Source organism: Sphingomonas kyeonggiensis (genome assembly GCF_014196745.1).
GTDB lineage: Bacteria > Pseudomonadota > Alphaproteobacteria > Sphingomonadales > Sphingomonadaceae > Sphingomonas > Sphingomonas kyeonggiensis.
On sequence record NZ_JACIEH010000002.1, the window covers coordinates 124383 to 577619 of the forward strand.

The 453237-nt window shown below is 67.7% G+C and carries 420 protein-coding genes, 2 tRNA genes, 2 pseudogenes and 3 riboswitches (1 of these 427 cut by a window edge); of the genes and pseudogenes, 207 read left to right on the forward strand and 217 right to left on the reverse strand.

The genetic code is table 11. The features are described 5' to 3' along the window. Positions 1-260, reverse strand: a pseudogene (locus tag GGR46_RS25175) (hypothetical protein); the annotation flags it as partial. A gap of 351 nt (positions 261-611) precedes the next feature. After that, a complete protein-coding gene (locus GGR46_RS09620; RefSeq protein ID WP_183997129.1) occupies positions 612-1073 on the reverse strand; it encodes a vgr related protein in 462 nt (153 codons plus the stop codon). A 69-nt stretch (positions 1074-1142) separates the two neighbouring features. On the opposite strand from GGR46_RS09620, the gene GGR46_RS09625 reads away from it, so the two are divergent. From GGR46_RS09625 to GGR46_RS09635, 3 genes are all read left to right on the forward strand, one after another. Further along, the gene (locus GGR46_RS09625; RefSeq protein ID WP_183997131.1) at positions 1143-1457 is read left to right on the forward strand and encodes a hypothetical protein; all 315 of its coding nucleotides are present in this window, start codon (positions 1143-1145) and stop codon (positions 1455-1457) included. A 123-nt stretch (positions 1458-1580) separates the two neighbouring features. Beyond that, positions 1581-3155 carry an ABC-F family ATP-binding cassette domain-containing protein gene (locus GGR46_RS09630; RefSeq protein ID WP_183997133.1) on the forward strand — a complete coding sequence of 525 codons (1575 nt, stop codon included), beginning with the start codon at positions 1581-1583 and terminating at the stop codon, positions 3153-3155. Positions 3156-3243: 88 nt separating this feature from the next. Beyond that, on the forward strand, positions 3244-3921 hold the full coding sequence (locus GGR46_RS09635; RefSeq protein WP_221262693.1) for a CDP-alcohol phosphatidyltransferase family protein: 678 nt from the start codon (positions 3244-3246) through the stop codon (positions 3919-3921). Positions 3922-4096: 175 nt separating this feature from the next. Here the strand turns inward: GGR46_RS09635 and GGR46_RS09640 are convergent, their stop codons facing one another. The 5 genes from GGR46_RS09640 to GGR46_RS09660 form a co-directional block, all read right to left on the reverse strand. Next, complete coding sequence (locus GGR46_RS09640; RefSeq protein WP_183997135.1) at positions 4097-4633, reverse strand: PH domain-containing protein; 537 nt, start codon at positions 4631-4633, stop codon at positions 4097-4099. Positions 4634-4691: 58 nt separating this feature from the next. Next, entirely contained in the window at positions 4692-5408 is a 717-nt protein-coding gene (locus tag GGR46_RS09645; RefSeq protein WP_183997137.1) for a TadE/TadG family type IV pilus assembly protein, read from the reverse strand. Beyond that, complete coding sequence (locus GGR46_RS09650; protein ID WP_246426027.1) at positions 5405-6001, reverse strand: TadE/TadG family type IV pilus assembly protein; 597 nt, start codon at positions 5999-6001, stop codon at positions 5405-5407. Before GGR46_RS09650 ends, GGR46_RS09645 begins: the two co-directional genes overlap by 4 nt. Further along, the gene (locus tag GGR46_RS09655; RefSeq protein ID WP_183997141.1) at positions 6001-7734 is read right to left on the reverse strand and encodes a TadE/TadG family type IV pilus assembly protein; all 1734 of its coding nucleotides are present in this window, start codon (positions 7732-7734) and stop codon (positions 6001-6003) included. The genes GGR46_RS09650 and GGR46_RS09655 overlap by 1 nt, the downstream gene beginning before the upstream one ends. Positions 7735-7918: 184 nt before the next feature. After that, positions 7919-8359 carry a copper chaperone PCu(A)C gene (locus GGR46_RS09660; protein ID WP_183997143.1) on the reverse strand — a complete coding sequence of 147 codons (441 nt, stop codon included), beginning with the start codon at positions 8357-8359 and terminating at the stop codon, positions 7919-7921. A gap of 161 nt (positions 8360-8520) precedes the next feature. On the opposite strand from GGR46_RS09660, the gene dnaK reads away from it, so the two are divergent. The 3 genes from dnaK to GGR46_RS09675 all read left to right on the forward strand — a co-directional run bounded on the left by dnaK (position 8521) and on the right by GGR46_RS09675 (position 12197). Further along, positions 8521-10431, forward strand: coding sequence for a molecular chaperone DnaK (gene dnaK, locus GGR46_RS09665; RefSeq protein WP_183997145.1), 1911 nt, complete (start codon positions 8521-8523; stop codon positions 10429-10431). Positions 10432-10503: 72 nt separating this feature from the next. Continuing rightward, positions 10504-11628: a molecular chaperone DnaJ gene (dnaJ, locus tag GGR46_RS09670; RefSeq protein WP_183997147.1), complete on the forward strand. Its 1125-nt coding sequence runs from the start codon at positions 10504-10506 to the stop codon at positions 11626-11628. Positions 11629-11810: 182 nt separating this feature from the next. Continuing rightward, complete coding sequence (locus GGR46_RS09675; protein WP_183997149.1) at positions 11811-12197, forward strand: glycine zipper 2TM domain-containing protein; 387 nt, start codon at positions 11811-11813, stop codon at positions 12195-12197. Between the two features lie 59 nt (positions 12198-12256). Here the strand turns inward: GGR46_RS09675 and GGR46_RS09680 are convergent, their stop codons facing one another. Beyond that, positions 12257-12646: a hypothetical protein gene (locus tag GGR46_RS09680; RefSeq protein ID WP_183997151.1), complete on the reverse strand. Its 390-nt coding sequence runs from the start codon at positions 12644-12646 to the stop codon at positions 12257-12259. A 124-nt stretch (positions 12647-12770) separates the two neighbouring features. Between GGR46_RS09680 and GGR46_RS09685 the strand changes: the two genes are divergently transcribed. Continuing rightward, positions 12771-13553, forward strand: coding sequence for a helix-turn-helix domain-containing protein (locus GGR46_RS09685; RefSeq protein WP_343058101.1), 783 nt, complete (start codon positions 12771-12773; stop codon positions 13551-13553). Between the two features lie 19 nt (positions 13554-13572). Here GGR46_RS09685 and GGR46_RS09690 read toward each other — a convergent pair whose 3' ends face one another. Continuing rightward, the gene (locus tag GGR46_RS09690) at positions 13573-14148 is read right to left on the reverse strand and encodes an NADPH-dependent FMN reductase (protein ID WP_221262694.1); all 576 of its coding nucleotides are present in this window, start codon (positions 14146-14148) and stop codon (positions 13573-13575) included. A 128-nt stretch (positions 14149-14276) separates the two neighbouring features. On the opposite strand from GGR46_RS09690, the gene GGR46_RS09695 reads away from it, so the two are divergent. Continuing rightward, the gene (locus tag GGR46_RS09695) at positions 14277-14603 is read left to right on the forward strand and encodes a winged helix-turn-helix transcriptional regulator (protein WP_183997155.1); all 327 of its coding nucleotides are present in this window, start codon (positions 14277-14279) and stop codon (positions 14601-14603) included. A gap of 149 nt (positions 14604-14752) precedes the next feature. On the opposite strand, the gene GGR46_RS09700 is transcribed toward GGR46_RS09695, so the two are convergent. The 4 genes from GGR46_RS09700 to purB form a co-directional block, all read right to left on the reverse strand. Further along, a complete protein-coding gene (locus GGR46_RS09700) occupies positions 14753-15559 on the reverse strand; it encodes a hypothetical protein (protein ID WP_183997157.1) in 807 nt (268 codons plus the stop codon). Between the two features lie 174 nt (positions 15560-15733). After that, a complete protein-coding gene (locus GGR46_RS09705) occupies positions 15734-18286 on the reverse strand; it encodes an HWE histidine kinase domain-containing protein (RefSeq protein WP_183997159.1) in 2553 nt (850 codons plus the stop codon). Beyond that, positions 18270-18914 (reverse strand): biliverdin-producing heme oxygenase, encoded by a 645-nt coding sequence (locus tag GGR46_RS09710; protein ID WP_183997161.1) that lies wholly within the window; start codon positions 18912-18914, stop codon positions 18270-18272. Before GGR46_RS09710 ends, GGR46_RS09705 begins: the two co-directional genes overlap by 17 nt. Further along, on the reverse strand, positions 18911-20221 hold the full coding sequence (gene purB, locus GGR46_RS09715; protein WP_183997163.1) for an adenylosuccinate lyase: 1311 nt from the start codon (positions 20219-20221) through the stop codon (positions 18911-18913). Before purB ends, GGR46_RS09710 begins: the two co-directional genes overlap by 4 nt. Before the next feature lie 287 nt (positions 20222-20508). On the opposite strand from purB, the gene GGR46_RS09720 reads away from it, so the two are divergent. Then, positions 20509-21069: an EF-hand domain-containing protein gene (locus GGR46_RS09720; protein WP_183997165.1), complete on the forward strand. Its 561-nt coding sequence runs from the start codon at positions 20509-20511 to the stop codon at positions 21067-21069. Between the two features lie 81 nt (positions 21070-21150). On the opposite strand, the gene GGR46_RS09725 is transcribed toward GGR46_RS09720, so the two are convergent. Together GGR46_RS09725 and radC are read right to left on the reverse strand one after the other, a co-directional pair. Continuing rightward, positions 21151-22002 (reverse strand): retropepsin-like aspartic protease, encoded by an 852-nt coding sequence (locus tag GGR46_RS09725; protein WP_183997167.1) that lies wholly within the window; start codon positions 22000-22002, stop codon positions 21151-21153. Between the two features lie 60 nt (positions 22003-22062). Beyond that, the gene (radC, locus tag GGR46_RS09730; protein ID WP_183997169.1) at positions 22063-22743 is read right to left on the reverse strand and encodes a RadC family protein; all 681 of its coding nucleotides are present in this window, start codon (positions 22741-22743) and stop codon (positions 22063-22065) included. Between the two features lie 194 nt (positions 22744-22937). Here radC and GGR46_RS09735 point away from each other — a divergent pair, with 194 nt between their 5' ends. From GGR46_RS09735 to GGR46_RS09755, 5 genes are all read left to right on the forward strand, one after another. Then, positions 22938-23231, forward strand: a complete 294-nt coding sequence (locus GGR46_RS09735) for an AtpZ/AtpI family protein (protein WP_183997171.1) — start codon at positions 22938-22940, stop codon at positions 23229-23231. Next, the gene (locus GGR46_RS09740) at positions 23228-24004 is read left to right on the forward strand and encodes a F0F1 ATP synthase subunit A (RefSeq protein WP_183997173.1); all 777 of its coding nucleotides are present in this window, start codon (positions 23228-23230) and stop codon (positions 24002-24004) included. Before GGR46_RS09735 ends, GGR46_RS09740 begins: the two co-directional genes overlap by 4 nt. A gap of 64 nt (positions 24005-24068) precedes the next feature. After that, the gene (locus GGR46_RS09745; RefSeq protein ID WP_086130767.1) at positions 24069-24284 is read left to right on the forward strand and encodes a F0F1 ATP synthase subunit C; all 216 of its coding nucleotides are present in this window, start codon (positions 24069-24071) and stop codon (positions 24282-24284) included. Between the two features lie 18 nt (positions 24285-24302). Continuing rightward, positions 24303-24797: a F0F1 ATP synthase subunit B family protein gene (locus GGR46_RS09750; RefSeq protein ID WP_183997175.1), complete on the forward strand. Its 495-nt coding sequence runs from the start codon at positions 24303-24305 to the stop codon at positions 24795-24797. Further along, entirely contained in the window at positions 24790-25341 is a 552-nt protein-coding gene (locus tag GGR46_RS09755) for a F0F1 ATP synthase subunit B family protein (RefSeq protein WP_183997177.1), read from the forward strand. The genes GGR46_RS09750 and GGR46_RS09755 overlap by 8 nt, the downstream gene beginning before the upstream one ends. A gap of 97 nt (positions 25342-25438) precedes the next feature. Here GGR46_RS09755 and GGR46_RS09760 read toward each other — a convergent pair whose 3' ends face one another. Next, a complete protein-coding gene (locus tag GGR46_RS09760; protein WP_183997179.1) occupies positions 25439-25879 on the reverse strand; it encodes a surface-adhesin E family protein in 441 nt (146 codons plus the stop codon). 100 nt (positions 25880-25979) lie between these two features. On the opposite strand from GGR46_RS09760, the gene GGR46_RS09765 reads away from it, so the two are divergent. Further along, entirely contained in the window at positions 25980-26171 is a 192-nt protein-coding gene (locus GGR46_RS09765) for a hypothetical protein (RefSeq protein ID WP_183997181.1), read from the forward strand. 152 nt (positions 26172-26323) lie between these two features. Here the strand turns inward: GGR46_RS09765 and GGR46_RS09770 are convergent, their stop codons facing one another. Next, a complete protein-coding gene (locus GGR46_RS09770) occupies positions 26324-27073 on the reverse strand; it encodes a class I SAM-dependent methyltransferase (protein WP_183997183.1) in 750 nt (249 codons plus the stop codon). A gap of 97 nt (positions 27074-27170) precedes the next feature. Here GGR46_RS09770 and uvrC point away from each other — a divergent pair, with 97 nt between their 5' ends. The 7 genes from uvrC (at position 27171) to GGR46_RS09805 (ending at position 37033) form a co-directional block, all read left to right on the forward strand. Beyond that, entirely contained in the window at positions 27171-29093 is a 1923-nt protein-coding gene (gene uvrC, locus GGR46_RS09775; RefSeq protein WP_183997185.1) for an excinuclease ABC subunit UvrC, read from the forward strand. Positions 29094-29181: 88 nt separating this feature from the next. Beyond that, a complete protein-coding gene (locus GGR46_RS09780) occupies positions 29182-31980 on the forward strand; it encodes a DUF3857 domain-containing protein (protein ID WP_183997187.1) in 2799 nt (932 codons plus the stop codon). Positions 31981-32030: 50 nt separating this feature from the next. After that, positions 32031-32987 (forward strand): polysaccharide deacetylase family protein, encoded by a 957-nt coding sequence (locus GGR46_RS09785; RefSeq protein ID WP_183997189.1) that lies wholly within the window; start codon positions 32031-32033, stop codon positions 32985-32987. Between the two features lie 5 nt (positions 32988-32992). Next, entirely contained in the window at positions 32993-33937 is a 945-nt protein-coding gene (locus GGR46_RS09790) for a GNAT family N-acetyltransferase (protein ID WP_183998761.1), read from the forward strand. Positions 33938-34100: 163 nt separating this feature from the next. Then, entirely contained in the window at positions 34101-34832 is a 732-nt protein-coding gene (gene recO, locus GGR46_RS09795) for a DNA repair protein RecO (protein WP_183997191.1), read from the forward strand. A 48-nt stretch (positions 34833-34880) separates the two neighbouring features. Continuing rightward, positions 34881-35933: a 3-isopropylmalate dehydrogenase gene (leuB, locus tag GGR46_RS09800; protein ID WP_183997193.1), complete on the forward strand. Its 1053-nt coding sequence runs from the start codon at positions 34881-34883 to the stop codon at positions 35931-35933. Then, a complete protein-coding gene (locus GGR46_RS09805; protein WP_425506546.1) occupies positions 35930-37033 on the forward strand; it encodes a glycosyltransferase family 2 protein in 1104 nt (367 codons plus the stop codon). The genes leuB and GGR46_RS09805 overlap by 4 nt, the downstream gene beginning before the upstream one ends. Positions 37034-37136: 103 nt before the next feature. Here GGR46_RS09805 and GGR46_RS09810 read toward each other — a convergent pair whose 3' ends face one another. Then, positions 37137-38438 (reverse strand): glycosyltransferase family 39 protein, encoded by a 1302-nt coding sequence (locus tag GGR46_RS09810; RefSeq protein ID WP_183997195.1) that lies wholly within the window; start codon positions 38436-38438, stop codon positions 37137-37139. A gap of 132 nt (positions 38439-38570) precedes the next feature. Here GGR46_RS09810 and GGR46_RS09815 point away from each other — a divergent pair, with 132 nt between their 5' ends. The 4 genes from GGR46_RS09815 to GGR46_RS09830 are packed head-to-tail and all read left to right on the forward strand — an operon-like array spanning position 38571 to position 41545. Beyond that, a complete protein-coding gene (locus tag GGR46_RS09815; protein WP_183997198.1) occupies positions 38571-39779 on the forward strand; it encodes a trans-sulfuration enzyme family protein in 1209 nt (402 codons plus the stop codon). Further along, positions 39779-40177, forward strand: a complete 399-nt coding sequence (gene apaG / locus GGR46_RS09820; protein WP_183997200.1) for a Co2+/Mg2+ efflux protein ApaG — start codon at positions 39779-39781, stop codon at positions 40175-40177. Before GGR46_RS09815 ends, apaG begins: the two co-directional genes overlap by 1 nt. Further along, positions 40174-40965 carry a LysR family transcriptional regulator gene (locus GGR46_RS09825; protein ID WP_183997202.1) on the forward strand — a complete coding sequence of 264 codons (792 nt, stop codon included), beginning with the start codon at positions 40174-40176 and terminating at the stop codon, positions 40963-40965. Before apaG ends, GGR46_RS09825 begins: the two co-directional genes overlap by 4 nt. Continuing rightward, positions 40949-41545 carry a GNAT family N-acetyltransferase gene (locus GGR46_RS09830; RefSeq protein WP_183997204.1) on the forward strand — a complete coding sequence of 199 codons (597 nt, stop codon included), beginning with the start codon at positions 40949-40951 and terminating at the stop codon, positions 41543-41545. The genes GGR46_RS09825 and GGR46_RS09830 overlap by 17 nt, the downstream gene beginning before the upstream one ends. On the opposite strand, the gene GGR46_RS09835 is transcribed toward GGR46_RS09830, so the two are convergent. Then, positions 41511-42680: a hypothetical protein gene (locus GGR46_RS09835; RefSeq protein ID WP_183997206.1), complete on the reverse strand. Its 1170-nt coding sequence runs from the start codon at positions 42678-42680 to the stop codon at positions 41511-41513. The two genes, GGR46_RS09830 and GGR46_RS09835, sit on opposite strands and share 35 nt — an antisense overlap. A gap of 124 nt (positions 42681-42804) precedes the next feature. On the opposite strand from GGR46_RS09835, the gene GGR46_RS09840 reads away from it, so the two are divergent. Beyond that, complete coding sequence (locus tag GGR46_RS09840; RefSeq protein ID WP_183997208.1) at positions 42805-43638, forward strand: TIGR00266 family protein; 834 nt, start codon at positions 42805-42807, stop codon at positions 43636-43638. Continuing rightward, entirely contained in the window at positions 43635-43898 is a 264-nt protein-coding gene (locus GGR46_RS09845) for a hypothetical protein (RefSeq protein ID WP_183997210.1), read from the forward strand. Before GGR46_RS09840 ends, GGR46_RS09845 begins: the two co-directional genes overlap by 4 nt. Here GGR46_RS09845 and GGR46_RS09850 read toward each other — a convergent pair. The 4 genes from GGR46_RS09850 to GGR46_RS09865 all read right to left on the reverse strand — a co-directional run bounded on the left by GGR46_RS09850 (position 43895) and on the right by GGR46_RS09865 (position 49264). Beyond that, a complete protein-coding gene (locus tag GGR46_RS09850; protein ID WP_183997212.1) occupies positions 43895-45208 on the reverse strand; it encodes a serine hydrolase in 1314 nt (437 codons plus the stop codon). The two genes, GGR46_RS09845 and GGR46_RS09850, sit on opposite strands and share 4 nt — an antisense overlap. Positions 45209-45386: 178 nt before the next feature. Then, entirely contained in the window at positions 45387-47369 is a 1983-nt protein-coding gene (parE, locus tag GGR46_RS09855) for a DNA topoisomerase IV subunit B (RefSeq protein WP_183997214.1), read from the reverse strand. Between the two features lie 93 nt (positions 47370-47462). After that, the gene (locus GGR46_RS09860; RefSeq protein ID WP_183997216.1) at positions 47463-48989 is read right to left on the reverse strand and encodes a methyl-accepting chemotaxis protein; all 1527 of its coding nucleotides are present in this window, start codon (positions 48987-48989) and stop codon (positions 47463-47465) included. Beyond that, positions 48986-49264 carry a hypothetical protein gene (locus tag GGR46_RS09865; protein WP_183997218.1) on the reverse strand — a complete coding sequence of 93 codons (279 nt, stop codon included), beginning with the start codon at positions 49262-49264 and terminating at the stop codon, positions 48986-48988. Before GGR46_RS09865 ends, GGR46_RS09860 begins: the two co-directional genes overlap by 4 nt. 315 nt (positions 49265-49579) lie before the next feature. On the opposite strand from GGR46_RS09865, the gene GGR46_RS09870 reads away from it, so the two are divergent. After that, positions 49580-50905 (forward strand): calcium-binding protein, encoded by a 1326-nt coding sequence (locus GGR46_RS09870; protein WP_183997220.1) that lies wholly within the window; start codon positions 49580-49582, stop codon positions 50903-50905. A 69-nt stretch (positions 50906-50974) separates the two neighbouring features. On the opposite strand, the gene GGR46_RS09875 is transcribed toward GGR46_RS09870, so the two are convergent. Further along, entirely contained in the window at positions 50975-51658 is a 684-nt protein-coding gene (locus GGR46_RS09875; protein ID WP_183997223.1) for a GcrA family cell cycle regulator, read from the reverse strand. A gap of 55 nt (positions 51659-51713) precedes the next feature. Here GGR46_RS09875 and GGR46_RS09880 point away from each other — a divergent pair, with 55 nt between their 5' ends. The 8 genes from GGR46_RS09880 (at position 51714) to queE (ending at position 58467) form a co-directional block, all read left to right on the forward strand. Beyond that, a complete protein-coding gene (locus tag GGR46_RS09880) occupies positions 51714-52553 on the forward strand; it encodes an ABC transporter permease (protein ID WP_183997225.1) in 840 nt (279 codons plus the stop codon). Between the two features lie 206 nt (positions 52554-52759). Next, complete coding sequence (locus GGR46_RS09885; RefSeq protein ID WP_183997227.1) at positions 52760-53956, forward strand: aspartate aminotransferase family protein; 1197 nt, start codon at positions 52760-52762, stop codon at positions 53954-53956. 177 nt (positions 53957-54133) lie between these two features. After that, a complete protein-coding gene (argF, locus tag GGR46_RS09890; protein ID WP_183997229.1) occupies positions 54134-55051 on the forward strand; it encodes an ornithine carbamoyltransferase in 918 nt (305 codons plus the stop codon). An 11-nt stretch (positions 55052-55062) separates the two neighbouring features. Further along, a complete protein-coding gene (locus GGR46_RS09895) occupies positions 55063-55473 on the forward strand; it encodes a hypothetical protein (protein WP_183997231.1) in 411 nt (136 codons plus the stop codon). A gap of 98 nt (positions 55474-55571) precedes the next feature. Then, the gene (locus tag GGR46_RS09900) at positions 55572-56498 is read left to right on the forward strand and encodes an Hsp33 family molecular chaperone HslO (RefSeq protein ID WP_343058102.1); all 927 of its coding nucleotides are present in this window, start codon (positions 55572-55574) and stop codon (positions 56496-56498) included. A 70-nt stretch (positions 56499-56568) separates the two neighbouring features. Then, the gene (locus tag GGR46_RS09905) at positions 56569-56976 is read left to right on the forward strand and encodes a hypothetical protein (protein WP_183997235.1); all 408 of its coding nucleotides are present in this window, start codon (positions 56569-56571) and stop codon (positions 56974-56976) included. A 164-nt stretch (positions 56977-57140) separates the two neighbouring features. Further along, entirely contained in the window at positions 57141-57824 is a 684-nt protein-coding gene (gene queC, locus GGR46_RS09910; protein WP_183997237.1) for a 7-cyano-7-deazaguanine synthase QueC, read from the forward strand. 10 nt (positions 57825-57834) lie between these two features. Next, complete coding sequence (gene queE / locus GGR46_RS09915; protein ID WP_183997239.1) at positions 57835-58467, forward strand: 7-carboxy-7-deazaguanine synthase; 633 nt, start codon at positions 57835-57837, stop codon at positions 58465-58467. Positions 58468-58579: 112 nt separating this feature from the next. Here the strand turns inward: queE and GGR46_RS09920 are convergent, their stop codons facing one another. The 3 genes from GGR46_RS09920 to lipB all read right to left on the reverse strand — a co-directional run bounded on the left by GGR46_RS09920 (position 58580) and on the right by lipB (position 60443). Beyond that, positions 58580-59260 (reverse strand): hypothetical protein, encoded by a 681-nt coding sequence (locus GGR46_RS09920; protein WP_183997241.1) that lies wholly within the window; start codon positions 59258-59260, stop codon positions 58580-58582. A 181-nt stretch (positions 59261-59441) separates the two neighbouring features. Continuing rightward, positions 59442-59684: a hypothetical protein gene (locus tag GGR46_RS09925; RefSeq protein ID WP_183997243.1), complete on the reverse strand. Its 243-nt coding sequence runs from the start codon at positions 59682-59684 to the stop codon at positions 59442-59444. Positions 59685-59798: 114 nt separating this feature from the next. Further along, positions 59799-60443: a lipoyl(octanoyl) transferase LipB gene (lipB, locus tag GGR46_RS09930; protein WP_246426028.1), complete on the reverse strand. Its 645-nt coding sequence runs from the start codon at positions 60441-60443 to the stop codon at positions 59799-59801. A 94-nt stretch (positions 60444-60537) separates the two neighbouring features. On the opposite strand from lipB, the gene GGR46_RS09935 reads away from it, so the two are divergent. Both GGR46_RS09935 and GGR46_RS09940 read left to right on the forward strand, forming a co-directional pair. After that, on the forward strand, positions 60538-61371 hold the full coding sequence (locus tag GGR46_RS09935) for a DUF7847 domain-containing protein (RefSeq protein ID WP_183997247.1): 834 nt from the start codon (positions 60538-60540) through the stop codon (positions 61369-61371). Next, positions 61368-62108, forward strand: a complete 741-nt coding sequence (locus GGR46_RS09940; RefSeq protein WP_183997249.1) for a hypothetical protein — start codon at positions 61368-61370, stop codon at positions 62106-62108. Before GGR46_RS09935 ends, GGR46_RS09940 begins: the two co-directional genes overlap by 4 nt. Here GGR46_RS09940 and GGR46_RS09945 read toward each other — a convergent pair. The 3 genes from GGR46_RS09945 to GGR46_RS09955 are packed head-to-tail and all read right to left on the reverse strand — an operon-like array spanning position 62072 to position 63964. Then, positions 62072-62671, reverse strand: a complete 600-nt coding sequence (locus tag GGR46_RS09945) for a GNAT family N-acetyltransferase (protein WP_183997251.1) — start codon at positions 62669-62671, stop codon at positions 62072-62074. The genes GGR46_RS09940 and GGR46_RS09945 overlap by 37 nt on opposite strands. Before the next feature lies 1 nt (position 62672). Next, complete coding sequence (hemF, locus tag GGR46_RS09950) at positions 62673-63515, reverse strand: oxygen-dependent coproporphyrinogen oxidase (protein WP_183997253.1); 843 nt, start codon at positions 63513-63515, stop codon at positions 62673-62675. After that, complete coding sequence (locus GGR46_RS09955) at positions 63512-63964, reverse strand: tRNA (cytidine(34)-2'-O)-methyltransferase (protein ID WP_183997255.1); 453 nt, start codon at positions 63962-63964, stop codon at positions 63512-63514. Before GGR46_RS09955 ends, hemF begins: the two co-directional genes overlap by 4 nt. A gap of 201 nt (positions 63965-64165) precedes the next feature. Here GGR46_RS09955 and petA point away from each other — a divergent pair, with 201 nt between their 5' ends. From petA to GGR46_RS09980, 5 genes are all read left to right on the forward strand, one after another. Then, entirely contained in the window at positions 64166-64717 is a 552-nt protein-coding gene (gene petA / locus GGR46_RS09960) for a ubiquinol-cytochrome c reductase iron-sulfur subunit (protein WP_183997257.1), read from the forward strand. 12 nt (positions 64718-64729) lie between these two features. After that, positions 64730-65989 carry a cytochrome b gene (locus GGR46_RS09965; RefSeq protein WP_183997259.1) on the forward strand — a complete coding sequence of 420 codons (1260 nt, stop codon included), beginning with the start codon at positions 64730-64732 and terminating at the stop codon, positions 65987-65989. A gap of 15 nt (positions 65990-66004) precedes the next feature. After that, complete coding sequence (locus GGR46_RS09970) at positions 66005-66841, forward strand: cytochrome c1 (protein WP_183997261.1); 837 nt, start codon at positions 66005-66007, stop codon at positions 66839-66841. An 89-nt stretch (positions 66842-66930) separates the two neighbouring features. Continuing rightward, a complete protein-coding gene (locus GGR46_RS09975; RefSeq protein ID WP_183997263.1) occupies positions 66931-67461 on the forward strand; it encodes an adenine phosphoribosyltransferase in 531 nt (176 codons plus the stop codon). 99 nt (positions 67462-67560) lie between these two features. Then, complete coding sequence (locus tag GGR46_RS09980) at positions 67561-67884, forward strand: hypothetical protein (RefSeq protein ID WP_183997265.1); 324 nt, start codon at positions 67561-67563, stop codon at positions 67882-67884. A 3-nt stretch (positions 67885-67887) separates the two neighbouring features. On the opposite strand, the gene GGR46_RS09985 is transcribed toward GGR46_RS09980, so the two are convergent. The 3 genes from GGR46_RS09985 to GGR46_RS09995 all read right to left on the reverse strand — a co-directional run bounded on the left by GGR46_RS09985 (position 67888) and on the right by GGR46_RS09995 (position 70759). Further along, positions 67888-68340, reverse strand: coding sequence for a MaoC family dehydratase (locus GGR46_RS09985; RefSeq protein ID WP_183997267.1), 453 nt, complete (start codon positions 68338-68340; stop codon positions 67888-67890). A gap of 163 nt (positions 68341-68503) precedes the next feature. Next, positions 68504-69784, reverse strand: coding sequence for an alkaline phosphatase family protein (locus GGR46_RS09990; RefSeq protein ID WP_183997269.1), 1281 nt, complete (start codon positions 69782-69784; stop codon positions 68504-68506). A gap of 216 nt (positions 69785-70000) precedes the next feature. After that, complete coding sequence (locus tag GGR46_RS09995) at positions 70001-70759, reverse strand: MauE/DoxX family redox-associated membrane protein (RefSeq protein ID WP_183997271.1); 759 nt, start codon at positions 70757-70759, stop codon at positions 70001-70003. A gap of 41 nt (positions 70760-70800) precedes the next feature. Between GGR46_RS09995 and GGR46_RS10000 the strand changes: the two genes are divergently transcribed. Both GGR46_RS10000 and GGR46_RS10005 read left to right on the forward strand, forming a co-directional pair. Next, the gene (locus tag GGR46_RS10000; RefSeq protein ID WP_183997273.1) at positions 70801-71190 is read left to right on the forward strand and encodes a MerR family transcriptional regulator; all 390 of its coding nucleotides are present in this window, start codon (positions 70801-70803) and stop codon (positions 71188-71190) included. A 52-nt stretch (positions 71191-71242) separates the two neighbouring features. Continuing rightward, positions 71243-72685, forward strand: coding sequence for an alpha/beta hydrolase (locus GGR46_RS10005; protein ID WP_183997275.1), 1443 nt, complete (start codon positions 71243-71245; stop codon positions 72683-72685). On the opposite strand, the gene GGR46_RS10010 is transcribed toward GGR46_RS10005, so the two are convergent. Next, positions 72654-73274, reverse strand: coding sequence for a hypothetical protein (locus GGR46_RS10010; protein ID WP_183997277.1), 621 nt, complete (start codon positions 73272-73274; stop codon positions 72654-72656). The two genes, GGR46_RS10005 and GGR46_RS10010, sit on opposite strands and share 32 nt — an antisense overlap. Before the next feature lie 125 nt (positions 73275-73399). Here GGR46_RS10010 and GGR46_RS10015 point away from each other — a divergent pair, with 125 nt between their 5' ends. Then, positions 73400-74719: an acetamidase/formamidase family protein gene (locus GGR46_RS10015; RefSeq protein ID WP_183997279.1), complete on the forward strand. Its 1320-nt coding sequence runs from the start codon at positions 73400-73402 to the stop codon at positions 74717-74719. Positions 74720-74760: 41 nt separating this feature from the next. On the opposite strand, the gene ychF is transcribed toward GGR46_RS10015, so the two are convergent. After that, positions 74761-75858 (reverse strand): redox-regulated ATPase YchF, encoded by a 1098-nt coding sequence (gene ychF, locus GGR46_RS10020; RefSeq protein ID WP_183997281.1) that lies wholly within the window; start codon positions 75856-75858, stop codon positions 74761-74763. 124 nt (positions 75859-75982) lie between these two features. On the opposite strand from ychF, the gene GGR46_RS10025 reads away from it, so the two are divergent. Together GGR46_RS10025 and GGR46_RS10030 are read left to right on the forward strand one after the other, a co-directional pair. Then, on the forward strand, positions 75983-76558 hold the full coding sequence (locus GGR46_RS10025; protein WP_183997283.1) for a hypothetical protein: 576 nt from the start codon (positions 75983-75985) through the stop codon (positions 76556-76558). 217 nt (positions 76559-76775) lie between these two features. Then, a complete protein-coding gene (locus GGR46_RS10030) occupies positions 76776-77786 on the forward strand; it encodes a HupA family protein (RefSeq protein WP_183997285.1) in 1011 nt (336 codons plus the stop codon). A gap of 88 nt (positions 77787-77874) precedes the next feature. Here the strand turns inward: GGR46_RS10030 and GGR46_RS10035 are convergent, their stop codons facing one another. Together GGR46_RS10035 and GGR46_RS10040 are read right to left on the reverse strand one after the other, a co-directional pair. Further along, positions 77875-79566: a M20/M25/M40 family metallo-hydrolase gene (locus tag GGR46_RS10035; RefSeq protein ID WP_183997287.1), complete on the reverse strand. Its 1692-nt coding sequence runs from the start codon at positions 79564-79566 to the stop codon at positions 77875-77877. Positions 79567-79645: 79 nt separating this feature from the next. Then, positions 79646-80047, reverse strand: coding sequence for an endonuclease domain-containing protein (locus GGR46_RS10040; RefSeq protein ID WP_183997289.1), 402 nt, complete (start codon positions 80045-80047; stop codon positions 79646-79648). Between the two features lie 209 nt (positions 80048-80256). Between GGR46_RS10040 and GGR46_RS10045 the strand changes: the two genes are divergently transcribed. After that, positions 80257-80616, forward strand: a complete 360-nt coding sequence (locus tag GGR46_RS10045; protein WP_183997291.1) for a hypothetical protein — start codon at positions 80257-80259, stop codon at positions 80614-80616. Here the strand turns inward: GGR46_RS10045 and pth are convergent. The 5 genes from pth to GGR46_RS10070 form a co-directional block, all read right to left on the reverse strand. After that, complete coding sequence (gene pth, locus GGR46_RS10050; protein ID WP_183997293.1) at positions 80613-81182, reverse strand: aminoacyl-tRNA hydrolase; 570 nt, start codon at positions 81180-81182, stop codon at positions 80613-80615. The two genes, GGR46_RS10045 and pth, sit on opposite strands and share 4 nt — an antisense overlap. A gap of 82 nt (positions 81183-81264) precedes the next feature. Beyond that, entirely contained in the window at positions 81265-81879 is a 615-nt protein-coding gene (locus GGR46_RS10055; RefSeq protein WP_183997295.1) for a 50S ribosomal protein L25/general stress protein Ctc, read from the reverse strand. Positions 81880-82154: 275 nt separating this feature from the next. Continuing rightward, on the reverse strand, positions 82155-82637 hold the full coding sequence (locus GGR46_RS10060) for an SRPBCC family protein (RefSeq protein WP_183997297.1): 483 nt from the start codon (positions 82635-82637) through the stop codon (positions 82155-82157). Continuing rightward, entirely contained in the window at positions 82634-82966 is a 333-nt protein-coding gene (locus tag GGR46_RS10065) for an ArsR/SmtB family transcription factor (RefSeq protein ID WP_183997299.1), read from the reverse strand. The genes GGR46_RS10060 and GGR46_RS10065 overlap by 4 nt, the downstream gene beginning before the upstream one ends. Positions 82967-83169: 203 nt before the next feature. Then, complete coding sequence (locus tag GGR46_RS10070; RefSeq protein WP_183997301.1) at positions 83170-84054, reverse strand: TraB/GumN family protein; 885 nt, start codon at positions 84052-84054, stop codon at positions 83170-83172. Positions 84055-84188: 134 nt separating this feature from the next. On the opposite strand from GGR46_RS10070, the gene GGR46_RS10075 reads away from it, so the two are divergent. The 4 genes from GGR46_RS10075 (at position 84189) to GGR46_RS10090 (ending at position 90557) form a co-directional block, all read left to right on the forward strand. Beyond that, complete coding sequence (locus GGR46_RS10075) at positions 84189-85055, forward strand: glycine--tRNA ligase subunit alpha (RefSeq protein WP_246426107.1); 867 nt, start codon at positions 84189-84191, stop codon at positions 85053-85055. Continuing rightward, positions 85052-87085, forward strand: coding sequence for a glycine--tRNA ligase subunit beta (glyS, locus tag GGR46_RS10080; protein WP_221262696.1), 2034 nt, complete (start codon positions 85052-85054; stop codon positions 87083-87085). Before GGR46_RS10075 ends, glyS begins: the two co-directional genes overlap by 4 nt. 290 nt (positions 87086-87375) lie before the next feature. Beyond that, positions 87376-90039 (forward strand): pyruvate, phosphate dikinase, encoded by a 2664-nt coding sequence (gene ppdK / locus GGR46_RS10085; protein ID WP_183997305.1) that lies wholly within the window; start codon positions 87376-87378, stop codon positions 90037-90039. Continuing rightward, a complete protein-coding gene (locus GGR46_RS10090) occupies positions 90036-90557 on the forward strand; it encodes a hypothetical protein (protein WP_343058103.1) in 522 nt (173 codons plus the stop codon). The genes ppdK and GGR46_RS10090 overlap by 4 nt, the downstream gene beginning before the upstream one ends. A 115-nt stretch (positions 90558-90672) precedes the next feature. Here the strand turns inward: GGR46_RS10090 and GGR46_RS10095 are convergent, their stop codons facing one another. From GGR46_RS10095 to GGR46_RS10135, 9 genes are all read right to left on the reverse strand, one after another. Next, on the reverse strand, positions 90673-91191 hold the full coding sequence (locus GGR46_RS10095) for a hypothetical protein (protein ID WP_183997307.1): 519 nt from the start codon (positions 91189-91191) through the stop codon (positions 90673-90675). A 12-nt stretch (positions 91192-91203) separates the two neighbouring features. Then, a complete protein-coding gene (locus tag GGR46_RS10100; RefSeq protein ID WP_183997309.1) occupies positions 91204-91800 on the reverse strand; it encodes a hypothetical protein in 597 nt (198 codons plus the stop codon). 76 nt (positions 91801-91876) lie between these two features. Further along, a complete protein-coding gene (locus GGR46_RS10105) occupies positions 91877-92878 on the reverse strand; it encodes a type II secretion system F family protein (protein WP_183997311.1) in 1002 nt (333 codons plus the stop codon). A gap of 4 nt (positions 92879-92882) precedes the next feature. Then, the gene (locus tag GGR46_RS10110) at positions 92883-93863 is read right to left on the reverse strand and encodes a type II secretion system F family protein (protein WP_183997313.1); all 981 of its coding nucleotides are present in this window, start codon (positions 93861-93863) and stop codon (positions 92883-92885) included. A 51-nt stretch (positions 93864-93914) separates the two neighbouring features. Then, positions 93915-95207, reverse strand: a complete 1293-nt coding sequence (locus GGR46_RS10115; protein WP_183997315.1) for a pilus assembly protein CpaE — start codon at positions 95205-95207, stop codon at positions 93915-93917. Continuing rightward, positions 95204-95830 (reverse strand): CpaD family pilus assembly lipoprotein, encoded by a 627-nt coding sequence (locus tag GGR46_RS10120; RefSeq protein WP_183997317.1) that lies wholly within the window; start codon positions 95828-95830, stop codon positions 95204-95206. The genes GGR46_RS10115 and GGR46_RS10120 overlap by 4 nt, the downstream gene beginning before the upstream one ends. Positions 95831-95853: 23 nt before the next feature. Continuing rightward, entirely contained in the window at positions 95854-97575 is a 1722-nt protein-coding gene (locus GGR46_RS10125; protein ID WP_183997319.1) for a type II and III secretion system protein family protein, read from the reverse strand. Position 97576: 1 nt separating this feature from the next. Next, the gene (gene cpaB / locus GGR46_RS10130; protein ID WP_183997321.1) at positions 97577-98611 is read right to left on the reverse strand and encodes a Flp pilus assembly protein CpaB; all 1035 of its coding nucleotides are present in this window, start codon (positions 98609-98611) and stop codon (positions 97577-97579) included. A gap of 61 nt (positions 98612-98672) precedes the next feature. After that, complete coding sequence (locus GGR46_RS10135; RefSeq protein ID WP_183997323.1) at positions 98673-99146, reverse strand: A24 family peptidase; 474 nt, start codon at positions 99144-99146, stop codon at positions 98673-98675. Between the two features lie 49 nt (positions 99147-99195). Between GGR46_RS10135 and GGR46_RS10140 the strand changes: the two genes are divergently transcribed. The 3 genes from GGR46_RS10140 to GGR46_RS10150 are packed head-to-tail and all read left to right on the forward strand — an operon-like array spanning position 99196 to position 101427. Continuing rightward, entirely contained in the window at positions 99196-100140 is a 945-nt protein-coding gene (locus tag GGR46_RS10140; protein WP_183997325.1) for an alpha/beta fold hydrolase, read from the forward strand. Next, positions 100140-101219 (forward strand): NAD(P)/FAD-dependent oxidoreductase, encoded by a 1080-nt coding sequence (locus tag GGR46_RS10145; RefSeq protein ID WP_183997327.1) that lies wholly within the window; start codon positions 100140-100142, stop codon positions 101217-101219. Before GGR46_RS10140 ends, GGR46_RS10145 begins: the two co-directional genes overlap by 1 nt. A gap of 34 nt (positions 101220-101253) precedes the next feature. Beyond that, complete coding sequence (locus GGR46_RS10150; protein ID WP_183997329.1) at positions 101254-101427, forward strand: YegP family protein; 174 nt, start codon at positions 101254-101256, stop codon at positions 101425-101427. A gap of 220 nt (positions 101428-101647) precedes the next feature. Here GGR46_RS10150 and manD read toward each other — a convergent pair whose 3' ends face one another. After that, complete coding sequence (manD, locus tag GGR46_RS10155) at positions 101648-102859, reverse strand: D-mannonate dehydratase ManD (RefSeq protein ID WP_183997330.1); 1212 nt, start codon at positions 102857-102859, stop codon at positions 101648-101650. Between the two features lie 87 nt (positions 102860-102946). On the opposite strand from manD, the gene GGR46_RS10160 reads away from it, so the two are divergent. Together GGR46_RS10160 and GGR46_RS10165 are read left to right on the forward strand one after the other, a co-directional pair. Next, a complete protein-coding gene (locus GGR46_RS10160) occupies positions 102947-103717 on the forward strand; it encodes a FadR/GntR family transcriptional regulator (protein WP_183997331.1) in 771 nt (256 codons plus the stop codon). A gap of 131 nt (positions 103718-103848) precedes the next feature. Beyond that, positions 103849-105123: an alginate lyase family protein gene (locus tag GGR46_RS10165; RefSeq protein WP_183997332.1), complete on the forward strand. Its 1275-nt coding sequence runs from the start codon at positions 103849-103851 to the stop codon at positions 105121-105123. A 154-nt stretch (positions 105124-105277) separates the two neighbouring features. Here GGR46_RS10165 and GGR46_RS10170 read toward each other — a convergent pair whose 3' ends face one another. Both GGR46_RS10170 and GGR46_RS10175 read right to left on the reverse strand, forming a co-directional pair. Further along, positions 105278-106219 (reverse strand): DUF4861 family protein, encoded by a 942-nt coding sequence (locus GGR46_RS10170; RefSeq protein WP_183997333.1) that lies wholly within the window; start codon positions 106217-106219, stop codon positions 105278-105280. Between the two features lie 9 nt (positions 106220-106228). Then, positions 106229-107398 carry a glycoside hydrolase family 88/105 protein gene (locus tag GGR46_RS10175; protein WP_183997334.1) on the reverse strand — a complete coding sequence of 390 codons (1170 nt, stop codon included), beginning with the start codon at positions 107396-107398 and terminating at the stop codon, positions 106229-106231. 202 nt (positions 107399-107600) lie between these two features. On the opposite strand from GGR46_RS10175, the gene GGR46_RS10180 reads away from it, so the two are divergent. The 3 genes from GGR46_RS10180 (at position 107601) to GGR46_RS10190 (ending at position 109239) form a co-directional block, all read left to right on the forward strand. Continuing rightward, positions 107601-108011 (forward strand): acyl-CoA thioesterase, encoded by a 411-nt coding sequence (locus GGR46_RS10180; RefSeq protein ID WP_246426029.1) that lies wholly within the window; start codon positions 107601-107603, stop codon positions 108009-108011. 41 nt (positions 108012-108052) lie between these two features. After that, positions 108053-108412, forward strand: coding sequence for an STAS/SEC14 domain-containing protein (locus tag GGR46_RS10185; RefSeq protein WP_183997335.1), 360 nt, complete (start codon positions 108053-108055; stop codon positions 108410-108412). Between the two features lie 101 nt (positions 108413-108513). Then, on the forward strand, positions 108514-109239 hold the full coding sequence (locus GGR46_RS10190; protein WP_183997336.1) for a DUF6683 family protein: 726 nt from the start codon (positions 108514-108516) through the stop codon (positions 109237-109239). Between the two features lie 13 nt (positions 109240-109252). Here the strand turns inward: GGR46_RS10190 and GGR46_RS10195 are convergent, their stop codons facing one another. The 4 genes from GGR46_RS10195 to ispH all read right to left on the reverse strand — a co-directional run bounded on the left by GGR46_RS10195 (position 109253) and on the right by ispH (position 113121). Next, positions 109253-110614, reverse strand: coding sequence for a class I SAM-dependent methyltransferase (locus tag GGR46_RS10195; protein ID WP_343058104.1), 1362 nt, complete (start codon positions 110612-110614; stop codon positions 109253-109255). A gap of 64 nt (positions 110615-110678) precedes the next feature. Further along, complete coding sequence (gene rnhA / locus GGR46_RS10200) at positions 110679-111119, reverse strand: ribonuclease HI (protein ID WP_183997337.1); 441 nt, start codon at positions 111117-111119, stop codon at positions 110679-110681. Next, on the reverse strand, positions 111116-112084 hold the full coding sequence (thrB, locus tag GGR46_RS10205; RefSeq protein WP_183997338.1) for a homoserine kinase: 969 nt from the start codon (positions 112082-112084) through the stop codon (positions 111116-111118). Before thrB ends, rnhA begins: the two co-directional genes overlap by 4 nt. Before the next feature lie 83 nt (positions 112085-112167). After that, complete coding sequence (ispH, locus tag GGR46_RS10210) at positions 112168-113121, reverse strand: 4-hydroxy-3-methylbut-2-enyl diphosphate reductase (RefSeq protein WP_183997340.1); 954 nt, start codon at positions 113119-113121, stop codon at positions 112168-112170. A 107-nt stretch (positions 113122-113228) separates the two neighbouring features. Between ispH and GGR46_RS10215 the strand changes: the two genes are divergently transcribed. The 6 genes from GGR46_RS10215 (at position 113229) to gcvPB (ending at position 119145) form a co-directional block, all read left to right on the forward strand. Next, entirely contained in the window at positions 113229-113876 is a 648-nt protein-coding gene (locus GGR46_RS10215) for a hypothetical protein (RefSeq protein WP_183997342.1), read from the forward strand. Between the two features lie 57 nt (positions 113877-113933). Beyond that, positions 113934-114022: riboswitch (glycine riboswitch) on the forward strand. 1 nt (position 114023) lies between these two features. Continuing rightward, positions 114024-114113: riboswitch (glycine riboswitch) on the forward strand. Between the two features lie 68 nt (positions 114114-114181). Then, positions 114182-115345, forward strand: a complete 1164-nt coding sequence (gene gcvT, locus GGR46_RS10220) for a glycine cleavage system aminomethyltransferase GcvT (protein ID WP_183997344.1) — start codon at positions 114182-114184, stop codon at positions 115343-115345. Beyond that, a complete protein-coding gene (gene gcvH / locus GGR46_RS10225) occupies positions 115345-115716 on the forward strand; it encodes a glycine cleavage system protein GcvH (protein ID WP_183997346.1) in 372 nt (123 codons plus the stop codon). The genes gcvT and gcvH overlap by 1 nt, the downstream gene beginning before the upstream one ends. 14 nt (positions 115717-115730) lie before the next feature. After that, entirely contained in the window at positions 115731-116213 is a 483-nt protein-coding gene (locus GGR46_RS10230; protein ID WP_183997348.1) for a hypothetical protein, read from the forward strand. Positions 116214-116215: 2 nt separating this feature from the next. Continuing rightward, positions 116216-117574 carry an aminomethyl-transferring glycine dehydrogenase subunit GcvPA gene (gene gcvPA, locus GGR46_RS10235; protein WP_183997350.1) on the forward strand — a complete coding sequence of 453 codons (1359 nt, stop codon included), beginning with the start codon at positions 116216-116218 and terminating at the stop codon, positions 117572-117574. Further along, positions 117571-119145 (forward strand): aminomethyl-transferring glycine dehydrogenase subunit GcvPB, encoded by a 1575-nt coding sequence (gene gcvPB / locus GGR46_RS10240; protein ID WP_183997351.1) that lies wholly within the window; start codon positions 117571-117573, stop codon positions 119143-119145. The genes gcvPA and gcvPB overlap by 4 nt, the downstream gene beginning before the upstream one ends. A gap of 1078 nt (positions 119146-120223) precedes the next feature. Here gcvPB and GGR46_RS10250 read toward each other — a convergent pair. Further along, positions 120224-121141 (reverse strand): oxygenase MpaB family protein, encoded by a 918-nt coding sequence (locus tag GGR46_RS10250; RefSeq protein WP_221262698.1) that lies wholly within the window; start codon positions 121139-121141, stop codon positions 120224-120226. A 99-nt stretch (positions 121142-121240) separates the two neighbouring features. On the opposite strand from GGR46_RS10250, the gene GGR46_RS10255 reads away from it, so the two are divergent. Then, a complete protein-coding gene (locus GGR46_RS10255; RefSeq protein ID WP_183997354.1) occupies positions 121241-121567 on the forward strand; it encodes a phage tail protein in 327 nt (108 codons plus the stop codon). A 45-nt stretch (positions 121568-121612) separates the two neighbouring features. On the opposite strand, the gene GGR46_RS10260 is transcribed toward GGR46_RS10255, so the two are convergent. After that, positions 121613-122086, reverse strand: a complete 474-nt coding sequence (locus GGR46_RS10260) for a methyltransferase family protein (protein ID WP_183997355.1) — start codon at positions 122084-122086, stop codon at positions 121613-121615. A gap of 129 nt (positions 122087-122215) precedes the next feature. Here GGR46_RS10260 and GGR46_RS10265 point away from each other — a divergent pair, with 129 nt between their 5' ends. Together GGR46_RS10265 and GGR46_RS10270 are read left to right on the forward strand one after the other, a co-directional pair. Next, positions 122216-122734: a CcdC protein domain-containing protein gene (locus GGR46_RS10265; RefSeq protein ID WP_183997357.1), complete on the forward strand. Its 519-nt coding sequence runs from the start codon at positions 122216-122218 to the stop codon at positions 122732-122734. Continuing rightward, positions 122731-123312: a DUF938 domain-containing protein gene (locus GGR46_RS10270; RefSeq protein ID WP_183997359.1), complete on the forward strand. Its 582-nt coding sequence runs from the start codon at positions 122731-122733 to the stop codon at positions 123310-123312. Before GGR46_RS10265 ends, GGR46_RS10270 begins: the two co-directional genes overlap by 4 nt. A gap of 119 nt (positions 123313-123431) precedes the next feature. On the opposite strand, the gene GGR46_RS10275 is transcribed toward GGR46_RS10270, so the two are convergent. Together GGR46_RS10275 and GGR46_RS10280 are read right to left on the reverse strand one after the other, a co-directional pair. Further along, entirely contained in the window at positions 123432-124337 is a 906-nt protein-coding gene (locus GGR46_RS10275) for an EamA family transporter (RefSeq protein ID WP_183997361.1), read from the reverse strand. Between the two features lie 47 nt (positions 124338-124384). Next, positions 124385-125182 carry a flagellar basal body-associated FliL family protein gene (locus tag GGR46_RS10280; protein WP_183997363.1) on the reverse strand — a complete coding sequence of 266 codons (798 nt, stop codon included), beginning with the start codon at positions 125180-125182 and terminating at the stop codon, positions 124385-124387. A 227-nt stretch (positions 125183-125409) separates the two neighbouring features. Between GGR46_RS10280 and GGR46_RS10285 the strand changes: the two genes are divergently transcribed. The 3 genes from GGR46_RS10285 to GGR46_RS10295 are packed head-to-tail and all read left to right on the forward strand — an operon-like array spanning position 125410 to position 128542. Then, on the forward strand, positions 125410-126942 hold the full coding sequence (locus GGR46_RS10285) for an aminoacyl--tRNA ligase-related protein (RefSeq protein ID WP_183997365.1): 1533 nt from the start codon (positions 125410-125412) through the stop codon (positions 126940-126942). Beyond that, positions 126942-127544, forward strand: a complete 603-nt coding sequence (locus GGR46_RS10290) for a TIGR02466 family protein (RefSeq protein ID WP_183997367.1) — start codon at positions 126942-126944, stop codon at positions 127542-127544. Before GGR46_RS10285 ends, GGR46_RS10290 begins: the two co-directional genes overlap by 1 nt. Continuing rightward, the gene (locus GGR46_RS10295) at positions 127541-128542 is read left to right on the forward strand and encodes a pectinesterase family protein (RefSeq protein WP_183997369.1); all 1002 of its coding nucleotides are present in this window, start codon (positions 127541-127543) and stop codon (positions 128540-128542) included. Before GGR46_RS10290 ends, GGR46_RS10295 begins: the two co-directional genes overlap by 4 nt. A 256-nt stretch (positions 128543-128798) precedes the next feature. On the opposite strand, the gene GGR46_RS10300 is transcribed toward GGR46_RS10295, so the two are convergent. Then, the gene (locus tag GGR46_RS10300) at positions 128799-129131 is read right to left on the reverse strand and encodes a PilZ domain-containing protein (protein ID WP_183997371.1); all 333 of its coding nucleotides are present in this window, start codon (positions 129129-129131) and stop codon (positions 128799-128801) included. A gap of 49 nt (positions 129132-129180) precedes the next feature. Further along, entirely contained in the window at positions 129181-130629 is a 1449-nt protein-coding gene (gene glpD / locus GGR46_RS10305) for a glycerol-3-phosphate dehydrogenase (protein ID WP_183997373.1), read from the reverse strand. A 54-nt stretch (positions 130630-130683) separates the two neighbouring features. On the opposite strand from glpD, the gene rnr reads away from it, so the two are divergent. From rnr to GGR46_RS10320, 3 genes are all read left to right on the forward strand, one after another. Beyond that, positions 130684-132924 (forward strand): ribonuclease R, encoded by a 2241-nt coding sequence (rnr, locus tag GGR46_RS10310; RefSeq protein ID WP_183997375.1) that lies wholly within the window; start codon positions 130684-130686, stop codon positions 132922-132924. Positions 132925-132994: 70 nt separating this feature from the next. Continuing rightward, positions 132995-133402: a hypothetical protein gene (locus GGR46_RS10315; protein WP_183997377.1), complete on the forward strand. Its 408-nt coding sequence runs from the start codon at positions 132995-132997 to the stop codon at positions 133400-133402. Beyond that, positions 133399-133713 (forward strand): hypothetical protein, encoded by a 315-nt coding sequence (locus GGR46_RS10320; protein ID WP_183997380.1) that lies wholly within the window; start codon positions 133399-133401, stop codon positions 133711-133713. Before GGR46_RS10315 ends, GGR46_RS10320 begins: the two co-directional genes overlap by 4 nt. Here GGR46_RS10320 and GGR46_RS10325 read toward each other — a convergent pair. Continuing rightward, the gene (locus GGR46_RS10325) at positions 133702-134871 is read right to left on the reverse strand and encodes a saccharopine dehydrogenase family protein (protein WP_183997382.1); all 1170 of its coding nucleotides are present in this window, start codon (positions 134869-134871) and stop codon (positions 133702-133704) included. The two genes, GGR46_RS10320 and GGR46_RS10325, sit on opposite strands and share 12 nt — an antisense overlap. A 340-nt stretch (positions 134872-135211) precedes the next feature. Beyond that, complete coding sequence (locus tag GGR46_RS10330; protein ID WP_183997384.1) at positions 135212-135649, reverse strand: MarR family winged helix-turn-helix transcriptional regulator; 438 nt, start codon at positions 135647-135649, stop codon at positions 135212-135214. A gap of 135 nt (positions 135650-135784) precedes the next feature. On the opposite strand from GGR46_RS10330, the gene GGR46_RS10335 reads away from it, so the two are divergent. Continuing rightward, entirely contained in the window at positions 135785-136210 is a 426-nt protein-coding gene (locus GGR46_RS10335; protein ID WP_183997386.1) for an organic hydroperoxide resistance protein, read from the forward strand. 172 nt (positions 136211-136382) lie between these two features. Beyond that, complete coding sequence (locus GGR46_RS10340) at positions 136383-138323, forward strand: sensor histidine kinase (protein WP_183997388.1); 1941 nt, start codon at positions 136383-136385, stop codon at positions 138321-138323. A 39-nt stretch (positions 138324-138362) separates the two neighbouring features. Here GGR46_RS10340 and GGR46_RS10345 read toward each other — a convergent pair whose 3' ends face one another. Further along, positions 138363-140141: an ABC transporter transmembrane domain-containing protein gene (locus GGR46_RS10345; RefSeq protein ID WP_183997390.1), complete on the reverse strand. Its 1779-nt coding sequence runs from the start codon at positions 140139-140141 to the stop codon at positions 138363-138365. Between the two features lie 273 nt (positions 140142-140414). Here GGR46_RS10345 and GGR46_RS10350 point away from each other — a divergent pair, with 273 nt between their 5' ends. After that, positions 140415-141647, forward strand: a complete 1233-nt coding sequence (locus GGR46_RS10350; RefSeq protein WP_183997392.1) for a polyhydroxyalkanoate depolymerase — start codon at positions 140415-140417, stop codon at positions 141645-141647. 78 nt (positions 141648-141725) lie between these two features. On the opposite strand, the gene GGR46_RS10355 is transcribed toward GGR46_RS10350, so the two are convergent. The 9 genes from GGR46_RS10355 to GGR46_RS10395 all read right to left on the reverse strand — a co-directional run bounded on the left by GGR46_RS10355 (position 141726) and on the right by GGR46_RS10395 (position 148949). Further along, complete coding sequence (locus GGR46_RS10355) at positions 141726-141878, reverse strand: hypothetical protein (RefSeq protein ID WP_183997394.1); 153 nt, start codon at positions 141876-141878, stop codon at positions 141726-141728. A gap of 14 nt (positions 141879-141892) precedes the next feature. Further along, entirely contained in the window at positions 141893-142267 is a 375-nt protein-coding gene (locus GGR46_RS10360) for a YkvA family protein (protein ID WP_183997396.1), read from the reverse strand. 182 nt (positions 142268-142449) lie between these two features. After that, complete coding sequence (locus tag GGR46_RS10365; protein ID WP_183997398.1) at positions 142450-142929, reverse strand: pyridoxamine 5'-phosphate oxidase family protein; 480 nt, start codon at positions 142927-142929, stop codon at positions 142450-142452. A gap of 43 nt (positions 142930-142972) precedes the next feature. Then, complete coding sequence (locus tag GGR46_RS10370; protein ID WP_183997400.1) at positions 142973-143923, reverse strand: glucokinase; 951 nt, start codon at positions 143921-143923, stop codon at positions 142973-142975. A 537-nt stretch (positions 143924-144460) separates the two neighbouring features. Further along, the gene (locus GGR46_RS10375) at positions 144461-145639 is read right to left on the reverse strand and encodes an acetyl-CoA C-acyltransferase (RefSeq protein WP_183997402.1); all 1179 of its coding nucleotides are present in this window, start codon (positions 145637-145639) and stop codon (positions 144461-144463) included. Between the two features lie 22 nt (positions 145640-145661). Further along, positions 145662-146117 (reverse strand): MaoC family dehydratase, encoded by a 456-nt coding sequence (locus GGR46_RS10380; protein ID WP_425506547.1) that lies wholly within the window; start codon positions 146115-146117, stop codon positions 145662-145664. 194 nt (positions 146118-146311) lie between these two features. After that, on the reverse strand, positions 146312-146686 hold the full coding sequence (locus GGR46_RS10385) for a VOC family protein (RefSeq protein WP_183997404.1): 375 nt from the start codon (positions 146684-146686) through the stop codon (positions 146312-146314). A 95-nt stretch (positions 146687-146781) separates the two neighbouring features. Beyond that, the gene (locus GGR46_RS10390; RefSeq protein ID WP_183997406.1) at positions 146782-147936 is read right to left on the reverse strand and encodes a mechanosensitive ion channel family protein; all 1155 of its coding nucleotides are present in this window, start codon (positions 147934-147936) and stop codon (positions 146782-146784) included. Beyond that, entirely contained in the window at positions 147933-148949 is a 1017-nt protein-coding gene (locus GGR46_RS10395) for a DNA topoisomerase IB (protein WP_183997408.1), read from the reverse strand. Before GGR46_RS10395 ends, GGR46_RS10390 begins: the two co-directional genes overlap by 4 nt. 101 nt (positions 148950-149050) lie before the next feature. Here GGR46_RS10395 and GGR46_RS10400 point away from each other — a divergent pair, with 101 nt between their 5' ends. Continuing rightward, the gene (locus GGR46_RS10400) at positions 149051-149602 is read left to right on the forward strand and encodes a type 1 glutamine amidotransferase domain-containing protein (RefSeq protein ID WP_183997410.1); all 552 of its coding nucleotides are present in this window, start codon (positions 149051-149053) and stop codon (positions 149600-149602) included. On the opposite strand, the gene GGR46_RS10405 is transcribed toward GGR46_RS10400, so the two are convergent. From GGR46_RS10405 to GGR46_RS10415, 3 genes are read right to left on the reverse strand one after another with little or no spacing between them, the layout of a single operon-like run. Beyond that, positions 149553-150638 carry an acyltransferase family protein gene (locus GGR46_RS10405; protein ID WP_343058105.1) on the reverse strand — a complete coding sequence of 362 codons (1086 nt, stop codon included), beginning with the start codon at positions 150636-150638 and terminating at the stop codon, positions 149553-149555. The two genes, GGR46_RS10400 and GGR46_RS10405, sit on opposite strands and share 50 nt — an antisense overlap. After that, complete coding sequence (locus GGR46_RS10410; RefSeq protein WP_183997412.1) at positions 150635-151987, reverse strand: putative O-glycosylation ligase, exosortase A system-associated; 1353 nt, start codon at positions 151985-151987, stop codon at positions 150635-150637. The genes GGR46_RS10405 and GGR46_RS10410 overlap by 4 nt, the downstream gene beginning before the upstream one ends. After that, complete coding sequence (locus tag GGR46_RS10415) at positions 151980-152132, reverse strand: hypothetical protein (RefSeq protein WP_183997414.1); 153 nt, start codon at positions 152130-152132, stop codon at positions 151980-151982. Before GGR46_RS10415 ends, GGR46_RS10410 begins: the two co-directional genes overlap by 8 nt. Before the next feature lie 87 nt (positions 152133-152219). Here GGR46_RS10415 and GGR46_RS10420 point away from each other — a divergent pair, with 87 nt between their 5' ends. Next, positions 152220-153464, forward strand: coding sequence for a TIGR04063 family PEP-CTERM/XrtA system glycosyltransferase (locus GGR46_RS10420; RefSeq protein WP_183997416.1), 1245 nt, complete (start codon positions 152220-152222; stop codon positions 153462-153464). Further along, a complete protein-coding gene (locus GGR46_RS10425; RefSeq protein ID WP_183997418.1) occupies positions 153461-154558 on the forward strand; it encodes a hypothetical protein in 1098 nt (365 codons plus the stop codon). Before GGR46_RS10420 ends, GGR46_RS10425 begins: the two co-directional genes overlap by 4 nt. Positions 154559-154714: 156 nt before the next feature. Here GGR46_RS10425 and GGR46_RS10430 read toward each other — a convergent pair whose 3' ends face one another. Further along, entirely contained in the window at positions 154715-155032 is a 318-nt protein-coding gene (locus GGR46_RS10430) for a hypothetical protein (RefSeq protein ID WP_183997420.1), read from the reverse strand. Beyond that, complete coding sequence (locus GGR46_RS10435; protein ID WP_183997422.1) at positions 155029-155241, reverse strand: hypothetical protein; 213 nt, start codon at positions 155239-155241, stop codon at positions 155029-155031. Before GGR46_RS10435 ends, GGR46_RS10430 begins: the two co-directional genes overlap by 4 nt. Before the next feature lie 94 nt (positions 155242-155335). Here GGR46_RS10435 and GGR46_RS10440 point away from each other — a divergent pair, with 94 nt between their 5' ends. Then, the gene (locus tag GGR46_RS10440) at positions 155336-155959 is read left to right on the forward strand and encodes a S24 family peptidase (protein ID WP_183997424.1); all 624 of its coding nucleotides are present in this window, start codon (positions 155336-155338) and stop codon (positions 155957-155959) included. 40 nt (positions 155960-155999) lie between these two features. On the opposite strand, the gene GGR46_RS10445 is transcribed toward GGR46_RS10440, so the two are convergent. Continuing rightward, on the reverse strand, positions 156000-156185 hold the full coding sequence (locus GGR46_RS10445; protein WP_183997426.1) for a hypothetical protein: 186 nt from the start codon (positions 156183-156185) through the stop codon (positions 156000-156002). Positions 156186-156343: 158 nt separating this feature from the next. Between GGR46_RS10445 and GGR46_RS10450 the strand changes: the two genes are divergently transcribed. The 3 genes from GGR46_RS10450 to GGR46_RS10460 all read left to right on the forward strand — a co-directional run bounded on the left by GGR46_RS10450 (position 156344) and on the right by GGR46_RS10460 (position 159509). Continuing rightward, on the forward strand, positions 156344-156556 hold the full coding sequence (locus GGR46_RS10450; protein WP_183997428.1) for a hypothetical protein: 213 nt from the start codon (positions 156344-156346) through the stop codon (positions 156554-156556). A 196-nt stretch (positions 156557-156752) separates the two neighbouring features. Further along, positions 156753-158522 carry an SLC13 family permease gene (locus tag GGR46_RS10455; RefSeq protein ID WP_183998769.1) on the forward strand — a complete coding sequence of 590 codons (1770 nt, stop codon included), beginning with the start codon at positions 156753-156755 and terminating at the stop codon, positions 158520-158522. A gap of 12 nt (positions 158523-158534) precedes the next feature. Continuing rightward, the gene (locus GGR46_RS10460; protein WP_183997430.1) at positions 158535-159509 is read left to right on the forward strand and encodes a quinone oxidoreductase family protein; all 975 of its coding nucleotides are present in this window, start codon (positions 158535-158537) and stop codon (positions 159507-159509) included. A 63-nt stretch (positions 159510-159572) separates the two neighbouring features. Here GGR46_RS10460 and GGR46_RS10465 read toward each other — a convergent pair whose 3' ends face one another. The 3 genes from GGR46_RS10465 to GGR46_RS10475 form a co-directional block, all read right to left on the reverse strand. Then, on the reverse strand, positions 159573-160010 hold the full coding sequence (locus tag GGR46_RS10465; protein ID WP_183997432.1) for a hemerythrin domain-containing protein: 438 nt from the start codon (positions 160008-160010) through the stop codon (positions 159573-159575). Positions 160011-160085: 75 nt separating this feature from the next. After that, positions 160086-161510, reverse strand: a complete 1425-nt coding sequence (locus GGR46_RS10470; RefSeq protein ID WP_183997434.1) for an aldehyde dehydrogenase family protein — start codon at positions 161508-161510, stop codon at positions 160086-160088. Between the two features lie 76 nt (positions 161511-161586). Further along, positions 161587-163083, reverse strand: a complete 1497-nt coding sequence (locus GGR46_RS10475; protein ID WP_183997436.1) for a PQQ-dependent sugar dehydrogenase — start codon at positions 163081-163083, stop codon at positions 161587-161589. Between the two features lie 182 nt (positions 163084-163265). On the opposite strand from GGR46_RS10475, the gene GGR46_RS10480 reads away from it, so the two are divergent. Further along, positions 163266-165911, forward strand: a complete 2646-nt coding sequence (locus tag GGR46_RS10480) for a TonB-dependent receptor (protein ID WP_183997438.1) — start codon at positions 163266-163268, stop codon at positions 165909-165911. A gap of 47 nt (positions 165912-165958) precedes the next feature. On the opposite strand, the gene GGR46_RS10485 is transcribed toward GGR46_RS10480, so the two are convergent. From GGR46_RS10485 to GGR46_RS10535, 11 genes are all read right to left on the reverse strand, one after another. Continuing rightward, positions 165959-166171: a hypothetical protein gene (locus GGR46_RS10485; protein WP_183997440.1), complete on the reverse strand. Its 213-nt coding sequence runs from the start codon at positions 166169-166171 to the stop codon at positions 165959-165961. A 27-nt stretch (positions 166172-166198) separates the two neighbouring features. Further along, positions 166199-167221, reverse strand: coding sequence for a hypothetical protein (locus tag GGR46_RS10490; protein ID WP_183997442.1), 1023 nt, complete (start codon positions 167219-167221; stop codon positions 166199-166201). Between the two features lie 12 nt (positions 167222-167233). Next, positions 167234-167602, reverse strand: a complete 369-nt coding sequence (locus GGR46_RS10495) for a hypothetical protein (RefSeq protein WP_183997444.1) — start codon at positions 167600-167602, stop codon at positions 167234-167236. 3 nt (positions 167603-167605) lie between these two features. Continuing rightward, positions 167606-167902 (reverse strand): RebB family R body protein, encoded by a 297-nt coding sequence (locus tag GGR46_RS10500; RefSeq protein ID WP_183997446.1) that lies wholly within the window; start codon positions 167900-167902, stop codon positions 167606-167608. A gap of 28 nt (positions 167903-167930) precedes the next feature. Continuing rightward, positions 167931-168200, reverse strand: coding sequence for a RebB family R body protein (locus GGR46_RS10505; RefSeq protein ID WP_183997449.1), 270 nt, complete (start codon positions 168198-168200; stop codon positions 167931-167933). Between the two features lie 20 nt (positions 168201-168220). Continuing rightward, a complete protein-coding gene (locus GGR46_RS10510; RefSeq protein WP_183997450.1) occupies positions 168221-168499 on the reverse strand; it encodes a RebB family R body protein in 279 nt (92 codons plus the stop codon). A 443-nt stretch (positions 168500-168942) separates the two neighbouring features. Continuing rightward, the gene (locus tag GGR46_RS10515; RefSeq protein ID WP_183997452.1) at positions 168943-170967 is read right to left on the reverse strand and encodes a M13 family metallopeptidase; all 2025 of its coding nucleotides are present in this window, start codon (positions 170965-170967) and stop codon (positions 168943-168945) included. Positions 170968-171030: 63 nt separating this feature from the next. After that, positions 171031-171735 (reverse strand): acyl-CoA thioesterase, encoded by a 705-nt coding sequence (locus GGR46_RS10520; protein ID WP_246426030.1) that lies wholly within the window; start codon positions 171733-171735, stop codon positions 171031-171033. Further along, the gene (gene metE / locus GGR46_RS10525) at positions 171735-174035 is read right to left on the reverse strand and encodes a 5-methyltetrahydropteroyltriglutamate--homocysteine S-methyltransferase (protein WP_183997454.1); all 2301 of its coding nucleotides are present in this window, start codon (positions 174033-174035) and stop codon (positions 171735-171737) included. The genes GGR46_RS10520 and metE overlap by 1 nt, the downstream gene beginning before the upstream one ends. Before the next feature lie 108 nt (positions 174036-174143). Then, positions 174144-174360, reverse strand: a riboswitch (cobalamin riboswitch). A gap of 135 nt (positions 174361-174495) precedes the next feature. Further along, on the reverse strand, positions 174496-175908 hold the full coding sequence (gene glnA, locus GGR46_RS10530) for a type I glutamate--ammonia ligase (protein ID WP_183997457.1): 1413 nt from the start codon (positions 175906-175908) through the stop codon (positions 174496-174498). 92 nt (positions 175909-176000) lie between these two features. Then, a complete protein-coding gene (locus GGR46_RS10535) occupies positions 176001-176339 on the reverse strand; it encodes a P-II family nitrogen regulator (protein WP_086131131.1) in 339 nt (112 codons plus the stop codon). Between the two features lie 279 nt (positions 176340-176618). Here GGR46_RS10535 and GGR46_RS10540 point away from each other — a divergent pair, with 279 nt between their 5' ends. Continuing rightward, positions 176619-176831: a hypothetical protein gene (locus GGR46_RS10540; RefSeq protein ID WP_183997459.1), complete on the forward strand. Its 213-nt coding sequence runs from the start codon at positions 176619-176621 to the stop codon at positions 176829-176831. A 16-nt stretch (positions 176832-176847) separates the two neighbouring features. On the opposite strand, the gene map is transcribed toward GGR46_RS10540, so the two are convergent. After that, a complete protein-coding gene (map, locus tag GGR46_RS10545; protein WP_183997461.1) occupies positions 176848-177672 on the reverse strand; it encodes a type I methionyl aminopeptidase in 825 nt (274 codons plus the stop codon). Positions 177673-177755: 83 nt separating this feature from the next. On the opposite strand from map, the gene GGR46_RS10550 reads away from it, so the two are divergent. Together GGR46_RS10550 and GGR46_RS10555 are read left to right on the forward strand one after the other, a co-directional pair. After that, positions 177756-178511 (forward strand): competence/damage-inducible protein A, encoded by a 756-nt coding sequence (locus tag GGR46_RS10550; RefSeq protein WP_183997463.1) that lies wholly within the window; start codon positions 177756-177758, stop codon positions 178509-178511. A gap of 111 nt (positions 178512-178622) precedes the next feature. Then, the gene (locus GGR46_RS10555) at positions 178623-179573 is read left to right on the forward strand and encodes a bifunctional helix-turn-helix transcriptional regulator/GNAT family N-acetyltransferase (protein WP_183997465.1); all 951 of its coding nucleotides are present in this window, start codon (positions 178623-178625) and stop codon (positions 179571-179573) included. Here GGR46_RS10555 and GGR46_RS10560 read toward each other — a convergent pair. Together GGR46_RS10560 and GGR46_RS10565 are read right to left on the reverse strand one after the other, a co-directional pair. After that, positions 179570-180415: an ABC transporter permease gene (locus tag GGR46_RS10560; protein ID WP_183997467.1), complete on the reverse strand. Its 846-nt coding sequence runs from the start codon at positions 180413-180415 to the stop codon at positions 179570-179572. The genes GGR46_RS10555 and GGR46_RS10560 overlap by 4 nt on opposite strands. Beyond that, positions 180408-181331 (reverse strand): ATP-binding cassette domain-containing protein, encoded by a 924-nt coding sequence (locus GGR46_RS10565; RefSeq protein WP_221262700.1) that lies wholly within the window; start codon positions 181329-181331, stop codon positions 180408-180410. The genes GGR46_RS10560 and GGR46_RS10565 overlap by 8 nt, the downstream gene beginning before the upstream one ends. Positions 181332-181505: 174 nt before the next feature. Here GGR46_RS10565 and GGR46_RS10570 point away from each other — a divergent pair, with 174 nt between their 5' ends. Then, positions 181506-181904: a hypothetical protein gene (locus tag GGR46_RS10570; protein ID WP_183997469.1), complete on the forward strand. Its 399-nt coding sequence runs from the start codon at positions 181506-181508 to the stop codon at positions 181902-181904. Here GGR46_RS10570 and GGR46_RS10575 read toward each other — a convergent pair. Together GGR46_RS10575 and GGR46_RS10580 are read right to left on the reverse strand one after the other, a co-directional pair. Next, a complete protein-coding gene (locus GGR46_RS10575) occupies positions 181864-182310 on the reverse strand; it encodes a c-type cytochrome (RefSeq protein ID WP_183997471.1) in 447 nt (148 codons plus the stop codon). The genes GGR46_RS10570 and GGR46_RS10575 overlap by 41 nt on opposite strands. A 124-nt stretch (positions 182311-182434) precedes the next feature. After that, on the reverse strand, positions 182435-183820 hold the full coding sequence (locus GGR46_RS10580; RefSeq protein WP_343058106.1) for a M20/M25/M40 family metallo-hydrolase: 1386 nt from the start codon (positions 183818-183820) through the stop codon (positions 182435-182437). A 331-nt stretch (positions 183821-184151) separates the two neighbouring features. Here GGR46_RS10580 and GGR46_RS10585 point away from each other — a divergent pair, with 331 nt between their 5' ends. After that, complete coding sequence (locus tag GGR46_RS10585; RefSeq protein WP_183997475.1) at positions 184152-186104, forward strand: AAA family ATPase; 1953 nt, start codon at positions 184152-184154, stop codon at positions 186102-186104. A 143-nt stretch (positions 186105-186247) separates the two neighbouring features. Here GGR46_RS10585 and pncB read toward each other — a convergent pair whose 3' ends face one another. Next, positions 186248-187552, reverse strand: coding sequence for a nicotinate phosphoribosyltransferase (gene pncB, locus GGR46_RS10590; protein WP_183997477.1), 1305 nt, complete (start codon positions 187550-187552; stop codon positions 186248-186250). A 46-nt stretch (positions 187553-187598) separates the two neighbouring features. Then, complete coding sequence (locus GGR46_RS10595) at positions 187599-188312, reverse strand: NUDIX hydrolase (protein ID WP_183997479.1); 714 nt, start codon at positions 188310-188312, stop codon at positions 187599-187601. An 81-nt stretch (positions 188313-188393) separates the two neighbouring features. Between GGR46_RS10595 and GGR46_RS10600 the strand changes: the two genes are divergently transcribed. Both GGR46_RS10600 and GGR46_RS10605 read left to right on the forward strand, forming a co-directional pair. After that, complete coding sequence (locus GGR46_RS10600) at positions 188394-188987, forward strand: cysteine hydrolase family protein (protein ID WP_183997481.1); 594 nt, start codon at positions 188394-188396, stop codon at positions 188985-188987. A 123-nt stretch (positions 188988-189110) separates the two neighbouring features. Then, positions 189111-189184 (forward strand) — tRNA-Gly (locus GGR46_RS10605). A gap of 11 nt (positions 189185-189195) precedes the next feature. Here GGR46_RS10605 and GGR46_RS10610 read toward each other — a convergent pair. Next, positions 189196-189513: a hypothetical protein gene (locus GGR46_RS10610; RefSeq protein WP_246426031.1), complete on the reverse strand. Its 318-nt coding sequence runs from the start codon at positions 189511-189513 to the stop codon at positions 189196-189198. A gap of 99 nt (positions 189514-189612) precedes the next feature. Between GGR46_RS10610 and GGR46_RS10615 the strand changes: the two genes are divergently transcribed. The 5 genes from GGR46_RS10615 (at position 189613) to GGR46_RS10635 (ending at position 193763) form a co-directional block, all read left to right on the forward strand. After that, positions 189613-191064 (forward strand): DUF5597 domain-containing protein, encoded by a 1452-nt coding sequence (locus GGR46_RS10615; protein ID WP_183997483.1) that lies wholly within the window; start codon positions 189613-189615, stop codon positions 191062-191064. Positions 191065-191095: 31 nt separating this feature from the next. Beyond that, on the forward strand, positions 191096-191932 hold the full coding sequence (locus GGR46_RS10620) for a diacylglycerol/lipid kinase family protein (RefSeq protein ID WP_183997485.1): 837 nt from the start codon (positions 191096-191098) through the stop codon (positions 191930-191932). Then, the gene (locus GGR46_RS10625; protein WP_183997487.1) at positions 191929-192675 is read left to right on the forward strand and encodes a metallophosphoesterase family protein; all 747 of its coding nucleotides are present in this window, start codon (positions 191929-191931) and stop codon (positions 192673-192675) included. The genes GGR46_RS10620 and GGR46_RS10625 overlap by 4 nt, the downstream gene beginning before the upstream one ends. A 138-nt stretch (positions 192676-192813) precedes the next feature. Beyond that, positions 192814-193053: a hypothetical protein gene (locus tag GGR46_RS10630; protein WP_183997489.1), complete on the forward strand. Its 240-nt coding sequence runs from the start codon at positions 192814-192816 to the stop codon at positions 193051-193053. Then, positions 193050-193763, forward strand: a complete 714-nt coding sequence (locus tag GGR46_RS10635; protein ID WP_183997491.1) for a hypothetical protein — start codon at positions 193050-193052, stop codon at positions 193761-193763. Before GGR46_RS10630 ends, GGR46_RS10635 begins: the two co-directional genes overlap by 4 nt. On the opposite strand, the gene GGR46_RS10640 is transcribed toward GGR46_RS10635, so the two are convergent. From GGR46_RS10640 to GGR46_RS10650, 3 genes are all read right to left on the reverse strand, one after another. After that, the gene (locus tag GGR46_RS10640; RefSeq protein WP_183997493.1) at positions 193764-194144 is read right to left on the reverse strand and encodes a bleomycin resistance protein; all 381 of its coding nucleotides are present in this window, start codon (positions 194142-194144) and stop codon (positions 193764-193766) included. Positions 194145-194224: 80 nt separating this feature from the next. After that, on the reverse strand, positions 194225-195604 hold the full coding sequence (locus GGR46_RS10645) for a DUF1501 domain-containing protein (RefSeq protein ID WP_183997495.1): 1380 nt from the start codon (positions 195602-195604) through the stop codon (positions 194225-194227). A 12-nt stretch (positions 195605-195616) separates the two neighbouring features. After that, a complete protein-coding gene (locus tag GGR46_RS10650; RefSeq protein WP_183997497.1) occupies positions 195617-197311 on the reverse strand; it encodes a DUF1800 family protein in 1695 nt (564 codons plus the stop codon). A 246-nt stretch (positions 197312-197557) separates the two neighbouring features. Between GGR46_RS10650 and GGR46_RS10655 the strand changes: the two genes are divergently transcribed. The 6 genes from GGR46_RS10655 to GGR46_RS10680 are packed head-to-tail and all read left to right on the forward strand — an operon-like array spanning position 197558 to position 201641. Next, positions 197558-198115 (forward strand): GbsR/MarR family transcriptional regulator, encoded by a 558-nt coding sequence (locus GGR46_RS10655; RefSeq protein ID WP_183997499.1) that lies wholly within the window; start codon positions 197558-197560, stop codon positions 198113-198115. A gap of 20 nt (positions 198116-198135) precedes the next feature. Further along, entirely contained in the window at positions 198136-198822 is a 687-nt protein-coding gene (locus GGR46_RS10660) for a DUF4166 domain-containing protein (RefSeq protein WP_183997500.1), read from the forward strand. Beyond that, positions 198819-199220 (forward strand): hypothetical protein, encoded by a 402-nt coding sequence (locus GGR46_RS10665; protein WP_183997502.1) that lies wholly within the window; start codon positions 198819-198821, stop codon positions 199218-199220. Before GGR46_RS10660 ends, GGR46_RS10665 begins: the two co-directional genes overlap by 4 nt. After that, positions 199217-199627, forward strand: a complete 411-nt coding sequence (locus GGR46_RS10670) for a hypothetical protein (RefSeq protein WP_183997504.1) — start codon at positions 199217-199219, stop codon at positions 199625-199627. Before GGR46_RS10665 ends, GGR46_RS10670 begins: the two co-directional genes overlap by 4 nt. Then, positions 199624-201228 (forward strand): DUF4166 domain-containing protein, encoded by a 1605-nt coding sequence (locus tag GGR46_RS10675; protein ID WP_183997506.1) that lies wholly within the window; start codon positions 199624-199626, stop codon positions 201226-201228. Before GGR46_RS10670 ends, GGR46_RS10675 begins: the two co-directional genes overlap by 4 nt. Next, positions 201225-201641 (forward strand): hypothetical protein, encoded by a 417-nt coding sequence (locus GGR46_RS10680; protein WP_183997508.1) that lies wholly within the window; start codon positions 201225-201227, stop codon positions 201639-201641. The genes GGR46_RS10675 and GGR46_RS10680 overlap by 4 nt, the downstream gene beginning before the upstream one ends. On the opposite strand, the gene GGR46_RS10685 is transcribed toward GGR46_RS10680, so the two are convergent. From GGR46_RS10685 to GGR46_RS10715, 7 genes are all read right to left on the reverse strand, one after another. Then, the gene (locus tag GGR46_RS10685; protein WP_183997510.1) at positions 201638-202123 is read right to left on the reverse strand and encodes a hypothetical protein; all 486 of its coding nucleotides are present in this window, start codon (positions 202121-202123) and stop codon (positions 201638-201640) included. The two genes, GGR46_RS10680 and GGR46_RS10685, sit on opposite strands and share 4 nt — an antisense overlap. Before the next feature lie 86 nt (positions 202124-202209). Continuing rightward, positions 202210-202767, reverse strand: a complete 558-nt coding sequence (rpsI, locus tag GGR46_RS10690; protein ID WP_183997512.1) for a 30S ribosomal protein S9 — start codon at positions 202765-202767, stop codon at positions 202210-202212. Next, complete coding sequence (rplM, locus tag GGR46_RS10695; RefSeq protein ID WP_183997514.1) at positions 202767-203246, reverse strand: 50S ribosomal protein L13; 480 nt, start codon at positions 203244-203246, stop codon at positions 202767-202769. The genes rpsI and rplM overlap by 1 nt, the downstream gene beginning before the upstream one ends. A 145-nt stretch (positions 203247-203391) precedes the next feature. Then, positions 203392-204342, reverse strand: a complete 951-nt coding sequence (locus GGR46_RS10700) for a hypothetical protein (protein ID WP_183997516.1) — start codon at positions 204340-204342, stop codon at positions 203392-203394. Between the two features lie 44 nt (positions 204343-204386). Then, on the reverse strand, positions 204387-205151 hold the full coding sequence (locus tag GGR46_RS10705) for a hypothetical protein (protein ID WP_183997518.1): 765 nt from the start codon (positions 205149-205151) through the stop codon (positions 204387-204389). Further along, positions 205151-205465, reverse strand: a complete 315-nt coding sequence (gene cutA / locus GGR46_RS10710; protein ID WP_183997520.1) for a divalent-cation tolerance protein CutA — start codon at positions 205463-205465, stop codon at positions 205151-205153. The genes GGR46_RS10705 and cutA overlap by 1 nt, the downstream gene beginning before the upstream one ends. Then, positions 205462-206490 carry a COX15/CtaA family protein gene (locus GGR46_RS10715; RefSeq protein WP_183998773.1) on the reverse strand — a complete coding sequence of 343 codons (1029 nt, stop codon included), beginning with the start codon at positions 206488-206490 and terminating at the stop codon, positions 205462-205464. Before GGR46_RS10715 ends, cutA begins: the two co-directional genes overlap by 4 nt. A gap of 195 nt (positions 206491-206685) precedes the next feature. On the opposite strand from GGR46_RS10715, the gene GGR46_RS10720 reads away from it, so the two are divergent. Further along, the gene (locus tag GGR46_RS10720; RefSeq protein WP_183997522.1) at positions 206686-208239 is read left to right on the forward strand and encodes an N-acyl-D-amino-acid deacylase family protein; all 1554 of its coding nucleotides are present in this window, start codon (positions 206686-206688) and stop codon (positions 208237-208239) included. Positions 208240-208374: 135 nt separating this feature from the next. Here the strand turns inward: GGR46_RS10720 and GGR46_RS10725 are convergent, their stop codons facing one another. The 9 genes from GGR46_RS10725 to GGR46_RS10765 form a co-directional block, all read right to left on the reverse strand. Beyond that, on the reverse strand, positions 208375-209571 hold the full coding sequence (locus tag GGR46_RS10725; RefSeq protein WP_183997524.1) for a serine hydrolase domain-containing protein: 1197 nt from the start codon (positions 209569-209571) through the stop codon (positions 208375-208377). Beyond that, complete coding sequence (locus GGR46_RS10730) at positions 209568-211925, reverse strand: penicillin acylase family protein (protein ID WP_183997526.1); 2358 nt, start codon at positions 211923-211925, stop codon at positions 209568-209570. Before GGR46_RS10730 ends, GGR46_RS10725 begins: the two co-directional genes overlap by 4 nt. A 125-nt stretch (positions 211926-212050) precedes the next feature. Beyond that, positions 212051-212437, reverse strand: coding sequence for a hypothetical protein (locus GGR46_RS10735; protein WP_183997528.1), 387 nt, complete (start codon positions 212435-212437; stop codon positions 212051-212053). A gap of 25 nt (positions 212438-212462) precedes the next feature. Next, positions 212463-214388 carry a 1-deoxy-D-xylulose-5-phosphate synthase gene (dxs, locus tag GGR46_RS10740; RefSeq protein WP_183997530.1) on the reverse strand — a complete coding sequence of 642 codons (1926 nt, stop codon included), beginning with the start codon at positions 214386-214388 and terminating at the stop codon, positions 212463-212465. Positions 214389-214472: 84 nt separating this feature from the next. Further along, complete coding sequence (locus tag GGR46_RS10745; protein WP_183997532.1) at positions 214473-214931, reverse strand: Fur family transcriptional regulator; 459 nt, start codon at positions 214929-214931, stop codon at positions 214473-214475. A gap of 37 nt (positions 214932-214968) precedes the next feature. Beyond that, positions 214969-215355, reverse strand: a complete 387-nt coding sequence (locus GGR46_RS10750) for a MerC domain-containing protein (RefSeq protein WP_183997534.1) — start codon at positions 215353-215355, stop codon at positions 214969-214971. Positions 215356-215501: 146 nt separating this feature from the next. Continuing rightward, positions 215502-216479 (reverse strand): alpha/beta hydrolase, encoded by a 978-nt coding sequence (locus tag GGR46_RS10755; RefSeq protein WP_183997536.1) that lies wholly within the window; start codon positions 216477-216479, stop codon positions 215502-215504. A gap of 160 nt (positions 216480-216639) precedes the next feature. Next, positions 216640-217317: an RBBP9/YdeN family alpha/beta hydrolase gene (locus GGR46_RS10760; RefSeq protein ID WP_183998774.1), complete on the reverse strand. Its 678-nt coding sequence runs from the start codon at positions 217315-217317 to the stop codon at positions 216640-216642. Positions 217318-217425: 108 nt separating this feature from the next. Continuing rightward, a complete protein-coding gene (locus GGR46_RS10765) occupies positions 217426-217893 on the reverse strand; it encodes a lysozyme (RefSeq protein WP_183997538.1) in 468 nt (155 codons plus the stop codon). Positions 217894-218002: 109 nt separating this feature from the next. Here GGR46_RS10765 and GGR46_RS10770 point away from each other — a divergent pair, with 109 nt between their 5' ends. From GGR46_RS10770 to GGR46_RS10800, 7 genes are all read left to right on the forward strand, one after another. Continuing rightward, positions 218003-218740: a TlyA family RNA methyltransferase gene (locus tag GGR46_RS10770; RefSeq protein ID WP_183997540.1), complete on the forward strand. Its 738-nt coding sequence runs from the start codon at positions 218003-218005 to the stop codon at positions 218738-218740. A 69-nt stretch (positions 218741-218809) separates the two neighbouring features. Beyond that, the gene (locus GGR46_RS10775) at positions 218810-219367 is read left to right on the forward strand and encodes a TspO/MBR family protein (RefSeq protein WP_183997542.1); all 558 of its coding nucleotides are present in this window, start codon (positions 218810-218812) and stop codon (positions 219365-219367) included. Between the two features lie 19 nt (positions 219368-219386). After that, a complete protein-coding gene (locus tag GGR46_RS10780) occupies positions 219387-219698 on the forward strand; it encodes an accessory factor UbiK family protein (protein ID WP_183997544.1) in 312 nt (103 codons plus the stop codon). 103 nt (positions 219699-219801) lie between these two features. Beyond that, positions 219802-220305 (forward strand): type III secretion system chaperone family protein, encoded by a 504-nt coding sequence (locus GGR46_RS10785; RefSeq protein WP_425506565.1) that lies wholly within the window; start codon positions 219802-219804, stop codon positions 220303-220305. A gap of 44 nt (positions 220306-220349) precedes the next feature. Continuing rightward, positions 220350-221096 (forward strand): pyrroline-5-carboxylate reductase family protein, encoded by a 747-nt coding sequence (locus tag GGR46_RS10790; protein ID WP_183998775.1) that lies wholly within the window; start codon positions 220350-220352, stop codon positions 221094-221096. 59 nt (positions 221097-221155) lie between these two features. Continuing rightward, a complete protein-coding gene (locus GGR46_RS10795) occupies positions 221156-221764 on the forward strand; it encodes a hemerythrin domain-containing protein (RefSeq protein WP_183997548.1) in 609 nt (202 codons plus the stop codon). 84 nt (positions 221765-221848) lie between these two features. Beyond that, on the forward strand, positions 221849-223090 hold the full coding sequence (locus GGR46_RS10800; protein ID WP_183997550.1) for a dienelactone hydrolase family protein: 1242 nt from the start codon (positions 221849-221851) through the stop codon (positions 223088-223090). A gap of 56 nt (positions 223091-223146) precedes the next feature. On the opposite strand, the gene GGR46_RS10805 is transcribed toward GGR46_RS10800, so the two are convergent. Both GGR46_RS10805 and GGR46_RS10810 read right to left on the reverse strand, forming a co-directional pair. Beyond that, complete coding sequence (locus GGR46_RS10805; protein ID WP_183997552.1) at positions 223147-223605, reverse strand: hypothetical protein; 459 nt, start codon at positions 223603-223605, stop codon at positions 223147-223149. Beyond that, a complete protein-coding gene (locus GGR46_RS10810; RefSeq protein WP_183997554.1) occupies positions 223605-224324 on the reverse strand; it encodes a hypothetical protein in 720 nt (239 codons plus the stop codon). Before GGR46_RS10810 ends, GGR46_RS10805 begins: the two co-directional genes overlap by 1 nt. A gap of 543 nt (positions 224325-224867) precedes the next feature. On the opposite strand from GGR46_RS10810, the gene GGR46_RS10815 reads away from it, so the two are divergent. Next, entirely contained in the window at positions 224868-226790 is a 1923-nt protein-coding gene (locus GGR46_RS10815; protein ID WP_221262701.1) for an Svx/AvrXca family virulence/avirulence protein, read from the forward strand. 134 nt (positions 226791-226924) lie between these two features. Here the strand turns inward: GGR46_RS10815 and GGR46_RS10820 are convergent, their stop codons facing one another. Continuing rightward, positions 226925-227440 carry a hypothetical protein gene (locus GGR46_RS10820; RefSeq protein ID WP_183997556.1) on the reverse strand — a complete coding sequence of 172 codons (516 nt, stop codon included), beginning with the start codon at positions 227438-227440 and terminating at the stop codon, positions 226925-226927. Positions 227441-227596: 156 nt separating this feature from the next. Then, a complete protein-coding gene (locus tag GGR46_RS10825; protein ID WP_183997558.1) occupies positions 227597-228259 on the reverse strand; it encodes a TetR/AcrR family transcriptional regulator in 663 nt (220 codons plus the stop codon). A gap of 97 nt (positions 228260-228356) precedes the next feature. On the opposite strand from GGR46_RS10825, the gene GGR46_RS10830 reads away from it, so the two are divergent. Further along, a complete protein-coding gene (locus GGR46_RS10830; protein WP_183997560.1) occupies positions 228357-229022 on the forward strand; it encodes an O-methyltransferase in 666 nt (221 codons plus the stop codon). Positions 229023-229191: 169 nt separating this feature from the next. Here GGR46_RS10830 and GGR46_RS10835 read toward each other — a convergent pair whose 3' ends face one another. After that, the gene (locus GGR46_RS10835; protein ID WP_183997563.1) at positions 229192-229677 is read right to left on the reverse strand and encodes a MarR family winged helix-turn-helix transcriptional regulator; all 486 of its coding nucleotides are present in this window, start codon (positions 229675-229677) and stop codon (positions 229192-229194) included. 67 nt (positions 229678-229744) lie between these two features. Between GGR46_RS10835 and GGR46_RS10840 the strand changes: the two genes are divergently transcribed. Then, a complete protein-coding gene (locus GGR46_RS10840; RefSeq protein WP_183997565.1) occupies positions 229745-230842 on the forward strand; it encodes a branched-chain amino acid aminotransferase in 1098 nt (365 codons plus the stop codon). Between the two features lie 23 nt (positions 230843-230865). After that, positions 230866-230940, forward strand: a tRNA-Gln gene (locus tag GGR46_RS10845). Between the two features lie 121 nt (positions 230941-231061). Here GGR46_RS10845 and GGR46_RS10850 read toward each other — a convergent pair. Next, positions 231062-231691, reverse strand: coding sequence for a helix-turn-helix domain-containing protein (locus GGR46_RS10850; RefSeq protein ID WP_183997567.1), 630 nt, complete (start codon positions 231689-231691; stop codon positions 231062-231064). Positions 231692-231840: 149 nt separating this feature from the next. On the opposite strand from GGR46_RS10850, the gene GGR46_RS10855 reads away from it, so the two are divergent. From GGR46_RS10855 to GGR46_RS10885, 7 genes are all read left to right on the forward strand, one after another. Then, a complete protein-coding gene (locus GGR46_RS10855; protein WP_183997569.1) occupies positions 231841-233814 on the forward strand; it encodes a serine hydrolase domain-containing protein in 1974 nt (657 codons plus the stop codon). Positions 233815-233824: 10 nt separating this feature from the next. After that, the gene (locus tag GGR46_RS10860) at positions 233825-234841 is read left to right on the forward strand and encodes a dipeptide epimerase (RefSeq protein WP_183997571.1); all 1017 of its coding nucleotides are present in this window, start codon (positions 233825-233827) and stop codon (positions 234839-234841) included. Between the two features lie 147 nt (positions 234842-234988). Beyond that, on the forward strand, positions 234989-237181 hold the full coding sequence (locus GGR46_RS10865; RefSeq protein ID WP_183997573.1) for a TonB-dependent receptor: 2193 nt from the start codon (positions 234989-234991) through the stop codon (positions 237179-237181). A gap of 11 nt (positions 237182-237192) precedes the next feature. Continuing rightward, positions 237193-238230 (forward strand): N-acetyltransferase DgcN family protein, encoded by a 1038-nt coding sequence (locus tag GGR46_RS10870; protein WP_183997575.1) that lies wholly within the window; start codon positions 237193-237195, stop codon positions 238228-238230. Further along, positions 238227-239354: a YkvI family membrane protein gene (locus tag GGR46_RS10875; RefSeq protein ID WP_183997578.1), complete on the forward strand. Its 1128-nt coding sequence runs from the start codon at positions 238227-238229 to the stop codon at positions 239352-239354. Before GGR46_RS10870 ends, GGR46_RS10875 begins: the two co-directional genes overlap by 4 nt. Next, the gene (locus GGR46_RS10880) at positions 239351-240925 is read left to right on the forward strand and encodes a serine hydrolase (RefSeq protein WP_183997580.1); all 1575 of its coding nucleotides are present in this window, start codon (positions 239351-239353) and stop codon (positions 240923-240925) included. Before GGR46_RS10875 ends, GGR46_RS10880 begins: the two co-directional genes overlap by 4 nt. Then, positions 240922-242109: a dipeptidase gene (locus GGR46_RS10885; RefSeq protein ID WP_183997582.1), complete on the forward strand. Its 1188-nt coding sequence runs from the start codon at positions 240922-240924 to the stop codon at positions 242107-242109. Before GGR46_RS10880 ends, GGR46_RS10885 begins: the two co-directional genes overlap by 4 nt. Here GGR46_RS10885 and GGR46_RS10890 read toward each other — a convergent pair. Then, positions 242106-243623 carry an MFS transporter gene (locus GGR46_RS10890; protein ID WP_183997584.1) on the reverse strand — a complete coding sequence of 506 codons (1518 nt, stop codon included), beginning with the start codon at positions 243621-243623 and terminating at the stop codon, positions 242106-242108. The two genes, GGR46_RS10885 and GGR46_RS10890, sit on opposite strands and share 4 nt — an antisense overlap. Before the next feature lie 129 nt (positions 243624-243752). Between GGR46_RS10890 and GGR46_RS10895 the strand changes: the two genes are divergently transcribed. After that, entirely contained in the window at positions 243753-244610 is an 858-nt protein-coding gene (locus tag GGR46_RS10895) for a LysR family transcriptional regulator (protein ID WP_183997586.1), read from the forward strand. A 34-nt stretch (positions 244611-244644) separates the two neighbouring features. Here the strand turns inward: GGR46_RS10895 and GGR46_RS10900 are convergent, their stop codons facing one another. From GGR46_RS10900 to GGR46_RS10920, 5 genes are all read right to left on the reverse strand, one after another. Next, a complete protein-coding gene (locus GGR46_RS10900) occupies positions 244645-246213 on the reverse strand; it encodes a DUF4139 domain-containing protein (protein WP_183997588.1) in 1569 nt (522 codons plus the stop codon). Continuing rightward, a complete protein-coding gene (locus GGR46_RS10905) occupies positions 246210-247715 on the reverse strand; it encodes a DUF4139 domain-containing protein (protein ID WP_246426032.1) in 1506 nt (501 codons plus the stop codon). The genes GGR46_RS10900 and GGR46_RS10905 overlap by 4 nt, the downstream gene beginning before the upstream one ends. A gap of 91 nt (positions 247716-247806) precedes the next feature. Then, the gene (locus GGR46_RS10910) at positions 247807-248784 is read right to left on the reverse strand and encodes a DUF4424 family protein (protein WP_183997590.1); all 978 of its coding nucleotides are present in this window, start codon (positions 248782-248784) and stop codon (positions 247807-247809) included. Between the two features lie 55 nt (positions 248785-248839). Beyond that, the gene (locus tag GGR46_RS10915) at positions 248840-249952 is read right to left on the reverse strand and encodes an AI-2E family transporter (RefSeq protein WP_183997592.1); all 1113 of its coding nucleotides are present in this window, start codon (positions 249950-249952) and stop codon (positions 248840-248842) included. Positions 249953-250105: 153 nt separating this feature from the next. Then, on the reverse strand, positions 250106-250906 hold the full coding sequence (locus GGR46_RS10920) for an SDR family NAD(P)-dependent oxidoreductase (protein WP_183997595.1): 801 nt from the start codon (positions 250904-250906) through the stop codon (positions 250106-250108). 81 nt (positions 250907-250987) lie between these two features. Here GGR46_RS10920 and GGR46_RS25405 point away from each other — a divergent pair, with 81 nt between their 5' ends. Continuing rightward, positions 250988-251983 (forward strand): LysR family transcriptional regulator, encoded by a 996-nt coding sequence (locus GGR46_RS25405; RefSeq protein WP_246426033.1) that lies wholly within the window; start codon positions 250988-250990, stop codon positions 251981-251983. A 69-nt stretch (positions 251984-252052) separates the two neighbouring features. Here the strand turns inward: GGR46_RS25405 and GGR46_RS10925 are convergent. From GGR46_RS10925 to GGR46_RS10935, 3 genes and pseudogenes are all read right to left on the reverse strand, one after another. Then, positions 252053-253009: pseudogene (locus GGR46_RS10925) on the reverse strand (FAD-dependent monooxygenase); the annotation flags it as partial. 94 nt (positions 253010-253103) lie between these two features. Then, positions 253104-253892 (reverse strand): SDR family NAD(P)-dependent oxidoreductase, encoded by a 789-nt coding sequence (locus GGR46_RS10930; RefSeq protein WP_183997599.1) that lies wholly within the window; start codon positions 253890-253892, stop codon positions 253104-253106. Positions 253893-253978: 86 nt separating this feature from the next. Next, the gene (locus GGR46_RS10935; protein WP_246426034.1) at positions 253979-254890 is read right to left on the reverse strand and encodes an alpha/beta fold hydrolase; all 912 of its coding nucleotides are present in this window, start codon (positions 254888-254890) and stop codon (positions 253979-253981) included. A gap of 254 nt (positions 254891-255144) precedes the next feature. Between GGR46_RS10935 and GGR46_RS10940 the strand changes: the two genes are divergently transcribed. Next, a complete protein-coding gene (locus GGR46_RS10940) occupies positions 255145-255849 on the forward strand; it encodes a hypothetical protein (RefSeq protein WP_183997601.1) in 705 nt (234 codons plus the stop codon). A gap of 93 nt (positions 255850-255942) precedes the next feature. Here the strand turns inward: GGR46_RS10940 and GGR46_RS10945 are convergent, their stop codons facing one another. Then, positions 255943-258039, reverse strand: a complete 2097-nt coding sequence (locus GGR46_RS10945; RefSeq protein WP_183997603.1) for a phosphocholine-specific phospholipase C — start codon at positions 258037-258039, stop codon at positions 255943-255945. A 297-nt stretch (positions 258040-258336) separates the two neighbouring features. Here GGR46_RS10945 and GGR46_RS10950 point away from each other — a divergent pair, with 297 nt between their 5' ends. The 5 genes from GGR46_RS10950 (at position 258337) to GGR46_RS10970 (ending at position 265309) form a co-directional block, all read left to right on the forward strand. Then, positions 258337-261135 carry a TonB-dependent receptor gene (locus GGR46_RS10950; protein WP_183997605.1) on the forward strand — a complete coding sequence of 933 codons (2799 nt, stop codon included), beginning with the start codon at positions 258337-258339 and terminating at the stop codon, positions 261133-261135. Positions 261136-261207: 72 nt separating this feature from the next. After that, on the forward strand, positions 261208-261846 hold the full coding sequence (locus GGR46_RS10955) for a sulfotransferase family 2 domain-containing protein (RefSeq protein WP_183997607.1): 639 nt from the start codon (positions 261208-261210) through the stop codon (positions 261844-261846). Beyond that, complete coding sequence (locus GGR46_RS10960) at positions 261843-262460, forward strand: aspartyl/asparaginyl beta-hydroxylase domain-containing protein (protein ID WP_183997609.1); 618 nt, start codon at positions 261843-261845, stop codon at positions 262458-262460. Before GGR46_RS10955 ends, GGR46_RS10960 begins: the two co-directional genes overlap by 4 nt. Beyond that, the gene (locus GGR46_RS10965; RefSeq protein WP_183997611.1) at positions 262457-264361 is read left to right on the forward strand and encodes a tetratricopeptide repeat-containing sulfotransferase family protein; all 1905 of its coding nucleotides are present in this window, start codon (positions 262457-262459) and stop codon (positions 264359-264361) included. The genes GGR46_RS10960 and GGR46_RS10965 overlap by 4 nt, the downstream gene beginning before the upstream one ends. A gap of 3 nt (positions 264362-264364) precedes the next feature. Further along, positions 264365-265309, forward strand: coding sequence for an aspartyl/asparaginyl beta-hydroxylase domain-containing protein (locus GGR46_RS10970; RefSeq protein WP_183997613.1), 945 nt, complete (start codon positions 264365-264367; stop codon positions 265307-265309). Here GGR46_RS10970 and phnX read toward each other — a convergent pair. From phnX to GGR46_RS10995, 5 genes are read right to left on the reverse strand one after another with little or no spacing between them, the layout of a single operon-like run. Then, on the reverse strand, positions 265306-266091 hold the full coding sequence (gene phnX / locus GGR46_RS10975; RefSeq protein WP_183997615.1) for a phosphonoacetaldehyde hydrolase: 786 nt from the start codon (positions 266089-266091) through the stop codon (positions 265306-265308). The genes GGR46_RS10970 and phnX overlap by 4 nt on opposite strands. After that, entirely contained in the window at positions 266091-267203 is a 1113-nt protein-coding gene (locus GGR46_RS10980; RefSeq protein WP_183997617.1) for a TIGR03364 family FAD-dependent oxidoreductase, read from the reverse strand. Before GGR46_RS10980 ends, phnX begins: the two co-directional genes overlap by 1 nt. Then, positions 267190-268497: a DUF5690 family protein gene (locus GGR46_RS10985; protein WP_221262702.1), complete on the reverse strand. Its 1308-nt coding sequence runs from the start codon at positions 268495-268497 to the stop codon at positions 267190-267192. The genes GGR46_RS10980 and GGR46_RS10985 overlap by 14 nt, the downstream gene beginning before the upstream one ends. A 42-nt stretch (positions 268498-268539) precedes the next feature. Beyond that, a complete protein-coding gene (locus GGR46_RS10990; protein WP_183997619.1) occupies positions 268540-269307 on the reverse strand; it encodes an acid phosphatase in 768 nt (255 codons plus the stop codon). Then, on the reverse strand, positions 269304-271445 hold the full coding sequence (locus GGR46_RS10995) for a phosphocholine-specific phospholipase C (protein WP_183997621.1): 2142 nt from the start codon (positions 271443-271445) through the stop codon (positions 269304-269306). The genes GGR46_RS10990 and GGR46_RS10995 overlap by 4 nt, the downstream gene beginning before the upstream one ends. 155 nt (positions 271446-271600) lie before the next feature. Here GGR46_RS10995 and GGR46_RS11000 point away from each other — a divergent pair, with 155 nt between their 5' ends. The 3 genes from GGR46_RS11000 to GGR46_RS11010 all read left to right on the forward strand — a co-directional run bounded on the left by GGR46_RS11000 (position 271601) and on the right by GGR46_RS11010 (position 274032). Beyond that, on the forward strand, positions 271601-272164 hold the full coding sequence (locus GGR46_RS11000; RefSeq protein WP_183997623.1) for a phosphonate degradation HD-domain oxygenase: 564 nt from the start codon (positions 271601-271603) through the stop codon (positions 272162-272164). A gap of 73 nt (positions 272165-272237) precedes the next feature. Next, positions 272238-272996, forward strand: coding sequence for a UTRA domain-containing protein (locus GGR46_RS11005; RefSeq protein WP_183997625.1), 759 nt, complete (start codon positions 272238-272240; stop codon positions 272994-272996). 286 nt (positions 272997-273282) lie between these two features. Continuing rightward, positions 273283-274032, forward strand: coding sequence for an SDR family NAD(P)-dependent oxidoreductase (locus tag GGR46_RS11010; RefSeq protein WP_183997627.1), 750 nt, complete (start codon positions 273283-273285; stop codon positions 274030-274032). Here GGR46_RS11010 and GGR46_RS11015 read toward each other — a convergent pair. Then, positions 274029-274667, reverse strand: a complete 639-nt coding sequence (locus tag GGR46_RS11015; protein WP_183998780.1) for a response regulator transcription factor — start codon at positions 274665-274667, stop codon at positions 274029-274031. The genes GGR46_RS11010 and GGR46_RS11015 overlap by 4 nt on opposite strands. Further along, positions 274657-277758 (reverse strand): sensor histidine kinase, encoded by a 3102-nt coding sequence (locus GGR46_RS11020; RefSeq protein WP_183997629.1) that lies wholly within the window; start codon positions 277756-277758, stop codon positions 274657-274659. Before GGR46_RS11020 ends, GGR46_RS11015 begins: the two co-directional genes overlap by 11 nt. 158 nt (positions 277759-277916) lie before the next feature. Here GGR46_RS11020 and GGR46_RS11025 point away from each other — a divergent pair, with 158 nt between their 5' ends. The 4 genes from GGR46_RS11025 to GGR46_RS11040 all read left to right on the forward strand — a co-directional run bounded on the left by GGR46_RS11025 (position 277917) and on the right by GGR46_RS11040 (position 281208). Then, positions 277917-278312 (forward strand): hypothetical protein, encoded by a 396-nt coding sequence (locus tag GGR46_RS11025; RefSeq protein WP_183997631.1) that lies wholly within the window; start codon positions 277917-277919, stop codon positions 278310-278312. Positions 278313-278389: 77 nt separating this feature from the next. Further along, on the forward strand, positions 278390-279052 hold the full coding sequence (locus GGR46_RS11030) for a response regulator transcription factor (protein WP_246426037.1): 663 nt from the start codon (positions 278390-278392) through the stop codon (positions 279050-279052). A gap of 79 nt (positions 279053-279131) precedes the next feature. Then, positions 279132-279509 carry a response regulator transcription factor gene (locus tag GGR46_RS11035; protein WP_221262703.1) on the forward strand — a complete coding sequence of 126 codons (378 nt, stop codon included), beginning with the start codon at positions 279132-279134 and terminating at the stop codon, positions 279507-279509. Position 279510: 1 nt separating this feature from the next. Then, positions 279511-281208, forward strand: a complete 1698-nt coding sequence (locus tag GGR46_RS11040; RefSeq protein WP_221262704.1) for a sensor histidine kinase — start codon at positions 279511-279513, stop codon at positions 281206-281208. Positions 281209-281247: 39 nt separating this feature from the next. Here GGR46_RS11040 and GGR46_RS11045 read toward each other — a convergent pair whose 3' ends face one another. Next, complete coding sequence (locus GGR46_RS11045; protein ID WP_183997633.1) at positions 281248-282069, reverse strand: alpha/beta fold hydrolase; 822 nt, start codon at positions 282067-282069, stop codon at positions 281248-281250. A 341-nt stretch (positions 282070-282410) separates the two neighbouring features. Here GGR46_RS11045 and GGR46_RS11050 point away from each other — a divergent pair, with 341 nt between their 5' ends. The 8 genes from GGR46_RS11050 to GGR46_RS11085 all read left to right on the forward strand — a co-directional run bounded on the left by GGR46_RS11050 (position 282411) and on the right by GGR46_RS11085 (position 287854). Continuing rightward, on the forward strand, positions 282411-283163 hold the full coding sequence (locus GGR46_RS11050; protein ID WP_183997635.1) for an SDR family oxidoreductase: 753 nt from the start codon (positions 282411-282413) through the stop codon (positions 283161-283163). Positions 283164-283188: 25 nt separating this feature from the next. Then, a complete protein-coding gene (locus GGR46_RS11055) occupies positions 283189-283950 on the forward strand; it encodes an SDR family oxidoreductase (RefSeq protein WP_183997637.1) in 762 nt (253 codons plus the stop codon). Next, entirely contained in the window at positions 283947-284393 is a 447-nt protein-coding gene (locus tag GGR46_RS11060) for a hypothetical protein (protein ID WP_221262705.1), read from the forward strand. Before GGR46_RS11055 ends, GGR46_RS11060 begins: the two co-directional genes overlap by 4 nt. Positions 284394-284418: 25 nt before the next feature. Next, the gene (locus tag GGR46_RS11065; protein WP_183997639.1) at positions 284419-284874 is read left to right on the forward strand and encodes a carboxymuconolactone decarboxylase family protein; all 456 of its coding nucleotides are present in this window, start codon (positions 284419-284421) and stop codon (positions 284872-284874) included. A 70-nt stretch (positions 284875-284944) separates the two neighbouring features. Next, positions 284945-285676 carry a sensor histidine kinase gene (locus GGR46_RS11070; RefSeq protein ID WP_183997641.1) on the forward strand — a complete coding sequence of 244 codons (732 nt, stop codon included), beginning with the start codon at positions 284945-284947 and terminating at the stop codon, positions 285674-285676. After that, the gene (locus GGR46_RS11075) at positions 285673-286302 is read left to right on the forward strand and encodes a glutathione binding-like protein (RefSeq protein ID WP_183997643.1); all 630 of its coding nucleotides are present in this window, start codon (positions 285673-285675) and stop codon (positions 286300-286302) included. The genes GGR46_RS11070 and GGR46_RS11075 overlap by 4 nt, the downstream gene beginning before the upstream one ends. After that, entirely contained in the window at positions 286299-287069 is a 771-nt protein-coding gene (locus GGR46_RS11080; RefSeq protein ID WP_183997644.1) for an SDR family oxidoreductase, read from the forward strand. Before GGR46_RS11075 ends, GGR46_RS11080 begins: the two co-directional genes overlap by 4 nt. A gap of 11 nt (positions 287070-287080) precedes the next feature. Next, a complete protein-coding gene (locus tag GGR46_RS11085) occupies positions 287081-287854 on the forward strand; it encodes an alpha/beta fold hydrolase (RefSeq protein ID WP_183997647.1) in 774 nt (257 codons plus the stop codon). Positions 287855-287957: 103 nt separating this feature from the next. Here GGR46_RS11085 and GGR46_RS11090 read toward each other — a convergent pair whose 3' ends face one another. After that, positions 287958-291083, reverse strand: a complete 3126-nt coding sequence (locus tag GGR46_RS11090) for a TonB-dependent receptor (RefSeq protein WP_183997649.1) — start codon at positions 291081-291083, stop codon at positions 287958-287960. Between the two features lie 331 nt (positions 291084-291414). Here GGR46_RS11090 and GGR46_RS11095 point away from each other — a divergent pair, with 331 nt between their 5' ends. Both GGR46_RS11095 and GGR46_RS11100 read left to right on the forward strand, forming a co-directional pair. Then, the gene (locus GGR46_RS11095; protein WP_183997651.1) at positions 291415-293844 is read left to right on the forward strand and encodes a glucose/quinate/shikimate family membrane-bound PQQ-dependent dehydrogenase; all 2430 of its coding nucleotides are present in this window, start codon (positions 291415-291417) and stop codon (positions 293842-293844) included. A gap of 92 nt (positions 293845-293936) precedes the next feature. Continuing rightward, positions 293937-295235, forward strand: a complete 1299-nt coding sequence (locus GGR46_RS11100) for a carbohydrate porin (protein ID WP_183997653.1) — start codon at positions 293937-293939, stop codon at positions 295233-295235. 8 nt (positions 295236-295243) lie between these two features. Here the strand turns inward: GGR46_RS11100 and GGR46_RS11105 are convergent, their stop codons facing one another. Further along, complete coding sequence (locus GGR46_RS11105; protein ID WP_183997655.1) at positions 295244-295864, reverse strand: TetR family transcriptional regulator; 621 nt, start codon at positions 295862-295864, stop codon at positions 295244-295246. A gap of 83 nt (positions 295865-295947) precedes the next feature. Here GGR46_RS11105 and GGR46_RS11110 point away from each other — a divergent pair, with 83 nt between their 5' ends. Further along, positions 295948-297267, forward strand: a complete 1320-nt coding sequence (locus GGR46_RS11110; protein ID WP_183997657.1) for an NAD(P)/FAD-dependent oxidoreductase — start codon at positions 295948-295950, stop codon at positions 297265-297267. Between the two features lie 15 nt (positions 297268-297282). Here GGR46_RS11110 and GGR46_RS11115 read toward each other — a convergent pair whose 3' ends face one another. Then, the gene (locus tag GGR46_RS11115; RefSeq protein WP_183998785.1) at positions 297283-298188 is read right to left on the reverse strand and encodes a formylglycine-generating enzyme family protein; all 906 of its coding nucleotides are present in this window, start codon (positions 298186-298188) and stop codon (positions 297283-297285) included. Positions 298189-298338: 150 nt separating this feature from the next. On the opposite strand from GGR46_RS11115, the gene GGR46_RS11120 reads away from it, so the two are divergent. Next, positions 298339-298782: an RrF2 family transcriptional regulator gene (locus GGR46_RS11120; RefSeq protein WP_183997659.1), complete on the forward strand. Its 444-nt coding sequence runs from the start codon at positions 298339-298341 to the stop codon at positions 298780-298782. Between the two features lie 69 nt (positions 298783-298851). Continuing rightward, a complete protein-coding gene (gene ssuD, locus GGR46_RS11125) occupies positions 298852-300060 on the forward strand; it encodes an FMNH2-dependent alkanesulfonate monooxygenase (protein ID WP_183997661.1) in 1209 nt (402 codons plus the stop codon). 233 nt (positions 300061-300293) lie between these two features. On the opposite strand, the gene GGR46_RS11130 is transcribed toward ssuD, so the two are convergent. Genes GGR46_RS11130 through GGR46_RS11155 form a run of 6 tightly spaced genes read right to left on the reverse strand, consistent with a single transcriptional unit; the run spans position 300294 to position 307471 of the window. Next, on the reverse strand, positions 300294-301049 hold the full coding sequence (locus tag GGR46_RS11130) for an ABC transporter ATP-binding protein (RefSeq protein WP_183997663.1): 756 nt from the start codon (positions 301047-301049) through the stop codon (positions 300294-300296). A 3-nt stretch (positions 301050-301052) separates the two neighbouring features. Next, positions 301053-301832 carry an ABC transporter permease subunit gene (locus GGR46_RS11135; RefSeq protein ID WP_183997665.1) on the reverse strand — a complete coding sequence of 260 codons (780 nt, stop codon included), beginning with the start codon at positions 301830-301832 and terminating at the stop codon, positions 301053-301055. Further along, positions 301829-302803 carry an aliphatic sulfonate ABC transporter substrate-binding protein gene (locus GGR46_RS11140; protein ID WP_183997667.1) on the reverse strand — a complete coding sequence of 325 codons (975 nt, stop codon included), beginning with the start codon at positions 302801-302803 and terminating at the stop codon, positions 301829-301831. The genes GGR46_RS11135 and GGR46_RS11140 overlap by 4 nt, the downstream gene beginning before the upstream one ends. Continuing rightward, positions 302800-303738, reverse strand: coding sequence for a TauD/TfdA dioxygenase family protein (locus GGR46_RS11145; protein WP_183997669.1), 939 nt, complete (start codon positions 303736-303738; stop codon positions 302800-302802). The genes GGR46_RS11140 and GGR46_RS11145 overlap by 4 nt, the downstream gene beginning before the upstream one ends. A gap of 22 nt (positions 303739-303760) precedes the next feature. After that, positions 303761-305098 carry an LLM class flavin-dependent oxidoreductase gene (locus GGR46_RS11150; RefSeq protein WP_343058109.1) on the reverse strand — a complete coding sequence of 446 codons (1338 nt, stop codon included), beginning with the start codon at positions 305096-305098 and terminating at the stop codon, positions 303761-303763. 6 nt (positions 305099-305104) lie between these two features. Next, the gene (locus GGR46_RS11155) at positions 305105-307471 is read right to left on the reverse strand and encodes a TonB-dependent receptor (protein WP_183997671.1); all 2367 of its coding nucleotides are present in this window, start codon (positions 307469-307471) and stop codon (positions 305105-305107) included. A gap of 169 nt (positions 307472-307640) precedes the next feature. On the opposite strand from GGR46_RS11155, the gene cysK reads away from it, so the two are divergent. The 3 genes from cysK to GGR46_RS11170 all read left to right on the forward strand — a co-directional run bounded on the left by cysK (position 307641) and on the right by GGR46_RS11170 (position 311787). Then, positions 307641-308597, forward strand: coding sequence for a cysteine synthase A (gene cysK / locus GGR46_RS11160; RefSeq protein WP_183997673.1), 957 nt, complete (start codon positions 307641-307643; stop codon positions 308595-308597). Positions 308598-308649: 52 nt separating this feature from the next. Then, the gene (locus GGR46_RS11165; protein ID WP_343058110.1) at positions 308650-309330 is read left to right on the forward strand and encodes a DOPA 4,5-dioxygenase family protein; all 681 of its coding nucleotides are present in this window, start codon (positions 308650-308652) and stop codon (positions 309328-309330) included. 96 nt (positions 309331-309426) lie between these two features. After that, on the forward strand, positions 309427-311787 hold the full coding sequence (locus GGR46_RS11170; RefSeq protein WP_183997675.1) for an arylsulfatase: 2361 nt from the start codon (positions 309427-309429) through the stop codon (positions 311785-311787). A 28-nt stretch (positions 311788-311815) separates the two neighbouring features. Here GGR46_RS11170 and GGR46_RS11175 read toward each other — a convergent pair whose 3' ends face one another. Continuing rightward, positions 311816-312283: an Lrp/AsnC family transcriptional regulator gene (locus GGR46_RS11175; RefSeq protein WP_183997677.1), complete on the reverse strand. Its 468-nt coding sequence runs from the start codon at positions 312281-312283 to the stop codon at positions 311816-311818. Positions 312284-312410: 127 nt separating this feature from the next. Between GGR46_RS11175 and GGR46_RS11180 the strand changes: the two genes are divergently transcribed. The 6 genes from GGR46_RS11180 (at position 312411) to GGR46_RS11205 (ending at position 317917) form a co-directional block, all read left to right on the forward strand. After that, positions 312411-313484: a Glu/Leu/Phe/Val family dehydrogenase gene (locus tag GGR46_RS11180; protein ID WP_183997679.1), complete on the forward strand. Its 1074-nt coding sequence runs from the start codon at positions 312411-312413 to the stop codon at positions 313482-313484. 8 nt (positions 313485-313492) lie between these two features. Beyond that, entirely contained in the window at positions 313493-313726 is a 234-nt protein-coding gene (locus GGR46_RS11185) for a hypothetical protein (RefSeq protein WP_183997681.1), read from the forward strand. 414 nt (positions 313727-314140) lie between these two features. Continuing rightward, positions 314141-314557, forward strand: coding sequence for a response regulator (locus tag GGR46_RS11190; protein ID WP_183997683.1), 417 nt, complete (start codon positions 314141-314143; stop codon positions 314555-314557). 161 nt (positions 314558-314718) lie between these two features. After that, entirely contained in the window at positions 314719-316593 is a 1875-nt protein-coding gene (locus GGR46_RS11195) for a PAS domain-containing sensor histidine kinase (protein WP_343058111.1), read from the forward strand. After that, positions 316590-317237, forward strand: a complete 648-nt coding sequence (locus GGR46_RS11200; protein ID WP_183997685.1) for a response regulator transcription factor — start codon at positions 316590-316592, stop codon at positions 317235-317237. Before GGR46_RS11195 ends, GGR46_RS11200 begins: the two co-directional genes overlap by 4 nt. A gap of 236 nt (positions 317238-317473) precedes the next feature. Then, a complete protein-coding gene (locus tag GGR46_RS11205; protein ID WP_183997687.1) occupies positions 317474-317917 on the forward strand; it encodes a hypothetical protein in 444 nt (147 codons plus the stop codon). Positions 317918-317947: 30 nt separating this feature from the next. Here GGR46_RS11205 and GGR46_RS11210 read toward each other — a convergent pair whose 3' ends face one another. From GGR46_RS11210 to GGR46_RS11260, 11 genes are all read right to left on the reverse strand, one after another. Next, a complete protein-coding gene (locus tag GGR46_RS11210; protein ID WP_183997689.1) occupies positions 317948-318949 on the reverse strand; it encodes a hypothetical protein in 1002 nt (333 codons plus the stop codon). After that, a complete protein-coding gene (locus tag GGR46_RS11215) occupies positions 318946-321504 on the reverse strand; it encodes a fimbrial biogenesis outer membrane usher protein (protein ID WP_183997691.1) in 2559 nt (852 codons plus the stop codon). Before GGR46_RS11215 ends, GGR46_RS11210 begins: the two co-directional genes overlap by 4 nt. Next, complete coding sequence (locus GGR46_RS11220; protein ID WP_183997693.1) at positions 321479-322237, reverse strand: fimbrial biogenesis chaperone; 759 nt, start codon at positions 322235-322237, stop codon at positions 321479-321481. The genes GGR46_RS11215 and GGR46_RS11220 overlap by 26 nt, the downstream gene beginning before the upstream one ends. A gap of 31 nt (positions 322238-322268) precedes the next feature. After that, positions 322269-322835, reverse strand: coding sequence for a hypothetical protein (locus GGR46_RS11225; RefSeq protein ID WP_183997695.1), 567 nt, complete (start codon positions 322833-322835; stop codon positions 322269-322271). Further along, positions 322832-323416 (reverse strand): hypothetical protein, encoded by a 585-nt coding sequence (locus GGR46_RS11230; RefSeq protein ID WP_183997697.1) that lies wholly within the window; start codon positions 323414-323416, stop codon positions 322832-322834. Before GGR46_RS11230 ends, GGR46_RS11225 begins: the two co-directional genes overlap by 4 nt. Positions 323417-323429: 13 nt before the next feature. Beyond that, a complete protein-coding gene (locus GGR46_RS11235) occupies positions 323430-323993 on the reverse strand; it encodes a hypothetical protein (RefSeq protein WP_183997699.1) in 564 nt (187 codons plus the stop codon). Positions 323994-324032: 39 nt separating this feature from the next. Next, the gene (locus GGR46_RS11240) at positions 324033-324584 is read right to left on the reverse strand and encodes a hypothetical protein (protein ID WP_183997701.1); all 552 of its coding nucleotides are present in this window, start codon (positions 324582-324584) and stop codon (positions 324033-324035) included. Positions 324585-324652: 68 nt separating this feature from the next. Continuing rightward, positions 324653-325213 carry a hypothetical protein gene (locus GGR46_RS11245; protein ID WP_183997703.1) on the reverse strand — a complete coding sequence of 187 codons (561 nt, stop codon included), beginning with the start codon at positions 325211-325213 and terminating at the stop codon, positions 324653-324655. Between the two features lie 118 nt (positions 325214-325331). After that, positions 325332-325931: a hypothetical protein gene (locus tag GGR46_RS11250; protein WP_183997705.1), complete on the reverse strand. Its 600-nt coding sequence runs from the start codon at positions 325929-325931 to the stop codon at positions 325332-325334. Between the two features lie 406 nt (positions 325932-326337). Continuing rightward, complete coding sequence (locus GGR46_RS11255) at positions 326338-328134, reverse strand: IlvD/Edd family dehydratase (RefSeq protein WP_183997707.1); 1797 nt, start codon at positions 328132-328134, stop codon at positions 326338-326340. Between the two features lie 10 nt (positions 328135-328144). Beyond that, positions 328145-329290, reverse strand: a complete 1146-nt coding sequence (locus GGR46_RS11260) for an aldose epimerase family protein (RefSeq protein ID WP_183997709.1) — start codon at positions 329288-329290, stop codon at positions 328145-328147. 144 nt (positions 329291-329434) lie between these two features. Between GGR46_RS11260 and GGR46_RS11265 the strand changes: the two genes are divergently transcribed. Beyond that, positions 329435-330742, forward strand: coding sequence for a sugar MFS transporter (locus tag GGR46_RS11265; RefSeq protein WP_183997711.1), 1308 nt, complete (start codon positions 329435-329437; stop codon positions 330740-330742). 55 nt (positions 330743-330797) lie between these two features. Here the strand turns inward: GGR46_RS11265 and GGR46_RS11270 are convergent, their stop codons facing one another. Further along, positions 330798-331535, reverse strand: a complete 738-nt coding sequence (locus GGR46_RS11270; protein ID WP_183997713.1) for a FadR/GntR family transcriptional regulator — start codon at positions 331533-331535, stop codon at positions 330798-330800. A gap of 162 nt (positions 331536-331697) precedes the next feature. On the opposite strand from GGR46_RS11270, the gene araD1 reads away from it, so the two are divergent. Beyond that, positions 331698-332690, forward strand: a complete 993-nt coding sequence (gene araD1, locus GGR46_RS11275; protein WP_183997715.1) for an AraD1 family protein — start codon at positions 331698-331700, stop codon at positions 332688-332690. Continuing rightward, on the forward strand, positions 332690-333619 hold the full coding sequence (locus GGR46_RS11280) for a Gfo/Idh/MocA family protein (protein ID WP_183997717.1): 930 nt from the start codon (positions 332690-332692) through the stop codon (positions 333617-333619). The genes araD1 and GGR46_RS11280 overlap by 1 nt, the downstream gene beginning before the upstream one ends. A gap of 47 nt (positions 333620-333666) precedes the next feature. On the opposite strand, the gene GGR46_RS11285 is transcribed toward GGR46_RS11280, so the two are convergent. The 9 genes from GGR46_RS11285 to GGR46_RS11325 all read right to left on the reverse strand — a co-directional run bounded on the left by GGR46_RS11285 (position 333667) and on the right by GGR46_RS11325 (position 353657). Continuing rightward, on the reverse strand, positions 333667-334464 hold the full coding sequence (locus tag GGR46_RS11285) for a MetQ/NlpA family ABC transporter substrate-binding protein (protein ID WP_183997719.1): 798 nt from the start codon (positions 334462-334464) through the stop codon (positions 333667-333669). 8 nt (positions 334465-334472) lie between these two features. Then, complete coding sequence (locus GGR46_RS11290) at positions 334473-335138, reverse strand: methionine ABC transporter permease (RefSeq protein WP_183997721.1); 666 nt, start codon at positions 335136-335138, stop codon at positions 334473-334475. Beyond that, positions 335135-336103, reverse strand: coding sequence for a methionine ABC transporter ATP-binding protein (locus GGR46_RS11295; protein ID WP_183997723.1), 969 nt, complete (start codon positions 336101-336103; stop codon positions 335135-335137). The genes GGR46_RS11290 and GGR46_RS11295 overlap by 4 nt, the downstream gene beginning before the upstream one ends. A 347-nt stretch (positions 336104-336450) precedes the next feature. After that, positions 336451-339168 carry a M16 family metallopeptidase gene (locus GGR46_RS11300; protein WP_183997725.1) on the reverse strand — a complete coding sequence of 906 codons (2718 nt, stop codon included), beginning with the start codon at positions 339166-339168 and terminating at the stop codon, positions 336451-336453. Positions 339169-339236: 68 nt separating this feature from the next. After that, positions 339237-342644, reverse strand: coding sequence for a TonB-dependent receptor (locus tag GGR46_RS11305; RefSeq protein ID WP_183997727.1), 3408 nt, complete (start codon positions 342642-342644; stop codon positions 339237-339239). 110 nt (positions 342645-342754) lie between these two features. Further along, on the reverse strand, positions 342755-343711 hold the full coding sequence (locus tag GGR46_RS11310) for a FecR domain-containing protein (RefSeq protein ID WP_183997729.1): 957 nt from the start codon (positions 343709-343711) through the stop codon (positions 342755-342757). Further along, positions 343708-344166 (reverse strand): RNA polymerase sigma factor, encoded by a 459-nt coding sequence (locus GGR46_RS11315; protein ID WP_183997731.1) that lies wholly within the window; start codon positions 344164-344166, stop codon positions 343708-343710. The genes GGR46_RS11310 and GGR46_RS11315 overlap by 4 nt, the downstream gene beginning before the upstream one ends. A gap of 185 nt (positions 344167-344351) precedes the next feature. Beyond that, a complete protein-coding gene (locus GGR46_RS11320; RefSeq protein ID WP_183997733.1) occupies positions 344352-353069 on the reverse strand; it encodes an autotransporter outer membrane beta-barrel domain-containing protein in 8718 nt (2905 codons plus the stop codon). A 342-nt stretch (positions 353070-353411) separates the two neighbouring features. Then, the gene (locus tag GGR46_RS11325; protein ID WP_183997734.1) at positions 353412-353657 is read right to left on the reverse strand and encodes a hypothetical protein; all 246 of its coding nucleotides are present in this window, start codon (positions 353655-353657) and stop codon (positions 353412-353414) included. A 188-nt stretch (positions 353658-353845) separates the two neighbouring features. On the opposite strand from GGR46_RS11325, the gene GGR46_RS11330 reads away from it, so the two are divergent. The 7 genes from GGR46_RS11330 (at position 353846) to GGR46_RS11360 (ending at position 361637) form a co-directional block, all read left to right on the forward strand. Next, positions 353846-354556, forward strand: coding sequence for a response regulator transcription factor (locus tag GGR46_RS11330; protein WP_183997735.1), 711 nt, complete (start codon positions 353846-353848; stop codon positions 354554-354556). Between the two features lie 20 nt (positions 354557-354576). Next, the gene (locus GGR46_RS11335) at positions 354577-355869 is read left to right on the forward strand and encodes an ATP-binding protein (protein ID WP_246426119.1); all 1293 of its coding nucleotides are present in this window, start codon (positions 354577-354579) and stop codon (positions 355867-355869) included. An 83-nt stretch (positions 355870-355952) separates the two neighbouring features. Beyond that, positions 355953-356648 (forward strand): carbonic anhydrase, encoded by a 696-nt coding sequence (locus GGR46_RS11340; RefSeq protein ID WP_183997736.1) that lies wholly within the window; start codon positions 355953-355955, stop codon positions 356646-356648. Further along, a complete protein-coding gene (locus GGR46_RS11345; RefSeq protein ID WP_183997737.1) occupies positions 356645-358156 on the forward strand; it encodes a SulP family inorganic anion transporter in 1512 nt (503 codons plus the stop codon). The genes GGR46_RS11340 and GGR46_RS11345 overlap by 4 nt, the downstream gene beginning before the upstream one ends. Positions 358157-358479: 323 nt before the next feature. Next, the gene (locus GGR46_RS11350; RefSeq protein WP_183997739.1) at positions 358480-359295 is read left to right on the forward strand and encodes a TorF family putative porin; all 816 of its coding nucleotides are present in this window, start codon (positions 358480-358482) and stop codon (positions 359293-359295) included. A gap of 138 nt (positions 359296-359433) precedes the next feature. Further along, positions 359434-360972, forward strand: a complete 1539-nt coding sequence (locus tag GGR46_RS11355) for a tryptophan halogenase family protein (protein WP_183997741.1) — start codon at positions 359434-359436, stop codon at positions 360970-360972. Then, entirely contained in the window at positions 360969-361637 is a 669-nt protein-coding gene (locus tag GGR46_RS11360) for a DUF6445 family protein (RefSeq protein ID WP_183997743.1), read from the forward strand. Before GGR46_RS11355 ends, GGR46_RS11360 begins: the two co-directional genes overlap by 4 nt. Positions 361638-361821: 184 nt before the next feature. Here GGR46_RS11360 and GGR46_RS11365 read toward each other — a convergent pair whose 3' ends face one another. Together GGR46_RS11365 and GGR46_RS11370 are read right to left on the reverse strand one after the other, a co-directional pair. Next, entirely contained in the window at positions 361822-363894 is a 2073-nt protein-coding gene (locus GGR46_RS11365; protein ID WP_183997745.1) for a hypothetical protein, read from the reverse strand. An 88-nt stretch (positions 363895-363982) separates the two neighbouring features. Next, complete coding sequence (locus tag GGR46_RS11370; protein ID WP_183997747.1) at positions 363983-366511, reverse strand: TonB-dependent siderophore receptor; 2529 nt, start codon at positions 366509-366511, stop codon at positions 363983-363985. Between the two features lie 234 nt (positions 366512-366745). Here GGR46_RS11370 and GGR46_RS11375 point away from each other — a divergent pair, with 234 nt between their 5' ends. Continuing rightward, positions 366746-368989: a glycoside hydrolase family 3 N-terminal domain-containing protein gene (locus GGR46_RS11375; protein WP_183997749.1), complete on the forward strand. Its 2244-nt coding sequence runs from the start codon at positions 366746-366748 to the stop codon at positions 368987-368989. 66 nt (positions 368990-369055) lie between these two features. Then, positions 369056-370276, forward strand: coding sequence for an MFS transporter (locus tag GGR46_RS11380; RefSeq protein ID WP_183997751.1), 1221 nt, complete (start codon positions 369056-369058; stop codon positions 370274-370276). A 304-nt stretch (positions 370277-370580) separates the two neighbouring features. Here the strand turns inward: GGR46_RS11380 and pgmB are convergent, their stop codons facing one another. The 4 genes from pgmB to GGR46_RS11400 all read right to left on the reverse strand — a co-directional run bounded on the left by pgmB (position 370581) and on the right by GGR46_RS11400 (position 375727). Continuing rightward, entirely contained in the window at positions 370581-371219 is a 639-nt protein-coding gene (gene pgmB / locus GGR46_RS11385; protein WP_183997752.1) for a beta-phosphoglucomutase, read from the reverse strand. Beyond that, complete coding sequence (locus GGR46_RS11390) at positions 371213-373435, reverse strand: glycoside hydrolase family 65 protein (protein WP_183997754.1); 2223 nt, start codon at positions 373433-373435, stop codon at positions 371213-371215. Before GGR46_RS11390 ends, pgmB begins: the two co-directional genes overlap by 7 nt. Before the next feature lie 193 nt (positions 373436-373628). Next, positions 373629-374663: a LacI family DNA-binding transcriptional regulator gene (locus tag GGR46_RS11395; protein WP_183997757.1), complete on the reverse strand. Its 1035-nt coding sequence runs from the start codon at positions 374661-374663 to the stop codon at positions 373629-373631. A 41-nt stretch (positions 374664-374704) separates the two neighbouring features. Continuing rightward, positions 374705-375727 carry a LacI family DNA-binding transcriptional regulator gene (locus GGR46_RS11400; protein ID WP_183997759.1) on the reverse strand — a complete coding sequence of 341 codons (1023 nt, stop codon included), beginning with the start codon at positions 375725-375727 and terminating at the stop codon, positions 374705-374707. Positions 375728-375958: 231 nt separating this feature from the next. On the opposite strand from GGR46_RS11400, the gene GGR46_RS11405 reads away from it, so the two are divergent. From GGR46_RS11405 to GGR46_RS11430, 6 genes are all read left to right on the forward strand, one after another. Continuing rightward, positions 375959-378751, forward strand: coding sequence for a TonB-dependent receptor (locus tag GGR46_RS11405; protein ID WP_183997762.1), 2793 nt, complete (start codon positions 375959-375961; stop codon positions 378749-378751). 62 nt (positions 378752-378813) lie between these two features. Next, positions 378814-380316: a tryptophan 7-halogenase gene (locus GGR46_RS11410; protein ID WP_183997764.1), complete on the forward strand. Its 1503-nt coding sequence runs from the start codon at positions 378814-378816 to the stop codon at positions 380314-380316. After that, entirely contained in the window at positions 380313-382094 is a 1782-nt protein-coding gene (locus GGR46_RS11415; protein WP_343058113.1) for an alpha-amylase family glycosyl hydrolase, read from the forward strand. Before GGR46_RS11410 ends, GGR46_RS11415 begins: the two co-directional genes overlap by 4 nt. After that, on the forward strand, positions 382091-383710 hold the full coding sequence (locus GGR46_RS11420; RefSeq protein ID WP_183997768.1) for an alpha-amylase family glycosyl hydrolase: 1620 nt from the start codon (positions 382091-382093) through the stop codon (positions 383708-383710). The genes GGR46_RS11415 and GGR46_RS11420 overlap by 4 nt, the downstream gene beginning before the upstream one ends. A 9-nt stretch (positions 383711-383719) precedes the next feature. Then, positions 383720-385804, forward strand: a complete 2085-nt coding sequence (locus GGR46_RS11425; RefSeq protein ID WP_183997770.1) for a glycoside hydrolase family 97 protein — start codon at positions 383720-383722, stop codon at positions 385802-385804. Beyond that, positions 385801-387267 carry an MFS transporter gene (locus GGR46_RS11430; protein WP_183997772.1) on the forward strand — a complete coding sequence of 489 codons (1467 nt, stop codon included), beginning with the start codon at positions 385801-385803 and terminating at the stop codon, positions 387265-387267. The genes GGR46_RS11425 and GGR46_RS11430 overlap by 4 nt, the downstream gene beginning before the upstream one ends. Positions 387268-387321: 54 nt before the next feature. Here the strand turns inward: GGR46_RS11430 and GGR46_RS11435 are convergent, their stop codons facing one another. Then, positions 387322-388509, reverse strand: coding sequence for an MFS transporter (locus GGR46_RS11435; RefSeq protein ID WP_183997774.1), 1188 nt, complete (start codon positions 388507-388509; stop codon positions 387322-387324). Between the two features lie 13 nt (positions 388510-388522). Continuing rightward, positions 388523-388804, reverse strand: a complete 282-nt coding sequence (locus GGR46_RS11440) for a UBP-type zinc finger domain-containing protein (RefSeq protein ID WP_246426039.1) — start codon at positions 388802-388804, stop codon at positions 388523-388525. 208 nt (positions 388805-389012) lie between these two features. On the opposite strand from GGR46_RS11440, the gene GGR46_RS11445 reads away from it, so the two are divergent. Then, positions 389013-389528 (forward strand): Dps family protein, encoded by a 516-nt coding sequence (locus GGR46_RS11445; protein ID WP_183997778.1) that lies wholly within the window; start codon positions 389013-389015, stop codon positions 389526-389528. 94 nt (positions 389529-389622) lie between these two features. Here the strand turns inward: GGR46_RS11445 and GGR46_RS11450 are convergent, their stop codons facing one another. The 5 genes from GGR46_RS11450 to GGR46_RS11470 all read right to left on the reverse strand — a co-directional run bounded on the left by GGR46_RS11450 (position 389623) and on the right by GGR46_RS11470 (position 392513). Then, entirely contained in the window at positions 389623-389907 is a 285-nt protein-coding gene (locus tag GGR46_RS11450; protein WP_183997780.1) for a hypothetical protein, read from the reverse strand. Between the two features lie 178 nt (positions 389908-390085). Beyond that, entirely contained in the window at positions 390086-390922 is an 837-nt protein-coding gene (locus GGR46_RS11455) for an alpha/beta fold hydrolase (RefSeq protein WP_183997782.1), read from the reverse strand. 190 nt (positions 390923-391112) lie between these two features. Further along, positions 391113-391427: a hypothetical protein gene (locus GGR46_RS11460; RefSeq protein ID WP_183997784.1), complete on the reverse strand. Its 315-nt coding sequence runs from the start codon at positions 391425-391427 to the stop codon at positions 391113-391115. 49 nt (positions 391428-391476) lie between these two features. Continuing rightward, entirely contained in the window at positions 391477-392064 is a 588-nt protein-coding gene (locus tag GGR46_RS11465; RefSeq protein ID WP_183997786.1) for an outer membrane protein, read from the reverse strand. 92 nt (positions 392065-392156) lie between these two features. Beyond that, positions 392157-392513, reverse strand: a complete 357-nt coding sequence (locus GGR46_RS11470; RefSeq protein ID WP_183997788.1) for a hypothetical protein — start codon at positions 392511-392513, stop codon at positions 392157-392159. Between the two features lie 169 nt (positions 392514-392682). Between GGR46_RS11470 and GGR46_RS11475 the strand changes: the two genes are divergently transcribed. Then, positions 392683-393726 carry a cupin domain-containing protein gene (locus GGR46_RS11475; RefSeq protein ID WP_183997790.1) on the forward strand — a complete coding sequence of 348 codons (1044 nt, stop codon included), beginning with the start codon at positions 392683-392685 and terminating at the stop codon, positions 393724-393726. 170 nt (positions 393727-393896) lie between these two features. On the opposite strand, the gene GGR46_RS11480 is transcribed toward GGR46_RS11475, so the two are convergent. The 6 genes from GGR46_RS11480 to GGR46_RS11505 form a co-directional block, all read right to left on the reverse strand. After that, the gene (locus tag GGR46_RS11480; protein WP_183997792.1) at positions 393897-394265 is read right to left on the reverse strand and encodes a response regulator; all 369 of its coding nucleotides are present in this window, start codon (positions 394263-394265) and stop codon (positions 393897-393899) included. Positions 394266-394330: 65 nt separating this feature from the next. Continuing rightward, the gene (locus tag GGR46_RS11485; protein ID WP_183997795.1) at positions 394331-394987 is read right to left on the reverse strand and encodes a response regulator transcription factor; all 657 of its coding nucleotides are present in this window, start codon (positions 394985-394987) and stop codon (positions 394331-394333) included. Beyond that, the gene (locus tag GGR46_RS11490) at positions 394984-396501 is read right to left on the reverse strand and encodes a sensor histidine kinase (RefSeq protein ID WP_183997796.1); all 1518 of its coding nucleotides are present in this window, start codon (positions 396499-396501) and stop codon (positions 394984-394986) included. The genes GGR46_RS11485 and GGR46_RS11490 overlap by 4 nt, the downstream gene beginning before the upstream one ends. 80 nt (positions 396502-396581) lie before the next feature. Then, positions 396582-397235: a sensor histidine kinase gene (locus GGR46_RS11495; protein WP_183997798.1), complete on the reverse strand. Its 654-nt coding sequence runs from the start codon at positions 397233-397235 to the stop codon at positions 396582-396584. 124 nt (positions 397236-397359) lie between these two features. After that, positions 397360-399078: a pectinesterase gene (locus GGR46_RS11500; protein ID WP_221262707.1), complete on the reverse strand. Its 1719-nt coding sequence runs from the start codon at positions 399076-399078 to the stop codon at positions 397360-397362. Positions 399079-399302: 224 nt separating this feature from the next. Beyond that, positions 399303-399944, reverse strand: coding sequence for a hypothetical protein (locus GGR46_RS11505; RefSeq protein WP_183997800.1), 642 nt, complete (start codon positions 399942-399944; stop codon positions 399303-399305). Between the two features lie 246 nt (positions 399945-400190). Between GGR46_RS11505 and GGR46_RS11510 the strand changes: the two genes are divergently transcribed. Continuing rightward, positions 400191-401045: a DMT family transporter gene (locus GGR46_RS11510; protein WP_183997802.1), complete on the forward strand. Its 855-nt coding sequence runs from the start codon at positions 400191-400193 to the stop codon at positions 401043-401045. A gap of 75 nt (positions 401046-401120) precedes the next feature. Here the strand turns inward: GGR46_RS11510 and GGR46_RS11515 are convergent, their stop codons facing one another. The 4 genes from GGR46_RS11515 to GGR46_RS11530 form a co-directional block, all read right to left on the reverse strand. Further along, entirely contained in the window at positions 401121-402113 is a 993-nt protein-coding gene (locus tag GGR46_RS11515) for an alpha/beta hydrolase (RefSeq protein ID WP_183997804.1), read from the reverse strand. A 135-nt stretch (positions 402114-402248) separates the two neighbouring features. After that, positions 402249-402812: a hypothetical protein gene (locus GGR46_RS11520; RefSeq protein WP_246426040.1), complete on the reverse strand. Its 564-nt coding sequence runs from the start codon at positions 402810-402812 to the stop codon at positions 402249-402251. A gap of 67 nt (positions 402813-402879) precedes the next feature. Further along, positions 402880-403773 carry an SDR family NAD(P)-dependent oxidoreductase gene (locus tag GGR46_RS11525; protein WP_183997806.1) on the reverse strand — a complete coding sequence of 298 codons (894 nt, stop codon included), beginning with the start codon at positions 403771-403773 and terminating at the stop codon, positions 402880-402882. Positions 403774-403851: 78 nt separating this feature from the next. After that, complete coding sequence (locus GGR46_RS11530; RefSeq protein WP_343058115.1) at positions 403852-404532, reverse strand: TetR/AcrR family transcriptional regulator; 681 nt, start codon at positions 404530-404532, stop codon at positions 403852-403854. 140 nt (positions 404533-404672) lie between these two features. Between GGR46_RS11530 and GGR46_RS11535 the strand changes: the two genes are divergently transcribed. Both GGR46_RS11535 and GGR46_RS11540 read left to right on the forward strand, forming a co-directional pair. Then, positions 404673-405953 carry a spinster family MFS transporter gene (locus GGR46_RS11535; RefSeq protein WP_343058116.1) on the forward strand — a complete coding sequence of 427 codons (1281 nt, stop codon included), beginning with the start codon at positions 404673-404675 and terminating at the stop codon, positions 405951-405953. Next, positions 405950-407566, forward strand: coding sequence for a carboxylesterase/lipase family protein (locus tag GGR46_RS11540; RefSeq protein ID WP_183997808.1), 1617 nt, complete (start codon positions 405950-405952; stop codon positions 407564-407566). Before GGR46_RS11535 ends, GGR46_RS11540 begins: the two co-directional genes overlap by 4 nt. A 158-nt stretch (positions 407567-407724) precedes the next feature. Here GGR46_RS11540 and GGR46_RS11545 read toward each other — a convergent pair whose 3' ends face one another. Together GGR46_RS11545 and GGR46_RS11550 are read right to left on the reverse strand one after the other, a co-directional pair. Continuing rightward, positions 407725-409323, reverse strand: a complete 1599-nt coding sequence (locus GGR46_RS11545; protein WP_183997810.1) for an AMP-binding protein — start codon at positions 409321-409323, stop codon at positions 407725-407727. Positions 409324-409391: 68 nt separating this feature from the next. After that, complete coding sequence (locus GGR46_RS11550) at positions 409392-411632, reverse strand: TonB-dependent receptor (protein WP_183997812.1); 2241 nt, start codon at positions 411630-411632, stop codon at positions 409392-409394. 270 nt (positions 411633-411902) lie between these two features. Here GGR46_RS11550 and GGR46_RS11555 point away from each other — a divergent pair, with 270 nt between their 5' ends. Continuing rightward, positions 411903-412247: a hypothetical protein gene (locus GGR46_RS11555; protein ID WP_183997814.1), complete on the forward strand. Its 345-nt coding sequence runs from the start codon at positions 411903-411905 to the stop codon at positions 412245-412247. 101 nt (positions 412248-412348) lie between these two features. Here the strand turns inward: GGR46_RS11555 and GGR46_RS11560 are convergent, their stop codons facing one another. Further along, on the reverse strand, positions 412349-413677 hold the full coding sequence (locus GGR46_RS11560; RefSeq protein WP_183997816.1) for an MFS transporter: 1329 nt from the start codon (positions 413675-413677) through the stop codon (positions 412349-412351). Between the two features lie 162 nt (positions 413678-413839). Between GGR46_RS11560 and cyoA the strand changes: the two genes are divergently transcribed. From cyoA to GGR46_RS11635, 15 genes are all read left to right on the forward strand, one after another. After that, positions 413840-415024 carry a ubiquinol oxidase subunit II gene (cyoA, locus tag GGR46_RS11565; RefSeq protein ID WP_183997818.1) on the forward strand — a complete coding sequence of 395 codons (1185 nt, stop codon included), beginning with the start codon at positions 413840-413842 and terminating at the stop codon, positions 415022-415024. Between the two features lie 13 nt (positions 415025-415037). Beyond that, the gene (gene cyoB, locus GGR46_RS11570; RefSeq protein ID WP_183997820.1) at positions 415038-417038 is read left to right on the forward strand and encodes a cytochrome o ubiquinol oxidase subunit I; all 2001 of its coding nucleotides are present in this window, start codon (positions 415038-415040) and stop codon (positions 417036-417038) included. A 3-nt stretch (positions 417039-417041) separates the two neighbouring features. Next, the gene (gene cyoC / locus GGR46_RS11575) at positions 417042-417671 is read left to right on the forward strand and encodes a cytochrome o ubiquinol oxidase subunit III (protein ID WP_183997822.1); all 630 of its coding nucleotides are present in this window, start codon (positions 417042-417044) and stop codon (positions 417669-417671) included. Next, on the forward strand, positions 417668-418054 hold the full coding sequence (gene cyoD, locus GGR46_RS11580) for a cytochrome o ubiquinol oxidase subunit IV (RefSeq protein WP_183997824.1): 387 nt from the start codon (positions 417668-417670) through the stop codon (positions 418052-418054). Before cyoC ends, cyoD begins: the two co-directional genes overlap by 4 nt. Positions 418055-418098: 44 nt before the next feature. Beyond that, positions 418099-418761, forward strand: a complete 663-nt coding sequence (locus tag GGR46_RS11585) for an SURF1 family protein (RefSeq protein WP_183998794.1) — start codon at positions 418099-418101, stop codon at positions 418759-418761. After that, entirely contained in the window at positions 418758-420050 is a 1293-nt protein-coding gene (locus GGR46_RS11590; RefSeq protein ID WP_183997825.1) for an ATP-binding protein, read from the forward strand. Before GGR46_RS11585 ends, GGR46_RS11590 begins: the two co-directional genes overlap by 4 nt. After that, positions 420047-420580 (forward strand): response regulator transcription factor, encoded by a 534-nt coding sequence (locus GGR46_RS11595; protein WP_183997827.1) that lies wholly within the window; start codon positions 420047-420049, stop codon positions 420578-420580. Before GGR46_RS11590 ends, GGR46_RS11595 begins: the two co-directional genes overlap by 4 nt. Positions 420581-420758: 178 nt before the next feature. Beyond that, a complete protein-coding gene (locus GGR46_RS11600; protein WP_246426041.1) occupies positions 420759-422363 on the forward strand; it encodes a SulP family inorganic anion transporter in 1605 nt (534 codons plus the stop codon). Continuing rightward, complete coding sequence (locus GGR46_RS11605; protein ID WP_183997829.1) at positions 422356-422970, forward strand: ParB-like protein; 615 nt, start codon at positions 422356-422358, stop codon at positions 422968-422970. Before GGR46_RS11600 ends, GGR46_RS11605 begins: the two co-directional genes overlap by 8 nt. 101 nt (positions 422971-423071) lie before the next feature. Then, the gene (locus GGR46_RS11610) at positions 423072-423476 is read left to right on the forward strand and encodes a hypothetical protein (RefSeq protein WP_183997831.1); all 405 of its coding nucleotides are present in this window, start codon (positions 423072-423074) and stop codon (positions 423474-423476) included. Between the two features lie 167 nt (positions 423477-423643). Then, positions 423644-425236, forward strand: a complete 1593-nt coding sequence (locus GGR46_RS11615) for a glycosyltransferase family 39 protein (RefSeq protein ID WP_183997833.1) — start codon at positions 423644-423646, stop codon at positions 425234-425236. Positions 425237-425315: 79 nt separating this feature from the next. Further along, complete coding sequence (locus GGR46_RS11620; protein ID WP_183997835.1) at positions 425316-425828, forward strand: RNA polymerase sigma factor; 513 nt, start codon at positions 425316-425318, stop codon at positions 425826-425828. Positions 425829-425861: 33 nt separating this feature from the next. Continuing rightward, positions 425862-426812: a FecR family protein gene (locus GGR46_RS11625; RefSeq protein ID WP_183997837.1), complete on the forward strand. Its 951-nt coding sequence runs from the start codon at positions 425862-425864 to the stop codon at positions 426810-426812. Then, positions 426799-429180, forward strand: a complete 2382-nt coding sequence (locus GGR46_RS11630) for a TonB-dependent receptor domain-containing protein (protein ID WP_183997839.1) — start codon at positions 426799-426801, stop codon at positions 429178-429180. The genes GGR46_RS11625 and GGR46_RS11630 overlap by 14 nt, the downstream gene beginning before the upstream one ends. Positions 429181-429379: 199 nt before the next feature. Next, a complete protein-coding gene (locus tag GGR46_RS11635) occupies positions 429380-430528 on the forward strand; it encodes a glycosyltransferase family 2 protein (RefSeq protein WP_183997840.1) in 1149 nt (382 codons plus the stop codon). Here GGR46_RS11635 and mprF read toward each other — a convergent pair. The 3 genes from mprF to GGR46_RS11650 all read right to left on the reverse strand — a co-directional run bounded on the left by mprF (position 430525) and on the right by GGR46_RS11650 (position 434333). Further along, positions 430525-433098 (reverse strand): bifunctional lysylphosphatidylglycerol flippase/synthetase MprF, encoded by a 2574-nt coding sequence (mprF, locus tag GGR46_RS11640; RefSeq protein ID WP_343058118.1) that lies wholly within the window; start codon positions 433096-433098, stop codon positions 430525-430527. The genes GGR46_RS11635 and mprF overlap by 4 nt on opposite strands. Before the next feature lie 5 nt (positions 433099-433103). Beyond that, complete coding sequence (locus GGR46_RS11645) at positions 433104-433526, reverse strand: DUF2147 domain-containing protein (protein WP_183997842.1); 423 nt, start codon at positions 433524-433526, stop codon at positions 433104-433106. A gap of 75 nt (positions 433527-433601) precedes the next feature. Then, positions 433602-434333 (reverse strand): AcvB/VirJ family lysyl-phosphatidylglycerol hydrolase, encoded by a 732-nt coding sequence (locus tag GGR46_RS11650; protein WP_183997844.1) that lies wholly within the window; start codon positions 434331-434333, stop codon positions 433602-433604. A 118-nt stretch (positions 434334-434451) separates the two neighbouring features. On the opposite strand from GGR46_RS11650, the gene GGR46_RS11655 reads away from it, so the two are divergent. From GGR46_RS11655 to GGR46_RS11665, 3 genes are read left to right on the forward strand one after another with little or no spacing between them, the layout of a single operon-like run. Next, positions 434452-434919: a PDZ domain-containing protein gene (locus GGR46_RS11655; protein WP_183997846.1), complete on the forward strand. Its 468-nt coding sequence runs from the start codon at positions 434452-434454 to the stop codon at positions 434917-434919. Beyond that, entirely contained in the window at positions 434888-435571 is a 684-nt protein-coding gene (locus tag GGR46_RS11660) for a winged helix-turn-helix domain-containing protein (RefSeq protein ID WP_183997848.1), read from the forward strand. Before GGR46_RS11655 ends, GGR46_RS11660 begins: the two co-directional genes overlap by 32 nt. Before the next feature lie 13 nt (positions 435572-435584). Beyond that, complete coding sequence (locus GGR46_RS11665) at positions 435585-436934, forward strand: sensor histidine kinase (protein WP_246426042.1); 1350 nt, start codon at positions 435585-435587, stop codon at positions 436932-436934. Between the two features lie 19 nt (positions 436935-436953). Here GGR46_RS11665 and GGR46_RS11670 read toward each other — a convergent pair whose 3' ends face one another. From GGR46_RS11670 to GGR46_RS11690, 6 genes are all read right to left on the reverse strand, one after another. Then, positions 436954-437298, reverse strand: coding sequence for a hypothetical protein (locus tag GGR46_RS11670; RefSeq protein ID WP_183997851.1), 345 nt, complete (start codon positions 437296-437298; stop codon positions 436954-436956). Then, the gene (locus GGR46_RS11675) at positions 437295-440660 is read right to left on the reverse strand and encodes a glycosyltransferase (protein ID WP_183997853.1); all 3366 of its coding nucleotides are present in this window, start codon (positions 440658-440660) and stop codon (positions 437295-437297) included. The genes GGR46_RS11670 and GGR46_RS11675 overlap by 4 nt, the downstream gene beginning before the upstream one ends. A 314-nt stretch (positions 440661-440974) precedes the next feature. Continuing rightward, complete coding sequence (locus GGR46_RS25720; protein ID WP_281396591.1) at positions 440975-441100, reverse strand: hypothetical protein; 126 nt, start codon at positions 441098-441100, stop codon at positions 440975-440977. An 86-nt stretch (positions 441101-441186) separates the two neighbouring features. Continuing rightward, positions 441187-442569 carry a PepSY-associated TM helix domain-containing protein gene (locus tag GGR46_RS11680; RefSeq protein ID WP_343058119.1) on the reverse strand — a complete coding sequence of 461 codons (1383 nt, stop codon included), beginning with the start codon at positions 442567-442569 and terminating at the stop codon, positions 441187-441189. Beyond that, complete coding sequence (locus tag GGR46_RS11685) at positions 442566-444851, reverse strand: TonB-dependent receptor (protein WP_183997855.1); 2286 nt, start codon at positions 444849-444851, stop codon at positions 442566-442568. Before GGR46_RS11685 ends, GGR46_RS11680 begins: the two co-directional genes overlap by 4 nt. A 31-nt stretch (positions 444852-444882) precedes the next feature. Next, complete coding sequence (locus tag GGR46_RS11690) at positions 444883-445281, reverse strand: DUF2946 family protein (protein ID WP_183997857.1); 399 nt, start codon at positions 445279-445281, stop codon at positions 444883-444885. Positions 445282-445400: 119 nt separating this feature from the next. Here GGR46_RS11690 and GGR46_RS11695 point away from each other — a divergent pair, with 119 nt between their 5' ends. Beyond that, complete coding sequence (locus GGR46_RS11695) at positions 445401-445892, forward strand: asparaginase domain-containing protein (RefSeq protein WP_183997859.1); 492 nt, start codon at positions 445401-445403, stop codon at positions 445890-445892. Between the two features lie 108 nt (positions 445893-446000). Here the strand turns inward: GGR46_RS11695 and hutU are convergent, their stop codons facing one another. From hutU to hutI, 4 genes are read right to left on the reverse strand one after another with little or no spacing between them, the layout of a single operon-like run. Next, positions 446001-447656 carry a urocanate hydratase gene (gene hutU, locus GGR46_RS11700; protein ID WP_183997861.1) on the reverse strand — a complete coding sequence of 552 codons (1656 nt, stop codon included), beginning with the start codon at positions 447654-447656 and terminating at the stop codon, positions 446001-446003. Then, complete coding sequence (gene hutG, locus GGR46_RS11705; protein WP_183997863.1) at positions 447653-448465, reverse strand: N-formylglutamate deformylase; 813 nt, start codon at positions 448463-448465, stop codon at positions 447653-447655. The genes hutU and hutG overlap by 4 nt, the downstream gene beginning before the upstream one ends. Next, complete coding sequence (gene hutH, locus GGR46_RS11710; protein ID WP_183997865.1) at positions 448462-449991, reverse strand: histidine ammonia-lyase; 1530 nt, start codon at positions 449989-449991, stop codon at positions 448462-448464. The genes hutG and hutH overlap by 4 nt, the downstream gene beginning before the upstream one ends. After that, positions 449988-451181 (reverse strand): imidazolonepropionase, encoded by a 1194-nt coding sequence (gene hutI / locus GGR46_RS11715; protein WP_183997867.1) that lies wholly within the window; start codon positions 451179-451181, stop codon positions 449988-449990. The genes hutH and hutI overlap by 4 nt, the downstream gene beginning before the upstream one ends. 186 nt (positions 451182-451367) lie before the next feature. Between hutI and GGR46_RS11720 the strand changes: the two genes are divergently transcribed. Beyond that, positions 451368-452708, forward strand: coding sequence for a formimidoylglutamate deiminase (locus GGR46_RS11720; protein WP_183997869.1), 1341 nt, complete (start codon positions 451368-451370; stop codon positions 452706-452708). Then, a protein-coding gene (locus GGR46_RS11725) for a histidine utilization transcriptional repressor HutC (protein ID WP_183997871.1) crosses the window boundary here: on the forward strand, positions 452705-453237 show its 5' portion. 160 nt of this gene lie beyond the right edge of the window; 533 of the gene's 693 nt are visible here — the first part of the coding sequence; its start codon is at positions 452705-452707; its stop codon lies beyond the right edge, outside the window. The genes GGR46_RS11720 and GGR46_RS11725 overlap by 4 nt, the downstream gene beginning before the upstream one ends.

The window sequence follows — 453237 nt, forward strand, 5'->3', positions numbered from 1 at the left end:
GCCACGGCCCGTGCGGCCGGAAGGCGGCTGGAGCCGGCCGGGCTCGCCGGGTTCGGGCGATGCGTCCGCGCCGCCACGGCCCGTGCGGCCGGAAGGCGGCTGGAGCCGGCCGGGCTCGCCGGGTTCGGGCGATGCGTCCGCGCCGCCACGGCCCGTGCGGCCGGAAGGTGGCTGGAATCGTCCGAGCGCGCCGGATTCGGGCGCGGCTCCGGCGCCGCGGCCGGTGCGCCCCGAAGGCGGCTGGCAGCGGCCTTCGCCACCGGCGGGTGGTGCGGCGCCCGCACCGTCACGGCCTTCGCGTCCCGAAGGCGGATGGAGCCGGCCCAACCCGCCTGCCGCCAGCCCCGCGCCGTCGCGGCCGAACTACAGCCCGCCGCCGCAGCGCCCGAGCCCGCCGCCCCGGCCCAGCTACACGCCGCCCGCCGCCCCCAAGTCCAGAGTCTCGGCCGACACACCGGAGTAGGAGGGCGTGCGGCGCTCCCGGTTCCCCGGCGAAGGCCGGGGCCCGGGCGCGACGCGGTATCGACGGCGCTGGAGACTATCGGCCGGCATTGCAGCTGGGCCCCGGCCTTCGCCGGGGAGCAGTTAGGTCAACCGGCCCATCCTGATTGTCAGGCGGAGCGGAAGGGCAGCAGCGCCTCATAGGTGGCGAGCGGGGCGGCGCCGGGCAGCTCTGCCCCGCTTCGCAGCAGGAAGGCGTGGCGGACGATCTCGGCCTGCTGCTCGATCCCGTAGCGCGCGAACGGCCGATCGGGCTCGAGCGCATAGCCATAGCGGCAGAAGGGGTGGCGCTGGAGCGGCAGGAAGATGCCCGACTGATGCTGCCAGACATGGACCAGCTCGTGCACGAACAGCCCCTGCAGCGCGAGCGGGGCGGTGGCGAAATCGTCGCGGTACAGGCCCGAGGCCGGGTTGAAGTGGATCGTGCCGAGCGGGGCCATGGTGGTGTTCTTCGGCTGGAAGAACGCCCATTTGCGATTGGCGACCGCGGCGCGGGCGGGATCCAGCGCATCGCCGAACACCGTGCGGGCGAGCTCGGCTTCGCCTTGGGTGAGGGGGCGGGAGGCGGTCATGCGAGAGAAATGGCCATCGCGGCGGCATTTGTCACTGGCGAGTCGCGAGTCCCCGGATAGACTTGGAGCATGCGCTGGCTTCTTCCGATCGCCCTGCTCGCCGCTCCCGCCGCGAGCGTTGCCGCCGTTCCGCATCGCTATGCGGTGATCCTGGCAGTGACGGTGGATGCCGAGGGCAGGCTGGTCGAGGTCAAGCTCTCCAAGGTGATCGATGCGGAGAGCGGGAGCACCGATGCGGTGGACGTGCCGGTGCCGCCGCAATGGATGGACGCGGCGCGTGCCTGGCTCGCCAAGCGCGACCAGCCGCACGAGGCCAAGACCTATTTCACCTATGCCTTTTACGATCCCGCCCGCCCGAGCGAGGTGCTGACCGGCAAGCAGTGACGCTTGCCATTCCTGCCCCGCGCCGTCAGATAGCGGGTTCCAGCATTCCCAGGGAGTTAGCCGTCATGCGCCAGGAAAAGACCGTCGTTCGCCCGATCGTCTCGTTCTGCCCGCAGGTGCCTCATGTCCTTCGTAACCCTGGATTCGCTTTCCGCCGCCACGCCTGAGGGCCGGCCGCTTTTTCATGATCTGACGCTGGCACTGGGGCGGGAACGCACCGGGCTGGTCGGGCGCAACGGCTCGGGCAAGTCGACCCTGTTGCGGATCGTCGCGGGCGAAGTGCCGCCGGCGGGCGGGAGCCTTGCGCGCTCCGGCTCGGTCGGCGTGCTGCGCCAGGCATGGCCGGGCGCGTGGCGGGTCGACGAAGTGCTCGGCGTGCGCGCAGGCCTCGAGCGGCTGGCGCGGGTGCTGGCGGGCGAGGGCGACGCGGAGGACCTGGCCGAGGCCGACTGGACGCTGGAGGAGCGGGTGGTCGCGGCGCTGGCCGAGGCCGGGCTGGCGGGCATGGCGCTCGACCGGCTGGTGGCGACCTTGTCGGGCGGCGAGCGGACGCGGGTGGGGATCGCCCGGCTGCGGATCGATGCGCCCGACCTGCTGCTGCTCGACGAGCCGACCAACAATCTCGATGCCGAGGGCCGCACCGCGGTGATGGCGCTGATCGACGGATGGCGCGGCGGGGTGCTGGTCGCGAGCCATGACCGGGCGCTGCTCGAGCATATGGACCGGATCGTCGAGCTGACCCCGCTGGGCGCGCGGGCGTTCGGCGGCGGCTGGTCGGGCTTTGCGGAAGCGCGCGAGGCCGAGCGGGGGCGGGCGACGGCCGAGGTCGAGCGGGCGGGCGATGCGCTGCGCGGCGCCGAGGCGGGGGCGCAGCGGGCGCAGGAGCGCCAGGCCCGGCGCGACCGGGCGGGGCGCGCCTATGCGGCGAGCGGATCGGCGCCGAAGATCCTGCTCGGGCGACAGAAGGAGCGGGCGGAGAATTCCGCCGGGCGCGGGGCGGGCGTGGGCGAGCGGCTGGTTGGCGATGCCGAGGCGCGGTTGGCGGCGGCGCGCGAGGCGGTGGAGGTGATCACGCCGCTCACCATCGCGCTGCCGCCGACCGGGCTGCCCGCCAATCGCCGGCTGCTCGCGTTCGAGGATGCGGCGCTGGTGCGCGGGGATCGTGTGTTCGGGCCGTGGCGGTTCGAGATCGTCGGGCCCGAACGGGTGGCGGTGACCGGACCCAATGGCGCGGGCAAGACCAGCCTGTTGCGGCTGGCGGCGGGCGAACTGGTTCCGACAAGCGGCGCGGTGCGGCGGGTCGAGGGGCGGGTGGCGATGCTCGACCAGCATGTCGGGCTGCTCGATGCGGACGCGACGGTGCTGGACAATTTCCGGCGGCTGCACGCCGGCGCCACCGAGCGCGAGGCCCATGCCGCCTGCGCGCGCTTCGCCTTCCGCAACCGGGATGCGCTGAAGCGCGTCGCGGATCTCAGCGGCGGGGAGCGGCTGCGCGCGGGGCTGGCCTGTGTGCTGGGCGGCGAGGACGTGCCGCAATTGCTGCTGCTCGACGAGCCGACCAACCATCTCGACATGGAGTCGATCGAAGTGCTGGAGGCGGCGCTGGTCGGCTATGACGGGGCGCTGCTGGTGGTGAGCCACGATCGGGCGTTCCTGGAGGCGATCGGGGTGGTGCGGGAGGTGGCTGTGGGGCGCTAGGCAACGGCCTGTCCCGCATTCGAGGCGTGTGACGATTCTGTTACGACTATTCGATTGCCGGGGCACCCGACATGCCCCATAGCGCCCCATGACGACTCCCCCCGGCGATGCCGCCGCCCTCACGCGGATTCAGGCAAACTGGCTGGCGCGGCACGAACGCCGCCTGCTGATCTGGCTCTGCTCGAAAATGCCTGCCTCGGTGACGCCCGACCGGCTCACCGCGCTCGGGATGGTCGGTGCCTTTCTGGTCTTTGTCGGCTATGTCGCGAGCAACCTCTCCTCCTTCTGGCTGCTGCTGACCCTGGCCGGCTATGCGGTGCAGTGGTTCGGGGATTCGATGGACGGCAGCTTGGCGCGGTTCCGCAAGATCGAGCGGCCTTCCTATGGCTATTTCATCGACCATAGCTGCGACGGGCTGGCGAACCTGATGATCGTCGCCGGGATCGGCCTGTCGCCCTTCGTGACGATGGACGTCGCGATGGTCGCGCTGGCGGGCTATCTGCTGATGTCGGTGCACGCCTTCCTCTCGGCGCGCGTCACCGGCGAGCTGCGGCTTTCCTATGTCGCCGCCGGGCCGACCGAGCTGCGCCTGATGCTGATCGGGATGACGGTGGCGATGCTGATCGTAGGCCCCGGGCGCGACCATATCGGCCCGGTACCGGCGTTCGACACCTTTGTGGGCGCGATCGCGGCGATCCTGATCACGCTGTTCGTGGTGCAGACCGCGATCATCGGACGACGGCTGGCGGTGCTGGAGAAGCGGTGAGGGGTATCCCTCTCCCGCAAGCGGGAGAGGGAGGGAGCCGCGAAGCGGCGGAAGGGTGAGGGCGTGTGCGTGCCGCGAGTGGTGCGTTCGCCTCTCTCACTGACCCTCACCCTGGCTCGCGTTGCGAGCCGTCCCTCTCCCGCAAGCGGTAGAGGGATCAGGGCGGGAGAGGGGATTAGGCCAGCGGCGGCTCGCCGAGATCCTCGTGGACCATGTCGATCTCGCGGACACCGCGATTGCGCCGTGCGGTGTTGACCAGCTCGCGCAGCTTCTCGCGGCGGACACGGGCCTGGGCGACGTCGCGGATCACCAGCGGCGCCTCGCGCGTCGTCTCGTCCGACGAGGCGATGCTGATCGTGCCGATATCGGCCAGCTGGTTGACGATCGAGAAGTCGATGCGGACGTCCTTGACCCGGTAGAGCTCGATCTCGTCGATCGACTTCTGGAGGATGCCCTTGTGCAGGATCAGCCGGTCTTCGGTGACCTCGTACGCGATGCCGAGATTCTCGAACCATTTGAGGATCAGCACCACGATCGCGACGGCGAGCAGCAGCGGCGCCACCCAGGCGGCGCCGACCAGCGTGCCCTGCGCCAGAAAGTAGAAGGTGCCGGCCAGCCCGAGCAGGAACAGGAAGCAGGTGCCCCAGCCGGCGAGCGTGCCGATCAGCCAGCCGAGCGTGGAGGAACGGAAACGGTCCAGGACTTGCGGCATTCGGGCACTCCCCACGGCAATGTCGGGAGAGGATAGCGCGGATCGCCGCTGCGGCAACTCACGTCGTATATTTGTCGCAGGTCGAGCGGGTCGCGGCGGGGGACGGGTTGTAGAGCTGGGCGAAGTCGCGCCGGTCGCGGACGATGAACGAGGCGACATAGTGGAGCCGGCTCGGGCTCATGAAGGTGGAGCCGAACAGCGGCTGATAGCTGTAGTTCACTTCGACGAAGATCAGCGCCGAGCCGCTGGGCGCAGTGACGACCGCACCGGGATCGCCCATGCCCGCGACGGTGGTGCCGGCATTGGCCTTGGTCGCGTCCGTCCCGGCCGAGACGCCGGTGGTGCCGTAGCTCGAATCATAGCCGGTGCCGCTCTGCATCCCGAAGCAGCGCTGCCAGTGGATCCGCATCACCGGGGCGGTGTCATAGCTCTGCTGGACATATTCCAGGCTGGACAGGATCACCCGGCCATTGGTGCCGATGTTGATCGCGCTGCCTTGCAGGCGGGTGGCCTGGAGCGCGTTGTTGATGTCGATCTCGCGCAGCTGGACGACCGAGCTGGAGCTGCTCATCAGGCCGAGGCGCGAGCCGTTGTCGGCCAGGTTCGAGGCGAGCTGGCTGACGCGCAGATTGGCGATGGCGAGGTTCGCGGTCTCGACGCCGTAGCAGCCGAGCACGAGCACGACCGGCAGCGCGAGCGCGAATTCGAGCATCGCGACGCCCGAAGTGGCGGGGGCGAGGCGGCGGAGCAGCGCGGGGACGGGCAGGCGGATCATGTGCAGATCGTCTTGGGCGAAGGGATGTTCTGGGTGGCGTAGGGCTGGTTCATCAGCGTGGTGGTGGAACTGAGCGTCGCAGTGCCCGACCAGCCGAGCAGCTTCACCACCGGGAACAGCCGGCCATAGGTGATCGAGGCGGTGTAGACGGTGACGTCGTTGGCGCCGCCCTGGCCGGAGCGGCCGGAATCGGCATCCCATTGCTTGTTGTCGTTGACGTCGGTGTAGCATTCGCCGGCGTCGCGCTTGCCGTTGCCGTTCGTATCGACGAACGGCTCGGGGGCGATCGCGCTGAACGTCGTGTAGCTCTTCCGGGTCGGATAACCGTCGGCGAAGACCGCGCTGGGGGCCGCCGACTGGATCTGCGAGAGCACGCGCGCGTCGATCGTGGCGGGCGTGGCGCCCTGGATGCCACTGTCGCGCCCCGCCTTCTGCACCGCGCCGGTGACCACCGACTGGACATAGGCCTGGTAGCCGAGCTCGCACATGCCCATCAGCAGCACGAGCATCACCGGCGTCACCAGCGCGAACTCGACGGCCGTGGCGCCGCGACCATCGCGGGCGAGGCGCCGAAGCAAGGCGCGTGCGCGCATCATTTCGACACGCGCAGCATCGCCACCTGCTTGGCGATCGAGGCGAAGGCGGTGGACAGGCCGGTGCCCGAGGTGGTGGCGAGCGCCTGGCTGGGGGTGGTGGCGCAGGCCTTCATCTCGTCCGTCGCCGAACTGTCGATCGCGACGGTCCACACCTGGATGTTGCGGGCCTTGGCGGCCGCGCACGCGGCGAGGAAGCGGGCGTTGTGATAGGCCTTCAGATTGCTGGTGTCGCCGCCGCTGACCAGGCGATCATAATATTCATTGGCGTACATGCCGTAGACGTTGAGGCTCGGCGACATGTCGCCATCGGTGAGGAACACGATCACGCGGTTCGGCTCCGGGCGGTTCGGCCAGGCCTTGGTATCGTTCTTGAACAGGCCCGACGGCGAGAGCAGGCGGGTGCCCCAGATCATGCCGGTATCGTGATAGGTGCCGCCGAGCGGGCGGAAATCGGTGGCGTTGACGTAGTTCGAAACCTGCGTCTTGGTCATTTCGGCGAGGCGCGACACCGGCTTGCCGCACGAGACATAGCCCAGCTGCATGTAGGAGGCGCTGCCGATATTGGGGTGGCTCGACGTGTCGCCGGTCGCGGTCACGGTGTTGCGGCTGCCATAGTTCCAGCGGGCGTAGAAGACCTCCGGCCACATCGGCCGCCACTGGGTGTCGATGTTCGAACTGGGCACCAGATCGGGATCGAGATCGGCCGGCAGCGCCGCCTGGTTGAAGTTCATTGTGCCGGCGGTGGTGGTCCGCTCCTCGATGCAGCCGGCCCAGCGATTGACCGTGCCGTCGACCTTGCTGGGGTCGGTTACCGAATTGCCGGCGACATAGTTGCGGACGTCGAGGTTGCGGGTGGAATAGTAGAAGTTGGGCTTGCCGTTGCTGTAGGTGCCCGTCGCCTCGCGCGATTCATAGTTCCACTGGGTGTTCGCGCTGCCCGAGCCGCCGACGATATAGGCGGGCGACAGGTCCATGATCGCCTTCCCGGCATTCACCGTCGACGTGTAGGTGACGAAGCCATAGCGGATATGGGTGGTCGGGTCCGCCGACGAAGCCATCGTGTCGTAGAAGCTGAGCACCGCCGTGCGCAGCGCCGCGATACGCGAGCCGCCGCTGTTCTCCGGCACGTAATAGGCCGTGCTGCCGGGATAGCCGGCGACGCTGAGATTGCCGCTGGCGGTGCCGTCGGCCGGGCGGGAATAGGATTTGGCGGTGTTCGCGCCGACATAGCTGTTGCAGGTGGAGTCGCTGTCCTGCGGCAGGCAGGCCATCGAGCCGGTGGTGTCGAGCACGAACATCACATCGGTGTCGGCGACGTCGAACCGGGCTTCGCAGGTGACGGTGATCGTCTGGCTGGGCATGCCGAACATCGCCATGATCGTCATCGGCACGACCGACTGGGCGGTGCCGGCGACCTGGGCGTCCACGGTCTTGGTCGCGGTGAAGGTGGCGCTGGCGGTCCTGAACCAGCCGGTGTTGAAGTTGTTCTTGAAGAATTCCTGGGCGCGAGTCGAGGCGGTCGAATCGAGCGTGGTGTTGCTGGTCGAGGTGTCGGTCATGAACTTGCGGCCGGCGAGCACGCCCGCGTCGCACGCCTGCTGGAGCCGGGTCTTCACGACATAGAGGCGGGCGGTATCGATCGCGACGCCGCAAAAGCCCGCGAGCGGAATCAGCATCGCCGCCATGATCGCCAGGGTGTTGCCCCGACGGTCCCGCGCGAGGCGGGTCATGAACCGCGATGTTTCCTGATACTGTTTCACGCGCGACCACTCCGGACCCGCAACCCGACGCGGGTTACCCAGTCTTCCGGGCTTCGCACCATATTGGGGAAGAAATGGTTGCCAGAGAGTTACGGCGAACTACGCATCCGTGTAACTACAGATGCTTACCTGTCCTGCCGTTCATAATCCGGGCTCAGTTGCCGGGTGCCGGATCGCCTGCTCCGACCACCTTCGCTTCCACCTGCAGCGTCTTGCCGCTGGCGAAGGAAAGGGTGAGCGGGACCTTCTGGCCGGGCTTCACCGCCGGGCCGATCGAGTGCAGCATCACATGGCGGCCGCCAGGGGCGAACTCGAGCTTGCCGCCGGCGGGGACGGCGACGTCCTTCAGCGGCGCCATCGCCATCATGCCGTGATCGCCCTTCATGCTCTCGTGCAGCTCGGCCTTCAAAGCGGCGCGCGAGGAGACGGCGAGCAGCGTGTCGGCGGTCGCGCCGCCCTGCACGGTGAAATAGGCGGCACCCGGCTGGCCGGCGACGGCGGGCAGGCGGACCCAGGCATTGCTCGCGGAAAGCTCACCCTTGGGCGCACAGGCGGAAAGTGCCGCCATCGTAACGATCGCTGAAAACCGCCGCATTCGCCATACTCCCATTTCGGGAATGCCCGTAGAAGGCCCTGCTTCTTGCGGCAAGCGCCAGCGCACCTATATCCGGCGGCGTGATCGGTTCTCCGCGCTGCCTCCTAGCAGGGGCGTTGGGGGCCAAGTGTTTGAATTTTACTGGGGGCCAACGAGGGACCATGGCTAAAGTTATCGGTATCGACCTGGGGACGACCAACAGCTGCGTTGCAGTGATGGAGGGCGGCAAGCCCAAGGTCATCGAGAATGTGGAAGGTGCGCGTACCACGCCTTCGATCGTCGCCTTCGCCAAGGACGGCGAGCGCCTGATCGGCCAGCCGGCGAAGCGCCAGGCGGTGACCAATCCGGACAACACGGTTTTCGCGGTGAAGCGCCTGATCGGCCGCCGCTTCGACGACCCCGTCACCAAGAAGGACACCGAGCTGGTGCCCTACACCATCGTGCGCGGCTCCAATGGAGACGCCTGGGTGCAGGCGGGTGGCGAGGATTACTCGCCGTCGCAGATCTCGGCCTTCATCCTGCAGAAGATGAAGGAAACCGCCGAGGCCTATCTCGGCGAGAACGTCTCGCAGGCGGTCATCACGGTTCCGGCCTACTTCAACGACGCGCAGCGCCAGGCGACCAAGGACGCCGGCAAGATCGCGGGTCTCGAAGTGCTGCGCATCATCAACGAGCCGACGGCAGCTGCGCTCGCCTATGGTCTCGAGAAGAACGACGGCAAGACGATCGCGGTCTATGACCTTGGCGGCGGCACGTTCGACATCTCGGTGCTCGAGATCGGCGACGGCGTGTTCGAAGTGAAGGCGACGAACGGCGACACCTTCCTGGGCGGCGAGGACTTCGACGCCAAGCTGGTGCAGTTCCTGGCCGACGACTTCAAGAAGGCCGAGGGCATCGACCTGACCAAGGACAAGCTGGCGCTCCAGCGTCTGAAGGAAGCGGCCGAGAAGGCGAAGATCGAGCTTTCGAGCGCGCAGACCACCGAAGTGAACCTGCCCTTCATCACTGCCGACGCCAATGGGCCGAAGCACCTGGTGAAGACGATCAACCGCGCCGAGCTGGAGCGCCTCGTCGAGGACCTGATCCAGCGCACGCTCGAGCCGTGCCGCAAGGCGCTGGCCGACGCCGGCGTCAAGGGCTCGGCGATCGACGAAGTGGTGCTGGTCGGCGGCATGACCCGCATGCCGAAGGTCCGCCAGATCGTGAAGGAGTTCTTCGGCAAGGAGCCGCACACCGGCGTGAACCCGGACGAAGTCGTCGCCATCGGTGCGGCGATCCAGGCCGGCGTGCTGCAGGGCGACGTCAAGGACGTGCTGCTGCTCGACGTGACGCCGCTGTCGCTGGGCATCGAGACGCTGGGTGGCGTGTTCACCCGCATGATCGACCGCAACACCACGATCCCGACCAAGAAGAGCCAGGTCTATTCGACTGCCGATGACAATCAGCAGGCGGTGACGATCCGCGTCTTCCAGGGCGAGCGCGAAATGGCGGCGGACAACAAGATGCTCGGCCAGTTCGACCTGGTCGGTATCCCGCCGGCGCCGCGCGGCGTGCCGCAGATCGAAGTGACCTTCGACATCGACGCCAACGGCTTGGTCAACGTGTCGGCCAAGGACAAGGGCACCGGCAAGGAGCAGCAGATCCGCATCCAGGCCTCGGGCGGTCTTTCGGACAGCGACATCGAGCAGATGGTCCGCGACGCCGAGAGCTTCGCCGAAGAGGACAAGAAGCGCCGTGCCGCGGCCGAGGCGAAGAACAACGCCGAGAGCCTGGTCCACACGACCGAGCGCCAGCTCCAGGAGAATGGTGACAAGGTCGACGCTTCGCTGAAGGCGGAGATCGAGGCCGCGGTCGCCGAGACCAAGACTGCGATCGACGGCGGCGACGCCGACGACATGCAGGCCAAGAGCCAGAACCTCGCCCAGGTGGCGATGAAGCTCGGCCAGGCGATCTACGAGAAGCAGCAGGCGTCCGAGGCTTCGCCTCAGGCCGGTGCCGCTGCCGGGAACGAGGCGGGCGGCGAGGAAGTCGTCGATGCCGAGTTCTCCGAGGTGGACGACAACAAGGCGTAACTACATGTCTTTCCCCGGCATTCCTGACAGCGTGTTTGGAATGCCGGGTGAAGGCGGGGGCCAGTGCTTTAAATGACCACCGAAGTCGATTTCTACGAGCTGCTCGAAGTCGAGCGCACCGCGGACGAGGCCACCCTCAAGTCCGCCTATCGCAAGCTCGCGATCAAATATCACCCCGACAAGAATGCCGGGTGCAAGGACCATGAGGCCAAGTTCAAGGCGATCAACGAAGCCTATGACTGCCTGAAGGATCCCCAGAAGCGCGCGGCCTATGATCGCTTCGGCCATGCCGCCTTCAAGAACGGCATGGGCGGCGGTGGCGGCCACGGCGCGCAGCCCGATTTCGGCGCGTTCAGCGACATCTTCGAAAGCGTGTTCGGCGAGTTCATGGGCGGTGGACGTGGCGGCCAGCGTCAGCAGCGCCGCGGCGCCGACTTGCGCTACGACATGGAGATCACGCTCGAGGACGCGTTCGACGGCACCACGACCGAGATCACCGTCGACGTCTCCGGCCACTGCGACAGCTGCGAGGGCACCGGCGCCAAGCCGGGCACCAAGGTGAGCCAGTGCAAATATTGCGGCGGGCACGGCAAGGTGCGTGCACAGCAGGGCTTCTTCGTGGTCGAGCGGGCCTGCCAGCATTGCAACGGCGCCGGCGAGACGATCGACGAGCCGTGCCGCGACTGCCGTGGCGAGGGCCGGACCGACAAGACCAAGACGCTCAAGATCAACGTGCCGCCCGGCGTGGACGAAGGCACGCGGATCCGCCTGCAGGGCGAGGGCGAGGCGGGTGCGCGCGGCGCGCCGGCGGGCGACCTCTACATCTTCCTGCACGTCAAGAAGCACGCGATCTTCGAGCGCGAGGGGACGAACCTGTTCGCCCATGCGCCGATCAGCTTCACCACCGCGGCACTGGGCGGCGAGATCGTCCTGCCCGGCCTCGACGGCGAGAAGCACGTCGTGAAGATCGCCGCCGGCACGCAGAGCGGCCGCGAGGTGCGCCAGCGCGGCGCCGGCATGCCGGTGCTGCAGGGCCGCGGGCGTGGCGACCTGGTCGTCGAGCTGGTCGTCGAGATGCCGACCAAGCTCACCGCGAAGCAGCGCGAGCTGCTCGAGGAATTCCGTTCGACCGAGACGGGCGACGAATGCCCCCAGGCGACCGGCTTTTTCGCCAAGCTCAAGGCGGCGCTGGGCTGAGGCCCGGGCCAGCCGTTGAAGGATGGAGCGCCCTCCTCGCCACGTGCGGGGAGGGCGTTTCTCGTTCACCCTCGTTACGTGAACGTCAGCTGCAAACCCAGTTCAGCATCGCCTCAGTGCGACTCGCATAGAAAAGCCTCATCCCCGGTGCCGAGGCACCGGCCAGAAGAGGAGTTGAGAACATGAAGAAGATGCTTCTGGGCCTTGCGGCCATGGCCGTTGCCCTTCCCGCCCTGCCTTCGACTGCGAGCGCGCAGGATTATTATGGCGGATATCGCGATCATGGCCGCTATGCCCGCGACTATCGCGACCGCGGCTACGACCGGGGCTATGAGGATCGCGGCTATTACAACGGCCCGAGCTGGCGTGGGCGCGACGGCCGCAACTATTGCCGCCGTTCGGACGGTACGACCGGGCTGCTGATCGGCGGCGTCGCCGGTGCCCTGGTGGGTCGCAGCATCGACCGTTACGGCGATCGCACCCCGGGCACGCTGCTCGGTGCCCTGGGCGGCGCGCTGCTCGGCCAGGCGATCGACAAGGACAATAGCGGCGGCCGTCGCTGCCGCTAAACCCTCGATATGAGGAGGCAAGGGGCCCGGTGGAAACGCCGGGCCCCTTTCTTTTGCGCTCAGGCGAAGGCGCGGCGGAACAGCGACAGGCCGTGGAATTCCAGCGCGGCGAGTCCCGCCACCGCCAGCGCCTGGACGACGATGAAGGCGGTGCCGAGCAGACCCGGCATGAGCAGCGCGATCACCGCGAAGCTCGCCGCGGTCCAGCCCAGGTTGAGCCAGGCAACGGCGCGCACCGGCCATTCGAGCCGATCGGTGTGGCGTGCGGCCCAGAGCATGAACCCGGCCGAGGGGAAGAGCAGCAGCCCGGCCTCGAACAGCAAGGCCGCCGGCAGGTCGAGCAGGCCGGCGAGCGGGCCGGCGGCAGCGACGAGCAGCGCGCCCATCGCCAGGCAGGTGACCGCATCCACGGTCAGCACGGTGCGGAGGAACTGGATCGGGTTGGTCATGATGCGTCTCCCTTGCTGGTTGATGCCCCAAGGCTGACGCGATCGGCGCGCCGGGTCGATTACGCGGGAGGTAATGGAAACCGGCGGGCGATCCGGGCAGGGTCGGGGCGAAGGAGATGTGCCCGTGCAGCCAGCCGTCCGCCCCTTGGGCGACCAGATCAGGGAATGGCGCCGGCGGCGTCGGCTGAGCCAGATGGACCTGGCGCTCGATGCCGAGATCTCGACCCGGCACCTGAGCTTCATCGAGACCGGGCGGACCCGGCCGAGCCGCGAGATGGTGCTGCGGCTGGCCGACCAGCTCGAGCTGCCGCTTCGGGAGCGCAACGCACTGCTGCTCGCGGCGGGGTTCGCGCCGCTCTATGCCGAGCGGGCGCTCGACGATCCGGCGCTGGCGGCGGCGCGGCGGGCGATCGACCTGGTGCTGAAGGGGCACGAGCCCTGGCCGGCGCTGGCGATCGACCGGCACTGGCATCTCGTCGCGGCCAATGCGGCGGTGGCGCCCCTGCTCGCGGGCTGTGCGGCGCATCTGCTCGAGGGGCCGGTCAACGTGCTGCGGCTGAGCCTGCATCCCGACGGGCTGGCGCCGCGGATCCGCAACCTGGCCGAGTGGCGGGCGCATCTGCTCGACCGGCTGCGGCGCCAGGCGATGACGACGGGTGACGAGACGCTGGACGCGCTGGTCGCCGAGCTGGCGGCCTATCCCTTTCCCGACGGCGCCGGGCATGCCGAGGATTTCGGCGGCGTGGCGATCCCGCTCCGGCTGGCGACGCCGCTTGGCGAGCTCAGCTTCATCAGCACCACCACCGTGTTCGGCACCCCGCTCGACGTGACGCTCGACGAGCTGGCGATCGAGGCCTTCTATCCGGCCGACGCGATCACCGCCGAGCGGCTGCGGGCGCTGGGCTAGCGCCCGCAGCGACTTGGGTTCAGGCGGTACGGGCAGCCTTGAGCGCGTTGCCCCACCAGGCGATCTCGTCGAACAGGGTGGTGCGCGACGCGGCGAGATAGGGATAGTCGTCGAGCGTCTTGCCCTGCTGGAGGATGCCGAGGAACGGCTCCATCCCGATGTTCACCTCGGCCTTGATCGGCGCCATGTGCAGCTCGACCGCGACGCCGCGCAGCTGCTCGATCGCGCGGGCGCCGCCGACACCGCCATAGCCGATAAACGCCACCGGCTTGCGGCGCCATTCGAACGTGGCCGAATCGAGGGCGTTCTTCAGCACCGCGGTGGGGCCGTGATTGTACTCGGCGGCGGTGATGATGAAGCCGTCATACTTGCCGATCTTCTGGCGCCATTCCTCGGCGAGCGGATTGGAATAGACGCCCTGGGTCCAGGCCGGGGCGACCGGTTCCTCGAACAGGGGCAGGTTCTGGTCGCGCAGGTCGAGGATATCGAGCGCGAAGTCGGTGCGCTCGGCGGCGCCGGCGGCGATCCACTGGGCGGGGACGTCCGCGAAACGCTGCGGGCGCGTGCTGCCGATGATGAGTGCGAGGTTGAGCATGGAAATTTCGACCCTTTCCGGTTACGAATCGTAACAGGGGATCAAATGATGCGGTGGCCGCATCCTCACAAGGAGGCACATTTCTGGAACCCAGGCACACGCATGATAGCTGCATCCCGGTCCGCGCCATGCTCGCCAAGATCGGCGACAAGTGGAGCATCCTGACGATCATGATGCTGAGCGACGGGACCAAGCGGTTCAGCGAGCTGCAGCGCGGGATCGAGGGCATCTCGCAGCGGATGCTGACCCTCACCCTGCGCGGGCTGGAGCGCGACGGGCTGGTGACGCGCGAGGTGTTCCCGACGATCCCGCCGCGCGTGGAATACACACTGACGCCGCTGGGCGAATCGCTGCGCACGCCGGTGATGGCGCTCGGCCAATGGGTGACGGCGAACCTGCCCCAGCTGGAGGCGGCGCGGCGTCGGTTCGATGCGGCTGGGGAGGGGGAAGCATAAATCCTCCCCCCGCTTGCTGGGGAGGGGGGGCGCCGCCGAAGGCGGTGGTGGAGGGGCCGGCGCAACGCGCCGGTACCCGGCGCGCCCCTCCACCGTTCGCTGTGCGAATGGTCACCCGCCCCGAGACAAGCTCGGGGAGGAATTGAGTGTCACCGCCCGTCGTCACTCCAGTGGGGCGGGTCGCTGAGCAGCTTGATCAGCCCGTAGCTTGCGCCGAGCTTGTGGAGATCGGTGTTGGTCTCGCCCGAACGGGGCGCGCCGATCTCTCGGGCCTTGCCCTGCTTGTCCCTGAGCTTGAGCGTGCCCGACCAGCCGATCGTCATGTCGATCGCGCGGCCCTCGATATGGCGCGAGGTGAGCGAGGGCTCGTAGGCGATCTGGAACAGGTTCACCATCTGCTGGGCCGCTGCCTTCGACTTCGCCAGGTCGCCATGATCCCATTGGATCGCCAGCCCCGGCAGGGCGGGGACCTTGTTCGGGGCGACTGCGCCGTTCGCGACGCGCCAGCTGTAATGCATCAGGTGCGCGCGGGTGGCGTTGCGGCGGGTGGAGGAGATGGTGACGCTGGCGCCGGCATCCTTGAGCGCCTTGAGGAAGGCGGCGACATTGTCGCGGAACGGCTGGACCAGGTCGACGACCGCGGCGCTGTTGGGGTATTTCGCCTGATTCGCATTCCACCAGTCCGCGCCCGAAAGGGGCGGGCGGGCGCCCTGGCCGGCGGCGAGCGCGGTCCAGGTCCTGCCGCCGGGCGAGATCAGCCCGTCGGGACTGCCGGCACCGAGCACCTTCGCCTGATAGCCGGAGATCGCGGCGATGGTCAGCGTGCCGCATTCGCCGGTGGTGGGAAGCAATTTCTGGCCGGTATAGCCGAGCCAGTCGTTGAGCAGGTGCTGGACGACCAGCACGTCCGCCAGGTCGTTGACGCCGTTCTTCCCTACCGATGCGCCGATGGGCATGCGTAATTCTCCCTCACTTGATCCTCCCCCGGAGGGGGAGGGGGCCAGCGAAGCTGGTGGAGGGGTATTCTCCGCGAGCGATGAAGCCTGTGGCGCTACCCCTCCACCACCGCTCCGCGGCGGTCCCCCTCCCCCTCCGGGGGAGGATTTGAGCGAGTCGTATCCGGCGAAATCCTACTTTGCCAGCAGGTCCGCGACGGCGCGGGAGATGCTGGCGAGGGTATAGGGCTTCTGGGTGACCATCGCACTGGCATGCTCGGGCGGCAGCTTCAGCTGCTCGCCATAGCCGGTGGCGAAGAGGAAGGGCACGCCGGCGGCGGCAAGGGCGTCGGCGAGCGGCAGGCTGGTCTCGGCGCCGAGATTGACGTCGAGCACCGCGGCCTCGAACGCCTCGCGGCCGATCTCGTCGCGCGCCTGGGCGAGGCTGCCGGCGGTCACCACGCGGCGGGCGCCGAGCCGGGTGAGGATGTCCTCCGCGTCCATCGCGATGATCAGGCTGTCCTCGACCAGCAGCACCACGCCGGAGAGCAGCTTGGCCTCGACCGCGCCGGCTTCGGGCTCGGAAGGCGGGGCGGGGCGAGGCGCGCGGCTGGGATCGATTTCGATATGGCGGGCGGGTACGCAGAAATCGGCTTCGAGCCCGGTGAGCGGATAGCGGACCTCGGCAAGGCCGCCGAGATCATAGGGGATCGAGCGGGTGATGATCGTGGTGCCGAAGCCCTGTCGCTTCGGCGGCTGGACGGCGGGGCCGCCCTGCTCGCGCCATTCGATCTGGAGATCGCCTTCGCGATCGAGCGCCCAGCCGACCTGCACCGCGCCATTGTCGGAGAGCGCGCCGTATTTGGCGGAGTTGGTCATCAGCTCGTGCAGCACCAGCGCGAGCGTGGAGAAGGCCTGGGGATGGAGCAGCACTGGCGGCCCGTCGATCGCCACGCGATCGGCCTTGCCGCCGAGATAGGCCGCGGCCTCGGTCTCGATCAGGCGCGCGAGCGGGGCCGCCGACCAATTGTCCTGGGTGATCTGGTCGTGCGCGCGGGCGAGGCTCTCGATCCGGCCTTCGAGCAGGTGGATGGTCTCGCGCGCATCCGCTTCGGGATCGAGCGACTGGCGGACCAGCCCTCGGATGAGGCTGAGGATGTTGCGGACGCGGTGGTTGAGCTCGGCGATCAGCAGCTCCTGCCGCTCGGAGAAGCGGCGGCGCTCCTCCTGGGCATCGTCGCTGAGGCGGAGCACGACTTCGATCAGCGAGGCGCGCAGCATCTCGGCGACGCGCAGCTCGACATTCGAAAACAGCTCGGAGCGGCCACGGACTTCCTGGGACCAGAGCTCGAAGCTCTTCCGCGGGGTGAGGCGCGGGCCATTGGGGCCGAGCTGGGCGGGCTTGTGCGGATCGCCGGCCCATTTGACCGTGCGAATCTTTTCCTGGCGGAAGAGCAGGACGTAGTCGCGCGGGCGGCGCGAGATGGGGATCGCCAGCAGCCCCGCGGCGATGTCGTCATAGTCGGCGGCGGCGGGGAGGGTGTCGGCCAGGCGATCGGTCGCGAAGATCTTGCCGGCGGCCATGGCGTTTAGGCGGCGGGTGATCGTCGATATCGCGTCGGGCGGCGGCGTCATGCCCGAATAGCCGACCTTGCCGTCGATCCAGATCGCGATGCCGTCGCACGGCACGGTCTCGCGCAGCATCGTGCCGAGCCATTCGGGATTGTCGAGCAGGGTGGCGTCGCCGGCGACGGCGGCGAGAAGGCGGTCGCTCGAGAAGCGCGCGGCCATCTCGTACGCGGCCAGTTCCTTGCGCTCGCGGCTCTCCAGCTTGAGCGCGAACATCTGGCCGAACAGCTCGGCGATCGAACGGCGCTCGAAGCTGGGGCAGCGGGCGGAATAGTGGTGGCAGGCGAACAGGCCCCAGAGCTGGCCCTCGACGATGATCGAGATCGACAGCGAGGCGCCGACGCCCATGTTCTTCAGATATTCGATGTGAATCGGCGAGACCGAGCGCAGCACCGAGAGCGACAGGTCGATGGGCGCGCCGTTCTCGTCGAGCCGGGGGAGGACGGGCACCGGCTGGGCGTTGACGTCGGCGATGACGCGGAACGGCGTGCGGACATAGAGCTTGCGCGCCTGTTGCGGGATGTCGCTGGCGGGGTAGCGCAGGTCGAGGAAGCTGCCGATCCCGGCGCGGGCGGCCTCGGCCACGACCACGCCCGATCCGTCGCGATCGAAGCGATAGACCATGACGCGGTCGAAGCCGGTGAGCGCGCGGACCTGGCGCGCGCCCTCGCGGTAGAAGCTGGGCGCGTCGCTGGTCTCGTCGAGCCGGGCCATCATCGCGCGGATCGCCGAGCCGATGTCGGTCGAGGCCTCGTCGCGGCATTCCTCGCCTTCCAGAACGATCGTGTCGCCGATCATGTGGAGCGCGAAGTCGAAGCAGCGGCCGCTGGCGATCTTCAGCCCGAAGACGCGTTCGACCGCGTCATTACCGCGCAGCATTGCCAGGCGGTTGCGCAGCGTGTGGACGGCATGGTCGCCGAGCAGCGCCACCGCGGACGTGCCGAGCAGGTCGTCCGCGGACCTGTCGAGGAATTTCTCGGCATTGGCCGAGACGCGGCGGATCAGCCAGTCGACCGAGAGGGCGAGCAGGAAGCCGAAGGGCTGGACGGCGCCCAGCTCGTGAATCGGCTCGCGATCGCAATTGGTGAGATCGACCTCGAATTCAGTGTCCGTCGCCAATCCCGACCTTTCGCCAATTGTCCGCCGAACGCTCGAAAGCCGCGAAAGTGGCAAGCGCCGCGGCAAGGGCTTTGTCCAGCGCGATGGGGTCGCGCAGGAGCCTGTCGATAACCATCAGTAGTTGCTGCCACTTTTCGGCGCGCTGATCTGTATCAAGATAGGCGCGGGGAAATCCGGCGGGGAGACGACGCGAAAGGAATTTGCCGCCGAGGCGAGAGCCTTCGAGGACGTAGAGAGTGCCGGCGATCCGGGCTTCGCTCCAGGCGTCCCCCATTTCGTCATCCCGGCGAAAGCCGGGATCTCGTGCGGCTCCTTCCTCGCTCCCTTGCCTGAGATCCCGACTTTCGTCGGGATGACGGTTTGGGGCGGGGTAACGGTTTTGCGTGGTGTCGCGCAGGAAGGCCAGGTCTTCCCTCAGGAGCGCGCCGCGCTTGCGGCTCTCCCAATCCTCCACCACCCGTTCGCCCGGAAGCGCCGCTTCCAGCGGCCACACCACATCGGCATGGGCGGCGAGGAAGCGGGCATAGCTGTCCCGGTCGGTCAGGTCGAAATCGGCGAAGGCCGCGTCCACCCGGTCATGCGCCTCGGCCGTGCCGTCGCGCAGCGCCTGGTGGACGGGGTTCCTCAAGCGAAGACGCGCTCGAAGATCGTGTCGACCTGCTTGAAGTGATAGCCGAGGTCGAACTTGTCCTCGATCTCCTGCACGGAGAGCGCGGCGGTCACCTCGGGATCGGCCTTGAGCAGCTCGAGCAGCGACAGCTCGCCGTCCGATTCCCACACCTTCATGGCGTTGCGCTGGACCAGCCGGTAGCTGTCCTCGCGGCTGACGCCGGCCTGGGTGAGGGCAAGAAGCACGCGCTGGGAATGCACGAGACCGCCCATCCGATCCAAATTCTTCTGCATGCGCACGGGGTAGACGAGCAGCTTGTCCATCACGCCGGTGAGGCGGGCGAGGGCGAAGTCGAGCGTGATCGTCGCATCGGGGCCGATATAGCGCTCGACCGAGGAGTGCGAGATGTCGCGCTCGTGCCACAGCGCGACATTCTCCATCGCCGGGATGGTCGCGCTGCGGACCATGCGGGCGAGGCCGGTGAGGTTCTCGGTGAGCACCGGGTTGCGCTTGTGCGGCATTGCCGACGAGCCCTTCTGGCCCGGCGAGAAATATTCCTCGGCTTCCAGAACTTCGGTGCGCTGGAGGTGGCGGACCTCGACGGCGAGGCGCTCGATCGACGAGGCGATCACGCCGAGCGTGGCGAAGAACATCGCATGGCGGTCGCGCGGGATGACCTGGGTCGAGACCGGCTCGACCGAAAGGCCGAGCTTGGCGGCAACATGCGCTTCGACGCGCGGATCGATATTGGCGAAGGTGCCGACCGCGCCCGAGATCGCGCAGGTGGCGATGTCCGCACGCGCGGCGAGCAGGCGCTCCTTGTTGCGCTTGAACTCGGCATAGGCCTCGGCGAGCTTGAGGCCGAAAGTGACCGGCTCGGCGTGGATGCCGTGGCTGCGGCCGATCGTCGGGGTGAGCTTGTGCTCATAGGCGCGGCGCTTGAGCACTTCGAGCAGCTGGTCGAGATCGGCGAGCAGGATGTCCGACGCGCGGGCGAGCTGGACCGCGAGGCAGGTGTCGAGCACGTCCGAGCTGGTCATGCCCTGGTGCATGAAGCGGGCCTCGTCGCCGACCTGCTCGGCCACCCAGGTGAGGAAGGCGATGACGTCATGCTTGGTGACGGCCTCGATCGCGTCGATCGCGGCGACGTCGATCGCCGGGTTGGTCGCCCACCAGTCCCACAGCGCCTTGGCGGCGCTCTTCGGCACCACGCCGAGCTCGGCCAGCGCCTCGGTGGCGTGCGCCTCGATCTCGAAGCAGATGCGGAAGCGCGCTTCGGGCGACCAGAGGGCGGTCATCTCGGGGCGCGAATAACGGGGGACCATTGCAAGCCTTTCGCCGGGGGAGTCGGCGTGCCCCTAGCAAGCGGGGGGTGGGGGGGCAACCAAGGGGCGGCCGTTGCTGCCGGGCCACAGGGCAAATGGAATGCGATGAGACGGCACGGATCGGGGATGGGTTGAGGCTTGTTCCGGAAAACCGTGGAACATCAATGCACGATCATCGGTTGGTTGCCTGAATGTATTTGAAGATAATAACTCGGGCCTCAAGAAATAAGGTCTGAAGTACAACAAGGAGATTGCTGATGTTGAAGCCCATGCTTCTTGCCACTTCTATGATGTTCGCCATCCCGGCCTTTGCGCAGGAAGCGCCGAAGCCGGACAATAGCCAGCCTGCCCAGGCCGCGCCGGCACAGGATCAGGCCGCTACGCCGGCGACCGACGACAAGGCGCCGGGCGTGCAGGAAGAGCCGCAGGGTGCGGCGACGACTGCCCAGGCAACTCCGCAGCCGACTCAGCCGGCGACGCCGGCCGAGGCTTCGCCCGCTGCCACGGCTTCGGCGGCGCCGACTGAGCAGCCTGGTGCGCAGCCTGCGGCCGAGACCGCCAGCGCCGCGCCGGCCGCTGCGCCCGCGACTTCGCAGGAGCAGGTCGCCCAGGCGGTGGGCCGTGACTTTAGCGGCTATGACAAGGATGCCGACGGCAAGCTGAGCAAGACCGAGTTCGCCGACTGGATGGGCTCGCTGCGCAAGGCCGCCGAGCCGGGCTTCCAGCCGGGTTCGGCCGAGGCCACGACCTGGGCCAGCCAGGCCTTCACCAATGCCGATACCGACAAGAATGCGGCGGTGAACAAGCAGGAGCTGACGGTGTTCCTGACGCCGAAGCAGCCAGGCTAAAATAGAGTTTCGTCGCGCCGGATACGCATGGCGCTACTCCCGAACGGTCGCCGGACTTGCCTCCGGCGGCCGTTTGGTTTGTCAGGGCTGGGGTGGCAGCGAGAGCAGCGCGTCCTTGCCCGGGCGGATCAGGAGCACCGCATGCGATAGCAGGTCGAAGCCGAGCAGCGCCTCGCGGCCCGCGCCCGTACGGCGGGCGCTCTGCACGCGCAGCCCTTTGCCGCTCATCGTCAGGGCCAGGGGGCCGACCAGCTCGGCGCTGTCCGCAATTCCCGCGACACCGCCATGCGCTTCCTGGCCGATGACCGGCGCGTCGGGGGCGAACCCGGCGGGTACGCTCGTCCGCCAGGCGCCGCTGTCGAGGAGGAAATCGGCCTGGGTGCCGTCGGGGGCGGAAATCCGTGCATGGGGACGATGGCCGGCGCCCATCGGGGCCGCGATGCCGTCGAGCGTGCAGGCAGGATCGGCCGGCGGAGCCAGGGTTGCGACGCCCTTCCCGAAATCGATCCGCAGGCAATCGGGATCGGCGAAGGATTGCGGGCTGATGATCCCGTCGATGCCCAGCGCATCGAGCATGCCGATTTGCATCACCAGCAGTCGCTCGAACCGGCGCCGTACGGTGCCGATCGTGACATCGGCCTGCTCGAGCGTGCGGCCGGCGACTGCCTTGCCTGCGCTGTCGCGTCCGGTGACCGCGGCGCCCCGGGCAAGGCCCACCGCGTCGGCGAAGCGGGGCGCTAGTACCGTGAGCCCGGCGCCGGTATCGAACAGGAAGGTGCCCGGACGGCCGGCGACGGTGGCGTGGACGATCGGCAGTTGCCCGCCGACCGGGCGGCCGCCGAGCGTCGCGGGGCGCTCGATCGTGAACCGGGGGAGTTCGGCGGCTGGCGCGGCGCCGAGCAGGAAGGCGAGGGCGGGGAGCAGGCGGATCATCGGCCGAAGCTATAATGCCAGGTGTTGCACTGCAATGACACACTTGCCGCCGCCGGGCTTCTAGATCAGCCCCTGTCCCCGCAGCGAGGCGTGTCCTTCGCGGCCCATGATGATGTGGTCGTGCACCGCGATTCCCATGCCCTTGCCCGCCGCGATGATCTGGCGGGTGATCTCGATGTCGGCGCGGCTGGGGGAAGGGTCTCCGGAGGGGTGGTTGTGCACCAGGATCAGCGCCGCCGAGCCGAGGTCGATCGCCCGGCGGATCACTTCGCGAACATAGACCGCGGCCTCGTCGATCGTGCCTTCGCCCATCAGCTCGTCGCGGATCAACATGTTCTTCGAATTGAGGTGGAGCACGCGGAAGCGCTCGATCGCGTGATGGGCCATGTCGGCGCGCAGATAGTCGAGCAGCGCCTGCCAGTTGGCGAGCACCGGGCGCTCGGCGACTTCGGCCCGCAGCAGGCGGAGTGCGGCGGCATGACTGGCCTTCAAGGCCGCGACGCTAGTCTCGCCCATGCCCTTCACCCGGGCGAGCGCTTCAGCATCCGCGGTCAGAACGCCGGCGATGCCGCCGAATTCGTGGAGCAACGCCCTGGCCAGGGGCTTGGTGTCCTGACGGGGAATCGCCAGTGCGAGGAGGTATTCGATCAGTTCGTGATCGAGCAGCGCATCGGGCCCGCCCTCGAACAGGCGGCGGCGCAGGCGCGCGCGGTGGCCGCTATTGTCGGAGGGCTCTGGCATCGCCGCGTTGTTCCTGCAAACCCGGAGTTATTCAAGGCGAGGACTTCTCCGAAACGGGTTGGAAATGTGTTAGAGTTGACTCGCCCGGCAGTGCTTCCTAAAGCGCCCGAGCAACGCAGCCGTACAGCTGGCGATGCTCAAATGTCGCCGGCACGTTCGGCGGCTTTTTTCATATCTGGATCGCCTTGACCGCCTTGACCCAAGACCGTGCTCCCAGCGACCTTGACCGCCGCATCGCCGATGCGAAGGCGGCCGAGGCTGCGCGCACCGGGCAGGTCATCAAGGCGCCGGCCGACGCCAAGGGCTACAAGCAGGGCTCGCGCGTGCTGATGGATCTCATCGGCATGCCGCTGGGCGGCGGCGTTCTCGGTTTCGCACTGGATCGCTGGATGGGCACCACGCCGTGGTTCCTGCTCGGCTTCGTCCTGCTGTCGTTCGTGGCGGCCTTCCGCAGCATCTACAAGATTTCGAAGGAGCGGGCAGAGTGAGCGCCGGCGCAGCAATCAATCCGATGGAGCAGTTCGAGGTCGGCAAGCTGATCAAGTTCGATCTGCTTGGCTACGATCTCTCGTTCACCAACTCGGCCCTGTTCATGTTCGTCGTGGCGGCGCTGCTGTTCGTGTTCATGCTGGGTGGCATGAAGCGTGCGCTGGTGCCGGGCAAGTGGCAGCTGATGGCCGAAGGCGCGGTGGGCTTCATCGATTCGATGGTGAGCACAAGCATTGGCAAGGGCGGCAAGAAGTTCGCCCCGTACATCTTCTCGCTGTTCTTCTTCATCCTGTTCGCCAACCTGGTCGGCATCCTGCCGCTGGCGGTGGTGCCGGGGCTGCACACCTTCGCGGTGACCAGCCACATCACCGTGACCGCGGTGCTGGCGTTCTTCTCCTTCGGCATCGTGCTTGCCGTCGGCCTGTGGAAGCACGGCTTCAAGTTCTTCGGCCTGTTCGTGCCGCACGGCGCGCCGCTGTGGCTGATGCCGGTCATCATCCCGGTCGAGTTCATCTCGTTCATGGTGCGTCCGTTCTCGCTGGGCCTGCGACTGTTCGTCGCGATGACCGCAGGGCACATCCTGCTCGAAGTGTTCGGCAGCTTCGCCGTGCAGGGCCTCAACGCGGGCGGCATCGGCTATGGCGTGTGGTTCGCCTCGATGCTGATGATCATCGGCGTGAGCGCGCTCGAACTGCTGGTCTGCGCGATCCAGGCGTACGTCTTCGCGCTGCTGACCTCGCTGTATCTCCACGACGCGGTGCACCTGCACTAAGTCGCGCTGTTTCGTTTGATTTGTTGGATTACGTAGGGAGCTAGAAATGACTGACGTTGGTGCAATGTACATCGGTGCCGGCCTTGCTGCGATCGGTATCGGCCTGGCCGCGCTCGGCGTGGGCAACGTGTTCGGTTCGTTCCTCGAGGGCGCGCTGCGCAACCCGGGTGCCGCTGACGGCCAGCAGGGCCGCCTGTTCATCGGCTTCGCCGGTGCCGAGCTTCTGGGTCTTATCGCGTTCGTCGTCGCGATCCTGATCCTGTTCGTCGTCAAGGGCTAAGGTTCAAGGACAGCCAAGATGCCGCAGCTATCCCAAATCCCTGAGATCTACGCGTCGCAGCTCTTCTGGCTCGCGATCGTGTTTGCGCTCATCTATTTCGGGATCGGCAAGGCGATGGTCCCGAAGATCGAGCGTACGGTCGAAGACCGCAACGCACGCATCGCCGGCGATCTCGCCGCGGCTGAGGCTGCCCGAGATGCGGCCGCGGCGTCCGACGCCGCCTATGAGTCCGGGCTGGAAGCAGCCCGGGCCACGGCGCTCGGCACGCTGAGCAAGGCCAAGGACAAGGCGACCGCCAAGTCCGAAGCCGAAGTGAAGAAGGGCGACGCGGCGTCCGAGGCGAAGATCGCCGAGGCTACCGTGCGCATCGAAGCGACCAAGACCCAGGCGCTGGGCGAGATCGAGGCCGAGACGGTGGATGCCGTCCAGGACATCGTCGCCAAGCTCTCGGGCGTGAAGGCCGACCGTGCCTCGGTCGCCCAGCAAGTGAAGGCGGCGCTGGCCAATGGCTGAACAACCCCATGGCATGAAGGCGGAGACCGGTACCGTGGAACTGCATCACGAGCCGGCAGCGTTCGGCATCACCGCACCGGGCTTCGTCGCCATCGCGATGCTCATCGTGCTCGGCATCATCCTGTACAAGCGCGTGCCGGCGATGATCGGCAAGATGCTCGATGCCAAGATCGAATCCATCCGCCAGCAGCTCGACCAGGCAACCGCGCTGCGGGTCGAGGCGGAGGCCGAGCTGGCCGCGGCCAAGGCGCGCAACGCCTCGAGCGCGGCGGATGCCGCCGCGATCGTCGAGCATGCCGAGGCGGAAGCCAAGGCGCTGCTCAAGAAGGCCGAGGCGGACGCCAAGGAACTGACCCAGCGCCGCGCCAAGATGGCCGAGGACAAGATTTCGGCTGCGGAGCGCACCGCGATCGCCGAGGTCCGTGCCAGGGCCGCCGATGCGGCCACCGCCGCTGCAGCCGCGATCATCGCGGAGAAGCACGGTGCCGAGGCCGACAAGGCGCTCGTCGACACGACGATCGCGGGTCTGGGCCGGCTGAACTGATCTTCCGCTCCGGCGGATCGTCGAAAGAAAAAGGGCGCGCCTCCCCCGGGAAGCGCGCCCTTTTCGTGTCCGGAGCCGATGTGTCGCGCTTCGGATTTCAGCCGGCGGTCTGGAACTGGCCGGGCGCGTCGGTGATCGGATTGGCCACCGCGGTGCCGCCCTTGCGCAGGCAGGCGAAGTCCATGATCGCTTCGTTGATGCTGTCCGGCTTGGGCCGCTTGACCTGGTTGAGCGTCTCTGACGGCTCGGTGCGCAGGAGCTTCCCGCCGGCAGTGTAGAAGCTGTATTCGAGCGTGCGGAAGCTCTTGTCCACGCAGTTGAACTCGGTGCGGATCTTCGCCGCGACGATGCCTTCGTCGAGCGGCCGGACATAGACGCTCTCGACATCGCCGATGATCTTGTCGCCCAGCGGGCGCAGGCTGTCGAGGTCGACATAGCTCATCGTGTTGTCGTTGCCCCCGACGCGGTACCATTGCTGGGCGGCGGCGGGCGTGGCGGCTAAGGGCAGCAGGATTGCGACGGCTAGCAGGATGCGCATGATCAGTTCCCCAGGATATGCGGCGCCATGCTGCCATGACTCCATTTCGGTGGGAAGCGTCGTGCTGGCCGGGGCGGGCCGGCGGGGCTAGGGTGGCGGCATGACCACCCAACGCTGGCTCCAGCTCGCCACTGCGCTCACCGCCCTGCTGCTCGTCTTCATGATCGGGGTGGCGTGGCACAGCGCCGTGGAGGAGCACCGCCGGGCAAACGACATCGGTACGCGCACGCAGGAGACGATCGAGCGGATCGAGGCCCGGGCGAACGCGCTGGAGAATGCGGCGGGGCGGTAGTTTTCCAATTCCTCCCCGAGCTTGTCTCGGGGAGGGGGGGGCATCGCGCAGCGATGGTGGAGGGGCCGGCGCAACGCGCCGGTGCCCGGCGCGCCCCTCCACCACCGGCTTCGCCGGCGGTCCCCCTCTCCCAGCAAGCTGGAGGAGGAATTTCAGGCCTTCGGCTTGCGGAACCGGTAGATGAACTGGTCGGTCTTGCCGCGCAGTTCCGGGGTGAAGACGTTCGCCGTGTGCGGGTCCGCCGCGTTGCGCAGCAGGGGCAGTTCACCGTCGAACTTGAAGCCGACGGATTCGATCTCGGCTCGGGCGGCGGCGGGATCGATGCGGTGGAGCGTCTGTGGCAGCGCGAAATCGGGATCGGCATTGGCGACATGGTCGATCACCAGCAGCACGCCGCCCGGCTTGAGCGAATCATAGAGCTTCTTCGCGATCGCCTTGGCCGAACCCGCGGGCCATGCCTTGAGGTGCAGGTCGTGCCAGTTCTGCACCGTCACGATCGTGTCGAGCGGCTCGGGAAAGGCGACGCTCAGCAGGCTGTCGCTCGACGGCACGACATTGGCGCGGCCCTCGACCGCGGCCTTCTGCTCATCGGCATAGGCGGCCCGGAACTTGATGAACTCGGCGGGCTGATAGGCATAGACCTTGCCCTTGGGGCCGACGACGCCGGCGAGGATGCGCGTCCAATAGCCGCCGCCCATGATGAAGTCGGCGACCTTCTCGCCCGGCGCGACCTCGGCGAAGGCGAGGATCTCGCCCGGATGGCGCGCAGCGTCGCGGTCCTTGTCGGCGGCGGGGCGGCCGGCATCGCCCAGCGCGGTGGCGATCGGGGCAGGGACGGTCTGGGCGTGGGCGGCGAGCGGTGCGGCCAGCGCGAGGAGCGTGGCGGACAGGACGAGCTTCATGGGGACGACTCTCCTAAGTGTGTGGGTGGAGCATGACACATTGATGTGACCGATCAAGTTGCCCGCGACGAAAGCGGACCCTAAATCCCGTCCGACGATGTCCGATCCCAATTCACCCAACCGCTTCAACGAGGAAACCGCCACCTTCGCCGTGCGCGGTGCCGAGACGCCCGATCTCGATGCGGGCGTGGCGGCGATCCGCAACGTGCTGAAGACCCTGCCGGCGCGCCCGGGCGTCTACCGGATGCAGGATGCGCGCGGCGACGTCCTCTATGTCGGCAAGGCGCGGGCGCTGAAGAACCGGGTGACCAACTATACCCAGGTGATGCGCCTGTCGAAGCGGCTGCAGCGGATGGTGGCGCAGACCCGGTCGATGACGATCGTCACCACCAACAACGAGGCCGAGGCGCTGCTGCTCGAGGCGCAGCTGATCAAGCGCTTCCGCCCGCCCTACAACGTGCTGCTGCGCGACGACAAAAGCTTCCCGTTCATCCTGCTGCGTCGCGACCACGAATTCGCGCGCATCCAGCTCCACCGCGGCGCGCGCAAGGCGAAGGGCGATTATTTCGGCCCGTTCGCCGGCGCAGGCCAGGTGCGCAAGACGCTCAACGCGCTGCAGAAGCTGTTCCTGCTCAGGAGCTGCACCGACAGCTTCTTCAATACCCGCGACCGGCCGTGCCTGCTCTACCAGATCCGCCGCTGCTCGGCGCCGTGCGTCGACCGGATCGCGCCCGAGGCCTATGGGGAGCTGGTCGACGACGCGCGCGACTTCCTGATGGGCAAGTCGACCAAGGTGCAGGCCAAGCTCGGCGTGCAGATGCAGGACGCCGCGGAGAATCTCGATTTCGAGCTGGCTGCGATCCTGCGCGACCGGCTGAAGGCGCTGACCTTCATCCAGGGCAGCCAGGCGATCAATGCCGAGGGCGTGGGCGATGCCGACATCTTCGCGCTCGCCAACAAGAGCGGCGTGATGGGCATCCAGGCCTTCTTCATCCGCGGCGGGCAGAATTGGGGGCATCGCAGCTTCTTCCCGGCGCACACCAACGACGTGTCCGAGGACGAGGTGCTCGCAGCCTTCCTGATGCAGTTCTACGAGGAAGTGCCGCCGCCCCGGACGATCTTCGTCGACCGCAACCTGGAGGAAGCGGCCCTGCTCGCGGAAGCCCTTCGGGAACGCGCCGGGCACAAGGTGGCGCTGGGGGTGCCGCAGCGCGGGCCGCGCCGGCGGCTGCTCGACCAGGCCAAGCGTAACGCGGTCGAGGCGCTCGATCGGCGGCTGGCCGAGGGTACGACCCAGGCCAAGCTGCTCGCCGAAGTCGCCGATCTGTTCGAGCTGCCCGAGCCGCCCGAGCGGATCGAGGTGTACGACAATTCGCACATCCAGGGCACCAATGCGCTGGGTGCGATGGTCGTGGCGGGCCCCGAGGGCTTCCAGAAGAACCAGTATCGCAAGTTCAACATCAAGCGCGCCGAGACCAAGCCGGGCGACGATTATGCGATGATGCGCGAAGTGCTCACCCGCCGCTTCGCCCGCGCGGTCGAGGAGGATCCGGATCGCCAGGGCGGCACCTGGCCCGACCTGGTGCTGCTCGACGGCGGACGCGGGCAGCTCAATGCGGCCAAGGCGGTGCTCGAGGAGCTGGGCATCGAGGATGTCTGCATGGTCGGCGTCGCCAAGGGGCCGCATCACGGGCGCGAGGGCCGCGAGGTGTTCCACCTGATGGACGGACGCGAGCTGATGCTGCCGGTCAACTCGCCCTTGCTCTTCTACCTGCAGCGGCTGCGCGACGAGGTGCACCGCTTCGCGATCGGCGCGCACCGCGAGAAGCGCGCCAAGGCGATCGGCGCGAGCCCGCTCGACGAGGTCCCCGGCATCGGCCCGGCACGCAAGAAGGCGCTGCTGATGCATTTCGGCACGGCGCGGGCGGTGCGCTCGGCGAGCCTGGAGGATCTGCAAAAGGCGCCAGGCGTCAGCGCCGGCGTCGCGCAGCAGGTCTATGATTATTTCCACGCTCGATAAGCCACCAAAACTGCATAGATAATCCATGCGCCCGGCTTGCCGCCGCGCCGGTGCGCGTTAGATTCGTCCTCGAAACGAGGGGGAACAAATGGTGCGCAAGGGGCTGGTGTCGTTCGTGTTGCTGGGTGCGGCAGGGACCGCGCATGCGGGTGACAAGCCACTCTACCAGCCGGCACCGGCGTGGATCGCGGCCGCCCCGTTGCCCGATGCCGCCAAGCTCACCGATGCCGATCCCGCGCTGGTGCTGAACGATGTGCAGCAGCGCGTGAATGCCGGCCAGGTCTGGGCCTATGCCGACCAGGCCACGCGGATCGTCTCGCCGCAGATGCTGACGCAGCTCGGCACGGTACAGCTGCCCTGGCAGCCCGACGAAGGCGACTTGATCGTCCACAAGGCCGAGATCATCCGGGGTAGCGAGCATATCGACCTGCTCGTCGGCGGGCAGGGTTTCGAGGTGCTGCGCCGAGAGGAGCAGCTCGAGCAGCTCCAGATCAACGGCACGCTCACCGCGACCATGACCGTGCGCGGGCTGCGCGTCGGCGATGTGCTGCGGCTGAGCTATTCGGTGACGAGCAAGGACAAGGTGCTGGGCGGCAATGCGCAGACCTTCGTGCCCCTGATCGCCGCGCCGGCGCGCGTGGGCTTTGCCCGGGTGCGGCTCTCCTGGCCCTCTGCCGCGCCGCTGCGGTGGCGCAGCTATGCCGACGGCGCCACGCCCAAGGTGAGCAAGCGCAACGGCTTTGACGAGCTCGAAGTGACCCTGCCGCTGCCCAAGCCGGCGGAACTCCCCACCGATGCGCCGGTGCGGTTCCAGAAGCTGCAGATCCTGGAAGCGACCAGCTTTGCCGACTGGCAATCGGTCTCCGCCGCGCTGGGGCCGCTCTACGCCACCGACGGGACGATTGCGCCGGGCAGTCCGCTGGCCGGGGAGGTCGACAAGATCAAGGCGGTGTCGAGCGATCCGCGCACCCGCGCCGCGCTGGCGCTGCGGCTGGTCCAGGACGAGATCCGCTATCTGTTCGAAGGGATGAACGGCGGCAACTACACCCCGCAGGCGGCGGCCGATACCTGGACGCGCCGCTATGGCGACTGCAAGGCCAAGACCTTGTTGCTGCTCGCGCTGCTCCATGCGCTGGGGGTCGAAGCCGAGCCGGTGGCTGCCAACACCGGCATGGGCGACCTGGTCGCCCAGCGCCTGCCCAGCGCCGGCGCGTTCGATCATGTGCTGGTGCGCGCCACGATCGGCGGCCAGTCGCTCTGGCTCGACGGGACCGGATCGGGCACGCGACTCGCCGATCTCGACGACACGCCGCCGTTCCGCACCGTGCTGCCGCTGCGTGCGGGCGGCGCCGGGCTGATGCCCTTGCCGATGCACGCGCCGGCGCGCCCGATGATGGAGACCACCATCGATTTCGACCAGCGTGCCGGGCTGAGCCTGCCGACGCCCGTCACCGTCACCGTGATCATGCGTGGGCAGATGGCCGAAACCATACGGGCGATGTCGAGCCAGGCGAACAAGGAACAGCTCGACGAGATGGGGCAGGGCATGGTTTCCGGCCTGCTCGGCGATGCGCTCGTCGTCGATCGCAAGCTTTCCTATGATGCCGAGACCGCGACGGCGACGGCCGTGGCGAGCGGCATCATCAGCTCGCCCTGGAAGCTGGAGGAGCGCCGCTACCGCATCCCGCTCGATCGAATCGTTTCCAGCGGCCAGTTCGAAGTCGATCGGGCCCGGCCCGCCTGGAAGGATATCCCGGTGACGACGGCCCCGGCACCCTTCGCCGCCGTGATGCGGACGCGCGTGCGCCTGCCCGGCCAGGGTGTCGGCTTCACGCTGGAAGGCGACCAGACGCTGCCTGCGCGGCTGGCCGGCGTGCCGATGACGCGCAAGGTGACCTTCGCCGGGGGAGAAGTGCTGGTCGAGGATCGCATGTCCGGCGACGCCGCCGAGGTCGCCCCGGCCGATGTGCCCGCGGCGCGCGCGCAGATGGCGCTCGCCAAGACCCGGCTGCTCGAGATGCTGGCGCCCGCAGACTATCCGCCGCGCTGGAAGATCGCCGCCGCTGCCGGCAAGAATGGCTTCGCGCCGATCCTGGCCGTGTATGGCAAGCAGATCGCCGACGAGCCCGAGGAGACGTTGGGCTATGTCAATCGTGCCTCGTTCCTGGGCGGAATCTGGGATTGGAAGGGCGCCGAGGCAGATCTCGGCAAGGCGATCGCCATCGAGCCGACTGCGGCGCTCTATCTCAGCCGCGCCCGGATGCGTACCGCGCAGGGCAACGACAAGGGAGCGCTCGCCGATGCCCAGGCGGCGCTGGCGCTCGATCCGGGTTCGACGGCAGCGACCAACCTGATCGCCTCGCTTCGCTTCCGTGCGGGCGAGCAGGCGGCGGCACTGGCGCTGATCGACGAGCGGATCGCGGCGGGCGGCAAGGCCAAGCAGGGCTTCGTCATGGAGAAGGCCGAGCTGCTTGGCGAGGCCGGGCGCGTCGATGAAGGCATCAGGCTGATGGACGAGGAGATTCGGGTGACGCCCGGCAACGAGGCGCTGCTCAATTCGCGTTGCTGGCTGAAGGGCACCAGGAATGTCGCGCTGGACACCGCGCTGAAGGACTGCACGCGCGCGATCGAGATCGCCGAGAACCCGTCCAACATCTACGACAGCCGGGCCATGGTCTATTTCCGCATGGGCCGGATGGAGGAGGCGCTGGCCGATCTCGATGCCGCGCTCGAAGTCTCCCCGATGCAGGGCAGCAGCCTGTTCCTGCGTGGTGTGGTGCGCCGGCGGACGGGGGATACCAAGGGCGCCGAGGCCGATCTGGCCGCGGCCCGGCTGATGTGGCCGCGGGTGGATGAGGATTATGCCAGGTACGGGATCAAGCCCTAATCCCCGTGCGCGTTGGCTAAATCTTCACGCCCCGGTGTTACAGCGGCCGAATGGCTACCCGGGTCTTCATCACGATCGACACCGAGATCATGTGGCGGCACCATGTCGCCGGTCTCGATGTCGAGACGATCGTCCAGCGTTCGCTGGAGCCCGCCAATGTGGGCGTCGCCTGGCAGCTCGAGCAGCTGGCCAGGCACGGGCTCAAGGCCTGTTTCTTCGTCGATCCGATGCCGGCGCTGGTCTATGGCCTCGATCCGATCAAGCGCGTGGTCGGCGCGATCCTCGAGGCGGGGCAGGAGGTGCAGCTGCACCTGCACCCGAACTGGACCGGCGCCCATGCCGGCGACAAGGGCGCGACCTATGGCGCGTTCGAGCTGATCGACTACAGCTTCGACGAGCAGGTCGAGTTGCTTTCCGGTGCTTCCGACATGCTCGTCGCCTGCGGCGCGGCCGAGCCGATCGCCTTTCGCTCGGGCTCCTATTCGGCGAGCGACGACACGCTGGGCGCGCTGGCGCAGCTCGGCTTCGAATATGATTCCAGCCACAACGGCTCCGAGCATCCCTGGCCGAGCGCGATCGACCTGGGTGCGCGCCAGATCGCGCCGATCGCGCATCGCGGGCTGATCGAGGTGCCGGTGACGCTGATCGAGGATCGTGCCGGGCATCTGCGCCATTTCCAGATCTGCGCGCTCTCGGCCGGGGAGATGCGCGCGGCGCTCGATCACGCGGTGGTGCGCAGCCATTCCGCAGTCACGATCGTCAGCCACGGCTTCGAGCTTGCAAATCGCGCCGGGACGCGGCCTAACGCCGTGCACGTACGGCGCTTCCACGCGCTGTGCCGCATGTTGGCCAGCCGCCGGGGGGTGTTGGTGACCGAACATTTCGCAGACCGGCCGCGGATGGCGCTGGGCCAGGACGATGCGCCGCTCGGGCCGAGCCTGCTCCGCACGCGCTGGCGCCAGGCCGAGCAGCTCTGGTCGAACCTGGTCGAGGAGCGCGCCGCGTGAACGCGATGAGCGACGTCACCGCCGAGGCGCCGGCCGCCAAGGCGACCAGCCTGAAGTTCGAGATCGGGGCGCGGACGTTGATGGCGGTCCAGCGCTTCCTGGTGCGTGTGCCGCTGACGCTGGACGAAGCGCGGGCGGACCGGTTGCCGGTGCTGGCGCCGCTGCCGCGCGAGGCGCATGGCTATGTCGTCACCTCGCTGCCCGAGCATCTGGTGCCGGGGCTGGTCAAGGCCTCGGGCGACATGCTGCCCTTCATCCGCCAGCGCTACACCCGCTATTTCACCGATTTCGGTATGGGGTTCGATGGCTGGTGGAACGGGCTGTCGTCCAATGCCCGCCAGGGGATCAAGCGCAAGGCGAAGAAGATCGCGACCGAGAGCGGCGGCGAGCTCGACGTGCGGGCGTTCCGCGGGCCACAGGCGCTGGAGGATTTCCACGACGTCGCCAGGCGGATCTCGCTCAGGACGTACCAGGAGCGGCTGCTGGGCTCGGGTTTGCCCGACAGCCCCGAGTTCATCGCGACGATGCTCGCGCAGGGCGCTGCCGACCAGGTGCGTGCCTGGCTGCTCTACATCGCGGGCGAGCCGGCGGCCTATCTCTATTGCCCGGTGATCGAGGGCGGCGTGGTGATCTACGCCTATGTCGGTCACGACCCGGCGTTCAACGATCTCTCGCCCGGCGCGGTGCTCCAGCTCGAGGCGATGCGCGACCTGTTCGAGGAGGGGAAATTCTCCCGCTTCGACTTCACGGAAGGTGAAGGCCAGCACAAGCGCCAGTTCGCCACCGGCGGGGTGGCGTGCGTCGACCTGTTCCTGCTGCGGCCCTCGCTGGCCAATCGCGTGACGATGGCGGCGCTGGGCGGGTTCAACCGCGGCGTCGCGGGGGTGAAGGCGCTGGTGCAGCGCGTTGGCGCGGAGAAATTGGCGAAGAAGGTCCGGCGGGGCGGCTGACCAATTCCTCCCCCAGCTTGTCTGGGGGAGGGGGACCGCGACGCGAAGCGGCGGGGTGGAGGGGCCGGCGCAACGCGCCGGTGCCCGGCGCGCCCCTCCACCATTGCTTCGCAATGGTCCCCCTCCCCGAGACAAGCTCGGGGAGGAATTATATAGACCCTCCATGCACCTGCGCGCCGAAGCCATCATCCTCTCCGTTCGCGCGCATGGCGAGCACGGGGCGATCGTGCGGGCGTTCACCGAGGAGGATGGCGTGCAGCCCGGCTATGTCCGTGGCGGGCACGGCCGGACGCTGCGGCCGGTGCTCCAGCCAGCGAACCTGGTGCAGGGCGAATGGCGCTCGCGGACCGAGGATGCGCTGGCCGGGCTCACGGTGGAGCTGCTCCACAGCCGCGCGGCGATGTTCTCCGAGGCCCTGCCCGCCGCCGCCTTCCAATGGGCGACTGCGCTCACCGCCTTCTCCCTGCCCGAGGGGCTGCCCTATCCGCGGCTCTACATCGCGCTCGACGGCGTGCTCGCCGCGATCGAGGCGGCGCCGGCGGCGCGGGGCTGGGCGGTGGCGATGGTGCGGTACGAGCTGCTGCTGCTCGCCGAGCTCGGGTTCGGGCTCGATCTCGAACATTGCGCGGCGACCGGCCGCAACGACGACCTTGCCTATGTCAGCCCCAAGAGCGGCATCGCGGTGAGCCGGCTGGGCGCCGAGGGCTATGAGAACCGGCTGCTCCGCCTGCCGCGCTTTCTGGTCGAGGGCGGGGAGGCGGGATGGGAGGATATCCTCGACGGCCTGAAGCTCACCGGCCACTTCCTCGAACGCGATCTGCTGATCGGAAAGGGCGCCGAGCTGCTCGCGGCGCGCGCGCGGCTGGTCGATCGGTTGAAGCGCGCTGTTGCGTGACGGCCACAAGGGCGGCAAAGCAGGCGGCGAATACGTGGGGAGCATGAATTGCCACTGATTGCTGTTCTGCCCGGTGACGGGATCGGTCCGGAGGTTACGCGCGAGGCGCGCCGGGTTCTGGAAGCGCTGGCCTTGGGCCTGGACTTCGAGGAGGCGCCCGTCGGCGGCGCCGCCTATCTGCTGACCGGGCGGCCGCTGCCCGAAGAGACGCTCGCGCTCGCCAAGAAGGCCGACGCCGTGCTGTTCGGCGCGATCGGCGATCCGCGCTTCGAGGCGCTGGAGCGCCGGCTGCGCCCCGAGGCTGCGCTGCTCGGCATCCGCCGCGAGCTCGGCCTGTTCGCCAATCTCCGCCCGGCGACGCTGTTCCCGGCTCTTGCGGATGCTTCCCCGCTCAAGCCCGAAGTGGTGGCGGGGCTCGACCTGGTCATCGTCCGCGAGCTGGTCGGCGACGTCTATTTCGGCGAGAAGGGCCGCCGCCATGATGCCGAGGGGCTGCGTCAGGGATTCGATATCATGAGCTACAACGAGGCCGAAGTGGAGCGTATCGCTCGCGTCGGCTTCGAGATGGCCAAGCGCCGCAAGAAGAAGCTCTGCTCGGTCGACAAGGCGAACGTGCTCGAGACCTCGCAGCTCTGGCGCGACGTGGTCAACGAGATGGCGACCGAATATCCCGACGTGCATCTCACCCACATGTACGTCGACAATGCCGCCATGCAGCTGGTGCGCGCGCCCGCGGCGTTCGACGTGATCGTCACCGGCAATCTGTTCGGCGACATCCTTTCCGACCAGGCGAGCATGTGCGCCGGCTCGATCGGCATGCTGCCCTCGGCCTCGCTGTGCGCATGGAGCGGGGACAATGGCATGTACGAGCCGATCCACGGTTCGGCGCCCGACATCGCCGGACAGGGCAAGGCCAATCCGTGCGGCGCGATCCTCTCGGCGGCGATGCTGCTGCGCCATTCGCTCGGCAACGAGGAAGCGGCGCTCAAGGTCGAGCGCGCGGTCGGCGAGGCGCTCGCCAAGGGTGCGCGCACGGCCGATCTGGGTGGCTCGATGTCGACCGCCGAGATGGGCGACGCGGTGCTCAAGGAGCTCGTGTGATCCCTGACCAGCTCGAGCTCGCGGTCGTCATCCCGACCTTCAACGAGCGGGCGAACGTGCCGCTGCTGATCGAGAAGCTCGATGCGGCGCTGGCGGGGCGGAACTGGGAAGCGATCTTCGTCGACGACAACAGCCCGGACGGGACGGCGGATGCCGCCCGCGAGCTGGGCCGGCGCGACAGCCGGGTGCGGGTGATCCAGCGGATCGGCCGGCGCGGGCTGTCGAGCGCGTGCATCGAAGGCATGTGCGCCACCGCCGCGCCCTTCGTGGCGGTGATCGACGGCGACCTGCAGCATGACGAGACGCTGCTGCCCGGGATGCTCGACGCGCTCGAAGGCGATTCGACGCTCGACGTGGTGATCGGCTCGCGCTTCGTCGATGGCGGCGGCACGGGCGAATGGGACGAGGAGCGCGTGGCGAAGTCGGCGCTGGCGACCCGGTTGTCGCGCCGGGTGCTCAAGGCGGACCTGTCCGATCCGATGAGCGGCTTCTTCACGATGCGCACCCAGATCGTGCGCGACCTGGTGCCGACGCTGTCGGCGATCGGCTTCAAGATCCTGCTCGACATCATGACGGCCTCGCCCAAGCCGCTGAAGTTCCTCGAGCTGCCCTATGTGTTCCGCACCCGGGCGCTGGGCGAGTCCAAGCTCGATTACGTCGTGGCGATGGAATATCTGATTGCGCTGTACGACCGGATGTTCGGCCGCGTGGTGCCGGTGCGCTTCGTGATGTTCTCCGGCATCGGCGCGCTCGGTGCGGGCGTGCACTTCCTGATCCTCGCGCTGTTCTTCCGGGGACTGAACTGGCCGTTCGTCGGCGCGACGATCCTCGCCACCGCGGCGGCGATGACCTTCAACTTCTTCCTCAACAACGCGCTGACCTATCGCGAGCAGCGGCTGAAGGGGGCGAAGTCGCTGCTCGGCGGCTGGGTGTCGTTCTGCCTGGTGTGCAGCGTCGGTGCGGCCGCGAATGTCGGCGTCGCGGCGTTCCTCCACAATGTCCAGCATGGCGACTGGCGCTTCGCGGCATTGGCGGGAATCGCGGTGGCGGCGGTGTGGAACTTCGCGCTGTCGTCGCGCTTCGTCTGGGGGCGGTACTGACAAATAGCCGTCATCCCGGCGAAAGCCGGGATCTCGTGCAGCTCTTTCTCTGCGCCTTCGCCTGAGATCCCGGCTTTCGCCGGGATGACGGTTTGGAGCAGTTCTACCGCCAGCTGCCGATCCACATCCAGTGGACGAAGCCCTGGCTGTTGGCGAGCGCCGCGCCCGAGAGGATCGGGTAGAAATAGCCGAACATCAGCAGCGAGAGCGCGACGAACCACTCCTCCCAGCCGCGATTCTTGCCCTTGTCGAAGTGCAGGAAGGCGAGCGGCAGCGCCATGCACAGGAAGATGCTGCTCGGGTGGTAGTAATAATAGAAGCCGATCGACTTGGGGATCACGACATAGATCGCCAGCGACGCGGTCCATAGCAGGGCGATCGCCAGCGGCTTGATCGCCTTGTCCTTGAACCAGGCCCAGTAGCAGGCCAGCACCGCGACCAGCCCGCCCCACATGATCAGCGGGTTGCCGATCAGCAGCACGCCGCGCTGGGCGCCGCGGTCCCATTCATAGAAATACCAGATCGGCCGCAGCATCAGCGGCCAGCTCCACCAGCTCGACTGATAGGTGTGGTGCGGCAGGATCTGGGTCTGCATCTGCCACATGTGGATCTGCTGGGCGAACAGGCCGGACAGCGAGGTCAGCGGATCGGTGGTGTAGAAGAAGGCGGGCAGGAAGGTGAGGAAATAGGTGACCACGCTCACCCCGCCCATCGCCAGCAGCGCCGGGATGGCGGGCAGGCCGGGCCAGTGCGGCTGGTCCTTGCCGGAAAGCGCGGAGAGGACCGGCTTCCTGGCCCGGCGCGCGTCGCGGATGCGGATGACGAGGAAGGCGAGCCCGGCCAGCACGATATAAGGCACGCCCGCCCATTTGACCGCGGTGGTCATCCCGAGCAGCACGCCCATGGCCAGCCAGCGCCACCAGACGCGCTTGCCGCTGCCCTTCATCGACCACAGGCCCATCACCAGCGCCCATACCAGGAAGCAGCCGAGGAACACGTCCAGCATGCCGGTGCGCGCCTGGACATAGACGGTCTGGTTGAGCAGCGTCAGCAGCCCGCCGACCAGCGAGGCGCGCATGCTGCCGGTGAGCAGCCAGAGAAAGGCGAAGACGCCGAGCACCGTCGCGGTGCCCGCGATGGTCGAGGCGATGCGCCAGCCGAACGGATTGTCACCGAGCAGCGCCATGCCCGCCGCGATCAGCTCCTTGCCGAGCATCGGATGCTCGACATTGCGCGGGCCCGACAGGTCGAGCAGCGCCTGGGCGGCGGGGAGATAGTGGATCTCGTCGAACATGATCACGCTGGGCTGATCGAGATGGATCAGGAACAGCGCCTCGGCGATGACGGCGAGAAGCAGGGCGACGGTCCAGGGACGGTCGCGCAGGGCCTTGAGGCGATCGAGCATGGCGGGTGGGATAGCCGACCGTTTCGTGGCCGTCATGCCCCCAAATCCTCCCTCGCGAAGCAGGGCTTGGGGGCGCCCAAGTGACGACCGGTGTTGACGCCTCGGCCCCCCAGCCGCAAAGCATCCCGCACTATGAAGCGTCGTACAGGCCAAGACCGCAGCGTCACCCGCAACTGGAAACCCGCCACCCAGGCCGTGCGCGGAGGCACCGCGCGTTCCGAATGGGGCGAGACGAGCGAAGCGATCTTCATGACCTCGGGCTATGCCTATGACTGTGCCGGCGACGCCGCCGCGCGGTTCGCCGGCGAGCAGGAGGGCATGACCTATTCGCGCCTGCAGAACCCGACGGTGCAGATGCTCGAGGAGCGGATCGCGCTGCTCGAAGGCGCCGAGGCCTGCCGCACCATGGCCACCGGCATGGCGGCGATGACCGCGGCGATCCTCTGCCAGGTGAGCGCCGGCGACCATATCGTCCAGGGCCGCGCCGCCTTCGGCTCGTGCCGCTGGCTGACCGACAGCCTGTTGCCCCGCTTCGGCGTCGAGACCACGGTGATCGACGCGCGCGACCCGCAGCAGTTCCAGGACGCGATCCGCCCGAACACCAAGATCTTCTTCTTCGAGACCCCGGCCAATCCGACGATGGACGTGGTCGACCTGGAAGCGGTGTGCGCGATCGCCCGGAAGCACGGCATCACCACCGTGGTCGACAATGCCTTCGCCACGCCGGCGCTGCAGCGCCCGATGGAGTTCGGCGCGGACGTGGTGGCCTATTCGGCGACCAAGATGATGGACGGGCAGGGCCGCGTGCTCGCCGGCGCGGTCGCCGGTTCGTCGCAGTTCATCAACGAGGTGCTGCTGCCCTTCACCCGCAACACCGGCCCGAACCTGTCGCCGTTCAACGCCTGGGTGGTGCTGAAGGGGCTGGAGACGCTCGACCTGCGCATCCGCCGCCAGAGCGAGAATGCGCTCAAGGTCGGCAGCTTCCTCGAGAAGCGCGTGCCCAAGGTGAACTTCCCGGCGCTGCCCAGCCACCCGCAGCACAATCTCTTCTCGCGCCAGATGGAAGCGGCCGGCCCGATCTTCTCGTTCGAGGTCGATGGCGGGCGCAAGCAGGCGCATGCCCTGCTCGACGCGCTGCAGCTCGTCGACATCTCGAACAATATCGGCGATTCGCGCTCGCTGATGACGCATCCCAGCTCGACTACCCATTATGGCGTCAGCGAGGAGAAGCGCTTGGAGATGGGCGTGACCGAGGGCATGCTGCGGCTCAATGTTGGGCTGGAGGATCCCGAGGACGTGATCGCCGATCTCGACCAGGCATTGAGGGCCACCGGATTGTGATGGACGCATTGTTCACCGATGCGGAGGAAACGCGCGGGATCACCGTGCGCGTATCGGTGAGCTATCTGCCCGAGCAGAGCGAGCCCGATCGCGGCCGCTGGTTCTGGGCCTATCACATCCGTATCGAGAATAGCGGGCCGATGACGGTGCAGCTGCTCACCCGCCACTGGATCATCACCGACGGGCGCGGCGCGCGCCACACGGTGGAGGGCGAGGGCGTGGTCGGCGAGCAGCCGATGATCGCGCCGGGGGCGAGCTTCGACTATGTGTCGGGCTGCCCGCTGAGCACGCCGACGGGGAATATGCAGGGCAGTTATCACATGATCGGTGAGGATGGTTCGGCGTTCGACGTCGCCATCCCGAAGTTCGCGCTCACGGCGCCGGCGGTGGCGGAATGAAGCGGACGCATCTCCCCCTCAACGGCCTGCGCGTGCTCGATGCCGCGGCGCGCCATCTGAGCTTCACCCGCGCGGCGGACGAGCTGGCGGTGACGCCGGCCGCGGTGGGCCAGCAGATCCGCGCGCTGGAGGACACGCTGGGCGTCGTCCTGTTCCGCCGCACCACCAAGGGGCTGGAGCTGACTCCCGAGGCCGAGGCCGGCCTGTCGGCGCTGCGCGCTGGCTTCCTCCAGTTCGAGGAGAGCGTGCGGGCGATGCAGGCGGGGCAGTCGTCCAAGTCGCTGACCATCGCCGCGCCGCGCGACCTGACCGCGAAGTGGCTGATGCCGCGCCTGGCCGAGATCGCCCGGGTCGACCGCGACCTGCGCTTCGTGCTGGTGCCCGCCGACGACGCGCTCGACTTCACCGAGGCCAATCTCGATCTCGCGATCCGCTGGGGCGAAGGCCCGGGCGAGCACGAGGGCGAGGCGCTGGAGAGCGACGGGATGGTCACCGTCGAGCGGCCGGCCGGCAGCATCGACGTGCGCATCTCCTGGCCGGGCTGCATGGCCGAGGATGCCGGATCGCTGGTTCGCGTCGCCGATGCGGGCCTGGCGCTCGATGCCGCGGCCGAGGGGCTGGGCCGGGCGACCGTGCCCGAGCTGCTGGCGCGCACCGACATCGCCTCGGGGCGGGTGGTCGTGGTCGGCGAGCCGAAAAGCTCGAAGCTCGGCTATTGGCTGGTCGCGCCGCTGCCGCAGTGGCGGCAGAAGAAGGTCAAGACGCTGGTCGATGCGCTGGCTTCGTAGCCGACGGTCCGGCCAGTCCGGCCGGCCGATTCCCGTCCTCACCACCGAGCGGCTGCGCCTGCGGTCGGGGGCGTTCGAGGATGCGGAATCGCTGCACCGCGCCTTTTCCGATCCGCCTTCGATGCAATGGTGGACCGAGGCACCCTATACCAGCCTCGAGCAGACCCGGGCGCATCTGGCCCGGCCCGGCATGGGCTGGCGGCGCTGGGTGATCACCGCGCACGGATCGAACCTGGCGCTCGGCTTCGTCGTGGCGGGCGAGAAGCGGCAGGGCAATGTCAGCGAGGTCGGCTATATGCTCGTGCCCGACGCGCGCGGCCACGGCTATGCGCGCGAGGCGCTCGGCGGGGTGCTCGACCAGCTCTTCCGGGCCGAGGGCCAGCGCAAGGCGGTGGCGGACACCGATCCCGAGAACCTCGCCTCGCGCCGCCTGCTCGAGCAGATGGGCTTCGGGCTCGAGGGCATGCTGCGCGCCGAATGGGAAACGCATATCGGCGTGCGCGATACCGCGCTCTATGGCCTGCTGGCCGCCGACTGGACGGGGATCAGCCGCCCTTCGACGGCACCGGATCGGGTGTGAGGTCGAGCGAGACCAGCCGGCCCTTGGTCGAGCGGGTCTGCATGTTGGAGCCGGTATTGCTCTGTGCGTCGAAGACCAGCGTGAAGCGCTCGACCCGGACCATGCCGTCCGATCCAGCCGGCAGCTTGAGTGGCACGTAACGCCGCTTGGGCAGCGTGCGGAAGATGTATTTGGGCCAGTCGTTCGAGATCTGCGGCGACCGTCGCAGCTCGTCGACATCGTGCACCCGGCCGCTCGCGTCGATCTTGAAGCGCAGGTCGATCCATTCGGGGTTGGTGTCGAGGCCACGGGCGGCGACGCCGGTGAAGGGGCCGTTGCGGAAGGAGGGTTCCTCATAGACCAGCACGGGATAGGTGAAGCCTTCCCCGGCGAGCTTCTGCAGCGTCTTCTCCAGGTCGTCGTCGTCGCCGGTGGTGGCGGCAAGGCGTGCGCGCAGCAGCTGGGCCGCGACGCGGAACGCGGCCAGTTCGGGTTCGGTCGTGCGCTCCAGCCGGGAGATCGCGGCGCGGGCGGGCGTGCGATAGCCGGAGTCGATCGCGGATAGTGCGGTGAAGAGCGTGGCGGGGCGGAGCATGGCGTTCGCCATCACCCGCAGATGTCCTGCCTCGCGCGCCTGCTTCTCGACCTTGCGATAGACATCGGTCGCCGCCGTGATCCTGCCGGTGTGGATGAACTCGTCGCCGGTCATCAGGCGCTGGTCCAGGATGCGGGCGTCTCCGGCTTCGAAGCCGCCCTTCAGGGTATCGAGCGCGCCGATCTGGAGGATGCGGCCGTCGTCGGGGCGGCCGTTCATGTTGGTGAGCCGGCCATAGGCGCGGTCGAGATCGGAAACTTCGATCGGATATTGCTTCGCATATTGCGCGTTGCGGCCGTGCGAGGCGGCCAGCGTGGCGCGGGCGTTGCGGTAATCGCCCTCGAGGAACTGGTTCTCGGCATGCGCCAGGCTCGCGTCGATATCCTCGTTGGGCGGGCAATGGCGCTCGAGACAGGCCCTGAGCCGCTTCGCCGTCTCGGACAGCGGATTGCCGGTGACGATGATCGTCGTATTGCCGTCCTGGGTGCTGTTCTCCTGCGCCCATGCCGGTGCCGAGGCGATGAGCGCCATTCCAGCCGTCGCCCAGATACAGGTCCGCATATCCGTGATCTCCCTGTCGCAAATTGCGGGATCGCGGAATATTTTGCCAGCCCATATTGGACCAGCTTGGCGGGTGCGCGCGCCGGCGGCTAAGGATGCGCGCATCGCAGGACGGAGACACCACATGCCGCAAAGCCCCTGGAGCCACAGCCGCAACGCCGGCATCGCCGACGACATCGATTTCGAGATCAAGGGGCAGGAGCTCCAGTTCGTCGAGATCGAGCTCGATCCGGGCGAGAGCGCGGTGGCCGAGGCCGGCGCGCTGGTCTGGAAGGACGCGGCGGTGGGGATGACCACCGTGTTCGGCGATGGCAGCGGCCAGCAGGGCGGCGGCTTCATGGGCGCGCTGCTCGGCGCCGGCAAAAGGCTGGTCACCGGCGAGAGCCTGTTCACCACCGTCTTCACGCACAATGGTACGGGCAAGGCCCGCGTCGCCTTTGCCGCACCCGTGCCGGGGGCGATCGTGCCCCTGAAGCTCGACAGCCTCGGCGGCACGCTGATCTGCCAGAAGGACGCGTTCCTCTGCGCCGCCAAGGGCGTGTCGATGGGCATCGCCTTCCAGCGCCGGATCATGACCGGCCTGTTCGGTGGCGAAGGCTTCATCATGCAGAAGCTCGATGGCGATGGCTGGGTGTTCGTCCAGTTCGGCGGCATGGTCGTCGAGCGCGAGCTCGCGCCGGGCGAGGAGCTGCACGTCGACACTGGCTGTGTCGCCGCCTTCACGCCTTCGGTGGAGTTCGACCTGGTGAGCGCCGGTGGCGTGCGCAGCATGATCTTCGGCGGCGAGGGGCTGTTCTTCGCGCGCCTGCGCGGTCCCGGCAAGGTGTGGATCCAGTCGCTGCCCTTCTCCCGCCTGGCCGGCCGGATGATGGCGGCGGCCTCGTCCTATGGCGGGCAGAATCGCGGCGAGGGGTCGGTGCTCGGCGGGTTGGGCGACCTGATCGGCGGCAATCGTTGAGCCGTCCGATCCCCGATTTGCGCGATCCCGCGCAGCGCAGCGCCTATCGCCGGGAGCTGATGCAGGTCGCCAAGGGCTTTCGCCGCACCGGCGTGGCGCTGGCGGTGCTCGGATCGGCGCTGATCCTGGTCAATGCCTATTGGACGCCGATCCCCAACATCGTCACGCTGGCGGCGATCGTCACCGGCTTCGCGCTGATGCTGTTCGGCATCGGCGCACGCACCAAATACCACAAGCGCCGGATGCGCGGGGAGATCTAGGGGGCGCTGAGTTCCGCCGCCTTGCCGATCAGCGAGGCGAAGCGGCCCTCGTCCACGGCCTTCTGCAGGTCGTTCCAGCTGCCGGTGACGACATACCAGTCGCCATTCCGCGCCTGGAGCAGCAGGGTCATGTTCATCACGCCCGGCTCCGATCCGCCCTTGTAGCCGATCCATTGCCACTTGCCCCGCACATCGGGGCTGACGCCGGGATTGACCGACAGCACCTTGCGCGCCTCGATTCCCGCCATCCCCTCGGTGTTGCGGCGCAGCCAGTCCATCACCCGGACCAGATCGTTCGGGCTCTCGAACCATTCGAGCGTGTCGATTCGGTTGGGGATCTTCTGGGTGAAGCTGGTCGCGTTGATCAGGATCGGCGGGATGCCCGCCACCTCACCATCGAGCAGCTTGCGGCGGCCGGCTTCGTCGAGCGGCAGATACCGCTCCGCCAGCCCCGCCACGCCCTTGAGCTTGAACAGCTCCATCGTCCCGAGAAAGGGGCGGTTGCGGGCCGGATCGGCGATGCCGAGCACCGGCATCATCGCCTCGACCTTCGCGCGGCCCAGCGCGTGGAGCAGGATGTCGGTCGCGCTGTTGTCGCTGATCGAGATCATCTGGGTGGCGAGCTCGCGCAGGGGCACCCGGGTGCCCCTGGGCTTCCGGGCGTAGACGCCGCCGGGCAGCGTGCCGCCATCGAGCGTGACGAGATCGTCCCATGTCCGCTCGCCCGCATTGGTGGCGCGGACCAACTCGGCGAGGATCACCAGCTTGAAGGCCGAGCCGATCGCATAGGGCTTGTCGGCATTGCGCCCCTTCAGCAGCTGCGGCGCACCGCTGCCCAGCCTGGCGATCGCATAGCCGACATCGCCGGGCAGCGCCGCAAAGGCGCTCTCGACCGCAGGCAGTGTCTTCTCCGCGCTCTCGAAGCCACGGACGAGCAGCCCGCCGACCCGGTGCGGCGCCGCCGGATCGGCGACGAGCAGGACATTGGCCACGGCTTTCTCGTACTGGACGCGCACCGTCGCGCGCCAGGGCGTCTCCTGCGACACGCTCAGGATCTGCATCGGCTTGCCGTTGCCGGCGATCAGCTGGGCGGTGACTGCCTGGAGCGTCGCCTGGGGCACCTGGGCCTGGAAGGCGGGGGTGAAATAGCCGGCATAGTCGCCGCCGCCGCTCAGGATCGGAATCAACGCGTCGAGCCGGGCCTGGAAGGCGGGATCGGGCTGTACGGGCTGGGCTGCGGCCGGAGCCGCGGTCTGTGCCGTGGCGGGGGCGGCGATCAGGAACGCGGCGAGAAGCGGGAGCAGGCGCATCGGTGCCTCATCGGCTGTGGATGCGCTGCTTCTACCGGGAATAAATTATGATATCAACATTTATTGACCAAGCCGTCATCCCGACGAAAGTCGGGATCTCAGGCGATGGCGGGAAAGGAGCCGCACGAGATCCCGGCTTTCGCCGGGATGACGATATTGGAGATGCCGGCTCGTCCGCTCACGCGTCGATCACTTCCTCGTCGAGCCGCGCCGCATTCTCCTGGATGAAGGCGAATCTATGGGCAGGATTGTTGCCCATCAGCCGGTCGACCAGGTCCTTCACGCCGGCGCGTTCCTCATATTCCTGGGGCAAAGTGATGCGCAGCAGGCCCCGGCTCTTCGGGTCCATCGTAGTTTCCTTGAGCTGGTTCGGGTTCATCTCGCCGAGACCCTTGAACCGGCTGACCTCGACCTTCTTGCCCTTGAACACGCTGTTCTCGATCTCGAGCCGGTGCGCATCGTCGCGCGCGTAGAGCGACTTCGAGCCCACGGTCAGGCGGTAGAGCGGCGGCTGGGCGAGATAGAGATGCCCCTGGCGGACCAGATCGGGCATTTCCTGGAAGAAGAAGGTCATCAGCAGCGTGGCGATGTGCGCGCCGTCCACGTCTGCGTCGGTCATGATGATGATCCGCTCGTAGCGCAGGTTGCTCGGATCGCAGTCCTTGCGGGTGCCGCAGCCCATGGCGAGGATCAGGTCGGCGATTTCCTGGTTGGCCAGGATCTTCGCGGACGTGGCCGAGGCGACGTTGAGGATCTTGCCGCGGATCGGCAGGATCGCCTGGGTCTTGCGGTCGCGCGCCTGCTTGGCGCTGCCGCCTGCCGAATCGCCCTCGACGATGAACAGCTCGGTGCCCGCCGGATCGTCCGCCGAGCAATCGGTGAGCTTGCCGGGCAGGCGGAGCTTGCGCGCGCTGGTCGCGGTCTTGCGCTTGACCTCGCGCTCCTGCTTGCGGCGCAGGCGGTCGTCCATCCGCTCGAGCACATAGCCGAGCAGCGCCTTGCCGCGGTCCATATTGTCGGTGAGGAAATGGTCGAAATGGTCGCGCACGGCCTTTTCGACCAGCGCGGTCGCCTCGGGCGAGGTCAGCCGGTCCTTGGTCTGCGACTGGAATTGCGGTTCGCGGATGAACACGCTCAGCATCAGTTCGCTGCCGGTCATCACGTCGTCCGCGGTGATGTCCTTGGCCTTTTTCTGGCCGACCAGCTCGGCAAAGGCGCGGATCGAGCGGGTCAGCGCCTGGCGCAGGCCCTGTTCGTGCGTGCCGCCATCGGGTGTCGGGATGGTGTTGCAATACCAGCTGTACGAACCGTCGCTCCACAGCGGCCAGGCGACTGCCCATTCGACCCGGCCGTTATTCTCGCCCGGGAAATCCTGATTGCCCGAGAAGAAGTCGGCGGTGGCGCATTCGCGGGTGCCGATCTGCTCCTTGAGGTGATCGGCAAGGCCGCCGGGGAACTGGAACACGGCCTCCGGGGGCGTGTCGTCGCTGATCAGCTCGGCATCGCACTTCCAGCGAATCTCGACGCCGGCGAAGAGATACGCCTTGGAGCGGACCAGCTTGTAGAGCCGGGCCGGCTTGAACAGCATCTCGCCGAAGATCTCGGTATCGGGGATGAAGCTTACCGAAGTACCGCGCCGGTTGGGCGTGCCGCCGACATGCTCCAGGGGGCCGAGCGTCTTTCCCTGGCTGAAGCGCTGGCGATAAAGCTGCTTGTCGCGCGCGACCTCCACCGTGGTGTCGATCGACAGCGCGTTGACCACCGAGATGCCCACGCCGTGCAGGCCGCCCGACGTGGCATAGGCCTTGCCCGAGAACTTGCCGCCCGAGTGGAGCATCGAGAGGATCACTTCGAGCGCCGACTTGTCGGGGAATTTGGGGTGCGGATCGATCGGCATGCCGCGGCCATTGTCGGTGATCGTGATGCGGTTGCCCGCCTCGAGTTGCACCTCGATGCGGTTGGCATGCCCGGCCACCGCTTCGTCCATCGCATTGTCGAGGATCTCGGCGGCGAGGTGATGCAGCGCGCGCTCGTCGGTGCCGCCGATGTACATGCCCGGGCGGCGCCGTACCGGCTCCAGCCCTTCGAGGACTTCGATCGAGGAAGCGTCATAGGTGCCGGAGGGCACGCCCGGCGCGGCAAACAAGTCTTCAGCAGCCATGGAGAACGTATAGGGGGTGCGGGGCGCGAGGTGCAAGGGATGCGGGGGCATCCAATTCCTCCCCGAGACAAGCTCGGGGAGGATTTGATTTGGTTACGCCGCCTTCAGCTGGGCGATGAACCGGTCGGTCGCCACTTCGAGCGCGAGCGCGGCTTCGGAAAGCCCGGTCGCGGCGCTGGAGACGCTGTCCGACAGCGCCTCGGTATCACTCGCCACGGTGGCGACGGCGCCGATCCGCTCGGCCATGCGCGTAGCACCAGCGGCCGTGTCGAGCGCGGTGGCCTCGATCATGCCGGCGGCATAGCGCTGGCCGTCGACTTCGTTGCGAATCGCCTCGGCCGCGGCGGCGACCTCGGCGACGGTGCTGGCGATCTCGCCCAGCGCGTCATGCGCCTGCTCCGCGCCGCCATGGACGGTGCCGGCGAGCGTGCGGATCTCCTCGGTGGCGTGGCCGGTCTGGTTCGCGAGCGCCTTCACTTCGTGCGCGACCACCGCGAAGCCGCGGCCGACATCGCCGGCGCGCGCCGCCTCGATCGTCGCGTTGAGCGCGAGCAGGTTGGTGCGCGCCGCGATGTCCTGGATCGATTCGGCGAAGCCGCTGATCGTGCTCGCCCGCTCGGCCAGCGCGCGCACCGCATCCTCGCCCGAGCGCGAGACGCCGCGCGCCGCGCCGCTCAGCGTCGCCTGCTGGTCGACGCTGGAGGCGATCGCCATGATCGAGGCGGTGAGCTGCTGCACGCCGTTGGCGAGCCCGCCCGCGGTCTGCGAAGCCTCGGTGGCGATGCGCGCGGTGGCGGCGAGTTCGCCGCTGGCGCGGTGCGCGAGCGTGTTGAGCGAATGGGCGGAGCGATCGAGGTCGCTCGCCGCGCGGGTGACGTCGCGCACCGTCTCGGCGACCGATTCCTGGAAGGCAGTCGCGAGGGCCAGCATCTCGCGGCGGCGCTCGGCGGCGGCACCGCGCTCGCTCGTCTCGCGGCGCTCGCGCTCGGCACGTTCCCGCGATTCGGCCGCGCGCACCGCAGTCAGCGCGGCCTCGGCATCGTCGCGGCGCGCGGTCGCGTCCTCGGCGAAGCGTTCGCTCTGGGCACGGGCGTCGGCCTGCGCCTCGATCAGCCGGACGAGCTGGGTGGTGAGATAGGCGAGCACCGCGAATTCGAGCAGCACCGCCACGGCGTGGAACACCACCCGGCCGAAATCGCCGCCGCCCTCGAACACCCAGGCCGGCAAGGCGAGCTGGAAGACGATGTGGTGGGCCGCAATCAGGCCACAGGCGAGCGCGATCGGCCGCCAGTCGTAGAGCAGGGTCAGCCCGGACAGCGCGACGAAGAAATACATGTGCGTGTCCATCTGCCAGGGATGGCCGGACAGCGCATAGATGGCGAGCGCGGGCTGGATCGCGGCGAGCGTGCCGACGATCAGGCGGGCGGACACGTCATAGCGGCGGCGCAGCGCGACGATCGTCGGCGCGATGTTGGCGGCCGCGCCGAGCAGCAGGGTGATCCACTCGCGCTGGCTGCCGCGCAGCGTCAGGCCGAGCAGGAAGACCACCAGCACGGTGGCCCAGCTGGCGATCACCAGCGTCTCGATACCGCGACGGCGCAGGCGGTCGATCTCGGTCATGCCGCGGGCCCTCCGCACAGCGCCGGGGGCGCGGCGAGGATAAGGATGGCCTTGCCACCCAGTGCCGCGGTGACGGCGAGGTGGTTGCCGGTGATCACGAAGCTGCCCGGGATCGGCCCGCTGCCGAGCAGCTGCGCACCGCCTTCGACCGCGCCGGCGAGCATGTGTTGCGCCGCACCGGGAAGCACAGGTACGAGAAGCATCCGCCCTTCGGCAGGTGGCCAGAAGGCGGCACAGACCAATGCCACGGCCACGAGCGCCAGCTGAGCGCTCAAGGCATGGCGGCCAAGCAATACTCCAAAACGGTCCATTCCTCGCGGCTAGCGCGAGTCCGGTTAGCAACGCGTAAACCAGAGCATGTAATTTGCGTAATATCGCATGTACGAGGCAGCCGGCCGAGCCGGACGACTGCGACGCGCAGGCCCCGCACAAGGGCGGTTTGCTCCGTCTCGAACCGATTGGGCGGTGGTCGCGTCCGGTCCGGATCAGCATGGAATTGAGCCGGCACCACTGCGCGGCGAGCCTGCCGGTGCCGATGCGCCTCCGGTTTTCGCGGGCGCGCTGGCGATCTCACCCAAAGGGAGATTGCGATGTCGAATTACACTTTCGGGAGCCTCAAGTCCGCTGGTGGGCTCGGCGATTCGGGCGCGAGCTCGATGCGGCTCACCATCAACACCCTGCCGTCGCTCGACGTGGTCAAGGTCACCGTCGCGGTAACTTCACTTTCCGGGGCGGTGACGATCTACAACCTGACCTCGGCCGGCACCACGGTCTATTCGAATGCGCGCGCCGTCGATGTGCGGGTCGAACCGCTCTACAATGACGGCTATTCGGCCAACAGCATCACCGGATCGGTCCAGTCGCTCAATTCAGGCGGCTCGGTGCTCGGCACCGCCTCGATCTCGGACGCGATCAACGTCCTGCAGAACGTCAATTTCGTGAAGGATGATGTCGGCTCCGATTTTGGCGACTCGCTGGTTGGCGATGCCAATGCCAACGATCTGATCGGGCGCGGCGGCGACGATGTCCTCGCCGGTTCGCTGGGCAACGACAGGATGGATGGCGGCGCGGGCAATGATTCGGTCGACTACAGGCTCTCCAACGCCGCCGTGACGGTGACGCTCGGCGGTAGCGTCAGCGGCGGGCATGCGCAGGGCGATACGCTGCTGAGCATCGAGAATGTCTGGGGCTCGGCCTATGCCGACACCCTGACCGGGGACGCGGGCGGCAACCGGCTCGAGGGCAATGCCGGCAACGACACGCTGAACGGCGCGGGCGGTGCGGATATCCTGGTCGGGGGCGACGGAAATGACGTGCTCAACGGCGGTACCGGCGCGGACGAAATGGTCGGCAATGCCGGGGACGACCTGTTCCTCGTCGACAATGCCGGTGACATCATCTTCGAGGATAGCGGGGGCGGGGCCGACACGGTGCAGACGGCGCTTGCCAGCTACACGCTGGCGAACGAGGTCGAGACGCTGCAATTCACCGGCAGCGGCGCCTTCTCCGGTACGGGCAATGCGCTGGCCAATATGATCACCGGAGGCGCGGGGAACGACACGCTCAACGGGCTCGGCGGATCGGATGTGCTGACCGGGGGCGGTGGGAGCGATCATTTCGTCTTCTCCACTGCGCCAGGCGCAGGGAATATCGACAGCATCACCGATTTCGTGGTGGGCACCGACCGGATCGACCTGGATGATGCGATCTTCACCGCGCTGACGGCCGGCGGCCTGCCGGCCGGTGCCTTCGCGACGGGCAATGTCGCGGCCGACGCGGACGACCATATCCTCTACGATCCGGTGACCGGCGCGCTCTACTATGATGTCGACGGGGGAGGGGGCGCGGGCGCGGTGCAGTTTGCCACGCTGTCGGCCGGTCTGACTCTTTCGGCGACCGATTTCGGCGTGATCTGATCCGACGAAGAAAACCCGGCGCCCGCGAAGGCGCCGGGTTTTCCGATCGTCCCGGAAATGCTGTCGGGCTTAGCGGACGCGCGGGCCGCCAAAGGGCAGCGGCGGCGGCGGACGACGGTCGCGGCGGGGCAGCTGTGCCTGATAGGCGTGGCCGCAATGCGCGACGCAGTACGGGAAGCCCGGGTTCACCTTGTCGCCGCAGAAGTGGAAGTCCGGCTCGCCCGGATGGCCGAGCGGCCATTTGCAGATCTTGTCGTTCAGATCGAGCAGGCTGGTCTTGCCGGCGATCGCGTCGCTCGGCTTGGCGGGGACGAGTCGGCGCGGCGGGGCCGGCGCGATCGGCGGGGTCTGCTCGCCGGGATTCTGCCGGACGAAGCCGCCGGGGCCGACCGAGCGCAGCACCGGGCCTTCGCGCTTGGGCGCGGGGGCGGGTGCGTCCCCATCGTCATCGTCATCGGCCGATTCGGGAGCAGGCGCGGGCGCGCGCGGCGCCGCGGCAACCGGTGCCGGCGACGCGGATGGTGCCGGCGTCGGGCGCGGCGCGGGCGCCGGCTTGGGCTCGGCGGGAGCCGCCGCGACCTTGGGCTCGTTGGGCTTCACCGGCGAGGGGCGCGAGGGCAGGCCCAGGCGATGCGCCTTGCCGATCACGGCATTGCGACTCACTCCGCCAAGCTCTTCGGCGATCTGGGTTGCGGTCAGCCCGCTGTCCCACATCTTCTTCAGCGTATCGATCCGCTCGTCGGTCCAGCTCAAAACTTCTCTTCCTTCACCTTGCAGGCGGCCCGTGCAGCGGTTACGCGAACGCGCGATGAGCAGCCAGCCTGAATTCGGTCCACAGCTCCCCGAGCCCGGCGTTCCGGTTATCCGCAACGTCAACTGGGGAGGTTTGCGCACCCTCTATATCAAGGAGGTGCGCCGTTTCTTCAAGGTGCAGCTCCAGACGATATGGGCACCGGCCATTTCGCAGCTCCTGCTGATGGTGGTGTTCACCACCGCTCTGGGCGCGCGCGGGGCGGTGCATCTGGGGGGGACGGAGGTTCCGTTCGCCGCCTTCATCGCCCCGGGCCTGGTCGTGATGGGCATGCTCAACAATGCCTTCGCCAATTCGAGCTTCTCGCTGCTCGTCGGCAAGATCCAGGGCACGATCGTCGACTATCTGATGCCGCCGCTCTCCACCGCCGAGCTGCTCGCGGCGATGGTCGGCGGAGCGGTGACGCGCGCCTTCATGGTCGGCGGCACGGTCTGGCTGGCGATGCTGCTCTATCTGGGTGCGGAGGCGATACCGGTGCAGCCCTGGGCGGTGCTGTGGTTCGGGCTGCTCGGCTCGGTGCTGCTCTCGTTCCTCGGCGTGCTCACCTCGATCTGGGCGGAGAAGTTCGATCACAGCGCCGCGGTGACCAATTTCGTCGTCGCCCCGCTCGCACTGCTCTCGGGCACCTTCTATTCGGTCGAGCGCCTCGCCCCGGCCTTCCAGGTCGTCAGCCACGCCAACCCGTTCTTCTACATCATCTCGGGCTTCCGCTACGGTTTCCTCGGAGTCGCCGATTCGCCGATCCTGGTCGGGAGCCTGGTGATCCTGGCGCTCGACGTGGTGCTGGGCTTCCTCTGCTACGCGCTGCTGCGCCGCGGCTGGAAGATCAAGAACTGACGGCGGGCCGTTCGCGCGCCGCCCGAGACCGCCGCTTTCGCCGGGATGGCGGCCTTGCGATAACGCCCGCGCATGCCCCTCGCCGAAACGATTATTGACCTCTCCGGGCCACCCCTCGTAAACACCCGCCTCGGGCGGTCCCGAAAGACCGCCCTTTGTCGTTTCTGGAGTCTCGTTTCGAGCTTTTTCCTGAGGAGTATGTTCCCATGACTATCACCCCGCTCATGCCCGTCTACCCGCGGTGCGCTGTGCGGCCGGTGCGAGGCGAGGGCGTGTACCTCTATGGGGAACGCGGCGAGCAGTATCTGGACTTCGCCGCGGGCATCGCGGTCAACGCGCTCGGCCATGGCCATCCGCACTTGACCAAGGTGCTGCAGGACCAGGTCGCCACGCTGATGCACGTGTCGAACCTCTATGGCAGCCCCCAGGGCGAAGCGCTGGCCCAGCGGATCATCGACGTCAGCTTCGCCGACACGGTGTTCTTCACCAATTCGGGCGTCGAGGCGATCGAGTGCGCGATCAAGACCGCGCGCCGCTATCATTACGTCAACGGCAACCCGCAGCGCCACAAGCTGATCACCTTCAAGAACGCCTTCCATGGCCGTTCGATCGGTGCGATCTCGGCGACCGACCAGCCGAAGATGCGCGACGGCTTCGAGCCGCTGCTGCCGGGCTTCGACTATGTGAAGTTCAACGACCTGGAAGGTGCGCTCGCCAAGATCGACGGCGAGACCGCCGGCTTCCTGGTCGAGACGGTGCAGGGCGAGGGCGGCATGACCGCCGGCACCCAGGAGTTCATCCAGGGCCTGCGCAAGGCGTGCGACGAGCATGGCCTGCTGCTCATCCTCGACGAGATCCAGTGCGGCTATGGCCGCACCGGCAAGATGTGGGCCTATGAGCATTACGGCATCACCCCGGACATCATGACCGTGGCCAAGGGCATCGGCGGCGGCTTCCCGCTCGGCGCCTGCCTCGCGACCGAGGAAGCGGCCAAGGGCATGGTGATCGGCACGCACGGCTCCACCTATGGCGGCAACCCGCTCGCCATGGCGGCCGGCCAGGCGGTGCTCGACGTGATGCTCGAGCCCGATTTCCTGCCGCATGTCGAGAAGATGGGCGATCGCCTGCGCCAGGCGTTCGAGCAGATGATTCCGAACCATGATCACCTGTTCGAGGAGATTCGCGGCAAGGGGCTGATGCTCGGCATCAAGATGAAGGACACGGTGGTCAGCCGCGACTTCGTCGCGCATCTGCGCGACAATCACGGGCTGCTGACGGTCGCCGCCGGCGAGAACGTGTTCCGCGTGCTGCCGCCGCTGGTGATCAACGAGGATCACATCGCCGAGTGCATCGAGCGCCTGAGCGAAGGCGCGCGCAGTTTCGGGGCACCGGGTGCGGCCTGATGAACAATTCCTCCCCGAGCTTGTCTCGGGGAGGGGGACCATGCGCAGCATGGTGGAGGGGCGCCGCGTAGCGGCGTGGATGCGGAGCGGCCTTCCGCGCCTTCGGCGCAGCCCCTCCACCCCCGGCCTTCGGCCGGCGGTCCCCCTCCCCCAGGCGAGCTGGGGGAGGATTTGAATATGACCCGCCACTTCCTTGATCTGTCCGACGCCGGCACCGCCGGTATCCAGGCGATGCTCGACGATGCCATTGCCCGCAAGCAGGCCCGCGCCGGTTGGCCCAAGGGCAAGGTCGACGCCGACGCCCCGCTCGCCGGCCATGTCCTCGCGATGGTGTTCGAGAAGAACTCGACCCGAACCAGGGTCTCGTTCGACATGGCGATCCGCCAGCTCGGCGGCACCTCGATCGTGATGGACGCGGGCTCGATGCAGCTCGGCCGCGGCGAGACGATCGCCGACACCGCGCGTATCCTCTCGGGCTATTGCGACGCGATCATGATCCGCACCGACGATCACCAGAAGGTGGTCGACATGGCGAAATATGCCAGCGTGCCGGTGATCAACGGCCTTACCGACGCCTCGCACCCCTGCCAGATCATGGCGGACATGGAGACGATCCTCGAGGCCGGCTTCGCGCTGCCGGGCCTCAAGGTCGCGTGGCTGGGCGACGGCAACAATGTCCTCGCCTCGATCATGGAGGCCGGCGGGCTGATGGGCTTCGACGTCGTTGCGGCCTGCCCCCAGGGCTATCAGCCGACCGAGGCCGACCTTGCCCGCGGGCTCGGCCGGGCCAAGGTGGTCGGCGATCCGCGCGAGGCGGTGGAAGGTGCCGACATCATCGTCACCGATACCTGGATTTCGATGGGCCAGGCCCATGCCGAGACCAAGCTCGCCGCGATGATGCCTTTCCAGGTGACCGAGGCGCTGATGGCCGCAGCCAAGCCGAACGCGAAGTTCCTCCACTGCCTGCCCGCGCACCGCGGCGAGGAAGTGGTCGACGCGGTGATCGACGGACCCCAGTCGCTGATCTGGCAGGAGGCGGAAAACCGTCTTCACGCGCAGAAGGCGGTGCTAAGGTGGTGCTTCGGGCAGATCTGAGGGGAAGTGCCATGCCGCCGGTCCGTATCGCAGCCTTGGTTGCCTTGGGTCTGGCGGTGTTTCTGGCCCTGCTCTGGTTCGTGCCCCGTGATGCCGGCTATGCCGATCAGATATGTTTGGCCGCGCTGCTCGTTGCCGCCGCGAACGCGGCAATGGTTGCGCGTCTCGGACGGAGTCCCCGCACAGGGCTGCAGGGTTCTGCGCTCTGGCTTGTCATGGTCGGGGTGGGCGCCGCCATCGCGTTCGGGAGTTTTGCAGACTGGGTCGGTCTCGTAGTTCCGGATGATGGCAGTCTCATGGGCTTCGTGGCGGTAGCCGGATCGATCGCCACGGTGCTCTTCTGGACGGGGCCGTCCGCGCTGGCCGCGGGATGGCTGCTCTGGTTCGCGTCGCGGCGGGTGAAGCGCGTTCGGCTGGCCTGAGTTGTCTTGGGCCGGCAAGGCCCTACATAGCGGGCAACTTCAGACAAATTGTGCCACAAACGGCATCCCGGCTTCGGCCGGGCAGCGAGGATTTCGACGTGACCAATACCGCCCCCACCACCGACTTCGATCGCGCGGTCGGCTTCACCATTCCGGCCCGCCACACCCGTGGCCGCGTCACGCGGCTGGGGCCGGCGCTTGACGAGATTCTCGCGGCGCACGCCTATCCTCCGGTGATCGAGCGGCTGCTGGCCGAAGCGCTGACGCTTGCCGCGCTGCTCGGCTCGACGCTCAAGGATGCGCAGGGCCAGCTGACCCTCCAGGCGCAGACCCAGGGCGGCATCGTCAACCTGCTGGTGTGCGACTACAAGAATGGCGACCTGCGCGGCTATGTGCAGTTCGACGCGCTGCGCCTGTCGCAGCTCGGCAAGAACCCGTCGCTGTTCGCGTTGTTCAACAAGGGCCATCTCGCGGTGACCTTCGACCAGCCGGCGACCAATGAGCGCTATCAGGGCATCGTGCCGCTCGACACCGCATCGCTGGCAGAGGCGGCACAGAGCTATTTCCTCCAGTCCGAGCAGATCCCCACCGTGGTGCGGCTCGGCGCCCAGCGCGACAAGGAAAGCGGCAAGTGGATCGCCGGCGGCCTGTTCCTCCAGCACCTGCCGGAGGGAGAGGCCGGGCGCGAGCGGCTGCACGCGCGCATGGATCACCCCGAGTGGGAGCATGTCGAGGCATTGGGATCGACGATGGGCGTCGACGAGCTCGCCGATCCCTCGATCCCGCTCGAGACGCTGGTCTGGCGGCTGTTCAACGAGGAGGAGGAAGTGCGCATCCTTGCCGCCTCGCCGCTCGCCAATAACTGCCGCTGCGACGGGGACTATATCACCCAGGTGCTCTCCAAGTTCCCCGAGGAGGAGCGCGCGGAAATGGCCGACGAGAACGGCGTGATCACCGTCGATTGCGCGTTCTGCTCCAGCAAGTTCTCGATTCACCTCAGCGATTTCGTTCCGCCAGCGTTGTAATTTGGCATAATAAAGCCATATCGGCGTGAAGGGGCGCGGGCCCTTGGGCCCGTGACGGGAGGACTTTGTGATGTTGCTCAGGCGTATGATGGGCTTGGCACTTGCCGGCGCATCGCTGTTGATGGTCGGGGACGGCTCGGCGGTGGCGCATCGCGCCGCGACGCAGTCCGCCCTGTCGCAGATCGAGCGTGGCCAGTGGCTGCTCAAGGAGCGGCTGGGCACCGAGCGCAAGGTCTGCTTCGCCAATCCGAACAGCTTCATCCAGATCGCCCATGGCCCGGCGCCCTGCGAGCAGTTCGTCGTCAGCCAGGATTCCCGCCAGTCGACGGTGGTCTATACCTGCAACGGCCATGGCAAGGGCCGCACGACGGTGACGGTGGAGACGCCGCGGCTGGTCCGTATCGAGACCCAGGGCGTGCTGGACGGCGCGCCCTTCGAGCAGGAATATGAGGCGCGCAAGGTCGGGGCCTGCAGCTGAACGGGGCTTAACCCTTATTTCACGGCTGCCGGGCTATCGTGTTCCTGCTCCTAGTGAGCTCTTTCCTCTCTGACATGGGTTTTCCCAACAAACTGGGCCGCTCTCGGGTGGCTCATTTTGCGTGCTATTTTGCCTTGCAGCATGAATCGGGCTAGAGGCCTGCGATGACTGACAGCGTTGCAATTGTACTGGTTTCGGGCGGCCTCGATTCGATGATCTCGGCTGCGCTGGCGCGGGAGGCGGGGCACCGCCTGTTCGCGCTCTCCTTCGACTATAACCAGCGCCACCAGGTCGAGCTGGCCGCCGCCCGCCGGGTCACCGCCGCGCTGGGCGCCGAGCGCCACATCGTGATGCCGATGGACCTGCGCGCCTTTGGCGGCTCCGCGCTCACCGCCGATATCGACGTGCCCAAGGACGGGGTGGGGGACGACATCCCGGTCACCTATGTGCCGGCGCGCAACACCATCTTCCTCAGCCTGGCACTCGGCTGGGCCGAGGCCTCGGGCGCCCGCGACATCTATATCGGCGTCAACGCGCTCGATTATTCGGGCTATCCCGATTGCCGGCCGGAGTTCATCGAAGGGTTCGAGCGGCTCGCCGAGCTGGCCACCAAGGCCGGGGTGGAGGGCGAGCCCTTCCATATCCGCGCGCCGCTCCAGAACATGACCAAGGCCGATATCGTGCGCGAGGGCACAAGGCTCGGGCTCGACCTGGGGCTCAGCTGGTCCTGCTACGATCCGGCGCCGGGCAGCCTGCACTGCGGCCTGTGCGACAGCTGCCGCCTGCGCGCCAAGGGCTTCGAGGAGGCCGGCGTGCCCGATCCGACGCAGTACGCCGTCAAGCCGTAGGAACCGGGCGATGACCTACAGCGTCAAGGAGATGTTCCTCACCCTCCAGGGCGAGGGCGTGAATGCCGGTGCGCGCGCGGTGTTCGTGCGCTTCGCCGGCTGCAATCTGTGGACGGGGCGCGAGCAGGACCGGGCCAGCGCGATCTGCCAGTTCTGCGACACCGAGTTCGTTGGCACCGACGGGTTGGGCGGCGGCAAGTTCGCCACGGCTAACGCGCTCGCCGATGCGGTACTCGGCTTCTGGGGCGAGGGTGCGGAGAAGCGCTTCGTCGTCCTCACCGGCGGCGAGCCGATGCTGCAGGTCGACGACGCGCTGGTCGAGGCGCTGCATGCCCGCGGTTTCCGCATCGCGATCGAGAGCAACGGCACGATTGCCGCGCATCCCGGCATCGACTGGGTGTGCATCAGCCCCAAGGCGGGCAGCGAGGTCGTCCAGCGCGCGGGTGACGAGTTGAAGCTGGTCTGGCCGCAGCCGGGCACCGATGTCGAAGCGATCGAGGGCTGGGACTTCGCCAACTTCCTGATCCAGCCGATGGACAGCGTGGCGGCGCAGGAGAATATCGAGGCGGCGATCGCCTTCGCGATGGCGCGGCCGAAATGGCGGCTGACGCTGCAGACGCACAAGATGCTGGGGCTGCGGTAAACTTAAACCGTCATCCCGGCGAAAGCCGGGATCTCAGGCGATGGCGCGGACGGCAGGACAAGAGCCGCACGAGATCCCGGCTTTCGCCGGGATGACGGATGTGGGGGTCAGCTCAATCGAGCAGCAGCGGTCCGCACTTCTTGACCTGGTACATGCCCTTCTTCCAGCACTTGTCGTTGCCGAAGGGCGGCATCTTCACGCCGTACATGCCGGTGACGACATAGCCCTGCGGACGATATTGCTCGCCCCACGGACCCAGGCTGGCGCGGAGTTCCTTGATGCGGTCCTGTGCCAGCTCGCTGAACTTGCCGGCCTTAACGAACACGGCATCATGGCCGATTGAGGCGGCAGTCTGGCAGAAAGAGAGCTGCCCCTGAACAGTCGAGAAGCCCGAGTAGATACGGGTGCCGTACTTGTCGAGCTCTAGCTGGCCCTGCTTCTTGTTCTTGTACGTTCTTGCAAAATATTTCTCGAGCGTAGCGTATGAGTCCCGCAGCTCGATCGCGTGATCCTTGATCAGCGAGTTGTAATTGTCGACCGACAACAGGGTCGGCTCGAACTGGCACTGGAGCGCGGCGACGTTCAGTGCGGCGCGCAGGTTCCAGGCGAGCGCGGCGCGCAGCTCGTCGGCGGTGGCGCCGGGCAGTGCCGGGCCGGTCATGCCCGGTTCCGAACCGGTCACGCGGCCGCTCTCGAGATTGGCCGGCTTGAGGAAGAACTGCGCCGAAGCCGGTGCAGAGACGAACAGGCCGAGCCCCCCGGCCAACCCTAGTGCGATACGCGATGCGAGCATGTTGCCCTCGAAAACTACCAATTGACCCCGTGCGGACGGGGTTACGGGTTTACGAGTCCGCGTTGAAGCCTTTTTTTACCATGGGGCCGTGCCATACCGACATTTCATCGCAAAACGGGAAACGAAAAAGGCCGCCCGGTCGCCCGGACGGCCCTTTCGCAACACCCTTACGGGCGCGCTATCAGTGCGCGGCGTTGGTGGTGTTGGTCTCGACGGTGGTGGTGTTCTCGACCACGGCGCCGTTCTCGGTGGCGGCGGCGTCAATGTTGGTCACCATGGTGTCGGTGGTGGTGACGTTCTCGGTCGGAACGACTTCGGTGGTGTTGGTCACGTTGGTCGACTCGTTGCTGGTGCACGCCGAGGCCAGGAGGGCCGCGCCGGCGATCATCGAACCTGCAACGATCTTCGAAATGACTGCACGCATGTAGAAAGCTCCCTAGATAATGGATCTGGATTACGGATGGCCGTTTAATACCCAAACCGGAGTGGACATTAGACGGTTCGGGCAAACCCCTCAAGACTCGAAATTTGACCTCGCCTAGGTGAGAGCCTCCAAAAACGGCGAAAATGTGGCGCGAAGCGCCGAATCGAATTGCGCAGGCGTCACCGGCTTGCCCAGTGCCTCGGTGCTGGTGACCGGGAATTCGGCGATGCCGCAGGGGACGATACCGTTGAAATCATTGAGGTTTGGCGACAGGTTCACGGCGAAGCCATGCATCGTCACCCATTGCCGGATGCGTACGCCGATCGCGCCGATCTTGGCTTCCTGGCCTGCCTGGTCGAGCGTCCAGATGCCGATCCGCCCCTCCGCCCGGAACGCCTCGATGCCGAGTTCGCCCAGCGCCGCGATCACCCAGCCTTCCACCGCATGGACATAGCCGCGCACGTCGCGCTTCCGCTCGCGCAGGTCCAGCATCAGGTATCCGATGCGCTGGCCCGGGCCGTGATAGGTGTAGCGTCCGCCGCGCCCGGTGCGGAACACCGGGAAGCGCGCCGCGTCGACCAGTTCGCTGGCGTCGGTGGCGCTGGTGCCGGCGGTGTAGACGGGCGGGTGCTCGAGCAGCCAGATGCGCTCGGGCGCGGTGCCGGCGGTGAGCGCGGCGACATGCGCCTCCATCTCGGCGAGCGCGGCGCCGTACTCGATCGGCTCCGGCGCGACCCGCCATTCGATATCCTTGGTCATGCGTGCGAATTGCGCATCCGCACGCGATTTCGCAAGCATTGGCAACAAACTGTCCGCCCGCTAACACCGCTCCGATAAGGGAGGCATGGGTCGCATGGCGAAAATGGGCACCGTCTGGGATCGGACGGCGGAGTTTCTGAGCGACAATCTGGGCGCGGTCCTGCCCGTGGCGCTGCTGGCCTTCTTCGTGCCGGCCTCGATCGAGGGCAGCTTCCAGGCGGCCAAGGCGGGGGCGGGGACGGCGCTGGCCCTGTCGCTCTACCTGGTGCAGATCGCCTTCGGCATCCTCTCGATCTGGGGCTCGCTCACCATTTCGGCGATGGCGCTCGACATGGCCGATGTCCGCGGGGCGGGGCGGATCGGGCGCAACCGGCTGTTGCCGGCGCTCGCCGTCTCGGTGCTGATCTTCGCGGCGATGTTCGTGCTGGCGCTGCCGGTGCCGCTGGCGCTGCAGCTGGGCGGCTATGACCTGATGGAGATCGCCCGGGGCACCAATGTCTCGCTCAGCCCGCAGATCGCCGGGGGCATCGCGCTCTACATGCTGGTCGCGCTCTGCCTGATCCTGTGGATCGGCGCGCGGCTGTTCGTCACCAATCCGGTGATCGTGCGCGAGAAGCGGATGTTCTCGGCGCTGCGCCAGTCGTGGAAGCTCACCCGCGGCATGACCTGGCGGATCATCGGCGTGATCCTGCTCTTCGCCCTGGTTTCCTGGGTGTCGATACTCGCCGCCAACATGGTGTTCGGCAGCATCTTCACCCTGGTGGCCGGCGGTCCCGCGGACGGCATCTCGCTCGCAGGCGTGCTGACCTCGGTCGTCGTCGCCGCGGTGCAGACCGGCTTCACCGTGCTGGTCCCCGCCTTCACCGCCAAGCTCTATCTCGCCCTCACCGCCGAGGCAGGGCTGCGCGACGGCGTGCTGCGCGCATGAGCCTCACCAGCCGCGGCATCTTCCTCGACGCCGCCTCCCTCTGGCGCGCCGAGCGCCACCTGCTCGTGCCGGTCGCCGGCCTGTTCTTCGTCGTGCCGATGCTCGGCGCCGCGCTGCTCCTTTCCACGCTCGACCTGCCGGCGACCGAGGATCCGCAGAAGCTGCGCGAAGCGTTCATGGCCTTCTACACCGCCAATCTGCTGCCGGTGCTGGCGATCAACCTGGTCATCGACTTCGGCTGCTTCGCGGTCTTCAACCTCTATCTCCAGGGTGGCGGGCGCACGCTGGGCGAAGTGCTGCTGCTCACGCTCAAGCGCTTCGCGCCCTTCTTCGTGCTCAACCTGATCGCCGGGCTGCTCTTCTCGTTCGGCCTGTCGCTGTTCGTCATCCCCGGCCTGTTCATCCTGGCGCGGACCTGGCTGGCCGGGCCGGCGCTCGCCGCGGATCCGCGCATCGGCGTGCTCGGCGCGTTCCGCGAGGGCTGGCGGCGCAGCGGCGGCGTGACCGGCTTCGCGCTGATCGGGCTCGCCTCGATGGTGTTCTTCCTGGCCTTCGGCCTGGTGATCCTCACCGGCGGCATATTGGGCACGATCGCGGGGCTGGCCGGCGGCGTCCAGGTGGTTGCGATCGTCTCCTATCTCGCCACCGCGCTGTTCGGTGGCGCGGCCTGGGCGGCGCTCGCGCTGATCCGGATCGCCGCCTATCGGCTGGGCGGCGTACCCAAACAGGGGATCTGAGGCGCGGCATCCGCCGCCAGCACGCCGGCGAGCCGCGGATCGGCAAAGGTCTCCACCGTGCGCTTGTAGGGCACGAAGCCGTGCTTGCGGTAGAAGCCGAGCGCCCCCGGCGAATCGAGCGTGCAGGTGTGCACCCAGACGCGGCTGACCCCCGGCCGCCACGCCAGCATCAGCGCATGCGCCATCAGCCAGCCGCCATGGCCCTTGCCGGCCAGCTCGGGCACCAGCCCGACGAACCCCAGCTCGCAGGTTCCTTCGATGCGGAAGTCGAGCTCGAGCATGCCGACCTCGATACCGTTGCGGTCGACTACCGCATGTATCCAGACCTCGGGATCGTGGAGGATCGCGGTCAGCCGCGCCTCGTCCATCACCAGCCGCGAGAACCACAGCCAGGGCTCACCGACCCGGCGGAACAGCGTGCGGTACTTGGCCGGATCGGGCGCGTTCCAGCGCACCAGCCGCAGCGGCGAATCGGGCAGGGGCCGGGGGCGGGGGCGCTCCAGCATCTCCAGCGCGGTGACGACGGTGGCGATCTGGTCGTTCGCGACCGGGATCAGGCCCATCTCAAGACCACGCTGCCATCGGCGGCAGGCTCATCAGGATCGCGTCGATATTGCCGCCGGTCTTCAGGCCGAACAACGTCCCCCGGTCGTAGATCAGGTTGAACTCGGCATAGCGGCCGCGCCATTCGAGCTGGCGCTGCTTGTCCTCCGCGGTGAAGTCCATGCCCATCCGTTTGCGGACCAGGCGCGGGAACACCTCGAGGAACGCCCTGCCGACATCCTGGGTGAAGGCGAAATCCGCCTCCCAGTCGCTCTCCAGATGGTCGTAGAAGATCCCGCCCACGCCGCGATGCGTCTTGCGGTGGGGGATGTAGAAATATTCGTCCGCCCATTGCTTGAAGCGCGGATAATGCTCCGGGTCGTGGGCATCGCACGCGGACTGCAGCGCGGCATGGAAGTCCGCGGTGTCCTCGTCATAGGGCATCGGCGGGTTGAGGTCCGCCCCGCCGCCGAACCAGCGCTTGGTGGTGGTCAGGAAGCGCGTGTTCATGTGCACCGCCGGCGCGTGCGGGTTCGCCATGTGCGCCACCAGGCTGACCCCGGTGGCGAAGAATTGCGGGTCCTCGCCCGCGCCGTGGATCGACTTGGCGAAATCGCCCTCCAGGCTGCCGCCGACGGTGGAGACGTTGACGCCCACCTTCTCGAACACCTTGCCCTTCATCACCCCGCGCACGCCGCCACCGCCCGGCTCGCCGCTGGGATCGGTCCGGTCCCAGGCGATGTACTCGAACCGCGCGTCCGATCCCGCCTCGGCCTCGATCGCCTCGAATTCGGTGCAGATCGCGGTGCGCAGGCTTTCGAACCACGCCCGGGCGCGCTGCTGCTGGTCGTCGAGCTCGATCATTGCGGGGGGAATCCATTGGTCTGGCGCAGTGCCTCGGCGAGCGAGATGCCCGCGGACACGGCAAGGTTGAGCGAGCGCAGGCCCGCGCGGATCGGGATGCGAACGGCTAGGTCGGCGCGTTCGTGCACGTAATCGGGGGCGCCGCGGCTCTCCGATCCGAACAGCAGGGTGTCGCCCGGCTGGAACACCGTCTCGGTCAGCGGGATCGATCCGCGCGTGGTGAACAGGATCACCCGGCCGGGCAGCTTCCCGGCAAATTCGTGGAAATCGGCATGGCGCACCACATCGGCCGCGCCGCCATAGTCCATCGCGGCCCGGCGAAACGCCGCGTCGTTCCAGCCGAATCCCATCGGCTCGATCAGATCGACCGGCGTATCGAAACAGGCGCCCAGGCGCAGCACGGCGCCTACATTGCCGGCAATATCGGGCTCGAACAGGGCTAGTCGCATGGCTTTGCTCCTAGCGTTCTATTCCCTTGCGTAACAAGCCGCTGAAAAAGCCTGTTGCGGAAGCGCAGGGGCGCCGTCTATCACCTCCCCCGGCCTATTCGGGGGACATCGAAGGGCAACGAGGGGGCCCTTAGCGCCCGTGTGAGCTTTACGTTCTGTCCGCGCGTTCGACGCGGCAAGTCCGAAGTGCAAGGGGTAAACATGGCAATTGAAGCCGATCTGGCCGGTCCCGAGAATCCCCGTCGTCGCGATTATCTCCAATTTGCCGCCGTCTCCGTGGCGGCGGTGGGCGCGGGCGTCGCGGTGCTCCCGCTGGTCAATTCGATGAACCCGTCGGCCGATGTGCTCGCACAGTCCACCACCGAGGTGGACGTGTCGAAGATCGAGCCGGGCCAGGCGATCAAGACCAGCTTCCGCAAGCAGCCTTTGTTCGTGCGCAACCTGACGCCGAAGGAAATCGCCGAGGCGGATGCGGTGCCGGTCTCCAGCCTGCGCGACCCGCAGACGCTCGAGCAGCGCACGGCCAAGGGCCACACCAACTGGCTGATCACGCTGGGCGTCTGCACCCATCTCGGCTGCGTGCCGCTGGGCGCGGGCGAGGGCGAGAATCGCGGGCCGTTCGGCGGCTATTTCTGCCCGTGCCATGGCTCGGCCTATGACACTGCCGGCCGTATCCGCCAGGGTCCGGCTCCGAAGAACCTCGAGGTTCCAAAATATAATTTCACGTCCGACTCTGTCGTCGTGGTTGGGTGAGGATAGGGCGCGATGAGCTTTCCCTGGGCCAAGCATTATGAGCCGAAGAACCCGGTGATGCAGTGGGTGGATTCCCGTCTGCCCCTGCCGCGCTTCGTCTACAACGCCGTCGGTGCCGGTTATCCGGTGCCGCGCAACCTCAATTACTGGTGGAATTTCGGCGTGCTCGCCGGGGTGGCGCTGGTCTGCCAGCTGATCACCGGCATCGTGCTGGCGATGCACTTCCACTCGTCGGCCGCGAGCGCCTTCGATTCGGTCAATGTCGGCATCATGCGCGACGTGAACGCGGGCTGGTTCCTGCGCTTCGCCCACGCCAACGGCGCCTCGATGTTCTTCGTGGTGATCTACATCCACATGTTCCGCGGCCTCTATTACGGGTCGTACAAGGCGCCGCGCGAGATGGTGTGGCTGCTCGGCGTGGTGATCTTCCTGCTGCTGATGGCCACCGCCTTCATGGGCTATGTGCTCCCCTGGGGGCAGATGAGCTTCTGGGGCGCCCAGGTGATCACCGGCTTCTTCTCGGCGATCCCGGTGGTCGGCGACTGGATCCGCATCTGGCTGCTCGGCGGCTATGCGCCGGACGATGCCGCGCTCAACCGCTTCTTCTCGCTCCACTATCTCCTGCCCTTCGTGATCGCGGGCGCCGTGATCCTGCACATCTGGGCACTCCACATCCCGGGCTCGTCGAACCCGACCGGCGTGGAAGTGAAGGGCGAGCAGGATACCGTGCCGTTCCACCCGTACTACACGGCGAAGGACGGCCTGGGCGTGGTGGTGTTCCTGATCCTGTTCTCGGTGCTGATCTTCTTCGCGCCGGACTATCTGGGCCATCCGGACAACTACATTCCGGCCAACCCGCTCTCCACCCCGGCGCACATCGTCCCCGAATGGTATTTCTGGCCGTTCTACGCGATCCTGCGTGCCTTCACCGCGGACTTCATCCTGCCGGCGAAGCTGTGGGGCGTGCTGGCGATGTTCGGCTCGATCCTGCTCCTGTTCTTCCTGCCCTGGCTCGACAAGTCGCCGGTGCGTTCGGGCTCCTACCGCCCGATGTACAAGGTCGCCTTCTGGGTGCTCGTGGCGGACGTGCTGGTGCTTGGCTATTGCGGCGGCTCTCCGGCCGAACCGCTCTACGTGATCCTCAGCCAGATCGCGGCAGCCTATTACTTCGCGCACTTCCTGATCATCGTGCCGATCATCTCGCACCTCGAGACGCCGAAGCCGCTGCCGGGCTCGATCACCGAGGCCGTGCTGGCCAAGACCGGCGCGTAAGGGGGACTGGGAACAATGACTTCACTGTTCATCAAATCGATCAAGTTCCTGGTCGGCGGTGGCTTTATCCTCGTGCTGCTGATCGCGCTGTGGGGCTCGATCTGGGGCGTGATCAACGAGCCGCCCGCCGAAACCGCCGAGCATGCGATGCACAAGCATCCCAAGGAGCTGAAGCTCGCCTCGGACGGTCCACTCGGCAAGTTCGACGAGCGCCAGCTGCAGCGCGGCTTCCTCGTCTACAAGGAGGTCTGCGCGACCTGCCACTCGCTGAGCCTGGTCTCGTTCCGCAATCTGAAGGACCTCGGCTATACCGATGCCGAGGTGAAGAAGATCGCCAAGGACTGGGGCACCAAGCAGCCGGTGTTCGACGAGAAGGGCGGCACCTGGGGCGAGCGGGACAACCTGCCCTCGGATCGCTTCCCCAAGGTCTATTATCCGGGCACCGGCACGCCGCCGGACCTCAGCCTGATCACCAAGGCGCGGCATGACGGCGCGGCCTATGTCCACTCGCTGCTGACCGGCTATAACGAGAAGCCTTCGGCCGAGGCGCTGAAGCACTTCCCGGAATTCGCCAAGACGCCGGACGGGATGCACTTCAACCCGTATTTCGCGAACCTCAACATCGCGATGCCGCCGCCCCTGACGCAGGACGGCCAGGTCCAGTATTCGGACGGCACCCGCGCGACGGTGGACCAGATGTCGACCGACGTGGCCGCCTTCCTGGTGTGGACCGCGGAGCCGACCCTCCAGACCCGCCGCATGGCCGGCTGGGCGGTGCTCGGCTTCCTGATCGTGCTGGGCTTCCTGACCTATGGCGCCTATCGCTCGGTGTGGGCCGGCGTTAAGCACTGATACCGCTTCGGCGGCCAGAACCAGTCAATCGGATCCCGCCCCGGCAACCGCCAGGGCGGGATTCCTGTGTTTAGCAAGGGTCAGCTTCAATGAATGACGACATCCGGCAGCGCATCCGGACGATTCCCGATTTCCCCAAGCCGGGCATCATGTTCCGCGACATCACCACGCTGCTGCTCGATGCCGAGGGGCTGAAGCTGACGATCGACCGTATGGCCGAGGCGGTGGACGGCCCGGTCGACCTGGTCGCCGGGATCGAGGCGCGCGGCTTCCTGTTCGGCGCGGCGCTGGCGGTGAAGCTCGGCGCGGGCATGCTGCTGGTCCGCAAGGACGGCAAGCTGCCCGGCGCGACGATCGCCGAGGATTATGCGCTGGAATACGGCACCGACCGGATTGCCATCCATGCCGACGCACTGGCGCCGGGCGCCCGCGTGCTGTTGGTCGACGATCTGATCGCCACCGGCGGTACCGCCCGCGCCGCGGTGCGCCTGCTGCGCAAGGCGGGGGCCGAGGTCACCCAGGCGAGCTTCGTGGTCGACCTGCCCGAACTCGGCGGCGCCGAGGCGCTGCGCGGCGACGGGATCCACGTTCATTCGCTGGTGGCGTTCGACGGGCATTGAGCCCCGGGAACCGGCTGCGGTTCCAGGCATTTGATCAGCACGGGGGCGCGGACACGCGAACCTCGCCTCCGTGCCGCGTCTCCGTCAAGGAGACCGGACATGCGCTTCCCCCTCAAATCCACGATCCTCGCTGCCGGCATTGCCGGAGCCGCGCTGCTCGGCGGCTGTGTCGATGACGGCTATGGCTATGGCGGGGGCCGCGTCGCGGTCGGCTACAATGCCGGCTGGGGCGACCCCTATTGGGGCTGGTACGGCGACTATTACTACCCGGGCACGGGCTATTATGTGTACGATCGGTACCGCGCGCGTCACCGCTGGAACGACGTCCAGCGCGGCTATTGGGAGGGGCGGCGCGGCACTTGGCGCGGCGATCAGCGCTGGCGGAGCAATTGGCGCGATTTCGGGCCGCGGCGCCGGCGCTAGGGCTCAGCCCTCCGCCGGCTTACGCCGCATCAGCGCCAGCGCGATGAACCGCAGCACCGGCTCGTCATGCTGGTTGTAGGTGGTGGTCTGGGTCCGCATGCTGCCCATCTCGGGCCGGCTGCGCGAGGGCTTCACTTCCAGGATCTCGCTCTCGCAGCGCAGCACGTCGCCGGGATAGACCGGCTTGAGCCAGCGCAGCTCGTCCACGCCGGCCGCGCCCAGGCTGGCCTGGGGGTTCACCCCCATCTCGGCGACGAACATCGACATGGTCATCGCGCAGGTGTGCCATCCGCTCGCCGCGAGCCTGCCGAAATGGGTGCTCGCCGCGCCCTCGTCGGAAAGATGGAAGGGCTGGGGGTCGTACTTCCGCGCGAAGTCGAGCACTTCCTCGCGCGTGACCTCGTATCGCCCGAAGCTCCGCTTCGTGCCGACTTGCATATCGTCCAGATAGAGCATGGGATCAGTTTCGGATGAAAACCGATCCTTGGCAAGTCCTACTACGCGTCATCCCCGCGAAAGCGGGGACCCATCTCGTGAAGAAGCCCAGCCACCTCGCGTTTGCGTGTGCGGAAAGTCAGGGAGATGGGCCCCCGCTTTCGCGGGGGTGACGGCTTGGGCTTTATCTGGCCAGCACGTCCCGGAACGGCGCGTCGGTGCCGTCCACGCCCGGCTTGGCCGGCAGGCCGATCAGGTCGCGCAGCAGCGGGTAGACGTCGACATTGGTGAAGGCGGGCAGCACCGCCTGCTTGAACGCCGGGCCATAGGCGATGAACAGGGCGGTCATCTCGGGCGACAGGTTGTCGAAGCCGTGATTGCCGCCGCTCTCGCCCGCCTTGCCCGGCTTGTCGCCGACCGACCAGCCGGTCTCGGCCAGGCAGAGGATCGCCGGAATCCGCGCATTGGTGCCGTAATGGAAGCGCGCCGGGATCTCGCTCTTGCGCCAGCATTCATAATGGTCGTGCTTGCCGAGCAGCACCTTCTCGACCCTGGCTTCCTTGCCCGGCGCCGGGGTCAGGCTGAGATAGGGGCCGGCCTCGACCAGGTGATAGTCCTCGGGCGCCAGGCCGGTGGTGGCGACCACGGTCCGCTCGCCGCTGGTCGCGGCCATGCCGTGATCGGCGACGATGACGAGGTTGGCCGGCTGGCCCAGCCCGGCGAGCCCGTCGACCAGCTGGCCGACCAGCTTGTCGACATCCGCAGCGGCATCCGTCGTGCGCCGGTCGTCCGGGCCGTACATGTGGCCGGCGCTATCGACCGTGTCGAAATAGAGGGTCAGGAATTTCGGCCGGGTCGCGGCGGGGCGGCGCAGCCAGTCGATCAGCGCGTTGACCCGCTGCTCGCCGGTGATCACCTGGTTGAACTGCGCCCAGTCGCTCGGTCGCGTGCCGCCGGCGATCTCATACGGCCATTTGTCCGCCTTCCTGCCGCCGATCGCGACGTTCGATCCCGGCCAGAATTCGGTGCCGGTGCGGATGCCGGCCTTCTCGGCGTCCACCCAGATCGGGTCGGCCTCGTTCCACCAGAACGGGTCGTCGCTCTGCATGGTGAAGACTTCCTTGGGCCGCGCCGCATCCTCCATCTTGTTGGCGGTGATGCCGTGATGGTCCGGATACATGCCGGTCACCAGCGTCCAGTGATTGGGGAAGGTCTTGGACGGGAAGCTAGGATGCATCGGCGCGGTGACGCCGCTCGCGGCCAGGCGCGAGAGGTTGGGCGTCACACCGCGCTGCAGATAGTCGCTGCGGAAGCCGTCGATCGAGACGAGGATCGTCACCGGCGCCCGCTGCTCAGCGACCGGGGCGGGGGCCGCCGCGGGCGGCGGCGCGGCCACCGGCGCGGTCGCACAGGCCTGGAGGACAGCGGCAAGCGCCGCGGCGGCGATCTTCGAATACCAGCGCATGGGCGGCCCCCTGACAGCAGAATGTTGCCGGGGTAAGTCGTTACATCCCCAGGCCCAGCCGGGCAAACGGCGTGTAGCTGGGCGGCATGGTCGGGGAACAGCTCGTCATGGGTTGCCCTGCTCCTCCATCTCCTCCTGCATGCCCGCCACCGCATGGCCGGCATGGTCCTGGGCGAAGGCGGGGAGGGGCAGCAGCGCGGCGGTGGTTGGGAGCAGCTACATTCCCATCGCGGCGGGCCCGGCGAGCATCCACAGCGCCATGCCGATCATGAACAAATTTTCGGTCAGCGAGACGAAGCCCAGCGGCACGTTGCTGCTGCCGCCGACACAGGCGCATTTCAGCGTGCGTCGGTCGACATAGACGGCCTTGAACACCGAGACCGCGCCGATCGTACCGATCGTCAGCCCCAGCGGCGCCGCGAACCAGGGAAGCGCGCCCGCGGCCATCAGCACGCCGGCCAGCCCCTCGAGGAACGGATAGGCATAGGCATAGGGCACCCAGCGCCGGGCGAGCAGGTCGTAGCCCAGGAACATCGACGAGAATTTCTCGACGTCCTGCAGCTTGAGCATCGCCAGCACGCACATGCTGAAACTGACGAACCACTCCGCCGCGCGCACCGTGAAGGGGGAGCCGCTCACCGCGAAGCTCGCCGCCATCGCCAGCGCGGCGGTCATTCCGAACAGCGCGATCACCGGCCGGTAGCTGGTCGCCCCCGGCTCGGCCACCTTGCCGCCGAAGAAGCGGGTCAGGTCGTCATTCCCGCCGATCCGCCTGCCGTCGATAAAGGTCTGGGGCGTGGTCTTCACATTGTGCTCGGCCTTGAACGCGTCGGTCTCCGCCCGCGTCGTCAGCCAGCGGTCGTCCACCGTGTAGCCATGCCGTTCCAGCTGCCATTTGGACTTCAGTCCATAGGGGCAGACATGATCGGGCATCACCATCCGATAGAGCGTCGCGTGCTTTGCATTCCCTGTCATGAGCGCCCATATAGGGTCCGTACCATGGTACGGAGTCAAGCATGTCCCTGACGATCGGCAAATTGGCGGAAGCGGGCGGCGTCGGCGTCGAGACGGTCCGCTATTATCAGCGGCGCGGTATGCTGGCCGAGCCCGAGCGCGGCTATCATGGCGGGGTGCGCCGCTATGACGAAGCCGATGTACGCCGCCTGCGCTTCATCCGCTCCGCCCAGGCCGCAGGCTTCACGCTGGAGCAGATCAGCGAATTGCTGGAGCTCGACGCGCGCGACGATCGCCCGCGCGCCCGCGCGCTGGCTCGCGAGCAGATCGAAATGCTCGACCGCAAGATCGCCGAACTCACCGCCGCCCGCGATGCGCTGGGCAAGCTCGCGCATGAATGCGGCAAGGGCGGCAAGGGGCCGTGCCCGATCCTGGCGGCGTTCGAGGCATAAACCTGCCGTTCATTTCGCCCTCGCCACGATACCGCGAAAGAGGGAGGGGTGCATGCGGGTGCTGCTCGGATTGGTGCTGCTGCTGACGACGCCGGCGATGGCGCAGGACAGACTTTCTCTAACCCCCGGCACCGAGACCGCCTCGGACGGTAGCACCGTCCGCTACGAGGCCGGCGCGATCGAAGTGCCCGAGAATCGCGCCAGGCCCGACAGCCGCAGGATCAAGGTCGGCGTGCTGCGGATCAAGGCGACGAAGGATATCGGCCAGCCGCCGATCTTCCTGCTCGTCGGCGGACCCGGCGTCACCCTGCTCGACACGCTGGGCGATCCCAGCCCCCTGGCGAAGCGCCGGCTGCGCATGTGGCTCGATCATGCCGAGACCAACGACCTGGTGATCGTCGAGCAGCGCGGATACACGCTGCGCGGCGACATGCTCGAGCTGCACTATCCCGCGGCACCGCTCGACCAGCCGACGCGGATCGAGGACGATATCGCGGTCACCCGCAAGCTGGCCGAAGGCGCGGCGGCGGCCAATCCGGGGCATGATCTGACCGGCTACACCATCGCCGAATGTGCCGACGATGTGGATTCGGTGCGCCGCGCCTTCGGCTATCAGCGCATCAGCCTCACCGCCGCGAGCTTCGGCTCGCAATGGGCCTTTGCCGTACTGAAGCGCCATCCCGGCACGGTGGCGCGCGGGCTGATCTCCCTGGTCGAGCCGCTCGCCAATGGGTACGACATGCCCGGCCCTGTCTTCGCGGTGATGCAGCGCGTCGCCTTCGAGGCGGAGCAGGATCCCGCGCTCAAGCCCTTTATCCCGCAGGGCGGGCTGATCGCCGCGGCGCGCACCGTGCGCGATCGCTTCGCCAGGGCGCCGGTGGGCGTCGAGGTGCCGGGCGCCGGCAAGGTCGTGCTCGGGCTCGGCGATTTCCAGCGTGCCCTGTTCAGCCACGTCACCAATGCGAGTCGCTGGCCGGCCTTTGTGATCGACGCCTATAATGGCCGCTACCAGGCATGGGCCGCCGAGGAAGCAGAGAGTCGCAAGGCGAGCACCGCCTCGCTGATCGGCCCGCTGATCGACACTGCCACCGGCGTCACCGCCGCGCGCTGGGCGCAGATCCAGAGCGATCCCGCGCTCGACATGCTCGGCCCGTGGAACTTCGGTGCCTATGCCGCCACCGCCGATATCTGGCCCACCGCCGATCTGGGCGACGCGTTCCGTCTGCCGGTGCGCGACGAGACGCCGATCCTGTTCGTCCAGGGCGATTGGGATGCCAATACGCCGGTCGAGAACCTCGTCGATGTGCTGCCCTGGTTCCCCAATGCCCACGCGCTGATCGTCCATCGCGGCCAGCACAATGGCCGGCTGCTGCGCGAGCATCCCGATCTCGACGCGGCGACGATGCGCTTCCTGCGCGAGGGGACGATGCCGAGCCTGCCGGGCAGGGTCGATGCCGCGCCGGTCAGCTTCGTGCTGCCGGGCTCCACCGACTGAACCAGCGCCCGATCAGCAGGGCGGCGAGCGGGAAGAGGATCGCATAGCCGATCACCCCGATCATCCGCAGCCCCATCACGCCGGTGAGCGGCCCCAGCCAGCCGAGCAGCGCGAGCAGGCCGCTGGCGATCAGCAGCCGCCGGATCGTCCGTGCCTCTCCGTCGCCGCGGAACACCGGCGCCATCAGCAGCACCGCGACCGCGAAGAATCCGTCCCAGGCGAGTATGTCGAGCGCATAGGGCAAGGAGGGCCAGGCGAAGGCGTTCTGCACGCCGAAAGCCAGGATCGACAGGTGCACCACGCTGGTCAGCGCCAGCGCGGCGGCCATGCAGGGTAGTGCGAGCCGCGTGAGGCGCGGTCCCAGCCTGGTGCCGCGCACCGCCGCGGCCAGGCCGAGCAGGAACGGGACGAGCAGCAGGATCAGCACTTCCATCGCGCGGAACCAGGGCTGGCCGATCGGTGCGCCCGACACGGGCAGGGCGATCAGCCCGATCGCCATGACCAGCGCATAGAGCAGGCCCAGCCCGGCGACGCTGTAGCCGGAGATCATGCCCATCAGGCGGAGGAGTCGCGCGGGGGATCGCTGCATGGCGCCATCTCACCCGCGCACCACCGCAAGTGCAAGCCGAACCGTCGCGCAAGGCCATCCGGGTTCATTCGAAGTTCAGCCTTCAAACCATTGCTCTGTCGAAACGAAGTCGCAGGGAGGGCGATATGCGGGGTGGTTTCTGGAGTGCGGCGGCGCTGGCGTGCGCGATGCCGATGGCAGCTCAGGCACAGGCGCAGGTCGCGGGGCGCTGGATCGTCACCGTCGATTATTTCGGCACGCCGACCTACTGGACGCTCGATCTCAAGCAGGACGGGGCGCAGATCAGCGGCGACCTGACCGGCGACGTGCTGACCGGCACGGTGAAGGGCAGTGAGGTCCGCTTCCTGGCGAAGGACAAGACCGGCGGCTCGGAGGATGTCACCGCCCGGCTGGTCAAGGGCCGGATCACCGGCGAGATGCTGCTGGTGGACGGCAGCGCGCCGGCGGGCGGGCCGCACCGCCTGGCCTTCACCGCCGAGCGTCCGCCCCAGCCGAGCGGTGCCGCGCCCCGGCGGCACGAATTCGCGCCGACACGCTATTACCGCCAATTCTCGCCGTTCAATCCTCCGGCGCTGCACGTGAACCCCGGCGACACGATCCATACGACGACGATCGATGCGGCGGGGATCGACTGGCAGGGCGTCCGCCGCGCCGCCCCCGGCAACCCGCAGACCGGGCCTTTCTACATCGACGGGGCGATGCCCGGCGACACGCTCGTTGTCCGCATCCGCAAGCTGTCGCTCAACCGGGACACCGCGATCAGCTCCAGCGGCATGACCGAGCGCGGCCAGGACGCGCGCACCGCGGTGCGCATGGCCGGGGCGGGCAAGCCGGTCACCTGGCGGCTCGATCGCGAGAAGGGCATCGCCACGCCCGACGCGCCGGGCGATGCGCTCAAGGGCTATCAGGTGCCGGTGAAGCCGATGCTCGGCGGGATCGGTGTGGCGGTGAACCCGCGCGGCGCTGCGCCCGGATCGGGCGATGTCGGCAGCTTTGGTGGCAACATGGACTTCAACGAGATGGGCGAGGGGACGACCGTCTACTTCCCCGTCTCGGTGCCGGGCGCCCTGCTCTATTTCGGCGATGCGCATGCGCTGCAGGGGGATGGCGAGACCACCGGCGATGCGCTGGAGACCTCGATGGACGTCGAGGTCGAAGTGGACCTGATCCGCGGCAAGAGCGCCGGCCAGGTCCGCATCGAGACGCCGACGCATCTCGTCGCGATCGGCATGGACGGCTCGCTCGACGCTTCGTTCCGCACCGCCAGCTCGAGCATGTTCGCCTGGCTGGCGGCGGACTATGGCCTGGCCCCGGCCGACATCGCCCAGATCTACGGCACCGTCGCCGAATATCGGGTGAGCGCGGTGCCGGGCCGCGCCGCGGGCATGGTCCTCAAGATCCCCAAGGCCCGCCTCGCGACCCTGCCGGGGGCGAAGAAGCCGTAGCTCCCTTCTTGCGCCCCTCCCTTCCAGGGAGGGGAACGGGATCAGCTGTGCAGGAAGTGCATCACATCGCCATCCTTGACGATGTATGCCTTGCCTTCCGCGCGCAGCTTGCCGGCCTCGCGGGCCTTGGCCTCGCCGCCCAGCGCGACGAAATCGTCGTACGCGATCGTCTCGGCGCGGATGAAGCCCTTCTCGAAGTCGCTGTGGATCACGCCCGCGGCATTCGGCGCGGTGGCGCCTTCGTCGACGGTCCAGGCGCGCGCTTCCTTGGGACCGACGGTGAAGAAGGTCAGCAGGTGGAGCAGCTTGTAGCCGGCGCGGATCACGCGGGCGAGGCCGGTCTCCTCCAGGCCCAGCTCGCCGAGGAACTCGGCGCGGTCCTCCACCGGCATCGTCGCGATGTCGGCCTCGATCGCCGCGGAGACGACCACCGCCTCGGCGCCCTCCGCCTTGGCCTTGGCGAATACCTTGGCCGACAGGTCGTTGCCGTTGGCCGCGTCCTCCTCGTTGACGTTGCACACGTACAGCACCGGCTTGCCGGTGAGCAGCTGCGCCTGCGCGAAGACGCGCTTCTCGTCCTCGTCCTTCGGCTCGGTCAGCCGGGCGGGCTTGCCGTCGCGCAGCAGGTCGAGCGCCTGGCCGAGCACGCTGGCCGCCACCTTGGATTCCTTGTCGCCCTGCGCCGCCTTCTTCTGCAGGCTGGGCACGCGCTTCTCGAGGCTCTCCAGGTCGGCGAGCATCAGCTCGGTCTCGACCGTCTCGGCATCGGCGATCGGATCGACCTTGTTGTCGACGTGCTGGATGTCGTCATTCTCGAAGCAGCGCAGCACATGGACGATCGCGTCCACTTCGCGGATGTTGCCGAGGAACTGGTTGCCCAGGCCTTCGCCCTTGCTCGCGCCGCGCACCAGGCCGGCGATGTCGACGAAGCCGAGTTGCGTCTCGATGATCTTCTGCGATCCGGCGATCTCGGCCAGCTTGGTCAGGCGCGCGTCCGGCACCGCGACGTTGCCGACGTTCGGCTCGATCGTGCAGAACGGATAGTTCGCCGCCTGCGCCGCCGCCGTCTCGGTCAGTGCGTTGAAGAGCGTGGACTTGCCGACGTTCGGAAGCCCGACGATGCCGCAGCGGAAACCCATGTGAAGCCTGTTCCAATGTTCTGGGGAAAGGCGCCCCGATAGAGCCAAAGCGCCGCTTTTGCCAGCGCGTTGACTTGAGGAGGGTCCGTGGCATGCTTCCCCGATAAAAGAGGGGATGAACCATATGATCCGTTTCGGTTATTTCGCCGCGGCCGGCACTGCGCTCGCGCTCGGCCTGTCGGGGTGCGACAACAGCGCGGCCAACCAGAAGGCGAACGAGGAAGCCGCCGCCCGCGCCGCCGATGCCGAAAAGGCCCAGAAGCTCAAGGAAGGCGTCGCGCACAACTTCGACTGTCTCTCGGCGCTGCGCTGGCAGAAGGCCGGGCTCGCCGCGGCGGGCGCGGGCGACATCAAGACCTACGAGGATTTCTACCGCGAGAAGCTCGAGGCCGCGCTCGGCGACCAGACCCTGCCCGCCGGCGGGGACGGCGGCCCCGCGCTGTCCAGGGCGACGATCCAGGACTATGCCGACTGGACCTATCCGAAGACGGTCGAGGCAAAGTTCCGCGCCGGCAAGGACGCCAATGGCGACGGCACGCTCTCGCCGGTCGAGCGCAGCGGCCGCGGGTTCAACACCGTGGCAGGGTGCGTCCAGTTCGTCGCCGAGATGGGCAAGGGCCCGCTGGCCGGCAAGGACAAGGTCGGCCGCGCCCTCAAGATCGAGACGCTGCGCAAGTCGCTGAAGGACAAGGACGCCTGACCGGAAAATGCCGGGCGGCTTGCGGGTCGGCGTCATCGGCTCCGTCCCCGCAGGGAAGAAGGCGGAAGTTGCGACACGCGCTTTCGCCTTCTAAGGCCCTCAAAGCGCCGTATTGCGACGGGATTAGCTCGTCGCGCGCGGCTTGACTGAGGGCCGTTCATCTGGGGTACAGGGGCGGCAGGCCCTTTCGGTGCCCGCGTGTTTTGAGGAGCAGGGAATGATTCGCCGTCACATGTTCATGAGCGCGCTTGCCGCGACGGTTGCACTGTCGGGCTGCGGTGGCGGCGACAAGTCCACCGCGACGCCGACTCCGACCGCGACGCCTACCCCGACGCCGACCGCGTCGCCGACCTACACCGCCTTCCCGCTCGCCGCGGCGGCCGAGTTCAACACCTATAGCGCCGCGATCAGCTACACCGGCGATCCCGCCACCAGCGCAGTCACCCTCGGCGCCGCCAGCACCGAGACGCTGTCGACCCGCGTGCGCCTCGCCACCGACACCGCGGTCGCCACCGGCACCTATGTGATGCGCGAGAACACCGAGGAATCGCGCTTCTGCGTACCGACCGGCCAGACCTGCACCTCGACGCTGGTCACGCCGTCGGCCGTGGGCAACCCCGAGTTCGTCTTCCGCACCAACGATGCCACCACCGCGGGCAAGTTCAGCCAGGTTGAGTATCTGAACAACGTGGTGAAGGACACGTCTAGCAACGTTCCGGCGCTGGTGCTGAACCGCGTCAGCTACGCCAGCTGGTGGCGCGGCGATTCGACCGCGGGCCAGAAGCGCCTCGCCTACACCGCCTGGGGCTATTCGACGGTCTATACCGACATGCCGGCCACCGGCACGGTCAACTACAGCACGCTCACCGTCACCGGCCGTCTGGTGAGCACCGTCGGCACCACCACCGCGATCAACAAGGTCACCGGCACCGTGACCATGGCGACCAACTTCGCCACCGGCGTGGTCGACATGACGCTGACCCTGTCGACCATCCCGACCGGCGGTGGCGCCCCGGTCGCCTATGGCACCTTCACCGCCCAGGGCGCGATCCCGGTCGGCCAGAACCAGTGGACCGGCAGCTTCGTCACCGGCAGCCCGCTCTCGGGCACGCTGGCCGGCGGCTTCTTCGGCTCGCAGGCAGAGCAGGTCGGCACGGTCTTCTCGGCCACCGGCACCTTCGGCGGCGCCCAGCAGCGCCTGATCGGCGTGGTCGTCGGCAAGAAGTAAGCCGCGCCACCCAACGCAAAGGAAAAGGGGCTCCGGTTCGCCGGGGCCCCTTTTCTTTGTCGGTGGTTCGGGGTCGACAGGCTGAGGCTCAGCGCACCCCCTGGCTCGCCACGAAGCGCGGCGGCGTGGCCGTCTCGCCGAAGCGCCAGGCGCTCAGATAGGCGAGCTTCAGGATCTTCTCCATCTTGGCGAAGTTGATCTTGTCCACCGTATCGGTGGTGTGGTGATAGTCCGGGTGGAAGCCGGTGAACCACCAGAAGGCCGGCACGTCCTTCAGCACGAACGGGAACTGGTCCGAGCGGAAGAACACGTTGAGCGCGCTCTCGTGATCGAAGCGGTCGTCGAGCACCAGGCCGACCGAGGCGTTGGCCGCCTTCACCGTCGCCGCATAGTCCGGCGAATAGAGCCCGCCGATCAGGTTGAGGCGGTTGCTCGTGTCCGCCGGGATCTCGATCAACCCGTCGGTCTGCGGGCTGGCTTCCTCGTTGCGGCCGATCATGTCGAAATTGATCATCGCGCGGGTGGTCGCCAGCGGGCGCAGCGGATGCGCCGCCAGGTAATAGGCGCCGAGCAGGCCGCGCTCCTCGCCGGTGAACACCACGAACAGGATCGACCGCTTCGGCCGCACCGGATTGGCGGCGAAGGCACGGGCCAGCGCGACCACGCCGACCGTGCCCGATCCATTGTCGTCTGCGCCGCGCCAGATGCGCGGGCAGGGCACCGGGTCGGCCGGAATCGTCACCGGCGGGTTGGCGGGATCGGCGCAGGCCTCCATCCCGTCATGATCGTGGTGCGCGCTGATCAGGATCGTCTCGGCCTTCAGCTTCGGATCCGATCCTTCGATCAACCCGACGACATTGTTCGACACGCCCGTGCGCCGTGTCGCGTTGCGCAGCCGCACGGTCAGCGACGCGCCTGCCAGCACCCGCGATTGCGGCACTGCCCTGGCGTCGATCGCATCCTGCGTTTCCCCCGGCGCCGCGCCCGAACCGGCCATCAGCGCGGTGACCACTTCGTCGCGGACGTTGAGCAGCGGGATCGCCACTTCGTCCTGCGCGATCGCCTGGGTCGCCAGCGGGATTCGCGGCGTGACGCCCCTGGTGATGTTCGCCGATCGCTCGGCATTGGTCAGGTGCTTGCGGTGCGGCTCGGGGGCGAGCAGCACGGCGACCGCGCCGTGGCGCTGGGCGTTGAGCAGCTTCACTCGCGCGGTGGCATAGCGGGTCAGCCCGGTGCCGTTGAAGCGCGAGGCGGGATCGGTCTCCTGCGGCTCGTGATCGAAGATCAGCACGATCTTGCCGCGCACGTCGACGCCGGCATAGTCGTCATAGCCGAGCTCCGGGGCGGTAATGCCATAGCCGGCAAAGACCACCGGCGCGGTCAGGTCGACCTGGTCGCGATAGGCGCCGCCGAACGCCGGCGCCCGCCACGCCACGGTCGCGCCGCCGCGCGTCAGCGTCAGGCTCGATTGCGCCGGATCGCCGCGATATTCGACCAGCGGCACCGGCTGGAAATAGCTTGGCTTCCCGTCGGCTCCCCTGGCGGCCGGCTTGAGCCCGGCCTTGCGGAACTGCTCGGCGACCCAGGCCGCGGCATCGTCGTCGCCCTTCTGCAGGGTCAGCCGGCCTTCCAGCGCGTCCGATGCGATATAGGTCAGGTCCCGCTTCAACTGCTCGGCCCGGATCGTCGCGAGTCCGGCGGCTTCCCGCTTCGGCGCCGCCTCCTGCGCGATCGCGCCGCTGCACGACAGGGCCAGCACCACGCCAATGCCGATGCGCATCATATCCATTCCCCTGTCACGCCTGAACCGGGGATCATGGATGTCGGCGGGGTTGGCAAAGGTCAAGCTGGCCGGCCCTTCAATCCTCCCCCGGAGGGGGAGGAGGACCGCCGAAGGCGGTGGAGGGGTAGTCTCCACGAGCGATGTAGATGATGTGTCGAACCACCGCTTCCAGATCGGCGAACACCTCCGCCGCGGGCACGCGGACAATTCGAACACCCTGCCTACTTAACCATTCATCCCGAGCTACATCCCGCAGCGGTTGCTCTCCACGCGCGTGAACCTCGCCGTCCACTTCGATCGCCAGGCGATGTAGCGGACAATAGAAATCGAGGACGTAGCCTCCCGCCGGGTGCTGTCGCCGGAACCGCAGGCCAGCGGGGCGCCCGCGCAACTCGCGCCACAGGAGCACTTCGGGCAAGCTCATGGACTTGCGGAGCTTGGCTGCGCGCTTCTGTGTTTTCTTCGGGCCATGCAGCATGCGGCGCGCTACCCCTCCACCAGCCTGCGGCTGGTCCCCCTCCCCCTTCGGGGGAGGATTTGAGATTAGCGGATGCTGGGCGGGGGTGGCAAAGGTCAAGCTGGCCGCGCCCCGCCGCACAGGCGCCGATCCGACGGTGCGCATGTGCCGCGGCGCTTGTCCGGCGGTGCGCGGTCGAGCACAAGGGCCTGGATCAAAGGAGGATAATGGTGATCGTTTCGAGCTTGGTGGGGGTAGGGCCGCTCTTGATCCTGGTCTGGATGATCGGCTTTTCCGGCGACCGCCTCGGGCTCCGGACGGGCGGCTTCATCGTCCTCGCGATCAAGTGGCTGTTGCCGGTCCTCATCTATGGCCTTGCTGCCGGTGGCACCGCCTCGGCGCTGCGCGGCTATGCGAGCAACGCGCTGCTCGGCGCCGTGCTGCTCGGCGGCTACATGATCTTCTGGGCGATCCGCTCGCGTGCAAGGATCGTTGCCCGGCTGGCATTGGCCGCAGGCGGACTGGTCGCGCTCGGTCCTCTGCTGATGATCCTCGCCGCGACTCTCCTGACCTACCGGTCCAGCGTCTAGTCCTGCAGCCGCATCGCCACGTCGTTCATGAACCGCACATCGTCGCCCGCCGCCAGCCATGGCGCCTCGGCGGCGATCGCGCCGAGCATGTCGGCCAGCGGGTCCAGCTCGTTCTTGGCGTAGTTGCCCAGCACATAGCCGTGCACCCGGTCCTTGTGCCCGGGATGGCCGATGCCGATCCGCACCCGGCGGAAGTCCGGCCCCAGATGCTTGTCGGTCGAGCGCAGGCCATTGTGCCCGGCGGTGCCGCCGCCACGCTTCACCTTCACCTTCATCGGCACCAGGTCGAGTTCGTCGTGGAACAGCGTCACGTCCTCGGGGGCGAGCTTGTAGAAGTCCATCGCCGCACGCACCGATCGGCCGCTTTCGTTCATGAAGGTGCCGGGCTTGAGCAGGATCACCTTCTCGCTCCCGATCCGCCCTTCGCGGGTCCAGCCCTGGAACTGCTTCTTCTCGGGCGTGAAGCCGTGCGTCTCCGCGATGGCGTCCACCGCCATGAAGCCCACATTGTGCCGGTGCATCGCATATTGCGGGCCCGGATTGCCCAGACCGACCCAGAGCTGCATCTCAATTCCTGCTCAAACGAAAATCGCCTCCGCACCTAGGGCGCGGAGGCGATTTTTTGAACCGTGAAGTTCGAAGGGGCGATTACTCGCCGGCTTCGCCCTCGGCTTCGGTCTGGGTCGTGTCGCCTTCGCTCGACTTGAGCGCCGACGGAGCAACCACGGTCGCGATGGTGAAGTCGCGGTCGGTGATCGCCGAGGTCGCGCCCTTCGGCAGGGTCACTGCCGAGATGTGCAGCGAATCGCCGACTTCGAGGCCCTTGAGCGAAATCGTGACTTCGCTGGGGATCTCGGCGGCGTCAACGACCAGGTCGAGCTCGTGACGGACGACGTTCAGGACGCCGCCGCGCTTCAGGCCGGGAGCGAGCTCTTCGTCAGCGAAGACGATCGGCACGTTCACGTGCACGGTCGCGTGCTCGCTGATGCGCAGGAAGTCGGCGTGCACCGGACGATCGGTGACGGGGTCGAAAGCCACGTCCTTGGGCAGGGTGCGCTCGCCATCGATCATGACGACCGAATTGAAGAAGTGCCCGGTCATCAGCAGGCGATAGAGCTCGCGCTCCTCGACGTGGATGCTCTTCGGGTCCTGCTTGTTGCCGTAGATTACGGCGGGGACGCGGCCATTACGACGAAGCTCGCGGGAGGCTCCCTTGCCAACCTGCTCGCGCGTCTCGGCCGACAGCGTAAGCGTATCGCTCATGTGTCGTTCCAATCAGCTAAAGTTAGTTCAATCCGGCCAGGCCTCCAGGGATGACCCTGGCACGGAAGGCGCGCGCATAGCGGAGGGGAGGGGGGAAAGCAAGGATAACCCAATTCCTCCCCCAGCTCGCCTGGGGGAGGGGGACCGCGCCCGCAGGGTGTGGTGGAGGGGCGCGGCGGTCACGCCGCTCCCGCGATGGCCCCTCCACCCCCGCCTTCGGCGGCGGTCCCCCTCCCCGAGGCAAGCTCGGGGAGGAATGGTTCGGTCCCGAAAGTTCACACCAGCTCGGGCAGCACCGCTTCCAGCTTCTCGAAGCTCTGGCTCCAGCCTTCGCGCATCCCTGCCAGTGCCGGCAGCAGGTCGTCGCTGGCCTGCAGCACCACCGTGGTCATGTGCATGTGCGTGCCACCCTCGGGGGCGTCGGTGAATTCCATCGTGGTGCGGTGCTCGATCCCCCAGCTGCCATCCGGTGCCCCGAAGGCGCGCAGCACCATGACCAGCCGGTCCGGACGCTCGACCACTTCATATTCGCCGTGGACTTCGTTGATCCCATAGGGTTCGGGCCCGCGCATATCGAGGCGGATCTTGCCGCCCGGCCGCGCCTCGCTCTCGGCGAAAGGCACGTCGAAATGATGCGGCCCCCACCAGCGGGCGAGGTGCTCGGCCTTGGTCATGCAGTCGAACACCAGCGTGCGCGGCGCGGCAAAGGTGCGGTCGATCGTGACTTCATAGCCGACACCGAGTTCCGTAGTGGTCATTTGTCCTCTCCATTCTTCTGCAGGTCGTTGAGATAGGCGTCCAGGTCGTCGAACTTCGCGTCCCAGAAGCGGCGATATTCGGCGATCCAGTCGCTCGCCGCCTTGAGCGCTTCGGGCTCCAGCTTGGCCGGCCGCTGCTGCGCGATCCGGCTGCGCGAGATCAGTCCGGCATGCTCGAGCACCTTGAGGTGCTTGGTCACCGCCGGCCCGCTCATCGCGAAGGGCTGGGAAAGCTCGCCGACGCTCGCCTCGCCCAGCGCCAGCCGCGCCAGGATCGCGCGGCGGGTGGGGTCGGCCAGGGCGGCGAAGGTGTTGCTGAGCGCGTCCATTTATCTAACTCATAGGTTATTTAACCGATGAGTTATATTGAGTCGTGGGCGATGTCAATCCGGCGCTACCTTGGCAACGTTGAGCGTCCGCTATGTCCGGTACTCGCCGTCATCCCTGCGAAAGCCGGGATCTCGTGCGGCTCTTGTCCCGCGCCTTCGCCTGAGATCCCGACTTTCGCCGGGATGACGGCTGTGGGTTGGCTTCAGTACGCGACCCGCTCGACCTTCAGCCCGCGCCGGGCCAACTCGGCCTGCAGGCTCTCGCTCCCTGCCAGATGCCCGGCGCCCACCGCTACGAACACCGTGCCAGGCTGTTGCATTCGCCTGGAAATCCAGCCGGCCCAGTTGCGGTTCCGGTTGACCAGCAGCGCCTGGCTCACCTCGGGGGCGGAGGCCATGTCGGCATTGACCAGCCTGGCCAGCCCATCGGCATCGCCCTTGCGCCAGGCGGTGACGGCCTGGTCGATCTTGCTCCCCGCCTGGGGCAGGTCGTCGATCGTCTCGACCAGCAGCTTGCGCTGGGCGGGCAGGGGCAGGGCGTCGAAATAGCCGAGCTGCTGCCGGGCGGTCTCCAGCCCCTCGATCTTCTTGCCCGAGGCCTTGGCGGCTTCGGTCAGGGTCAGCTCGGCGCCCTGTTTGTCGTCATATCCCAGCTGCTTGAGCGGCAGTACCGACAGGAGCGTCGCGGCCAGCCAGGGCTCGGCCCGGTCGAGCGAATCGGGCGCCATGCCGAACCTGGGCAGGGCGGCCCGCATCTTCTCGGCCTCGGCGGGCGGCAGCTGCTCGGTCAGCGGCGGGCCTCCGGCGGCGGTGCCCAGCTCGGCGACGATCGCCTGCATCTCGGCATCGGGCGGCATCACCAGCTCGAGCACCAGCGTATCGGCCTTGTCGAATGCCTGTTTCAGCCCGCCCTGGAACCAGTTGATCCCCGGCTTGAGCACATGGACGGTGCCGAACAGATAGATGGTGGTGTCGTGATCCTTGACCACCCACAAGGCCGGATCGGCCTTCTCGGCCGGCGCAGGGGCCTTCTGCCCGCAGCCCCAGAGGGTTAGCGCCAGCAACGCGGGGACTAGGCGGCGGATCATCGGACTTGCGATCATCCCCGACCGGTAGCCCCGAACCGCACATCGATCCAGAGTCGCGGCGTGCGCCATTGACCGGTAGGAGAGGAGACGCCAAAGCGCGGGGCACTATGGCAGAGCCCCTCAGCTTCCAGCGCATGATCCTCACGCTCCATGACTATTGGGCGGACAAGGGCTGCGTGATCCTCCAGCCCTATGACATGCGCATGGGTGCGGGCACCTTCCACCCGGCGACGACGCTGCGCGCCCTCGGCCCCGAGCCGTGGAACGCCGCCTTCGTCCAGCCCTGCCGCCGCCCGACCGACGGCCGCTATGGCGAGAACCCGAACCGGCTCCAGCATTATTACCAGTATCAGGTGATCCTGAAGCCGAGCCCGCCCGACCTGCAGAACCTCTATCTGGGCTCGCTCGCGGCGATCGGCATCGACTTCACGAAGCACGATATCCGCTTCGTCGAGGACGATTGGGAGTCGCCGACGCTCGGCGCCTGGGGCCTGGGCTGGGAAGTCTGGTGCGACGGCATGGAAGTCACCCAGTTCACCTATTTCCAGCAGATGGGCGGCTTCGACTGCAAGCCCGTCGCCGGCGAGCTCACCTACGGGCTCGAGCGCCTGGCGATGTACATCCAGAACAAGGACAGCGTGTACGACCTCGCCTTCAACGACCAGGGCGTGACGTACGGCGACGTGTTTCTCGAGAACGAGAAGCAGATGTCGAAGTACAATTTCGAAGTCGCCGACACCGACACCCTGTTCGATGGCTTCCGCAAGGCCGTGGCCGAATGCGAGAACTGCCTGGCGAACAACGTGCCCATCGCCGCCTATGAGCAGGCGATCGAGGCCAGCCATCTGTTCAACCTGCTCCAGGCCCGCGGCGTGATCTCCGTCGCCGAGCGCCAGGCCTATATCGGCCGCGTGCGCGACCTGGCCAAGGGCAGCTGCGAAGCGTGGATCGCGCACATGACGCCCAGCTGGCAGGCCAAGTATCCGGAGTGGACGGTATGAGCGTGCAAGACTTCCTGCTCGAACTCCGCTCGGAGGAAATCCCTGCGCGCATGCAGGAAAAGGCGCGCGCCGATCTGGCCGCGCTGTTCGAGGCGCGCCTGCAGGCGCTCAACCTGCCGTTCGAAAGCATCGAGAGCTATGCCACCCCGCGCCGCCTCGCGCTGATCGTCCGCGGCGTCGCCGAGATGACGGCGGCGGCGAGCGAGGAGCGCAAGGGCCCGCGCGCCGACGCCCCGGCCCAGGCGATCGAGGGCTTCCTGCGCTCGACCGGCCTCAGCCGCGAGCAGCTCGTCGAGCGTGACGACGGCAAGGGCAACAAGGTGCTGTTCGCGGTGATCGACCGCCCCGGCATCGTTGCCGGCTCGGTGCTCGCCAGCGCGATCACCGGCGCGATCACCGCTTTCCCCTGGCCCAAGTCGATGCGCTGGGGCGCCGCCTCCTCCTCGACCGAAAGCCAGCGCTGGGTGCGCCCGCTCCAGGGAATCATCGCGCTGCTCGGCGACAAGCTGGTGCCGGTCGAGATCGCCGGCGTGAAGAGCGCGTCGGTAACCGTCGGCCACCGTTTCCATCATCCGGGCGGGATCACGATCGGCTCGGCCAACGACTATATCGAGAAGCTGCGCGCCTGCCATGTGATCGTCGACGGTGCCGAGCGCCGCAACATCATCGCGCTGGGCGCCAAGATGGCCGCGCAGAAGGCCGGCCTGACGCTGATCGAGGATGACGGGCTGCTCTACGAGAATGCCGGCCTCACCGAATGGCCGATGCCTTTGCTCGGTCGCTTCGACGAAGCGTTCCTCGACGTGCCGCCCGAAGTGATCCAGCTCACCGCGCGCGTGAACCAGAAGTATTTCGTCTGCCGTGACTCGGCGGGCAAGCTCGCCAACGCCTTTGTCTGCGTAGCGAACATCGACGCGGCGGACGGTGGCGAGAAGATCGTCGAGGGCAACCAGAAGGTCCTCGCGGCCCGCCTCTCCGACGCGCGCTTCTTCTACGAGACCGATCTCAAGACCCGGCTCGAGGACCTGACCCCCAAGCTCGAGAAGATCGTCTTCCACGAGAAGCTGGGCACGGTCGCCGACAAGGTCGATCGCGTCGCGAAGCTGGCGCGGTGGCTGGCAGAAGAAGGCATCGTCAAGGCCGACCCCGACCAGGCAGAGCGCGCCGCGCGCCTCGCCAAGGCCGATCTCGTCACCGGCATGGTCGGCGAGTTCCCCGAGCTTCAGGGCCTGATGGGCGGCTATTACGCCGCCGCCCAGGGCGAGCCCGCCGCCGTCGCCGAAGCGATCCGCGATCACTACAAGCCGGTCGGGCAGGGTGACGATGTCCCCACCGCGCCGGTTACTGTGGCGGTGGCGCTGGCGGACAAGCTGGACAGCATCACGTCTTTCTTCGGCGTCGACCTGAAGCCCAGCGGCTCCAAGGACCCGTTCGCGCTGCGCCGCTCGGCGCTCGGCGTAATCGCGCTTATCCTCGACAATGGCCTGCGCTTCCCGCTCACCAAGTCGGCCAGCAAGGACGTACTCGACTTCTTCGCCGACCGCCTCAAGGTCCAGCAGAAGGAGGCCGGCGTCCGTCACGATCTGATCGATGCGGTGTTCGCGCTCGGCGGCGAGGACGATCTCGTCCGGCTGCTCGCCCGGGTGAAGGCGCTGCAGTCCTTCGTCACCTCGGAGGACGGCAGGAACCTGCTCGCCGGCTACAAGCGCGCCGCCAACATCCTCAAGAAGGAGACCTGGGCGCCGGGCGAAGTCGCGGACAACGAGATCTACGAGGCCGAGCCTGCCGAAGCCGCGCTGCGCGAGGCGCTCGATGTCGCCGAGCCCAAGGCCGAGGCCGCGGTCGAGGCCGAGGATTACGAGGCGGCGATGGCCGCGCTCGCCTCGCTCCGCGCGCCGATCGACAAGTTCTTCGACGACGTCACCGTGGTCGATCCCGACGCGTTCAAGCGCGAGATGCGCCTGGGCCTGCTCGCCCGCATTCGCGATGCGGTGAACAACGTCGCCGACTTCTCGAAGATCGAGGGCTGACCCGAAGCTCTTGCGCGCGCTTTACCCCGGCGAAGGCCGGGGCCCAGTCCTTGAAAGTCACGCGCCCTGGCGCGTCTGCGACACGCACGCTGAGTCTGGACCCCGGCTTTTGCCGGGGTAAAGTCGAGAATTACCTTGTTTGCCTGCAATGATTTATCTTACGTAACCGGTGTCTCGCCGTGATTTGATCACGGCCAAGCAAATCTTGCCTTCTGACAACGTAGTCAGCGGGTTTCCCCCTGTTCGCACCTGCGGTAGGCGCCTGCCCAAGCCTTTATGAAGGGACGGGAATGACGCAATACGTGTACCGCTTCGGCGGGAATGTGTCGGACGGGGGCAAGGGGGACAAGAACCTGCTCGGCGGCAAGGGCGCCAACCTCGATGGCATGGCCTCGATCGGCCTGCCGGTACCTCCCGGTTTCACGATCAGCACGCCGATGTGCGCAGTCTATTACGAGCAGGGCGGCGTCTTCCCGGAGAGCGTGAAGGCAGAAGTCGCCAACGGCATCGCCCATATCGAGGGCATCACCGGCAAGAAATTCGGCGACGCCAGCGATCCGCTGCTCGTCTCGGTTCGCTCCGGCGCCCGCGCCTCGATGCCGGGCATGATGGACACGGTGCTCAACCTCGGCCTCAACGACACCACCGTCGTCGGCCTCGCCACGATCAGCGGCGACGAGCGTTTCGCGTGGGACAGCTATCGCCGCTTCATCCAGATGTATTCCGACGTGGTGCTCGAACTCGATCACGGCCGCTTCGAGGAAGCGCTGGAGATCGCCAAGGAGGACCGCGGCTACAATCTCGACACCGAGCTTTCCGCCAAGGACTGGCAGGCGCTGGTCGCCGAGTACAAGTCGATCGTCGAGGAGCTGTGGGGCAAGCCGTTCCCGCAGGACGTGCACGACCAGCTCTGGGGCGCGATCGGCGCGGTGTTCGGCTCGTGGCAGTCCGAGCGCGCCAAGGTCTATCGCCGCCTCAACGACATCCCCGGCGACTGGGGCACCGCGGTCAACGTCCAGGCGATGGTGTTCGGCAACATGGGCGACACCTCGGCGACGGGCGTGGCCTTCACCCGCGATCCGTCGACGGGCGAGAACGCGTACTATGGCGAGTTCCTGATCAACGCCCAGGGCGAGGACGTCGTCGCCGGCATCCGTACCCCGCAATACCTGACCAAGGCCGCCCGCGAGAAGGCGGGCGCCAAGCCCGCCTCGATGGAAGAGGCGATGCCCGAAGTGTACGGGCAGCTCGCGGCGGTCTTCGAGACGCTCGAGAAGCACTATCGCGACATGCAGGACATCGAGTTCACCGTCGAACGCGGCAAGCTCTGGATGCTGCAGACCCGCTCGGGCAAGCGCACCGCCAAGGCCGCGCTCAAGATCGCGGTCGACATGGCGAGCGAAGGCCTGATCACCGAGGAGGAGGCGATCCTCCGCGTCGATCCGCAGGCGCTCGATCAGCTGCTCCACCCGACGCTCGATCCCAATGCGAAGCGCGACGTGCTGACCAAGGGCCTGCCCGCCAGCCCGGGTGCCGCCTCGGGCATCGCGGTGTTCGACAGCGACACGGCCGAGAAGCGCGCTTCGGCGGGCGAGGCGGTGATCCTGATCCGCGTCGAGACCAGCCCCGAGGACATCCACGGCATGCATGCGGCGAAGGGCATCCTGACCGCGCGCGGCGGCATGACCAGCCACGCCGCGGTGGTCGCGCGCGGCATGGGCCGTCCCTGCGTCTCGGGCGCCGGCACGCTGGCGATCAACGCCCGTGAGAAGCTGTTCCGCGTCGGCACGCGCGAAGTGCGCGAGGGCGATCTGGTGACGATCGACGGCGCGACCGGCGAAGTGATGCTCGGCGCCGTGCCGACGGTGCAGCCCGAGCTGGCCGGCGATTTCGGCACGCTGATGGTTTGGGCCGATGCCAAGCGCCGGCTCAAGGTGCGCACCAATGCCGAGACCCCCCTCGATTGCCGCACCGCGCGCGATTTCGGCGCCGAGGGCATCGGCCTCTGCCGCACCGAGCACATGTTCTTCGAGCCGTCGCGGGTCACTGCGGTGCGCGAGATGATCCTCGCCGCCGACGAGAAGGGCCGCCGTGCCGCGCTGGAGAAGCTGCTCCCCGAGCAGCGCAGCGACTTCGTCGAGATCTTCGAGGTGATGGCCGGGCTGCCCTGCACGATCCGCCTGCTCGATCCGCCGCTGCACGAGTTCCTGCCGCATGAGGAAAGCGAGTTCGCCGAAGTCGCGGCCGCGGCCGGCCTCGACGTCGAGACGCTCAAGCGCCGCGCCGCCGAGTTGCACGAGTTCAACCCGATGCTCGGGCACCGTGGATGTCGCCTGGGTGTGACCTATCCCGAGATCTACGAGATGCAGGCGCGCGCGATCTTCGAGGCGGCGTGCATCGTCGCGGAGAATAGCGGCGAGGCGCCGATCCCCGAGGTGATGATCCCGCTGGTCGCGACGAAGCGCGAGCTGGAGCTGATGAAGGCCGTCGTCGACCGTGCCGCACGCGACGTGTTCGACGAGCAGGACCGCACGATCGAGTATCTGGTCGGCACGATGATCGAGCTGCCCCGCGCCGCGCTGCGTGCGGGCGAGATCGCCGAGGTCGGCGCCTTCTTCTCCTTCGGCACCAACGACCTCACCCAGACCACGCTGGGCGTGTCGCGCGACGATGCGGCGAAGTTTCTCACCACCTATGTGGAGAAGGGCATCTACGCCAAGGATCCGTTCGTCAGCCTCGATGTCGAGGGCGTGGGCGAGCTGATCGCGATCGCCGCCGAGCGTGGCCGGGCGACGCGTCCCGACATCAAGCTCGGCATCTGCGGCGAGCATGGCGGCGATCCGGCCTCGATCGCGTTCTGCGAGGATACCCGGCTCGATTACGTCTCGGCCTCGCCCTATCGCGTGCCGATCGCGCGGCTGGCGGCGGCACAGGCGGCGCTGCGCAAGGCGTGATCCTCGCGCTCGCGCTGCTCCAGGCCCAGGCGCTGCAGGCTCCGGACCCGGCGGACGCGCTCCGCCGGGAGCTGGTGTCGGCCCGCAGCGCCACCGCGGTACTGCAGCGCCGTTGCACCACGCCGATCCGCGCGGAGGTGAACCGCGCGCAGAAGTCGGCCACGCCCGAGCAGCGCGCGCATCTCGCGGTCGGTCCTGCCGAGCCGGTGGTCTATCGCAGCGTGGTGCTGAAATGCGGGCCGGTGTCGCTGTCGGTCGCAGAGAACTGGTACGTCCCGGCGCGTCTCACGCCCGAGATGAACGCGGCGCTGGCCGGCGATACCCCTTTCGGCGCCGCGATCCGCCCGCTCGCCCCCAGCCGCCGCACCCTCGGCATCGCCACGCAGCGCGAGGATGCCGGTGTCGCCCCCTATGTCGTGCGCCAGCGCGCCGTGGTGCTCGACGGGCAGGGCCGGCCGCTCTCCGAAGTGGTCGAGAACTACACGCCCGTGATGCTCTGCCTGCCGGTGCAGCCCTGAGCAGCCCCACTCGTCATCCCGGCGAAAGCCGGGATCTCGTGCGGCTATTTCCCCGCGCCATCGCCTGAGATCCCGACTTTCGTCGGGATGACGGCTTGAGGCCGCCTTCGGCCCGTCAGCCCTGCCCGAACTTCGCCGCGTGTTCGGTCTCGTTGCCGGCGGCGAGCAGGGCGGCCTGTTCGCGCCAGCCCTGTTCGGCGATCGTGCCCGCGGGCAGCTCGAGCCGTTGCTCCAGCGCCGTCTCGTCGGCCGGGGCCATCTTCTCGATCTCGCGATAGGTCTTGATGCCCAGCTCGTTGAGCCGCCGGGCGCGCGCCTCGTCGATGCCCTTGATCCGCACCAGATTGTCGCGCCCCCAGCCGAACCAGCCCCGCCAGGCCGCACCCGGCTTGTCGTCGGCCACGGGAGCAGCGCTGGCCGGCACCTGGCTGCGCAGCGTCTTCACCTCGGCCTGGAGCGTGCGGATGCGCTCCTCGGCCTCGTCGCGCGTGCGGGCGTGCGCCAGCTCCTCGTCCTGATAGCGCTCGCGCCACTTCGCCCCGCCCGAGCGGCTGGCCAGCCCCAGGAACCAGCCGGCGACGAGAGTCAGCCCCAGTGCCGCGAACTGCGTCGCGGTTTCGAACGGAAGCGCCATGCTATTCGAATCCTAGTGGGCGTGCTCAGGGTGTGACGGTTCCGCCTGGATCTGCGCATCGGCAGGCACAGGCTCCGCGGCGATCGTCTCGACAGGAACGGATTCGGCGTGCACCGGTTCCGGCTGCGGCTCGGCCTGCGTCACCGGCTCGGCCTGCACCGCCGGCTCGGCCTGTGCGGGCGCAGGCTCCGCAGCCGGAGCGGGCTCAGGCTCTGCCGCGACCGGCTCGGCATGGGCTTCCACCGCATGGGTGACGGCGGCACCGGCAACCACGCCGGCGACGGCAGCGGCCGCCACCGTGGCGGTCGAATGGCCTTCCGGCTCGGGCGCAGGTGCAGCAACGGGCGCCACAGCAACGGGGGCAGGGGCCTCGGCCACGGCCTTCAGCTTCGTGTTCTCGGCTTCGAGGTCACGGATGCGGCGGGCGGAGTCGCGCAGGTCACTCTCGGCACGGTCACGATAGCCGGCATGATCGACTTCCGCTTCCTCGAGCCGTTCGCGCCACTTGCGGCCGCCGCCATGGCTGGCGAGCCCCAGGAACCAGCCGGCGATCAGCGTCAGGCCCAAAGCGGCGAACTGCGTGATCGTCTGGAACGGCAAATCATGCATCGAGTCGACCTCCCCTTAGTCTGGCGGGGAAACTATCCCGCCCGAAAGGGTCGCGCCACCGGAAATGGTTAAGGCGTTACTTGGCGATCAGCGCGTCGTTGATCGAGCAGGCCGCCGGGCCGAGAATGACGATGAACAGCACCGGCAGGATGAACAGGATCAGCGGCACCGTCATGATCGCCGGCAGGCGCGCTGCCTTCTCCTCGGCGCGCATCATGCGCTCGTTGCGGAATTCTGCCGAGAGCACGCGCAGCGCCGAGGCGAGCGGGGTGCCGTATTTCTCGGTCTGGATCATCGTGGTGACCACGCCGCGGATCGAATCGAGGTCGATGCGCTCGGCGAGATTCTCGAAGGCCTGGCGACGATCGGTCAGGAAGCCCAGCTCGATTGCGGTCAGCTGGAATTCCTCGCCCAGCTCGGGATAGGCCTTGCCCAGTTCCTTCGAGACGCGGTGGAAGGCGGCATCGACGGTGAGTCCCGCTTCGGCACAGATCACCAGCAGGTCGAGCGCGTCGGGCAGGCCCTTGCGGATCGCCGCACTGCGCTTCTGGATCTTGTTCTTCAGGTACAGGTCCGGGAACTTGTAGGCGAGGATGAAGGTGCCGGCGACCAGGCCGTACGCCTTCATCGGGCTCCACTCCGCGAACATCTCGGTGCCGTAGACGAAATAGAGCATCGGCCCGCCGAACGCGATCGGCAGAACGAGGCGGCCGAAGATCACCGCGACCGCGAATTCCTTGCGGCGGATGCCGGCCTGGAGCAGCTTGGTCTGCGCCTGCTTGACCTGGCTGTCCTGCAGCACCTTCATCGACGAGAGCAGCGAGCGGATCCGGTCGGTGGTCTCGCTCTTCTGGACCAGCTTGGCGCGGCGCTTCGACGTGGAGGCGGTGATGCCCGCCTTCAGCTGCTCGCGGCGCTCGTTGAGCGACTTGACTCGCTTGGCCATCGGATCGCGCACCGTGGTGGCGGCGTAGATCGCCAGCAGCACCGCGAAGGCGGCGACTGCGGAGAGGATCGTCGCCACCCAGATGACGTCGACGCCCATGATGGTGGGACCGGAGGGAGGTGCGCCGTTCATCGCATCAGATCTCGAAATTGACCATCTTGGCCATGATGAAGGCGCCCATGGCCATCCAGATCAGGCCGCCGCCGCCGATCATCATCAGCCGCTCGTCCTGGAAGAAATTGGCCATGTAGTTGTTGTTGATGAACCACACGAGCGTGAACACGATGAAGGGCAGCGAGCCGACGATCAGCGCCGATGCCTTGGATTCCGAAGACATCGCCTTGATCTTCAGCTTCATCTGCGCGCGCTTGCGCAGCACGTCCGCCAGATTGGCCAGCGTCTCGGCCAGGTTGCCGCCGGTTTCGCGCTGGATCTGGATGGTGATGGTGAAGAACTGGAATTCGGGCGTGCCGAGCCGGTCCGCGGTTTCCTGCAGCGCGGTGTCGAGCGACTTGCCGATCTTCATCTTGTCGCTGACTGCGCGGAATTCCTCGCCCACCGGGCCGTCGACTTCCTGGCCGACCACGCCCATCGTCTCGGTGATCGGCAGGCCCGAGCGCAGGCCGCGCACGAGCAGCTCGATCGCGTCGGGGAACTTGGACGTGAACTTGGCGACTCGGCGCTTGATGAAGAAGCCGACGACGAAGTGCGGCAGGCCGACGCCCAGGAACAGGCCGACGCCCAGCGCCAGCAGCGGCGGCAGGCCCTGCAGCAGGATCAGTAGGGCGGGAACCAGGGTGAGGCCGGCGCTGACCATCATGTACTGGCCGAGCGTCCAGGGCTTGCCGGTCATGTTCAGGCGCTTCTGGAGCAGTGCCGGATTGGGCAGGAACCGTGCGGCGGTGACGTCCATCTTGGTCGCGCGTGCCGTCGAGATGCGGCGCATCTGCGCTTCCATCGCATTGGCTCCCGCGGCACTCACGACGTGGCGCTCGCGCATTTCCTTCACGCGGCGCGCGCCCGCGCGCTCCGCCGATGGGCCCGAAAAGGCGAACACCATCAGCGCGAGCACCAGGAAGGTGCCTCCAGCGAGCATCAATACCGGCAGCATGTCCACGCCGCACCGTCTCCGATTAGCTGACCACCGCGCAGCCTAGCCGCGCAATGGTTACTTCTTTGCCTTTGCAGGCATCTTCACCTTGAACTTGTCGAGCAGCGAGCCGCCGCCCTTGGGCTTGTCGCCCTTGGCCTTGGCCTTGCCCGAGCCGCTGTCGTCGCCGCTCGTATCGGCAATGCCGGCGATCCGCTGGGCCAGGTCGGCCAGCGGCGAGATCGCCTTGTTGCCCTTGCCCACTTCGGCGATCGGCTTGCCCAGCTTGGCCGATTGCGAGGCCAGCTTGGCGTCGAAGCCGAGCAGGAAGTCGATCTTGCGCTCGATCGAGCCCTCGAAGTCCTTGCGGCTGATCTCGAGCACCGCCGCCTGCTGGATCTTGTTGGCGACGACGATCACCTGGGTCTGCGGCGCGTTCGACTTGAACCAGCTCAGGATGCGGATCGCGTCGCGCGCGGCGGCCAGGGTCAGCTCGGTCACCAGTACGGCGACCTGCACGTCGGTGATCAGGTGCGGATGGTTGACCAGCATCGATCGCGGCAGGTCGACCACGGTGCACTCGAAGGCGGTGCGGATCTCTTCCTGCAGCTGATAGAAGGCCGCGCCGTCCGTCATGATCGGCGAGTTGATCGGCGCCTCGGCGCTGAGCACGGCGAGGCGGTCCGAGGCGCGCACCATCGCGCGCTCGATGAACAGCCCGTCGATGCGGCTCGGATTCTCGATCGCGTCGGTCAGGCCGCGGCCGGGCTCGAGGTCGAGCGCGAGCGCGCCGGTGCCGAAATGCACGTCCAGGTCGAGCAGGGCGGTGGTCCGTCCCTGGCGCTCGCCGAGCAGCCAGGCGAGCGAGGTCGCCACGGTCGAGGCGCCCGATCCGCCGCGCGTGCCGATGACGGCTATGGCGCAGTGTGGACGGTCGGCCGATGCCTCGGCCAGCTTGGGTGCGTTGAGCGCCGTCTGGGCCTGGGCGAAGGCGTCACGCAGCGCATCCGGATTGAGCGGCTTGAGCAGATAGTCGTGGATGCCGCTGGCGACGAGGTCGCGGTACAGGCGCACGTCGTTGACCTGGCCCGATGCGATCACGATCGTGCCCGGCTCGCAGACTTCGGCGAGCGCGTTGATGTCGTTGAGCGGATCGCCGCTCTCGGACAGGTCGACGAACAGGATGTTCGGGCTCGCCGAGACCGACAGGGTCTGGACCGCGTTGCGCAGTCCGCCCTTGTTGACCTTTTCCGGCGACCAGCCGAGTTCGACGGCGATCGGGCGCAGGATCTCCGCCGTCGTCTCGTCGCAGACGAAGGCAACGAACGGATCGCGATGCCCGGTGCGGGCGGGATTGAAGGGGGCGTTCACTTCGGCGACCCTCCACCCGCGTTCAACGTGGCGCCGCCGGCGCCCGAGGGCGGCGCCGCGCGGAAGGCGCTGACCGCCTTGGCGCTCGTCGCCGGGTCGGCGGTGGGCGAACCGGGCGCGCCGCGGACCAGATCGGCCGGATCGGCGATCATCGCGGCCAGGTTGGCGTTGGTAGCGCAGCCATAGTTGGAGCTGGTGCTCGCCTCGAACGTGTATTCGGCGGCGCGCGAATTGTCGGGGCAGCCCGGCACGCTGGCGGTCATCCGGGTGATGACGACGCGGACGGTGCCCGGCGCGATCTGGCCGGTGGTCACGGGCGCGCGATCCGCGAGGATCAGGCCGTAGCGGCCCGCCTCGGCGGCGACTTCCTCACGGCCGGTGGCGCCATTGGCACCGTCGTCGATCGCGACGCGGTCGCCGTAGCGCAGGCTCATCGCCGACATCCAGCCGGCCAGGCGCTGGCTCTCGCCCGCGGCCAGGCCATAGCCGGTGGTCTGCAGGTCGAGCACATAGTCGTTGCGCTGGACGATCGGCTGGTGGGCCGATTCGACGCCGCCATTATAGGTGCCGCAGCCGGCGAGCAGCAGCGCCGGGACGAGCAGGGGAGTGAAGCGCGAGAACACGGGCGATCTCCTCGTCGATCGGGTCAGAAGCCGAAGCCGGGGGCGGCGGAGCCGCCCTTCTTCTGCTTGCGGTTGGGTTGCGGGGGCGGAGCCATCTGGACGGGTGCCGCCGGCTGGCTGGTCGGGGCGGGCGAGAAGGCGCCCACCGAAGGCTGGCCGTCCGCCGGCGCCATGCTCGGCTTCGGGCGGTCGCCGCTCTTGTCGCTGCCCTGGAGCGCGCCCATGAAGACGCGGTCGAAGTCGTTCGGCGCCTTGTAGCCGTCGGTCGGCAGGACGATCTGGTTCGCGTTGACCGGCTTCACCAGATACGGGGTGATGACGATCATCAGCTCGGTTTCGTTGCGCTGGAAGCCGTTCGAGCGGAACAGCGCGCCCAGGATCGGCACGTCGCCCAGGCCCGGGGTCTTCGAGATCGAGTTGTTGTGGCTGTTCTGGAGCAGCCCGCCGATCACCATGCTCTCGCCCGAACCGAGCTCGACCGTGGTCTCGCTGCGGCGCGTGCTGAGCGCGGGGATGGTGACGCCGTTGAGCTGCACCGCGCCGGCCGAGGTCAGCTGCGACACTTCGGGACGCACGCGCAGAGAGATGCGGCCGTCGCTCAGCACCGTCGGCGTGAACGCCAGGCTGATGCCGTACTGTTTGTACTCCACCGTGGTGGTGCCCAGGCCCTGCGCGACCGGGATCGGGATCTCGCCGCCGGCCAGGAAGTTGGCGGTCTCGCCCGAACGCGCGGTCAGGTTCGGGTTGGCGAGGGTGGTCACCTGGCCGATGGTCTCGCCGATGTCGATCGCCGAGAGCACGTCGAGCCCGAACAGCTTGGTGGCCAGGCCGGCCGTCGCATTGTCCGAGCCGCGGGTGATGTCGGCCAGGCCGCTGGCGCGCGGATTGACGAACTTGCCGGTCGACGGATCATAGGGGCCGTCGATATAGCCCCCGCCGTTCGGCATGTAGACGCGCGCGGTCGGATAGGTGGCGAGGTTGGTCGCGGTGTAGGAGCCCGGCGCGCGGCCCTGGGCCAGGCCGAACTGGAAGCCGCCCGTCGTATCCTTGGTCGCGAAGTTCACGCCGACATTCTTGACGAAGCTGCGGCTGACTTCGGCGAACTTCACCTGGAGCTGCACCTGCAGCGGCGTCGCCATCTTCAGGCGGTTGATCACGGCGATCTTCACCTGCGCGGCGGGATCGTTGACGTTCACGCCCGGGTTGAGCAGCCCGGTGACCAGGCGCTGGGCCTGCTCGCTGTCCTGCGGCGACTTCACCGTGCCGTTGAGCACCGCGATCTGCCCGACCGTGGTAACCTGCACGTCGGCATCGGGCATCGCGACCCGGATCATCCGGTCGATCGAGGTGAGGTTCTGCGCCACGCGGACGGTGGTCGAGAACACCACCGCGCCCGAAGCGCTGGTGGCGAACACCGTGGCCTCGCCGAAATCCTTGCCGAACAGGTGGATCTGGCGCGGATTGTTGACATAGACGTCGGCCACGCCGGGGTTCGACGTCCAGACGTTCGCCACGTTCGCCGGCAGCGTGATCAGCTGGCCCTCGCCGGTCGACAGCAGGATCTCGCCGCTCGGGCGCTGGGTGCCGGCGGGCAGGTTGGCGATGCCGGCATTGGCGCGCGCCTGGCTCGGATGGCTTTGGCGCTTGGCCTTGGCGGTCTGGGCGAAGCCGGTCGCCGGCGCGGCGACCAGGGCGGTCGACACGATCGCGGCGAGCGAGCGCTTCAGAAGCAGCTTGCCAGTCATCTTAGTTCTTGCCCCCCAGAGCAACGGCGGTCTCGGCATTGCCGCGGACGATGGTCACGACCGGGCCGCGCGGAGTCGCGGCACCGGGATAGCTTTGCCCGGGCACCGGAGCGCCGGGAACGGCGGCCGGGCCCATGTCGCGCGGCTTGGCCGGCACGGTGCTGCGCTGGAAGCGCGACACGTCGGCGCCCGTGGCGAAGGTGGTCGCGCCCTCCTGGGGACGCGCCGCAACCTTGGCGATCATTGCCTTTTCCTTCTTCGGGTCGCCATCGGTCGGCACGTTGACTTCGCCCGAGGCGATCGCGTCCTCGAGCTCGCCCTGGTTGTCGGCGATCGAGCGCAGCGACAGCGAGAGCGTGCCGATGGTCTGCGCGACCGCGATCTTCTCGGCGATCTTGGGCGTCGCCTCGACCGTGACGGTCGAGAAGGTGTTGACGATGGTGTTGCCCTTGTCGTCGGTCTGCTTGTCGGTCTTCTGGTCGGTGGCGAGCACGCGCAGGTTGCGCAGCACCGTCTCCGAGGCCTTGAGCGCGGGGCCGTCGCCGCCGCCGCTCACCGACTGGGTGAGGATCAGGTCGATGCGGTCGCCCGGGAAGACGAAGCCCGCGACGGCGCTCTGGGCCGAGACGGGCACGGTCACCGCGCGCATGCCGGCGCCGAGCGCGGCGGCGAGGAAGCCGCGGTCGCCGGGCTTCACCAGCGCGCCCTGGGTCACCGGCTGGCCGGCGGGGATCGGGAAGCGGACCACGGTGCCGACCAGCTTGGCCGGATCCGATTCGGTCTTCACATAATAGGCGCCCTCGACCAGCTCCTTGGGCCAGGGGCGGAATTCGAGCGACTGGGCGTCGAGAATGGTGCCCACGGGCAACTCGCGCTTGGCGACGAGCACCTCGGTGGTGTTCTGGGGCTGGACGGCCGCCGGGATGGCACCGGCCTGGGGCGCTGGCGCGCCGGTCATCAGGCTCCGCGCCATGAACGCGGTGATTGCCGCCACGACGAGCGCACCGACGAGCAGGATCAGCTTGCGTGCATCCATTTCGCTATTCCCAAGCCTTCTCAAAAACGCAGGCGTTTGTGGTTGCGCCAGCGTTAATTATTCACCCGAACTGGTTAAAAATCGGTTCGCGAAGAACGAGAAGCGCGGCGATTGCGATCGCCACCCCATAAGGGATTTCCACTGGTCCCCCCGTTTTCGCCCGCCATTTCGACTCGATCACCATGATGAGCGTGAGCGCGCCGCCGATCAGCGACATGAGCACGAGCATCCAGACCAGCGGCTGCACCGGCAGCCAAAGGGCGAGCGCGCCGATCATCTTCACGTCGCCGCCGCCCATCTGCCCCAGCGCGAAGGCGCCGACGAAGAAGGCGAAGACGAGCGCGGCCACGCCGACCTGCACCGTCACGTCCGGCCACAGGGCCAGCCCGTGCGCCCACCACCAGAGCGGCGCCATCAAGGCGATGGCGGCGTTCTTCCAGTTGGCGATCTCACGGGTACGCGCGTCCTGGATGCCCGCCGAGACGAGCAGCAGCGCGAGCGCAACGAGCAGCAAAGTGATGAACAGCTCCCCCATGGAGCCAAAGTCCTAGACGGGACGGCTTATCAAAACGTAACCAAGGGACATGCGTGAAAACCCGGATATCCGCCGTTCCATCCCCGCCGGCGCCAAGGTCCAGTATTGGGGAACCCCGGACGGCTGGCATTTGCGCGCCTTCGCCTGGCCCGCCGAGACCGCGACTCCGCGCGGCTCGATCCTCTTCCAGGGCGGGCGCGGCGACATCTTCGAGAAGTATCTCGAGACGTTCCACCACTGGCACGCGCAGGGCTGGACGATCACGTCGTTCGACTGGCGCGGCCAGGGCGGATCGGGGCGGCTGACCTCGCGCGCCAATTGCGGCGATATCGAGAGCTTCGATACCTTCATCGCCGATCTCCAGGCCTTCTACGCCGAATGGGAAGCCGCGACTCCGGGGCCGCACGTGGTGATGGGCCATTCGATGGGCGGCCACCTGATCCTGCGCGGGCTGGTCGAAGGCGCGATCCGCCCCGATGCCGCGGTGATCGTCGCGCCGATGCTCGGCGTGAAGAGCGCACTCGGCCCCTTTGCCGAGCGGGCCGCGCGTATCCTGGGCGGGGTGGGGGACAGCACCCGTCCGGCCTGGAAGAGCAACGAGAAGCCCTACACCACCGAGACCCGCGCCAACCTGCTCACCCATGATCGCGACCGGTATTCGGACGAGATCTGGTGGCAGCAGCACGATCCCGCGATAGTCACCGGCCCGCCGAGCTGGCGCTGGCTGATCCAGGCGTTCAAGTCGATGCGCGAGCTGGCCGGCAACCCGAAGCTCAGGAAGATGCCGGTGCCCGTCCTCGCCCTGGTCGCGAAAGCAGATGGTCTGGTCGATGCCAAGGCCGCGCTCAGGATCGTCCCCAGGCTCCCCGACGCCCGCATCGTCAGCTTCGGCAAGGAAAGCGCGCACGAGATCCTGCGCGAGGGCGACAAGGTCCGCAATCGCGCGATCGGCGAGATCGACCTGTTCCTCGCCGCGCGCGCCCAGCGCCGCTGATGCGCTACGACGTCGCGATCATCGGTGCCGGCATCGCCGGCGCCAGCCTCGCGGCCGAGATCGCGCCGCACGCCCGTGTGCTGCTGCTCGAGGCGGAGGATCGGCCCGGCTATCACGCCACGGGGCGCTCGGCCGCCTTCTGGTCCGAAAGCTATGGCGGCCCGGCGATCCAGCCACTCACCACTGCCTCGGGGCCGATGCTGCGCGCCTATTTGGAGCCGATGGGCTCGGTGCATATCGGGCGTGCTGACGAAGCGGGTGCGATCGACGCGTTCCTCGCCGAGTTCGAAGGGACGGGCGTCGAGCTGCGCCCGGTCGATCCCCAGGCGATGATTCCCGGCCTGCGTCCCGAATGGACGCTCGGCGTGCTCGAGCCGAGCTGCGAATATATCGATGTCGGCGGCCTGCACGGCGACCAGCTCGCAGTGGCGAAGCGGTCCGGCACGGAGCTGGTCACCAGCGCCGCCTTGCTGTCCGCGCGTCGTGAAGGAGGCGTCTGGAAGATCGAGACCCGGGCCGGCCGCTTCGAGGCCGAGCTGCTGGTCAACGCCGCCGGCGCCTGGGCCGATCCGGTGGCGGAGATGGCGGGTGTGAATCCGCTCGGCATCCAGCCCTATCGCCGCACGATCATGCAGTTGAAGACCGATCCCGCGCCCGCGCCGGGCAGCCCGATGGTCGCGCATATCGGCGGCAGCTTCTACTGGAAGCCCGAGGCGGGTGGCCGGGTCTGGCTCTCGCCGCACGACGAGATCGAGACGCCGCCCTGCGACGCCCAGCCCGAGGACATCGATATCGCCACCGCGATCGACCGGTTCGAGCATGTCGTCGACTGGCGCGTCGAGAAGCTCGAGCACAAATGGGCGGGCCTGCGGACCTTCGCCCCCGATCGCCTGCCGGTCTATGGCTTCGACACGGCTGCGCCCGGCTTCTTCTGGTGTGCGGGTCAGGGCGGCTTCGGCATCCAGACCGCGCCGGCAGCGGCAAAGCTCGCCGCGGCGCTGCTGCTGGGCAGGGCGCCGGATGCGGCGGTCGCGGCTATTGACCCCGGCACCTATTCGCCTGCACGTTTCGGAGGCTAACCCAGGTTAGCGGTTCGAGTCCGGGAGAAAGCGAATGGCACACAAGTTCGTGATCGAGCAGAACAAGGCCGGCGAGTATGTCGCCAAGTTCAAGTACAACAGCGAAGTGATCTTCTGGACCGAAGGGTACACCAGCAAGGCCAGCGCGAAGAACGCGATCGAATCGATCCTGAAGAACGGCCCGGGCGCTCCTGTCGAAGAGGGCTGAGACCTGGCTTTCCCTCTCCCGCTTGCGGGAGAGGGATTTAGGTCTTCCAAAATAGGATTTCGCCTGCTTGGCTGCCCGGATGCGGCAGTTGCGCGCCTTCTTCCATGCCCCGGTCAGCCCTGGGCGCCATCATGGGAGGGCGAAACCGGGGCCCCGTGCCATCAACTTCGTAAACTTCCGCGCCACGACTCGGCCCCGCCGAGCGCGGCGGCACGGCAGCTCACCAGTTGAACATCGTCCCGTCCTCGAGCCGGTTCACCGGCAGATAGGCGCGCTTGTACTCGTACTTGGCCGCCAGCACCTCGTCGATGTCGACGCCCAGGCCCGGCTTGTCGCCCGGGTGCATCAGCCCCTGGTTGAGGCTGTAGGCGTGCGGGAACACCGCGTCGGTCTCCTCGGAATGGCGCATATATTCCTGGATGCCGAAATTCGGGACCGACAGGCCGAAGTGCAGCGCCGCCGCCATGCACACCGGCGACAGGTCGGTCGCGCCGTGGCAGCCGGTGCGCACCTGGTAGAGATCGGCCAGCGCCGCAACCCGGCGCAGATGGGTGATGCCGCCGGCATGCACCACGGTCGCGCGGATATAGTCGATCAGCTGTTCCTCGATCAGCTGCTTGGCGTCCCAGATCGAATTGAAGATCTCGCCCACCGCCAGCGGGGTGGTGGTGTGCTGGCGGATCAAGCGGAACGCGGCCTGGTTCTCCGCCGGGGTCGTGTCCTCGAGCCAGAACAGGCGGTACGGCTCCAGGTCCTTGCCCAGCCGCCCGGCCTCGATCGGGGTCAGCCGGTGGTGGACGTCGTGGAGCAGGTGGATGTCCCAGCCCAGCGCGTCGCGCGCCTTGTCGAACAGCTCGGGCACGAAGCGCATGTACTTGGACGTGCTCCACTGCGATTCCTCGGGCAGCGATCCCTTGGCCGGCTCATAGTAGAAGCGCTCGCCCGACACGCCGTAGGTCGTTTCCATGCCCGGCACGCCCGATTGCAGGCGCACCGCCTTGTAGCCCTGCTCGAGATATTCGTGCGCGCGCTCGATCGTCTCGCTGATGTCAGAACCATTGGCATGGCCATAGACCATGCAGCCCTCGCGCGCCGCGCCGCCCAGCAGCTGGTAGACGGGCATGTTCGCCAGCTTGCCCTTGATGTCCCACAGCGCCATGTCGACCGCGGCGATCGCCGTCATCGTCACCGGCCCGCGGCGCCAGTAGGCGCCCTTGTAGAGATACTGCCAGATGTCCTCGATGCTGTGCGCGTCACGCCCGATAAGGCACGGAATCACGTGGTCCGTGAGGTAGCTCGCCACCGCCAGCTCGCGCCCGTTGAGCGTCGCGTCGCCAAGGCCGTAAACACCCTCGTCGGTCTCGATCTTCAGCGTTACGAAATTGCGGCCGGGGCGGGTCACGATGACGCGGGCGGACGTGATACGTGGCAAAAGGAATTCCCTGAAAGTGGTCAGGCCAATATCCACTTGTATGACCTATCGTGTCAACCTACGAGACTGTGTAAGGATGAGGACGGCATGAAGATTACCGGCAACAAGCTTTACCAGCGCGTGGCTGCCTCGATCACCGAGGCGATCGAGGCCGGGCGCTGGTCGCCCGGTTCGCGCCTTCCCGGCGAGCGCGACCTGGCCGAGGAGTACAAGGTCAGTCGTCCGACCATCCGCGAGGCGATGATCGCGCTTGAGATGAAGGGCTGGATCGAGGCGCGGCACGGCTCGGGCCTCTACGTCACCAAGCGCGAGCATGGCGGCGGCGAGCGCGCCGATTCGCTCAATTTCGACGTCGGCGCCTTCGACCTGACCGAGGCGCGCATCCTGTTCGAGGGTGAGGCCGTCGCCCTGGCCGCTGTCTCGATCACCGACGAGCAGATCGCCGAGCTGGAGGAGCTGATCGCCGAGATGGCCGCCGACGACTCGAACGAGCCGTCGGTGATGGACGCCGACCACCGCTTCCACCTGGCCATCGCCAATGCCACCGGCAATGCCGCGATCCGCAGCGTGGTCGAATATCTCTGGGAGCTGCGGGTCAATTCGCCGCTCGCCGCCAACATGTTCGCCCGAGCCAAGCGCGGCGGCATCACCCCGCGGGTGGAGGAGCACCGCCCGATCCTCGACGCGTTGAAGGCGCACGACCCGCACGCCGCGCGCAACGCGATGCGCCGGCACCTGCGCGGCGTGGTCGACGATCTGCTCGAGGCGACCGAGCTCGAGGCGATGGAGCGTGCGCGCAGCGAGATCGAGACTCGCCGGGACAGCGTCGCGCGGCGCCTCAAGATCGGATCGGCCTGACCGGGCACACGGGTGGCTTGACACCGGTTGACAGAATGTCGAGATTGGCCTGACCAAAAAGGGGAGGGTCAATTGCCACATCCGAATCCCGAGAGCCCGGCCCGCCGCGTCTCGGCGCGCGGAGGGCATTGATGCGCCCCGGTCTCCAGTTCCTCGTCCTGGCTGCGGCGCTCGTGCCGCAGGCTGCCTCCCATGCCGGGATTGCCTCCCCTGGCCAGAACACGCAGCAGCCGGTCTGCAACGGTGCGGAAGGATATTCCGCGGCCTTTGGCGGACGCAGGACCTTTTTCTTGGCGCCGGACGCGATGATCCGGCTGAAGGCGGCGATCGCGACCGATCCGGCGACGAAGGCGGCCCATGCCGCGCTGCTTGCCCGCGCCGAAAAGGCGATGGCGCGGCCGCTCTACACGGTGGTCGACAAGCGCACGGTCCCGCCCTCGGGCGATCGCCACGACTATCTCAGCATCGGCCCCTATTGGTGGCCGGACCCGAGCAAGCCGGACGGCCTGCCCTACATACGCCGCGACGGCGAGATCAATCCGGACCGTGACACCGACAAGTATGACGTGACCGACCTGGAGGGGATGAGCGCCGATTTCGAGACGCTGAGCTTGGCCTATTATTTCTCCGGCGACGCCCGTTATGCCGATCACGCTGCGCGCCTGGTCCGTACCTGGTTCCTCGATCCGAAGACGCGGATGAACCCGAACATGAACCATGCCCAGGCCGTGCCGGGGCGCGAGGAGGGGCGCGCCGAAGGCGTGCTCGACACGTCGCGGCTCGAGCGGGTGGTCGACGGCATCGGGCTGATCGGTCCCTCCGGCAAGCTGACCGACGCGGAGCGCAAGGGCCTGGAGAAATGGTTCTCCGACTATCTCGACTGGATGCAGGCGAGCCGCAATGGCAGGGCGGAGAATGCGGCGAAGAACAACCACGGCATGTGGTTCGACGCCCAGACCGCGCAATTCGCCTTGTTCGCCAGACGCCCGGAGATGACCAGGACTGTGGCCGAGGCGTTCGCCAGCAAGCGCATGGCGCCGCAGATCACCGCCGAGGGCAAGATGCCGCTCGAACTCGCCCGCACCCGCAGCCTCCATTATTCGATCTACGCGCTGCTCGCCGCCTATGACGTGGCCGATATGGGCAAGTGCGTCGGCGTCGACCTGTGGAACCGGCAGGAGGACGGCAAGAGCCTCAGGCTCGCGACCGACTATCTGGCGCCCTATTACCGCAAGGTCGCGACCTGGCCGATGCCGGAGCTGCGCCCCGACGCCGGCGAACTCGACGAACTGCTCCGCCGCGCGCGCGGGGCGTGGGGCACGGGCTATCCGCTCGCGAAGGAAACGGAGCTGAAGCGCTATTTCGGTGCCGCCCCGCCGGTGGGCGAAGGGAAGCGGGGCAACTAAGTTCCTCCCCCAGCTCGCTGGGGGTGGGGGACCGCGCCCGAAGGGCGTGGTGGAGGGGCGCGGCGCTTGCCGCCGCTCCGCCGCTGGCCCCTCCACCATTCGCCGCGCGAATGGCCCCCTCCCCGAGACGAGCTCGGGGAGGAATTTCAGAACCTCACTTCACCGCGCACGTCTTCTGCGCCGCGCCCACCACATAGGGCTGCTTGGCCAGGTCCGCGGCCGTGTCGTCCAGCCACTTGCGGAACTCGCGCTCGGTCTTCGGCGCATCCGGCTCCTGCACCCAGGCCGCGCCGAAGGCGTAACGGAGGTTCCGCGGGTCGCAGAACTGGACATAGAGCGACTTGCCGTCGGTCCCCGTCGCCGCAGCCTCGTCGGCCGGGTAGAACAGGGCGATGCCGAGGTCGTCCTTGGCCAGGCTCTGCTGGCCCCAGGTGGCGAAATAGCGCCACTTGCCGCGCTTCGGGCTCTCGATCCTGGTCACCCCGTCGTGCAGCGTCAGCCCGGCGATCATCGCCGGCACCTTGCCGCTCACCCGCGCCTCGACATGGGTCAGCCGCGAGCCGGCGAAGATCCGGTAGGTGGTCGAAAGGTCGGCGCCGCCGCCCTCGCCGGGGAAGCCGGTGTTGGTCACCAGCACCGTCGCCGCGCGATCGGTGTTGAATACGCGGGCACTGATCTTCGCCTTGCCGAGCTGGGTCGCCACCCCGCCGCGCAGCACGCCGATCCCGCCCATGCCGAGCGACTGGTCGACCTGGAAGATGTCCTGCCCCCAGGGCGCCATCGAATGATAGTCGTCCTTGCCCATGCCGATCGTCGGCAGCACGTTGCCGGGCAGCTTCTTGCCATAGATGTCGGGCACGTTGCGCTCGTCGAGGTACAGGCGATAGGCGACCTTGTCGCTCTCCCAGCCCGGGCCCTCCATCGCGATCAGCCCGTCATGGATGGTGTGGCTGGCGGGCACGTCGAGCCGGTCGACCAGCTTGTAGCTGCCATCGGCCTGGCGGACGTTGAGCGTCGCCAGCGGGGCGGGCGGGGCGCTGTCCTGCCCGGCCGCGATCAGCAGGGGAGCGGCGAGGAGCCAGAGGGCGTGCTTCATGTGTCTTCCTTACCTCGTCAGATCATAGACCGCGGCGCCGGCGAGCAGATACGCGCCCGTGCCGTAGAATTGCGCGTCCTCGGCCTTCACCACATCGGGCCTGTCGCTCACCTGCTGTACCCAGCCGAGCATGCCATTGGGCTGAACGGCTCTTTCGAGTGCCGCCCAACCCTTTGTAACCGCGGGAAGATAGGTCTTGCGATCGAGAAGACCAGCCTTGATCCCCCAGGCCATGCCATGGACGTAGAAGCCGGTGCCGCTCGATTCGTCCTGCGAGCGCTCGGGATCGGCGAGCAGCGAGGGTGGCCAATAGCCATTGCCGCGCTGGAGCCTGACCAGCTTCGCCGCCATCTCCTTGAACAGCTTCACATAGTAAGGCCGGCGCGGATCCTTGGCCGGGATCTCGGGGATTATCCGGGCGAGGCCGGAGAACACCCAGCCATTGCCGCGGCTCCAGAACAGCTTTTCATTGTGTGCGCCGCGCTGGTCGAAGAAGCGGCTGTCGCGGAAGTACAGGTCCTCCGACTTGTCGAACAGATAGTCGGTGGTCGCGCGATATTCCCGGTCCGCGAACGCGGCGTAGCGTTTGTCCTTCGTGTCCTTGCTCAGCGCCCAGAGCGTCGGCGGCGCCATGAACAGCGCATCGCACCAGCACCAGCGGGTGGTGCATTCCGGATCGCCGCCGGTCGGCGCGACGAACTTCAGGTCGTTGGTCTTGGGTGTGGCGAGGATGCGGTCGAAGCTCGCGCGCATCGGGGCGAGCGCCTGCGCGCCGGCGCCGTGGCGTGCCGCCCAGATCCAGGCGGCGCCGATGACATGGTCGTCGGCATGATAGGGCCGGTCGCCCAGCCGCCAGCCTTCCTCGCGGCCCTTGGAGAGGATCGCGTCCTTGTAGCGCACGCTGCTCGAACGCTCGGCAAGGTGGGTCAGCGCCACCCAGAAGGTCGCCTGCTGCCAGTCGCGCGCACGCTTGGTGCTCGGCCGGGCGGCGGGCATGTAGCTGAGGTCGTCGAGATGGGTGAGCTGCCAGTCGGCGACGCGCTCCAGCGACGCCATCACCTGTACGCGGCTGGGCAGGGCGGGCGCGGTCGTCGCGGCCGGTGCCACGGGGCGGGCGATGCCGCTCGTGCTCGTGGCGAGTGCGACGCCGGCCAATGCGGCGGCGAGCTTCAGTGTCATCCGATATCCCCATCTTGCTACCGCTGTCATCGCGATATGCCCGAACGATGTTGGTCCGACGAGTTCGAGTCAAGTGGTAAGGCCAATTTCCCGGGGCCACACCGCCGCGGATGACGTTACGGCATCCGCGGATTCCGCGAAACGCATGGTTTTCCGGGGATTTTAGTCGCTTCGAAGTGGCGTTTGCACTATGATGCAAATCATGTCCGGTACCGCGCTTCCTTATGAATTTCCGATCGACGTCGCACAGGACGATATCGACTTCATGGGGCATGTGAACAACGCCTCCTACCTGAAATGGGTACAGGAAGCGGTGATCGCCCATTGGCAGGCGCTGGCGCCGGTCGAGGCGGTGGCCGAGCATCTCTGGGTCGCGCTCAAGCACGAGATCACCTATCGCAAGCCGGCGTTCCTCGAGGACGACGTGGTCGCGACCGTCCTGCTCGAGAAGGTCCAGGGCGCCCGCGCCTTCTACGAGACGGTGATCCGCCGCGGCGGCGAGGTGCTGGCCGAGGTCAAGTCGAGCTGGTGCTGCCTGGACGCCGAAACCCTGCGCCCGGCACGGCTGGCGCGCGACGTGATCGACAGGTTCTTCGTCAAATCTGACGACTGACGGTCCAGAATCTCTTAACCTTTCAAGGTGATAGCGGCGCCATGTACCGCGTTGCGTTCCGTAAAGAGCTGAATCTGCTCGATATCGAGTGGCTCGCCATGTTCGAGCCCGATGCCGTCGGCGACTATGCCCGCAAGCTTCGCGACCAGTTCGATGCCGAGGGTTTCGCGCCGGGCTATCTCCTGCGCATGGACATGCGGCGCAGCGGCGTGCAGGCGCAGGATGCGGTGGCCGCCTTCCGCCGCCACTTTGCCGGCTTCCCGGTGGCCAGCCGCATCGCCATCGTCACCGAAAGCGCGATCGCGCGGATGCAGATCCGCCGCGAGATGACCCAGCCCTATCTGCGTATCTTCGGTCGCGCCGAAAGCGCGCTCACCTGGCTGCTCCGCCGACCCGGCTGAGGCGCACGGTGAACGGGCGCGCCGCTGCGACGGGTTGCGATCGTTCCGCCGTGTGACCGACTTCCCGTCCGGCTATGCTCGCGCGAGCAGGAGGGAACGCCATGGTTCGATCGGTAAAGGCCATCCTTGTCGGCGCGGCGCTGCTCGCGGGCATGCCCGCCCGGGCGCAGGACATGGTCAACGTCTATCTGATGGACGGCGGCGCCTTCAACAACGCGCTGAACGCCAGCACCATCGTCTCACGGACCAAGGCGCTGCTCGGCAACAAGGCCGAGCCCGCGCCCAGGCAACCGACCAGGCCCGCGCCCCGCACCGCGCCGGCACCCACCAGGGCACTGCAATTCACCTCGACGCCTGGGGCAACCGCGATCCCGGCGATGGTCGCCGCATATCCGGCCGGCAAGCGCAGCGAAGTCGCCGCCGTCTTCCGCCAGCTGCTCGGCAGGTTCGGCGGGATCGAACAGATGTTCGGCCAGCCGCACAACGATCTGCCGACCGCGCTCGCGCTCTATGTGGCGACCAGCTACGAGGCGGTCACCGGCGTGGAAGTGAAGCCGGACCAGGCCCGTCCGCTCATCGCGCAGATGCGCAGCCTGCTGCAGGACGGAACCGGCATCGCCGGCGCCTCGGATGCCGAGAAGCAGAAGCTCTACGAGATTTTCGCGATCACCGGCATGTTCACCGCGACCGCGGGGCTCGAACTCAGGCAGAAGCCCGATCCCGTCGCCAGCGCTCGGCTCAAGGCGTCGGGCCGCGCCAACCTCGCACGGCTCGGGCTGGATCCCGATCGCATGCGCTTCGGCGCGGAGGGCCTGTTGAGCCGCTGATCCGCGGCGGCGGCTATTCGGCGAGCGGCAGCAGGATAAGCGTGATCCGGTCGTGGCCGACCGCGATGTCGAGCGTCTGTCCCGCCGCCACGTCGATCGGCTCGGGAAAGCTGTGCAGCACCTGGAGCCAGCCGCCATCGGTGTAGCGATCCGGATGATTGTCGAACGTCACGCCTTCCCACAGATCGATGTGCATCCACTGGACGATGCCGATGGCGCGCCCGCTCGCGGTGACCGGGATCGACAGCCGCGCGAGCGTGGCGTCGTGTTTCTTCTGCGTTAGGTCGAGCCGTACCAGTTCCAGATCGTCCGACAGCCGCTCCCATCCGGTCATCGTGCCGTGGATCGGCAGGCGCTGCGGGGCGAAGGCCGTGAAGGCGGAAAGATCGAACCCGGAGACCGCGCCGACAAAGGCATAGTCGGCCAGGTTCTCGCTCGCCACCAGGCACCCCATCGCGCTCGCCGCACGCGGGATTACGATCGCTTCGGGCGCGAGGAGGCGGCGATGGGCGTCCTCGAACGTGTCGAGCACTTTCTCGGTCAGCAGGTCGCTCGAGAGGATTTCGGAGACCAGGATATCGGCTGGCGCGTCGAGTTCCGCGCCCACGGCGAGCTCGGTCGAAGGCTTGGCATGGACGGTGACGCGATCGGCATAGCCGTTCTGCGCGACGATGTGCTGCGCCATCTCGGCGATCATTGGCTCCATCTCGCACGCCACCACCTTTTGCGCCCCGGCTCGCGCGGCCATCAGCGACAGCAGGCCGCTGCCTGCGCCGATGTCGAGCACGCGTGCATCGGGGCCTGCGACGGCGATCGCCGCCTTGATGGCGTCCTCGAACGCATCGTTGCGCGGCGCGTCGTTCATCATCGGGATGTGCCAGAAGGGCACCGATCCCGAGCCGAGTCGGCGGACCTGATGGCGCAGGTGCAGATTGTCCGGCTGCAGCGCGAGCGCGCGGCGGAAATGCTGGAGCGCCTCGAGGTTGCGGCCGGCATCGGCCAGCACCACGGCCAGATTGCCGATCGCGATCGGATTGTCCGGATCGACGGCGCAGGTGCGCTCCAGCGTCGCGATCGCCTCGGCGGTGCGGCCGAGCCAGTGCAGCGTCAGCCCCTTCTCGTGCAGCGCCACCGCATGATCGGGCTCGATCGCGAGAAGCTGGTCCCAGGCGGCAAGGGCGTCTTCGGGGCGCGTCAGGCGCCCGAGCAGGCCGGCGAGCAACGGCAGCACGTCCGCCGGGCGATAGCCCTGGGCCAGCGCCGCGCGATAGCCGGCTTCGGCGCCTTCGAGCTTCCCCTGCTCGTGCAGGGCCATCGCTTCGGCGAGCGCGGCGCGTGCCTCGGTCAGGGGATCAGTGGAAACCGGATCGGTCACGTCGTTCTTCCTGGAATATCAGTATCGAGGCGTGGCCGTTCGATAGGCCAATCGCCGCTGCCGGTCACATGCCGATCGCGGCGTCGCTGGCCAGCTTGTCGGCGCGCTCATTGTCCGGGTGGCCGGCATGGCCCTTCACCCACACCCATTTCACCTGGTGCGGCTTGGCGGCGGCGAGCAGTTCCTGCCAGAGGTCGGCATTCTTGACCGGCTTCTTGTCCGCGGTCCTCCAGCCGTTCTTCATCCAGCCATGGATCCACTTGGTCAGCCCGTCCATCACGTAGCGGCTGTCGGTGGAGAGGGTGACGCGGCAGGGGCGCGTGAGCGCCTTCAGGCCCTGGATCGCGGCCATCATCTCCATGCGGTTGTTGGTCGTGTGCGCCTCGCCGCCGGAGAGTTCCTTTTCGGTGCTCCCCATCCGTAGCACCACGCCCCAGCCGCCTTTTCCGGGATTGCCCTTGCACGCGCCATCGGTGGCGATTTCGACATGTTGCAGTTCGCTCATGCGAGCGTCTTTAGGCGGCTCCCGAGGTCGTTGTCATAGATTTTCACACGCCGCCAGAAAGCGAGCGGATCCTTGCGCGTGACCAGCGCGTCCGCCGGCGTGTTGAGCCAGTCCCAGGCGCGCGAGAGCGTGAAGCGGATGCAGGCGCCGGTCGCGAGCGTGCCGAATTCGGCACGGTCGAGGTCGCTGAGCGGGAAGCTCTGCGAATAGCCTTCGATCAGTGCGTCGCCGAGCGCAGCGTCATAGGTGCGGCCGCTCGCATCGAACGCCCAGGCGGCATGGGTGATGGCGAGGTCGTAGATCCGGATGTCGGTGCAGGCGAAATAGAAGTCGATCAGCCCGGTCACGCGGTTGCCGAGCATCAGGACATTGTCCGGAAACAGGTCCGCATGGATCGCGCAGCGGTCCATGTGATCCCCCGGCCATGCCGAGCGGACGCCGTCGAGCGCGAAGCCGATATCGTCGTACAGCCCGGGGGCAATCTCGTTCAGGCTGTGGCCGCAGCGCTCGAACAGCGGCTGCCAGGTATCGAAGCCCATCGAATTGGGCCGGTCGAGCGTGAAATCCCCGGCCGCCTTGTGCAGCTTGCCCAGCGCTTCGCCGGCCGCCCGCGCCTGCGCGGCGGTGGGATGCGAGACGGACACGCCCGACAGGAACTGGATCAGGCAGGCCGGCCGACCCTCAAGCTGGTGGATCAGCGTGCCATCGCGGTCCGGCACCGCCGGCGGCACCGGCAGGCCCTTGTCGGCCAGATGCTCGAGCAGCGCCATGAAATAGGGCAGGTCCCCTTCGGCCACGCGCTTCTCGTACAGCGTCAGGATGAAGCGGCTCTTCGTGGTGTCGACCAGGTAGTTGGAATTCTCCACGCCCTCGGCGATGCCCTTGGCCGAGGCCAGCTCGCCGACATCGAACTTCCCCAGAAAGTCCGACAGCGCTTCCGCCGATACCTGTGTGTAGACCGCCACGCTGCCCCCTTATCCCTTCGAACGGGGCGACCCTTCGTCCGGATGCGTCTCGCGCACAACCGCAGTTGTGCTTGGGACGGGCATCAAGCCGCTTCCAGCCCCTTCGGCAGCTTGAAGACGACGTTCTCGGGCACCGTCTCGACTTCGCGCTCGCTCACCTCGAAGCGCTCGGAAAGCTTGTCGACCAGCTCGCGGACCAGCAGCTCGGGGGCCGAGGCACCGGCGCTCACCCCGACGGTGCCGACGCCTTCGAACCACGCCCAGTCGATATCCTCGGCGCGCGGGATCAGATAGGCGGTGGTGCCCTGCCGCTCGGCGACTTCGACCAAGCGAAGCGAGTTGGACGAGTTCTTGCCGCCGATCACCAGCATCAGGTCGACCGAGGAAGCGATCGCCTTCACCGCGCCCTGGCGGTTGGTGGTGGCATAGCAGATGTCGTTCGGCCCGGGCGCCAGGATCGCCGGAAAGCGCCGCTTGAGCACTTCCAGCGTCGCCGCGGTGTCGTCCACCGAAAGCGTGGTCTGGGTCAGGAAGGCGAGGTTGCCGGGATCGGAGACCTGCACCGCCTCGGCATCGGCCGGCGTCTCGACCAGGGTCATCGCGCCTTCGGGCACCTGGCCGAAGGTGCCGATCACCTCCGGATGGCCGGCATGGCCGATGAACAGGATGTGCCGCCCGCCGCTCACCAGCCGCTCCGCCTGGCGGTGCACCTTGGAGACGAGCGGGCAAGTGGCGTCGAGATAGTCGAGGCCGCGCTCCTCCGCCTTGGCCGGCACCGCCTTGGGTACGCCGTGGGCGGAGAACACCACCGGCACGCCGTCGGGCACCTGGTCGAGGTCCTCGACGAAGATCGCGCCCTGCGCCTTCAGGCTGTCGACGACATATTTGTTGTGGACGATCTCGTGCCGCACATAGACGGGGGCGCCGTACTTCTCGATCGCCAGCTCGACGATCCGGATTGCGCGGTCCACGCCTGCGCAGAAGCCACGGGGCGCCGCGATCAGCAGCTCGAGAAAGGGTTTTGCGGTGTCGGCCATAGTTCTGCCGCGGCTCTACGCGATTGCTTGCGCGGGCTCAACGCGGTTCCTATGGTGCGCGCCGCTTTGGACCCCTCTGGTCCCGTGTGTTTGAAAGGGTTTCCGTCTTGGTCCGCAAGCTCGCCGTTGTCGCTCTGATCCCGCTTGCGCTCGGCGCCTGTGCAAAAACCGGCGAGATCGATGCCTCTGGCGGTGGCGCCGGCGTCACTGCCGTCCGCTCGGCCTGCCCGCACGTCGCGATTCCCGCCGGCACCGGCGACATGACGATCTTCAACCCGGCGAACAGCCGCGAGGCGAGCGCGATCGACGTCAACGCGGTGATGACCAACGTCACCTCGACCTGCGACGATGCCGGTCCCCAGGTCGTCACCACGGTCAAGTTCGACGTGCTGGCCCGCCGCCAGAGCGCCGATGGCGCGCGCGACGTCAGCTTCCCCTATTTCATCACCGTCGTCCGCGGCGGCAGCTCGGTGGTCGCCAAGCGGATCAACCGCGTCACCGTGCATTTCGAGCCGGGCCAGCTGCGCGCGCAGACCAGCGGCACCGCCACCACCTATGTCGATCGCAGCGCCGCGACGCTGCCGGAAGACGTCCGCAAGCGGCTCACCGAGAAGCGCAAGGCCGGCGATCAGGCGGCGGCGATGGACCCGCTCGCCGATCCCTCGATCCGCGGCGCGGTGCTCTCGGCGACCTTCGAGGCGCTGATCGGCTTCCAGCTGACCGAGGACCAGCTGAAGTACAACGTCACGCGCTGATTGCGCGCTAGGCAATTGACTCGAAGCGGGGGCGCGGCCAAGGCTGCGCTCCGTCGACAGGCACGCGCGGGAGAGTGTGGGGCAACCCACCGCCGAAGGAGCAACCGCCCCGGAATCTCTCAGGCACAAGGGACCGCGCGTACACGACACTCTGGAAAGCGGACGCGGCCCGGCCACGTCCCACCGAAGGGGTAAGCCAGCATGCTGGCGAAAGCTCTCAGGTTCCGTGACAGAGGGGGCGATGGAATGGCGCGCGAGGATTCCGTGCCGCTCCGTCGAATCCCCTTCGAATCCGGAGTGCCCCGATGAGCCAGCAAATCCAGGACCAGCCCCTCAGCGGCGATCCCGAAGGCGGAGAGGGCGAGATCGAGCTGCACAAGCTCCCGCTCGACCAGTGGCACCGCAACAAGGGCGGCCGCATGGTCCCCTTCGCCGGCTATGAGATGCCGGTCCAGTATGAAGGCATCATGGCCGAGCATGTCTGGGTGCGCGAGCATGCCGGCCTGTTCGATGTCAGCCACATGGGCCAGCTGACCTTCACCGGCGAAGGCGTCGAGGCCGCGCTCGAGGCGCTGATGCCCGCCGACATCCAGGCGGCGAAGTTCTCCCACCCGGTCTATTCGCTGTTGATGGCCGAGAATGGCGGCATCCTCGACGACCTGATGCTGACCCGCCTCAAGGAAGGCGAAGTCTACATGGTCGTCAACGGCGCCTGCAAATGGGACGACATCGCCCATTTCCGCGAGTTCCTGGCCGACGAGATCGGCCTCAACCATATGGAAGACCACGCCCTGCTCGCGCTGCAGGGTCCCGAGGCCGCCGCGGCGCTGGAGCGGGTGATCCCCGGCGTCTCCGCCCTCGTCTTCATGCAGGGTGCCGCTTTCCAGTGGCAGGGTCACGACCTGTGGATCAGCCGCTCGGGCTATACCGGCGAGGACGGATTCGAGATCTCGGTGCCGGTCGAAGGCGCCGAGGCGCTTGCGGACGCGATCACCGCCCAGCCCGAAGTGAAGCCGATCGGCCTCGGCGCCCGCGATTCGCTGCGGCTCGAGGCGGACCTGCCGCTCTACGGCCATGATCTCGATACCGAGACCACGCCGGTTGCAGCTGCCCTGGGCTTCGCGCTCAAGAAGCGCCGCCGCGAGGAAGGCGGCTTCCCCGGCCATGCGCGCATCATGCTCGAGCGCGAGAACGGCCCGATCCTCAAGCGCGTCGGCCTGGTCGTCGAAGGCCGCCAGCCGGTCCGGGAGGGCGGGCTGGTCGTCGACGCCGACGGCAATGAAGTCGGCAAGGTCACCAGCGGCGGCTTCGCGCCGACGCTGCAGAAGCCGATCGCCATGGCCTATGTCCCCGCCGCGCAGGCGGAGCCCGGCACCAAGATCACCCTTGCCCAGCGTGGCAAGATCCATTCGGCGGAGGTCGTGAAGATGCCCTTCGTCGCCCACAAGTACGTCAGAAAGGGAGCCTGATGAGCCGCTATTTCACCGAAGATCATGAGTGGATCGACGTCGACGGCGACACCGCGACGGTCGGTATCACCGAATACGCCCAGAGCCAGCTCGGCGACATCGTGTTCGTCGAAGTGCCCGATGAGGGCAAGGTCGTGAGCAAGGGCGACGACGCCGCCGTGGTCGAGTCGGTCAAGGCCGCGTCCGACGTGTATGCTCCCGTCTCGGGCACCGTCATCGAGGGCAACGAAGCGCTCGCCGACAACCCCGCTCTGGTCAACGAAGACCCCGAAGGCGAAGGCTGGTTCTTCAGGCTGACGCTCGCCGACACCAGCGAGCTCGACAGCCTGATGAACGACAGCGCCTATCAGGACTACGTCTCGAAGCTGTGAGGCACGCTGCGGCCTTGATCCTGCTCCTGGCAACAGGGTGCGGCGCCACCGCGCCGCAGGTCAAGGTCGCGGATATTCTCGCCCAGTGCGACGCCTACAAAGGCAAGCCTGTTCAGGCGATGGGGTATCTCGGCCAGTGCACGGTCATCGAAGGTTGTTCTCTCGCCGCCCACAAAGCGGGGTGGATAGCCTTCGGGCGTGCATGGACGACCTATCAGGAACTAAGCCAGCGACCCGAACTCCATGACACCGCGAAGGCGAGCGAGCGTGTCATGAAATTCATGCCGCTTGGGTTCAAACCGCAAGATGAGGCGGGATACGCATTCGTCCACAAGGCCGAATCGCTGCAAAACAGCTATGTCGTGATGACCGGCACCATCTCCAAGGATGGCTGCACCGGCGTCGCCGACGCCGAGCACAGCTACGGTATCCAGCCCACCGATATCCGCGCCTGGACCGAGTCCGAAGGCGCGCCTGCCACTTCATCGAGAAGGTAAAAATGCGCTACCTGCCCCTTACCCAGCCCGATCGCGAGGCGATGCTCGGCGTCATCGGCGCCAAGTCGATCGACGATCTCTTCGTCGATGTGCCTGCCAGCGCCGTGCTCGACGGTCCGATCCCCGGCCTGCCGATGCATGCCAGCGAGCTCGCCGTCGAACGCCATATGACGAAGCTCGCCGCGAAGAACCTGGCGGCGGGGGCAGCGCCCTTCTTCCTCGGTGCCGGTGCCTATCGCCACCATGTGCCGGCCAGCGTCGATCACATCATCCAGCGCGGCGAGTTCCTCACCGCCTACACGCCCTACCAGCCGGAAATCGCGCAGGGCACGCTGCAGATGATGTTCGAGTTCCAGTCGCAGATCGCGCGGCTGCTCGGCTGCGACGTGGCGAACGCCTCGATGTACGACGGCTCGACCGCGTGCTGGGAAGCCATCACCATGGCCCGCCGCGTCACCAAGCGCGGCAAGGCGATCCTTTCGGGCGGCCTGCACCCGCACTATGTCTCGGTCGCCAACACCATGGCGAAGTTCACCGGCGATCAGCTCGTCACGTCGCTGCCGACGCTGAGCCTGACTCCGGACACCGATGACCTGATCGCCCAGATCGACGACGACACCTCGTGCGTCGTGGTCCAGTATCCCGACATTCTCGGCCGCATCGCCGACCTGTCCAAGCTTGCCGAAGCCGCGCATGCGAAGAAGGCGCTGCTCGTCGCCGTCGTCACCGAGCCGGTGGCGCTGGGCGCGATCAAGGCGCCGGGCGAGATGGGCGCGGACATCGTGGTCGGCGAAGGCCAGTCGCTCGGCGTCGGCCTGCAGTTCGGTGGCCCCTATGTCGGCCTGTTCGCCTGCTCGGAGAAGCTCGTGCGCCAGATGCCGGGCCGGCTCTGTGGCGAGACCGTCGATGCCGAGGGCAAGCGCGGCTATGTGCTGACGCTCAGCACCCGCGAGCAGCATATCCGCCGCGAGAAGGCGACGTCGAACATCTGCACCAGCTCGGTGCTGTGCGCGCTCGCCATGTCGGTGCACATGACGCTGCTCGGCGAGAAGGGCCTGCGCCAGCTCGCCGCGATCAACCACGCCACGGCCTCGGCCGCCGCTGACCGCCTGGCTTCGGTGCCGGGCGTCGAGCTGGTCACCCCGACCTTCTTCAACGAGTTCACGCTCAAGCTGTCGAAGGAAGCGCGCCCGGTCGTGCGCCAGCTTGCCGATCAGGGCATCCTGGCCGGCGTATCGCTCGGCCGCCTCTATCCGGGCGCCGACGCTCTCGCCAACGGCCTGATCGTCGCGGTCACCGAAACCACTACGCAGGAGGACGTCGAGACGCTTGCCTCCGCGCTCCAGGAGGTGCTGGCATGAGCACGATCAACCAGTCCGGCTGGCGCCCCACCACCCCCGAAGCGGGTGAGGCGGGCGACCTCTCGACCTTCACCGGCAACCGCGCGCTGATGCTCGACGAGGCGCTGATCTTCGAGATCGGCTCGTCCGAGACCACCGGCGTCGATTTCGGCGAAGTTCCTGCGGCGCCTTCGCGCCTCGGCGGCCTCGAGCGTAGCGCCGAAATCGGCCTGCCCGGCCTGTCCGAGCCCGAGACGGTGCGCCACTATACCCGCCTGAGCCGCCAGAACTACGCGATCGACCTGGGCCTGTTCCCGCTCGGCTCGTGCACGATGAAGCACAATCCGCGCCTCAACGAGCGCATGGCGCGCCTGCCGGGCTTCGCGGACATCCACCCGCTCGCGCCCGTAGACACGGTGCAGGGCGCGCTGGAGGTCATTGACCAGCTCGCCCACTGGCTGATCACGCTCACCGGCATGCAGGCGGTGGCGATGAGCCCCAAGGCCGGCGCGCATGGCGAGCTCTGCGGCATCCTCGCGATCCGCTCGGCGCTCGACGCGCAGGGCCAGCAGCACCGCAAGATCCTGCTCGTGCCGACCAGCGCACACGGCACCAACCCGGCAACCGCGGCGTTCGCCGGCTTCTCGGTCGAGGACATTCCCGCCACCGAGGACGGCCGCGTCGACCTCGAAGCGCTCAAGGCGCGGCTGGGGCCGGACATCGCCGGCGTGATGATCACCAACCCCAATACCTGCGGCCTGTTCGAGCGCGACATGAAGGCGATCTCGGACGCGGTGCATGCGGCGGGCGGCTATGTCTATTGCGACGGCGCCAACTTCAACGCGATCGTCGGCCGGGTCCGCCCGGGCGATCTCGGCGTCGACGCGATGCACATCAACCTGCACAAGACCTTCTCGACCCCGCATGGCGGCGGCGGCCCGGGCTCGGGCCCGGTCGTGCTGTCGGCGGCGCTGGCGCCCTATGCGCCGCTGCCGTTCGTCGAGAAGCAGGGCGACAAGTTCCACCTCGTCGAGGAGGAAACCGCAGGCGAGCATCATGCCGGCACCTTCGGCCGCATGACCGCGTTCAACGGCCAGATGGGCATGTTCACCCGTGCGCTGACCTATATCCTCAGCCACGGCGCGGACGGCCTGCGCCAGGTCGCCGAGGATTCGGTGCTCAACGCCAACTATATCCTGCGCTCGATGACCGACGTGCTGGAGGCGCCGTTCGCCAAGTACGGCCCGTGCATGCACGAGGCGATCTTCAGCGATAAGGGCCTGCCCGAGGGCCTGTCGACCATCGACATCGCCAAGGGGCTGATCGACGAGGGCTATCACCCGATGACGGTGTATTTCCCGCTCGTCGTCCACGGTGCGATGCTGGTGGAGCCGACCGAGACCGAGTCCAAGGCGGCGCTCGACCAGTTCATCGGCGCGTTCCGCAGCGTGGCTGCCCGCGCCAAGAATGGCGACCCGACGATCAAGACCGCCCCGCACTTCGCCCCGCGCCGCCGCCTCGACGAGACGCTCGCCGCGCGCAAGCCGGTGCTGGCGTGGAAGGGGGCGGTGACGGCGGAAGCTGCGGAGTAACTTGCTCTAGCCCCTCCCCTTTAGGGGAGGGGCGGATCCAAGAGGGGGCTAAACCACAGGCCAAACAGCGGCGATCATTGCGCAAGCAGCCTCAATGTTTGCAATGCGGCGTGCCGAGTTGACTGGTCCGCGAACTACGGCGCGACGAGGAACATCGATTACCATTGAGGTCGGAGCGTGTGGGGTTCCCAAATACGCTAGATACTGGGCGGTATGTAGATGGGCTATCGTAGCAAGGTGGCCATTGGCCTCTGCCCTTCGGTTTTCCGCAGCATCGCCTGGTGTGCCGATGGTGCAACGAATGAATGCCTGTCCCACACGATCATCGGTGCGCCCCCGTGAAAGCGCCACAACGTCAGGAGACACCGAGATTTCTACGCCTGCAATATTCAGTGTCGGTGATGGCAATTGGGGTTCACGGTACTCGGTTCCCCAGAGGTCCAGTTCGTTTGTTGCCCGCTGAAACGCTTCGATGACGTCGATACATCGTTGGGCGTCGTCACGCACCAATGGTCCATGATTGGCATTATCGCGTCGGTCTTCCAGATCCACAATGGATCGAGCGGAGATACGATTTAGGTTGCTGCGATCCCTTAAGCATTCTGCAATTGTGCGACGCGCATGCTGATATTGGATTATAAGTGGCCGATTTGGACCAGGATTTTTCGCTTGTCGTAGAATCCCCATCTGGCCTACGGGCGTCGCGGCGACCAGATAGTCGGCGAGTTGTGACGCTGAAAGGCGTGGTAGAGCGCGAGGGGCGGGAGCACGAGCCATGGATGAGTTCCTAATTGTCGGGACAACGCCAACAGGCACGCAAGTTTATCTATCCGAATTGTCGGGGCGTACTCTAGCCGACAACGGAATTAGCGAAGATCGTAGCGGTCTATATCTATATGAAGCAAGCGACGAGGTAACTGGCTCTGGGATACGAGTGCTTGCATCTCTGCCTTGTTTTGATTCCGCGCTCCGCATGATCGAAGTGCTTGGGCTTCGTCCCGCCGCGGCGTAAGGGAACGGTTAGAGTAGATTATTCTTGGGCTTGAGTAACTCTCCGGTGGCCGTTCGGTGATGGAGGTTAAATCTGTGACCCCCGCCACAACCAATCCCCCGGCAATCCCAGCCGCTCGCTCGCCTTGGCCGGCGGCGCATCCAGCAGCGGCACCCGGTTCGCCACCCGCGCCACCGCGCGCACCAGCTGCCGTTCGAACCGGCGCAGCCGCCATGCCTCCAGCCCTAGCCGGTCGATCAGCGCATCGGGCAGCAGCGACACCGATGCGCGCAGCAGCATCCGCTGGAACGGCCGGGCCACCCGCGGCAGGGCGGGCACCGCGCGCATGATCGCCAGGAACTCGTGGATGATGGGCGAGGGCACCAGCCGCGCGTCCATCTTCGCGAACAGCGCCGCCATCTTCGCCTCGCTCGCCGGCGCACCTGTCGCGCCATAGAGCCGCGCCACCACCGCGCCTTCGGCCAGCGCGCTGTCGCGCTCGCGGTAGCTGAGCGGCTGGGCATAGGCGTGATAGGCGCGGATGAAGCCAAAGGAGGCGGTCGCCTGCACCCAGTCGAGCAGCACCGAATCGTTCGCGCGGTAGGGCGCGCCCTCGCTGGTGACGCCGGTCACCCGCTCGTGCGCCCGTACCACCCCGGCGATCATCGCCTCGGCGCGGCTCCGGGGGCCATAGACGCTCATCATCGCCGCGAGCCCGGTCCGCCGCAACCGGGTCAGCGCATCGGTGCGGAAGCTCGAATGCTGCCACACCCCGTCGCGCACGCCCGGCTCGGCCAACTCGAGGATCACCGCCGCCACGCCGCCGATGAACAGGGTGACGGGATTCTTGAACACCCGCCACGATACTGAGTCCGCCGGCACCAGCGCCGGCTCGCCCCGCGGCACCGCAAAGTCGAAGTCCATGCCGGGTGCCGAGCCCATCATCTCGCCCGCCGCCGCGCCGATCCGGCGGAGCATGGGTCTGGGAAGCGAGAGCGCGGTCATGCCGGGTCAACGCCGATACCCCCGGAACCGTTCAAATGCCGATTGTCCGCGGGCTCGGGACAGCGCAGCCTGCGCGCCAAATCCATTGGGGGATCCGACATGAAGATCATGTTCTTCGCGGCCGCACTCGCCGCCGCTGCCGTCTCGCTGCCCGCGCATGCCCAGGAGGGCGTCACCGTCGGCGAGGTCCGGCTCTTCGCCTTCAACTTCTGCCCGGAGGGCTGGGTGGAGGCCAATGGCCAGCTGATGCCGATCCGCAGCCAGCCGGCGCTCTATGCGCTGTTCGGCAACAGCTATGGCGGCGACGGCGCCAGCAGCTTCGCGGTGCCCGATCTGCGCAAGGTGATTCCGCAGCCGGCGGTCGATAGGGAAAAGCGCCTGCGCTACTGCGTCGCGGTCCGGGGCGACTTTCCCCGGCGCCCCTGAGCGCCGGGCCGGGGTCTCAGATCCAGCCCCCTGAGCGCGTCGCGCTTAAATCCAACGGCGCACGGCTGACTTGTAGCTGAGATAGCGCTCGCCGAACTTCGCGGCGAGATAGGCTTCCTCGCGCTCGATCACTTCGCGCTGGATCACCAGGATCAGCGGGATCAGCAGCAGCAACGTCACCAGGCTGTCCATCCAGATCGTCACGCCGGCATAGGCCAGCGCCATCCCGAAATACATCGGGTTGCGCGACCAGCGATAGACGCCGTCGGTCACCAGCGCGGTCGTGCGCTTCCACGGCTTGGGGTCGGTCCCGGCGGCGCGGAACAGCCCGACGGCGGACAGCATGATCCCCACGCCGAGCAGGGTCGCCAGCGATCCCAGCCCGCGCTCGCTCGCATGGTTGAGCGGCAGGTCGGGGCTGCCCAGCAATTTGCCGAGCGCCAGCCCCACCACCAATGTCCCGATGAAAGCAGCGGCCGGCGCGAATTTCACGCCTGCGCTATCCTGTTCGACGTCCATGAACCCTCCGGGCGTCCTGATGGACCGGCGTGAACGCATGCGCAATCCTCTTGCCTTTGCCACGCAACTCGGCTGGCATATGAAGTGTATTACTTATATAGATCACATGCAAGTTTCCGGGGGAATCCAATGCACGGCCAGCCATTCCATCCAAATCCGCTCTACCAGCTCATCCCGGTCGCGATCATCCTGGTGGTCCTCGCGCTGCGCTTCCGCCGCCTGTCGCGCGAGCGGCCGCTGAAGATCGAGCGGCTGTGGATCGTGCCCGCGCTCTATGTGCTGATCGCCGGTTTCACCTTCTGGCGCATCCCGCCCGCGCCGATGACCTGGGCGATCGCCGCCGCCGCGCTGCTCGCCGGCGCCGCGCTCGGCTGGCAGCGCGGCCGGATGATGCGCATCACGGTCAATCCGGAGACGCACGAGATCTCGCAAAAGGGCTCGCTCGCCGCGATGGCCTTCATCCTCGTGCTCGTCCTGGTCCGCTCGCTCGCCCGCAATGCCGAGACGCTGGGCATCCCCGGCATGCATTTCGACGTGATGGCGATGACCGACGTGCTGATCGCCTTCGCGCTCGGCATGCTGACGATGCAGCGGGTCGAGATGTTCCTGCGCGCCCGCCGGCTGCTCGGGGAGGCGCGGGCGGCATGAAGCGCCACGCCCCTGCCACCGAGCGCAACCGCGATCCGATCGCCGCGGTGCTGGCCGAGGAGCTGCCTGCGCAGGGCACGGTGCTCGAGATCGCCAGCGGCACCGGCGAGCATGTCGCCTTCTTCGCCGGGCGCTTCCCCGCGCTGACCTGGCAGCCGAGCGATCCCGATGGGGATGCGCTCGCCTCGATCGCGGCGTGGAGCGAAGGGCGCGCGAACATCCTGCCGCCGCTGGAGATCGATGCGAGCGCAGGCGATTTTCCGGCGGCGGATGCGATCCTCTGCGTCAACATGGTCCATATCAGCCCCTGGGAAGCGACGCTCGGGCTGCTCGCCGGGGCAGGGGAGGCGCTCGCCCCCGGTGCCCCGCTGATCCTCTACGGCCCCTATCGCCGCGAGGGCGTGGAGACCGCGCCGTCGAACGAGCAGTTCGAGCTGTGGCTCAAGGAAAGGGACCCGCGCTTCGGGCTGCGCTTCGTGGAAGCGGTGACCGAAGCCGCGGCGGCGCAGGGGCTGTCGCTGGAAAGGCTGGTCGAGATGCCGGCGAACAATTTGATGCTGGTGTATCGGCGCCAATAGCCGTCATCCGGACCCGCAACCGTCATCCCGACGAAAGTCGGGATCTCGTGCGGCTCCTTTCCCGCCATCGCCTGAGATTCCGACTTTCGTCGGGATGACGGGAGACGGGGAAGGGGGATTTAAACCGGCTCCATCTCCGCGCTCGTCACTGCCGGCCCCACGCCGCGCTTGCGCTCGCGCCACACGATGTACAGCCCGCTCGCGATGATCACCGGGGCGCCCAGCCAGGTCCAGCCGCTCGGCCACATGCCGAAGATCGCCCAGCCATAGAGCGTGCCCCAGATCAGGCTCGAATAGTCCATCGGCACCACTGCGCTGACGGGCGCGTGGCGCACCGATCCGGTCAGCGCCAGCTGGCCCACCCCGCCGATCAGCCCGATCCCCACCAGGATGCCCCAGGTTGCCGGATCATGCGCCTTGAACTGGAAGGCATAGGGGATCGCCAGCACCGGCACCGAGAGGACCGAGAACCAGAACACCGTCGTGCCCGTGGCCTCGGTCTTGCCGATCTGGCGCAGCAGGATCGCGACGATCGCCACGAACAATGCCGCGAGCAGGCCGACCATCGCGCCGAACAGCGGGATGTGCGCGCTCCACGGCTGGGTGACGATCAGCACGCCGAGGAAACCGACCACCACCGCGCCCCAGCGATGCCAGCCGGTCGGCTCCTTGAGCAGCAGCGCGCCCAGGATCGTCGCGAAGATCGGCACGGTGAACTGGAAGGTCACCGCCTCGGCCAGCGGCAGCAGCAGCACCGCGCCGAAGGTGAAGATCATGCCGGTGAGTCCCACCGCCGTGCGCGAGACGTGTGCGCCGAAGCGCTTGGTGCGGATCGATCCCAGCCCCGGCCCGGCCGCCACCCAGGCGGTTACCAGCGGCACCGCCCAGAGCTGGCGGTGGAACATCGTCTCGACCAGCCCGGCACCGCGCATCTCGGCCAGCTTGATCAGCGCCGACATGGTCGCGAGGCAGGCGACCGCGAACAGCCGCAGCGTTATGCCCTTCAATATCTGATCGTCGCCCACGGATGCGCGTTAGGAGCCATGCCCGGCGCTGGCAATGCGTGGGGTGCTCAGCGCGACTTTTGCGAGACCAGCCAGCCGGTCACCCGGTCGCTGCGTTCGTGCGGCAGTTCGACGATGCCGTTCAGCAGATGCAGGCCGATCGCGCATTGCTGTTCCGGCCGTGCCCGTGCGAGCCTTGCCGGATCGGTCCAGACGTCGAGATCGGCCTGGCTGGCGCCGACACGCCGCATCTCCGTGACCAGCGCGACGGCGTCGGCCTCCGAGACCTCGCCTTTGGGAATCTTGCGGTTGGCGGGATGGTCGCGCCCGCCCGCCGAGGCGGTGATCCATGCCGCCGCCGTCTCGATCAGCCGCTCGGCCGTCCTGGGCGGATAATGGGTGCCGGGCTTCAGCGTGCCCATCACATATTGGCCGCACAGCCGGACATCCTCCTGCTGCATCGTCTCGACCAGCTGGATCTCCATCTGGCGATAGAGGTTCAGGTCGCCATGCGGGGCCTGCACGAACTCGCCCAGGTGGCGATCGGTGACCGCGCCCATCCAGGTGAGGCTCTCGCCGCGGATCTGCTCGCGGGTCGCCCCTTCGCGCACCCGTTTCGAGAGCAGCGCCGTGTAATCGGCGAACTCCCTGGGGTAATTGTCGCGCAGCGCCTCGAAGAAGGGCGCCGCCTTGCGGTCGCGCAGGATCGATTCGGCGATGCCCTCGGGCGATCGCTCCTGCTGCTGCAGCCTGGTGACGAACCACCAGGCGCCGCCAATGCCCAGGGCGGCGAGCAGCAGCACGGCGATCCCGATCGCCAGTCCCGAGCGCGAGACCTCGCGCGGCGCCACATCCCGTTGTTGCATGCCCTGATCCCCCCTTCGGGCAGTAGAGCGGGCCCGTCCCTTCGAATCAAGTCGCCCCCCGGATCGGGCTGGCAATGTAGGATTTGATTTGTCACGACGAAGCTGGGCCGGTCGGGGCTTCGCGCACGCATGGGTGATTCAAGAGATTCAATGAATCGCACAACCAACTGGTTGAACATCGGTGCGCTCGCTTGCGGCGGGCCCGCCACGACTTTAGAGGCACGGCCATGATCAAGCATGCGCTCAACGTCACCCGCGAAGGCGACTTCGCCCAATGGTATCAGACCGTCATCACCGAAGCCGACATGGCCGAGGAGAGCGGCGTGCGCGGCTGCATGGTCATCCGGCCGTGGGGCTATGGCATCTGGGAGCGGATCCAGCGCCTGCTCGACGATCGCATCAAGGCGACCGGCCACGAGAATTGCTATTTCCCGCTGTTCATCCCGCTCTCCTATTTCGAGAAGGAGGCAGAGCATGTCGACGGCTTCGCCAAGGAGATGGCGGTCGTCACCCATCACCGGCTGATCCACAAGGACGGGAAGATGATTCCCGATCCCGAGGCGAAGCTGGAGGAGCCGCTCGTCGTGCGTCCCACCTCGGAGACGGTGATCGGCGCCGCGTTCAGCCGCTGGGTCCAGTCGTGGCGCGACCTGCCGGTGCTGATCAACCAGTGGGCGAACGTCGTCCGCTGGGAGATGCGCACCCGCATGTTCCTGCGCACCGCCGAGTTCCTCTGGCAGGAAGGGCACACTGCCCATGCCAGCGTCGCCGAAGCGCGCGAAGAGACGATGAAGATGCTCGAGGTCTATCGCAGCTTCGCGGAAGAGTGCGTGGCGATGCCCGTGGTCGCCGGCGAGAAGCCCGAGAATGAGCGCTTCCCCGGCGCCGTCTCGACCTACAGCATCGAGGCGATGATGCAGGACGGCAAGGCGCTCCAGGCGGGCACCAGCCACTTCCTCGGCACCACATTCTCCTCGGCGCAGGACATCAAGTTCCAGAACAGCGAGGGCCAGCAGGAACTCGCCCAGACGACCAGCTGGGGCATGTCGACCCGCATGATCGGCGGCCTGATCATGACGCATGGCGATGACGACGGCCTGCGCGTGCCGCCGCGCATCGCCCCCTGGCAGGTGGCGATCGTGCCGATGCTGCGCGACAATGACGAAGACGCCGCGCTGATCGACTATTGCAAGACCATCCAGCAGGCGCTGGCCAAGCAGTACGCGTTTGGCGAGCCGGTGCGTGCGCTGCTCGACCTGCGTGCGATCAAGGCCGTCACCAAGCGCTGGGGCTGGATCAAGAAGGGCTGCCCGATCGTCGTCGAGGTCGGTGGGCGCGACATGGCCGGCGGCAACGTCTCGGTCACCGTCCGCACCGATCTCTACAAGGAAGACGGCAAGCTGAACTCGGCGATCGTCGCGCAGGACGCGTTCCTCGCCGACGCCGTGGGCACGCTGGAGAATGTGCAGAAGGCGCTGTTCGACCAGGCCAAGGCGCGCGCCGACGCCAACATCGTCCGCGACGTGACCGACTTCGCCGGGCTCGAGAGCTATTTCGAGAAGGCCGGCAAGTTCCCCGGCTGGGTCGAAGTGGAATGGGCCAAGCCGAGTGGCGCCGATCTCGACAAGGTGGTCGAGCGGCTGAAGGCGCTCAAGCTCACCTTCCGCAACGTGCCCAATGACGCGGCGCCGGCCACCGGCATCTGCATCTTCACCGGCGCGCCCGCGGTCGAGCGGATCCTGGTCGCGCGGGCTTACTGATGCGCACGCTTTTCGCCTCGCTGCTCTACCAGGAGCCGCTCGGCGACGACGAATTGCTGGAGGCACTGGAAGACTCCTGCCTCCAGCTCGCAGAGGACGACAGCGCCGGCCGTCGCTGGTGTCGCGAGAACCATTATCGCGGCTACACCAGCTATGCCTCGCTCGACGACCTGCCGATCCGCGATCCCAATTTCGCGGACCTCAAGCGCCTGCTCGACAAGCATGTCGCCAAGTTCGCCAAGGCCTGCGCCTTCGATTTGGGGGGCAAGAAGCTCAAGCTCGACAGCCTCTGGGTCAACGTGCTCGATGGCAAGGGCGGGCATGGTGCGCACATCCATCCCCACAGCGTCGTCTCGGGCACGCTCTATGTCGCGCTGCCCAAGGGTTCGCGGGGCCTGAAGCTCGAAGACCCCCGCCTGGCGATGATGATGGCCGCCCCGCCGCGGCTGGAGGATGCGCCCGAGCAGCTGCAGAGCTTCGTCGAGATCGTCCCCGAGCCCGGCACCGTGCTGCTCTGGGAAAGCTGGCTGCGCCACGAGGTCCCGCCCGGTGCGGGCAAGGAGCCGCGGATCAGCATCAGCTTCAACTATCGCTGGGGATGAACGGCCGGCGCGCCTTCCTCGCCGGCGCGCTGTCGCTGCCGCTCGCGGCGAAGGCGGGCGAGGCGTGGGACGCGGTGGTCGATCCCGCCACCGGTACCCTCGGCGCGGCGCTGGCAGCGGCCGAGCGGGCAGGACGGCCGTTCCGCATCCTGCTCAGGCCCGGCATCTTCACCGAGAAGCTCACGGTCCGCGCACCGGGCGTGACGATCCAGGGCTCGCCGGGCACCGTGATCGAGTACGGCACCGCGGCCGGCACGGCAAAGCCCGGCGGCGGTACCTGGGGCACCGGCGGCTCGGGCACGCTGACCATTGTCGCGCCGGACGTGACCCTGCGCGGTCTCACCGTCCGCAACAGCTTCGACTATATCGGTGCCCGGCGCGACGGCTCCGGCAACGGCGCCCAGGCCGTGGCGCTGGCGATCGGTCGCGAGGCAGACCGCACCGTGGTCGATCGCTGCACGCTGCTCGGCTATCAGGACACATTCTACCTCCACACCCGCAGCCTGGTCACCGACACCCGCATCGTAGGCGGGGTGGACTTCATCTTCGGCGGCGCCGCGGCCTGGTTCGAGCGCTGCGAGATCGTCACTCGCTATGTGCCGAACGCCGGGGGCTTCGGTTTCGTCGCCGCGCCGAGCACGCCGGCCGCACAGGAATTCGGCCTGGTCTTTGCCAATTGCCGGCTGGAGCGCGAGGCGGGCGTTCCGGTGAATTCGACCTGGCTCGGCCGTCCCTGGCGCGCCGGCGGCAACATGGCGCTGCTCGGCCAGGCGGCGTTCCTCAACTGCTGGATGGACGCGCACATCCGCCACGAAGGCTGGACCTGGATGGGGTACAAGGGCCCCGAGGGTGACCAGCGCCGCCTGACTCCGCCCGAGGCGCGACTCCGGGAATATGCGAGCAAAGGGCCGGGTGCAGGTCCGATCGGCGAGGATCGCAAACTGCTGACGACGGAACAGGCAAGGCGCTTCACCCGCGCCAATGTGATCGGGTTCTGAGCTCCACCGTCATCCCGGCGAAAGCCGGGATCTCGTGCGGCTCTTGCAATGTAGGATTTGGTCTGTTTCCCTCACCGCGTCCGGCTCTGCCCGGCCGCTCTTTCAACCTGTTGGAAAGATAGGAAAACTGCCGCGCAATATCCTTGCGGGATCGCACCGGTTATCGGGAAGGGGAGGGAGGTCAGGCGCCATGAGGAACTGCCCTGTGCACGACCTTTGCGATCTTTGCCGCGCGCCTCGCCACCACGGCGTAGGATCAGCGGATCACCAGGGTCAGCTGCCGCACCAGGCTGCGCTCGATCGGATCGTCGAACCGGCAGCCGATATGCGTGCCGTCGTTCCACACCACGCTTGCCGGCACGGGCGCGCCGTCCCGCAGGTTGAGCCACACCTTGTCGCCCTCGCCGTGTGGGGCTTCGCAGGCCAGGCGGCAGCCATAGGCCGACAGGTCGTGCAGCATCGCCTCGACCGGCTTGTTGCCCCGCTTGGTGAGCGTCGCCCGCGTCACCAGCACGCGATGACGCGTCGCGGCCCGCTGCTCGACGAGCGCAGGTGTCACGGCCCGATATTGGGAGAATTTGGTCGCCATTCTTTCTCCGCCCCGGCCTACACCCTGCCGCGGACGGTTTAACAAGCACTTAAGGGCCGTTCAGCACCGTCTCCACCTTGGCGGCGAGGTCGGGGCCGGCATGCAGCCCCAGCTTGCTCCGCCGCCACAGCACGTCCTCGGCGGTGCGGGCCCATTCATGGTCGCGCATCCAGCGTATCTCGGTCGCGGTCAGCCCGGCGCCCAGGTCCTCGCCCAGGTCGGTCACCCCGCGGAGCATGTCGGCCAGGCAGCAGCCATAGGCATGCGCCATCCGCTCGGCACGGGCATCGCCGAGGAAGGGCCAGCGCCCCTTGGCCTGGGCGACGAACCTGTCGAAATCGGCGATCGTCCCACCCGGAAAGGCCCGAGCCCGGGTGACCGGCTCGACTTCGGCACCGAGTGCCGGGCCGATCTTCGCCAGCGCCTCCTCGGCCAGTGCGCGTGCCGTGGTGATCTTGCCGCCGAAGATCGAGAGCAAAGGCGGGCCCTTGTCGTCGAGCTCGAGCACATAGTCGCGGGTCACTGCCTGCGCCTTGGCCGCGCCGTCATCGTGCAGTGGCCGCACGCCGGACCAGCTCCAGACGATGTCGGCGGGGGTGATCTGGCGGGAGAAATAGCGGTTCACCGCCGCGCAGAGATAGGTCTTCTCCTCGTCGCTGCACACCGCATCCTCCGGCCGCTCGACCTGGATATCGGTGGTGCCGATCTCCGTGAAGCCGCCTTCATAGGGGATTGCGAAGACGATCCGGCGGTCGGGTTGCTGGAGGATATAGGCATGGTCGCCGTCGAACAGCCTGGGGACGACGATGTGGCTGCCCTTGACCAGCCGGATCTGCGAATGATTAGCGATAGCCAGCGTATCGAGCAGCTTCCGCACCCAGGGGCCGGCCGCGTTGACCAGCCCACGTGCCTCGACGGTTCGCCCGTCGGACAGCTCGGCGCGCCAGCTTCCGCCCTCCCGCCGGGCATTCAGCAGCTCGGTTCGCGTGGCGATCTCGGCACCGTGCGCGGCGGCGTCGACGGCGTTGGCGAGGGTGAGTCGGGCATCGTCGACCCGGCAGTCCGAATAGACGAAGCCGCGATGCGTGCCCGCCAGCGGATCGGTGAAACCCTTGTCCCGGGCGGTCAGGTCGCGGGAGCGGGGCAGGGTGGAATTGCTGCCGATCGCCAGCGCGTCATAGAGGTAGAGGCCCAGCCGGACCATCCACCAGGGGCGCAGCGCATGGGCGTGCGGCAGGACGAAGGTGAGCGGGCGAATCAGGTGCGGGGCGGCTTCCAATAGTCGCTCGCGCTCGTGCAACGCCTCGCGGACAAGCCGGAACTCATAGGTCTCTAGATAGCGCAGCCCGCCATGGATCAGTTTGGTCGAGGCCGAGCTGGTATGGGCGGCCAGATCGTCCTTCTCGACGAGGAGCACCTTGAGGCCGAGCAGCGAGGCTTCGCGGGTGATCGCGCACCCGTTGATCCCGCCGCCGACGATGAGCAGGTCATAAGTCACGGTGTTAAGCTACGGCGTTGGCAGGCGGCTCGCGAGTCCTTATCTTGGGGGCCAATGGCAAAACCAAAACATAACGCAGGGCTGCCCACGCGGCAGCAGATTCTGGATTTCATCACCAATTCGAACACGCCCGCCGGCAAGCGCGAGATCGCGAAGGCCTTCGGGTTGCACGGGCAGGACAAGATCCTGCTCAAGGCCTTGCTCAAGGACATGAGCGACGAGGGGCTGATCGACGTCGCCCCGGGCCGCGCCTTCCACAAGATGGGCGGGGTGCCCAAGGTCACCGTGCTGCGCATTACCGATGCCGACGGCGACACCACCTGGGCAGTGCCCGAGAACTGGGAAGCCGAAGGCGTCCCCGTGCCGCGCCTGCGGGTCCGTGAACCGCGCGGCAAGCGCTCTGCGCTCGGTGTGGGTGACCGCATCCTGGCCCGCACCGAAGAGGCCGGCCAGGGCTGGATTGCCCATCCGATGAAGAAGCTCGCCCGCGGCGAGGAGCTGATGCTCGGCGTGCTCAAGGAAGAGGCCGGGCGGCTCTGGCTGCAGGGCGTCGAGAAGAAGGAGCGCCGCAACTGGCCGGTCTCCGATGCAGGCGGCGCGGAAGTCGGCGACCTGGTGCTGGCCGAAAAGAGCGGGCGACCGCCGCGGATCACCGCCAAGGTGGTTGAGCGGTTGGGCGATCCCTTTGCCCCGCGCAGCTTCTCGCTGATCGCGATCCACCGGCATGGCATCCCCAATGTCTTCTCCGAGGACCTGCTCGAAGAGGCCGAGCGGGTGTCGAAGCTCGATCTCGGCAAGCGCGAGGATCTTCGCCATCTGCCGATCGTCGCAATCGACCCGGCGGATGCCCGCGATCATGACGATGCGGTCTGGGCCGCGCCCGACGACGATCCGAAGAACGAAGGCGGCTGGAAGGCCGTGGTCGCGATCGCGGACGTCAGCTTCTATGTCCGTCCCGGCTCGGAGTTGGATCGGGAGGCGAGGAAGCGCGGCAACTCGGTCTATTTCCCCGACCGCGTCGTGCCGATGCTGCCCGAGATCCTCTCGGCCGAAGTCTGCTCGCTCAAGGAAGGCGAGGACCGCGCCGCGCTGGCCTGCCATCTCCAGATCGGCAAGCATGGCGAGCTCAAGAGCTGGCGTTTTACCCGCGCCGTGGTCAGCATCGCGGCGAACATCGCCTATGAGGACGCCCAGGCGGCGATCGACGGCAGACAAGAGCATCCGCTGACCGAGACGGCGCTCAAGCCGCTCTGGGGCTGCTGGCATGCGCTCAACAAGGCGCGGGACAAGCGCGAGCCGCTTGACCTCGACTTGCCCGAGCGTCGCATCGTCCTCGACGAGATGGGGCGCATTCTCTCGGTGGCGCCGCGGGAGCGGCTGGATGCGCACAAGCTGATCGAGGATTATATGATCGCGGCGAACGTCGCGGCGGCCAAAGCGCTGGAGGCCAAGAAGGCGCCGGTGATGTACCGCATCCACGAGCCGCCGGCCCGGGAGAAGCTCGTCGCGCTGCGGGAATATCTCAAGACCTTCGGCATCGAGTTCGCGCTCGGTCAGGTCATCAAGCCGGCGACGTTCAACCATATCCTGAAGCGGGTGGGGGAGAGCGATTTCCGCGAGCAGGTGATGCAGCAGGTGCTGCGCAGCCAGATGCAGGCCTCGTACGGGCCGGCGAACCACGGCCATTTCGGCTTGTCGCTCGGCAGCTATGCGCACTTCACCTCGCCGATCCGCCGCTATGCCGACCTGATCGTCCACCGCTCGCTGGTCCATGCCTATGACCTCGGCCCCGGCGGGCTGACTCAGGACGAGGCCGCGACGATGGAGCGGATCGGCGAGAGCATCTCCAGCCTCGAGCGCCGGGCGATGGAGGCCGAGCGGGAGACCATCGACCGTTATGTCGCCGCCTATCTCGCCAACCATGTCGGCGAGGTGCTGGATGCACGGATCACCGGGGTGCAGAGCTTCGGCTTCTTCGCCACCGTCGACGGTGTCGGCGGGGACGGGCTGGTCGCGGCGCGGGACCTCGGTACCGAATATTTCCGCTATGACGAAGCCGGGCAGCGGCTGATCGGCGACGAGAGCGGAGACGTATTCTTCATCGGCATGCGGCTGCAACTGCGGCTGGCCGAGGCGAACCCGGTCTCCGGCGCGCTGCGCTTCGAGCTGCCCGACGGCGTGGGCTCGGCGGGCCCCTCGGGCTTTCGGCCGGAGCGGGCGGGCAAGGGTCGGCCGCGGCCCCTCAAGCGGCGCGGCAGGCCGGCCAATATCCGCCATAATGGGAAGCGGCGTTGATCTGGGTTCATTGACCCCGGGGCGGGGGCCTTTATGCTTCCGCCTCCACATTCCCGGGGGAATCGATCCAATGCTGAAGCCGTTCATCCTTGCCCTCGCCTTCGCTGCGACCCCGGTATTGCCCGCCGTCGCCCAGACCGCGCCGGCGCCCGCCGCCCAGGCCAAGCCGACCGCGGCGGACTTCGCCAAGAACATGCAGGGCGCCGTCGGCCAGACCTTCGAGGGCGGCATCGTCCTCAAGGCCATCGCCGCCGAGGCCAACACCCTGGTCCTCACCGTCGACGGTCCCAAGGGCTGGCGCACCGGCCTGACCCCCGCCGACATCTCGAACGCCCTGGTCGGCGGCTTCTGCGGCACCGCGCCGCAGTTCTTCGAGACCGGCGTCTCGATGCGCGTCGACTCGTTCGACGACGCCAAGCTCGCCAAGGGACCGGTGGTCACCACCTGCCCGCCGGCAGCGCCGGCCACCCCGCAGTGATCCCTTCCAGCGCTCCGGCCATCATCGGGGCGCTGGCCGGCCGGGCGCGGCGGCGGATCCGCGCCCATTTCTTCGCCCTGCACGCGGTGACCGCCGAGGAGGCGGTTCCCTTCGTGCCGCAGCGGCCCATCGAGCAGCGCCAGTTCGAGCGCATGCAGCGGGCCGGCATCATCCGCCAGGCGGGGCGGGGCCAATACTGGTTCGACCTCGTCGCCTGGCAGAAGGACCAGGACCGCACCCGGGCCTTCCTGGTCCCCATCGTCATCGCCCTGTGCGTCCTCGCCGCCGGGCTGATCACCTTACTCTACTGAGAAGCTGAGCCCGGCATTCGCCTCGAGCCGCTTGACCAGCGGCTCGGGCATCAGCCCGCCGGCGGTCCAGATGCCGCCCTTGCCCTCGGCCGGCACGTCGCGGATCAGGCAGAGCGCGCTCTCGGCGATCATCTTGCTGGTCGAGCCATAGCCGGGATCCCGGTCGCCCTTCACCGTTGCCGAGAGGCGCTGGCCGTCCGGCATCTCGGCGACGAAGACCAGGTCGTAATAGCCGGTCTCACGCTCCTCCTTGCTCGGACCTTCGCCCGGCGCAGGCCCCTTGTCGGCCGCCATCGGGTTGACCTTGGCCAGTGCCTCGGCCGCGGCCTTGCCGATCTCGCCCAGGCCCGGGACGACCAGCATCTCGTCATACTGGAAGTCGGCGCCATAGGGCTGGCCGGCGAGGAAGTTCGAGCGGTGGACGTTCTTGGTGTTGATCACCGCCATCATGAAGGGCGCAACCCACGCATCGACCGCCTCGTCGTGATGCGGGACCATGCCGTTCGGCTGCCTGGGCCCGTCGAACCCCGGGGTCAGGGCGAAGGGATCGATCATCAGCTTGAGGATCGAGGGATCCTTGGCCGCGGCGGCCATCGACGCCTTGCCGCTGGCGAAGGTGCCGCCGGAGAAGGTGCCCTTCATCGCGCGCACCCGGCCCTTCACCCGCGGCGCCGGCTTGCCGAAGCGGGCGATCGCCGCCTGCTGCACGGCCCACACGCCGAGATCGAAGGGGATCGAATCGAAGCCGCAGGAGAAGACGATCCGGGCGCCGCTGGCCTTGGCCGCATCCTCGTACTTGCGGATCATCTGGGCCATCCAGGCGGGCTCGCCGCACAGGTCGACATAGGCGGTGCCGGTCTCGACACAGGCGGCGAGCAGGGCCTCGCCATAGAGCTGGTAGGGGCCGACGGTGGTGATGACCACGGTGGCGCGGGCGGCCATCGCCGTCAGGCTGGCGGGATCATCGGCATTGGCGGTGAGCAGCGGCGTGTCGGCGGGCGCGCCGATCTCGTCACGGACCTCCTGCAGCTTGGTGAGCGAGCGGCCGGCCATCGCCCATTTCACGTCGGGATAGTGGCCGGCGAGATATTCGGCGACGAGGCGGCCGGTGAAGCCGGTAGCCCCATAGACGATGATATCGAATTCGCGGTCTGCCATTTGCCCGGTTCCTGCTCCTCGACGTTCAACCGGCTGGTTGAACGATTCGTTGAATCTCTTGAATCGCTCTTATTAACGCGTGGGAGAGCGGCACCTTGCCGTTTCCCCGATCACGGGCCTTTTCGAGCTGGGATCAGTGAAGCAGAGGAAATCCTACTTTGGAAGAGGCGGTATGGTGATTTCATTCGTCATGCCGGCGAAGGCCGGGATCTCAGGCCGCATGCACCCTCGCCCGAGATCCCGGCTTTCGCCGGGATGACGATGGGGTGTGGCGGCAGAGGGGATATTCGCACACTGCCCCTCTCCCCAGCCCTCTCCCCGGAGGAGAGGGGGAGTTGGGTCAGTCCTTCGCCTCGCGCAGCGCCTGCCAGAGCGTCTTCACTTCGCGGTTGAGCGCGCCGAGGTCCTCGCCCTTCATGCCGGAGCGGACCAGCAGCTCTTCGGCGAGGCAGCCGCAATCGTCGCGCATCTCGCGCCCGCGGGGGGTGAGGCGGACCTGGACCTGGCGTTCGTCCTCGGGGTTGCGCTCGCGGGTGACGAAGCCGGCGGCCTCGAGCCGCTTCACCAGCGGGGTGATCGTGCTCGATTCGAGCGCCAGCCGATCGGCGATCGCGCCGACGGTGCGTCCGTCCTGCTCCCATAGTGCGTGGAGCACCAGATATTGCGGATAGGTGATGCCGAGCTGATCGAGCATCGGCTTGTAGGCGCGGGTGATCGCCATGCTCGTCGCATAGAGCGAGAAGCAGAGCTGATCGTCGAGCGGCATCGCGGCGGGCATGTTCGTCTCCTTGGCAGGGCCAATATCATCGAAATCTATATCGCGATAACGATTTCGCTGGACAAGCCCCGACTCAGCCCCTAGCTAATGATTATCGCGATAAAGAATATCGCGAACCAAATGAGGAGACCGAGCATGTCCGTCAATGTCCTGTACACCACCCGCGCCACCTCGAACGGCGGCCGCGACGGCGAATCCCGCAGCGAGGACGGGCGTTTCGTCGCCAAGCTCTCGACCCCGAAGGAACTGGGCGGCGCCGGTGGCGAGGGCACCAATCCCGAGCAGCTGTTCGCCGCGGGATATTCGGCCTGCTTCATTGGCGCGCTGAAGGTCGCTGGCCAGCAGCTGAAGCTCAAGGTTCCCGCCGAGACGACCGTGACCGCGACCGTTGGCATCGGGCCGCGTGCCGCTGGTGGGTTCGGCATCACCGCCGATCTGGAGATCAACCTGCCCGGCGTCGATCGTGCGGATGCCGAGAAGCTGGTCGAGGCCGCACACCAGATCTGCCCCTATTCGAACGCCACCCGCAACAATATCGATGTCGGCCTGACCATCGCCTGAAACATCCCCGCTCCAAGGCCCCCGCAGCCCGGGGAAATACGGAAACTCCGCAATTTTCCCGGGCTTGCAGACTGGTTAATCTGCGCAAAAGTGCAGGCGGCGGGCTTGTGGTATTCGCCGTCAACGAATCGATGTGGCGGGCGCCCGACGGCCTGGGCGAGGGAAGGAAGCGATGACCATCGCACGGGCCGAAGCCATCGAGACAAGGACAGGGAAGCTGGCCGATCGCATGGCGACCGCGCTGCTTGGTTTCGCCATTGCAGTCGCGGGCCTGCCGCTGATCGGCTGGGCCTTCCGGATCCCGTTGCTGCGCGGGCTCGGCAATCCCAGCTATGCCATCGCACCCCTCACGGTAACGCTGTTCCTGCTGATCGCGATCAGCGCGATGCTGGCGCACAAGGGGGCGTGGTACGCGGCGCGAACGCTGGTCGCCGTGCCGGGCACGCTGCTGCTCCTGCTCGTCGTGCAATATGCCACGCATTTCGATTTCGGGCTGGAGCGGTTGCTGTTCGCCGATCAGTTGCAGGCGCTGCAGGTGCTCAACCGCGGCGTTCCCGGCACCGGGGCGGTCGGGATCATGATCCTGAGCTGTATCGCCATCCTGCTGATGACCAGCCACGCGACGCTGGCGCGCACCTGGGTGGTGCTGCTGGCGAGCGCGAGCATCGGGCTTTCGGCGCTGACCATGACGATGATGGTCACCGAGCCGAGCGCGCTCTCGCCGGCGTTCATCGGTCGTTCGGCCGCTTCGGTGCTGCCCAATCTGGCCATGGCCGTGGCGATGGTGCTGCACGTCCTCAACGAGCGTCGGCGCGATGCGCTGGGCTTCGAGTACATGTTGCTGCAGCAGCTTTCGCCGGCGATCATCCTGTTCCCGGTCTTCCCCTCGCTGGTTGCGCTGCTGGTCGTGGACAGCCGGTTCCTCACCCATGACGAGGCCCATTTCGTGGTGGTGGTCGGCAATGTGCTGATCGTGCTGCTGCTGCTCGGCGTGGGTCTTCGCCGCGCGAAGCAGCAGAATGAGGCGGTGCTGATGCGCGAGCGGCAGCTCCGCTCGATCCTGGCCGGCGTGCCCGATGCCGTGATCGTGGTCGATGGCGAGGGCCGCTCGAAGGAGTTCAGCGCCGCCGCCGGACGGCTATGGGGCGTGCCCCCCGAGCAGGGGCCGGGTTGCCTCATGACCGACTATCTCGGCGAGAAGGAGGGCGAGAAGCTCACCGGGTTCCTGGCGCGCAGGGAGCCCGGATTCCTGCTCACCGGCGAAGGCGTGCGCACCGATGGCTCCCGCTTCCCGCTGGAATTGCGCGGGGCGCTGCTCGAGGGGATGGACGACGAGCGCTGCTTCACCCTGTTCGCGCGCGACCTTTCCGAAAAGCTTGCCGCCGAGCAGCATGTCGCCCGCCTCGGCGCGCAGCTCGCCCATGTCTCGCGCCACAATGCGATGGGCGAGCTGGCCGCCGACCTGGCGCACGAGCTGAACCAGCCGCTGACCGCGGCGGTGAATTACCTGTCGGCGGCGGGTTTCGTACTGAACCAGCGCAAGGACGAGGGGCAGGCGCCCGAGATGGTGTCGCAGGCGCGCGGCCAGGTGGTGCGCGCGGGCGAGATCATCCGGCGGATGCGCGAGTTCGCCCAGCACCGCGACGTGGAGAAGCGCGTCGAGCCGCTGGTGCCGATGATCGACGATGCCATCCAGCTGGTGCTGGCCGGCACCGGTGCGCACCATGTCGAGATCGAGCTGGCGGTTGAGCCGGCGGACATCTGCGTGTTCATCGACCGCATCCAGGTGCAGCAGGTGGTGGTCAACCTGCTGCGCAACGCCGTGGAGGCGATCCGATCGACCATGCCCTATCGCGGGCGGATCGTGATCGCCGCCCACAAGGTCGGGCAGGAATGGGTGGAGATACGCTTCCGCGACGACGGCCCCGGCGTGCCCGACGCGATCCTCGACCAGCTGTTCGAGCGCTTCACCTCGACCAAGGCGGGGGCGGGGATGGGCATCGGCCTGTCGATCTCGCGCCGCATCGTCGAGGCGCATGGCGGCACGATGAGCGCGGCCAATGAAGCGGAGGGCGGGGCGACCTTCTGCTTCACCCTGCCGGCGGCGGAGTAACTGCAGAATCCTCCCCTGGCAGGAGAGGTTCTATAGGGTTCAGGCCGCTTCGTTGAACTGCAGCGACGCCAGCCGGGCGTAGAGGCCGCCCTGGGCGACGAGCTCGGCATGGGTGCCGGTCTCGACGATCCTGCCCTCGTCCATCACGATGATCCGGCCGGCGGCGCGGACCGTGGCGAGGCGGTGGGCGATGACGAGGGTGGTGCGGTTCTCCATCAGCCGCTCGAGCGCGTCCTGGACGAGGCGCTCGCTCTCGGCATCGAGCGCCGAGGTCGCCTCGTCGAGCAGCAGGATCGGTGCGTCGCGGAGCAGCGCGCGGGCGATGGCGATGCGCTGGCGCTGGCCGCCCGACAGGCGGGCACCCCCTTCGCCGAGGAAGGTGTCGAGCCCCTCGGGCAGGTCGCGCAGGAAATCGGCGGCGTTGGCGGCCCTGGCGGCGGCCCAGATCTGCTCGTCGCTGGCTTCCCAGGCGCCGTAGCGGAGATTGTCGCGGGCGGAGGCGCCGAAGATCACCGTTTCCTGCGGGACCATCGCCATGCGGGCGCGGACATCGGCCGGGTCGGCGGACGTGATCGGCACGCCGTCGATGCGGACTTCGCCGCCTTCCGGATCGTAAAAGCGCTGGAGCAGCTGGAAGAGCGTCGACTTGCCGGCGCCGGACGGGCCGACCACGGCGACCGTCTCGCCCGGGCGGACATCGAGCGAGAAGTCGCTGAGCGCGGAGACTTCGGGCCGGGTGGGGTAGCGGAAGGTGACATGGTCGAACGCCAGCGCGCCCTGGGGCGGCTGGGGCAGGGCGACCGGGTTGGCCGGCGCGGCGATGTCCGGCTGTTCCTGGAGCAATTCGGCCAGGCGGCTGGCGGCGCCCGAGGCCCGCAGCAGGTCGCCATAGACTTCGGTCAGGGTGCTGAACGAGCCGGTGACCAGGCCGGCGGTGAGCACGAACGCCATGATCGAGCCGCCCGAGGCGCGGCCGGCGGCGACGTCGGCGACGGCGGCCCAGACGATCAGCACGATCGCCGAGAAGAGCGCGCCGATCACCAGCGCGGTCATGATCGCGCGCAGGCCGAAGCGGCGCTTGCCGGCCTCGAAGGTGCGGGTGACGGCACTCTGGAAGCGCTCGCCTTCGCGCTTTTCCTGGCCGAACGCCTGGACGATGCGCATCGCGCCGAGCGTTTCCGAGGCGATCGAGCCGACATCGGCAACCCGGTCCTGGCTGTTGCGCGAGAGCTGGCGGACGCGGCTGCCGAGCCAGACGATCGGCAGGATCGTGATCGGAATGCCGACGACGAGATAGGCGGCGATCTTGGGCGAGAGCGCGAAGAGGTAGATCACGCCGCCCGCGCCGGTGAGCAGGTTGCGCAGCGCCATCGAGACGGTGGAGCCGACCACCTGCTCGACGATCGCGGTGTCGGCGGTGAGGCGCGAGGCGATCTCGGACGGGCGGTTCTCCTCGAACCATTTGGGCGGCAGGCGCAGGAGATTGCGGTGCACGGCGATGCGGAGGTCCGCGACGGTGCGCTCGGCGAGCCACGAGACGAAATAGAAGCGGATCGCGGTGAACATCGCCAGGGCGAGGACGACCAGGAGCAGCCCTTCGAAATAGATGCCGATCCGGCTGGTATCCACGCCGGTCGCGAAGCCATGGTCGATGATCAGCTGGAAGGTGCGCGGGATCAGCAGCGTCGTCACCGACGAGCCGAGCAGCGCGACGGTCGCGATCAGCAGCTGGAGCGGGTAGCGCCGGGTGAAGCCCCACACGACGAGCAGGTTGGAGAGCTTGCGCTTCTGCGGCGCCGGCGGGACGGGTTCGGCCATGCCGGGCGGACTAGCGCGATTGCGGGGGCAGGGAAACTGTCGTTTGGCGGAGGATGATTGCCGCGAATTCATTCAAAGCGGGGAATGTCGGTTTAATCGAGCGCGCAGAGCGGGTTAGTCGTCGCGAAAGTCCGGTTTCGTAATCCCGGTACGGGAACCCGACCGCATTTTGTCGCATTCTGATACCGGGCGCCGTTGCACCGCAGCACCGCTCGCCTATAACGCTAACATAGCCGCCGCCGTGATGGGGAGGGGGACGGCGGAAGGGACGCAATGCTGTACGACGCTTATGAGATTCAGCGCTCGCTTCTCGCAGGTGCGAGCGCGCTGGCAAACTTCTCCGCCGGGCTGCTGAACAATCCCGCCAATCCGTTCGCCTATTTCGGTGGCGGGCCGGTGATGGCCTCGGCGCTCGAGGTGTTCGCCCATGCCTCCGCCCCGCGCGGCAAGCCCGAATTCGCGCTCGACCGCACCGAGATCGACGGCAAGCAGGTTGATGTCCGTGAGGAGATCGTGCTGCGCAAGCCGTTCGGCCAGCTCAAGCGCTTCGTGCGCGAGGGCGTGGAAGGCGGCCCCAAGCTGCTGATCGTCGCCCCGATGTCCGGCCATTATGCGACTCTGCTGCGCGGCACGGTCGAGCGGATGCTGCCGGTGGCCGACGTCTACATCACCGACTGGCGCGACGCGAAGCTGGTGCCGACGGCCGAGGGCCGCTTCGACCTGCAGGACTATGTCGATTACCTGATCGAGTTCCTCGCCTTCATCGGCAAGGACGGCGATGCCCGCCCGCACGTGCTGGCGGTGTGCCAGCCTTCGGTGCCGGCCTATGCCGCCGTCGCGCTGATGAGCGCCGACAAGCATCCGAACCGCCCGGCGACGCTGACCATGATGGGCGGCCCGATCGACACGCGCGAGGCGCCGACCGCAGTCAACACGCTCGCCACCGAGCGTCCGTTCAGCTGGTTCGAGCAGAACGTCATCGCCACCGTGCCGATGACCTATGCTGGTGCCGGCCGGAAGGTCTATCCCGGCTTCCTGCAGCTCGCTGGGTTCATGACGATGAACCTCGGCAACCACATGATCAGCCATTGGGAGATGTTCAAGCATCTCGTCCAGGGCGATGACGAGGGTGCCGAGTCGACGATGAAGTTCTACGAGGAATATCGCTCGGTCTGCGACATGACCGCGGAATTCTACCTCCAGACGATCGACCTGGTGTTCCAGGCGCATGCGCTGCCCAAGGGCGAGATGATGCATCGCGGCCGCAAGGTGGACCCGGCGGCGATCACCGACGTCGGCATCCTCGCGATCGAAGGCGAGAAGGACGACATCTCGGGCATCGGCCAGACCAAGGCGGCGCTGACCATCGCGACCGCGCTGCCCGACGCGCTGAAGCAGTACCACCTCGCCGAGGGCGTGGGCCATTACGGCATCTTCAACGGCTCCAAGTGGCGCAACCGCATCGCGCCGGTGCTGGTGGAGTGGATGGCGACGCACTCCGCCTGAACGTCATCCCGGCGAAAGCCGGGATCTCGTGCGGTGGCGCTTGCGGTGTGAGGCTCCGGCTTGTGCCGGGGCTTCTGCTCAGTCCTTGTTGCGCCGCTCCTCGGCTTCTTCCTCGACGCGACTCCAGAAATTGTCGCGGATCTGGAAGTGGATGAAGGCGACTCCGGTCAGCAGCGCGCCCAGCGCCTGCCAATATTCGCGGGTGAAGAAGCTGCGGAAATAGTCGCGCACCGGCCGCCCTTCCGTCAATTATACTCGCTGGTCGCGACCACGCTCCAGATCAGCCAGGCGATGGCTACCCAGATCGCGACGATGATTGCCACGCCGGGCCAGCTGACCGGGCGCTGCGTCTCGATCTCGGCGCGGGCGCGGTGCTCGGCGAAGAGCGCCGGTGGGATCAGCTTCTCGAACAGCCAGACTCCCAGCGGAATGACGATCGCATCGTCGACCAGGCCGAGCACGGGAATGAAGTCCGGGATCAGGTCGATCGGCGAGAGCGCATAGGCAGCGACCAGCACGCCCACCAGCTTGGCGAGCCACGGCGTGCGCGGATCGCGCACCGCGAACCAGATGGCGTGCGCTTCGGTGCGGATGCGATGGGCGAGCGAAGGGCCGGTCATGCGCTTGGCGTGACGCGGGCGGGGCTGGGGGTCAAGTGCAACCCCATCCGTCCGCGCGCCTTTCCCCACTCCGTCGTCCCCCACTCCGTCGTCCCGACGAAAGTCGGGATCTCGTGCGGCTCCTTCCCCGCGCCTTCGCCTGAGATCCCGGCTTTCGCCGGGATGACGATTGTGTTGGGGTGCTAGGTCGCCGTCGTATCCACCACTGCGTGGCTGCCTTCCTCGTCGCCCTTGATCTTCCCGCCGAACAGCATCTTGACCACGCCGCTGACCGACATGTCGGTCTCCCACAGCTCGGCGCTGTCGATGTCGAAGCGGAGCAGGGCCAGGTTCGGATCGTCCTTGCCGCCCGGAAACCAGGCCTCGACCTGTTTGTTCCAGAGCTTGTCGATCTGGGCGAAGTCGTTGTCGATGCGCAGATTGCCGTCGAGGCAGGCGAAATAGTCGTGCCCCTTGGCGATGAAATGCGCCATCGCGCGGCCGCCCGGCGCCAGGCGATTGTCCTTGCCGGTGAAGAAGAACAGCGTGTCGACCTGATCCTCGTCGAGCTGGGCGGTGAGCGGGATGTGGTGCTGGTCGCTGTCCATCAGCCCGATCATCACGAACGGGCTGTCGGCCAGCTTCTTCCAGAGATGCTGCTTGAGCTGGGCGGTGTCGGTCACGATGCTCTCCTCGGGCTGTGCCGGGAAGAACAAGCGGGCCGTGTCAGGCGTTCCCGTATGCCGCAGCCGCGCCGATCAGCTCGAGATCGTTGCGGTTGACCAGCACCACCGGCACTTCGGAAAGTTGGCGCCGGAAAGCGGCCTTGCCCTCCATCCGCCGGCGGAAGCCGGGGTCCATCAGGTGGGGGTGCAGCGCGCGACTGATCGCGCCGGTGAGATAGACGCCGTCCCAGGCGCCGAAGGCAAGCGCGAGGTCGCCGGCGAAGCTGCCGAGATGCTCGACGAACATGCGGACCACCGCGGCGGAGACGGCGTCGCGGCCCACATGGCGGGTGACTTCCTCGGGGGAGGCGGGCTTGGCGCCGCCCGACAGCGCCTCATAGGCGAGGCAAAGGCCTGGCGCACTGATCAGCGTCTCGACATCGAGGGAAACACCGCGGGTGCGGCAGAAATCGGCGAACTTGCGCTCGTCCGGCGTCGCGGGGGCGAAAGCCATGTGCCCCGCCTCGCTCTGCACCGGGACGAGGCGTCCGTTCGAAGTGATCAGCGCGGCGACACCGAGGCCAGTGCCCGTGCCGATCACCACATAATTGCCGCCGGGCTCGACCGGGCGGGGCGGCGGGCCGTGCAGCGCGGTGAAGGCGCTGAGGGACAGGGTGGTGAGGGCCAGCGCGTTGGCGGCGCATTCGTTGAGCGCGCGAGGCGGGGCGCGCAGCACTGCCTCCACGCCCGAGAGCGAGATGTACCAGCGGCTGCCGGTGAGGTTGATCAGGTCGCCCCGGGCCGCGCCCGCCACCGCGAGCACGCTCGGCAATCGCGCATCCTGCAGGCCGAGCCCGCTGAGATAGGAGACCAGCGCACTGGTGAAGGTGGGATGTTCGCTGGTCGAGAAGCGGCGGATGTCGCGCGGGGCCATCCCCGCATCGCCGCCGGTCAGCCCGAATCGCACCGATTGGCGGCCGATATCGGCCACCAAAGCCAAGTCCTCGCCCATGGGCACCCCTCTCTTGCCGGCCGCGCTTTGCGTGGTCCGAAGATTGTTATCGCTAACAGTTGTTACAGAAACAATAAGCGGTTCGCGATTGGCAGCGTTGTCAGGGAAGGTGCGCGAAGATGGCGGGTAGTGCAAGCGGCTTTGTTACATCAGGCGTTACAGTGCGGACGCGGTGTTCACCCGCTTTTCTTTGCTGATTGAGACGTATCCATTTCGGGCCAGTCTCGCAGCACGCCAGTGCTACGCATGTAGGTTTCACTGCGGCGGCAATCCCGCCGCCGGAACAGAAAGGTGAACCTATGTCATTCGCCGATCTGTGCCTGTTCCTGGGCGTCTTGTTCGCCTTTGCGACTCTGGTCGTGAAGGCGATCGAGGTGGCCCGAAGGAAATAGGGACACGGGCGGGGCTCGAGCTGACACTCGGGCCCCAAACGTTTGAGCCCCGGTTGCTGACACAACCGGGGCTCACAGAAAGGCGCCTATGTCATCGCCTGCCAGTTACATACCATGGCGGGCATTGACCTTCAATGAAGGGCGATCACAGCACCTCGAACAGGCCGGCCGCACCCATGCCGCCGCCGATGCACATCGTGACGACGACATACTTCGCGCCGCGACGCTTGCCTTCGATCAGCGCGTGGCCGGTCATGCGGGCGCCCGACATGCCGTACGGGTGGCCGATCGAGATCGCGCCGCCATTGACGTTGAGCAGCTCGTTCGGGATGCCGAGCTGGTCCTGGCAATAGAGCACCTGCACCGCGAAAGCCTCGTTGAGCTCCCACAGGCCGATATCGTCCATCTTGAGGTTGTAGCGCTCGAGCAGCTTCGGGATCGCGAAGACCGGGCCGATGCCCATCTCGTCCGGCTTGGTGCCGGCGACGGCCATGCCGACATAGCGGCCGAGCGGCTGGAGGCCGCGCTTCTCGGCCAGCTTCTCCTCCATCAGGACCGAGGCCGAGGAGCCGTCCGACAGCTGCGAGGCGTTGCCGGCGGTGATGGTGCCGTTCGGCAGCACCGGATTGAGCGCCTGCAGGCCCTCGATCGTGGTGTCTGCGCGGTTGCCCTCGTCCTTGGTGAGGGTGATCTCCTTCTGGGAGACTTCCTTGGTCTCCTTGTTGACGACGTTCATCGTCGCGGTGACCGGCACGATCTCGTCATCGAACTTGCCGGCGGCCTGGGCCGCTGCGGTGCGCTGCTGCGACTGGAGCGAATAGGCGTCCATCCGGTCGCGGCCGATGCCGTAGCGCGACGCGACGACTTCGGCGGTCTGCAGCATCGGCATGTAGATGTCGCCGTGCATCGCGAGCAGCTCGCGATCGGGTTCGACGCGCATCGCCGGGGTCTGGACGAGCGAGATCGACTCGAGGCCACCGCCGATGGCGATGTCCATATTGTCGACGATGATCTCCTTGGCGGCGGTGGCGATCGCCATCAGGCCCGAAGCGCACTGGCGATCGACCGACATGCCGGCGACCGAGACGGGCAGGCCGGCGCGCAGCAGCGCGGTGCGGGCGATGTTGCCGGCAGTGCTGCCCTGCTGGAGCGCGGCGCCGAACACGACGTCCTGCACTTCCGCCGGATCGATCTTGGCGCGCTCGACCGCCGCGCGGATCGCATGGGCGCCGAGCGTCGGCGCCGGCGTGGCGTTGAACGCACCACGATAGGCGCGGCCGATGCCGGTGCGGGCGGTCGAGACGATGACTGCGGAGCGAGACATGGTGTTTCCTTCTCTTGGGATCTCAAACGTAGACGAGCGCGATCCACTCGGCGACCAAAGCGGGTTTTTCCTCGCCTTCGATCTCGAGGGAATATTCCTGGACCTGCTCCCAGACGCCCGGCTTGCGCTCGGTGAACTTGAGCAGCTTGAACCGGCCGCGGACGCGCTTGCCCGAGCGTACCGGCTGCATGAAACGGACTTTGTTGCCGCCGTAATTGACCCCCATCTTCACGCCTTCGATGGCGGGCGTATCGGTGCGGGCGGCGAGCATCGGCATCAGCGAGAGCGACAGGAATCCGTGCGCGATCGTGCCGCCGAACGGCGTCTGCGCCGCACGGACCGGGTCGACATGGATGAACTGATGATCGCCGGTCGCCTCGGCGAACTGATCGATCATGGTCTGGGTGACTTCCACCCAGTCGGACACCCGTTCGGAGCCGATGCTATCGACCATCTGCTGCACGGTGATCGTCGCCAAGATAGCGGTCCTCTCGCCTGTTCTCGGCACCATCTAGTGGCGGGGCAGGGGCTCCCGCAAGCCTCGCCCGACCGGAAATTTGAAAGGCACGACTGACGTAGCGTCCGCTACCCGATGTTTCAGGCCATTCCGGCCGGACCCGATGTTCGAATCTCCGATTCGGCCGATTCGGCCGGCGCGCGGAACGGCTATGCTCAGCGGCTGTGGACGTGGAGGATGTTGCCGTCCGGGTCGCGGAACCAGATCACGCGGAAATCGCCCTTGCGGTGCACGCCGCCGGCGACGCTGTCGAAGCCGTCGGGATATTCGTCCAGCGTCACGCCCCTGGCCTGCAGCGCCGTGGCGATCGCCTCCAGTTCGTCGCCGACGCCCCAGAGCACGGCATTGGCCCGGTTGGTGCCGGCATAGTCGCTCAGATAGATGTTGAGCTGCGTATTGCCGGTGCCGAAGACGAAGCCGTTGCCGTGGTCCTCGAGCAGCGGCAGGCCGAGCGTGCCTTCGTAAAAGGCGCGGGCAACCGCCAGGTCGCGGCACGGGATGATGGCCGACGAGGCATGGTCCTTGAACATTGCGGGTCTCCTTTTCTCGCCCCCGCATAGTCGGCGGCGCCGGGCCGCGAATGCCGTGTCCGGGTAGGTCCGCGCTCCCGCTTTCGCGGGAGGGCTCAGGCCTTCACCTCCTCCGGATAGGGCAGGATGAACTTGCCGTCCGGCGCGGCGGTGTAGCTGGTCTGGGTGGGGTAGGGGATCGAGATGCCTTCCGCGGCGAATTTGCGCAGGATCGCAAAGATGATCCTGTCGCGCACCTGCTGGGCGTGCGGCACGTCGTCCCCTTCGACGTCGAACTCGATCACGAAGTCGATGGAGCTGGCGCCGAACCCCTCGGTGCTGGCGCGCGACAGGGTGCCGCCGGCCGTCTCGACGATCTCCTTGAACATCGCGGGCAGCGCCTCGAGCTTCTCGACGGGAGTCTCATAGGCGACGCCGATCGGCAGCTTGGTGCGGGTGTGGTGGCGCAGCGACAGGTTCTCGATCAGCTTGTCGAGCAGCTGCTTGTTCGAGAAGACCAGCTCCTCGCCGACGAACGAGCGGATGCGCGTGCTCATCAGGCCGATCGACACGACGGTGCCGCTGTTGCGGTCGAAGCGGATCTTGTCGCCGACGCGGAAGGGGCGGTCGAACAATATCGTCAGCGCGGCGAAGAGGTTGGCGAAGATGCCCTGGGCGGCGAGACCGATGGCGATGCCGCCGACGCCGAGGCCGGCGATCAGGCCGGTGACGTTGACGCCCAGATTGCCGAGCACCATCACCGCGGCGATCGCGAACAGCACCACGGTGATCAGGATGCGGATGATGCCGAGCGCGCTGGCCAGGCCCGAGCCGTGATAATTGTCGGCGGACGTCTTGTGCTCGATCGCGCCGAAGATCAGCTCGCGCAGCCAGATCGCGCACTGGAAGGCGGCCGAGATGGTGAAGAGGAACTCGACCGTGCTCTCGACCATCTGCGGCGGGCCGGCATAGCCGGTGACCAGGCGGATCGAGGTCATCAGGATGAAGAAGTTGCCGGTCTTCGAGATCGCGCGGCCGATGATCGCGTACCAGTTGGCGACGCCTTCGCCCTTCCTGCACAGCCGCGCGCCCCAGCCCTTGATCGCGTGGAGCAGGAAGAAGACCGCGATGGCGACGCCCGCGGCGATCAGGATCTGCAGCCAGTGCGACTGTGCCCAGGTCCAGCTGTCATTGGCGAAGGTCTCGGCCTGAATCTGAAGGTCCTCGCTCTTGGGGAAACCGGCGGCGTTGCGATTGGTGGGTGTCGTCATGCAGCTTTCTTGGGTTGGCAGGCGGCATTGCCCTCGAGCAGGGCGATCAGTCCGCGTTCGTAACGATTGAGCCAGCGCGTGGCACGCGGCAAGTGGAGATCCGCGCGCCACGCCGCCTGGGCTTCGCGATCCCTGGTCAGGTCGATCAGCGCGGGGTGGACATAGGATTTGCGGGCGATGGCGGGGGTGTTGCCCAGCGCTTCGGTTACTGGCTCGAGCATCGCCTTGAGGCCGACATGGCCGTCCCCGCGCGCCAATGCCTGGAAGGCGAGGACGCTGGCGCCCCAGGTGCGGAAATGCTTGGCGGTGAAATCCTCGTGCGTGGCTTCGCGGATATAGGCGTTGACGTCGGTCGAGGTGACCGGATGCGCTTCGCCAGCATCGTCTAGCCAGCGGAACAGGTGCTGGCCGGGCAGGTCCTGGCACTTTCTGACGAAGCGGCTGAGCGAGCCGTCGGTGATGCTGAGCACGCGCAGCTTGCCCGACTTGGCGCGGAACTGGAGGCGGAGCGTCTGGCCCTTCACCTGCGCATGGCGCTTGCGCAGCGTGGTGGCGCCGAAGCTCTTGTTCGCCTGGACATATTGCTCGTTGCCGACGCGGATGCTGCCGAGATCGAGCAGGCGGATGACGGCGGCGACGGCCTTTTCCTTGCACAGGCCGCGCAGCTTGAGGTCGTGCTCGACCCTGGCGCGGAGCTTCGCCAGATGCTGGCCGAAGCTGGCGCAGCGATCATATTTCGCGGCCTCCTGCGCCTCGCGGAAACCGGTGTGGTAGCGATATTGCTTGCGGCCCTTCTCGTCATAGCCGGTCGCCTGGATATGGCCGCGCGGGTCGGGGCAGAACCAGGCGTCGTGATAGGCCGGCGGCAGGCCGATCGCGTTGAGGCGGTCGATCGCGTCGCGGTCCTTGATCCGCGTGCCCTCCGCGTCCCAATAGCCCCAGCCATGGCGCACCTTGCGCCGGGTGATGCCGGCCTGCTGGTCGTCGACATAGACGATGTCGGTACTTGGCATGGTCCTCCTCGCTATGGCCCGGTCAATGCGCGGGCCATCGCTTCGTTCCGGAACCGGTCGGCGGGAGGCCGGTTCAGCGGGAGCAATCGAGGAGCCTTGCCATGACCGATCTCTCTCATGTCCGCGTGCTGATGATGGCCACCAACGGCTTCGAGCAGGACGAGCTGATGCTGCCGCGTCAGGCGCTGATCGATGCCGGGGCGCAGGTGACGCTGGCCGCGCTCGATACCAGGCCGATCACCGGCGAGAAGGGTGGCGAGAAGGGCGAGAGCATCACGCCGGACACCACGGTCGACGAAGTGGATACCGACAATTACGACGCGCTGGTGCTGCCCGGCGGGGTGGCCAATCCGGACAAGCTCCGGATCAACGCCCGGGCGGTGGAGATCGTCGGCGAGTTCATGGACGACGAGAAGCTGGTCGCGGCGATCTGCCATGCGCCGTGGCTGCTGGTCGAGGCCGATGTGGTCGACGGGCGCGAGGTGACCGGCTGGCCTTCGGTGCGCACCGACCTGGAGAATGCCGGCGCCGAGGTGGTCGACCGCGACGTGGTGATCGACGAGAATTTGATCACCAGCCGCAAGCCGGACGACATTCCCGCGTTCAACCGCGCGGTGATCGAAGCGCTTCGGAAGGTGCCGGTCGAAGCCTGATGCCGTTGACCAGGCGCTGCGCCGGGCGTTCGACCAGATGGTAGAGCGCCACCGAGGCGAGCAGCACCAGGGCGAGGAAGCCGATCACCAGAGGCCAGGGCACGGCATGGGTGTCGCGGACAAAGGCCAGCTTGAAGGCGAACCAGAGCAGATAATGCGACAGGTAGGTCGCGTAGCTGATCTCGCCGAGATAGTGGAGCGGCGCGGCCTCCAGCGGGTTGCCCTTGCGCGCCGAAGTCAGCGCCAGTGCGAGCAGCAGCGCGGCGAACAGGGCGGGCGCGGCCAGGGTCTCGGGCAGGCCGAGCGCCCAGCCGGCGGCGAAGGCCAGGGCAAGCGCGCCGCTGCCCAGCGCGGGGACGCGCCAGGCGTCGCGCCAGCGCAGCCATAGCGCCGCGACCGCAGTGCCGGCGGCGAATTCGAGCAGGCAGCGGATCAGGCCGAGGCTGGTGATCTCCTGCCCCAGCGCCCAGGCGCCGCGGCTGGCGAAGACGCCGTGCAGCAGGCCGAACAGCGCGGCGATGGCGGCGATCACCGCCCAGCTCGGTACCCGGCGCCAGTCGATGGCGAGGGCGAGCAGCGGGAAGAGCAGATAGGCGGCGAGCTCGCACGAGATCGACCAGGCCGGGTCGTTCCAGGTGAGATGCGGCGTGAAGCCCCAGTTCTGGAGCAGCAGGACGTGGAGCGGCAATTCGTGCCAGGGGAACTGGTCGCTGCCCCGGCCGGTCCACTCGAGCGCCGCGGCGATCGCCACGCCGAAGCCGAGCATGACGAGGTGGAGCGGCCAGACCCGGGCGACGCGGCGCTGGAGGAAGCCCGGCACCGCGGCGAGCCCGCCGCTGCGAATCCGCTCGCTCCAGGTCATCCAGATCACGAAACCCGAGAGCAGGAAGAAGAAATCGACCGCCAGGTAACCCTTGGCGAGCAGGTGCATCTCGGGATCGGGCAGACCGAGCGCGAAGCGGATGTGGAAGAACACCACGAACCAGGCCGCGATGCCGCGCACGCTGGTCAGCGCCTTGAGCTCGGGACCCTTCACGCCAGTGCCGGCTTGGTCTTGCGCAGCGGCCGCCAGGCGGATTCCTCGCGCTTGCGGGCCATATAGGTGTCGAGCCCGATCTGGGCGCCGATCAGCATGTAGACGAAAGGCTGGAAGGCGATGGCGATGAAGGTCGCGCCGAGCATGTAGACGATGTGCGCGGTCTGCAGCGCCGAGGCGAGCGGGGCGACCCATTCCTGGCCGGGCTCGGGCTTCCTGTAGCGCTGGCGCAGGACCTCCATGCGGAAGATGCCGAGCAGGTTGATCGTCAGCCACAGCGCCAGGCCTGGATAGCCCTGCTCGCCGAGCATCTCGAAATAGGCGCTGTGATAGGCGCGGGCACTGTCGACCTCGAGGCTGCGGTCGACGGTGGTCTGGCCGGCGCCGTCGCTCTCGGTCGCGACCTTCTCGTAGCGGATCTTGTTCTGGCGATAGGCTTCGAAGCCGCCGCCCATCGGGTGGGTCTTGGCGTAGTCCATCGTCCACTGCCACACGGCGAGGCGGGTGGAGGCCGAGGCATCCGCCTTGTAGGTCTTGATCGTCCCCATCCGTTCGGTGAACGAGCTGGGCAGGAAGGGCACGGCGGCGAGGCCGAGGCAGCCGAGCGCGGTGAGGTACAGGACCTTGCGCTTGGCATCGCGGATCATCAGCAGCGCGACCAGGCCGATGCAGAGCAGGCCGGTGCGCGTCGAGGTGCCGACCGGGATCAGCAGGCAGGCGAAGATCAGCGCAAGGCAGAAGCACTTCACCTTCCAGTCGGGCGGGAAGATGGTGCCGAAGCGCATGAACCAGACGATCAGCGGGATGATCGCGATGGCGACGGTGGAGATGGTCGAGCCTTCGTACAGGCCCGAATTATTGGCGACCATCAGGTTGAGCTCGCCATAGCCGCCGCCCGAGCCGAGCGTCTTGATCCCGCCGACGATGATGATCGACGAGGCGGAAAGGATCATGAAGAGCAGCAGGCTCTCGATGCGCAGCTTGGTGCGCAGGGTGAGCGGCAGGAAGGCGGCGAAGGCGAGCGCCTTCCACACCCAATCCCACTTATCCAACGCCTCGACTTTGAAGTCGGCGTTGAGCGTGGTGTAGAAGCAATAGCCGAGCAGGGCGACGATCATCAGCTGGCGCGGCGCGACGCGGACGTCCTTCTTGTCGTCCATCGCCAGCCAGCCGAGCACCGACAGGCCCACCGCGATCAGCGAGATCGGCACCGAGTTGAGCAGCAGATAGGTCAGCCGCTGCGGCGAGACGATGTCGATATACGCATAGACGAGCACGAAGATGAACGGCTTGCGGAAGCCCATCCCGAAAAAGGCCAGCAGGAAGGCGACGAAGACGAGATCACGCACCGGGCTTGCCCCATCGGCTGGGCTTGGCCTTGGACGCTTCGTCCCTCGGGCCGGGTTCCTGGTCGAGATCGGGGCGGCGCAGCAGCAGGAAGGCCGCGAGCAGCATCAGCCCGTGCGAGATCGCGAGCGATAGATTGTCGATCATGGGCCCGTTGCCGCTCCTGCTTACAGGGACCGTGTAGCGCGATGCGGTTGACGCGGCGTTAAGTGCTCCTGTGGCAATGGGAGGGGCATGCGGATTCTCCATATCCTCGATCACGGCCTGCCGCTGCACAGCGGCTATACCTTCCGGACCCGGGCGATCCTGAAGGCGCAGATGGCGCGCGGCTGGGAAGTCGCCGCGGTGACCAGCCCGCGTCACGGCAAGTTCGATACCGATGAGGAGACGATCGACGGCATCCGCTTCTACCGGACGCCGCGAGTAAATTCCGGGCCGCCGGTGATCGGCGAGCTGCGCGAGGTCTCCGCCTTCGCGAAGCGGATCGAGGCAGTGGCGAAGGCGTGGCGGCCGGACGTGCTCCATGCCCATTCGCCGGTGCTCGGCGCGATGGCGGCGCAGCGGGTGGCGAACAGGCTCGGCCTGCCGCTGATCTATGAGATCCGCGCCTTCTGGGAAGACGCCGCGGTCGGCAACGGCACCGGCACCGAAGGGAGCTGGAAATACCGGGCGACGCGCTGGCTCGAGACCCGGGCGGTGCGCAAGGCCGATGCGGTGGCGGTGATCTGCGAGGGGCTGAAGGGCGATCTGGTCGCCCGTGGCGGGATCGATCCGGGCAAGATCATGATCTCGCCCAATGGCGTCGACCTGGGCCTGTTCGGCGAGCCGCTGGCCCATGACGCCGCACTGGCGAAGGAACTGGGCATCGAGGGTGCCGAGACCATCGGCTTCATCGGCAGCTTCTACGATTATGAAGGCCTGGACGTGCTGATCGAGGCGATGCCGGGGCTGGTCGCCCTGCGCCCGAAGCTGCACCTCGTCCTGGTCGGCGGCGGCCCGTGCGACGCGGCGCTGATGGCGCAGGCGGCGGCATCGCCGGTGGCAAACCGCATCCACTTCGTCGGCCGGGTGCCGCACCAGCAGGTCGAGCGCTACTACAGCGTGATCGACGTGCTCGTTTACCCCCGCAAGCACATGCGCCTCACCGACCTGGTGACGCCGCTGAAACCCCTGGAAGCCATGGCCCAGCGCCGGCTGGTCGCAGCCTCCGACGTGGGCGGGCACCGCGAGCTGATTCGCGACGGCGATACCGGGACCCTGTTCAAGCCCGACGATCCCACGGCGCTGGCCGAATCGGTCGCGCGGATGTTCGCCGAGCGCGACGGCTGGGATGCAAGGCGGGAACGCGGCCGGACATTCGTCGAGACCGAGCGCAGCTGGGCGACAAATGTCGGCCGTTATGACTCCGTTTACCAAAGACTCGCCAAGATCGGGGCCATGGAAGACTCGTGGTCGCACACGTCCGTGGTGAGCGCATGAACCTGCCACTGGCGCCCCTGATCGCGCTGGTCGCGGGAGGTCTCGCTGCGCTTGGCGTGGCGATGATCCCCGTGCCCGCGCTCGAGGCGCTGGTGATGGACTCCGGTCTTCCCTCCGTTCTTTCGATGGCCGAGCCGCCGCTCGGCACCACCGCCCGCCTGGCCGTGGCGCTGGGTGCCGGCGCGTTCGTCGGCGCCTTCATGTGGCTTTCGGCCTTCATCCTGCTCGGCTCGCGCGGGCTGACCATCGGCGAATCGGCCGAGGTCGAGAGCGATCCGGAGCAGGTGCCGCTGCCCGTGCTGCGCCGTGCCGATGCGCATCCCGATGCGCCGCCGCGTCCGCCGCTGCTCGCCACCCGTGACCTGGGCCGGCCGTTCCTCGAGGTCCGTGCCGCCGTGCCGGTGGCCGAGCCCGAGGCGGAAGAGCATATCGACTTCGACGCGATCTTCCCGCCGCGCCCGATCTCCCCGCCCAAGGCGGTGGAACCGGTGGTCGTGCAGGTGCCCGAACCCGTCATCGCGCTGCCGGCTCCGGTGGTGATCGCCACTGCGCCCGAGCCGGTGGTCGAGGTGCCGGAAGTTTCCGAAGTTTACACTACGCCGCCCCCGATCTCCGCTCCCGAGCCGGTCGTCGAGGCGCCGGAAGTTCACAAAGTTCACGACCTTCACGCGCGCGAGGCCCTGGCGCCCGTCGAGCAGGAACTGCCGGTCGATTTCGACCAGCCGCTCTCTGCCTTCGATCCGCAGGCGATCCCGGCGGTGCCCAAGTCCGCGCCGGTGCCGCTCGCGCCGCTGCGCCGCCAGCCGCGCCCGTCGATCTTCGACGAGAGCGAGCGCTTCGAGATTTTCGAGCTGACCCCGCCGCCGCGCCGGCACGTGCCCGAGCCGCTGGTCGAAGCGCCGGTCGCCCCGCCGCGCGAGCGGATCGTGCGGCCGGAGACCGACGCATCGGTCCACGCGCTGCTCGAGCGGCTGGAACGCGGCGTGGCGGACAAGCAGATTGCGGCAACCTCGCGCTCGGCCGCCAAGGCGCAAGAGCGCGGGCTGGAAGAGGCGCTCGTCACCCTGCGCAACCTGGCGCGGCGGACGGCGTAACACCGCTTCCGATTGTTGTTCCGTCATCCCCGCGAAAGCGGGGACCCATCTCGTGCGCTTTCCTCAAATACATCCGGTGCGCCCAGTCGTGCGTCCGGGAGATGGGCCCCCGCTTTCGCGGGGGTGACGAGAGAGTATTGTGAGAGGGGCGCCACACTAACGCCGCTCCTCCACCGTCAGCACTTCCAGCGACACCGTCACCCGGTCCTGCGCACGGCGGACATGTTCCACCGCCAGGTCGGCGACGAGATGGCCGCGCAGGCGCAGCTCCGCCTCGGGCAGGCCGGCGATCCAGGCATCGAGTGCCGGGGAGGGCGGGCCGGCCAGCGCCAGCAGGTGCCGTGCGCCGCTGAAGGTGGCGCTGGCCCAGCGCGTCCAGTCCGATTCGACCAGCGCGACCGGGCAGCCGGCCGCCTCCGCATGCGATTCGAGCGCGCGGCGGAGCAGCGTCTCCGCATCGGGTCCGCGGCTCATCGCCGGATGTCCCGGTTGCGGGCCTGTGCCTGTTGCGCCTGCTGGGCGGCCAGGAACGCCTCGATCCGGGCGCTGATCCGCGGGCCGAGTTCGCGGCCGCGTCGCAGATCATGGACCAGCCGCGGATCGCTGACCGACAGCCTGCCGAATTTGGTGGGCGGCATGTCCGTCGCCCGGAGGAATTTCTCGATCTTGCGATGCACCGACATGCGTTTTTCTCCCGTCCGATTCGCTCAAGATCGTTCCTACTTTGTTCTCTATTTCCTACTTGTCTAGGAAAATTCCTACGGGTATGGAGACACTATGGAACCGGAAGCGCAACGCGCCGCGCTGGAGGCGCTGATCGCCGAGAACGGCACGAGCCTTACCGAGCTGTCGCGGCTGCTCGGGCGCAACGCGGCCTATCTCCAGCAATATCTGGTGCGGGGTACGCCGCGGCTGCTGAGCGAGGCGGACCGGGCGCTGCTCGCGCGCTATTTCGGCGTTGCGGAGGCGCGGCTGGGCGGGCCGGAGCTGGAGGGGCTGGTCGAGGTGGCGCGGCTCGACGTCGGTGCGTCGGCGGGGCCGGGCGGGCTGGTCGAGCGCGAGGCGCGGCGGCGGCGGGGCGCGCAATTCTCGCCCGAGCTGCTGCGGGCTTTGGGCGTGCGGCCCGAGGCGGCGTCGATGATCCGCGTGCAGGGCGATTCGATGATGCCGACGCTCGAGGATGGCGACGAGATACTGGTCGATCGCGACCGGCGGCGCATCGAGGGGCGCGGCGGGGTATTCGTGGTCCGGCTCGACGGCGAGCTGATGGTCAAGCGGCTGCGGGCCGGGGTGGGCGGGATCGAAGTGATCTCGGACAATCCGGATTGGGAAATGCGCGTGGTGCCGGCGAAGGCGCTGGACGTGGTCGGGCGCGTGGCCTGGCTGGGCCGGGCGGTTTGACCGTTAGTTCCTCCCCAGCAAGCTGGGGGAGGAATTTATGCTACCGCCCCACCCGGATCCGGTCGACCAGCCACACCCCGGCGAGCAGCGCGACGCCGACCGCGAGCCCGATCACGAAGCCGAACGACGCCTCGCCCCGGGCGATGCCGACGAACACGCCGACGATCAGGCTGAGCGCGAGCAGGAAGCCGCCGGCGACGGGCGTCTTGGAGGGGGATTTGGTCATGGCTGTCCTCTGCCACGTCCCGGGGCGGGACGCTACCTGTGCCATGCCGGGGCACGCGATACGCGCTTTGCAACATGGTTAGCGGAAGTTCAGCATCCTGTGGCGCGCAAAGCCGCGATTCCGCTGGAACTGGCACGGCTCGTGTAGCGAACGCGCGCATGAACATGATGCCTTATCTGGGCGATCGCCGCGAAATCGCCGACGCCAACGACCTGATCGCCAGCTTCGGCGAGCTCGCCGGCAGCGAAGCTGCCGCCCGTGCCGATCGCAGCCGCGACCTGGGCAACCACATCCATTTCTGCCGCTGGCGCCAGATCGAGCGGCTGATCGTGCTGATGTCGGTGGGCAGGGCCGTGGGGACGGTGCACTAGGCTATTAATTCCTCCCCGAGCTTGCTCGGGGAGGGGGACCGCGCCCGCAGGGCGTGGTGGAGGGGCGGCGCAACGCGCCGGTACCCGGCGCGCCCCTCCACCACCGGCTTCGCCGGCGGTCCCCCTCCCCCAGACAAGCTGGGGGAGGAATTGGATGGCTGCGGACCCGAAGCCACCGCGCGGCGTTCAGCCGGTGATGAACACGCCCCAATTGCTCTCCGTCGGCGTGCTGGCCGGCATGATGCTGCTCTTCATCTGGGGGAAGTTCCGCTACGACATGGTCGCGGTGATCGCGCTCCTCGCGGCGCTGGCGCTGGGCATCGTCAGCCCCAAGCAGGCGTTCACCGGCTTTTCCGACGACATCGTGATCATCGTCGCCTCGGCGCTCGTCCTGTCGGGCGCGGTGCAGCGGTCGGGGGTGATCGAGCGGGCGATGCTGGTGCTGCAGAAGCGCGTGACGCATGTCCGCTCGCAACTGCTGCTGCTCAGCGCCTCGGTCGGGCTGGCATCGGCGCTGGTCAAGAATATCGGCGCGCTGGCGATGATGATTCCGGTGGCGCTGCAGATGTCGAAGCGCGCCAACGTTTCCCCGGCGGCGTACCTGATGCCGATGTCCTTCGCCTCGCTGCTCGGCGGGCTGATCACGCTGATCGGGACCTCGCCCAACATCATCGTCAGCCGGGTGCGCGAGGAGATGACCGGCCAGCCCTTCGGCATGTTCGACTATGCGCCGGTCGGCCTGGGGCTGACGCTGGTCGGGCTGATCTTCCTGCGCTTCGGCTACCGGCTGCTGCCGCGCGACCGCCGTGCCGCGCCGACCCTGGGCGAGGCGATCAACATCGAGGACTATGTCACCGAGGCCGAGATCCCTGCCGGATCGCCTGCGGTGGACGAGACGGTGGCCGCGTTCCGCGAGCGGCATGACGGCGAGATCACCGTGACTGCGATCCTGCGTTCCGGCATCCGCTCGATCCCCTTCCCCGACACGACGCTGAAGCCCGAGGACGTGCTGATCCTCGCCGGCTCGCCCGACAGCCTCGAACGCGTGATCGCCGGCGACCGACTGGAGCTGGAGGGCGCCGGGCGCGAGAAGCCCGAGGGGAGCGGCGAGGTGGGCGTGATCGAGGCGGTGATCGGCACCGAGAGCGCCTTGATCGGCCGCACCGCCGGGCGGCTCGGCCTGCACGAGCGCTTCGGGGTGAACCTGATCGCGGTGTCGCGCCAGGGCGAGCGGCTGGCCAGCCGGCTTGGCGAGATCGAGCTCGTCGCCGGTGACGTGATCGTGCTGCAGGGGCCGCTCGACCTCCTCTTCGAGCGGCTGAGCGACCTGGGGTGCCTGCCGCTCGCCGAGCGCACCCTGCGGCTGGGCAGCGCGCGCAAGGGACTGCTGCCGCTGGCGATCCTGGGCGCGGCGATGGCGGCGACGGCGCTCGGCTATGTGCCGGTGGCGGTCGCCTTCTTCGCGGCGGCGGGGGCAGTGATCCTGCTCGGCGCGCTGCCGGTGCGCGAAGCCTATGACCATATCGAATGGCCGATCCTGGTGATGCTCGGCGCGCTGATCCCGGTTTCCGATTCGCTCCGCACCACCGGGGCGAGCCAGATCATCGGCGACGGGCTGAGCCAGCTCGCCGCGACCTTGCCGCCCTGGGGCGCGGTGGCGCTGATCCTGGCGGCGGCGATGGCGGTGACGCCCTTCCTCAACAATGCCGCGACGGTGCTGGTGATGGCGCCGATCGCCGCGACCTTCGCCGGCCAGCTCGGCTATCGGCCCGAGGCATTCCTGATGGCGACGGCGGTGGGCGCGGGCTGCGACTTCCTCACGCCGATCGGGCACCAGTGCAACACGCTGGTGATGGGGCCGGGCGGGTACAGGTTCGGCGATTATGCCCGGCTGGGCGCACCGCTTTCGCTGATCGTGCTGGTGGTCGGCACGCCGCTGATCCTATGGGTCTGGCCGGTACATTGAAGGAGTCGCGTGATGGAACGGACGGCACGGATCGAAGCGGTCGGCGGACCCGAAGTCATCCAGTGGGTCGATGTCGACCTGCCGCCGCCGGGGCCCGGCGAGGTCCGCATGCGCAACACTGCGGTAGGCCTGAACTTCATCGACACCTATCATCGCTCCGGCCTCTATCCGGTGCCGCTGCCGAGCGGCCTGGGCGGCGAGGCGGCCGGGGTGGTCGAGGCGGTGGGCGAGGGCGTGACCGACTTCTCCGTCGGAGACCGGGTGGCGACCTTCGGCCCCGGGATCGGCGCCTATGCGACGGCGCGCAACGTGCCGGCGAAGATCCTGTTCGGGCTGCCCGACGACATCAGCGACGAGACCGCGGCGGCGGCCCTGCTCAAGGGCGGGACGGTGGAATTCCTGGTCGAGCGCTGCGCCCGGGTCGAGCCAGGCTGGACGGTGCTGGTCCATGCCGCGGCGGGCGGTGTCGGGCAGATCGCGGTGCGCTGGCTCAAGGCGATCGGGGTGCGGGTGCTCGCGACGGTGGGCAGCGCCGACAAGGTGGCGCTGGCGGTCGAGGCGGGTGCGGACGACGTGCTGGTCTCGCGCGGCGAGGGCGTGGCCGACTGGGTGCGCGGGATCACCGCCGGCGCGGGCGTGGAAGTGGTATTCGACGGGGTCGGCAAGGCGACCTGGGAGGCGTCGCTGGCGAGCGTCCGGCGGCGCGGGCTGGTGGTGAGCTTCGGCAATGCCAGCGGGCCGGTGGAAGGGGTGAACCTGGGCACGCTGGCGCGGGCCGGATCGGTCTATGTCACGCGGCCGACGATGTTCGACTATTATGTCACGCCCGAAGAGCGCGCGGCGGGCAGCGCAAGGCTGTTCCAGATGCTGCGGAGCGGTGCGGTGCGGGCGGAGATCGGCCAGCGTTTCGCGCTGGAGGATGCCGCCGACGCGCACCGGGCGCTGGAGGCGGGGAAGACGACCGGGTCTACGATCCTGGTGCCGTAGCGGGAGCATGGGCCGCTGGAGGCGAGCACGCTTCTGCTCCCCTCTTTGGAAGAGAGGGGAATTTCAGGCCGCGCGCTGGTCGCGCAGGGGCACGGCGCCGGTGCGCAGCGCCTCGGCATAGAGCAGCGCGTTCTCTGCCTTCACCCGCTGGGCGAGGCGGACGATCATCGTGCCGGTCTCGATGCGGAATATCTCCCAGTCGCCGGCGATGCAGTCGCTTGTCCATTCGCGCAGATACAGGTTCCAGGCGCCGCGCAGCTCGTCGAAATCCTCGACGAACCGCTCGGCCACGCGGCGTGCCTGCGGGTTCCGGCCCTGGATCAGGCGCGGATAGATGAAGCTGTCCTCGTGCGCGAGATGATGGGCGAGCTCGTTCGAGAGATCGGCGAGCCCGATGATCACGGCGGGAATGTCGGGGACCGCGGCGGCCACGAGCGCCTCCAGCCGGGCCAGCGCGGCATCGATCAGCGCGTGTTCGGCAATGAGACGCTCGTAGCTCATACGCTGTACTCCCGGGGAGGGGCGTCCCCGGGGGGCAGAATGCCTAACCTGGGTTAGGAAATCGCGAGCGGAAGGTTACGCAAATGCACCTACCACCGCCTTGACCTCCATGAACTCGGCCAGGCCGAACTTGCCGTGCTCGCGGCCATTGCCCGACTGCTTGTAGCCGCCGAACGGCAGGTTGGGGTCGGGCTGGCCGCCATTGACGTAGACCATGCCGGCCCGCAGCCGCGGGGCGACGCGCTTGATCGCCTCGCCGCTGCCGAACACCACGGCGGACAGGCCATAGTCGGTGTCGTTGGCGATGCGGACGGCGTCTTCCTCGTCCTCGTACGGGATGATCGTGACGACCGGGCCGAAGATCTCCTCACGGGCGATCGTCATCGCGTTGGTGACGCTGGAGAAGAGGGTCGGGCGGACGAAATAGCCGGTCTCGACGCCGTCCGGGCGACCGGGGCCGCCGGCCTCGAGCTTCGCGCCTTCCTCCATGCCCTTGGCGATCAGGCCCTGGACCTTCTCCCACTGGGTCTTGTTGACCAGCGGGCCGATATGGCGGCCTTCCTCGGCCGGATTGCCGGTGTGCGTTGCCTTCATCACCTCGGCGGCCGCCGCGGCGACCTGGTCCTGCAGCCCTGCGGGCACCAGCAGGCGGGTGGGGGCGATGCAGCTCTGGCCCGAGTTCAGCAGCACGTTGAACAGGGTGGCCTGCACCGCGCGGCCGAGATCGGCGCCTTCGAGCATCAGCGCGGGCGACTTGCCGCCCAGTTCCTGGTGGACGCGCTTCACCGTCTCGGCGGCGTTCTTGGCGACGAGCACGCCGGCACGGGTGGAGCCGGTGAAGCTCACCATGTCGACGCCCTTGTGGCGGCTGAGCGCCGTGCCGACACCGGGACCGTCGCCGTTCACGACGTTGAACACGCCCGCCGGCACGCCGGCGGCGGCGAGTACTTCGGCGAAGATCATCGCGCAGCCGGGTGCCTCTTCCGAGGGCTTGAGCACCATGCAGCAGCCGGCGGCGAGCGCGGGCGCGACCTTGGACACGATCTGGTTGAGCGGCCAGTTCCAGGGGGTGATCATCGCCACGACGCCAATGGGTTCATGGACGACCAGCGAGTTGCCGATCTGCTCCTCGAACTGGAAGTCGCGGAGCGCATTGGCGGCGGACATCAGATGGCCCAGGCCCGAGCCGACCTGCGCGGTCCTGGCCAGGCTGATCGGCGCGCCCATCTCGAGGCTGATCGCCTCGGCCATGTCGCCGGCGCGGTTCTTGTACTCGGCGAGGATCGCCTCGATCAGCGCGACGCGTTCCTCGACGCTGGTGCGCGAGAAGCTTTCGAAAGCGGCACGGGCCGCCGCGACGGCCTTGTCGACATCGGCCTCGGAGCCCAGCGTGATCTCGGTTACCGCTTCCTCGGTGGCGGGGTTGATCACCTTGTGCGGCGTGCCGCCCTGGCTCTCGACCCACTCCCCTCCGATGAACTGCTTCAGATAGCTGCGCATCTCTCGCCTCTCCGATTCGAACTTGCGGTATGGCGATCTAGATGGACAGTTGCGTTTCGCAACGCAAGGGCGCGACTCAGCCCGGCTGGACCATGTATATCTCCCCGGCGAGATCGACGATGTAGAGGTTGTTCGCGCTGTCGACGCCGAAGGAGGCGAGCTGGTCGATCGTGCCGGCATCGGGCAGGAAATCGAAGTTGCGCCGCTCATAGCTCGCCGCCGGGAAGAGCTGGCCCTGGACGAGCGAAGCCGCGGGCAGCGTCCAGATATTGCCGCTGACGAAATCGCCGAAGACATAGCTGCCCTGCAGCGACGTGACCGGGCCGCGATAGACATAGCCGCCGATGACCGAATTGCCCTGCTTGGGGCCGCTCCCGTGCAGATATTGCGAGACTGGCGCGGTGAGGCCGCCCGGTGCCGTGCCGCTGAACGGGTTGGTGCCCTCGAGGAAGCGCCAGCCGAAATTGAGGCCGGGCTGGCTGATCGGGGCGAGATCGAGTTCTTCGACCGCGCCTTCGCCGACATCGGCGATGATCAGGTTGTTGCCGTCGAACGAATTGCGGAACGGGTTCCGCAGGCCATAGGCGAAGATGTACGGATCGCCGCCGCCGGCCGCGAAGGGATTGCCGGGCGCCGGCGCGAAGGGCGTGGCCGAGCCGGGCGTCTTGTCGATCCGGAGGCGCAGGATCTTGCCCAGGCGGACATTGACGTTCTGGGCGTTGTTGTTGGGGTCACCCCCGCCGCCGCCATCGCCGACCGCGTCGTAGAGCAGCCCGTCGGGCCCGAAGCCGATCCAGCCGCCATTATGGTTGTTCGCCGAGGCGTGCGGCGTCGACAGGACGAGCCGCATCGCGCCCGTGCTGGCATTGTATTCGCGGATCTCGACCGCGCCGTCGGTGCCGGTAGCGTGGACGAAGACGATGTTCGAGGTGGCGAAATCGTCCCGCGCCGCCAGGCCGAGCAGGCCGCGCTCGCCATCTGTGGAGAGGCCGGTGGCGCGGAAGGCCAGCGTCCTGTCGCCGGTCGAGGGGGTGAGGAACCAGACGCCGCCGCCCTTCTCGACGACGAAGACGCGGTTGTTGTCGCCGGGCACGGGGGCGACGAACACCGGCTGGTTGAAGCCCGAGCCGACGCGGCGGACGCGGATGCCCTCCTTGCTGTCGTTCACGGTGATCGAGACGAGCAGCGTCGAGTTCAGGCTGCCGTCGCTGGCGCGGAGCTGGACCTGATAGACATTGTCGCCATCGGCATCCTTGGGCGTCTCGAAGCTCGGTGCCGCGACGAAGCTCAGCCCGCCGGCCGGCGTGATCGTGAATAGCGCCGCATCGGGGCCGCCCGCGATCGAGAAGGTGATCGGGTTGCCCTCGGCATCGGTGGCGGTCGCCTGATAGGCCAGCGCGACATTCTCGGCGATGCTGGTGATCGCGGGCGAGGTGAAATTGGGCGCGGTATTGACGCTGGGCGTCGGGGTGGGCGTGGGCGTAGGCGTGACGCCGCCGCCTCCGCCGGAGCCGCCGCCTCCGGAACAGGCAGCAAGCAAGAACAGGCCGGCGAGCGGGGTGGCGATACGCATACGGGGTTCCTCCCTCTAAGAACCGAAGCGCGCAACGCGGGCCGCAGGCGTTCGTTCCGCCTAACCAACAACTTAATTCAATTCCCTAAATTCGTTGCGGCGCAACATGGATGTCATGATCGCACGCCATCGGCCTTGCCCAGGGGGCAGGGGAACGCTCCCGAAACAACAGGGAGTCCGTCATGTCCGTTCGCTATGCGCTGCTCGCGCTTGCCAGCCCGATCGCCTTGCTTGCCGCCACCGATGCGGCGGCGCAGGAAGCCGCCCAGGCGCAGCCCGAAGCGACCGCGCCTGCCGACAGCCGGACGGACGGCGGCGAGATCGTCGTCACCGCGCAGCTGGTCGAGCAGAAGCCGATGGACGTGCCGTTCGCGCTCACCGCGCTGCAGGGCCAGTTCCTCGACGATCTGGGAATCACCGAGTTCGACCGGCTCGGCCAGTTCATCCCGGGCTTCGACGTGCAGAACCAGTCGCCGAACAATCCCGGCTTCGTGATGCGCGGCATCACCTCGGATTCGGGCGCCGCCTATAACGAGCCGCGCGTCTCGGTCTTCCAGGACGGCGTGTCGATCTCCAAGTCGCGCGGTTCCTATGTCGAGCTGTTCGACATGGAGCGCGTCGAAGTGGCCAAGGGCCCGCAATCGACGCTGTACGGCCGCGGCGCGCTGATCGGCGCGGTCAACCTGGTCCAGGCCAAGGCCGATCCGAAGAACGCCTATGGCTATGTCTATGGCCAATATTCGAACTTCAACGGCTATCGGATCGACCAGACGGTGAACCTGCCGCTGAGCGACGATCTCGCCATCCGCGTCGCCAGCCGGATCAAGGAGCGCGACGGCACCATCGCCAACCTGCTCGGCGGCGAGGACTATAACGGGATCAAGTCGGAGGCGGTGCGTGGCGCGCTGCGCTGGGCGCCAGGCGCGCTCACCTTCGACCTGATCGGCAACTACCAGCACGACAAGGCGAGCGGCACCTCGTTCAAGTCGATCGCGTACAACCCGACGGACCCGGTCACCGGTGCGGTGATCGGCGATCGTGGCCGCAACAGCGGCGCGGCGCTGGCCAGCCCCTCGAGCTTCGAGCGCGGCCGGCCGCTGGGCCTCGACCGCGACGTGTGGGGCGTGACGGGCATCGCGAACTACGACTTCTCGCCCAACCTCTCGCTCAACGCGATCGGCTCGTACCGCAAGTTCGCCGGCATCGAGGTGTTCGACGCCGACGGCATCTCGCTCCCCGCGCTGACCGCGGCCGAGGATGCGCAGGGCAACCAGACCATGGGCACGCTGCGCCTGACCTGGAAGAACGACCGCGTCACGGCGTTCTTCGGCGGCACCTATTTCCGCGAGGACGGCTTCCAGCGCGCGCCTTCGCAGTTCGACGAGCGGGTGGCGCTCGCCCGGCTGACCAACACGCTGAACGGCGGCGGCGCCATCCCGGGCCGCGCGGCGACCGATCCGGCGCCGCTCGCGCTGTTCTCGAACACCGCCTTCACCGGCTCGCTGCTCCAGGGCGTGCTGCGCAGCCAGCTCTACAGCGCCTTCCGCAAGGCAGGCCTTAACGATGCGCAGGCGACGGCCCAGGCGGCGACGCAGACCAATGCGCTGCTGCCCACGGCCCAGGCCCAGGCGATCGCCGCGAACCTGAAGCCGGGGCATCAGGAGACCACGACCAATTACGGCCGCACCGAGAGCTGGGACCTGTTCGGCGACGTGACCTTCGACGTCACCGATCGCTTCCAGGTCGGCGGTGGCATCCGCTGGAGCCATGACGCGAAGACCACCGGCTTCTCCTCGGCGGTGAGCAATGGCCGCTCGATCCTGGGCGGCTATATCGGCGCGCTGCAACTGCTGGGCTCCAGCCCGGCGACCGCGCAGCAGCTGCTCGGCGCGCTGGCGGTGCCGGGTGCGGCGAACATCCCGACCTCGGCGCTGTACCCGGTGCCGCTCTTCGGCCTGGGCGCGCAGCCGACCGGCACCAACGGCCAGCTGTACAATGCCGATCACAACGACAGCGGCTTCACTTGGCGCGCCACCGCCAAGTACGAGATCTCGCCCGAGGCCAATATCTACGCCAACTACGCGCGCGGCCGTCGTCCGGAGATCCTGAGCGTCGGCGCGCCCTCGACGCCGGGCGGCGCGGCGCGGTTCAGCGTGCTGCCGTCGGAGACGGTGGACAGCTACGAAGCCGGCGTGAAGACCGCGCTCGCCAACCGCACGCTCTTCATCGACGGCTCGGTGTTCTACTATCGCTACAAGAACTTCCAGACGACCGAGCAGCAGGGCACGACTTTCGTCACCATCAATGCCGGCCGCGCCGAGAGCTATGGCTTCGAGGGGCAGGTGAACTGGCGCCCGGCCGACTGGGTGAGCCTGTTCGGCAGCTACGCCTATAACCACAGCCGCTTCGCCGCGGGCGCGCGCGACGGCAACCGCTTCCGCCTTTCGCCTGATCACAGCGCCGCGCTGGCGGTGCAGTTCAAGGTGCCGGCGGGCCCGGTGAAGATCGACTTCACGCCGAGCGTCACCTGGCAGTCCAAGGTGTTCTTCGACGACGACAACGACCTGCCCGCGCTGCAGGTGAACAACCTGGTGCCCGATCTGGTGCAGGACGAAGTGCAGGGCAGCTATGCGCTGGTCGACGCCCGGCTGGGCTTCGAGACGGACAATGGCCGCTGGCGGATCGAAGGCTTCGTCACCAACGCCTTCAACCAGAAGTACATCAAGGATGCCGGCAACACCGGCGACGCGCTGGGCATGCCGACCTTCATCGCCGGCGAGCCGCGCGTCTATGGCATCGCGGCGAGCCTGAAGCTCGGCAAGCGCTAAGAGTTAAAAGGGGGAGCGCCCGGTATCCTCGAAAGGGGGCCGGGCGCTTAATTCTTGCCGGCGGGCTTCGGCCTGGCGGCCGGCTTTACCTTTGCAGCAGGCTTCGGCCGGGCCGCGGGCCTGGCTTGCGGCCCGGCGCTGGCCGAGGTTTCCGGTACGCGCTGGGTCTGCACGGCGGCCCCGATCTTCGATACGGCCCTGGCTTCCGTTGCCACCGCATCGGCGATCGCGGCATGCGCATCCATCAGGTCGTCGCTCATACCCTGTCTCCTGCTGGCGGTACCGGCCTAGGCCGGTACGAAACGCTCGAGCGTGATCGCGCCGCTGGCATCGAGCTGCAGCCCGATTTCGCCGGGCTGGTCCGGTTCACGCGCCGTGAAGTGCGCGCTGCCGCCATCCTGTGCGAGCCGGGCGCGATCGAGCGAGGCGCGGGTCAGCAGCGCCTGGGCCTGATCGAGATGGGTATCGACCAGTGCCTGGCCGGCCGCGCCGGTCTCGCCGCGATAGCCGCCATGGACGACGAGCTGCCAGACGCCGCGTGACAGGCGGGGAAAGCCGATCCGGCGGCCGGCGCGGATCCAGCCTGCCACGGCTCCGGCGACGGCCTCCGGCGCGACGAAGCCGCTGACCGCTGGGCAGTCGAGCGCGTCGAACAGCATCGGTGCCAGCGCGGCGAGGGCGGCGCTGGCATCGTCGGCGCTCAGCGGCGCGGTGCCGGTGGTGAGTGCGAGAGAGGCGCGCAGGTAATCGACGAACTCGAACGGGCCATAGGCCCAGTCGGCGGCGAAGCGTGCCGCGGCCTTTTGCGCGGCAATGGGCGGCGCGCCGTCGGCGGCGAGTTCCGCCTTGAGATCGAGCAACGCGAGCCGTTCGCCGAGCGACAGGGCCTGGAACAGCGACGCGCCGGCCACGCCGAGCGACTTGAGCAGCGCATCGACCGCGGCGAGATCGGCGGCGGTGTACAATGCCTCGCCGGCGAGAAGCTTCTGCGCGGCCGCGGTGGTCGCCGCGTCCTCGCTTCCCGCCTCGACCGCCACAAGCAGCCGCAGGTCGGCGGCGGACAGCGCGATCAGCCGCGCTGCGCCGGCCATCAGACCGAGCCTGGGCAACAGCACCAGCGGCATGCCGTGCAGCCCCTGCTGGGCGGCGACGACAAGCGCCATTTCGTCCTCGAACGCGTAGAGTCGGGGCGCCTGGATCGCATGGGCGAGCCATTCATTGCCGCCGTCGATGCAGCTCAGCGCGAGCAGCGCGGGCTGCGATAGCCCCGCCGGCTGGAAGACCGGCTTGGATGCGACGATCAGTGTCATCCCGGTTTCTCCTCAGGCGCTGGGGAAGCCCTTGAGCGCGGTGGCGGCGGCTTCGCAGATCGCGGCATAGTTCCGCACCGCGGTGTCGAGCGTGGCCTGCGCCGCGGCGAGCGTTTCGCGTGCCCCGGCATCGCCCTCGAGCATCTGGGCCATCGCCACCCCGATCGCGGTGGTGGAGACGGTGGAGATGTTGCGCAGCATGTCGGTGGCGTCCTGCACGGCGATCGCGGCGGAAGCGGCGACCGCCTGATAGGCGCGCCCGGCCCCGCCCGACAGCAGCACCTGCTGGCCGAGCGTGGCAAGCTGGGTCTGGCTTATCGCGTCAAGGATGGCGGGATCGACCCCGGGTGCCTGTGGCGCGGCTTCGGTTTCATCGGCCATGGCTCAGCCCTCCTTGCTGCCGCGCGGGGCGGCGGATGCTGCGGGAGGGGGCGGAGGCACGGGCACCGGTACGGCGACCCTGCGCGCGGCCAGGATGCGCGTGCAGGCCGCGGTGGCGGCCGCCGCACCCGATATCGCCGATTGCTGGTGGCGATGGACCGCGCCGTGGAGCAGCGTGCCCAGGGCATGGGCGGCGGCGAGATCGACCATCGCCTGCGCGCCGGCCGGCGCCTGGCCGACGACGAGCGTGCTGGTGGCGGCGATGGAATCGACCACCTGTGCATTCAACGTTGAGCTCATGATCGTGCTCCTAGGCGCGGCGCCGGGCTCAGGAGGACGGGATGTCGTGCGTCACGACGCCCGTCGCCGCGGTGTCCAGCGAGTAGAGCGTGGCCACGCCCATCGTCGTTGCGGCCTGGGCCGTGACATAGTTCTGCTGCTGCGCGTTGGTGGCGTTGTGCGCGGCATTGGCCAGCGCCTGCGCTGTCGCCTGGTAGAGGTTGCCGAGCGCAATTGCCGGCGCGTCGCCGAGCACCTTTACGTTGGCCTGGGTGACGCTGTCGGTGATCTGATCGTTTACCGAGGTGGGGAATGCCATTTTCCTGTTCCTTTCTGCGTTCAGGCCGTGGGGCGAAGGCTGTGGAGGAGATCCGCCAGCGCGATGCCGTCGGTGTCCAGCGAGTAGAGCGTGGTCACGCCCTGGGTGGTAGCCGCCTGGGCGACGACCCAACTCTGCTGCTGAGCATTGGTCGCGTTGTGCGCTGCGTTGGACAGCGCCTGCGAAGTGGCGACGAACAGATTGCCCATCGCGACGGCCGGGGCGTCGCCGAGCACCTTGGTATTCGCCTGGGTGACGCTGTCGGTGATCTGGCTGTTGATTGCCGTGGGAAATGCCATGGGAGCTTCCTTCCTGGGCTGGTCTGGGGCGGGGTAGGCTTGGCGATCAGGCGGGGCGGGCAGCCGGGGCAAGGCGCGCGTGCAGGCCGATGGAATCGACGATCTGACTGTCGAACCGGTTCTTGTCGGCCATCGCGCTCCTCCCCTTTTGCTGCAGATGACGGGCCCGTGGGTTCGCGCGAGCAGCAATGTCTGCAAGCTGTCAAAAGGGTTCGTGTCTTGTTCAAGGCACGAATCTTCATTCTTCAAGTTGCGGTGCCGAAACTATTCCGGGGAAGTGGATTTGCAAGCCGGATTATATAATTGACGCGGCGTTCATGTATTTGCCGAGAATTACACCATTTCGGTTGTTTGTTTCACGGAATTGTCAATATCCAGCCTCGCCAAAGGAAAGGGCGCCCGAACCCTGGTTCGGACGCCCTTTTTCCTTGTGCCGTACAGGCTTACCAGACGTGCACGCGCTCCTCGGGCGGTAGGTACAGCTTGTCGCCGGGCTTGACCCCGAACGCCGCGTACCATTCGTCCATGTTCCGCACGATGCCGTTGACCCGGTACTCCTCGGGGCTGTGCGGGTTGGAGAGCAGCTGGCTGCGCAGTGCGCCTTCGCGGGCCTTGCCCTGCCAGCTCTGTGCATAGGCGAGGAAGAAGCGCTGGTCGCCGGTATAGCCGTCGATCACCGCCGGCTCGCCGTGGCGCGACACATAGCGGCGATAGGCGGCATAGGCCGCTTCGAGCCCACCCAGGTCGCCGAGATTCTCGCCGAGCGTGAGCTGGCCCTTGATATGGACGCCGGGGATCGGCTCGTACGCGTCGAACTGCTTGACCAGTGCCTGGGCGTGCGCGGTGTAGCGGTCGGCGGATTCCTTGGTCCACCAGTCGCGCAGCTTGCCGCTGGCATCATATTGGCGGCCTTCGTCGTCGAAGCCATGCCCCATCTCATGGCCGATCGTGGCACCCGTCTCGCCATAGTTCACCGCCGGATCGGCCGCCGGATCGAAGAAGGGCGGCTGGAGCTGCGCGGCGGGGAAGGTGACCTGGTTGAGGACCGGATCGTAATAGGCGTTCACCGTCTGCGGGGTCATGTACCAGAGCGCGCGATCGACCGGCTTGCCGAGGCGCGAAAGCTCGAGCTGGTGCTGGAAGCTGTCCGAGGCGAGGTCGTTGGCGAGCGGATCGGTGCGGCTGACCTTCATGCTCGAATAGTCGATGTATTTCACCGGGCCGCCCAGGCGCGGATCGAAGGCGGCGAGCTTGGCGAGCGCTTCCTTGCGGGTCGGCGCGTCCATCCACTTGGCGGCGTTGATCTTGTCGGCATAGGCGGCGCGCAGATCCTCGACCAGCTCATTGGCCTGGGTGGCGGCTTCCGTCGTCCAGTGGCGCTCGGCGTAGATCTTGCCGATCGCCTCGCCCAGGCTGCCATCAAGGAGCCGAACGCCGCGCTTCCAGCGCGGGGCCTGGGCCTTCACGTCCTGCAGCGTGCGGCTGTAGAAATCGAAGCGGGCGTCGTCGAACGCCTTGGGCAGATACTGGGCGTGATCGCTGATGAAGCGATAGGCGACCCAGTCCTTCCAGGTGGCGAGCGGCACATCGGCCATGCGCTTGCCGGCGGCGGTGACCGCGGTCGTCTCGCGCACCACCACGGTCGGCATGTTCGCCAGGCCCATATGGGCGAGCGTCGCGTCCCAATCGAATTCGGGGGCGAGCTTCGCCAGCTCGGCGCGGCTCATCGGATTGTAGGTCTTCTGCGGATCGCGGCGCGCTTCCGGCGTCCACTGATCCTGCGCCAGCCGCGTCTCGAGCGCGATGATCGCGTCGGCCTTGGCCTCGGCATTGGCGATGCCGGCGAGTTGCTGGACCTTCACGACATAGGCGCGATAGGCCTTGCGGATCGCGACGTACTTCTCGCCGTCGAGCAGGTAATAGTCGCGGGTCGGCAGTCCCAGGCGCGCCTGGCCGGCCATCACCGTATACTGGGTCGGGTTCTTCTCGTCGGCCGAGATGCCGATGCCGATCGGCGACGCATAGCCGGGCTCGGCCATCAGCAGGTTGAGCGCCTTGCGGTCCTTCACCGCGGCGATGCGCCCGAGATAGGGCTTGAGCGGCGCGGTGCCCCGCGCCTCGATCCCGGCCTCGTCCATCCAGGCGGCGTAGAAGTCGGCGACCTGACGCATCACCGGATCCGCCGGATGCGCGCCGGCGCCCTCGACCAGCGTGCGGACCTCGACCTCGGTCTCGTCGGGCAGGTCGTAATTATAGCCGGCGCGCGACTTGTCCGGGGCGATCGGCGCATCGCGCAGCCAGGTGCCCTCGGCGAAGCGGAAGAAGTCGTCGCCCGGCTTCACGCTCTTGTCCATCGTCGCATAGTCGACGCCCCAGGTTCCGTATTTGGGCTTGGCAGTCGTCTGGGCCAGGGCGGGGACGGACGTGCCGAGCAGGAGCGCGGCGGCGGCGAGACGCGTGAATCGCATGTGGGGAAACCTCCGGGTGATGCATCGGGCTATCACACCGCCGCCGCGCTCCGCAATCGGACTTCAGGTCGCGACCATGACGAATTCCGCAGAGGCTGCGCGGCGCCGCTCGGCGCTGAGCAGGTCCTCGGCCCAGAGCTCCACCCGCACGCGCTGCGAGCGATTGCCGCGCATCGTCACCCGCGCCGCCAGCTCGATCATCTCGCCCTCGCGGATCGGCGTGGTGAAGTCGATCCGTTCGGAGGCGGCCATCACCATGACCTTCCTGGTATCCCGGGTGGAGGCGATGAAGGCGGCCTTGCCGAGCATGCGCAGCGCGTCGCCGCCGAACAGCGTGCCGTAATGGTTGGTCTGGGGCGGGAACACCATGTCGGCCATCACCAGCATGCCCTCCGGGTCCGCCTGCGCCGGGGCGAGGGCGGGCAGTGGCCCACCCTCGCGCGCGACCAGCGTGAAGCGGCCGCGCGTGCATAGCCGCCGCTCCCCGCTGAGCAGCGCCTCGGCGACCAGCTCGACCTCGACATCGAGCGAGCGGGTGCCGACGCGGACGACGCGGCCCGTCGCCTCGATCAGCTCGCCCTTCAGCGCCGGGGCGGCGAAGTCGATCCGATCGGAGGCGGCGGTGACGAAGGGTGCCCGGCCATGGCGCGAGGCGGCGAGGAACGCCACCTTGTCCATGTGCGCGAGCGCCACCCCGCCGAACAGCGTGCCGTGGTGGTTGGTGTCGCCCGGGAACACCATGTCGATGAGGCGGACGACACCGGGCATCATGCGGGCTCCGCCACGCGGACGCGAAGCTCGCGTGCCGCCGCGACCATCGCGTCGATCGCCGGCTTCACCTCTTCCCACTTCCGCGTCTTGAGCCCGCAATCGGGGTTCACCCACAGCTGCTCTGGCGCGAGATGCGCCTGGGCGAGCCGCATCAGCTCCACCATCTCCTCGACCGAGGGAACGCGCGGGGCGTGGATGTCGTAGACGCCGGGCCCGATCGCGCTGGGATAGCGATAGGCGGCGAAGCCCTGGAGCAGCTCCATCTGCGAGCGCGCGGTCTCGATCGAGATCACATCGGTGTCCATCGCGCCGATCGCCGGCAGGATGTCGTTGAACTCCGAATAGCACATGTGCGTGTGGATCTGCGTCGCATCGGCCACGCCGGCGGCGGTGAGGCGGAAGGCGTCGACCGCCCAGTCGAGATAGGCTGCCCAGTCGCGCTTGCGCAGCGGCATGCCCTCGCGCAGCGCCGCCTCGTCGATCTGGATCGCCTTGCAGCCCGCTGCTTCGAGATCGAGCACCTCGTCGCGGATCGCGAGCGCGATCTGCCGGCACGAGGCCGAGCGCGGCTGGTCGTCGCGCACGAAGCTCCAGTTGAGGATCGTCACCGGGCCGGTGAGCATGCCCTTGACCGGCTTGTCCGTCAGCGACTGGGCGTAGCGCCACCACTCGACCGTCATCGGCTTCGGGCGCGAGACGTCGCCGAACAGGATCGGCGGGCGGACGCAGCGCGAGCCATAGGACTGGACCCAGCCGTTCACCGTGAAGGCGAAGCCGGCGAGCTGCTCGCCGAAATACTGGACCATGTCGTTCCGCTCGAACTCGCCGTGGACGAGCATGTCGAGCCCGGCTTCCTCCTGCCAGCGGATCGTGCGTTCAGTCTCCTCGCGCAGGAACTGCTCGTACGCTGCGCCATCGAGGTTGCCGCGATTGTGCTCGGCGCGCGCGTGGCGGACCTCGGCGGTCTGCGGGAAGGAGCCGATCGTGGTGGTGGGGAAGGGCGGCAGGTCGAGGACCTCGGCCTGCACCTTTGCGCGCTCGGCATAGGGCGAGGTGCGATCGCGCATCGCCGGGGTGACCGCGGCGATGCGTGCCGCAACCTCCGGGTTGTGGATGCGCGGCGAGACCTTGCGCGCCGCGGCTGCCTGGCCGGACACGGCGAGCTGCGTCGCCACAAGCTCGCGGCCGCCGTTGAGCGCGTCCTTCAGCACCGACAGCTCGTCGATCTTCTGCACCGCAAAGGCGAGCCACTGGGTGATCTCGGCGTCGAGCTTGGTCTCCAGCGCGAGGTCCACGGGCACGTGGAGCAGCGAGCAGGAGGGAGCGAGGATCAGGTCGCGGGTGGCGGCGATCGGCTCGAGCCGGTCGAGCAGCTTTTCCAGGTCCGCCCGCCAGATGTTGCGGCCGTCGATCACGCCGAGCGAGAGCAGCAGGCCCTTGGGTGCGGCGACCAGCACCTTGTCGAGCTGGTCCGGGGCGCGGACGAGATCGACGTGCAGCCCGGCGACCGGCAGGTTCATCGCCAGCGTGAGATTGTCCTCGAGCCCGCCGAAATAGGTGGCGAGCATGATCTTGAGGCCGAGGCGCGGCAGCTTGGCATAGGCGCGGGTGATCGCGCTGCGCTGGCGGTCGGTCAGGTCGGTCGCGAGGATCGGCTCGTCGATCTGCACCCATTCCGCCCCGGCATGCTGGAGCTGGGTGAGCACCGCCGAATAGAGGCCGAGCACTTCGTCGAGGAAGTCGAAGGGATCGACGTCGCGGCCCTTGGCCAGGCTCAGCCAGGTGACCGGGCCGAGCAGCACCGGGCGCGTCTCATAGCCGAGCGCCCTGGCCTCGCGATATTCGTCGACGATCTTCGAGGAGGACAAAGCGAGCTTCTGCCCGGCGACCAGCTCGGGGACCATATAGTGGTAGTTGGTGTCGAACCACTTGGTCATTTCCTGCGCGGTGTGGCCATGGCCGTGCGCGCAGGCCGGGCCTTCGCCCGTGGTGCCGCGCGCCATCGCGAAATAGGTGCCGAGATCGGCGGTGCCGGCGGCGACGCCGTAGCGCTCCGGGATCGCTCCGAGCATCAGGCTGGTGTCGAGCACATGGTCGTAGAAGGAGAAATCGCCCGAGGGCAGCCAGTCGGTCCCGAGCGCGGCCTGGCGGGCCCAGGCGGCGGCGCGCAGGCCGGCGGCGGAATCGAGCAGCTCGGCTTCGGTGGATTTCCCGCTCCAGAACTTCTCGAGCGCGAACTTGAGCTCGCGCCGCGGGCCGATCCGCGGGAAGCCGAGCGTGGCAACAGTGACGGTCATGGTCTTCATACCCCGATGAAGGGCGAAGCGACCGGCATGACGCACAGGCATGCGAGGACGGTTGCCCGGCCGCGGCATGCGAGCGGCCAGACCGGGCACCCCGCCGGTGGACGTTATCGCGTCGAGGCAGGTCTCCTGGCTCGCGGGTCAGCGCGGACGATCCGTCTTCCCAAGGGGCAAGCCCCCCAGTGACATGGTGGATCGCCGCTCGCCGCTTACAGTTGCGGGGGCAGCGCCGGAATTCAGCCCTGGGGCTGGCACCGGCTTCCCGTCTTAGCTCCCGCGCGGCCAGGCCGGCGGGAGAACCTCAACCCGCCGATATTCCCATTCCCGGCGTGGCCCGTCAAGGGTGATATAAAGATATGTTTATATCGTGATATCATCATCTCCGGCGCGCAAAAGGAAAGGGGCGCCCGGATCGCTCCGGACGCCCCTTTCGCTTGCCCGAAGGCCGGTGTGCTTAGGCGCTGTAGTACATGTCGTACTCGACCGGCGACGGAGTCATCTCCCAGCGGGCGACTTCGCCGCGCTTGATGTCGATGTACGCCGCGATCTGGTCCTTGGTGAACACGTCGCCCTTGAGCAGGAAGTCCTGATCGGCTTCCAGGCTGTCCAGCGCCTCGCGGAGCGAACCGCAGACGGTCGGGACCTGCTCGAGCTCTGCCGGCGGCAGGTCGTACAGGTTCTTGTCCATCGGGTCGCCCGGGTGGATCTTGTTCTGGATGCCGTCCAGGCCGGCCATCAGCAGCGCTGCGTAGCAGAGATACGGATTGGCCAGCGCGTCCGGGAAGCGGAACTCGACGCGCTTCGCCTTGGTGCCCGCACCATAGGGGATGCGGCACGAAGCCGAGCGGTTGCGCGACGAATAGGCGAGCAGCACGGGGGCTTCATAGCCCGGGACCAGGCGCTTGTAGCTGTTGGTCGACGGGTTGGTGAAGGCGTTGAGCGCCTTGGCGTGCTTGATCACGCCGCCGATGAAATAGAGGCACGCGTCCGACAGGCCGGCATAGCCATTGCCGGCGAAGGTGTTGGCGCCCTTTTCCCAGATCGAGATATGGGTGTGCATGCCCGAGCCGTTATCTTCCTTGATCGGCTTCGGCATGAAGGTCGCGGTCTTGCCATAGGCGTTGGCGACCTGGTGCACGACATACTTGTAGATCTGCATGCGGTCGGCGGTCTGGACCAGCGTGCCATAGGTCAGGCCCAGCTCGTGCTGCGCGGCGGCGACTTCGTGGTGATGCTTGTCGCAGGGCAGGCCCATCTCGATCATCGTGGCGACCATCTCGCCGCGGATGTCGACGGCCGAGTCGACCGGCGCGACGGGGAAGTAGCCGCCCTTGGCGCGCGGACGGTGGCCGAGATTGCCGGCCTCATATTCCTTGCCCGAATTGCCCGGCAGCTCGATGTCGTCGATCGCGTAGTAGCTGGTCGAGTAGCTGTTCTCGAAGCGGACGTCGTCGAACATGAAGAACTCGGCCTCGGGGCCGACATAGACGGTGTCGCCGATGCCGAGCGACTGGAGGTACGCCTCCGAACGCTTCGCGGTCGAGCGCGGGTCGCGGGCATAGAGCTCGCCGGTCGAGGGCTCGACGATGTCGCAGACCAGGATCAGCATCGGGGTGGCCGAGAACGGATCGATCCAGACGGCGTCCAGATCCGGCTTCAGGATCATGTCGGACTCGTTGATCGCCTTCCAGCCCTCGATCGACGAGCCATCGAACATCAGGCCGTCGGTCAGCTCGTCCTCGCCGATCACGCCGGCGACCATGGTGAGGTGCTGCCACTTGCCCTTGGGGTCGGTGAAACGCAGATCGATCCACTCGATCTCGTTCTCCTTGACCATCTTCAGGACGTCATTGGCCGAATTCGCCATTGGTAAACCCTTTCGCTCTCTTTCATTGACCCGACGAATCGGGAAATAATGTTGCCCTTCGTGGCGCTACATCGTCGTGATGTTGCGTCGCGTCAAATGGCGTTCTCGTTGCGCTCGCCGGTGCGGATGCGGAGCGCGGTCTCGACGGGGATCACGAAGATCTTGCCGTCGCCGATGCGACCGGTCTGCGCCGCGGCGGCGACCGCTTCGACCACACGGTCGGCAAGCGAATCCTCCACCACCACCTCGAGCTTCACCTTGGGGAGGAAGTCCACGACATATTCGGCTCCGCGATAGAGCTCGGTATGGCCCTTCTGGCGGCCGAAGCCCTTGGCTTCGGTGACGGTGATGCCGGAGACGCCCACTTCGTGGAGCGCTTCCTTCACTTCGTCGAGCTTGAACGGCTTGATGATCGCTTCGATCTTTTTCACGGTTTCCCCCGAGGCACATGAGGCTTGCCTATCCGCGCGTCTGGCAAGGTTCGTGCCAGTGCGGGGACTCGGCTTCCGCTCTCGGTTGCACGCCGGGCGGTGGTTTAACAAGTGCCTATCAAATGGGCAGCGAGCCGCGCGGTGCCGGATTTGGGGGCAGCGGCCCGTTGCGGGTGCGAAACGGGATGACCGGCCGGTCTGTTTGGGAACTTGCCGGCGATCTGCCGCGTTGTACGCTGCTTGAGCGTACCGGGGTGTGACCCAATGCAAGCAATGCCGATGGACCTGCCCGCCGAGCTGCACCGGCGGGGAAGCGATGTGCCGGATGGCGACGTGATCGTGGCCAGAGGGCCGCTCGTCATCATGGCGCAGGGGCTGCTCGCGCTGGATCCCGAGGCGCGCAAATGCTGCTGGATCCATAGCGCGGCGGGCGACCTCGACGCGGCAGGCGCCGAGGAACAGCTCGAATGCTGGTCACACCCGCCGCATTGAGCGACCCGGCCGGCTCTCAATAGGGCGGGTTGTCGAGGCCCTTGGGGCTCTTGGTGAAGATCTCGCAGCCGGTTTCCGTGATGCCGATCGAATGCTCGAACTGGGCCGAGAGCGAACGGTCGCGGGTCACTGCCGTCCAGCCATCGTCGAGCAGCTTCACGTCCGCCCGGCCGATATTGATCATCGGCTCGACGGTGAAGAACATGCCGGGGCGCAACTCGGGGCCGGTGCCGGGGCGGCCGACATGGACCACCTCGGGCGCGTCGTGGAAGATCTGGCCCAGGCCATGCCCGCAGAAATCGCGGACCACGCCGTAGCGATGCTTCTCGGCGTGGCGCTGGATCGCATGGGCGACGTCGCCCAGATGGTTGCCCGGCTTGGCCTGCTCCAGGCCGAGCATCAGGCACTCATAGGTCACGTCGACCAGGCGGCGCGCCTTGATCCCGACATCGCCGACCAGGAACATGCGGCTGGTGTCGCCGTGCCAGCCGCCGAGCAGCGGCGTCACGTCGATATTGACGATATCGCCGTCCTTCAGCGCCTTCTCGCCCGGGATGCCATGGCAGACGACATGGTTGCTCGAGATGCAGCAGCTGTGCGTGTAGCCGCGATAGCCGAGCGTGGCGGGCACGCCGCCGGCGGCGAGGGTCATCTCGCGGACGATGTCGTCCAACTCGGCGGTGGTGACGCCCGGCACGACATGGGGGACGAGCGCGTCGAGGATCTCGGCGCCGAGGCGGCCTGCCTTGCGCATGCCCTCGAACCCTTCGGGGCCGTGGAGCTTGATCGCGCCATCGCGGGCCTGCGGCATGTCGGCGGTTACGGTCACATATTCGGTCATCGAGGCGATATAGGCCGGTCGGCCGGCTTTTTCGAGAGGCAGAAGCGCTAGGCGCGGGCGCGGCTTGCGGCTATGCCGGGAGCATGGGCGAACGCATCTGGACGGCTGGGCTGGTGGTGATCGGCGACGAGATCCTCTCGGGCCGCACGCAGGACAAGAACATCGCCCAGCTTGCGACCTGGCTGAACGTGCAGGGCATCCGCCTGGCCGAGGTGCGGGTGGTGCCCGATGTCGAGGCGCGGATCGTCGAGGCGGTCAATGCGCTGCGGACCGGCTATGACTATTGCTTCACCACCGGCGGGATCGGGCCTACGCACGACGACATCACCGTCGACGCGATCGCGGTTGCGCTGGGCGTCGGCGTGGTGATCCACCCCGAGGCGCGGGCGGTGCTGGAGCGCTATTACGAGACGCGCGGCGGGCTCACCGATGCCCGGCTGCGCATGGCGCGGGTGCCCGAGGGCGCCGAGCTGATCCCCAACCGGATGTCCGGCGCGCCGGGCATCCGGTTGGGCAATCTGTTCATCCTGGCCGGGGTGCCGCACATCACCGCGGGCATGCTCGATGCGATGACCGGCACGCTGGAGGGCGGCCGCCCGGTGCTGTCGCGCACGATCGGCGCCTGGGTGGCGGAGAGCGAGATCGCCGACATGCTGGGCGCCACCGAGCGCGCCTTCGAAGGTGTCGCGATCGGCAGCTATCCCTTTTTCCGCGATGGCCGGACCGGCGCGAACTTCGTGATCCGCGCGACCGAGCAGGCACTGCTCGACGCGTGCGGCGACGCGCTGATCGAGGGGCTTGCCGCCAAGGGGCTGGAGGCGGTCGAAGGCGGAATCTGACCCGGGCCTGCCGACAGGGCACTCGGAACATCAATGTTCGCTGGATCGGGCCAAATTGACTTTCTCACGGCATTATATAACAAGATATATAACGCTGTATGGAGTTATGAAATGGACGTGATTCGCGAGCAGGGGATCGGCTTTCTCGGCAGCCGGCTGAAGCGGCTCGGGGAGCGGATGCAAGCGGGGGCGGCGCGGGTGACCGCCGACGCCGAGCTGCCGGTGCAGCCCGCGCACATGGCCTTCCTCGCTGCGCTCGACGGCGAGGCGCGGACGATCGGCCAGCTCGTCCAGGCGATCGGGATCAGCCAGCCTGGCGTCACCCGCGCGATCGGCCAGCTCGTCGAGCTCGGCATGGCCCGCTCCGAGCAAGGCGAGGACCAGCGCCAGCGGACCATATCGCTCACCCCGGCCGGCGAAGCGGTGCTGGCGCGGGCGCGGGTGCATGTCTGGCCGAAGGTCGAGGATGCGGTCCGGATGCTGCTCGGGGAAGAAGCGGACGCCTTCATGGCGCAGATCGCGCGGCTGGAGACGGCGCTGGCGGCGACGCCGATCGACGTGCTGGCGGCCCGTTCGAGCGCGGCGGTGCTGACGATCCGCGAGTATGGCGACGCGCTGGCGCATCATTTCCGCGACATCAATGCCGAGTGGATCGACACGATGTTCCGCATGGAGGCGACCGACCGCGAGGTGCTGGACGATCCGCGGGGACGCATCCTCGACGGCGGCGGCGCGATCCTGTTCGTCGAGGCGCGCGGGCTGGGCATCGTCGGCGCGGGCGCGTTGCAGCGTTCGAAGGATGGCGGGCTGGAGCTGACCAAGATGGGGGTGCGGGCGAGCGCCCGCGGGCTGAAGGCCGGCGAGTTCCTGCTCGCCGCGCTGATCGAGCGGGCGCGGGAGATGGGCGGGGAACCGCTCTATCTCCTGACCAACGCCAAATGCGCGGCCGCCATCCATCTCTACGAAAAGCTCGGCTTCCGGCACGATGCCGGGATCATGGCCCGCTACGGCGCCCGCTACGAACGGTGCGACGTGGCGATGCGCTATCCCGGCGGCGCCTAGTTGAGGTCCTGGCGCAGGAAGCGGAGCTGCGTGCCCAGGCCCGCCGCGACGATCCAGGCAGTGAGCGCCCAGAAGGAGGTCGTCCAGGACAGCGACAGGATCTCGTTCGGTCCGAACGGGATCGCCGCGCCGCCCTTCGCCCAGGCGTTGAGATTGGCCATGTGGTAGAGTGGCAGCACCTTGACCAGCCAGCTGGTCAGCGCCGGCGCATAGCCGTGGAAGAAGATCGCGATCAGCGGCAGCATCCCCTCGATCACGACCATGGCGATCGACAGGATCACGGTGGCGAGGATCGACTGGGTGAGGATCGCGAACAGCCCGGCAAAGGCGATCGTGTAGATGATCGGCAACAGCGCATGGGTGCCCGCCTTCCAATGCGCCTCGGCGACGGCGGCCAGCGTCACGCCGGCGGGGAGCTGGCCGTCCTGGAGCGAGCCCAGCCAGCCGCCGAGCAGGGTGATCAGGTCGGCGGCGACCAGCGCGATGACCAGGAAGCCGAGCGTCACTGCCCATTTGGCCGCGATCAGCTGCCAGCGGGTACGGGCCGGGATGATCAGCTTCCAGGTGTTCCAGCCATATTCGCCGGCGAACACCACCGCGGCGAAGCCGGCGATCAGGAAGCGGCCCGGCGCCGAGGTCGGGACCTTCCACAGCATCGTGCTGTCCTGGATCCATTCGGCGGCGGGCTGGGGCGGTCCGGCGGGGCCGTGCGCGGCGAACAGGCCATAGAGCAGCACGCCGCCGATGATCAGGGTGAAGGCGATCGGATAGATCCAGACCATCAGCCAGGTGGCGCGGTGACGGCGGAGCTTCAGCGCCTCGGCGCGGACGGCGTCAAGCATCGGTGTCCCTCGTCATGGTCAGGAAGATTTCCTCGAGGCTCTGGTCATCGGGGCCGACACGGAACACGTCGGTGCCGGCTTCGACCAACTGGCGTACGATCGCCGGGGCGTCGGCTCGAGGCGCCTGGACGCTGAGGCCGTCCTGCACGCGCTGGACCGGCCATTTGCCCTGGAGCGCGGTCTCGGCGGCATCGAGCGGTTCGGCCTCGACGCGCAGCGCCTGGCCGTGATCGAGCAGGTCGCGCACCGTCGCCTCGCGGAGCAGCTTGCCCTTGTGGACGATCGCCACCCGGTCGCAGATCTGCTCGACTTCGTGGAGCAGGTGGCTGGAAAGGAACACCGCCTTGCCGTCCGCCGCCAGGCCGCGGAGCAGGTTGCGCATGTCCTGGATGCCGGCGGCGTCGAGACCGTTGGCCGGCTCGTCGAGGATCACCAGGTCGGGATCGTCGAGCAGCGCGGCGGCGACGCCGAGCCGCTGCTTCATGCCGGTGGAATAGCCTTTCACCTTGCGCCGGGCGTCGCGCGCCAGGTCGACGCGCTCGAGCACCGCCTCGATCCGCGCGCCGTCATGCCCCTGGGTGCGGGCGAGGACGCGCAGATTGTCGCGGCCGGAGAGGAAGGGATAGAAGGTGCCGCCATCGACCAGCGAGCCGACGCGGCGAAGGGCATGCTTGTCGGAGACGGGCTGGCCGAACAGCCGCACCTCGCCGTCGCTCGGGCGGATCAGGCCCAGTGCCATGCGGATCGTGGTGCTCTTGCCGGCGCCATTGGGGCCGAGAAAGCCGTAGACTTCGCCGTGGCGGACGCTGAGCGAGACGTCGTCGACGGCGCGCTTGCCCCTGGCGCCGCGGCCATAGGTCTTGCCGAGCGCGCGCAACTCGAGCGCGGGCGTGCCGCTGGGTTCGCTGGTTGGCACTGTGATCCTTCCCCCGAGGCGCCAGGCCGACGCCGCTGATGGGGAATGTGCATCAGTCCAAGTGTGTTGGCAAGATAATACGCGGCTGCTTGATTCCTCGGTTTCTCCTCATCTCCTGCACAGGCGGGGCAGGGAAGGGTGGTAGAGGAAGGTGGCGTTCCAGGAGGAAGATGGATGACGGGATCGAGCGAACGAACCGGGGTCGGGGCCTATCGTGCCGGGAGTGCCGTCGCGGTGCTGACGTCCTTCCTGACCGTCTGGACCACGATCGTGCGCGATGACGGGAACGGCATGAGCTTCTTCCTGCTGATCCTCGCGGCGATGACCGGGGCGTTCGCCGCCTGGTTCCGGCCGGCGGGCATGGCGCGGACGATGCTCGGCGTGGCGATCATGCAGGCGTTGCTCGCGGTCGCCATCGCGACGGCGCCGGTGGTCGCGCGCATGCCGGGCGCTTCGTTCAAGGCACTGCTGTTCGGCGGCGTTTTCGCGGTGCTGTGGCTGGTATCGGCGACGTGCTTTCGTGCCGCGGCGCTCACGGAGCCGAGCCGGCCTGGCTCTGCAGATAGGCGATGATGTCGGCGCGATCGAGCGGGTCGGCGATGCCGGCGAACTGCATGTTGGTGCCCGGAACCACGGCCCGGGGATCGGCGATCCAGGCATCGAGCGTCTTGGCGTCCCACTTGCCGCCCGCGTCGCGCAGCGCCGCCGTGTAGCTGAACCGCATGCTGTTCTGTCCCATCGGCTTTCCGTAGACGCCGTAGAGATTGGGGCCGCCGAGATCGGGCGCGCCGGGGCTGATCCGGTGACAGGCGGCGCATTGGGCGAACTTGCGTTCGCCGATTTCCGCATCGGCTACCTTGAGAAGCGCTGCCAGCGTGGGCCTGGGGCCGGCCTTTTGCAGCCGCTCCTCGTGCTGGTCGCCGGAACAGCCGGCGAGCGCGAAGATCATCAGCGCGAACGGGAAGCCATGCTTGGACATGGCGGTGGACTAGTCGGCCCTCGGCGCGATCGCCATGGGGCGAATTGTCCCGATCGCACGGCACGCGCCTTCGCCTGAGATCCCGCCCGGCATCAAGTCCGGGGCGGGATGACGGGTGGTGCGGCTACTTCGTCAGGCCCTTGAGCAGCGCCTTGTAGTAGGTGATCGACGGCGCGATTTCGCTCAGCGGGGTGCGCTCGTTGAGGCCGTGGGCGAAGCTGTCCGAGCCCTTCATGAAGATCGGGCTCACGCCGTAGCTCGGCACGCCCTTGGCGCGGAACCACATGGAATCGCTGGCGCCGGCCGACATGGCCGGGACGATCGGCGTGCCGGGGAAGCGGGCATGGATGCCGTCCGAGACCAGCTTCATGAGGTCGGGGCGCAGCGGCGAGGCCGGGCTGGCGATGCTGCCGCTGTCGAGCGTGCGGATCTTGAGCTCGGGATCGCCAACCACCTTGGTGAGCGTGGCCTCGACCGCGGCGACCGGGGTGCCCGGGAAGATGCGGCAATTGATGTTGGCGGTGGCGCGCTGGGGCAGGGCATTGGTGGCGTGGCCGGCATTGGCCATCGTCGCGACGCAAGTGGTACCGGTCTGGCCGATCAGCCCGGGCTCCGAGCGCAGCACGGCGAGCGCCTTGGCATCCTGCTGGTTGGCGAGGAAGGCGCGCATCGCCGCGGCCATCTGCGGATCGGCGGTCTTGGCGCCCTCGACGAAGCCGGCGCGGGTGATCTCGTTGATCTCGCCGGGGAACTGGTAGGCCTCGATCTTCGCCAGCGCATGGGCGAGCGAATAGATCGCGTTGCTCTTGCCCGGCGCGCTCGAATGGCCGCCGGGATTGGTGAAGGTCAGCTCGTAATCGGCATAGGTCTTCTCGGCGCCCTGCAGGCCGAAGATCTCGGGCTTGCCGTGCTCGTCGAGCGCGCCGCCGCCGCCATCGATGTTCAGCAGCAGCTCGCCATCATGATAGAGCTCGGCCATCGCCTTGGTGGTCTTCATCGCCGTCTCCTCGTCGCCCGAGGCGAGGAGGATGATGTCGCGGCGGGGCTTGTAGCCTTCGCGCTTGAGCTGGATCAGCGTGGCGACCAGCGTCGACAGGTCGTACTTCATGTCGGTCGCGCCGCGGCCGAAGATATAGCCGTTCTCGACGATCGGCGTGAACGGGTCGCGGGTCCAGTCCTCGGGCTTGGCCTCGACCACGTCCATATGGCCCGAGATGTAGATCGGCTTGGCCGCCTTGTCGGTGCCCGGATAGCGGGCGGACATCCAGGCGGTGTCGCCGAGCTTCTCGATGCGGATATCGGCGGGATCGAAGCCGCCGGCGACGAGCTGCGCCTTCAGATAGGCGGCATAATCGGGTGTCTGGTTGCCCGGGCCGGCGACGGTACGGAAGGCGATGCCGCGCTTGAGCAGCTCGAGCGCCTGGGCTTCGGCCTGGGGGTTCTGCTGGGCCTGGGCGGTGGTGCCTGTGAGGATCATCGCGACCAGTGCCGCACCTGCAAGAACCCGCATATTCATATCCCCTGTAACTTTCGCGCAACGCTAGCGGCGGGAAGTGTCCGGGCCAACTTGAATTTGACCGGGGTTGGCGGTAGTGCGCCGCCGCAGCCGGGGGACCGTTTCCGCCCGGCGAAGGAGAAATGACGTGTTGGCCGCGAGCGCCCTGAACGGCCTTATGCCCTGCGTCGCTTCGTTCCTGTAGAGCTCGCCTGAGCGCTGCCGGGGCCAAGCGGCGCCCGCAGCAATCCGTATCTTGAAATTCGATCAGAGATGCGTTCCGGCCGATGCCGCGGCGCGCGCTTGCGCGTGCCGTCCGCTGCGCCCGGGCGACTACGGGAAATTCATGCACGAACATCAGATCGTCCGGCGGATGCTCCGCCGGATCGGCCGGAACCTTCCGGCCACGGCGCCGCTCGCGAGGGCGGTGCACGAATGGGCGCAGCCGCATGTCGAATGGCTCACCGGCTTGGCCGTGGAGAGCGAGACTATCGGCTGGGACGCGCTGCTGGCCGCGACCATGCGGTGGCGGCCGGTGGGCGAGATGCGCCCGCAGGTGCTCCAGATCGCCGACGAACTGGCCGCGATGCTCGGCTTCGGGCCGCTCGACCATGGGCTGCTCGAGCTCATGATCGCGACCCGGAGGGTGTCGCGCGTCTATGGGCTGGTCGATGCGATGTGCCGGACGGGCATCGACCTGCCCGGGCTGCTCGGCGAGCTGGCAGGGGCCGAACCGGTCGACGCCGGGCGCCTGGCGCGGCGCTCGGCGGCGGTGCGGCTCGGGCTGCTCGGTTTCGGCCATGACTATCAGGGCCGGGACGAGATCAACCTGAGCTGGTCGCTCGAGCGGGTGCTCGATGCGGCGCCGCGGCCCGGCAGGCCGTTGCTCGAGGCGCTGGCCGGCACCTGCCAGGTCGCCCGGCTCGGGCTCGACGACTTCGCGGTGGAGGAGGCGGACTATCTCGTCCGGCTGCTCCGCGGCGCGCTCGCCGAACGGGCCATGGGGATCAACATCCTGATCCACGGGCCTCCGGGCACCGGCAAGACCGAGTTCGCGCGGACGCTGGCGGCGGCCGCGGGGGCGCGACTGCACGCGGTGGCCGAGGCGGACGAGGACGGCGACGAGCCCAATCGCTGGGCGCGGATCGCGGCGATGCAGCTGTCGCAGCGGGTGCTCGGCGGGGGGCGAGGCGCGGCGCTGCTGTTCGACGAGATGGAGGACCTGATCGGCGATGCTTCCCCAAGCGAGGGTGACTGGTTCCAGAGGCGGACGGGCAGCAAGGTGTTCGTCAACCGGATGCTGGAGACCAACAAGGTCCCGGTGATCTGGACGACCAACGCGATCGGCAATGTCGATGGGGCGATCCTGCGGCGGATGAGCCATGTGCTGAAGCTGGGCCTGCCTTCGCGCGGGGCCGGGCAGCGGATGCTGGCGCGGGTTGCGGCGGACGAAGGCGTGGCGCCGGGAGCCGAGTTCGAGCGGCTGCTCGATGCCGCGCCCGAAGCGGCGACGGTGCTGCGCGTGGCGACCCGGGCCGGGCGGCTGGCGGGCGAGGCCGATGGCGGGGTGCGATCGGCCGAGGCGCTGGTCAAGGCGCTGCGCGGCGGCGACTTGCCCCAGGCCGGGCCGGGGATGCTCGACGTGACGCTCTACGAGAGCGATCCGCCGGTGGCGGAAGTGATCGAGGGCATCGCCAGGGCGGGCGCGGCCGACGTCTCGCTGCTGCTCACCGGGCCGCCGGGCACGGGCAAGACCGCGCTCGCCTGGCACCTGGCGCAGCGGCTCGACCGGCCGCTGGTGGTCAAGCGCGCGTCGGACCTGCTGTCCAAATGGGTCGGCGAGACCGAGGCGAACATCGCCGATGCCTTTGCCGAGGCGCGGCGGCGGGGCGGAGTGCTGTTGTTCGATGAGGCGGACTCGCTGCTGTTCGACCGGACCACGGCGCAGACGAGCTGGGAGGTCGGGCAGGTCAACGAGCTGCTCACCTGGCTCGACCGGCACCCGCTGCCGGTGGTCGCGGCGACCAACCATCCGGGCAGGCTCGATCCGGCGACGTTGCGACGGTTCGTGTTCAAACTGGGCCTGCGACCGCTTGGAGCGGAGCGTTCGGCTCGGGCGTTCGAACGCTTCTTCGGCATGGCGGCACCGACGGGGCTCGACGGACTGACCCCCGGCGACTTCGTGGTGGTTGCCCGGCAGTTGCGGCACCGGCCGGCAAGCGGCGCGGCGGACATCGCCGGGCGGCTGCGGGCGGAAGCGGCAGGGCGGCCGGCGGCGGCGTCCCCGATCGGGTTCTGACCCGGTCGGGGGCGCTGCCCCTGCGCCAATCATCCGTCATCTCGACGAAAGTCGGGATCTCAGGCGAAGGCGCGGGGAACGAGCCGCACGAGATCCCGGCTTTCGCCGGGATGACGATTGTGGCGCGGGATGACGGACATGGCTCAGACCGCCACGTCCTGCGCCACCCGGCCTGCCTCACCGAAGATGCGCAGATAACGCGCGATCTCGGCCGGATCGCCCGTTGCCTTGGCAGGGTTGTCCGAGAGCTTGACCGCGGGGCGACCATTGGCGCTGGTCACCTTGGCGACGAGCGAGATCGGCTCGAGGTCGTGGCCGCCGGCGGGGTCGCAGCCGCGGAAGTCGTTGGTCAGGTTGGTGCCCCAGCCGAAGCTCATCCGGACGCGGCCGTGGAAGTGGCGATAGGTCGCCTCGATGCTGTCGACGTCCATGCCGTCGGAGAAGATCAGCAGCTTGGTGCGCGGATCGCGGCCGCGCGCCTGCCACCAGGCGATGATCTGCTCGCCGCCCTCGATCGGGGGCATCGAATCGGGGCGGAAGCCGGTCCAGTCGGCGACCCAGTCGGGCGCGCCCTGCAGGAACGCAGTGGTGCCGAAAGCGTCGGGCAGGGCGATCCGCAGATTGCCGTCATAATGCGCCTGCCATTCCTCGAGCACGCGGTAGGGGGCGGTGGCGACCTGTTCGTCGGTGTCGGACAAGGCGGCGAGGACCATCGGCAGCTCATGCGCATTGGTGCCGATCGCCTCGAGATCATTGTCCATCGCGAGCAGGACGTTCGAGCTGCCGATGAAGCGGTTGCCCAGCCCCTCCTTGAGCGCCTCGACGCACCAGCGCTGCCAGAGGAAACCGTGGCGGCGCCGCGTGCCGAAGTCCGAGATGACGAGATCGGGGAGCTGGCGCAGGCGCTCGACCTTGTCCCACATCTTGGCCTTGGCGCGGGCATAGAGCACGTCGAGCTCGAACCGGCCCTTGCCCTTCAAGGCGGCGCGCGAGCGGAGTTCGTTGACGATGGCGAGGGCGGGGATCTCCCACATCGTCGTGTGGGTCCAGGGACCGACAAAGTGCAGCTCGAACTGGCCGTCGACCTTGTGCAGGTCATACTCCGGCAGCTGGAACTCGGCGAGCCAGGCGATGAAGTCCGGCGCGAACATGCGCTGCTTGCCGTAGAAGCTGTTGCCGGCGAGCCAGATCAGCTCCTTCTTCGAGAAGCGCAGCGTGCGGGCATGATCGAGCTGGGCGCGCAGCTCGGCCTCGTCGATCACTTCGGCGAGGCGGACGCTCTTCGTGCGGTTGATGAGGGAAAAGGTCGCCTGCACCTCGGGATGGAGGTGGCGGATCATCTGCAGCATCAGCAGCTTGTAGAAATCGGTGTCGAGCAGGCTGCGGACGATCGGGTCGAGGCGCCAGCCATGATTGTAGACGCGGGTGGCGATGTCGGTGACGGGCAAGACTTCCTCCGGATATGGCCGGTGACGATAGACGGGGCGGGGTGGCTCAGCGAGAGGGTTGGTAGCGATAGAGTTCGGCCGGGCGGAACGAGGCGCCGGTCTCGCGTTCGCCGGTCGGCGCCAGCCAGCCGCGATCGAGCATGCGGCGGCGGAAGGCGGGCTTGTTGAGGCTGGTGTCGAGGATCGCCTCGTACACGTCCTGCAGCGCGCGCAGGGTGAAACGCTCGGGCAGCAGGGCGAAGGCGATGCCCGAATAATCGAGCTTGCCGCGCAGCCGCAGCATCGCGACGCCGAGCATCTCGCCATGATCGAAGGCGAGGGCGAGCGGTTCGCCCTCGGGCAGGCGCGCTTCGACTGGGCCGCCGGGCTGGAGGGTCAGCCTGGCGAGGGCGAGTTCAGGGGCGCCCTTCATTGCAGCGGCGAAGGCGCAGGCCGGGATCAGCGCGAAGTAGGCGACGCTGATGATCCGCATCCGCGGATCGCGCTCGACCGCGCCGAAGGTGTAGAGCTGCTCGACATAGGCATCGGCCATGTGCGCCTTTTCGGCGAGCAGGCGATGTGCGGCGTCGTCCAGGCTCTCGCCGATGCCGACGAACCCGCCGGGCAGCGCCCAGCCGCCCTGGAACGGATGCTGGTCGCGGCGGGTCAGCAGCACGGCGGGAGCGCCGTCGACCACGCTCATCAGGATCAGGTCGACCGCCACCGAGGGGCGCTCGAACGCGGCGGGATCATAGCTTTCGAGGAAAGCGGCCTGGTCCATCGCATCACCCTTATATGCGTTATGCGCTTTACTTATTCGCGTTGTGAACATAAGTAAAGCGGCGTGATTGGGAGACAGGTGATGTCGAACTTCGTGATCGTGGTGGACATGCAGCGGGATTTCGTGGCGGCCGACGGCGCGCTGCCGGTGCCTGGCGCCGAGCAGATCGTCACGCCGATGCGGGACTGGCTGGCCGGGCTGGACCCCGAGGAGACGGCCGGGGTGCTGTTCACCTTCGATACGCATGTACCGGCGGTCTATGCCGTGTCGGAGGAGGCGAAGCAGTTCCCGCCGCATTGCGAGAAGAGCACGCTGGGCTGGGCGTTGGTGGTCGATCCGGACGTGGTCGATTCCGCGATCGCGACGTGGCGGCTGGAAAAGGGCGTGTTCGACATGTGGGCCGAGCCGGGGCTCTTCGTCGAATCGATCCGTGAGGGCGGCTCGGTGGATCGCGAGGCGTTCTTCTCCGGGCTGTTCCGTGGGGAGATCGACGGCGTGACGGTGGTCGGGGTTGCGGCGGACTATTGCGTGCGCTGGGCGGTCGAGGGGCTGACCGCGCGTGGCTTCCGCGTGACGGTGCCGGCGGCGCTGACGCGGGGGATCGCCCGGCCGATCGGCCAGGTGGCGGCGGAGGAATGGGCCGGCGCCGATGTTGCGATCGAGGAGATGGCGTGATGCGCGCCGACCGCGTGCGGAAATATCTCAGCCGTTCCGGGCTGGATTGGGCGCAAGTCCCGGCGGATTGAGCGAGAGGAGTTGACCGGGGCGCCGGGCCTGTGGCATCGGCATCTGACCCGAGCGGGTATGGTGAAATGGTATCACAGGAGCTTCCCAAGCTTCTAGCGCGGGTTCGATTCCCGCTACCCGCTCCAGCTTCCCAGCTTCAATCGATCACCCGGCCCTCGCCGATGATGCGGCCTTCCCACAGATAGAAACGTCCCGCTTCGCGCAGCGCGCGTACCGCGGGCTCGCCAGACAGGAAGACGAAGCCCAACTCACGGGTCTCGCCGGGGTGCAGCGGTTCGTCGCGAAGCAGCGGCAGCGCATCCCAGCCGATTCGCGGTTTGGTGGTCTCCGTCATCACCGGGCAGGTCCAGCCCGGCTCCGCTGCGCTCTCGCGGCCGCCTTCCGCAGTCTCGTACATGCGCACCTCGGCCATGAGCTGCGGTGGCGCGACGCGTTGAAAATCGGCTCGGGACAATAGGCTACTCCAATCTGCGGCCGCGAGCCGTGGCGCAGCGCGCGGGACGGTGCAAGCTGGGTCTTTTCAGATGTAATTACTCAGACTATTGTGCCATTCATGCTCCGTTGGCTCGCCCCGCTCGCCCTGGTCCTCGCCACCCCCGCGCTTGCGCAGACGCCGCATCTGGAGGGCGGTCGGCTGATCGTCGATGGCAAGCCGTTCCTGATTAGGGGCGGCGAGCTGGGGAACTCATCGGCCACGGATCGTGCCTGGCTGGCGCCGCACTGGCAGCGGCTCAAGGCCATGAACCTCAACACGGTGCTGGCGCCGGTGACCTGGGAGGCGATCGAGCCGGAGGAGGGGAAGTTCGACTTCTCGAGCCTCGACTGGCTGGTCGAGGACGCCCGCGCGCACGACATGCGGCTGGTGCTGCTGTGGTTCGGCAGCTGGAAGAACAGCATGTCGACCTATGCCCCCGCCTGGGTGAAGCGCGACGGCAAGCGCTTCCTGCGCTCGACCGGCAAGGACGGGCAGCCGCAGGACATCCTTTCGGTGTTCGGCAAGGCGACGCTCGATGCCGATGCCCGCGCCTTCGCGGCGGTGATGAAGCACCTCAAGGCGATCGACGGCGACAAGCACACCGTGCTGATGGTCCAGGTGGAGAACGAGATGGGCTTCCTGCCGATCGCGCGCGAGCACGGGGCGCTGGCGGACGCCGCCTTCGCCAAGTGGAAGGGCAGCGAGGAAGGATTCACGGCGCATCACTATGCGCGTTTCGCAAATGCCGTCGCGGAGGCGGGAAAGCGCGAATACAGGCTGCCGATGTACGTCAACGGCGCGCAGGCGCGGCCGAACAAACTGCCGGGCGAATATCCGAGCGGCGGGCCGCTCGCGCACCTGATGCGAGAGTGGCGGGAGGCGACGCCGTCGATCGACATGCTCTCGCCCGATATCTACTTCCCCAACTTCGCCGGGATCGCCGACGGCTATGTCGTGCCGGGCAATGTGCTGTTCGTGCCCGAGGCGAACGAGGCGGGCGACCCGCGCGCGCCGGCCAATGCGATGCGGATCATCGGCAAGCATGGCGCGATCGGGTTCAGCCCGTTCGCGATCGAGCAGATCGACGACAAGGACCGGCTGGGCAATTTCTACGCGATGCTCGAGCAGCTGACCCCGTCGCTGTTCACGGCCAAGGCGCGCGACGGATTCTCGCCGACGGTGAGCTTCGAGGGCGTGGTCGACAGCAGCCCGCAGGTGGCGACGCTGGGCAGCTACAAGATGACCGTGGGCTTCGTCGATCCCTGGACGGGGAAGGACAAGCAGGATGCGGCCGAGCATGGCGGGATCATCCTGTGGCTGGGCGGCGAGGATTACCTGGTCGCTGGCAGCGGGATCACGGTGACCTTCGAACCGCGCGTGGGCCTGGATTTCGTCGAGGAAGGCAAATTCGTCGACGGCAAATGGGTCGCCGGCCGCAAGCTCAATGGCGACCAGACGCATCAGGGCCGGCACGTCCGCCTGCCGCCGGGCCAGTTCGGCATCCAGAGGGTGCGGCTCTACCGCTATTGAGCCAAATCGATTCCCGAGCGTTACGACCGGGATGGAGAGACTCTGGTTCATAACCAACCCCGGATCGGGATCGACCACCAAGGCCAAGTGCGACGCGCTGGAAGCCGTGTTCCAAGAGCGCGGGCTCACCCTGGTCGGCCGCACCGAATTCCCCGCGGAGGAAATCCCCAAGGGGGCCGCGCTCACCCGCAAGAAGGTGGACACCGTCGTGCTGTTCGCGGGCGACGGGACGATCAACACCGCGCTCTGCGCGCTGGCCAGCTGGAAGGGCAGCTTCCTGATCCTGCCCGGCGGGACGATGAACCTGCTCGCCAAGTCGCTGCACCCCACGCTCGATCCCAAGGCGATCATCGAGGCGGCGCATGACGAGACCACGCGGGTGGCGCTGCCCTATATCGAGGCAGGCGAGCACCGCGCCTTTGTCGGCCTGATCCTGGGGCCGGCGACGGCCTGGTTCCGGGCGCGCGAGGCGGTACGCAAGGGCGCGATCAAGAAGTTGTTCCAGGCTGCGCACGTCGCGTGGAACCGGACCTTTGGGGGCAGCGGCATCCGGATCAGCGGCGTGCCGGCGCTCAGGGACAAATATCAGGCGGTGTTCGTGCGGCCCGAGGGCAAGGAACTGCACGTCGCGGCGGTAGACGCGCGCGACTGGGGCTCGATCGTGCAGCTCGGCTGGGAATGGCTGACCGGCGACTGGGTCGCTGCGCACGCGGTCAGCGAGAGCCTGACCGACAGTCTCAGCCCCAAAGGGAACAAGCCGGTGCTCGCACTGTTCGACGGGGAGCCGGTGTCGCTACCGCCCGGCACCGCGATCAAGGCCGGCATGAGCAGCAAGGCCTTCATCGCGACACGCGAGGAGCTGGGATGACGCGTTTCTTCCATGTCAGCGACGTCCATTTCGGACGCGAGGACCGCGCCGCGATCGACTGGTTCGGCGCGCGGGTGAAGGAAGAGCAGCCCGACGCTGTGATCATGACCGGCGACCTGACCATGCAGGCGCGCGCGAGGGAATTCAGCGCCGCCGCCAAATGGCTCCAGGGACTGGGCCGGCCGGTGACGGTGGAAGTCGGCAACCACGACCTGCCCTATTTCAACCTCTGGGCGCGGTTCGTGACGCCTTACAAGCGCTACCGGGCGCTCGAGCAGATGATCGAGAAGCCGCTCGACGTGAAGGGCGTGGCGGTGGTGCCGCTCAAGACCACCGCGCGCTTCCAGTGGCGGCTCAACTGGTCGAAGGGTTATGTGAGCACGCGGGCGCTGCAGGAATCGCTGGCGCTGGTCGAGGCGGTGCCGACGGGCGGGCTGGTGTTCGTTGCCTGCCACCATCCGCTGGTGGAGGGCGGCACGGTGGCGACCTCGCAGACCAGGCGCGGTGCCGAGGCGCTGGATGCGCTGGCCCAGGCGGGTGCCGACGCGGTGCTGACCGGGCACGTCCATGATCCGTTCGACATCGAGCGCGAGGCCGGTGGGCGGACGGTGCGGCTGATCGGGGCGGGGACGCTGTCCGAACGGGTGCGGGCCAAGCCGCCCTCGTTCAACGAGATCACCGTGGTGGGGGCGAGCTTCTCGACGCGGGCGCGGTTCATGGGGGAGGGGTCGGTATCATTATAGCGACCATAATGGTTCGAAGCATTTCCTTCATTCTGTCCCTGTGGTAAACCCGATATCGGGTAATAGGGGGCGAGTTGAATGCCACCGCATTCGAACGAAGATCTTGTCGGTCGAACCCTGGATGCGCTCGATAGACTGATGCGCATGTTCGCGATCGAACGAATCCTGTACCTGATTTGCGCGATCGTCTCGTTCGTGTTGCTGATCGTCTGTTTGGTCTTCCTGTTCCAGACCCGGCAGATTTCGGTTCCCCAACTCGCGATGGTGTTCGGTGCCTCGGGACTGATCGCGGCATCGGCGGCGCGGGTTTCCTTCTTCCTCAACAAGTCGTTCGACCTGGTGTCGACGATCATCCAGCAGCTCGCAGGCCGGTCATGAGCACCAGCTTTTCCGAGGCGGAGCTGACCTCGCTCACCGAGAATATCGACAAGCTGCGCCGGTCTGCGCTGCGCGTGGCGCCGATGTTCGTGCTGGGCATCGCGGCTACGCTGTTCGCGGCGGGGGTGGCGATCTGGTACATCTTCGCCCTGTCCGACGACCTCAGGCAGGCCCGCGCCGCGCTGCGGGTCAGCGATGCCAAACTCGTGGCGGCGCTCGACAACCTCCAGATCGCCAACCAGGCACTGCAACAGGCGCAGAAGGCGGCCGGATCGGCGAACAGCGAGCGCCAGATCGCGGCGGCGATATCGGATGTCTCGCGCAGTCAGAAGGACCTGACCATCGCCTCGGCCTCGCTCAAGCAGGTCGCCGCCAAGCTGCCGCCCGCATCGCCGGCGGAACAGCAGGCCGTGCAGCAGGCCGCCGCGGTGCAGACCGGCTGGTTCGCGGTGATGGGAAGCTATCCGCTGAATGCTTCGGGGCTCGACGACGCGCAGGACCAGATCCGTCGAATCCAGGCTTCCGGGCAATGCGCCGAACTGTGGCAGACGCAGATCAGCCGCAACTATGCCGTGGTGCTCGGCACCAGCACCAGCCAGGGCGATGCCGCGGCAAGCGTGCGGAAGGCACGGGCGAGCGGCATGGCGGGCGATGCCTTTGCCCAGCGCGACCGCGGCTGGAGCAAGCTGCCCCAGTCGCCCAGCTGCTGATCAGCGCTTCGAGATATCCTGGCCGAACACCAGCAGGTTCCCATCCGGGGCCATCACCATCAGCTCGCGCTGGCCGTAGATCTGGTCGATCGGGCCATAGATGTCGCCGTCGTTGAGCAGTGCAGCCTTGGGCGCCAGCTCGGCGGCGATCGCATCGACGTCCTCGACATCGACATAATAGCAGAAACGGCGATTGCCCGGCGGCGCGCCGTCGTCGCCGGCATTCTCCAGGATGCGGAAGGCGGCCTGCTCGCGCCGGACATAGGCATAGTTGGGCGTGCGGAAATAGAGCTCGAAGCTCAGCACCTCGGTGAAGAACCACAGGGCCTTCTCGAAGTCCGGCACGTGCATGAACGGCGTTATGCGGTAGAGATTGGCCATCGTTCGCCCTCCCGAAGGCGCGCCCCATTACCGGGACGGAACGATAGCGCAATCCGGATACGTCGTTAAGCGCGGAAGAACTATGCGCGGAACAGGCCCAGCGGCCCGCGCCCGCCGGTGCTCCAGGTCGACCAGTTGGGGAAGACATAGGGCATGTCGGCATCGCTGACGCCGTGCCAGCGGGCGATCGCGCCGATATATTCCTCCTGCGCCACGGCCGGGACGAAGCGGCCCTCGCTGCTGACGTCGGTCGCGCCGCCGAGCACCGGATCCGGATAGGCGCCGAAGATGCCGCCCGGGGTGACGTTGCCGCCGACCACGAGGTGGTTGCCGCCCCAGGCATGATCGGTGCCGTTCTGGGCGTTGCCGCGATAGGTGCGGCCGAAATCGCTCATCGTGAAGGCGGTGACGTTCTCCGCCATGCCGATCGACTGCATCGCGCGGTGGAAGCCGGCCAGCGCCATGGCGAGGTCGCCGAGCAGGTTGGCGTGGGTGCCGGTGTCGTTGGTGCCGCCGTTCACCTGGCCGGAGTGATTGTCATAGCCGCCCTGGCTGACGAAGAAGCTCTGACGGTTGTGGCCGAGGCTGCCGCGCGCGTCGATCATCCGGGCGACGCGCATCAGCTGGCGGGCGACGTCGCTGGTCAGCGCGGCGCCGGTGGTCGGGTTGACGAAATAGCCGTCGAGCGAACTGTTCGCCGAGATGATGCCGTTGGCGGTGGTCGCCTGGGCATAGCTCGCGTTGATGTCGCGGGCGCTCGCCTCGGCGACATCGCCCAGGCCGGTGGCGCCGGCGAAGACGCCGAGGGCGTTGTTCTTGGCGTTGTTGGCGGCGTTCGAGGTGGTCGAATAGCCCGATCGGCTGAGGGTGCCGGTGGAGGGCAGGACGAGCGCCGAGCTGGTCTTGCCGATCACCGCCAGGTTCGAGCCGGCGATCGAGATCATCGACGGGATCGAACTCGCGCCCATCCTGTCGGTCAGGCGGCCCATGAAGCCGTCGGTGGCGAAATCGCGGGCGCGCAGGCCCTGCCAGTGCGCCTGCTCGTCCGAATGGCTGAGCAGGTTCATCGGGCGCAGATCGGCGCGCGACTGATAGGTTGCCTTGGTCAGCGGCGCGTAGAGCGTGCCGGCGTTGAGCACCAGGCCCAGGCTGCCCTCGTCCCAGATCGGGCGGAGCGCGGCCATCGCCGGATGCAGCGCATAGGCGGTGCCGGTGAGTGCGGTGAGGCGGCTGGCGGCGATGCCGACGCTGCCGCGCGCGGCGAGATAGGCGGCGTGCCGGGCATCGGTGGGGATCACCATGTTCCAGCTGTCATTGCCGCCGAACAGGAACACGCCGACCATCGCGCGGTAGCTGCCATTGGGAGCGGCCATCGCGGTGGTGCGGCCGAGCTGGCCGATCGCGGCGAGCGCGCCGGCACCGGCGGTGACCTTCAGGAGATCGCGTCGGGAAAACGTCATCGGTCCGGCTCCTCAGCGGTCGACCAGGAACATCGGGCTCGAGGCCGCGACGTAGAGCATCATCTGGGCGCGGCGGCGCGCCTGGACGGTGGCGTCGGTGTTGGTGATGGGCGTGGCGGCAGCCTTCAGCGCGTCCTTCTGCGCCTGGCTGAGCGTGTTGGCGAACAGGGTCAGGTCGATCCGCGCCACCATCGCATCGAGATCGGTGCCCATTGCTTCCCAGGGTGCCCAGACCGGCTGGGTGAGCGAGGACATGGGCAGGCCCGAATCGAGCGCATATTCGCTGCGGCTGGCATCGCCCGAGACGGTCCAGTCATAGACGAAATTGTGCCAGCGCAGCACGTTCGAGGTGTTGAGCAGCTTCGATGCCGGGCTCTTCAGCGTGGTCGATCCAGGCAGCGGGAAGTCGTCCGGATAGAAGTTGAACACCGATGGCGCGCGGAACACCGGCTGGCCCAGGCTGGTGTCGCGGGTGGTGAAGACATAGCCGTCGGTCGCGAAGCCGATCGCGCGGGCGAGGCTGGTCATCAGCAGCACCGGCTCCTTGAGCTTGCCGCTGGTCGTGCCGGGCGCATTGCGCGCCTCGCTGTCGAGCAGGATCGCACGGACCACCGCCTTCATGTCGCCGCGCTTGCCGGCGCCATTGTCGGCGAACACCGCGGCGACGCGGCCGACATAGGCCGGGCTGGGATTGGCGGTGACGAGGTGGACGATCATGTGCCGCGCGACGAAGGGCGCGGTGGAGGGGCTGTTGAACGCGGCATCGACCACGGCGGCGACACTGGCATCCTGGGTGGCGCCGGCGGCGACGCTGGTGCCGAGGAAGCTCTTCTGGGTGGTGTCGTAGCGTGCCGAGACCTGGATCATCGGCCTGGAATAGTCGCGGGCGTTGCCGTCGGTGATCGCGGCGCCGCCGACCCGGGCATAGGTCCAGCCGGTGAGCGCCTTGGCCACGCCCTTGATGTCGTCGGTCGTATAGTTGGGGATGGCCGCACCGTTCGCGTCGCGCTTCAGGCTGCCGTCCATGTTGAGCTGGTCCGGGCCCATCGAGAAGAGCTGGAGCAGTTCGCGGGCGTAATTCTCCGACGGGCCCGACTTGTTGCTGTCGGCCATGTCGAGATAGTCGCCCATGTACCCGAGCATCGTCACCTGGGCGAGGATGTCGCGGTAGTTGCCGAAGGCATTGGCGAGGAAGATCTGGTTGAACGCGGCGATGCCGGCGGTCGAGTTCACCTCGGCCTCGGACGCGACGACCATCTGGCCGAGCGCGAAGGCGGTGCGCTGGCGCAGCTGGTCCGATCCGGCGACTGCATTGGCGTAGAAGCGCATCGCCACCGGGGTGCGGCTGAAATGGGCGCGGCTGCACACCGTGTCGTTCGCGGCGCAGAAATCGCGGCGAACCTCGACGGCGAGATCGGCATAGGTGCTCGACGAAGCCGCGAGCTGCTCGTCGACCCAGGCGGTGGCGCCGATCGACTTGATGCGGGCGACCAGGTCGGGCGTGGGGCCGAAGCTCGCCTGCTTGGCGAGGCGCGCGGCGTCGCCGTCGGTGAACACCACCGGGGTGGGCGTGGGGCTGGGCGCGGCGACCACGCCGCCCGCGCTGCTGCTCGACGACGAGCCGCCACCACCGCCGCCATCGCAGCCTGCGAGCGCGAGCATACCGAGTGCCGCGCTGAGCACGGCCAGTTTGCGTTGTACGAACACCCGAAGTCCCCCGAGCCCGCGGAAAAGCCGCGACCTGCACGTCTTTGAATAATTTAGAGGGAAAATCCGGACAACCTGCAGAAATACCTAAGGAAATCTTCATTGCGATTGCGCGGCGCGCAAACGCCGCGGCTGAGGCCGGTCGTTGCGCGATCGCAATGGTGGTGCGGGCGACGAGGCGAGGCTGATGCGGGATGGATCGCGAAGGCGATTGACTCCCGTGCAATCTTGTCTCATATTTCTGTTATGACAGAAATTACGAACAACGCTGTTCAGTTGCCGATCGCAGTGCAGCAGTTCGTGCTGCACTGGGGCGAGATGGGCGGGCAATGGGGGGTGAACCGCTCGGTCGCCCAGATCCATGCGTTGCTCTACCTCTCCGACCGGCCGCTGAATGCCGAGGAGATCAGCGACACGCTGCGCATCGCGCGGAGCAACACGTCGAACAGCCTGAAGGAGCTGCTTGGCTGGAAGCTGATCCGGCGGGTGCCGGTGATGGGCGACCGGCGCGATCACTACGAGGCCGAGGTCGACCTGATGCAGATGCTCACGCGCATCGCCCAGGGCCGCAAGGAGCGCGAGATCGATCCGGCGGTGGCGGCGCTGCGCATCTGCACCGAGGAAGCGAAGCGTGATGCGGCGATCTCCGACACGGCGCGGCAGCGGATCGTGGCGATGCAGGACTTCGTGGTGACGATCGACGATTGGTACCAGCAGATGATGAGCGTGCAGCCCGGGCGGCTGATGATGCTGATCCGGCTGGGCAAGAAGGTCCTGGCATTCCTGCCCAAGGGCAAGAGCTAGTAGCGGAAGGGAGTGGTCCCATGGGTGCGGCAATCGGATATGCGCCGGGTTCGCTGGCCCGCTATGCCGATTGGCATCGGGCGCAGGCACCGCGCCTCGACGATGAAGCCAGCCCCTTTGCCCGGCTGCTCGGCGAGCGCTGGCTGTTCCTGCCGCCGGCGACGCGCCGCCGCTTCCTGCGCAAGATCGCGCCGGGTGCCTGTGTCTCCTATCTGGGCGAAGTCGCCGAATGCCGGATGAGCTGGGCTGGACGCGTGCTGGCGCAGGTGGCGCGGCTGATCGGCGGACCGTTGCCGCTCGGTACGGACCTGGGCGTGTCGGCCAGCGTGAGCGTGACGGCGGACGCCGAGGGGCAGGGCCAGTATTGGACGCGGCAATATGGCCGTGCACAGGGTTTTCCACAGGTTATCCACAGCGCCAAGCGCTTCGCCGGCCCGACGGGAATCGAGGAATATCTGGGGCTTGGCGTGGGGATCGCGCTCAGGCTGGAGGAGGAAGGCGGGGCACTGCTGTTCGTCGGCGACCATTATTTCCTGAAGCTGGGCAGGCTGCGGGTGAAACTGCCCGGCTGGGCGATGCCGGGGAAACTTACGGTGGGGCATATGGACATTGGCGGCGGGCGCTTCGTGTTCAGCCTCGACCTGGTCCATCCGCTGCTCGGCGAGCTGGTCCACCAGCTCTGCGTGTTCGCGGATCCAGCGGAATGAAGAGTGTGCCCACCATTGCCGCCGCCAGCGCGGCAGGAATCGTCGCCGCAGCGCTGGCGCCGGGCCTGGTGCTGCTGATCGCCAGCGGCGCCAGCCGTGAGGGATTGGGGGCGATGCTGCTCCTTTTCCTGTTCGGGGCACCGCTCGCCGCGTTGCACATGTGGTTCATTGGACTGCCGCTTTACCTCTACCTCGATTCGCGCGGCTGGATGGGGTGGCTGCAAGTGGCGCTCGCCGGCTTCCTGGTCGGTGTCGTCCCGTTGCTGCTGCTGACCCTGCTCAATCGCGGGCATGTCGGCTTGAGCGCGCTGCCGGGGATGGCGCTGGGCTTCGGCGGGCCTGGGCTGGTCGGCGGGCTGGCGTTCCGGGCGGTTTACGGGCGGCGCGTGGTCGGATGAGCGAGGACGCGAACTTCGCGCTCGCCGGACTGGCCGGGATGGCGGCGCCGGCGGGACTGGGCACCGCCTATTTTGCCTTCCTGGGAGGCTTTTACCATCTGCCCCTGCTGCTGGCCGGGTTCGGGGCGGGGTGCTTCGTCGCCTTTCTCCACCTGTTCCTTGTCGGTTTGCCGCTATGGGGCGCGGTATCGCGGTTCATGCCGATCCGACGGTGGACGGCCGGGCTGCTCGGCGCGGTGGTCGGAGTGGTGCCGCTCGGCTTCTTCTCCCTGATTTCGGCCGCCTGGAGCGACCTGTCGCCTGGCCAGGCCGTAGGCCCGCTGCTGTTCTGTGCCCTGTGCGGCGCGAGTTCGGGGCTGGCGATCCGGACAGTACGTCCGCTGCGGCCCGTGGAGGAGGCCGCGTGAGCCGTATCCTGGTCATCGGCGGCTATGGCGGGTTCGGCGCGCGGCTGAGCCGGCGGCTGCTCGGGGCGGGGCATGCCGTGCTGGTGGCGGGACGGAGCCATGACAAGGCCGCAGCCTTCTGCGCGGCGCATCCAGGTGCCGAGCCGATCGTCGCGGACCGGACCAACGGCATCGGCATGGTGCTGGCCCGAGAGCGGCCGGACCTGGTGATCGATGCCGCGGGTCCCTTTCAGGGCAGCGGCACTACGGTGCCCGAGGCGTGCATCGCGATGCGCATCCCCTATCTCGACCTGGCGGACGCGCGGGACTTCGTGACCGGCATCGCGGCGCTCAACAAGGGCTCGAAGGTCGAGGTGCCGATCCTGAGCGGTGCGTCGAGCCTGCCGGCGCTGTCGGGCGCAGTGGCGCGGGAACTCGCGCGGGGGCTGGCGCGTGTGGAACGCGTCGAGATCGCGCTCAGTGCTTCGAACCGGGCGGTGGCGGGCCTGGCGGTGGCGGAGGCGATCCTGTCCTATGTCGGCAGGCCGGTGCGGCTGTGGCGCGGGCAGCGCTGGGCACAGGCGGCAGGCTGGCAGGCGCTGCGTCGCGAGGCCTTCGCCATCCCCGGCAGCGCGCCGCTGCGCCGCTGGGTCGCGCTCGCCGAGGTGCCGGACCTGAGCCTGATGCCCGAGGCATTGCCCGGAAAGCCCGCGGTGACTTTCCGCGCGGGCACCGAGCAGGGGCTCCACATGCTCGGACTATGGGCGATGAGTTGGCCGGTGCGCTGGGGATGGGTCGGCACGCTGCGCGGCGCCGCGCCTTGGCTGCACCAGCTCCAGCGCTTCACAGGCTGGGCGCGCAGCGACCGTTCGGCGATGACGGTGACGCTCACCGGTTCGGGTGTCGAGCGGCGCTGGACGCTGATCGCCGAGAAGGGGGACGGGCCCGAAATCCCGACGCTTGCCGCGCAGCTTCTGGCCGAGGAAGTGCTCGCCGGGCGGGTGGCGCCGGGGGCCCGGGATGCGAGCGGACTGCTGGCGCTCGACCAGTTCGAGCCGCTGTTCGCCGGGCTGGCGATCCGCCATGCGACGACCGAGCGGTTGGTCGATCCGCTTTATGCCCGGGCGATGGGCGCACGTTTCGCGAAACTGCCGGGGCGGGTGCGCGAGATGCACGACTTTACCGGCGATGCGGGTGCCCAAGGCGAGGGCGTGGTGCGGCGGGGCAAGGGACTGGCCTGGCTGGTCGGTCGGATGATGGGCTTCCCGCCGGCTGGCGATCATCCGCTTCACGTCGCCTTCTCGGCGCGGCACGGCAAGGAGCGTTGGACGCGCGACTTTGGCGGGCAGGCCTTTTCCAGCGCGCTGAGCCAGGTCGGGCAGGGTGTTGCCGAGCGGTTCGGGCCGCTACGCTTCGCCTTCGACCTGCCTTCGGACGGGGAGGGGCTGCGGATGGTACTGCGCGGCTGGACCGCGTTCGGGGTGCCGATGCCGCGCCGGCTCGGCCCGCGCATCGCCGCACGCGAATGGCAGGAGGATGGGCGCTTCCGCTTCGAGGTCGGCGTCAGCCTGCCGCTGCTCGGCGAAGTGGTGCACTATGCCGGCTGGCTGGTGCGGGCATGAGGGAGCCGGCGCCTTTCGGCAAGGTCATGGGCAGCTTCCTCGTTGCCTCGATCGCCGCCAGCCTGATGGGCGGTGCCATCGTCTCCTTCCTGATCGCACAGGACGTGCCGTCGGGCTTCGCCGCGATGCCGTTCGTCCTGATGAATGGCCTGGTCCCCGGCTTTCCGTTCGCCTTCGGGCACGCGCTGGTGCTGGGCTTGCCGGTATATCTGTGGTTCGAGCGTCGCCATGCGCTGAACTGGTGGATCGCGATGGCGGCGGGAGGCGTGATCGGATTCCTGCCGATGCTGCTGTGGATCGGACCGACTATGGCGTGGGGCGACATCGCCGCGCCGCTGATCACGGGCGCAAGCGGTGCGGCGGGCGGGCTGGTCTTCCGGGTGGCGCTGTCCGACCTGATGCGCAACCCCTAGCGCAGCCAGCGCGCCATCTGGGGATAGGCGGGCAAGCCCAGCGCCTCCGCCTGATGCGCCTCCGCCGTCATGCCGTAGAACTGGAGCAACGGCGCGCCGGGGCCGGCGCCATTGTCGAATGCCGTCGCCAGTGCCGCGCCCTCGCCCTTGTAGCCATCGGCGTGGAACAGCACCTGCGTGTCGATCCCGATCGCGCGGGCAGCGGCATAGGACCAGGCGATCGCTGCCATCTCCTCGCCGGGATCGTCACGGACCTCGCTCAGCGTCGGGCGCTCTGCTGGATCGGTGACGGCGATATGGCCCGCCTCGTGGAGCAGGTCCCCCGGATAGAAGGCGCGCTCGGAATCGAGCATCAGTCCGCCGTCGCGCACCTCGATGCCGGGCAGGAAGCTGTCGCCTTCGATCCTGCCCCGGCTTACCGGGATGCCGATCTCTTCGAGGAAGACGAGGATGCGGATCGTGTCGGGGTGGTCGAGCGCCATGGCGCAAGGCTAGCCGCGTGCTCTCCAAACGAAAAGAGGCGGCCCGTTGCCGGACCGCCCCAATTCCTTGGCAGTTGCCGAGGCGCTTAGCGCTTCGAGAACTGGAAGCTACGACGGGCCTTGGCCTTACCGTACTTCTTACGCTCGACCGTACGGCTGTCGCGGGTCAGGAACCCAGCGCGCTTCACCGGGGTGCGCAGGATCGGCTCGTACTTGGTGAGCGCCTGGCTGATGCCGTGCTTCACCGCGCCGGCCTGGCCCGAGAGGCCGCCGCCCTTGACGGTGGCGATCACGTCGTACTGACCTTCGCGCTCGGTGATGCCGAACACCTGGTTGATGACGAGACGCAGCGTCGGACGCGCGAAATAGACTTCCTGGTCACGACCATTGATCGTGATCTTGCCGGTGCCGGGCTTCAGCCAGACGCGGGCGACGGCGTCCTTACGACGGCCGGTCGCATAGGCGCGGCCGAACTTGTCGAGCTCCTGCGCACGCAGCGGGGCGGTGCTGACCGGCTCTTCGATCTGGCCGGCGAGATACGCCTCGGCGCGGTCGTCGGACGAAGCCTGGGCCTGGGCGGCCACGGCCTGCTCACCGGCGGCGATGGCGCCGAGATCGGAAAGGGACTGGCGGTTGTCGGACATTATGCGCCCACCTTGTTCTTGCGGCTCATGCCGGCGATGTCGAGGACCTCGGGGTTCTGGGCCTCATGGGGATGCGCAGCACCGTTGTAGATGCGCAGGTTGCGCATCTGCTGGCGACCGAGCGGACCGCGCGGGATCATGCGCTCGACGGCCTTCTCCAGGACGCGCTCCGGGAAGCGGCCTTCGAGGACCTTGGCGGCGGTGATGCCCTTGATGCCGCCCGCATAGCCGGTGTGCTTGTAGTACACCTTCTGGGCCAGCTTCTTGCCGGTGAAACGGATCTTGTCCGCGTTGATCACGATGACATTGTCACCGCAATCGACGTGCGGGGTGAAGCTCGTCTTGTGCTTGCCGCGCAGGACGTTGGCGATCACCACGGCTGCACGACCGACGATCAGCCCTTCGGCGTCGACGATGTGCCACTTCTTCTCCACCTCGGCCGGCTTCGCCGACTTGGTGGTCTTCATCAGCGCCTTCATGGGCTGGGACCTTTCGAGTATGAAACGCGAGCGCGCCGCCGTTTCCGGCAGCGCGGTTGATGGCCCTCTGACGATTCGGATTGGAAAAGTCAAGAAAAGCGCGGGTTTGCTGACGGGTATCTGAATACCGCGGTCCGATTTCCCCTCAGTGCAGCCAGGAGAGGGTGAGCGTTTCGACTGGGACCTCCTTGCCGTCGATCTTTGCGGTGCGGCGGCTTTCGAAGCGGAGCGGCATGCCGCTGGGCAGGTCGATAAGCGTGGTGGATCCCTCGGTGACCAGCATTTCGGGCATCTTCTCGGCGAATTCCCGCTTGAGCTTCTCGCCATCCCTGGACGTGCCGAAGCGGTCGACCATGCGGGCCATCAGCTGCTTCAGCGATTCCGGATCGATCTCCGAGCGGGAGACGAGCGTGGCGGTGCGGCCCGGCTCGGCGGTGGTCAGGGTCACGGTGACGTCCATCGTCACGCTGCCGCCGAGCAGCGGCACCTGCTGCGCCATCGGCGTCCGTATCGCTTCGCCGACCTTCATCGACAGTCCGCCGCCGCCGAACAGCGGATCGACATTGCGCAGCAGCATCGAAGGGGCGGTCTCTGCCGTGAGCGCAGTGAACATCGCGCGGATCTGCGGCATGACCCTGTCGCGCTCGTTGGCCGGGATGATGGCCGCGGCCGCATCGACTGCGGCCATCATCCGCGCCTGCGCCGCCGGCCAGTCGCGGACGCGCAGCACGTTTCCCTCGGCATCGAGGTCGAAGGCAATCGGCGTGCCAGTGAAGGGCGCGACCATGGGCGCGACTGTAGGCGCGTGCATCTCGGCCGGAAGCGATGCGGGGTCCATCCGCCAATGCGCGACGAAACCGTCGCCCGCCCTGGCGAAGTGGAGTTCCTCGACCCAGTTCGTCACCACGGCCGGCCAGTCCTTGCGCGCGGCGCGGTCGCGGACGACGCGGTAGCGCAGGGGCGTGTCGAGCGGCGGGTTGAAGACGATGTCGATGGTCGCGGGGGTGGCTGCGGCGCCCGATTGTGCGGCGGCCGGGGCCAAGGGCACGAGGCAGGCGAGCAGTGCGGCGGCGGCTCCGGTCAGAATCGAACGCATGGATTTCCCCTTTGCCGGGACACGGCCATGGCGCCACGGCCAAGTCAATTGCCGTCGGCGACCGGCTCCACGGCGAGCAGGGTGATGCTGACCTTCTCCAGTCCGCCCGAGCGGATGCGTAGGGTCTTGCTCGCCCGGGTGACGAGGCCGGTGCGCGGATCGACTTCGGTGACGCGATCGAGGGTGACGCCCTCGGCAGCGGCGCTGGTGGTGCTGCGCAGCCGTCCGTCGGGGAGGGCCACGACGGTGCGCGTCCCGTCGAGCGATGTCGCACCGCCATGGATCGCGCGGCCGGGCAGGCGGACCGGCGTGGTGCCGGGCGTCATCGTCTCGTCGGCGATCACCGCCAGGGCGAACGAGGCGAGCATCGCGCGCTGTCGCTCGGGTGGCAGTGCCCGCAGGGGCGTGGCGATCCGCGCCGCGAGCTTCTGGCGCTCGGACGGCGCGAGAGAACGGCGTTCGGCGGCGCTGCTGGCGGCGCGCTGGCAGAAGCGCTCCCATAGGGCCGGCATGTCGTCGATCGTGGTCACCGCGCCGCTTCGATCGAGATGGAAGACGAGCATGTGGCCGGACAGGGCGCCAAAGCCGGCCTCGTAGAGCGCGCCGCTGACATCGCCGGTGTCGCCCGTCGCGCTGCGGAGCGTCACTTCGGCGCGATAGCCCTCGCCTTCGCGCAGGAAGCGGAGGTGGCGCTCCATGCGATAGAGGCGGTCATCTTCACGGCGTTCGGTGACGACACGGAGCGGCACGTCGATCGGTGGGGAGAAAAGCGCCACGCTTGCCTGGAGGACAATCGCGGCGAGCAGCATCAGCGCGTCTCGGCTTCCACCCAGGCGGTGACATCGGCGCCGGCAGTGGCGGTCCAGCTTTCGATCACCGGCAGGTCATAGGGGTGGAGCACGGCGATCCGCTCACGCAGGCGGGTGGCGAGCATCGGGCGGGTCTTGAACAGCACCGGCACTTCCTCGGCCCGCTCGAGTTCGCCGTGCCACAGGTAGAGCGAGGTGCAGGGGGCGAGGATGTTGGCGCAGGCGGCGAGGCGCTCGGCCAGCACTGTCTCGGCGACGCGCTCGGCATCCGCCCGCGTGGCGAAGGTCACGTAGAAGAGCGCGAGCTCGCTCAAGCGCGCTTGCCGCCCGCGACATGGGCGCCCCAGACGGTGGCGATGACGACCAGCGCACCGGTCAGCTGGTGGAGCGCGGCGAGCCAGATCGGCATGCCCGCCATCACCGTGGCGATGCCGAGCAGGATCTGGGTGCCGAAGGCGCTGTGGATCGCGATCGAGGCGCGACGATCGGCGGCACGCACCTTGCGCGACAGCACGACCAGCGCCGCCACCGCCACCCAGGCCCACCAGCGATGGATGAAATGGACCACCGCCGGATCGGAGAAGAGGATATGGCCAAGGCTCTGGCCGGCCTGGCTGACGCCCGGGAAGAAATGGCCGTTCATCAGCGGCCACTGGTCGGTCACCAGGCCCGCGCGAAGGCCCGCGACGAGCGCGCCGTAGAAGAGCTGGACGGCGAGGATGACGAGCACAATGGAGGCGAGGCCGGTGAGGCGGGCCGGGCGGGCGCGGGAATTGCGCTTGAGGGCGAGCAGGTCGAGCGCGGTCCAGATGATGCCGCCCAGCGTGAACAGCGCGGTCATCAGGTGCGCGGCGAGCCAGAAATGGTCGACCGCGGTGCTGGTCTTGTTCAGGCCCGACTTGACCATCCACCAGCCGAGTGCGCCCTGCAGCCCGCCCAGCGCGAGCAGCGCGATCAGTCGCCAGCCATAGCCCCTGGGGATGGCGCGGCGGATCCAGAACCAGACCAGGGGCAGGGCGAAGGCGAGGCCGATCACGCGGCCGAGCAGCCGGTGGAGATATTCCCAGAAGAAGATGTTCTTGAACTCGGCCAGCGTCATGCCGCGGTTCAGCTGCTCGTACTGGCCGATCTGCTGGTAGCGGGCGAACTCGGCCTGCCATGCCGCTTCGGTGAGCGGCGGGATGGTGCCGGTGAACGGCTTCCACTCGGTGATCGACAGGCCAGATTCCGTCAGGCGGGTGATGCCGCCGATCACCACCATCAGCACGATCAGCGCCGCGACGGCGAACAGCCAGTGGGCAAGGGCGCGGGGGCGGGCGGAAGCGGGGAGCGAAGTCATCTGCAGCACGGGCGGAGGTGTAGTTCCGAAGAATGGCGATGGCGAGTCCTGCCCCGGCCCCGCGCGCACGGCTTTGACCGGAGGCAAACTGCCGCCCATGCCTTGAGGGCATGGGGGTATACCCATTTTGGCGATTCGCGCGCGCGAATCTTGCGCGCATAGTCCGGCAAAAGGGTCGTAAACGGGGGTTTAGGCATGAGCCAGCGTCTCACAAGACGGCAGGCAATCGGCGGAGCCGTGGTCGCGGGCAGCATGGCGAGCCTGGCGAGCTGGCCGGGGCTCGCGACGCTGGCGGTGGCGCCGACGACCTTGTTCCGAGAAGTACTGCTGGTCGATGGCACGGGCATGGCGCCCCGGCTCGCCAATGTGCTGGTGGCGGACGACCGGATCCTGCGGATCGATCCGCCGTCCTCGAACGGGGAGGCGACCCGGGTCATCGCTGGCGAGGGACGGGTGCTCGCGCCCGGCTTCATCGACATGCACAGCCATGGCGACCCGCTGGAGGACAGCTACGAAGCCTTCCTGGCGATGGGCGTCACCACGATCACGCTGGGACAGGACGGCAGCGGGCCACGGCTGGGCAAGGATGGGGATCCCCGGCCCTGGATGCAGGCGGTCGATCGGGCGGACATCGACATCAACGTCGCCTTGCTCGCCAGCCACGGTACGCTGCGCCGTGCAGCGGGGGTGTCGGACGCGGTTCGCCACGTCGATGTCGCCGGGCTCGCGCGGATGGCGGCGCAGCTCGAGGCGGAGCTGAAGGCCGGGGCATTCGGCCTGTCCTATGGCCTGGAATATGTGCCGGGTATCTATTCGGAGACCGCCGAGCTGACCAATCTCGGCCGGGTGGTCGCCAAATATGGCGGCGTGGTGATGAGCCATATGCGCTCGGAGAATGACGAGGAGATCAAGGCCTCGATCGACGAGCTGATCGCCTCCTCGCTGCCGGCGCGGCCGCACATCTCGCACCTGAAGGTGGTGTTCGGGAAAGGCGAGGCGCGGGCGCGCGAACTGCTCGCCTTCCTCGCCGAGAAGCGCCGCCAGGGGATCGACCTGACCGCCGACCAGTATCCCTATGAGGCCGGCTATACCGGCATCGCGATCCTCTTCCCCAAATGGGCGCTGCCGCCGACCGACTATGCCAAGGTCGTGGCCGAGCGCCGCCAGGAGCTGCGCGACTATCTGGTTCAGCGCATGACCCGGCGCGGCGGGCCGGAAGCGCTGCTGATCGGCACCGCGCCCTATGCCGGCAAGACGCTGGCCCAGGCGGCGCAGGAGGCCGGGCTCCATTATGCCGATTTCCTGATCAAGATCGGTCCACAGAGCGGATCGGGTGCGCATTTCACCCAGGACAAGGCGCTGCAGGACGTGCTGCTCGTCGATCCCTTCGTCGCCTTCTCGACTGATGGCGGGCCGGGCATGCGCCACCCGCGCGCGACCGGGACCTATGCCAAGCTGATCGAGGAATATGTGGTGCGCGACCGCAAGCTCAGCATCGAGGAGATGGTGCGCAAGGGCACCGGCTTCCCGGCCCATATCCTGCGGCTAGCCGATCGCGGCGTGATCCGCCCGGGGATGAAGGCCGATGTGATCCTGTTCGATCCGAAGCGGGTGAAGGCGCGCTCCACCTATGTCGATCCTTTCGCCAAGGCCGTGGGGATCGACTTGGTGATGCTGGGCGGTGAGCCGGCCTATGAGGGCGGCGTGCGGGTGGGGAGAAGCGGGCGGTTGCTGCGGGCGGGGCGATAGCTTCCCATCGCTTCTCCCCGGCGAAGGCCGGGGCCCAGTCCTTGAAAGTCACGCGCCTTGGCGCGTCTTCGTCGCGCACTGCTTAGTCTGGGCCCCGGCCTTCGCCGGGGAAATGCTCATCGCACGCGCTACGTCTTACTTCCCGCCCTTCGCCACCGCTTTGCACAGCCCGTCGGTCGCCAGTGCGATGCGGGATTCGGGCATGTCGCGGTTGGCGGGATCGTTCTCCACGCCGCGCGTCTCGGTGTTGAAAGTCAGCAGGCTGCCCATGTGCTGGTCCGGGCACAGGCTCAGATAGGCGCGGAAGCCGTTCTGGTCGCCATTGTGGCCGACGATGCGGATGCCGTCGGTCTTGTCGAGGAAGAAGGACAGGCCGCTCCAGGTGGTCGGCGCCATCCGGCCCTGGGTGAAATCCTCGCCCGCGCTGATCTGCGGCTGCCACATCTCCTCGAGCGAGGCGCGCTTGAGGACCAGATCGTACTCCGCTGCCCGCTTCGGTTCGCCGAGCAGGAAGGCAACGTATTTCGCCATGTCCGGCAGTGGTGCGTTGAGCCCGCCGTTCGACACGGTCACGCCGGTATCGGCATCGAACGGCGCGGGCACGCGCTTGCCGTCCTTGATATAATAGCTGTGGGCGCGGTGGGGCAGCAGATAGGGCGGGGTGCGGTCGAAATAGCTGGCGTGCATGCCGAGCGGGCGCAGGATGTTCTTGTCGACATAGACTTCGAAATCCTCGCCCGAGAGCCGTTCGATCACCTGGCCGAGATAGACGATGCCGGGGTTCGAATAGCTGAACCGGCTTCCGGGTTTGAACTTCACTTCGGTGTACGGGATCATCGCCTTCAGCTGTTCCCAGCGGGGCGGCTCAAAGGGTTGCCATTCCTCGCTCCGCCACGGCCAGGTGCCGTTTCGGAAGCCGGCGCTGTGACTCATCAGCTGGCGGATGGTGATCGCGCTTGGATCCCCGAACGGGTCGTGCACCCCGGCGAGCTCGGGCACGTAGCGGATGATCGGATCGTCGAGCTTGAGCAGCCCGCGATCGCGCAGCTGCAGGATCGCGATGCCGGTCATCGTCTTGGTGATCGACGCCCAGTGATAGATGGTCGCGGCGTCGACCGGGACATGGGCGTCGGCATCCTGCTCGCCGAGATGATCGGCGACCACGGTGCGGCCGTCGCGGATCACGTAGAAGCTGCTGCCGGCGATCCCGGCCTTTGCCACTTCCGCCCGGTGCAGCGCGCGGAAATCGGCCACTGCCTTGTCGAACCCGCGCTCCTGCGCCGCCGCCGGGGTGGCGGCGAGGGCGAGCAGGAGCAGTGCCGCGCGCCTCATGCCGGCTTCAGCGTGGTGCGCGTGGCGGCGCGGGCGTCGACGGCGGCGCGGCTGAACGGCATGGGCTGCATCTGGCCGTTGGCCCAGTTGCGATACTGGTCGCGATAATGCGGCGAGCGCGGATCGGTCGACTGGCCGGGCAGGATCAGCATCAGCGAATTGTCCCAGGCACCGACATCGATCACCTGGAGATAGGAAGCGCCGCCGCCGACCTGCCAGCTCGACGCACCGAGCCAGCGTGCCATCACCGTATAGCCGTCGCCGCCCGAGCCTTCGCCTTCGATCGCCGGGAAGGCCTTCGCAATGGCGGGGATCGCAGAGAGCGGATGGCGCAGGCGGACCTGGTGGAGCGTGCCATAGCGCCAGGCGGCGGGGTCGGGACCGAGCTTGTCGCGGATCGCGGCCCAGCCGGCGACCAGTGCCGCGTCGAGCATCGAGTCGCGTGCCGCTGCCGGATCGGCACCGAGCCGGGCATCGGGCCGGGCGAGCAGCTCGAGCAGCAGCGAGGGCGCGATCGAGGGGATCAGGCCCTTCGCACGCGGGGGCACGATCGCGGCGAGCATGCGCTTGCCGGCCTCGCGCCACACCGCCTCGAACAGGGCGGCGGCGCCGCTGTCCCGGTCGATCCGCGCATCCCAGGCGCGCAGCATGTCGACCGCCGGTTTGGCGGCGGCTGAGGGCGTCTGGGGAAGCAGCGCGAGGAACTGGCGGGCGGGCGTCGACAGCGTGTCGTGCTGGAGCGCGACACTGTCGGCCAATGTGTGCTTGTCCTGGGTCTTCAGCACATCGGCGATCCGGTCGTAGCGATAGGGATCGCGGAAAGAGAAGGCGGGGATGCGGTCGCGCGGCCAGTCGGCGGGCAGGTTGTTCTGGTTGGCCGAGGCGAACCAGCCCTTTGCCGGGTTGTACTCGCTCGGCAGCGACTCGTACTTCCGCATGCCGGTCCAGTCGTAGCGGCCGTCGCCGGGCACCGGGAGCAGTCCGTCGCCCTTCTTGCGCACCGGCGCGAAGCCGATCACCTGCCAGCCGGTATTCCCCTCGACATCGGCATAATGGAAATTGGTCGGCGAGGGGTGGAGTTCGAAGGCCTTGCGCAGACCCTTCCAGTCCTTGGCGAGGTTGATCGCGATCATCGCGAAGGCGCCGTCGCCGCCCGGCTGCATCGCGATGGTGGCGAGCGCGGTGGCGCGGCGCTTGTCGGGATTCCACGAGATGACCGGCCCCTGCACCGAATAGCGGAGCGTAACCTTGGCGGGCGCGCCGCCCTTCACCGCGATCGCTTCCTCGACCTTTTCGAACCGCTTCCAGCCGCCATCGTGGCGATAGCGTTCAAGATCGGCGGGATCGAGCTCGAGGATGAACAGGTCGCCCTGGTCGATATGGAAATTGGTGCGGCCAAAGGCGAAGCGATCGGTATGACCCTGCATGATGCCGGGCAGGCCGGGCGCGCCGCCGCCGATCAGGTCGAGCCCCGGCGCGGTCAGATGCGCGATGTGGCGCGGGCTGAACCCGCCGATGCCGAGATGCGGGTCGTTCGCCAGGATCGGCCGGCCGGTGGCGGTGCGCGACGGCGAGACGGTCCAGGCATTGCTGCCGGCATTGGCCCGCTCGACCGAGGCGGCGGCGGGATCCTGGCCGGTCAGCTCGGCCCAGGGCAGGCCCTCGATGTTGAGAACGCCCAGATCGGCGGCGCTAACCGCAGCGGCGTCGAGCCCGTCCGGCACCTGCATCTTCCAGGCCGGGCGGAGCGGCGCGATGATCGCGTCGAGGTCGAGCATGCCGATCGCGGCCAGCTGGGCGCGGCGCACCTCGTCATCGACATTGCCGCTCGCCGCCTCGCGGGCGCGGACCAGGTCGCGGAGGTCCCAGCGGATTGGGATGACCTGGAGGATTCGATATTCGAGGGGGAGTAGCGTGGGATCGGCGATTACCTCGTCGATACGCGCGTTGATCCCGGCGATATAGGCCCTGGCGCAGGCGAGGACGTCGGCGGGCACGCGGTGCAGCTCGGCATCCACGTCGCCGCGATAGTGGAACAGCCGGGCATTGGCGTCGTGCCTGGCGAAGCGCGCGCCGAACGCCTCGGCCAGGCGTCCGAGCTCGCGGCGGTGCGACAGGTCGATCTGGAACAGCCGGTCGCGCGCGACGACATAGCCCTGGCCGAAGAACGCATCGGGGATGCTGGCGGCGCGGATGTGCGGCGTGCCCCAATCGTCGTCGACGATCTCGATCGGCGCGCTCGCCCCGCGGACGGTCTGCTGCTGGGTGGTAACCAGCCGGGGCCTTGCCGCGGCGGCGGCACTGGTGAGCAGCGCGGCCGTGGAGCTCAGCAGGAAGGCGCGGCGGTCGAACATCAGCAAATCCCCTGGCTCTGGCGAGCGCGGAGGTTGGTCCGGCCATGCGCCGCTGTCCATCGGAACAGAAGTTCGACGGTAATAACCGGAGGTTATCGAGGGGCCTTGCGGGAAGGGGACGGCGCTCAGCCCGCGGTGTCGTTCCAATAGGCGTCGCACACCTGGCTCGGTCGCCGGCCCTTGTCGCCCGCCAGATCGTAGATGGCGGCGGTGGAGACGGTCTGGATCGCCTGATAGGCCTGAGCCAGCTCGGCGCGAACCTGCGCGGCGTCGATGCTGCCGTCGTCGGGACCCTCATATTCCCGGGCGATCTCCACGACCCTGCCCCAGTTCACCCAGGTGCGGAACGCGAAATGGTCGCCGCGATCCTCCTCGCCCCACAAGACGATGAGCGGCAACCTCGGCTCCGCTCCGACGAAGTCCTGTTCGGCAGTGAGCGCAGGCAGATGGACGGGGATATAGCCGATCGTCTCGTGCACCCGGCGCAGGATGAAACGTGTCAGAGGCCCCATTTGCGGCGCATCCGACACGGGCATCTCAGGCCCGCGCCCCGTCGGTGACCACGGTCTCGTTGTAGCGCAGCGCCTTGAGCACCGTGTCGACGATGTTCTCGGCCTGGAGGCCGGCCTCGGCATATTGCAGCTCGGGCTTGTCCTGGTCCTGGAACAGGTCCGGCAGGCGCATGGTGCGCAGCTTGAGGCCGGCGTCGATCAAGCCCTGGTCGCTCGCCATGGTGAGGACGTGCGCGCCGAGACCGCCGATCGCGCCTTCCTCGATCGTCACCGCAACCTCGTGGGTGGTGAGCAGGCGGCGGATCAGCTCCTCGTCGAGCGGCTTGGCGAAGCGCAGGTCGGCGACGGTGGTCGACAGCCCCTTGGCCTCGAGCGTGTCGGCGGCCTTGAGCGCTTCGGCCAGGCGGGTGCCGAGCGAAAGGATCGCGACGGTCTTGCCCTCGCGGACGATGCGGCCCTTGCCGATCTCGAGCTGCTGGGGGGCGGCAGGCAGTTCGACGCCCACGCCGTTGCCGCGCGGATAGCGCACCGCGATCGGGCCGCTGTCGTGCAACGCGGCAGTGTGGGTCATGTGGACCAGCTCGGCCTCGTCGGCGGCGGCCATCACCACGAAATTGGGGAGCGTCGCCAGATAGGTGACGTCGAAGCTACCGGCATGGGTCGCGCCATCCGCGCCGACCAGCCCGGCGCGATCGATCGCGAAGCGGACCGGCAGGTTCTGGATCGCCACGTCATGCACGACCTGGTCGTAGGCGCGCTGCAGGAAGGTCGAGTAGATCGCGCAGAAGGGGCGCATGCCCTGCGCGGCCAGGCCGGCGGCGAAGGTCACCGCATGCTGCTCGGCGATGCCGACGTCGAAGGTGCGGTCGGGAAAGGCCCTGGCGAAGCGATCGACGCCAGTGCCGCCCGGCATGGCGGCGGTGATCGCGACGATCTTGGGGTCGCGCTTCGCTTCCTCGATCAGCGCGTCGCCGAACACGTTCTGATAGGCGGGCGGACCCGGAGGCGCCTTGGCCTGGGCGCCGGTGATCACGTCGAACTTCTGGACGCCGTGATACTTGTCCGCCGCCGCCTCGGCCGGGGCATAGCCCTTGCCCTTCTTGGTGACGACATGGATGAGGATCGGGCCTTCTGCGCTGTCGCGGACATTCTCCAGCACCGGGATCAGGTGGTCGAGATTATGCCCGTCGATCGGGCCGACATAATAGAAGCCCAGCTCCTCGAAGAGCGTGCCGCCGGTGACGAGGCCGCGGGCGAACTCCTCGGTCTTGCCCGCCGCGGTGGTGAGGCGACGCGAGAATTTGCGGATCGCGCGCTTCGCCAGGCTGCGCAGGCCGATATATTCGGACGACGAGACCATCCGCGCGAGATAGGCGGAGAGGCCGCCGACCGGCGGGGCGATCGACATGTCGTTGTCGTTGAGGATGACGACCAGGCGATTGCCCGCTGCCTCGGCATTGTTCATCGCCTCATAGGCCATGCCGGCGCTCATCGCGCCGTCGCCGATCACCGCGATGCCCTTGCCCGGCGTGCCCGCCAGCTTGTTGGCGACCGCGAAGCCGAGCGCGGCCGAGATCGACGTCGAGCTGTGCGCCGCGCCGAACGGATCGTACTCGCTTTCGCTGCGCTTGGTGAAGCCCGACAGGCCGCCGCCCTGACGCAGCGTACGGATGCGGTCGCGGCGGCCGGTGAGGATCTTGTGCGGGTAGCATTGATGGCCGACATCCCAGATCAGCCGGTCGTCGGGGGTGTTGAAGACATAGTGGATGGCGACGGTCAGCTCGACGACGCCGAGGCCTGAACCGAGATGCCCGCCGGTGCTGCCCACGGCCGAGATCGTCTCCGCGCGGAGCTCATCGGCCAGTTGGCGGAGCTGATGCGGCTGGAGCTTGCGCAGGTCATCGGGCGTGTCGACGGTATCGAGCAGCGGCGTGCTGGGTAGATCGGCCATCCGACTGCCCTTACTACTCCGTTTTCGCGAAGTCGAACGTTGCAGTTGTGGATTTTTGGTGCAGGCGCCGCGCGCGGAGAGCGATCAGTCGCAATCCGCGCATTTGCCGCGCACTTCGATCACCGGGCGTTCGGGCGAAAAACCGGTACCCTTGGCGGCGGCGCGCACCGTCTTGGTGATCGAGTCGTCGTCGATATGCGTGGTCTGGCCGCAGCTGTCGCAGACCAGGAAGATGCAGTCGTGCAGGCAGTCCGGGTGCGTGTTCGCCATATAGGCATTGGCGCTCTCGACCCGGCGCGCAAGGTTCGATCCGACGAACAGGTCGAGGATGCGGTAGACGCTGTTGGCGGCGACTCGGCGACCCTCGGCCTTCGATACCGCCTCGGCGATGTCATAGGCGGAAGCGGGCTTGTCGAAGCCGGCAAGCGCCTCGAACACACGCTCGCGCATCGCCGTCCATTGCTCGCCGGACTTCTCCAGCGTGGTCTGGGCGACCTTGGTCAGCTCGTTGCCGTGATGCTCGTGATGATCGTGCGCGTGCATGCGTTTAATGTAGGCCCGCAGGCCCTCTGCGGCAAGCTCAGTAGGTCGCGCGCCGGTTCAGATCATGGCCCAGAGCGACCAGGCTGACGCCGACCAGCGTCCAGAAGATCTCGAAATCGCCGTGCGGCAGCGAGAGCGCGCCGCCCATGATGCCCAGGCCGAAGGCGCCGACGATCGCCGGGGCCATATAGCCATGCGACATCACGCCGCGGACCAGCGCGAAGGCGCCGAGGCCGATCGCCAGGGTCAGGCCGACTTCGTGGATCGCCGGGTTGAGCAGGCCGCCGGCCGAGGAGATGACGGTGAGCAGGATGGTGGTGGTGACGCAGTGGACAAGGCACAGGCCACTGACGCCGATCGCAATACGATCGAGACGCGCATCAAGCTTGCCCCATACGCGGGCCAGCGGGAGACTCACTGACATGAACGGCGATATAGGGCAGAGAAGTTAAAGATACAACATAACATCGTGACTTCTTCGTCATCCCGGCGAAAGCGGGGACCTCGGGCGGTGGCGCAATACGGCATGAGATCCCGGCTTTCGCCGGGATGACGGGAGAGGGAGGCGCGTCAGCCGAGCAACCCATGCCCCTTCGCCCAGGCGAGGAACAGCTCGGGCCAGGCATGGGCGGGCTTGCCCTGGGTGCGTGCGCCCCAGCCGAAGCCGTGGCCGCCCTGCTCGAAAAGGTGCGTCTCGACCGGCACCTTGGCGGCCTTGAGCGCGGCGCGCAGGGCCAGCGTGTTCTGGATCGGCACGGTCGCATCGTCCTCGGCATGGCAGAGGAAGCAGGGAGGGGTGCGTACGCCGACCTGGCGCTCGGGCGAATGCTCGGCGGCCATCGCGTCCGAGGCGTCCTTGCCGATCAGCAGCGCACGCGAGCCGGGATGGGCGAAGGCGGGATCCATCGAGACGACCGGATAGATCGGCGCAGCGAGGACCGGGCGGGCGTCGAGACTGTCGGCTTCGTCGATCGGGGCATAGACCTTGCGGTCGAAGCGGGTGGCGAGGTCGGCACAGAGATGTCCGCCGGCCGAAAAGCCCATCGCGCCGGTGCGCCTGGGATCGACCTGCCACTTCGCCGCCTGGTGGCGGATCAGGCGCATCGCGCGCTGGGCGTCGGCCAGCGCGACGTTGCTCGGTTCTTGCCACGGGTCGCCGGGCAAGCGGTAGAACAGCACGAAGGCAGTGATCCCGCGCGCGGCGAGCCAGGGGCCGAGTTCATAGCCTTCCTTGTCGACCACGACGCGGGAATAGCCGCCGCCGGGAATGACCAGCATCGCGGCGCCATTGGGGTTGGCGGCACGGAACACGTCGAGCCGCGGCGTGCGGATGTGATCCATCGCGCGGTCGGGGAAGTTCGGATCGGGATTGCGGATCAGGACATGGTCCTGGAAGCCCTTGTCGAGCAGGCCGGGGGCGTCGCCGGGCCAGATCGGGAAGCTGGCATCGGGCTTGACCGTGCCGGATGGCACATCGGCCGCTGCTCGTGCGGCGAGCGGGAGGAGCGGGCCGGTCAGGCCGGCGGCGAGCAGGTCTCGGCGATCCATGCCGATGATCTAAGCGCAAGCAGGACGTAAGGGAAAGGGGCGCGGGTAGGCCGGGTGACGCTCTAGGGTACGCCACCCGGCCACGCCCGCATTTCCTATGTAGAGGATTTGCGGGCAGTTACCAGTCCGGTGCGCCGGTCGGCATCACCGGCGCGTCGAATCATGCGTGCCGGCCCAGATAATGGGCCTGCGCGGCTTCGGTGGCGTTGATCGCGAGGATCGAGCGCGCATCGGCAGCGGTGCGGACGCGGCCGGTGCGGTCCGACGCGGCGTCGAGCACCCGGTCGAGCAGCGCCTGGCCCTCATGCCACCAGCCGATCCCGCTGGCGGCATTGAGATGCCCCTGCGGGCCGGCATCGACGAAGAAGCTGCCCCAGCGCTTGGCGAGATCGCGGGCGCGATCGATGCTGATCCAGGGATCGTCCTGGCTCGCCACGGTGATCGAGGGGAAGGGGAGCGGCTTGGCGGGGACCGGCGCGAAGCCGGCCAGTTCGGGCTTCACCTCGGCACGGTCGACATCGGCCGGGGCGACGAGCAGCGCACCTGCCACCGGCCAGCCGAAGGGCTGGGGCGAGAGCTCGGCCCACCAGGCGACGGCGAGGCAGCCGAGGCTGTGGGCGGCGAGCACCACCGGCGCCTGGGCACTGCGGATCGCCTGGTCGAGCCGGGTCACCCAGGCGTTGCGATGGGGCGTGTCCCACATGCCGAGCTCGACCCGGCTGGTGTCCGGGCGGGACTGCTCCCAGAGCGTCTGCCAGTGCGAAGGCCCCGAGCCACCGAGCCCGGGGACGGTGAGGACGAGCGGGGAATGGTCGTCAATCGGAGCGAAGATACTCATCATGCGCACTCCAAGGGAGAGCAGGCCGGAGAGCGCAATTTATTCCCACTAATTAGATAGGCAATAGGCCCTGCGCCGGATCGAAGACCGGTTGCGCCGAACCGTTGATCAGGGTTTTTCGTAGAGCGCCTGCTCGGCGGCGCGGCGCTTCTGCAGGCCGGGCATCACCTTGCCGTCGGCATGGTCCCAGAGCGGGAATTGCGCCGCGGCGCCGGCATAGTCGCCGGCCTTGTGGAGCCGGAGCAGCGTGCTGCTCGCGAGGTTCGAGACCCCGAGATTATAGGCGAAGTCGACCAGCGCATCGAACTGGTTCTGGCTGGTCGGCGCGCCGCCTTCGAGCAGCGAGGAGACCTGGGCGGAGAAGCTGGTGAGGCTGGATTCCAGCCGCGCGTCGCACTGGGCCTGGGTCCAGATCGTCGTCTCGAGAATGTCCGATCCCGTCGATCCCCAGCCGATCGTCCAGGGCTCGCCACCGGTGCCCGGATCGGGATAGGCCTTGAAGTCGCCATCCGGCTGCTTCTGCGCGCAGCCCTCGAATTCCTGGACGAGCGCGACGCAATTCTGGCTGGGCGTCATTCTTCGGTCTCCCCCCCCTTGGTCCCGGATTGTCCCGGCGATCCTGCCCGAGCCGCCCGGCAAAGGCGCGTGGCTTTGCATCCGAAGCGGTTGCACCTAAGGAGCCTCCATGCCCAAGCAGCGCGCCGACCAGATGCTCGTGGATCGCGGCCTTGCCGAGAGCCGTACCCGCGCCCAGGCGCTGATCATGGCCGGCCTGGTCTTTGCCGGCGACCGCAAGGTCGACAAGCCCGGCCAGCAGTTCCCCGAGGAGACGCAGCTCGACGTGAAGGGACGCGACCATCCCTGGGTGTCGCGCGGCGGGATCAAGCTCGCCCATGCGCTTGACCATTTCGGCTGGGACGTGACCGGCGCGGTGGCGATCGACGTCGGCTCCTCGACCGGCGGCTTCACCGACGTGCTGCTGAGCAAGGGCGCCGCGCGCGTCTATGCGGTGGACAGCGGCACCAACCAGCTCGCCTGGAAGCTGCGCCAGGATCCGCGGGTGATCGTCCACGAGCAGACCAGCGCGCGCATCCTGACCGAGGCGCACATACCGGAACAGGTCGACATCATCGTGTGCGACGCCAGCTTCATCGGCCTGGCCAAGGTGCTCGAGGTGCCGTTTCGATTTGCAAAGCCGGGCGCGCGGCTGGCGGCGCTGATCAAGCCGCAGTTCGAGGCGGGACGCGAGGAAGTGGGCAAGGGCGGAGTGGTGCGCGATGCCGCGGTGCACGAGCGCGTCTGCCGCGAAGTGTCCGACTGGGTCGCGGCGCAGGGCTGGACGGTGCACGGCATCACCACCAGCCCGATCACCGGGCCCGAGGGCAATGTCGAATTCCTGATCGGCGCTACACGCGAAACATAACGGCAACGCTTGCGTTTCGGCGCGCTGCAACATAGCCCTTGCGCCCACAGGATTTAACCGGAGGGCGCGTTGAGGGAAATCGCATCGAAAGGGCAGCTGAGGCTCGCCTATCTGCGATGGGCCGTGGTGACGGTGCCGTTCATCCTGCTGCTGGGCATCACCTCCGCGCGGCTGGCACCGTCCGGCAGCGAGAATCCCTGGTTCGCCCGGCTGGCCAAGCCGGCGATCATGCCGCCCGAATGGGTGTTCCCGACGGCCTGGACCGCGCTCTACGTGCTGATGGGCCTGGCGCTGGCGATGATCATCAACGCGCGCGGATCGACGCTGCGCGGCCCCGCGCTCGTCGTCTTCGCGGTGCAGATGGCGGTGAACCTGGTCTGGTCGCCGGTCTTCTTCGGCATGCACCAGGTGGTGGCCGCGCTGGCGATCCTGGGCGTGCTGTTCGTGCTCGCGCTGATCACCTTCCTGCTCTTCGGCCGCATCCGCACCTTTGCGGCGGTGCTGCTGGTACCGTATTTGGTGTGGATCGCCTTTGCCGGCGTCCTCCTCTATCAGATCCACGAGCTCAACCCGAACGCCGGAAGCCTTGTATCCGCGCGTCCGGCTGACGAAATACAGATCAAGTGATCGCGTAAGGAACACGACAATGCAGACCGACAACCGCCTGTTCGACGATTTCGTGAAGTTCGTGAACGGCGCGGCAGGCACGCTGGCCGGCGTCGCCCGCGAGACCGAAGGCGCCGCGCGCGAGCGCGCCCGCGAGTGGATCGGGGGCATGGACTTCGTCAGCCGCGAGGAATTCGAGGCAGTGAAGGCGATGGCCGTGGCCGCGCGCGACGAGAACGAAGCGCTTGCAGCACGCCTTGCCGCGCTGGAGGCACAGCTGGGCGGCGCGACGGCGCCCGCGGCCGCTCCCAAGGCGCCGAAAGCGCCTAAGAAGCCTACGGGACAAGCATAAACACCTTGTCCACAGCTTTTGCGCAGGGTTGCGAACCCTGCGCTTGTGCGGGCCCGGTGCGGTTGGCAGATTCTGGCCAAGCAATCCGGCCCCAGTGGAGAAACTGATGCTCGACGAAGCGGAATTCGACCGCGACGACGCAGCCCCTATCGACATGCTCGAAAGCTATTTCGCCGCGCATGGCTGGACCCACAGCCGCGAGGAAGACGAGATTGTCGCGAAGGTCAAGGGAAGCTGGACGGAGTATGAGCTTCGCGCGATCTGGCGCGAGGACGATGGCGTGCTGCAGTTTCTCGCCTTCCCGGACATCCGCGTGCCCGACGAGCGCCGCGCGGCGGTCTACGAAACGATCGGCCTGGTCAACGAGCAGCTGTGGATCGGCCATTTCGAGCTCTGGTCGCAGAGCGGCATCCTGCTGTTCCGCCACGCCGCGATGATCGACGGCGACGAGCCGACGCTCAGCCTCAACCAGGCCGAGCTGCTGGTCGAAAGCGCGATCGACGAGTGCGAGCGCTTCTACCCGGTGTTCCAGTTCGTGCTGTGGGGCGGCAAGACCCCGGCCGACGCGCTGGCCTCCGCCCTCATCGAAACGCAGGGCGAGGCGTGAGCGCCACCCCGCCGGCCACGCTCTGGCTGGTCGGCTGCGGCAACATGGCCGGCGCGATGCTGCGCCGCTGGATCGAAGCGGGGACGGCGGATCCTGCCAGGGTCTTCGTCGTCAACCGCCAGGACCGCGACCTGCCCGAAGGCGTGCGCCAGGGCCGCGAATTCCCCGAAGGGCCGCTGCCCGACGCAGTGATGCTCGGCATGAAGCCGCAGCAGATCGACGAGATCGCCGCGACCCATGGCACCCGCTTCGCCGGCGTGCCGCTGCTCCTTTCCATTCTGGCCGGCGTCGAGCTGGCTTCGCTCGCGGACCGGTTCCGGGCCGGTGCGATCGTCCGTGCCATGCCCAACCTGCCGGTCGCGATCGGCAAGGGCGTGGTCGGGCTGGCCGGCACCCGCAGCGACGCCGTCGATGCCCTGATGCAGCCGCTCGGGCTGGTCGAATGGGGCGACGAGGCCGCGCTGGACCGGCTTGGCGTGCTCGCCGGCTGCGGCCCCGCCTTTGTCTATCGCTTCATCGATGCGCTCGCCTCGGCCGGGGTGTCGATCGGGTTCGGCGAGGAACAGGCGCTGCGCCTCGCCGTCGCCACGGTGGAGGGGGCCGGCCTGCTCGCTGCCCGGGCCGATGCGCCGCCCTCGGTGCTCGCCGACCGGGTCGCCAGCCCGGGTGGGTCGACCCGCAAGGGGCTCGATGTGCTCGATGCCGACGACGCGATCAAGGCGCTGCTGCGCGCCACGCTCGACGCTTCCGCGCGCCGGAGTGCCGAAATGGCGGCCGCCGCCCGCCGCTGATCGGAACGCCCGCGCGCCTGCACCGTTGTTCCGTTGATAGCGAACATCGGAGGCGTAGCATGACGACCACCACCGCGACCCGCGACAAGAGCGGCCGCTTCACCGGATCGAAGCGCACCAGCACGACGCACAATCTCGGCGTGATCGCCGGCGCCGCCGCGGGTGGCATGGCGCTGGGCGTGCTCGCACTGCTCGGCCGCAAGGCCGTGGTTCAGGCGCCGACCGCGCTTGCCGGCAATTGGGACGAGGCGCTCGCCACCGAACATGAGGCGACGCGCAAGGTCTTCGACCAGATCGAGGCGACCGACGAACGCTCCACGACCAAGCGCAACCTGCTGCTCGCACACCTCAAGCACGCGCTGACGAAGCATGCGGTGGAGGAAGAGAATGTCATCTACCCGGCGCTGCGCGAGGTCGGCAAGAAGGATGCTGCCGACGAACTCACCAAGGAACATGGCTATGTGAAGCAGTATCTCTACGAGCTGGAGAACACGCCCACCGCCTCGCCGGACTGGATCGCCAAGGTTCGCCAGTTCCGCGCCGATATCGAGGAGCATATGGAGGAAGAGGAACTCCGCCTGTTTCCGATGCTGCGCGCCCAGCTGAGCGACGAGAAGAACAAGGCGCTGACGCTGTCGATGAACAAGGAGGGGTTCAAGGTCGCGTAGGGCCATCCGTGCCGTGGCGGCAGGAAAACGGTAGCGCTAACAATTACATGTCGACAGCTAGTGCCGTTTCGCTAGAGGAACGGCATGCGTACGCTCCGTCTCCTGCTCGCCGCCAGCCCGCTCGTTCCGGCGCTGATTCTTTCCGTCTCGCCGGTCCAGGCCGGCCCGGTCGGCGCCGAGCCGCCGGTCGCCGCCATCGAGGCCTGGCTGGCCCGGCCCGATGCTGGGCGCCGCCTCGAAGATTCCGCGCTGACCCGTCCGCTCAGCCGCGCCCAGGCGGATCGCACGCTGGCGCTGCTCGCCGCCGAGCGGATGCACGCGACTGCCGCGCGCTATGCGGACGCGGTGGCCGCCAAGCAGATCACCATCGGCGACAAGACGCTGAAGTGGGAAAGCAAGACTTTCGGTAGCGCCGTGCCGGGCAAGCGCAGCCTGTGGATCTCGATGCACGGCGGCGGCAATGCCGAGCCGGCGGTGAACGACCAGCAATGGCGCAACCAGATCCGCCTCTACGAGCCGGCCGAGGGCATCTATCTCGCCCCGCGCGCGCCGACCGATACGTGGAACCTGTGGCACGAGGGGCATATCGACCCGCTGTTCCAGGCGCTGATCGACGCGCAGGTGGCGATCAACGGCGTCGATCCCAACCGCATCTATCTGATGGGCTACTCGGCGGGCGGCGACGGCGTGTGGCAGCTCGCGCCGCGCATGGCCGATCGCTTCGCCGCGGCGGCGATGATGGCGGGCCATCCGAACGAATCCTCGGTGCTCGGCCTGCGCAACCTGCCCTTCGCGATCTTCATGGGCGGTGCCGATGCCGCCTATGACCGCAACAAGATCGCCGCCGACAAGACCGCCGAGCTCGACCGGCTGAACGCGGCCGATCCGGGCGGCTATGTCCATATGTCGCGCATCTATCCGGGCCTGCCGCACTGGATGAACCGCAAGGATGCCGAGGCGCTGCCCTGGATGGCCGGCTTCACCCGCAATCCCTGGCCGAAGCGCATCGTCTGGCTGCAGGACGATGTGACGCACGACCGCTTCTACTGGCTGCACATCCCCGATGCGGCGGCGGCCAAGGCCGGCGACCAGATCATCGCTTCGGTGGAGGGGCAGACCATCACCCTGACGGGTACCGTCCCGGCCGGCACCACGCTGCGCCTCTCGGACCAGCTGCTCAACCTCGATCGTCCGGTGAAGGTGATCGTCAACGGGCGCACCGCCTATTCGGGCAAGGTCGCCCGCACCGGACTGGCGATCGAGCAGTCGCTGCTCGAGCGGGCGGACCCGGCTTCGGCCGCGACGGCGGTGCTCAAGCTCGATTGAAGGCAGGGAGGGGCGTGAAGCGCCCCTCCGCATTCCGCCAGGTCTTCCGGCGAACCCTAGAGCTGGTGCCAGAACAGGAAGACGCGCACCTTGCCGCCGCTCGTCGGCGCATAGCCGATATTGAGCGATTCATTGCCCTCGCGCCACGGCACCTGCACGGTGGTGAGGTCCGGCGTCTTGCCGGGCGTCCAGTTGCCGTCGTCCGGTCCAAGGTGGAAATTCGCATCGGCGGAGAAGGGCGGTGCGTTGCCGGGCACCAGCGTGGCACGCCAGGCCGCCCAATCCGCCTTCGGCATCAGCAATATGGCCTGCGCGGCATTGTCGCGGCCCTCGATCTGGCCCGCATGTTCCACGGTCGCGCCGGCCGGGAAGGTGACGCCAATCTGCCTGGCCACGGATTGCGCGTCCTGCATCGATACCTCGTTGTTGGAAGGAAGGGGGGTGGCGTTGCCGTCGGCGGCGTTGGAGCAGGCTGCGGCGAGCAGCGCCAGCATGGCGGGAAGGGCGCGGCGCATCACCGGCCCGGCTTCTTGAGGATCGCCTGCTCGCCCGGCGTGGCGGCGCCTTCCCAGGTGAAGCGGCGCGCGATCTTGCCATGGCAATCGAACTCCTTGGCCAGCCCCTGGCGGTGGAACTCGCCCATGAATTCGTCGGTCACCTCGATGCCGCCGATCGTCACCTTCTTGCCGCCGTCCCAATTGTAGCGGTCATAGACGTGGTACTCGAAATCGACCTCGAACAGCCGCCCCCTGGTGCCGGCGGAGACCTTCGCCACGCCCTTGCCCCAATAGGTGTAGCCGCCGATCGCGAAGAACCAGTCGGCGCTCTCCCCCTTGTAGTTGTAGGCGCTCTCGCCGGCGCGCGAGGTGAAATAATGGGTGCCGTTCGGCAGCGCGGTGATGAAGTTCTGGGCCTGCCGGAATTCGGCGATCATCGCGCGCTTGGCTGTGGGAACCGATGCGATCATGTCTTCCAGGTCGATCACATAGTCCCTGCCGGTGTTGTTCAGATAATGCTCCATGTGCTTGGTGGCATTGGTGCCGGGATAGACCATGGTCGGCACGCCCAGGATCGACCGGATCGCCGCAAGCTGTGCCACGGTGCCGGCCGTCGCCGGCTTGGAGCGCCATGCGCCCGCACCCGGATCGTGGCGCAGGCGCGGATCGGCCGTGCCGGTCTGATAATAGGCATCGCTGAGGAAGGGGCCGGGTGGCGGCGGGATCAGGCTCGGCATCGGCGGGCGGCCGGGTCGAGTGGAGGGGGCAATACCCATACGCGCTCCTCGGGAATCTGAGGATACCCAGACTAATCGCAAGTATAGCGCCGCGTAATTGCGGTTTGGTGCGGCTTGTCGCGAAATCGGCGCGGTGTGACGTGCCGCTTCATCTTGGGCCGGCTGTGCTCCTCTCCGCCAGCTTCTCCACATGTCCGCACAGCATGTCCGCCGGCGCACCAGATCTGGCCTCGATCTTCGCCTCTGGCCTCGGAGTATCTGCTGCCCACTTCGCAGAAGGCCGTCTTGATCGGACCGCCCCTCTTCGGCCTTGTCCGCGCGAGACTCGGGGCGCGTGCGTGAAGCATTCATAGTGGCAAACACGCCGCTAATTCTGTTCTGGCGGCGAAGGCGCCCACTGCCTTCCGTCACCTTACAGTACTGATCAGCCAACGAAATTCCACGGATGTCGTGGTCGAGGGAGGCTAGTTGACAGCACAGATAAAATCATTGACGATCGTATACATAATACGGACAGACTATTCTTAGGGGGCATCCATGCGCATGAAGACAATTCTCGTGTCGACTTCCGCAATCCTGGTCTCCGTCGCGGCGGCCGCCTCGTCTTCCCGACAGGAACTTCCAAGCGGCACCGTCACCGTGCCCCAGGCCGATGCCCGGGTGCTGCAGGCAAGCGCTGGCGTCTCGGCCGCGGCCCTGGATGCGAATGGCTGCGAGACGGGCACATGGAGCGTCGTCGCCATGCCGGATGCCCCGGCGGTCCAGCTCCAGTCCGCGCACTTCGCGATGCGCTGGACCAGCGGCACGACCACCACGGCGGCGGCGCAGACCGCGCTGAACGAGCTCGAATCGATCTACACCCAGTTCGTCGACCAGATCGGCTTTCCGGCGCCGTCGTGCAGCAGCACCGCCAAGAAGAAGGTCAATATCTGGATCGGGGATTTCGGGCTCAGCGGCGGCGTGGACGGATCCGGCAATCCCGGCATGTGGATCGGCCCCGGCGCGCTCGCGGACAATTTCGGGCTGGCACATGAATTCACCCATGCGCTCCAGGGCGGCACGGGCGGCCTGCGCGACTCGCCCTTTGTCGGCTGGATGTGGGAAAGCCATGCCAACTGGATGGCCACCCAGCGCCCGCAATACCGCAGCAACGTCCACTGCTCGGAGCTGATGGTCAACGCGCCGCACCTCTATTACGGTTCCACGCGCGACCGTTACTGCAATTTCCAGTTCTGGGAGTATCTCAAGAACGTTCACGGCTATGCCGCGGTCAACAACATCTGGCGCAATGCGCCCAAGACGACCGACGCCAATTACCTGACCGCGGACCCCTTCACCGTGCTGATGAGCAACATGGGGTGGTCGGTATCCCAGCTGAACGACTTTTTCGGCCAGTGGGCGATGCACAACGTCAACTGGGACTATACCGATCCCGACGGTACCGATCACGGCGCGATCATGCGTGCCGCCTATGGCAGCAACGACGCCGCGCAGAATGGCGATTATGGCTATAACGGCTATCGCCTCAATCGCACGACCCGGCTCGATCCGGTCAACCTCTCGGCGCGCAAGTTCTCCGTGCCCTTCGCCCAGGCGCCGCAGCGCTGGGGCTACAATCTCGTCCGCCTCGTGCCGGACAGCGGTGCGACGAGCATCGGCGTGACCTTCCGCGGCGTCACCCAGTCGGCCAGCAACACCAGCAGCCTGCCCGGACTGCTCAACGAGCCGACGAGCATCCCCGCACCGAATTCGGGCTGGCGCTGGGGCGTGGTGGCGATCACCAGCACGGGCGGCAGCCGCTACAGCGCGCTCCAGAGCTCGGCCAACACGACGATCAACTTCGCGCTCCAGCCCGGCGACCAGCGCGTCTACATGGTGGTGATCGCGGCGCCTACGGCCAACCAGAAGATCCGCTGGGACCAGCCCTATTACAGCATCTACCGCTATCCCTGGATGGTCCAGCTGACCGGCGCCCAGCCCCAGGGCTTCGAGAGCGGCGCGCCGGCGCCGATCACGGGCGGGCACCAGCACAGCAATGGCGGGGGCTGGGTCGCCGCGGGCGCGACCGTGGCATCGACCGCCTATGTCGGTCCCTATGCGCGGGTCTATTCGGGATCGGTCACCGGCAATGCGCGGGTCGAGGATCATGCGACCGTCTTTGGCGGCTCGCTGTCGGGCAGCGCGGTCGCCGGCGGGCTGGCAGTGGTGGCGGGCAACACGTCGCTCACCAGCACCGCCAAGGCGCGAACCACCTTCATGCCGCTCGGCTATTTCGAGACCAACATCGCGCTGAGCGGCACGGCGCAACTGATCGGTGACGTCGAGCATCGCGGCGGCGCGTCGCCCAATCACGGGGTATTCTTCGGCTTCGTCGATCCGAACACGATCAACGACGCGGCGCAGGGCGCAAACCTCACCGCGCCGCCGACCGAGGTCACCGCGACGCCGAACTACAGCTGGCCCTGAGGTACAGGCGCTAGCGCCAGAGGCTTGGACGGGCAGCGGTGGGCGGAGTCGATTAGTCAGGAGTGCACCTGCCGGTGCATGGGATGACGTGACGGATAACCGCAAACCGCTGCCCGTCCGACTCTGAGACCCTGTCAGTTCGCTCGATTATAGACGAGCTTATAGCCGATTGGCGCAGAGAGCAGTGGACTGATGATGGTGGTCTCCTCCACCAATTGCTGCCCAACGCTACGATACACTGTGGTCCGCTCGCTGTCGGTCCCACGGAATGTCAGCGAAATGGCTTCACCATTCGCTTTTGCTGACACATCGAAAACAAGCCCTTCCACGAGCTTCCACTTGATCGGCTCTCCGCTTATCCAAACATCGATAGGTGTTTTGGCATCGTATTTGATCGAGAATCGACTTCCTGAACTCGAGATTCTAATTCTGTCCGTAGCGATGGACTTGCGCAGCCTCATGCGAGCGAGAGGGCGCCTGGCGTTGGAAAGGCGGGCAATAGCGCTCTCGATCGCTGCAAAGGCGTCGTCGCTCCGTTCCCGGTCCAGGACATAGCTGCCTGAAACCACACCTTGCGCCGGGCTGGCCGAGCCTGAGCCGGAGATCAGGATTGCAGCTCCGATCGCGGTCGACAAAGTCCAGTGACGCATCACGCTCTCCTCAAATTCCGCTGCTCGCCGTGACAAGCGTAGTGACGATCCGGCTTAGGCTGGCTGTATCAAAGAGCCGAGCCTCGCGGCCACTAACTCGATCCGCAAACTCGAAAGCGGACCAACAGCTCTCCACCGAGTTCCCGCCGCGCACGGTCACGCTTCGAGGGTCGCAATTCCAGGCCGAGCTTCGCCCGCCAGCTTCTCCACATAGCCGCACAACATGTCTGCCAGCGCCTCCGACCAGGCCTCGATCTCCGCCTCGGTCCGCGGGGTCTCCGAGAAGCTGCTGCCGACTTCGCTGAAGGTCATCTTGATCAGCCGGCCCGCCAGCATCCGTTTGTCGCCGGGCACATCGGGCAGCGTCTCGCGCAGGAAGGTGCGGAAGATTTCGGCATTCTCCGCCTTGGCTGCGATCGCCTCGGGCGCATCGCGGTAGAGCGGGGCGGCGTCGCTCAGCGCGGTGCGGATCGCCGCTTCCTCGCATTCGGACTGGATGAAGGCACGGACCAGCCGGCGCAGCCGGGCGAGGGGCGGGGTGGCCTGGTCCTCGAGGATGCCGCGGAGCAGCGCGGAGGTCCGCTGCCATTCGTCGCTTTGCAGGCGGAACAGGATCGCCGCCTTGTTGGGGAAATACTGGTAGAGCGAACCGACGCTCACGCCCGCCCGTTCGGCGACTCGCGCGGTCGTGAAACGCTGCGCACCTTCCTTCGTCAAAACCTGAACAGCGGCGTCGAGTACCGCCTCGACCAGCTGGTTCGAGCGGGCCTGTTTGGGGTCCTTCCGCGAGGCGACGCGGGTGGTTCGGCGGTCGATCATGTAGGCTCTCCGCCAATGCGAATAGTCAAAACTGACGAACTAGTCGTATTTTCCGGTCCAGCAGGCAAGCCCCTGCTTCCACATGGAGAAACCCAAGATGACGACGCTTTCCGGCGCCCCCGTGGCGCCCCTGCTCGCGCGCCTGTTCGCCGAGGTCGATGCCAACCCGCCGGCGCAGAGCCCGGCCTTTGCCGGCACCACCACCGAGCAGCATCGCGAGATGATGCGCAGCAAGACCCAGTATCGCGACTTCTACGCGAAGCTCGCCGATTTCGCCCTGCCGGTGACGCCCGAGGTGGGCGGCCTGCTCTACATGCTGGCGCGCGCGACGCGTGCCACCTCGATCGTCGAGTTCGGCACCTCGTTCGGCCTGTCGACGCTCCACCTCGCGGCGGCGCTGCGCGACAATGGCGGCGGCCGGCTGATCACCAGCGAGTTCGAGCCGAAGAAGCTGGCCCGCGCCAAGGCGAACCTGATCGAAGGCGGCCTGGCCGACCTCGTCGAGTTCCGCGAAGGCGATGCACTGGAGACGCTGGCGGTCGATCTGCCCGAGACGATCGATCTGGTGCTGCTCGACGGTGCCAAGGCGCTCTATTCGGACATTCTCGACCGGCTCGAGAGCCGCCTGCGCCCGGGCACGATCCTGATCGCCGACAATGCCGATTACTGCCCGGAATATCTGGAGCGGGTCGGCTCGGTGGCGAACGGCTACATGTCGATGCCGTTCAGCGACGAAGTCGAGCTGTCGATCCGACTGGTTTGAAAATCCTCCCTCGCGCAGCGGGGGAGGGGGACCGCGCCCGCAGGGCGTGGTGGAGGGGGCATATCCGCGCGCGACGTCTCAGTTGGTGAGGGGTGAGCCCCCTCCACCACGCGACTGCGTCGCGCGGTCCCCCTCCCCCGGAGCTACGCTCCGAGGGAGGAATTAGGGTCTACCGCCCCAGCGCCGCCACCACCGCGCGTTCCTCGTCGGGCACCAGCCCTTCGAGCACCGCCCAGAACCCTCCCACCGCGCCCGGTCCGGCGCTGGAATAGGCGGCCGCCATCTTGCCGCGCAGCGCGTCGAACAGTTCGCCTTCCAGCTTGGCCCCGGCGGGAGTCAGGCGCAGCAGGCGCTGGCGGCGGTCCTTGTCGCCGGTGCGCGTCTCGACAAAGCCGCGCTCGGCCAGCTCGGTCAGCACCCGGCCCAGCGACTGCTTGGTGATCGAGAGGATCGCGAGCAGCTCGCTCACCGTCAGGTCCGGCTTGCGCGCGATGAAGTACAGCGCGCGGTGATGCGCGCGGCCCAGCCCCTGATCGGCAAGGCCCGCATCGATCGAGCGGGTCAGATGGGCGTACCCGAAATAGAGCAGCTCCACGCCGCGCCGGATCTCGGGCTCGCGCAGGAACAGCGGGGATGCAGGAATTGGGGCAGCCATGTTGACGCTTTCTGCCACCGCGCCTAACCCGCTGCAAGCCGCAGTAGGCAGAGTCGGGAAGAGCAAGATGAACGACACCACGATCCTGGATTTCGAGTTCGAAGCGCACCCCAATCCGGTCGGCGACGCCGATCGTGCCGCGGTGCTTGCGAACCCCGGGTTCGGCAAGGTGTTCACCGATCACATGGCGGTGATCAAATATTCGGCCGAGAAGGGCTGGCACGACGCCAAGATCCTGCCGCGCGGCCCGATCCAGGTCGATCCGGCAACCGCCGTGCTGCATTATGCGCAGGAGATCTTCGAAGGCCTCAAGGCCTATCGCACGCCCGATGGCGACGTGACCCTGTTCCGCGCCGGCGAGAATGCCCGCCGTTTCCGCGAGTCCGCCGAGCGGATGGCGATGGTGCCGCTGCCGGACGAACTGTTCCTCGGCTCGATCCGCGAGCTGGTGAAGGTCGACCAGAAGTGGATCCCGGAGATCGAGGGCGGCTCGCTCTATCTGCGCCCCTTCATGTTCGCGAGCGAGGTGTTCCTGGGCGTGAAGCCGTCGAGCGAATATCTCTACATGGTCATCGCCTCGCCGGCGGGCGCCTATTTCAAGGGCGGTGCGCCGTCGGTGACGCTCTGGGTGTCGGAACATTACACGCGGGCGGCGCCGGGCGGCACCGGTGCGGCCAAGTGCGGCGGCAACTATGCCGCGAGCCTGATCGCGCAGAAGGAAGCGATCGGCGAGGGGTGCGACCAGGTGGTGTTCCTCGATGCGGTCGAGAACCGCTATGTCGAAGAGCTGGGCGGCATGAACGTGATGTTCGTGATGGACGACGGCTCGATCGTCACCCCGCCGCTGGGCGGCACGATCCTGCCCGGCATCACGCGGGATTCGCTGCTGACGCTGGCGCGGGCGCAGGGGATCGAGGTGCGCGAGGAGCGCTATTCGATCGACCAGTGGAAGGCCGATGCCGAGAGCGGCAAGCTGCGCGAGGCGTTCGCCTGCGGCACCGCCGCGGTGCTGACGCCGATCGGCAAGGTGCGCGGGCGCGGCTATGAATTCGTGATCGGCAATGGCGGTCCGGGCCTCCTCACCGAGAAGCTCCGGGCCGAGCTCGGCGGCATCCAGCGCGGCACGGCGGAAGATCCGCACGGCTGGGTTGAACGCATCGGCTGAGGCCCTATAAGCGCCCGCTCTGCTGGGGCGTAGCCAAGTGGTAAGGCAACGGTTTTTGGTACCGTGTACCGAAGGTTCGAATCCTTCCGCCCCAGCCAACCGAATCCTCATGTTTCGGTTATAAATACTTGAAAATTCTACATATATTCCGGGGTGGCGGCTGAGGTTCTTGGGGTTCGGCTGGCACCGGGCTCGCCTGCCGCCCGAAGCAAACGAGCTTCAGCCGTGCAGGTTGAGCAGCGAATCCATCAGCCCGTCCTCGGCACTGGAGCAGACGCCCAGGATCACCGCCTCGTCGCAATCCTCGCCGGTCACATAGCCGTGCCCCATGTTTGAATCGATGTAGATCGACTCGCCGGCCTTGAGCGTGACCGGATCGTAGAATTCGGTGTGCACGACGATGCTGCCGCTGACGACATAGATATATTCCTCGCCCGAATGGTGGACGAGGTCGCCGAACTCCTCGACCGTCTTGGCGCGGACCTTGGTGATCACCGGGATCATGCGCTTCCGGCGCAGCTCGGTGCAGAGATAATAATAGTCGTAGTTCGCAGTGTTCACCCGCACCGCGCGATCGAGATCGCCGATGCTGCGCCGCGCCGTCACCTGGGTCTCGGGCGCCGAATCATTCTCGGCGAACAGCTCGGACATGCGGATGTTGAGCCGCTGGCTGAGCTGGAGCAGCTTGTCATAGGTCAGCGTCAGCCGGTCATGCTCGACCTTGGACAGGGTCGACACCGGGATGCCGCTCTTCAGGCTCATCTCCTTGAGCGTCCATCCATTCCTTGCGCGCAGCGCTTTCAGCAGTGTCCCCAGCGTCGGATGTTCGGCCTTCAGCTTCGTGGCCATGCGGCACCTCGGTTTGACATTTCTCTGAATAGGATCATCATGTCCTAATCAGGCGTATCAGTTTACATATCACAGCCTAGCCGCAGACACATACCGGCGCAATCGACATGCCGGAGTCCTGGCCAGGGAAGAGGGAGGACGACGCGCTCATGTGGAAAAATTCGCTAGGGGTGCTGGCAGCGGGGTTGCTCGGCATCGCCATTTCGGTGCCGGCCTTCACCCAGGCACCGGCACCGCTCACACCCGTAGCGCAGACCAATGCGTCCGCGCCGACGGCCCACCCCGCGGTCGCGCCCAATCTGACCAAGGTGGATGCGGACGCCTGGCTCGACGGTTTCATGCCCTATGCGCTGGCGCGGGGCGATGTCGCCGGCGCGGTGGTGGTGATCGTCAAGGACGGCCAGGTCGTGACGCAGCGTGGCTTCGGCTATGCCGATGTGGCGAAGCGCAAGCCGGTCGATCCGGCGACCACGCTGTTCCGACCGGGCTCGACCTCTAAGCTCTATACCTGGACCGCGGTGATGCAGCTGGTCGAGGCGGGCAAGCTGAACCTCGACGCCGATGTGAACCAGTATCTCGACTTCAAGATCCCGGCCTATCAGGGCAAGCCGATCACGCTGCGCAACATCATGACGCACACGGCCGGGTTCGAGGAGATCATCAAGGGGCTGCTGACCTTCGACAAGCCGGTCCCCAGCCTGGGCGACGTGCTCAAGCATCGCATCCCCGAGCGGATCTATGCGCCCGGCACCACCCCGGCCTATTCCAACTATGCCACCGCGCTGGCCGGCTATATCGTCGAGCGCGCATCGGGGATGCGCTTCGACGACTATGTCGAGAAGAACATCTTCGGCCGGCTGGGCATGCAATATGCCAGCTTCCGCCAGCCGCTGCCCGCCAATCTCAAGCCGTTCATGTCGCAGGGGTACGAGCTCGGCTCGGGCCCGGCCAAGGGCTATGAGCTGATCGGCATGGCGCCGGCGGGCGCCTCGGCGATCAGCGGCGGCGACATGGCCAAGTTCATGATCGCGCATCTCGCGAACGGCGGCCCGCTGCTCAAGCCGGAGACCGCGAAGCTGATGCACGGCCCCCAGGCCAGCGCGATCCCGGCGATCAACCAGATGGCGCTCGGCTTCTACGAGCAGCGGATCAACGGCCACCGCGCGATCGCGCATGGCGGCGACACGGTCTATTTCCACAGCGATCTGTGGATCTTCCCCGAGGACAATGTCGGGCTGTACATCTCGATGAACAGCAGCGGCAAGGACGGGGTGACCCGCGTGCTGCGCGGTTCGCTGTTCGACGCGTTCGCCGACCGCTATCTGCCAGCCGCAAGCAAGGCGCCGCCGGTCGAGCTGCCCACCGCCAAGGAGCATGCCAAGCTGCTCGTCGGCACCTGGACCAACAGCCGCCGGATCGATTCGAGCTTCGCCAAGATCATCGGCCTGATCGGTGATACGAAGGTGACGCTCGACGCCGAGGGGCGGCCGGTGATCCCGGCGCTGACCAGCCCGGGTGGCGCCCCGCGCAAGCTGATCGAAGTCGCGCCCTTCGTCTGGCAGGACGCCTATGGCCATGAGCGGCTCGCCGCGCAGGTGGTCGACGGCAAGGTCGTGCGCTGGAGCTTCGGCGAAGTCTCGCCCTTCATGATCTGGTACCGCACGCCCGCTGCGCTCGATTCGGCCTGGCTGCTGCCGGCGGTGCTGTTCGGGCTGGGCGTGGTGCTGCTCACTGCGCTGTCCTGGCCGGTCGGCTGGTTCGTCCGCCGCCGCTATGCCGCGCCGTTCAAGCTCGAAGGCGAGGCGAAGCGCACCTACCGCGTGCTGCGCGGCTTCGCCTGGCTGGTGCTGGCGGTGTTCGTCGGCTGGTTCGTGATCATCAGCGGGCTCGAGAATTTCGAGAGCCATGGCTCGACCGACTGGCTGATCCTGCTCGTCCAGTTCGTCGGCACGCTGGCATTCTTCGGGATGTTCGGCCTGTCGGTGTGGAACGCCTGGTTGACCTGGCGCGATAAGCGCGGCTGGTTCGCGCGGATCTGGAGCGTGCTGCTCGTGCTCGGCAGCTTCTTCATCCTGTGGATGGCGCTGGTCTACAAGCTGGTCTCGTTCGGGACCGAGTTCTGAGGACGTGGTGATGCGCCGCGTGCTCGACGTGACGGTGGAACGGCTGCCCTTCGCCAAGCCGTTCCGCATTTCCGGCCATGTCTTCACCGAGTCTCCGGTGGTGGTCGTCAGCCTGTCTGACGGCCTCCACACGGGGCGCGGCGAGGCCAGCGGCGTCTATTATCTGGGCGACGACGAAGCGACGATGACCGCCGCAGTGGAGAGCGTGCGCGAGGGGCTCGAACGCGGCATGACCCGCGCCGAACTCCAGCGGGTGCTGCCGGCGGGCGGCGCGCGCAACGCAGCGGACTGCGCGTTGTGGGAACTCGAAGCGAAGCGCGAGGGCGTGCCGGTGTGGAAGCTCGCCCGCCTGCCCGAGCCGCGCCCGCTGGTTACTACTTTCACCCTGGGCGCCGACGATCCGGCGGTGATGGCGGAAGGCGCGGGGGCTTATAGAGATGCGCGGGCGCTCAAGCTCAAGCTGACCGGTGAACTCGACATCGACATCGCCCGGGTGCGCGCGGTGCGGGCGGCGCGGCCCGAATGCTGGATCGGCGTCGATGCCAATCAGGGCTTCAGGGCGGACGAGCTCGATCCGCTGATCGCGGTGCTGGTCGAATGCGGGATCGCGCTGCTCGAGCAGCCGCTGGCGCGCGGGCGGGAGGCGGATCTCGACGGGTTCAAGTCGCCGATCCCGATCGCGGCGGACGAGAGTGCGCTGACGCTCGCCGATGTCGATGGACTCGTCGGGCGGTTCCAGACGGTCAACATCAAGCTCGACAAGTGCGGCGGGCTCACCGAGGCGATCGCGATCGCCCGGCGGGCACGAACGCTCGGGCTCGACGTGATGGTCGGCAACATGGTTGGATCGAGCTGGGCGATGGCGCCGGCCTGGTTGCTCGGCCAGCTCTGCGACGTGGTCGATCTCGACGGGCCGACCTTCCTCGCTACCGACCGCGATCCCGGCATCGTCTATCGCGACGGCCATATCGATTGCCCCGCCGCCGTCTGGGGAAACATTGCGAAGGTCGCGCACGCGGCATCGTAACATAATTGCAAATTAGGTTGACTCTTCTCCAATCAGGATAATAGCATCCTGATCAGGCAAATAGAGGGCCGGAAGCGCCAAAGTGCGCACGGCCGCCACCGCCCCGATACGGGCGGGTGACATCGAACTCCGAGGGGGAGACCGACGATGACGCGCATGACCAACCGGGCCAGTCTGTTGATTACCGTCGCGGCGGGGGCGCTGCTGCTGCCCCTCGCCGCCTTCGCGCAGGATGCGCAGCCGGCAACCGCCCAGGCGCCCGTCGCCGGGGACGACGAGATCGTCGTCACCGCGCAGAAGCGCGAAGAGCGGCTGCAGGACGTGCCGATCTCGATCAGCGTCGTCGGTGGCGAGCAGATGCAGCAGAGCGGCGCCTCGCAGCTCGCCGACTATGCCGCGTATGTCCCCGGCTTCCAGGTCGACAATGCCGGCTCGCCGGGCCGTTCGACCCTGTCGCTGCGCGGCGTCGCCCCGATCGGGCCGAGCGCCACGGTTGGCATCTATCTCGACGACGCGCCGATCGGCTCCAGCGGCATCTACAACCGCGCCCAGACCTTCTCGCTCGACCTGCTGCCCTATGACGTGGAGCAGATCGAAGTGCTGCGCGGGCCCCAGGGCACGCTCTACGGCGCCAGCTCGATCGGCGGCCTGCTGAAATACGTCACGGTGCAGCCGGACCTGAACAGATTCTCGGTCCGCGCCGGCGGCGAGCTGTTCACCATCGCCCATGGCAGCGATGCCGGCTGGGCGGCGAGCGGGCTGGTCAACCTGCCGATCGTCGCCGACAAGCTGGCGATCAGCGGCAGCTATGCGCGGCGCAAGACGCCGGGCTTCATCGACAATGTGCTGACCGGCGAGAAGGACGTGAACTCCGCCGTCCAGCAGGGCGCCCGCGTCGCGCTGCTGTGGAAGCCGGACAGCAAGTTCACGCTCAAGCTCAGCGGGCTGTGGCAGCGCACCGAATCGGACAATTTCGGCATCCTCTACGAGACCCAGGGCAGCCCGGTGCCGCTGGCGCCCGGCGCCTCGTGGCTCAGCACCAACTCGCAGCTGCCCGAGCCCTTCCACAGCGACTTCAAGTTCGTCTCGGGCACGGCGAGCTATGACCTGGGCTTTGCCGAGCTGGCCTCGACCACCTCGTACAGCGAGCTGAAGATCCTCGAGACCAGCGACGCCTCGCGCGTCTATGGCGTGATCTGGGGCGGCCTCGCCAATTATCCGGCCAATTTGCGCCAGAAGAAATGGACCGAGGAGGTCCGCCTCACCTCGGCATCGAGCAACCGCTTCGAGTGGCAGCTCGGCTTCTTCTACACCGACGAGGACAACAACCACAGCCAGGTTGTCCGCGCGCTCGACGCCAGCGGCCAGCCGCTCGCGCCGTTCGATCCCTTCGCGATCGTCGGCCTGCCCAACACCTACAAGGAATATGCGGTCTTCGGGAACGCGACGGTCAAGTTCGGCGAGGTCTTCCACGTCACCGGCGGGCTGCGCTGGGCACGCAACGACCAGACGTTCACCCAGACCACGCAGATCCCGCTGCTCGGCCTGAACAGTGGCGGCGACGGCAAGTCGAGCGAGGAGATCGTCACCTGGAGTGTCAGCCCGCAGGTGAACATCAATCGCGACACGATGCTCTATGTCCGCGCCGCCAGCGGCTATCGCCCGGGCGGCCCGAACATCGCGCTGCCCGGCTTCCCGGCCACGGTGACTTCGGAGAAGGTGACCAGCTACGAGGCCGGCATCAAGGCGCGCTTCCTCGATCGCAAGGTGACGTTCAACGCTGCCGCCTTCCTGCTCGACTGGAACGACCTGCAGGTGGCGCAGGCATTCGCGAACGGCATCAACGGGCTGGTCAATGCCGGCACCGCGCGCAGCAAGGGTGTCGAGGCGCAGCTGCTGATCCAGCCGGTGCCCGGGTTCAGCGTCGGCGGCAATTTTGCGTACACCGACGCCAAGTGCACCCAGACCACGCCGAACTGCACCGATGGCGACCAGCTGCCCAACGTGCCCAAGCTCGCCGCGGCGATGACCGCGGACTATGACTGGGCGCTCGGCGGATCGACCCGGGCGCATGTCGGTGGCGCGGTACGCATCGTCGGCGACCGGATCTCGGCAGTGGCGAGCGATCCGCTCTCGGTGCCGGTCGATGGCTATGCGACCTTCGACCTCAACGCCTCGCTGACCTTCGACAGCAAATGGACGTTGCGCGCCTATGCCCGCAACCTGACCGACAGCGAAGGGCGGATCACCACCAGCGTGGCCACCGTGAACCCCGGCTATCTTTCCACCGTCCCCGTCCAGCCGCGCACACTTGGCCTCGCGCTCGAGCTGGCATTCTGATCGGAACGCCCATGAACGCGCCCTTCGCCGCGCGCGGCACCGCCACGGTGCTGCCGCAGCCCTATCTCCTCTTCCTCGGCGACACGACCGAGCCCGGCTTCGCCAAGACCGCGTTCGGCCTGCGCGACTGGGCGGGCGAGAAATGCGTGGGCGAATATGCGTGCGGGGCCACCGTCTCCACCGGCCTGCCGCGCCTCACCCCCGCCGAGGCGGTGGCGAAGGGTGCGCGCGGACTGGTGATCGGCGTCGCCAATCCGGGCGGGGTGATCCCGCCCAGCTGGCGCACCTCGTTGGTCGAGGCACTGGAGGCGGGGCTCGACATCGTATCGGGCATGCACGTGCGGCTGGCCGACATCCCCGAAGTGGCCGAGGCGGCGGCGCTGCTCGGGCGGCAGCTGATCGACATCCGCGTGCCCCCGGCCGACATCCCCGTCGCCACCGGGCGCAAGCGCAGCGGCAAAAGGCTGCTCACGGTCGGTACCGATTGCGCGCTCGGCAAGAAATACACTGCGCTCGCCATTGCCCGAGCGTTCGAGGCGCGCGGGATCGATGCCGACTTCCGCGCGACCGGCCAGACCGGGATCATGATCGCCGGCGGCGGCATGCCGATGGATGCGGTGATCTCCGATTTCGAAGCGGGCGCGGCGGAAGTGCTGTCACCCGATGGGGCGCCCGAGCATTGGGACGTGATCGAAGGGCAGGGTTCGCTCGCGCACCCCGCCTATGCCGCAGTGTCGCTGGGCCTGCTCCATGGTAGCCAACCGGACGTGTTCGTGGTCTGCCACGAGCCGGGCCGAACGGCGATGCTAGGCACCGCCGGCTACACGGTCGCGACGATCGAGGAGATCATCGACCTGACCACTGCGCTCGGCAGGCGGACCAACCCGAACATCCGCTGCGGCGGGGTGAGCTTCAACAGCTCGGCACTGGACGAAGCCGAGGCGGCGGCGCTGATGGAAGCCGAGAGCAATCGGTTAGGCCTTCCCGTCGCCGATCCGGTGCGCGGAGGGCCCGCCTTCGACGCGCTGGTCGAAAGCTGCCTGGCATGAGCGCGCCGGCGGCAGGGTCGAGCTGGTTCCAGCGCTTCCTGCTGCCGGGCTTCGCGATGAAGGCCGTCATCATCGGCGGCGGCTATGCGACGGGGCGCGAGCTGGCGGAGTATTTCCTGCCCGCCGGCCCCTGGGGCGGGCTTGCCGGCATGATCCTGGCGATGCTGCTGTGGAGCGTGATCGCGGCGGCCACCTTCGCCTATGCGCGGCTGGTGGGGGCGCTCGATTATCGCGCCTTCTTCGCCGAGCTGCTCGGCCCGGCCTGGATCGCGTTCGAGGGGGCGTACATCCTGTTCGTCGTGCTGATCCTCGCGGTGTTCGGGGCGAGCGCGGGAGCGATCGGCGCGGCGATGTTCGGCTGGCCGGTGTTCGCCGGCACCTTGGCGCTGGCGCTGGCGATCCTTGCCACCGTGACGCTCGGCAATGCGGCGGTGGAGGGCGTGTTCAAATACGTCTCCTTCCTGCTCTACGCCGTCTATGCGATCTTCCTCGCGCTGAGCCTGTGGCGTTTCGGCGACCGCATCGCCGAGGGCTTCGCCACCCCCGCGCCGTGGAGTGGATGGGCGAGCGGCGGGCTTACCTATGCGAGCTACAACATCATCGGCGCGGTGGTGATCCTGCCGGTACTGCGGCATCTGACCAGCACTCGCGACGCGGTGGTCGCCGGCCTGATCGCCGGGCCGCTGGCGATGGCGCCGGCGATCCTGTTCTTCACCTGCATGATCGCCTTCTATCCGGGCATCGGCGCCGAGACGCTGCCTTCGGATTTCCTGCTGCGCCAGCTGGACGTGCCCGTCTTCCACTGGGCGTTCCAGATGATGATCTTCGCCGCGCTGCTCGAGAGCGGGGCCGGCGCGGTGCATGCGATCAACGAGCGGGTGGCGGGCGTGGTGCGCCGGCGGCGTGGCGTCGAGTTGGGGGCAGGGGCCCGCGCCGCGATCGCCGGCGTACTGCTGCTCGTCTGCATGTTCGTCGCCGACCGGGTCGGGCTGATCGCGCTGATCGCCAGCGGCTACCGGCTCCTCGCCTGGCTGTTCCTCGCCGTGTTCGTGCTGCCGTTGCTGACCCTCGGGCTGGCACGGCTGCTCCGTCGCTCCGCCATTCCCCAGGAGATTGCCGCATGAAGCTGCGCCATCTGCTTGCTCTGCCGTTGCTCGCGCTCGCCACGCCCGCGCTGGCCGATCCGCCCGGCGGACTCGACGCCAAGGTCGAGGCGCTGCGCAAGGCGAGCGGGGCGCCGGGCATTGCGGTGGCGATCGTCGAGCATGGCAAGACGACGCTCGCCAGGGGCTGGGGCTATCGCAAGCTCGGCGACCCGGCGAAGGTGGACGCCGACACGATCTTCCAGACCGGATCGACCGGCAAGGCCTTCACCGCCGCCGCGCTCGCCATCCTGGTCGATCAGGGGAAGATCGGCTGGGACGACAAGGTGATCGACCACATGCCGTGGTTCCGCATGTACGATCCCTGGGTGACGCGCGAGATCACCGTGCGCGACCTGCTCGTCCATCATTCCGGGCTTGGTCTCGGCGCGGGGGACCTGCTCTTCGTGCCCCGCGGCAGCCTGTCGCGCAAGGAAACGGTCAAGCGGCTCGCCTATATCAAGCCGGCGACGAGCTTCCGCTCGAACTATGCGTACGACAACATCCTCTACATGGTCGCCGGCCAGCTGATCGAGGAAGTCAGCGGCAAGAGCTGGGAAGACTTCATGACCAGCGAGGTGCTCAGGCGCGGCGGCATGGGCACGGCGACCGCGACCTATGAAGCGCGCTGGGCGACCGCTGATCGTGCCTTCCCGCATGCCCGGATCGGCGGCGCGGTGCGCGGCGACGGGCCGAACTCGGTACTCGACGAGCGCGAGGAGCTCGGCCGTGCGGCAGCGCCCGCGGGCGGGCTGGCGCTCAGCGCCAACGACCTCGCCCAATGGCTCAAGATCCAGCTCGGCCATGGCAAGCTGCCGGGCGGCGGGCAGCTGTTCAGCGAGACCCAGGCGGCGGAGATGTGGAAGGGCGTCACCGTCCAGCCGCTCACACCGTATCCGGGCAGCCTTGCGCCGCTGACGCCGAAGTTCAGCACCTATGCGCTCGGCTGGGAAGTCGAGGACTACAAGGGCGCGCGGATCATCTCGCATGGCGGCGGGGTGTTCGGATCGATCACCCATGTGATCCTGCTGCCCGACCAGGATGTCGGCATCGCGGTGGTGGTGAATTCCGAGGACGTCGCCCTGCTGCGCGGCGTCGCGCACCTGCTGGTCGACCATTATCTCGGCATCCCCGACCAGGACTGGCCGAAGCGGTTCGGCGAGTTCATGACCGCGCGGATCGAGGGCGGCAAGGCGGCGCTCTCGGCGGTGAAGGCAGCGCCGGCCAAGGTCGGGCCTTCGCTGTCGCTGGAACGCTATGCGGGGACCTATCGCGATCCCTGGTACGGCGATGTGGCGGTGACCCAGGGCACGGACGGGCTGCGGATCGACTTCAAGACGACACCGCGCATGGCCGGCAGGCTGGTCCATTGGCAGTATGACACCTTCGTCACCCGCTTCGACGACAAGGCGATCGAGCCGGCCTATGTGACCTTCGCGCTCGATGCCGACGGCAAGGTGTCGCGGGTGACGATGAAGCCGGAAAGCACGATCGCCGACTTCAGCTATGACTATCGCGATCTCGATCTGCGGCCTGTGGAAGACAAGAAATGACCAAGCGTCTCGCGCTCCTCGCCCTGCTCCTTTCCGGCTGCGCGGCGGCGCCTGTGGTTCAGGCGCCCGCGCAGAAGGCGCACAAGGACTTCCTCGTCCTCGACACCCATCTCGACACCCCGCTGCACTTCGCCCGGGCGGGGTGGAGCTTCGACGGGCATCACGATCCGGCGACCGACCTCGTCCAGGTCGACATGGAGCGGATGCGGGCGGGCGCGCTCGATGGCGGCTTCTTCGCGATCTATACCGAGCAGGGGCCGCTGACGGCCAAGGGCTATGCCGATGCGCTGGCCTATGCGCGCGGGCGATCGGACCTGATCGACTCTACGCTGGCCAAGTTTCCGGACAGGATCGGGCGGGCGCTGACCCCGGACGATGCGCTGCGGCTCAACCGCGAGGGCAAGCTCGTCGCGTTCAAGAGCATGGAGAACAGCTACGAGTTGGGCGAGGACGTCTCGCTGCTCGAGGAATTCTACGACCGCGGCGTGCGACTGGCCGGGCCCGTCCACGCCGCCAACAACCAGTTCGCCGACAGCTCGGGCGACAAGCCGAAATGGCATGGACTCTCTCCCCTCGGGCGCAAATGGGTGGAGGAAGCGAACCGGCTGGGCATCGCGATCGATGCGAGCCATGCGTCGGACGACACGTTCGACCAGATGCTCGCGCTGTCGAAGACGCCGCTGCTGCTGTCGCACAGCAGCGGGCGCTGGGCGTTCGATCATCCGCGCAACCTGGATGACGAGCGCATCCGCAAGCTCGCCGCCAAGGGCGGGGCGATCTGCGTCAGCACGATCTTCCTGGCGAACATGAACATGACGCCCGAGCGCGCGGCGCTGTTCGCCAGGTACGAGCACATCTCCGACCTCTCGCCGGCCGAGCAGGCCGACCTTGCCGCCAAATGGCATGAACTCGACAAGACCCAGCCGATCTGGGGGAAGGCCGATTTCGAGCGCTACATGGAAATGGTCCTCCATGTGATCAAAGTCGCCGGGGTCGACCATGTCTGTTTCGGTGCCGACTGGGACGGTGGCGGCGGGTTGCCGGGGATCGCGGACATCTCCGCGCTGCCCAAGGTCACCGAGCGGTTGCGCAAGGCCGGCTATTCGGATGCGGATCTCGACAAGATGTGGAGCGGCAACATCCTGCGCGTCGTCGGCGAAGCGCAGAAGGCGGCGGGGCGCTAGCCGGTACACTCCGCCGCGTTGCGGCGGCGGGAGGCTGCACCGGCGCGGAAGGTGATGAAGCTCAACCCCGCCAGGACCCATACCGCCACGCCGCCATAGAGCATGACGATGCCGAACCCCTCGGCGAGGCCCTGGCGCACCAGTGCGGGCGACAGTCCGGCCGCGAGCGCGCGGTCGTCGCCGGCGGCGATGGCCTGGGCCACGTCGCGCAGCCTCGCGGTGTCGGCCGCGCTCGCCCGCTGCAGCGCCCAGGCGATCCCTTCGACCAGCAGGAAGCCCATGAAGGCAATGTTCACCGCGAGCGTGATCAGCCGCGCGCTCATGTCCATGCCCGAGGCCATGCCGGCCCGGCTCGGCGGGACGGAAGCGGTGGTGGTGTTGGTCACCGGCGTGTTCGTGATGCCGAGCCCTATGCCGGCGAGCAGCAGGCCGGGAAGCAGCGTCGACCAGCCCGGCTGCGGCGCCGCGCTCCCCAGCTTCATCGCCAGGAAGCCCAGGCCGATGGCGAACAGGCCGAGCGGGATCACGGTGGCCGGCCCGTATCGCAGCGCCAGCCGCTCGCCCAGCGGCGGGAAGACGAGCGCGGGCAGCGTATAGGCGAGCACGCAGAGACCGGTGGCCAGCGGATCATAGCCGAGGCCGATCTGCAGATAGATCGGGAGGTAGATCATGAACGGCCAGTAGCTGACGTTCATCGCCGCCCCGCCGAGGATGGCGCCGGAGAAGTCGCGGTTCCGGAAGACGGAGAAGTCGAACATCGGATGCGCCTGCCTGTGTTCCACAAACAGGAAGGCGGCGAAGCAGGCTGCGGTGGCGCCGACCACCAGCATCGCGCCGGACAGGCCGAGTGCCGGACCCTGGGTGATGAAATAGACCAGCCCGAACACGCTCAGCGAAAGGGTGGCGATGCCGGCCGCGTCCAGATGCTTTGCCTCGGGATCGCGGGACTCCTCCACCGTGCCGGCGGCGAGCGCCAGGGTGAGCGCGGCGAGGGGCAGATGCACGAGGAAGATCCACTTCCAGCCCGCCAGGGCGATGATCGCGCTGCCGATGAGCGGGCCGAAGCCGAGGCCGATGCCCGACACGATGCCCCAGGTCGCGAAGGCGCGGCTCCGTTCCCGTGCATCCCGGAACTGGTGCGAAAGTAGCGCGATCGAGCAGATCAGCATCGCCCCGCCGGCCAGCCCCTGGAGGAAGCGGCCGGCGATCAGCACCGCCATGTCCTGGGCGATGCCGCACAAGGCGGACGTGGCACCGAACGCGACCACGCTGATCAGAAACAGAAGTTTGCGCCCGAAGCGATCGGCCAGCGTTCCCGTCGCCATCAGCACCGTCGTGCAGGCCAGCGTATAGGCGTTCATCACCCACTGCATGTCCTGGAAGCCGCCGTGAAGATCGCGTTCCAATGTGGGCAGGATCACCGGCACGCTGGTGATCTCCAGCCCGAACATCAGCGCGCCCAGGCACATGGCGAGCAACGCCAGCCGGTTCTTCCCGGCAGAATCTTGGATCATCGACGGCACCCTTCCAAACTCCGCGGCCGGAACCGTCCGCGGCTGGCGCGCTATCTGGGGAAGGGCGATCGATGACGGAAATGATTTTATTTTCTGGCATCCATTATCAACTGTAATTAATCAGCGTCCATGGACATCGACCCCGCGCTTCTGCGTGCCTTTGTCGCGGTCAGCGAGTTCGGCGGCTTCACCCGCGCCGCACGGCGGTTGAACCTGACGCAGCCGGCGGTGAGCCACCAGATCCGGCGGCTGGAGGAGCAGATCGGGCGGCCGCTGATCCGCCGCACCACGCGCAGCCTGACCCTGACCGAGGACGGCGAGGATTTCCTGATCCACGCCCGCCAGATCCTGGCCGGCCTGGACGCGCTCGCCCAGCGCTTCCGTCCTTCGCCGGTGACCGGCGTGGTGCGTTTCGGCACGCCCGAGGCCTTTATGGGCGAGCGGCTGCCGATGCTGCTCAGCCAGTTCTCGCGCGCGTTCCCGTCCGTACGACTGGACGTGCATGTAAGCACCTATCTCGATCTCAGCGCGATGATTGCGGCCGAGGATCTCGATCTCGCCGTGGTGCTCTCCACCGCCGGCGGCGAGAATGGCGGGACCGCGCTGCGTCAGGCCGAGTTTGCCTGGGTGGCCGCCGAAGGCTTTGTGCCGCCGTCCTGCGGATCGCTGCCGCTCGCCTTTCACCCGCCCAATTGCATCAATCGGCTGGTCGGCGTGGAGGCGCTGGAGCGGACCGACATCGAATGGCACATCGCCTTCACCTCGCCGAGCGAGCAGGGTCTGCGCGCGGCGGTGCGATCGGGCCTGGCGGTGGCGGTGCTGATGCGCAGCGACGTAGAGCCGGGCATGCGCGTGCTGGACCGCGAGTTCGGATTGCCGCCCCTGCCGAGCGCGGACTTCGTGCTGATCGAAAGCCGAGGCGCCGCAGCGCCGGCGGCCCATGCCTTTGGCCGGATGCTGGTGGAGATGGAGGGACCCGGCAGCTGAGGCGGCGTCCCTGTCCGCCGGCCGCCCAATGCGGTCAGTCGTCCACGTCCATCACGTCGTAGCGGAACCGCGCCGTGCCATTGGCGGGCAGCGTCGCCGCCAGCACGCTCTTGCCCGGCTTCTTCGTCACCTTGACCGAGGTGCGGCGCAAAACCCGATCGGCCCGGTTGGTGAATTCGAGCTCGAACCGGACGGGGAAGGGATTCGCGTTGCGGACCGTGACGGTGAAGCGATCGCCGTCCTTGATGCTGTCGCTGTCGTCCTCGATCGTGACGTTCTGCGCTTCGCCGAAGACCAGTTCGATCTCCTCGTCGATCGTCTTGTCCTGCACATTGCTTTCGCCGACCAGCTGCCGGCCCCAGGCGCTGTCCTGGTAGAGCACCGCCTTGCCCGCGGGCACCGGGGTGCCGAGCCCATTGGCCTTGGTGTTGCGGAAGCGGAAGAGCAGCTCGGGCTCCTCGGGATCGCCCCAGGATGCCTTCGACCGATAGACCAGCGCACCCTTGATCCGGCGATTGGCGAGGAAGGCGACCTGCTTCTGCGACTGGGCCGCGACGGTGACCGGCACCGGAATGCGGTAGAGCTTGAGGTCGCCGAGATTCTCCGCCTTGGCCACCACGGAGACTGGAATCGCCGCGGATGCGGCGCGGAAGTCCAGGCGGGTCCCGGTGACGACGATCTCGCCCGCGGCCATGTCCATCGCCATCGGTGCGGGCGCCGGCAGCGGTTCGGCGAGCGTCGTCAGCCGGTCGCTGGTGGTGCCCTGCGGCCAGCAATAGGTTTCGCGGTTCAGCCAGCGGGCGCTCTCGATCGCTTCCAGGCCGAGATCGTCCTGGGTCTCGTCGGAACGGTTGACCCGGCCGGCGACCGCGGCGGTGGTCGCATCGACGAAGCTGGTCTCGTCGCTGCTGGCCATGGTCAGCCAGGCGAACAGGTCGAGCCCGCTGCCGTCCGGCGCCAGCGTGCCCACATAGGTGGCGTCCCAGTCGAAGCCGGTGGCGATATAGGCCAGTGTCACGGTGACCTGGCCGCCGGGCTGGTCGCGCGTGGTCATGGTCAGCACCGGCTTGGCCGAGAGCGAGGCCGGCGCGCCGGGGTAGAGCAGGGTCTGCGCCAGCCCGGTGCAATAGACCGCCTCCGCCCCCTGGGCGGTCTGGATCACCATCCGGTTGGCGGCGGAGCGGATCGTTGCGCGCTCCTCGACGCGCTTGCCGGTCGCCGGATTGGTGCGGCGCAGGATCACCTGCTGGCCGGTATAGGCATCGACCAGCCCGGACTGCGACAACAGGCCGGCATCGCGGTTCCGCTCGCGCTGCTCGGCGCCGAACAGGATGGCCGATTGCGGCACGATGCCGCCCGCCACCCCTTCGAAGCGCACCGTCGCGACGCCCGGCGGCAGGGTGATGGTGCGCGTCTCGCTGATCAGCGCAAAGGATTCCGGCCGGTCGCGGTCGATCTCGCGATCGCCGCGATTTGGATCGCGATACAGCGTCACCGCGACCTTGTCCGGCGCGGCCGACGTCACCACCGGCACCTGGCCGTGCGCGGCCAGCGGCGCGAACAGGAACAGAAGGGAGGCGAGCAGCCGCCGCATGGCGATCACCAGGGCGTGAGGAAGGTGACGGTCAGCTCGGTCTTGCCATTGGCGGGGACGGGGACTTCCCAATGGCGCTCATCGGCATTGTCCTGGGCGCCCGGGATGCTCTCTTCGGGCACGCGCAGGTCGCGCCACCACCACCAGCGGCCAAGCCCGCCCTGCACGACGTCGACGGTCACCGGCACCGGGCGGGCATTGGTGACGATGTAGCGCATCCGGGTGCGGTAATAGGTCTTGGGACGCTCCCGGGTGACTTCCTTGACCGTGCCGTCGGGATAGGTGACCCGGAAACGGTCATAGCGCTCCCATTCGTCGCTGGTGATCTGGTCGCGCTTCTCGACCACCGGCTGGACCTTCACGTCGAACGCGTCGCCGGTGCGCAGCGCCAACGACGAGCCGCCGGGCGTGTGCGGGATCGCGCTCTCGCCGACGAACTGGGCCTGGCCCTTGCTGTCGCGCATGTAGATGCGCACGGTCCCGGCCGGCAGCGCCGACCCGATGCCGCTGGCGCGCGCGTTCGAGAATTTGAGGATCGAGGCGGCGCTGCGTGCCTCGGTCTGGTTGGAAAGCCAGTCGCTCCGATACTCGTACCCCTTGCGTGCCGGCACGCCGGAGACGTCGAGGAAGCTGACCTGCTTGGTCTGGGCGTTCGCGATCGTCGTGCGCCCCTCGATCGGATAGACGTGGAGATCGCCGAGCTGCTCGCCGCCGCTTTCGGTGCCCGGCGTGTTGCCGCGCGGCCGCTCTTGGTCGGGGCGCGAGCCGTTCCAGCCCGATTGCACCTGCCCGACATTGCCCGCGACGAGCAAGGTGCGTGCATTGGCGAAGCTGGTGCCGGTCTGGTTGCTCAGGGTGATCCAGCCCTGCACGTCGATCTTGCCCGCAGTCTCGTCGAACAGCGCCACGTAATCGGAGGTCCAGCCGATCCCGGGCGTGAGGTAGCTGAGCGTGACCGGGCGCCGGCCGGCCTGCGCTGCATCGAGCGTCACGCTGAGGGTGGGGCGCGCCCGCAGGTTCGGCGGGATGGAGTCGAACACGACGCGGACGGGCAGCCCGTCGTCGCGCAGAACCTCGATGCGGTCGCCGATCCGGAGCACCACGCCGCCATTGGTCGCCAGCACGGTCGCGCGCTCGCGGCTCTCGACACCGGTCGCCGGGTTGGTGCGGACCAGCGTCACCTGCTGGCCGACCGCCTTGTTCATGAGCGCGGCGGGGGAGAGCAGGTCGTAATCGAAATTCTGCTCGACGATGCCGAAGCCTTCGCCGGAAAGCGTGACCGTCTCGGGCCGGATCTGCGCGGAGACGTCGGGGAATTCCTGCCGCGACTTGCCGCGGGGAAGGGCAATCTGACGCACGTCCTGCACCAGCGCGAGATTGCCGTAGATCGTGACCGACAGCTCGCCCTGCTCGTTCTTCGCCGGCGGCGTGGCGGGTGCCTCCTGGGCGGCCGCGATGCCGGGCTGCGCCAGCAGGCCCGCGAGGATCACCAGTCGCTGGAGTTGTCGCATCCCTCTCCCCCTTGCAGATCTATGGGCAGACTGACGCAGTTCGCGGCAAAGCTCCAGCGGCTTGTGCGACCGTTCTGACGATTGGCTCAGATCAATCGCGAGGGCGGGGCTTCACGATCAGGATGTCGAGGTCGCGGTCGGGCCGCCAGTTCTGGTGGCGCACTTCGAATTGCGTCGGCGAGATCTTGCGCACCCCGTCCGCGCAGAAGCTGATCAGATTCCCCGGCGCGATCTTGTCGACGACCAGCCGGAAACTCCCGATCGGCGCGCGCCAGTTCGCGCCGGTCTTCAGCACATATTGCACCCGCATTTCCGGCAGCGCCGCATCGCCGCCGCCGGCCGCGCGGGCGAACCGGTCGACACCGGCGAGAAAGGCCGCGTCCGTGCAATAGCGCGCGACATAGGCCTTGCCCTCCGCATCGCCGCGGAAGCCGGGCATGGTGAGCGGCGTGCCGACGCTCCCGCCGGTGCCGGGCGCGTAATTGTGCTCGATGGCAAGGTCCCGCCCTGCCGGAAACAGCTGGGTCCAGTGATAGGTCCGCTTCACCGTCCAGGCGGCCATCAGGTGGCGCGGCGCGCCCGGGGCGTCTCCGCCCTCCTGCGTCGCCAGGCCGAGCGCCAGCAACCGGTCCTGATCCGCCTTGCCGAGCTGATCGAGGCGCGTGTCCGGATCATCGGCGAGCGGCACCTTCAGCGCGGCGAGCATCGCCGTATGGTCCTTGCCGTTCAGCGTCGCCTTTTCCTCGAGCGCCATGGTCACCGTCTTGCCGGCGACGCGCGTCACGAAGTCGTGCGGATAGGCGACATCGCCATAGTCGCGCTCGGCAAGGGTCTCGTCGGGCATGGGAAAGGCCACCACCGTGCGGACGTCCTTGTCCGTGCGATTGTGGAAGACGTAGCGAACCCGAACCGCGTCGGGTGATATATACAGGTCCTCCGAGACCATATCGATCGCATCGGTCTTGAGCAGCACCAGGCCGCCGGCGCCCATCTCCGCCGTGCTGTCATTGGCGATGGCTGGCATCACGAAGAGCGACGCGGCGAGCGGCAGGGCGATGAACTTGCGCATGACCGGCTGATGGCACAGCCCGGCGACGGAGGCCAAGGTGGCACGAAGCTGGCGGTCAGTCGCCGGGGACGCTCCCGTTGCCGGCTGTCGCCCCGGCCTCCTCCGCGTCTTCCCGGCCGAGCCGCTGCTCCGTGAAGATCTGCCAGCCGACGAGGAAGAGGGCACCGACGACCGGGCCGATCACGATCCCGCTCAGGCCGAGCAGATCGATGCCGCCCAGCGTCGTGATGAGCACCAGCCAGTCGGGAAGGCCGGTGTCCCGCCCGACAAGGATCGGCCGCAGGACATTGTCGACGAGCCCGATCACCAGGACGCCGGAGAGCACGACCACCACCGCCTGCCAGATCGCGCCGGTCGCGAAGAGGTACACGGCCACCGGCACCCAGATGATCGCCGGGCCGATCGCCGGCAACAGGGCCGCGATCGCCATGAGCAGGCCCCACAGCAAGGCTGCCGGCAGGCCGACGATCGCGAAGGTGATCGCGCCGAGCGCGCCCTGCGCCAGCGCGACGAGGCCGGAGCCCTTGATGGTCGCGCGCACCACGGTCACGAACTTGTCGGTCAGCCGCTGTGCGATCGCGGGGTCGAGCGGCAATGCGCGCACCACCGACGGGCCGATCTGCTCGCCGTCGCGGAGCAGGAAATAGGTCACGTACAGGCCGACGCTGAACAGGAGCAGCCAGGCCGCGGCATTGGCGCCGATCGACAGCGCGCGGCTGGCGAGGAAGCTGGCGCTGCTGCTCAGGGCCTGGGAGAGCCGGGCCTGGGCATGCTCGAAGCTGCCGAGGCCATAGCCGTCGAGCAGCGTCTGCACGCGCAGGGGCAAGGCGTGGAACACCTGCTCGAAATAGACCGCGAAGTCGATCTGGCCGCTGCGGAGCTGACCATAGACCCCGGCCGCCTGATCGACCACGAGGCTGCCGATGACCAGGGCCGGGATGATCACGGCGATCGTGATGATCAGCAGCGTCAGCGCGGCCGCCCGGTTCCGGCGCTCGGGCCAGCGCCCGAGGAGTCTCTGAAAGAGCGGCTGGAACATCAGCGCCGCCAGGCCCGCCCAGAAGAGCGCGCCGAGAAAGCCGGAGACGACCAGCGCGAGGCTGACGGTAATCGCGGCGATGAAGAGGATCAGCCCCCCATTCTGCACATGGTCACGCGAAAGGCCCATCTCGTACCGCAACTCCCATCGACATTCGCAACGGGCATCATGGCGCATGCGAGACCCGAGCCATAGGAAAGAAGTTCGTCCGACTGCAAGAATCCGCGTCCGGTGCGAACCGGGCGGCGCGGCTCTCCGGCGAGGCGCGCCGCCCGATCGCCGTCAGAACGCCGAGCGCACAGTGCCGCCATCGACCCGGAGCGTCGCGCCGCTGACATAGCCGGCGAGCCCGCTGGCCAGATAGGTTACGGCGGCCGCGACCTCCTCCGGCCGGCCGAGGCGACCGACATCGTTCGGCACCATGTCGTTGACGCAGCCGCGCTCGATTGCCTCCCAGCTCTCGCCCCAGCCCTGCTTCGGGGCGATCTCCTCGAGCAGCTTGCGGACCGATGGCACCAGGATGGCGCCCGGCGCGACGATGTTCGAGGTGACGCCCGTGTCCTTCAGCTGGCGGGCCAGCGACACGGCGAGGTTGTGGCGCGCGGCGAGCGAGGCCTGATAGTCGGGATGCAGCGTCGCCGGCTGCTCGGCGAGCCCGCCGCCGATCTGGATGACCCGCCCCCAGCCACGCGACACCATCGGCGGGACGATGCGCTGGATCATCCGGACGGCCGAGAAGACGTTCACTTCGAAGGTCTCGGCCCATTTGTCGGGCGTGGCGGTGTGCCAGTCGAGATGATGGTAATAGCCGGCATTGTTGACGAGGATGTCGATCGCGCCGCCGGCAAGGGCCTGCTTCGCCACGGCTTCCGCGCCTTCGTCATTGGCGAGGTCGCCGATCGCGATATCGGCGACGCCGCCGGCTTCGACGATGTCCGCCGCGACCTTGCGGGTGCGGGCTTCGTCGCGGCCGTGCACGACCACCGCGGCGCCTTCGGCGGCGAGCATGCGGGCAATGGCTTCGCCGAGGCCCGACGAGGCGCCGGTGACGAGCGCCCGGCGCGATTCGAGTTCGGTCTTCATGATCTATCTCCTGATGCTTGCGATGCACCGGAGATGGGCCCAGATGATTGCCTTGATTAGCTTGTGCAATCGGGATGGGTTATGCGGCAGGACAGCACAATCGGCCGGAACGGCATCGGCGAGCTCATGGCCGCCATTCAGGTCGCCGAACGGCGCAGCTTCCGGGCGGCGGCGGAGTATCTCGGCATCTCGCCCACCGCGCTGAGCAGCAATATCCGCGCGCTGGAAGACCGGCTGGGCGTGCGGCTGTTCAACCGGACCACGCGCAGCGTCTCGCTGACGGCTGCGGGGGCCGAGTTCATCGCGCGCGTGGCGCCGGCGCTGGCCGAGATCGAGCGTGCCGCCGCGGAGGCCGGCAGCCACGGCGGCGCGCCCTCGGGCCTGTTGCGGATCAACAGCTCGGTGACCGGCGCGCACCAGGTGCTCGCCCCGGTGCTGCGCGATTTCACCCGGCGCTATCCGCTGGTCTCGATCGCGCTCACCACCGAGACCCGCCTTGTCGACATAGTGCTGAACGGATGCGACGCTGGCGTTCGCCTGGAGGAATCCGTTCCCGCCGACATGGTCGCGGTGCCGCTGCCCTTCGGCCTGGATTTCTGCGTGGTCGCCGCGCCCGCCTATCTGCGGGAACACCCGGCGCCGGTCGTGCCGGCGGATCTGCTGCACCATCGCTGCATCCGCTCGGTGCTGCCGGGCGGCGGGATCTATCGCTGGGAATTCGAGCGCGGCGGCGAGGCCCTGGCGCTCGACGTGCCCGGCAATGTCACGCTCGACAACCAGCTGCTGCTGCTCAAGGCCGCGATCGAGGGGATGGGGATCGCCTATCTCGCGCGCTCGGTCTGCAGCGACGCGATCGCCGCGGGGCGACTATCGCTGCTGCTCGAGCCGTGGATGCCGAAATCCTCCCGGCTGTGCCTCTATTATCCGCACAACCGGAACACCTCGCCGGCGCTACGCGCGCTGGTCGACACGATCCGCGCCGCCGCCCCGGAAGGGAGCGAGGAGCGGCGTGTAGCTGCGCCGGTAGAGGCGATCGCCGAGCAGCCGGAGGATGGCAATGCGGAGCGGCCGGGGTAGCGCGCGTGTCGAATCCCGCGCGCGGCATTGCTTCTGGATCCAGCGCACCCGCTCCAGCCGCTGCCGGCTGAACGCGGCCAGCGCGGCGCGGAGGTCCTGCGCATCGGCCAGGCAATCGGTGAGCACCAGCGCATCCTCGAACGCCATGCTGGCACCCTGGGCCATGCTCGGCGAGCAGGCATGGGCGGCATCGCCGATCAGAAGCGCGGCATCGTTGCTCCAGTCACGCGCCGCGACTTCGCCCAATATGCCCCTGTCGATCCGGTCGTCCGGGCCGATCGCCTCGACCACCGGCGCGAGCGGACCGGCGAAGGCGCCGAACAGATCCTGCAGATCCCGGCGGTGGTTGGTCAGATGGGCGGGGAGCAGCACATTGTCCGCATCGCCGTACAGATAGAGGAGCCCGTCCTCGACCGGCACGCCGAGCAGTGCGCGGCGATGGCCGAGCATCACCGTCCAGTGGCGCAAGCCGATGCTGTTCGGCGTCAGCATCCGCCAGCAGGTGCGCGGATAGATTTCGGGCGCCTGGTCCCCGAAGAGCTGGCCGCGGGTCGCGGAATTGAAGCCGTCCGCGCCGATGACGAGGTCATGGACCGCCTCTTCCCCGTCCGAGAACGCGACCCGCGCCTTGTTGCCTTCGACGGTGATCCCGTTGGTCCAGACGCCGTAGCGGACCTGCGTCTCCACGCCCGAACGGAGTATCCCGGTCAGCGCGGCGCGGGTGAGCGACAGGCATGGGCCGGCATTTTCCCAGAAGCGCTCCACGTCCATGTCGTGCAGCACACCGCCGCCCGCATCCAGTATGGTCTGGCGCCGATTGTGCCAGGCGATGTCCGCCACCTGCTCGCCGAACCCCAGCCCGCGCAGCGCGACCATGGCATTGCCGGGCAGGAACATGCCGGCGCCGCCGGTCAGGGGGGCCGGCGCACGGTCGATGATGTCGAATGCGATGCCCCGGCGCTCGAACGCCCGGGCAAGTGCGAGGCCGGCGATGCCGGCACCGATGATCAGAATATTCCTGGACAAGGATCAAACTCCTGGACGGTCGAAGCCGGGATTTCCCCGGCCCGCGCGCCTCTGCCGCCCGGTGGGCGGGCGGTGCGGCGCGCACCAATTGCGGTTAGACGGAGACGCCGCCATCGACCCGGATATGCGCCCCGGTGACATAGGCCGCGGCGTCGCTGCACAGGAACTCGATGACGCTTGCGACTTCCGTCGCCGTGCCGAAGCGGCCCATCGGCGTGCTGCGGCCCACCGTCTCATAGGCGTCGCCCAGCACCCGGAGCAGGCCCGTCTCGACCCGCCCCGGCTGCACCGTGTTGATGGTGATGCCGCGCCCCGCCAGCTCGCGGGCCAATCCGCGGGTCAGTCCGGTGATCGCCGACTTGGTCATCGTGTACGCGGCCTGGCCGGGATAGGGCATGTAATCGCTGCTGACGCTGCCGACATTGATGATGCGCCCACCCGCCGGCATGTGGGGCAGGGCTTCGCGGATGGCGAGGAACGGCGCCTTCACATTGACCGCCACCATCGCCTCGAGCGCATCGAGGTCATAGTTCTCGATCGCGCCCGCGCATGCCAGTCCGGCATTGTTGACCAGCATGTCGATGCGGCCGAAGCCATCGACCAGTTCCCGGATACAGGCGCGGGTCTCTTCCACCGACCGGGCATCGACACGCATCGCCACCGCGATCTGCCCGGCATCGAACAGCTCCCGTTCCAGCTCCCACGCCGCATCGCGCGAGGCGAAATAGGTGAAGGCGACCGATGCCCCCTCTTCGGCGAGCCTCCGCACGACGGCGGCGCCGATACCGGTGCTGCCGCCGGTCACCAGCGCGATTTTCCCCGCGAAGCTCCGCTCGCGCAGGACCTCGCGCGTCGGGATGGTGAAGCGTTCTGGATAGGACATGCGCTGGGACCATTCGCTGCAATGCGCCGGAGACGAGAGAGGAAGCGCGCGCCGCGCCCGGGTCGGACGAGGCGGCGCGTCGTCGATCATGCGTCCCGCCTTGCCCCGATGCCGAGACCGAACCCCAACACCGCGGCGTTGAAGGCATCGGCCTGTTCGAGATGGATGAAGTGCCCGGCATCCTGGAAGCGCAGCAACCGTGCATCGGGCACGAGCGATGCGATGATCTCGTTATGGGCGGGCCCGCAGATGAAATCCTGCTCGCCTGCCAGCACCAGGGCCGGAACGCCCAGGCCGGGCAGGTCCGGCGTCACGTCGAACGGCGCGCCGTCGCCGATCAGCAAGGTCGCGGTGAGCGCGTTGCGGATCGCCTCGAAATGCAGGTCGGGGCGGCGGAAATCGGCGAAATAGACCGGGAGCAACCGCTGCAGGACGTGGAGATAATCGGCATCGCTCTGCATCGTCGCGAGGTTTTGCCACGCTGCCAGTACATCCTCGGCCAACGCATCGCCGGCGTGACGGGCGGCGAACGCCACCACATTCTGCCCCGCCGACGCGATGAACGCCCCGCCGGTGACCGCCGCGCTGGCGTAGACGATGATGCCCTTCAGCCGTTCCGGTTGCCGCAGCGCATAATGCTGCGCGACGAAGCCGCCATGCGAATGGCCGAGCAGCAGCGCGTCCCGCAGGTCGAGCGCGTCGAACAATGCCCCGAGCTGCGCGCTGTAGCGCGCCACGCTGTATCCCTCCGGATGCGATGCCAGGTGGCCGGAATCGCCGGTTCCGATCGGCTCGAGATACAGCATGGTGAAATGCCGCTCGAGGGCCGGCATGCGCAGATAGCTCCAGCCGATCCCCGGGCCGCCGGAATGGACCACGCATAGCGGCCCCTGGCCGGCAACAATATAGGCCTGCCGGACGCCCAGCAGATCGATCGCATGGGTGCCGGGGCTGAGCAGGTCGTCCGCCTGCGATCCGGTTCGGGCATAGTCGGTCAATTACGCGTCCTCATCAGCACGCCGGACTGTGGCCGTCCGGCCGGGAACTCTCTCGCCACCCTGCGGCGCATTGTGTTGGAGTTCGCGGCAAAGCGCCCGTTAGCTTGCGCGAGCGGTCGTTAGCGTGGCGACGGCCGGAGCACCCTGATGGCCGCTAACATCGCCTGGGCACCGAGAATGCCCTAGGCGGAGAGATTGCCCAGATACTGGATCACGAGCCCGTCCTCACGCCGCGCTTCATCAAGGGGCTGACCTTGCGGGCGGACTGGACGCGGATCGTGATCAACAACGGCTATTACGATCCGCAGTCGCTGCTCAACGCGACGACGCCGCAGGAACTGTCCGCGCTCGCCGACTTCATGGCTGCCTTTCCCGACCGGTTCCGCCGCGGGCCGGTGCCGGCCGGCGATCCCTATGGCGTCGGTCCGATCATCTATGTCGATGCGACCACCGCCAACCTCTCGCGCTACACCCGCGAAGCCCTCGACTTCTCGGGCGACTACCAGACGCTGATCGGAGAAGGCCAGCTCACGATCAGCGGCAGCGCGACGTTGCTGCTCAATATCGCGAGCAAGCTGACTCCTTCGGCGGCGGCGCGCGATCTCACCGGCGTGGTCTCCACTGCGAACTTCTACAGCAATGGCGGCAGCCTGAAGTTCAAGGGCGTCTATTCCACGCCGAAGTGGAATTTCGGCGTCCGGGCGCGTCATCTCAGCGGCTATTACGTCAACAACCTGCACACGCTGGTGCTGGAGCAGGGATCGAACCGGGTCGATGCATCGACCTATTTCGACATCTATGGCGGCGTGAAGCTGTTCAGGAAGACCGAGATCAGCATCGGCCTGAACAACGAGCTCGACAAGCCCCCGCTCTATGACGTTACCCGCACCTCGGGCTACGCTCCGAACGGCGATCCCCGGATGCGCACCTTCTACGCCAACCTGACCCAGCGCTTCTGAAACTGTCCGGCGGCGTGGCGACGAAGCCATTGCCGCCGGATTCCCCGGCCGATGGCTTCGGGCGCGCACGCCGCGCGCTCGGATCTGTGCGGATCAGGCCAGACGCAGGGGCCCCGGACCGCCGGCGGCGGGATCCGAATAGGATGGCTTGCCGGTCTCGACATGGCCCGCCATCCGCCAGCTCTGGCCGCCCGCGACCAGCTGCCGGTCGTACCAGCCATGGCTCTTCGCGAGGTCGAGCCGGATGCTGCGCGATTCTCCGCCTGCCAGCCGGACCACCCTGGACGCGGCGCCATAGGCCATGTCGGTCAGGGTGATGGATTGCGGTGCGGACATGTGGTTCTCGATCAGCAGCGAGACGGAATCGCCGCCGTTCCCCTTCAGGCTGACGGAGAAGATGTCGCCCCTGCCGCGCAGGCGCCGATGGAAGCCGTTGGGCCCGAGGATGAACAGGTCGAGCGGCCCGTCGGTGGCGGGCAGGGGATGCGCCAGCTCCTGTCCCGCGCCGACGGTGTAGCGGGCCGGCACCTCGTCCAGCCGGTTGACGTCATAGACATGGAAGACGGCGGCGCGCCCGGCCGAATGGTTGGCGAAGGACAGGGCGTGGCCGTCTCCCTCCGCCCGCAACCGGGCGTCGAGCGCATAGGGCGTCGCCCGCCGCCGCTTCAGGCCGGTCTCCTGTACCGGCGCGGCCGCCTGGGCGGGAAGGGGCGGCCGGACTTCCTGCAGGCTGGCCGCGCGCTGCGACAGCGCCGCCGTGGCGGGAAGCGCGGGCATGAAGTCCACCGTGTCGGGCGCGCTGAAATCGAAGCAGGAGGTCAGGTCGCCGCACACCGCGCGGCGCCAAGCGCTGATGTTCGGCTCGTGCACGCCGAACCGCGCCTCGAGGAAGCGCAGGATGCTGGTATGGTCGAACACCTCCGACGCGACATGCCCGCCCTTGCTCCAGGGCGAGATCACATAAAGCGGCACGCGCGGGCCCAGCCCATAGGGCCGGTCGAGATAGGCCGCGTCTTCCTTGGTCTGGGACCGGGTGTGGTATTCGTCCTCGGCCGGAATGTTCGTCGCGCCGATCGGCCGCCCGGAGACGCGCGCCGGCGGGGCGGGCGGGGGGACATGGTCGAACAGCCCGTCATTCTCGTCGAAATTGACCAGCAGCACCGTCCGCGCCCAGACCTCCGGATTGGCGGTGAGCGCGTCGAGCACGCGCGCGGTATAATCGCCGCCCTGGAGCGGCGTGGAGACGCTGGGATGCTCCGACATCGCGGCCGGCGCGACGATCCACGAGACCTGCGGCAGCTGCTTGTCCAACACGTCCTGCTTCAGCGCGTCGAGCGTGCGGGTCGTCGTCGTCCGGCGCGCGAGCAGTGCGGCGGCGGCTTCGGATGCGCCCTGCGCCCGACGATAGCTGCGGAAGCCGACCAGCGGGTTGTCGGTGAAATTGTCGGCCATGTCCTGATAGATCTGGAAGCTGATCCCCGCGTCCATCAGCCGCTCGGGATAGGTCATCCAGAGATAGCCGCCATGGTGCAGCGGATCGCCCTCGAGCGTGTCATAGCCATTGTCGATGGCGGGGCCGTTGTTCTTGCCGAGCGCATCGTGCGTGCCCGTCCAGATGTAGAGCCGGTTGGGATTGGTGCTCAGGTGCATCGCGCAGTGATATGCGTCGCACAGGGTGAAGGCGTCGGCGAGCGCATATTGGAACGGCAGGTCGGCGCGGGTGAAATGCGCCATCGCGTGGTTCTTCTTGAAGCGCGGCCATGCGCCCATCCGGCCATTGTCCCAGGCGGCCTGGCTGTCGGTGAAGCCATGCGGCGTGCCGAGCGGGCGATAGAGGCGGAAATCGACCGACGTATCCAGCCGGAAAGGCGCGATCAGCGCGGGCTCGGCCCCGGCTTTCTCGTTCGGCTGGAGCAGGATGGTGCGGTCCGGCGCGCCGGGCAGCGGCGCGGCGGGAATGGCGAAGCGGTCCCCATAGCCCCGCACGCCACGCATCGTGCCGAAATAATGATCGAAGGAGCGGTTCTCCTGGGTGAGGATCACGACATGGTCGACGTCCTTCAGCGTGCCCGTCCGGCGATCGGCGGGGATCTCCAGCGCGCGGGCGATCGCGGGCGTGAGCGAAGCGGCCGCACCTGCCGTCGCCATCATGGCGCGGATGAAGCTGCGGCGGTCCTGTGTCGTCGTCATGCCCGGTCTCCCAGAGGGTCGCGATGCATAGGGACTGGGAGCGCGCAGGCGCAAGGATCGGCTGTCATGGCAATTAGGTCTAGACCACTGTTATGGCGTTCGGGTGACAGCGCGCGCGATGCGCGCCGTTGAGGGCGCAAAGTGTGCGTATCGCCGCATCCCTCACCGAGAAGCCGCCACTTGATCCAATCGCGAGGAAGTTTCGCGCGGCCTCGTTTCCTTGGAAACTGTCACAGAGGTGTCTCCACAGTCTGCTTAAGCGCGTCTGGTTCATACCAGTTGGTGGGGGATTCTCGAATGACCAAGCGACCTTCCTCTCAGGCCATGCGCCTGAACTTCAAGAGCTTTCTGCTGGCAACCGTTGCTGCGGTGGTCGCCGGTGCCATGCCGCGAGTCGCGCTCGCACAGGATGCGTCCGATCCGTCGGCCGCCAGCTCGGGCGAGGACATCGTCGTCACTGGCTTCCGCAAGTCGCTGAGCGATGCGCGCCGCATCAAGAAGGACGCGACGATCCAGGTCGATGCGATCGTCGCCGAGGACATGGCGAAGTTCCCCGAACTGAACCTGGCGGAATCGCTGCAGCGCCTGCCGGGCGTCCAGATCACGCGCGAGGCGGGCGAGGGACGCCGCATCTCGCTGCGCGGTCTCGGCCCGGATTTCGCCCGCGTCCAGCTCAACGGCATGGAAGTGCTGGGCAATGTCGACTCGGCGCAGGACAGCCGCGGCCAGCGCACGCGTGACCGCGCCTTCGACTTCAACATCTTCGCCTCGGAGCTGTTCACCCGCGTGGAGGTGGAGAAGACCTTCCAGGCGGCGCAGAACGAGGGCGGCATGGCCGGTACGGTCGGCCTGTTCACCGGCCGGCCGTTCGATTACGCGACGGGCCTGAAGGGCGCGCTGGTCGGCAAGCTGGGCACCAACGAATATACCAAGGACGCGCAGCCGCGTGTTGCCGGCCTGCTCAGCCATAACTGGGACAACCGGTTCGGCATCCTGGTCTCGGTCGCCTATTCCAAGCGCAAGACCACCGAGCAGGGCCACAACACCTATAATTACGACCAGCCCGATGCCGGGACCATGAAGGACCTGGTCGCCAAGGGCCTCGACATCTCGCGGCTGAGCGCGGCGCAGCAGGCCAAGTTCCTGTCCGGCGACCTGGTTTTCGCCGACGGCAACCGCATCTCGTCCTGGAATGCCCGGCAGGAGCGCCTCGGCATCACCGCCGCGATGCAGTGGCGCCCGGCGGACAATCTGCTGCTGACGCTCGACGGCCTGTACGGCCAGCTCGACACGCACCGCGAGGAATTGCACCTCGCCACCCGGCCGCTGGCGTCCGACGGCTCGATCGCGTTCGACACGCCCGCCGGCGCGCCCTGGCCGGCCGCCTTTCAGAAGGCATCGGTCATCAACGACCTGCGCTGGGACAGCAACAACTACGTGACCAAGACCGACGTCACCGGCACGACCTTCGGCAGCGAGAACCGGCGCTCGCTGAACAAGACCCGATTCCGTTCGGTGGAACTGACGACCGCCTGGGACGCCTCCGACAGCCTCACGATCGACGGGCACATCGGCTATCAGAAGTCGACCTACAAGACGCCCTATGACGACAAGTTCTACATGCGCGCCAAGGGCAATCTGGTGGCCGACTATGGCCTGGACGGGCGTTCGGCCTCGTTCCAGTATTCGGGCTGGGATCCCACCAATCCGGCCAATTACGCGATGGATTCCTTCTACTACCGCGCCTTCAACAACGAGTCCGAGCTGCGCGAGGGCGTGGCGAACCTGCGCTACAAGCTGAACGGCGCGCTGACCCTGCGTGCGGGCGTGGCCTATCACCGCTTCAAGCAGGACGGCATCGACCTGTTCTATGACGACAACGTCAACGGCACCCGCAGCAAGACGCGCGGCACCTCGGTCGCCGACATCACCTCGGTCTACACCAACGAGTTCGGTTCGTGGCTGATCGGCGATTATGCCAAGGGCTTCGCCAAGTATAACGAGTATCACCGCCTCGGGCAGAACAATGACGGCACTGGCGGTGCGCTCCAGGACATCGAGAACGTCTATACGACCACCGAGGAGAGCGAGTCCGCCTATGTCCAGATGGACTGGGACACCGAGCTGTTCGGCAAGCGCTTCCGCGGCAATGTCGGTGCCCGGGCCTATCACACCGACACCAACAGCACCGGCTGGATCCAGGGCGACAGCTATGCCTATCTGGGCACGACCGATGTGGACGGCAGCTATTCGGGCGTGCTGCCCGCGATGAACGCGGTGCTGGAGCTCACCCCGGAAGTGCTGCTGCGCTTCGCCGCCTCGCAGAACCTCAACCGTCCCGGCCTGGGCTCGATCGCGGCGGAAGGCAGTGCCTTCAAGGACGACAACAGCGGCGACATCACCGCGTCGCGCGGCAACCCGAACCTCAAGCCCTACAAGGACACCACGCTCGATTTCTCGGCGGAATATTATTTCGGCAAGGTTGGTCTGCTCTCGGCGAGCGTGTTCCACAAGCGGATCAACAACTTCATCGGGACGCAGATCCTCGAGAACATTCCCTTCAGCCAGACCGGCGTGCCGGTCGGCACGATACCCGGCGCGACGGGCAGCACGATCGTCAAGGAATTCTCGATGCCGATCAACGTGTCGGGCACCAAGAGCCTGACCGGCGTCGAGCTTGCCGGGCAGGCCCAGTTCACTTTCCTGCCGGCGCCGTTCAACGGCCTCGGCGTGATCGCGAACTACACCTATGTCGATGCGCCGCCGGAGATCACCGGCATCTCCAAGACCAGCTACAATGCGACGCTCTATTACGAGACCAATCGCTGGGGCCTGCGCGGCTCGCTGAGCCACCGCAGCCGCTATTACACCGGGCGCAGTGACAACCCGATGAGCGCCAGCACCCGCGGCTTCGAAGGGACGACCTATATCGATGCCTCGGCCTTCGTGAACCTCACCGATGCCATCCAGCTGACGGTGAACGCGATCAACCTGACCAACCAAAAGGACACGCAGTTCTGGGGGCAGAGCCGCTATCTCTACAACCAGAACCAGAGCGGCACGACCTATATGGCCGGCGTCAGCTTCAAGTTCTGAGGCTGGATTGACCATGATGTGCTTCCACCCCCGAGCGGGGGTGGGAGCACATTCTCATGTGGGACAGCACGCATGATCGTTTCCCATACCCACCGTTTTATCTTCGCCGCGGTGCCGAAGACGGGCACCCATGCCGTGCGCCAGGCGCTGCGCGAGCAACTGGGGGAGGGGGATGTCGAGCAGGTGGGGCTGTTCGTCGACAAGCGCTTCCCCTGGGCGGAGCTGGCGGCGATCCGCCACGGGCATCTGTCGCTGCGGCAGGTGCGGCCGCATCTCGGCGAGGACGCCTTTGCCGGCTATTTCAAGTTCGCCTTCGTCCGCAATCCGTTCGACCGCTTCGTCTCCTACTGCGCCTTCATGCTGCGCGGCGGCGACGTCTTCCAGCAGCGGCCGCAGGATGTGATGCGCCACTTCCTCTTCGTCGAGCCGCCCGAGCACCATATCCTGTTCCAGCCCCAGGCTTCGCTGCTGGTGGACGCGGACGGCGAGACCCTGCTGACCGACGGGATCGGCCGGGTCGAGGCCATGCAGGATTCCTACGACGGGATCTGCGCCCGGCTGGGCATCGCGTCCCGCCCGCTGGACCGGGTCAACGACAGCAAGCATGGCGACTACCGCCGCTATTACGACCAGGCCCTGATCGACGGCGTTGCCGCGCGCTATGCACAGGACATCGCGCTGTTCGGCTATGATTTCGAGGGCGTGCGATGAGCGTCGCGCTTGCCAACCCGCGCAAGACCAGGGCGGTCCGCATGCTCGGCCCGGTCGACATTGCCGCGCTGCAGGCGGCCGTGCTGGTGCTTCCCGAGCAGGTCTGGGACGCGGAGAACGCGGCCAAGCCCAACCGGTTCGAGGTGCTGGATGCCACGCGCCACATCGTCTTCCGCTTCGTCGACAGCCCGCGCGACTGGCGGGCCTCGCATGACCGTGCGGCCTGGCCGTATTGGCGTGACCTGCTGGAGCCGGTGCTGACTGGGGCCGTCCGGGACTATGGCTATGCGTGCGGTGTGTTCCCGCGGGTGATGCTCGCACGGATGCCGGCGGGCGGCGTGATCCACCCGCATGTCGATGCCAATCCCGCGGCGAAATGGCCGCACAAGATCCATGTGCCGCTGTCGACCAATGCCGGCACCATCTGCTTCTTCGGCGGCGCGGAGCGTCATTTCCCGGTGGGCGAGGCGGTGGAAGTCGACAATCTCGGCCCGCATTGGGTGCGTAACGGCGGCGATACCGATCGCATCCACCTGATCTTCGAATATTACGACGCCGACCAGCCCGACCCGGACTGGTTGGAGCCCTTGCCGCGCGCAAGTGCCGCACGATGACCGGTACGCGCGACGCGCTGCTGCAGGAGGCGCGGGACCTGCGCGCCCGCCAGCGCGTGCCGGAGGCGCTGGGCGTGCTTGCCCGGCTCCAGGCGCTGCACCCGCGGTTCAGCCGCCTGCATCACGAGCGTGGCCATTGCCATGTCCTGCTCGGCGATGCCCCTGCGGCGATCACGGCGCTGGGCGAAGCGGTGCGCCTCAACCCGACGCTGCCGGCGAGCTGGGACATGCTCGAGCAGCTCTACCGCATGCTGGGTGACACCGCCCAGGCGACCCTGGCTGCGCAGCATCTCGCGGCGCTGCGGCAGCTCCCGCCCGAAGTGGTGATGGCGAACAGCCTGTTCGCGGATGGCGACCTAGCGCCGGCCGAGGGCATCCTCCGCGCCTATTTGGGCCAGGATCGCGACAATGTCGGCGCGCTCCGGCTGCTGGCGCGCATCCACATGGAGCGGGGTGCGCCGCAGGAGGCCGGGCAATTGCTCCAGTCGGTGCTCGAGCGCGCGCCGGACTATCACGCGGCGCGCTTCGATTATGCCATGGTCTTGCTCCAGCAACAGAAGCACCTCCAGGCCCGGCAGCAGGCGGAGCAGCTGCTGCGGCACGAGCCCGGCAACCGCGACTATCGCAAGCATTATGCGGCGGCCTGCGTGGGGCTTGGCGATCACGAGCCGGTGATTGATCTCTATGCCCAGCTGCTGGCGGAGCGGCCCGGCCCCGGTGCGGAGACCGCCGACCTGCTCCTGTGGCGGGCGAACGCCCTCAAGGTGACCGGCCGGCAGCAGGAAGCGATCGCGGACTATCGCGCCTCGCTGGCGGCGCGGCCAGACAATGGCGTGGCCTGGTTCAGCCTCGCCAACCTCAAGACCTATCGCTTCACCGACGACGAGATCGCACGAATGCGCGCCGCGGAGTCCCGGCCCGGCATCCAGGACATGGACCGGGTCTATCTGTGCTTCGCGCTGGGCAAGGCACTGGAGGACCGGGGCGAGCACGCATCCGCATGGGACCATTATGCGCGCGGCAATGCACTGCGACGCGCGGCCGGCACCTATCGCCCGGAGGTGGCGGAAGCCTGTGCGCTCGGGATCAAGCGGGTGTGCACCGCGGAGTTCTTCGCCGCCCGCGCCGGCTGGGGCGCACGGGATGCGGCGCCGATATTCATCCTCGGCCTGCCGCGCTCGGGCTCGACCCTGATCGAGCAGATTCTGGCTTCCCATTCCCAGGTGGAGGGTACGCAGGAGCTGACCGAGATCGACCGCTACGCCCGCGAACTTTGCGGCAGCGATCCGGCATGCGGCCTGCCGCTCCACCAGGAGGCATTGCAGCGCCTGACCGCGGCGGATGCCCGCGCCCTCGGCGAGCGCTTCCTCGCCGAGACCCGCATCCATCGCCGGCTTGGTCGGCCCTTTTTCATCGACAAGATGCCGAACAATTTCTGGCATATCGGCCTGATCCAGCTGATCCTGCCGCGCGCGACGATCATCGACGTGCGGCGCGAGCCGATGGCCTGCTGCTTCAGCAACTTGAAGCAGCTGTTCGGCACCACCAACCAGCAATTCACCTACGGCATCGACGATATCGCGCGCTACTATCGCAGCTATCTCGACCTGATGCGGCACTGGGATGCGGTGCTGCCCGGCCGGGTGCTGCGCGTGCCGTATGAGGGCGTGGTCGAGGATCTCGATGGCAGTGTGCGGCGCATGCTCGACCATGCCGGGCTGCCCTTCGAACCTGGGTGCCTCGCCTTCCACGAGACTCGGCGCAGCGTGCGCACGCCCAGCTCCGAGCAGGTCCGCCAGCCGATCGGCCGCGAGGGTCTGGCGCAGTGGGAAAACTACGCGCCCTGGCTCGGCCCGCTGCGCGACCGGCTGGGCGACGCCCTGACCGAATACAGGAACTGACCCATGCGACTGGCGCGGCCCTTCTTCCAGCTTCCCGTGCGCTTCGACGCCGCGCGCCTGCAGGCCGAGGTCGAGGCGCTGCCGGCCGAGGCCTGGGTGGCGCATCCGGATGGCGTGCCCGGCAACAGCGCGGCGCGGCTGATCAGCGCGGGCGGAGCCGAGACGGATGCCGTGCATGGCCAGATGCTGCCGACGCGCTGGCTGGCGGCCATGCCCTATCTGCGCCAGGCACTCGCCGGCTTCGGCGTGGTGTGGAGCCGGTCGCGGCTGATGCGCCTCGCGCCGGGCGCGGGTGTGCCCGAGCATGCCGACATCAACTATCACTGGCACACGCGGGTGCGGGTGCACCTGCCGGTCTTCACCGCGCCGGAAGTGCGCTTCCACTGCGACGGGCAAACGGTGCACATGGCCGCGGGCGAGGCCTGGATCTTCGACAATTGGCGCCGTCACCATGTCGAGAACGGCGCCAGCACCGCGCGCATCCATCTCGTCGCCGACACCACCGGCACCTCCGCCTTCTGGCGGTTCGCCTGCGGGGAGGCCCCTCCGCCCGCGAGCTGGCCGACCCTGGCCTGGGAGCCGGGTGCCGATCCGCAACTGCTCTGCGAGGGCGGCCAGCGCCTGCCGGTGATGCCTGCCGCCGAGGTGCAGCTGCTGATCGACGATCTGCGCGCGGAGCTGACGGCCGCCAGCGACACCGCGGAGGCCAGGGCGCGCGCCGCGCGGTTCGACATGCTGCTTGAAAGCTTCGTGCAGGACTGGCGCCAACTCTGCGGGCTGCACGGCGTCGGCGGCCGGGCTCGGCCCGAGTTCCTGCGGCTGGCCGGCTCGGTGCGCGACGCCGCGCGCCCGCTGGCCGAGGGGCTCGTCATGCGCACCAACCAGGCCGGCGCGCTGCTCGTTCTGGAGAAGCGGGTGCTACAGCATTTGGTCGCGGACGCGTCTTAGCCGATCGGCAATGCGCGCAGCGCTTCGGGCAGGTCGGCGATCGTATCGATCACGATATGCGCACCGGCCTCGCGGAGCGTCTTCCCCGCTCGCGCAATCCGCTCGTTTCGGTCTTCGGGAGCAAGCGCAGCCAGGGCCTCGCGCGAAAGCCCCACGCCATTGCCGCTGGCGGTGACGCCCACCGTCCATACGCCGGCGGCGAGCCCCTCGGCAATGCCGACCGGCGCGTCATCGACCTTGACGCAGGCGCTCGCGGGCCAGGCCCCCAGTTCGACCAGGTTCTTCCACAGCATCAGCGGGGAAGGGCGCCCCTCCGCCGTCTCCCCCGCGCAGACCAGCGCGTCCGGCGCATAGCCCTGTTCCGCGGCAAGCGGCAGGATGTCGGCCATCATCTCGCGCGTGTAGCCGGTGCACGATCCGATCGCGACGCCCTGCCCCCGAAGCTGCCCGACGATCTCCGCCGCGCCGGGGATCAGCTCGGCACAGTCGCGCGCGCTCTCGCGCATCATCGGGGCAATGCGCGCGAACAGCGCATCGATATCCGCCTCGCCCGCCGCGCCGCCATGCAGTTCGGCCCAGGCCCGGGAGACGCGCGGAGCGGCCAGCAGCGCACGGATATGATCGCGCTTCGCCATGCCCATGTCGGCGCGTGCCTCGGCTTCCGACACCGGCACCCCGGCCTCCTCGAACAGCCGGCACAAGGCCACCACCGGCGCGCGGCTGCCGAAATCGATCATCGTGCCCGCCCAGTCGAACACGATTGCCTTGAGGCCTGGATGCATCAGTTGCTCCCGAAGAGAGTGGAGACGACGTCTTCGGCCAGGGCGAAGCTCGTCGAGGCGCCGGTGCCGCTGGTGACGACGACCAGCCGCACGCCCGGTGCGGGCTCGCGGACGATGCTGTGCCCGGCAGCCGAGGCATAGGTGCCGGTCCACCGCGCGATCACCGCCGGCGGCGGGCCCAGGACCCGGGCATAGGCATCCAGGATCGCGTCATCGATCGCCGCGTTGGAAAAGGGATCGGGGGTTGGCGCATAGTCGTGGCTGTCGCCGACCACCAGCGATCCGTCCGCCCCCTGCACGGCGATCAGATGGACGCCGTGCGCCAGCGCTTCCGCTTCCTCGGCCTCGAGCCGGGTGCGCAGGACGTCAGCCTCGGGCAGCGCGGCATAGCCGAGATAGCGAACCATGCTGAGGTCGCTCATCACCGGCGCCGGCAGCCGCCAGCCGGGTGCGGCAAGGCGCAGCATCTGGAGCTTGCAGCGGGTGATGCCGGCATCGGCATAGAGTTCGGGAAACAGCGTCGCCCAGTCGTCGCCCGGGCAGACGATGACCGCATCCGCCTCGTGCACGCCGTGGCTGGAATGGACCCGCCCGGTGTCGACGGCATGCACCGCGATGCCATAGGCGAAGTCGACCGCATGCGTGGCGGCCAGCCAGGCGGCGAGTTTGGGGATCGCGAGCGGGGAATCGACGCGCAGGTCGTGCGGGCTCTGCAGTGCCGCCAGCCCGCCGCGCACCATCGGCCAGCGCCCTGCCAATGCCGCCGGGCCGAGCCAGGTGCAGCCTCGGCCCATCTCGGTGCCCAGAAACGCCTCGATCACCGCTGCCGCTTCTGGCCGCTGGGCGACCAGCAGCAGCCCTTCCTGCTCGATTGCGATCCCAGCGGGCGCCGCCACTTCGCGCCAGATCGCCGCGCTGCGCATAGCCAGCTCCCAGACCCGGCCGCGTTCCTGCCCGGTGACGGTGACGAAGCCGAAATTGCGGATCGAGGCGCCATTGGCCTGGGCATCGCGATCGAGCACCAGCACGCGCTTGCCGCGCCGCGCGGCGGCCAGCGCATGGGCCAGGCCGACGACCCCCGCGCCGACGACGATCAGGTCATGCCGCGGCATGCGATTGCCCCTGGCGGCGTCCGCGCAGTGCGAAGCCGACTGCTGACAGGATAGTCAGCGCCCCGACCGCGATCGCCGTCGCATAGGAGACTTCGATGAAGAAGGGCAGCCAGTCCATCTTCGGCGCCGCCAGGCTGCGGAACAGCAGCAGCGCGACGCTGCCGGCATAGCCCGACGCATCGGCGATGTAGATCAGGAAGCCGGCATTGCCTGCCTTGCCGATCGCCGCGATCATCCGGTCGAACAGCATCGCATTGAACGGCGTATAGGCGAGGTAGAGGCCCGCGCCGGTCAGCACCATCCAGGGCAGCGGCGCCAGCAGCCCTGCCTGGAAGGCCAGCGTCGAGAGCCCGAGCAGCAGCGCGCCGAGGACGATCACGCCGTGCATCGCCAGCAGTGCGCGCATGTTGTCGCGCACCAGCATCAGCGCGGCGAGCCCGGCCAGGCTGATGACCGCGACCGGTAGCTCGCTCGCCGAGAACATCGCCGCTTCGCCGCCATGTCCCATCGCAGCCCAGAGCTCGGCGGCGAAATTGTCGCGGAAGTCGCGGATCGCGGTCAGCAATACATAGCCGGCGACGAGCAGCAGCAGCGACAGCCCGTGCTCGCGCAGGAATGCCGCGCGGTCGGCGCGCCGCATCGGCACGCGGGCTACGCGCTCGACCTCGTCCCGGGCATCGGGCGGCGGCATCCGCTCGAGCCACCACAAGGACACGAGCAGCACCGGCACGAAGGCGAGGCCGGTCACCGCCGGCATCCAGATCTCCGGCACGCCGGCGTGGAGGAACAGCACCGCGACCGACTTCACCACGCCCGAGGACAGGATGAAGCTCGCGCACAGCATCGCGCCGAGCAGTTCCGAGACGCGGCGCCCTTCGACATAGCTGAACACCAGGCCCCAGATCATGCCGAGCGGCAGGCCGTTGAGGAACAGGCAGGCGATATTGTAGGGCGGCGGCACCAGCGCGAACAGCACCAGCGCCAGCCACGAGGTGCCGATTAGCGCCAGGATCAGGGCTGCGCGACCCTGCCTGCCGAACTCGGCGATCACGCGCACCCCGATCAACTTGGACAGCGCATAGCCGAACACCTGCGCGATCAGCAGCGCGGTCTTGTAGTCGATCTCGAAATGCCAGCCGCCGATATCGGCGAAGGTCGCTGCGGCGAACGGCTTGCGAAAGGCGTACATCGCGAAATAGGCGCCGAACGCCGCCAGCCCGCCCAGCAGCAGCGTGAGCGTTGGCGTGGCGCCCGGGGCGGGTTTCACAGCGAGCGTGCGAATCTTGCGAAGCATCGGATCTGGTATAAACCAGTTTGGCGACGGTTTCGTGACGCCTTACCAGGGCCGTGTCGCCAGCGCCGCCTGATCCGCCGCGCATTGCGCCTGGTCCGGGCGGGGCGCGCCGGAGCCGATCGCCTCGAGCTCGCTCCGGGCGGCCTGCAGGTCGCGCTGGAAGCCGGGCGTCGCCCCGAGCACGGCGAACATCGCCGTTCCGCTCATCCAGCCTGCCTGCACTGCGCTCACCGAATGCGATCCGCACACCGCGCGGCTCTCGCCATAGGCGCGGGCGCGGGCAAGGATCGCCGTCGCCCGATCGGGGACCAGCTCGGCCAGGATCAGTCCTTCGAGCCAGCCATTGGCGGCATGGCCGGAGGGGTAGTCGCCATTCTCGGCGAGGTGCCGGGTCTTCGGCTCGCAGATCGGTGCGTTGGTGCCGAGATAGGGGCGGGGTGCCCTGTAGTGGGCCTTGACCGGGTTCACGAGCGGACCCGTCCCCGCGCGGTCGAGCAGGCGTGCGAGAGCGGGCGCGCGCTTCGCATCGAGCTTCATCCCCAGCGCGCAGGCGAAGCGGTCGAGCGGGTCGTTGGTCACGTCCTCGGTCGCGATCCGCCAGCGCGGTGTCCCCTCCAGCTTGCGCGTCGCTTCGAAGATCGCGCGGTCGGCGCGTGCGGCGGGGCTGCCGGGCGTGGGCGGCGGCGGCAGGATCGCTAGTCCATCGGGCACGCGATCGGGCGGCAGATAGGGGCCGCTATCCTGGGCTTGCCCCATCGCGGTCAGCGCCAGCCAGGCGGCGAGCATCAGGGCAGAGCGGGGCGTGCTCATGCGGTGATCCGCATCGTGCCGATGCCTGGATCGGTGCGCCCGGCGCGTCCGGTCTCGACCTTGCCGGCGAAGCGGCGGAGGAAGCGGGTATCGCCGTCCACGGTCACCGCCAGGTCGTACCAGTCGTCGCTCGCGGACAGCTGCCAGAGGTCGCTGACCTGCTTGCCCGGCGCGACCGAAACCCGGCGGGTCCGGGCACCGCGCGCCGGATAGGCCGGATCGAGCGCGACCGTGAAGGTCATCGGCGCGGTTCCGCCATTGCGCAGCACCAGCTCGACCGCGTCCTGGGAGGGGAGCTGATGCAGCAGCACCTCGGCGCGCGGTGCCTCGGCGGCTGTCGACCCGGCGAAGCACTGCCACAGGCCATTGGGGCCGCGCAGCGTCAGGTCATAGGCGGCTAGCGGGCCGGCATCGTGCCATTGCTCGCTGGCGAAGCGGTCGCCCGCGCCGATGGTATAGTGCCAGGGTTCCTGCGCGTCGCTGTTGTCGTGCACGGTGAAGGTCGCGCCCGTCGCACCGCGGTTGATCATCTCGATCCGCAGCCGGTGTTCGGGCGTCACCCCCGCGACCACGTCCAGCCGATAGGGCAGCGGGCGATGCGGGCGCTGGCCGGGCATCTGCACGGTCGCGATCTGCGTCGCCGGGATGGTGTTGACCGGCCCGGCCAGCGACCGTGCGATGCGCTCGCGGAAATCGTCCGTCGTCGGCAGCTTGCGGGCTGCGGCGCGATCGGAACCCGTGAAGTCGAAGGCTGAAGTCAGGTCGCCGCACACCGATCGCCGCCACGCGCTGATATTGGGCTCGCGGACGCCGAAGCGCTTCTCGACGAACTGCAGCACCGAGGTGTGGTCGAACAGCTCCGAGCAGACGAAGCCGCCGCGGGTCCAGGGCGAGACGAGTATCGTCGGCGTGCGGAAGCCCAGGCCGATCGGGTGCTTGCCCGGCGCCTGCGCGTCCGCGCTGGCATAATCCTTGGTCTCGCCGTCTAGCGGCACGGTGCTGTGGCCGCGATAGTCGCCCACCGGCGGGATCGGGGGCGGGGCATGATCGTAGAAGCCGCCGGCCTCGTCATAGTTGAGGATCAGCACGGTCTTGGCGAACATCTCCGGATGGTCGACCAGCGCCTCGATCAGCTTGGCGGTGACGTGCTCGCCCTTGGCCGGCTCGGCCGTGGGATGTTCGGAAAGATCGGCGGCGGTGACGATCCACGAGACCTGTGGCAGCGTGCCTGCGGCGACGTCGCGGCGGAACGCCTCGACCAGCTGCTCGCCGTCGGAGCGCTTGCGGTCCGCGCCGGTCTTGTGCTCGCTCACCCAGGAACGGCCGCGCCGATAGAGCTCGGAGTCCTTCGCGGCGGGGCGGAAGGCCGGGAAGACCGACAGCAGGTTGTCGCCGAAATTGTCGTATTCCTGGTAGACCTTCCAGCTGATCCCCGCTGCCTGCAGCCGCTCCGCATAGGTGGTCCAGTGATAGGCTCCGTCGCGCAGCCTGTGGTCCTCGGCCATGTCGGCGCTCGGCGTTTCGTCCTCGCCGTAATTCTCCATTTGCGGATCGCCGCCCACCGTGCCGCCGCCATTGCATCCGCTGAACAGGTGCAGGCGGTTGGGATAGGTCTGCGTCATCGTCGAGCAGTGATAGGCGTCGCACACGGTGAAGGCGTCGGCGAGCGCATAATAGAAGGGCAGGTCGCTCGCGGTGTAATGCAGCATGCGGTTGTGCAGCGCTTCGGTGTGTCCCCAGCGGTCGTAGCGGCCGCGGTTGAAGATGTGCATGTTCTCCCGGTGCGACTGGTCGGCGCCATCGACCTTGAACGAGCGCGTCGTCCTCGAATCGCCATGGAAGGGCAGGACATAGCCGTCGGGATGCTGCTTCGAAGGCTGCGCCCAGACGCTGTGCCCGCCGGGCAGCCGCAGCGGCCGCGGATCGCCGAAGCCGCGCACGCCGTTGAGCATGCCGAGATAGTGATCGAACGAGCGGTTCTCCTGCATGTGGATGACGATGTGCTCGACATCGCGGATCGAACCGGTGCGCTGGTTCGCCGGAATCGCCAGCGCGCGCTCGATCAGATTGGGAAGCATCGATCCGACCGCACCTGCGCCCGCCGCGCGCAGAAAATGCCTTCTCGTCGTTCGATTCATTGCTTCACCCTTCCCTTGGCCACGCGAACCCGCTAGTTCGGCCTTGAAAGTGGTCTAGTCCAAAAAGACTACAATCTTGCGACGGCGATACGGAAGCAGGGCGCCTGGGCGGTGTCTCAGCCCTGGTTCGCCGTCACGCCAACCAGTGAGGAAGCATGATCCCGAATGTGATCGACCGGATTTTCGACCTCTTCGAGCGTTTCGGGTCCCTCTATTATGGCGAGGATGCCACCCAGCTTCAGCATGCCCTCCAGGTCGCGGAGCTGGCGCGGCGCAATCGCTGCTCGGATGCGCTGATCGCAGCGGCGCTGCTCCACGATATCGGCCAGTTCATGGACGATGCGGGCAATGCCGCGGAAACGCTGGGGATCGATGCGCGCCACGAGATCAGCGGTGCCGCGTTCCTCAGCCCCTGGTTCCCGCCCGAGGTCACCGAGCCGGTGAAACTGCACGTCGCCGCCAAGCGTTATCTGTGCGCCATCGATCCCGCCTATCTGGAAGGACTTAGCCAGGCCTCGGCGATCAGCCTGGCGCTGCAGGGTGGGCCGATGTCGCCCGAGGAGGTTCGCGCGTTCGAGGCGGAGCCCCATTACGGCGATGCGGTGACGCTGCGCCGTTTCGACGACATGGGCAAGAACCCGAACTGGCGCGTGCCGGACCTGTCCAGCTATCGTCCTCTGCTCGAGAAGCTGCTCCTCGCACCGGTCCACAATTCCTGACTGGTTCGGACCAATTAATGCGGTGAAGGCTTGACCCGCTACGATACGCCCTGTCATCTCCGGTCCGGGCACCATGCGAAGCGAACTCGAACTCACTCCGATCGCCAAGGGCGACGCTGCGGACGGGCCGCACTATCTGGCGCTGCGCGACCAGATCGCGCTCGGCATCGAGATGGGCAAGCTGGCGCCGGGGTCCAAGCTGCCCTCGGAGCGGCAGTTCCAGGGTGATAGCGGCGCGGCGCGCGGCACCATCCGCGAGGCGCTGTTCCAGCTCGAGGCTGAGGGGCTGATCTATCGGCGCGACCGCAGCGGCTGGTACGTGTCGCCGCCGGCGGTCACCTATAATCCCACCCGCTGGTCGGGCTTCATGACCTATGTCGCCGAGCAGGGGCGCACGCCCGCGACCGAGACGCTGAGCAAGGAACTGGTGTCGGCGCCGCCCGCGGTGGCCGACATCTTCCGCACCGCGCCGGGCACGCCGCTCTACAACATCCACCGCCGGCGCTCGATCGACGGCCGTGCCGTGCTGGTCGAGCGGATCATCGTCGATCCGACCCTGGCGCCGGGGCTGGTCGACCGCTCGCTCGACGGCTCGCTCACCCAGATCCTGGCCGGCGACTATGGCCTCACGGTGGTGCGCAACCGGGTCGACATGCGGCCCTGCGCGCTGGTCAAGTTCGCCGCCGATGCGCTGGGCGTAAAGCCCGGCACCCCCGGGCTGCTGGTGGTGCGCACCAGCATCGGCGCCGATGGGCGGGTGGTCGAATATGACCAGGAATATTGGCGGCACGACGCGATCCGCGTGCATGTCGATCTCGACGTTCGCGGGTGAGCCGGACAGGTGGGACGCTCGACTGCCATTTCGTTGGCCGCAGGGTGAAATCGGAAAAACCCCTGCGTTCATCATCCCTGTCGCGTCCGATTGACACGGCTCCCCAAGCTGCCCGGGCGTGGCCCGGCGCTCTCCGCTCTGCTTCTGCGGCAAGTCGCTCCCGCCCGCATCTGGCCGGGGGCAGGGGGATGGCCCGCCTTTCGTCGATGCGCGCCTAGACCCGGGTACAGGTTCTGCGGGAGCAGTCGCTCCCTACCTCCAGGCCAGTCAATTCTGGAGGAAAACCATGGCTTTGCTCAGTGGCAAGACAGCGATGATCACAGGCGGCACGAGCGGGATCGGTTTCGCGATCGCCCGGTCCTTTGCGGCGGAAGGCGCGCAGGTGATCGTCACCGGTCGTAGGGCGGATGTCGCGGAGGAAGCGGCGCGGCGGATCGGCAATGGCGCGGCGTCGATGGTCGGTGATGTCGCCGATCCCGAATTCCACGCCTGGGCGGCGGACGAAGTCGGCGAACGCTTCGGCGGGCTCGACATCTATGTCGCCAATGCCGGGATCAACACGATCCGGCATTCGGCCGAAGTGCCGCAGGACGAATATGACGCGCAGTTCGCCACCAACACGCGCGGCGTGTTCGTCGGGGTGCAGAAGATGGCGCCGCTGATCCGCGATCACGGCGCGATCGTGATCACCGGATCGCTCGCCAGCGAGAAGGTGCTCGACGGGCATACGGTCTATGCCGGGTCGAAGGCGGCGATCAACGCCTTTGCGCGCAGCTGGGCGCTCGAGCTCAGGGGGCGCGGAATCCGGGTCAATGTCCTGAGCCCGGGGCCGACCGATACCGAGATCCTCGGCAAGCTCGGCGTATCGGCCGAGCAGCGCCCGGCGTTCGAGGCGCAGATGGCTGCGGCGATCCCGCTCGGGCGGCTCGGCCGGCCCGAGGAGCTGGCGAGCGCGGCGCTGTTCCTCGCGTCGGACATGAGCAGCTTCGTGACCGGCGTGAACCTGCGCGTCGATGGCGGGATGGCGCTGCTCTAGAGCTCGATGATCCCGCGACGCGCGGCGACCGTCACCGCATGGGTGCGGTCGCTGACGTCGAGCTTGCCGAAGATGTTCTTGAGGTGCGCCTTCACTGTCTCCTCGGAGAGGGCGAGGGCATGGGCGATCTCCTTGTTCGCCTTCCCCTCGGCGACGAGCCTCAGGACCGAGATCTCGCGCTCGCTGAGATTGTCGTCCGCCACGTGCAGCGCGATCTCGGCGGCGACCTCGCCATGCACATGGCGGCGGCCGCGATGCACATTGTGGATCGCGTCGAGCATCTCGGTGCGCAGGCTGCTCTTGAGCAGATAGCCGGTCGCCCCGGCCTTGAGCGCACGCACCGCCTGGACGTCGCCGGCATAGGTGGTGAGGACGAGGATGCGGGCGTCGGGGAAATCGGCGCGGATCGCGGTGATCGCATCGACGCCGTTCATCACCGGCATCTGCAGGTCCATCAGCGTCACGTCCGGACGCAGCTCGCGAAAGCGCGCGACGGCCTCGGCACCGTCGCGGGCCTCGCCGATCACGATCATGTCGGTGCGGTCCTCGAGGATCGCGGTGACACCTTCGCGCAGCACCGGGTGATCGTCGACGATCAGGATGCGGATGGGCGAGATGCCCTTCTCAGGCGGCATGGTCATGGTTCCTCTTGCGGAAGAGTCGGGAGAAGAAGCGGCGGCGGCCCGGCGCATGATCGGCGAAGGCCAGGCGGGCGGGCAGGGTCATGGTCACCGCGCAGCCCATTCCGGGGCGGCTGTCGATCGAGAAGCTGCACCCGATCCGCTCGGCGCGCTCGCGCATGCCGATCAGCCCGAAATGGCCGGGCTTGTGGCCCCGGGCGACGATCTCGGCGGGGATGCCGACGCCGTCGTCGCGGATCTCGACGCCCAGCTGGCGCTTGCTGAAGCGGATGACGATCTCGACCGCGCCGGCATTGGCGTGGCGATGGACGTTGAACAGCGCCTCGTCGACGATCCGGCCGAGCTCGACCGCGACGAGCGGATCGACCGGGCGCTGGCGTCCCTCCACGACGATACGCACGCCGATCGCGGGATCGAAGCCCGCGGCGACGGCGCGTTCCTTGAGCAGCTCGGGCAGGTCTCCCTTGTCGCCGGCACCGCGCAGGCCCTGCACCCGATCCCGCCCGTCGGCGATGATCTCGTCGGCGCGGGCAAGCGCCGCCTCGAGCTGTCCGCGGGCCGGCCCCTCCGGCGGCATCTTGTTGGCGACCGACTGGAAGCGGAGCACCAGGCCCTGGACGCTCTGGAGCAACGTGTCGTGCAGCTCGCGGGCGATCCGTTCGCGCTCGCCCATCCGCTCCTCCAGCCGCGCGCGGATGCGGCCGGCGACCTGGGCCATGCGCAGCCGATAGGCGAGCCAGAGCAGCGCCAGCACGATCGCGGCGCACAGGGCCAGGAACCATTTCGACTGCACGAAGGTCGGCGGGATGGTGAACTCGACCGTGGCCCCGGCCTCGTTCCATGCGCCATTGTCGGTCGCGGCGATCAGCCGGAAGCGATAGGTGCCGGGGGCCAGGTTGGTGTAGAAGGCCTGTCGCCGGGTGCCGGGATCGACCCATTCGCTGTCCTGGCCCTCGATCCGGTAGCGGACCTGGGTGGCGTGCTGGTTGGAGAAGTTCAGCACCGCGAAATCGATCTGCACGTTCGAGCGGCCGGCGGGCAGCGTCACATTGGTCGGATCGCGATAGACCTGGTCGGCGACCAGCGCGCCGACCGCGACGCGGGGCGGTGCAAGGCTGCGCTTCACGTCCTTGGGATCGAGCCACAAGGTGCCGGTCTGTGTCGCGATCCAAAGGCGCCCGTCGCCGCCCTGCACGATCGCGTTGCGGCTGTGCGAATGGGGCCGGCTGCGCAGCCCGTCGGCGGCGCCGAAGACCTGCATCGGCGGCGTCCAGCCGGGTTGGGCGAAGGCGCGGTCGAGATCGGCGGTGCGGATGCGCAGGATGCCGCCGGGGCTCGCCAGCCAGGTCTCGCCGGCGGTGCCGCGCGTCATGCCGTTGACGCCGCCGAACATCGGCACCCGCCGGGCGGAGATGCCCTGGAAGCGGTCGTCCCGCAGCCGGGCGACGCCGAATTCGCTGGCGACGAACACGGCGCCGGGTTGCGGGAACAGCGCGATATCGCCGGTGCCGTGGCTTCCAAAGGGAATCCGGAACGACCGGCGGGCCAGCCCGTCGAGCCGGCCCAGCACGCCGTCGCTCCAATGGACCAGGATCCGGCCCTGCGAATCCGCCGTCATCGAGCGGGGCGCGAAGGGCTGGCCGGCCGGCACCGTGACGCGCTGCCATCGCCCGTCATGCAGCCGTGCCATGCCGCCCAGCCAGCCGGTCACCCAGAAATCACCGTGCGCATCGAAGGCGCAATCATAGACGACATAGTTGAGCGGCACGCGTGGGCCGGGGCGGAGGCTGCCGTCCTTCCAGATCATCACCGGTTTGCTGGGCGCCGGTGCCGGGCCGACGCTCTTGCTGAGGCCGATCCAGATCGAGCGGTCCGGCGCCTCGCACAGGGTGCGCGGCTCGTTGTCCGGCGTGCGCAGGATCGGCTCGGGCAGGCCGCCGGGCCGCACGCGGTACACGGTGGCGGCCTGGCCGATATAGACGCTGCCGTCCGAGCCGCGCAGCAGCAGGTCGCCGAACGCGGCGGGCTGGGCGAGCTGCGGCTCGTAGCGCAGCGTGGCGGGCCAGAACCGGTCGAGGCCGTTCTCGGTCCCTGCCCAGACATTGCCCTCCGCGTCCTGGAAGATCTGGGTGGCGGCATTGGACGACAGGCCGTCATGCGCGGTGAAGCGCTCGACCCGTGCCTGCGCCTCGGCCGGCGTGGCGGCGCCGCGCGGATCGGGACGGCGCACGCGCTGGAGGCCGTCATAATAGGTCGCGATCCACAGATTGCCCTCGCGATCGAAACGCGGCCAGCCACGGATCTCGGCATTGTCGGTCGCATAGGGGTGGCGAAGCGCTGGCGGCTTTCCGCGGCCGCCCGGGCCGGTGAGCGGATAGCTGCCATGGCGGTCACTGATCCATACGCGCTCCTCGGGATCGAGCGAGAGCCGTCCCAGCGCACGGAAGTCCTTGCGGACCGACTCGAAGCGGCTCGCATCGGGGCCGAGCCGCATCACTTCGCCGGAGAAGGATATCCAGGCGGTGCCGTCGCGCGTCACCACCAGGCTGAACGGGTTGTCGACCGGCGCGCCCGCCTCGCTGCCGAACGAAGCCCAGCGGCCGTTCCGGAAGCGCAGGAGCGGAAGCCCCATCCGTTCGGTCATCACCCAGATCGTGCCGTCCGCCGCTTCCTGCATCGAGAGGACGCGATCGGGCGAAGGCGGCGCATCGAGGAAGCGCAGCCGGCCTTCGCGATAGACGGCGAAGCGCCCGCTGCGCTCGAAACTGGTCCAGACATCGCCGTTGCGCCGGACGAGGATCGCCGAGGGCGGGCCATGGACGGCAAGGTCGATGCCGGCGCTCATCGGCTCGAAGCGGATGCCGTCGAAGCGGAACAGCCCGGCATTCGCCGCGATCCACAGATAGCCGCGCCGATCCTGCGCCAGGGCGACCACGGGGCGTGGCGCGTCGCTCTCCTCGCTCCAGCGCTGATGGGTATAATGCGCGATCAGGCGCGGGGCATCGGCCGGCGCCGCGTCGACGGGCTGGAGGAGCAGCGCCGCGACGAGCGCCGCCAGCACAGGTAGCCCCCTGATCAATTGCATCGCCGTTCCAGCAATTCCCGCCGGGTCTCCGCCTGAGCCTGTCCGAAGCAACCCGCCCCTTCGCCGCCAGGTGGATCCGATGCTACCCCCGAATGGGGGAGCGGCATATCCCCGGACCGAAGGCTGGCCGGCCCCCAAGGGGGAGCTATCGCCTGGCGGTGCCCAAATTGATTCTACGCTATCCGGATGGTCTGTTCGGCGTCGCGCTGCTGCTGCTGCGCCTGTCCTGTGCGGCGATCGCCTATCCTTCGCTCGCCCTGCTCTGGCCGTCACCGTCGAACGCGGTGTCGATCGGGCTCGGGGCGAGCCTGCTCGGCCTGGCGCTGGTGCTCGGCTTCGGCGCGCGGGCGGCGGGAGCGCTGCTCGTCATCGTGCTCGCGATCGGCGTTGCCGGGACCCCGGGCATGTTCGCCTGGTTCCTGCTCGCCTGTGCGGGCGGGACGGGCGCGTTCGTGCTGCTCGGGCCGGGGGCCTTCTCGATCGATGCGCATCTCCATGGCCGCCGGGTGATCCGGCTCGAGCCGCGCTCCCCGGATCGGGTAGGTCCCGGCTAACCGGAACCGGGATGGCGCCTTGCCGCGCCCAGTGGAAGGATCACTCGTCTCCAGCCGACAAGCCGGGAGGACCTGCGATGAACCAGATGACGCAAATGCCCCGGCCCGCCGTACCGGCCCGCCCCCTGGTGCTGATCGTCGACGACGATGTCGCCGTGCGCACCGCGATCGAGGAGCTGATGCTCTCGGTGGGGATCGATGCGGCCGGCTTCGCCTCGTCGCGCGAGCTGCTCGAGGCGGACCTGCCGGAGCGGCCGGGGTGCATGGTGCTCGACGTGCGCATGCCGGGATCGAGCGGGCTCGACCTGCAGCAATATCTGGCCAGCACCGGCAACGCCAAGCCGATCATATTCCTCACCGGCCACGGCGACATCCCGATGTCGGTGCAGGCGATGAAGGCCGGGGCGGTCGATTTCCTGACCAAGCCGGCACGGGACCAGTCCCTGCTCGACGCGGTGACCGCAGGGATCGAGCGTGACCTCGCCCAGCGGGCCGATGCCGAGGTCGCCAGGCGCCAGGCGGACCGCCATGCCATGCTCACCCCGCGCGAGCGGCAGGTGCTCCGCCAGGTCGCCCGGGGCCGGCTCAACAAGCAGATCGCCTATGACCTGGGCATCAGCGAAGTGACGGTGAAGCTCCACCGCAGCAGCGTGATGCGCAAGATGGAGGTGAGCACGGTCGGCGAGCTGATCCGTGCCTGGGACCTGCTGCCCGAGCCCCTTCGGCACGAGGAGACCTAGACCATGGTATGGTTACGGCTGCCTGGACCTTGGGCGACAGTCGCGGACGGGCGCAGCTCGCGCCGAGAGGACGCGTCCCTTGTCCAGGCCAGTGGTGATCGCGATCGTGGATGACGACCGGGCCGTGCGCGAGGCGCTGTGCGAGCTTCTCCAGGTCGAGGGGATGGCGGCACTCGGCTTCGAGCGGGCGGCGGCCTTCCTTGACCGTGCCGGTGAGTTCGATTGCGTGATCTCCGATGTCCGCATGCCGGAAATGGACGGGCTGGAGCTGCAGCGCCGGCTGCGCGCCTGCGGCTCGGCGATGCCGCTGATCTTCGTGACGTCGCTGGACGACGAGACGGCATGTGCCCATGCGTTGCGGGCCGGGGCGATCGCCTGGTTCGCCAAGCCCGTCGCGGACGCGGCGCTGCTCGGCACGCTGCGCGTGGTGCTGGGCAACACAGGCGGCGGCGCCTGAGATGGAGCCGCTGTCCCACCAGGAGGCGGCGGACGGCGCCGACCCCGAACTACCTCCGGCGCTGCTCCCGCGGATCGGCGATGTCGCTCATGCCGGGATGGACGAGGAATCGAGCGCGTGGAGCGTGTTCGACATTTCCGGTGCGCGCGGGCTGATCGCGCGGATCGCCGCCGGCGACATGCCGGACGGCTGGACGCGGGCGCTGCTCGATGCCGTGCGCGTGGTCGATATCGACGACAACGCCCTGCGCGCGCTGGGCCCGATCGGCGGGCGCCGGCGGATGGTCGGCGCGCCGGTCACCGTCTATTGGCCGGCCGAGAGCTGGCCGGTGCTGGCCGAGCTGATCTTCGCCGAGCTGGCCGACATCCCCGGTGCCGCGCGGACCCGCAAGATCGTCTCGAGCGTGTTCAACGATGCGACGGTCAACATCTCGACCGATCCCGCCCATCCCGATCTCGTCTTCGTCTCGGTGGGCGGCAGCGTGACCGACAAGCGCTCGCTCTGGTCGCTGCGCGCGAGCGAGGAGCGCTATCGCACGCTGATTCACCATCTCCCCTGGGCGCTGGTGCTGGTCGATTCCACCGCGATGCTGCCGATCTTCGACGAGCTTCGGGCAGCGGGCGTAAGCGATGTCGGCGCCCATCTCGACGCGCATCCCGGCCTGCCGTTCGAATCGCGTGCGATCGTCCGCGTAACCGATGCGAACCGCAACGCGGTGGAGCTGTTCGGGGCAGGCTGCGCCGACCAGCTGATCGGGCCGGTCGACTATCTGTTCGCGGCATCGCCCGATACCGCCAAGCGGGTGATCACCGCGCATTTCGACGGGCGCCGCAACCTGACCGAGATCATGAAGCTGCGGACCTTCGACGGGCGACTGCGCGACGTGCAGCTGTCGATCACCTATCCGACGCCGCCCGAGCGGCTCGACGTCACGCTGCTGATGTTCGAGGACGTCACCGAGCGGCTGCAGACCGAGGTGCAGCTGCGCCAGCTTCAGGAGGAATATGCCCGGGCGGCGCGGATCGCGACGCTGGGCGAGCTGGCGAGCTCGATCGCGCACGAGGTGAACCAGCCGCTCGCCGCGATCGCGATGAATGCCGAGACCAGCCTGCGCTGGCTGGCGCGCGACGAGCCGAACCTCGCCAAGGTCGAGCAGCTGACCAAGCGGATCGCCGACAGTGCGCGCCATGCCAGCGAGATCGTCCAGCGCATCCGCGGCATGGCCGGGCGCCATGCGCCGAACCGCACCGCGCTCGACCTGAACCGGGTGGTGGAGGAAGCGCTGATGTTCGTCTGCCACGACATCGAGGCGCGCGGCATCCAGCTGGGCGTGAAGCTGGACATCGGCCTGCCGCGCGTGCTCGGCGACCGGGTCCAGCTCCAGCAGGTCGTGGTCAACCTGCTGGTCAACAGCCTGCAGGCGCTGGCCGGACGGCCGCACTCGCAGATCGAGATCACCACGTCGCGCGACGGCTTCGGCGGCGCGCGCCTGTCGGTGCGCGACAATGGGCCGGGCATCGCCGCCGAGGATCTCCACCGCGTGTTCGAGGGCTTCTTCACCACCAAGCAGGACGGGATGGGGATCGGCCTGGCCGTCTGCCAGTCGATCCTCGCCGCGCACGGCGGCGGCATCTCCGCGGCGAACCAGGCCCAAGGCGGCGCCTTTTTCCAGGTTACGCTTCCGCCGATCACGGATTGACGCCCGGCGGTGCTGGGGACACCGCCGGGCGTCTCCGCTTCAGCTGCGCAGGAAGGCGAGCAGATCGGCGTTGAACCGATCGGCATGCGTCGCGGTCAGGCCGTGAGGCAGGCCCGGATAGAAGAGCGACTGTGCGCCCTGCACCAGCTTGGCGGATTTGTGGGCCGAGTCCGCGATCGGCACGATCTGGTCGTCCTCGCCGTGGACGATCAGCGTCGGCACGTCGAACTTCTTGAGGTCGTCGGTGAAATCGGTCTCGCTGAACGCCTTGATGCATTCGTACGCGTTCTTCAGGCCGGCCTGCATGCTGATCAGCCAGAACTCGTCGAGCAGGCTCTGCGACACGTTCGCGTCCGGGCGGTTGGCGCTGAAGAAGGGGATCGCGAAGTCCTTGTAGAATTGCGATCGGTTCTTGAGGATGTCGTGGCGCAGGCCGTCGAACACGCTGAGCGGCAGGCCCTCGGGGTTCGCCTCGCTCTGCACCATCACCGGTGGCACCGCGCCGAGCAGCACGGCCTTCTCGACGCGGCCGGTGCCGTGGCGGCCGATATAGCGGGCGACTTCGCCGCCGCCGGTGGAATGGCCGACCATGGTGATGTCCTGGAGGTCGAGCGCGGCGAACAGCTGCTCGAGATCGTCGGCATAGCTGTCCATGTCGTTGCCGGTGCCGGTCTGGGCCGACTTGCCATGGCCGCGGCGGTCATGCGCGATGCAGCGATAGCCCTGCTCGGCAAGGAATTGCATCTGGCCGTTCCAGGCGTCCGAGCTGAGCGGCCAGCCGTGCGAGAAGGTGACGACCGGGCCCTGACCCCAGTCCTTGTAGTGCATCATGTGTCCGTCGCTGGTGGTGAACATCGGCATCGAGTGTCTCCCTGGATGCGCGCCGCACGACCCGCCACGGGCCGCCTCCCGGCGGGGATGGGCTAGGGGAGGGGCCGGGTCGCGGTCGATCGCCCCTCCGGGGGAGTCCGGTTGGACAAGGGGCGGGGCGGGGCTCGCCCAAGGTCGGGCATTGCGATGCGCAGGTATCGGTTCCGCGACCGGCTCCTGCGCCGGGATGGCGGGACCTGCACCTTGGGACAGGGGTGCCTGCCAAAAGGCGAGGATCGCGCATGCCTCTGCACGATGGAGGCGCGGGGCATGATCCGTGATCCTGTCGCCCTGTTCGAATGCCATGCCGGCAGCGGACGCGGAGACGGGACATGCGGATTACCGTGGTGGGAGGAACCGGCCTGGTCGGCGCACGGCTGGTCCGCCAGCTCGAGGCGGCAGGACACCAGGTGGCGGTCGCGGCGCGGTCGACCGGGGTGGACATCGTCACCGGCGCGGGGCTCGACCGGGCGCTGGACGGTGCCGAGGCGGTGATCGACGTATCCAGTCCCGGCTATGCCGATGCGACCGAGATGCTGCGCTTCTTCGAACGCGCGGGCGCCACGCTGCTCGCCGCCGAACAGGCCGTCGGCATCGCGCATCACGTCACTTTCTCCGCGATCGGCGCCGAGCGGATCGGCGACGGCTATTACCGCGCCAAGCACGCGCAGGAGCGGTTGATCGCGGGATCGGGCATCCCCTTCACCATCGTCCGCTCGACGCCGCTGTTCGAATATATCCATGACGCGATCGACGCCGGGCGCAGCGAGGCCGAAGTCCGCGTGCCGCCGATCCGCGTACAGCCGATCGCGACGGAAGACGCGGCGCGGGTGCTGATGCAGGTGGCGCTGCGCGAACCGGTCAATGCCGTGCTCGAGGTCGCCGGGCCCAACAGCTACGCGCTGCCCGGCCTCGCCGAACAGATACTGACCGCGGGCGAGGATTATCGCCCGGTGCTGACCGATGCCGGCGCCCGCTTCTTCGGCGCGCGGCTGGGCGAGGAGAAGCTCGTGTCCGATGCCGCCGTGGGGCCGGGCGACGCCAGTCTCGAAACCTGGCTCCGCAGCGCGCTCGCCCCGGCCTGAACCCATCCAATCGAAAGGAAGCAACATGAAGATCGTGGTGATTGGCGGTACCGGCCTGATCGGCTCGAAGACCGTCGCCCTGCTGGCCAAGGAAGGGCACGAGGTGTTCGCCGCCGCGCCGAACACGGGTGTCGACACACTGACCGGCGAAGGGCTCGACCGGGCGCTGCAGGGCGCCGATGTGGTGATCGACGTTTCCAACTCGCCGACGCTCGACGGTCCGGCTGCGCTCGACTTCTTCGAGAAGGCCGGGCGCAACATCGCGGCCGCGGAGAAGAAGGCCGGGGTGCGCCACCACATCGCGCTCTCGGTCGTCGGCACCGAGCGGCTCCAGGCCAGCGGCTATTTCCAGGCCAAGCTCGCGCAGGAGAAGGGCATCGCCGCATCGGGCATCCCGTTCACGCTGATCCATGCCACGCAGTTCTTCGAGTTCCTGCGCGGCATCGCCAATTCGGCGACCGAGGGCGACACCGTCCGCCTGTCGCCCGCGCGTTTCCAGCCGATGGCGGCGCAGGACGTCGCCGCCGCGGTTGCCCGGGCCGCGCTGACCCCGCCGGTCAACGGCCTGATCGAAGTGGCGGGGCCGCAGGCGTACCGCATCGACGAACTGGTCGCGCAGGTGCTGGCGTTCGACAAGGATCCGCGCCGCGTGGTCGCCGATCCGGCGGCACCCTATTTCGGCGTCGCCATCGATGACACCTCGCTGATGCCCGGACCGGATGCGCGGCTGGGTACCACCGGCTTCGACTGGTGGCTCGCCAACGTGCCCGCGCCGGTGGCGAAATGAGCGCGCGTGCACGCCCCACCGGCGACGACAGGCCGGTGCTGCGCCAGCTCTGCGTGTCGTTCGCGATGCTGCTCGGCGTCCTAGGACTGCTCAACGGCAGCTACATGCTGATCTCGCCGGTCGGCTGGTATTTCGCGGTGCCCGGCGTGACCACGACCGGTCCGTTCAACCAGCATTTCATCCGCGACATCGGGATCATCTTCCTGTTCATCGGCGCGGCCTTCCTGATCGGCACGGTGCGGCAGCAGATGCGCGCGGTGCTGTGGGGCGGGGCGACGCTCTGGCTCGCCTGCCACGCGCTCTTCCACTTCTGGGAAGTCGCGGCGGGCATCTGCGGCCCCTCGGTGCTGCTGCGCGATTTCCCCGCCGTCACGCTGCCCGCGCTGATCGGCGCCGGGCTCACCCTCTTCGCGCTGCGCGACCCCGCGCCGGCGCGTCCCTGATCCATCCAAGCAAGGAGAAGACCCCATGACCCCCCGTATGAACATCTTCGAGGTGGCCGGCGAAGGCACCAAGGCAATGATCGGCGTCGAGACCGCGATTGCCAAGTCCGGTATCGAGCACGGCCTGCTCCAGCTGGTGAAGATCCGCGCCTCGCAGATCAACGGCTGCGCCTTCTGCATCGACATGCACGTGAAGGATGCGGTGAAGGCCGGCGAGAGCCACCAGCGCCTGCACCTGCTCGACGGCTGGCGCGATTCGCCCGCATACACCGATCGCGAGCGTGCCGCGCTCAACTGGACCGAGGCGCTCACCCGCATTGCCAAGACGCATGCGCCCGACGCCGATTACGCGATGCTCCAGGCCCAGTTCAACGAGACCGAGATCGCCTGGCTGACCCTGGCGATCGGCGCGATCAACCTGTGGAACCGCGTGCAGATCGGCCTTCGCGCCGTGCACCCGGTCGAGGTGCCCGCGGCCTGACCGGCCGGGCCGCGGGGTGACCCCACCCCCTCCGCACTCCGCGGCCCACTCTCTGACAAGGAGCTCGGTGATGGTTCCCCAGTCCCCCGTCCCGTACGGACAAGAGATATTGCCGCCCCTGGGCCCGGTTGCGGGCGGCGAGGTCGCGATCGCCGCGGCCGGCATGCTCCACGACCTGGGCAATCTGGTCCAGATCGCGACGTCCGCGCTTAACATCCTGGCGCGCACGCCGGACATGCCGGTGACTCATCGCGAGCCCCTTCTGCACCGCGCCCGCACCTCGCTCGACCACGCGGGCACCATCATCCACCAGAACATGGCGCAGGCGAGCGCCCGGACGACCGATCCGTACAGCGATGTCGCGGAATGCCTTGCCGATGTCGTCGCGCTGGTCGCCGGCAGCGAGGATCGGCTGCTGCGCGTCGCAGCGCTGGTCGAGCCTGGGCTGCCCGCCCTGGCTTGTGATCCGATCGGACTGCGCCGGGCGCTACTCAACCTCGTCCTCAACGCGCGCGACGCGATGGGCGGGCAGGGGACCGTGTGGATCGAGGCGCGGGCGCTCTCCTGCGCGGTGGCGCTCAGCGTCCGCGATCACGGTGCCGGCATGTCGCCCGCGACGCTCGCCCGCGTCTTCGATCCCTTCTTCACCACCAAGCGCGACGGGCTGGGCGGCATCGGCCTGCCGATGGTCGAGCGCTTCGCCCGTAGTGCCGGCGGCGGCGTCTCGATCGAGAGCGAGGCCGGCACCGGCACCATCGTCACCCTGCACCTGCCCGCAGCTTTTCAGGAGTCCCGATCATGAAGCTCTATTATGCCCCCGGCGCCTGCAGCCTGTCCGGCCGGATCTCGCTGCACGAGGCCGGCCTCGCCGCCGAGTTCGAGCGGGTCGACATCAAGACCAAGACGACCGAGCACGGCTATGACTATACCGCGATCAACCCGCGCGGTTACGTGCCCTTGCTCGTCCTCGACGATGGCAATGCGGTGAGCGAGAACACCGCGATCCTCGAATTCATCGCCGGCATGGACGCCAGCCTGGCGCCCGGCGGACCGCTCGGCCGCACCCGGCTGATCGAGATGCTCTCCTGGCTGTCGACCGAGTTGCATGTCGCCTTCAAGCCCTTCTGGCATTCGGAGGGCGAGGCCGAGCGCGCCGCGGCCAGCGAGGCGGTCGCCAGCCGGCTGGCGCTGATCGAGGCGCATATCAACGAGCTCTATCTGTTCGGCCCGCGCTTCACCGTCGCCGATGCCTATCTGTTCGTCATGCTGCGCTGGGCGCAGGCGTTCGGCGTGCCGATGTCGGCCGCCATGCTCGGCTATTTCGAGCGCGTGGCGGAACGTCCCACCGTCCGCCAGGCGCTGGTCGAGGAGGGGCTGTTCACGCCGCTTCCCTCGCTCGACAGCTCTTCGATCGAGGCCCTGATATGAAGGTCGTGGTGATCGGCAGCCGCGGCCGGATCGGCGAGCGGCTGGTGCGCAACCTACGCCAGGAGGATCTGCGCGTCGTCGAGGCGTCGCGCAGCACCGGTGTGGACAGCTTCACCGGCGTCGGGCTCGACGCCGCGCTGGACGGGGCCAGGGTGGTGATCGACGTCACCAACGTCTCGCCCGATGACGGCGATGCGGCGATGCGCTTTTTCGAGATCTCGAGCCGCAACCTGCTCGAGGCCGGGCGCCGCGCCGGGGTCCGGCACCATGTCGTACTGTCGATCGTCGGCACCGACGGGCTGCTCGCCAGCGGCTATTTCCGCGGCAAGAAGCTGCAGGAGGAGATGGCCGCCGGATCGGGCATCCCGTTCACCATCCTGCGCTCGACCCAGTTCTTCGAGTTCATCAGCGGCGTGGTGCAGGCCGGCACCCAGCGCGACATCCGGATCGCGCCGGCTTTGGTCCAGCCGATCGCCGGCGAGGACCTGGCCGACATGCTGGCGGACGCGGTGTTCAGCGATCCGTTCAACGGCATGCTCGAAGTCGCCGGGCCCGAGCGGCTGCGGCTCGACGAAGTCGCCGTCGAGATCGCCACCGCGCAGGAGGATCCGCGCCGGATCGTTGCCGACGCCGCCGCACCCTATTTCGGCGCCGAGCTCGGCGAGCATTCGCTGCTGCCGGGCGCCGGGGCGCGGATCGCCACGCTCACCTTCGACGACTGGCTGCGCGACAGCCTCCAGCCCCACCGCATCTCCATCCCCAATTGAGGAGAATATCCATGCGTCTCTCTACCCTGCTGCTTCCCGCCGCGCTGCTCGCCTCCGGCGCCGCGCACGCCCAGGCCGCGCCCGAAAAGCCGGTGATCGTGCTCGTCCACGGTGCCTTTGCCGAGAGCGCCAGCTGGGAGCCGGTGATCACCCGGCTCGAGAAGGACGGCTATACCGTCATCGCCGCCGCCAACCCGCTGCGCAGCGTGGCGAGCGACGGGGCCGCGGTCTCGGCGGTGGTCAAGTCGATCAAGGGTCCGGTGGTGCTGGTCGGCCACAGCTATGGCGGCCCGGTGATCACCGAGGCGGCGAACGGCAACCCGAACATCAAGGCGTTGGTCTATGTCGCCGGCTTCGCGCCGGAGACCGGGGAGTCCAGCTTCTCGCTTTCGGGCAAGTTCCCGGGCAGCACGCTGGGCGATGCGCTGACCGCGGTCCCGCTGCCGGACGGCGGGCAGGATCTCTATATCCAGGCCGCCAGGTTCCAGGCCCAGTTCGCCGCTGACGTGCCGGCGGGCCAGGCGGCGGTGATGGCGGCCACCCAGCGCCCGATCACGATGAAGGCGCTGCAGGAGCCCAGCGGTGTCGCGGCCTGGAAGACGCTGCCCAACTACATGATCTACGGCAGTGCCGACCGGAACATTCCCGCCGCGGTGATGAAGTTCATGGCCGAGCGCGCGCACGCGCGGAAGACGGTGGAGATCCCCGGCGGCTCGCATGCGCTGATGGTCTCGCATCCGGCCGAAGTGACCGCGATGATCGAGGCCGCGGCAACCGCGAAATAACCGGCCGGACGGGACAAAAAAGAAGGCCGGTGTCGCCACCGGCCAGAGGGGATCGCTCTGGACGCTGCCGCGGCCACCATGGGGTGGTCGCGGCAGCTGCGGATCAGAAGCGGCCGCGCAGGCCGATCATCACCACGCGTCCCGGGTTGAACACGTAATAGGCGGCATTCGAATATTGGAAGTAGGTGCGCTGGCTCGACTTGGTCAGGTTCTGCACGTCCACGGTGATTTCGGGCAGGTGCTTGGCGCCCAGGATCTCGTTGAGGTCGAACGACGAGCTGAAGTCCCACTGCTGGTAATCGTCGACGAAGAGCGAGGCATTGGTGATGCCGTTCTGGTTCGCGCCCGAGATGACGTTGCCCTGGTTGAAGGTCGTCGACATGCGCAGCGAGATGCCGTGATTCTCGTAATAGGCCGAGAGGTTGTAGGTCACCGGCGAGACGCCCGTGGCCACCGCCGGCGCCGCGCCCGAACCCGACTGGCTGATCAGCGTCAGGTTCGCGTTGAACCCGAAGCCCTTCAGGCCGAGATAGCGATCGAGCAGGAAGTCGAGCGGCTGCACCCAGTTCAGCTCGAGGCCGTTGACCTTGAGCGTGCCGGTCGCGTTCACCTGCTGGGTGAGCACCACATTGGCGTTGTTCGGGCCGCCGCGGGAATCGATCGCGGCCTGCTGGGTCGGGTTCAGCGTGCTGTAGGTCACGCCATATTGCGACAGCGAGGCGAAGGGCACGGTGACGTTGCCGTTCACGGTGAAGCCGGTGACTGCCTTACGGAAGGCGGCGAAGCCGATATAGCCCTCGGCGCCGGTGTAATATTCGAAGCCCAGGTCGATATTGTCGGAGATGTAGGGCTTGAGGTCCGAATTTCCGACCGAGCCGATATCGGCCGACGGACTGCCGAACGACAGGCCGGGCAGCATGTTGCCGGGGTTCGGCCGCGTCATCGTACGCGAGACCGCCGCACGCACCACGGCATGGTCGCCCAGATGGAAGGCCGCGGAGGCCGAGGGCAGCCAGTTGTCATAGTCGTTGTCGGTGTAAACGAAGTTGACGAGGTTCGGGTACAGCCCGCCATCTGCCGGTGCCACGGCCGGCGCCGCCGGCGTGTTGCGCGGATCGGGCAGGGTCACGCGCCCGCCGATCGTCTGCATCGTCCGCACCCAGCGCAGGCCCGCGTTGAAGGTGATGCGGTTGTCGCCCACCGGCAGGTCGCCATTGACCTCGGCATAGCCGCCGATCGTCCGCTCGCGGATATAGCCGCCGCTCGCGCCGGTGTTCGCGCCGCCCGATTCCGGCGCGCTGTCGTGGAAGGCGTCATAGTTGGACGCGGCCTTGAACTTGTTCCAGTCGAGCGTGACGAAGCCGTCAGGCCCCGGCAGCAGATAGCTGCTCAGCGTGCTCGCCGGGATCAGCGAGCCGCGATAGACCAGCGGGGTGGTCTGCCCGGCGGTGTAGCCGGTGCCATACCCCGGATAGGTCGGATAGCCCGCGCCCGGCGTGGCGGTGTTGAGGCCGGCGCAGGGGGGCTGGCTGTTGGGCGACGGCAGGAAGATGCTGGGATTGTCGCCGCAGACGGCGTTCTGCCACGCCTGGCTGTTGTCATAGCCGCGGATCGTGCGCGAGACATCGTCATAGGCGGCGCCGACCTGCAGGTTCAGGCGGTTGTCGCCCCAGGTCAGGTCGCCGCGCGCGCCCTTGGTGGAAGTCCAGCGACGCTCGTCCTGCAGGTTCACGCGGCCGCCGGCCCAGACGAAGTTCGCCGGGTTGTTCAGGTCGACATTGCTGGTGATCGTCGGGAAATCGCCGCCGGTATTGTCGTAATTGACCGTCAGGCCTGAGCCGGCGGCCGTGATCGGCAGCACCGTCGGCGATTCGCGGTGGAACTGGCTCTTGGTGTAATTGCCGTTGACGGCGAGCTTGAGCTTGTCCGCGATCTGCCACTCGATGCCCGGGTTCACGCCCCAATATTGCAGGCTCTCGAAATAGGGCCGGTATTCGAGGAAGAACTGGGAATTGTAATAGGTGCCCTTGGTGACGGTGCAGCCGGTGGCGCAGTCGCTGCGGTCATATTGGGTGTTGACCGGGATGGCCGCGCCGTTGCGGCCCACCCAGTCCATGTCGATGCGCTGCATGTTGTTGCGCTTCCGCGCGAACATGCCGTCGATATAGGCGTGGACGCTGTCGCCCTTGTACTCGATGCTGCCGATGAAGTTCAGCCGCTCCTTATAGCCATATTCGTCGGTCTCGCGGCCCAGGCGCGGGATGATGCCGTTGTCGATCTGGGTGATGTTGGCGCCCGGATTGAGCTGGAGCAGCAGCGCCTGGTCGATCGTGGTGCCGGTGGCGACGCCCGGGATGCCGGCGTTGGCGGGGACGGTGCCGGGGATGGTCCAGTTGCCGCCACCGGTGTTGTTGCGGGTCGAGGCGGGGTTCTGGGCGGCGCTCAGGTTCGGGTTGGTCCAGCCGACGCTCTCGAACCCGACGGTGCGGATCTCGTTGTGCTGGCCCGCCACGCCGAACAGCACGCCGAAATCGCCCATCGTCGTGCTGGCGAGCAGCGAGCCGCGATAGCCGTAGCGATCGGAATTGGTGTTCTTGATGGCCTGGCCCGAATAGGTGATGTGCGTGCCGGGGCTGTCGAAGGGGCGGGCGCTGCGCATGTTGACGGTGCCGGCGGCGCCGCCCTCCAGCCGATCGGCATTGGGGCTCTTCTGCACTTCGAGCTTGGTGAACAGCTCGGTCGGGAACAGGTCGAGATCGACTTCGCGGTTGGTGCTCTGCTGGCCGTCGCCGCCGGTCGAGGCGACTGCGATCGGCGCATTGTTGAGCAGCACGCGGGTGAAGTTGGTACCCAGGCCGCGGATCGTCACCTGCAGGCCTTCGCCGGTGATGTCGCGGCTGATGGTCACGCCGGGGATGCGATTGAAGCTCTCGGCGATGTTCGTATCGGGGAATTTGCCGATGTCCTGAGCGAAGATCGAGTCGGTGAAGCCCGTCGCCTCGCGCTTGGCATTGGTCGAGCTCTGCAGCGACTTGCGATAGCCCGAGACGATGATCTCGTCGCCGGACTCGGGCGCCTGCGCAGTGCCGTCCTGCGTGGCGCTTGCCGGGGTATCCTGGCCCCCGGGCGTAGCGGTTTGCGCATAAGCCGGCCAGGCGGTCGAGGTCAGCAGCAGTGCAGCCAGGGCGGCCTTGCGGCCCGCCGACGAACGTCCAATGGTATCGAGCATCTCGATCCCCTTCCTCTCCTAAGCGGTGCCTTGGCAGCACCTTTTCACGCCCATGGTAGCGCTAACGTCGTTGGTTAAAATGTCCGAGTTATTGAGTCAATATACTCTGAGTTAGCGCACCACTTGCTTTGTGCCCTCGGGAGCCAAGGCGATCGTGCTCGTGGCTTATGGAGAGGGGCCGGCGTCGGGGCGGACTTGCAACCGGCGCAAGAGTGTACTAAATGGTACACAGTTGACGTCGCCGCCGCGACGGTTCCGCGATTCGCCGCGTCCCATCGCCCAACCGCAGTTCGGCCTCTCCGACGATCGTTACGCATGAAGGAGGTGCCGCATGTCGGGCACGAAACATTGGGCCGGCCTGCTCACGCGCAGCTGGCTGGTTCTTCTGGGCTCGGTACTGCTTGCGGCAGGCCTGTTCTTTACCATCGGCGGCGCCCGGCTGATCAGCCTGGGCGGGAGCTTCTATTTCCTGCTCGCCGGTCTCGCACTGGTGGCGTCCGGCGTGCAGATCATCCGCCGCCGTCCCTCCGGCGCGCTGGTCTTCGGGCTCACCTTCCTTCTGACGATCCTCTGGGCGCTCTGGGAAGTGGGCTTCAGCTTCTGGCCACTGATCTCGCGCCTGCTGGCGATGGGTGTCGGGGCGACGGTGGTTGCGTTGTCCTATCCGTTGCTGCGCCGTGCCCAGGGTCTGGCCCCCGTTTGGCGCCCGGCGCTGGCGATGGGGGCAGTGCTCGGCATCGCCTCGGCGGCCGGATTCGGCGCGATGTTCGTGCCGCACCCGACGGTAGCCTTTGCCGGTACACCGGGCGCGCTGCTTCCCGTCGATCCGGCACCCGCGCAGAAGGACTGGGCCGCCTATGGCAACACGCCGGGCGGCAGCCGCTTCGTCGCGCTGAACCAGATCACCCGCGACAATGTGAAGGACCTCAAGGTCGCCTGGACCTATCGCACCGGCGACGTCGCGGTGAGCGACGGCAATGGCGCCGAGGACCAGGATACGCCGCTACAGATCGGCGACACCGTCTATATCTGCACTCCGCACAACAACGTCATCGCGCTCGACGCCGATACCGGGCGCGAGAAGTGGAAGGCGCTGATCAATGCGCGTGCCTCGGTCTGGATGCGCTGCCGCGGGCTGGCCTATTTCGATGCCCGCGCACCGCTCCAGCAACCGAACCTGCCCGGCGCGACGCCGGTCTCTGCCACCACCGTGCCGGAGGGCGCCGCCTGCCAGCGCCGCATCCTGATGAACACGATCAATGCCGAGCTGATCGCGCTCGACGCCGACACCGGCAAGCTTTGTGCTGATTTCGGCCAGGGTGGCCGGATCGACCTCAAGGCCGGGCTCGGCAACGCGCCCGACCCGCAATATCAGCTCACCGCCGCGCCGACGCTGGCCGGTACCACGGTGATCGTCGGCGGCCGCATCGCCGACAATGTGCAGACCGACATGCCCGGCGGCGTCGTCCGCGGCTTCGACGTGGTCACCGGCAAGCTGCGCTGGGCGTTCGATCCGGGCAATCCGGCGATCACCGGCGCCCCGCCGGCCGGACAGACCTATACGCGCTCGACCCCGAACGTCTGGTCGTCCATGTCCTATGACGCCGCGTCGAACACCGTGTTCATGCCGGTCGGCAGTTCCTCGGTCGATCTCTACGGCGTGCCGCGCACGACGCTCGACCACAAATATGGCGCCTCGATCCTTGCGCTCGATGCCACCACCGGCCGCGAGAAGTGGCACTTCCAGACCGTGCACAACGATCTGTGGGACTTCGACGTGCCGATGCAGCCGAGCTTCATCGATTTCCCGATGGACGGCGGCAAGATCGTTCCGGCGCTGATCGTCGGCACCAAGGCCGGGCAGGTCTATGTGCTCGATCGCGCCACCGGCAAGCCGCTCACCAAGGTCGTCGAGACTCCGGTCAAGGCGGCGGACATCCCCGGCGAGCCCTATGCGCTGACCCAGCCGCGCTCGGTCGGCATGCCGCAGATCGGCGTGGGCCCGCTGTCCGAAAAGGACATGTGGGGGGCGACGCCGTTCGACCAGCTGCTCTGCCGCATCGCCTTCAAGGGCATGCGCTATGAGGGACTCTACACCGCGCCCGGCACCGACACGTCGCTCAGCTTCCCGGGGTCGCTCGGCGGCATGAACTGGGGCGGCATCTCGACCGATCCGACCACGGGCACGGTCTTCGTCAACGACATGCGCCTCGGCCTGTGGGTGCGGATGGTCCCGCAGACCGCCGCGCAGGCGGGCAAGAGCGGTGCGGCGGGCGAGGCGGTCAACACCGGCATGGGCAGCGTTCCGCTGAAGGGCACGCCCTATTCGGTCGTGAAGGACCGCTTCCTCTCCGCGCTCGGCGTGCCGTGCCAGGCGCCACCTTACGGGACGCTGACCGCGATCGACCTCAAGACGCGCAGTATCAAGTGGCAGGTGCCGGTCGGCACGGTGCGCGACACCGGTCCGCTCGGCATCCGCATGGGTCTGCCGATCCCGATCGGCCTGCCGACGCTCGGCGGCACGCTGGCCACCCAAGGCGGGCTCGTGTTCATCGCCGGCACGCAGGACTATTATCTGCGTGCCTTCAATTCGGCGACCGGCGCGGAAGCGTGGAAAGCCCGCCTGCCCGTTGGCAGCCAGGGCGGCCCGATGAGCTACCGCTCGCCGCGCACCGGCAAGCAATATGTCGTGATCACCGCGGGCGGCGCGCGCCAGTCTCCCGACCGGGGCGACTATGTGATCGCCTACGCGCTGCCCTGACCCGATGATCGGGAGCGAAGCGCGCTGCTTCGCTCCCGCCCTTGTTCAACACCTGATGGCCCCGTGTCCGGCGACACGGGAGGGAGGGCGCTTTGGCCCGGTACGTACCGATATTCGCAGCGGCACTGGCCGTCATCTCGCCTCTTTCGGGCGCGCATGCCCAGTCGGAAACCCGGCCGGCCCCGGCCGAGCCGGGCCTGCTCTCCCCGGACCGGGAAACCCTGACCGGCGACTGGGGCGGGGCGCGCAGCGATCTGCGCGAGGCCGGGATCAGCGTCCGCGCCGACTATGTGTCCGAGGCCTTCGCTGCCGTCGATGGCGGCCTGAGGCGCGGCACCGGCTATACCCAGCAGCTGCGCGCCGGCGTGGACGTCGATCTCGACAGGACGATCGGCTGGTCCGGCGCGCTCTTCCATCTCACGCTGAACGACCGGCGCGGCATCGGCGTCTCGTCGGACATCGTCGGCAACCGCCTCCCGATCCAGGAGGCCGCCGGCGGCAATTTCACCAAGCTTACCGAGTTCAGCGTCGAGCAGAATCTCGACGGCGGCCGGCTGAACCTGCGCGCTGGCTATTTCGCGATGGGCAACGACCTGGGCGGCATGGCGATCGGCTGCAACCTGGTGAACGCGGCCTTCTGCGCGCATCCGCTGGCCTTCTCCGGCGACACCGGCTGGTACAATTACCCCAATGCCCGCTGGGGCGCTGCGGTGCGCTATCGGCTCCGCCCGGACCTGACGCTGCGCGCCGGTGCCTTCCAGGTCAATCCGCGCCTCAACGACGAGCACAATGCCTTCCGCCCCTTTGCCGGCGGATCGACAGGGGTGCTGGTCCCCATCGAAGTCGAATATGATCCGGGCATGGGCAAGGACAGCCGCGTGCTGCCGGGCCATTACAAGCTGGGCTTCTATTATGACAGCTCGACCGCGGCACGGCAGGGGCGGCCGGGCAGCGTCACCGGCCGCTACGGCGCCTATATCCTCGCCGACCAGATGGTGGTGCGCGGGAGCGGGGGCAGGGGCCTCTCGGTGTTCGGCCAGTTCGCCGCCAATCCGCGGGCATCGGCGCCGATCACCCGCTGGATCGCCGCCGGCCTGATCAAGACCGGCACCTTTGCCAGCCGCGACGCCGACACGATCGCGCTCGGCGTGATCCAGGCACGCGTCAATCCGCGGCTGCGCGAATTGCACGAGGCGCCATCCGCGATGCCCGACGGCTTCGTCTCGCTGCCGGGCGGCGAGACGGCGATCGAGCTGAGCTACGGACTCCAGCTGCGCCGCTGGCTGAGCATCCGGCCCGATGTCCAGTATATCCTCGATCCCGGCGCCTTCGCCTTCCGTCGCACCCGCAACGCGCTGGCGTTCGGCAGCCAGGTCAAGGTCCAGTTCTGATGCCGGGGTCAGCGATCCGCGCGGCAATAGCGCAACACGGTGTCGATCACCTGTCCGCGGCGCTTCGCGACGGCTTCCTCGCTCTCCATGTCGGCGCCGAAGATCGTGCCGAAGGTGTAGCGATTGGCGACGAAGTAGAAGGCCAGCGCACTGATCGTCATGTGCAGGTCGGCGGCATCGATCCCCGCGCGGAAGCTGCCCTCGGCGACGCCGCGGTCGAGCAGCGCCTGGGTGCGCGGCAGCGCCACTTCGTTGCGCCCCTCCGAGATCGCACCGACATGCGGCCCGCGCCGGATATTCTCGTCCATCACCAGCCGCACCAGCTCGGGATGGCAGAAGTGATAGTCGAAACTGAGCGCGGTCAGCCGCGCCAGCGCCTCGATCGCCGGCAGCGCGTCGAGCCCGGTGTCGAGCTCGGCCGAGCGGAAGCCACGATAGGCCTCGGTCAGCACGGCGCGGTACAGCCCGTCCTTGCTGCCGAAATGATAGTAGATCATCCGCTTGGACGTCGCGGTGGCCGCGGCGATCTCGTCCACCCGCGCGCCGGCAAAGCCCTTGTCGGCGAAGTGCCGGGTGGCGATCGCGATGATCTCCAGGCGATTGCGTTCTGTGAAACTGTCGTCGGCCACATCCTGCTTTGCGATCCGCGGCGCGGCATTGCAATGTGCCACGCGCCGGATGTGCCTCGGATGACCGAAACTGCGGAGCGAGCATGACGACCGACAAGAAGACCCAGATCGTGATTGTCGGCGGCGGTGCCGCAGGGCTGGAGCTCGCCCGCAAGCTCGGCGCCCGCTACGGCCGCAAGCGGCACGACATCATCCTGATCGATCGCAACCGCACCCATATCTGGAAGCCGCTGCTGCACGAAGTGGCGGCGGGCTCGCTCGATGCCAGCCTCGACGAGGTGGGCTATCGCAGCCACTGCCATCGCTGGGGCTATCGCTATCATTATGGGACGCTGGAGCGGATCGACCGCACGGCGCGGCGCGTGCACCTGGCCCCGGTGCTCGATCCCAAGGGGCGCGAAGTGATCGGCGCGCATTCGGTGCGCTACGACTATCTGGTGCTCGCCTATGGCTCGGTCACCAACGACTTCGGCACGCCGGGCGTCGCCGAGAACTGCCTGTTCCTCGACAGCCAGGCTCAGGCGGACAGCTTCCGCGATCAGCTTCTCGACCATTGCCTGCGCGTGTCGCGCGCCATGTCGGAGGATCCGGCGTCGGACGCGCACGTCCGCATCGCCATCGTAGGCGGCGGTGCGACCGGCGTGGAGCTGGCCGCCGAGCTCTACAACGCCGCAGACGGCCTGAGCTATTACGGGCTCGAGGTGTTCGACCGGAAGCGGCTGGACGTGTCGCTGCTCGAGGCCGGGCCGCGCATCCTGCCGGCACTGCCCGAGCGGCTGGCCGATGCCGCGCGCGAGGAGCTCGGGGTGCTCGGCGTCAAGGTGCTGACCGGCGTCTCCGTCACTGCCTCGACTCCGCAGGGCATGGAGACGCGGGACGGCAGGTTCGTTCCCGCCGACCTGCAGCTCTGGGCCGCCGGCGTGAAGGCCGTGCCGATCCGCGAGGGGCTGGACGGGCTGCAGCTGTCGCGCGGCGACCAGGTCGTCGTCCGGCCGACGCTGCAGAGCCTGGACGACGACCGCGTCTTCGCGATCGGCGATTGCGCGTCCTACACGCCCGCCGGCAGCGAGCGGCCGATCCCGCCGCGCGCTCAGGCGGCGCACCAGATGGCGGACACCGCCTTCGCCAATCTCTCCCGGCTGATGGCCGGCACGCCGCTCAGGACCTTCGTCTATCGCGACCACGGCTCGCTGGTGTCGCTCAGCCGCTTCTCGACCGTGGGATCGCTGATGGGCAGGCTGGTCGGCGGGCGCATGGCGGTGGAGGGCCGGCTGGCCCGGTTCGTCTACATGTCGCTCTACCGCATGCACCTGCTCGCGGTGCATGGCTGGATCCGCGGCACGACGCTGATCCTGGTGAGCCACATCAACCGCTTCGTGCGCCCGCGCCTCAAGCTCCACTGAGCGCGGCGCGCGCCGTCAGGCCGCCCGGCGCGAGACGCAGCGGAAGCCGATATGGCTGGTGGCGCTGTCGATCATCTGCGGGTGGCGCGCCGCCGGGCGGTAGCGCTGGCAGTAGTTGACCGCGCACAGATGCGAGCCGCCCTTCAGCACCTTGCGTCCGATCCGCACCGCATCGGCCTCATAGCTCTCGCCGATCGTCGCGCCGCGCGGATTGACCGCCTGGCAGCAGCTGCGCTTCACGGTCTGTGCCGCGGCATACCAGTCGCGCGTCCATTCCCAGACATTGCCGATCATGTCGGACAGGCCATAGCCGTTCGGCGGGAAGCTGCGCACCGCGCTCGTGCGGAACTTGCCGTCCGGCTTGAGCGTCGCGAACGGGAACATCCCTTGCCAGAAGTTGGCCAGGATCGCGCCGCCGGGCGACAGTTCGTCACCCCAGGCATATTCCGCATCGACCAGTCCGCCGCGCGCGGCGAACTCCCATTCCGCCTCGGTCGGCAGCGCCTTGCCGGCCCATTTCGCATAGGCCTCGGCATCGGCGAAGGCGATATGGACCACCGGATGGTCCTCCAGTCCCTGGATGCTGCTGTCCGGCCCGGTCGGATGCCGCCAGTCGGCGCCTTCGACAAAGGCCCACCACTGCGCGTGGTCGTGCAACTGCACCGGCGCCTCAGTCGGCTGGAACACCAGCGAGCCCGCTACGGCCAGCGCCGGGTCGAGGCCCGGATAGTCCTTCGGATCGGGCGCGATCTCGGCGAGCGTGCGATGGCCGGTCGCCGCGACGAAGGCGGCAAAGGCGGCGTTGGTGACCGGCGTCTCGTCGATCCAGAAGGGATCGACCCGCACCGGGCGGAGCGGGCGCTCCTCCTCGTAGAAGCGTTCGGAACCCATCGTGTAGCTGCCGCCGGGCAGGTGCTGCATGCCTTCATGCGGGACTGCCGGGCCGGTCGTTCTGGTCTTCATAGCGAAGGACCCCTAGCGGCTTTTCGGGGCGAGGGGAAAACCCTCCGCGCAGGACGGCGGATGCGGATCGATTGAAACGGGGAAGCCGCTCGCGCATAGAGCGGCGCCATGCTCTCGCAGAAGACCCGCTACACCATCCGCGCGCTCCAGCACCTCGCCGACCGGTATGGCGAGGGTCCGGTGCCGCTGGCCGAGATCGTCGAGAAGCAGAACATCCCGGGCAAGTTCCTGACCGTCATCCTCTCCGAGATGAACCGCGAGGGCATGGTCAATTCGCAGCGCGGGCGCGACGGCGGGTACATGCTCGCCAAGCCGCCCGAGCAGGTGCGGATCGGCGACCTCGTCCGGATGACGCACGGGTCGCTGGCGCTGGTGCCCTGCGCGAGCCGCTTCCGCTATGAGAAGTGCGACAATTGCATCGCCGAGGAAGATTGCCGGCTCCACCATCTGATGCTCCACCTGCGCGACGAGACCGCGCGGATCCTCGATGCGGTCACGCTAGCCAATCCGCTGCCCGAAGCACTAAACTCTACTTATGAAGTAGACAATTAATCCTGCTTTGCCGATGTGCGCCTGAAGCGCTTGCCTGTGTGCTCCATCGCAAGGGCAGGAGTACAGGCCATGACGGGTTTCATCGGTTCGGGAGCGGCGGATCGCAGCCCGCTCAACTTCCTCTGGTTCATTCCCTCGGGCGGGGACAATCGTCGCCTCGCCTGGCCTGAGGGTGAGCGCGCGCCCGATCCCGAATATCTCCGCCAGGTCGCCGTCGCCGCCGACCAGCTCGGCTATTATGGCGTGCTGATGCCGACCGGCGCGATGTGCGCCGATGCCTGGATCACCGCCGCCTCGATCGCGCCCTTCACCGAACGGCTCAAGCTGCTGGTGGCCTTGCGCCCGGGCCTGACCGCGCCGGCCGAGGCGGTGCGCCAGGCCGCCGCGCTCGACCGGCTGTCCAATGGCCGGGCGCTGCTCAACGTCGTCACCGGCGGAAGCCCCAAGGCGCTGGCGCAGGACGGCATCTTCCTCGACCACACCCAGCGCTACGAGCAGACCGCCGAGTTCCTCGACATCTGGCGCAAGCTCGCGCGCGGCGAGACGGTGACCCAGAAGGGCGAATATCTCGGCATCGAGGATGGCCGGCTGATCTTCCCCTTCGTCCAGGAACCGCATGCGCCGATCTGGTTCGGCGGCTCGTCCGAGATCGCCCGCGAGATCGCGGCGGAGCATGTCGACGTCTATCTCGCCTGGGGCGAGCCGCCGTCGCAGCTCAAGGAGATCATCGACGATGTCCGCGAACGTGCGGCCAGGCGCGGGCGCACGATCCGCTTTGGCCTGCGTATCCACTTCATCGTCCGCGAGACCGAGGCGGAAGCATGGGATGCCGCCAACGACCTGATCCGCCACGTCACCGACGAGCAGATCGCGCTGTTCCAGTCCTTCCTGACCAAGGGCAGCGATTCCGTCGGCCAGTCGCGGATGCAGGCACTGCACAAGGGCAGTCGTGCGAACCTGGAGATCGCGCCGAACCTGTGGGCTGGCATCGGGCTGGTCCGCACCGGCGCCGGCACGGCGCTGGTCGGCGATCCGGACACGGTGGCCGAGCGGCTCCAGGAATATGCCGATATCGGGATCGATACGATCATCGGCTCGGGCTATCCGCATCTCGAGGAAGCGTATCGCGTGGCCGAGCTGCTGTTCCCCAAGCTCAACCTGCCGCATCGCCGGGGAGCGACGCTACCGCCGCTGCGGCCCTTCTTCACCCAAGCCGATGTGAAACTGGCCGCGGAAGGGCTGGCGAAGGAGCCAGTTCCGGCGGGCCGGTTTACTTGAATCTATAGTTCCTCCCCCAGCTTGCTGGGGGAGGAACTTCTGACCGACGTCCCGGCCTTGCAATGTAGGATTTCGCCTGCTCCATACTGATGGATGCAAGCCTGCTTCTCTTCCTGCACCGACCGCTTCTGCCGCGGGCATCTGCATGGGAAGGGAAACCAGGGCCCCCGTGTCGTATGTTTCGTAAACTTCCGCGCCCCGCGTCGGGCCCGAATCAGCCGCGGCGCCGCTGCCTACCGCCCCAGCAGCCGGTCCAGGATCAGCCCTTCCAGCGCCGCCAGTTCGGCATCGCCGTGCCGGCGCGGGCGGGGCACGGTGATCGGCAGGTCTAGCGCGATCCGGCCCGCCTCCATCACCACCACCCGGTCGGCCAGCGCCACCGCTTCGGCGACGTCATGGGTGACGAGCAGCGCGGAAAAGCCTTCGCTCGCCCACACCGTCTCGACCAGCGCCTGCATCTCGATCCGGGTGAGCGCGTCGAGCGCGCCCAGTGGCTCGTCGAGCGCGAGCAGGCGCGGCTGGCTGATCAGCGCGCGGGCGAGCGCGACGCGCTGGCGCTGGCCGCCGGAAAGCGCGGCGGGCCATTGCTCGGCCTTGTCGGCCAGCCCCACTTCGGCGAGCCGGGCATCGACCAGCCGGTCGCGCTCGGCGGCATCGAGCCCGGCCGGCGCCCCCACCGCGACATTCTCGCGCACGCTCGCCCAGGGGAGCAACCGCGGCTCCTGGAAGACGAGGCGCGCCGCATTGAGATCGACATCGATGCTGCCGCCCCCCGGCTGGATCAGTCCCATGACCGCGCGGAGCAGGGTGCTCTTGCCGCAGCCCGAGCGGCCAACGATCGCGACGAATTCGCCGGGCTCGATGTGCAGGCTCAGCCGGTCGAGTACCTGGTTCTGGCCGAAGGCGATCGACAGTTCTCGAACCGAGACAGGCGCGCCCTGAGGGCTGTGGGCACGTTCTTCGACGAGGCGGAGTGCGGGGAAGTTCATGGCTCAGGCCCTTGCGTAGGCGGGGTTCCAGCGGAGCAGGCGATGCTCCAGCGCGCGGGTGAGGCTGTCGGCGAGCTTGCCGAGGCCGGCATAGACGAAGATCGCCAGCACGATGATGTCGGTCTGGCTGAACTCGCGGGCTTGCGTCGCCATGTAGCCAATGCCCGAATTGGCCGCGATCGTCTCTGCGACGATCAAGGTCAGCCACATGATGCCCAGGCCGAAGCGCAGGCCGACCAGGATCGAGGGCAGCGCGCCGGGGAAGATGATGCGGCGGAACAGCTCCCAGCGCTTCATCCCGTAGACTCGGCCCATCTCGATCAGCTGCGGATCGACCGAGACCACGCCGTGATAGGTGTTGAGATAGATCGGGAAGAAGATGCCCCAGGCGACGAGCAGGATCTTGGCCTGCTCGCCGATGCCGAACCACAGGATGACCAGCGGCAGCAGCGCGAGGTGGGGGATCGTCCGGACCATCTGCAGCGTCGGGTCGAGCAGCCGCCGCGCGAAGGGCGAGAGGCCGCAGAGAAGCCCGAGCGCGAAGCTGATCGATCCGCCGACGACGAGCCCGGTCAGCGCGCGGGCGGTGCTGACCGCGAGGTGGTGGATCAGCTCGCCATCCGCGGTCAGCTCCGCCGCCGCCTTCACCACCGCGGTGGGCGCCGGCAGGATCTGCGAGGGCAGCAGCCCGGTGGTCGAGGCGAGCTGCCAGACGACCAGCAGCCCCACCGGCACGATCGCCGGGACGAGCGGGCTCTCCTTCCAGCCGGCGCCCCGGGTCATGCGGGCTTCCAGCCGGTCCAGGCGGCCTTGGACGCATCGACCTTCTTCGGCAGCACGCCGGCGTCGAACAGATAGTCGGAGACCTTCTGCTGGTTCTCGATCACCTCGGGCGTCACCGGATCGACGCGGAACAGGAAGTCCTTGTAGCGGGCGAGCATGCCGTCGAGCACCTGGGGCGGCAGCCGCGTCGCCTTGGCGACCTGGTCGCGGTAGAAATTGCGGTTGGCATTGCCCCAGGCCGCCTCGGCCCGCAGCTCGTCGAGCGTGGCGCGCAGCACATCGGTGCGGTTGCGGACGAAATCGCCCGAGGCGATGTAGAAGGCGGTGGTGTTGAGCCCGGACGCGGGCAGCGGCACCTCGCGGGCGCCGCCGCGGACCTGGGCGAGGGTGAAGTACGGGTCCCACACCACCCAGGCATCGACCGCGCCATTGGCCAGCGCCGTCTGCGCGTCGCCGGGGGCGAGACTTGCCGCCTGGATGTCCTTGAGCCCGAGCCCGACCTGCTTGAGCCCCGCCGCGAGCGCGAACTCGGCGGCCGAGCCCTTGGTGTAGGCGATGCGCTTGCCCTTGAGCTGGGCGAGGCTGGTGACGCTCGACTTGGCAGGCACGAGGAGCCCGCTGCCGACCAGCCCGGGGAAGCTCTGCGCGGCGACGAAGTTGAGGTCGGTCCCTGCCGCCTGGGCATAGGCGACCGGGGTATCGCCGACGAGGCCGATGTCCACGCCGCCGGCGCGGATCGCCTCGATCAGCGGCGGACCCGAGGCGAACTCGACCCATTTGACCGGGCCGAGGCCGCGTTTCTCGAGCCGCTTGGCGAACTCGCCGCGCGTCTCGGCAAGGAAGGGCACGCCGTTCTTCTGGGTGGCGAAGATCACGTCCTTGCGCTCGGGCTTGGTGCCGCCGCAGCCGGCAAGGGCGAGCCCGGCGGCGGTACCGCCGAGCAGGGTGAGGGACTGGCGCCGGGTGATCATTCCGCCGCCTCCAGCAGCGCCTCGGGCGCGGGCAGGATCGCACGGCTCGACTGGCCGTCGACACCCACGGGTACGTCGCCGGCCAGCGTCACGCGGCGGACGACACGGTGCTGATCGCCATAATCGTCGATCGCATAATGCTGGGTGGCGCGGTTGTCCCAGATCGCCACATCGCCTTCGCTCCAGCGCCAGCGCACGCTGTTCTCGAGCCGGGTGACGTAGCTCTGCAACCGGTCGTAGAGCGCCTTGGAGTCCTGCGCGGGCAGGCCGGCGAACTGCTTGACGAAGCCGCCGAGGAGCAGCGTGCGCTCGCCGCTCTCGGGATGGACGCGGACCACCGGGTGCTCGGTCTCATAGACCACGCGCGCGAACACGGCGGCGAAGCGCTTGCGCTGCTCCTCGGTCGCGTCGGGCCGCTCGGCGGCATAGTCATAGGCGTTTGTGTGGATCGCCCGCAGCCCGTCGGCGAGTTCGCGCAACGGCTCGGGCAGGTCCTGATAGGCGGCCACGGTATTGGCCCAGACCGTGTCGCCACCGGCCGGCGGGATCGTCACGCCGCGCAGGATCGAGGCGAAGGGGTAGGCCGGCACGAAGGTGATGTCGGTGTGCCAGTGATTGGCGCGGGCGCCGTGATGCGAGTCGAGCTCGAACAGGAAATTGCCGCGCGACGGCACGGTCGGGTGCTCGAACGGCGTGCCGAAGGCCTGGCCGAACGCTTCCTGCCCGGCATCGTCGAGATGGTGCTGCTCGCGGAAGAACAGCACCTTGTGGCGCACCAGCGCAGCCCGGACGGCGGTCAGCGTCTCTGGCGGGAGATCGGCGGAAAGGCGGATGCCGCGCACCTCGGCGCCGATGCGGCCGCCGACCGGCACCACGTCGAGCGGGATCTCGGGATCGGGCGTGTTCAGATAGGCATTACGGGGAGAGGCGGTCATGGCAGGTCTCCTTCGGGGGTGATCATTCGGCAGCGGCGGCGAGCGCCGGGGCGTGGGGAAGGGGCAGGCCCAGATGGTCGCGCAGCGTCCGTCCGGCATATTCGGTGCGGAACAGGCCGCGGCGCCGCAGCTCGGGCACGACCAGGTCGGCAAAGGCCTCCAGGCCCTGGGGCAGGATCGGCGGCATGATGTTGAAGCCGTCGGCGGCGCCGGAGACGAACCAGTCCTCGAGCAGGTCGGCGATCTCGCCGGGGGTGCCGACGATGGTCTTGTGGCCGCGTGCGGTGATGATGCGGGCGATGAGCTGGCGGATGCTCAGCCCCTCGGCGCGCGCGGTGTCGACCAGCAGCTTCTGGCGGCTCTGCCAGCCTTCGGTCGAGGCCGGTTCGGGCAGCGGGCCATCGAGCGGATATTGCGACAGGTCGACGCCCATCAGCCCGGAGACGAAGCCGATGCCGAGCCGCGGATCGACTAGCGCGAGCAGTTCGTCGTGCAGCCGCTGGGCTTCCTCCCGCGTCTCCGCGACGAAGGGCATGATGCCGGGCAGGACGAGTAGTTCGTCGGGGTCGCGGCCGTTCGCCGTGGCAGTGGCGCGCAGCCGGGAGCGGAAGGCGATGGCGTCCTCGCGCGATTGCTGCGCGGTGAAGACCAGCTCGGCGGTGGCGGCGGCCAGCGCGATGCCGTCGTCGGACGAGCCGGCCTGGACGAGCACCGGATGGCCCTGGGGCGTGCGATCGAGCTGGAGCGGGCCGGCGACCTTGAAGAACTGGCCGTCATGATCGATCGGATGGACTCTCGCGGGATCGTAGAAGCGTCGCGCCGCCTGGTCGGCGAGCAGCGCGCCTTCCTCCCAGCTGTTCCACAGCGCCTTGACCACTTCGACATATTCGCCGGCGCGGGCGTAGCGATGGGCGTGCTCGAGCTGGTGGTCGAGGCCGAAATTATGCGCCTCGAGGTCCGAGCCCGAGGTCACGCAGTTCCAGCCGGCACGTCCGCCGCTCAGATGATCGAGCGACGCGAATTTCCGGGCGAGGTGGTAGGGCGGGAGGTAGGTCGCCGAGACGGTGGCGATCAGGCCGATCCGCTCGGTCTGCGGTGCGATCGCGGCGAGCAGCGACAGCGGCTCATAGTAATAGAGAGGCGCGGCGAGCGCCCCAAGCTCGGACGGGCGGCCGAACATCGCGACATTGTCAGCGAAGAAGATCGCGTCGAACTTCGCCGCCTCCGCCACCTGCGCGAGATGCACATAGTGGCGGAGCTCGGTGAGCGCGCGTGGGTCGACCGAGGGATGCAGCCAGCCCGCGGCGTGGTGGCCCACCCCCATCAGGAAGGCGCCGAGCCGCATCTGCCGATTGTGCACCATCGCTTAGAACCGCGCCCGGGCGGTGGTGCCGAAGGTGCGCGTCTCGCCGAGCACCTTGATGAAGGGCGTGATTGCCGTCGCCTGGCCGATGCCGACGGCATAGCGCTTGTCGAACAGGTTGCGGCTCCAGAATTGCAGCGAATAGCGGCCGTCGGCGCTGCGGATGCCGATGCCGGCATTGGTCAGGCCGTATCCTTCCTGCTTGCCGTAGACGGCGCTGAGCAGGTTGGTGTCGCTGCGATAGGTCTGGTTGATGTACCCGAACAGGCCGAGCGTGTCGGAGACGTTGTTGTCATAGTTCAGGCTGAACTGCCCGCTCCACTTCGACGAACCCGGAATGCGGGTGCCCGAGAGGTTGACCGAGGCGACGGCGTTGCTCAGCTCCACCGGCGGCGGCGCGTTGGTGTAGGAACGGAAGGTGGCGTCGTTGAACGATCCGCTCGCGGTAGCGCTGAAGCCGCCGCCCAGCTTGGCCGAGCCCTCCAGCTCGACGCCGCGCAGACGGGCGCGGGCGGCGTTGCCGAGGAAATAGCCGAGCGCGACGCGGTTGGGGTCGTACTGGGTCGCCTGGAAGTCCTTGATGTCGTTCCAGTAGAAATTGACGTTGAAGGTCGCCCGGCCGCCGGCGAGCGTGGTCTTGATGCCGGCCTCATAGGCGGTCGACTTTTCCGGATCGATGATCACCGGCTTGCCCGGCGTCGCGCCCAGATTTGCCGCGCCCGACTTCTCGCCATAGCTGACCGAGGCATAGAGCAGCACGTCGTCGGAGAGCTTGAACGATGGGTTGACCAGCCACGACCAGCTGCTGGTCGTCTTCTCGTCCGCTACCTCGAACACACCGCCGAACGCGTTGACGATCGCGGCTCGGGCCGGCGCCAGCGCGGCGGGGAGCGTTGCGCCGCCGAACGCCGTGGCGGTGTTCGACGCCTTCTTGTTCTCGCGGGTGAAGCGCAGGCCGCCGGTCAGCGCGAGCCGGTCGGTCGCGTGCCAGGTCAGCTGGCCGAACGCGGCACCGCTGGTGACCCGGAGCTTGCCGTACTGGTCATATTCCACGCCATCGAGAATGGCGGGCGAAAGCGCCGCGGCGGGCAGCGCGCCCGTGAGGAAATACTTCGTCGAGTCCGCCTGGAAGATCGAGCGGTTGTTGCTGACCAGGTCCTCGCGCAGGAAATAGCCGCCGAACTGATATTCGATCGGACCGCCGATGGGCGAGGCGATGCGCACTTCCTGCGAATATTGGTCGACATCGACGTCATAGCCGGCGCGCAGGATCGAGAAGGGCGAGAGATCGCTGTCGTTGTGCGGGCGGAAGCGCAGCTGGCGCCAGGCGCTCACCGCGGTGAGGGTCGGGCCGCCCAGGTCGATGGTCAGCTCGTTCGACAGGCCGTTGACCCGCGAGTCGATCCGCTGCTGGGTGTTGAGATTGGCGTTCTGGCCGATCTTGTAGCTGGGCGTGTAGCCGAAGATCGACTTGAGCTTGTTCTCCCAGGCCCCCGAGCGGACTGCGCCATTGGCGAAGGTCGTGGCGTCGGCGAAGCCCGGATAGTAATTGTTGTACTCGCTGGTCTCGTAATGTTCGCCGATCAGGCGGCTGGTGACCGGTCCGCTCTGGAACAGCAACTGTCCGCGCGCTGCCCAACGATTGACGTCGAGATATTTCTGGCCGTCCTGCTTGTTCTTCGCCCAGCCGTCCGACCGGTCGACATAGAAGGTCGCGCGATAGGCAAGCGTGTCGCCGATCAGCGGGCCGGTGGCGTTGGCCCGGATCTGGTAGCGGTTCTGGTTGCCATAGCCGGCCTCGAGGTTGAGTTCGGGCGTGAAGCTCGGGCGCTTGGTGGTGACGATCAGCGCCCCGATCGTGGTGTTCTTGCCGAGCAACGTGCCCTGCGGTCCGCGGACCAGCTCGACATGGTCGAGATCGACGAAATCGAGCCAGCTGAAGCCGACATGGGTGAAGAACACATTGTCGACGATCAGTCCGACGCCCGATTCCGCACCGTCGTTGCTGGCATTGCCGCCGAGCCCACGGACATAGAGGCCCGAGACGCGGGTGTTCTGCTGGACGGCGGCGAAATTGGGCAGCTTCGCCGCGAAATCGGCAACGCGGTAGATATGCTGGTCGGCAAGCTCGTTCCCCGAGACCGCGCTGATCGCGACGGGCACGTCCTGCAGCTTCTCCTCGCGGCGGCGCGCGGTGACCAGGATCTCCTGGCCGGTGGCGTGCTGCGCGTCCTCGTCCGCAGCGGGGTCGCCGGCGGTCGTGGCAACGGGCTTGGGCTTGTCGTCATCCCTGGCCCAGGCGGGCGCCGAAGCGACCATGGTGAGCGCGGTGGCGGCTAGTGCGAGAACCCGGATCTTCCTGTTGTGCATGGTCGTGCCTCCCTTATCTCTATCATTCAAGTAGAGATTAGGCAGAGCAACCGGAGTTCGGCTTCACTGGGCTGAGCTAAAACTATCAGGACCGGAATGGACCAAGCTGGCTTATTATCCACTAATCTGATAGGAAATAAACCCGGCCCGAAAAATGGGGGAGTCGCGCGTGAAGGCGAGCAGCATTCTCGAGACGATCGGCGGCACGCCGCACATCCGCGTATCGCGGCTGTTCCCGGATGCCACGGTCTGGATAAAGTCCGAACGGTCGAACCCCGGTGGATCGATGAAGGACCGGATCGCGCTGGCGATGATCGAGACGGCCGAGCGCAAGGGCCTGCTCCGTCCCGGTGGGACGATCATCGAGCCGACCAGCGGCAATACCGGCATCGGGCTGGCGCTGGTCGCCGCGGTGAAGGGCTACAGGCTGATCCTGGTGATGCCCGAGAGCATGAGCGTGGAGCGCCGTCGCCTGATGCTCGCCTATGGCGCCAGCTTCGATCTCACCCCGCGCGAGAAGGGCATGGCCGGCGCGATCGAACGGGCGCACGAACTGGTGCGGGTGACGCCCGGTGCCTGGATGCCGCAGCAATTCGACAACCCCGCGAACATCGACGCGCATGTCCGCACCACCGCGCAGGAGATCCTTGCCGATTTCCGCAACGACCCGATCGACGCGATCGTCACCGGCGTCGGCACCGGCGGACACATCACCGCGCTGGCAGAGACGCTCAAGATGGAATGGCCGGGCCTGCAGGTGTTCGCAGTGGAACCCGAGCTTTCGCCGGTCCTCTCCGGTGGCCGGCCGGGACCGCACCCGATTCAGGGCATCGGTGCCGGATTCGTGCCTACCAACCTCCATGCCGACATGCTGGACGGCGTGATCCAGGTGGGGGCGGACGAAGCGCGGGCCTTCGCCCGCCGCGCCGCGCGTGAGGAGGGGCTGCTCGTCGGCCTGAGCTCCGGCGCGACGCTGGCTGCGATCGCCCGCAAGCTGCCCGAGCTGCCGGGCGCGAACATCCTCGGCTTCGCCTACGACACCGGCGAGCGCTATCTCTCGGTGCCCGATTTCCTTCCGGAGGAAGCGGCGCCCGAGCTCGTTCTTGCCGGCATGCGTGCGCACTGAGCGACGATCCGCTCGGCCCCGACGCCTTTCCCCTTCCACCGGAGACGATCCCGTGTCGCTGGAACCCAATTTCTTCAACGAGCGTGACGACCAGATGTGGGCCGATCTGCTATCGCCGGGGCGACGTGCGCTGCTCGGTGGCGGCGCCGCAGCACTGGCCGCGATTGGACTGGCGCGTGGTGCCGAGGCGCAGACCGTGCCGGTTGCGGCCGCGCCGGCGCCCGTACCGGCGGGCCGCAGTCCGTGGGGCTACGATACCTACAAGGAGCCGACCCCGCGGCCCAAATCGGTGCGTCCGGGGGAGGCGGTGCTGCCAGCGAACCCACGCGCCTATACCGACATCAAGAGCTACCACGCGCACATCTATTTCGACGAGGACAGCCACGCGAAGGCCGCACTGATCCGCAAATGGGCGGCGGAGCGCTTCTCGGTCGAACTGGGCAACTGGAACCTCGAGCCGCGTGGCCCGCACGTGACGCCGTCCTTCTATTTCGGCTTCACCAACGATCTGCTGCCGGTGATCGTCCCCTGGCTGCAGCTCAACAGCCTTGGCCTCACCATCCTGCTGCATCCCAACACCGAGGATCCGCGCGCGGATCACCTCTATTACGCGCTCTGGGTGAACCGCGCGCAGCCGGTGAATGCCTATGGGATGCACGGCCCGGCACCGGGCGAGCCCAAGGTCGAGCAGATCTATCCCAACACCCGGCCGACCATCCGGCCCGAGGCCTGATCGCCCGGGAGCAAGCTCGGCTATCGCCGGCTAAAGCGCATCTCCTTATTGTCTATCATGTAAGTAGAGTATTGTCGGAGCCGATTGGAGGGGCTCATGACCATATTCCGCCGTACGTTGCTGCTGCTGTCCGCATCGAGTGTTTCACTGGCCACGCCGCTGGCCGTGCGGGCGCAGACCGCGCCCGGTGGGAGCGAAGGCTTCACCGGCAAGATCGCGGTGAAGCGCGCCGACTCGGTACCGGCTTTCCCCCGGCGGCCGGAGGCGCCCAGGTCCGCGCCCAATGTCGTGGTGATCCTACTCGACGATGTCGGGTTCGGCGCGACTTCCACGTTCGGCGGCCTTGCCCGCACGCCCAATCTCGACACCTTGGCGAGGGACGGGGTGCGCTACAATCGCTTCAACACCACCGCCATCTGCTCGCCTACCCGCGCAGCCCTGCTCACCGGCCGAAACCAACACCAGGTCGGGTTCGGCAATCTGCAGGACATTGCGGCGGGATTCCCTGCTTACAACACGATCTGGAAGAAAGAGACCGCTTCGATCGCGCGGATCCTGCACGACAATGGCTACAGCACCGCGGCGATCGGCAAGTGGCACAACACGCCGCAATGGGAGATCTCGTCCGCCGGGCCGTTCGACCGCTGGCCTACCGGACTCGGCTTCGACCATTTCTACGGCTTCATGTCGGGCGAGGACGACCAGTGGGAGCCGCATCTCTTCGACAACACCACCCCGGTGGAATCGCCGCAAAAGGCCGCGCCCGGCTATCACCTGACCAGCGACCTGGTCGACCATGCGCTGCGCTGGGTGGACGAGCATGACGCGCTCGCCGCCGCCAAACCCTATTTCCTCTATTTCGCCACCGGCGCGGCGCACCAGCCGCACAATCCACCCGCCGAATGGATCGCGCGCAACAAGGGCCGGTTCGACGGCGGCTGGGACAGATATCGCGAGGAGGCGTTCGCCCGGCAGAAGCGCCTGGGCGTCATCCCCGCCAATGCCCAGCTCACGCCGCGTCCCGAAGGCCTGCCCGCCTGGGACAGCCTGACGCCCGACCAGAAGAAGCTCTACGCCCGTCAGATGGAAGTCTATTCGGCGTTCGTCGAGCACACCGATGCCGAGGTCGGCCGGCTGATCCAGGAGGTCCGCAGCCGGCCGGGCGGCCAGAACACGCTGATCTTCTACATCGTCGGCGACAATGGCGGCAGCGCGGAGGGCGGGCTCGACGGCTCGATCGCCAACGAGGCCGCTTCGGGCACCGGCGGCCAGGTGGGCGTGGCGGCGCAGCTCGCGCAGCTCGACAAGTTCGGCGGACCCGATGTCGCCAATCACTATGCCGCGGGCTGGGCCTGGGCGACGACCACGCCGTTCCAATGGATGAAGCAGGTCGCCTCGCATTTCGGGGGCACGCGCAACCCGCTGATCGTGTCCTGGCCCGGCCATACCGACGCGCCGAGCGCGGTGCGCGGCCAGTTCGGCCATGTGAACGACATCGCGCCGACCATCCTCGACGCGGCCGGCATTGCGCTGCCCGATACGGTCGACGGGGTGAAGCAGATCCCGTTCGAGGGCCGCAGCCTTGTCCCGACCTTCACCAACGCCGCCGCGCCCGAGGCGCACCGCGAGCAATATTTCGAGATATTCGGCAATCGCGCCATCTATCGCGACGGCTGGGTGGCGGCGGCGCGCCGGCCCTATCTGCCGTGGAAGCTGATCGAGTCGGGCCTCAGCGTCTACACCAGCGACCCTGCCACCGATCGCTGGGAACTCTACCATGTCGATCAGGACTATAGCGAAGCGAACGACCTGGCCGCGAAGGAGCCGGCCAAGCTCGCCGAGCTGAAGGCGGAGTTCGAGAAGGAAGGGCTGCGCAACGGCGTCTTCCCGCTGCTGCCGGCGCCGGTCGGCGCGCCGAGCCTCTATGACAAGAACGCGACCCGCTTCGCCTATCAGGCCGGGATCGGCCAGCTGCCGCGCAACGCGCTGCCGGATCTGTCTGGCCGGGCCCACCGCTTCGAAGTGGACATCAAGGGCGATGCCGCGACAGGCAGCGGGGTTCTGCTCGCCGAGGGCGGGCGCCTGGGCGGGTTCACGCTCTATGTGAAGCAGGGCAGGCTCGTGTTCGAGAACAATGCCTATGGCCAGGCACACCAGACCGTCGTCTCGGATGCGGCGCTGCCGTCCGGGCCGCTCACGGTCGCCTATGAATATGCGCCCGACCAGCCGAGCGCGAAGGGCGCGTTGTTCAACCCCTCGGTACCGGGCACGGTGACGCTCTATGTGAACGGCAAGCAGGTCGCCGCCGGCCCCGTCGGCAAGTTCCTGACTGCGGTCGGCGCCTATTCCGAAGGCTTCGACATCGGCCTGGATCGCGGCTCGCTGGTGAGCGGCGATCCGGCGGGCCAGGCGCGCTACACCCAGCCGCTCGGCGAGGTGCGCCTGTTGCTCAAGTGAGCCATCGATAAGGAGAGACGGCGGCGCGCTAGGGGATGGGCAGCGCCGTCGTCGCCTTCACCTGGCTGAGCGCGACGGTCGAGTTGATTTCCTGCACGCCGGGGAGCTTGGACAGCTTGGTGAAGAAGAAGCGCTCATAGGCCTCGATGTCCGCCGCGACGATGCGCAGCATGAAGTCGAACACGCCCATCAGCACATAGGCCTCGAGCACTTCGGGGAAAGAGCGGATCTGCGCGGCGAACTCGTCCAGGTTCGCACGGCCATGGGCGTTGAGCTTGATCTGCGCGAAGATGTGGGCGTTGAGCCCCACCTTCTGCCGGTCGACCAGCGCGACCCGCTTCGTGATGATCCCTTCCTTCTCCAGCCGGTCGACGCGTCGCCAGCAGGGCGAACTCGACAGACCGACCATCTCGCCCAGCTTTGCGGTGGGCATCGAGGCGTCTTCCTGCAGCACCTGGAGGATCTTGCGTTCGAACGGATCGAGGCTGGTGGGCAAATCTTTTCTCCAATGTGCCTAAATTCGGTATGATCGTGCTGACTTCATAGTGAATCCTGCAAACAAGGCCAGTTTATCCCGCAAAGATCGTGGAAGAGTCACCTCCAGATTTCAGGAGCCCTTTCCCATGGTCGATACCGTCTGTGATTCCGCCACCCCGCCCGAGAGCGTGCACGTGCTGCGCGACGATGATGCCGGGCTGAACGGCATCATCGTGCTGCACTCGACCCGGCGCGGCCCGGCGGCGGGCGGGTGCAGGCTCTGGCGCTATGGCGACCATGCCGCGCTGGTCGGCGACGCGATGCGGCTGGCCGAGGGCATGACCTACAAGAATGCGATGGCCGACCTGCCGCTGGGCGGCGGCAAGGCGGTGCTCAACCTGCCCGAGGGCGATTTCGACCGGCGCCGGCTGTTCGCTGCGTTCGGCCGGGCGGTGGCGCGGCTGGAGGGCGACTATGTCACTGCCGAGGATGTCGGCACCAGCGTGGCCGACATGGAGGCCGTGCGCGGCGAGACGCGCCATGTCGCGGGCCTTCCGCCGCGCGATGGGCGCCCCGGGGGCGATCCCTCGCCCTGGACCGCGCGCGGCGTGTTCCTGGCGATGGAGGAAGCCGCCCGCCGCCAGCTCGGCAGCGAGCTCAAGGGATTGCGCGTTGCGGTACAGGGCCTCGGCCATGTCGGGTCGGCGCTGTGCGGCATGCTCCACCAGGCCGGCGCCCGACTGATCGTCGCCGAGCCGCGCCCCGGCATCGCCGCCGAGATCGCCTGCCGCTATGATGCCGAGATCATGGGCCGTGACAGCATCCTCGATGCGCGCTGCGCCATCTTCGCGCCCTGTGCGCTGGGCGGGGTGCTCGACGCGGAGAATATCCGCCGGCTGCGCGCCAGCGTCGTCTGCGGTGCGGCGAACAACGTCCTCGCCACGCCCGAGGATGGCGACCGGCTCGTCGATCGCAGCATCCTCTATGCGCCCGATTATGTGGTGAACTCGGGCGGGATCATCAGCGTCGCCGGCGAATATCTCGGCTGGAGCATCGACGAAGTGGCCACGCGCGTCCATGCGACGGGCGTGCGCCTGGGGGCGGTGCTTTCCCACGCCGCGCAGAACGGCCTTGCCCCACACCGCGCCGCGGATGCGCTGGCCCGGGCACGGATCGTCGCGGCGCCGGCGCCGGCGGCCGCGGTGCGCGAGGCAGCCTGAGCCGGGCAATGCGGTTCGATATCGTCGGGGAGCCGAGCGCTGCCCTGGTCTGCCGCCTGGTCGGCCTCGTCGCGCAGCACGACCTCGAGGCGCCCGACCTGGAGATTCGTACCGTCGCGGGATGCATGGAGATGCGCCTGGAGATCGGGGAAATGGGCGGCGCCGTCGGCGCGATCCTCGCGCAGAAAATGGCCCGCTGCATCGGCGTGGAGGCGGTCGCGCTGGACGGCGTGCCGGTCTAGCGTTGTCAGCTGTCGAGGTGCCCCCTGCCAAGAGTATTAAGTAAGACTACGAATCGCGGCGCGCGGGCGGTTCGACCTAGGGTGTCGGCATGCCGTAACCGGCAAAAGGGGCAGGGATGAAGAAGGGCGAGCGGCCCGACCAATCCCGACATGAAATCGGCGTGATACCCCAACGGACCGGCGTCCGTTGCTCGATCACTGGCATCCCATCACCGCGCAAGGATCGTGGCCTTCGCGGCGGAGGGATATGCGCAGAATCGGGACCGCGCCTTGAAGGAGGCTGCTTCTGTGCTCTTCTTTGGTCTGTTCGGTGGCCCCGGAATACTGATAGGATTGCACAGGGCATCGACCGACGGCGCGACAGACGCGGGCGGCCCCACAAGCAGCAAGCCTGCAAAGAGGGTGTAGGGCACAATGGGTCCGCGGAAGCAGAATCTCCCGCATCTCCTTCTGATTGAAGACGATGCGTCCGTCCGACGAGGCCTGCAGCTGCTGCTCCAGGGCAAGGGCTACCAGGTCCATTCCTTCGCCAGCGCCGCCATGGCGCTCGTCGATCCCGCCTCGGTGGAGACGTCGCATGTCGTGGTCGGCTATTCGATGCCCGATTGCGACGGGGTCCAGGCGCTGCGCACGCTGCTCGCCCGGGGCTGGCACGGCGTCGCCGTCCTGATCACTGCGTTCTTCTCTGATGCGCTGCAGGCCGAAGCAATCGCAGCGGGCTTTGCCGCAGTGCTGCCCAAGCCCTTTCGAGACGACTCGCTGTTGGAAGAGCTCGCATCCGCAGTTCCGATAGACGCCGAAAGCGAAGCGCAAGTCGCGGAAATCTCCTAAGCGAGTCTCGTTTTCGAACCGGAACACGCCGAATTTTCCATTTCCACGATGTTTCTGCACCGTTTCCGATGCAATTTCTCCGTGCTATCGTCGGCTGACCTATTCGGTGGAGTGGATGCACTATCCTGTGCATCTCCATCCGCCGAAGGGGGGAGATTGCGGTGGCCGATGCCCCACGAACATCGGCGCGCGACCTGGTTGCCGCCTGCGGGGTGGTGGTTGGCTCGGTCGCTGTCGCCACGTTGCTGCGCTGGACGCTCGCGCCCTGGCTGGGCGACTATGGGCATTACCTGCTCTACGCCGTCGCGGTCTTCGTAACGGGTGCCTTTGCCGGTGCCGGCCCCGCGCTGGCCGCGGCGCTGGCTTCGATCCTTGCCGTCACGCTGGCGGGATGGGCGAGCGACCAGACGGCCTTTCTCGAGCGGATCGTCTTCCTGCTGGCCTCGTCGGTGATCATCATCGTCGTGTCCTATATCATCCGCCTGCAATGGCGCCTGCGCACCAGCGAGCAGGTCGCGGAGCGCGGGGTGAGCCGGGCGGAAGACCTTGCCGAGACGCTGAACCTGCTGATCGACGGCGCCGAGGGCTGCGCCATCTACATGCTCGATCCGCAGGGCCGGGTGACGATCTGGAACAAGGCAGCCGAGCGGATGCAGGGCTGGACCGAGCGCGAGGTGGTGGGCCAGCATTGCTCGCTCTTCTATCCCGACGTCGCGGTGGAGCACGACAAGCCGCAAAACGATCTCGACCGGGCCCGGGCCGAGGGCGGGCTGGAGGAAGAGGACTGGTGCGTCCGCAAGAACGGCTCCGAGTTCCTCGCGCACATCATGCTGACCCCGCTCTATGACGAGCGGGGCGCGCTACGCGGCTTCGCCAAGGTGATCCGCGACGTGACCGAGCAGCGTGCGGCGGAGCGCCATCTCCAGGCGAGCGCCTCGCAATTCCGCTCGATCCTGGCGGCGGTGCCCGATGCGATGGTGGTGATCAACGAGGCGGGCAAGATCCTCTCGTTCAGCGCGGCGGCGGAGAAGCTGTTCGGCATGCGCGAGGCAGATGTCGTCGGCGCCAACGTCAATTGCCTGATGCCATCCCCCGATCGCGAGCGGCACGACGACTATATCCGCCGCTACCTGACGACCGGCGAGCCGCGGATGATCGGCATTGGCGGGATCGTGCTCGGCCGGCGCAGCGACGGAACGACCTTCCCGATGGACCTGTCGGTGGGCGAGGCGGTTGCGGAAGGCGGGCGCGTCTTCATCGGCTTCATCCGCGACCTCACCGAGAAGGTCGCCGACGAAGAGCGGATCGAGACGCTGCGGTCCGAACTGATCCATGCCTCGCGAGTCAGCGCGATGGGCACGATGGCCTCAACGCTCGCGCACGAGCTCAACCAGCCGATCACCGCCGTCGTCACCTTCGTGCGCGGCGCGCGCAACCTGCTGCGCGAGAATGATCTCGAGAATATCGACATGATCGAGGAAGGGCTCGACGAAGCATTCGAGGAGGCGCTGCGCGCCGGCAGCATCGTCCGCCGGCTGCGCGAGTTCGTGGCGCGCGGCGAAGTCGAGAAGACGATCGAGTCCGTGTCGGCGCTGGTGGAGGATGCCTCCGCGCTTGCCCTCATCGGGGCGCGGGAACGCGGGATCGAGGCGAGCTTCCAGCTGGATCCCGGCGCCGACAGCGTCTTGGTCGATCGCATCCAGATCCAGCAGGTGCTGATCAACCTGATGCGCAACGCGATCGAGGCGATGGCCGGATGGCCGCGGCGTTCGCTCACCGTCTCTACCATGCCCGACGAGGCCGGGTTCGTCCGCGTGATCGTCGCCGATACCGGGCCGGGCGTGTCGCCCGAGGTCGCCGAGAACCTGTTCCGCGCCTTCCACAGCACCAAGCTGACCGGAATGGGGCTGGGGCTCTCGATCTGCCGGACGATCGTCGAGGCCAATGGCGGTCGCATCTGGATGGAGCCCGTCCAGGATGGCGGCGCCCGTTTTCTATTCACCCTGGTTCGTGCCGACACGGAGGCCCTGGAATGACCGACAAACCGCTTGTCCACGTCATCGACGACGAAGAGAGCGTGCGCCGTGGCGCGAAATTCTTCCTGACCACCACGGGCTATACCGTGCGGACCTGGTCCTCCGGCATCGCCTTCCTGAAGGAAGTGCGCCATGCCGAGCCGGGCTGCGTGCTGCTCGACATCCGGATGCCGGAAATGGACGGGCTGGAAGTGCAGCAGCGGCTCAACGCGCGCGGCGTGACGATGCCGGTCATCGTGCTGACTGGCCATGGCGACGTGTCGGTGGCGGTGAAGGCGATGAAGGCGGGCGCGGTCGATTTCCTCGAGAAGCCCTTCGACACCGACGCGCTGCAGGATGCGATCGACCGGGCCTTTGCCCGGATCGCGGCCGGCAAGGACCATAGCGCGCGAGTCGCCGAGGCGGGCGTGGTGCTGGGCGTGCTGAGCTGCCGCGAGCGCGAGGTGCTCGAGGGGCTGGCGCGGGGGCTGCCCAACAAGACGATCGCCTTCGACCTGGGGATCAGTTCCCGCACCGTCGAGGTGCACCGCGCCAACATCATGGCCAAGCTCCATGCGAAGAGCCTGTCCGACGCGTTGCGCATCGCCTTCGCGGCAGGGATGGGACAGGGCCGCGCGGCGTTCCCGGCGGTGTCGGGGCAGTAGCGGCAGGGCTCGCTTCATCCGGCTCCGCGAGGGCGACAATCGAGTCGATTTCGGGGGGCTGCTGCTGCCTTCGGGAGTGCCCTGGCCCGTGGGGTCTCAGCTATGGCTCGCAAGCCACGGAAACCGCAGGAAACTGCGGTTTCTTGGCTCAATGCGTCAGGTTACGGAGCCGCGATTTAACCCCGCGTCAACCGCTTTGCGCGAAAAAGGAACCGTTCTGGCGGGAGTTCCTTTTCATGCAGTACAACAACAGCGCTTCTACCTTCGTGCGCCGCGCCGGCGCAGTCGCAGCCTTTGGCGCGATGCTCGCAGTGGCACCGACGGCCTTTGCCGACACCAATCAGGACGGGTATCGTCTGATGGTTTCGGGTTATGTCCCGGTGGTTTGCCGCGCGAACCTCGACAGCATGGTCACGCCCTCGAACAGCGGCCAGGTCGATCTCGGCACGCTTCACGAGTTCTGCAACAGCGCCAATGGCTATCAGGTCACCGTCGATCACTCGCCGGAACTGGCCGGCGCGACTCTGATGATCGACGGCAATGCCGTGCGCCTTTCGGATGCGGGCTCGACCGTGATCTCGAGCGCTTCGCAGCCGGGCATTGCGGCGCACAAGGTGTCGCTGGTCACCGATAACGGCCAGGCGAACGGCACCCTGTCGATCCGCGTCACCGCGCTCTGATCCAGTCCCCCTGGTCCGGCCCTGGCCGGATCAGGGGCAGGTCACGCCTGGCGTACCCGCGGCCAGCGGGGATACGGTGACGGTCAGTATGTCCTGGTAGACGGAGGCAGGCGTCCGCGTCTTGCCTCCCTCCAGCAACGTGACCTGCAGCGGCAGCAATATGCCCTGGGGCGACCCGGCCAGTCCGGCGCGGGTGCAGGTCTTGGTGATCGGCGTCGTCGCCGTCGGGCTGCGCGTCTGGCCGACAAAGGTCGCCGAATAGCCGAGCGACTGGATCGGGTTCGTCGGATTGCCGCCGGAGAAGGTCATCCGGTAGTTGTTCTGCGACGTCATGTTGATCGTATAGGGCCCGGAGCTCGCCACCCGCACATAGCCGGTGCGCACGATCGGCGTGCCCGCCACATCGGCATCGGTCTTGTCGCCCACTTCCCCGAAATCGAGCGCCGGGCCGGCATAGGCCGCCTGCAGCGCGCTCAGCACATTGACGTTGATGTGGATCGCGCTCGACAGCTTGGTCGGCGTGTTGACGTCGTCCATGCCGCCCGTGCCCTTGCAGACGAACAGGATGTCGAAGTCGATTGGCAGGCCGGCCGACAGGTCGACATTGGCCGGCACCGTGACGACCAGGTTGAACGGCGTCGACTGATCCGGCTGCGATGCACCGCCGAAATTGTAGTTGATCTCCCCCGCGGCCTGCGAGTTGATCGTCGGGTGCCCCATGGTGTTGCCCTCTGTGTAGAGGATGCTCGTGCCGTTGTAGAGGACCTGGTAGTTGGGCGTGCCTACCGGCTTGGTCAGCACGAAATTGACCGTCTGGGTCTTGGCCGATCCGGTGCCGAAGCGCGTCAGGACCAGGGGAATGGTCACCTGGGTCAGTCCGCTCGGCGAGAAGGGGTCGTAGGTGATCGTCGGCGAGGCGAGCGCCTGGCCGGTGACGCCGCAGGTCCCCTTGCCCTGTGCCCAGGCTGGCGCGGCTTCGGCGACGCAGAGGACGCCGCAGACAGCTGCGATCAGCTTTAGCTTCTTGCTCATTGCTTGGTCCCGTCCTTCGCTGCAGGCGTGAGCTCGCCAAGGCGCACGACGCCTTCGGCATTCTCCGCAATATCAATGGTGTAGCTGCTCTTCTCGCTGTCGAGCATGTCGATCCGCCAGCGGCCGGCGGCCAGGCCGGTGGCGGCGAAGCGGCCCTCGCGGTTGGTGAACACCACCACGGGTTCACGCTCCGGATGCGCCAGCTCGGTCGCCTTGCCGGTGACCAGCGAGACCGGATCGCCGTTGCGATCGGTCATCCGGCCCATCGCGGTCAGATTGTAGCCCGAGCCGACGTCCAGCCGGTAGCCGCTGCGATAGGGCGGGAAGAGGCGATAGGCACCCTGGCCCAGGTCATAGCCGGCGGGCGCGTTCGGCACGTCAATCTTGACCGTGCGCTCGGAATAGGAGCTCAGGCTCGGCTGCAGGGCGGTTCCCAGCGCGCCGGTGGAGGCGACATAGCCGAACTCCGTCGGATCGACGCGGATATTGGCGCCCTTCAGGCTCTCATGGCCCTTCACCACGGCGAAGCTGTCATAGATGGGCCGGCCGATCGTCAATGCGCCATCGGCCAGGGCGATCGCCGTGCCGAAGCGGAACGAAGTGCGCTGTCCGGTCGATCGGCCGAAATCATCGTCGAAGGTGCCGAAATGGCTGAAGCCCAGATCGGCGCGGTCGGTGACATAATTGCCTGCGACGCTGACGCCGGCGCCATTCTGGTCGCGCTCGACATCGGCGGCGATGTTGTAGGAGCCGACGCCCTGGCCGTGCATCATGTTGTACGACAGGCGGGCCCGCTCGGTGCGCGTGTCGTAATCGGCGCGCAGGTTGGAATAGCGGCCGAGGCGCAGCGTCAGGCTGAGCAGTCCGCCGGGGCCGGAGCGGACATTGTCGCGCTCGTATCGGAAATCGCCGGTCATGGTCAGGCGATCGTTGATCCGCCAGCCCATGGTGGCACGGGCCGTGTAGAGGTCGCGCTGGGTATCGCGGCCGCGCGAATAGCGTCCGTCGATGCCGCCATAGAGATAATCGGTGAAGGTGTGCGAATAGCCACCGCCGGCCTCCCAGGCAAAGGGGTTGCGCGGGATCACCGTGCCGATCGGACCGAAGTCGCGGCTGCGGCTCTCGAAGAACATCGTGATCGAGTCCGAGCGGCCATTGGGGCGCTGGATCAGCCGCTGGAAGGTCGCCAGCGCGGCGCGGCCATTGCCGATGCCGTCGATGTGCGAATAGGAGAAGCTGCCCGCGAAGGTGCCGAGCGAAGTGCCCCATACCGCTTCGACGCCCCCCATCACCACCCGGCTGTCGGCCTGGATGTTGGCGCCCAGGGTGAGCGCGTCGCTCATGCCGTGGCGGATGAAGGCGGAAACCGCGGGCTTGCTCGAATAATTGGGGCCGTGCGCCTCGAGCGGGGCCATCACGCCGGCATAGAGGCCGAACTCGCTCAATCCCGCCGAGAGCTGTGACTGGTCGAGGAAGACGTTGAAGCGGAGGACCTCGCTGCGCCCGGCATCGTCGAGGATGTTCAGGCGAACATCGTTCGCACCCTGGGTGAAGGGGAAGTCGCGCAGGTTATAGGTGCCGGGCGCCAGCTGGAGCCGGCGGACCAGCTCGCCATTCACGTACACCTCGACGGTCGACGATCGGGTGAGCTGGAAGCTGCGGTCGCCGCGCGGTCGCACGATCTCCTGCGGCTGCAATACGCTATAGGAGCGGAAGACCGACAGGCCGGCGATGTCGGGCACCGACTGGAAACCGCGGGTGACCGGCTGGAGGTCGCCCAGCGTCCAGCGGACCAGGTGCTTGGGATCGTCATAGACCAGGCGCGTGCCGAGCCGCTGGAAATCGGTGGCGTTGCTGCCGGGCTGCCAGACCGCCTGGCTCTCGAGCACCGCGCCCATTGCGCGGGCCGCGCCGTCGAGGAACAGCACTGGCGACTGCAGGCCCTTGTCGGCGCCGCTCCAGAGGTAATCCACGTTGCCGCGGATGTTCAGATAGGCGCTGAACTCGGCCGGTTTCACATAGGTGCCGATCTTGTCGCGCTCGAGCGGGCTGACCATCACGGTGCGCGTCGCGCGGCGCTCGCTGGCGATGTCCATCGCGATCGCCAGCTGTTGCGGATCGTAGCGGAGCTGGATGCCGGAGGACTGGAACGCTTCGGGACCGATCGCCGTCTTGCCCGCGAAGCTCGCCTGCAGGTTGCGCAGCACGTCCGGATCGAGGACGTTGGACAGCAGGTCCATCAGCCGCCGCGACGAGAACTCGATCGAGTCGTCGGGCTGGATCGTGACGACGATGTCGCCGAGATAGACCGGGCCGTCCTTGGCCGCCACGGTCAGCGTCACCGGCTTGCCCGTCGGGTTGATCCGCGCCTGGGGCTCGGTGCCGCTACTCGACGGCTTGGGCAGTACGATGTGGCGTTCCTGTTCCTGGGTCGTCTGCTTCCCGTCCTCATCGGCGCGGGCGGCGGGCGACAGGGCAAGATGGGCGCAGCCCGCCATCAGGGCGAGTGCCGCATAGCGCAGGGAGCGCTTAGCCTTCGGGCGTGAATTGGGCATCGATCGTGCCTTCACTGGTGGGAAGCTGAACGGGGATGAGCAGCCGACGGGTTTGCCCCGCACCGACCAGGCCGAAGCCTACGGTTTGCTGGATTTCCGGCCCGGCGAGCGTGCGGCGGAAGACTTCCTTGCCACTGCGATCGCGCTCGACGATCCGCAGCCGGCCCTTGGAGAGATAGCCGTGTGCCGGGCTGTCGTTGGTCAGCGTGATCGCCGCCACCGGCTGGCCCTTCTCGTCGCGCGCGACTTCGCTCTGCGCGATCTTGAGCTGCGCCTTGGCGCCCGCCGGCTTCACGCTCACCAGCACCTGGAAATTGTACAGGATCTGGATCGCGGACTGGCCCTGGGGCAGCTGCACCGGCAGCTGGGCGACCGTGACGTAGTAATGCTTGCTGCGCGCCAGCGCGGGATCGCCGATATATTGCACGCGGAAGGACTGGGTCTGGCCCGGCTGGATGATCGCCTGGGGCGGGAAGATCAGCAGGTCGCCGGAGTCCTTGCCGGTGCCGTGCAGGCCCGTCTGGTCGAAGGTCAGCTCCTCGACGCGCAGCTCGACGGGCAGCGGCTGGGTGAAAGTGTTCTCCACGGTGATCGTCTGGCTCATCCCGCTGCCGGTGGGAGACAGATCGATCACGACGGGCTGCACGGTCTCCGCCTTCACCAGCGGACTGCTCGCGAGCATCGCGGCGGCGAGCGCCGTGCCGAGAGCGAGACCATGGATCCACTTCTTCATGTGTGTTTCTCCTGGGAACGGGATCGGAGCCTCAGTCGGCCACCTGGACCTCGAGGACGATCTCGTCGGTGTAGTTGCCGGCCACGAGGGGAGCCCCGCCGCTGGTCAGGGTGAAGAGCACGGCGAGATCGCCCGAGCGGGGACCGCCCGCGTCGATCACGATAGGGGCACCGTCATCGGTGCTGCGGTCGGTCTGGTCGGCACCCCAGCGGATGCCGAGCCGGTAGGGCAGCAGCTGACGGAAGGGGGCGACGCTGGCCACGGCCGGACCTTCGCGGCGCAACCCGCCATTGCCGCTGCGCAGGATGATCCGGTGGGGGGCGTTGCAGATGACCGGCAGCTCGACCCGGATCGCGGCGGCCAGTGGCGTCGCATCGGTCAGGCTGGCGAGCTGGTCGATCCGGATGCGGCCGGTTCCGGCCGACACGGGATCGAAGCTGGCATTGTTGCCGCTGGCGCCGGCGGGCGACTTCATCAGGCAGGCGGCAGGCGCCTCGCCGATGATGTCGAGATGCGCGGTGACCGGCTGGGGCTGGTTCTGGGCCAGGGCCGACGCCGGAAGCAATGCCAGCGCCGCGGGGAGCAGGATCCTGATCATTGCTGCGGCTCCAGGGTTATGCGCAGCGTGTCGCCATAGGTGCCGGCGACGAGCGGCGCGTTTGCGCGGTGATTGGTGGCACCGGCGTCGATCACGAGGTTGAGCTGGAGCGTGCCGGTCGCGGTCGCGCCCACGTACAGGGTGCCTTCGGACATCCGGCGCAGCCGGGCATCGGCGAACAGTGCCAGCGTCTGCGATGCCCAGAGGAGCGTCGCGCGATAGGGCACTGCGTCGCCGAACCCTTCGGGCGCGACGCCACTGCGTTCGCCGGTCCGCCAAAGCCCGTTGTTCTGGCTCTCCACCCGCAGCAGGTGCGGGAACGCGCAGACCGCGTCGAAGCTGATCTCCGCCGATGCGGGCCGGGTCGACAGCGTGGTGCCATCGACCAGCTGGTCGATCGGCAGGCTGTTGCCGTTGATGCCGCGGAAATTGGCCTGGGCGCCGCCCAGGCGCGGCGCGCCGAGCGTGCAGGTTCCGGGCACCTGGCCGGTCACGTCGAACGGCCGGACTTCGCTGCTCGTCTGCGCGACGGCAGGGAGCGGGAGCAGGACCGCGATCGCGAGGATGGAGAGGCTGCGCATGGTGGGCACTCCCTCAATCGGCCACCGACAGCGTTACCGTGACCGCACCGCGATAGAGCGGGTCGGAGACGAGCCGCAGCCCGGTGCCTCCGCCGGTCAGGAAGTTGTCGAGGGTGATGGTGATGTCGCTCTGGAACGCGGTGTCGCGATTCTGCGAGGCGGCTGGATTGCTGGCGGCGCCGGTCGTGAAGACCGCGGACGTCGGCGACCAGCCGCTGGCGGTGGCGCGATAGTTCACCGTCCGCGAGAAGCCGGCCGGCGGCGTGCCCGTGGCGTTCTGCGTCAGCAGCGGCGTCGCCTCGACCGAGATCACGCTGCGGGAGCTGCAGAAGGCGCCGGTCAGCGTCCGGGTCGGGGCGGGCAGATTGGTGCGCAGCAGGCCCGTCGAAGTATCGATGAGCACGCCGAGATCGATGTTGCTCCCGCCGGTCAGCGTCCCGCCGAAGCAGAGCGACGGCACCGTGCCGGTCACGGTCACCGTCCCGGAGGAGGTCGTGCCCGTGGTCTGGGCGATTGCCGGTGCGCAGATGACCAGCGAGGTGGTCAGTGCAGCGCGGAAAACCATATGCTTGTTCATGCTTGCCTCCCAAATCGGTCCGGTGAGGTGCCCGGCGGATCAGTCTCCGCCGCCACTGAAGTTGGGCGTCAGGGTCACGATGACCTGGCCGCCGTAATTGCCGGCGACGAGCAGGCCGCTTCCCGGCGTCGAGGATTGCGACAGCGTCACCCGGATGTTGCCGGTGAACAGGCCGACATTGACCGGGCTGCCCGGGCCGGGGTTGGCGGCCAGCGAGCTGTCGGTCGCGGAGGTGCTGTTGGCAGCGGCGGTGGCGAGATAATCGACCCGCGTATCGAAGCCGGCGATGGGCGCGCCGCTATAGTCGAGGTTGAGCAGCGGCTGCGCTTCGACGGTCATCGTCGCCGCAGTGCCGTTGCACCAGCCGACCAGGTCGCGGAACTGGTTGTCCACGCGGGTCGTGTCGAGCTTGCCGGCCGAGGCGCCGGTGCCGCTCTGCGAGATTTCCCCGAGCGCGATGACCGCGGAGGGAATGGTGAAGAGGCAGCGATCGGCGACGGATCCGTTCACGGTCACCGTGCCGTTCGACTGTGCCAGTACCGGGGTCGCGACCAGCGCGGCCGGAACGGCGAGCAGGAAAGAAATGCGCATAGTCGTTCTCCCGAAGGAAATGTCTGGACGAGGGAGGAGAGGGGGCGGCCTCCCTCGCCCAGCACGGGTCAGGCGGAGGGGCTCACGGTGAGCGCGATCACACCCGAGTAAGAGCCGGCTTCGAGCATGTCGGCGGCATTGGTCGTGTTGCCGTTCGAAACCGTGAGGACGATGTTGTTCGGCGAATTCGCCAGGTGGTCGCCGACGAGCGCCGTGGTCGGACCTGCGACGTTGGAGGTGTCGATCGCCGAGGTGGTGCCGCCGCCGGCCTTGGAAGCGGCCATCGTCGCGGTGTAGTGCACGGTGTTGGTGTACCCCGTGGTCGGGGTCAGGATCGCGCTATTGACCAGGGCCGACGCGTCGACCGAGATTTGCGGATTGGCACTGGTGCAGGTCACCGTGAACGAGCGGGTCAGGCCGCCGATATTGCCCGAGAGGGTCGAATTGATCTTGCCATCGGCATTGGCGAGTTCGCCCAGGTTGATGGCGCCGTTCAGCCCGCCCGCGGACGTGCACTTGGCGGCGACCGTGCCGGTCACCGTGACATTGCCCGACACGCTCTGCGCGGCTGCCGGGACCGCCGCGAACGCCGAACCGGCGAGAAGGGCGGTGAACAGGAACTTCTTCATAATGCTCTCCTTTTAAAGTCGGACAGACGAGGCCGGGGCCGGCGCGACTGCCATTTCACTTGGGGTAGAAGCCCGGGGTTTCTGGCGCCGGCCGCCGGGCCGAACCGGCAGTTCGGCGTCAGGGCGATGCGCTCAGTGTCACCGTCAGGACGTCGGAATAGGTACCGTTCACCAGCGCCAGGGCGCCGGCATAGGGAGGGGCGGCGACGCGCAGGTACGAACCCGCCTGCGCCGTCGAGGCGGCCGGGAGGCGAAGCCCCTGCGAGGTGTTCGCCGGGCCGAGGAAGCTGCAGGAGGAACCGGTCGGCAGCGTCGCTGCGGTGCAGGTCGCGTCCGCGGTCGTGCCGCCGCCGGTGGCGACCAGGTGCAGGCTCACATTATAGGGTGCGAGGACCGTGTATCCGGTCGGGGCGGTTCCCGTGGTACGGAGCCCGCCATTCTGCGACACCACTGCGACACGCGAGGGGCCGGTGCAGTCGAGCACGAACGAGAAGTCGTGCGCCAGGCCGTTCACGTCGAAATCATTCTGGTTGAAGGAGCCGTTCGGGGCGCTTGCGAAGCCGCATCGGCCGCCGACGGAAGCCGTTACCGGGATCGACAGGACGATCTGATTGGGCGTGCGGCCCGAGTCAGGCGAATAAGCGGTGGTCTGGGCCGATGCGGCGTTGATCCACGCCGTCGTGCATACCGCGATTGCCAGATGCGTACGTGTGCGCATGTCCTCACCCTTCTGGTACGCGAGGCCAGCGGCACCGCGTCTGACAGAAGGAATGGTGAACAAACTGTTAGGGGGAACTTGTGGTTGTTCCCATGTCGGTAATTGCGTAGTGCTCGACTAACACACTAGGCCACTATATTGATATTGCTGGATTTAAGGTCGAGCCCGGAATCCCGGTAAAGGCCGCGTCCCGAATCGGTGCAAACCTGAAACTCAAATTCCGCCGAAATGGTGTGGTGTTATCTGGGCCCGTTCTCGGGCCTTGTTGCGAAAGGACGCGCGATTCCGCGTCCTGTTAACCTATTCGCAGAGTAAAATCGGCGTGACCGTGGCGAATTTCACCCTGGTCACGCCGGTTTTCGAGTCGTTGGCCGCGCCCGAGTCGCGGGGCGGACTGGACGATGACTCAGTGATTGTCGCGGGGCAGGCCCCTGGTCTGTGCGATCTTCTGGTACTTCTCCGCACCTTCGAGGATCGCACCGGTCTCCATCTGGCCGACGATTCCGCGCTGGATTTCCTGCCAGGGCGTCTGCGAGGCGGGGTAGGGGTATCCGCCCGCTTCCGCCAGCACGCGGCGGCGCTCGGCCAGTTCCTCGTCCGGGATCAGCACATCGGCGGTGCCCTTGCGCAGGTCGATGCGGACCCGGTCGCCGGTGCGGATCAGCGCGAGACCGCCCATCGCCGCAGCCTCGGGGCTGGCATTGAGGATCGACGGGCTGCCCGACGTGCCCGACTGGCGGCCATCGCCGATGCAGGGCAGGGCGTGCACGCCTTCGCGGATCAGATAGGCTGGCGGACGCATGTTCACCACTTCGGCCGCACCCGGATAGCCGATCGGACCGGCGCCGCGCATGAACAGCAGCGTCTCCGGCGTGATGCCGAGTGCTGGGTCGTCGATACGGTGGTGGTAATCCTCCGGCCCGTCGAACACTACGGCGGGGCCTTCAAAGGCCTCCGGATCCTCGGGGTTGGAGAGATAGCGGGCACGGAAGGCCTGATCGATCACGCTGGTCTTCATGATCGCCGAGTCGAACAGATTGCCGCGCAGCACGACGAAGCCGGCCTCTTCCTTGAGCGGCGCCTCGAAAGGACGGATCACCTTCTCGTCCTCGATCGCGACGCCGCGGCAATTGTCGCCGATCGTCTTGCCGTTGACGGTGACGGCGCCTTCGTGGATCAGCCCCTGGCCCATCAGCTGCGCGACCACCGCGGGCACGCCGCCGGCGCGGTAATAATCCTCGCCCAGATACTCGCCGGCCGGCTGCAGGTTGACCAGCAACGGCACGTGATGGCCCTTCTCCTGCCAGGTATCGAGCGGCAGCTCGACGCCGATATGGCGGGCGATCGCGTTGATGTGGATCGGCGCGTTGGTCGAACCGCCGATCGCCGAATTGACGACGATCGCGTTCTCGAACGCCTCGCGGGTCAGGATGTCCGAGGGCTTGAGATCCTCGGCGACCATCTCGACGATGCGCTTGCCGGTGTCATAGGCGACTTCCTGGCGGTCGCGGTACGGCGCCGGGATCGCGGCCGAGCCGGGGAGCGACATGCCCAGCGCCTCGGTCAGCGAGTTCATCGTCGTCGCAGTGCCCATCGTGTTGCAATAGCCGGTCGAGGGGGCCGAACTGGCGACGAGCCGGATGAATTCCTTCGCCTCGATCTCGCCGGCTGCGAGCAGCTCGCGCGCCTTCCACACGATCGTGCCCGAACCGGTCCGCTCGCCCTTGTGCCAGCCGTTGAGCATCGGGCCGACCGACAGGGCGATCGCCGGGATGTTCACGGTGGCCGCCGCCATCAGGCAGGCCGGCGTGGTCTTGTCGCAGCCCACCGTCAGCACCACGCCATCCAGGGGGTAACCGTAGAGCAGCTCGACCAGCCCGAGATAGGCGAGGTTGCGGTCGAGGCCCGCGGTCGGCCGCTTGCCGGTTTCCTGGATCGGGTGGACCGGGAATTCGAGCGCGATGCCGCCCATCTCGCGAATGCCTTCGCGCACCCGCTCGGCCAGCACCAGGTGATGGCGGTTGCAGGGGCTCAGGTCGCTGCCGGTCTGGGCGATGCCGATGATCGGCTTGCCCGACTGGAGCTCCTCCAGGCTCAGCCCGAAGTTGAGGTAGCGCTCCAGATAGAGCGCGGTCATGTCGATATTGTCGGGATTATCGAACCAGGCGCGCGAGCGCAGCTTGGGCTGGTTTTCAGAAGTCATGCCAATTCCGTTACTGGGTTACCGAGAGGCGGTAGACCATGACGTGCCGATAGGGCTTGCCGGGGTCGACGCGCGCGGAGACGAAGCCCGGCTTGTTGGGAGCGTCCGGGAATTTCTGGGGCTCGAGCGCGATGCCGTCGCCCTGGCGATAGAGGTGGCCCGACTTGCCGTAATAGGTGCCGTCGAGGAAATTGCCGGTGTAGAACTGCACGCCCGGCTCGGTGGTCAGCACTTCGAGCACGCGGCCCGATGCCGGATCCTCGAGCCGCGCGGCGAGCTCGGGCCTGGCGGTCACGCCCTTGTCGAGCGCGAAGTTGTGATCATAGCCCAGGCCGAAGCGGATCTGCTCGTCGCGGCCGTCGCGCAGGTCCTGGCCGATCAGCCGGGCCTTGCGGAAATCGAACACCGTGCCTTCCACCGGGCGCAGCTCGCCCGTGGGGATCAGCTTGGCGTCGACCGGGGTATAGGCCTTGGCGGGTATGGTGAGCAGATGCCCCATCGCGCCGGTGGGGGAGCCTTCGCCGGCCAGGTCGAAGATCGCGTGGTTGGTCATGTTGACCACGGTCGGCTTGTCGGTCGCCGCGTCATAGCTGATGGTCAGCGCGCCGCTCTCGTCGAGCGCGTAGGTGACCTTCACTTCGAGCTTGCCGGGATAGCCCGATTCGCCGTCCGGGCTCGTCAGCGCGAACACCACGCTGGCGCTCGGCCCGCTGTTCACCGAGACGATGCGCCAGATCTTCTTGTCGAAGCCCTGGCCGCCGCCGTGCAGCGAGTTGGTCTTGTCGTTGAGCGGCAGCTGGTAGCTCTTGCCGTCGAGCGTGAACTTGCCGCCGGCGATGCGGTTGGCATAGCGGCCGACGGTGACGCCGAAGAAATTGGGGCGGCTCTCATAGGTCGCGGCATCGTCATAGCCGAGCACGACATCGGCAATCTTGCCGGTGCGGTCGGGCCCCTTGAACGATTGCAGCGTCGCGCCGTAGCTCAGGATTCGCGCGGACACGCCCTTGGCGTTGGTCAGCGTCACGGCCTCGACCGCGGTGCCGTCCTTGAGCGTCCCGGCATTCTCGCGCCTGGCGTCCGACGCCAGCGCGGATTGCGCCACTGCCAGCGTTGCCAGGGCGGTTGTTGCCAGTGCTGCCTTGCCAAAGCGACCCATAGTCTCTCCCAATGCTCTGAATCCGCGCCGTTGACGTGCGCCATGGGTCTTTATAGTCTGACAAAAAATAGAAGCGCAAGCTGGCTCGAAGTCGCATATGCGAGTCCTCGAACCAGATGATCCACACAGGAGAAGATCCGAAAAATGCCAGCGCCCATCAACGCAGCCCCGGCAGTGGGCACCCAGTCGGGCCGGCAGGCCGGCGGCTATGGCCCAGCGCTATCGCTGCTCGCCAGCCTCTTCTTCATGTGGGGCTTCATCACCGTCATCAACAACACGCTGCTGCCCCACCTGCGCAGCGTGTTCGAGCTCAGCTACACCCAGACCACGCTGATCGAGAGCGTGTGGTTCATCGCCTATTTCGTCGCCTCGATCCCCTCGGCCAAGCTGATCGAGCGGATCGGCTACCAGAAGTCGCTGGTGATCGGGCTGTTGATCATGGCGGCCGGATCGCTGGGCATGATGCTGGCGGCGAGCATTCCCTCCTATGGCGTCACGCTGGCGATGCTGTTCGTGATCGCCAGCGGCATCACCCTGCTCCAGGTCGCCGCCAATCCCTATGTCGCGGTGGTCGGCAAGCCGGAGACTGCCTCGTCGCGACTCAACCTGGTCCAGGCGATGAACTCGGCGGGCACGATGCTTGCCCCTGCCTTCGGCGCCTATCTCATCCTCGGCCGCTCCAAGGGCGGCACCGCCGAATCCGGCGTGGTACTGACCCATGCCGAGCGGCTTGCCGACGCCCAGTCGGTGATCCTGCCCTACGGCCTGGTCGCCGTGGTGCTGATCGTGCTCGCGATCGTGATCGCGCGCTTCCCGCTGCCGGCGATCGGATCGGCGACCAGCCGCGTCTCGCGCGAGGAGCGCAAGAAGCATTCGCTGTGGAAGCACCGCAACCTGGTGTTCGGCGTGCCGGCGATCTTCATCTACCTGATCGCCGAGATCGGCGTCGCCAACCTGTTCGTGAACTTCGTCAGCCAGCCCGATATCGCCAACCTGACGCATGAGCAGGCCGGCAAGTACCTCACCTTCCTGTGGGGCGGGATGATGGTCGGCCGCTTCGTCGGTTCGGCGCTGATGCAGCGCATCCGGGCGGAGACGGTGCTGGCGGGCTGCTCGATCGGTGCGTTCGTGGTGATGCTCGTCACGGTCTTCGCGCATGGCGAAGTGGCGATGTGGTCGCTGATCCTGGTGGGCCTGTTCCACTCGATCATGTTCCCCACCATCTTCACGCTCGGCATCCGCGGCCTCGGCCCGCTCACCGAGGAAGGTTCGGGCCTGCTGATCATGGCGATCGCCGGCGGCGCGCTGGTGGTGGTGCAGGGCTGGCTCGCGGACCAATATGGCCTGCAGCTGTCCTTCCTGCTGACCGCGCTGTGCGAAGTCTATGTGCTGTTCTACGCGCTATGGGGCGCCAAGCCGACCAACGCGCTGCCGGATCAGCACGCAGCCTGATCCAGACGCCGGGTAAAACGAAGCGCCCCGCCGGAAACGGCGGGGCGTTTTCGATTCAGCCCATCGAGCTGCGGGTGTCTTCCAGGGCGAGATCGACGAGCAGGCGCATCGCCTCGCTCGCGGCATCGCCATCGCCCGCCGCGATCGCGTCATAGACGCGGACATGGTCGGGGATCGGGTTGCGAGGCAGGGTGCGCGAGCGCTGCTTGAACTGGGTGGTCCACGATACCGCCGCACCGATGCTGGCGCTCAGCACGATCAGCGCGTCGTTGCCGGTCGCCTGCAGGATCGCATTGTGGAAGTCGCGGTCGGCCGAGCGCCCGGCATCGGTGGCCAGCGTCTTCTGGCGCATCTCGGCCAGTGCCGTCTTCATGACCTTCAGGTCGTCCTTGGTGCGCCGTTCGGCGGCGAGCCGGGCGGCGGCGGGCTCGACGATGGCGCGCAGCTCGAACAGGTTGCGGATGAACTCGATGTCGGGCTCGCCGGTGAAGGCCCAGGCGAGAACATCGGGATCGAGCAGGTTCCAGCGGCTGCGCGGCAGCACGCGCGTGCCCGCCTTAGTGCGGCTCTCGACCAGCCCTTTGGCGGCGAGCACCTGCACTGCCTCGCGATAGGCGCTGCGCGAGACGTTGAGCGCTTCGGAGAAGGTCACCTCGGCTTCGAGCTTGTCGCCAGGCGCATATTCGCCGGACACGATCGCGGAGCCGAGCTTGTGGGCAATCGCGCCGTGCAGGCGCCGGCCGGTGCCGCGCTTGGGCTTTTCGCCTTCGTTGTCCTGCGCTTCGTCCTGCATCCGGGCTATCGTGATTTGTCCTCTCCCGCCCATCCTTAACAGCCGCAACGAACAAGCGGAACGAAAGATTGCCTCTGGAGCGCGGCTGGAATATGTCCGACTAATAATCGAGTCAGGCCGGCTCGGTAAAGCCTGCCACTATGGGTTCATCAAGGAGAGGTTATGCGTTTTCGCCTGTTGCAGCATCGTGATTCGGAAGGCGTGCGGTCGGTGATCGCGGCGCGGGATGATCGGGCGACTCTGGTTCCGGGCGTGACGAGCGTGCGCGAGCTGGCGCTCGATGCGATCGCGAAGGGGCAGACGCTGGCCGAGGCAGTGGCAGCACGCGGCGAAGGCGCGGAGGTCGATCTCGCCGCCGAACTCGCCGCCGGTCGCTTGCTGGCGCCGATCGATCACGAGGATTCCGCACATCTGGTGATGACCGGCACCGGCCTCACCCATCTCGGCTCGGCCGAGGGGCGCGACAAGATGCACCGCGAGGCTGCCGCGGCCGAGAAGCAGACCGATTCGATGCGGATGTTCCTCGAAGGCGTCGAGGGCGGCAAGCCTGCCGCGGGCCAGGTCGGCCAGCAGCCGGAATGGTTCTACAAGGGCGACGGCTCACAGCTCGTCGGCCCCGGTGGCCAGCTGACCATGCCGGACTTCGCCCAGGATGGCGGCGAGGAGCCCGAACTGGCCGGCATCTACCTGATCGGCCCGGACGGTACCCCGCACCGGCTCGGCCTGTGCCTCGCCAACGAATTCAGCGACCATGTGACCGAGCGGCACAATTATCTGTGGCTCGCGCACAGCAAGCTGCGCCAGGCCTCGCTCGGCGCCGAGCTGCTGGTCGGGGATGCGCCGACCGACGTGCGCGGTGCCAGCCGCATCCTGCGCGACGGCGCGGTGATCTGGGAGAAGCCGTTCCTGTCGGGCGAGGAGAACATGTCGCACACGCTCGCCAATCTCGAGCATCACCATTTCAAATACGCCAATTTCCGCCGCCCGGGCGACATCCACGTCCATTTCTTCGGCACCGCGACGCTGTCCTTCTCGGACGGCGTCCGCACCGAGCCGGGTGACGTGTTCGAGATCGAGGCCGCACCGTTCACGCTGCCGCTGCGCAACGCGCTGGTCCGTGCCGACGCCGCTGTCGTGGAAGTGAAGGCACTCTGATGACGGCGCCGATTCGTGTTGCGATCGTGGGCATGGGCAAGATCGCCCATGACCAGCATCTTCCGTCGATCGCCGGTGACGACAATTTCACGCTCGCCGCCACGGTGAGCTCGCGCGGGGAAGGGGTGGGCGATCTGCCCCATTACCGCACGCTCGCCGAGCTGCTCGCCAGCGATACCCCGGTCGATGCCGTGGCGCTCTGCACGCCGCCCCAGGTCCGCTACGACCTGGCATCCGCGGCGATCGCGGCGGGCAAGCACGTCTTCCTCGAAAAGCCGCCCGGCGCCACGCTCGCCGAAGTCGCGCTGCTCGAGGCGCAGGCGGTGGAGGCGGGGGTGACGCTCTTCGCCAGCTGGCATTCGCGCTATGCCGCCGGCGTCGCCCCGGCCCGGGCCTGGCTCGCCGGCCGCAAGATCCTGAGCGCCGCGATCGTGTGGCGTGAGGACGTGCGCGTCTGGCATCCCGGCCAGGACTGGATCTGGGCGCCGGGCGGGCTCGGCGTGTTCGATCCGGGCATCAATGCGCTGTCGATCGCGACGGCGATCCTGCCGCCCTTCTTCCTGGTCGACGGCACGCTCTCGCTGCCCGCCAATCGCGAGGCGCCGATCGCGGCCGACCTGAAGTTCCGTGACGCGGCCGGTGTGCCGGTGACGATGGACCTGGACTGGCGCCAGACCGGCCCGCAGAGCTGGGACATCAGCGTCGAGACCGATGCGGGCACGCTCAAGCTCGAAAAGGGCGGGGCTGTCCTCACCCTGCCGGGCGCCGCGCCACAAGTGGCCGAGGATCGCGAGTATCCGGGCCTCTATGCCCGCTTCGCCGAGCTGGTTCGCGCCGGCACGCGCGATGTCGACACCGCGCCGCTGCGCCTGGTCGCCGATGCCTTTCTGCGGGCGCACCGCAAGGCGGTGGAGCCGTTCGTCGAATAACCTGAAATGCGAAGGGCGCGGTCATCGCCGCGCCCTTCTTACGGTGCTCAGAAGGCCGGGAGCACCGCGCCGTCATATTTGCGCGCGATGAAGGCCTTCACCTCGGGGCTGCGCAGCGCCGCCACCAGCTTCTGCACGCGCGGATCGCTCTTCGCGCTCTCCAGGCCCACCACGAAGTTCACATAGGGGCTGTCCTTGTCCTCGATCGCCAGCGCGTCGCGGGTCGGGTTCAGCTTGGCATCGAGCGCGTAGTTGGTGTTGATCATCGCCAGGTCGACCTGGTCGATCACGCGCGGCAGCGTCGCCGCCTCGATCTCGCGGAACTTCAGGTTCTTGCGGTTCTCGACGATGTCCTTGGGCGTGGCGGTGATGCTCTTGGGATCGAGCAGGGTGATCAGCCCGGCCTTGGCGAGCAGCTGCAGCGCACGGCCGCCATTGCTCGGCTCGTTGGGGATGGCCACCGTCGCGCCGTCGGGCAGCTCGGCGAGCGACTTCCACTTGCGCGAATAGGCGCCGAACGGCTCGACGTGCACGCCGGCGATGGCCACCAGATGGCTGCCCTTGGCGCGGTTGTACTCGTCCAGATACGGCTTGGTCTCGAAATAGCTGACCGGGATCCGCCCTTCCTCGACCTGGACGTTGGGCTGGACATAGTCGTTGAACACCCGGACATCGAGCTTCAGGCCCTGCTTGGCCAGTACGGGCTTCACGAACTCCAGGATCTCGGCATGCGGCACGGCAGTAGCCGCGACGACCAGCGTATTGGGATCGTCGGTCTTTGCCGTCTTGCCGCAGCTGGCAAGCGCGAAGGCGGCGAGGGCTGTGAGGAGCAGGCGGCGTTGCATGTTCATTCCTATCGGCGCGTGAAGTGGCGGACGAGGCGGTCGCCCGCCATCTGGAGAAACTGGACGAGGACGAGCAGCAGCACGACGGTGACCAGCATCACATCGGTCTGGAAACGCTGATAGCCGAAGCGGATGGCAAGGTCGCCCAGCCCGCCCGCACCGACCGCACCCGCCATCGCTGTGAACGAGACGAGCGCGATGGCGGTGACCGTGGCCGCTGCGATGATCCCGGGCAGCGCCTCGGGCAGCAGCGCGCGGAACACCAGGTCGCGCGTGGTGGCGCCCATCGCCTGCACCGCCTCGATCGTGTTGCGGTCGACTTCGCGCAGCGCGCTTTCGACCAGCCGGGCGAAGAAGGGTGCGGCGCCGACTACCAGCGGCGGGATCGCGCCGGCCACGCCAAGCGAGGTGCCGACCAGCAGCACGGTCAGCGGGATCATCACGATCAGCAGGATGATGAACGGCACCGAGCGCAGCAGGTTGACCGCCAGCGCCAGTACCCCGCTCACCGCGCGGTTCTGCCACACCTGGCCCGGGCTGGTGAGGAACAGCAGCACGCCGAGCGGCAGGCCGAGCAGGATGGTCAGCAACAGCGAGCCGCCGAGCATGGTCAGCGTGTCGAGGCTGGCCTGGGCGATCTCGCTCCAGTCGACATTGGCGAACCAGTCGCTCATTCGGAAACCTCCCCATGCTGGCGGAGCGCGGCGAGCGCGGCCGCGGTGTCGCCGCCGGTCAGGCCCAGGGTCAGCTGGCCGAAGCTAGCATCCTTGAACCGTCCGATCCGCCCGTCGAGGATCGCGAAGTCGGTACCGGTCTCGCGGGCGATGCGGGTCAGCACGGGCTGCAGGATCGCGTCGCCGCGCAGGGTGAGCCGGATGATCGGTCCGTCGAACGCGATCGGCGCGGCATGGTCGCTGCCTTCGTCGAGCATCGCTCGGGTTTCCGCCGCCTTGGGATCGAGGAAGACCTGCGCGACGCTGCCCGTCTCCACCACGCGCCCGGCATGGAGCACGGCGACGCGGTCGCAGACTTGGCGGACGACTTCCATCTCGTGGGTGATCAGCACGATGGTCAGGCCCAGTTCGCGGTTGAGATCGGCGATCAGCGTCAGGATGCTGCGGGTCGTCTCCGGATCGAGCGCGCTGGTCGCCTCGTCGCAGAGCAGGATATCCGGACCCGTAGCGAGCGCGCGGGCGATGCCGACGCGCTGCTTCTGGCCGCCCGAAAGCTGGGCGGGATATTTGCCGCCATGATCGATCAGCCCGACCCGGGCGAGCAGTTCGGGCACGCGTTCGGCGATCCGCGCCTTGTCGGCGCCGGCGATCCGCAGCGGCAGCGCGACATTGTCGAACACGGTGCGCGAACTCAGCAGCCCGAAATTCTGGAAGATCATCCCCACCCGCCGGCGCAGCGTCCGCAGGCCCTCGCCCGACAGGCTGCTCACGTTGGTGCCGTCGATCGAGACCGTGCCGGTGCTGGGGCGCTCGAGCCCGTTGAGCAGCCGCACCAGTGTCGACTTGCCCGCGCCCGAGCGGCCGATGATGCCGAACACCTCGCCGCGCGCGACTTCCAGATCGACGCCCCCCAGGGCAGCATGGCCGCTGGCAAAGGCCTTGTGGACATTCTCGAGCCGGATCATGCGTCGCACCCCCGTGCCGCACAGGGCGGTTGGAAGCAGGCAGGATGCTCGGCGAGCGGGGCGGGATCGATCATGGCATTCCGGTAGGGGAGTCGGGGCAGGAGGGCAAACCGCCGGGATAGCGGCCCCCCGCCCGAACGCGCGAGAGATGAGCTTTAGCGTCCCATAGCCGAAGTTGTTTTCTAAAACATACCTTTTTGATAGGAATTGTGCGTGTGCTGACGGACCGGTTGCCGCTCTCCCGGTTTCGTCACCCCCCGAGCAAGGAGTATCCCCTCCCCCCGGCTCAGGTTCTCGGCCGCGCTCCATCCCGGGAGCGCGGCCATTTTTTCAGGCTATGCAGCTGCTCAGCGCAGCTTGCGGCCCTCCGCGTCCCAGATCTCGACCGTGCCGAGCTTGAGCGCGCGGACCTTCGCCTCGATCTTCGAAAGATCGCCGACGATCACCCAGGTCATCGCATCCGGATGGAGCAGCTGGGCGCTGGCGGTGATCGCGTCGGTGCGCAGCGCGGCGTACTTCGCCGGCATGGTGGTGATCCAGTCGTACGGACGGCCGAAGCGGTTCACATATTGGAGATAGCCGACCATCGCGTTGTTCGTCTCGAACCGGCCGGGCAGGGACAGCACCTCGCCCTTGCTCAGCAGGTCGAGCTCCGCCTGGGTCGCCGGCTTGTCGCCGTGGATGCCGCGGATTTCCTTGTCGATCTCGCCCAGCGCCTCGGCGGTCTTGTCGGTCTGGACGCTGGTCGCCACGCCGAACGCCTGCGGTCCGCGTGCCTCGGCGACATAGGAATTGGCGCCATAGGTCCAGCCCTTGGCCTCGCGCAGGTTCATGTTGAGCCGTGCGGTGAAGTTGCCGCCGAGCACGTCGTTCATCGCGCCGATCTCGAAATAGCGCGGATCGCTGCCGTCGGGCAGGATCTCGCCGACGCGGATCACCGACTGGATCGCGCCCGGCTTGTCGACCAGCACGATGCGCGGCGCGGTCGCCGCCGGGACGGCATCGATCGCCTTGCTGCCCTTGGCGCGGGCCGGCGCCTTCCAGCTGCCGAAACCCTTCTCCAGCGCGGCGGTGAGCGTGGCGATGTCGGTGTTGCCCGCCGCATAGATCACCGCGTTGTCGGGCCGGATCCAGCTGTCGTGGAAGGCGACCAGGTCCTCGCGGGTGATCGACTTGAGCGTCTCCGCGCGACCGGCGAGCGCCGCGCCATAGGCATGGTCCGGACCATAGAGCAGGTTGGTGAAGGTGCGCTGGGCGATCTGGTCGGAATCGACCAGCGACTGCGACAGGCCCGAGAGATGCTGCTGGCGATCGCGTTCCAAGTCGGCGGGCCGGAAGGCGGGGTTGCGGATGTAATCGGCCCAGAGCGCCACCGTCTCGGGCAGCGACTTGGCCATGGCCGATGCCATGAAGTCGGTCGTGTCGACGTCGCTGGTCGAATAGATGCGCGCGCCCAGCAGCGCCTGGCGCTCGGCGAGCTGCTGGCCGGTGAGCGTCACCGTGCCTTCGTCCATCAGCCCGAGCGTGAAGCCGCCCACGCCGCGCTTCATGTGCTGCTCGGCGGCCTGGCCGGCATCGAATACCATCGTCATGTCGATGGTGGGCGTGCCCGGCCGCTCGGCGAGGATGACGCGGATGCCGTTGGAGAGCCTGGCTTCCTGCACCGCCGGCAGCTTGAGCGCGGGCGACGGCCCGAGCGGCGGCAGCTTGGTGCGGTCGGCGCCGTCCGCGATCGCCTTGGGGTTGCCGAAGGGCAGCACGGTGAGCTTGTAGTTCGGCTTGCCCAGCCAGGCGCTCGCGGTGGTGCGCACTTCGGCGGCGGTCAGCGCCTGGAAGTGCTTGTCGTCCACCGCGTACTGGCCGGGATTGTCGGCGAACATCGCGCCGCTGGAGAGCGCCATCGCCTTGACGTAGATCGATTCCATCGCACGGGCATTGTCGGCCGAGCCGCTCGCCTTGACGCGGGCGAGTTCGGTGGGCGCCGGGCCCTTGGCGAGGAACTCCGCCAGCACCTGCTTCACCACCGCCTCGGCCTCGGTGCGGTCGACGCCGGGCTTCAGGCGGACGTCGATCGAGAAGATGCCCGCGGCTGCATAGCCGGCGTAGCTGGCCGAGGCATAGGTGGCGAGCTGCTTCTCCTGCACCAGCGCCTGGTAGAGCCGCGAGGTCTTGCCGCGGCCGAGCGCCTGGGCCGCGAGCTGCAGCGCCTGCGCCTCGGGCGCACGGTTGCCGGGGACCGCCCAGTTCCACGCGATGGCGAGCTGCGGCACGGTGTCCTGCATCACTTCGCTCTTGTCGCGATCGAGCGTGGGGACCCAGGCGGTGGTGCGGCTGACCGGCTCGCCGGCCGGGACGCTGCCGAAATACTTTTCCATCAGCGTCTTGGCCTGATCGAGCGTGACGTCGCCCGAGAGCGTGACCACGGCGTTGGTCGCGCCGTAATATTGGGCGAACCAACCCTTCACGTCGTCGAGCGACGCGGCGTTCAGGTCCTCCATCGAGCCGATGGTCGGGTGGTGATAAGGGTGGCCGATCGGGAACAGCGCCGCCGCCTCGCGCTGGTCCATCAGCGCATAGGGCGTGTTCTCGCGGGTGCGCTTCTCGTTCTGGACGACCTTGCGCTGCTCATCGAGCTTGGCCTGGGTGATCGCGCCGGCGAGATAGCCCATGCGGTCCGATTCCAGCCACAGCACGCGCTCGAGCCCGCCGGTGGGGACGATCTCGTAATAATAGGTCTGGTCGAGCGAGGTGGCGCCGTTGACGCCCGAGACGCCGATCTCCTGGAGCGGCGGCATGTATTCCTTGTCGTGATGCTCGGAGCCGTTGAACATCAGGTGCTCGAACAGATGCGCGAAGCCCGACTTGCCGGTGGGCTCGTTCATCGAGCCGACGTGATACCAGACCGCGACCGCCACCTTGGGCGTGTTGTGGTCCTCGTGCACCACGACGCGCAGGCCGTTGGGAAGCGTGAACTGCTTGTACGGAACGAGCTCCTGCGCGCTGGCGGGCAGCGCGGCGGCGATGGCGAAGCTCGCCGCGGCAAGGAGCAACCTGGTGGCCTTCATGGGGATATCCTCGAACAGAAAAGAGCCGGCTCCCCGCGCACGAGGGAGCCGGCAGGAGCGTGCAGTCGTCAGAAGATCGCGGCGGCGCCGATCTTGAACTTGCGGCCGCCCAGATAGGTGGCGCGGGTATAGATGCCCTGGATCAGCTGCTGGACGTCGGGCTTCTCGGTGCCCTTGAGCAGGTCCGAACCCTCGACATAGACCCGGTATTTCCGGCCCTTGTCGATGTAGTACTCGCCGCGCAGGTCGAGCGTCTGGACGTCCTGATTGTAGACCGAGAGGCCGCGCGGGTAGAAATTGTCCAGCGTCTTCGACTGGAAGCTATAGGCCAGCGTGCCGTCGAAGCCGTACTTCTGGTAGGTCAGCGCGACGGTGCCCGAATGCTTGGGCTGCTGGTTGAACGGCAGGCCCGAGAATTCGTAGATGCTGCTCTGGTTCGCCGGGGCATAGGCCCAGCTGTACTGCTGCCAGCGGCTGCTCTTGGTGTAGGTATAGTTGGCGATGATGCCGAGGCCGCTCAGCGCGCCCGGCAGGAAATCGAACTGCCGCTCGAACCGGCCTTCCACGCCCCAGATGGTGGCGGGATGCGGGCTGTTGATCGGCGATCCGCCGTTGATGAAGTAATTCTCCGGATGCGCCGGATCGAAATAGGGCAGGCCCTGGAAATAGGGGCTGTTGGGCAGCGTCAGGTTGGCCAGGTTGGCCGGGCCATTGGTCTGGTTGGCCTGGAGCAGATTGTTGATCCGCTTGTAGAAGCCGCCGATCTTGATGATGCCGATCTTGTGGTAATATTCGGCGCTCAGGTCGAAATTGTGCGTCGTCGCCTGCTTCAGGTTCGGGTTGCCCGAATTGATCTGCAGGATCGGCTGCACGCCGTTCGGGCCCGGGATCGGGATGTTGATGAAGCTGATCCGGGTCTCGCGCGACAGGTTGGTGATCTGCGGACGGGCGACCGAGAGGAAATAGCCGCCGCGGAAGATCAGGTTGTCGTTCTGGCGAAAGTTGAACAGCACGCGCGGCAGGAAGTCCTCGGACTTGGCCGTCTCGGTCACCAGCCGGGTGAACTGGTTCTGGAAGACCAGATCGCTGCCGAAGCCGCCGCCATTCGCCGGCAGGATCGGGCCGATATAGGTCGGGAAGCTCAGGTTCGAGGCGGTCAGGTCGGTGCGGTTGTAGCGCACGCCGCCGATGATCTCGAGCTTGCCGAACTGCAGGCGGCTCTGGACATAGGCCGCGTAATTGTCCTCGCGGGTACCCTGCTTGTCCTGGCCGACGGCGAGCGGAAGCACGGACAGGCCCACCTGCGGATACTTGCCCAGATTGTCGAGGAAGCGGATCAGCGTGCTTTCGCTCATCGCCGTGAAGTTGGCGCCGGTGACGCCCACCCGGCTGAGATCGGTGGGCGTGAAGGGCAGGCCCAGCGCGGCGATCGACGCGTTGCCGGAGAACTGGGTGCGCGCAAGGTTGCTCTTGAACTCGGCCCGCTCGAAGCGCCCGCCGATCTGGACGTACTTCAGGAAGCCCCAGTCCATGTCCCAGCGCAGGCTGGCCTCGCCGGTGTAGCGGTTGTTGCTGCCAGTGGTGGTGTCGATGCCGCCGGTGCCGTTCTGGATGGTGTAGCGCGAGGCATCGTTGATCAGCGCCCAGCCGGCGGTGCTGAGGAGCGGGATCGGGATCGCATCGCCGCTGCGCCGAGCGAAGGGCGTGACGATATAGCCGAGCGTGGCATCGGTCGCGCCGGGCTGGAAATAGGCGGCGGTGGCATCGATGCCCGCCACCCGCAGGTCCAGCGTGGTGTTGCGGCCGTGCTTCTCGCCGCCATGGGCATAGCCCGCGAGATAGGTGAAGGTCAGCTTGCCCGCGGTGCTCTTGCCCGAGAAGCTGTAGGTGTCGGTTGTCGTCTTCCCGTCCGGATCATAGCTGTACGCCTGCTCGCGGGCGAGGGCGGCATTGCCCGGCGTCAGGTCGAGATGCAGCGCCGAGACCGCCTGGCCGCCCGGAACGTCCGAATATTTGCTCGAGGCGGTGAAGATGTCGGTCATCGAATAATAGGTGCGATTGACCTCGGCATGCTGGAAATCGAACTTCCAGTTGGTGTGGTCGGCGATGTTCCACTCGGCCGATACCGTTGCCGCCAGGGTCGACTGCTTCACATGGTTGAAGCTCGTCTCCAGCTGGGTGACATAGGCGCCGTCATCGCCCGGCACGAACGGGAAGGTGGCATGCGGATTCACCGCGTCCGGCGCGGTCAGCGTCGGCGTGCCGTTGGCGGCGTTGGGCAGGAACGCGCCGAACTTGGTCACCGTGTTGTACGATACGTTGCGCACCGAGTTGCGGCGGAACTGGACCGAGGCGCTCAGGCCGAAATTGTCCTGCGCGCCGAAGCGTCCGGCGACGGTGCCGGAGACCAGCACGTCCTTGCTGAAGTCCTTTCCGCTCAGCCCGCCTTCGATCTGGAAGCTGGCATAGCGATGCGGCCGGTTGAGCGGCGACAGCGTCTCGATCTCGATCAGGCCGCCGGTGCCGGCGCTGTCCTGGCTGGGCAGCAGGCTCTTGCTGATCGTGATCTTGCCGACCGAGTCCGCGAGCAGGTTGCTGAGGTCGGCCGAGCGGCCGGTGCCGTTGCCCACCGGCAGCTGCAGGCCGTTGAGCTTGACGTTGTTCATGTCCGGATCGAGGCCGCGGACGATCACGTTGGTGCCGTCGCCGGTCACGCTGTCGCGCTGGAACGAGACGCCGGCGGTGCGGCGCAGCGCATCCGAAAAGGTGGTGCCGGTGAAGTTGCCGAGATCGTCGGCGGAGACGACTTCGGTGTTGTTCTCGGCCGCGCGCTGCAGGTTCAGCGCGTTGGCGCGAGCACTGCGGGTGCCGTAGACGACGATCGGAACACCCTCTTCAGCGCCCTCGTTCAAGGCGAGGTCGAGGGTCGATGCGTTTCCCGACCCGACCACCACCGGCTGCGAGCGCGTCTCGAAGCCAAGGAACGAGATTTCCACGGTGTACTGGCCGGGCGCGATGCTGGGAAAGTTGAAGTCGCCGTTCTTGTCGGCGGTGGTCGTCTGGTCTGTCTCGACGATGCGGACCAGGGCCCCGGCCAGGGCACGGCCGCCCTGGTCGCGGGTCAGGTGCCCGGAGATCGATCCCTTGTCGCCGCTGGTGCGGCTCTGCGGGGCGGGGGCCACGACGATGTAGGATCCGCCCTGGGTGACGTTGAGCGACAGCCCCGAGCCCTGGAGCAGTGCGAGAAAGGCGTCGCGCGCGGTGAACTCGCCGTGCAACGTCGGCGCGGTGCGGCTGCGGAGTGCCGGGCCGTCGAAGATGATGTTGGTCGAGGTCCGCGTGGCGACCGAGCGGAGCGCCGCTTCGAGCGGCTGGGCCGGCATGTCGAAGCTGTAGCGCGTCTGCGCCTGGGCGACCGGGACAACGAAGGCGCAGCTGCTGACTGCGAGCATGGCTAGCGTGAGTTTGGACGGCATTGCTTTCCCCCCGGGAGCGCGACCCCTTCGCTTGCTCCCTCATGGGTCTAGACGATGCTGCGTTGCGAAACCGACATGGCAAAGAAACAAAAATGTCACTGCGCGCGAAATCAGCGCACGATGTGCATAGTCTGCCCATTCTGCTCGATGCGCAGGCCGTGGAGCGCGGCGACAGCGCGGGCGAATTCGCCGGTGTCGTTGGTGGCAAAGACGCCGGACACGCGCAGCCCGGCCAGACGCGGATCGTCGACGATCAGGCGTGGGCCGCCATAGCGGTTCATTTCGGTCACGGCGTCGCCCAGCGGCGTGTCCGCGAACATCGCCTGGCCGCGGCGCCAGGCGGTGGCGGCATCGGCCGCCTGCGCGTCGATCCGCGCGGGCCCGTCGACCGGCGCGCGCAGCCGGTCGCCGGGGGTGAGATAGGTCGGCGCCGGCTTGGCGGCGGCGGGCCGGATGTCGGTCACCGCAACCTTGCCCTGGAGCAAAGTCACCACGACTTCGCCGCGCTCGTTGCGCACCACGAAGCTGGTGCCGACCGCGCGGATCTGCTTGTCGCCGGCGCGCACGATGAAGGGGCGGGCGCTGTTGTGCGCCACTTCGAACATCGCTTCGCCGCGGTCGAGCTCGACCAGCCGCTGGGCGGCGTTGTAGCGGACCTCGACGCTGCTGTCCGTATTGAGCGCAATGCGGCTGCCGTCCTCGAGCGTTGCGACCTTCTGCTCGCCTATGGTGGTGGAATAGGCGGAAGGCTGGGACAGCCAGAAGAAGGTACCGATCCCGATCGCCAGGACCAGCGAGGCGGCGAGCGCCAGTTGGTGAACGGGCAGGCGCCGCCACGCGGGCCGCAAGGGCAGGGGTCTCGGCGCCGGGCGTTCCTCGATCAGCGCCGCAGCGCCGGGCAGGTCGGCCCAGATGTCGGTGGCGCGTTCGAACGCCCTCTGGTTGACGGGATCGGCGCGCAGCCAGTCCTTGAAGGCCGCTTCGCGCTCCGCAGTGCGCGCATCGCCTTGCAGGCGTGCGAGCCAGGCGGCTGCTTCGGCCGAGGCGCGGGAGCTGGACTGGCTCACCACCCGTCCATCCATTGCATCAGCTGGAGCGTCGCACGCGCCACCTGCTTCTCCACCGCCGCCACACTCATCCCCTCGTCCGCCGCGATTTCGGCGTAGCTGCTTCCCTCGAGACGCCGCCGCAGCAATATGCGACGGGTTCGTTCCGGCAGTGTTTCCAGACCGGCCTTGGCGTGCTCGAGACGCCTTTGCTGCTCCATGATCTGTGCCGGGTTCGGTGTCGAGTCGGCGATGTTGGCAAGATCGCTGACGTCGGCGAAGGGCGCGCGCGCGTCGCGGCGGCGGCGATCGATCGAGAGATTGACCGCAGCCGTCACCAGCAGCGCCTCGCGCGAGCGGGCGGTCTGGTCGCGCTCGTAGCGCTCGATCCGAAGAAACGCCTCCTGCACCAGCTCGTCTGCATCCTGTTCGGCGATGCCGCGCCGCACGACCGCGCGCTTTGCCTTGGCGAGCATGTTCGCAAGGTCCCGCACGGCCTTCTCCGCTAGCTAGACGTGCGGGAGGCGGAAACCCGACAGGAAGATCGGGCCAGATTGGGAGAATCCATCATTTTGTAATGTGTGGACCGGCGCAGCGCCGATGCCAAGTAGGGAACGCGAGCAGCGGCCGGCCACCCCGAAGGGCGGCCGGCCATGCCGGATCAGAAGGCGAGTCGCAGGCCGCCGGTGCCCTTCAGGCTGTAGCTCTTGCCGAAGTCGCGGAGCGCGGTGTCGGCCGAGACCTGGCTGTAGAGCGTGATGCGGCCGAGCTGCACGCTGCCGCCCAGCCCGAGCTCACCCCAGAGCCGCTCGTTGCTCCGCGCGATCGGCGTGCCCGAGACCTGGGTGACCGTGCCGTCCAGCCACTCATAGCTGAGGTTGACCACCCCGTAGAGGTGGCTGCCGGCATCCTGGCGATCGAGCGAGATGCCCCAGCGCGTCTTCAGGCTGTCGCCCAGGCGCGAGGAGACTTCGGCACCGTTCGGATCGGTGAAGCGATCGAACCCGATAGTCGAATAGGCCATCTGGATCTGCGGCGTCACCGACAGCGTGCCCGAGAGCGGCGAGCGCTTGCCGACCTCGACGCTATAGGCCTGGCCGGTGCCGTGATTGCCATCGGCCAGCTTGCCGAGCACGGTCGACTTCAGCTTGCTGTCGAACCAGGTGAACTGCGCCCGGCTGTCGACATAGAAGCCCTGCGGACCGAACCAGCTGAGCGTCGCACCCGCGCCATAGCCGCGCGTCTTGATGCTGCCATTCCCGAAGGGCGACGCGATGTTCGCGTGTGCTTCGCCATAGCTGCCCAGCACGCCGACCACGAGGGTCGAGCCGTCGCTGCGGGTGCTGACCGCCTGGTCCACGCCGAGCTCGACCTTCCAGCTGTCGACATTCACGTCGGAGAGGCTGGTCGATTGCACGGCGTTGGGACGCGACCGCGCGCTCTCCATCCGGCCCCAGATGCCCGAGATGCCGTCGCTGTCGGCGTTCCATCGGCGATTGCCGACGCGCTCCTGCATCGTGCCGATCGCATTGAGCGTGGCCAGCGTCTGGCCATAGGCCTCATAGACCGGCACGCCCGGCTGGTAGAGCGGGGTGGCCGGTGGGGCCACCGGGCTCAGCAGCGCGGAGCGAAGATACCAGTCGCCATCGCTGGGCGTGGCGACGCCGTTCTTGTAGAGCCGGTAGCCATAGGCGCCGGCGATTAGTGCCGGAGCCCCCTCGAAGACATAATCGCCGTCGAGCGTGAACGCGCCGTTCGAGGCGCCCGCGACATCGACGATCTTGATGCCCTCGACCGTGGGCGCGCCGGTGCCGCCCAGGTTGGTCACCTTGACCCGCGTGGTGCCCGCCGTCGAACCGCCCACGACCAGCCGGTCGGCGCGCGCACCGTCGCCGCCGAGCTCGGCTTCGATCTCGAGCGTGCCGTTCGCGCCGGTATAGTTGCCGGTGAGGGCGAGCGTGCCGACCCCCGCGAGGCCCGGCGCGATCGTGCCGCTGTTGGTGACCGTGCCCACCGAGCCGGTGCCTTCGAGACGGCCGGCGGCATCGACGTTGACCGTGCCGCCCAGCGTGCCCGTCACCGCCAGCGTGCCGGCGGCCACCCGGGTGGTGCCGGCATAGCCGGCATTGGCACCGCTCAGCACCAGCGTGCCGGTGCCCGCCTTGGTGAGGTTGCCCGCGCCCGAAAGCAGGCCCCCCAGGGTAAAGGTCGTGCCGGTCGCGGTCGAGAGCGTGCCGGCGCCCTGCAGGACGAGGTTGCGGGCGCTGGACAGCGTCGCGCTGGTGGCGAGGGTGCCGCCGTCGAGCATGACGCCGCCCGAAGCCGCGCCCAGATTGGCGTCGCTCGCGATCTGCACGGTGCCGCCGGTGACCAGGGTGCCACCGGTATAGCTGTTGGTGCCGCCGAGGATCAGCGTGCCCGCATCGGTCTTGACCAGCTGGCTCGCGCCGGTGAGCGCCGCGTTGATCGTGGCGGTGTAGCCGGCACCCGCGGTGCTGCCGTCGCCGACACGGATCGTCGCCTGGGCGCCGGTGAGCGCGATCGCGCCGCCGGTGACGGTATAGCCGCCGACCGCGAACTGCATGCCCGAGGCGGCGACCTGGCCAAGGCCGTTGTCGACCGTGACGGTGCCCGCCGTCCCGCCGAACACCGCGAACGCGCCATCGGCATAGGCGGCGTTCAGGATGCCCGAGCTGTCCGTCCAATTGTCGTTGCCGGTGCCGTTCTGCCAGGTGCCGGTGCCGCCATTGACCGCGCCATTGTGCCGCGGCGCGGTGGTGCCGTCCCAGAAGTTCAGCGTGAGATTGGCATAGTTGATCAGGTTGACCTGACCCGCGACCGAGGTCTGGACCCCGATGTTGCTGCCCGCCGGCGCCGCGCCGACGGTGAGGCCGTTGTCGGTGAGCGTGCCGCCATAGTTGAACACGCGGTAGATGCCGGCGCCGAAATTGCCGCCGATCGTCTGGCTCACGTTGATCGTGCCGTCGAGCACCAGGTTGCCGCCGACATTGACCAGGTCGTTGAGCCCGCCGCCCGCGCTGTTCGCCGCGCCGAGCTCATAGTTGAGCGTGGCGCCCTGCGCGATGCTCAGGTTGCCGGCGATCGTCAGCGTGCCTGCGCCGCCCGCGCCCGGCGCCAGCGTGCCGTTCAGCGCGACGCTGCCGCCGATCGTGCCGGTGCCGCCCAGCGTGCCGCCCGTGGCGACGGTGGTGAGGCCGGTGGCCGCGGCATAGTTGCCGTTCACCAACAGCGTGCCCTGCGAAACCAGCGCGCCGCCGGTGAAGCTGCCGGTGCCGCCGAGCACCAGCGTGCCGGCGCCGGTCTTGCCCAGGCTGCCGGTGCCGGTGATCGCGCCGGTCAGCGTCAGCGTCGTCCCCGCATCGGGAGCGAACACGCCCTGTCCGGCGAGCGTGACGCCGCGCGCCGAGCCGATGTCGGCGGTGGTCGCCAGGGTGCCGCCGTTGAAGCTCAGCCCGCCGGCCGCGGCGCCCAGATTGGTGTCGCTCGCGATCTGCAGCACGCCGCCATTGATCGCGGTACCGCCGGTGTAGCTATTGGCGCCGCTGAGGACGAGCCGGCCGAGATCGGTCTTCGCCAGTTGGCTCGCGCCGGTCAGCACGCTGCCGATCGTCGCGGTATAGCCCGCCCCGCCGGTCGTGCCGTCGCCGACCCGGATCACCGCCTGCGCGCCGGTGAGCGTCACGGCGTCGCCGGTGATCGCATAGCCGTTGCTGGCGAACTGGATGCCCGCCACGGTCACTGCGCCCAGGCCGTTGTCGACCGTCACCGCGCCGGCCGCGCCGGTGAAGATGGCGATTGTGCCGTCCGAATAGCCCGCGTTGAGCGCGCCGGTCAGGTCGGTCCAGTTGTCGTTGCCGGTCCGTGCCTGCCACACGCCGTTGCCGCCGTTGATCACGCCGTCATTCTTCGGACCGGCCGCGCCGTCCCAGAAGTTCAGCGTCAGTCCGGCGACATTGACCAGGTTCACTTGGCCCGCGACCGAGGTCTGGACGAAGGTGTCCGCGCCCGCCGGCTGGGTGCCGATGGTCAGGCCGTTGTTGGTCAGCGCGCCCGCATAGTTGAGCACCCGGTAGATGCCGACGTCGAAGCTGCCGCCTGGCGAGGTCGTCACGTCGATCGTGCCGTCTAGGGTCAGATTGCCGCCGACATTGACCAGGTCGTTGAGCGCGCCGCCGACCGCGCCGGCCTGGCCGAGATCGAAGGCGAGATGGCTGCCGCTGCCCAGCGCCAGGTTGCCGTTGATCGTCAGCGTGCCGACGCCGTTGCTGCCCGCCGCCAGCGTGCCGCCGGCGCTCATGTCGACGCTGCCGCCGAGGATGCCGGTGCCGCCCAGCGTCGCGCCTGCCGCAACGGTGATGAGGCCGGTCGCGGCCGACTGATCGCCGTTGACCAGCAGCGTGCCGCCATTGACGTTGGTCGCGCCGGCATAGCTGTTGGTGCCGGTGAGGGTGAGCGTGTTGGCGCCGAACTTGGTGATCGAGCCGCTGCCCGAGATCGGGTTCGCGGCGGTCACATTGTCCGACCGGGAGAACCACAGCTCGCCATTGTTGGCGATGGCGCCGGTGACGCTGCCGGTGGTGCCGCCGGCGCCGAGCTGCAGGATGCCCGCGTTGATCGTCGTGCCGCCGGTGTAGATGCTGTCCCCGCTCAGGACCAGCGCGCCCGCGCCATCCTTGACCAGCCCGCCCGCGCCGACGAACCGCGGCGAGACGAAGATATTGTGGCTGTCGGTGTCGATGGCGACGCCGTTGGCACCGATCGTGACGTCACGCGCATCGAAGCCATCGAAGAAGGCGCTGCTGTCGCCGGTGGCGCGCAGCAGTGCGCCGTCCAGGGTGACGTTCACCGTGCCGTCGCCGGCGCGGATGCCGGAGGTCTCCAGAACCGCGCGATTTGCCGCGGTGCCCTGCAGGGTCAGCGTTCCGCTGGAGCCCGCAGCCATGCCGATAAGGATTCCGTCTTCGGAACGAACCCGTGCGCCAGCCTCGATCGCGAGCGAACCGCTGCCGTTGTTGCCGATGGTGATGCTCGAGGTCGATACCAGCCAGTTCGAGCCGGCACCCGTCACCGTGACGCTGCCATTGGAGCCGGCACCGGCGCCGACATAGCCCTGATTGCTGGTGACGCTCGCGCCATCCTCGATGCGCAGGGTTCCGGCGGCATAGCTGCCGACAGTCAGCTGCCCGGTATCGGCCCAGCTCGAACCGACCCCGGTGATCACGGCATTGCCCTGGCTCGAATCGCCGACGATGCTGTCATGGCTGGAGATCGTGCCGCCGGCTTCGACGCGCAGATTGCCCGTGCCGCCCTGGCCGAGCGAGATCCGCCCGGTGCTCTGCCAGGACGAGCCGATGCCGCTGACCAGCGCATTGCCGACCGCACCGGCGGAGATGCCGAGCGCGCCGGTGTTGCTCAGCACCGTGCCGCCATTGGTGACGTTCAGCGTGCCGGTGCCGTCATAGCCCACCGACAGCGTGTCGCTGTTGGTCCAGGTCGAGCCTGCACCGGTTATCGTGACGGTCGCGCGCTCGCCGGCATAGGGGCCGACCAGGCCGTTGACGTTGCTGAGCGTGCCACCGCCGGAGAGCTGCAACCCACCCGTGCGGACATAAATGTCGCCGGCGATGGTGCTGGCGCCGGTCAGCACGAGCGTGCCGAGATCGGTCTTCAGCAGGTCACCCGCGCCGGTGATGTTCGAGGCGATCGTCGCGGTATAGCCCGCGCCCGCCGCGGTGCCGTCGCCGACGCGGATGATCGACTGCGATCCGGTGAGCCCGATCGCGCCGCCGGTGATCGTGTAGCCGTCGGTGGCGAACTGCATGCCCGATGCGTTGACCGCGCCCAGGCTGGTGTCGACCGTAACCGTGCCGCCCGTCGCCATGAAGATCGCGAAGGTGTCGGCGGCATAGTCGTTGTTCAGCGAGCCGTCGAACAGCGCCCAGTTGTCGTTGCCGCCGGCCGCTTGCCAGATGCCGCTGCCGCCGGTGATCGCATTGTCGCCCCGCGCGCCATTGCCGTCCCAGAAGCTGAAATCGGTCGGTGCGACGTTGGCGAGGTTGACCTGGCCCGCGACCGAGGTCTGGATCTGCGGGATGCTGCCCGCCGGCACGTTGCCGACCGCGAAGCCGTTGTTGGTGAGCGAGCCGCCATAGCTGATCACGCGGTAGACGCCGGGTCCGAAATCGCCGCCGGGCGTGACGGTCACGTCGATCGTGCCGGCCAGGGTCAGGTTGCCGCCGACCTCGATCAGGTCGTTGAGCGGGCCGCCGACGGTGTTCGACTGGCCGAACTCGTAATCGAGCAGCGAGTTGTTCCCGAGGCTTAGATTCCCGGCGATGGTGAGTGTGCCCGGGCTGTTGCCGGGGGCGAGAATGCCGTCGGTCACGATCACGTTGCCGCCGATTGTGCCGGCGCCGCCCAGCCTGCCGCCGTTCGAGACGTTGACCAGGCTCGTCGCATTGCCGAGCGTGCCGTTGACCCGCAGCGTGCTGCCATTGCCGGTGCTGTTGGTGACGTTGACGGTGCCGGAGAAGGCGCCGCTGTTGCCGGTGAGGTTGGTGGTGCCCTCGACCTGATTGATCGCGCCGGCGCCGAAGATCGCCGAGCCGAACAGATAGTTGCTGTCGGTGTGGTTGAAGTTGATGCGCGACGTGGGGCTGCCCAGCATTAGCGACGGCGCGGTGAATGCGCCCGAGGCGGTGGCGGCCTGGCCCTCCGCGCCGCCGATGCTGAGGACGCCGGTCGCCGTGGCGCCGTTGGCCAGCACGAGATAGCCGGCGACATCCACCGAGGCGCCGTCGCTCAGGACGAGCTCACCCGTGCCGGTGCCGCTGCCGATCGTCAGGTCGCCGCCGGTGGTGGCGAAGTGCGAATTGGCCCCCGAGACGGTGAGCCTGGCCGGCAGCGCGGCCGAGACCGTGCCGAAGGTGGCGCTGGAGAAGCTCGCCGCGCCGCCCTGCTGCACGGTGAAGTCGCCGTTGCTCAGCACCAGCGAATTGGTGCTGGTCCAGTTCGATCCCGCGCCGGTGATCGTGGCGGACGGCGTCCCGCGGGTGTTGCCGGTCGCGAAGCCGATGGTGCTGGCGCCTGCGGTGTGCAGCGTGCCGCCGGCGCTGATCGTGAGCTTGCCGTTGGTGATGCCGCTGCCGGCGAGCACCAGCCCGCCCGCCACATCTGCCCGCGAGCCTGCGCCATCGACGATGAGTTCCGCCGTGTTGGTCGAGGCGGCCGAGACGGTCGAAGCACGTAGCGAGATGTCGCCGGTCGTGGTCGTGAGATGCCCGCCATTGGTGACGCTGACGGCTAGCGCCCGGTTGAGGTTCGCCACGCCGGTGATCGCGGTGGTGCTGAAGGCCGAGCCCGCCCCATCGACGCCGAGCATGATCGGGGCGGCGGTGTTGACGTTGATCGATGTCGCGCCACCCGAAGTGGTCGTTCCACCGCCCGCGATGAGGAACTGCCCACCGGAGATGGTCGTCCCGGCGCCATAGTTGTTCTGGCCGGTGAGCGTGAGCGTCCCGGTGTTCGCCTTGGACACGCCACCGGTGCCGGTGATCGCGCCGGCATAGGCATAGGCATCCGTGCGGTTGAACCCCAGCGTGCTGTTGTTGACGATATCGCCCAGGACCGAACCGGTGGTGCCGCCATTGCCGATGTTCAGCGTTCCCGAAGCGATCGTCGTGACGCCGGTGTAGGTGTTGTCGCCCGCCAGGGTGAGTACGCCTGCACCCGACTTGACCAGCGCGCCGCCGCCCAGCAGCGGCCCTCCTATGGTCAGGTTGCTGCCGGCAGTGGTGATCTCGAAGCCGCCGCCGTTCGCGCCCCAGTTGACCGTGCGGGCCAGGCCGCCGCTCGCGCCGGTCCACTGCAGCGTGCCGCCATTGATCGTGAGTGCGCCGGCTACGTCGCCTAGCGCGCCGTTCGAACCCACCGACAGCTTGCCGCCGGTGATCGTCGTGCCGCCGCTATAGCTGTTGGTGTTCGCGACCAGCGTCGTCGTGCCCGATCCGCTCTGGAGGATCGATCCGGTACCGGTGATGAAGCTGGTTACGGTATTGGCGATGCTGCTGTCGAAGACGAGGACGCCGTTGTTGGCCACCTGGCGGAACGCCACGCTCGCCGCACCGCCATCGCCGACCCGCAGCGTGCCCTGGTTGATGGTCCAGTCCATCAGCATCGCGTTGGTGCCGGTCAGCGTCCAGGTGCTGGTGCCGTTCTTCTCGAATTTGTCGCTGGTATCGAAGTTGCGATACTTGCCCGTGGGCGAGACCTGCGAGATGTCGAAGCTCGCATCGTCCGGGCCGCCGAACCCCAGGACTTCGGTGCCGCTCACGCTCGCGGTCACGTTCCCCTCGATGTTCGAGGTTGCCCACAGCTCGAGATACAGTCGGGTGCCGCCGTTCGTGTCCATGCGGATCGCGTCGGTGCTGCCCGCGCCGGCCCGGATCGTACCCGTGTTGATGATCTTGATCGACCAGGCCTGGTTGAAGCTCTGGATCGCCGCGGCGCCGTTGCCGCCCTCCAGTGTGCCCGTGTTGGTCACGGTAAGAAGCTGGGAGCCGATGCCCCGGATCGCCGCGCCGCCGGTGAAGGCCGGATCGCTGTTCGACCCACCGCGGATCGTGCCGTTGTTGACGATGGACGCGGTCGCCGTGAGATTGCGCGAATAGATTGCGAAGCCGTCGCTGCCACTTTGGCCGTTCGAACCCTGGATCAGGCTGTTGTTGATCAGCGTGCCGCCGCTGTTGATCGACACGGCCACGCCCGCATTCCCGCCCGTCGGGGTAAGCGCATAGGAGATCGAATCGCCGGCCGCGATGGTGCCGTTGTTCACGAAGGTGCCGGTGCCGTTCAGGCTGAGGGCGATGCCTGGATCCTGACCGGCGCTGCTCATCGAGCTCCCGCGGATCGTCGCGGTGCTGGTGACGGTGCCCGTGCCGGTCAGCGACAAGGTTCCCGCGGTCACGCCGGTATTGCCGCCGAAATTGCCGGTCAGGACCAGGGTGTTGGTGCCCGACGGGCCTGCGATGAGCGTGCCCTGGCCGGTCGTCGGGCCGGTCAGTACGAATCCCTGCGTATCGATCGTAACGGCCTTGTTCGGCAGGGTGAAGGTGGCGGTCGATACGCTGAAGCTGGAACCCAGCACGATGCGGGGGGCGGTATCCGCATTGCCGGCGATCGTGGTGAGCGCCGCCTGCAGCTCGGCCTCGCTGTTCACCACATAATCATTGGCCCAGGCCGCCGAGGGAAGGAGAAGGGAGAGCGCCAGCGCGGCGCCGCCCGCGCCGGCGAGCAGCTTGCGGCGGCGGCCAGAGGCGGCATGGTTGATCTTGCGGCCCGGCTTCGCGTTCGTGATCATGGTAAGCTTACTCCCCGACGGCATGCGGACGTGACGAGACACCCCGCCGGACGGCAGAGTGCGCAGAAATCTGACGAACCGATCGATGATACGAAGTTGGATACGGCCCCTGGATGCCGCCTTCCGTGCACTCCTCGTGACTCAGACGAAACGTTCGGGTCTCGCGGTGCAGCAGGGGGTGTTAACGGTTCGTTACCAGGGCGTATCCAAAAGCGTTTCCGCTACGTTTCCCGTGGTTTTTCGGCCTTTTCTCACAGGTTTGGCGGAAGGCGAAGGTGCAAAAAAGAAGCCCCCGGCATGGGCCGGAGGCTCTGGGAGTGCGGTGTTTGGAAAGGGTTGGCTTCAGCGGCCGGTCTGGCGCGGGACCGGGGCCGCGCACTTGGCGCGCACGGGCAGGGCGGACTTGCCGGCCTGGTGGTGGCTCTGCACGGTCTGGCAGGCCGGGCGCTCGCGCGGGCGCCAGTGCGCCACGGGAGTCTTGCCCGAGGGTGCCCAGACGAGCTGGTGGGTCTCGTGCAGGGACTGGGCCTGGGCGATGGGGGCGGCGAGCATGCAGGCCGCGGCTGCGATCGGAAGAGCGAGCTTCATGGGAATCTCCTTTGCAGCCGGAAATAATGCGCGTGTCCGATCGGCGCTTTGCGGGCCTGTAAGGAAGCTTTTCCCGTACGTTACGAAGCACTGCTCCCTTGTGACAAAGCATTGCCCGACAGGGGCTCTCTTGAGCGGAAAGGACGGGCGCCCTAAGTGCCAGACATGAATTGTTGCGAGACCATGGCATGAGCGCGCCCGTAATCGTGCTGGTTGAAGACGATCCGGCGCTGCGCACCCTCACCGCACGGGCGCTCCAGGAAAACGGCTATTCGGTGCGCTTGGCCTCGACCGCGCCCGAGATGTGGGTGGCGTTCGACAATGGGCCGGTCGATCTGGTCCTGCTCGACATCATGCTGCCCGGCACCAGCGGCATCGACCTGTGCCGCGAAGTGCGGCGCAAGAGCGACGTGCCGATCATCTTCATCAGCGCGCGCGGAAACGAGCATGACCGGGTGCTCGGGCTCGAGCTGGGTGCCGACGATTATCTCGCCAAGCCGTTCAGCACCCGTGAGCTGATCGCCCGGATCCGCGCGGTGCTCCGCCGCGGCGGGCTCGAGCGGATGGCGGGCGGCGACCGCGAGACCCAGGCGCATTTCGACGGCTGGACCGTGAACTTCCCCCGCCGCGAGGTGAAGTCGCCGAGCGGCGCGGTGGTCGAGCTGACCGGCGCCGAGTTCGATCTGCTCGCGGCGTTCCTCGGCCAGCCCCAGCGGGTAATTGCGCGCGAGCGGCTGGTCGAGCTGTCGCGCGTGCGGCTGGGCGACAGCTCGGATCGCAGCGTCGACGTGCTGGTCAGCCGGCTGCGCCGCAAGATCTCCGCCGCCGGGCACGAGCCGCCGATCGGCACGGTGCGCGGCATCGGCTATATCTTCCGGTCCGAGGTAACCCGCTCCTGAGCCTGGTACCGCGCCATCCGCTGGGGTTGCTCGGCAGGATCCTGCTCATCCTGCTGCTCACCGTCGCGATCGAGTTCGGGGCGAGCACTTTCCTGTACGAGCGTGCGTCGCGCTATTCGATCGAGGAGAGCGACGCGCACCGGCTCGCCGAGCATCTGGTGATCGCGGAGAAGCTGCTGAGCGAGCGGGCGCCTGCCGCGCGGGCCGAGGCGGCGCAGGAGCTCACCACCGATCGCTATATCGTGCGCTGGTCGCCGAGCATCCCCCAACGCCCCGCCTTTCCGCCGCGCCAGAAGCGGATGGAGGCGCAGGTGACCAATTGGGAGAAGGGGCTGAAGGAATCGCACCTCCAGCTCCGCCTGGCGCCCAGCGTGCATGGCCAGGTCGTCGCCGGCGAGATGCGCATGCCCGATGGCAGCTGGATCGTGTTCAAGACGCGCGAGGCAGTGCAGGTCTGGCAGTTCGCGATCGAGCGCACCCTGGTCGCGCTCGTGCCGGCACTCCTGCTGCTCACGCTCGGCGCACTGCTGATCCGCGGCACGCTGTTGCCGCTGCGCAAGCTCATCCACGCGATCGGGCATGTCGGCTCGGGCAAACGGGTGACGGTGGAGGAGGAGGGTACCGCCGAGATCCGCGGGCTGATCCACGCCTTCAACGGCATGCAGCGCCGTATCCACGAGCTGATCGAGAATCGCACCCAGGCACTCGCCGCCGTGGGGCACGACCTGCGCACCCCGCTCGCCCGGCTCCAGCTGCGGCTGGAGAGTGTCGGCGACGAGGAGAGTCGCCGGTCGATGCTCGAGGACATTGGCGAGATGGACGACATGATCGCCTCGCTGCTCACTTTCCTCAAGGGGCAGGACGATCCCGAACCGGCGGTTGCGGTGGACGTCGCCGTCATGGCAGCGACCCTGGTCGAGGATGCCGGGGATCGCGGGCACGACGCGCGCTATTCGGGGCCGCGGCACTTGGAATGGATGGTGCGCCCCTCGATGCTTCGCCGCGCGCTCAGCAACCTGATCGAGAATGCGCTGCACTACGGCAAGGCGGTGCGGGTGATCGTGGCACAGGAGGAGGGCGAACTGGTCTTCCGGGTCGAGGATGACGGCCCCGGCATCCCGGCCGACCAGATCGAGGAAGCGCTGCAGCCCTTCGTCCGGCTCGATGTCGAGCGGGGCCGCAATACCAAGGGGATGGGGCTCGGCCTTGCCATCGTCCAGCAGGCGGTGGCGCTGGAAAAAGGTGTCCTCACTTTGGCGAATGCAAGCCCTCCGAAGACGGGGCTCATCGCGGAAATCCGTCTGCCTGGCTGACGGCAACACTTTCTCACAGTCCCGCTGCGCTGCGGCAAGATTGACCCATTAGGTTGCACTCTGAGTTAAAAGGAGTTGTAACCGTGAACGAGTTGATTGGCCGGGTCTTCAGCTTCGAGAAGACCGTCTTCCCGAACCAGAGCGACCTCTACGGCAAGCTCGCTACCCAGGGGCAGAGCCCCAAGGCGCTGATGATCTCCTGCGCCGACTCGCGCGTCGTGCCCGAGCACATCATGCAGGCACAGCCGGGTGACCTGTTCGTCTGCCGCAACGCCGGCAACATCGTGCCCCCCTTCGCGCAGAAGATCGGTGGCGTCTCGGCGACCGTCGAATATGCCGTCATGGCGCTCGGCGTGCGTGACATCATCGTCTGCGGCCATTCGGACTGCGGCGCCATGAAGGCGGTCGCCCATCCGGAGATGGTCGCCGCCATGCCGAACGTCGCCGTGTGGCTCAACCATTCGGACGCCGCGCAGAAGGTCGTCGCCGATGCCTATCCGGGCCTCGACGAGAATGCCCGTGTCCGTGCGATCAGCCTGGAGAATGTCGTGGCGCAGCTCGCGCATCTCCGCACCCACCCCTCGGTCGCCTCGGGGATCGCGCGCGGCGAGATCGCGCTGCACGGCTGGTTCGTCGACATCCATGCCGGCCAGATCCTGGCGCTGGATGGCGATACGAACCGCTTCATCGTCGTCCGTGACGATACGCCGCTGCCCGTCGCCGTGAAGTCGGCCCAGCGCCGCGCGGCCGACTTCGATCTGGTGGAAGCCGCCGAATGAGTACGTCCGCGCTTCCCAAGGGATGGATGGTCCGTGACTTCACGGCCTCCATCGTGGTCTTCCTAGTCGCAATGCCGCTCTGCATGGGCATCGCCGTCGCCTCGGGCATGCCGCCCGAAAAGGGCCTGCTGACCGGCATCATCGGCGGTGTGGTCGTTGGCCTGATCGCGGGCTCGCCGCTCCAGGTGAGCGGCCCCGCGGCCGGCCTCGCGGTCATCGTGTTCGAGCTGGTGCGCGAGCACGGCCTGGCCGCGCTCGGCGCGATCCTCGTGCTCGCCGGCGCCCTTCAGGTGCTGGCCGGCGTGGTCAAGGTCGGCGGCTGGTTCCGCGCGATCTCGCCCGCGGTGGTGCACGGCATGCTCGCCGGTATCGGCGCGCTGATCGTCGTGGGCCAGTTCCACACCCTGTTCGACGCCAAGCCGCTCTCGAGCGGCCTGGAGAACCTCGCGGCGCTGCCGGGCCGGCTGTTCGGCCTCGAGCCGACCAACATCGCCGGCACCGAGCTGGCGCTCGGCCTCGGCGTGCTGACCATCGTGCTGATGCTCGGCTGGGACAAGCTCAAGCCCACCGCGCTCAAGCTCATCCCGGGCGCGCTGGTCGGCGTGGTTGGCGCGACGCTCGTCGCCTTCGGCTTCGGGCTTGAAGTCGTCCGTGTCTCGGTGCCGGACTCGCTCGCTTCGGCGGTGACGATTCCGGGCAGCGACTTCCTCGGCTGGTTCGCCAGCCCGACGATCATCATCGCGGCGGTTGCGGTGGCGTTCATTGCCAGCGCCGAGACGCTCCTCTCGGCCGCCGCGGTCGATCGCATGCACGACGGCGTGCGCACCGACTACAACAAGGAGCTGCGCGCGCAGGGCGTGGGCAACCTCCTCTGCGGTCTCGCGGGCGCGCTGCCGATGACCGGCGTGATCGTCCGCAGCTCGGCCAACGTCCAGGCGGGTGCGATCACCCGCATGTCGGCGGTGCTGCACGGCGCCTGGCTGCTCGGCTTCGCGGCGCTGCTGCCCTGGCTGCTGCGCGAGATCCCGATGGCCGCGCTCGGCGGCGTGCTCGTCGTCACCGGCTGGAAGCTGGTCAGCGTCAGCCATGTCCGTCACCTGTTCCATCACTACGGCCTGCTGCCGGCGGCGATCTGGGCGGTGACCTTCGTCCTGGTGATCGCGACTGACCTGCTGACCGGCGTGCTGGTCGGCCTGGCGCTCTCGGTGCTGGAGCTGCTTCCGAACTTCCGCCGCCTGCGGCTGAAGGTCGATGCGGAGCATGGCGAGGATGCGCACAAGATCAGCCTGGACGGTGCGGCGACCTTCGTCACGCTGCCCAAGCTGAACAGCGCGCTCGACGCGGTGCCGGGCGACAAGCCGGTGCACCTTGCCTTCGAGAAGGTGCCGGCGATCGATCACACCAGTGCCGAAACCCTTCGGGACTGGGTGCAGCGTCGCCGCGCGCGGGGCCTCAAGGTGCATCTGACCGGAGATCCCGATCAGCTGCGCAAGCTCCAGCCGGCCTGACGCCGTAGAAATCCTCTCCCGACCGGGAGAGCGCCAGGAGGGGCGGGCAGGCGAACCGGATCGGGTCGCCGCCCGCCCCTTCGTCGTTCCGGGCCGGTTCCTTGCGGGAGGCAGCGGAAAGCACCGGTGTGATATTTTTGCTGCATCGCAGCGCAGCCGGGCGCCAGCAATGGTTTATTACAATGCGGCAACGCACCGGCCAGACTGGAACGGCATTTTGAGCACCGAACAGCAGTGGCCCCCTTCCCGCATTCTTGCGGGATGAGAGGGCCTCGCTCTTCGGCGCAGGCGGGAACATTCTCAGGCTATTGGGGAATGCCCGCATGAAGAAGTATCTGATCGCAGCTCTGTTGAGCTGCACGGCCTTTCCGGCTTTCGCGCAGGAAGAGGCGCCGCCCAAGCCGGTAACCGTTTCCGGAAACGTCGCGCTCGTGTCCGACTATCGCTTCCGCGGCGTCTCGCAGAGCGACAAGGGTATCGCGGTGCAGGGTGGTATCACCGTCAGCCATGAAAGCGGCCTCTACGGCGGCGTCTGGGGCTCCAACCTCGCCGGCTGGGGCACGTTCGGCGGCTCGAACACCGAGCTCGACCTGATCGCCGGCTACAAGAAGGACCTGGGCGACGGCCTTGCGCTCGACGTCGGCGTGACCTGGTACATGTACCCCTCGGGCGCCGACAAGACCGACTTCGCCGAGCCCTATGTGAAGCTCAGCAGCTCGATCGGCCCGGTTTCGATGCTCGCCGGTGTCGCCTATGCGCCGAGCCAGGAAGCGCTGGGCAACTGGAGCAACACGCCCGAGAGCAAGCTCGGGGACAAGGAGGACAACCTGTATCTCTGGGCCGATGTCAGCGGCGGGATCCCCAACACCCCGATCACGCTCAAGGCCCATCTCGGCGGCTCGAAGGGCAATCCGGGCCTGGGTCCGAACGGCACCAGCGTGGCGCCCACCGGCTCCTATCTCGATTGGCTGATCGGCGCCGATGCCGCCGTCGGCCCGCTCACCATCGGTGTCGCTTATGTCGATACCAGCATCACCAAGGCGGACTCGGCCTATATCCAGCCGAACTTCTCGCGGGTGAAGGACGGCAAGTCGATCGCGGACGCCGCGGTGGTCTTCTCGGTCAGCGCGGCTTTCTGAGGCAGGCGCAGACCTGACAGGAGGGGGTGATTTCACCGGAGCGGCAGGCCCGCTCCGGTGATCTCCCGCATGAGAAATGCATTTCAAGGATCGGCGCGGCGCGCTAATCCCGGGCTTCGAACCAAGCGAGAAGCCCCGATGACTGCACCCAGCGACGCGATTTCCCCCAAGGCGAGCGGCGCGCGGCGCGTGCGCTCGGTCGTCATCCTCGGCGGCGGCACCGCCGGCTGGATGACCGCCACCGCGCTCGCCAGCCAGTTCGGGCGGACGCTGGAGATCAAGCTGCTCGAATCCGAGGAGATCGGCATCGTCGGCGTCGGCGAGGCGACGATCCCGACGATCCACTGGTTCAACCAGCTGATCGGGCTCGACGAAGGCGCCTTCCTTCGCGAGACCAAGGCGAGCTTCAAGCTGGGCATCGAGTTCGTCGACTGGGTGCGCCCCGGCTATCGCTATTTCCATCCCTTCGGTACGTTCGGCGTGCCCCTTCCGGGCGTGGCCTTCCACCATCGCTGGATCAAGGCGCGGGCAGAGGGGCTCGCCCTGCCGCTCTCCGCCTTCTCGCTGGCGGACGAACTGGCGCAGCAGGGCCGCTTCGCCATGCCGACGGGCGATGCCCGCTCGATCCTCTCGACGCTCGGCTATGCCTATCATTTCGATGCGAGCCTCTATGCCCGCCATCTGCGCGGGCTGGCCGAGGCGGCGGGTGTCACCCGCACCGAGGGCAAGCTGCAGGACGTCGAGCGCGATGCCGATACCGGCAACGTCACCGCGCTCACCACCCAGCGCGGCGACCGGCTGGAAGGCGACCTGTTCATCGACTGCTCGGGCTTCCGCGCGCTGCTGATCGACGGGACGATGCAGAGTGGGTTCGAGGACTGGTCGCACTGGCTGCCCTGCGATCGCGCCGTGGCGGTGCCCTGCGAACGGCTTGCCGACACCACGCCCTTCACCCGCTCCACCGCGCGGCCGGCGGGCTGGCAATGGCGCATCCCGCTCCAGCACCGGATTGGCAACGGCCATGTCTTCTCCAGCCGCTTCATGAGCGAGGACGAGGCGACCGGCATGCTGATGGCCAATCTCGACGGCGAACCGCTGGCCGAGCCACGCCCGCTGCGCTTCAAGGCGGGTACGCGGCGCAAGGCCTGGGTGGGCAATGTCGTCGCGCTCGGCCTGTCCTCGGGCTTCCTCGAGCCGCTGGAATCCACCTCGATCCACCTGATCCAGAGCGGCATCGCCAAGCTGCTGACGCTGTTCCCGGATCGCGACATGGATCCGGCGCTGGCCGATCGGTACAATGCGCTGCTGAATGCCGACATGGACAACATCAAGGACTTCCTGATCCTCCACTACCACGCCAACCCCGGCCGCACCGAGCCGTTCTGGGTCGAACGGCGCGAGATGGCGTTGCCCGAGAGCCTGGTGGCGCGCGAAGACCAGTATCGCCGCTCCGGCCGGCTGATGCTCGGCAGCGAGGAGCTGTTCCGCGACGCGAGCTGGCTGGCGGTGCTCAACGGGCAGGAGATCGTGGCCGAGGATTACAACCCGCTCGCCGATGTGCTCGACGGCGCGACCAACGCCGCGCAGCTCCGCCAGATCGCCGAGGTGATCCAGCGCGCCGCGCCGACGCTACCGCTCCACGACGCGGCGCTGGCGGCGGCGATGGGGCAGGGGTGATCAAGCCCGATATCGTCGCGCGGCGGATCGGCGGCGAGGGCCAGCCGATCGCGATCGTCGACGGTTTCCATCCCGATCCGGATGCGTTGCGCGTCTTTGCGCTGGCGGCGGCGTTCGAGCCCGGGCGGCATCACTATCCGGGCATCCGGGCAGCCCTTCCAGCCGACTATTTCGCGAAGGTACGCCCGGCGCTGGGGCCGGTGCTGCGCGAGGTGCTGGGCGCGGCGAACGGTATCGAGCTGCTCGATGCCAGCTTCTCGATCGTCACCACGCCGCCGGGCGAGCTGGGCATCGAACAGCGCCTTCCGCATGTCGATGCAGTGCAGCCGGGGCGGATCGCTTTGGTCCATTATCTGTCGGAAGGCGACGGCACCGCCTTTTTCCGCCACCGTGCCACCGGCTTCGAGACGATCGATGCGGCGCGGTCCCCGGGTTATCTGGCAGCGCTCAATGCCGAGTTGCGGGCCGACCCGCCGGCAGCGGCCTATCCCTTCGGCGACACTGCCCTGTTCGAGCGTATCGCCCATGTCGAGGCACGCTATAATCGCGCGGTGATCTACCGCAGCGCACTGCTCCACAGCGGCGCGATCGCGCCGGGGGCGGTGCTGGATAGCGATCCGGCGCGTGGGCGGCTGACGGTGACGGCGTTTCTGGCGGCCCAATAACGTCATCCCGCCACCAACCGTCATCCCGGCGAAAGCCGGGATCTCGTGCGGCTCCTTCCCCGCGCCTTCGCCTGAGATCCCGACTTTCGTCGGGATGACGGAATGGTGTGAGGCGGGCGAAAAAAATCGCCCGCCACCCCGGGGAGGGATGACGGGCCGAGGTGGGGTGTAGGGTCAGCTCCGCTCAGCGCTTCTTCTTCGCGGGAGCCTTGGGCGGCTGCACCGCGAGATAGACGGTGCTCCACAGCTGCGCGGCATTGGACTCGTCGACGTCCGCCTTGCCTGCGCCGAACGGCACGACCTTGTAGCGGCCGTTCTCGAACGCCCAGGACCAGAGCTCGGAGCTCTGCGTCGCCCGCGTCGCCTGGATCGCGCGCCACAGCCTGGTCTGTGCGTCCTTGAGCACCGCGCGCGTAGCGGCGGGCAGGTCGGTGCGGGCCAGCTGGCGCTCGAGGCCGGCGGCGAACAGCGCCTGCTGCCACGACCACACCACCGCGCCGTGATAGGCGGCCGGAGTGAAGCGGTCCTGCACCTCGGTGCTGGCCAGCGCCGGATTGGCGACGAGCAGGCCGATATCGGTCATCAGACCCGCCGGGAAGGGCCGCGCCAGTGCCCCGACATAGGCCTGGAGATCGGCCGGGGAAGGGTGCCCGAACAACAGCTCGAAACCTTCGTCGGAATTGATGATCGGCACCGGCTTGCCATGATCGTCGAGCGCGATCGCGTGATAGCGCAGCGCCTGGCCCTTGAGCGCGGCGAGCGCCGGGGCGGCGGGCACGCCGACGCGCGCGGCATAGTCGCGGACCTGGGCGGCGGCGTCAGCCGCCGGCGTCTCGACTGCGAACAGCCCGGGTGCCTCGCTGCGCCAGGTCGCCGCCATGGCATGGGCGCGGGCAAGCGCGGCGCGGTCCGCCGGGGTCAGATAGCGGTCGAGCAGCCCGGCGCGCGTCAGCTTGTCGGCGGCTTCCAGCGCGGCGGGCACCAGCACGGCGTTGACGTCATAGGGATAGCGGCCGCGGCCGAGCCCTTCCTCGCTGTCGCGCCACTCGCCGGTCAGGCGGCCGGCCTTGACCGCGACCAGCTTGCGCCAGGCCGGATCGCCGGCGAAGGGCGCTGCTGCGTCGAGCACGAAGCGCAGGTTGCGCACCAGCAGTGCGCCGGCGGGCTGGGCCGTGCCCGGATGGGCGACGCTCGGCACGTCGCGCGCCAAGAAGGCGTGGGCAGCGGTGCGGTTGGCTGGGTTGAGCAGATATTCGGCTGCCACTGGCGCGAGCATGTAGTCGTCGTCGATCATCGCATAGTCGAGCGTCGGCGTGTCGCCGCCGCCCTGGCCGTGCTGCTTGTGATCGACCAGCGCGAATTCGGCGAGGCCCTCCTCGTGCGCGACATCGCCCTTGTCGTCGAGCCGGGCGAGCACCGAACCGATCCCGGCTTCGACCGCGGCATTCTTCAGCGCGGGCATCAGCAGCCGGACCGACATCAGTGTGTCGCGGCCGAAATAGGTGTCGAAGCGCCACGATCCGGCGAGGAACTTCTCGCGGTAGCTCAGGAAGGCGAGGGCGTTGCGCGCCGCGGGATCGGCGGCGGCATGCGCGTTGAGCAGCTCGGCCTTGCTCAGGCCGTGGAGCGGCGTCTCGCCCGTCGCCGCGACGATGCGCAGGCGGATGCGGCCATCGGCGCCGGCGACGATCGCACCATTGTCGATCCGTCCGCCCAGCACCTGGATCTCCAGGCTGTAGCCCGGCGCACCGTCGATCCGGTCGCGGGCATAGAGGATGCGGTTGCCCTCGATACGGGCCGGCGCCTCGACATCCGCCGGGAAGCGGCTGACCGACTGATAGTCACGCAGGAAGCGGACATTGGAGAGCACGGCCTGCTTGGGCGCCAGCCGGGCCGCGTCGATCGTCGCGATCGCCTCGATCCCGTTCAGCGCGCGACCCTTGCCGTCGGCGAAGGTCACCGGGCGCGGTGCCTGGTCGAGCCGCCACGTGGCGGGACGGCCTACGGACGCGAACCACAGGCCCACGCCGCTATTGCCCGCCGGGAACGCGACCAGGATGCGCGGATCGCTGCCGTTGCGCAGCAGCAGGTGCGCCGCGACCTTCCCGTCGCGCACGAACGCGTTGAGGTTCTGCCCCTCGGTCAAGCTGTAGGCCAGCTCCGGCGCGTTGGCGGCGCGCTTCTGCGCCAGTGCTGCCGTGCTCGTGCCCGCGAGCAGCAGGCCGCTCACCAGCAGCAACCGCATCGAACCTCGCATCCGTCTCTCCTCTCATCTTCAGATATGGAAAGGCGCGGCGAACCTTTCAGTTGCCGCGCCCTCCCTTTTGCGACCCTTGCGGGGTTTATCAGAACTTGAACGTGATCGTGCCGCCATAGGTGGCGCCGACGATGCCGCGGGCATAGAAATAGCCATCGGTGATCGCCTGCGTCTGGCCCTGGCGGGGGTTACCCTCGGTCAGGCCGATGACGTTGAAGATGTTGTCCGCGTTCACGCTCAGCTGCAGCTGCTTGCTGAGATTGAACGAGGCGCCGACGCTGGTCACGCCGTAGCTGGGCAGCGCCACGCCGTTGCCGGCGTCGGCGTAGATCTTGCCGATATACTTGTAGCGGCCATAGATCTCACCGAGACCGTTCGGCAGCTTGTAGCTCGGGGTGATCGTGAACAGGCGCGCCGGAGTGCGCTCCGGACGATTGCCCTCGAAGCCCGCCTGGTTGGCGCCGTTGATCGCCAGGTTGACCAGCTTCGGATCCTGGAACACGCCCTGGAAGTCGATGCTGAAGGCATCGACCGGACGGACGTTGAGGTTGAGCTCGACGCCGTTGGTGCGCAGGTCGGCGTTGATGTTGCTCTGCTGCGACGGGTTCACCGGATCGGCGAAGTTGTAGTTCTGGTTGCGGAAGTTGGTGCGGAACACCGTTGCCGAAGCCGAGAGCAGGCGGCCCATCTGGTAGCGGAGACCCGCTTCGTACAGCTCGATCCCGGTGATCGGATCGACGTTGTTCATCTGGAAGCCGTTGGCGTAGCGCGCATAGATCGAGAAGTTCGGCGTGATCAGGTAGTTCGCGCCGACGGTGTAGGCCACCGCCTTCTTGTTCGCCTTGCGCACCGCATAGGTGCCATCCCAGGTCGAGCCGACCGTGGTCAGCACGCCCGCCGTGCCCGGCTGCACCGCCTGGTTCACCGCGGCCTGGTTGCCGTCCCATGCCGTCGCGCTGTCATGCTCCCAGCGCACGCCGGCGTCGATGTGCAGGTCGCCGATCGAGAATTCGTCGTTCACATAGAGCGACAGGCTCGAATCCTGGCGGCTGCGGATGCCCGCACCCCAGTCACCGTACGAGACCAGACCGTTGTCGGACAGGGTGCCGATCACCTGGTTGTTCGCGTTGAGCGCGACGATGTCGTAGACGTCGCTGTTGGTCCGCACGTCGTTGACCACGCTGGCGGTCGCCGACTGGTCCTGGTTGCGCTTGGTCTTGTAGTACATCACGCCCGCGGTCAGCGAGTTCTTGAAGCTGCCGCTCTCGAAGTTCCAGCGGCCGCCGACGTTGAAGCCCAGGTCATAGGCGTCGATCGCGTCGTGGTTGAGCGTGGTGCGTTGCAGGAAGCCGTTGCCGTTCAGCGCATTGAGCAACGCCGTCTGGTTCGAGCCGATCACCTGGCCGGTGCGCAGGTTCTTGATGCCGAAGCGCGTGGTGGTCGGGAAGGCGGCCTGGCCGAGCGTCAGCAGGTCGTTGATCGGCGAGTTGGCGCCCGGCGTCAGATAGTTCACCGCGCTGGTCAGGCCGGCATTGCCGGTGCCCGAGCCCGGGAACAGCCCGTTGAAGTCGTAGCTATAGTCCAGGTAGCGGCCATGGCCGAACAGCGTGATCGAGTCCGACACGGGCTTCTCGAAGTCGAGGCGCGCCTGCCAGGTCTTCGAGACGATTCCGTCGTCATAGTTGAACTCGCGGAAGCCGCTCGAATGGGCGAAGGTCGAGACCGGCACCGCGATGTTCGAGAAGCTGCGGCCGCCGACATTGCCGAACTGGGTGTCGAGGCTCGGCACGCCTTCCGGCTCGCCATTCTGGAAGCGATAGGGCTGGTCGGCATAATAGGCGTTCTTCATGTTGCCGCCCTTGCCCGACAGGCGGATGTAACCGCCGTCGTCGAACTTGTATTCGAGCGCGCCCTTGATCCGCCAGCCGGTATAGTCGTTGGTGTTCTTGCGAACGCCCGGGCTCGACTGGAAATAGCCGCCGACGCTGAACGCCAGCTTGTCGGTGATCGGCTGCGAGTAATAGCCGTCGGCGCGCTTCAGGCCGTAATTGTAGCCGGTGAAGCGGACTGCGCCTTCGGGGGCCTCGTGGTTCACGGCCTTCGAGATGAAGTTGATCGTCGCGCCCGCGCCGTTGACGGTCAGCACGCCCGACGAACCGCCCTTGACCGCTTCGAGGCGGTCGATGGTCAGGTCCTGGTCGAAGAAGAAGTCGGCGCCGCCGCCGCCGTACAGGATCGGCATGCCGTCTTCCTGCAGCTGGACGAAGCGCTGGCCGCCGCCCTGCAGGCCGCGGACCGAGTAGTTGTTGGAGACCGCGCCGGCGGTCGCCTCGACGAAGATGCCCGGGACCATCTCGAGCAGGTCGGCGGTCGAGCGCGGGGCCTTCTGGTCGATCAACTCACGATTGGCGAGCGTGATGTCGGCCGAGGCGGTGATCAGCGGGCGGTTCGGCGTGGTCTGGCCGGTGACGACGATCTGGCCCTCGTCGGCGGCGTCGTCCTGCGCGGCGGGCGCCGAGGCGTCGGTGGCCGCGGTCTGCGCCTGTGCCGCGAGCGGCAGCATGGCGGCACTGGCCAAGAGCGCGACGCGAACGCCAGCGCGAGCGGAAAGCAACATATATCCTCCCCAACCGAGTTTATGCCGGGATGTCCGGCGGGTTGATCCCGCTCGACTAATCGCGACGCAGGCATAATGAAATCGTTTTCTGCAACTGTCACGCGGAATTTGCCAAGCAGTGGTGCACTGGGGCAACAGGTGCCGAAACCAACGGATTTCGGCGGGCTTCGTTGCAACGTCGCGTTACGCGGGAGAGAGATTTTGACACGGAAAACTGCGGCGAACGGAAGCGACATGCGAATCGACCGGCGGGCGCTGCTGGCGGGATCGGCGCAGGCGGCGCTGCTCGGATTGCTGCCCGGCGCGGCGCGCGCGGCATCGCCGCGGATCGACGGGCTGATCGCCCGGATGACGGTCGAAGAGAAGGCTGGCCAGCTCAGCTGCTTCAACGACGAGGTCCGCCCGGTCGGCGCGGTGTTCAATCCGGTGGTCGATCCGCGCGGTGCCGAGGCGATGCTCGCCGACATCACCGCCGGTCGCGTCGGCATGTTGTTCAACGGCTATGGCGTGGCGGGTGCCCGCACAGCGCAGGCGGCGGCGCTGAAGAGCCGGCTCGGCATCCCGCTCGTCTTCGCGGCGGACGTCATCCATGGCTGCCGCACGGTCTTCCCGATCCCGCTGGCCGAGGCGGCGGCATTCGACCCCGACCTCTCCGAGCGCGCCGCCCGCGCGGTAGCGGCCGAGGCGAGCGCCGGCGGGCTGCACTGGACCTTCGCGCCGGTGGTCGATGTCGCCCGCGACCAGCGCTGGGGCCGGGTCGCCGAAGGGGCGGGCGAGGATGTGCTGCTCAACCGCCAGCTCGCCGCGGCGCGGGTGCGCGGCTTCCAGGGCAGCGACCTGCGCCGGCCCGACAGCCTGCTCGCCACGCCCAAGCATTTCGCCGGCTATTCGGCGGTGCGCGGCGGCATGGAATATGCCGCGGTCGACATGAGCCCGGCCGAACTGCGCGAGACCTATCTCCCGCCCTTCGCCGCCGGCTTCGGCGCGGGGGCAGGGGCGACGATCGCATCGTTCACGGATTTCAACGGCGTGCCCGCCACCGCCAATCGCTGGCTGCTCACCGACGTGCTGCGCGGCGAGCTGGGCTTCGCCGGGGTCTGCGTGTCCGACTATGACGCCGATCGCGAGCTGATCGCGCATGGGGTCGCGGCAGACGAGGCGGATGCGGCGCGGCTGGCGATCCTCGCCGGCGTCGACGTCTCGATGCAGAGCGGCTTCTACAACAAATACCTCCCCGCGCTGGTCGCTTCGGGCAAGGTACCGATGACGCGCGTAGACGAGGCGGTGCGCCGGGTACTGGCGCTCAAGGAAAAGCTGGGCCTGTTCGACGATCCCTTCCGCTCGCTCGACGCTGTGGCGGAGAAGAAGCGGACCGCGACGCCGGCGATCAAGGCCACCGCCCGCGAAGTCGCCACCCGTTCGATCGTGCTGCTGCGCAATGTTGGCGACGTCCTGCCCCTGCCGCGCGCCGGCAAGCGGATCGCGCTGATCGGTCCGTTCGGCGCCGACAAGGCCAATCTCAACGGCCCCTGGTCCTTCGCCGGCGATGCCAGCGACGGGATCGACCTCGCCACCGGCATTCGCGCGCTGCTCGCCGATCCGAAGGCGCTGGTCGTCGAGACGGGAAGCGACGTGCACGCGGCCGTACCCGGCGGGATCGAACGCGCGGTAGCCGCGGCGCAGGCGGCCGACGTGGTGCTGCTCGCGATCGGCGAGGCGGGCGACATGTCGGGCGAGGGCAACAGCCGCGTCGACATCACCGTGCCCGCCGTCCAGCAGGCGCTGGCCGAGGCCGTCGCGGCGACCGGCAAGCCGGTGGTGGTCCTGCTCCGACACGGCCGGGCGCTGGCACTCGAAGGCGCGGTGCGCGCGGCACCCGCGATCCTCTGCACCTGGTTCCTCGGCGAGCAGACCGGAACGGCGGTGGCGGACATCCTGTTCGGCGTGCGCGAGCCGACCGGCCGCCTGCCGGTCAGCTTCCCGCTCGCCACCGGGCAGCAGCCCTGGTCCTATGACCGGCGCAGCACCGGTCGCCCCGCGCCCGACTCCGATGCGATGGAGCCCGGCCGCAGCCATTGGCGCGACGCCCCGGACCGCGCGCTCTACGAATTCGGCAGCGGGCAGGGCTATACAAGCTTCGCCCTCGCCGAGCTGCAGGTCCCGCCAAGGGTCGCGAAGGGCGAGGCGCTGCAGGTCCGCGTCGCCGTCACCAATGCGGGGCTCCGGCGCGGCGAGGCGTTCGTCCGTGCCGACATCCACGACCGCGTCGCCAGCCGCACCCGGCCGGTGCGGCAGATGAAGGCTCATGCCCGCATCCTCCTCGATCCCGGCGAGCGGCGCATCGTGACGCTCGCCATCCCCCATGCCGAACTCGCGCTGGTTGCGGCCGATGGCCAGTGGCGAGTCGAGCCGGGCGCGTTCGACTTGTGGGTCGGTGCCGGGGGCGAGGAACTCCACAGCCAATTCGAAGCGGTTTGACGCGGGCGTTGAAATGCATTGCATGATCTGCTTGGCTGGGCGCCACAAAGACGGAGAGGATCACGAATGAAGCGCGCAGCCTGGGCGGTACCCGCCCTGATCACCAGCTACGCCCTGCTCGGGCTGCTGATGAACAGCGTCGGCACGGTGATCCTCCAGTCGATCGCGCATTACGGCGTCACCAAGACGCATGCCGCCACGCTCGAGGCGTGCAAGGACCTCTCGGTTGTCGTCGCTTCCTTCCTGTTCGCGACCAACCTGCCGCGCTTCGGCTTCCGCCGCGCGCAGATCGGCGTGATGCTCGCGGTCGCCGCCGGGGCGCTCGCCATCTCCTTCGCCAACAGCTTCTGGGCGATGCAGGTCTTCTTCGTGCTCGTCGGCCTGTGCTTCGGCATCGCCAAGGTCGCGACCTACAGCTCGATCGGCCTCGTCCGCCCGGATCCGGCGCGCCATGCCAGCCTGACCTCGCTGATCGAGGGCGTGTTCATGGTCGGCATCCTCGCCGGCATCTGGCTGTTCGGCTGGTTCATCGGCCAGGACGCGACGGGGCATGACTGGCTGGGCGTCTACCGCGTCGTCGCCGTCCTCGCGCTCGCCACCGCCGTCCTATGGTGGTTCGCCGATCTCGACGAGAGCGGTGCCCGTGCCGTCGAAGGCCAGCCGAGCGCCGGTTACCGCGATGCGCTGGCGCTGCTCGTGCTGCCGTCGACCATCGCCTTCCTCACCGCGATCTTCCTCTATGTGCTGATCGAGCAGGGCGTCGGCACCTGGCTGCCGACCTTCAACAACCAGGTGCTGCATCTGCCCGGAGCGATGAGCGTCCAGGCGTCGAGCATCTTCATTGCCGCGCTCGCGGTGGGCCGTCTGAGTGCCAGCGGGCTGGTCGCCCGGCTCGGCTGGCTCAAGCTGCTGCTCGGCTGCCTGGCGCTGATTGCGGTGCTGGTGCTGCTCACCCTGCCGACGACGCAGGGGCTGCAGCCGCGCGCGAACATGGGCTGGTTCGACGCGCCGATCGCCGCCTATATCTTCCCGCTGATCGGCGTGTTCATGGCGCCGATCTACCCGATCGTATCCTCGGTGGTGCTGAGCGCGCTCCCCCGCGAGCGGCATGCGTCGATGGTCGGGCTGATGGTGATCTTCTCGGCGCTGGGCGGCACGATCGGATCGTTCATCACCGGCTTCACCTTCGATCGCTTCTCGGGCCAGACCGCCTTCTACCTGGTGCTGGTACCGCTGGTGCTGATCGCGGTGGCGCTGGTGCGGCTGGAGCGGCTGACGCGGAAGTGATCCAACATCACGCGCCGGGCCGACTCGTCAAAGGGCGCAAAGTTCGCACCCAAAGCGGGTTTTCGAGGCGCGAAAATTGACACTGTTCCCGCAAGCTCGCCGCATTTCGCAACATGCTTGCGCGAGCAAGATCCTATCTTTCCTACATGCCAAAGAGCGGCCGGGCACGGTTCCCGGCCGGTCGACGCAAGCATGTGAAATCCTACATTGCAAGAAGATGGTTCCCCGGTGCGGCCATTCGACGCCGGCACCGGGGAACTAGGTCTGTCATCCCAAGTGGGGGAAGGATGACAGGAGGGACCGGTCAGGCCGAATAAGCGGCCAGATCGAAGTCCGCGATCGCCGGGATGATCCAGTCGGCATCGGGCAGGGCAGCGCGATCGCCGACACCCACCGCCTTCATTCCCGCTGCATGGATCGCCTGCACGCCGGCCGGGGCATCCTCGACCCCCAGCATCTCCGCCGGTGCCCTGCCCAGCGCTTCCGCCGCTGCGAGGAAGATGTCCGGTGCGGGCTTGCCGGCGGCCAGGCTCGCGGGATCGATGATCGTGTCGAACAGCTCGGCCACCTGCATCCGGGCGATCAGCAGCGGTGCATTGCGGCTGGCCGAGGCGAGGGCGATGCCGAGGCCCGCGGCGCGGCACTGCTCCAGCGCCTCGCGGGCGCCGGGGAACAGGTCCTCCGGGCCGAAATGGGCGATCTCTTCCAGGTACCAGTCGTTCTTCAGCGTCGCGAGGCGGATGCGTTCCGCCTCGTCATGGCCGGGCCGGTCGCCGAGGATCAGCGCCAGGCTGCCCATCCGGTCGACGCCCTTCAGCGCTTCGTTCGCTTCCTCGTCGAACGGGATCGCCAGCATGTCGGCAAGCTTCTTCCACGCCCGGTAATGCGCCCGCGCCGTGTCGGTCAGCACCCCGTCCAGATCGAAGGCGACGCCCTTCAGCATCCGAGCGCCCCGGTCCAGTGCGCGCCGGCGGCGAGGCGGATCTCGGTATCGTGGTGTCCGATCACGATCTCGGGGCCCGAGACGGCGCTATAGGTGATCTGGTCGCCCGCCACCTCGACGCGCACCAGCGTGCCGCGCCAGGTGAGGCCGAAGCTGTAGCCCTGCCAGTCGGCGGGCCGGGTCGGGCGGAAGCGCAATTGCGGGCCATAGGGACGGAAACCCGCGAACCCCCAGACCAGTGCCAGCCACGAACCCGCCAGCGCCGCCATGTGCACGCCGTGGCCGGTATTGCCGTGGCGATCGTCGATATCGACCAGGCTGGTCTCGGCGAAGAAGTCCAGCGCCTGCGCCTCGTGCCCGACTTCGTTCGCCAGGATCGCGAAGGTGGAGGCGGAGAGGGTGGAATCATGCGTGGTGATCGGCTCGTAATGGTCGAACACCCGGCGCTTGCGTTCGGCCGAGACCTCTTCGCCGCCCAGCACCATCGCCAGCACGATGTCGGCCTGCTTCGACACCTGGTGCCGATAGAGCGTCATCGGGTGATAGTGGAGCAGCAGCGGGAATTCGCTGGCGGGCGTGCCGGCGACGTCCCAGCGCGGCTTGTCGAGGAAGCTGGCGTCCTGCGCGTCGAGGCCGCGGGCGGCGTCGTACGGCAGGTGCATGCCGTCGGCGGTGCGCGTGAATTCGGCGAGCTCGGCCGCGCCCAGCTCCATCTCGGCGGCGAGCCAGCCCCAGGCTTCCGGATCGATCGCGGCGACGCGATCGGCGGCCGAGACGGCGAGACGCAGATGCTTCTGCGCCATCCGATTGGTGTACCAATTGTCGTCGATCAGCGCGGTGTACTCGTCCGGGCCGGTGACGCCGCGCAGGTGGAAGCGGCCCTCCGCCCAGTCGCCCAGCGCCAGCCAGATCCGCGCGGTCTCGACCAGCATGCGTACGCCATGCTCGGCCAGGAAGCCCTCGTCGCCGGTCGCATCGACATAGGTCCCGATCGCGAAAGCGATGGCCGCATTGATGTGATATTGCGCGGAGCCGCTCGGGTAGTGCGCCGAGCATTCGCGGCCCTCGATCGTGCGCCACGCATAGAGCGCGCCCCGTTTGTGATCGAGCGCCCGGGCATTGGCGAAGGCGGCCTCGAGAGTGCCGGCGCGGTAGACCAGCATCGCCCGGGCGATGTCGGGCGCCAGCACCGAGAGCACCGGCAGCATGAACGCTTCGGTGTCCCAGAAATAATGGCCCTCATAGCCTTCGCCGGTCAGCCCCTTGGCCGCGGCGCTCGATCGGCCGTCGCGGCCGGCCGAGGCGAAGAGGTGGAACAGGTTGGCGCGCAGGGTCGCGGCGAGACGCGGTTCGCCGGTAATGGTCAGGTCGGCGCCGGCCCAGAACGTGTCGAGCAGCACGCGCTGTGCGGCCGTTGCAGCCTCGAAGCCGTCAGTCAGGGCCGTCCCGGCAAGCGCGCCGGCATCGGCGACGAGCGTCTGCGACGCGTCGCGGCCTGCGGCATAGCCGGTCGCGACGAGCAGCCAGCCATCCTCTTCCCGGCTGCGCTGGACGGCGGCGACGCCGATGCCGCTGCCCGGCAGGCGCTCGACCACCAGTTCGTCGCTCGCCTGCTCGGTCTCGAAGCCGCGCGAGGCGAGGTTCACGCCGATGCGCGGGTCGTCCGATTGGGTGGCACCGCTGGGGGCGGGGGCCAGGCGGGGGTGGAGCGTGACCACGCCTTCGCCGTCGAATTCCGCGCGCAAGCGGCGGAGCAGCAGCGTGCTCCCGTCGAGCGGCACGATCCGCTCGCCGAAGATGCGGAGCAGCCGTCCATCGGGAAAGGACCAGCGCGTCTCGCGGCGGAGCATGCCGGCGCGCAGGTCGAGCGTGCGGCGGGTCGCCGAGCGGAGCTGCGTGAAATCGATTGCTTCGCCATCGATCCGTACGTCGATGCCCAATGATTCGGCCACCGGCACCCGCGAGTCGGAGGTGGTGGCGAAACCCTTGAGCTTCTCGTGATAATGGATCGGTGCCTGCTCATAGGCATGGGCGAGGAAGGTGCTGGCCTCGGCCCGCTCCTCGATCGCGCCGCGCACACCCAGCGCGCCATTGGAAAGGGCTAGAATCGTCGCGGCCCAGCCCTCGCGCGCAGGCTCGTCGCCGATCACATCGAGCGACCAGCCATCCTCCGCGAAGAGCACCCCATCGTCCGCGCCGTTCAGTACTCGAGCCAACACCCGCTCCCCAATCTTATGGAAAGCTGCGTTACAGGCTCTTTGATATCGTTTTCAAGAACAAAGGCGTCGGTCTATCCCGTCATCCCGGCGAAAGCCGGGGTCTCGTGCGGCTCTTGTCCCGTCGTTCGCGCCATCGCCTGAGATCCCGGCTTTCGCCGGGACGACGGAAGGAGGCCAGTCGCCCCCAGCTTTAGGTATCCCGAACGACGATCTCGGTTGGCAGCGTGGTGGAGCGCGCACGGCCGCCATCGACCTGCTGCATCAGCTTCTCGACGAGCAGCGCGCCAGCAACGTCGGTCTTCTGGTTGATCGTGGTGATCGCCGGGCTGAAATGCGCGGCGGGCGGGATGTTGTTGTAGCCGACCAGCGCATAGTCGCGCGGCGCGGTGAGCCCGCGCTCCTTGAATGCGCCGGTCACCGCCATCGCGGCGGTATCGGAGAAGGCGAACACCGCGTCGGGCAGGCGCCCTGCGGCGAGATAGGCGGCGACCGTGTCGGCGGTGGCGTTGAAGGCCATCGAGGCGATCGGCAGGAAGTCCACCGTCACGTCGTCATGATCCTTGGCCACCGCGCAGAGCCCCTCGTAGCGCAGGCGCAGCTCCTCGTGGCGGATGTCGCCGACGAACAGCCAGTGCTTGCGCTTCCTCGCCACGAAGTGCCGCCCGGCCAGCTCGCCGCCCAGGAAATTGTCGCTGCCGATCGCGCAATAGCCGGCGTCGGGGGCAACTGCGCCCCACACGACCAGCGGCACGTCGGCACGGCCCAGCTCGCGCAGCATCGCGTCGCGCGTGCCCTGGCCGAGCACGATGAACCCGTCCGCCCCGCGCGCCTGGTAGAAGTCGCGATAGGCGCGGACATCCTCCAGCCCCGGCGGCGAGAGCAGCAGGTCCTGGTTGCGGATCGACAATGCCTCGGACACCCCGGCGAGCAGCTCGAAGATGAAGGGATCGCCAATCGCGCCGTGCCGGTGCGATCCGAAATCGAGCATCACCGCCACGGTGTTGGTGCGGGTGTGCCGCAGCTTGGCGGCGTTGCGGTTGACCGCATAGCCATGCGCCTGCGCCACCGCCATCACGCGCTCGCGCGTTTCCTCGGTCACCAGCGGGCTGCCGTTCAGCACGCGCGACACGGTCGGGGTCGACACCTGCGCCAGGCGGGCGATGTCCTGCATGGTTAGCCGGGCGCCGGGCTTGGGCGTGCGTTCCTTGGCGGTCTTCTTCGTCATTGGTTGCTTTATGGTCAGACAAGCGGGCCGCAGTAAACGCCTTAGCTCGTCTTGCGCACCACCAGCGTCGGCGGCAGCAGCCGCATCTCGGACGAATGGTTGCCGATCTCACCGATCAGCGTGTCGACCAGTACCTCGCCCGCGGCGTTATAGTCCTGGGCGATGGTGGTGAGCGGCGGGTGGGTCAGGCTCGCCGCCGGGATGTCGTCGAAGCCGACCACCGAGACGTCGCCCGGCACCGACTTGCCCGCTTCCTGCAACGCCCTGAGCGCGCCGATTGCGATCAGGTCCGATGCGGCGAAGATCGCGTCGAACGGTACGCGGTTGGCGAGCAATTCCTGTGCCGCGACATAGCCCGATTCCTCGATCGACAGCGCGCCGATCTGCAACCGCGGATCGGGCTCGATACCGACGGCGAGCTGGGTGTCGCAAAAGCCGTGATAGCGGTCGCGGAATTCGGGATAATGGCTGGTCGCGTCGCCGATGAACGCCAGCCGCCGCCGGCCGCGTTCGAGCAGATGCTCCGCAGCCAGCCGCCCGCCCAGCATGTTGTCGCAGCCGATCGTGGTGCCCAGGCCGTTGAGCTCCACCGATCCCCAGCGCACGAAATGCGTGCCCTGGCGCACCAGGTCCTGCAGGCGCGCGCGGTACAGCTCGTAATCGCCATAGCCGAGCAGGATCAGCCCGTCGGCCTTGCGCGCGTCCTCGTAATCCTTGTGCCAGTTGGACGAGAGCTGCTGGAACGAGGTCAGCAGGTCGTATCCTCGCTTGGCGCAGGTGCGCAGGATCGAGCCGAGCATCGCCAGGAAGAAGGGATTGATCGCGGTGCCGTCGGGCAGCGGGTCCTCGAAGAAGAGCAGGGCGAGGGTACTGCTCTGGCCGCGCCGCAGCGACGATGCGTTCTTGTCGACCTTGTAGCCCAGTTGCGCCGCGATCGCCTCGATACGCTTGCGCGTGCCTTCGTTGACGGTCGGATCGCCGCGCAGGGCACGGCTCACCGTCGGCTGCGAGACTCCCGCCAGTGCCGCGATGTCGAACGATGTCGGCTTGTCCGGCGAGGCCATGCCGTTTCCGTCTCCCGTGCCGCGCAATTGTCTGCGCGTTCCCCTGAACTACCCTGCCTGTCCCCAAATCGGAAGTCGCTGCTGAATACGTATGCGCTTGCCTTCCCTTGTCGGCCGCATGCGCCGAATTGGGAGAGGCTTAGAAAAACCGTCGCCAGTGAAGGCGATGCGGATATTGGGGAGGTTTAGATGGCATTGTCCAATCACGCAGCGATTCTGCGTTCGCTTTCGATGGGTGCCAGCACCCGCACGCTCGGCGCAGCGCTGCTGTTGCTCGGCGCGACCCCGGCCTTTGCGCAGGACGCCAATCCCGCGCCCGCCGATCAGGCTTCCGACACCAGCGGCGACGAAGCCGCGCTCGTCGTCACCGGCATCCGCGCCTCGCTGACCTCGTCGGCGAACATCAAGCGCAACAACGTCACCATCGTCGACTCGGTCTCGTCGGAAGACATCGGCAAGCTGCCCGACGTCTCGATCGCCGACTCGCTCGCCCGCATCCCGGGCGTCACCGCGCAGCGCCTCGAGGGCCGCGACCAGCGCCTGTCGATCCGCGGCCTCGGCCCCGACTTCTCGACCACGCTGCTCAACGGCCGCGAGCAGGTCACCGTCGGCGACAATCGCGGCGTCGAGTACGACCAGTATCCCTCGGAATTCTTCAAGAACGTCAACGTCTACAAGTCGGCGGACGCTTCGCTGATCGCGGCCGGCATTGCCGGCACCGTCGACCTGCGCATGCTGCGCCCGCTCGACCAGAAGGCCAACACCTTCGTCGTCTCGGCCCGTGGCCAGATGAACGAGACGGACAAGCTCAATCCGGACGGCACGCGCTACGGCTACAAGGCGTCGGCCACCTATGTCGGCAAGTTCGCCAACGACACGCTGGGCATCGCGCTGGGCGTCTCCGCGCAGAACACGCCCACCCAGATCGAGCGCTATGCCGCCTGGGGCTTCCCGAACGATCCGGCGGTCGGCGGCAACCTGATGCTCGGCGGCGCCAAGCCGTACGTCCAGTCGAACCTGCTGAAGCGCTATGGCGGCGTCGCCACGATCGAATGGGCGCCCAGCGACAATTTCCACTCGACGTTCGATGCGCTCTATTCGAACTTCAAGGAAACCCAGCACCTGCGCGGTATCGAGTTCGGCATCGCGCCGACCTGGGGCTCGAACGGCGTGATCGCCCCGGGCTATACCGTGCAGAACGGGCTGGTCACCGACGCGACGATCAGCAACCTGGTCAACGTCCAGCGCAACGACCTGAACGAGCGCAAGGCCGAGAACATCTCGCTCGGCTGGAACAATGATTTCAAGCTGAGCGACACGATCCACTTCAACGTGGACGCCAGCTGGAGCCGCGCCACCCGCACCGACTTCCTGCTCGAGACCTATTCGGGCACCGGCTACAACTCGACCGGCGCCAAGGACACGGTGAAGATCCACCAGAACAGCGACGGCACCTACAACATCGTGCCGACGCTCGACTATTCGAACACCAGCGTCATCCGCCTGACCGATCCGCGCGGCTGGGGCTATAACGGCACCACCGCGGTGGTGCAGGCCGGCTTCCTCAACCGTCCGGACTTCACCGACGATCTCAAGTCGCTGCGCGCCAGCTTCAAGGGCGAGATCAGCGGCAGCGTGTTCAGCGCCTGGGAAGTCGGCGGCAACTACAGCCGGCGCGAGAAGCAGAGCAAGTACACCAGCTATTTCCTCTGCCCCAAGGGCGGCGGCACCAACTGCACCGTCGCCAGCGGCACGCCGACGAGCGTCGCGGTGCCCAACGACGTGCTGCTCGGCGAGAAGGTGAGCCTCGACTATCTGGGCGTTCCCCAGATGCTCACCGTCGATCCGATGAAGGTCTATGGCCTGCTCAACTCGGTGTTCGACAACCGTCCGGACTCGCTGGTGCGCGACAACACCGTCACCGAGGACGTGCTGACCGGCTATGCCAAGCTCACGCTCGATGGCGAAGTGGGCGGCAAGGCGCTGCGCGGCTCGCTCGGTCTGCAGGTGGTCCACACCAAGCAGGGCGGTGACGGCCAGATCGCTGCGCTGAACGGCGGCGTGGTGACGATCTCGCCGGTGAACAGCTCGGAGAGCTACACCAACTTCCTGCCCTCGGCCTCGTTCAGCCTCGAGCTGCAGCCGAACTTCTTCATCAAGATGGGTGCCGCCCAGACGATGGTGCGCCCGCGCCTGGATCAGGAGCGCGTGACCCAGGCGGTGTCGATCGACATCTCGAAGATCGGCCAGGGCAGCCTGCCGCAGAACAGCCCTTTCAGCTCGAACGGCGGCAATGCGCGCCTGCGTCCGTACCAGTCGACCAATATCGACATCTCGTTCGAGAAGTATCTCGGCAACAGCGGCGGCTATCTGGCGCTGACCGGGTTCTTCAAGCACCTGACCGATTTCGTCGATCCGAACAATTCGGTGCTGTACGACTTCTCGGCGCTGCTCCCGGCGCTCACCCCGGCGCAGCAGGCGATCGTCCGCGGCCAGAACGCGCAGTTCGGCCTGGTCAGCTCGCCGGCGAACACTGGCCGCGGCGATATCCTGGGCGTGGAAGCCACGGCCTCGCTGCCCTTCAGCGTGTTCAGCAAGGCGCTCGACGGCTTCGGCGTGTTCGCGAGCGGCACCTATGTCGACAGCAAGATCCGCTACGCCAACAACGTGAACCCGATCACGCTGCCCGGCCAGTCCAAGTGGGTCGCCACCGGCACCGCCTATTTCGAGAAGGGCGGCTTCCAGGCACGTGCCACCTATCGCTGGCGCGACAGCTTCCTGGCGGAACTGGCTGGCCTTTCCGCCAACCCGGAATATCGTCAGGGCCGTGCGGAAGGCGTGCTCGACGCGCAGATCGGCTATGAGTTCAAGAGCGGCCCGCTCGCCGGCCTCTCGATCCTCGCCCAGGCGAAGAACATCACCGATCAGCCTTTCGTCACCACCGAGGCGACCGATCCCCGCCTGGTGCGCGAGTATCAGCGCTATGGCCGCGACTATTATCTCGGCCTGACCTACAAGTTCTGATCCCCCCCCGAGCTGTGGCCCGGCTTCCCCGCCGGGCCACCTGTTTTTGTCGAGGCGCCGACGTGCAGACTGAGCAGCCGATCCGCATCGTGATCGCCGGTGGCGGCACCGCGGGCTGGATGGCCGCGGCGGCCTTCGCCCGGTTCCTCGACAAGCGCTTCCATATCACCCTGGTCGAGTCCGAGGCGATTGGTACGGTCGGGGTAGGCGAGGCGACGATTCCTCAGCTCCGCCTGTTCAACGCCAGCCTGGGCGTGGACGAGAACCAGTTCATCGCCGCCACCCAGGCGAGCTTCAAGCTGGCGATCGAGTTCGTCGGCTGGACCAGGGGCGGGCGCTATATGCACGCGTTCGGCGACGTCGGCCGAGAGAACGGGCTGCTCGCCTTCCAGCATAGCTGGCTGCGCGGCAAGGCCGAGGGCGTCGCCAAGCCGCTCGCGCCCTATGCATTGAACAATGCGGCGGCGCTGGCCAACCGGATGCAGCGCGGCCCGGCGCGGACGGCGAAGCTGTTGCCCGAAATGCCCTATGCCTTCCATTTCGACGCCGGCCTCTATGCCCGCTTCCTGCGCGGCCTGGCCGAGAGCGGCGGCGTGGAGCGTGTCGAGGGCAGGATCGTCACGGTAGAACGCGACGGCGAGGGCGGCGACGTCACCGCGCTCAGGCTCGATGGCGAGCGCGAAGTCGCCGGCGACCTGTTCCTCGACTGCACCGGCTTCCACGCCCTGCTGATCGGCGAGACCTTGGGCGCAGGGTTCGAGGCGTGGAGCGACCTGCTCCCCTGCGACCGCGCGATGGCGATGCCGTCCGAGCGCGCCCGCGACTTCACGCCCTATACCCGCGCCACCGCGCATGGTGCCGGCTGGCAATGGCGCATCCCGCTCCAGCACCGCACCGGCAATGGGATCGTTTATTCCAGCGCGCATCTCTCGGACGACGAGGCAGCCGCGCGGCTGCTCGCCGGGCTGGACGAGAAGCCGCTCGACGATCCCCGGCCGCTGCGCTTCACCGCCGGCAAGCGGCAGAGCTTCTGGAAGCACAATGTCATCGCGCTCGGTCTCGCCAGCGGGTTCCTCGAGCCGCTGGAATCGACCAGCATCCACATGATCCAGTCGGGCATCGAGCGGATCCTCAAGCTGCTGCCCGGCCGCCATGTCAGCCAGGTCCAGCGCGACGAGTACGACCGCCAGACGCATCTCGAGTATGACCGCATCCGCGATTTCCTCGTGCTGCACTATTGGGCGAACGACCGCGACGAGCCCTTCTGGGCCGAACGCCGCGCCGTCGTGCTGCCCGACAGCCTGCGTCACAAGATCGAGCTCTGGCGCGCCTCGGGCGCGATCGTCCGCGGCGAGGCGGACCTGTTCAGCGAAGTCGCCTGGTTCCAGGTCCTGGCGGGGCAGGGGATCGCCGCGGCCGGCTACCACCCACTGGCCGATGCGCCGTCGCGGGAGGAGATCGCCGAATATCTCGAACTGATCGAGCTGCTGAACGCCCGGGAGGTCGGCCAGATGCAGGATCATGCCGCCTTTGTGGCGCAGCATTGCGGGGGAGTGGCCGCGTGAAGCTGGCTCTTGCGCTCCTCGCCACACTCGCGTCGCTGTCCGCTGCCGCGCAGAGCTACCGCGAGCGCCTGCCCCAGGACGAAGTGATCTACTTCGTCCTCCCCGATCGCTTCGCCAATGGCGACCCGTCGAACGACCGTGGCGGCCTTACCGGCGATCGCGGCACCACCGGCTTCGATCCCACCGACGCCCGCTATTATCACGGCGGTGACCTGAAGGGCCTCACGAGCAAGCTCCCCTATCTCCAGAAGCTCGGCATCACCGCGATCTGGGTCGCGCCGATCTTCGTCAACAAGCCGGTCCAGGGCGGCTCCGGCCAGCAGAGCGCTGGCTATCACGGTTACTGGATCACCGACTTCACCCATGTCGATCCGCATTTCGGCACCGACGCGGATTTTGCGGCCCTGGTCGCAGCGGCGCATGCGAAGGGCATGAAAGTCTACATGGACATCGTCGTGAACCACACGGCGGACGTCATCCAGTATCGCGAATGCGGCGCCTGCGCCTATCGCGGCCGTGCCGACTATCCCTATCAGCGCCGCGGCGGGGTGAACGGCGCCCCGATCAATCCGGGCTTCGCCGGCGACGATGTCGGTACCGTGGCGAACTTCGCGAAGCTGACCGATCCGAGCTACGCCTACACGCCTTTCGTCCCCGAGGGCGAGAAGGCGATCAAGCATCCGGCCTGGCTCAACGATCCGATCTACTACCACAACCGGGGTGATTCGACCTTTGCCGGCGAGAGCTCGCTGATGGGCGATTTCGTCGGGCTCGATGATCTGATGACCGAGCATCCGCGGGTGCTCGAGGGGATGATCGACATTTATGGCAGCTGGATCGACCGGTTCGGGATCGATGGGTTCCGCATCGACACCGCCCGCCATGTAAACCCGGAATTCTGGGCCGCCTTCGTCCCGCCGATGCTCGAGCGCGCGCACGCGAAGGGCATCCCGAACTTCCACATCTTCGGCGAAGTCGCCGATCCGGCCGCCCAGGCCGCGCACACGATCACCGCGAAACTGCCCTCGGTCCTCGACTTCGCCTTCCGCCAGGCACTGCTCGACAGCGTCGCCGGCACCAGGGGCACCGACGTGTTCGAAAAGCTGTTCGACGGCGACGTGCTCTATGCGCAAGGCACGGATACCTCGGCGATCCTGCCGACCTTCTCGGGCAATCACGACAATGGCCGCTTCGCCTGGTTCGTCCGCAAGGCATTCCCGCAGGCGAGCGAGGCGGAGGTGCTCCAGCGCGTGCTGCTCTCCAACGCGTTGCTGCTGACCCTGCGCGGCGTGCCGACGATCTATGCCGGCGACGAGCAGGGCTTTGCCGGTGGTTCGAACGATGTCGATGCGCGCGAGGACCAGTTCGGCAGCAAGGTCGCGCAGTACAACGCCCGCAAGCTGGTCGGCAGCGACGCCACCACCGCCACCTCGCGCTTCGACGAGACCAACCCCATCTTCCGCGAGATCGCCACGCTCGCCCGCCTGCGCACCGCCACGCCGGCGCTCACCCGCGGCCGCCAGCTGCTCCGCGCCCGCGAGGACAAGCCCGGCCTGCTCGCCTTCTCGCGCTTCGATCCCGCCACCGGCGCCGAAGTGCTGCTCGCCTTCAACACCTCGACCGAGCCCCTGACCCGTCAGGTGCAGGTCGAAGTGAAATCCGTGAATTTCCGTTCCCTCGCCGGAAGCTGCGCGCCTCGTGCCAGCGCCCCCGGCTCCCTGACCATCACCCTGCCACCGCTCGGCTATGCGGTGTGCGCGGCGGAGACCCAGCAGTGACTACGCTTGCCGCGAAAGCGGAACCCCACGAAGCCCAGCCCTGGTGGAAGGGCGCATCGATCTACCAGATCTACCCGCGCAGCTTCTTCGATTCGAACGGCGACGGCATCGGCGACCTGCCCGGAATTACCCAGCGCCTGGACTATGTCGCCAGCCTGGGCGTCGATGCGATCTGGCTGTCGCCCTTCTTCAAGTCGCCCATGGCCGATTTCGGCTATGACGTGGCGGACTATCGCGACGTCGATCCGATCTTCGGCACGCTCGCCGATTTCGACGCGCTGATCGCCCGCGCCCATGCGCTTGGCCTGCGCGTGCTGATCGACCAGGTCTGGGCGCACACTTCGGACCAGCACGCCTGGTTCGTCGAGAGCCGCGCCAGCCGCGACAATCCCAAGGCCGACTGGTACGTCTGGCACGATGCCAAGCCCGATGGCTCGCCGCCGACCAACTGGCAGTCCGTCTTCGGCGGTCCGGCCTGGACCTGGGACGCGCGGCGTGGCCAATATTACATGCACAATTTCCTCAAGGAGCAGCCCCAGCTCAACTGCCACCTGCCCGAAGTGCAGGAAGAGCTGCTCGCGATCACCCGCTTCTGGCTCGATCGCGGCGTGGACGGCTTCCGCATCGATGCGATCAACTTCTCGATGCACGACCCGGAATTCCGCGACAATCCGCCGGCGCCTGCTTCGAACACGCCGCGCACCCGCCCGTTCGACTTCCAGCTCCACATCTACAACCAGAGCCACGCCGACATCCCGCCGTTCCTCGAGCGGCTGCGCGACGTGTTCGACGAATATCCCGATCGCTTCACCGTCGCCGAAGTCGGCGGGGCGGATGCCGATCGCGAGATGAAGCTGTTCACCGCCGGCAACAACCGGCTCAACACCGCCTATGGCTTCGACTTCCTCTATGCCCCCAGCCTGACCGCCGCGGCGGTGCGCGAGGCGCTGGAGAACTGGCACTCGGGCGGCAGCTGGCCGAGCTGGGCGTTCGAGAACCACGACGCGCCACGCGCCGTTTCACGCTGGGCCGCGCCCGGGCAGGCGGACGCGTTCGCCCGCATGAAGATGCTGCTGCTCGCGGCGCTGCGCGGCAACATCTTCCTCTACTATGGCGAGGAGCTGGGCCTCGACCAGGTCGAGATCGCGTTCGAGGACCTCCAGGATCCCGAGGCGATCGCCAACTGGCCGCGCACCCTGTCGCGCGACGGTGCCCGCACGCCGATGCCCTGGGAGGCACAGGCCCCGCAGCTCGGCTTCACCAGCGGCAAGCCCTGGTTGCCCGTCGGCCCCAACCACGCGACGCTGGCGATCGACGTGCAGAACGCCGATGCCGGCTCGCTGCTCGCCTGGACCCGCCAGGTGCTGGCGCTCCGCAACGGCTCGCCCGCGCTACGCACCGGCGACATCGCCTTTCTCGACGCCCCCGCCGATCTTCTCGCCTTCGAGCGCGAAGGCGAGGGCGAGCGCTTGCTCTGCCTGTTCAATCTGGGCGACACTGGCCGGCACTTCAGGCCGGCGGATGCCGGGCAATGGCGCCCGCTGCTCTCGACCGGCGAGGTCACCGACTGGACCGTCGCCCCCTATTCCGGGCTGATCGCCCGCTTCGAAGTCTGAGGAGTATCCATGAAGTTCGCCCCCATCGCGCTGGCCTTCGCCGCCTTCACCTTCTCCGCCCCGGCGCTGGCGCAGGATGACCTCTCGCAGAAGCTGGAGGGCAACGCCGTTGCCCGCGCCGCGTCGCCGGACGGCAAGCTCACCGTCACGATCAGCATCGATGGCGAAGGGCGGGCGAGCTACGCCGTCCAGCGTGCCGGCAAGCCCTTGCTCACCGACAGCCGGCTCGGCTTCCTGTTCACCGACGCGCCGAAGCTCGACCGGGGCATGGGCGTGGTCGAAGTGAAGCGCGACAAGTCGGACACGACGTGGACGCAGCCCTTCGGCGAATGGTCGACGATCCGCGACAACCACACCGAGATGACGGTGCGGCTGCAGGAGAAGTCCGATCTCAAGCGCGAGATGGACGTCACCTTCCGGCTGTTCGATGACGGTATCGGCTTCCGCTACACGCTGCCGGCCCAGGCCAACCTCAAGCACGCCAATATCGCCGACGAACTGACCGAGTTCGCCTTTGCCGGGCCGGGCACCGCCTGGTGGAAGCCCGCCTATCTGTGGAACCGCGAGGAATATCTCTACAACAAGACCCCGCTCGATGCGGTCGGCACCGCGCAGACGGTGATGACGGTCAAGCTTGCCGACGGCACCCATGTCGCGCTGCACGAGGCGGCACTGATCGACTATGCCGCGATGAACCTGCAGCGGGCCGAGGGGAACACCTTCAAGGCCTCGCTCACCCCGGGGGCAGGGGCGCCCAAGGTCTCGCGCGATGCCGGCTTCTCGACGCCATGGCGCACGATCGCGATCGCCGATGACGCGGCCGGCCTTTACAATGCCAGCCGGATGACGCTGAACCTCAACGAGCCGAACAAGCTCGGCGACGTCTCCTGGATCAAGCCGGGCAAGTTCGTCGGCGTCTGGTGGAACATGATCAAGGGCGAATGGACCTGGTCGCGGGGCCCGAAGCACGGTGCCACCACCGCGCATGTGAAGCAGTATATCGACTTCGCCGCCGCCAACGGCATCCCCGGCGTGCTGGTCGAGGGCTGGAATGTCGGCTGGGACGGCAACTGGTTCGGCAACGGCAAGGACATGAACTTCGACCAGCCGACCGAGGATTTCGACGCCGCCGAGCTTGCCCGCTATTCCAAGGCCAAGGGCGTTTACCTGATCGGCCATAACGAGACCGGCGGCTCGGCCAGCCATTATGACAGCCAGCTCGACCGCGCGTTCAAATATGCCCAGGACCACGGCATCCCGGTGGTCAAGACCGGCTATGTCACCGACGCCGGCCAGATCGAGCGCGTCGATCCGGACGGTTCGCAGCACCGCGAATGGCATGAGAGCCAGTGGATGGTGAACCACCATCTCCGCGTCGTGGAGACCGCAGCAAAGTATCACGTCTCGATCGACAGCCACGAGCCGGTGAAGGATACCGGTCTCCGCCGCACCTACCCGAACTGGGTTGCGCGCGAGGGCGGCCGCGGCATGGAGTACAACGCCTGGGAAGGCGGCAAGAACCCGCCCGAGCATGAAGCCAACATGGTCTTCACCCAGCTGCTCGGCGGCCCGATGGACTTCACCCCGGGCGTGCTCAGCCTCAGCGGTTCGAACGGATCGGCGATCAAGTCGACCATCGCCAAGCAGCTCGGCCTGTACGTCGTGCTCTATTCGCCGGTGGTGATGGCGGCGGACACGCCGGAGAACTACGCCAAGTATCCGCGCGAGATGAAGTTCATCCGCGATGTGCCGACCGACTGGAGCGACACCCGCGTGCTGAACGGCGAAGTCGGCGACTATGCGACGATCGTCCGCAAGGCGAAGGGCAGCGACGACTGGTATCTCGGCGCCGTGGGCGACGAGGAAGCGCGCAGCTCGACCGTGACGCTCGACTTCCTCGATCCTGGCAAGACCTACACCGCCGAGATCTACCGCGACGGCCCGGGTGCCGATTATCGCACCGATGCCCGCCACTCGATCACGATCGAGAGCAAGCAGGTGAAGAAGGGCGACACCCTCTCGATCGCGCTGGCGCCGGGCGGCGGCGAGGCGATCCGCTTCGTCGCGCCGGGCAAGAAGGCCGGTCGCCGGTGAGCAAGGCAGGGGGGCGGCCGCGCCAGGGATTTGCCGGGCTGTGGAACATCAGCTTCGGCTTCCTCGGCATCCAGATCGGCTTCGCGCTGCAGAACGCGAACATGAGCCGCGTCTTCCAGTCGCTGGGCGAAAGCATCGACAATCTCCCGCTGCTGTGGATCGCCGCCCCGCTGACAGGCCTGCTCGTCCAGCCAGTCATCGGCCATTATTCGGACCGGACCTGGGGCCGGTTCGGTCGCCGCCGCCCCTATTTCCTGGCCGGCGCGGTGCTGGCGACGCTGGCGCTGATCGGAATGCCCAATGCGCCGGTGCTGCTCGTCGCGGCGCTGCTGCTCTGGGTGCTCGATGCCTCGCTCAACATCTCGATGGAGCCGTTCCGCGCGTTCGTCGGTGACATGCTCGACAAGGAGCAGCACACCGCCGGCTATGCGATCCAGACCGCGTTCATCGGCGCGGGCGCGGTGATCGGGTCGGCGACGCCGTTCCTGCTCGATCATTTCGGCGTGTCGAATGTCGCACCGGGCGGCGGCCTGCCCGATACGGTCCGTTGGAGCTTCTATCTTGGCGGCGCGGCGTTGCTGCTTGCGGTGCTTTGGACCGTGTTCACGACCCGCGAATATTCCCCTGAAGAGATCGCGGCCTTCGATGGCCCAGCACCGGAGCCGCAAGCGCCGCCGCCCGCTTCGACCACCGCCGGAGTGCCCTGGCTGGCAGCCGGCGCCGCGCTCGGCGTTGCGGTGTTCACGCTCGGGCTTGAGAAGGAACTCTACCTGCTCGCCGGCCTGCTCGCCGCCTATGGCGCCTCGCGGATCGTCACGGCGGTGACGCGGGGTGGGGGGCTGCTCGGCGACCTGATGGCCGATTTCTCCGGCATGCCGCCGGTGATGAAGCGGCTCGCAGTCGTCCAGTTCTTCAGCTGGTCGGCGCTGTTCATCATGTGGATCTACACCACCCCGGTCGTCGCCCAATATGTCTTCCACGCGCCCGATCCGGCGAGCGAAGGCTATAATGATGCGGGCAACTGGGTCGGCATCCTGTTCGCTGCGTACAATGCCGTCGCCACGCTTGCGGCGCTCTTCCTGCTCCGACCGCTCGCCCGCCGTTTCGGCAAGGCGCGCACCCACGCGATCGCGCTGGGCCTGGGCGCGCTCGGCTATGCAAGCTTCCTGGTGATCCGGGATGCGAACACGCTGCTGGTCGCCGAGATCGGCATCGGCATCGCCTGGGCGTCGATCCTGGCGATGCCTTATGCGATCCTCGCCTCGTCGCTGCCCCAGGCCAAGCTCGGCGTGTACATGGGCCTGTTCAACGTCTTCATCGTCATCCCGCAGCTGCTGGTCGCGACGGTGATCGGCACGGTGATGCGGCACGTCTTCCCCGGCCAGCCGATCTGGACGATGGCTATCGCAGCGGTGGTGATGTTGCTGGCGGCACTGGCAACGCTACGGGTGCGAGAAGCATAATTCCAATCGTCATCCCAGCGCAGGCGGGGATGACGGGAGTATTCGAGAGGGCTTTTAGTGCGGCTGCCGGTGCGTGAACTGGATCAGCACCGCCACCGCCGCGAATGCTGCGCCGAGCGCGGACACCGCCGTCCAGCCGCCCACGGACCATGCCCAGGTCGCCGCGCCCGACCCGACCGCACCGCCGACGAACATCGCGCCCATGAAGATGGTGTTGAGCCGAGCCCGTGCCTCCGGCCGCAGCGCGAAGACGACATGCTGGTGCGAGACCAGCGCGCCCTGCACGCCGAAGTCGAGCAGGATCACGCCGATCACCATGCCGGCGATCGAGGCCCAGAGCCCGGTGAACGCCCAGCCGATCAGCACGCAGACCGCGCCGAGCAGGATCACCGGCCGCGGCCCCTTCTTGTCGGCGATACGGCCAGCGATGGGCGCGGCGAGCACGCCCACTGCGCCGATCACGCCGAACAGGCCGGCCACTTCGGAGCCGAGCCCGAAGGCCGGCTCCTGCAGCCGTAGCGCCAGGATCGTCCAGAAGCCGCTGAACGCTGCGAACAACAGGCCTTGGGTGATCGCGGCATGGCGCAGCGCGCCGAACTCGCGCCACAGCCCGCCGAGCGAGCGGAGCAGCTGGGGATAGCGCAGCTCGGAGTCCGGCGCGCTGTGCGGCAGGGTCAGTGCCATCACGCCGCCCGCGGCAAGCGCCAGCGGCACGCCCAGCCAGAACATCTCGCGCCAGCCGGCATGGGCGGCGACGAAGCCGGCCAGCGTCCGGCTGAGCAGGATGCCGCAGAGCAGCCCGGCCATCACCGTGCCGACCACTGCGCCGCGCTTCTCGGGCGGCGCCAGGTGCGCGGCGAGCGGCACGATCTGCTGCGCCACGGTCGCGGCGAAGCCCACCGCGACCGATGCCGCGATGATCATCGCCGCGCTCGGGGCAATGGCGGCCAGCGCCAGCGCGCCGGCCAGTATGACGAACTGGATCGCGATCAGCCGCTTGCGCTCCACCAGGTCGCCCAGCGGCACGAGCAGGAACAGGCCGAGCGCATAGCCGATCTGGGTCGCGGTTGGCACCAGCACGGTGCCGCTGCCCGGCAGGTCGCGCTGCATGACGCCCAGCATCGGCTGGTTGTAGTAGATATTGGCGACTGCGATGCCCGCGGCGGCGGCCATGGCGAAGATCAGCGGACGGCCGAGCGTATCCGGTGCCGCGTCGGCGGCCTGGGGCGTGGTGGTGCTCATGGAAACTCCGGGATCAATAGTAGCGCGGGATCGGCCCCAGCTGGGGTGTCTGGTCGGGCAGATCAACCACCACCTCGTCGACATAGCACCAGCCCCAGCCCTCGGGCGGGTCATAGCCTTCGATGATCGGATGGCGGGTCGCGTGGAAATGCGCGGTGGCGTGGCGGTGCGGGCTCTGGTCGCAGCAGCCGACATGGCCGCAGGCACGGCACAGGCGGAGATGCAGCCATTCGCTGCCGATCTTCAGGCATTCCTCGCAGCCACGGGCGCTTGGCGTGACTTCGTTCACGGTCATCACATGCCGGCATTCCATGGTCGCGCCCTTTCGATATGTCCCGGTTGCACTCTCGCAGCTGCGAAGGCTGCGGCCAATCATACGAAGATGTTGTGCCACGGTCGCCCCCCTGGTTCACACCATGGTTTGGGTTGGCGCGCACTGTCGGCCCACCGATCTCCGCCTTGCAAGGCGCATCCCCCTGCGCCGACTTCCAAGGAGACTGGAAATGACCTTCATCACCGCCGCCGAGCGCAAGCTCGGCACGCCGACCGACCTGGGCGAGAGCGCCACCCGCGACATCTCGGCCGGGCTCAAGAAGCTGCTCGCCGACGTGTTCGCGCTCTACCTGAAGACCAAGAACTTCCACTGGCACATGAGCGGTCCGAACTTCCGCGACTATCACCTGATGCTCGACGACCAGGGCGACCAGATCTTCGCGATGACCGACGTCATCGCCGAGCGTGCGCGCAAGATCGGCGGCACCACGATCCGCTCGATCTCGGACATCGCCGGCAACCAGCGGCTGCTCGACAACAATGCCGACTATGTCGATCCGCAGGACATGCTCGCCGAGCTGCACGGCGACAACAAGCAGCTGGTCGCCGCCCTGCGCCGCGTGCACGAGCTGTGCGACGCCTATTCGGACGTCGCGACGACGAGCCTGCTCGAAGTGTGGATCGACGAGAGCGAGCGTCGCGCCTGGTTCCTTTACGAGGCCTGCCGCACGCCCGAGATGGTGTAGGCTCGGCTCGGGCCAGGAAAGCTGGATCGCTGCGGCAGCCGACGGAGGAGCCCTCCCGCGTCGGCTGCCGCAGCTATTTGCGCGTCAGGCGCGATCAGGGATTTTCGGGGTCGTAATAGGGCGGCTCGCAGATGCCGACCTGCTGATATTCCATCCACATGGTGATCTGGCCGCCGAAATCCTCGTCACCGCCGCAATAGACGATGTGCCGGCCCACCACGCCGTCGATGTTCCCGTCGGTGTAGGTGATGATGTACTCGACGACCTTGGAGGGGTCGGGATCGGGTACTATGTTGCCGAAGTACCGATATTGCGCCCACGCGGCCGGCGCCAGCATCATCGCCACGACGGCGAATGCAGTGGCAATCTGCTTCTTCATCATGCCCCCTTTTCCGTCACGCGAAAGTCGCGTGATGGTCCGCAGGCTAGTCTGGCCGGCTTTCCGGGCAATGGGATCGGGGAGGAGAATTCAAACCGGAACCGATCGATCGGGTGCGCGCCCAAAAGAAAAGGCCCACCCCGCAAGGGATGGGCCTTTCTTCTTGCTCGGAAGAGCCTCAGGCCTTGATGAACGCCAGCAGGTCCTGGTTGAGCACATCGCCATGCGTGGTCAGCATGCCGTGCGGATAGCCCTTGTAGACCTTGAGCTCGGCGTTCTGCACCAGCTTGGCCGAGAGCAGGGCCGCATCGGCGATCGGCACCACCTGGTCGTCGTCGCCGTGCAGGATCAGCGTCGGCACGGTGATCGCCTTCAGGTCCTCGGTCTGGTCGGTTTCCGAGAAGGCCTTGATGCCGTGATAGTGCGCATTGGCCGCGCCATCCATGCCCTGGCGCCACCAGTTGCGGATCACGCCTTCCGAGATCGTCGCGCCCGGACGGTTGTAGCCGTAGAAGGGCCCCGAGGCGAAATCGAGGAAGAACTGGGCGCGGTTGGCGGCCACGCCCGCGCGGATTCCGTCGAACACCTCGATCGGCAGGCCGCCCGGATTGGCTTCGGTCTTGAGCATCAGCGGCGGCACCGCGCTGACCAGCACTGCCTTGGCGACGCGGCCCTGGGGCTGGCCGTGGCGGGCGACATAGGCCGCGACTTCGCCGCCGCCGGTCGAGTGACCGATGTGCACGGCGTTGCGCAGGTCGAGATGCTCGGCGACGGCCGAGGCGTCGGCGGCGTAGTGCGCCATGTCATGGCCCTCGGCCACCTGCGCCGAACGGCCATGGCCGCGGCGGTCATGCGCGACGACACGATAGCCTTCATTGAGGAAGAACAGCATCTGGCCGTCCCAGTCGTCCGACGACAGCGGCCAGCCATGGTGGAAGACGATCGGCTGGGCGTCCTTGGGGCCCCAGTCCTTGTAGAAGATCTCGGTGCCGTCCTGAGTGGTGATGGTAGCCATGTCGAATACTCCAGCGTCAGAGGTAGGGCGAAGCCGGGGAGGGGGAGCCCCGGCCGGCGAGATGGGTATCGTCGGCAAGGACGATGACAGCCATCATACAGTAGTTTCGGTTGCGCGACGAAAAGATACGAAAGCGCGCCGGAAGCCCATTGGGCCGCCGGCGCGCCATGCGTTCCGCCTGTGCGTCAGCTCACTGGCGCTGGCGGCAATTGTCCTCGCGGCCCGGCTTGCAGGCCGGATAGGCCTTGAGCGGCGCCGGCGCGGGATAGGCCTGGCTGGGGGTCAGCGCCTGCGGCACGAACACGACCTGGGTTGTCGGGGTGACCGGGCCGGAGAAGGGCGAGCTGGCCGGCTGATAGCCGCCCGGCGTCTCCTCGGCGCGGAAGCCGCTGGCATCGGTGAAGATGCGGGCGTCCTGGGGTGCGTTCTGCGGCACGTCCTGTGCCTGGGCGATGCCGGTGCCGAGCGCGAACAGGGCCGCTGCGGCGATCATCATCTGCTTCATGGGTATGCTCCTTGCTTGGGGGTACGGCGGGGTGCCGTGGGGGAGGACTTCAGAAGCGCAGGCCGACGCCGGCGAGCAGCTGGTTCTGGTGGATGTTGCTGGACCAGTGCGAGTAGCGATACTCGCCCGAGACATAGATGTTGCGCGTCACCGCATATTCGGCGCCGGCGCCGATCCGGTAGCCGCTGCGGTTGTCGGCGCCGTCCACGTCGCTCGCGCCGGCATTCTCGATCCGGTCGGAGAAGCGGGCATTGGTGTAGCCGGCCTTGCCATAGATCAGCACCGAGGGAGCGGCGACATAGCCGATGCGCGCACCGGCATAGAGGTCGCGGTCCGAACGCTCGCAATCCTTCGCGCCGGCGGCGATCGCCGGTGCCGCACGGCATTCCTTCTGGGTGGAATCCGAGATCTCGAACTCGGGGCCGACGCGCAGATTGCCCGCGGCGACGTCATAGCCGAGCGTCGCGCCATAGGTGAACCCATCCCCACCCACGCGGTGCCCTCCGCCGACCCGGCTCCAGCCGCCTTCGACGCCGACGCGCGGACCCGTAAAGCTGGTCGAATCCTGCGCCATCGCCGGCACCGCAAAGGCCGCCGAAGCGAGGATGGCGAGGGTGGCGTGCTTGATCATTCCCATTTCAAATTCCTCCAAAACCGTGTTGGCAGGTCGGAGATAGGGGAGGGAAAGGGCCGCGTTCAGGAATACGATGGTTTACATAAACCATTGTATTACCGGGTTTGTTGGCCGCCCATCAGCGTGCTCACCTGGGCGCGGAACGCTGCGATGCGAGCCCGGTCGGCGGCGATGTCATGGTCCGGCTTCGCTGCCGCATTGGGGCAGTCGGCCGCGATCAATATGTCGGTCATCTCGTCCGGCGTGAGGGTCGGCGCGCGCTTTCGCATGTCGGCCACCGCGGTCACCACCGTGTTCGCGCGGTCGGGCCCGGCGAGGCGCTGGCTCAGATCCTCGAGATAGTCCGAAGGGATCGCGGCGGGGGCCACATCGGCAAAGGCGGGGCACTGGAGCTGCGCTTTGGGGGCGGAGCAGCTGCACAAGGCGAGCAGCAGGAAGGGCATGGCTTTCACGGGCGTCTCCTCGGGTCTTGCACGTGTCCCGAGATGTGCGGCGCTCCGCCCGCGCCAATCCAAACCAAGGTTGGGCCTACCTTGATAGGGGATGGAAGCCCCGCCACGCAGCTTAGCTCTGGTGCTCCGGCCGCGCGCGAGGCGCGACCAATGCTCCAGGAGGAAGATCATGGCCGCATCCCGGCACGTACGCTCGCTGCTCCACGCCGTCCCCGCCTATGAAGGCGAGCTCGGCTCGGCCCGCCGGCTCACCGCCGACGAATTCCCGCTGCTGAAGCGCATGGCGATGAAGCGGCTGGTGATCGCCCCCGGCGCGATCCGCGAGCCGCACTGGCACGCCAATGCCGACGAGCTGGCCTATTGCCTGTCGGGCGAGCTGCTCGTCTCGGTGCTCGACAATGCCGATGTGTTCGGCCGCTTCACCATCTCCGCGGGCGAGATGTTCCACATCGCCACCGGCTCGCTCCACACGATCGAGAATGTCGGCGACACCGAAGCCGAGCTGATCGTCGTGTTCAGCAATGAACGGCCCGAGGACTTCACCCTCCAGGCCGCGTTCGGCGCGATGAGCGACGCGGTGCTCGGCAACACCTTCACCCTGCCGGCCGCGGAATTCGCCCCGATCCATCGCGACACGTCGAGCGCACGCTACCTGGTCAAGCGCACCGGCCCGGCAGAGGTGCCGGAAACCGCCGCCCTTCCCGATCCGCACAAGTTCAGCATCGCGGCGCAGACGCCCCCGATCGACTTCCCCTATGGCACCGCCCAGCTCGCTCGTGCGCAATTCTGGCCGGCGCTGAAGAACCTCGCGATGTATTCGATCGACGTGCGCGAGAATGGCATGCGCGAGCCGCACTGGCATCCCGACACGGCCGAGATGGGCTATGTCCACAAGGGCCGCGCCCGCATGTCGATCCTCGATCCGGACGGCAGCGTCGACACCTATCTGCTGGGGCCCGGCGACGCCTATTTCATCCCGCGCTCCTATCCGCACCAGATCGAGGTGCTGAGCGAGGACGACATCCATTTCCTGGTGTTCTTCGACCAGCCCATGCCCGAAGATGTCGGCTACCGCGCGGCGGTGTCGTCCTTCTCGAACGAAGTGCTGGCGGCGACCTTCGGGGTGGCGCCGGATGCGATCCCGGCGCTGCCGCTGACGCCGGTCGATCCGCTGATCGTCTCGCGGGTCAACCCGCTCGATCCGGTGGAGTGAGGATTGGGGCGAGGGCGGCAACGCCTTCGCCCATTCCCTTAAGGGAGAAGAGAGGGAGCTGGCGTGCCGCACGCCCAAGCCGTCATCCGGGCGAAAGCCGGGATCTCAGGCAGTAGCGCGGGGAAAGAGCCGCACGAGATCCCGGCTTTCGCCCGGATGACGGTTTGGGGCTAAGCCGCCCCCTCGATCGCCTCGAGCAGCAGGTCCGCGTCGATCGGCTTGGTCAGGAACGCCCGTGCGCCGGCGCCCAGCGCCTGGCTCTGCGAGGCGCGAGTGGGGAAGGCGGTCATCACGATCATCTCGCAATCGCAACCGCGCCGGCCGATCTCGGCCTGCAGCTCGAGCCCGGTCATCCCCGGCATGTGCAGGTCGGTGATGACCCAGGCGAAGCGCGCGGGATCATCGGCGAGCAGCGCCTCGGCGCTCTCGAACGACACACTGGCAAGGCCTGCCGATCGCAGCAGGCTGTTGAGGCTTCCCCTTATGCCGGGGTCGTCATCGACGACCGCGACGAGCGGGGAGGGGAACGGGTCGGTCACGCTGGTTACTCGATAGCTTTACAGATACCCCATGTGGGCCAGTCGGGCCTCACGCGCCATCATACTCAGATGTTAAACCGCTGGACCTTCTCGTCGCGCACGCCGAGCAGCTCGGCCATGCGGACCAGGTCGGCGAGCGACTGGGCTTCCATCTTGCGCATCACATTGCCGCGGTGGATCTTCACCGTGATCTCGGACAGCTCCATCCGCGCCGCGACCTGCTTGTTCATCAGCCCGGCGACGACCAGCCCGAGCACCTCGCGCTCGCGCGGGGTCAGCTTGGCATAGCAGTCCTTCAGCTTCGCATCGCTCTGCGCGCCCGCCTGGCGCTCGCGGTCCTTGGCCAGCGCGGTGGCGACGGCGGCGAGCATCTGGTCGTCGCTGAACGGCTTGGGCAGGAAATCGACCGCGCCCATCTTCATGCCGCGCACGGTCATCGGGATGTCGCCATGCCCCGTGATCAGGATCACCGGAATGTCCTTGCCCTCGGCCGCCAGCCGCTCCTGGAAGTCGAGCCCGTTGGTGCCGGGCAGGCGCACGTCGAGCACCAGGCAGGCAGGCCCCTTGGGCGGACCGGCGATCAGGAACGCCTCGGGGCTGTCGTGCAGCGCCACTGCCAGCCCCGCCGAGCGGAACAGGCTGTCGAGGGAGCCGCGGATCTCGGCGTCGTCGTCGATCACGCAGACACAGCCGTCTAGGATGGTCTCAAGCACATCGGTCATGCCGCACTCTCCAACTGGCCGGCCACGGGAAGGCGGAAACTGAACACGGCACCGCCCTCGGGATGATTGGCGGCCCCCAATGTACCGCCATGGCTTTCGATGATCGAGCGGCAGATGGACAGGCCCATGCCCATGCCGTCCGCCTTGGTGGTGAAGAAGGGGCTGAACAGGCTCTCGGGCTCCACTGCGATGCCGCCGCCGCTGTCGCGGACATGGACGGCGACGCCGCCGGATTCGGAAACCACGTCGACGTGCAGCACGCGCGCGTCGGGGGTCACCTGGGCCATCGCCTGCTCGGCGTTGAGCATCAGGTTCATCAGCACCTGCTGCATCTGCACCCGGTCGCCCACCAGCGGGGGCAGCTCGTCGGGGATCGTCACCGCGACGGTGACGTCATGGGTGTTGAGATCGCGGCGCAGCAGCTCCACCGTCTCGGCGACCAGCGAGCCCAGGTCGATCGCGTCCTGCCGCGGATCGGCGCGCCTGGCCAATGCGCGGATGCGGGCGATCACGTCGGCGGCGCGGGTGCCGTTCGAGACGACATGGTCCAGGCAGTCGCTCACCTCCGCGGCATCGGGTGCCTCGCGGGCCAGCCAGCGCTTGCCCGACTTGGCATAGGTGATCAGCGCCGAGAGCGGCTGGTTCACTTCGTGCGCGATCGAGGCGGCGAGCTGGCCGAGCGTGGTGATCCGCGAGACATGGGTGAGCTGGGCCTGGGCCTGGGCGAGCCGGGCGTTGGTCTGGTTCCGCTCGGTCACGTCGAGGGCCATCACCAGCACCTGCTTCCACTCCTTGCGCTGGGGTGGGAGGGTGACGCGCAGCAGCACGTCGACCGGTTCGCCCTGGGCGGTGACGAAGCGGGTCTCCTCCTCGATCTCGGTCTCGCCGGCGATCATCGCCGCGAGGATGCGGCCCAGCGTCGCCTCGGCGGCGGGGGTATGGAAGGGGAGCAGCGTGCCGCCGACCAGCTCCTCGCGGCGGGTGAGGCCGAACAGGGCGGCGGCGGCGTTGTTGGCATCGCAGATCGTCGCGGTGCGCGCGGCCAGGTCGATCGCCTCGGCATCGGGCGTGCGGCCACCCTGGAGCAGCGCGAAGGCCTGCGACCAGTCGCCTTCCCAGATCGGGAAGCCGGCGGCGTTGAAGATCGCGCGGTAGCGCTGGTCGGCGAGGCGGCGATGCTCGGCCGCCACCTGGTGCCGCACCGACACCAGCGTGGTGATCGCGATCGCCACCAGACTCACCGCCAGCCGCACCGCGGGCGAGCCGAGCGCCTCGCCGTCATGGCTGATGAAATAGCCCGCCACCGCGAGCAGCGCGCAGACGAAGCCGGCGGAAAGGGTCAGCTCGCGCGAATGCGCCCGCGTCGCGAGCAGCACGACGGTGGTGTAGAGTACCGCCACCGCGCCCTGCAGCGGGCTGAGCACGTCGAGCGCGAAGATGCCCAGCGCGAGCAGCACCGTCGCCACCGACTGCGCCTGCGCCGCCAACCGCCTTCGCTCGGCTTCCTGTCCCATCTCGCTCCCTTGCGTCGATCCGTCTGAATCGGACCAATATACAAGGCTGAACGACTTGCGTATGCCCCGTAACATCGCGCTCAACGCGCTCCGACGAAGAGCAGGCAGCGCGTACCGGGCTGGGCATCGTGATAGCTGCATCTGGCATTGAGGCGCGCCGCCATCAGCTCGATCAGCCGGCTGCCGAAGCCGCTGCCGCGGATCGTGTCGGCCAGCCGTCCGCGCCCGCGGTCGGACACCTCGACCATGTAGCCGCCCATCGGCAGGCTGCGCAGCATCACGCGCACCGTGCCCGGCGCGCCGGGAGCATAGGCATATTTGAAGGCATTGGTGACCAGCTCTGAGACGATGATCCCGATCGAGGTCGCCTCGTCCGAGCGGACCGATACCGCAGTGGCGTCGACCCGCACCGGCCGGCCGGTCGCGCCCGCCTCCAGGTCGGCGGCGAGGCTCTCGAGATAGGCGCGCAGGTCGACCATCCGGGTCTCGTGCGCCTGGTAGAGCTGGCGGTGGACGCTGGCGACCGCGGCGATGCGCCGCTGGGTCATGTCGAGTGCCGCCTGCGCCGCCGGATCGGCGATGCCGCGCGCCTCGACCGAGACCATCGCGGAGAGCAGCTGCAGGCTGTTGGCGATGCGGTGGTTCATCTCGTCCGTCTCGCTCACCTGGGGAGCGGCGGGCAGGATTTCGATCGTCGTGCCGCTATCGGCAAAGGGGGTGGCCATGTCGAGCATCGGACCGTTCTCCGGGGGGAAATTTCTGGTGGGAGAATTCCCGCATCCGGCGGCCCGGGGGTATCATACGCTCGTTTAGGGTAAACGAGGGCGGACGGTGGGTGCCGTCCGCCCTTGCAGTGCCTCAGGGTGCCGGCGTCCAGCCGACATTGCCGTTCCACTGCGCGAACACCTTGGCGCGGGTGTTGAGCCCGGTCAGGTTCGCGGTGCTGCTGCCATAGGTGGTGTTGCGCCCGGTCATCGACAGCGCCGTGCCCGCCGGCGTCAGCGAGCCGCTCTCGCGCCAGCCTTCGGTGGCGCTCGGCAGCAGGTTCGGGATCGGGTTGATCCACCAGCCCGCCGCGGCGACATGGCTGTCCATCTTCACCCCGATGAACGCCAGGTTGTCGCAATATTGGGTGGCGTTGCTCGCCGATCCGCCGCCGAGCACCAGCATCGTCGTGCAATAGCCGCCCGCCTGGTTCACGCCGCCCGATCGCGCCAGATAGGCCGATCCGCTGGGCACCGCGCCCGAATAGGTCAGCGCCCCGCCGAGCACGACGAATCCCGGATAGCCCTTGGCCGATCGCGCCTGGAAGACGTATCCGCCCGAGGTCGGCGCCGAGGGGTCGTAGACCGTCCGCAGCTCCGAATTCTCGATCGCCATCGCATAGGGATAGCCCCAGATGAAATCGACGTCGCCGGCGATCAGGCTGTTGTAGATCCACACCCAGCCCTTCATCTGCAGCGTGTCCTGCGTGCCGATGAAGTTCATGTCGGTGCCGATGAAGCGCGATCCGTTGAGGTTGGCCGAATTGTAGTAGATCACCTCGGCCTGGCTGTTCTGCGTCGCGTCCTTCACATGCGTGTTCTGCATCGTGAAGTTGCTGACCTTGATCTGGTCGCCGCCCTCGATCAGCAGCACCGCGCGCCCGCCGCCCAGCGCAAGCCGGTTGCCCAGCGCGGTGTTGCCGCCGATGTTGCTCAGCGTGGTGTTCGCGGTCGCGCGGCTGCCGCCCACGCCGGGGTTGAACGCTTCCCAATTGTTGTTCTGGACGATCGTGCCCGCCCGGCTCTCGCCGGTGATCGTCAGGTTGTTGACGTTGCGCAGGAACAGCTGCTCGTCATAGGTGCCGTTCTTGATCGTGATCGTCTTGGCCGCGGTGTTGCCCGCGCCGCAGCCGGAGCAGCCCACCGTCATCATGTAGTTGAGCGCGCCCTGCACCGAACGGAAGTCGGCCGCGCCGTCATCATCGACGGTCACCGCGGTGGTCGAGGTCGGCGCCGCCCTGGTCTTGAACGTCCAGCCGGTCGTGCCGCTGATCCCCGGGAAGCTGTTGAACCCCGCGATCGGGCCGTTGAACACCGACTGGTCGATCTGGACATAGTAGGACGTGTCATAGGCCAGCACATTGTCGTGCAGCTTGATGATCGCGGTGTTCCCGCTGATACGGATCGGGCGGTAGTAGGTGAAGCGATACTGGGTCAGGGTGGAAACGCCGTTCCCGATCTTGTCGATCTCGGTGTTGCCGTTGCCCAGCGCCGTCTGGGTCTCGCCGCCCGCGACGGTGGCGCCGCCCGAGGTATCGATCGTGTCGACCAGCGTGCCGTCGCTCTTGTAGACGCGGATCCTGCCGATGCCGGTCGCCACTGGCGCGCCGGTGAAGGTCAGCTTGAGCAGCGTGTCCTTATAGGCGGCGGTCTCGCCCGATGCGGGCAGCAGCCCCGAAGTGATCGCCGCGCCCGGTGTCGGTGTCGAAGCTGGCGTCGGCGATGGCGATGCGACCGTGCCATCACCGTTACTGTCACACCCGGCCAATGCCAGAACGAGCGCAATGCCCGGCGTCAAAACACGCAGCTTCATCTTGCCTCTCCCCTTCGGATGGTCAGCTTTGGCTGATCCATTGTTTCCGGCATGTATATTGATACCGGTGTCAGTTCGAGTCAAGGCGAAGATTAACGGTGCGTCATGTATCTAAGCATCTGTAGTATCTGGATAATGCTACCCGTGTCATGGCCGGTGCCTCCGCGCGGGGATTCCGGTCTCTGGCCACGGCGCTATGCCACCGGTATCCCGGCGGGGCCGCGTCAGAGCGGCTTGCCGTCCTTGTCGAGCATCTCCATCCGATAGCTGCAGCCATAGAGCGTCTTGCCGGGATGCGAGGTGACGTTGGAGATGCTGCGCGCGACCGTCATGTGCATCCGGAAGGCCTCGCCATCGGCGGGCTCGGTCTCGTCCTTCAGGATCCGCTCGCCCAGGAACTTGCGGAACTTGACCGCGGCCTCCGCCTCGGCCCGATGCTTGCCGTCCGGCCCCGCCAGCTCGGCGATCAGCGGCGCGGGGTCCATCTGGTTCTCGATATTCTCGCCGCGGGCGATCTCCGCCGGGTCCGCCACGTCGAGGATCGCCAGGATTGCATTGGCACTGAACGCGATCCGACGGGTGCGATGGGAGCCGGCGACCAGGATATCGGCCGGCAGTTCATATTCGCTCAAGAATGCATTGGTCGAGGCGACCCGCTTCCAGTGCCGCGCCTTGGCGACATCATCGAGCGACAGCGCGAAGCCATTATAGTCGGGCACCGAGAGCCGGCACGCGATCGCGTCGACCTCGCTGACCTCGGGCCCATCCTGGGCTTGCGCGGCGGGGGAAAGGGCGAGGGCGAGCAGCGCGAGGGTACCGAACATCGGCGCGGCATAGCAGGCACTGGCGGGCTGGGGCAGGGGCATCCTGTCGCTTGCCCTCGCGCTCGCTCCGGCTTATCAATACGGCATGTTCGCGAACGTCCGCCTCGACCGATCTGGTGCAGCCGGCCCGCTCGCGCGCATGTCCTGCGCACCTCCACCTGTATCGATTGTCCGGGTCGCCCGCGTCGGGGCACCGCCCCCGCCGGTATCGACCGTCGCCGGCTGACCGCCGGCACGCCGCCCGCGCGCCATGCGCGGGCCTCATGACGTCCTTTCAGGTGAAATATCATGTCCTTTCGACACGCGTCGGCGCTGCTGCCGACGACTCTGTTCGTCCTGCTGTGGAGCAGCGGCGCCATCGTCTCCGAGATCGGGCTGCGCCACGGCTCGCCCTTCGCGATCCTCCTCTGCCGCTATGCCGTCGCCCTGGCGGCGCTGGTCGCGATTGCGGCCTGGCAGCGCACGCTCGTGCCGGCACGCGGCACACGCGGTCGCAATATCGCGATCGGCCTGCTGATCGCGGGCCTCTACACCGTCTTCTACCTGCTGGCGCTCGATAACGGCGTCACCCCGGGAGCGCTCGCGACCCTGCTCGGTGTGCAGCCCATACTCACCCTCTTCATCACCGAGCGCCGCGTAACCCTTCCGCGCCTGCTGGGGCTGGTCTGCGCGCTGGCGGGGCTTGCGCTGGTCGTCTCGGACGGGCTGGTGTCGATGCGGTTCAACCTGCTCGGGCTGGCCTGTGCCGGGCTGGCGCTGCTCGGTATCACCGCCGGCTCGCTACTGCAGAAGCGGGAGAAGCAGGCGCCCTGGGTCGTGCTGCCCACCCAATATGCGGTCGGCCTCGGCTTTGTCGGGGCGATGTCGCCGCTGGGGAGCTTCCACGCCGCCTGGGACCTGGGCTTCGTGCTGCCGGTGCTGTGGCTGGGCCTGGTCATCTCGGTCGGCGCCACCTTCCTGCTCTACCGCCTGATCGCGGGCGGCAATCTGGTGAACGTGACCAGCCTCTTCTATCTCGTCCCGGGAGTCACCGCGGCGATGGACTGGGCGATCCTCGGCAACCCGATGTCGGTGCTGATGATCGGCGGGCTCGGCCTGGTCGTCGCCGGGCTGGTGATCGTGTTCCGGTACAAGGCGGAATAGCTGTGAGGGCCGGATTGGTGGCGCCTTGCGCGCCGCCAATCATGGCCATCCTTCCCGACACGATCATGCGCGATTCTACACGTCACCCCACTGGGTTCTCGCGAACCGGGATACCTCTTGGGCGAGGTCGAGGTCCTCGGGCGTATTCCCCATGAAGCCACCATGGGGCATGGCCTCGAAGACATGCAGTTCGGCGTCGACTCTCGCCTGGCGCAGCGCACGGTGCATCCGTACCGCGTTGGACAGGAACAGGTCACGGGTGCCGGACTGCAGGAAGGTAGGCGGAAAGCCGGTGAGATCGCCGAACAGCGGCGAAAGATAGGGATGCGACAGGTCGGCACCGCCGGCGTACAACTGGTTGTTCCGCATCAGCGATCCGGGCAGCACGACATCGACCATCTGGTTGACCTGAAAGCTGTCTCCGGACTCGGTCAGATCGACCTCAGGGGAAAGCAGGATCAATCCTGCGGGTAGAGGAAGCCCCTCGTCCTTCGCGCGCAGCAGCATGGCGACCGCCAGGTTGCCGCCGGCCGATCGGCCGCCCACAAGGATGCGCGACGGAGCATGGCGCTCCAGGACATGGCGGTAGGCGGCCATCGCGTCGTCCAGCGCCGCCGGATATGGGTGTTCGGGCGGCATCCGGTAATCGACGCCGTAGCAGCGCGCGCCGTGCTGATCCGCCTGCATCCGTGCCTGGGCACGGCAGGCTGCCCCGCCGCCAACCACCAGCGCGCCGCCATGAAAGTCCAGATAGGCGCAGTCGGGCTTCGAAATGGCTTCGGGCGTCGCAACATGGATGGTGGCGTCGCCGGCGTGAATCGTCTCGACGCTCGAGCGTAGAGTGCCGGCGAGGCGCTCCACGGCCGCCGCATAGTGTCCGTCCGCTGCAGCCTTGACCGCCATCCAGCCGGCATGATCGTCCGGCAAGGGCATCGTGTAGAGCGCGTTCAGCGGGACACCATCTTCGCCGACCAGCCTTTCAAGACTAGCCCGCGCTTCCGGGCTGATGGAAGAGGGGAATGGAATCCGGCGCGCCTGTACCGCTACGCCCTGTTCTTGGTCGCTCATGTCGTTAGAAATTCACGCTTTCCGGAATTGCAGGTTCGTCACGCGAACGACGTCGGCAGTTGCGTGACGCCTTAGCATCGGTTCCATCGGTCCCACAACGCAGCTCCAATCAAATGCGGCCAACCGGCCACCCCCTCACGGCCATTCCCGCTCCCAATCCTCGCGCTGCTTGTCCTGCTCCGCCAGTGGAGGCACGCCGCTCGCCTTGCGGATGGCATCGGACAGCAGGTCGCGCCGATAGGGCTCCTGGGTCCATTTCTCCTTGGGCGGATGCCTGAACTGGGTGCCGTAGATCTGCGGCTGCCCGATATTCTGGAGATAGCGGTCCAGCGTCGCCGCCGCGATCCAGCTCGCTTCCGGTTTGCCCCGCGCCACCGCGACGATCGCCAGGGCATGCGCCTTCAGGAAATCCTCGGGCGCCTCGCCATGCTGGAAGACATAGGCGGCGTGGTAGAAGTCGTCGGCGCTGTCCAGCGCGCCCGTGTCGAGCAATGCCTGGGTGCGTGCCCGCCGTGCCTTGTCGGCCGCACCCAGCACTTCCCAGTCGATCGTGGCGGGTTTGTCCCGTGCCGCCTGGTCCGCATCGAAGATGGCGGTCATCTCGGCATTGGTCGTGCGGTCGGGATCCTGCGCGGCGGCGGGGCCGGCCCAGGCCGGGGTCGCGCAGATCAGCAACAGGGCGGCGAAGGGAAAACGCATCCAGCACCTCCTTGGGGAGCGATTCCCCAAGGGATGCCGGATCGGATGCTTCTGGGGAAGGTCTCGCTCAGCGCACCGCCGCGGCGACCGGCGCCTTGCCGGTGGCGGCGGCCACTTCGCGCTCGGCCTGGGTGAAGCCATAGGCGGGGACGATCTCGCCCGCCCGATCGGTCACGTCCGCCCAGCCGGTCGCGACCTGCTCGCCGGCATCGCTGGCGCGGCCCACCTGGATGCCGTCGGTCAGGGTGATGTGCGCGGCGGCGAAATGGCCGGCGCCGGCGCACAGGATCGCGCGGGTAGGGGCGTCCTCGCCCGTCAGCGCCAGCAGGCCGGGGCTCACCAGATCGGGCGCGAGCATCTCGAGGCTCTCCGTGGAGAGCACGCCCTCGGTCATGCCGGTCGCGGCGGTGGGGGCCAGGCTGTTGACCCGGATGCCGTATTTCTCGCCCTCGATCGCCAGCGTCTGCATCAGCCCGACCAGCGCCAGCTTGGCCGCGCCGTAATTCGCCTGGCCGAAATTGCCGTACAGGCCCGAGGAGGAGGTGGTCATCACGATCCGCCCGTAATTCTGCGCGCGCATCTGTTCCCACACCGCCTTGCAGCAGATCGCCGCGCCGATCAGGTGGACGTCCACCACCAGGCGGAAATCGTCGATGCTCATCTTGGCGAAGCTCTTGTCGCGCAGGATGCCGGCATTGTTGACCAGGATGTCGATTCGGCCCCAGCGATCGACGGTCTCGGCGACCATCGCGGCGACCCGCGCCTCGTCGGTTACCGATGCGGCAAAGGCGATCGCCTCGCCCCCGGCGGCGCGGATCTCGGCGGCGACTGCGTCGGCGGCGGGCTGGGACAGGTCGTTGACCACCACCAGGGCGCCCTTGCTCGCCAGGTACAGCGCATGTGCGCGCCCCAGTCCCCCGCCCGAACCCGTCACGATTGCTACTCGACCCGCCAGCGACATCCCGCTCTCCGTTTTGATTTTGACGGAGGGCTTCGTAGCGCCGCAATCATTCACTCGCAAGAGAGCGAGTAGGTTTGGCTATTTCCCGCGCTTGCAGATCTCGAGGAAGCCGGCGGCCATGAACGATGCCATCCGCTCCTTCACCGCGCCGAAGTCGTCCGAATGGCACAGGCCGTGGGAGAGCTTGTCGATCCGGCCGGTGCGGGCGAGGGTAAGCATCAGCGCGCCGGTGACGAAATGATAGCCCCAGAAGATGTCTTCTTCTGCGCAGTCGGGCAGGGCCTGTTTCAGCAGCCCGATCAGCCTGAGCACCACGGGGTCGAAATGCGCGTCCATCAGGTCGGCGCCCCAGGCCGGGGTGTTGGCCACCTGCGCGCCGAGCTTGGCATAGTTCTTCCAGCCCTCGCCGCCCTCGATATAGGTGTCCAGGTCGGTGTCGAGGAACGCCCGCAGCGCCCCCTCGACGGTCGGCTTGCCCTTGGCTTCGGCCTCGTACGCGTCGAGCGCCTGCATCCGCCGCTCGCTGGTGACGACCGCGCGCCTGGCGAACACGGCGTCGAACAGCGCCTTCTTGTCGGCGAAATAATAGTTGAGCAGCGTGTGGTGGACGCCCACCTGCTTGGCGACGTCCTTCAGCGTCACGCCATAGAGCCCGTGCTGCGAGAACAACTCCTCGGCCGCGTCGTAAATCTGTTCCATCGTCTCGGCGCGCTGCTCGGCCTTGCGCGAGCGTCGAACGGGCTTGGCTGTCTCGGTCACTCCCCGTCCATCCTGTCTGGCGGGGCCATCGTCAAGCCTTCGTACGGATATTCACACGCGTGATAGTGTATGTTGACAGCGTCGCGCGCTTGCCCGCATGATGCGCCCAAGGCGGAAAATCCGCCAGGGAGAGAGGACGCGTGGAAACTCAGGCAGGTGGCAGCCGCCGCTGGATCGTGCTCGTCACGCTCACCTTCGTCTATGTCCTCAACTTCCTCGACCGGCAGCTGCTCGGCATCCTCGCCAAGCCTATCCAGGACTCGCTCCACATCACCGACGGCGATCTTGGGCTGATCGGCGGGCTCTATTTCGCGATGTTCTACTGCTTCATCGCGATCCCCGTCGGCTGGCTGGCCGATCGCACCAGCCGCGTGACGATCCTCTCGCTTGCCTGCGCGATCTGGAGCGGTGCGACGATCGCCTGCGGTATGGCGACCAGCTACACCCAGCTCGTCATCGCCCGGATGACCGTGGGCTTCGGCGAGGCGGGTGGGGTGCCGCCCAGCTATGCGATCATCACCGACACCTTCCGGCCCGGCGAGCGCGGCACCGCCTTCGGCATCTTCAACCTCGGCCCGCCGATCGGCGCGGCGCTCGGCATCGCGTTCGGCGCCTCGATCGCGGCGCTGCTCGACTGGCGCATCGCCTTCATCGCGATCGGTGCGGTCGGGGTGGTCACCGCGATCCTCGTGCCGCTGATCGTCCGCGAGCCGAAGCGCGGGGCGACCGACCTGAACGCCCCCGTCCAGCCCGCCGCCGCCAAGGCGCCCTTCTGGGGCACCTGCGCGATGTTCTTCTCCCACCCCGTGCTGATGCTCGCCGCACTCGGCAGCGGCGCGACCCAGTTCGTCACCTACGGCCTCGGCCAGTTCGCGGTGCTGTTCCTGATCCGCGAAAAGGGCATGACCCTGTCCGAGATCGCGATCTGGTACGCGCTGGTCGTCGGTGTGGGGATGAGCGCCGCGATGCTGCTCTCCGGCCGCATCATCGATCGCCTCAGCCGCCGCAGCCGCACCGTCTATGCGCTCGGCCCGGCGATCTCGCTCGCCATCGCGATGCCTTTCTATGTGGCGTTCGTCTGGGCACCCGGCTGGCCGCTCGCGCTGCTGCTGCTGACCGTCGTCAACTGCTTCAACTATTTCTATCTCTCCGCCTCGGTCGCGCTCGTCCAGGAAGAGGTCGCCCCCAACCAGCGCGTGCTCTCCGGCGCGCTGCTGCTGCTGGTGATGAACTTCATCGGCCTCGGCCTCGGCCCGACCTGGGTCGGCGCCGCCAGCGACTGGTTCAAGGACCATGGCTGGGCGCACGGCCTCCAGCTCGCCCTCTACACCCTCTCGCCCTTCTATCTGATCGCGATCGCGCTCTTCCTCACGCTCGCCCGCATCCTCCGCGCCGAGCAGACCGCAAAGGTGCCCGCATGAAGCCGTACCGCCACGCCGCCCTTGCCACCGCGCTGCTGCTCTCCGGCACCGCACTCGCGCAGGAGCCTGTCGTCAACGCACCCTCGGGCTCGGTGAGCGGCACGCTCGACGGCCAGATCCGCAGCTTCAAGGGCATTCCCTATGCCGTGCCCCCGGTCGGCGGCATGCGCTGGCGTCCGCCCGCGCCGATGCAGCCTTGGACCGGCACTCGCGCGGCGAAGGACTTCGGCCCCGCCTGCGTCCAGCCCCAGGCCAGGACGCCGACCAACGTCTATGCTCCCGCCCAGCCGATGCCGGTCAGCGAGGATTGCCTGACGCTCAACATCTGGGCGCCGACGAACGCGAAAAAGGCCCCGGTCTTCTTCTGGATCCATGGCGGGGCGCTGTCGGGCGGCTCCAGCCGCGAGCCGATGTACGACGGCAGCAAGCTCGCCGAGCAGGGCATGATCGTCGTCTCGATCAACTACCGCCTCGGCGTGCTCGGCTGGCTCGCCCACCCGCAGCTCTCCGCCGAATCCCCGCAAAAGGTCTCGGGCAATTACGGCCTGCTCGACCAGATGGCCGCGCTCGCCTGGGTGAAGCACAATATCGCGGCGTTCGGCGGCGATCCCGCAAGGGTGACGATCGCGGGCGAATCCGCCGGCGGCCTCAGCGTGATGTACCTGCTCGAATCCCCGCTCGCCCGCGGCACCTTCTCCCAGGCGATCGCCCAGAGCGCGTACATGGTCGCGATGCCCGAGCTGAAGAAGCAGGCGTACGGCGCGCCCTCGGCGGAAGCGGTCGGCACGATGGTCGCGGCCGGCCTCCAGGCGCCTGACCTGGCCGCGCTGCGCGGCATGGACGCCCAGACGCTCACCGACAGCGCGGCGAAGCTCGGCTTCTTCCCGTTCGGCGTGGTCGACGGCCTCGTCCTCCCCAGCCAGATGGTCGACGCCTTCGACCAGGGCAAGCAGGCCCCGGTGCCGATACTCACCGGCTTCAACCAGGGCGAGATCCGCTCGCTGATGGTGCTGGCCCCCAAGGCCCCGGATACGCCCGAGGCCTATGAGAAGAGCATCCGCGAGAAATATGGCGAGTTCGCCGACGCCTTCCTCAAGCTCTATCCGGCGGCGGCCTACAAGGAGAGCATCCTCGCCACCACCCGCGACGCGCTCTACGGTTGGACCAGCGAGCGCCTCGCCCGCAAGCAGGGCGCGCTCGGCAAGCCGGCGTACGTGTATCTGTGGGATCACGGCTATCCCGCGATGGACGACAAGGGCCTCCACGCCTTCCACGCCAGCGAGCTGCCCTATGTCTTCGGCAACCTCACGCCGCTGCCTCCGCTCTGGCCGGCAATCCCCGAGAGCGACCGTCCGCTGTCCGACACGATGCTCGGCTATTGGGCCAGCTTCACCAGGACCGGCAATCCGGGCGCGGCGTGGCCGGTCTTCGGCAAGGCGCGCAACTATCTCCACATCACCGATGCGCCCCGGGCTTCGGCGGAGCTGATGCCGGGCATGTACGACCAGTACGAAGCGGTGGTCTGCCGCCGCCGTGCTGCCGGGGTGGCCTGGAACTGGAACGTCGGCCTGGCCTCGCCCAAGCTCCCGGCAAAGGCGAAGGGGTGCCAGTAGAGTTCCCCTCCCTGCAAGGGAGGGGCTAGGGGTGGGTTAGAAAAGGTCGGGCTCGATGCCCGGCCTTTTCTTTATTCACCTGCCGGCGTGCCGAGCTCGCTGCGCTCGCCACCCACCCCCAACCCCTCCCTTGCAGGGAGAGGAGCAGAAGGCGGCAGCTACCTCGAAACCTTCCGCCCCTCGATCCGCCCCTCGGCATACTCCTCGCGGAGCCGTTTCTTGTCGATCTTCCCCGAAGCCGCCAGCGGCATCGCCGGCACTTCAGCAACTTCGCCCGGGATCCACCAGTCGGCGACCTTGCCCCGCAGCATCTCGAGCAGCGCGCGCGGGTCTTCGCCCTGGCTCTCGACGATCAGCACCGGCCGCTCGCCCCATTTCTCGTCCGCCCGCGCGATCACCGCGACGTGGCGCACCGCCGGGTGGGTGCCCACGATCGCCTCGATCTCGTTCGGGTTGATCCACTCGCCGCCCGACTTGATCAGGTCCTTGGCGCGCCCACAGATCGTCAAATTGCCGGCGGTGTCGATCATCGCCAGGTCACCGGTGTCGAAATAGCCCTCGTCGTCGAGTGCGCTCTCTGCGGCCCGGAAATAGCGCTCGATCACGCTGTGTCCCTTCACCTTGAGGTGCCCCAGCACATTGCGCTGCGGGACCAGCGTGGTGCCCTCGGCACCGGTCAGCTTGAGGTCCAGCCCCATGATCGGCCGTCCCGAGGCGGGCGCCGCATCCTCGGGCAGGTCCCGGGGCGCGATCGCGCCGACGGGCGAGAGCTCGGTCATCCCCCAGCTGGTCTGCACCCGCGCGCCGAGCTTCTCCTCCAGCCGGCGCAGCAGCGCATCGGGGCAGCTCGATCCGCCGATCAGCACCCGCTCCAGCGTCGGGAAGCTCTCGCCGCTCGCCTCGGCCCGGTCGGCCAGGGTCAGCCACACGGTCTGCACGCCGACGGCAACGGTCACGCCCTCGTCGCGGATCAGCCGCGCCAGGCTCGGCCCGTCGAGCGTCCGCCCGGGCAGCACCAGCTTGGTCCCCGCCGCCGGCGCGGCGAACGGCATGCCCCAGCCATTGGCGTGGAACATCGGCACGCCGAGCAGCAGCGTGTCGCGCGCGGTGATCGCCACCGCGTCCGCCTGCAGCGCGCGCAGCGTGTGGAGATAGTTGGAACGGTGGGTATAGACGACGCCCTTCGGGCTGCCCGTCGTGCCGCTGGTATAGCAGAGCCCGGCGGGGGCGTTCTCGTCGAACGCCCCCCAGGTCGCCGCGGCACCATGCGCCGCCAGCAGGGCGTCATGATGCCAGACCTGCACCCGGTGCGACCCGAGGGTGCCAATATCCGCGTCGGAAGCGTCCAGAAGGATCACATGCTCGATCGTCGGGCAGTGCGGGATCAACTCGGCGGCGAGCGGTGCCAGGTCCGCCGCCACGGCGAGCACCCGGTTCTCCGCTTCGTTGACCATCGCCGCCAGATGCGCCGCGGTCAGCCGCGGGTTGAGCGTGTGGCACACCAGCCCCATGCCCATCGCGGCGTAATAGATCTCGAAATGGTGGATCGTGTTCCAGGCGAGCGTGCCGACCACCTCGCCCTGGCGCAGCCCCAGCGCCGCCAGCGCGCCGGACATAAGGTTGCTCCGCTCGCGCAGCGCCGCATAGGTCGAGCGCTTCACCACCACGCCCGCCTCGGCCTCGACGACCTCGCAGTCCTGGAACCACTTGGCGGCATGATCGAGGAACTTGTCTACTGTCAGGCCGAAGGGCTGCATGAAGTCTGGGACGCTTTCGAGAGAAGGAATGGCCGCCGGAGAGGGAGCCCCGGCGGCCGGCAGGAAGGTCAGAAGGTCTTGAGCAGCTTGATGCCGTACTGGCGGGGCGGGCCCGCGAAGTAGAGGCCGGAATTGAGCGCCGCCGGATAATGCTGGTCGGTCAGGTTGGTGCCGTACAAAGTCACCGTCCAGCTCTTGTGCTGATAGGCGAGCTGCGCGTTCAGGATGTTGCGCGCCTCGAGATGGTCGCCGCGTGCCGAGTTCTGGAACAGGGTTGCCCACTGGTCGCCGACATGGCCGAAATTGGCCCGCGGGGTGATCTTGTCGCCATTGCCCAGTGCGAGTTCGTACTGCGCGCCCAGGTTGAAGGTCAGGTTGGGCGCATAGGTCTGGCGGCGGCCGTTCAGGTTGATGCAATTGGCCGCATTGGTCGGGCTGCCGGTGCGCGGATCGCAGGCGCCGACGGCCGCCACCCGTGGGTCGCTGGCATAGAAGGTGCCCAGCTCGCTCTTCAGCACGTTGACGCCGGCATCGAGCTGCAGCCCGCCGAAATGGAACTCGGCCTCGGCCTCGAAGCCATAGATCTTGGTGCTGTTCGGCACGTTCAGCTCGATCCCGAAGGTCGGGAAGGTCGGATAGCCGATGATGACCTGGAAGTTCTTGTAGTCGTTGTAGAAGCCGGTGATCGTCGTGCGGACCTTGCCGCCGGCCCAGTTTGCCTTCCAGCCGGCTTCGTAGGAGGTGACTTCCTCCGGCTCGAACGGCGCCGGATTGCCCAGGCCCACCGGCACGTTGAGCCCGCCGGGGCGGAAGCCGGTGGCGACGAAGCCATAGAGATACTGGGTGTCGCTCGCCTTCCAGCCCAGCGAGACCTTGTACGAGACATTGTCCGACTTCACCTGCTGGTCCTGCCGGATGTACGTGCCGTACTGCAGGACATCGACATGGTTGGTCGACTGGCTGGCGGTGTAGCGGATTCCCGCATCGAGCTTCAGCCGCGGCGTGATCGCGAAGCCGATCTGGCCGAACGCCGCCAGCGATCGTGTCGGGTTGGTGCCCTGCAGCTTGTACTGCGCCGCCGGCAGGTTGAACGGATAGGCGGTGTCGATGATGAACTGGTACGGCTTGCGGAAATAATAGTCGTTCCACAGGCCGAAGGCGCCGAGCAGCCAGGTGACGCGGCCGGTGTCGGGCGAGATCAGGTTGAGCTCGGTGGTGACCTGCTGCTCGTCGACGCTGTCGTAGAAGGTGCTGATGCCGGTCGCCGTGCCGTCCAGGTCGGCGCGGTACATCGTGTTGGCCCATTGATAGCTCGAGACCGAGCGCAGCTTCACCCCGCCGGCCAGCTCATACTCGGCCTTCAGGGTCGAGCGGACGAACTCGTCGCGCGCCGCCTGGGGCGCGTTGAACGACACGTCGAACAGGTCGCGGTGGTTCGGGTTCGGCGTGCTGGTGCCGGGCAGCGTCTCGAAATAGTTCGAGAAGGGCGTGGCGGGGTAGGCGCCCATGTCGAGATGGCCGGCATCGGTCTTCCACAGGATCGACAGGCGGTCGGTCGGCTTCCACAGGAAGCTGACGCGCCCGGCCATGATGCCGACATTGCCCTTGTCATAGGGGTAGGGCGCGCCGTTCGGGCCGGTGATGTTGTAGAAGGTGTCGCGGCGCGAGGCGTAGAGCGCGACGCGCGCGGCGAAGGTGTCGCTCAGCGGTAGGTTGACCGCGCCCTGGAAGCCGGCATCGTTGTAGTTGCCGTAGTTCAGGTTGAAATAGCCGTGGATGCCGCCGCCGATGATCGGGTCGTTGGTGTTGACGAACACCGCGCCGCCCGTGGCGTTCTGGCCGACGATCGTGCCCTGCGGTCCCCTCAGGACCTGGATGTTGGCGACGTCGTAATAGGGTTCGCCCTGCACGTAGCCGGGGAAGGTCGGCACGCCATCCCGGTACGTAATCACGCCGGTGGTGGTCTGGGTGTTGTGCTCGGCCTTGCCGATGCCGCGGACGTTGAAGTCGTTGCCCTGGCCGAAATTGTTGACGACGACCGAGGGCATCGCGAACTGCAGCGCGTCGACATTGGCGACGCCCTTGTTGTCCAGCTGGGTGCCCGACAGCACCGAGGCGGAGACCGCGGTGGTCATCAGATTCTCGTTGCGGCGCTGCGCGGTGACGACGATCTCGCCATCTTCCGTGTTCGAAGCGTTCGCTTGGGCAGGCGCGTCCTGCGTTTCCGGGGTCGCGGTCTGCGCCGCGGCCGCGCCGCTCCAGACCAGGGCGAGCGCCGAGGCGCCTGCCAGCAACGGGCGATAGTTCATCAGGGTCCCTCCCACATCCATCTCCAGACGCGCTCTTCGTCGCGATGGCCCGAAGGATGCCGCAAAGCCCTGGGGCTTGCAACACTAATTCTCTCAAGAGTGAATATCATGCGGAAACGGGTCGACCCGCGCAACCTTAGCCAGCTTTGGTGTCTGTTGGGGCCAGCTTCGTCGCAGCCTTGCGCCGTTGGTCGCAGGGCAGTTCGCGTCGTCCGTACCGGTTGTCACCACGCAGGGGTGCGGCCTCGCCGCCTGTTGAGGAGACAAGGGATGAAGAAGATCATGGCGGCCGTATCGGGCGCGGTCCTGCTGCTGGCGGTGCCGGCCCAGGCGGGTTTCCAGGACGCGCCGCAGACCCCGCAGGAGGCTCCGGCCACGCCCGAGGCTGCTGCCCCGGCGCCGGATGTGCGCATCACTCCGGCTTGCAAGCCGAAGAAAAAGAAGAAGGGCCCGGGCCTTGGCGGCTTGCTGCGCGCGGCGAGCAGCACCGGGCTGGTCGGCAGCATCGCCAACCGGACGGGCAGCAGCGACACCTATGTCGCCGCCAATGTCGCGACTACCGCCGCCGACGCCGCCGAGAGTGGTGCGGGCGGGCAGGGCGAGAGCGGGTGCTGACCCTCTAAGCCTCCCCGGAGGAGGATCTCGCGAGCCCAGAACGAAGAGAGCCGGCAACCCCAGGGGCTGCCGGCTCTTCTCTTGTCGGCTGACCGGATCGATCAGTCGATGGTCTTGGCGAGCTCGCGGTTGAACCACAGCGCCAGCAGCGTACCGATCGCGCCCGAGAGCAGATAGGCACCCGCGGCGAGCAGGCCGAACTCGGCGCCCAGCCACAGCGCGATCAGCGGCGCGAAGGCGGCGCCGAACAGCCAGGCGAGGTCCGAGGTGAGCGACGAGCCCGTGTAGCGGTGCGACTTGGTGAACATCGACGACAGCGCGCCCGACGACTGGCCGAACGAGATGCCGAGCAGCGCGAAGCCGAACAGCATGAACACGATCTCGCCGGCCTCGCCCGAGGAGAGGAGCTGCGGGGCGAAGCCGCTGAACACCGCGATCGCGACGGCCGAGCTGCCGAGCAGGGTACGGCGGCCGACCCGGTCCGCCAGCGTGCCCGAGATCACGATCGCGATCGTGCCGACCACGGCGGCGACCGCTTCGATCACCAGGAAGTCGACCGGGCTGTTCTCGGTGTAGAGGAACACCCAAGAGAGCGGAAACACGGTGACCATGTGGAACATGGCGAAGCTGGCGAGCGGGGCGAAGGCGCCCATCACGATGATCCGCCAGTCGGCGCTGACCGTCTCGGAGATCGGCGCGGGCTCGAGCTCGCGGTCTTCGAACAGGCGGGCATATTCCGGGGTCACCACGATGCGCAGGCGGGCGAACAGCGCCACCACGTTGATCGCGAAGGCGACGAAGAACGGATAGCGCCAGCCCCAGCCCAGGAAGTCCTCGGCGGGCAGGGCACTGATGAAGAAGGCGAAGAGCAGGCTGGCCACGAACAGGCCCAGCGGCGCGCCGAGCTGCGGGATCATCGCATACCAGCCGCGCTTGTTGTCGGGCGCGTTGATCGCGAGGAGCGAGGCAAGGCCGTCCCAGGTGCCGCCCAGTGCGACGCCCTGGCCCATGCGGAACAGCGCGAGCAGCAGGGCCGCGGTGATGCCGACATCGGCATAGCCGGGCAGGAAGGCGATCGCCGCGGTCGATCCGCCGAGCAGGAACAGCGCGATCGTCAGCTTGGCGCCGCGGCCATAGGCGCGGTCGACGGCGGTGAAGATCAGCGTGCCGATCGGGCGGGTGACGAAGGCCAGCGCGAAGATCGCGAACGACCAGAGCGTGCCCTGCAGCGGATCGAGGAACGGGAAGATCAGCTTCGGGAACACCAGCACCGATGCGATGGCGTAGACGAAGAAGTCGAAGAACTCGGACGTGCGCCCGATGATCACGCCGATGGCGATCTCGCCGGGGTGGATGCCGTGGCCGTGCGAGGCGTTGAGGACGCGTGCATCCCGTTCGGCTTCAAGGGTAGGTACGGTATCACCGCTCATTCGAATGGGAACTTTCTGCAACACGCGCCGCGCTAGCGCGTTTCCTAATGCCATGAAGGGCCGGGATGCCCCGGCGCGGCGCATTTGCGTCATAGCAGACAACGCGGGGATTGGACAAAATGTCCTATGTGCGGTGCAACATCGGAAGCCTAGGCGCCCGCCATGCCTAGACCCCGTCCTCTCTCCGCACGCCTCCGTGCGCTGCTGACCCTGCCGGCTTTCGCGCTGTTGTGCGGATGCGACATGGTCGTGCTCAACCCCGCCGGCGACGTCGCGCGTCAACAGGGCGATCTGGTGATCGTCTCGACGCTGCTGATGCTGCTGATCATCGTGCCGGTGATGGCGCTGGTCGTCCTCTTCGCCTGGCGCTACCGCGAGTCGAACAAGGAAGCGACCTACTCGCCGGACTGGGATCACTCGACCAGCCTCGAACTGGTGATCTGGTCGGCCCCGCTGCTGATCATCATCTGCCTTGGCGCGATCACCTGGGTGAGCACCCATCTGCTCGATCCGTACCGGCCGCTGTCGCGCACCGGCCCGAACCAGCCGATCGCGGCCAATGTGAAGCCGCTCGAGGTCCAGGTCGTCGCGCTCGACTGGAAGTGGCTGTTCATCTATCCCGAGCAGGGCATTGCCACGGTGAACGAGATGGCCGCCCCGGTCGGCCGCCCGATCCGCTTCCGGATCTCGGCTTCGTCGGTGATGAACTCCTTCTACATCCCGGCGCTCGCCGGCCAGATCTACGCCATGCCGGCGATGGAGACGCCGATGAACGCGGTGTTCGACAAGACCGGCGTGTTCCAGGGCCTGTCGGCAAACTATAGCGGCCACGGCTTCTCGAAGATGCGCTTCAAGGCGCACAGCATGGATCAGGCCGGTTTCGACGCCTGGGTGGCTGAGGCCAAGAAGGCGGGCGGCAACCTCGATCGCACCGGCTATCTCCAGCTCGAGCGTCCGAGCGAAGGCGAGCCGGTCCGCCGCTTCGCCGGCGTCGAGACGGGGCTGTTCGACCGGGTGGTGAACATGTGCGTCCAGCCGGGCAAGATGTGCATGCACCAGATGATGATGCTCGATGCCGAGGGCGGCACGGGCAAGGCCGGGCTGCACAATGTCCGCCACACCGAGGGTGAGACCAGCGCCACCGGCACGCACATGCATGGCGGCAAGAGCTTCGTCGGTGAGATCTGCGCGGACCAGCAGGACGTCGCCGTCGGTGCCAAGCCCAAGTCGGTCAAGCCGGTCAAGCAGGCCACGCTCACCGGCGCGGGCCTCAAGCAGCCCTCGGCCAAGCCGACTCCGATCGCTCCCAGCGTTGCGTCCGAAACCCGGCCGCGTCCTCTCTCCTGATCGCGAAGCAGATATGATCCCGCAACCCGCACCCGTTAGCCCGATCCTGGGCAAGCTTTCGCTCGATGCGCTGCCGCTGCACGAGCCGATCGTCGTGGCGACCTTCTGTGGCGTCGCGCTCGGCGGCATCGCGCTCGTCGCCGCGCTGACCTATTTCAAGCTGTGGACCTATCTCTGGAAGGAGTGGTTCACGAGCGTCGATCACAAGAAGATCGGGATCATGTACATGATCCTCGGCCTGGTGATGTTCCTCCGCGGCTTTGCCGATGCCCTGATGATGCGCCTCCAGCAGGCACTCGCGTTCAACGGGTCCGAAGGGTACCTGAACGCACACCACTTCGATCAGGTGTTCACCGCGCACGGCGTGATCATGATCTTCTTCGTGGCGATGCCGTTCGTCACCGGCCTGATGAACTACATCGTGCCGCTGCAGATCGGCGCGCGCGACGTGTCCTTCCCGTTCCTGAACAATTTCAGCTTCTGGATGACGACCGGCGGCGCGGTGCTGGTGATGGCCTCGCTGTTCGTCGGCGAGTTCGCCCAGACCGGCTGGCTGGCCTATCCGCCGCTTTCGGGGATCCTCTACAGCCCCGGCGTCGGCGTCGACTATTATCTGTGGGCGCTGCAGGTGGCGGGTGTCGGCACGACACTCTCCGGCATCAACCTGATCGTCACGATCCTGAAGCTGCGTGCCCCCGGCATGTCGCTGATGAAGATGCCGGTGTTCACCTGGACCTCGCTCTGCACCAACGTGCTGATCGTCGCCTCCTTCCCGGTCCTGACCGCGGTGCTCGCACTGCTCGGCCTCGACCGTTATGTCGGCACCAACTTCTTCACGAACGACTTTGGCGGCAGCGCCATGATGTACGTGAACCTGATCTGGATCTGGGGCCACCCGGAAGTCTACATCCTGATCCTCCCGCTGTTCGGCGTGTTCTCGGAAGTCACCTCGACCTTCTCGGGCAAGAAGCTGTTCGGCTATTCGTCGATGGTCTACGCCACGATCGTCATCACGATCCTGTCGTACCTCGTCTGGCTGCACCACTTCTTCACCATGGGCTCGGGTGCCAGCGTCAACAGCTTCTTCGGCATCACGACGATGGTCATCTCGATCCCCACGGGTGCCAAGATCTTCAACTGGCTGTTCACCATGTATCGCGGCCGCATCCGCTTCGAGCTGCCGATGATGTGGACCGTCGCGTTCATGTTGACCTTCGCGATCGGCGGCATGACCGGCGTGATGCTCGCCATTCCGCCTGCCGACTTCGTGCTGCACAACTCGCTGTTCCTGATCGCCCACTTCCACAACGTGATCATCGGCGGCGTGCTGTTCGGCCTGTTCGCGGCGATCAACTTCTGGTGGCCCAAGGCCTTCGGCTTCAAGCTGAACACCTTCTGGGGCAAGGTGAGCTTCTGGTGCTGGGTCCCCGGCTTCTGGCTCGCCTTCCTGCCGCTCTACATCATGGGCCTGATGGGCGTGACGCGCCGCATGCGGGTGTTCGATGATCCCAGCCTGCAGATCTTCTTCATCGTCGCGGCGCTCGGCGCTGCCCTGATCGCCGCCGGCATCGGCGCGATGCTGGTCCAGTTCGCCGTGAGCATCTGGAAGCGCGAAGAGCTGAAGGACGTGACCGGCGATCCGTGGGGCGGCCGTACCCTGGAATGGGCGACCTCGTCGCCGCCGCCGGAGTACAACTTTGCGTTCACGCCCGTCATCCACGACCTGGATGCCTGGTACGACATGAAGAGCCGCGGCAGCGAGCGTCCGCTCACCGGCTTCAAGGACATCCACATGCCGAGCAATACCGGCGCGGGCGTGATCCTTGCCGGCATCAGCACCCTGATCGGCTTCGCGCTGATCTGGCACATCTGGTGGCTGGTCGGCCTCGGCTTTGTCGGCCTGATCGGCGGCGCGATCTTCCATACCTTCAACTACAAGCGCGATTTCGACATTCCCGCCGAAGTCGTCGCCGAGACCGAGGCGGCGCGCACGCGCCAGCTCGCCGGAGCCTGATCGATGAGCACCACGACGATTCCCGCCGCGGACGAACCGGTCCGCTTCTACGACCTGGACGAGCATCCGCACCCGGAAGGCTACAGCACGATGCTGGGCTTCTGGATCTACCTGATGAGCGACTGCCTCATCTTCGCGATCCTGTTCGCCTGCTACGCCGTGCTCGGCGGCAATTTCGCCGGCGGCCCGGGGCCGAAGGACCTGTTCGACCTGCCGCTGGTAGCGCTGAACACGGCGATGCTGCTGTTCTCGTCGATCACCTACGGCTTCGCGATGCTCGGCATGGCGAAGGGCAACAAGAACCAGGTGCTGATCTGGCTGGCGATCACCCTGGTGTTCGGCGGCTGCTTCCTGGGCATCGAGCTCTACGAGTTCAGCGAGCTGATCCATGAGGGCGCAGGCCCGTGGCGCAGCGCGTTCCTGTCGAGCTTCTTCACGCTCGTCGGCACGCACGGCCTGCACGTCACCTTCGGCTCGATCTGGCTGATCACGCTGATGGTGCAGGTGGCCCGCTTCGGCCTGACCGCCGCCAACCAGCGCCGCCTGGCCTGCCTGAGCCTGTTCTGGCACTTCCTCGACGTCATCTGGATCGGCGTCTTCACCTTTGTCTATCTGATGGGAATGCTGCGATGAGCCACGATCCGCACGCACATGAGGATCATGGCGATCACGGCCATGGTCACGGCGTCGAAATCCCGCACGGTTCGATGCGCGATTATGTCATCGGCTTCGTGCTGTCGGTGATCCTGACCGCGATCCCCTTCTACCTGGTGATGGAGCGTCCCTTCTCGAACGGCGTCACCGCCGCGGCGATCATGGGCTTCGCCGTGATCCAGATCCTGGTCCACATGGTCTATTTCCTCCACCTCAAGCCGAGCGCTGAGGGTGGCTGGACGATGACCGCTCTGGTGTTCACCATCATCGTGGTGGCGATCATGCTGTCCGGTTCGCTGTGGGTGATGTATCACCTGAACGCGAACATGATGCCGATGATGGACCCGAGCCAGCTTCCGTGACGGACGACCAGCGGCCACGCGCGAGATGGGTGATCGCTGCGGCGATGCTCGTCTGCGCGGGGCTACTGGCGGCGCTCGGCATCTGGCAGATCGAGCGCCGCGCCTGGAAGCACGAGCTGATCGCGGCGGTGGATGCCCGCATCCACGCCGCGCAGGTCGCCGCACCTGCGCCGGCCGCCTGGGGCGGGATCACCGCCGCTACCGACGCCTATCGCCGCGTCACTGCCACCGGAACTCTCCTCAACGACCGGACCATCTTGGTGAAGGCGGTAACCGAGCGCGGATCGGGCTATTGGGTGATGACCCCGCTCAGGACGCGCGACTTCACCGTGCTGGTCAATCGCGGCTTCATCCCCGACGCCATGCGCCAGCGCATCCCCGCCGGACCCGATTATCTGCAGGTGACCGGCCTGCTCCGGATCACCGAGCCGGGCGGCGGCTTCCTGCGTAGCAACGATCCCAAGGCCGATCGCTGGTATTCGCGTGACGTCGCGGCTATCGCTTCCGCCCATGGGCTCGGACAGGTCGCTCCCTATTTCATCGATGCGGATGCCACGCCCAATCCGGGCGGCTGGCCGGTGGGCGGGCTGACCGTGGTGCGTTTCACCGACAACCACCTGGTCTATGCGCTGACCTGGTTCGGGCTGTGCGCGATGGCGCTGTGGGGCGCCTGGTTCATCGGCTGGCGGCGCGGAGCCGCCGCATGATCCACGCCGGGGGGCTGGAGGACACCGACCCCGGACGGCGCAACATGTGGTTGCTCGTGCAGCTGCGCTGGATCGCCGTCGGCGGGCAGCTGGGGACGATCGGTTTCGTCCATTATGTGATGGGCGTGCACCTGCCGCTGGTGCCGCTGTTCATCGTCCCGTTGCTGCTGGCGGGGATCAACCTCGCCACGTACCCTCTGCTCGATCGGCGCGCCGCGATCACCAACTGGGAGCTGACCGTCGCGATGCTCGCCGATGTCGGCGCACTCGCCTGGCAGCTCCATTTCACCGGCGGCCTGGCCAATCCCTTCGCCTTCCTGTTCCTGCTCCAGGTGGTGACCGGCGCGATGCTGCTCCAGCCGGGATCGAGCTGGATGATCGTCGGTGCCGCGAGCCTGGCGCTGTTCACCATCGCGATCAACCCGGTGCCGCTCGACCTGCCGCCGAGTTCGCGCGACCCGTTCCGGCTCTACCTTGCCGGCAGCCTGATCTGCTTCGCGCTGATCGCGGTGCTGCTCGTGCTGGTCATCACCCGCATCGGCCGCAACCTGCGAGAGGGCGATGCCGAGCGCGCCGCGATCCGCCAGCGGGCCGCAGAGGAGGACCATATCGTCCGCATGGGCCTGCTCGCCACCGGGGCTGCGCACGAGCTGGGCACGCCGCTCTCGTCGCTGTCGGTGATCCTGGGCGACTGGCAGCACATGCCGCGCATCGCCGGCGACAAGGACCTGGCGCAGGACGTGGCCGACATGCAGGCCGAAGTGGCGCGCTGCAAGACGATCGTCAGCGGTATCCTGGCCTCGGCCGGGGAGGCGCGGGGCATCGCGTCGGAATTCACCACCGTGCGCCACTTCCTCGACGACCTGGTCGCCGACTGGCGCGACAGCCGCCTGACCGGCACGCTGGAATATGCTGACCGGTTCGGGCCGGATCTGGCGATCGTGTCCGACACTGCGCTGCGCCAGGTGCTGAGCAACGTGATCGACAATGCCGCTGAAGTCTCGCCCGAATGGATCGGCATCACCCTGCTGCGCGACCGTGACGAGATGGTGATCGAAGTCGCCGATCGCGGCCCCGGCTTCGCGCCCGAGATGCTGGCGGGCTTCGGCCAGCCCTATCGCTCGAGCAAGGGCAAGCCGGGGGGCGGGCTGGGCCTGTTCCTGCTGGTCAATGTGCTGCGCAAGCTGGGCGGCACCGCCGAGGCGGAGAACCGGGTGCCGCGCGGCGCGCTGGTGCGCATCCGCCTGCCGCTTGACGCGATAGCCCGGGGCGGGGAGGAACAGGCATGAGCGCGGTTCGCAAGCTGCTGATCGTCGAGGACGACGAGTCCTTCGCCCGGACGCTCCGGCGCTCGTTCGAGCGGCGCGGCTATCTGGTCGAGACGGCGGCGAGCCATGAGGACCTGACGGCGCTGCTCGAGACCTTCCAGCCGGCCTATGCGGTGGTGGACCTGAAGCTGGGCGGCGCATCCGGGCTGGTTTGCGTCCAGACGCTGCGGGCGTCGGACGCGGAGATGAAGATCGTCGTGCTGACCGGCTTCGCCAGCATCGCCACCGCGGTGGAGGCGATCAAGCTGGGCGCGTCCTATTATCTCGCCAAGCCTTCCAACACCGACGACATCGAAGCCGCATTCGGGCGCGAGGAGGGCGACGTCGATGCGCCGCTCGCCAGCCGGCCGAGCTCGATCAAGACGGTGGAGTGGGAGCATATCCACCAGACGCTGGTGGAGACCGACTTCAACATATCCGAGACCGCGCGGCGGCTGGGGATGCATCGGCGCACGCTGGCCCGGAAGCTGGAGAAACGGCAGCTTCGGTAGGGAAGGGCTTCCCCATTCCTCTCCCGGAGGGAGAGGGGGACCGCCGGCGAAGCCGGGGGTGGAGTGGGAATGCCGCGGGCAGCGTGGTTTGCGGCTGGCTCCGTCTCCCTCCCCTCCCGGGGGAGGATTGCCAGACCCGCATTCATGAGCGCAGAGGTTCGGCTCCGGGAGGAGCCATTTGAAGATTCGTGCCGACATCATCGCAGGGCTCGCCATCTCCGGGCTGATGCTGCCCGAGGCGGTGGCCTATGCCTCGATCGCCGGCGTCGCGCCCGGGCATGCGATCCTTGCCGCCATTGCCGGATCCTTGGTCTATGCGCTGGCCGGGCGCAGCCGCTTCGCCATCGTCTCCGCCACATCCTCCTCCGCCGCGATCCTCGCCGCCTCGCTCGCGACGCTGCCGCCGGGGGAGGGCATGCGCACGCTGTTCATGGTGACGGCGGTGGCGATCACGGGCCTGTTGTTCCTGCTCGCCTGGGCGAGCCGGCTGGGCGGGCTGACCGGCTTCATCTCGCACCCGGTGTTGCGCGGCTTTGCCTTCGGCCTGGCGATCACGATCAGCGTGAAGCAGCTGCCGGTGCTCACCGGCACGCATCCGCCCGCCGGCAACCTGCTGGAGACCGGCATCGCGGTGTTGCAGGCCGCGCCGCACTGGCATTGGCCGAGCCTGGCGGTGGGGCTGGTCGCGCTCGCGGCATTGCTCGTGCTGCGCCGAATGCCGATGGTGCCAGGGGCGCTGATCGTGCTGATCTCGGGCGTCGCCGCCTCCGGCCTGCTCGATCTTGCCGGGCACGGCGTGGCGGTGGTCGGCCCGATCCTGCTCACCCCTGGCGCATTGGCACTTCCCGCTTTTTCCTACGCCGGGCTGCTGGAGACCGCGCAGCTCGCCGTGCCGCTGGCACTGATCCTGCTCGCCGAGAGCTGGGGCACGATGCGTGCGCTGGCGCTCCGGCACGGCGACATGCTCGATCCCGGCCGCGAGCTGCGCGCGCTGGGTCTCGCCAATCTGGGCGCGGCGCTGGTCCAGGGCATGCCTGTCGGCGCGGGGCTCTCGGCCAGTGCGGCGAACGAGGCATCGGGCGCCGGATCGCGTGCGGCAGGAGCGATCGCGGCGGCGGCGCTGGGTGCGCTCGTCCTGTTCGCCATGCCGCTGGTCGCGCTGCTGCCCCAGCCGGTGCTGGCCGCGGTGGTGATCGCCGCGCTCACCCATGCGCTCGATCCGCGTCCGCTGCGCCGGCTCTGGGCGCTCGATCGTGACCAATATATCGCGCTCGCGGCTGCCCTGGGCGTGTTGCTGCTCGGCGTGCTCGACGGGATGCTCTGCGCGATCCTGCTTTCGCTCGCGGCATTGGTGCAGCGCTTCGGCAATGCCCAATTGGGGCGACTCGGGCGGCTGGGCGACGGTCACGACTTCGTCGATGCCGATCGCCATCCCGAGGCCAGGCCGATCCCCGGCATCGCGATCTGGCGCCCGGCAGCACCTTTGTTCTTCGCCAATGCCGAGCGGATGTTCGCCGAGATCGCCGCACGCAGCAAGGCGGAGCCGGGCGTGCGCGCCGTGGTGATCAGCCTGGAGGAGAGCATCGACATCGACAGCACCGCGCTCGACGCGCTGCTCGATTTCGACCGAGCGATGCAGGCCAAGGGGTTCCTGGTCCATTATGCCCGGGTGCACGACCGGGTGCGCGACCTGCTCCATGCCGCCGGCGCGGCATCGGTGGTGGGGCGCAGCGACTATAGCGTGGCCGATGCGGCCGCCAGGCTGGAGAGTGCCGATGCGTGAGCCCGAACCCTTTCTTCGCCCCGTCCCGATCGACGCGCTGCGGCCGACCCAGATCACCGTCGGCTTTCGCGAGGTCGCCCGCAAGCGGCGCGACTGGCGCGAGCGGGCGGAGCGCGACGGATCGGAATTCCTCGGCCGGCACATGATCCCGGCGGTCAAGGGGCCGAAGGACCGGTTCTGGATCGTCGATGCGCATCATCTCGCCCGGGCGCTGCATGACGAGGGCGTCGAGCGCGTGTTCGTCCGCGAGCTTGCCGATCTCTCCGAATTGCCGGGGCGCGCCTTCCGCACCTTCATGGACAGCCGGGGCTGGCTCCACCCCTATGATCCCGAAGGGCGACGCCTCGATTCCCGGCATTTGCCGAAACATGTTCGCGGGCTGGTCGACGATCCCTGGCGCTCGCTGGCCGGCGAACTGCGGCGCGGCGGCGGCTATGCCAAGGATCCGACGCCCTATGCCGAGTTCCTCTGGGCCGATTTCCTGCGCCGGCACATCGCCGCGAAGCTGCTCGAGGGGGACTTCGACAAGGCGCTGGAACGCGCGCTCGACCTCGCCAGGAGGAAGGACGCCGCCTATCTGCCGGGCTGGGCCGGCCCCGAGGATTGAGTTGCCCGCGCTGGTTTTCCAGCCTTGCGGCAGATGATAAAATGCGGTTCGTGCCTATATGCTACGTCATCTCCCCGAAAGGGGATTGAAAGGACAGAGCCATGAACAGGATCTCGATCAGTCTGCTCGGCGCCACGCTGCTCGCCGGGCTAGTAGCGCCGGCCGCCGCCGCGCCGCGTGACGGCGAGGCCGAACTCGCCAAGGCGATTGCCGGGCGCACCGCCGGCAAGCCCGTGGATTGCATCTCGCTGCGCAACATCCGCTCCTCGCGGATCATCGACCGCACCGCGATCGTCTACGAGATGAACAACGGCACCATCTATGTGAACCGGCCGAAGAGCGGCGCGGAGTCGCTCGACTGGACCGATGTGATGGTCACCGACACCTATACGTCGCAGCTGTGCCGCATCGATACGGTGAAGCTCTACGACACCGGCATCCGGATGACGACCGGGTGGGTCGGGCTGAATGAGTTCGTGCCGTATCCGCGGCCGCCGCGCAGCTGAGCCCCGCCCCGTAAAATCCTCCCCCTGGCGGGGGAGGATTGCATGGGGCACGAACAGGGTTGCGTGCCGATACGCTCATCGCCCCGCATGCCCATTTGATCGCGCCCGCATTGCGGAACCGGGCCCCGGGCTCCGTCACGACCTGCAGCCATTATGGGTCGTGAGTAATGCAGCGTTCCCCAGCCCGGGCCTGGCCCGAGGCATCTACTTTCCGCCAGCTCCGGCTGGTCGCGCCCGAGCACGCGCCCTGGACGGTGCGGCTCGCCGCCGCCACGCGCCCCTGGGTGAGCAACCCGGCGTTTCTCGCCGCGCTGCTGCTCGTCGTCGCGGTCGTCGCGCGTATGGCGCAGTTCGGCAATCCGGTGGTCCAGGTCGATGACGAATTCTACCTGCTCACCGGCGACCGGATGCTCCATGGCGCGCTGCCCTATGTCGACATCTGGGACCGCAAGCCGATCGGGCTGTTCCTGATCTATGCAGCGATCCGCCTGCTGGGTGGCAGCGGAGTGCTGGAATATCAGATCGTCGCGACGCTCTTCGCGGTTGCGACCGCGCTGGTGATCGCGCGGATCGCACGCAACCTTGCCGGCCCGCATGGCGCGGCCGCGGCCGGGGTGGTCTATATCCTCTATCTCGGCATCTTCGGGGGAGAGGGCGGCCAGTCGCCGGTCTTCTACAATCTGTTCGTCGCGCTTGGCGCCTGGGTGATGGTCGGCGTCGTCCGCCGCCCCAATTTCGATGCGCTGGCCCTTGCCGGCGGACTGCTGGTCATGCTGCTGCTCGGCACGGCGATGCAGGTGAAATACACCGCGCTGTTCGAGGGCGTGTTCTTCGGGCTTGCGCTGCTCTGGCAGGGTTGGCGGCGCGGGACGCCCTGGGGTGCGCTCGGCATGATGGCACCGGCCTTGATCGCCGCCGCGCTGCTGCCCACGCTCGCCGCCTGGGGCTGGTATGCCTCGCTCGGGCAGGGCGATGCCTTCGTCCAGGCGAATTTCCTCTCGATCCTCGACCGCAGCTCGGACGGGCTGGGCATCGCGCTCAAGCGCCTGGGCTGGATGGCGGCGTACCTCGCGCCACTGGGCCTGGCCGCCTGGTTCGGGCGCGGCATGGCGCGTCCGGCGAGCGAAGAGGTCCGCCGCCTGCTCGAGGGATGGGCGATCGCGGCGATCGTGGGCGTGCTGCTCTTCGGCACCTGGTTCGACCATTATGCCCTGCCGCTGATCGCGCCGCTCTGCGTGCTTGCCGCCGCCTGGTTCGGTGACGGCGCGGCGGGGCTGGTACTCGCTTCGGGTCGGGCGCGCTGGCGCATTCCCGCCGGCATCGCGATGATGGCGCTGGTCACCCTGGTCTCGCTGCAGCTCATCAACGACAATCGGCGTGACCGGGGCTGGGGCCCGCAGGTCGAGCGCATGGCGGACTTTATTCGGCCGCAGCTCAAGGATTGCCTCTATGTCTTCGACGGCGAGCCGGCGCTCTATCGCCTGACCGGCAGCTGCCTGCCGACGCGCTGGCCGTTTCCGAGCCATCTGAGCCTGACCCGCGAATCGCGGGCGCTCGGCATTGATCCGATGGTCGAAGTGAAGCGGATCATGGCCAGACGGCCCGAATTCATCGTCGCGAGCACCCGTCCCGATCGCGACCTCAATCCGGAAGTGCTGAACTACATGACCGGGCTGTTGGCACGCGACTATGGGATCGCGCTGGAAGTGCCGGTGGGTGGTCGTAACCGCGTGGTCTATCGGCGGCGGCCCGGTGCCTGAGCTCCTTTCCGCTGCCGCAATTGCGCCATCTCGCAGCCAAGGCTTGGCAAGAGAAGCGCGCAATGCTTTGGCATCGGGTATGACCTCACTCGCGTCGACCAGCGGCTTGCAACGCGTGCTCGAAAGCGAGCGGCCGCGGCTGCTGCGCTTCCTTGCCGCGCGCGGGGCGGGGGACGATGCCGAGGATGTGCTGCAGGATCTGTGGCACAAGATTTCGGGCGCCGAGGCACGGCCCGTCGCCGACCCGGTCTCCTACCTGTTCCGTGCCGCCGAGAATGTGCTGCGCGACCGCCAACGCGCCTCGCTGAGCCGCGACCGGCGCCAGCATGAATGGCAGGACCTGGCCAATAGCGATGATGCGCCGCAGGGTGAGCGCGTACTGATCGCACGCCAGCGACTGCGCGAGGCCGAAGAGACGCTGCTTGCGCTCGGGCCGCGAGTCGATCAGATTTTCCGACGCTACCGGCTGGATGGGCTCGGCCAGGCAGCGATTGCTCGCGAATTGGGGATAAGCTTGAGCTCCGTGGAGAAGGATCTGCAGAAGGCCTATCGGGCCCTCGCGCAACTCAAGGACAAGTTCGATGCGGAATGAGCGCATCGGCTCCGTCCTTGCGTCGAGGTGGGCATGAACGGGCAGGTTTCGGATATTCTGGCAGAGGACGCCCGGGGGTGGGTGATCCGGCTGCAGGACTCGTCTTTCGACGGTTGGGACGCATTCGCCGACTGGCTGGAGCGCGACCCCGCACATCTGGCTGCCTATAACGCGGCGCTGGAAACCGATCAGGCGATGGCTGCGCTGTTCGCGGTCCCGCCCGAGCCGGTGATCGAGGCGGAGCCGGTGGCGGCGCGCCCGTCGCGCCGGCTGTTCCTGATCTCGGGTGGCGCCTTTGCCGCCGCGCTGGCGGTGGTGGTCGGCTGGACCAGCCTGGATACGGGCCGGAGTGCGCGCACCGAATATGCCACGGCTGCCGGCGAACGCCGCGAAGTCGCGCTGGCCGACGGATCGAAGATGGTGCTCAACGGCGCCACCCGTGTCGCGCTGCTCGACAAGCGGCATGCCGAGCTGATCCAGGGCGAGGCGCTGTTCACGGTACGCCACGACGCCGCCGACCCGTTCATCGTCAAGACCGGCGACGTGACGCTGGAGGATGCCGGCACGGTGTTCAACGTGGTGCGCGACGAGACGGGCCTGCGCGTCTCGGTGGCCGAAGGCGCCGTGATCTACCAGCCCCAGGCGGATGCCGTGCGGCTCACCCCTGGCGACGCGCTCAGCGTCACGGGTGGCGCGAAGCCTGAAGTGACGCGCACCGTCACCGCCGATGTCGGCAGCTGGCGCGGGGGACAGCTTGTCTATCGCAACGAGACGCTCGAGCGCGTTGCCGCGGATGTCTCGCGCAACCTTGGCGTGCAGCTGCGGGCGGGCAAGGGGACGGAAGCCATTCCGTTCACCGGCACGATCTCGACTCAGGGCGGCCCGGGTGCCGTGATCGAGCGCATCGCCGCGCTCACCGGCACGCGGGCGATCCGCGCAGGCAAGGGATGGATGCTGGACACGATCGACGGTGCGCCGCGCTGAGCTGATCCTTCCGATCACGCTGCTGGCGGCTTCGCCTGCGCTGGCGCAGGAGAAGCGGCATAGCGTCTCTGTGCCTGCCGGGCGTCTCGATGTCTCGGTATTCACCCTCGGCCACCAGACCGGCAGCAGCATCGGGCTGCGCGAGCAGGGGCTGGGCCGCATCTGGGTGCGTCCGGTCAAGGGCAGGCACAGCGTCGATGGTGCGCTGGCCGAGATGTTGCGCGGCAGCGGCGTCCGGGCACGCCGCGTGGCGCCCGGCACCTGGCTGATCGAGCGCGCTCCGCCCGAGCGACCCAAGCCGCGCCCCGCGCCGCCGCCGGAGGAACCCGACGCTCCGCCGGCCGAGATCCTGGTCACCGGCAGCAAGCGGGACATTCCGCTCAAGGCCTATCCGGGCGGCGTCCAGATCGTCGAGGGGGACGATATCCCTCTCTCCGAAGGCGGGCAGGGCAGCGATGTGATCGCCAACCGTGTCGCCAGTCTCGCCTCCACGCATCTGGGGCCGGGGCGCAACAAGCTGTTCATCCGCGGCATCGCCGATTCGAGCTTTGTCGGCCCGACCCAGGCGACCGTCGGCCAATATTGGGGCAACAGCCGGATCACCTACAGCGCGCCCGATCCCGACCTGAAGCTCTACGATATCGGTCGTGTCGAAGTGCTCGAAGGGCCGCAGGGCACGCTCTACGGTGCCGGTTCGCTGGGCGGCGTGGTCCGCGTGGTGCCGCGCGCGCCGGACCTGTGGGCCAGTGGCGGCCAGGTCTGGGGTGGCGGCTCGCTCACCCAGCATGGCGGGCCGGGCTGGGATGTCGGCGGCATCGTCAACCTGCCGATCAAGGAAGGCGATGTGGCGCTCCGCGCGCTCGTCTTCAGCGCGCTCGACGGTGGCTATATCGACGATCGCGAGCGTGGCCTGACCGACGTCAATCGGGTGCGCACCACCGGCGGGCGTGCGGCGCTGCGCTGGAACATCGACGGCTGGACCTTCGACCTGGGCGGTGTCGGCCAGCGCATCGAGGGCCGCGACGCGCAATATGCGGACGGCGAGGGGGACGGTCTCACCCGGTCGAGCGCGATCGCCCAGCCGTTCCAGAACGACTTCTGGCTGGGCGAGCTCGTCGTCCGCAAGCATTGGGGCAATCTCGAGCTGAGCTCCGCCGTCGCCTATGCCCGGCAATATGTGTCGGAGGTGTTCGCCGGCGCCTCGGTCAGCGACGTCAACCAGGGCTTCCCCCTGCCGGCGGTCGGCGCGCCGCTGATCGGCTATCAGCAGATCAACCGGGTGAGCATGCTGACCAGCGAGACGCGGCTCTCCCGCCGTGGGCCGCGCGGCACGGGCTGGCTGCTCGGCGTCAGCTTCCTGCAGAATCGCGGGCGGGTGAACCGCAATTTCGGCTCGGCCCGGTCGGCGCTGACCGGCGTGCGCAACAGTATCGACGAAGCGACGCTTTACGGCGAGGGGACGATCGAGCCGGTGCGCGGTGTGACGATCACCGCGGGCGGTCGGCTGACCAACTCGCACCTGATCGGCAATTCACAGGACGTCGATCGCTATCTCGCCTTCCGCGAGGACCCGCGTGCCCGGGCGGCGCGCACGGAGACGCGGCTGCTGCCTTCCGCCGCGATCGCCTGGCGGCCCACCGATGGGCTCACCTTGTTCGGCCGGTTCGAGCAGGGCTTCCGTCCTGGCGGCCTGGCGGTGCGCCGCGACGTGATCCAGCGCTTCCAGGGCGACCGGCTCTCCACCGTCGAGGCGGGCGGGCGCTATACCGAGAATGGCCTTTCGGTGTCGGCCAATGCCTCGATGACCTGGTGGACGAGCATCCAGGCCGACCTGATCGACGGCTTTGGCTTCCCGACCACCGCCAATATCGGTGACGGGCGGGTGCTGTCGCTGGGCTTGGCGGTGCGCTGGCGGCCGGTGCCGGGGATCGATCTCGACGGTTCGCTCTACCTGAACGACAGCAAGGTCACCGATCCCTCCCAGGCGGTGTTCCCGCTGGCCGAGGGACCGTCGGACTTCAACCGGCTGCCCAATGTCGCCGATGCGAGCGGGCGGCTCGGCGCTTCCTATCATCGGCCGCTGGGCGGCGACCTGGAATTCTCGGCGAGCAGCTATCTGCGCTACATCGGCCGTTCGACCCTGGGCATCGGCCCGGTGCTCGGCCGGCCACAGGGCGACTATGTCGATACCGGCATGGAATTCCGCCTCGAGCGCGGACGACGGGCGATCACGCTGACCGCGACCAACCTGCTCGACACCCGCGGCAACCGCTTCGCGCTGGGATCGCCGCTGCTGATCCGCGACGAGAAGCAGGTCACTCCGCTGCGTCCGCGCACCGTGCGGCTGGGCGTGGAAATCGGCTTCTAGATTTTCCCGAAATTTTCTCGCGAAGCGTTGCGGGATCGCCACACCTGCTCCGTCTCAACCATGCCCCCGAGGCAAGCCACGATATCGTCCCCCGGCATCGATGGCCTGCCTCGAACCCCCGGGAGGGCCGCGCCATGCGTATCTGTGCCCCGGCGCGGACCCCTCCCGGGGCCCATTTTCGGGCCCAAAAAGGGATCGCATGAAGCTCTTCCTCGACAGCGAGATCGCACGGTTCGCTCGCGTCGCTCCCGGCACCGCGCTGGAACTCGCGGTCGTCATCCCGACCTTCAACGAACGCGCCAATGTGCCGCTGCTGATCGAGAAGCTCGATATGGCGCTGGCCGGGCGCAACTGGGAAGCGATCTTCGTCGACGATGACAGCCCCGACGGCACCGCCGACGCGGCGCGCGAACTGGGCCTGCGCGATCCGCGCGTGCGGGTGATCCAGCGGATCGGCAGGCGGGGTCTCTCCTCCGCCTGCATCGAGGGCATGTGCGCCACCGCCGCGCCGATCGTCGCGGTGATCGACGGCGACCTGCAGCATGACGAGAAGCTGCTGCCCAGGATGCTCGATGCGCTGGCGGGCGACACCGGCCTCGACCTGGTGATCGGGTCGCGCTTCGTGGCGGGCGGCGGCACCGGCGAATGGGACGATGACCGGGTGGCCAAGTCGGCGCTCGCGACCCGGCTTTCCCGCCACGTGCTCAAGGCCGATCTCTCCGATCCGATGAGCGGCTTCTTCATGATCCGCGCCGGCGTGGTGCGCGACCTGGTGCCCAGGCTCTCGGCGATCGGCTTCAAGATCCTGCTCGACATCATGACCGCCTCGCCGCGGCCCCTGAAGTTCCGCGAGCTGCCCTATGTCTTCCGCACCCGTGCGCTCGGCGAGAGCAAGCTCGATCACGTCGTGGCGATGGAATATCTGATCGCGCTCTACGACCGGATGTTCGGCAAGGTCGTGCCGGTGCGCTTCGCGATGTTCTCGGGCATCGGTGCGCTGGGCGCGGCAGTGCATTTCGCGGTGCTGTCCGCGCTGTTCTGCGGGTTCGGCTGGACCTTTGTCGGGGCGACCATGCTGGCGGTGCTGGGCGCGATGACCTTCAACTTCCTGCTCAACAACGCGCTGACCTATCGCGAGCAGCGCCTGAAGGGCGCCGGCAAGCTGCTGCGCGGCTGGGCGAGCTTCTGCGTGGTGTGCGGCGCCGGGGCAGCGGCGAATGTCGGCGTCGCGGCGTTCCTCCACAATGTCCAGCACGGCGACTGGCGCCTGTCGGCGCTGGCCGGGATCGGCGTGGCGGCGGTGTGGAATTTCGCGCTGTCGTCGCGGTTCGTCTGGGGGCGGTACTAGGCCACCAGCCGCAGCCGCCTCCTGAGCGCGGCGCTCCGCGAGCTTCCCCCGACCAATGTCTGCAGGTCGATCATCCCGCGCGCCAGGCCGAGCCCCGGCGGCGCCGCGATGTAGCGTCCGGTCCATACCGGCGAGAACTTGTCCTTGTAGGCGCGCAGCCCCTCGAAGCCGTAGAACGCGTCGCCGTGCCGGTAGAGCAGGGCCCCGATCCGCGCCCACATCGGCGCGAGCCGGCGCGATTCGATGCCCGATAGCGGTGCCATGCCGAGGTTGAACCAGCGATAGCCCTGGTCCCGGCCCCATTGCATCAGCTGGACGAACAGGAAGTCCATCGTGCCGTACGGCATCTCGGCGAGGTGGCGCATCAGGTCGACCGACAGCTCCTCGCGATTGTCCGTCGCCCAGACATTGGCGAAGGCGACGATCTTCCCGTGCTGGCGGACCAGCGCGCAATCGAAGCGCTCGATGTAGCGCGGATCGAAGCGGCCGACCGAGAAGGTCTTCTCGCCATGGCCCTTGTCGCGCAGCCAGGCGTCGGAGACGGCGCGCAGCTCCGGGATCAGCGCGGGCACTTCGGCGGCGGGGACGATCTCGAAGCTGGCCCCCTCGCGCGCGGCGCGGCGCTCGGAATGGCGCAGCGAGCGCTTTTCCGATCCTTCCATCGAGAAACCGGGCAGCGGCACGCGCGCCTCCTCGCCATATTTGACGAGCTGGAGGCCGAGGTCGATCGCGATCGGCAGCGTGTCGGTCGAGATCTGGTAGAGCAGCAGCCGGCCCTGGGCGGCATCGGCCATCTCGCGGATCCGCCAGAGCAGGTCGCCCCATTCTTCCTTCGATCCCACCGGATCGCCCATCACGATCCAGCTCTGGCCCTGCACCTGGTACATCAGCAGCGTTTCCCCGCTCTCCGAGCGCAGGAAGCGCTTGTCGCCGGTATAGGCGAGCAGCGCGTCGGTGCGGTTGGCATGGACGAGGGCGGTGCGCGGCAGCTCGGTATCGGGGGCATGCTCCTCGCGCTTCGGCTGGGCATAGCCGAACCACTGGGTGACTGCGACGCAGGTGAGCGCCACCGCGGTGGCGAAGCTGGCGCGCAGGAAGCGCGATGCGTCACCGCGCCAGGCGAATTCCCACCAGAGATCGTCCTGATAGGGCACGTGCTTGAAGGCGAAGAAGCCGATCCAGGTCGCCAGGCCGACGGCCACTGCGACCGAGACCAGGGCGCGGGCCGACAGCGCGCTGGTCAGCGCGGTCTTGCGGTAGAAGGCAGTGCGCGAGAGCTGGAGCAGGCCGGCGATGATCAACAGGATCGCTGCTTCCTCATAGTCGACGCCCTTGGTCAGCGAGAACAGCGCGCCGGCGAGCAGCAGGCTGCGGCAGAGGTGGAAGGCGGCGTCGAGCCGGCGATAGAGCGCGGGGGCGATCAGCAGCAGCGCGGTGCCGGCCAGGCTCGCGGCGATGTGCGAGGCCTCGACAAAGGGCAGCGGGACGAAGGCGTGGAGGTCGCGCAGGCGGGCGGGGATCGCGGGAAGCGAGCCCGACACGAGCAGCACCACGCCGCCGACGAACACCAGGGCGGCGAGGAAGGTCGGCGCCAGCCCATGCATCGCCAGGCCGACTGCGCGGATCGCGGCGAGCGGCTTCTTCAGCTGGCGTCGCTCGTGCACCGCGAGCAGCGCGGCGGCGACGAGCAGGGGCAGGACATAATAGATCAGCCGGTAGAGGATCAGCGCCGCCAGGATGCGCGACGGATCGGCGCCCGGCAGCACTGCGAGCATTACGGCTTCGAACACGCCGACGCCGCCGGGGACGTGGGTGACCAGTGCGGCGATGATCGCCAGCGCATAGCCGAGAAAGAAGGCGGGGAAGGCGTGGAGCCCGGCGCCCGGGACCAGGACGAGCAGCGCGGCGCTGGCCAGCGCCAGGTCGACCGCCGAGGTGGCGATCATGCCCAGCGCCTGGGCCAGGCTGGGCGCGCGGAAATGCCAGCGCCACAGGCGGATCTCGCGGGCCGGACCGCGCAGCAGCGCAAGCACGCCGAGGGTGGCAACCAGGATCGCGATGCCGATCCCGCGCTGGACGCCGGCGGAAATGGTGAAGCCGGCGAGCTCGAGCCCACCGCCATGCAGTGCGAGCGCGGCGCCGGCCATCACGACCACGCCCGACCAGAAGGTCACGCTGGCGGTGGCGATCACCTTGACGACATCGGCGGTGTCGAGCCCGGCGGCGTGGTAGACGCGGTAGCGCGCCGAGCCGCCGGTGAGCAGCGCGAAGCCGAGATTGTGGCTGAGCGTGTAGCTGGTGAACGAGGCGAGCGCGGCGGTGCGATAGGGCAGGGGGCGCCCGATGATGCGCAGCGCGAGCACGTCGTACAGCGTCAGCATCGCATAGCTGCCGGCGGTCAGCGCCAGCGCCGCTCCGATCTGCCACGCGCCGATCGCGTGGAAGGCGATGCGGACATCGTGCCAGCGGACTTCGTGGAGAAGACCGCGCAGCGCCGCAAAAGCGAGCGCGACGATGCCGATCACGGCGCCGACGTGCAGCGCGGTCCTATGGGCGGGGCGCAGGGCCACGGCGATCAGCCGCGCTGCCAGACCTGCGACTTGCAGATCCAGCCGCCAAGGATGCACCCGCTGATCTTCAGGCTGTTCGGCCCCTGCTGCTCGATCTTCGAGTAGAAGGTCTGGCCCATGTCGGGAACATAGACATGGCCCTGCCACTTGCCGTTGCCGGTGGGATGATAGTCCTGGAGCAGCTCGGTGCCGATCAGCTTGTCGACGCCGCTGTCCTTCGCATCCTTCTGTGCCTCGGCATTGGCCCAGACCACCCAGCCGCACAGCTTGTCGCCGCAGGCGCCGGTCTGCACCTTGACGGTACCGCGCGGGTTGACCCAGGTGCCGACCACGCCGGTGGCGGCGGCCGGAGCCTGGGCGGAGGCCTGAACGGTGCCCAGCACCGTGGCGGCGAGGCCGATGCCGGCCAGGATCTTGCCGAAGCGCATGTCGAATTCCCTCTGTTGGTCCGTTGTCGCGGCCAGCTCTAGGTAAGCGAGACTGTCCGCCGCGTGATCCCAAACCTAAATATTGGTAATGTTGGCGATGCCCGCATGGAGCGTCTTGAACAGCGTGTCCGGATCGTGGTGGAGCATGTGCCCGCCCGGCAGCGCCACGCGCCGGACATTGGACTGGGTCAGCATCGGGCAGAGGCTGTCCTTCTCCTCAGCGCCCTGCACGCACAGCGTTGGCACCCAGGTGAGCTGGCGGCCGGTGGGCAGCGCCATCGCATCGGGCTTGGCCCAGTTGAAGAGCTCGGACGGGCTGGCGCGGTAGAAGACCGTGTCGGTCGGTACCACCAGCGCGACCATCTTCACTTTGGCGCGCAGATCGGCGGGCAGGCCGGTCAGTCCGACATGCATCATGTCCGCGCCGAAGGACTGGCCGATCAGCACCAGCCGATCGGCATGGCCGAAGGCGAGCGCGCGCCGCGCGGCGTCTGCGATCAGCGCCTGGACCTCGGCGGGGGTGCGTTCCTTCCGGAAATAGGCGAGCGAGCTGACGCCTACCACCGGCACGCCCTCTGCTGCGAAGCGCTTGGCGATTTCCGGCCCCATGCCGATCTTGAAGCCCATGTCGCCCGAGATCAGTACCACCGCCAGGCCCTTGGCCGCGGGCGGAGTCGGGCGGATGGGGGCGATGTCGAAATAGACCGGCCCGCCCAGATAGCCGATATAGCCGAGCCAGCCGGTGAAAGCGGCGAGCAGCAGTGCCAGCGCGGCGAGCATGACCTTCAATTTGCGATGGCGGCGCATGCGCGAACTCCTTGAAACTCCACGCCGTGTAGCTCGTCGCAGCTCGCGCTCCGGTGACCGGATCATGACCAAAGCTTAACGTGACTTGGCCCCGCGCCACGGGCATCCCCATGCTGCAATGACCAGCACCGACATTCCGGAAAACACCACGACCAGGGGCCGCGTGAACCGCGGGACCGACGGGTTCGTGCTGATTCTGGTTCTTTCCTTCGCGCTCAGCGCCATGGTGATCCTGGGCTGGGCCTGGCGATCGGGCATCAACCACATCCTCGCCGCGCAGACCGGCGCCAGCCTGTTCCCCGGCTTCACTGCCGAAACGCCGGGTGCCGCCGCGCACGGCCTGATCGTCACCAGCCTGCGCTCCGGCAGCGAGGCTGCGCAGGACGGGATGGAGGTGGGCGATGCGATCGTCGCGATCGACGGCCGCAGCGTCGACACGCTTGACCAGGCCCGCCGCTACCTGCGCGACGATCATCATCCAGACGTATATCTCGACTTGGTGCACCAAAAGCAGCTACGCCACTTGAAGCTCTTGCGAACCGCGGGTGGAGAGAATGGGGCACAAGCTGCTGTTGGTGGAGGATGACGAGGCCACCGCCGCATATATCGTCAAGGGAATGACCGAAGAGGGGTTCACGGTCGATCGCGCCGACAACGGACGCGACGGCCTGTTCCTCGCCAGTGACGGCAGCTACGACGCGATCGTGCTCGATCGCATGCTGCCGGGGATGGACGGCATGGCCGTGCTCGGCGCGCTGCGTGCCGCCAAGATCGAGACCCCGGTCATCATCCTGTCCGCGCTTGCCACGCCCGACGACCGGGTCGGCGGCCTGACCTCGGGCGCCGATGATTATCTGGTCAAGCCCTTCGCCTTTGCCGAGTTGCTCGCGCGCGTTCGCCTGTTGCTGCGCAAGCGCGGCGCCGCCGAGAGCGCAGTGACCAAGCTGACCTCGGCCGATCTCGAGATGGACCTGCTGTCGCGCCGGGTGAAGCGGGGCGCCCGGGTGATCGACCTGCAGCCGCGCGAATTCCGCCTGCTCGAATATTTCCTGCGCCATCCGGACCAGGTCATCACCCGCACCATGCTGCTCGAGGGCGTGTGGGACTATCATTTCGATCCCGGGACCAATGTGATCGACGTCCATATCAGCCGGCTGCGCAAGAAGCTGGACGATGGCGGCGAGCCGATCCTCCACACGATCCGCGGTGCCGGCTATCGCCTGGGCCCGGCGGCCTGACGTGACTCTCCGCTTGGGGCAGCTCGCGCGCTCCGTCACCGCGCGCTTCGTGATCGTCGCCTTCCTGGTGCAGCTCACCGTCACCGGCGGCATCCTGCTGTTCGTCCAGCAATCGAGCGAGCGCGCGCTCGCCGCCGAGCAGAAGACCCTGGTCACCGAGCTGCGCGACGATCTGGTCTCGGCCTGGCACGCCGGCGGCGATGCCGGGTTGCGCCGGATCATCGACGTGCGGCTGGAGCAGGCGCATGCCAGTCCGCCGGTGATTCTGCTCGCCACCGCGAAGCAGGACCCGATCCGCGGCAATCTGGGCGACTGGCCCACGGTGATCCCGGCGGAGACCGACTGGCAGGCGATCGAGCTCTACCGCACCGGCAGCGACCGCGCCGAGCTGATGGGCGTTTCGTCGATCACGCTGCCGAACGGCGAGCTGCTGCTGGCCGGCCATGTCATCAGCTCGAGCGTGCGGCTGGCCCGAGTGAACGAGGAGGCGATCACCGCGGCGCTGGTGATCGGCGTGATCTTCGCGCTGCTCAGCGCGCTGCTGATCGGCCGGGTGCTCTCCAACCAGATCCAGGGCGTGGTGACGACCGCGCGCGAAGTGGGCGAGGGGCGGCTCGGCCGCCGGGTGCCGACCGACGGCAGTGGCGATGCGTTCGATGCGCTCGGCCAGTCGGTCAACGCGATGCTCGACCGGATCGAGGCGCTGGTCTCGCAGCTGCGGATGATGACCGACGGGCTCGCGCACGATCTGCGCTCGCCGGTCACCCGGATCAAGGTCACGCTCGAGCGCGCGATCATCGAAACCGAGGACGAAACCGCGCTGGCGGCGCTGGAGCGCGTCTCGGGCGAGGCGGAGACCCTGCTCGGGATGCTCTCCACCGCGTTGCTGATCAGCCGGGCCGAGGCGGGGATCGGACGCGACCGCTTCGTCGATACCGATATCGCCGTGCTGCTCGAGGATCTGGCCGAGGTCTATGGCCCGCTCGCCGAGGATCGCGGCTTCGAGATCGCGGTCGAGGCCGAGCCGGGGCTGCACGTTCCGCTGCACCGCGAACTGGTGGGGCAGGCGCTGGGCAATCTGATCGAGAATGCCACGAAATATGCCGAGGGCGGCCACCATATCGTCGTGCGCGCCGCGCATGAGGGTGCGGGGATCGTGCTCTCGGTGGCCGATGACGGGCCGGGCATTCCCGAGGAGCGCCGGGCCGAGGCGATGAGCCGGTTCGGCCGGCTCGATCCGGCGCGGCACGAGACGGGATCGGGGCTGGGGCTGTCGCTGGTCGAGGCCGTCGCCCGGCTGCACCAGGGGAGCCTCACGCTGGAGGATGCCGGGCCGGGGTTAAGGGCCGTGATGCGGTTCTAGTTCTCCCTTTCTCAGGGAGCTACACCGCCAGTGCGTAGGTCATCACCAGCGCCACCAGCGTCATCAGCAACATCGCGGCGATGAAGGTCACGTCCGCGATCCGCTCCAGCTCGTGCAGCCGCTTGGCCGGCCCGTTGCGCAGGGCGAAGTAGCTCGTCAGCGTCGCGATCAGGAACAGCACCGAGTCGAGCGCCAGCATGTCGTCGGCGAGGGTGTTCGCCTTCCGCACCGCGATCACCACGCGCAGGATGCCGATCGCGGTGAGACACACGCCGACCATCGCCGCCGCGATCGGGCAGATCATCCGGCACGCGCGTTCGTCGAGCGTGTACGCGCTGTGATGCTCCTGCGGCGGCCCCCTCACTCCGCTGCCACCGGCGTCCGTTTCTCCACGACGGTCTCCGGTGCCGCCACGGCCTGGGCCTCCACCCGGCCGCTGCGCTCGAGCTTGCCCCAGCCGACCCAGGGGCCGCGCAGCGCATTGGCGACGGCGCGGATCACCACCCAGTACATCAGCTGGCGATAGACGAAGCGCTGGGCGAGCAGCAGCAGCCCCGGATAGCGCTTCTCGCGCGCTTCCATGCGATAGGCGACCCAGCCGCACAGGAAGTCGATGCCGGTGAAGGCGATCCAGTAGATGCCCATCCGGATCACGTCGCTCTCGGTCTGCGCCCAGCCATGCTGCCAGACGCGCAGCGCGGTGCCGACGATCGAGAGGAGCAGCGCCGCGTCGATCAGCGGCGAGATCAGGGCGAAGGCGATCTGGAACACCCAGGCCTGGGGGATGCCGACCAGCGCCAGCCCGGCGGGCTTGCGGGTGCGCAGGATCGCGCGGTGCTTCCACAGGCACTGGAGCGTGCCGAACGCCCAGCGGAAGCGCTGCTTGGCGAGCGCACCGAAGCTCTCCGGCGCCTCGGTCCAGGCGACAGCCTCGATATCGTAGCCGACACGCCAGCCCTTGCGCTGGATCGCGATGGTCAGGTCCTGGTCCTCGGCCAGCGTGTCGACCGGATAGCCGCCGACATCGTCCAGCGCCGCCTTGCGCCAGGCACCGACCGCGCCGGGGACGACCATGATCGCATCGAGGCTGGCGAGCGCGCGCCGCTCGAGGTTCTGCGAGGTGACATATTCCACCGCCTGCCAGCGCGTGACCAGGTTGATCCGGTTGCCGACCTTGGCGTTGCCCGCGATCGCACCGATCTCCTCGTCCGCGAACCAGCGGGCGAGGCGGGCGATGGTCAGCGGCTCGAACTGGGTATCGGCGTCGAGCGCGATGACGATGTCGCCCCTGGCATGCTTCAGGCCCTGGTTGAGCGCGCGCGCCTTGCCGCCATTCTCCAGCGTCAGCAGCGTGACCCGCGGCTCGCTCGCAAAGGCACTGCGAACCACGTCGCTGGTGCCGTCCTTCGAGCCGTCGTCGAGCACGATCACCTCGACGTTCACCTGCTCGCTGGCGAGCACCCGGCGGATCGAGCTCTCGATCACCTTGGCCTCGTTATAGGCGGGGATCAGCACCGAGACGAAGCGGTCCGGATCGATCGTCGGCGCGACCGGGCGGTTCTTCTTGCGGTTGCCGTTCACCGCCAGCGCGGCGAGCACCAGCGCCCGGGCGATGCCCAGGGCGATCGCGGCGAAGAACAGCCATTTGAGCGCGAAGCCGATCATCGCGACGACGAGGAAGATGCCGACATCGGTGCGCACGGCGGCGAGATCGGCGCCCTGGACCTTGGGCATCACCTGGTCGCGGGTCAGGCCGGCGAGCTGCGAGACGGGGACGAACTGATAGCCCTTGGCCTTCAGCGCATCGATGATCCGGGGCAGCGCCGCCAGCGTCTGCGAGCGATCGCCGCCGCCGTCGTGGAGCAGGATGATCTGGCCCGATTGCTCGTAATTGCCCGCCTGCACCTCACGCAGCACGGTATCGACGATCGCGTCGACGCCCGGCCGCTGCCAGTCATTGGGGTCCACGTGCAGGCCGACATTGGTGTAGCCGGCGCGCTGGGCGGTGAGGGCCGGGATCAGCTCGTCCGCGGTGGTCGGCTCGGCGTCGCCGAAATAGGGGGCGCGGAACAGACGGACCGAGCGGCCGGTATAGGCCTCGATCAGCCGCTGGGTGGCGTTGAGCTCGATCCTTGTGCCGCGCGCCGAGGCGAGCGCCAGGTTCGGGTGGGTGAAGGTGTGGCTGCCGATCTCGTTGCCTTCGTCGACGACGCGGTTAACGAGGAATGGCTCCGCCATCGCATTCTCGCCGATCATGAAGAAGGTGCCGGTGACCTGCTTGGCCTTCAGCACGTCGAGGATCTTCGGCGTCCATTCGGGATCGGGGCCGTCGTCGAAGGTCAGCGCGACCTTGCCGGGCATATAGCCGGTGCGGGTGACGACATAGGGCGTGGGCAGAGACTGGAAGACCTCGTCCACGATCAGGCCATTGGGGTTCTGGACGATCGTGCGCGTGCCGGTGCTCGGCGTGCTGGTGATGCGCAGGATCTCGCCCGAGCCTTCGACATCGACGTCGCCCACCGCCTCGATCCGGCGCAGATCGGGGATCTTGCCCGAATGCGCGGCGGCCAGCGCCGGCCAGAAGTTCGAGTCTTCCGAGCCCAGGCGCCACAGCGCGACGCCGCCGACGCCGCGCAGGTTCGCGGCGCGCAGCTGGTTCCATGCCGTGGTGGCATCGGCCATCCACACGGTGTGCTCGGTGCCGTTCTCTTCGTACGCGAAGCTCTGGTTGCCGCTCGCCTTGTCGAAGGTGACGGTGGCCTCGCTGTCATGGGCGATCAGCCAGGCTTCTTCGATCGAGATCGGGTCGGCCTTGCCGGGGGCGGTCCAGTTATAGCCATAGTTGGCGACGCCGACGATCAGCTTGTCGGCCGGCACCTGCTTCAGCGCGGCGTTCATCTGGTTGACGAACCAGGCCTGGCTGGCGATCGGGCCGGGCGCGGTGACCGGGGCATGCTCGTCATAGTCCATCAGGACGAGCTTGTCGGTCGCGGCGGCATAGGCCTTCATGTCCCAGTCGTCGTCCTGGGCGGGCACGGTGACCGATACGCTCATCTTCGCCGCGGCGAAACGGGCATGCGCGTCGCGCAGCAATGCCAGATAGCCGGGCTGGGCGGCGGTCGGCAGTTCCTCGAAGTCGAACACCGCGCCATCGGCCTTGCGCGCGACCAGGGTGCGCTGGAGATCGTCGAGGAAGGCGGCGCGCGCCTTGGGATCGCGCAGCAGCGCGGCGGCACCGGCGCTGTCCCAATTGTCGCCGGTGGCGTTCTGCACCATCGGCAGCACCTTGGGGCGCTTGGTGGCGGCGGCGATGATCGTGTCGAACTGCGCATCGGGGGTGACCGTGATGGCGTGCTTGGCGCCGGTGACGCTGTAGAGCGCGGGCACCACCCAATCGAGATCGTTGACATGGCGGCGGAGCGAGGCGCGGCTGGCATCGTCCCAGGGCACGTAGAAGCCGACCGAGAGCGGTGCGCTCGAGGCGCTAGCCTTGCCGCGGGGCAGCCAGGAGGCGAAGCTGTGGCGCAGGTGATTGGCCTGCTGCTTCAGCGAACGGGGCTGGGGATGCTCGCGGGTCAGGGCGAGCGGGCCGGGGATCGGCACGCGGACGACCGTCATCGCAAACGCGCCGGCCGCCAGCACGATCACCAGCAGCAGCGCGAAGAAGGCGCGCATCGTCCAGCGATTCCGCTTGCCGCTCGCATCGAAGAAGATCGGACGTTCCATCGCCTGTGTTGCCCTGGTTGCAATGTCTGGGTGGTGCGACGCCCGGCCCGAGGAGTGCAGGAGGACCGGGCGCCGCTGGTTTGCCGGCCATGAACGCGAATATGGCCTGCCCTGTCTGGTTAGCCCCGCCAGTCCTTCCCGGACCTGCCCGCGGCATTAACTTCCTGTCATGTCGGCGATTCCGAAAAACAAAACGGCCGGCGCGAGGGGAGCGCGCCGGCCGTTCAGGTATTGCGGGTGCAGGCTGAAGAGGGTTGCCTGCACCCGCGGGCATCGCCCGGAACAGGGAGAGTCGGGCGGTGCCGAATGCGGGGTCAGCGGTGTCCGTGCGCCATTGCCGTGGCGTGCGCGATACGGGCGTCGGCGGTGGACCAGGCAGCCGATCCGGAAATGATCGTGGCCAGTGCCAGCAGGGCGATCGCAATGCGGGGATTGGGCATCTCGAAGTCTCCTGTCTCGCCGGTTCGCTTGCCGACCGTGAGACAGGAGATAGCCTCCGCAAGATGTAGCGGCGCTGGCCGCCGGGTTACATTTTGGACAGGCGCAGACCCAGCCAGCCGGAGAAACCCGGTGCCATCCGCCGCGCAACGGCTTCGAACGCCACGGCAAGGGCGAGGGTGATCCCGAACAACGGCATCAGCACGCCCAGCACGACGGTCAGCCCCACGAGCGCCCAGCTGTGCCTGAGCGGATCCTTCGCCGCCGGTGCGCCCAGCCTGCCCTCCGGGCGCCGGCGCCACCACAGAACCACGCTCGACACCGCCAGCGTCACCAGCCCGATCAGCACGAGCAGGTTTACCAGCTGGTTGAGCAGGCCGAGCCAGGCGCCTTCGTGCACCGCCACGCCGAAGCCCACCGCCCGGTCGATCCAGTGGCGGTCGGCGAAGCCCTGCGATCCGATCACCGCGCCATCGTCGCCGATCTCGACCGAGACGCGCCGCGTCCGGTCCTCGGTCTGGGACTGGACGAGCCAGCGCCCACCCGGCTTGGTGGGCGGGCTGACTTCGGCCGGGGCGGCGAGGCCCAAAGTCATCGCCTTGTCGACCACCCGGTCGAGCGCCGGGCCCTTGGGCGCGACATGCGCCATGGTCATGCCCTTGTGCTCGGCATGCTCGTCGAGCATCGCGCGCACGCCCTTGTCGAGATCGGCGCGCGCCTGCGCATCGGCCACCGATCCCGCCGACCAGTCCTGCCGCACCGCCGCGGTGCCGGTGACCACGCGGACCTGCTTCAGGTAATCGCCCCAGTTCTTCGCCCAGGGCAGGCCGGAGGCGATCAGGAACACCGCGCCGATCGACACCCACAGGCCGGTCACTGCGTGCATGTCGCGCCAGAAGACGCGCCTGCCGCCGCTCAGGCGGGGCCAGAGGATGCCGCTCAGTCCCTTGCCCTTGCGACCGCGCGGCCACCAGAGGAACAGGCCGGTGACGATCATCACGATCGTCCAGCAGGCGGCGATCTCGACCAGTGCCGATCCCCAGTCTCCGGCGAGCAGCTCGCCGTGCAGGCGGAAGATCACCCGCATGAAGCGATCCTCCTCGGGCACCGCCTTCAGCACCGCGCGGGTCTGCGGATGGACCCAGACCCGGCTCTCCTCCGCCCCGGCACCGACCAGCAGCTGCACCGCGTCGTTCGGCGCTTCGGGCAGCACATATTTGTGGAGCACCGATCCCGGCACCGCCGCGGTGCCCGCCGCGACGATCTTCTCCGGCGCCAGCATCGCCGCGCCCGGCGTCGCGACATGGGTATAGGGCGCGTAGAGCCAGCCTTCGATCTGTGGCTTGAACAGATAGATGCCGCCGGTCACCGACAGCCACAGGATGAAGGGCACGCAGAAGATGCCGGCATAGAAATGCCACCGCCACACCGCGCGGAACCAACGTTCGTGGCGCACCGCCGGTTCGCTCACAGCGTCCACCCCGCCTCGACCAGGAAGCTGCGCTGCGGATAGGGGTGATAGACCCAGGCGCGGTCGTTGGTGATGTTGTCCACGCCTGCGCTCAGCCGGAAATTGTCGGTCATCTTCCAGTTCACTTTGGCATCGAGCGCGAACAGCTCGGACGTATAGCCGAACGTATCGCCGCGCTGGAGCCCGAACAGATCGGTATTGGGCCGCGTGGCATAGCGCATGCCGATCGATGCCAGCACCCGCGGGGTCACCTGATAGCGGAGATTGGCATTGAGCCGCCAGCGCGGGATGCGCGGGAACTGCACGCCCTCGGCCGCCGGCGCGCTGTCGTTGCGTATCGTCTTGGAGTCGATCCAGGCCAGGTTGGCGTCCAGGTCGAGCCCGCGCACGCCGACGTCGCGTGCCTCGGCGATCAATTCGAGGCCGACCTGCCGGGTCACGTCGATATTCTTGTAGTTCGAGGTGGTGATGCCGTTCTGGTTGAACCCGACGAACGAGAAGATCGTGTCGTTCACCCGCTGCCAGAAGGCGGATCCGGTGAGCTTCACCCGCCCGAAATCATGCGCCACCAGCAGGTTGGCGTCGCGCGATCGCTCCGGCTTCAGGTTCGGATCGAAGCTGTTCGGGTTGAAGCTGCCATCGCCGTTCAGGCTGCCCTGGAACAGCTCGCCCACCGTCGGGAAGCGCGTCGCCTCGGCAAGGCTGAGCTGCACGCTGGTGGCGCCGCCATGCCATTCGACCGAGAATTTGGGATCGAAGGCGGTGTCGCTGCGCGCCGCGTAGCGGTTGGTGACCGGCTGTCCGGAAGTGCCGATCCGCCCCAGCCCGCCGTCGAATGCCCGCCAGCTCTCGAACCGCGCGCCGAGGGTGAACACCAGCGCATCGGCCCGCAGCCGTCCCTCGGCCCAGCCGGCAAGCAGCCGGGTCTTGCCGAAGGTTCGGCTGGAGAAGGCGCGGCCGGCATCGCCGCGCCAGTTGGGTACGGCGAAGTTGGTCAGGTCGGTCTGGTAGAGATTGGTGCTGGCGCCGGCGGCGAGATCGAACGGACCGGTCTTCGCGTCGAGCGAGAATTCGCCCGTGTACCAGCCGGTCGGCCCCTGCCGGGCGAGCGTGCCGGCACCGTTCGTGCTGCCAGCAACCCAGCTGGCCGAAGTGAACCCGTCCGAGCGGGCGACCTGGTATGTCGAGACGTTGAGCTTCGCGGTCACGTCCGGGCCGATCGGCGCGGCGATCTTGCCGCCCGCCAGAACCTCGTCGCGCACGGTGCGGGACCAGCGCGCGCCCGAGGCGGTCCAGGTCCGGCCGAGCGTGGTCACCCGGCCTTCGCAGACCTTGTTGCCGGCAGCGTCGCGCAGATAGCAGTCGGGCGCATATTGCGCGTCGAGATTGTGCCAGTACGCGACCAGCAGCTCGCCGGTGACGCCCGAGGCGCCGTCATAGCCGATGCGCAGCTTGGCCTGGTCCTGCGTGGTGGCGGCCGGGCTCTGCGCGGCGAAGATCGGGTTGGACGCGGTACCCGGCGCGTTGGGGATCGCCTGGCCCTTGTCGAGCACCGCCCCGGTGACGACCGTGCCCGCGGCGCCCGTGGCCGGGGTGAGCCCGTACCAGCTCATCGGCTGGCCGTCGTTCCGGAAATGCCGGCCGGAAATGCGCGCCGACCACGGACCGTCCTTCTGCCGCCAGCCCAGGCCCGCCTCGCCCGACCAGCCCCAATAGGTGGCGTGGGTGCCGTACTGGTCATAGGGCTCGGCGAGGCCCTGGACGGTGGCGAACGCCTCGGTCTTCTCGGGCGAGCGGGTGGTGATGTTGACGATCCCGCCCATCGAATTGCCGTTGTAGCGCGCCGAATAGGGGCCGTAGACGATGTCGAACTGCTCGACCTCGCCGGGACCGACCACGCCCCATTTGGGCGCGAAGGCGAACGAGTTGCCGAGGAAGTTCGACACGACGAACCCGTCGACCATCACCAGCGACCGGGCGCTCTGCATCGAGTGCGTGCCGCGGAATCCGGGGACGCCGTTGGAGTCGCCGGCATAGCGTTTGCGCACGAAGAAGTCGGGCGCGTACTTCATCAGGTCCTCGACATTCTGGGCGTTGATGCCGGCGAACTGTTCGTCGCCCAGGCTCACCGAGAGTCCGCGCGGATCGATGCTGATCGGCGCATCCTTCTGGCCGATCACGAGGATGGAGGGTTCGTCCTGCGCCTCCTGCGCGAGGGCAGGGGCGGCGGCGATACAGAGAAGCGGCAGCGCGGCGATGCGCGCGCGGCGGTATGAAGACATGCGATTTCACCTGAACGAGGAAAGACGGGGTTCAGGTGCGGGCAGGCGGTCCTTGCGAGGGCGGCTGGGCGAAGGCGCGGCGGCGCACCGCGGGCTGCGCGGCGGGGGCGAAGCCGAGCGCGAGCAGGAAAGCGATCGCGGCGAGCAGAAGCACCGGGTCGGCGCCGCCGATCATCGCGTGGCCGAGCCCGGCGTATGCGCAGTCCTGCTTGCCGCTGTCGGGGGCCTTGGCGTGATCGGGGTCCATCGGAATGTCGATGGTCATCGTCGCGGGGCCGTTACCGTCGCAAATCGCCATGGTAAGCGTCTTTCCGCCCGTTTCCGCGAGCATGTAGCCCGCAGGTACGAACGCCTTCACCACCAGCGCCACGGCAATCAGCCACAATGCCAGCCAGTGATGCTCTTTGAGGAAGACGCGCCATGCCCCCATGGCCGGTCGAGCTACGCGCTTCCGTAGGGGCTGTCACGTCCGGATTGGACGCGCGGCCGTGGGCATTTTGTCCAAGCGTGCAGGTTTCCCCGGCGGACGAACCGGCGTAAGGGCCGCGCATGACCCAGCTCCCGATCCTCGTGCTCACTACCGGCGGCACGATCGACAAGCAGTATTTCGACGCGTCCAGCCAGTACATGATCGTCGGCACCGTGGTGACGCGGCTGCTCGAAATCGGCCGCGTGCTGCATCCCTTCCAGGTCGAGGAAGTGATGCGCAAGGACAGCCTGGAGATGGACGATGCCGACCGCGCGACCATCGCCGCACGCGTTGCCGCTTCGGATGCAACACGCATCGTCATAACTCACGGTACCGACACGATGACCGAGACCGCCAAGGCGCTGGCCGGGATCGAGGGCAAGACGATCGTGCTGGTCGGCGCACTGGCCCCAGCGCGCTTCGCCGAGAGTGACGCAACCTTCAACCTGGGCATGGCCTTCGCCACCGTCCAGGTCGCGCAGCCGGGGGTCTACATCACGATGAACGGCACCGTGTTCGAAGCCGGCAAGGTAGTGAAGGATCGCGAGGCCGGGCGCTTCGTGGAAATTTGAGGGGTTATCTCATAATCGTCATCCTCGCGCAGGCGGGGATCCAGAGCCAAGAGCGTTGCGCGAAGTAACCCTGGATCCCCGCCTGCGTGGGGATGACGAAATTGGGGATCAAAGAATCCCCGGCAGGTCCAGCCCCTTCTCCCGGGCGCAGTCGATCGCGATGTCGTAGCCCGCATCGGCATGTCGCATCACGCCGGTCGCCGGGTCGTTCCACAGCACCCGCTCGAGCCGCTTCGCCGCTTCCGGCGTGCCGTCGGCGACGATCACCATACCGGCATGCTGCGAATAGCCCATGCCGACGCCGCCGCCGTGATGGAGCGAGACCCAGGTCGCGCCCGATGCGGTGTTGAGCAGTGCGTTGAGCAGCGGCCAGTCCGAGACGGCGTCCGATCCGTCGCGCATCGCCTCGGTCTCGCGATTGGGGCTGGCGACCGATCCGCTGTCGAGATGGTCGCGGCCGATCACGATCGGGGCCTTGAGCTCGCCGTTCGCCACCATCTCGTTGAAGGCGAGGCCGAGTCGGTGTCGGTCGCCGAGGCCCACCCAGCAGATGCGCGCAGGTAGGCCCTGGAAGTGGATGCGCTCGGCGGCCATGTCGAGCCAGTTGTGGAGATGCGCGTTGTCGGGCAGCAGCTCCTTCACCTTGGCATCGGTCTTCGCGATGTCTTCGGGATCGCCCGACAGTGCTGCCCAGCGGAACGGGCCGATGCCCCGGCAGAACAGCGGGCGGATATAGGCAGGTACGAAACCCGGGAAGTCGAAGGCGTTGGCTACCCCCTCGTCGAGCGCGACCTGGCGGATGTTGTTGCCGTAATCGACCGTCGGTACGCCGGCCTTATGGAAGTCGAGCATCGCCTTCACGTGCTGCGCCATCGACGCCTTGGCGGCCTTCGCCACGCTTTCGGGATCGCGCTCGCGGGCGGAGAGCCATTCGTCGACGGTCCAGCCCACGGGGAGATAGCCGTTGACCGGATCGTGTGCGCTGGTCTGGTCGGTGAGCAGGTCGGGGCGGATGCCGCGCGCGAACATCTCGGGCAGCAGCTCCGCCGCGTTGCCGAGCAGGCCGACCGAGACGGGCTTGTCCGCGCCCTTGATGATCGCCAGCGCCTCGTCGATGCTCTCGGCCGCGCGGTCGAGATAGCCGGTGCGCAGGCGCATCTCGATCCGGCTCGGCTGGCATTCGATCGCGAGGCACGACGCGCCCGCCATCACCGCCGCCAGCGGCTGCGCGCCGCCCATGCCGCCAAGACCCGCAGTGAGCAGCCAGCGGCCCTTCAGGTCGCCGCCATAATGCTGGCGGCCCATCTCGGCGAAGGTCTCATAGGTGCCCTGCACGATGCCCTGGGTGCCGATATAGATCCACGAGCCGGCGGTCATCTGGCCGTACATCGCCAGCCCCTTGCGATCGAGCTCGTTGAAATGCTCCCAGGTCGCCCAGTGCGGCACCAGGTTCGAGTTGGCGAGCAGCACGCGCGGGGCGTACTCGTGCGTCCGGAACACGCCGACCGGCTTGCCCGACTGGATCAGCAGCGTCTCGTCGGCCTCGAGATCGCGCAGCGCGGCGACGATCCGGTCATAGCTCTCCCAGTCGCGCGCCGCCCGGCCGATGCCGCCATAGACGACGAGTTCCTCGGGCCGCTCGGCGACATCGGGGTGGAGGTTGTTCATCAGCATGCGCAGCGGGGCTTCGGTGAGCCAGCTCTTGGCGGTCAGTTCGGTGCCGGTGGCGGGCTTGATGATGCGGCTGTTGTCGAGGCGGGTCATTCCGGGGCTCCGGCAAATTCGAGGCAGGTGGTGAGGATCTGGGTGAGCGCATCGCGCATCGGGGCGGCGCGGGCTTCGGTGTAGGGCGTCGGCCAGTGCGCTTCGTCGAAGCTGGCGGGCTCATCGATATAGCCGCGGCAGGCCAGCTCCATCTGGATGGCGTGGACGCCCTGTTCGGGCCGGCCGTAGTGGCGCGTGGTCCAGCCGCCCTTGAACCGCCCGTCGGTCACCTGACTCCACGGCGTGGCGGCGCAGACGGCTTCCACCGCGCGAGCAAGGGCGGGGGCACAGGTAGTGCCGCCATTGGTGCCGATGTTGAACTGGGGCAGCTCGCCGTCGAACAGGCGCGGGACGTGGCTGCGGATCGAATGGGCGTCGTAAAGGACGACCCTCGGGTGGATCGCCCGGAGGCGGGCGATCTCGGCTTGGATCGCGGCATGATAGGGATCGAAATAATGCTCGCGCCGCCAGGCGATGTTCGCGGCGTCGGGCACGTCATCGCGGTACAGGGGGGCGCCGTCGAACGTGGTCGTCGGGCACAGCTCCGTCGTGGCCTGACCGGGGTAGAGCGAGGCGCCCGAGGGATCGCGGTTCACGTCGATGACGGTGCGGGAGATGCTGGTGCGGATGGTCGTCGCGCCAAGCCCGGCGGCAAAGTCGTAGAGCCGGTGGATCCACCAGTCCGCGTCCTTGGTCGCCAGCCAGGGCGAGACGAAGCGGTTCTTCAGATCGTGAAGAAGGTCGGTCCCGGTATGCGGGAAGGCGACGATCAGCGGAGACTCTCCGCGATGGACCTCGAGCCAGCTCATGCGACGCCCGGCAATGCGATGTCCGCCGCCTCTGCCACCGCGCCGGCGCGGACCAGCGCGGTCGCGGCTTCGATATCGGGGTGGAAATGCCGGTCATGGTCGAGCGTCGGCACGTCGCGACGCAGCCGCGCGCGGACGCGTTCCAGTGCTTCCGAGGAAGTCAGGCCGGCATGGAAGTCGCAGCCCTGTGCCGCGGCGAGCAGCTCGATGCCGATCACCCCGGCACAGTTCGCCGCCATGTCGAGCAGGCGCCGGGCACCGTGCGCGGCCATCGAGACATGGTCTTCCTGGTTGGCCGAGGTCGGGATCGAATCGACGCTGGCCGGTGTCGCGCGCTGCTTGTTCTCGGAGACGAGCGCGGCGGCGGTCACCTGGGGGATCATGAAGCCGGAGTTCAGGCCCGGCTGGGGGGTGAGGAAGGCGGGCAGGTTGGACAGTGCGGGATCGACCAGCATCGCGATCCGGCGCTCGGCGATCGAGCCGATCTCGCAGATCGCCAGTGCGATCATGTCCGCGGCGAAGGCGACCGGCTCGGCGTGGAAGTTGCCGCCGGACAGCGCTTCGTCGGTCTCGGGGAAGATCAGCGGATTGTCGGATACGCCGTTCGCCTCGGTCTCCAGCGTGGTGGCGGCCTGGCGGAGCAGGTCGAGCACCGCGCCCATCACCTGGGGCTGGCAGCGCAGGCAATAGGGGTCCTGCACGCGCGGATCATTGTCGCGGTGCGAGGCGCGGATCGCCGAACCCTGCATCAGCGTGCGCAGCGTCTCGCCAACCGCGATCTGGCCGGGATGGCGGCGGAGCTGGTGGATGCGCGGATCGAACGGGGCGTCGGTGCCCTTGGCCGCCTCGGTCGACAGCGCGCCGGTGACGAGCGCGGCCTGGAACAGGGTCTCCGTCTCGAACAGGGCGGCAAGTGCGTTGGCGGTGGAAAATTGGGTGCCGTTGAGAAGGGCGAGGCCTTCCTTGGGCCCGAGCGTCACGGGCGCGAGGCCGGCTTCGGCCAGCGCCTGTCCGGCGGGCAGCACGCGGCCGTCGACTTCGATCGAGCCCACGCCGATCATCGTCGCGGCCATGTGCGAGAGCGGGGCAAGGTCGCCGCTGGCGCCGACCGAACCCTGGCTCGGCACCACCGGCGTCAGGCCCTTGGTCAGCATCGCTTCGAGCAGTTCCACGGTGGCGGGCTGCACGCCCGAGGCGCCCTGGGCGAGGCTGGCGAGCTTGAGCGCCATCATCAGCCGGACGACCGGAGCGGGCGAGGGCGCGCCGATGCCGGCGGCATGGCTCAGCACGATGTTGCGCTGGAGGGTGGCGAGATCCTCCGCCTCGATCTTGACGCTGGCGAGCTTCCCGAAGCCGGTGTTGATCCCATAGACCGGCTCGCCATGCGCGAGGATGCGCGCCACCGCCGCGGCGCTCTCGGCGATGCGCGGGGCGGAGGCGGGGTCCAGCTTCGGCACCGCGCCGCGCCAGATCGCGCGCCACTCGGCCAGCGGCACGTCGCCGGGGATCAATAGTACTTCGGTCATACGCCCTTCCAGATACCTTTGAAGACTCTGGCATGGAGCGGGTTCAGCCCCATGCGGTAGACAAGTTCGGCCGGCCGCTCGACATTCCAGATCGCGAGATCGCAGCTCTTGCCGGGTTCGATCGTGCCGATTTCGTTTTGCAGCCCCAGTGCCCGCGCCGCCTCGCGCGTCACGCCTGCCAGGCATTCCTCGACGGTGAGGCGGAACAGCGTCGCGCCCATGTTCATCACGAGCAGCAGGCTGGTGAGCGGGGAGGTGCCGGGATTGCAGTCGGTGGCGAGCGCGATCGGCACGCCGGCGTCGCGCAGTGCCTGGATCGGCGGCAGCCTGGTCTCGCGGACGAAATAATAGGCGCCCGGGAGCAGCGTGGCGACGGTGCCGGCCCGGGCCATCGCCGCGATGCCGGCATCGTCGAGATATTCGAGATGGTCGGCCGAAAGGGCGCCATGGGACGCCGCCAGCGCGGCGCCATGCTGGTTGGAGAGCTGCTCGGCGTGGAGCTTCACGGGCAGGCCATGTGCCTTCGCCGCCCCGAAGACGCGTGCGGTCTCCTCGGGCGTGAAGCCGATCCCCTCGCAAAATGCATCGACGGCGTCGGCGAGGCCGCCCAGCGCCGGGATCATGGTCTGGCAGACGAGATCGACATAGCCCGCACGGTCATCGGCATATTCGGGTGGCAGGGCATGCGCGCCGAGAAAGGTCGTGGCGATCCGCACCTTGCGCTCGCGTGCCAATGCCCTGGCGGCGCGCAGCATCTTCAATTCGTCGTCCAGCGACAGGCCATAGCCCGACTTCGCTTCGACGGTGGTCGCGCCCTCGGCGATCAGCGCGTCGAGCCGGGGCAGGGCGCTCGCGACCAGATCGGCTTCGCTGGCCTCGCGCGTGGCGCGCATCGTCGAGACGATGCCGCCACCGGCGCGGGCTATCTCTTCATAGCTGGCGCCCTGGAGGCGCAGCTCGAACTCGTGGGCGCGGTTCCCGCCATGGATCAGGTGGGTGTGGCAGTCGATCAGCCCGGGGGTGATCCAGCGGCCTTCGCAGTCGATCGTCTCGGCGGCGGTGGGAGCCTCGCTGGCGGAGCCGACCCAGGCGATCCGCCCGTCCTTGGCCGCCACGGCGCCATGCTCGACGACGCCCATGCCGGGGCCGGTCATCGTTGCGATCCGTGCGTTGGTCCAGAGTCGGTCCATGCACGCATCCTTGCCTGTGGGGCAGGTTATGTCTAGACATAATCAAAGGCGCGTCGCACAGTTCAATCGTCATCCCGGCGAAAGCCGGGATCTCGTGCGGCTCTTTACCCGCCATCGCCTGAGATCCCGGCTTTCGCCGGGATGACGGAAATGGTGGCGGGATGACGGCTATGAGGAAAGCTGGGCATGGATCTCTGGTTCGAAACCGCGTTACTTCCCACCGGCTGGGCTGAGCGCGTCACCCTGCGCATCGAATCCGGCCGCATCACCGAAGTAAGCGCGAACACCGACCCCACGCCCGGCGCAGAGCGTCACCGCGTTGCGATCCCCGGCATGGGCAATGTCCACAGCCACGGTTTCCAGCGCGGTATGGCCGGGCTCAGCGAACGCCGCGGTCGGCCGGACGACGATTTCTGGAGCTGGCGCGAGATCATGTACCGGTTCCTCGACCGGCTCACCCCCGACGACATCGCCGCGATCACTGCCCAGGCTTATGTCGAGATGCTCGAGACCGGCTACACCCGGGTCGGCGAGTTCCATTATCTCCACAACGACGTGGACGGCGCGCGCTACGCCGATCCTGCCGAGACCGCCGGCGCGATCGTCGCCGCCGCCGAGCAGACCGGCATCGGCCTGACCCTGCTCCCCGTCTTCTACGCACACAGCGATTTCGGTGGGAAGGATCCCAAGCCCGGCCAGCGCCGCTTTATCTCGGACGTCGACGGGTTCGCGAAGCTGGTCGAGGCGAGCCGCGCCAGGCTGCCTGCGGATGCCGTGCTCGGCGTTGCGCCGCACTCGCTGCGCGCAGTCACGCCTGAAGAACTGGCGGCGGTGACCGCGCTGACCTCTGGTCCGCTGCACATCCATGCGGCCGAGCAGGTCAAGGAAGTCGAGGCCTGCCAGCAGTGGAGCGGTGCCCGGCCGGTCGAGTGGCTGCTGCACAATGCCGATATCGGCACCCGCTGGACGTTGATCCACGCCACCCATCTCAACGACACCGAGACCGACCGGCTCGCCCGGTCGGGCGCGGTCGCCGGCCTGTGTCCTGTCACCGAGGCCAATCTCGGCGACGGCATCTTCCCCGCCGAGCGCTATCTGGCGGCTGGGGGAAGGATTGCCACGGGCACGGACTCCAACATCCAGATCGATGCGGCATACGAACTTCGCTCGATCGAATATTCGCAGCGCCTGTCGCTGCGCCGCCGCGCGATCCTCTCTCCCGAGGGCGCATCGGTCGGTGAGACGCTGTTCGGCGCCGCGCTGGCCGGGGCGGGGCAGGCGCTCGGCGTCGCGACCGGTATTGCGCCCGGCGCGCCGGCCGATATCGTGAGCCTGAACATGAACCATCCAAGCTTCGCCGGCGCCTCCGCCGACACAATTCTCGATCGCTGGATCTTCGCCGGCCGCGCCGGCGCGATCGACTGCGTCTGGCGTGCCGGCCGGCTGCAAGTGGTTCGCGGCAAGCATCGCGCGGGCGAGGTTATTGCTAATCATTATCACAAAATCCTGGAGCGCCTGCTCGGGTGACGCTGCAGGAGCGCATCCGCTCGGACATCGAGGAGCGCATCCGCTCGGGCGAACTGCGCCCCGGCGATCGCATCCCGTTCGAGCACGAGCTGGTCGCGCATTATGGCTGCGCCCGCGCCACCGTCAGCAAGGCGCTGGAGCGGCTCGTCCATGCCGGGCTGATCGAGCGCCGGCGCAAGGTCGGCTCGTTCGTCGCGCACCCCCAGGTGCATGCCGCGGTGCTCGCGGTGCCCGACCTGGCCCAGCTGATCGCGGCGCGTGGCGAGGAATATCATTGGACGCTCGACACTTGCCGCGTGGTCAACCGCGATGCCGATATCGAAGTCTCGGGCATTCCGGCGCCGGCGCTGCTGATCGAAGGCGTCCATTTCGCCGGCGGCCAGCCCTTCGCGATGGAGCGCCGGCTGATCGCGCTAGACACGGTGCCGGTTCCGCGCGCCGACACGTTCGAGACCGAGGCGCCGGGCTCCTGGCTGCTCCACCATGTCCCCTGGACCGATGCGCGCCACCGTATCCGCGCAGTTTCGGC

Bases quoted from the DNA above. Each gene is read 5' to 3' on its own strand.
- GGR46_RS09780 (WP_183997187.1), top strand. From the start codon at position 29,182: ATGGTGCGCAAGGGGCTGGTGTCGTTCGTGTTGCTGGGTGCGGCAGGG.
- GGR46_RS11135 (WP_183997665.1), bottom strand. From the start codon at position 301,832: ATGACCCGGGGCGCCGGCTGGAAGGAGAGCCCGCTCGTCCCGGCGATC.
- GGR46_RS11520 (WP_246426040.1), bottom strand. From the start codon at position 402,812: ATGCGTTTTCCCTTCGCCGCCCTGTTGCTGATCTGCGCGACCCCGGCC.
- GGR46_RS09835 (WP_183997206.1), bottom strand. From the start codon at position 42,680: ATGCGGACCTGTATCTGGGCGACGGCTGGAATGGCGCTCATCGCCTCG.
- GGR46_RS10850 (WP_183997567.1), bottom strand. From the start codon at position 231,691: ATGGCCACGAAGCTGAAGGCCGAACATCCGACGCTGGGGACACTGCTG.
- GGR46_RS09830 (WP_183997204.1), top strand. From the start codon at position 40,949: ATGCGCTGGCTTCGTAGCCGACGGTCCGGCCAGTCCGGCCGGCCGATT.
- GGR46_RS10030 (WP_183997285.1), top strand. From the start codon at position 76,776: ATGATTCGCCGTCACATGTTCATGAGCGCGCTTGCCGCGACGGTTGCA.
- GGR46_RS09690 (WP_221262694.1), bottom strand. From the start codon at position 14,148: ATGCTCAACCTCGCACTCATCATCGGCAGCACGCGCCCGCAGCGTTTC.
- GGR46_RS11545 (WP_183997810.1), bottom strand. From the start codon at position 409,323: ATGCAGCCCTTCGGCCTGACAGTAGACAAGTTCCTCGATCATGCCGCC.
- GGR46_RS10005 (WP_183997275.1), top strand. From the start codon at position 71,243: ATGCGGGTGCTGCTCGGATTGGTGCTGCTGCTGACGACGCCGGCGATG.
- GGR46_RS10910 (WP_183997590.1), bottom strand. From the start codon at position 248,784: ATGCGCAAGTTCATCGCCCTGCCGCTCGCCGCGTCGCTCTTCGTGATG.
- GGR46_RS10150 (WP_183997329.1), top strand. From the start codon at position 101,254: ATGGCACACAAGTTCGTGATCGAGCAGAACAAGGCCGGCGAGTATGTC.
- GGR46_RS10140 (WP_183997325.1), top strand. From the start codon at position 99,196: ATGCGTGAAAACCCGGATATCCGCCGTTCCATCCCCGCCGGCGCCAAG.
- GGR46_RS10315 (WP_183997377.1), top strand. From the start codon at position 132,995: ATGCTGAAGCCGTTCATCCTTGCCCTCGCCTTCGCTGCGACCCCGGTA.
- GGR46_RS11015 (WP_183998780.1), bottom strand. From the start codon at position 274,667: ATGCCGCCTGAGAAGGGCATCTCGCCCATCCGCATCCTGATCGTCGAC.
- GGR46_RS11475 (WP_183997790.1), top strand. From the start codon at position 392,683: ATGGCCGCATCCCGGCACGTACGCTCGCTGCTCCACGCCGTCCCCGCC.
- GGR46_RS11635 (WP_183997840.1), top strand. From the start codon at position 429,380: ATGAAGCTCTTCCTCGACAGCGAGATCGCACGGTTCGCTCGCGTCGCT.
- GGR46_RS10360 (WP_183997396.1), bottom strand. From the start codon at position 142,267: ATGACCGGCCCTTCGCTCGCCCATCGCATCCGCACCGAAGCGCACGCC.
- GGR46_RS11585 (WP_183998794.1), top strand. From the start codon at position 418,099: ATGCTCGTCTGCGCGGGGCTACTGGCGGCGCTCGGCATCTGGCAGATC.
- GGR46_RS09945 (WP_183997251.1), bottom strand. From the start codon at position 62,671: ATGGGCCTGATCCCGGTCGCGAACGACCAGATCGCCACCGTCGTCACC.
- GGR46_RS10165 (WP_183997332.1), top strand. From the start codon at position 103,849: ATGCGCCCCGGTCTCCAGTTCCTCGTCCTGGCTGCGGCGCTCGTGCCG.
- GGR46_RS11040 (WP_221262704.1), top strand. From the start codon at position 279,511: ATGGAGCCGCTGTCCCACCAGGAGGCGGCGGACGGCGCCGACCCCGAA.
- GGR46_RS10730 (WP_183997526.1), bottom strand. From the start codon at position 211,925: ATGTTCGACCGCCGCGCCTTCCTGCTGAGCTCCACGGCCGCGCTGCTC.
- GGR46_RS10560 (WP_183997467.1), bottom strand. From the start codon at position 180,415: ATGCTTGACGCCGTCCGCGCCGAGGCGCTGAAGCTCCGCCGTCACCGC.
- cpaB (WP_183997321.1), bottom strand. From the start codon at position 98,611: ATGGATGCACGCAAGCTGATCCTGCTCGTCGGTGCGCTCGTCGTGGCG.
- GGR46_RS10990 (WP_183997619.1), bottom strand. From the start codon at position 269,307: ATGAGCACGCCCCGCTCTGCCCTGATGCTCGCCGCCTGGCTGGCGCTG.
- GGR46_RS10685 (WP_183997510.1), bottom strand. From the start codon at position 202,123: ATGGCGCTCGACCACCCCGACACGATCCGCATCCTCGTCTTCCTCGAA.
- GGR46_RS10670 (WP_183997504.1), top strand. From the start codon at position 199,217: ATGAGCGAGGACGCGAACTTCGCGCTCGCCGGACTGGCCGGGATGGCG.
- GGR46_RS10455 (WP_183998769.1), top strand. From the start codon at position 156,753: ATGAACACGCCCCAATTGCTCTCCGTCGGCGTGCTGGCCGGCATGATG.
- queE (WP_183997239.1), top strand. From the start codon at position 57,835: ATGACCTACAGCGTCAAGGAGATGTTCCTCACCCTCCAGGGCGAGGGC.
- GGR46_RS11235 (WP_183997699.1), bottom strand. From the start codon at position 323,993: ATGAACAAGCATATGGTTTTCCGCGCTGCACTGACCACCTCGCTGGTC.
- GGR46_RS10055 (WP_183997295.1), bottom strand. From the start codon at position 81,879: ATGAGCGATACGCTTACGCTGTCGGCCGAGACGCGCGAGCAGGTTGGC.
- GGR46_RS10855 (WP_183997569.1), top strand. From the start codon at position 231,841: ATGTGGAAAAATTCGCTAGGGGTGCTGGCAGCGGGGTTGCTCGGCATC.
- GGR46_RS10625 (WP_183997487.1), top strand. From the start codon at position 191,929: ATGACGCGTTTCTTCCATGTCAGCGACGTCCATTTCGGACGCGAGGAC.
- GGR46_RS11440 (WP_246426039.1), bottom strand. From the start codon at position 388,804: ATGACCGTGAACGAAGTCACGCCAAGCGCCCGTGGCTGCGAGGAATGC.
- GGR46_RS11055 (WP_183997637.1), top strand. From the start codon at position 283,189: ATGAAGATCGTGGTGATTGGCGGTACCGGCCTGATCGGCTCGAAGACC.
- GGR46_RS11510 (WP_183997802.1), top strand. From the start codon at position 400,191: ATGTCCTTTCGACACGCGTCGGCGCTGCTGCCGACGACTCTGTTCGTC.
- GGR46_RS11095 (WP_183997651.1), top strand. From the start codon at position 291,415: ATGTCGGGCACGAAACATTGGGCCGGCCTGCTCACGCGCAGCTGGCTG.
- GGR46_RS09980 (WP_183997265.1), top strand. From the start codon at position 67,561: ATGCGCTTCCCCCTCAAATCCACGATCCTCGCTGCCGGCATTGCCGGA.
- GGR46_RS10160 (WP_183997331.1), top strand. From the start codon at position 102,947: ATGAAGATTACCGGCAACAAGCTTTACCAGCGCGTGGCTGCCTCGATC.
- GGR46_RS10810 (WP_183997554.1), bottom strand. From the start codon at position 224,324: ATGCCGAGCCTGATCCCGCCGCCACCCGGCCCCTTCCTCAGCGATGCC.
- ssuD (WP_183997661.1), top strand. From the start codon at position 298,852: ATGACGGGTTTCATCGGTTCGGGAGCGGCGGATCGCAGCCCGCTCAAC.
- GGR46_RS25720 (WP_281396591.1), bottom strand. From the start codon at position 441,100: ATGCCCAATCCCCGCATTGCGATCGCCCTGCTGGCACTGGCCACGATC.
- GGR46_RS11215 (WP_183997691.1), bottom strand. From the start codon at position 321,504: ATGCCCAATTCACGCCCGAAGGCTAAGCGCTCCCTGCGCTATGCGGCA.
- GGR46_RS11000 (WP_183997623.1), top strand. From the start codon at position 271,601: ATGATCCCGAATGTGATCGACCGGATTTTCGACCTCTTCGAGCGTTTC.
- GGR46_RS10500 (WP_183997446.1), bottom strand. From the start codon at position 167,902: ATGAGCTCAACGTTGAATGCACAGGTGGTCGATTCCATCGCCGCCACC.
- GGR46_RS10465 (WP_183997432.1), bottom strand. From the start codon at position 160,010: ATGAGCTACGAGCGTCTCATTGCCGAACACGCGCTGATCGATGCCGCG.
- GGR46_RS10335 (WP_183997386.1), top strand. From the start codon at position 135,785: ATGTCCGTCAATGTCCTGTACACCACCCGCGCCACCTCGAACGGCGGC.
- GGR46_RS11660 (WP_183997848.1), top strand. From the start codon at position 434,888: ATGGGGCACAAGCTGCTGTTGGTGGAGGATGACGAGGCCACCGCCGCA.
- GGR46_RS10505 (WP_183997449.1), bottom strand. From the start codon at position 168,200: ATGGCATTCCCCACCTCGGTAAACGATCAGATCACCGACAGCGTCACC.
- GGR46_RS11010 (WP_183997627.1), top strand. From the start codon at position 273,283: ATGGCTTTGCTCAGTGGCAAGACAGCGATGATCACAGGCGGCACGAGC.
- purB (WP_183997163.1), bottom strand. From the start codon at position 20,221: ATGGTCCCCCGTTATTCGCGCCCCGAGATGACCGCCCTCTGGTCGCCC.
- GGR46_RS10805 (WP_183997552.1), bottom strand. From the start codon at position 223,605: ATGCGCCGCGCCCTTCCCGCCATGCTGGCGCTGCTCGCCGCAGCCTGC.
- GGR46_RS10425 (WP_183997418.1), top strand. From the start codon at position 153,461: ATGAACCTGCCACTGGCGCCCCTGATCGCGCTGGTCGCGGGAGGTCTC.
- GGR46_RS10725 (WP_183997524.1), bottom strand. From the start codon at position 209,571: ATGAGGCGCGCGGCACTGCTCCTGCTCGCCCTCGCCGCCACCCCGGCG.
- GGR46_RS10600 (WP_183997481.1), top strand. From the start codon at position 188,394: ATGTCGAACTTCGTGATCGTGGTGGACATGCAGCGGGATTTCGTGGCG.
- GGR46_RS10190 (WP_183997336.1), top strand. From the start codon at position 108,514: ATGGTTCGATCGGTAAAGGCCATCCTTGTCGGCGCGGCGCTGCTCGCG.
- GGR46_RS10745 (WP_183997532.1), bottom strand. From the start codon at position 214,931: ATGCACGCGCACGATCATCACGAGCATCACGGCAACGAGCTGACCAAG.
- GGR46_RS10015 (WP_183997279.1), top strand. From the start codon at position 73,400: ATGCGGGGTGGTTTCTGGAGTGCGGCGGCGCTGGCGTGCGCGATGCCG.
- GGR46_RS09985 (WP_183997267.1), bottom strand. From the start codon at position 68,340: ATGCTCTATCTGGACGATATGCAAGTCGGCACGAAGCGGAGCTTCGGG.
- GGR46_RS11610 (WP_183997831.1), top strand. From the start codon at position 423,072: ATGAACAGGATCTCGATCAGTCTGCTCGGCGCCACGCTGCTCGCCGGG.
- GGR46_RS11375 (WP_183997749.1), top strand. From the start codon at position 366,746: ATGCGAATCGACCGGCGGGCGCTGCTGGCGGGATCGGCGCAGGCGGCG.
- GGR46_RS10615 (WP_183997483.1), top strand. From the start codon at position 189,613: ATGCTCCGTTGGCTCGCCCCGCTCGCCCTGGTCCTCGCCACCCCCGCG.
- glnA (WP_183997457.1), bottom strand. From the start codon at position 175,908: ATGGCGAATTCGGCCAATGACGTCCTGAAGATGGTCAAGGAGAACGAG.
- GGR46_RS11240 (WP_183997701.1), bottom strand. From the start codon at position 324,584: ATGCGCATTTCTTTCCTGCTCGCCGTTCCGGCCGCGCTGGTCGCGACC.
- uvrC (WP_183997185.1), top strand. From the start codon at position 27,171: ATGTCCGATCCCAATTCACCCAACCGCTTCAACGAGGAAACCGCCACC.
- cyoA (WP_183997818.1), top strand. From the start codon at position 413,840: ATGCCTAGACCCCGTCCTCTCTCCGCACGCCTCCGTGCGCTGCTGACC.
- recO (WP_183997191.1), top strand. From the start codon at position 34,101: ATGCACCTGCGCGCCGAAGCCATCATCCTCTCCGTTCGCGCGCATGGC.
- GGR46_RS11620 (WP_183997835.1), top strand. From the start codon at position 425,316: ATGACCTCACTCGCGTCGACCAGCGGCTTGCAACGCGTGCTCGAAAGC.
- GGR46_RS10125 (WP_183997319.1), bottom strand. From the start codon at position 97,575: ATGACTGGCAAGCTGCTTCTGAAGCGCTCGCTCGCCGCGATCGTGTCG.
- parE (WP_183997214.1), bottom strand. From the start codon at position 47,369: ATGGCTGCTGAAGACTTGTTTGCCGCGCCGGGCGTGCCCTCCGGCACC.
- GGR46_RS09750 (WP_183997175.1), top strand. From the start codon at position 24,303: ATGCCGCAGCTATCCCAAATCCCTGAGATCTACGCGTCGCAGCTCTTC.
- GGR46_RS10765 (WP_183997538.1), bottom strand. From the start codon at position 217,893: ATGACGCCCAGCCAGAATTGCGTCGCGCTCGTCCAGGAATTCGAGGGC.
- GGR46_RS09725 (WP_183997167.1), bottom strand. From the start codon at position 22,002: ATGATCCGCCTGCTCCCCGCCCTCGCCTTCCTGCTCGGCGCCGCGCCA.
- GGR46_RS09680 (WP_183997151.1), bottom strand. From the start codon at position 12,646: ATGACCAACCCGATCCAGTTCCTCCGCACCGTGCTGACCGTGGATGCG.
- GGR46_RS09640 (WP_183997135.1), bottom strand. From the start codon at position 4,633: ATGCCGCAAGTCCTGGACCGTTTCCGTTCCTCCACGCTCGGCTGGCTG.
- GGR46_RS10830 (WP_183997560.1), top strand. From the start codon at position 228,357: ATGACGACGCTTTCCGGCGCCCCCGTGGCGCCCCTGCTCGCGCGCCTG.
- GGR46_RS11555 (WP_183997814.1), top strand. From the start codon at position 411,903: ATGAAGAAGATCATGGCGGCCGTATCGGGCGCGGTCCTGCTGCTGGCG.
- GGR46_RS09630 (WP_183997133.1), top strand. From the start codon at position 1,581: ATGTCCTTCGTAACCCTGGATTCGCTTTCCGCCGCCACGCCTGAGGGC.
- GGR46_RS10645 (WP_183997495.1), bottom strand. From the start codon at position 195,604: ATGACGTTTTCCCGACGCGATCTCCTGAAGGTCACCGCCGGTGCCGGC.
- GGR46_RS10430 (WP_183997420.1), bottom strand. From the start codon at position 155,032: ATGAGCCGCGGACCCGATGCGGAGACGCTGCTCCGCCGCGCGCTCGAA.
- rplM (WP_183997514.1), bottom strand. From the start codon at position 203,246: ATGAAGGCGCTGATGAAGACCACCAAGTCGGCGAAGCCGGCCGAGGTG.
- GGR46_RS09765 (WP_183997181.1), top strand. From the start codon at position 25,980: ATGACCACCCAACGCTGGCTCCAGCTCGCCACTGCGCTCACCGCCCTG.
- GGR46_RS11030 (WP_246426037.1), top strand. From the start codon at position 278,390: ATGAACCAGATGACGCAAATGCCCCGGCCCGCCGTACCGGCCCGCCCC.
- GGR46_RS10280 (WP_183997363.1), bottom strand. From the start codon at position 125,182: ATGCAACAACGGGATGTGGCGCCGCGCGAGGTCTCGCGCTCGGGACTG.
- GGR46_RS09625 (WP_183997131.1), top strand. From the start codon at position 1,143: ATGCGCTGGCTTCTTCCGATCGCCCTGCTCGCCGCTCCCGCCGCGAGC.
- GGR46_RS11695 (WP_183997859.1), top strand. From the start codon at position 445,401: ATGACCCAGCTCCCGATCCTCGTGCTCACTACCGGCGGCACGATCGAC.
- cyoB (WP_183997820.1), top strand. From the start codon at position 415,038: ATGATCCCGCAACCCGCACCCGTTAGCCCGATCCTGGGCAAGCTTTCG.
- GGR46_RS10575 (WP_183997471.1), bottom strand. From the start codon at position 182,310: ATGTCCAAGCATGGCTTCCCGTTCGCGCTGATGATCTTCGCGCTCGCC.
- GGR46_RS10955 (WP_183997607.1), top strand. From the start codon at position 261,208: ATGATCGTTTCCCATACCCACCGTTTTATCTTCGCCGCGGTGCCGAAG.
- GGR46_RS11540 (WP_183997808.1), top strand. From the start codon at position 405,950: ATGAAGCCGTACCGCCACGCCGCCCTTGCCACCGCGCTGCTGCTCTCC.
- GGR46_RS09810 (WP_183997195.1), bottom strand. From the start codon at position 38,438: ATGCTCGATCGCCTCAAGGCCCTGCGCGACCGTCCCTGGACCGTCGCC.
- GGR46_RS11690 (WP_183997857.1), bottom strand. From the start codon at position 445,281: ATGGGGGCATGGCGCGTCTTCCTCAAAGAGCATCACTGGCTGGCATTG.
- GGR46_RS11080 (WP_183997644.1), top strand. From the start codon at position 286,299: ATGAAGGTCGTGGTGATCGGCAGCCGCGGCCGGATCGGCGAGCGGCTG.
- GGR46_RS10510 (WP_183997450.1), bottom strand. From the start codon at position 168,499: ATGGCATTTCCCACGGCAATCAACAGCCAGATCACCGACAGCGTCACC.
- GGR46_RS10000 (WP_183997273.1), top strand. From the start codon at position 70,801: ATGTCCCTGACGATCGGCAAATTGGCGGAAGCGGGCGGCGTCGGCGTC.
- GGR46_RS11485 (WP_183997795.1), bottom strand. From the start codon at position 394,987: ATGACCGATGTGCTTGAGACCATCCTAGACGGCTGTGTCTGCGTGATC.
- GGR46_RS11090 (WP_183997649.1), bottom strand. From the start codon at position 291,083: ATGCTCGATACCATTGGACGTTCGTCGGCGGGCCGCAAGGCCGCCCTG.
- GGR46_RS10865 (WP_183997573.1), top strand. From the start codon at position 234,989: ATGACGCGCATGACCAACCGGGCCAGTCTGTTGATTACCGTCGCGGCG.
- GGR46_RS09745 (WP_086130767.1), top strand. From the start codon at position 24,069: ATGTACATCGGTGCCGGCCTTGCTGCGATCGGTATCGGCCTGGCCGCG.
- cyoC (WP_183997822.1), top strand. From the start codon at position 417,042: ATGAGCACCACGACGATTCCCGCCGCGGACGAACCGGTCCGCTTCTAC.
- GGR46_RS10395 (WP_183997408.1), bottom strand. From the start codon at position 148,949: ATGCCAAGTACCGACATCGTCTATGTCGACGACCAGCAGGCCGGCATC.
- GGR46_RS10040 (WP_183997289.1), bottom strand. From the start codon at position 80,047: ATGCTGCATGGCCCGAAGAAAACACAGAAGCGCGCAGCCAAGCTCCGC.
- GGR46_RS11225 (WP_183997695.1), bottom strand. From the start codon at position 322,835: ATGATCAGGATCCTGCTCCCCGCGGCGCTGGCATTGCTTCCGGCGTCG.
- GGR46_RS10870 (WP_183997575.1), top strand. From the start codon at position 237,193: ATGAACGCGCCCTTCGCCGCGCGCGGCACCGCCACGGTGCTGCCGCAG.
- GGR46_RS09920 (WP_183997241.1), bottom strand. From the start codon at position 59,260: ATGCTCGCATCGCGTATCGCACTAGGGTTGGCCGGGGGGCTCGGCCTG.
- GGR46_RS10555 (WP_183997465.1), top strand. From the start codon at position 178,623: ATGGACGTGATTCGCGAGCAGGGGATCGGCTTTCTCGGCAGCCGGCTG.
- GGR46_RS11655 (WP_183997846.1), top strand. From the start codon at position 434,452: ATGACCAGCACCGACATTCCGGAAAACACCACGACCAGGGGCCGCGTG.
- rnhA (WP_183997337.1), bottom strand. From the start codon at position 111,119: ATGAGCGAACTGCAACATGTCGAAATCGCCACCGATGGCGCGTGCAAG.
- GGR46_RS10945 (WP_183997603.1), bottom strand. From the start codon at position 258,039: ATGACGACGACACAGGACCGCCGCAGCTTCATCCGCGCCATGATGGCG.
- GGR46_RS10755 (WP_183997536.1), bottom strand. From the start codon at position 216,479: ATGGATCGCCGAGACCTGCTCGCCGCCGGCCTGACCGGCCCGCTCCTC.
- metE (WP_183997454.1), bottom strand. From the start codon at position 174,035: ATGACCGTCACTGTTGCCACGCTCGGCTTCCCGCGGATCGGCCCGCGG.
- GGR46_RS10880 (WP_183997580.1), top strand. From the start codon at position 239,351: ATGAAGCTGCGCCATCTGCTTGCTCTGCCGTTGCTCGCGCTCGCCACG.
- GGR46_RS10950 (WP_183997605.1), top strand. From the start codon at position 258,337: ATGACCAAGCGACCTTCCTCTCAGGCCATGCGCCTGAACTTCAAGAGC.
- GGR46_RS11495 (WP_183997798.1), bottom strand. From the start codon at position 397,235: ATGCTCGACATGGCCACCCCCTTTGCCGATAGCGGCACGACGATCGAA.
- GGR46_RS10265 (WP_183997357.1), top strand. From the start codon at position 122,216: ATGCACGGCCAGCCATTCCATCCAAATCCGCTCTACCAGCTCATCCCG.
- queC (WP_183997237.1), top strand. From the start codon at position 57,141: ATGACTGACAGCGTTGCAATTGTACTGGTTTCGGGCGGCCTCGATTCG.
- GGR46_RS10490 (WP_183997442.1), bottom strand. From the start codon at position 167,221: ATGACACTGATCGTCGCATCCAAGCCGGTCTTCCAGCCGGCGGGGCTA.
- GGR46_RS10135 (WP_183997323.1), bottom strand. From the start codon at position 99,146: ATGGGGGAGCTGTTCATCACTTTGCTGCTCGTTGCGCTCGCGCTGCTG.
- cyoD (WP_183997824.1), top strand. From the start codon at position 417,668: ATGAGCCACGATCCGCACGCACATGAGGATCATGGCGATCACGGCCAT.
- GGR46_RS10780 (WP_183997544.1), top strand. From the start codon at position 219,387: ATGCAGACCGACAACCGCCTGTTCGACGATTTCGTGAAGTTCGTGAAC.
- GGR46_RS11200 (WP_183997685.1), top strand. From the start codon at position 316,590: ATGACCGACAAACCGCTTGTCCACGTCATCGACGACGAAGAGAGCGTG.
- GGR46_RS10075 (WP_246426107.1), top strand. From the start codon at position 84,189: ATGATCCTCACGCTCCATGACTATTGGGCGGACAAGGGCTGCGTGATC.
- GGR46_RS11290 (WP_183997721.1), bottom strand. From the start codon at position 335,138: ATGAGCGACTGGTTCGCCAATGTCGACTGGAGCGAGATCGCCCAGGCC.
- rnr (WP_183997375.1), top strand. From the start codon at position 130,684: ATGGCAAAACCAAAACATAACGCAGGGCTGCCCACGCGGCAGCAGATT.
- GGR46_RS09895 (WP_183997231.1), top strand. From the start codon at position 55,063: ATGCCGCCGGTCCGTATCGCAGCCTTGGTTGCCTTGGGTCTGGCGGTG.
- GGR46_RS10820 (WP_183997556.1), bottom strand. From the start codon at position 227,440: ATGCGTCACTGGACTTTGTCGACCGCGATCGGAGCTGCAATCCTGATC.
- GGR46_RS11155 (WP_183997671.1), bottom strand. From the start codon at position 307,471: ATGCACAACAGGAAGATCCGGGTTCTCGCACTAGCCGCCACCGCGCTC.
- GGR46_RS10920 (WP_183997595.1), bottom strand. From the start codon at position 250,906: ATGAAGACCGAACTCGAATCGCGCCGGGCGCTCGTCACCGGCGCCTCG.
- GGR46_RS10470 (WP_183997434.1), bottom strand. From the start codon at position 161,510: ATGCGCAGCTATCTGAAGCAGTTCATCGGAGGGGAGTGGGTCGAGAGC.
- petA (WP_183997257.1), top strand. From the start codon at position 64,166: ATGGCAATTGAAGCCGATCTGGCCGGTCCCGAGAATCCCCGTCGTCGC.
- GGR46_RS11455 (WP_183997782.1), bottom strand. From the start codon at position 390,922: ATGGCTACCATCACCACTCAGGACGGCACCGAGATCTTCTACAAGGAC.
- GGR46_RS11380 (WP_183997751.1), top strand. From the start codon at position 369,056: ATGAAGCGCGCAGCCTGGGCGGTACCCGCCCTGATCACCAGCTACGCC.
- map (WP_183997461.1), bottom strand. From the start codon at position 177,672: ATGACCGAATATGTGACCGTAACCGCCGACATGCCGCAGGCCCGCGAT.
- GGR46_RS10790 (WP_183998775.1), top strand. From the start codon at position 220,350: ATGGCCGGCGCGATGCTGCGCCGCTGGATCGAAGCGGGGACGGCGGAT.
- GGR46_RS11395 (WP_183997757.1), bottom strand. From the start codon at position 374,663: ATGACGAAGAAGACCGCCAAGGAACGCACGCCCAAGCCCGGCGCCCGG.
- GGR46_RS11260 (WP_183997709.1), bottom strand. From the start codon at position 329,290: ATGGGTCGCTTTGGCAAGGCAGCACTGGCAACAACCGCCCTGGCAACG.
- apaG (WP_183997200.1), top strand. From the start codon at position 39,779: ATGGACGCATTGTTCACCGATGCGGAGGAAACGCGCGGGATCACCGTG.
- GGR46_RS11120 (WP_183997659.1), top strand. From the start codon at position 298,339: ATGCTCTCGCAGAAGACCCGCTACACCATCCGCGCGCTCCAGCACCTC.
- GGR46_RS09965 (WP_183997259.1), top strand. From the start codon at position 64,730: ATGAGCTTTCCCTGGGCCAAGCATTATGAGCCGAAGAACCCGGTGATG.
- GGR46_RS09655 (WP_183997141.1), bottom strand. From the start codon at position 7,734: ATGACCCGCCTCGCGCGGGACCGTCGGGGCAACACCCTGGCGATCATG.
- GGR46_RS11400 (WP_183997759.1), bottom strand. From the start codon at position 375,727: ATGGCCTCGCCGGACAAGCCGACATCGTTCGACATCGCGGCACTGGCG.
- GGR46_RS10595 (WP_183997479.1), bottom strand. From the start codon at position 188,312: ATGGACCAGGCCGCTTTCCTCGAAAGCTATGATCCCGCCGCGTTCGAG.
- GGR46_RS10890 (WP_183997584.1), bottom strand. From the start codon at position 243,623: ATGATCCAAGATTCTGCCGGGAAGAACCGGCTGGCGTTGCTCGCCATG.
- GGR46_RS11525 (WP_183997806.1), bottom strand. From the start codon at position 403,773: ATGTCGCTGGCGGGTCGAGTAGCAATCGTGACGGGTTCGGGCGGGGGA.
- GGR46_RS11115 (WP_183998785.1), bottom strand. From the start codon at position 298,188: ATGCAGCACCTGCCCGGCGGCAGCTACACGATGGGTTCCGAACGCTTC.
- hutU (WP_183997861.1), bottom strand. From the start codon at position 447,656: ATGACCCGCCTCGACAACAGCCGCATCATCAAGCCCGCCACCGGCACC.
- GGR46_RS11595 (WP_183997827.1), top strand. From the start codon at position 420,047: ATGAGCGCGGTTCGCAAGCTGCTGATCGTCGAGGACGACGAGTCCTTC.
- GGR46_RS10325 (WP_183997382.1), bottom strand. From the start codon at position 134,871: ATGGCAGACCGCGAATTCGATATCATCGTCTATGGGGCTACCGGCTTC.
- GGR46_RS10770 (WP_183997540.1), top strand. From the start codon at position 218,003: ATGCCCAAGCAGCGCGCCGACCAGATGCTCGTGGATCGCGGCCTTGCC.
- GGR46_RS11265 (WP_183997711.1), top strand. From the start codon at position 329,435: ATGCCAGCGCCCATCAACGCAGCCCCGGCAGTGGGCACCCAGTCGGGC.
- GGR46_RS11370 (WP_183997747.1), bottom strand. From the start codon at position 366,511: ATGTTGCTTTCCGCTCGCGCTGGCGTTCGCGTCGCGCTCTTGGCCAGT.
- GGR46_RS11005 (WP_183997625.1), top strand. From the start codon at position 272,238: ATGCGAAGCGAACTCGAACTCACTCCGATCGCCAAGGGCGACGCTGCG.
- GGR46_RS11140 (WP_183997667.1), bottom strand. From the start codon at position 302,803: ATGATCACCCGGCGCCAGTCCCTCACCCTGCTCGGCGGTACCGCCGCC.
- GGR46_RS11325 (WP_183997734.1), bottom strand. From the start codon at position 353,657: ATGAAGCTCGCTCTTCCGATCGCAGCCGCGGCCTGCATGCTCGCCGCC.
- GGR46_RS10680 (WP_183997508.1), top strand. From the start codon at position 201,225: ATGAGGGAGCCGGCGCCTTTCGGCAAGGTCATGGGCAGCTTCCTCGTT.
- GGR46_RS09815 (WP_183997198.1), top strand. From the start codon at position 38,571: ATGAAGCGTCGTACAGGCCAAGACCGCAGCGTCACCCGCAACTGGAAA.
- GGR46_RS09635 (WP_221262693.1), top strand. From the start codon at position 3,244: ATGACGACTCCCCCCGGCGATGCCGCCGCCCTCACGCGGATTCAGGCA.
- GGR46_RS09860 (WP_183997216.1), bottom strand. From the start codon at position 48,989: ATGACCGAGATCGACCGCCTGCGCCGTCGCGGTATCGAGACGCTGGTG.
- GGR46_RS09990 (WP_183997269.1), bottom strand. From the start codon at position 69,784: ATGCGCTGGTATTCGAAGATCGCCGCCGCGGCGCTTGCCGCTGTCCTC.
- GGR46_RS10980 (WP_183997617.1), bottom strand. From the start codon at position 267,203: ATGCCGCGGCATGACCTGATCGTCGTCGGCGCGGGGGTCGTCGGCCTG.
- GGR46_RS11435 (WP_183997774.1), bottom strand. From the start codon at position 388,509: ATGAGCACCACCACGCCCCAGGCCGCCGACGCGGCACCGGATACGCTC.
- dnaJ (WP_183997147.1), top strand. From the start codon at position 10,504: ATGACCACCGAAGTCGATTTCTACGAGCTGCTCGAAGTCGAGCGCACC.
- GGR46_RS09870 (WP_183997220.1), top strand. From the start codon at position 49,580: ATGTCGAATTACACTTTCGGGAGCCTCAAGTCCGCTGGTGGGCTCGGC.
- GGR46_RS10300 (WP_183997371.1), bottom strand. From the start codon at position 129,131: ATGGCGACCAAATTCTCCCAATATCGGGCCGTGACACCTGCGCTCGTC.
- GGR46_RS10665 (WP_183997502.1), top strand. From the start codon at position 198,819: ATGAAGAGTGTGCCCACCATTGCCGCCGCCAGCGCGGCAGGAATCGTC.
- GGR46_RS11350 (WP_183997739.1), top strand. From the start codon at position 358,480: ATGAAGAAGTATCTGATCGCAGCTCTGTTGAGCTGCACGGCCTTTCCG.
- GGR46_RS11230 (WP_183997697.1), bottom strand. From the start codon at position 323,416: ATGCGCAGCCTCTCCATCCTCGCGATCGCGGTCCTGCTCCCGCTCCCT.
- GGR46_RS09885 (WP_183997227.1), top strand. From the start codon at position 52,760: ATGACTATCACCCCGCTCATGCCCGTCTACCCGCGGTGCGCTGTGCGG.
- GGR46_RS10905 (WP_246426032.1), bottom strand. From the start codon at position 247,715: ATGCGACAACTCCAGCGACTGGTGATCCTCGCGGGCCTGCTGGCGCAG.
- GGR46_RS10570 (WP_183997469.1), top strand. From the start codon at position 181,506: ATGACGGGATCGAGCGAACGAACCGGGGTCGGGGCCTATCGTGCCGGG.
- GGR46_RS09825 (WP_183997202.1), top strand. From the start codon at position 40,174: ATGAAGCGGACGCATCTCCCCCTCAACGGCCTGCGCGTGCTCGATGCC.
- GGR46_RS10385 (WP_183997404.1), bottom strand. From the start codon at position 146,686: ATGTTCAAGGACCATGCCTCGTCGGCCATCATCCCGTGCCGCGACCTG.
- GGR46_RS11315 (WP_183997731.1), bottom strand. From the start codon at position 344,166: ATGCTCGCCAAGGCAAAGCGCGCGGTCGTGCGGCGCGGCATCGCCGAA.
- GGR46_RS10960 (WP_183997609.1), top strand. From the start codon at position 261,843: ATGAGCGTCGCGCTTGCCAACCCGCGCAAGACCAGGGCGGTCCGCATG.
- GGR46_RS11185 (WP_183997681.1), top strand. From the start codon at position 313,493: ATGCGGTTCGATATCGTCGGGGAGCCGAGCGCTGCCCTGGTCTGCCGC.
- GGR46_RS10260 (WP_183997355.1), bottom strand. From the start codon at position 122,086: ATGGACGTCGAACAGGATAGCGCAGGCGTGAAATTCGCGCCGGCCGCT.
- GGR46_RS10495 (WP_183997444.1), bottom strand. From the start codon at position 167,602: ATGGCCGATGAAACCGAAGCCGCGCCACAGGCACCCGGGGTCGATCCC.
- GGR46_RS11050 (WP_183997635.1), top strand. From the start codon at position 282,411: ATGCGGATTACCGTGGTGGGAGGAACCGGCCTGGTCGGCGCACGGCTG.
- GGR46_RS10895 (WP_183997586.1), top strand. From the start codon at position 243,753: ATGGACATCGACCCCGCGCTTCTGCGTGCCTTTGTCGCGGTCAGCGAG.
- GGR46_RS10660 (WP_183997500.1), top strand. From the start codon at position 198,136: ATGGGTGCGGCAATCGGATATGCGCCGGGTTCGCTGGCCCGCTATGCC.
- GGR46_RS11685 (WP_183997855.1), bottom strand. From the start codon at position 444,851: ATGTCTTCATACCGCCGCGCGCGCATCGCCGCGCTGCCGCTTCTCTGT.
- GGR46_RS11465 (WP_183997786.1), bottom strand. From the start codon at position 392,064: ATGGGAATGATCAAGCACGCCACCCTCGCCATCCTCGCTTCGGCGGCC.
- GGR46_RS11550 (WP_183997812.1), bottom strand. From the start codon at position 411,632: ATGAACTATCGCCCGTTGCTGGCAGGCGCCTCGGCGCTCGCCCTGGTC.
- GGR46_RS11285 (WP_183997719.1), bottom strand. From the start codon at position 334,464: ATGCAACGCCGCCTGCTCCTCACAGCCCTCGCCGCCTTCGCGCTTGCC.
- ispH (WP_183997340.1), bottom strand. From the start codon at position 113,121: ATGGCCGACACCGCAAAACCCTTTCTCGAGCTGCTGATCGCGGCGCCC.
- GGR46_RS11255 (WP_183997707.1), bottom strand. From the start codon at position 328,134: ATGACTTCTGAAAACCAGCCCAAGCTGCGCTCGCGCGCCTGGTTCGAT.
- GGR46_RS11220 (WP_183997693.1), bottom strand. From the start codon at position 322,237: ATGAAGAAGTGGATCCATGGTCTCGCTCTCGGCACGGCGCTCGCCGCC.
- GGR46_RS11045 (WP_183997633.1), bottom strand. From the start codon at position 282,069: ATGCCGATGTTCACCACCAGCGACGGACACATGATGCACTACAAGGAC.
- GGR46_RS10285 (WP_183997365.1), top strand. From the start codon at position 125,410: ATGATCAAGCATGCGCTCAACGTCACCCGCGAAGGCGACTTCGCCCAA.
- GGR46_RS10620 (WP_183997485.1), top strand. From the start codon at position 191,096: ATGGAGAGACTCTGGTTCATAACCAACCCCGGATCGGGATCGACCACC.
- GGR46_RS10070 (WP_183997301.1), bottom strand. From the start codon at position 84,054: ATGATCCGCCGCCTAGTCCCCGCGTTGCTGGCGCTAACCCTCTGGGGC.
- GGR46_RS09840 (WP_183997208.1), top strand. From the start codon at position 42,805: ATGCCGCAAAGCCCCTGGAGCCACAGCCGCAACGCCGGCATCGCCGAC.
- GGR46_RS11365 (WP_183997745.1), bottom strand. From the start codon at position 363,894: ATGCGAGGTTCGATGCGGTTGCTGCTGGTGAGCGGCCTGCTGCTCGCG.
- GGR46_RS09975 (WP_183997263.1), top strand. From the start codon at position 66,931: ATGAATGACGACATCCGGCAGCGCATCCGGACGATTCCCGATTTCCCC.
- GGR46_RS10995 (WP_183997621.1), bottom strand. From the start codon at position 271,445: ATGAATCGAACGACGAGAAGGCATTTTCTGCGCGCGGCGGGCGCAGGT.
- hemF (WP_183997253.1), bottom strand. From the start codon at position 63,515: ATGATCGAGCTCGACGACCAGCAGCAGCGCGCCCGGGCGTGGTTCGAA.
- GGR46_RS10715 (WP_183998773.1), bottom strand. From the start codon at position 206,490: ATGACTTCGCTCCCCGCTTCCGCCCGCCCCCGCGCCCTTGCCCACTGG.
- GGR46_RS10420 (WP_183997416.1), top strand. From the start codon at position 152,220: ATGCGGATTCTCCATATCCTCGATCACGGCCTGCCGCTGCACAGCGGC.
- GGR46_RS10720 (WP_183997522.1), top strand. From the start codon at position 206,686: ATGAGCCAGCGTCTCACAAGACGGCAGGCAATCGGCGGAGCCGTGGTC.
- GGR46_RS10760 (WP_183998774.1), bottom strand. From the start codon at position 217,317: ATGAGTATCTTCGCTCCGATTGACGACCATTCCCCGCTCGTCCTCACC.
- GGR46_RS09785 (WP_183997189.1), top strand. From the start codon at position 32,031: ATGGCTACCCGGGTCTTCATCACGATCGACACCGAGATCATGTGGCGG.
- GGR46_RS10105 (WP_183997311.1), bottom strand. From the start codon at position 92,878: ATGAACGGCGCACCTCCCTCCGGTCCCACCATCATGGGCGTCGACGTC.
- GGR46_RS11320 (WP_183997733.1), bottom strand. From the start codon at position 353,069: ATGATCACGAACGCGAAGCCGGGCCGCAAGATCAACCATGCCGCCTCT.
- GGR46_RS11345 (WP_183997737.1), top strand. From the start codon at position 356,645: ATGAGTACGTCCGCGCTTCCCAAGGGATGGATGGTCCGTGACTTCACG.
- gcvPA (WP_183997350.1), top strand. From the start codon at position 116,216: ATGCGCTACCTGCCCCTTACCCAGCCCGATCGCGAGGCGATGCTCGGC.
- pgmB (WP_183997752.1), bottom strand. From the start codon at position 371,219: ATGCTGAAGGGCGTCGCCTTCGATCTGGACGGGGTGCTGACCGACACG.
- GGR46_RS11300 (WP_183997725.1), bottom strand. From the start codon at position 339,168: ATGAAGGCCACCAGGTTGCTCCTTGCCGCGGCGAGCTTCGCCATCGCC.
- ychF (WP_183997281.1), bottom strand. From the start codon at position 75,858: ATGGGTTTCCGCTGCGGCATCGTCGGGCTTCCGAACGTCGGCAAGTCC.
- GGR46_RS09720 (WP_183997165.1), top strand. From the start codon at position 20,509: ATGATGTTCGCCATCCCGGCCTTTGCGCAGGAAGCGCCGAAGCCGGAC.
- argF (WP_183997229.1), top strand. From the start codon at position 54,134: ATGACCCGCCACTTCCTTGATCTGTCCGACGCCGGCACCGCCGGTATC.
- GGR46_RS11675 (WP_183997853.1), bottom strand. From the start codon at position 440,660: ATGGAACGTCCGATCTTCTTCGATGCGAGCGGCAAGCGGAATCGCTGG.
- GGR46_RS09700 (WP_183997157.1), bottom strand. From the start codon at position 15,559: ATGCCCATCGGCGCATCGGTAGGGAAGAACGGCGTCAACGACCTGGCG.
- GGR46_RS11720 (WP_183997869.1), top strand. From the start codon at position 451,368: ATGGATCTCTGGTTCGAAACCGCGTTACTTCCCACCGGCTGGGCTGAG.
- GGR46_RS11425 (WP_183997770.1), top strand. From the start codon at position 383,720: ATGAAGTTCGCCCCCATCGCGCTGGCCTTCGCCGCCTTCACCTTCTCC.
- gcvPB (WP_183997351.1), top strand. From the start codon at position 117,571: ATGAGCACGATCAACCAGTCCGGCTGGCGCCCCACCACCCCCGAAGCG.
- GGR46_RS10370 (WP_183997400.1), bottom strand. From the start codon at position 143,923: ATGGGCGAGGACTTGGCTTTGGTGGCCGATATCGGCCGCCAATCGGTG.
- gcvT (WP_183997344.1), top strand. From the start codon at position 114,182: ATGAGCCAGCAAATCCAGGACCAGCCCCTCAGCGGCGATCCCGAAGGC.
- GGR46_RS09755 (WP_183997177.1), top strand. From the start codon at position 24,790: ATGGCTGAACAACCCCATGGCATGAAGGCGGAGACCGGTACCGTGGAA.
- GGR46_RS10840 (WP_183997565.1), top strand. From the start codon at position 229,745: ATGAACGACACCACGATCCTGGATTTCGAGTTCGAAGCGCACCCCAAT.
- GGR46_RS10100 (WP_183997309.1), bottom strand. From the start codon at position 91,800: ATGCATGATTTGCCGTTCCAGACGATCACGCAGTTCGCCGCTTTGGGC.
- GGR46_RS10340 (WP_183997388.1), top strand. From the start codon at position 136,383: ATGACCATCGCACGGGCCGAAGCCATCGAGACAAGGACAGGGAAGCTG.
- GGR46_RS09790 (WP_183998761.1), top strand. From the start codon at position 32,993: ATGAGCGACGTCACCGCCGAGGCGCCGGCCGCCAAGGCGACCAGCCTG.
- GGR46_RS11405 (WP_183997762.1), top strand. From the start codon at position 375,959: ATGGGTGCCAGCACCCGCACGCTCGGCGCAGCGCTGCTGTTGCTCGGC.
- GGR46_RS10965 (WP_183997611.1), top strand. From the start codon at position 262,457: ATGACCGGTACGCGCGACGCGCTGCTGCAGGAGGCGCGGGACCTGCGC.
- GGR46_RS10295 (WP_183997369.1), top strand. From the start codon at position 127,541: ATGAACGGCCGGCGCGCCTTCCTCGCCGGCGCGCTGTCGCTGCCGCTC.
- glyS (WP_221262696.1), top strand. From the start codon at position 85,052: ATGAGCGTGCAAGACTTCCTGCTCGAACTCCGCTCGGAGGAAATCCCT.
- GGR46_RS25405 (WP_246426033.1), top strand. From the start codon at position 250,988: ATGCGGCAGGACAGCACAATCGGCCGGAACGGCATCGGCGAGCTCATG.
- hutG (WP_183997863.1), bottom strand. From the start codon at position 448,465: ATGAGCTGGCTCGAGGTCCATCGCGGAGAGTCTCCGCTGATCGTCGCC.
- GGR46_RS11330 (WP_183997735.1), top strand. From the start codon at position 353,846: ATGAGCGCGCCCGTAATCGTGCTGGTTGAAGACGATCCGGCGCTGCGC.
- GGR46_RS10175 (WP_183997334.1), bottom strand. From the start codon at position 107,398: ATGACACTGAAGCTCGCCGCCGCATTGGCCGGCGTCGCACTCGCCACG.
- GGR46_RS11560 (WP_183997816.1), bottom strand. From the start codon at position 413,677: ATGAGCGGTGATACCGTACCTACCCTTGAAGCCGAACGGGATGCACGC.
- GGR46_RS11245 (WP_183997703.1), bottom strand. From the start codon at position 325,213: ATGAAGAAGTTCCTGTTCACCGCCCTTCTCGCCGGTTCGGCGTTCGCG.
- GGR46_RS11210 (WP_183997689.1), bottom strand. From the start codon at position 318,949: ATGAGCAAGAAGCTAAAGCTGATCGCAGCTGTCTGCGGCGTCCTCTGC.
- GGR46_RS10025 (WP_183997283.1), top strand. From the start codon at position 75,983: ATGATCCGTTTCGGTTATTTCGCCGCGGCCGGCACTGCGCTCGCGCTC.
- GGR46_RS10735 (WP_183997528.1), bottom strand. From the start codon at position 212,437: ATGGGGCCTCTGACACGTTTCATCCTGCGCCGGGTGCACGAGACGATC.
- radC (WP_183997169.1), bottom strand. From the start codon at position 22,743: ATGCCAGAGCCCTCCGACAATAGCGGCCACCGCGCGCGCCTGCGCCGC.
- GGR46_RS10065 (WP_183997299.1), bottom strand. From the start codon at position 82,966: ATGGACGCGCTCAGCAACACCTTCGCCGCCCTGGCCGACCCCACCCGC.
- araD1 (WP_183997715.1), top strand. From the start codon at position 331,698: ATGCGTTTTCGCCTGTTGCAGCATCGTGATTCGGAAGGCGTGCGGTCG.
- GGR46_RS11355 (WP_183997741.1), top strand. From the start codon at position 359,434: ATGACTGCACCCAGCGACGCGATTTCCCCCAAGGCGAGCGGCGCGCGG.
- GGR46_RS09880 (WP_183997225.1), top strand. From the start codon at position 51,714: ATGAGCAGCCAGCCTGAATTCGGTCCACAGCTCCCCGAGCCCGGCGTT.
- GGR46_RS10930 (WP_183997599.1), bottom strand. From the start codon at position 253,892: ATGTCCTATCCAGAACGCTTCACCATCCCGACGCGCGAGGTCCTGCGC.
- GGR46_RS11515 (WP_183997804.1), bottom strand. From the start codon at position 402,113: ATGAGCGACCAAGAACAGGGCGTAGCGGTACAGGCGCGCCGGATTCCA.
- GGR46_RS11650 (WP_183997844.1), bottom strand. From the start codon at position 434,333: ATGCGCCGCCATCGCAAATTGAAGGTCATGCTCGCCGCGCTGGCACTG.
- hutH (WP_183997865.1), bottom strand. From the start codon at position 449,991: ATGACCGAAGTACTATTGATCCCCGGCGACGTGCCGCTGGCCGAGTGG.
- GGR46_RS09675 (WP_183997149.1), top strand. From the start codon at position 11,811: ATGAAGAAGATGCTTCTGGGCCTTGCGGCCATGGCCGTTGCCCTTCCC.
- GGR46_RS11250 (WP_183997705.1), bottom strand. From the start codon at position 325,931: ATGCGCACACGTACGCATCTGGCAATCGCGGTATGCACGACGGCGTGG.
- GGR46_RS10185 (WP_183997335.1), top strand. From the start codon at position 108,053: ATGTACCGCGTTGCGTTCCGTAAAGAGCTGAATCTGCTCGATATCGAG.
- GGR46_RS10520 (WP_246426030.1), bottom strand. From the start codon at position 171,735: ATGCCCGGTGTCGTCCGCCTCATCGACATGGTGTTCCCGGGCGACACC.
- ppdK (WP_183997305.1), top strand. From the start codon at position 87,376: ATGACGCAATACGTGTACCGCTTCGGCGGGAATGTGTCGGACGGGGGC.
- phnX (WP_183997615.1), bottom strand. From the start codon at position 266,091: ATGCATCCAGGCCTCAAGGCAATCGTGTTCGACTGGGCGGGCACGATG.
- GGR46_RS11295 (WP_183997723.1), bottom strand. From the start codon at position 336,103: ATGATCCGGCTCGAGAATGTCCACAAGGCCTTTGCCAGCGGCCATGCT.
- GGR46_RS09650 (WP_246426027.1), bottom strand. From the start codon at position 6,001: ATGCGCGCACGCGCCTTGCTTCGGCGCCTCGCCCGCGATGGTCGCGGC.
- GGR46_RS10515 (WP_183997452.1), bottom strand. From the start codon at position 170,967: ATGCGATTCACGCGTCTCGCCGCCGCCGCGCTCCTGCTCGGCACGTCC.
- GGR46_RS11490 (WP_183997796.1), bottom strand. From the start codon at position 396,501: ATGGGACAGGAAGCCGAGCGAAGGCGGTTGGCGGCGCAGGCGCAGTCG.
- GGR46_RS11305 (WP_183997727.1), bottom strand. From the start codon at position 342,644: ATGCCGTCCAAACTCACGCTAGCCATGCTCGCAGTCAGCAGCTGCGCC.
- GGR46_RS10480 (WP_183997438.1), top strand. From the start codon at position 163,266: ATGTCCGTTCGCTATGCGCTGCTCGCGCTTGCCAGCCCGATCGCCTTG.
- GGR46_RS10350 (WP_183997392.1), top strand. From the start codon at position 140,415: ATGCTGTACGACGCTTATGAGATTCAGCGCTCGCTTCTCGCAGGTGCG.
- GGR46_RS10585 (WP_183997475.1), top strand. From the start codon at position 184,152: ATGCACGAACATCAGATCGTCCGGCGGATGCTCCGCCGGATCGGCCGG.
- GGR46_RS10290 (WP_183997367.1), top strand. From the start codon at position 126,942: ATGCGCACGCTTTTCGCCTCGCTGCTCTACCAGGAGCCGCTCGGCGAC.
- GGR46_RS11280 (WP_183997717.1), top strand. From the start codon at position 332,690: ATGACGGCGCCGATTCGTGTTGCGATCGTGGGCATGGGCAAGATCGCC.
- GGR46_RS10915 (WP_183997592.1), bottom strand. From the start codon at position 249,952: ATGGGCCTTTCGCGTGACCATGTGCAGAATGGGGGGCTGATCCTCTTC.
- GGR46_RS10170 (WP_183997333.1), bottom strand. From the start codon at position 106,219: ATGAAGCACGCCCTCTGGCTCCTCGCCGCTCCCCTGCTGATCGCGGCC.
- GGR46_RS09760 (WP_183997179.1), bottom strand. From the start codon at position 25,879: ATGCGCATCCTGCTAGCCGTCGCAATCCTGCTGCCCTTAGCCGCCACG.
- GGR46_RS10475 (WP_183997436.1), bottom strand. From the start codon at position 163,083: ATGCGTATCGCCACCCCGCTCGCCGGCCTGTTCTTGCTTGCTGCCTGT.
- GGR46_RS11505 (WP_183997800.1), bottom strand. From the start codon at position 399,944: ATGCCCCTGCCCCAGCCCGCCAGTGCCTGCTATGCCGCGCCGATGTTC.
- GGR46_RS10400 (WP_183997410.1), top strand. From the start codon at position 149,051: ATGACCGATCTCTCTCATGTCCGCGTGCTGATGATGGCCACCAACGGC.
- GGR46_RS11270 (WP_183997713.1), bottom strand. From the start codon at position 331,535: ATGCAGGACGAAGCGCAGGACAACGAAGGCGAAAAGCCCAAGCGCGGC.
- GGR46_RS10035 (WP_183997287.1), bottom strand. From the start codon at position 79,566: ATGCGCATCGGCATTGGCGTGGTGCTGGCCCTGTCGTGCAGCGGCGCG.
- GGR46_RS10415 (WP_183997414.1), bottom strand. From the start codon at position 152,132: ATGATCGACAATCTATCGCTCGCGATCTCGCACGGGCTGATGCTGCTC.
- GGR46_RS10885 (WP_183997582.1), top strand. From the start codon at position 240,922: ATGACCAAGCGTCTCGCGCTCCTCGCCCTGCTCCTTTCCGGCTGCGCG.
- GGR46_RS11130 (WP_183997663.1), bottom strand. From the start codon at position 301,049: ATGAACTTCCCCGCACTCCGCCTCGTCGAAGAACGTGCCCACAGCCCT.
- GGR46_RS11170 (WP_183997675.1), top strand. From the start codon at position 309,427: ATGACCATATTCCGCCGTACGTTGCTGCTGCTGTCCGCATCGAGTGTT.
- GGR46_RS09995 (WP_183997271.1), bottom strand. From the start codon at position 70,759: ATGACAGGGAATGCAAAGCACGCGACGCTCTATCGGATGGTGATGCCC.
- GGR46_RS09850 (WP_183997212.1), bottom strand. From the start codon at position 45,208: ATGCGCCTGCTCCCGCTTCTCGCCGCGTTCCTGATCGCCGCCCCCGCC.
- GGR46_RS10635 (WP_183997491.1), top strand. From the start codon at position 193,050: ATGAGCACCAGCTTTTCCGAGGCGGAGCTGACCTCGCTCACCGAGAAT.
- GGR46_RS10450 (WP_183997428.1), top strand. From the start codon at position 156,344: ATGAACATGATGCCTTATCTGGGCGATCGCCGCGAAATCGCCGACGCC.
- gcvH (WP_183997346.1), top strand. From the start codon at position 115,345: ATGAGCCGCTATTTCACCGAAGATCATGAGTGGATCGACGTCGACGGC.
- GGR46_RS11205 (WP_183997687.1), top strand. From the start codon at position 317,474: ATGCAGTACAACAACAGCGCTTCTACCTTCGTGCGCCGCGCCGGCGCA.
- GGR46_RS11070 (WP_183997641.1), top strand. From the start codon at position 284,945: ATGGTTCCCCAGTCCCCCGTCCCGTACGGACAAGAGATATTGCCGCCC.
- GGR46_RS10435 (WP_183997422.1), bottom strand. From the start codon at position 155,241: ATGTCGGTGCATCGCAAGATCGAGAAATTCCTCCGGGCGACGGACATG.
- GGR46_RS11075 (WP_183997643.1), top strand. From the start codon at position 285,673: ATGAAGCTCTATTATGCCCCCGGCGCCTGCAGCCTGTCCGGCCGGATC.
- GGR46_RS10630 (WP_183997489.1), top strand. From the start codon at position 192,814: ATGCGCATGTTCGCGATCGAACGAATCCTGTACCTGATTTGCGCGATC.
- GGR46_RS11605 (WP_183997829.1), top strand. From the start codon at position 422,356: ATGCGTGAGCCCGAACCCTTTCTTCGCCCCGTCCCGATCGACGCGCTG.
- GGR46_RS10825 (WP_183997558.1), bottom strand. From the start codon at position 228,259: ATGATCGACCGCCGAACCACCCGCGTCGCCTCGCGGAAGGACCCCAAA.
- GGR46_RS09645 (WP_183997137.1), bottom strand. From the start codon at position 5,408: ATGATCCGCCTGCCCGTCCCCGCGCTGCTCCGCCGCCTCGCCCCCGCC.
- GGR46_RS10375 (WP_183997402.1), bottom strand. From the start codon at position 145,639: ATGTCTCGCTCCGCAGTCATCGTCTCGACCGCCCGCACCGGCATCGGC.
- GGR46_RS10250 (WP_221262698.1), bottom strand. From the start codon at position 121,141: ATGACCGCGCTCTCGCTTCCCAGACCCATGCTCCGCCGGATCGGCGCG.
- GGR46_RS11450 (WP_183997780.1), bottom strand. From the start codon at position 389,907: ATGAAGAAGCAGATTGCCACTGCATTCGCCGTCGTGGCGATGATGCTG.
- GGR46_RS11060 (WP_221262705.1), top strand. From the start codon at position 283,947: ATGAGCGCGCGTGCACGCCCCACCGGCGACGACAGGCCGGTGCTGCGC.
- GGR46_RS11145 (WP_183997669.1), bottom strand. From the start codon at position 303,738: ATGACCGCCTCTCCCCGTAATGCCTATCTGAACACGCCCGATCCCGAG.
- GGR46_RS10180 (WP_246426029.1), top strand. From the start codon at position 107,601: ATGTCCGGTACCGCGCTTCCTTATGAATTTCCGATCGACGTCGCACAG.
- GGR46_RS10875 (WP_183997578.1), top strand. From the start codon at position 238,227: ATGAGCGCGCCGGCGGCAGGGTCGAGCTGGTTCCAGCGCTTCCTGCTG.
- GGR46_RS09905 (WP_183997235.1), top strand. From the start codon at position 56,569: ATGTTGCTCAGGCGTATGATGGGCTTGGCACTTGCCGGCGCATCGCTG.
- GGR46_RS09955 (WP_183997255.1), bottom strand. From the start codon at position 63,964: ATGCGACTAGCCCTGTTCGAGCCCGATATTGCCGGCAATGTAGGCGCC.
- GGR46_RS10460 (WP_183997430.1), top strand. From the start codon at position 158,535: ATGGAACGGACGGCACGGATCGAAGCGGTCGGCGGACCCGAAGTCATC.
- GGR46_RS10060 (WP_183997297.1), bottom strand. From the start codon at position 82,637: ATGACCACTACGGAACTCGGTGTCGGCTATGAAGTCACGATCGACCGC.
- GGR46_RS10860 (WP_183997571.1), top strand. From the start codon at position 233,825: ATGCGCCGCGTGCTCGACGTGACGGTGGAACGGCTGCCCTTCGCCAAG.
- GGR46_RS10345 (WP_183997390.1), bottom strand. From the start codon at position 140,141: ATGGCCGAACCCGTCCCGCCGGCGCCGCAGAAGCGCAAGCTCTCCAAC.
- GGR46_RS10815 (WP_221262701.1), top strand. From the start codon at position 224,868: ATGAAGACAATTCTCGTGTCGACTTCCGCAATCCTGGTCTCCGTCGCG.
- GGR46_RS10700 (WP_183997516.1), bottom strand. From the start codon at position 204,342: ATGCGTTCGATTCTGACCGGAGCCGCCGCCGCACTGCTCGCCTGCCTC.
- GGR46_RS10795 (WP_183997548.1), top strand. From the start codon at position 221,156: ATGACGACCACCACCGCGACCCGCGACAAGAGCGGCCGCTTCACCGGA.
- pth (WP_183997293.1), bottom strand. From the start codon at position 81,182: ATGCAGCTCTGGGTCGGTCTGGGCAATCCGGGCCCGCAATATGCGATG.
- GGR46_RS10270 (WP_183997359.1), top strand. From the start codon at position 122,731: ATGAAGCGCCACGCCCCTGCCACCGAGCGCAACCGCGATCCGATCGCC.
- GGR46_RS10330 (WP_183997384.1), bottom strand. From the start codon at position 135,649: ATGCCCGCCGCGATGCCGCTCGACGATCAGCTCTGCTTCTCGCTCTAT.
- GGR46_RS10550 (WP_183997463.1), top strand. From the start codon at position 177,756: ATGGGCGAACGCATCTGGACGGCTGGGCTGGTGGTGATCGGCGACGAG.
- GGR46_RS11460 (WP_183997784.1), bottom strand. From the start codon at position 391,427: ATGAAGCAGATGATGATCGCCGCAGCGGCCCTGTTCGCGCTCGGCACC.
- GGR46_RS10640 (WP_183997493.1), bottom strand. From the start codon at position 194,144: ATGGCCAATCTCTACCGCATAACGCCGTTCATGCACGTGCCGGACTTC.
- lipB (WP_246426028.1), bottom strand. From the start codon at position 60,443: ATGACCAAGGATATCGAATGGCGGGTCGCGCCGGAGCCGATCGAGTAC.
- GGR46_RS10255 (WP_183997354.1), top strand. From the start codon at position 121,241: ATGAAGATCATGTTCTTCGCGGCCGCACTCGCCGCCGCTGCCGTCTCG.
- GGR46_RS10445 (WP_183997426.1), bottom strand. From the start codon at position 156,185: ATGACCAAATCCCCCTCCAAGACGCCCGTCGCCGGCGGCTTCCTGCTC.
- GGR46_RS11180 (WP_183997679.1), top strand. From the start codon at position 312,411: ATGGTCGATACCGTCTGTGATTCCGCCACCCCGCCCGAGAGCGTGCAC.
- GGR46_RS11110 (WP_183997657.1), top strand. From the start codon at position 295,948: ATGACGACCGACAAGAAGACCCAGATCGTGATTGTCGGCGGCGGTGCC.
- GGR46_RS10390 (WP_183997406.1), bottom strand. From the start codon at position 147,936: ATGACGACACCCACCAATCGCAACGCCGCCGGTTTCCCCAAGAGCGAG.
- GGR46_RS11500 (WP_221262707.1), bottom strand. From the start codon at position 399,078: ATGAAGCTGCGTGTTTTGACGCCGGGCATTGCGCTCGTTCTGGCATTG.
- GGR46_RS10145 (WP_183997327.1), top strand. From the start codon at position 100,140: ATGCGCTACGACGTCGCGATCATCGGTGCCGGCATCGCCGGCGCCAGC.
- GGR46_RS09935 (WP_183997247.1), top strand. From the start codon at position 60,538: ATGGCGAAAATGGGCACCGTCTGGGATCGGACGGCGGAGTTTCTGAGC.
- GGR46_RS11625 (WP_183997837.1), top strand. From the start codon at position 425,862: ATGAACGGGCAGGTTTCGGATATTCTGGCAGAGGACGCCCGGGGGTGG.
- GGR46_RS11590 (WP_183997825.1), top strand. From the start codon at position 418,758: ATGATCCACGCCGGGGGGCTGGAGGACACCGACCCCGGACGGCGCAAC.
- dxs (WP_183997530.1), bottom strand. From the start codon at position 214,388: ATGGCCGATCTACCCAGCACGCCGCTGCTCGATACCGTCGACACGCCC.
- GGR46_RS10010 (WP_183997277.1), bottom strand. From the start codon at position 73,274: ATGCAGCGATCCCCCGCGCGACTCCTCCGCCTGATGGGCATGATCTCC.
- GGR46_RS09660 (WP_183997143.1), bottom strand. From the start codon at position 8,359: ATGCGGCGGTTTTCAGCGATCGTTACGATGGCGGCACTTTCCGCCTGT.
- dnaK (WP_183997145.1), top strand. From the start codon at position 8,521: ATGGCTAAAGTTATCGGTATCGACCTGGGGACGACCAACAGCTGCGTT.
- GGR46_RS09925 (WP_183997243.1), bottom strand. From the start codon at position 59,684: ATGCGTGCAGTCATTTCGAAGATCGTTGCAGGTTCGATGATCGCCGGC.
- GGR46_RS10540 (WP_183997459.1), top strand. From the start codon at position 176,619: ATGGACCTGCCCGCCGAGCTGCACCGGCGGGGAAGCGATGTGCCGGAT.
- GGR46_RS09770 (WP_183997183.1), bottom strand. From the start codon at position 27,073: ATGAAGCTCGTCCTGTCCGCCACGCTCCTCGCGCTGGCCGCACCGCTC.
- GGR46_RS11020 (WP_183997629.1), bottom strand. From the start codon at position 277,758: ATGCAATTGATCAGGGGGCTACCTGTGCTGGCGGCGCTCGTCGCGGCG.
- GGR46_RS10970 (WP_183997613.1), top strand. From the start codon at position 264,365: ATGCGACTGGCGCGGCCCTTCTTCCAGCTTCCCGTGCGCTTCGACGCC.
- GGR46_RS10985 (WP_221262702.1), bottom strand. From the start codon at position 268,497: ATGCTTCGCAAGATTCGCACGCTCGCTGTGAAACCCGCCCCGGGCGCC.
- GGR46_RS10750 (WP_183997534.1), bottom strand. From the start codon at position 215,355: ATGTCAGTGAGTCTCCCGCTGGCCCGCGTATGGGGCAAGCTTGATGCG.
- GGR46_RS11445 (WP_183997778.1), top strand. From the start codon at position 389,013: ATGACCTTCATCACCGCCGCCGAGCGCAAGCTCGGCACGCCGACCGAC.
- GGR46_RS10705 (WP_183997518.1), bottom strand. From the start codon at position 205,151: ATGCTGCTCGCCGCGATTGTCCTCCAGGCAAGCGTGGCGCTTTTCTCC.
- GGR46_RS09940 (WP_183997249.1), top strand. From the start codon at position 61,368: ATGAGCCTCACCAGCCGCGGCATCTTCCTCGACGCCGCCTCCCTCTGG.
- GGR46_RS11645 (WP_183997842.1), bottom strand. From the start codon at position 433,526: ATGCGCTTCGGCAAGATCCTGGCCGGCATCGGCCTCGCCGCCACGGTG.
- GGR46_RS09970 (WP_183997261.1), top strand. From the start codon at position 66,005: ATGACTTCACTGTTCATCAAATCGATCAAGTTCCTGGTCGGCGGTGGC.
- hutI (WP_183997867.1), bottom strand. From the start codon at position 451,181: ATGGACCGACTCTGGACCAACGCACGGATCGCAACGATGACCGGCCCC.
- GGR46_RS09620 (WP_183997129.1), bottom strand. From the start codon at position 1,073: ATGACCGCCTCCCGCCCCCTCACCCAAGGCGAAGCCGAGCTCGCCCGC.
- GGR46_RS11615 (WP_183997833.1), top strand. From the start codon at position 423,644: ATGCAGCGTTCCCCAGCCCGGGCCTGGCCCGAGGCATCTACTTTCCGC.
- GGR46_RS11190 (WP_183997683.1), top strand. From the start codon at position 314,141: ATGGGTCCGCGGAAGCAGAATCTCCCGCATCTCCTTCTGATTGAAGAC.
- GGR46_RS10835 (WP_183997563.1), bottom strand. From the start codon at position 229,677: ATGGCTGCCCCAATTCCTGCATCCCCGCTGTTCCTGCGCGAGCCCGAG.
- GGR46_RS10655 (WP_183997499.1), top strand. From the start codon at position 197,558: ATGACAGAAATTACGAACAACGCTGTTCAGTTGCCGATCGCAGTGCAG.
- GGR46_RS10580 (WP_343058106.1), bottom strand. From the start codon at position 183,820: ATGCGGGTTCTTGCAGGTGCGGCACTGGTCGCGATGATCCTCACAGGC.
- GGR46_RS10440 (WP_183997424.1), top strand. From the start codon at position 155,336: ATGGAACCGGAAGCGCAACGCGCCGCGCTGGAGGCGCTGATCGCCGAG.
- GGR46_RS10485 (WP_183997440.1), bottom strand. From the start codon at position 166,171: ATGAGCGACGACCTGATGGATGCGCATGCCGCGATCGCCGATGCGGTG.
- GGR46_RS09695 (WP_183997155.1), top strand. From the start codon at position 14,277: ATGCTCGCCAAGATCGGCGACAAGTGGAGCATCCTGACGATCATGATG.
- GGR46_RS11065 (WP_183997639.1), top strand. From the start codon at position 284,419: ATGACCCCCCGTATGAACATCTTCGAGGTGGCCGGCGAAGGCACCAAG.
- GGR46_RS10800 (WP_183997550.1), top strand. From the start codon at position 221,849: ATGCGTACGCTCCGTCTCCTGCTCGCCGCCAGCCCGCTCGTTCCGGCG.
- GGR46_RS10095 (WP_183997307.1), bottom strand. From the start codon at position 91,191: ATGGCGCTTCCGTTCGAAACCGCGACGCAGTTCGCGGCACTGGGGCTG.
- rpsI (WP_183997512.1), bottom strand. From the start codon at position 202,767: ATGTCCGACAACCGCCAGTCCCTTTCCGATCTCGGCGCCATCGCCGCC.
- GGR46_RS11085 (WP_183997647.1), top strand. From the start codon at position 287,081: ATGCGTCTCTCTACCCTGCTGCTTCCCGCCGCGCTGCTCGCCTCCGGC.